This window comes from Sphingobacterium spiritivorum (assembly GCF_016725325.1).
In the GTDB taxonomy this organism is placed as follows: domain Bacteria; phylum Bacteroidota; class Bacteroidia; order Sphingobacteriales; family Sphingobacteriaceae; genus Sphingobacterium.
Genome location: NZ_CP068083.1, coordinates 3,920,928 through 4,382,300, shown reverse-complemented (window position 1 = coordinate 4,382,300; position 461,373 = coordinate 3,920,928). Strand labels below are relative to the sequence as shown.

The 461,373-nt window shown below is 39.5% G+C and carries 390 protein-coding genes, 3 tRNA genes and 2 riboswitches (2 of these 395 running past the window's edge); of the genes, 164 read left to right on the top strand and 229 right to left on the bottom strand.

The window, feature by feature from the left end:
• The 8 genes from I6J02_RS18305 to I6J02_RS18270 form a co-directional block, all read right to left on the bottom strand.
• Window positions 1-1,026: the 5' portion of an efflux RND transporter periplasmic adaptor subunit gene (locus I6J02_RS18305; RefSeq protein ID WP_115171647.1), read on the bottom strand. It extends 171 nt beyond the left edge of the window; the window shows 1,026 of its 1,197 coding nt (coding positions 1-1,026); it begins with the start codon at window positions 1,024-1,026; its stop codon lies off the left edge, out of view.
• Window positions 1,027-1,043: 17 nt separating this feature from the next.
• Window positions 1,044-5,429 (bottom strand): CusA/CzcA family heavy metal efflux RND transporter, encoded by a 4,386-nt coding sequence (locus I6J02_RS18300; protein ID WP_201679247.1) that lies wholly within the window; start codon window positions 5,427-5,429, stop codon window positions 1,044-1,046.
• 19 nt (window positions 5,430-5,448) lie between these two features.
• The gene (locus tag I6J02_RS18295; protein ID WP_115171646.1) at window positions 5,449-6,057 is read right to left on the bottom strand and encodes a hypothetical protein; all 609 of its coding nucleotides are present in this window, start codon (window positions 6,055-6,057) and stop codon (window positions 5,449-5,451) included.
• A 12-nt stretch (window positions 6,058-6,069) separates the two neighbouring features.
• Window positions 6,070-6,753 (bottom strand): HupE/UreJ family protein, encoded by a 684-nt coding sequence (locus I6J02_RS18290; protein WP_003005581.1) that lies wholly within the window; start codon window positions 6,751-6,753, stop codon window positions 6,070-6,072.
• A gap of 120 nt (window positions 6,754-6,873) precedes the next feature.
• Entirely contained in the window at window positions 6,874-7,161 is a 288-nt protein-coding gene (locus I6J02_RS18285; RefSeq protein WP_003005583.1) for a lipoprotein, read from the bottom strand.
• An 87-nt stretch (window positions 7,162-7,248) separates the two neighbouring features.
• Entirely contained in the window at window positions 7,249-7,659 is a 411-nt protein-coding gene (locus I6J02_RS18280; RefSeq protein WP_003005586.1) for a hypothetical protein, read from the bottom strand.
• A 361-nt stretch (window positions 7,660-8,020) separates the two neighbouring features.
• Complete coding sequence (locus I6J02_RS18275; RefSeq protein WP_201679246.1) at window positions 8,021-9,322, bottom strand: site-specific integrase; 1,302 nt, start codon at window positions 9,320-9,322, stop codon at window positions 8,021-8,023.
• A 184-nt stretch (window positions 9,323-9,506) separates the two neighbouring features.
• Window positions 9,507-9,580: transfer RNA gene (locus I6J02_RS18270), tRNA-Ile, on the bottom strand.
• A gap of 217 nt (window positions 9,581-9,797) precedes the next feature.
• Here I6J02_RS18270 and I6J02_RS18265 point away from each other — a divergent pair.
• From I6J02_RS18265 to I6J02_RS18255, 3 genes are all read left to right on the top strand, one after another.
• Window positions 9,798-10,475 carry an HAD family hydrolase gene (locus tag I6J02_RS18265; protein ID WP_201679245.1) on the top strand — a complete coding sequence of 226 codons (678 nt, stop codon included), beginning with the start codon at window positions 9,798-9,800 and terminating at the stop codon, window positions 10,473-10,475.
• 119 nt (window positions 10,476-10,594) lie between these two features.
• Window positions 10,595-10,786: a 30S ribosomal protein S21 gene (rpsU, locus tag I6J02_RS18260; protein WP_002995293.1), complete on the top strand. Its 192-nt coding sequence runs from the start codon at window positions 10,595-10,597 to the stop codon at window positions 10,784-10,786.
• Window positions 10,787-11,393: 607 nt separating this feature from the next.
• Window positions 11,394-11,612, top strand: coding sequence for a hypothetical protein (locus I6J02_RS18255; protein WP_201679244.1), 219 nt, complete (start codon window positions 11,394-11,396; stop codon window positions 11,610-11,612).
• 35 nt (window positions 11,613-11,647) lie between these two features.
• On the opposite strand, the gene I6J02_RS18250 is transcribed toward I6J02_RS18255, so the two are convergent.
• The 5 genes from I6J02_RS18250 to I6J02_RS18230 form a co-directional block, all read right to left on the bottom strand.
• Window positions 11,648-11,719, bottom strand: a tRNA-Arg gene (locus I6J02_RS18250).
• Between the two features lie 170 nt (window positions 11,720-11,889).
• Window positions 11,890-12,528 carry a hypothetical protein gene (locus I6J02_RS18245; protein WP_201679243.1) on the bottom strand — a complete coding sequence of 213 codons (639 nt, stop codon included), beginning with the start codon at window positions 12,526-12,528 and terminating at the stop codon, window positions 11,890-11,892.
• A gap of 61 nt (window positions 12,529-12,589) precedes the next feature.
• Window positions 12,590-14,920: a TonB-dependent receptor gene (locus I6J02_RS18240; RefSeq protein ID WP_201679242.1), complete on the bottom strand. Its 2,331-nt coding sequence runs from the start codon at window positions 14,918-14,920 to the stop codon at window positions 12,590-12,592.
• 234 nt (window positions 14,921-15,154) lie between these two features.
• Window positions 15,155-15,478, bottom strand: a complete 324-nt coding sequence (locus I6J02_RS18235; protein ID WP_236582160.1) for a hypothetical protein — start codon at window positions 15,476-15,478, stop codon at window positions 15,155-15,157.
• Between the two features lie 89 nt (window positions 15,479-15,567).
• Window positions 15,568-16,464 carry a site-specific tyrosine recombinase gene (locus I6J02_RS18230; RefSeq protein ID WP_201679241.1) on the bottom strand — a complete coding sequence of 299 codons (897 nt, stop codon included), beginning with the start codon at window positions 16,462-16,464 and terminating at the stop codon, window positions 15,568-15,570.
• Window positions 16,465-16,574: 110 nt separating this feature from the next.
• Between I6J02_RS18230 and I6J02_RS18225 the strand changes: the two genes are divergently transcribed.
• On the top strand, window positions 16,575-19,445 hold the full coding sequence (locus tag I6J02_RS18225; protein ID WP_201679240.1) for a M16 family metallopeptidase: 2,871 nt from the start codon (window positions 16,575-16,577) through the stop codon (window positions 19,443-19,445).
• A gap of 72 nt (window positions 19,446-19,517) precedes the next feature.
• Here I6J02_RS18225 and I6J02_RS18220 read toward each other — a convergent pair whose 3' ends face one another.
• Window positions 19,518-20,378 carry an RNA polymerase sigma factor RpoD/SigA gene (locus I6J02_RS18220; protein WP_002995274.1) on the bottom strand — a complete coding sequence of 287 codons (861 nt, stop codon included), beginning with the start codon at window positions 20,376-20,378 and terminating at the stop codon, window positions 19,518-19,520.
• Between the two features lie 397 nt (window positions 20,379-20,775).
• On the opposite strand from I6J02_RS18220, the gene I6J02_RS18215 reads away from it, so the two are divergent.
• The gene (locus I6J02_RS18215; protein ID WP_201679239.1) at window positions 20,776-21,015 is read left to right on the top strand and encodes a helix-turn-helix domain-containing protein; all 240 of its coding nucleotides are present in this window, start codon (window positions 20,776-20,778) and stop codon (window positions 21,013-21,015) included.
• On the opposite strand, the gene fmt is transcribed toward I6J02_RS18215, so the two are convergent.
• Window positions 20,986-21,912: a methionyl-tRNA formyltransferase gene (gene fmt, locus I6J02_RS18210; protein ID WP_201679238.1), complete on the bottom strand. Its 927-nt coding sequence runs from the start codon at window positions 21,910-21,912 to the stop codon at window positions 20,986-20,988. The two genes, I6J02_RS18215 and fmt, sit on opposite strands and share 30 nt — an antisense overlap.
• Before the next feature lie 93 nt (window positions 21,913-22,005).
• Between fmt and I6J02_RS18205 the strand changes: the two genes are divergently transcribed.
• The 3 genes from I6J02_RS18205 to icd all read left to right on the top strand — a co-directional run bounded on the left by I6J02_RS18205 (window position 22,006) and on the right by icd (window position 26,737).
• Window positions 22,006-23,226, top strand: a complete 1,221-nt coding sequence (locus I6J02_RS18205; RefSeq protein ID WP_201679237.1) for an ABC transporter permease — start codon at window positions 22,006-22,008, stop codon at window positions 23,224-23,226.
• A 108-nt stretch (window positions 23,227-23,334) separates the two neighbouring features.
• A complete protein-coding gene (locus I6J02_RS18200; protein ID WP_201679236.1) occupies window positions 23,335-25,464 on the top strand; it encodes a cation:proton antiporter in 2,130 nt (709 codons plus the stop codon).
• A 10-nt stretch (window positions 25,465-25,474) separates the two neighbouring features.
• Window positions 25,475-26,737 (top strand): NADP-dependent isocitrate dehydrogenase, encoded by a 1,263-nt coding sequence (icd, locus tag I6J02_RS18195; protein WP_201679235.1) that lies wholly within the window; start codon window positions 25,475-25,477, stop codon window positions 26,735-26,737.
• A 114-nt stretch (window positions 26,738-26,851) separates the two neighbouring features.
• Here icd and I6J02_RS18190 read toward each other — a convergent pair whose 3' ends face one another.
• Window positions 26,852-27,184 (bottom strand): winged helix-turn-helix transcriptional regulator, encoded by a 333-nt coding sequence (locus I6J02_RS18190; RefSeq protein ID WP_201679234.1) that lies wholly within the window; start codon window positions 27,182-27,184, stop codon window positions 26,852-26,854.
• Between the two features lie 71 nt (window positions 27,185-27,255).
• On the opposite strand from I6J02_RS18190, the gene I6J02_RS18185 reads away from it, so the two are divergent.
• Window positions 27,256-27,711, top strand: a complete 456-nt coding sequence (locus I6J02_RS18185) for a VOC family protein (RefSeq protein ID WP_201679233.1) — start codon at window positions 27,256-27,258, stop codon at window positions 27,709-27,711.
• Here I6J02_RS18185 and I6J02_RS18180 read toward each other — a convergent pair.
• A complete protein-coding gene (locus tag I6J02_RS18180) occupies window positions 27,708-28,244 on the bottom strand; it encodes an NAD(P)H-dependent oxidoreductase (protein ID WP_201679232.1) in 537 nt (178 codons plus the stop codon). The two genes, I6J02_RS18185 and I6J02_RS18180, sit on opposite strands and share 4 nt — an antisense overlap.
• A gap of 94 nt (window positions 28,245-28,338) precedes the next feature.
• Here I6J02_RS18180 and I6J02_RS18175 point away from each other — a divergent pair, with 94 nt between their 5' ends.
• Entirely contained in the window at window positions 28,339-28,713 is a 375-nt protein-coding gene (locus I6J02_RS18175) for a winged helix-turn-helix transcriptional regulator (protein ID WP_201679231.1), read from the top strand.
• A 110-nt stretch (window positions 28,714-28,823) separates the two neighbouring features.
• Window positions 28,824-28,903 (top strand) — tRNA-Leu (locus I6J02_RS18170).
• Between the two features lie 289 nt (window positions 28,904-29,192).
• Here I6J02_RS18170 and I6J02_RS18165 read toward each other — a convergent pair.
• Window positions 29,193-29,654 (bottom strand): Lrp/AsnC family transcriptional regulator, encoded by a 462-nt coding sequence (locus I6J02_RS18165; protein ID WP_201679230.1) that lies wholly within the window; start codon window positions 29,652-29,654, stop codon window positions 29,193-29,195.
• A 162-nt stretch (window positions 29,655-29,816) separates the two neighbouring features.
• A riboswitch (cobalamin riboswitch) is annotated at window positions 29,817-29,998 on the top strand.
• A gap of 166 nt (window positions 29,999-30,164) precedes the next feature.
• Between I6J02_RS18165 and I6J02_RS18160 the strand changes: the two genes are divergently transcribed.
• The 4 genes from I6J02_RS18160 to I6J02_RS18145 all read left to right on the top strand — a co-directional run bounded on the left by I6J02_RS18160 (window position 30,165) and on the right by I6J02_RS18145 (window position 34,389).
• Window positions 30,165-31,169 (top strand): DUF1852 domain-containing protein, encoded by a 1,005-nt coding sequence (locus I6J02_RS18160; protein WP_201679229.1) that lies wholly within the window; start codon window positions 30,165-30,167, stop codon window positions 31,167-31,169.
• Between the two features lie 25 nt (window positions 31,170-31,194).
• The gene (locus I6J02_RS18155; RefSeq protein ID WP_201679228.1) at window positions 31,195-32,226 is read left to right on the top strand and encodes a methionine synthase; all 1,032 of its coding nucleotides are present in this window, start codon (window positions 31,195-31,197) and stop codon (window positions 32,224-32,226) included.
• Window positions 32,227-32,244: 18 nt separating this feature from the next.
• The gene (locus I6J02_RS18150) at window positions 32,245-33,237 is read left to right on the top strand and encodes a bile acid:sodium symporter family protein (RefSeq protein ID WP_201679227.1); all 993 of its coding nucleotides are present in this window, start codon (window positions 32,245-32,247) and stop codon (window positions 33,235-33,237) included.
• A gap of 120 nt (window positions 33,238-33,357) precedes the next feature.
• Window positions 33,358-34,389, top strand: coding sequence for an alkene reductase (locus I6J02_RS18145; protein ID WP_236582159.1), 1,032 nt, complete (start codon window positions 33,358-33,360; stop codon window positions 34,387-34,389).
• 295 nt (window positions 34,390-34,684) lie between these two features.
• Here I6J02_RS18145 and I6J02_RS18140 read toward each other — a convergent pair whose 3' ends face one another.
• The 5 genes from I6J02_RS18140 to I6J02_RS18120 all read right to left on the bottom strand — a co-directional run bounded on the left by I6J02_RS18140 (window position 34,685) and on the right by I6J02_RS18120 (window position 40,288).
• Window positions 34,685-35,779, bottom strand: a complete 1,095-nt coding sequence (locus I6J02_RS18140) for a hypothetical protein (protein ID WP_201679225.1) — start codon at window positions 35,777-35,779, stop codon at window positions 34,685-34,687.
• A gap of 115 nt (window positions 35,780-35,894) precedes the next feature.
• Window positions 35,895-36,263, bottom strand: coding sequence for a nuclear transport factor 2 family protein (locus I6J02_RS18135; protein WP_201679224.1), 369 nt, complete (start codon window positions 36,261-36,263; stop codon window positions 35,895-35,897).
• Window positions 36,264-36,437: 174 nt separating this feature from the next.
• On the bottom strand, window positions 36,438-36,896 hold the full coding sequence (locus I6J02_RS18130) for a hypothetical protein (RefSeq protein ID WP_201679223.1): 459 nt from the start codon (window positions 36,894-36,896) through the stop codon (window positions 36,438-36,440).
• A 19-nt stretch (window positions 36,897-36,915) separates the two neighbouring features.
• A complete protein-coding gene (locus I6J02_RS18125) occupies window positions 36,916-39,720 on the bottom strand; it encodes a bifunctional aconitate hydratase 2/2-methylisocitrate dehydratase (RefSeq protein ID WP_201679222.1) in 2,805 nt (934 codons plus the stop codon).
• A gap of 265 nt (window positions 39,721-39,985) precedes the next feature.
• Window positions 39,986-40,288 carry a winged helix-turn-helix transcriptional regulator gene (locus I6J02_RS18120; RefSeq protein WP_201679221.1) on the bottom strand — a complete coding sequence of 101 codons (303 nt, stop codon included), beginning with the start codon at window positions 40,286-40,288 and terminating at the stop codon, window positions 39,986-39,988.
• A 144-nt stretch (window positions 40,289-40,432) separates the two neighbouring features.
• On the opposite strand from I6J02_RS18120, the gene I6J02_RS18115 reads away from it, so the two are divergent.
• From I6J02_RS18115 to I6J02_RS18090, 6 genes are all read left to right on the top strand, one after another.
• On the top strand, window positions 40,433-41,032 hold the full coding sequence (locus I6J02_RS18115) for a nitroreductase family protein (RefSeq protein WP_201679220.1): 600 nt from the start codon (window positions 40,433-40,435) through the stop codon (window positions 41,030-41,032).
• Between the two features lie 156 nt (window positions 41,033-41,188).
• Window positions 41,189-41,530: a YciI family protein gene (locus tag I6J02_RS18110; protein ID WP_201679219.1), complete on the top strand. Its 342-nt coding sequence runs from the start codon at window positions 41,189-41,191 to the stop codon at window positions 41,528-41,530.
• A 23-nt stretch (window positions 41,531-41,553) separates the two neighbouring features.
• Window positions 41,554-41,859 carry a hypothetical protein gene (locus I6J02_RS18105; protein WP_201679218.1) on the top strand — a complete coding sequence of 102 codons (306 nt, stop codon included), beginning with the start codon at window positions 41,554-41,556 and terminating at the stop codon, window positions 41,857-41,859.
• Between the two features lie 22 nt (window positions 41,860-41,881).
• The gene (locus I6J02_RS18100) at window positions 41,882-43,138 is read left to right on the top strand and encodes an RNA polymerase sigma factor (RefSeq protein WP_201679217.1); all 1,257 of its coding nucleotides are present in this window, start codon (window positions 41,882-41,884) and stop codon (window positions 43,136-43,138) included.
• 240 nt (window positions 43,139-43,378) lie between these two features.
• Window positions 43,379-43,810, top strand: a complete 432-nt coding sequence (locus tag I6J02_RS18095) for a hypothetical protein (RefSeq protein ID WP_236582158.1) — start codon at window positions 43,379-43,381, stop codon at window positions 43,808-43,810.
• A gap of 162 nt (window positions 43,811-43,972) precedes the next feature.
• Window positions 43,973-44,434 carry a hypothetical protein gene (locus I6J02_RS18090; RefSeq protein ID WP_201679215.1) on the top strand — a complete coding sequence of 154 codons (462 nt, stop codon included), beginning with the start codon at window positions 43,973-43,975 and terminating at the stop codon, window positions 44,432-44,434.
• An 86-nt stretch (window positions 44,435-44,520) separates the two neighbouring features.
• On the opposite strand, the gene I6J02_RS18085 is transcribed toward I6J02_RS18090, so the two are convergent.
• Complete coding sequence (locus I6J02_RS18085) at window positions 44,521-45,108, bottom strand: NUDIX hydrolase (protein WP_236582157.1); 588 nt, start codon at window positions 45,106-45,108, stop codon at window positions 44,521-44,523.
• Between the two features lie 22 nt (window positions 45,109-45,130).
• On the opposite strand from I6J02_RS18085, the gene pyrE reads away from it, so the two are divergent.
• From pyrE to trxB, 4 genes are all read left to right on the top strand, one after another.
• Window positions 45,131-45,778: an orotate phosphoribosyltransferase gene (pyrE, locus tag I6J02_RS18080; protein WP_201679213.1), complete on the top strand. Its 648-nt coding sequence runs from the start codon at window positions 45,131-45,133 to the stop codon at window positions 45,776-45,778.
• Window positions 45,779-45,796: 18 nt separating this feature from the next.
• Window positions 45,797-46,195 carry an SRPBCC family protein gene (locus I6J02_RS18075; RefSeq protein WP_201679212.1) on the top strand — a complete coding sequence of 133 codons (399 nt, stop codon included), beginning with the start codon at window positions 45,797-45,799 and terminating at the stop codon, window positions 46,193-46,195.
• 231 nt (window positions 46,196-46,426) lie between these two features.
• Window positions 46,427-47,377 (top strand): 3'-5' exonuclease, encoded by a 951-nt coding sequence (locus I6J02_RS18070; protein ID WP_201679211.1) that lies wholly within the window; start codon window positions 46,427-46,429, stop codon window positions 47,375-47,377.
• Between the two features lie 43 nt (window positions 47,378-47,420).
• The gene (trxB, locus tag I6J02_RS18065; protein ID WP_201679210.1) at window positions 47,421-48,377 is read left to right on the top strand and encodes a thioredoxin-disulfide reductase; all 957 of its coding nucleotides are present in this window, start codon (window positions 47,421-47,423) and stop codon (window positions 48,375-48,377) included.
• Window positions 48,378-48,449: 72 nt separating this feature from the next.
• Here trxB and rnhA read toward each other — a convergent pair whose 3' ends face one another.
• Window positions 48,450-48,950, bottom strand: a complete 501-nt coding sequence (gene rnhA / locus I6J02_RS18060) for a ribonuclease HI (RefSeq protein ID WP_201679209.1) — start codon at window positions 48,948-48,950, stop codon at window positions 48,450-48,452.
• A 111-nt stretch (window positions 48,951-49,061) separates the two neighbouring features.
• On the opposite strand from rnhA, the gene I6J02_RS18055 reads away from it, so the two are divergent.
• Window positions 49,062-50,897: an alpha-L-fucosidase gene (locus I6J02_RS18055; RefSeq protein ID WP_201679208.1), complete on the top strand. Its 1,836-nt coding sequence runs from the start codon at window positions 49,062-49,064 to the stop codon at window positions 50,895-50,897.
• Window positions 50,898-50,920: 23 nt separating this feature from the next.
• Window positions 50,921-51,610 (top strand): SIR2 family NAD-dependent protein deacylase, encoded by a 690-nt coding sequence (locus I6J02_RS18050; protein ID WP_201679207.1) that lies wholly within the window; start codon window positions 50,921-50,923, stop codon window positions 51,608-51,610.
• Between the two features lie 220 nt (window positions 51,611-51,830).
• Here I6J02_RS18050 and I6J02_RS18045 read toward each other — a convergent pair whose 3' ends face one another.
• The gene (locus I6J02_RS18045) at window positions 51,831-52,076 is read right to left on the bottom strand and encodes a hypothetical protein (RefSeq protein ID WP_003005689.1); all 246 of its coding nucleotides are present in this window, start codon (window positions 52,074-52,076) and stop codon (window positions 51,831-51,833) included.
• 184 nt (window positions 52,077-52,260) lie between these two features.
• On the opposite strand from I6J02_RS18045, the gene I6J02_RS18040 reads away from it, so the two are divergent.
• From I6J02_RS18040 to I6J02_RS18030, 3 genes are all read left to right on the top strand, one after another.
• Window positions 52,261-52,614, top strand: a complete 354-nt coding sequence (locus I6J02_RS18040; RefSeq protein WP_201679206.1) for a DUF6660 family protein — start codon at window positions 52,261-52,263, stop codon at window positions 52,612-52,614.
• 104 nt (window positions 52,615-52,718) lie between these two features.
• A complete protein-coding gene (locus I6J02_RS18035) occupies window positions 52,719-57,056 on the top strand; it encodes a CusA/CzcA family heavy metal efflux RND transporter (RefSeq protein ID WP_201679205.1) in 4,338 nt (1,445 codons plus the stop codon).
• Between the two features lie 2 nt (window positions 57,057-57,058).
• The gene (locus I6J02_RS18030; protein WP_201679204.1) at window positions 57,059-58,306 is read left to right on the top strand and encodes an efflux RND transporter periplasmic adaptor subunit; all 1,248 of its coding nucleotides are present in this window, start codon (window positions 57,059-57,061) and stop codon (window positions 58,304-58,306) included.
• Between the two features lie 159 nt (window positions 58,307-58,465).
• On the opposite strand, the gene nfi is transcribed toward I6J02_RS18030, so the two are convergent.
• The 8 genes from nfi to I6J02_RS17990 form a co-directional block, all read right to left on the bottom strand.
• Complete coding sequence (nfi, locus tag I6J02_RS18025; protein WP_201679203.1) at window positions 58,466-59,173, bottom strand: deoxyribonuclease V; 708 nt, start codon at window positions 59,171-59,173, stop codon at window positions 58,466-58,468.
• Complete coding sequence (locus I6J02_RS18020) at window positions 59,173-60,378, bottom strand: DUF763 domain-containing protein (RefSeq protein WP_201679202.1); 1,206 nt, start codon at window positions 60,376-60,378, stop codon at window positions 59,173-59,175. Before I6J02_RS18020 ends, nfi begins: the two co-directional genes overlap by 1 nt.
• A 90-nt stretch (window positions 60,379-60,468) precedes the next feature.
• Entirely contained in the window at window positions 60,469-61,056 is a 588-nt protein-coding gene (locus I6J02_RS18015) for a hypothetical protein (RefSeq protein ID WP_201679201.1), read from the bottom strand.
• Window positions 61,057-61,172: 116 nt separating this feature from the next.
• Window positions 61,173-61,898, bottom strand: coding sequence for an SDR family oxidoreductase (locus tag I6J02_RS18010; protein WP_201679200.1), 726 nt, complete (start codon window positions 61,896-61,898; stop codon window positions 61,173-61,175).
• A gap of 43 nt (window positions 61,899-61,941) precedes the next feature.
• A complete protein-coding gene (locus tag I6J02_RS18005; protein ID WP_201679199.1) occupies window positions 61,942-62,613 on the bottom strand; it encodes a YiiX family permuted papain-like enzyme in 672 nt (223 codons plus the stop codon).
• Between the two features lie 12 nt (window positions 62,614-62,625).
• Window positions 62,626-62,979, bottom strand: coding sequence for a bleomycin resistance protein (locus I6J02_RS18000; protein ID WP_201679198.1), 354 nt, complete (start codon window positions 62,977-62,979; stop codon window positions 62,626-62,628).
• 15 nt (window positions 62,980-62,994) lie between these two features.
• The gene (locus I6J02_RS17995; protein WP_201679197.1) at window positions 62,995-63,522 is read right to left on the bottom strand and encodes a hypothetical protein; all 528 of its coding nucleotides are present in this window, start codon (window positions 63,520-63,522) and stop codon (window positions 62,995-62,997) included.
• Between the two features lie 18 nt (window positions 63,523-63,540).
• A complete protein-coding gene (locus I6J02_RS17990) occupies window positions 63,541-63,999 on the bottom strand; it encodes a DUF695 domain-containing protein (protein WP_201679196.1) in 459 nt (152 codons plus the stop codon).
• Between the two features lie 80 nt (window positions 64,000-64,079).
• Between I6J02_RS17990 and I6J02_RS17985 the strand changes: the two genes are divergently transcribed.
• Window positions 64,080-64,613: a GNAT family N-acetyltransferase gene (locus I6J02_RS17985; protein WP_201679195.1), complete on the top strand. Its 534-nt coding sequence runs from the start codon at window positions 64,080-64,082 to the stop codon at window positions 64,611-64,613.
• A gap of 37 nt (window positions 64,614-64,650) precedes the next feature.
• Here I6J02_RS17985 and I6J02_RS17980 read toward each other — a convergent pair whose 3' ends face one another.
• Window positions 64,651-66,039 carry an MFS transporter gene (locus I6J02_RS17980; protein WP_201679194.1) on the bottom strand — a complete coding sequence of 463 codons (1,389 nt, stop codon included), beginning with the start codon at window positions 66,037-66,039 and terminating at the stop codon, window positions 64,651-64,653.
• 144 nt (window positions 66,040-66,183) lie between these two features.
• Between I6J02_RS17980 and I6J02_RS17975 the strand changes: the two genes are divergently transcribed.
• From I6J02_RS17975 to I6J02_RS21850, 3 genes are read left to right on the top strand one after another with little or no spacing between them, the layout of a single operon-like run.
• On the top strand, window positions 66,184-66,654 hold the full coding sequence (locus I6J02_RS17975; protein ID WP_201679193.1) for an Lrp/AsnC family transcriptional regulator: 471 nt from the start codon (window positions 66,184-66,186) through the stop codon (window positions 66,652-66,654).
• A gap of 26 nt (window positions 66,655-66,680) precedes the next feature.
• Entirely contained in the window at window positions 66,681-67,667 is a 987-nt protein-coding gene (locus I6J02_RS17970) for a threonine aldolase family protein (protein ID WP_236582155.1), read from the top strand.
• 15 nt (window positions 67,668-67,682) lie between these two features.
• The gene (locus tag I6J02_RS21850; RefSeq protein WP_236582154.1) at window positions 67,683-67,877 is read left to right on the top strand and encodes a hypothetical protein; all 195 of its coding nucleotides are present in this window, start codon (window positions 67,683-67,685) and stop codon (window positions 67,875-67,877) included.
• Window positions 67,878-68,005: 128 nt separating this feature from the next.
• Here the strand turns inward: I6J02_RS21850 and I6J02_RS17965 are convergent, their stop codons facing one another.
• Complete coding sequence (locus I6J02_RS17965; protein WP_201679192.1) at window positions 68,006-68,197, bottom strand: hypothetical protein; 192 nt, start codon at window positions 68,195-68,197, stop codon at window positions 68,006-68,008.
• 148 nt (window positions 68,198-68,345) lie between these two features.
• Between I6J02_RS17965 and I6J02_RS17960 the strand changes: the two genes are divergently transcribed.
• Both I6J02_RS17960 and I6J02_RS17955 read left to right on the top strand, forming a co-directional pair.
• Window positions 68,346-68,768, top strand: coding sequence for a hypothetical protein (locus I6J02_RS17960; protein WP_201679191.1), 423 nt, complete (start codon window positions 68,346-68,348; stop codon window positions 68,766-68,768).
• Between the two features lie 283 nt (window positions 68,769-69,051).
• Window positions 69,052-70,008: a Fic family protein gene (locus I6J02_RS17955; RefSeq protein ID WP_201679190.1), complete on the top strand. Its 957-nt coding sequence runs from the start codon at window positions 69,052-69,054 to the stop codon at window positions 70,006-70,008.
• A 244-nt stretch (window positions 70,009-70,252) separates the two neighbouring features.
• Here I6J02_RS17955 and I6J02_RS17950 read toward each other — a convergent pair whose 3' ends face one another.
• From I6J02_RS17950 to I6J02_RS17925, 6 genes are all read right to left on the bottom strand, one after another.
• Entirely contained in the window at window positions 70,253-70,666 is a 414-nt protein-coding gene (locus I6J02_RS17950; protein ID WP_236582153.1) for a hypothetical protein, read from the bottom strand.
• Window positions 70,636-71,235 (bottom strand): hypothetical protein, encoded by a 600-nt coding sequence (locus tag I6J02_RS17945; protein ID WP_201679188.1) that lies wholly within the window; start codon window positions 71,233-71,235, stop codon window positions 70,636-70,638. Before I6J02_RS17945 ends, I6J02_RS17950 begins: the two co-directional genes overlap by 31 nt.
• Before the next feature lie 19 nt (window positions 71,236-71,254).
• Window positions 71,255-72,058: a TIGR02391 family protein gene (locus I6J02_RS17940; RefSeq protein WP_201679187.1), complete on the bottom strand. Its 804-nt coding sequence runs from the start codon at window positions 72,056-72,058 to the stop codon at window positions 71,255-71,257.
• Window positions 72,059-72,060: 2 nt separating this feature from the next.
• Window positions 72,061-72,546, bottom strand: coding sequence for a DUF4365 domain-containing protein (locus tag I6J02_RS17935; RefSeq protein ID WP_201679186.1), 486 nt, complete (start codon window positions 72,544-72,546; stop codon window positions 72,061-72,063).
• Window positions 72,547-72,626: 80 nt separating this feature from the next.
• Entirely contained in the window at window positions 72,627-74,294 is a 1,668-nt protein-coding gene (locus I6J02_RS17930) for an ATP-dependent nuclease (RefSeq protein WP_236582152.1), read from the bottom strand.
• Window positions 74,295-74,331: 37 nt separating this feature from the next.
• On the bottom strand, window positions 74,332-74,961 hold the full coding sequence (locus tag I6J02_RS17925; RefSeq protein ID WP_201679184.1) for a hypothetical protein: 630 nt from the start codon (window positions 74,959-74,961) through the stop codon (window positions 74,332-74,334).
• Between the two features lie 563 nt (window positions 74,962-75,524).
• Here I6J02_RS17925 and I6J02_RS17920 point away from each other — a divergent pair.
• A complete protein-coding gene (locus I6J02_RS17920) occupies window positions 75,525-75,956 on the top strand; it encodes a hypothetical protein (RefSeq protein WP_201679183.1) in 432 nt (143 codons plus the stop codon).
• Between the two features lie 92 nt (window positions 75,957-76,048).
• On the opposite strand, the gene I6J02_RS17915 is transcribed toward I6J02_RS17920, so the two are convergent.
• The 7 genes from I6J02_RS17915 to I6J02_RS17885 all read right to left on the bottom strand — a co-directional run bounded on the left by I6J02_RS17915 (window position 76,049) and on the right by I6J02_RS17885 (window position 83,115).
• Complete coding sequence (locus I6J02_RS17915; protein WP_201679182.1) at window positions 76,049-76,300, bottom strand: hypothetical protein; 252 nt, start codon at window positions 76,298-76,300, stop codon at window positions 76,049-76,051.
• A 440-nt stretch (window positions 76,301-76,740) separates the two neighbouring features.
• Entirely contained in the window at window positions 76,741-77,985 is a 1,245-nt protein-coding gene (locus I6J02_RS17910; RefSeq protein ID WP_201679181.1) for a sulfate adenylyltransferase subunit 1, read from the bottom strand.
• A 72-nt stretch (window positions 77,986-78,057) separates the two neighbouring features.
• Complete coding sequence (gene cysD / locus I6J02_RS17905; RefSeq protein ID WP_003005737.1) at window positions 78,058-78,948, bottom strand: sulfate adenylyltransferase subunit CysD; 891 nt, start codon at window positions 78,946-78,948, stop codon at window positions 78,058-78,060.
• Between the two features lie 13 nt (window positions 78,949-78,961).
• Window positions 78,962-79,663, bottom strand: a complete 702-nt coding sequence (locus I6J02_RS17900; RefSeq protein ID WP_201679180.1) for a phosphoadenylyl-sulfate reductase — start codon at window positions 79,661-79,663, stop codon at window positions 78,962-78,964.
• Entirely contained in the window at window positions 79,653-80,234 is a 582-nt protein-coding gene (locus I6J02_RS17895; RefSeq protein ID WP_201679179.1) for a bifunctional precorrin-2 dehydrogenase/sirohydrochlorin ferrochelatase, read from the bottom strand. Before I6J02_RS17895 ends, I6J02_RS17900 begins: the two co-directional genes overlap by 11 nt.
• A complete protein-coding gene (cobA, locus tag I6J02_RS17890; RefSeq protein WP_201679178.1) occupies window positions 80,235-80,993 on the bottom strand; it encodes a uroporphyrinogen-III C-methyltransferase in 759 nt (252 codons plus the stop codon). It lies immediately after the preceding gene.
• A gap of 10 nt (window positions 80,994-81,003) precedes the next feature.
• The gene (locus I6J02_RS17885; protein ID WP_201679177.1) at window positions 81,004-83,115 is read right to left on the bottom strand and encodes a HEPN domain-containing protein; all 2,112 of its coding nucleotides are present in this window, start codon (window positions 83,113-83,115) and stop codon (window positions 81,004-81,006) included.
• 145 nt (window positions 83,116-83,260) lie between these two features.
• Here I6J02_RS17885 and I6J02_RS17880 point away from each other — a divergent pair, with 145 nt between their 5' ends.
• From I6J02_RS17880 to I6J02_RS17865, 4 genes are read left to right on the top strand one after another with little or no spacing between them, the layout of a single operon-like run.
• Window positions 83,261-84,232: a PstS family phosphate ABC transporter substrate-binding protein gene (locus I6J02_RS17880; protein WP_201679176.1), complete on the top strand. Its 972-nt coding sequence runs from the start codon at window positions 83,261-83,263 to the stop codon at window positions 84,230-84,232.
• A gap of 1 nt (window position 84,233) precedes the next feature.
• Window positions 84,234-85,130, top strand: a complete 897-nt coding sequence (pstC, locus tag I6J02_RS17875) for a phosphate ABC transporter permease subunit PstC (RefSeq protein ID WP_201679175.1) — start codon at window positions 84,234-84,236, stop codon at window positions 85,128-85,130.
• On the top strand, window positions 85,123-85,977 hold the full coding sequence (locus I6J02_RS17870) for a PstA family ABC transporter permease (RefSeq protein ID WP_201679174.1): 855 nt from the start codon (window positions 85,123-85,125) through the stop codon (window positions 85,975-85,977). The genes pstC (I6J02_RS17875) and I6J02_RS17870 overlap by 8 nt, the downstream gene beginning before the upstream one ends.
• Window positions 85,932-86,741, top strand: a complete 810-nt coding sequence (locus I6J02_RS17865) for a phosphate ABC transporter ATP-binding protein (RefSeq protein WP_115171588.1) — start codon at window positions 85,932-85,934, stop codon at window positions 86,739-86,741. Before I6J02_RS17870 ends, I6J02_RS17865 begins: the two co-directional genes overlap by 46 nt.
• Before the next feature lie 53 nt (window positions 86,742-86,794).
• Here the strand turns inward: I6J02_RS17865 and I6J02_RS17860 are convergent, their stop codons facing one another.
• The 7 genes from I6J02_RS17860 to I6J02_RS17835 form a co-directional block, all read right to left on the bottom strand.
• Window positions 86,795-87,577 carry a GLPGLI family protein gene (locus I6J02_RS17860; RefSeq protein WP_201679173.1) on the bottom strand — a complete coding sequence of 261 codons (783 nt, stop codon included), beginning with the start codon at window positions 87,575-87,577 and terminating at the stop codon, window positions 86,795-86,797.
• Complete coding sequence (locus I6J02_RS21845; RefSeq protein WP_236582416.1) at window positions 87,567-88,949, bottom strand: outer membrane beta-barrel protein; 1,383 nt, start codon at window positions 88,947-88,949, stop codon at window positions 87,567-87,569. Before I6J02_RS21845 ends, I6J02_RS17860 begins: the two co-directional genes overlap by 11 nt.
• A gap of 309 nt (window positions 88,950-89,258) precedes the next feature.
• Window positions 89,259-90,365 (bottom strand): carboxypeptidase regulatory-like domain-containing protein, encoded by a 1,107-nt coding sequence (locus I6J02_RS21840; RefSeq protein ID WP_236582150.1) that lies wholly within the window; start codon window positions 90,363-90,365, stop codon window positions 89,259-89,261.
• 197 nt (window positions 90,366-90,562) lie between these two features.
• Entirely contained in the window at window positions 90,563-90,946 is a 384-nt protein-coding gene (locus I6J02_RS17850; protein ID WP_201679172.1) for a diacylglycerol kinase family protein, read from the bottom strand.
• A gap of 93 nt (window positions 90,947-91,039) precedes the next feature.
• Entirely contained in the window at window positions 91,040-91,762 is a 723-nt protein-coding gene (gene bshB1, locus I6J02_RS17845; RefSeq protein ID WP_201679171.1) for a bacillithiol biosynthesis deacetylase BshB1, read from the bottom strand.
• A 59-nt stretch (window positions 91,763-91,821) separates the two neighbouring features.
• Complete coding sequence (locus I6J02_RS17840) at window positions 91,822-92,313, bottom strand: glutathione peroxidase (RefSeq protein ID WP_201679170.1); 492 nt, start codon at window positions 92,311-92,313, stop codon at window positions 91,822-91,824.
• Between the two features lie 13 nt (window positions 92,314-92,326).
• Entirely contained in the window at window positions 92,327-92,968 is a 642-nt protein-coding gene (locus I6J02_RS17835) for a DUF4294 domain-containing protein (RefSeq protein ID WP_201679169.1), read from the bottom strand.
• A gap of 151 nt (window positions 92,969-93,119) precedes the next feature.
• Between I6J02_RS17835 and I6J02_RS17830 the strand changes: the two genes are divergently transcribed.
• The 7 genes from I6J02_RS17830 (at window position 93,120) to I6J02_RS17800 (ending at window position 101,515) form a co-directional block, all read left to right on the top strand.
• Window positions 93,120-95,330 (top strand): RelA/SpoT family protein, encoded by a 2,211-nt coding sequence (locus tag I6J02_RS17830; RefSeq protein ID WP_201679168.1) that lies wholly within the window; start codon window positions 93,120-93,122, stop codon window positions 95,328-95,330.
• Between the two features lie 80 nt (window positions 95,331-95,410).
• A complete protein-coding gene (locus I6J02_RS17825) occupies window positions 95,411-95,905 on the top strand; it encodes a Fur family transcriptional regulator (RefSeq protein ID WP_201679167.1) in 495 nt (164 codons plus the stop codon).
• A 127-nt stretch (window positions 95,906-96,032) separates the two neighbouring features.
• Window positions 96,033-97,310: an adenylosuccinate synthase gene (locus tag I6J02_RS17820; RefSeq protein WP_201679166.1), complete on the top strand. Its 1,278-nt coding sequence runs from the start codon at window positions 96,033-96,035 to the stop codon at window positions 97,308-97,310.
• Between the two features lie 3 nt (window positions 97,311-97,313).
• Complete coding sequence (gene pabB, locus I6J02_RS17815) at window positions 97,314-98,600, top strand: aminodeoxychorismate synthase component I (protein WP_201679165.1); 1,287 nt, start codon at window positions 97,314-97,316, stop codon at window positions 98,598-98,600.
• 71 nt (window positions 98,601-98,671) lie between these two features.
• A complete protein-coding gene (locus I6J02_RS17810; RefSeq protein WP_201679164.1) occupies window positions 98,672-99,331 on the top strand; it encodes a TatD family hydrolase in 660 nt (219 codons plus the stop codon).
• Window positions 99,332-99,333: 2 nt separating this feature from the next.
• Window positions 99,334-100,056, top strand: a complete 723-nt coding sequence (locus I6J02_RS17805) for a ThiF family adenylyltransferase (protein ID WP_201679163.1) — start codon at window positions 99,334-99,336, stop codon at window positions 100,054-100,056.
• A 61-nt stretch (window positions 100,057-100,117) separates the two neighbouring features.
• Window positions 100,118-101,515, top strand: a complete 1,398-nt coding sequence (locus I6J02_RS17800) for an exonuclease domain-containing protein (protein WP_236582149.1) — start codon at window positions 100,118-100,120, stop codon at window positions 101,513-101,515.
• 27 nt (window positions 101,516-101,542) lie between these two features.
• On the opposite strand, the gene I6J02_RS17795 is transcribed toward I6J02_RS17800, so the two are convergent.
• From I6J02_RS17795 to I6J02_RS17745, 11 genes are all read right to left on the bottom strand, one after another.
• Window positions 101,543-102,070 (bottom strand): hypothetical protein, encoded by a 528-nt coding sequence (locus tag I6J02_RS17795; protein WP_201679161.1) that lies wholly within the window; start codon window positions 102,068-102,070, stop codon window positions 101,543-101,545.
• Between the two features lie 161 nt (window positions 102,071-102,231).
• On the bottom strand, window positions 102,232-102,864 hold the full coding sequence (locus I6J02_RS17790; protein ID WP_201679160.1) for a hypothetical protein: 633 nt from the start codon (window positions 102,862-102,864) through the stop codon (window positions 102,232-102,234).
• 26 nt (window positions 102,865-102,890) lie between these two features.
• Entirely contained in the window at window positions 102,891-104,396 is a 1,506-nt protein-coding gene (locus tag I6J02_RS17785) for a hypothetical protein (protein ID WP_236582148.1), read from the bottom strand.
• Between the two features lie 171 nt (window positions 104,397-104,567).
• Window positions 104,568-105,692, bottom strand: coding sequence for an efflux RND transporter periplasmic adaptor subunit (locus I6J02_RS17780; RefSeq protein ID WP_201679159.1), 1,125 nt, complete (start codon window positions 105,690-105,692; stop codon window positions 104,568-104,570).
• A 20-nt stretch (window positions 105,693-105,712) separates the two neighbouring features.
• Entirely contained in the window at window positions 105,713-108,892 is a 3,180-nt protein-coding gene (locus I6J02_RS17775) for an efflux RND transporter permease subunit (RefSeq protein ID WP_201679158.1), read from the bottom strand.
• 10 nt (window positions 108,893-108,902) lie between these two features.
• Window positions 108,903-110,288: a TolC family protein gene (locus tag I6J02_RS17770; protein WP_201679157.1), complete on the bottom strand. Its 1,386-nt coding sequence runs from the start codon at window positions 110,286-110,288 to the stop codon at window positions 108,903-108,905.
• Between the two features lie 112 nt (window positions 110,289-110,400).
• The gene (locus tag I6J02_RS17765) at window positions 110,401-110,793 is read right to left on the bottom strand and encodes a hypothetical protein (RefSeq protein WP_236582147.1); all 393 of its coding nucleotides are present in this window, start codon (window positions 110,791-110,793) and stop codon (window positions 110,401-110,403) included.
• A gap of 238 nt (window positions 110,794-111,031) precedes the next feature.
• On the bottom strand, window positions 111,032-111,490 hold the full coding sequence (locus I6J02_RS17760; protein WP_201679155.1) for a DoxX family protein: 459 nt from the start codon (window positions 111,488-111,490) through the stop codon (window positions 111,032-111,034).
• Window positions 111,491-111,655: 165 nt separating this feature from the next.
• Entirely contained in the window at window positions 111,656-114,073 is a 2,418-nt protein-coding gene (locus I6J02_RS17755; protein ID WP_201679154.1) for a TonB-dependent receptor, read from the bottom strand.
• Between the two features lie 998 nt (window positions 114,074-115,071).
• Complete coding sequence (locus I6J02_RS17750) at window positions 115,072-115,686, bottom strand: hypothetical protein (protein WP_201679153.1); 615 nt, start codon at window positions 115,684-115,686, stop codon at window positions 115,072-115,074.
• Between the two features lie 65 nt (window positions 115,687-115,751).
• Entirely contained in the window at window positions 115,752-116,492 is a 741-nt protein-coding gene (locus I6J02_RS17745) for a LytR/AlgR family response regulator transcription factor (RefSeq protein WP_201679152.1), read from the bottom strand.
• A 309-nt stretch (window positions 116,493-116,801) separates the two neighbouring features.
• Here I6J02_RS17745 and I6J02_RS17740 point away from each other — a divergent pair, with 309 nt between their 5' ends.
• The 11 genes from I6J02_RS17740 (at window position 116,802) to I6J02_RS17690 (ending at window position 126,809) form a co-directional block, all read left to right on the top strand.
• Window positions 116,802-117,506 carry a hypothetical protein gene (locus I6J02_RS17740; protein WP_201679151.1) on the top strand — a complete coding sequence of 235 codons (705 nt, stop codon included), beginning with the start codon at window positions 116,802-116,804 and terminating at the stop codon, window positions 117,504-117,506.
• 229 nt (window positions 117,507-117,735) lie between these two features.
• The gene (locus I6J02_RS17735; protein ID WP_201679150.1) at window positions 117,736-118,692 is read left to right on the top strand and encodes an SPFH domain-containing protein; all 957 of its coding nucleotides are present in this window, start codon (window positions 117,736-117,738) and stop codon (window positions 118,690-118,692) included.
• A 34-nt stretch (window positions 118,693-118,726) separates the two neighbouring features.
• Window positions 118,727-118,969: a hypothetical protein gene (locus I6J02_RS17730; protein WP_201679149.1), complete on the top strand. Its 243-nt coding sequence runs from the start codon at window positions 118,727-118,729 to the stop codon at window positions 118,967-118,969.
• Window positions 118,970-119,000: 31 nt separating this feature from the next.
• A complete protein-coding gene (locus I6J02_RS17725; RefSeq protein WP_201679148.1) occupies window positions 119,001-119,936 on the top strand; it encodes a hypothetical protein in 936 nt (311 codons plus the stop codon).
• 17 nt (window positions 119,937-119,953) lie between these two features.
• Window positions 119,954-120,796, top strand: a complete 843-nt coding sequence (locus I6J02_RS17720) for a DUF6620 family protein (protein ID WP_236582146.1) — start codon at window positions 119,954-119,956, stop codon at window positions 120,794-120,796.
• Window positions 120,797-121,014: 218 nt separating this feature from the next.
• Complete coding sequence (locus tag I6J02_RS17715) at window positions 121,015-122,031, top strand: curlin (RefSeq protein ID WP_201679147.1); 1,017 nt, start codon at window positions 121,015-121,017, stop codon at window positions 122,029-122,031.
• A gap of 93 nt (window positions 122,032-122,124) precedes the next feature.
• A complete protein-coding gene (locus tag I6J02_RS17710; protein ID WP_236582145.1) occupies window positions 122,125-122,499 on the top strand; it encodes a hypothetical protein in 375 nt (124 codons plus the stop codon).
• 131 nt (window positions 122,500-122,630) lie between these two features.
• Window positions 122,631-123,320 (top strand): curli production assembly/transport protein CsgE, encoded by a 690-nt coding sequence (locus I6J02_RS17705; protein WP_236582144.1) that lies wholly within the window; start codon window positions 122,631-122,633, stop codon window positions 123,318-123,320.
• A 155-nt stretch (window positions 123,321-123,475) separates the two neighbouring features.
• Window positions 123,476-123,853 carry a curli production assembly/transport component CsgF gene (locus I6J02_RS17700; protein ID WP_236582143.1) on the top strand — a complete coding sequence of 126 codons (378 nt, stop codon included), beginning with the start codon at window positions 123,476-123,478 and terminating at the stop codon, window positions 123,851-123,853.
• A gap of 43 nt (window positions 123,854-123,896) precedes the next feature.
• Window positions 123,897-125,300, top strand: coding sequence for a CsgG/HfaB family protein (locus I6J02_RS17695; protein ID WP_201679144.1), 1,404 nt, complete (start codon window positions 123,897-123,899; stop codon window positions 125,298-125,300).
• 12 nt (window positions 125,301-125,312) lie between these two features.
• Window positions 125,313-126,809, top strand: coding sequence for a carboxypeptidase regulatory-like domain-containing protein (locus I6J02_RS17690; protein WP_201679143.1), 1,497 nt, complete (start codon window positions 125,313-125,315; stop codon window positions 126,807-126,809).
• Between the two features lie 172 nt (window positions 126,810-126,981).
• On the opposite strand, the gene I6J02_RS17685 is transcribed toward I6J02_RS17690, so the two are convergent.
• The 10 genes from I6J02_RS17685 to I6J02_RS17640 all read right to left on the bottom strand — a co-directional run bounded on the left by I6J02_RS17685 (window position 126,982) and on the right by I6J02_RS17640 (window position 144,811).
• The gene (locus I6J02_RS17685) at window positions 126,982-127,629 is read right to left on the bottom strand and encodes a LuxR C-terminal-related transcriptional regulator (protein WP_201679142.1); all 648 of its coding nucleotides are present in this window, start codon (window positions 127,627-127,629) and stop codon (window positions 126,982-126,984) included.
• A 524-nt stretch (window positions 127,630-128,153) separates the two neighbouring features.
• Window positions 128,154-129,671 (bottom strand): RagB/SusD family nutrient uptake outer membrane protein, encoded by a 1,518-nt coding sequence (locus I6J02_RS17680; protein WP_201679141.1) that lies wholly within the window; start codon window positions 129,669-129,671, stop codon window positions 128,154-128,156.
• A 72-nt stretch (window positions 129,672-129,743) separates the two neighbouring features.
• Window positions 129,744-133,235: a TonB-dependent receptor gene (locus tag I6J02_RS17675; protein ID WP_201679140.1), complete on the bottom strand. Its 3,492-nt coding sequence runs from the start codon at window positions 133,233-133,235 to the stop codon at window positions 129,744-129,746.
• A 174-nt stretch (window positions 133,236-133,409) separates the two neighbouring features.
• Window positions 133,410-134,531, bottom strand: coding sequence for a FecR family protein (locus I6J02_RS17670; protein WP_201679139.1), 1,122 nt, complete (start codon window positions 134,529-134,531; stop codon window positions 133,410-133,412).
• Between the two features lie 92 nt (window positions 134,532-134,623).
• Entirely contained in the window at window positions 134,624-135,166 is a 543-nt protein-coding gene (locus I6J02_RS17665) for a sigma-70 family RNA polymerase sigma factor (protein WP_201679138.1), read from the bottom strand.
• Between the two features lie 476 nt (window positions 135,167-135,642).
• Window positions 135,643-138,036 (bottom strand): PDZ domain-containing protein, encoded by a 2,394-nt coding sequence (locus I6J02_RS17660; RefSeq protein WP_201679137.1) that lies wholly within the window; start codon window positions 138,034-138,036, stop codon window positions 135,643-135,645.
• An 18-nt stretch (window positions 138,037-138,054) separates the two neighbouring features.
• Window positions 138,055-139,485: a RagB/SusD family nutrient uptake outer membrane protein gene (locus tag I6J02_RS17655; protein ID WP_201679136.1), complete on the bottom strand. Its 1,431-nt coding sequence runs from the start codon at window positions 139,483-139,485 to the stop codon at window positions 138,055-138,057.
• An 11-nt stretch (window positions 139,486-139,496) separates the two neighbouring features.
• On the bottom strand, window positions 139,497-142,901 hold the full coding sequence (locus tag I6J02_RS17650; protein ID WP_236582142.1) for a TonB-dependent receptor: 3,405 nt from the start codon (window positions 142,899-142,901) through the stop codon (window positions 139,497-139,499).
• Window positions 142,902-143,033: 132 nt separating this feature from the next.
• Complete coding sequence (locus tag I6J02_RS17645; protein ID WP_201679135.1) at window positions 143,034-144,122, bottom strand: FecR family protein; 1,089 nt, start codon at window positions 144,120-144,122, stop codon at window positions 143,034-143,036.
• 80 nt (window positions 144,123-144,202) lie between these two features.
• Window positions 144,203-144,811, bottom strand: coding sequence for an RNA polymerase sigma factor (locus tag I6J02_RS17640; protein ID WP_201679134.1), 609 nt, complete (start codon window positions 144,809-144,811; stop codon window positions 144,203-144,205).
• Window positions 144,812-145,230: 419 nt separating this feature from the next.
• Between I6J02_RS17640 and I6J02_RS17635 the strand changes: the two genes are divergently transcribed.
• Window positions 145,231-146,922 (top strand): tetratricopeptide repeat protein, encoded by a 1,692-nt coding sequence (locus tag I6J02_RS17635; RefSeq protein ID WP_201679133.1) that lies wholly within the window; start codon window positions 145,231-145,233, stop codon window positions 146,920-146,922.
• A 46-nt stretch (window positions 146,923-146,968) separates the two neighbouring features.
• Here I6J02_RS17635 and I6J02_RS17630 read toward each other — a convergent pair whose 3' ends face one another.
• From I6J02_RS17630 to fucP, 13 genes are all read right to left on the bottom strand, one after another.
• Window positions 146,969-147,694 (bottom strand): LytR/AlgR family response regulator transcription factor, encoded by a 726-nt coding sequence (locus tag I6J02_RS17630; protein WP_201679132.1) that lies wholly within the window; start codon window positions 147,692-147,694, stop codon window positions 146,969-146,971.
• A gap of 65 nt (window positions 147,695-147,759) precedes the next feature.
• Window positions 147,760-149,085, bottom strand: a complete 1,326-nt coding sequence (locus I6J02_RS17625; RefSeq protein WP_201679131.1) for a RagB/SusD family nutrient uptake outer membrane protein — start codon at window positions 149,083-149,085, stop codon at window positions 147,760-147,762.
• Window positions 149,086-149,109: 24 nt separating this feature from the next.
• A complete protein-coding gene (locus I6J02_RS21835; protein ID WP_236582141.1) occupies window positions 149,110-150,963 on the bottom strand; it encodes a TonB-dependent receptor in 1,854 nt (617 codons plus the stop codon).
• Window positions 150,960-152,138, bottom strand: coding sequence for a TonB-dependent receptor plug domain-containing protein (locus I6J02_RS21830; protein WP_236582140.1), 1,179 nt, complete (start codon window positions 152,136-152,138; stop codon window positions 150,960-150,962). The genes I6J02_RS21835 and I6J02_RS21830 overlap by 4 nt, the downstream gene beginning before the upstream one ends.
• An 18-nt stretch (window positions 152,139-152,156) precedes the next feature.
• The gene (locus tag I6J02_RS17615; RefSeq protein ID WP_236582139.1) at window positions 152,157-154,775 is read right to left on the bottom strand and encodes a zinc-dependent metalloprotease; all 2,619 of its coding nucleotides are present in this window, start codon (window positions 154,773-154,775) and stop codon (window positions 152,157-152,159) included.
• Window positions 154,776-154,912: 137 nt separating this feature from the next.
• Window positions 154,913-156,385, bottom strand: coding sequence for a sensor histidine kinase (locus tag I6J02_RS17610; protein ID WP_201679130.1), 1,473 nt, complete (start codon window positions 156,383-156,385; stop codon window positions 154,913-154,915).
• Between the two features lie 286 nt (window positions 156,386-156,671).
• Window positions 156,672-157,463 carry an SDR family oxidoreductase gene (locus I6J02_RS17605; protein ID WP_201679129.1) on the bottom strand — a complete coding sequence of 264 codons (792 nt, stop codon included), beginning with the start codon at window positions 157,461-157,463 and terminating at the stop codon, window positions 156,672-156,674.
• A 13-nt stretch (window positions 157,464-157,476) separates the two neighbouring features.
• The gene (locus tag I6J02_RS17600) at window positions 157,477-158,304 is read right to left on the bottom strand and encodes an amidohydrolase family protein (RefSeq protein WP_201679128.1); all 828 of its coding nucleotides are present in this window, start codon (window positions 158,302-158,304) and stop codon (window positions 157,477-157,479) included.
• Between the two features lie 9 nt (window positions 158,305-158,313).
• Entirely contained in the window at window positions 158,314-159,171 is an 858-nt protein-coding gene (locus I6J02_RS17595; protein WP_201679127.1) for a fumarylacetoacetate hydrolase family protein, read from the bottom strand.
• 160 nt (window positions 159,172-159,331) lie between these two features.
• On the bottom strand, window positions 159,332-160,096 hold the full coding sequence (locus I6J02_RS17590) for an SDR family NAD(P)-dependent oxidoreductase (protein WP_201679126.1): 765 nt from the start codon (window positions 160,094-160,096) through the stop codon (window positions 159,332-159,334).
• Between the two features lie 57 nt (window positions 160,097-160,153).
• Window positions 160,154-161,818, bottom strand: a complete 1,665-nt coding sequence (locus I6J02_RS17585) for a UxaA family hydrolase (protein ID WP_201679125.1) — start codon at window positions 161,816-161,818, stop codon at window positions 160,154-160,156.
• The gene (locus I6J02_RS17580) at window positions 161,818-162,153 is read right to left on the bottom strand and encodes an L-rhamnose mutarotase (RefSeq protein ID WP_201679124.1); all 336 of its coding nucleotides are present in this window, start codon (window positions 162,151-162,153) and stop codon (window positions 161,818-161,820) included. Before I6J02_RS17580 ends, I6J02_RS17585 begins: the two co-directional genes overlap by 1 nt.
• 11 nt (window positions 162,154-162,164) lie before the next feature.
• Window positions 162,165-163,430, bottom strand: coding sequence for an L-fucose:H+ symporter permease (gene fucP, locus I6J02_RS17575; RefSeq protein WP_201679123.1), 1,266 nt, complete (start codon window positions 163,428-163,430; stop codon window positions 162,165-162,167).
• Between the two features lie 159 nt (window positions 163,431-163,589).
• Between fucP and I6J02_RS17570 the strand changes: the two genes are divergently transcribed.
• Complete coding sequence (locus I6J02_RS17570; RefSeq protein ID WP_201679122.1) at window positions 163,590-164,444, top strand: helix-turn-helix domain-containing protein; 855 nt, start codon at window positions 163,590-163,592, stop codon at window positions 164,442-164,444.
• Between the two features lie 51 nt (window positions 164,445-164,495).
• Here the strand turns inward: I6J02_RS17570 and I6J02_RS17565 are convergent, their stop codons facing one another.
• From I6J02_RS17565 to fbaA, 8 genes are all read right to left on the bottom strand, one after another.
• Window positions 164,496-166,787, bottom strand: a complete 2,292-nt coding sequence (locus I6J02_RS17565; protein ID WP_201679121.1) for a GH92 family glycosyl hydrolase — start codon at window positions 166,785-166,787, stop codon at window positions 164,496-164,498.
• 96 nt (window positions 166,788-166,883) lie between these two features.
• Complete coding sequence (locus I6J02_RS17560; RefSeq protein ID WP_201679120.1) at window positions 166,884-167,852, bottom strand: NAD(P)H-quinone oxidoreductase; 969 nt, start codon at window positions 167,850-167,852, stop codon at window positions 166,884-166,886.
• Between the two features lies 1 nt (window position 167,853).
• A complete protein-coding gene (locus tag I6J02_RS17555) occupies window positions 167,854-170,598 on the bottom strand; it encodes a TonB-dependent receptor (RefSeq protein ID WP_236582138.1) in 2,745 nt (914 codons plus the stop codon).
• Between the two features lie 244 nt (window positions 170,599-170,842).
• Window positions 170,843-171,370, bottom strand: a complete 528-nt coding sequence (locus I6J02_RS17550) for a ferritin (RefSeq protein WP_002995590.1) — start codon at window positions 171,368-171,370, stop codon at window positions 170,843-170,845.
• A 179-nt stretch (window positions 171,371-171,549) separates the two neighbouring features.
• Window positions 171,550-171,927, bottom strand: a complete 378-nt coding sequence (locus tag I6J02_RS17545; protein ID WP_236582137.1) for a DUF6686 family protein — start codon at window positions 171,925-171,927, stop codon at window positions 171,550-171,552.
• A gap of 151 nt (window positions 171,928-172,078) precedes the next feature.
• A complete protein-coding gene (hpf, locus tag I6J02_RS17540) occupies window positions 172,079-172,423 on the bottom strand; it encodes a ribosome hibernation-promoting factor, HPF/YfiA family (RefSeq protein ID WP_002995592.1) in 345 nt (114 codons plus the stop codon).
• 14 nt (window positions 172,424-172,437) lie between these two features.
• On the bottom strand, window positions 172,438-173,319 hold the full coding sequence (locus I6J02_RS17535; protein WP_201681760.1) for a tyrosine-type recombinase/integrase: 882 nt from the start codon (window positions 173,317-173,319) through the stop codon (window positions 172,438-172,440).
• 129 nt (window positions 173,320-173,448) lie between these two features.
• The gene (gene fbaA / locus I6J02_RS17530; RefSeq protein ID WP_002995594.1) at window positions 173,449-174,528 is read right to left on the bottom strand and encodes a class II fructose-bisphosphate aldolase; all 1,080 of its coding nucleotides are present in this window, start codon (window positions 174,526-174,528) and stop codon (window positions 173,449-173,451) included.
• Window positions 174,529-174,771: 243 nt separating this feature from the next.
• Here fbaA and I6J02_RS17525 point away from each other — a divergent pair, with 243 nt between their 5' ends.
• From I6J02_RS17525 to I6J02_RS17500, 6 genes are all read left to right on the top strand, one after another.
• Complete coding sequence (locus tag I6J02_RS17525) at window positions 174,772-175,119, top strand: ArsC family reductase (RefSeq protein WP_201679118.1); 348 nt, start codon at window positions 174,772-174,774, stop codon at window positions 175,117-175,119.
• Between the two features lie 20 nt (window positions 175,120-175,139).
• On the top strand, window positions 175,140-177,098 hold the full coding sequence (locus I6J02_RS17520) for a M1 family metallopeptidase (protein ID WP_201679117.1): 1,959 nt from the start codon (window positions 175,140-175,142) through the stop codon (window positions 177,096-177,098).
• A 37-nt stretch (window positions 177,099-177,135) separates the two neighbouring features.
• Window positions 177,136-177,837 carry a hypothetical protein gene (locus I6J02_RS17515; RefSeq protein WP_201679116.1) on the top strand — a complete coding sequence of 234 codons (702 nt, stop codon included), beginning with the start codon at window positions 177,136-177,138 and terminating at the stop codon, window positions 177,835-177,837.
• 110 nt (window positions 177,838-177,947) lie between these two features.
• Window positions 177,948-178,364, top strand: a complete 417-nt coding sequence (locus tag I6J02_RS17510) for an Rrf2 family transcriptional regulator (protein ID WP_201679115.1) — start codon at window positions 177,948-177,950, stop codon at window positions 178,362-178,364.
• Between the two features lie 7 nt (window positions 178,365-178,371).
• Entirely contained in the window at window positions 178,372-179,022 is a 651-nt protein-coding gene (locus tag I6J02_RS17505; RefSeq protein WP_201679114.1) for an NAD(P)-dependent oxidoreductase, read from the top strand.
• A 168-nt stretch (window positions 179,023-179,190) separates the two neighbouring features.
• Window positions 179,191-180,672 (top strand): amino acid permease, encoded by a 1,482-nt coding sequence (locus I6J02_RS17500; RefSeq protein ID WP_201679113.1) that lies wholly within the window; start codon window positions 179,191-179,193, stop codon window positions 180,670-180,672.
• Between the two features lie 83 nt (window positions 180,673-180,755).
• Here I6J02_RS17500 and I6J02_RS17495 read toward each other — a convergent pair whose 3' ends face one another.
• Window positions 180,756-182,219 carry an aminoacyl-histidine dipeptidase gene (locus I6J02_RS17495; protein ID WP_201679112.1) on the bottom strand — a complete coding sequence of 488 codons (1,464 nt, stop codon included), beginning with the start codon at window positions 182,217-182,219 and terminating at the stop codon, window positions 180,756-180,758.
• 66 nt (window positions 182,220-182,285) lie between these two features.
• Between I6J02_RS17495 and I6J02_RS17490 the strand changes: the two genes are divergently transcribed.
• The gene (locus tag I6J02_RS17490; protein WP_201679111.1) at window positions 182,286-182,882 is read left to right on the top strand and encodes a sugar O-acetyltransferase; all 597 of its coding nucleotides are present in this window, start codon (window positions 182,286-182,288) and stop codon (window positions 182,880-182,882) included.
• On the opposite strand, the gene I6J02_RS17485 is transcribed toward I6J02_RS17490, so the two are convergent.
• A complete protein-coding gene (locus I6J02_RS17485; protein ID WP_236582135.1) occupies window positions 182,879-183,451 on the bottom strand; it encodes a 2'-5' RNA ligase family protein in 573 nt (190 codons plus the stop codon). The two genes, I6J02_RS17490 and I6J02_RS17485, sit on opposite strands and share 4 nt — an antisense overlap.
• Window positions 183,452-183,665: 214 nt before the next feature.
• Between I6J02_RS17485 and I6J02_RS17480 the strand changes: the two genes are divergently transcribed.
• The 3 genes from I6J02_RS17480 to I6J02_RS17470 all read left to right on the top strand — a co-directional run bounded on the left by I6J02_RS17480 (window position 183,666) and on the right by I6J02_RS17470 (window position 185,951).
• Window positions 183,666-184,526, top strand: coding sequence for a DUF4846 domain-containing protein (locus tag I6J02_RS17480; RefSeq protein WP_236582133.1), 861 nt, complete (start codon window positions 183,666-183,668; stop codon window positions 184,524-184,526).
• 68 nt (window positions 184,527-184,594) lie between these two features.
• Window positions 184,595-185,437: a universal stress protein gene (locus I6J02_RS17475; protein ID WP_201679110.1), complete on the top strand. Its 843-nt coding sequence runs from the start codon at window positions 184,595-184,597 to the stop codon at window positions 185,435-185,437.
• 46 nt (window positions 185,438-185,483) lie between these two features.
• Entirely contained in the window at window positions 185,484-185,951 is a 468-nt protein-coding gene (locus tag I6J02_RS17470; RefSeq protein WP_201679109.1) for a copper resistance protein NlpE, read from the top strand.
• Between the two features lie 282 nt (window positions 185,952-186,233).
• On the opposite strand, the gene I6J02_RS17465 is transcribed toward I6J02_RS17470, so the two are convergent.
• From I6J02_RS17465 to I6J02_RS17455, 3 genes are all read right to left on the bottom strand, one after another.
• Window positions 186,234-187,313: an acyl-CoA dehydrogenase gene (locus I6J02_RS17465; RefSeq protein ID WP_201679108.1), complete on the bottom strand. Its 1,080-nt coding sequence runs from the start codon at window positions 187,311-187,313 to the stop codon at window positions 186,234-186,236.
• 56 nt (window positions 187,314-187,369) lie between these two features.
• On the bottom strand, window positions 187,370-188,008 hold the full coding sequence (gene pnuC, locus I6J02_RS17460) for a nicotinamide riboside transporter PnuC (RefSeq protein ID WP_201679107.1): 639 nt from the start codon (window positions 188,006-188,008) through the stop codon (window positions 187,370-187,372).
• A gap of 57 nt (window positions 188,009-188,065) precedes the next feature.
• Window positions 188,066-188,222: riboswitch (TPP riboswitch) on the bottom strand.
• 8 nt (window positions 188,223-188,230) lie between these two features.
• Window positions 188,231-189,727 (bottom strand): malate:quinone oxidoreductase, encoded by a 1,497-nt coding sequence (locus I6J02_RS17455; protein WP_201679106.1) that lies wholly within the window; start codon window positions 189,725-189,727, stop codon window positions 188,231-188,233.
• Window positions 189,728-189,967: 240 nt separating this feature from the next.
• On the opposite strand from I6J02_RS17455, the gene fabG reads away from it, so the two are divergent.
• Both fabG and I6J02_RS17445 read left to right on the top strand, forming a co-directional pair.
• The gene (gene fabG / locus I6J02_RS17450) at window positions 189,968-190,711 is read left to right on the top strand and encodes a 3-oxoacyl-[acyl-carrier-protein] reductase (protein ID WP_201679105.1); all 744 of its coding nucleotides are present in this window, start codon (window positions 189,968-189,970) and stop codon (window positions 190,709-190,711) included.
• Between the two features lie 208 nt (window positions 190,712-190,919).
• Complete coding sequence (locus I6J02_RS17445; RefSeq protein ID WP_201679104.1) at window positions 190,920-191,897, top strand: acyl transferase; 978 nt, start codon at window positions 190,920-190,922, stop codon at window positions 191,895-191,897.
• A gap of 2 nt (window positions 191,898-191,899) precedes the next feature.
• Here I6J02_RS17445 and I6J02_RS17440 read toward each other — a convergent pair whose 3' ends face one another.
• Window positions 191,900-192,769 carry a neutral zinc metallopeptidase gene (locus I6J02_RS17440; RefSeq protein ID WP_201679103.1) on the bottom strand — a complete coding sequence of 290 codons (870 nt, stop codon included), beginning with the start codon at window positions 192,767-192,769 and terminating at the stop codon, window positions 191,900-191,902.
• A gap of 131 nt (window positions 192,770-192,900) precedes the next feature.
• Between I6J02_RS17440 and I6J02_RS17435 the strand changes: the two genes are divergently transcribed.
• Window positions 192,901-193,479: a PhnA domain-containing protein gene (locus tag I6J02_RS17435; protein WP_201679102.1), complete on the top strand. Its 579-nt coding sequence runs from the start codon at window positions 192,901-192,903 to the stop codon at window positions 193,477-193,479.
• A 93-nt stretch (window positions 193,480-193,572) separates the two neighbouring features.
• On the opposite strand, the gene I6J02_RS17430 is transcribed toward I6J02_RS17435, so the two are convergent.
• On the bottom strand, window positions 193,573-195,792 hold the full coding sequence (locus tag I6J02_RS17430) for an NADP-dependent isocitrate dehydrogenase (RefSeq protein ID WP_201679101.1): 2,220 nt from the start codon (window positions 195,790-195,792) through the stop codon (window positions 193,573-193,575).
• Window positions 195,793-196,140: 348 nt separating this feature from the next.
• On the opposite strand from I6J02_RS17430, the gene I6J02_RS17425 reads away from it, so the two are divergent.
• Window positions 196,141-196,470, top strand: coding sequence for a DMT family transporter (locus I6J02_RS17425; RefSeq protein WP_201679100.1), 330 nt, complete (start codon window positions 196,141-196,143; stop codon window positions 196,468-196,470).
• Window positions 196,471-196,567: 97 nt separating this feature from the next.
• Here the strand turns inward: I6J02_RS17425 and I6J02_RS17420 are convergent, their stop codons facing one another.
• From I6J02_RS17420 to I6J02_RS17410, 3 genes are all read right to left on the bottom strand, one after another.
• A complete protein-coding gene (locus I6J02_RS17420) occupies window positions 196,568-197,131 on the bottom strand; it encodes a Crp/Fnr family transcriptional regulator (RefSeq protein WP_201679099.1) in 564 nt (187 codons plus the stop codon).
• A gap of 5 nt (window positions 197,132-197,136) precedes the next feature.
• A complete protein-coding gene (locus I6J02_RS17415; RefSeq protein ID WP_201679098.1) occupies window positions 197,137-197,469 on the bottom strand; it encodes a DMT family transporter in 333 nt (110 codons plus the stop codon).
• Between the two features lie 62 nt (window positions 197,470-197,531).
• A complete protein-coding gene (locus I6J02_RS17410) occupies window positions 197,532-198,308 on the bottom strand; it encodes an AraC family transcriptional regulator (protein WP_201679097.1) in 777 nt (258 codons plus the stop codon).
• Window positions 198,309-198,371: 63 nt separating this feature from the next.
• Between I6J02_RS17410 and I6J02_RS17405 the strand changes: the two genes are divergently transcribed.
• The 10 genes from I6J02_RS17405 (at window position 198,372) to I6J02_RS17360 (ending at window position 210,186) form a co-directional block, all read left to right on the top strand.
• The gene (locus I6J02_RS17405) at window positions 198,372-199,628 is read left to right on the top strand and encodes a CynX/NimT family MFS transporter (protein WP_201679096.1); all 1,257 of its coding nucleotides are present in this window, start codon (window positions 198,372-198,374) and stop codon (window positions 199,626-199,628) included.
• 76 nt (window positions 199,629-199,704) lie between these two features.
• A complete protein-coding gene (locus tag I6J02_RS17400) occupies window positions 199,705-200,109 on the top strand; it encodes a hypothetical protein (protein WP_201679095.1) in 405 nt (134 codons plus the stop codon).
• Between the two features lie 202 nt (window positions 200,110-200,311).
• Window positions 200,312-201,451 carry an efflux RND transporter periplasmic adaptor subunit gene (locus tag I6J02_RS17395; protein WP_201679094.1) on the top strand — a complete coding sequence of 380 codons (1,140 nt, stop codon included), beginning with the start codon at window positions 200,312-200,314 and terminating at the stop codon, window positions 201,449-201,451.
• 11 nt (window positions 201,452-201,462) lie between these two features.
• Entirely contained in the window at window positions 201,463-206,028 is a 4,566-nt protein-coding gene (locus I6J02_RS17390) for an efflux RND transporter permease subunit (protein ID WP_201679093.1), read from the top strand.
• A 144-nt stretch (window positions 206,029-206,172) separates the two neighbouring features.
• The gene (locus I6J02_RS17385; RefSeq protein ID WP_236582130.1) at window positions 206,173-206,718 is read left to right on the top strand and encodes a GNAT family N-acetyltransferase; all 546 of its coding nucleotides are present in this window, start codon (window positions 206,173-206,175) and stop codon (window positions 206,716-206,718) included.
• A 128-nt stretch (window positions 206,719-206,846) separates the two neighbouring features.
• Window positions 206,847-207,407, top strand: coding sequence for a GNAT family N-acetyltransferase (locus I6J02_RS17380; protein WP_201679092.1), 561 nt, complete (start codon window positions 206,847-206,849; stop codon window positions 207,405-207,407).
• Window positions 207,408-207,418: 11 nt separating this feature from the next.
• On the top strand, window positions 207,419-207,943 hold the full coding sequence (locus I6J02_RS17375; protein WP_201679091.1) for a DUF4269 domain-containing protein: 525 nt from the start codon (window positions 207,419-207,421) through the stop codon (window positions 207,941-207,943).
• A gap of 118 nt (window positions 207,944-208,061) precedes the next feature.
• Complete coding sequence (locus I6J02_RS17370; RefSeq protein ID WP_201679090.1) at window positions 208,062-208,937, top strand: pirin family protein; 876 nt, start codon at window positions 208,062-208,064, stop codon at window positions 208,935-208,937.
• A 47-nt stretch (window positions 208,938-208,984) separates the two neighbouring features.
• Window positions 208,985-209,296 (top strand): GNAT family N-acetyltransferase, encoded by a 312-nt coding sequence (locus I6J02_RS17365; RefSeq protein WP_201679089.1) that lies wholly within the window; start codon window positions 208,985-208,987, stop codon window positions 209,294-209,296.
• Between the two features lie 8 nt (window positions 209,297-209,304).
• Window positions 209,305-210,186: a pirin family protein gene (locus I6J02_RS17360; RefSeq protein ID WP_201679088.1), complete on the top strand. Its 882-nt coding sequence runs from the start codon at window positions 209,305-209,307 to the stop codon at window positions 210,184-210,186.
• Between the two features lie 72 nt (window positions 210,187-210,258).
• On the opposite strand, the gene I6J02_RS17355 is transcribed toward I6J02_RS17360, so the two are convergent.
• Complete coding sequence (locus tag I6J02_RS17355) at window positions 210,259-211,395, bottom strand: TlpA disulfide reductase family protein (protein ID WP_201679087.1); 1,137 nt, start codon at window positions 211,393-211,395, stop codon at window positions 210,259-210,261.
• Window positions 211,396-211,487: 92 nt separating this feature from the next.
• Window positions 211,488-212,885, bottom strand: a complete 1,398-nt coding sequence (locus tag I6J02_RS17350; protein ID WP_201679086.1) for an alpha-L-fucosidase — start codon at window positions 212,883-212,885, stop codon at window positions 211,488-211,490.
• Between the two features lie 335 nt (window positions 212,886-213,220).
• Here I6J02_RS17350 and I6J02_RS17345 point away from each other — a divergent pair, with 335 nt between their 5' ends.
• Entirely contained in the window at window positions 213,221-213,778 is a 558-nt protein-coding gene (locus I6J02_RS17345; protein ID WP_201679085.1) for an AAA family ATPase, read from the top strand.
• A gap of 298 nt (window positions 213,779-214,076) precedes the next feature.
• Window positions 214,077-214,661, top strand: a complete 585-nt coding sequence (locus tag I6J02_RS17340) for an outer membrane beta-barrel protein (protein WP_201679084.1) — start codon at window positions 214,077-214,079, stop codon at window positions 214,659-214,661.
• Window positions 214,662-214,995: 334 nt separating this feature from the next.
• Here I6J02_RS17340 and I6J02_RS17335 read toward each other — a convergent pair whose 3' ends face one another.
• The 3 genes from I6J02_RS17335 to pdxH are packed head-to-tail and all read right to left on the bottom strand — an operon-like array spanning window position 214,996 to window position 217,360.
• On the bottom strand, window positions 214,996-216,192 hold the full coding sequence (locus tag I6J02_RS17335; RefSeq protein ID WP_201679083.1) for an NADH-quinone oxidoreductase subunit D: 1,197 nt from the start codon (window positions 216,190-216,192) through the stop codon (window positions 214,996-214,998).
• Window positions 216,193-216,209: 17 nt separating this feature from the next.
• Entirely contained in the window at window positions 216,210-216,704 is a 495-nt protein-coding gene (locus I6J02_RS17330) for an NADH-quinone oxidoreductase subunit C (protein WP_201679082.1), read from the bottom strand.
• A gap of 2 nt (window positions 216,705-216,706) precedes the next feature.
• Window positions 216,707-217,360: a pyridoxamine 5'-phosphate oxidase gene (pdxH, locus tag I6J02_RS17325; RefSeq protein ID WP_201679081.1), complete on the bottom strand. Its 654-nt coding sequence runs from the start codon at window positions 217,358-217,360 to the stop codon at window positions 216,707-216,709.
• A 135-nt stretch (window positions 217,361-217,495) separates the two neighbouring features.
• Here pdxH and I6J02_RS17320 point away from each other — a divergent pair, with 135 nt between their 5' ends.
• Window positions 217,496-218,065: a YqgE/AlgH family protein gene (locus tag I6J02_RS17320; RefSeq protein ID WP_201679080.1), complete on the top strand. Its 570-nt coding sequence runs from the start codon at window positions 217,496-217,498 to the stop codon at window positions 218,063-218,065.
• 94 nt (window positions 218,066-218,159) lie between these two features.
• On the opposite strand, the gene dinB is transcribed toward I6J02_RS17320, so the two are convergent.
• Window positions 218,160-219,206 carry a DNA polymerase IV gene (gene dinB, locus I6J02_RS17315; protein WP_236582122.1) on the bottom strand — a complete coding sequence of 349 codons (1,047 nt, stop codon included), beginning with the start codon at window positions 219,204-219,206 and terminating at the stop codon, window positions 218,160-218,162.
• Window positions 219,207-219,331: 125 nt separating this feature from the next.
• Between dinB and I6J02_RS17310 the strand changes: the two genes are divergently transcribed.
• Window positions 219,332-219,571 carry a hypothetical protein gene (locus I6J02_RS17310; RefSeq protein WP_201679078.1) on the top strand — a complete coding sequence of 80 codons (240 nt, stop codon included), beginning with the start codon at window positions 219,332-219,334 and terminating at the stop codon, window positions 219,569-219,571.
• A 5-nt stretch (window positions 219,572-219,576) separates the two neighbouring features.
• On the opposite strand, the gene I6J02_RS17305 is transcribed toward I6J02_RS17310, so the two are convergent.
• Both I6J02_RS17305 and I6J02_RS17300 read right to left on the bottom strand, forming a co-directional pair.
• Window positions 219,577-219,990 (bottom strand): DUF6157 family protein, encoded by a 414-nt coding sequence (locus tag I6J02_RS17305; RefSeq protein WP_201679077.1) that lies wholly within the window; start codon window positions 219,988-219,990, stop codon window positions 219,577-219,579.
• Window positions 219,962-220,957, bottom strand: coding sequence for a helix-turn-helix transcriptional regulator (locus I6J02_RS17300; RefSeq protein ID WP_201679076.1), 996 nt, complete (start codon window positions 220,955-220,957; stop codon window positions 219,962-219,964). The genes I6J02_RS17305 and I6J02_RS17300 overlap by 29 nt, the downstream gene beginning before the upstream one ends.
• A 159-nt stretch (window positions 220,958-221,116) precedes the next feature.
• Here I6J02_RS17300 and I6J02_RS17295 point away from each other — a divergent pair, with 159 nt between their 5' ends.
• The 4 genes from I6J02_RS17295 to I6J02_RS17280 all read left to right on the top strand — a co-directional run bounded on the left by I6J02_RS17295 (window position 221,117) and on the right by I6J02_RS17280 (window position 224,430).
• A complete protein-coding gene (locus tag I6J02_RS17295) occupies window positions 221,117-222,301 on the top strand; it encodes an MFS transporter (RefSeq protein ID WP_201679075.1) in 1,185 nt (394 codons plus the stop codon).
• An 88-nt stretch (window positions 222,302-222,389) separates the two neighbouring features.
• Window positions 222,390-223,514 carry a CofH family radical SAM protein gene (locus I6J02_RS17290; RefSeq protein ID WP_201679074.1) on the top strand — a complete coding sequence of 375 codons (1,125 nt, stop codon included), beginning with the start codon at window positions 222,390-222,392 and terminating at the stop codon, window positions 223,512-223,514.
• A 15-nt stretch (window positions 223,515-223,529) separates the two neighbouring features.
• Window positions 223,530-224,090, top strand: coding sequence for an SMC-Scp complex subunit ScpB (gene scpB / locus I6J02_RS17285; protein WP_201679073.1), 561 nt, complete (start codon window positions 223,530-223,532; stop codon window positions 224,088-224,090).
• 196 nt (window positions 224,091-224,286) lie between these two features.
• Complete coding sequence (locus I6J02_RS17280) at window positions 224,287-224,430, top strand: hypothetical protein (RefSeq protein WP_198137101.1); 144 nt, start codon at window positions 224,287-224,289, stop codon at window positions 224,428-224,430.
• Between the two features lie 120 nt (window positions 224,431-224,550).
• Here the strand turns inward: I6J02_RS17280 and I6J02_RS17275 are convergent, their stop codons facing one another.
• The 6 genes from I6J02_RS17275 to I6J02_RS17250 form a co-directional block, all read right to left on the bottom strand.
• Entirely contained in the window at window positions 224,551-224,883 is a 333-nt protein-coding gene (locus tag I6J02_RS17275) for a helix-turn-helix domain-containing protein (protein ID WP_003002937.1), read from the bottom strand.
• Between the two features lie 78 nt (window positions 224,884-224,961).
• Window positions 224,962-226,332 (bottom strand): UDP-N-acetylmuramate--L-alanine ligase, encoded by a 1,371-nt coding sequence (locus I6J02_RS17270; protein ID WP_201679072.1) that lies wholly within the window; start codon window positions 226,330-226,332, stop codon window positions 224,962-224,964.
• Between the two features lie 6 nt (window positions 226,333-226,338).
• Window positions 226,339-227,178 (bottom strand): 50S ribosomal protein L11 methyltransferase, encoded by an 840-nt coding sequence (gene prmA, locus I6J02_RS17265; RefSeq protein WP_201679071.1) that lies wholly within the window; start codon window positions 227,176-227,178, stop codon window positions 226,339-226,341.
• A 6-nt stretch (window positions 227,179-227,184) separates the two neighbouring features.
• Window positions 227,185-227,952 carry a triose-phosphate isomerase gene (tpiA, locus tag I6J02_RS17260; RefSeq protein WP_201679070.1) on the bottom strand — a complete coding sequence of 256 codons (768 nt, stop codon included), beginning with the start codon at window positions 227,950-227,952 and terminating at the stop codon, window positions 227,185-227,187.
• 16 nt (window positions 227,953-227,968) lie between these two features.
• Window positions 227,969-229,177 carry a putative sugar nucleotidyl transferase gene (locus I6J02_RS17255; protein ID WP_201679069.1) on the bottom strand — a complete coding sequence of 403 codons (1,209 nt, stop codon included), beginning with the start codon at window positions 229,175-229,177 and terminating at the stop codon, window positions 227,969-227,971.
• 80 nt (window positions 229,178-229,257) lie between these two features.
• Window positions 229,258-229,506: a type B 50S ribosomal protein L31 gene (locus tag I6J02_RS17250; RefSeq protein ID WP_002995694.1), complete on the bottom strand. Its 249-nt coding sequence runs from the start codon at window positions 229,504-229,506 to the stop codon at window positions 229,258-229,260.
• Between the two features lie 225 nt (window positions 229,507-229,731).
• Between I6J02_RS17250 and I6J02_RS17245 the strand changes: the two genes are divergently transcribed.
• Window positions 229,732-230,070, top strand: a complete 339-nt coding sequence (locus I6J02_RS17245; RefSeq protein ID WP_002995698.1) for a DUF2853 family protein — start codon at window positions 229,732-229,734, stop codon at window positions 230,068-230,070.
• Between the two features lie 17 nt (window positions 230,071-230,087).
• Here I6J02_RS17245 and I6J02_RS17240 read toward each other — a convergent pair whose 3' ends face one another.
• Window positions 230,088-230,738 (bottom strand): carbohydrate-binding family 9-like protein, encoded by a 651-nt coding sequence (locus I6J02_RS17240; protein ID WP_201679068.1) that lies wholly within the window; start codon window positions 230,736-230,738, stop codon window positions 230,088-230,090.
• Between the two features lie 65 nt (window positions 230,739-230,803).
• The gene (locus I6J02_RS17235; protein WP_201679067.1) at window positions 230,804-231,925 is read right to left on the bottom strand and encodes a phosphotransferase enzyme family protein; all 1,122 of its coding nucleotides are present in this window, start codon (window positions 231,923-231,925) and stop codon (window positions 230,804-230,806) included.
• Window positions 231,926-232,183: 258 nt separating this feature from the next.
• On the opposite strand from I6J02_RS17235, the gene I6J02_RS17230 reads away from it, so the two are divergent.
• The 7 genes from I6J02_RS17230 to I6J02_RS17200 all read left to right on the top strand — a co-directional run bounded on the left by I6J02_RS17230 (window position 232,184) and on the right by I6J02_RS17200 (window position 239,670).
• Window positions 232,184-233,527, top strand: a complete 1,344-nt coding sequence (locus I6J02_RS17230) for a Gfo/Idh/MocA family protein (RefSeq protein WP_201679066.1) — start codon at window positions 232,184-232,186, stop codon at window positions 233,525-233,527.
• Between the two features lie 199 nt (window positions 233,528-233,726).
• Window positions 233,727-234,602 (top strand): carbon-nitrogen hydrolase, encoded by an 876-nt coding sequence (locus tag I6J02_RS17225; RefSeq protein ID WP_201679065.1) that lies wholly within the window; start codon window positions 233,727-233,729, stop codon window positions 234,600-234,602.
• Window positions 234,603-234,673: 71 nt separating this feature from the next.
• Window positions 234,674-235,393, top strand: a complete 720-nt coding sequence (gene blaSPI / locus I6J02_RS17220) for an SPI family subclass B1 metallo-beta-lactamase (protein ID WP_201679064.1) — start codon at window positions 234,674-234,676, stop codon at window positions 235,391-235,393.
• A gap of 6 nt (window positions 235,394-235,399) precedes the next feature.
• Window positions 235,400-236,458, top strand: a complete 1,059-nt coding sequence (locus I6J02_RS17215; protein WP_201679063.1) for an agmatine/peptidylarginine deiminase — start codon at window positions 235,400-235,402, stop codon at window positions 236,456-236,458.
• A 33-nt stretch (window positions 236,459-236,491) separates the two neighbouring features.
• Window positions 236,492-237,688, top strand: a complete 1,197-nt coding sequence (locus I6J02_RS17210) for a porin (RefSeq protein ID WP_201679062.1) — start codon at window positions 236,492-236,494, stop codon at window positions 237,686-237,688.
• 155 nt (window positions 237,689-237,843) lie between these two features.
• Window positions 237,844-238,956, top strand: a complete 1,113-nt coding sequence (gene lpxB, locus I6J02_RS17205; RefSeq protein WP_201679061.1) for a lipid-A-disaccharide synthase — start codon at window positions 237,844-237,846, stop codon at window positions 238,954-238,956.
• Window positions 238,957-239,025: 69 nt separating this feature from the next.
• Window positions 239,026-239,670: a hypothetical protein gene (locus I6J02_RS17200; protein ID WP_201679060.1), complete on the top strand. Its 645-nt coding sequence runs from the start codon at window positions 239,026-239,028 to the stop codon at window positions 239,668-239,670.
• A gap of 32 nt (window positions 239,671-239,702) precedes the next feature.
• Here I6J02_RS17200 and I6J02_RS17195 read toward each other — a convergent pair whose 3' ends face one another.
• The 7 genes from I6J02_RS17195 to I6J02_RS17165 all read right to left on the bottom strand — a co-directional run bounded on the left by I6J02_RS17195 (window position 239,703) and on the right by I6J02_RS17165 (window position 245,033).
• Complete coding sequence (locus I6J02_RS17195; protein WP_201679059.1) at window positions 239,703-240,167, bottom strand: Hsp20/alpha crystallin family protein; 465 nt, start codon at window positions 240,165-240,167, stop codon at window positions 239,703-239,705.
• An 18-nt stretch (window positions 240,168-240,185) separates the two neighbouring features.
• A complete protein-coding gene (locus I6J02_RS17190; RefSeq protein WP_201679058.1) occupies window positions 240,186-240,476 on the bottom strand; it encodes a hypothetical protein in 291 nt (96 codons plus the stop codon).
• A gap of 158 nt (window positions 240,477-240,634) precedes the next feature.
• Window positions 240,635-240,970 (bottom strand): hypothetical protein, encoded by a 336-nt coding sequence (locus I6J02_RS17185; RefSeq protein WP_201679057.1) that lies wholly within the window; start codon window positions 240,968-240,970, stop codon window positions 240,635-240,637.
• Window positions 240,971-240,976: 6 nt separating this feature from the next.
• Window positions 240,977-241,528, bottom strand: a complete 552-nt coding sequence (locus tag I6J02_RS17180) for an RNA polymerase sigma factor (protein ID WP_236582111.1) — start codon at window positions 241,526-241,528, stop codon at window positions 240,977-240,979.
• A 342-nt stretch (window positions 241,529-241,870) separates the two neighbouring features.
• Window positions 241,871-242,950, bottom strand: coding sequence for a DUF3810 domain-containing protein (locus I6J02_RS17175; RefSeq protein WP_201679055.1), 1,080 nt, complete (start codon window positions 242,948-242,950; stop codon window positions 241,871-241,873).
• Between the two features lie 2 nt (window positions 242,951-242,952).
• Window positions 242,953-244,011 carry a nucleoid-associated protein gene (locus I6J02_RS17170; protein WP_115171810.1) on the bottom strand — a complete coding sequence of 353 codons (1,059 nt, stop codon included), beginning with the start codon at window positions 244,009-244,011 and terminating at the stop codon, window positions 242,953-242,955.
• A gap of 17 nt (window positions 244,012-244,028) precedes the next feature.
• Window positions 244,029-245,033, bottom strand: a complete 1,005-nt coding sequence (locus tag I6J02_RS17165) for a histone deacetylase (protein ID WP_201679054.1) — start codon at window positions 245,031-245,033, stop codon at window positions 244,029-244,031.
• 39 nt (window positions 245,034-245,072) lie between these two features.
• Here I6J02_RS17165 and I6J02_RS17160 point away from each other — a divergent pair, with 39 nt between their 5' ends.
• Both I6J02_RS17160 and I6J02_RS17155 read left to right on the top strand, forming a co-directional pair.
• Complete coding sequence (locus I6J02_RS17160; RefSeq protein ID WP_201679053.1) at window positions 245,073-245,723, top strand: YceH family protein; 651 nt, start codon at window positions 245,073-245,075, stop codon at window positions 245,721-245,723.
• Between the two features lie 11 nt (window positions 245,724-245,734).
• Window positions 245,735-246,769 carry a WD40/YVTN/BNR-like repeat-containing protein gene (locus tag I6J02_RS17155; RefSeq protein ID WP_201679052.1) on the top strand — a complete coding sequence of 345 codons (1,035 nt, stop codon included), beginning with the start codon at window positions 245,735-245,737 and terminating at the stop codon, window positions 246,767-246,769.
• 253 nt (window positions 246,770-247,022) lie between these two features.
• Here I6J02_RS17155 and I6J02_RS17150 read toward each other — a convergent pair whose 3' ends face one another.
• The 3 genes from I6J02_RS17150 to agaR form a co-directional block, all read right to left on the bottom strand.
• Window positions 247,023-250,424 carry a DUF1080 domain-containing protein gene (locus I6J02_RS17150; protein ID WP_201679051.1) on the bottom strand — a complete coding sequence of 1,134 codons (3,402 nt, stop codon included), beginning with the start codon at window positions 250,422-250,424 and terminating at the stop codon, window positions 247,023-247,025.
• Between the two features lie 24 nt (window positions 250,425-250,448).
• On the bottom strand, window positions 250,449-251,717 hold the full coding sequence (locus I6J02_RS17145) for a Gfo/Idh/MocA family oxidoreductase (protein WP_201679050.1): 1,269 nt from the start codon (window positions 251,715-251,717) through the stop codon (window positions 250,449-250,451).
• A 158-nt stretch (window positions 251,718-251,875) separates the two neighbouring features.
• Window positions 251,876-252,637, bottom strand: a complete 762-nt coding sequence (gene agaR, locus I6J02_RS17140; RefSeq protein ID WP_236582102.1) for a transcriptional repressor AgaR — start codon at window positions 252,635-252,637, stop codon at window positions 251,876-251,878.
• 179 nt (window positions 252,638-252,816) lie between these two features.
• Here agaR and I6J02_RS17135 point away from each other — a divergent pair, with 179 nt between their 5' ends.
• Genes I6J02_RS17135 through I6J02_RS17120 form a run of 4 tightly spaced genes read left to right on the top strand, consistent with a single transcriptional unit; the run spans window position 252,817 to window position 257,618 of the window.
• Window positions 252,817-254,385: a glycerol-3-phosphate dehydrogenase/oxidase gene (locus tag I6J02_RS17135; RefSeq protein WP_201679048.1), complete on the top strand. Its 1,569-nt coding sequence runs from the start codon at window positions 252,817-252,819 to the stop codon at window positions 254,383-254,385.
• Window positions 254,386-254,410: 25 nt separating this feature from the next.
• Window positions 254,411-255,910 carry a glycerol kinase GlpK gene (gene glpK / locus I6J02_RS17130; RefSeq protein WP_201679047.1) on the top strand — a complete coding sequence of 500 codons (1,500 nt, stop codon included), beginning with the start codon at window positions 254,411-254,413 and terminating at the stop codon, window positions 255,908-255,910.
• 33 nt (window positions 255,911-255,943) lie between these two features.
• The gene (locus I6J02_RS17125) at window positions 255,944-256,669 is read left to right on the top strand and encodes an MIP/aquaporin family protein (protein ID WP_201679046.1); all 726 of its coding nucleotides are present in this window, start codon (window positions 255,944-255,946) and stop codon (window positions 256,667-256,669) included.
• 31 nt (window positions 256,670-256,700) lie between these two features.
• Window positions 256,701-257,618, top strand: coding sequence for a glycerophosphodiester phosphodiesterase family protein (locus I6J02_RS17120; protein WP_201679045.1), 918 nt, complete (start codon window positions 256,701-256,703; stop codon window positions 257,616-257,618).
• A 40-nt stretch (window positions 257,619-257,658) separates the two neighbouring features.
• On the opposite strand, the gene I6J02_RS17115 is transcribed toward I6J02_RS17120, so the two are convergent.
• Window positions 257,659-258,870, bottom strand: a complete 1,212-nt coding sequence (locus I6J02_RS17115) for an NAD(P)/FAD-dependent oxidoreductase (RefSeq protein WP_201679044.1) — start codon at window positions 258,868-258,870, stop codon at window positions 257,659-257,661.
• Window positions 258,871-258,979: 109 nt separating this feature from the next.
• On the opposite strand from I6J02_RS17115, the gene I6J02_RS17110 reads away from it, so the two are divergent.
• Entirely contained in the window at window positions 258,980-259,126 is a 147-nt protein-coding gene (locus I6J02_RS17110) for a hypothetical protein (protein WP_002995760.1), read from the top strand.
• Here I6J02_RS17110 and I6J02_RS17105 read toward each other — a convergent pair.
• The gene (locus I6J02_RS17105) at window positions 259,104-259,973 is read right to left on the bottom strand and encodes a mechanosensitive ion channel family protein (protein ID WP_236582097.1); all 870 of its coding nucleotides are present in this window, start codon (window positions 259,971-259,973) and stop codon (window positions 259,104-259,106) included. The two genes, I6J02_RS17110 and I6J02_RS17105, sit on opposite strands and share 23 nt — an antisense overlap.
• Before the next feature lie 109 nt (window positions 259,974-260,082).
• On the opposite strand from I6J02_RS17105, the gene I6J02_RS17100 reads away from it, so the two are divergent.
• Both I6J02_RS17100 and I6J02_RS17095 read left to right on the top strand, forming a co-directional pair.
• Entirely contained in the window at window positions 260,083-261,261 is a 1,179-nt protein-coding gene (locus I6J02_RS17100; protein WP_201679042.1) for a cysteine desulfurase family protein, read from the top strand.
• An 86-nt stretch (window positions 261,262-261,347) separates the two neighbouring features.
• Window positions 261,348-261,674: a HesB/IscA family protein gene (locus I6J02_RS17095; RefSeq protein WP_201681757.1), complete on the top strand. Its 327-nt coding sequence runs from the start codon at window positions 261,348-261,350 to the stop codon at window positions 261,672-261,674.
• Between the two features lie 55 nt (window positions 261,675-261,729).
• Here I6J02_RS17095 and I6J02_RS17090 read toward each other — a convergent pair whose 3' ends face one another.
• The 4 genes from I6J02_RS17090 to I6J02_RS17075 all read right to left on the bottom strand — a co-directional run bounded on the left by I6J02_RS17090 (window position 261,730) and on the right by I6J02_RS17075 (window position 265,578).
• Complete coding sequence (locus I6J02_RS17090) at window positions 261,730-262,173, bottom strand: SRPBCC domain-containing protein (RefSeq protein WP_201679041.1); 444 nt, start codon at window positions 262,171-262,173, stop codon at window positions 261,730-261,732.
• An 80-nt stretch (window positions 262,174-262,253) separates the two neighbouring features.
• Window positions 262,254-262,817 (bottom strand): Crp/Fnr family transcriptional regulator, encoded by a 564-nt coding sequence (locus I6J02_RS17085; RefSeq protein ID WP_201679040.1) that lies wholly within the window; start codon window positions 262,815-262,817, stop codon window positions 262,254-262,256.
• Between the two features lie 77 nt (window positions 262,818-262,894).
• On the bottom strand, window positions 262,895-264,232 hold the full coding sequence (locus tag I6J02_RS17080; RefSeq protein ID WP_201679039.1) for a sensor histidine kinase: 1,338 nt from the start codon (window positions 264,230-264,232) through the stop codon (window positions 262,895-262,897).
• Complete coding sequence (locus I6J02_RS17075; protein ID WP_201679038.1) at window positions 264,229-265,578, bottom strand: sigma-54-dependent transcriptional regulator; 1,350 nt, start codon at window positions 265,576-265,578, stop codon at window positions 264,229-264,231. The genes I6J02_RS17080 and I6J02_RS17075 overlap by 4 nt, the downstream gene beginning before the upstream one ends.
• A 162-nt stretch (window positions 265,579-265,740) precedes the next feature.
• Between I6J02_RS17075 and I6J02_RS17070 the strand changes: the two genes are divergently transcribed.
• The 5 genes from I6J02_RS17070 (at window position 265,741) to I6J02_RS17050 (ending at window position 272,961) form a co-directional block, all read left to right on the top strand.
• Window positions 265,741-266,979 carry an efflux RND transporter periplasmic adaptor subunit gene (locus I6J02_RS17070; RefSeq protein WP_201679037.1) on the top strand — a complete coding sequence of 413 codons (1,239 nt, stop codon included), beginning with the start codon at window positions 265,741-265,743 and terminating at the stop codon, window positions 266,977-266,979.
• An 11-nt stretch (window positions 266,980-266,990) separates the two neighbouring features.
• Entirely contained in the window at window positions 266,991-267,692 is a 702-nt protein-coding gene (locus tag I6J02_RS17065; RefSeq protein WP_201679036.1) for an ABC transporter ATP-binding protein, read from the top strand.
• 42 nt (window positions 267,693-267,734) lie between these two features.
• Entirely contained in the window at window positions 267,735-270,149 is a 2,415-nt protein-coding gene (locus I6J02_RS17060) for an ABC transporter permease (protein WP_201679035.1), read from the top strand.
• A complete protein-coding gene (locus I6J02_RS17055; RefSeq protein WP_201679034.1) occupies window positions 270,142-271,458 on the top strand; it encodes a TolC family protein in 1,317 nt (438 codons plus the stop codon). Before I6J02_RS17060 ends, I6J02_RS17055 begins: the two co-directional genes overlap by 8 nt.
• Before the next feature lie 198 nt (window positions 271,459-271,656).
• A complete protein-coding gene (locus I6J02_RS17050) occupies window positions 271,657-272,961 on the top strand; it encodes a DEAD/DEAH box helicase (protein ID WP_201679033.1) in 1,305 nt (434 codons plus the stop codon).
• 22 nt (window positions 272,962-272,983) lie between these two features.
• Here the strand turns inward: I6J02_RS17050 and coaD are convergent, their stop codons facing one another.
• From coaD to I6J02_RS17035, 3 genes are read right to left on the bottom strand one after another with little or no spacing between them, the layout of a single operon-like run.
• Window positions 272,984-273,463: a pantetheine-phosphate adenylyltransferase gene (gene coaD / locus I6J02_RS17045; RefSeq protein WP_201679032.1), complete on the bottom strand. Its 480-nt coding sequence runs from the start codon at window positions 273,461-273,463 to the stop codon at window positions 272,984-272,986.
• Between the two features lie 2 nt (window positions 273,464-273,465).
• On the bottom strand, window positions 273,466-274,011 hold the full coding sequence (gene rsmD / locus I6J02_RS17040; protein ID WP_201679031.1) for a 16S rRNA (guanine(966)-N(2))-methyltransferase RsmD: 546 nt from the start codon (window positions 274,009-274,011) through the stop codon (window positions 273,466-273,468).
• A gap of 1 nt (window position 274,012) precedes the next feature.
• A complete protein-coding gene (locus I6J02_RS17035; RefSeq protein ID WP_201679030.1) occupies window positions 274,013-274,795 on the bottom strand; it encodes a DUF3822 family protein in 783 nt (260 codons plus the stop codon).
• Window positions 274,796-274,889: 94 nt separating this feature from the next.
• Here I6J02_RS17035 and I6J02_RS17030 point away from each other — a divergent pair, with 94 nt between their 5' ends.
• Together I6J02_RS17030 and I6J02_RS17025 are read left to right on the top strand one after the other, a co-directional pair.
• Window positions 274,890-276,311, top strand: coding sequence for an ATP-dependent RecD-like DNA helicase (locus I6J02_RS17030; RefSeq protein ID WP_201679029.1), 1,422 nt, complete (start codon window positions 274,890-274,892; stop codon window positions 276,309-276,311).
• Between the two features lie 2 nt (window positions 276,312-276,313).
• The gene (locus I6J02_RS17025) at window positions 276,314-276,880 is read left to right on the top strand and encodes a hypothetical protein (protein WP_201679028.1); all 567 of its coding nucleotides are present in this window, start codon (window positions 276,314-276,316) and stop codon (window positions 276,878-276,880) included.
• Here I6J02_RS17025 and I6J02_RS17020 read toward each other — a convergent pair.
• From I6J02_RS17020 to leuS, 14 genes are all read right to left on the bottom strand, one after another.
• A complete protein-coding gene (locus I6J02_RS17020; protein WP_201679027.1) occupies window positions 276,864-277,580 on the bottom strand; it encodes a hypothetical protein in 717 nt (238 codons plus the stop codon). The genes I6J02_RS17025 and I6J02_RS17020 overlap by 17 nt on opposite strands.
• Window positions 277,581-277,606: 26 nt before the next feature.
• A complete protein-coding gene (gene ruvB, locus I6J02_RS17015; protein WP_002995807.1) occupies window positions 277,607-278,629 on the bottom strand; it encodes a Holliday junction branch migration DNA helicase RuvB in 1,023 nt (340 codons plus the stop codon).
• A 30-nt stretch (window positions 278,630-278,659) separates the two neighbouring features.
• The gene (locus I6J02_RS17010; RefSeq protein ID WP_201679026.1) at window positions 278,660-279,391 is read right to left on the bottom strand and encodes a polyprenol monophosphomannose synthase; all 732 of its coding nucleotides are present in this window, start codon (window positions 279,389-279,391) and stop codon (window positions 278,660-278,662) included.
• A gap of 235 nt (window positions 279,392-279,626) precedes the next feature.
• On the bottom strand, window positions 279,627-281,117 hold the full coding sequence (locus tag I6J02_RS17005; protein ID WP_201679025.1) for a peptide MFS transporter: 1,491 nt from the start codon (window positions 281,115-281,117) through the stop codon (window positions 279,627-279,629).
• Between the two features lie 57 nt (window positions 281,118-281,174).
• The gene (locus I6J02_RS17000) at window positions 281,175-282,959 is read right to left on the bottom strand and encodes a peptide MFS transporter (protein ID WP_201679024.1); all 1,785 of its coding nucleotides are present in this window, start codon (window positions 282,957-282,959) and stop codon (window positions 281,175-281,177) included.
• Window positions 282,960-283,072: 113 nt separating this feature from the next.
• Window positions 283,073-284,662 carry a peptide MFS transporter gene (locus I6J02_RS16995; protein ID WP_201679023.1) on the bottom strand — a complete coding sequence of 530 codons (1,590 nt, stop codon included), beginning with the start codon at window positions 284,660-284,662 and terminating at the stop codon, window positions 283,073-283,075.
• 133 nt (window positions 284,663-284,795) lie between these two features.
• Entirely contained in the window at window positions 284,796-285,692 is an 897-nt protein-coding gene (locus tag I6J02_RS16990; RefSeq protein WP_201679022.1) for a hypothetical protein, read from the bottom strand.
• A 31-nt stretch (window positions 285,693-285,723) separates the two neighbouring features.
• Window positions 285,724-286,602: a TIM barrel protein gene (locus I6J02_RS16985; protein ID WP_201679021.1), complete on the bottom strand. Its 879-nt coding sequence runs from the start codon at window positions 286,600-286,602 to the stop codon at window positions 285,724-285,726.
• A 28-nt stretch (window positions 286,603-286,630) separates the two neighbouring features.
• Window positions 286,631-287,359 carry a (Fe-S)-binding protein gene (locus I6J02_RS16980; protein WP_201679020.1) on the bottom strand — a complete coding sequence of 243 codons (729 nt, stop codon included), beginning with the start codon at window positions 287,357-287,359 and terminating at the stop codon, window positions 286,631-286,633.
• Between the two features lie 25 nt (window positions 287,360-287,384).
• Window positions 287,385-288,683, bottom strand: a complete 1,299-nt coding sequence (locus I6J02_RS16975) for an MFS transporter (protein ID WP_201679019.1) — start codon at window positions 288,681-288,683, stop codon at window positions 287,385-287,387.
• A gap of 59 nt (window positions 288,684-288,742) precedes the next feature.
• Entirely contained in the window at window positions 288,743-290,056 is a 1,314-nt protein-coding gene (locus I6J02_RS16970) for a D-alanyl-D-alanine carboxypeptidase/D-alanyl-D-alanine-endopeptidase (RefSeq protein WP_236582096.1), read from the bottom strand.
• Window positions 290,057-290,217: 161 nt separating this feature from the next.
• Window positions 290,218-291,921 (bottom strand): RagB/SusD family nutrient uptake outer membrane protein, encoded by a 1,704-nt coding sequence (locus tag I6J02_RS16965; RefSeq protein ID WP_201679017.1) that lies wholly within the window; start codon window positions 291,919-291,921, stop codon window positions 290,218-290,220.
• A 33-nt stretch (window positions 291,922-291,954) separates the two neighbouring features.
• Window positions 291,955-295,233 (bottom strand): SusC/RagA family TonB-linked outer membrane protein, encoded by a 3,279-nt coding sequence (locus I6J02_RS16960; protein ID WP_201679016.1) that lies wholly within the window; start codon window positions 295,231-295,233, stop codon window positions 291,955-291,957.
• Window positions 295,234-296,080: 847 nt separating this feature from the next.
• Entirely contained in the window at window positions 296,081-298,864 is a 2,784-nt protein-coding gene (gene leuS / locus I6J02_RS16955) for a leucine--tRNA ligase (protein ID WP_201679015.1), read from the bottom strand.
• Window positions 298,865-299,110: 246 nt separating this feature from the next.
• On the opposite strand from leuS, the gene I6J02_RS16950 reads away from it, so the two are divergent.
• The 5 genes from I6J02_RS16950 (at window position 299,111) to I6J02_RS16930 (ending at window position 302,832) form a co-directional block, all read left to right on the top strand.
• Complete coding sequence (locus tag I6J02_RS16950; RefSeq protein WP_201679014.1) at window positions 299,111-299,989, top strand: cell division protein FtsX; 879 nt, start codon at window positions 299,111-299,113, stop codon at window positions 299,987-299,989.
• Window positions 299,990-300,003: 14 nt separating this feature from the next.
• Complete coding sequence (locus I6J02_RS16945) at window positions 300,004-300,261, top strand: DUF3098 domain-containing protein (RefSeq protein WP_201679013.1); 258 nt, start codon at window positions 300,004-300,006, stop codon at window positions 300,259-300,261.
• Between the two features lie 7 nt (window positions 300,262-300,268).
• A complete protein-coding gene (locus I6J02_RS16940) occupies window positions 300,269-301,063 on the top strand; it encodes an undecaprenyl-diphosphate phosphatase (RefSeq protein ID WP_201679012.1) in 795 nt (264 codons plus the stop codon).
• On the top strand, window positions 301,063-301,773 hold the full coding sequence (gene truB, locus I6J02_RS16935; RefSeq protein WP_201679011.1) for a tRNA pseudouridine(55) synthase TruB: 711 nt from the start codon (window positions 301,063-301,065) through the stop codon (window positions 301,771-301,773). Before I6J02_RS16940 ends, truB begins: the two co-directional genes overlap by 1 nt.
• A gap of 75 nt (window positions 301,774-301,848) precedes the next feature.
• Window positions 301,849-302,832: a bifunctional riboflavin kinase/FAD synthetase gene (locus tag I6J02_RS16930; protein WP_201679010.1), complete on the top strand. Its 984-nt coding sequence runs from the start codon at window positions 301,849-301,851 to the stop codon at window positions 302,830-302,832.
• 486 nt (window positions 302,833-303,318) lie between these two features.
• On the opposite strand, the gene I6J02_RS16925 is transcribed toward I6J02_RS16930, so the two are convergent.
• Both I6J02_RS16925 and I6J02_RS16920 read right to left on the bottom strand, forming a co-directional pair.
• Complete coding sequence (locus I6J02_RS16925; RefSeq protein WP_201679009.1) at window positions 303,319-304,542, bottom strand: exo-beta-N-acetylmuramidase NamZ domain-containing protein; 1,224 nt, start codon at window positions 304,540-304,542, stop codon at window positions 303,319-303,321.
• Between the two features lie 99 nt (window positions 304,543-304,641).
• Complete coding sequence (locus tag I6J02_RS16920) at window positions 304,642-306,060, bottom strand: PLP-dependent aminotransferase family protein (RefSeq protein ID WP_201679008.1); 1,419 nt, start codon at window positions 306,058-306,060, stop codon at window positions 304,642-304,644.
• 101 nt (window positions 306,061-306,161) lie between these two features.
• Between I6J02_RS16920 and I6J02_RS16915 the strand changes: the two genes are divergently transcribed.
• The 5 genes from I6J02_RS16915 to I6J02_RS16895 all read left to right on the top strand — a co-directional run bounded on the left by I6J02_RS16915 (window position 306,162) and on the right by I6J02_RS16895 (window position 313,232).
• On the top strand, window positions 306,162-306,623 hold the full coding sequence (locus I6J02_RS16915) for a cupin domain-containing protein (protein WP_236582095.1): 462 nt from the start codon (window positions 306,162-306,164) through the stop codon (window positions 306,621-306,623).
• Between the two features lie 73 nt (window positions 306,624-306,696).
• Entirely contained in the window at window positions 306,697-307,590 is an 894-nt protein-coding gene (locus I6J02_RS16910; protein ID WP_201679006.1) for a dihydrodipicolinate synthase family protein, read from the top strand.
• A 215-nt stretch (window positions 307,591-307,805) separates the two neighbouring features.
• The gene (locus I6J02_RS16905) at window positions 307,806-308,498 is read left to right on the top strand and encodes an alpha/beta hydrolase (protein ID WP_201679005.1); all 693 of its coding nucleotides are present in this window, start codon (window positions 307,806-307,808) and stop codon (window positions 308,496-308,498) included.
• A 286-nt stretch (window positions 308,499-308,784) separates the two neighbouring features.
• The gene (locus I6J02_RS16900; protein WP_201679004.1) at window positions 308,785-310,806 is read left to right on the top strand and encodes a BCCT family transporter; all 2,022 of its coding nucleotides are present in this window, start codon (window positions 308,785-308,787) and stop codon (window positions 310,804-310,806) included.
• A 284-nt stretch (window positions 310,807-311,090) separates the two neighbouring features.
• The gene (locus I6J02_RS16895) at window positions 311,091-313,232 is read left to right on the top strand and encodes a hybrid sensor histidine kinase/response regulator (protein ID WP_201679003.1); all 2,142 of its coding nucleotides are present in this window, start codon (window positions 311,091-311,093) and stop codon (window positions 313,230-313,232) included.
• Window positions 313,233-313,370: 138 nt separating this feature from the next.
• On the opposite strand, the gene I6J02_RS16890 is transcribed toward I6J02_RS16895, so the two are convergent.
• The 10 genes from I6J02_RS16890 to I6J02_RS16845 form a co-directional block, all read right to left on the bottom strand.
• Window positions 313,371-314,474: a metallophosphoesterase gene (locus I6J02_RS16890; RefSeq protein WP_236582094.1), complete on the bottom strand. Its 1,104-nt coding sequence runs from the start codon at window positions 314,472-314,474 to the stop codon at window positions 313,371-313,373.
• A 78-nt stretch (window positions 314,475-314,552) separates the two neighbouring features.
• A complete protein-coding gene (locus tag I6J02_RS16885) occupies window positions 314,553-315,020 on the bottom strand; it encodes a DUF4843 domain-containing protein (protein WP_201679001.1) in 468 nt (155 codons plus the stop codon).
• Between the two features lie 17 nt (window positions 315,021-315,037).
• Window positions 315,038-316,447, bottom strand: a complete 1,410-nt coding sequence (locus tag I6J02_RS16880) for a RagB/SusD family nutrient uptake outer membrane protein (protein ID WP_236582093.1) — start codon at window positions 316,445-316,447, stop codon at window positions 315,038-315,040.
• A gap of 12 nt (window positions 316,448-316,459) precedes the next feature.
• A complete protein-coding gene (locus I6J02_RS16875) occupies window positions 316,460-319,822 on the bottom strand; it encodes a TonB-dependent receptor (protein ID WP_201678999.1) in 3,363 nt (1,120 codons plus the stop codon).
• Window positions 319,823-319,948: 126 nt separating this feature from the next.
• Window positions 319,949-321,151: a FecR family protein gene (locus I6J02_RS16870; protein WP_201678998.1), complete on the bottom strand. Its 1,203-nt coding sequence runs from the start codon at window positions 321,149-321,151 to the stop codon at window positions 319,949-319,951.
• A gap of 57 nt (window positions 321,152-321,208) precedes the next feature.
• Window positions 321,209-321,790 carry a sigma-70 family RNA polymerase sigma factor gene (locus I6J02_RS16865; protein ID WP_201678997.1) on the bottom strand — a complete coding sequence of 194 codons (582 nt, stop codon included), beginning with the start codon at window positions 321,788-321,790 and terminating at the stop codon, window positions 321,209-321,211.
• A 234-nt stretch (window positions 321,791-322,024) separates the two neighbouring features.
• Window positions 322,025-322,771: a phosphate ABC transporter ATP-binding protein PstB gene (gene pstB / locus I6J02_RS16860; protein ID WP_201678996.1), complete on the bottom strand. Its 747-nt coding sequence runs from the start codon at window positions 322,769-322,771 to the stop codon at window positions 322,025-322,027.
• Window positions 322,764-323,618 carry a phosphate ABC transporter permease PstA gene (gene pstA / locus I6J02_RS16855; RefSeq protein ID WP_201678995.1) on the bottom strand — a complete coding sequence of 285 codons (855 nt, stop codon included), beginning with the start codon at window positions 323,616-323,618 and terminating at the stop codon, window positions 322,764-322,766. The genes pstB and pstA overlap by 8 nt, the downstream gene beginning before the upstream one ends.
• Window positions 323,608-324,498 (bottom strand): phosphate ABC transporter permease subunit PstC, encoded by an 891-nt coding sequence (gene pstC / locus I6J02_RS16850; protein WP_201678994.1) that lies wholly within the window; start codon window positions 324,496-324,498, stop codon window positions 323,608-323,610. Before pstC (I6J02_RS16850) ends, pstA begins: the two co-directional genes overlap by 11 nt.
• Window positions 324,499-324,507: 9 nt before the next feature.
• Window positions 324,508-325,350 (bottom strand): substrate-binding domain-containing protein, encoded by an 843-nt coding sequence (locus I6J02_RS16845; protein ID WP_201678993.1) that lies wholly within the window; start codon window positions 325,348-325,350, stop codon window positions 324,508-324,510.
• A gap of 201 nt (window positions 325,351-325,551) precedes the next feature.
• On the opposite strand from I6J02_RS16845, the gene I6J02_RS16840 reads away from it, so the two are divergent.
• From I6J02_RS16840 to I6J02_RS16815, 6 genes are all read left to right on the top strand, one after another.
• The gene (locus I6J02_RS16840; RefSeq protein ID WP_201678992.1) at window positions 325,552-325,890 is read left to right on the top strand and encodes a cupin domain-containing protein; all 339 of its coding nucleotides are present in this window, start codon (window positions 325,552-325,554) and stop codon (window positions 325,888-325,890) included.
• 266 nt (window positions 325,891-326,156) lie between these two features.
• Entirely contained in the window at window positions 326,157-326,966 is an 810-nt protein-coding gene (locus I6J02_RS16835) for an META domain-containing protein (RefSeq protein WP_201678991.1), read from the top strand.
• Window positions 326,967-327,578: 612 nt separating this feature from the next.
• Window positions 327,579-330,356: a TonB-dependent receptor gene (locus I6J02_RS16830; RefSeq protein ID WP_201678990.1), complete on the top strand. Its 2,778-nt coding sequence runs from the start codon at window positions 327,579-327,581 to the stop codon at window positions 330,354-330,356.
• An 84-nt stretch (window positions 330,357-330,440) separates the two neighbouring features.
• The gene (locus I6J02_RS16825; RefSeq protein WP_236582092.1) at window positions 330,441-331,646 is read left to right on the top strand and encodes a DUF4876 domain-containing protein; all 1,206 of its coding nucleotides are present in this window, start codon (window positions 330,441-330,443) and stop codon (window positions 331,644-331,646) included.
• 1 nt (window position 331,647) lies between these two features.
• Window positions 331,648-333,210, top strand: a complete 1,563-nt coding sequence (locus tag I6J02_RS16820; protein ID WP_201678988.1) for a DUF6850 family outer membrane beta-barrel protein — start codon at window positions 331,648-331,650, stop codon at window positions 333,208-333,210.
• A gap of 31 nt (window positions 333,211-333,241) precedes the next feature.
• Window positions 333,242-335,458: a HEAT repeat domain-containing protein gene (locus I6J02_RS16815; RefSeq protein WP_201678987.1), complete on the top strand. Its 2,217-nt coding sequence runs from the start codon at window positions 333,242-333,244 to the stop codon at window positions 335,456-335,458.
• 60 nt (window positions 335,459-335,518) lie between these two features.
• Here I6J02_RS16815 and I6J02_RS16810 read toward each other — a convergent pair whose 3' ends face one another.
• Complete coding sequence (locus tag I6J02_RS16810) at window positions 335,519-336,139, bottom strand: hypothetical protein (protein WP_201678986.1); 621 nt, start codon at window positions 336,137-336,139, stop codon at window positions 335,519-335,521.
• A gap of 125 nt (window positions 336,140-336,264) precedes the next feature.
• Window positions 336,265-337,323: a 2,3-butanediol dehydrogenase gene (locus tag I6J02_RS16805; RefSeq protein WP_201678985.1), complete on the bottom strand. Its 1,059-nt coding sequence runs from the start codon at window positions 337,321-337,323 to the stop codon at window positions 336,265-336,267.
• A 337-nt stretch (window positions 337,324-337,660) separates the two neighbouring features.
• On the opposite strand from I6J02_RS16805, the gene I6J02_RS16800 reads away from it, so the two are divergent.
• The gene (locus I6J02_RS16800; RefSeq protein ID WP_201678984.1) at window positions 337,661-338,935 is read left to right on the top strand and encodes a hypothetical protein; all 1,275 of its coding nucleotides are present in this window, start codon (window positions 337,661-337,663) and stop codon (window positions 338,933-338,935) included.
• A gap of 70 nt (window positions 338,936-339,005) precedes the next feature.
• Here I6J02_RS16800 and I6J02_RS16795 read toward each other — a convergent pair whose 3' ends face one another.
• Entirely contained in the window at window positions 339,006-340,004 is a 999-nt protein-coding gene (locus I6J02_RS16795) for an alpha/beta fold hydrolase (RefSeq protein WP_201678983.1), read from the bottom strand.
• 190 nt (window positions 340,005-340,194) lie between these two features.
• Between I6J02_RS16795 and I6J02_RS16790 the strand changes: the two genes are divergently transcribed.
• Window positions 340,195-340,515 carry a MazG-like protein gene (locus I6J02_RS16790; RefSeq protein ID WP_201678982.1) on the top strand — a complete coding sequence of 107 codons (321 nt, stop codon included), beginning with the start codon at window positions 340,195-340,197 and terminating at the stop codon, window positions 340,513-340,515.
• A gap of 67 nt (window positions 340,516-340,582) precedes the next feature.
• Here I6J02_RS16790 and I6J02_RS16785 read toward each other — a convergent pair whose 3' ends face one another.
• Both I6J02_RS16785 and I6J02_RS16780 read right to left on the bottom strand, forming a co-directional pair.
• Entirely contained in the window at window positions 340,583-342,490 is a 1,908-nt protein-coding gene (locus I6J02_RS16785) for an AAA domain-containing protein (RefSeq protein WP_201678981.1), read from the bottom strand.
• Between the two features lie 101 nt (window positions 342,491-342,591).
• Window positions 342,592-344,388 carry a hypothetical protein gene (locus tag I6J02_RS16780; RefSeq protein ID WP_201678980.1) on the bottom strand — a complete coding sequence of 599 codons (1,797 nt, stop codon included), beginning with the start codon at window positions 344,386-344,388 and terminating at the stop codon, window positions 342,592-342,594.
• Window positions 344,389-344,635: 247 nt separating this feature from the next.
• On the opposite strand from I6J02_RS16780, the gene I6J02_RS16775 reads away from it, so the two are divergent.
• The 5 genes from I6J02_RS16775 to I6J02_RS16755 all read left to right on the top strand — a co-directional run bounded on the left by I6J02_RS16775 (window position 344,636) and on the right by I6J02_RS16755 (window position 349,083).
• Window positions 344,636-345,706, top strand: coding sequence for a hypothetical protein (locus tag I6J02_RS16775; RefSeq protein ID WP_201678979.1), 1,071 nt, complete (start codon window positions 344,636-344,638; stop codon window positions 345,704-345,706).
• Complete coding sequence (locus I6J02_RS16770) at window positions 345,703-347,022, top strand: TPM domain-containing protein (protein ID WP_201678978.1); 1,320 nt, start codon at window positions 345,703-345,705, stop codon at window positions 347,020-347,022. The genes I6J02_RS16775 and I6J02_RS16770 overlap by 4 nt, the downstream gene beginning before the upstream one ends.
• Before the next feature lie 227 nt (window positions 347,023-347,249).
• Complete coding sequence (locus I6J02_RS16765) at window positions 347,250-347,933, top strand: hypothetical protein (RefSeq protein ID WP_201678977.1); 684 nt, start codon at window positions 347,250-347,252, stop codon at window positions 347,931-347,933.
• Between the two features lies 1 nt (window position 347,934).
• Window positions 347,935-348,489, top strand: coding sequence for a hypothetical protein (locus tag I6J02_RS16760; protein ID WP_201678976.1), 555 nt, complete (start codon window positions 347,935-347,937; stop codon window positions 348,487-348,489).
• A 57-nt stretch (window positions 348,490-348,546) separates the two neighbouring features.
• A complete protein-coding gene (locus tag I6J02_RS16755; protein ID WP_201678975.1) occupies window positions 348,547-349,083 on the top strand; it encodes a hypothetical protein in 537 nt (178 codons plus the stop codon).
• A gap of 321 nt (window positions 349,084-349,404) precedes the next feature.
• On the opposite strand, the gene I6J02_RS16750 is transcribed toward I6J02_RS16755, so the two are convergent.
• Genes I6J02_RS16750 through I6J02_RS16740 form a run of 3 tightly spaced genes read right to left on the bottom strand, consistent with a single transcriptional unit; the run spans window position 349,405 to window position 353,703 of the window.
• Entirely contained in the window at window positions 349,405-350,649 is a 1,245-nt protein-coding gene (locus I6J02_RS16750; protein WP_201678974.1) for a hypothetical protein, read from the bottom strand.
• A 17-nt stretch (window positions 350,650-350,666) separates the two neighbouring features.
• Window positions 350,667-351,233: a hypothetical protein gene (locus I6J02_RS16745; protein ID WP_201678973.1), complete on the bottom strand. Its 567-nt coding sequence runs from the start codon at window positions 351,231-351,233 to the stop codon at window positions 350,667-350,669.
• A gap of 7 nt (window positions 351,234-351,240) precedes the next feature.
• A complete protein-coding gene (locus I6J02_RS16740) occupies window positions 351,241-353,703 on the bottom strand; it encodes an SEL1-like repeat protein (RefSeq protein ID WP_201678972.1) in 2,463 nt (820 codons plus the stop codon).
• Between the two features lie 173 nt (window positions 353,704-353,876).
• Here I6J02_RS16740 and I6J02_RS16735 point away from each other — a divergent pair, with 173 nt between their 5' ends.
• Entirely contained in the window at window positions 353,877-354,503 is a 627-nt protein-coding gene (locus tag I6J02_RS16735; protein WP_201678971.1) for a hypothetical protein, read from the top strand.
• A gap of 79 nt (window positions 354,504-354,582) precedes the next feature.
• Here the strand turns inward: I6J02_RS16735 and I6J02_RS16730 are convergent, their stop codons facing one another.
• Entirely contained in the window at window positions 354,583-355,710 is a 1,128-nt protein-coding gene (locus tag I6J02_RS16730; protein WP_236582091.1) for a hypothetical protein, read from the bottom strand.
• Window positions 355,711-356,348: 638 nt separating this feature from the next.
• On the opposite strand from I6J02_RS16730, the gene I6J02_RS16725 reads away from it, so the two are divergent.
• The 4 genes from I6J02_RS16725 to I6J02_RS16710 all read left to right on the top strand — a co-directional run bounded on the left by I6J02_RS16725 (window position 356,349) and on the right by I6J02_RS16710 (window position 358,834).
• Window positions 356,349-356,606 carry a helix-turn-helix transcriptional regulator gene (locus I6J02_RS16725; protein ID WP_201678970.1) on the top strand — a complete coding sequence of 86 codons (258 nt, stop codon included), beginning with the start codon at window positions 356,349-356,351 and terminating at the stop codon, window positions 356,604-356,606.
• Between the two features lie 118 nt (window positions 356,607-356,724).
• Window positions 356,725-357,132, top strand: a complete 408-nt coding sequence (locus tag I6J02_RS16720; RefSeq protein WP_236582090.1) for an ORF6N domain-containing protein — start codon at window positions 356,725-356,727, stop codon at window positions 357,130-357,132.
• Between the two features lie 176 nt (window positions 357,133-357,308).
• Entirely contained in the window at window positions 357,309-358,061 is a 753-nt protein-coding gene (locus tag I6J02_RS16715) for a phytanoyl-CoA dioxygenase family protein (protein ID WP_201678969.1), read from the top strand.
• Between the two features lie 50 nt (window positions 358,062-358,111).
• Window positions 358,112-358,834 (top strand): YqjF family protein, encoded by a 723-nt coding sequence (locus I6J02_RS16710; protein ID WP_201678968.1) that lies wholly within the window; start codon window positions 358,112-358,114, stop codon window positions 358,832-358,834.
• 24 nt (window positions 358,835-358,858) lie between these two features.
• On the opposite strand, the gene I6J02_RS16705 is transcribed toward I6J02_RS16710, so the two are convergent.
• The 14 genes from I6J02_RS16705 to I6J02_RS16640 form a co-directional block, all read right to left on the bottom strand.
• On the bottom strand, window positions 358,859-359,374 hold the full coding sequence (locus I6J02_RS16705; RefSeq protein WP_201678967.1) for a hypothetical protein: 516 nt from the start codon (window positions 359,372-359,374) through the stop codon (window positions 358,859-358,861).
• Complete coding sequence (locus I6J02_RS16700; RefSeq protein ID WP_201678966.1) at window positions 359,374-360,243, bottom strand: WG repeat-containing protein; 870 nt, start codon at window positions 360,241-360,243, stop codon at window positions 359,374-359,376. The genes I6J02_RS16705 and I6J02_RS16700 overlap by 1 nt, the downstream gene beginning before the upstream one ends.
• A gap of 12 nt (window positions 360,244-360,255) precedes the next feature.
• The gene (locus I6J02_RS16695) at window positions 360,256-361,200 is read right to left on the bottom strand and encodes a leucine-rich repeat domain-containing protein (protein ID WP_201678965.1); all 945 of its coding nucleotides are present in this window, start codon (window positions 361,198-361,200) and stop codon (window positions 360,256-360,258) included.
• A 2-nt stretch (window positions 361,201-361,202) separates the two neighbouring features.
• On the bottom strand, window positions 361,203-362,273 hold the full coding sequence (locus tag I6J02_RS16690; protein ID WP_201678964.1) for a preprotein translocase subunit SecD: 1,071 nt from the start codon (window positions 362,271-362,273) through the stop codon (window positions 361,203-361,205).
• A gap of 24 nt (window positions 362,274-362,297) precedes the next feature.
• Window positions 362,298-363,716 (bottom strand): serine hydrolase domain-containing protein, encoded by a 1,419-nt coding sequence (locus I6J02_RS16685; protein WP_201678963.1) that lies wholly within the window; start codon window positions 363,714-363,716, stop codon window positions 362,298-362,300.
• A gap of 31 nt (window positions 363,717-363,747) precedes the next feature.
• On the bottom strand, window positions 363,748-364,386 hold the full coding sequence (locus tag I6J02_RS16680; protein ID WP_201678962.1) for an RDD family protein: 639 nt from the start codon (window positions 364,384-364,386) through the stop codon (window positions 363,748-363,750).
• 213 nt (window positions 364,387-364,599) lie between these two features.
• Window positions 364,600-366,909: a mechanosensitive ion channel family protein gene (locus tag I6J02_RS16675; RefSeq protein ID WP_236582089.1), complete on the bottom strand. Its 2,310-nt coding sequence runs from the start codon at window positions 366,907-366,909 to the stop codon at window positions 364,600-364,602.
• Window positions 366,910-367,096: 187 nt separating this feature from the next.
• Window positions 367,097-367,936, bottom strand: a complete 840-nt coding sequence (locus tag I6J02_RS16670; RefSeq protein WP_201678960.1) for a glycerophosphodiester phosphodiesterase family protein — start codon at window positions 367,934-367,936, stop codon at window positions 367,097-367,099.
• Between the two features lie 3 nt (window positions 367,937-367,939).
• Window positions 367,940-369,136, bottom strand: a complete 1,197-nt coding sequence (locus I6J02_RS16665) for a purple acid phosphatase family protein (RefSeq protein WP_201678959.1) — start codon at window positions 369,134-369,136, stop codon at window positions 367,940-367,942.
• 23 nt (window positions 369,137-369,159) lie between these two features.
• Complete coding sequence (locus I6J02_RS16660) at window positions 369,160-370,812, bottom strand: SusD/RagB family nutrient-binding outer membrane lipoprotein (protein WP_201681754.1); 1,653 nt, start codon at window positions 370,810-370,812, stop codon at window positions 369,160-369,162.
• A gap of 51 nt (window positions 370,813-370,863) precedes the next feature.
• The gene (locus I6J02_RS16655) at window positions 370,864-374,526 is read right to left on the bottom strand and encodes a SusC/RagA family TonB-linked outer membrane protein (protein ID WP_201678958.1); all 3,663 of its coding nucleotides are present in this window, start codon (window positions 374,524-374,526) and stop codon (window positions 370,864-370,866) included.
• Between the two features lie 128 nt (window positions 374,527-374,654).
• Window positions 374,655-375,632 (bottom strand): FecR family protein, encoded by a 978-nt coding sequence (locus I6J02_RS16650; protein ID WP_201678957.1) that lies wholly within the window; start codon window positions 375,630-375,632, stop codon window positions 374,655-374,657.
• Window positions 375,633-375,698: 66 nt separating this feature from the next.
• Window positions 375,699-376,319 carry an RNA polymerase sigma factor gene (locus I6J02_RS16645; protein ID WP_201678956.1) on the bottom strand — a complete coding sequence of 207 codons (621 nt, stop codon included), beginning with the start codon at window positions 376,317-376,319 and terminating at the stop codon, window positions 375,699-375,701.
• A gap of 104 nt (window positions 376,320-376,423) precedes the next feature.
• A complete protein-coding gene (locus tag I6J02_RS16640; RefSeq protein ID WP_201678955.1) occupies window positions 376,424-377,602 on the bottom strand; it encodes a thiolase family protein in 1,179 nt (392 codons plus the stop codon).
• 402 nt (window positions 377,603-378,004) lie between these two features.
• Between I6J02_RS16640 and I6J02_RS16635 the strand changes: the two genes are divergently transcribed.
• Window positions 378,005-379,174, top strand: coding sequence for an acyl-CoA dehydrogenase family protein (locus I6J02_RS16635; protein ID WP_201678954.1), 1,170 nt, complete (start codon window positions 378,005-378,007; stop codon window positions 379,172-379,174).
• A 92-nt stretch (window positions 379,175-379,266) separates the two neighbouring features.
• The gene (locus tag I6J02_RS16630; RefSeq protein WP_201678953.1) at window positions 379,267-381,348 is read left to right on the top strand and encodes a 3-hydroxyacyl-CoA dehydrogenase NAD-binding domain-containing protein; all 2,082 of its coding nucleotides are present in this window, start codon (window positions 379,267-379,269) and stop codon (window positions 381,346-381,348) included.
• Between the two features lie 680 nt (window positions 381,349-382,028).
• Here I6J02_RS16630 and I6J02_RS16625 read toward each other — a convergent pair.
• From I6J02_RS16625 to I6J02_RS16610, 4 genes are all read right to left on the bottom strand, one after another.
• Window positions 382,029-383,480: a bifunctional 2-methylcitrate dehydratase/aconitate hydratase gene (locus tag I6J02_RS16625; protein WP_201678952.1), complete on the bottom strand. Its 1,452-nt coding sequence runs from the start codon at window positions 383,478-383,480 to the stop codon at window positions 382,029-382,031.
• Window positions 383,481-383,542: 62 nt separating this feature from the next.
• Window positions 383,543-384,697, bottom strand: a complete 1,155-nt coding sequence (prpC, locus tag I6J02_RS16620; protein ID WP_201678951.1) for a 2-methylcitrate synthase — start codon at window positions 384,695-384,697, stop codon at window positions 383,543-383,545.
• Window positions 384,678-385,574, bottom strand: coding sequence for a methylisocitrate lyase (prpB, locus tag I6J02_RS16615; protein ID WP_201678950.1), 897 nt, complete (start codon window positions 385,572-385,574; stop codon window positions 384,678-384,680). The genes prpC and prpB overlap by 20 nt, the downstream gene beginning before the upstream one ends.
• A 307-nt stretch (window positions 385,575-385,881) precedes the next feature.
• Window positions 385,882-386,559: an ATP-binding cassette domain-containing protein gene (locus I6J02_RS16610; protein ID WP_201678949.1), complete on the bottom strand. Its 678-nt coding sequence runs from the start codon at window positions 386,557-386,559 to the stop codon at window positions 385,882-385,884.
• A 598-nt stretch (window positions 386,560-387,157) separates the two neighbouring features.
• Here I6J02_RS16610 and I6J02_RS16605 point away from each other — a divergent pair.
• Entirely contained in the window at window positions 387,158-387,649 is a 492-nt protein-coding gene (locus I6J02_RS16605; RefSeq protein WP_236582088.1) for a DUF1772 domain-containing protein, read from the top strand.
• Between the two features lie 15 nt (window positions 387,650-387,664).
• Here I6J02_RS16605 and I6J02_RS16600 read toward each other — a convergent pair whose 3' ends face one another.
• Window positions 387,665-388,327: a hypothetical protein gene (locus tag I6J02_RS16600; protein ID WP_201678947.1), complete on the bottom strand. Its 663-nt coding sequence runs from the start codon at window positions 388,325-388,327 to the stop codon at window positions 387,665-387,667.
• A 45-nt stretch (window positions 388,328-388,372) separates the two neighbouring features.
• Complete coding sequence (locus I6J02_RS16595) at window positions 388,373-388,984, bottom strand: FMN-binding negative transcriptional regulator (RefSeq protein WP_201678946.1); 612 nt, start codon at window positions 388,982-388,984, stop codon at window positions 388,373-388,375.
• Window positions 388,985-389,347: 363 nt separating this feature from the next.
• Between I6J02_RS16595 and I6J02_RS16590 the strand changes: the two genes are divergently transcribed.
• A complete protein-coding gene (locus I6J02_RS16590; protein WP_201678945.1) occupies window positions 389,348-390,712 on the top strand; it encodes a WG repeat-containing protein in 1,365 nt (454 codons plus the stop codon).
• Between the two features lie 668 nt (window positions 390,713-391,380).
• Here I6J02_RS16590 and I6J02_RS16585 read toward each other — a convergent pair.
• The gene (locus I6J02_RS16585) at window positions 391,381-392,367 is read right to left on the bottom strand and encodes a hypothetical protein (protein WP_236582086.1); all 987 of its coding nucleotides are present in this window, start codon (window positions 392,365-392,367) and stop codon (window positions 391,381-391,383) included.
• Window positions 392,368-392,666: 299 nt separating this feature from the next.
• Between I6J02_RS16585 and I6J02_RS16580 the strand changes: the two genes are divergently transcribed.
• Window positions 392,667-394,847, top strand: a complete 2,181-nt coding sequence (locus I6J02_RS16580; protein ID WP_201678943.1) for a TlpA family protein disulfide reductase — start codon at window positions 392,667-392,669, stop codon at window positions 394,845-394,847.
• Between the two features lie 68 nt (window positions 394,848-394,915).
• Here I6J02_RS16580 and I6J02_RS16575 read toward each other — a convergent pair whose 3' ends face one another.
• The 10 genes from I6J02_RS16575 to I6J02_RS16535 all read right to left on the bottom strand — a co-directional run bounded on the left by I6J02_RS16575 (window position 394,916) and on the right by I6J02_RS16535 (window position 411,440).
• On the bottom strand, window positions 394,916-397,408 hold the full coding sequence (locus I6J02_RS16575) for a zinc-dependent metalloprotease (protein ID WP_201678942.1): 2,493 nt from the start codon (window positions 397,406-397,408) through the stop codon (window positions 394,916-394,918).
• 21 nt (window positions 397,409-397,429) lie between these two features.
• Window positions 397,430-399,064: a RagB/SusD family nutrient uptake outer membrane protein gene (locus I6J02_RS16570; protein WP_201678941.1), complete on the bottom strand. Its 1,635-nt coding sequence runs from the start codon at window positions 399,062-399,064 to the stop codon at window positions 397,430-397,432.
• 19 nt (window positions 399,065-399,083) lie between these two features.
• A complete protein-coding gene (locus I6J02_RS16565; protein WP_201678940.1) occupies window positions 399,084-402,473 on the bottom strand; it encodes a TonB-dependent receptor in 3,390 nt (1,129 codons plus the stop codon).
• Window positions 402,474-402,610: 137 nt separating this feature from the next.
• Window positions 402,611-403,786, bottom strand: a complete 1,176-nt coding sequence (locus I6J02_RS16560; protein ID WP_201678939.1) for a FecR family protein — start codon at window positions 403,784-403,786, stop codon at window positions 402,611-402,613.
• 66 nt (window positions 403,787-403,852) lie between these two features.
• Window positions 403,853-404,461, bottom strand: a complete 609-nt coding sequence (locus tag I6J02_RS16555; protein ID WP_201678938.1) for an RNA polymerase sigma factor — start codon at window positions 404,459-404,461, stop codon at window positions 403,853-403,855.
• Window positions 404,462-404,727: 266 nt separating this feature from the next.
• Window positions 404,728-406,209 (bottom strand): RagB/SusD family nutrient uptake outer membrane protein, encoded by a 1,482-nt coding sequence (locus I6J02_RS16550; RefSeq protein WP_236582084.1) that lies wholly within the window; start codon window positions 406,207-406,209, stop codon window positions 404,728-404,730.
• A 12-nt stretch (window positions 406,210-406,221) separates the two neighbouring features.
• Window positions 406,222-409,275: a SusC/RagA family TonB-linked outer membrane protein gene (locus I6J02_RS16545; RefSeq protein ID WP_236582082.1), complete on the bottom strand. Its 3,054-nt coding sequence runs from the start codon at window positions 409,273-409,275 to the stop codon at window positions 406,222-406,224.
• A gap of 12 nt (window positions 409,276-409,287) precedes the next feature.
• On the bottom strand, window positions 409,288-409,488 hold the full coding sequence (locus I6J02_RS21825; protein WP_236582072.1) for a hypothetical protein: 201 nt from the start codon (window positions 409,486-409,488) through the stop codon (window positions 409,288-409,290).
• 131 nt (window positions 409,489-409,619) lie between these two features.
• A complete protein-coding gene (locus I6J02_RS16540; protein ID WP_201678937.1) occupies window positions 409,620-410,783 on the bottom strand; it encodes a FecR family protein in 1,164 nt (387 codons plus the stop codon).
• Between the two features lie 54 nt (window positions 410,784-410,837).
• Window positions 410,838-411,440, bottom strand: a complete 603-nt coding sequence (locus I6J02_RS16535; RefSeq protein ID WP_201678936.1) for an RNA polymerase sigma factor — start codon at window positions 411,438-411,440, stop codon at window positions 410,838-410,840.
• Window positions 411,441-411,692: 252 nt separating this feature from the next.
• On the opposite strand from I6J02_RS16535, the gene I6J02_RS16530 reads away from it, so the two are divergent.
• The 8 genes from I6J02_RS16530 (at window position 411,693) to I6J02_RS16495 (ending at window position 424,202) form a co-directional block, all read left to right on the top strand.
• A complete protein-coding gene (locus tag I6J02_RS16530) occupies window positions 411,693-412,118 on the top strand; it encodes a nuclear transport factor 2 family protein (RefSeq protein WP_201678935.1) in 426 nt (141 codons plus the stop codon).
• Window positions 412,119-412,286: 168 nt separating this feature from the next.
• Window positions 412,287-418,151, top strand: a complete 5,865-nt coding sequence (locus I6J02_RS16525) for an MG2 domain-containing protein (protein WP_201678934.1) — start codon at window positions 412,287-412,289, stop codon at window positions 418,149-418,151.
• A gap of 215 nt (window positions 418,152-418,366) precedes the next feature.
• The gene (locus I6J02_RS16520; RefSeq protein ID WP_201678933.1) at window positions 418,367-419,080 is read left to right on the top strand and encodes a YARHG domain-containing protein; all 714 of its coding nucleotides are present in this window, start codon (window positions 418,367-418,369) and stop codon (window positions 419,078-419,080) included.
• A 48-nt stretch (window positions 419,081-419,128) separates the two neighbouring features.
• Entirely contained in the window at window positions 419,129-419,779 is a 651-nt protein-coding gene (locus tag I6J02_RS16515) for a transcriptional regulator (RefSeq protein WP_201678932.1), read from the top strand.
• Window positions 419,780-419,849: 70 nt separating this feature from the next.
• Window positions 419,850-420,572 (top strand): SIMPL domain-containing protein, encoded by a 723-nt coding sequence (locus I6J02_RS16510; protein WP_201678931.1) that lies wholly within the window; start codon window positions 419,850-419,852, stop codon window positions 420,570-420,572.
• Between the two features lie 278 nt (window positions 420,573-420,850).
• On the top strand, window positions 420,851-421,864 hold the full coding sequence (gene glsA, locus I6J02_RS16505; RefSeq protein WP_201678930.1) for a glutaminase A: 1,014 nt from the start codon (window positions 420,851-420,853) through the stop codon (window positions 421,862-421,864).
• Window positions 421,865-422,097: 233 nt separating this feature from the next.
• Window positions 422,098-422,919: a hypothetical protein gene (locus I6J02_RS16500; protein WP_201678929.1), complete on the top strand. Its 822-nt coding sequence runs from the start codon at window positions 422,098-422,100 to the stop codon at window positions 422,917-422,919.
• 92 nt (window positions 422,920-423,011) lie between these two features.
• Window positions 423,012-424,202 (top strand): ATP-binding protein, encoded by a 1,191-nt coding sequence (locus tag I6J02_RS16495; RefSeq protein WP_201678928.1) that lies wholly within the window; start codon window positions 423,012-423,014, stop codon window positions 424,200-424,202.
• Window positions 424,203-424,379: 177 nt separating this feature from the next.
• Here the strand turns inward: I6J02_RS16495 and I6J02_RS16490 are convergent, their stop codons facing one another.
• From I6J02_RS16490 to I6J02_RS16470, 5 genes are read right to left on the bottom strand one after another with little or no spacing between them, the layout of a single operon-like run.
• Complete coding sequence (locus tag I6J02_RS16490; protein ID WP_201678927.1) at window positions 424,380-425,126, bottom strand: 6-phosphogluconolactonase; 747 nt, start codon at window positions 425,124-425,126, stop codon at window positions 424,380-424,382.
• Window positions 425,127-425,163: 37 nt separating this feature from the next.
• Window positions 425,164-425,910 carry a glycoside hydrolase family 16 protein gene (locus I6J02_RS16485; protein WP_201678926.1) on the bottom strand — a complete coding sequence of 249 codons (747 nt, stop codon included), beginning with the start codon at window positions 425,908-425,910 and terminating at the stop codon, window positions 425,164-425,166.
• 1 nt (window position 425,911) lies between these two features.
• The gene (locus tag I6J02_RS16480; protein WP_236582070.1) at window positions 425,912-427,354 is read right to left on the bottom strand and encodes a DNRLRE domain-containing protein; all 1,443 of its coding nucleotides are present in this window, start codon (window positions 427,352-427,354) and stop codon (window positions 425,912-425,914) included.
• A gap of 4 nt (window positions 427,355-427,358) precedes the next feature.
• Entirely contained in the window at window positions 427,359-428,732 is a 1,374-nt protein-coding gene (locus I6J02_RS16475; protein ID WP_201678924.1) for a RagB/SusD family nutrient uptake outer membrane protein, read from the bottom strand.
• A gap of 10 nt (window positions 428,733-428,742) precedes the next feature.
• Window positions 428,743-431,838, bottom strand: coding sequence for a SusC/RagA family TonB-linked outer membrane protein (locus I6J02_RS16470; RefSeq protein ID WP_201678923.1), 3,096 nt, complete (start codon window positions 431,836-431,838; stop codon window positions 428,743-428,745).
• Between the two features lie 234 nt (window positions 431,839-432,072).
• Between I6J02_RS16470 and I6J02_RS16465 the strand changes: the two genes are divergently transcribed.
• On the top strand, window positions 432,073-433,116 hold the full coding sequence (locus tag I6J02_RS16465) for a LacI family DNA-binding transcriptional regulator (protein ID WP_201678922.1): 1,044 nt from the start codon (window positions 432,073-432,075) through the stop codon (window positions 433,114-433,116).
• A gap of 25 nt (window positions 433,117-433,141) precedes the next feature.
• Here I6J02_RS16465 and I6J02_RS16460 read toward each other — a convergent pair whose 3' ends face one another.
• The 13 genes from I6J02_RS16460 to I6J02_RS16400 form a co-directional block, all read right to left on the bottom strand.
• Complete coding sequence (locus I6J02_RS16460; protein WP_201678921.1) at window positions 433,142-434,467, bottom strand: sugar MFS transporter; 1,326 nt, start codon at window positions 434,465-434,467, stop codon at window positions 433,142-433,144.
• Window positions 434,457-437,030, bottom strand: a complete 2,574-nt coding sequence (locus I6J02_RS16455; RefSeq protein ID WP_201678920.1) for a family 20 glycosylhydrolase — start codon at window positions 437,028-437,030, stop codon at window positions 434,457-434,459. Before I6J02_RS16455 ends, I6J02_RS16460 begins: the two co-directional genes overlap by 11 nt.
• A 10-nt stretch (window positions 437,031-437,040) precedes the next feature.
• Entirely contained in the window at window positions 437,041-438,579 is a 1,539-nt protein-coding gene (locus I6J02_RS16450) for a beta-N-acetylhexosaminidase (RefSeq protein WP_201678919.1), read from the bottom strand.
• A gap of 43 nt (window positions 438,580-438,622) precedes the next feature.
• Entirely contained in the window at window positions 438,623-439,681 is a 1,059-nt protein-coding gene (locus I6J02_RS16445) for a substrate-binding domain-containing protein (RefSeq protein WP_201678918.1), read from the bottom strand.
• A gap of 156 nt (window positions 439,682-439,837) precedes the next feature.
• Complete coding sequence (nagA, locus tag I6J02_RS16440) at window positions 439,838-441,037, bottom strand: N-acetylglucosamine-6-phosphate deacetylase (protein WP_201678917.1); 1,200 nt, start codon at window positions 441,035-441,037, stop codon at window positions 439,838-439,840.
• 294 nt (window positions 441,038-441,331) lie between these two features.
• Complete coding sequence (locus I6J02_RS16435) at window positions 441,332-442,420, bottom strand: phytase (protein WP_201678916.1); 1,089 nt, start codon at window positions 442,418-442,420, stop codon at window positions 441,332-441,334.
• A 19-nt stretch (window positions 442,421-442,439) separates the two neighbouring features.
• Window positions 442,440-443,702 (bottom strand): right-handed parallel beta-helix repeat-containing protein, encoded by a 1,263-nt coding sequence (locus tag I6J02_RS16430; protein WP_201678915.1) that lies wholly within the window; start codon window positions 443,700-443,702, stop codon window positions 442,440-442,442.
• A gap of 110 nt (window positions 443,703-443,812) precedes the next feature.
• Window positions 443,813-446,590, bottom strand: a complete 2,778-nt coding sequence (locus I6J02_RS16425) for a TonB-dependent receptor (protein ID WP_201678914.1) — start codon at window positions 446,588-446,590, stop codon at window positions 443,813-443,815.
• Between the two features lie 261 nt (window positions 446,591-446,851).
• Window positions 446,852-448,366 carry a tetratricopeptide repeat protein gene (locus tag I6J02_RS16420; protein WP_236582060.1) on the bottom strand — a complete coding sequence of 505 codons (1,515 nt, stop codon included), beginning with the start codon at window positions 448,364-448,366 and terminating at the stop codon, window positions 446,852-446,854.
• Window positions 448,367-448,601: 235 nt separating this feature from the next.
• Window positions 448,602-449,450, bottom strand: a complete 849-nt coding sequence (locus tag I6J02_RS16415; RefSeq protein WP_201678913.1) for a hypothetical protein — start codon at window positions 449,448-449,450, stop codon at window positions 448,602-448,604.
• A 130-nt stretch (window positions 449,451-449,580) separates the two neighbouring features.
• Window positions 449,581-450,837: a type II toxin-antitoxin system HipA family toxin gene (locus I6J02_RS16410; protein WP_201678912.1), complete on the bottom strand. Its 1,257-nt coding sequence runs from the start codon at window positions 450,835-450,837 to the stop codon at window positions 449,581-449,583.
• Between the two features lies 1 nt (window position 450,838).
• Window positions 450,839-451,120: a helix-turn-helix domain-containing protein gene (locus I6J02_RS16405; protein ID WP_201678911.1), complete on the bottom strand. Its 282-nt coding sequence runs from the start codon at window positions 451,118-451,120 to the stop codon at window positions 450,839-450,841.
• A 304-nt stretch (window positions 451,121-451,424) separates the two neighbouring features.
• Complete coding sequence (locus I6J02_RS16400) at window positions 451,425-452,642, bottom strand: AbiH family protein (protein WP_201678910.1); 1,218 nt, start codon at window positions 452,640-452,642, stop codon at window positions 451,425-451,427.
• Between the two features lie 265 nt (window positions 452,643-452,907).
• On the opposite strand from I6J02_RS16400, the gene I6J02_RS16395 reads away from it, so the two are divergent.
• A complete protein-coding gene (locus I6J02_RS16395) occupies window positions 452,908-453,201 on the top strand; it encodes a hypothetical protein (protein WP_201678909.1) in 294 nt (97 codons plus the stop codon).
• On the opposite strand, the gene I6J02_RS16390 is transcribed toward I6J02_RS16395, so the two are convergent.
• Both I6J02_RS16390 and mnmE read right to left on the bottom strand, forming a co-directional pair.
• A complete protein-coding gene (locus tag I6J02_RS16390; RefSeq protein WP_201678908.1) occupies window positions 453,171-453,917 on the bottom strand; it encodes a metallophosphoesterase in 747 nt (248 codons plus the stop codon). The two genes, I6J02_RS16395 and I6J02_RS16390, sit on opposite strands and share 31 nt — an antisense overlap.
• 110 nt (window positions 453,918-454,027) lie before the next feature.
• Window positions 454,028-455,404, bottom strand: a complete 1,377-nt coding sequence (mnmE, locus tag I6J02_RS16385) for a tRNA uridine-5-carboxymethylaminomethyl(34) synthesis GTPase MnmE (RefSeq protein ID WP_201678907.1) — start codon at window positions 455,402-455,404, stop codon at window positions 454,028-454,030.
• 211 nt (window positions 455,405-455,615) lie between these two features.
• Here mnmE and acnA point away from each other — a divergent pair, with 211 nt between their 5' ends.
• The 4 genes from acnA to I6J02_RS16365 all read left to right on the top strand — a co-directional run.
• The gene (gene acnA, locus I6J02_RS16380; protein ID WP_201678906.1) at window positions 455,616-458,390 is read left to right on the top strand and encodes an aconitate hydratase AcnA; all 2,775 of its coding nucleotides are present in this window, start codon (window positions 455,616-455,618) and stop codon (window positions 458,388-458,390) included.
• Between the two features lie 267 nt (window positions 458,391-458,657).
• Window positions 458,658-459,737 carry a zinc-binding dehydrogenase gene (locus I6J02_RS16375; RefSeq protein WP_201678905.1) on the top strand — a complete coding sequence of 360 codons (1,080 nt, stop codon included), beginning with the start codon at window positions 458,658-458,660 and terminating at the stop codon, window positions 459,735-459,737.
• A gap of 6 nt (window positions 459,738-459,743) precedes the next feature.
• The gene (locus I6J02_RS16370) at window positions 459,744-460,994 is read left to right on the top strand and encodes an MFS transporter (protein WP_236582058.1); all 1,251 of its coding nucleotides are present in this window, start codon (window positions 459,744-459,746) and stop codon (window positions 460,992-460,994) included.
• A protein-coding gene (locus I6J02_RS16365) for an HAD hydrolase-like protein (protein ID WP_201678904.1) crosses the window boundary here: on the top strand, window positions 460,987-461,373 show its 5' portion. The gene runs 342 nt beyond the window's last position; only the first 387 of its 729 coding nucleotides appear in the window; the start codon lies at window positions 460,987-460,989; the stop codon falls past the right edge of the window. The genes I6J02_RS16370 and I6J02_RS16365 overlap by 8 nt, the downstream gene beginning before the upstream one ends.

The window sequence follows — 461,373 nt, the reverse complement described above, 5'->3', positions numbered from 1 at the left end:
CTGATTTGTCTGAACAATAATATAGTCCATTCCCTCTAACTGAACGAGAGCATCAGTTGGGACAGCATTCTGTTGTTCCGCTGAGGTTTCAAGTAGTGCTTTCACATACATACCCGGAAGCAAGCCGGTTTCTTGGGAAAAACGACAAAGTACGGGTATCATTTTGTTGTTGTCCGCAGCCTGTCCGACCAGAAATACTTTGGCTGTCCTGTCGTACCTGTTTTCATTGGATAATGAGAACTTAACCGATTGTCCCGGACGGATTTTGCCTAAATCTTTCTCAAAGGCATTCAATGCAAGATGCAGGTTATTTGTCCCCATGATTTCGAAAAGCACATCGGTGGCTGCCACGTATTTCCCGATATTAACATTGCTGGCTTTTATGTATCCACCTATAGGGGCATAGATATTTGCAGTTCTTGAAATGCTTCCGCTTTTCTTCAAAGCCGAGCTGCTAATCCCTATCAATGCCATCTGCTGCTCCAAACCTGAAATTTGGGCTTTCATCACTTTCAGGTCAGCACTGACCTGCTGAAAAGTTTTGGTAGCGTTGATATCTTCATCCCTTAACTCTTGCTGTCTTTTATATTCTTCTTCCAAATATTCAAGCCGACCGAGGCTTTCCAGATATTGTTGTTGGATAACAATAAATTCAGGGTTTTCCAATGTAGCTAATAGCTGTCCTTTTTTTACCTGTTGCCCCGGTAACAGTCCGGCTGTTTTGATGTATCCGCCCAAAGGTGCGGATACGGAGGCTTCGCTTTCTGGCTCGGCATCGATGACACCCGTCATTTTTATAATGCTGCTTAGGTTACGGCTTTCTATTTTGCCTGTCTGAATATCAGATAGCTTATATTGGTCATCCGTAAACGTCATGGTTTTGATACCATTTGCCGCAGTATCGGTCGTAACCTGTTCAGGGACTTCTTGACTTTCCGTATCACCGTCTTTTTTGTCTTTACAAGAAGATACTGCCATCATCGCAACGAGCAGTAACGGTAAATATTTAATTGATAATTTTGTCATTTCTTTAAAATTTTTAATTACTTGTTGCCTAAAATCGCTTCTATTGAAATTACTACCCGGTTATAGTTGTACAGGTTATCCAGATATTCCGAATGGATATTGCTCGATAGGGTGAGGTTCTGTAAATGCTGGGTATAAGATATATCACCGCTCCTGAAACTTTTATCCGAGTTATTTATAATCAGATTAGCCTGTGGCAATGCCTCTTGCTGATAATAGCTAAGCGACTTCTGGAATTTGGTATATTCCTGTACAAGTTCTTTCAGTCTGCCGTTCAGGTTCGTGGTCGCAAGTTCAACCTCCGCCTGTGATTTCTGCTCGTTGATTTTAGACGCGTTTATTCTCGACCTATAACCGCCCGGAAATAAAGGGATAGCTACTCCAACCTGAAAAAAGTTGAACCTGTCTTTGCCCGTGTAGGTACGGTCAACGCCATTTATGGTTTGTAGCCCTTTGTAGGTTTGGCTATTAAATCCAAGAATGATGTCAGGCAACATTTTGCTTCTCTCTAAAGAGGTAGTCTGTCGGTTTACTGCTATTTCCTGTCGCAGATAGCTTAGCAATGGATTATCCGTAGATGACACAACTTGTTGAGACAATAAAAGCTCCCTCTCCACCAATGATGTGTCCTTAATGGTAATATCATCCGATGTATTCAAAAGTGTCTGAAGAAGTTGTTTGGCGATTCTTATATCGGCATCACTCTTTCCAAGTTCATTTTGTATCTGCTTTGACTGCACCGATGAAGTGATGTTTTCCAAACTGGTCGCTTCTCCGGTTCTATATCTTATATTGCTTGCCTTGCTTAGTTTTACATAAATACTGTCAAGCCCCACCCAAAGTGCTTTTCGTTCCAACGCATACTGGTACTGAACGTAAGCCAGTTTTACACTACGTACAAGGTCATTTTCTGTCACGGCTTTATAGGCTTCGCTACTCTTTATTTTCTCCTGTGCCAGTCTCGACTGGTTGCCGTACACGGTTGGGAAATCTATCCGTTGTCCGACGACGAGCAGGTTATCCGTTATGGTAGGATTACTGACTACGCCCTGCGTATAAGAAACTTCCGTCTTGGGCATGGTCACGCTTCCTTTTTTGAGCATCTGCTGCAAGCTGATGTCATAATCGGCAATTTTTACCTGTGCATTGCTCTTCAAGGCTTCATCAATGGATTGCTGCAAGGTAAGTGACCTCGTAGGTTGACCGCCAATATTTTGGGCATTGCCCAATGATGGTAACAGGAAAAAGCCTAAAATTAGGATAGCGGCAGGTAAACTTTTAACTTTTTTTGATGGTCGGGTAAAATAGATATAGAGTACAGGCAGTACGACCAAAGTCAAAACCGTTGCCGTAATCAATCCACCGATTACCACCGTAGCCAAAGGACGTTGTACTTCCGCCCCGGATGAAGATGATAACGCCATTGGCAGGAAGCCTAACGAAGCCACACTTGCCGTCATCAATACGGGTCTTAGTCTTACCCGTGTACCTATACGCACCCGTTCGTAGATATCCGATACACCCTCTTTCTCCAATCGGTTGAACTCTGCAATCAATACAATCCCATTCAATACGGCAACGCCAAAAAGTGCGATAAACCCAACTCCGGCAGATATACTGAATGGCATATCCCGTATCAGTAAAGCGAACACTCCACCGATAGCCGACAGTGGGATGGCACTGAATATCAGTAATCCCTGTTTTAAGGAATGGAACGTGAAATATAAAAGCACCAAAATCAGCAATAGGGCTACAGGTAACGCTACTGCGAGCCGGGCATTGGCTTCTTCGAGGTTTTTGAATTGACCGCCATAGGTAACATAATAACCCGCAGGCACTTTTACTTTAGCGGCAATAATATCCTGAATGTCATTTACGATACTCTTAACATCCCGGTTACGGACATTGAAGCCTACTGTAATCCGTCTTTTTGCGTTATCTCGCTGTATCTGCACAGGACCCGGCTTATAGCTGATTTCTGCAACCTCGCTCAACGGAATTTGTTGCCCCTCCGGTGTACTTACAAACAGGTTCTGTACATCGGTAATATCTACACGGGAAGCACTGTCAAGCCTGACCACCAAATCAAATCGGCGTTCGCCCTCATAAACCAGACCTGCAACCTCGCCTGCAAACCCTGCTGAAATGGCACTGTTTACATCTTCTATATTCATGCCGTATTGACCAATTTTGTCACGGTTAAATTGAATATTGATTTGTGGCAAACCTGTTATTTCTTCCACATACAGGTCTTCAACGCCATCAATGGATTTGATTTTCCTGCCAACATCCGAAGCCAAATCGGAAAGTATATCTAAGTCCTCACCATAAATTTTTAATACCACATCCTGCTTTGCTCCGGTAAGAAGCTCGTTGAAACGCATTTGAATAGGCTGTTGGAAGCTGAATGTTGCATTTGGAATAACTGACAGGGATTGTTGCATCTTTTCAATGAGTTCTTCCCTTGTTTCTGCACTTGTCCATTCTTTCTTTGGTTTCAAAACCACCATCATGTCACCCGCTTCAATAGGCATCGGGTCAGTAGGTATTTCACCCGAGCCGATTTTGTTAACCACCTGTTTTACTTCGGGATAATTCTTCAATAAAATAGTTTGTGCTTTTTGGGAAACGTCTATCATTTGGTTTATGGAACTTCCGACGGGAACTCTTGTTTCCACGGCAAAATCGCCCTCGTCTAATTGCGGGATAAATTCAGCGCCCATTTTGTTGAATGTAATAAGCGTGATGATGAATAATACTGCCGCAACCGATACCACTAAAAGTTTCCGTTTCATCGCACCGTTGATAATAGGGGAATACACTCTTTGTATAGCGTTCATCATCCTATCAGAAAAATTTTCCTTATGCGATGTCTTCTTGCTCAATACCAAAGCCGACATCATCGGTACGTAGGTAAAAGAAAGAATAAACGCTCCTAAAATGGCAAAGGATACCGTCTGCGCCATAGGCGTGAACATCTTGCCCTCAACACCAACCAAAGCCAACAGTGGGAGGTAAACGATGAGGATAATGATTTCGCCAAAAGCGGCGGCTGTTCGGATTTTGCGTGAGCTTTCATACACTTCCTCATCCATTTGGTCTTGTGTAAGTTTTTCCACCCCTCCATATCGGGCTCTGCTTCCCGTTATACGGTGCATGACCGCCTCCACTATAATGACCGTTCCATCGACAATAATCCCGAAGTCAATCGCGCCAAGGCTCATCAGGTTACCGGAAACGCCAAAAAGGTTCATCATGCAAATAGCGAACAGCATTGCCAAAGGGATGACCGATGCTACGACAAGCCCACCTCGAAGATTGCCAAGAAATACAATCAGCACAAAGATTACAATCAAAGCTCCCTCGATAAGATTGGTAGAAACCGTTGAAATAGCCCCGTCTACTAATTTTTTACGGTCAAGGAATGGTTCGATTTCAACACCCTCTGGAAGACCTTTCTGTATTTCCTCGATTTTATCCTTTACATTGGAAATAACTTCCGATGAATTGGCTCCTTTCAGCATCATAACGATACCCGTAACCGTTTCACCCTGTCCGTTTCTGGTGGCTGCACCGTAGCGTGGACCATTGCCAAAACCCACCTCGGCGACATCACGGATATACACGGGTGTACCGCTCTCTTTTTTGACAACGATGCTTTTAATTTCGTCAATGTTCTTTACCAAACCCTCACTCCGAATAAAATAGGCATTCGGACCTTTGTCAATATAAGCTCCCCCTGTATTCTGGTTATTTTTTTCCAGTGCAGTGAATATATCGGATATGGTTATACTTTGACTTGCCAGCTTATCGGGGTCAACGGTTATCTGATATTGTTTTACGAAACCACCGAAACCGCTCACTTCGGCAACCCCGGGTGTTCCCAATAACTGCCTTTTGATAATCCAGTCCTGAATGGTTCTCAATTCCGTTGCATCGTACTTATCTTCATAGCCTTTCTTGGGGTGGACTACATATTGGAATATTTCGCCCAAACCTGTTGTAACAGGTGCCATTTCAGGTGTCCCAACCCCCTCTGGAATATTCTTTGAGGCTATGGTCAGACGTTCCTGCACCTGTTGTCTGCCCCAATAGATGTCCACCTTTTCTTCAAATACGATGGTGACAATGGATAGTCCGAAACGTGAAAAGGAACGCATATCCTTAATCCCCGGAATACTGACCATCGTTTGCTCCACGGGAAAGGTTACCAGTTGTTCTACTTCCTGTGCCGCCAACGTAGGCGACACCGTGATGACCATGACCTGATTGTCTGTGATATCAGGTGTGGCATCTATCGGAAGTTTGGTAAGGGAATATGTACCCCAGCATATCAATGCCAGGGTAAATAGTCCTATTACCAACTTATTCTTAATTGAAAAATGAATGATTTTATTTAACATGTCATAATGTTGTTAGAATTTATTGTTTAAGGAGATACTGTCCTTTCATTCTGATTTTGACAGTTATGTCCTCATTTGAATTGTTTTTGAAATACCATCCCTGTGGACCCTCGAACGGTGCGAGCAATGACCCCACCATATTGTTTGAATAGGCAATGGTATAGCTTTCGAAGTAGTTATTGTTATTCTTTACTTCACCGTGAAAATCAAAGTACAGTTCTCCTTTGTCCGTAATCCACTCATAGCGAAGATTTCCGTGTTTCAGCATGTCCACCTTATATTCCAGTCCTTTTCCTGCTGGTATGACCACATTAACTTCGTCTGTGCGTTCTGCAAGTTGCGTAGCAGGAGCCGGATTGTCTGCGGCTGCAGGTTTGGGTACCTCTGCACCTGAACCAACGTTTTCAAGTTGCAATATTTTATGCGGTACCGAAGCCAACGTCTCCGTATTTGCCTCTCCAACATACAACTTGCTAAATCCTGTTGCTTTGCCTATACCCAAGGGGTCTATACCATATTCAGCCGGAAGTACGGCACTTACCAAGAGTATCGTTCCTACAACCAAAGCAATTAGTACCTGCTTGACTATGGATTTTTTGTCTAATATTTGATGCGTTATTTCTGCCATTTTGATTTTTTTTTAAGAGTTAAAATAACCGACTAACTGATAGCCGAATAATAAGAAGCCTGCTGCCATAAGCAGGGTATTGGTGAGGGTTGAAAACTTCATGAAACTTGGCGACCGTCTCCAATTGGTTATGATGAAAAGCACAAGGGCTAAGGCTATAAATTGACCTACTTCTACGCCAATATTAAAGCCGATAAGGTTTGTCAGAAGTCCCGTCCTGTCAAAACTTAATTCCTGTAACTTACTGGCTAATCCAAAACCATGAAAAAGACCAAAAATTAGAACTGCTGCTTTTGTATTAGGCTGATAACCTAAAAAGCGTTGGAAGCCCCCCAAATTGTCAAAGCCTTTATATACAATGGACAGTGCAATGATTGCATCAATCAGATAAGCGTTGATTGCCATATCTGCCAGTACGCCCAACAAAAGGGTTATACTGTGTCCAATGGTGAAAAAGCTCACATAAAGCAATACTTCTTTTGGTCGGTAAAGGAAAAAGATGACACCAACAAGAAACAACAGGTGGTCATATCCGGTAAGCATGTGCTTTGCCCCGATATAGAGAAACGGCACAAAGGCTACTCCCGAATTTCCGCTTAGAAAGGTCTGGGTATCCTCATCAACTCCGTGAGCATACACCGACCCTGTTATCAATAATAACAAGGTTATTGATAAGACTATTTTTATATATCTCATTTAGAACAGTGAATTTAAATCGGTACAAACTTCAAGGAACTGCTTATAAGAATGCACACACCTATATTATAGCGATGGAATGCCATAATATAAGTGGTAGAAGAATGTTCCGGGGATTAATTAATGTTTATGCCCGTGAGCTTTGTCAATACTATCCTGATTTACAGCAGGTGCATCATGGGAGTGTCCATGAGCCTTATCCGCACTATCCTTATTAACAGCAGGGGTTTGATTGTCTGCCGGGTCGTGGGAATGTCCATGAGCCTTATCAATACTATCCTGATTAATCGCAGGAGCGGTTGAAGATGGTGCTGAACTGGAATTGTTGTCAGTCGAAGACTTTTCGCTGTTATTGCAAGCTGTAAGAGTAAGGGCAGCGAATGCTGCTATTATGAATGATTTTTTCATCGTTTTAAAAATTTGATTGTAAAAAAGAAATTATTTGCCCTGTGATATCAAGAGCAAAAGTCAAATTTTAACTTTCGAGGATGAAAGTTAAGCAACGATGATAAAGGGAGGACCTCGGAGGGAATATGCGCCGTAGAGCGGTGATTGGTAAACTGTATGCCTATCCGGTGGAAAGGTATGTCTTTGATAGATGACAATATATGCAACCGGAGCCTTGAAATCGGCAGGCAATGCCTTTATTGATTTTTCTGCATCTTTGGAAACTACAATTTTAGTGGCATCAGCAGTGGTAAATGCTGCATGTTCACCAGTGTGCATAAAACCCGAAAACGCAATCTCCAAAGGAGTTTCCTTACTGTTTTTATGATGATTATCATTGTCTTTATGATGTCCATCATTGACAATATCGGTGTGATGGTGGTGCGATACAATGCCATGACCCAGAATAACAATTTGGGCAACTATTAAAAATAATATGGCAGAGTACTTACGCAACATTACAGCAAAGATATAAAAAGTTCGGAAAAGATAATTATAGAAATTATAAAGTATTGGAAGAATGGTGGCTTAAAATCTTTATTTCCTTTACATTCTTAACGCTTAATTTGATTCCAAACAAATCCTTTCATCGTCGTCTCGGCTTTGTTGTCGTCCATAAAAAGATCAACCATACACCAAAAGCCACCCCAAATCCAATCCACGGTGTTTTCATAGACAAAGCAGCAAAGAAGCCTATCGTTGCAATGATGCAGGTAATAAAAAACCAAATTACATTTTTCATAATCAATCAAATTTACAATTTTAAAATATTACAAAGAATTACATGAGGAGTTAACCTCATGTAATCCGGTTATTATAATTAAGCGGCGATGCTTTCCGTTTCGTCCATTGCTTGTATTTTCTTCATCACCTTGATTTCGACTTTTCTTAGCTGTGCAATGACTTTGCGTTGTACGTCATCCACAATCTTCCAGTCTTTGGCAATATAAATATCCGTCGTACGGTTGCCCTCGTCGACATGGTTGAGCGCAAGAGCCACATCGTCCTTGCTCATTCGGCAATCGTTACGAGCCGTATTCGCAAAAGTGTGCCTTGCCCAATATAAAGTGAGTTCGGGTATTCCCGTCAACTTACGCAATTGCTCCATGCCTTTTGACAATGCCCAATTAAGGCAATTGGCACTTGAATAACGCTCACGCAATTTTCCTAAATATTTCTCCAATAAAGGTTTTGCCTCGTCAACAATCTTGATACTGATAAAGGCATTGTCTTTGCGTTTACCCTCCGTCTTGGAGCGATTATAATCTACACGACCGTTCCTAATATCACGTTCTGTTATTTGATAAAGGTCTACAGCATTCATTCCGCAGAGGTAGAACGAAAGCATATAAAGTTCTTTGGCCAATTCTGCACGGCTTCCGGGTTTAGTGACACAATCCCGAATAATCAACACCTGTTCAAGTGTATTATTCCTTTTCTTAGTGAGGGGCGGGGAACCAACCTTATATTTCTTGAATGGATAGTGCTTGATACGGTATATTCCGAGGTCTTCGTTATTATAAAGTTCTCGTGCAGCATTGAATAATGTCCGTAAGTCGCGCATGTGATTATGTAATCCACTATCCGATAAACCTTTTTCGGTGGTAACTACTGGCTTATTGTCTTGATTGTAGCGTGTCATTGTTCGCTCGGATCGTAGATAACGCTCGTAGGCCATTAGCATATTGGAGTTGATCTCCTTAATGGAAACGGATGGCCGTTTAAAATAATCGACAAGGCTGTTACGGATTACTGCTTGATTTTTGGCCGATCCACCGCGTCCCTCTTTTTTTAGGCGTTCGATGTGTTGAGTACAAAACTTAATGAAGTCGATGTCCTCGTCCTTATCACGCAAGTAATCTCGCAGTGATGTAGCTGTAAAATAATCAAGTCGGTCGTCGAGGTCGCTTATCATCTTCCGATAATCTCTTAGCTGTTGTTCGACCTTGTCTGCAATAAAAGGATCTTTGACTTTAAAATCCTTTGTCAGTTGCTTCTTGACAACAAAGTGATTGGTGTCAATAAACTTTCTTTCACTTTTGTGATGGACACAAATTTTTACATTGTAAGTTCCATCTGCTTTCTTGTGGTGTTCATAAACCTTTGCGCTTACGGTTGCCATAATTTTTTCAATTAGCACGCAAAAATTTCCGTTACCTATTTGTTACGGTTTTGCGTGAAGTTCAACAAAAAACTATGTAAAACCAGCCATAGGGGCGATTTACCCGTGACCGTCTCGCCGAAGAAATCGGCTCAAAGAAATGAAAAAAAAACCGCTTCAAAATTTCTTCTGAAACGGCTTTTTGTGCGCCCAGCTGGGCTCGAACCAGCGACCAAGAGATTATGAGTCTCCTACTCTAACCAACTGAGCTATAGGCGCTTATGTTGTTTTACCTGTCGTCAAACAGGTAATTTTTTTAAACTTGTTGAGTTTTTTCAAACTCTAACTTTTCAATGTCAATCAGAACACTTTTTTTACTATGTAATCCTGACTTTCAACGCCTTAACCAGTTAGATTATGAGTCTTCTACTCTAACCGACTGAGCTATAGGCGCGGTTTTTTTGTTGTCTTTTCAGCGGTTATTTCTGTTTTGACGATGCAATTATCGATATTTGTAACGATAAATCAAAATTTTTGTATGCAAAAAGTTAAAAATATTATTCTTGATTATGGCAATGTGATCTTTATGATCGACTTTATGAGAGCACAGGAAGCCTTTACTGCGCTGGGTATCAAAAATGTAGATCAATTTTTTGCGCACAAAGGCCATGCACCACTTTTTGATGCCTTTGAGAAGGGAGAAATCACAGCCGAAGCCTTTAGACAGGGAATTCGTGATACCGCAGATGTTCCTCACCTCAGTGATGAGCAAATCGATGCTGCCTGGAATGCATTGCTGATTGGTGTACCGGAGGGAAATCATGAACTTCTATTGGAGCTGAAAGGGAAGTATCGTTTGTTTCTGTTGAGCAATAATAATGAGATCCATTATCAATGGATATTGGATTATCTGAAACGGGAATATCAACTGGAAGATAATACTTCATTTTTTGAGAAGGATTATTATTCCCATCTGATGAAAATGCGAAAACCCAATGCTGATATCTTCGAATATGTATTGAATACACATGATCTCAAGCCGGAAGAAACTGTTTTTATAGACGATAGTCCTCAACACCTCGATACTGCTGCAAAATTAGGTCTTCAAACATTTTTGCTAACCAAGCCTGATACATTATCAGCTTTACTGAAACGTGAAAAATTAATAGACTGATCCGTGAGCAGGAAGAATCAAAAATATATTTGAATTAAATTCGTTTATTGCAGAATAACTTCCTATCTTTGTGACCACAAAAAAAATTAAAGAGCTACGAAAGGAGGTATATAGAAAGCATGATCATTGTAAATGTAAAAGAAGGAGAGTCATTGGATAGAGCGTTAAAACGTTTCAAGAAGAAATTCGAGAAAACAGGTGTTTTAAGAGAACTTCGCTCACGCCAGGCTTTTGAGAAAAAATCTGTTACCCGTCGTATTCAGGTTAAAAAAGCAATCTACAAACAATCTTTAAATCAGGAAACTGTTTAATTATTGTTTCGACATAAAAAAGGTTATCCCCACAAAGGATAACCTTTTTTTGTTTTAGGGCTATTATTTCTATTCTGATGAGGCTAAAGTTCTGGTCAGGACCTAAGCTTAAAATAGGGAAGTAGACGGGCTTTATATAGGTTTGTATTTCTTTTATTATTCAGGATTTCTGACTACTTCATCGGGTTCTCAGCACTTGTCTGATAGGGTTGTGGAAAGTATATTATTTAAGCATCCATTACCAAAAGCTAATTTATGAACCATTACCTTATTCTATCTTTGATCTTATGTCTTTGGTTAACCGGCTGCGATCCTGGAGCTGATTACAGAAGTTTACCAAAAGTAACAGAGGCAGCCTTACTTCCAGCTTCGTGGATTGCTTCATATCCGACATCAGGAGGCTACGAATCTTGGGTATCGGAGATTATAACAGCCCGTTATTTCTGAATGCCATGAACGATGGAGATCGTGTAAAACTCCGCATTATCTCATCCGGATGCTTTCAATACAGCATTTATGAGATTGGTATCATAAAAACAAAGCCGCATATCAAGTACTATACGGAAAGAATATAAAGAATCTGACTCTAAGCCAATGGCGGAGTTTGATGAAATTTGAACGGGAACTAAGTCTTCGGAAAAACAATACAGGTAACTGCACAAATATTGACACCTATATCTTATCCGCTAAAGGGAGAGAATTCACTATAAAAGATTCCTCATGTCGTTGGAGTGGGAAACAAAACTTGCTGGAAGCATTACAACTAAGTTCAGAACAAATTGAGGTGACCGGACCGAGACCGAAGCTAATGATGAAAAGAAATTAAAAAAAGAAAGCCCCAACAATAGTTGAAGCTTTAAGTGTTCCCGGAGGGAGTCGAACCCACATCGACAGAACCGGAATCTGTAATTCTATCCATTAAACTACGGGAACAATTCGCAAGCGAAGATAATGAAGTTTGGATTAATATCTATATTTTTTTTAACATTTTAAAAGAGGTTCATCAGCTGTGAAAAACAGCTTGATGAACCTCCTGAGTGATAATCCTGTTATGTGATTACCTAACCCTTACAGATCAGGCATTTGCCTGAATGTATATGATTCTAGTGACCGTGGTCACCTGCATGTATAAGATGTAAATTTACTTTCAGGTCCAGATCATTCTCACCTGAGAATTTAGTGAAATTCACATTATTCCAGTCAGCAGCTGTAATACCAGCCTTTGCACCAGGGTTAAGATGACGCAATACATAGCGGAATGTAAATGAATCAGATGTTTTCAACACCGTAAGATATCCGGTAACACCAACATTCACTTTGGTATTGTCTGCTTTACGATCCGCATATACGTATTCTAATGTTCCTGCCGGTGCTCCCAGTAAGAAAACCTGATGGATATCATCTCTGTCCACAAAAGTTTGCTGTGTTTCGCGACCTGCAAAATCTTTAGCGACCATACTCAAACGGTATGTTTTACCTTCTTCCAGATCCAGATGTGCTCCTACAGGTGGCAGTAGTGGATTACCACTGAAAGAGACAGTCTCTGTTTCAGCTCCCGTAATATCATTATAATGATAGTGATCCCCGTGTGCTTCGCGCTCTACTTCCGTAAAGGTTAACGTCACGCCACCCACCTCTTCCTGATCATCCTCAGGAACCGGATCATCCTTAGAACAAGATTGAAGGGCTACAAAAGATGCAGAGAAAAGTAGTACGAGTAGATAATGATTAAGTTTTTTCATGTTGTTAAATGTTTATTTAATAAAAAGTCAGCACTTGTACGGAATGATTCAGACAAGTGTATTAAAATTGATAAGCTATACGGAAAGAGATATTCCGGCCCGCTCTGTGGGCATAGTACCGGAAGGTATCCATATAATCCTTGTATAACTTATTCATCAGGTTTTCTGCAGAAAGCGTGAGGTGCAGCTGTTGTTTTCCAATAGCCCAACTTGCGCCTGTGTACAGATCCACCAGGTGATAGGCAGGGGGAGGAGCAACATAATCCATGTCTGCTTCAAAACGATCCTGCCGGGCCACATACCGGTGGCTTAATTTAACATACGGTTTTTGCGCCCATTTTGCGGATGCCAGATTCCATTGTATACTTTGTGTAACTCTGTCCGAGGGAATAAACTGAAGGTAAGTTTTCAAAGAAGTATTTTTAGCCCTCACGGCAGAAAATGCCAGATCATATTGCCAGTAATCAGAGATATGATAAGACCCTTTGATGTCCAGCCCGTAGAAAAAGGCATTATGCTGCTGATAACTATACACCGGGAAAGTGCCACGTATAGTTTGTCTCACAGAGTCCGGGTTAGGTACAGCATAAATGTAATCGTAGATATATTGCGCATAGATATCCATATTGAAATCTATTTTACCCGGATTATAAAGCAGGCTATTGACCCATTTTACTCCTTTTTCACTTTTCATGTCCGGATTACCGACTTCATAAATACCGCTTCCATGATGCAGGCCATCGCTGTACAATTCATTTGCTGAAGGCGCTCTCCATGCCAGACCTATATTACTCTTCCAGTTGAGGGCAGGTGTAATATGGTATAACAGTCCCGCTGTTCCCGAAACGTTGTGAAATGTCCGTGTACCGGAATACAACTTTTGATTGATAGTCCCGTCATCATTCGGATTCGGGTAGTCATAACGGTAACCTGCCGCATCAAAGTAGCGGTAATCATAACGCAGTCCAACTTCAAAATGATAAGAATTGTGATGAAACTGTGTAAGTCCGAATACACCAAAGCTATGATTGTCATAATTTGGAATAATCGGTGTAGTACCTGTGCCCGGCTTATTGTTGTTGATCTGTATAACTCCGTTAAGACCAAACTGAACAGCAGGTGTGCGGTACAGTACATCCAGTGACTGGGTAGTGAGGGACATATCTGCCATAGGCAAATCATCAGCTTCCACACGACGCAGATCGTATTCCCTGCGGTGATTGCGCTGATAACCATATTGCACCTCCATTGTACCCGAAGCAGACAATTGTTGCTGCCATTTCACTTTTGCCAGATCATGAGTCACCTGTTGACGCGGAGCTTCTATAGTATAAGAAAAATCATACTGATCAAGTGGTCTTCCGTTTTCGATAATGGTATAAATATCTTCACGTGTTCCGACATGGGCTCCGCGAAATATTCCCAGATTGGTTCCGAACCGACTGAAATAGGTCTCGATATGTCCGGACTTCAGGCGATATTGCAACTGACCGGAAAAATTAAGTTCTTCCACACCAGTATTGCCTAGATAGTACGATCCTGTGCGTATGTTCCCCAGTTTCTTTCCTGATGCCTGTACACGCCAGGCCAGATCAGGAAGCACTTTTGTATTTCCTTCCAGCATTGCCGAAGTGGTACCTCCGCGTCCGTTGCTTTCGCCTACGAGATCCAGTCGGCCGCCGATCACTTTATCGTAATGAAGTTCAGCAGGAGTAGTTACGACTACACCACCCAAAGCATCAGCACCATAACGTACAGCCTGCGCTCCTTTAATCACTTCGATCTTATCAGCTGTAAACGGATCGATCTCCGGAGCATGCTCTGATCCCCATTGTTGCCCTTCCTGTCTTATTCCGTTGTTCAGCACAAGTATCCTGTTGCTGTGCAGCCCGTTGATGACCGGCTTCACGATTGAACTCCCTGTACTAAGCGTAGTCACACCGGCAATCCTGCTCAATGCATCACCTAAAAGCTTTCCTTTTGTTTCAGAAAGATCCTGAGCCGAAAGACGGTGTTTGCTCCCTGAAAGCGCTGTATTAGAAACTCCAACCACTTCTACATCATCCAGATGAATATTAGAAGGATGGAGTGTGAAATTCTGAGATTTATCTTTAGATAAGACAATCTGATCAGATTGCAGGGCATCATATCCTACAGAACTGATATGCAGGGTGTACGTACCTGCACAGACAGCAGACAAGCGATAATAACCTTTGGCATCCGTCATTACAGATTTGCCGGAAGGCTGAAGCATAACCGTTGCATTGGCAACAGGAAGTTTGGTAGTTGCAGATTGAATCTGCCCTGTCCATACATACGGACAGGAAGACTGGGCAAAGGACAGCGAATAAGCTGTGCACAATAGTAATATAGCGATTACTCTTTTAATCATTTAAAGTTGAATCAATAACAATGAGCATACACATTTGCCTCGTGCAGGTCACAGCGTAACAAAATGAATCTGTCGGATACATCTACGCTACAGACTGCAACCTGTCAGGCTAGCTGTGTGATGATATTCTTGAATGTGGCGGCAAATACTATCTAAAAGCATTTCTTAAAAGAAAATCCTGTTAAAGAATTCACAGACAGATTTATCCGCAAAAAGTATGTTAAAAGGGGGTGTCTAACAAGGAGGATCCTTATTGGATTTAAGTGCATCAAAGCCTTTAGGGATCTTAAATGCTAACTCATCCTGAAGCAGTCTGTTGACAATCTGCTCAGGAGCAGATAACATCAACTCGGGAGACAGCGGTAAGACTGTACGATCTGTATGTATAATATGACAGATAGCACATTCTGTGGCCGAGTCCTTAGCCGGGGAAGAATTATTACCCGATGTATGTAAAGGATGATGATGTGTGTGGGTATATTGTACAGAATAGAAAAATGCAAGCAACAACGCTGCTAAAAGCGTGCAATATTGGGTTATGTACTTGCGACTATTCAATATAATTCTGTTTTTCAGTATGCAAAAATACATCAAATACAACTAGGTTGCAAGTTTAATTAAACAATGTTGCATTTGTTTTATTTATTTTACGATCTGGGATGATATTGCGTGATGACAGCATGCAGATAATCCCGGTCAATATGCGTATAGATTTCTGTCGTAGTGATGCTTTCATGCCCCAGCATATCCTGTACTGCCCGGAGGTCAGCGCCACCTTCTACGAGATGAGAAGCAAAACTGTGCCTGAATGTATGAGGACTGATTTCTTTCTGAAGACCTACTTTTGCTGCCAGATCTTTGATAATTAAAAATATCATAACTCTGGAAAGTGAGGTTCCGCGTTTATTGAGGAAAACATAATCTTCAAATCCGGATTTTACAGGCTGATGTACCCGTATTTCATTCAAATAAATATTCAGGTACTTTATAGCGTGCTGTCCGATAGGAATTAATCGCTCTTTATTTCCTTTTCCTTCTACCTTAATAAAATCTACCTCCAGAAAGAGGTTAGATATCCGCAGGTTCACTAATTCAGAAACCCGAAGTCCGCAACCGTATAATATTTCAAGGATCGCCTTGTTACGCATACCGTCTGCAGTACTCAGATCCAGCGCAGCAATGAGTTGGTCAATTTCTTCTATATTAAGCACTACAGGAATCTTCCGGCTCAATCGGGGAGACTGAATCAGTTCTGCAGGATTTTTGGTTATGAGTCCTTCCAGTTGAAGATATCCGAAAAAAGCTTTCAGTCCCGAAATAAGACGGGATTGGGTATAAGGAGAAATATTAAACGTATTATTCAGCCAGACGAGAAACTCCTGTAAATGATGAACAGACAATTGGTTTACGGTAAGCTGTTGATCGGTGCAGTATACTTCCAGCTTGGAGATATCATTCAGATATGCTTCAATAGAGTGGGGAGCAAGACCTCTCTCCAGTTGTAAATAACGTTTAAAATCTTTCTTGTTGATTTCCCATTCCATATTTTGTACAATAGTAAATAAAATCTCTTAATAATATTAGATTGATAAAGAAAATATATTAACTTCACAGCGAACTTTACATAACTTAATTTAGTTACACTACTAGTATTATGAGATTATTAAAACCTATGGCTCTGGCATTTCTATTGCCGGCGACTTTTTCATTGGCGCACGCCAATACGCATTCCCCTACCAACATTCATCAGGAAGCACGTCAGATCTTAGCAAGCGACAGTATATCCTGGAATACAAAACTGCCTTTGGATAATGAAGTCCTTACAGGTAAGTTGAAAAACGGATTTCAGTATTTTATTCGCAAAAATACGGAACCGGAGAAAAGAGTAGTCATGTATCTGGCAAACAAAGTAGGCTCTGTGCTGGAGTCAGAAGAACAATTGGGATTGGCTCATTTTCTGGAGCATATGAATTTTAATGGATTAAAGCATTTTCCAAAGAATGCATTAGTTGATTATCTGCAGAAAGCAGGAGTTCGTTTTGGAAGTGACCTCAATGCATACACCAGCTTTGACGAAACTATATATCAGCTTCCTATTCCTTCTGATGATCCTGAATTGTTGAAAAACGGATTACAGGTCATGAGAGACTGGGCGCAGGATGCATTATTGACCACAGAAGAGATAGACAAAGAGCGCGGCATCGTACTGGAAGAAATGCGTGGCGGAAAAGGAGCACAACAACGTATGCGCGATCAGTATCTTCCGCTTTTGCTCAACAATTCACATTATGCCAACCGTCTTCCTATCGGAACGGAAAAAAGCATTTCTACCTTCAATCCGGATGTGTTACGCCAATTCCATAAAGACTGGTACAGACCAGACCTGCAGTCAATCATTATTGTAGGGGACATCGATGTTAAGCAAATGGAAGCAGAGGTAATCAGATTATTTTCTGATCTGAAATCTCCTGCAAAACCAAGACCTAATGTAAAATATAAAGTAGATCTGGCTAATAAAAACCAGTTTATGGCTGTAACCGATCCTGAAATGTCGTATACAGTTGGTCAGATTATTATTAAACATCCGGAAGAAAAAACGGAAACAGTTGGAGACTACCGCAGAGCATTGCTTAAATCAGTCTATAATGGTATGATCAATGCACGTATGAGTGAAATACTGCAACAATCTAATCCGCCATTTATTCAGGCCGGAGGTGGCGTTGAAGAATTCCTCGGAGGACTGGATAATCTGGGCTTATACTTTGTAGCTAAGCCGGGAGAATTTGAAAGCGGATTCAAAACATTGGTTCGGGAGATGGATCGAATTCAGAAATTCGGGTTTACACAAACTGAATTTGACCGTGTCATTTCTTCTATCCGTAAGAATAACGAAACAGCATATACCGAGCGTGACAAGAAGAAATCAGAAAGTTATGTGCAGGGATATATGAATTATTTTCTGGAAAAAGATCCTGCCTTAAGCAATGAATATCGTTATCAGCTCACTAATCAGCTTTTGCCTTCTCTGACCCTGAAAGAGGTTGAGCAGATCGGTCAAAAGTATTATGTAGACAATAACCGGGATGTACTGATCCTTGCACCTGATAATCAAAAAGCAAACCTGCCTGACGAAGCAAAGATCAACACCTGGTTTGCAGAAGTTGACAAAGAAGAAATTACAGCTTACGAAGACAAAGTTTCCAAGTTACCTTTACTGGCGAAACAACCTGTAAAAGGAAGTATCGTGAAGGAAGGCACTGCCAATGCCATAGGCGTAAAAGAGCTGGTGTTGAGCAATGGCGTAAAAGTGTTACTTAAGCCTACGACATTCAAAAATGATGAAATTCTGATTTCCGCTTTCAGTCCCGGAGGAACGTCCCTGTATACAGATGCCGATTACAACTCCGCTTCTAATGCTGCCGGACTAGTTGATGCCAGTGGTGTCGGACAATTGAATAATGTAGAATTACAAAAATACCTTACCGGCAAACGTGTAGGTATCACACCTTATATCAGTGAACGATCTGAAGGATTCAGCGGACAGTCTGACAAAGAAGGTTTGAAAACAATGTTTGAGTTATTGTATGGCTACTTCACCGAGCCAAGATTAGATGATGATGTTTTCCAGAGCAACATTACCAAATCTCTTTCCTCTATTGCAAATATGGAAAATGATCCAAGTTTTGTCTTTAGAAAAAGTGTATTCAGCACATTATACGGAAATAATGTTCGTCGACAACCAGCTTCAAAAGAATCTATACAGCAGATCAATAAGGACAGAGCACTGGAAATCTACAAAGACCGCTTTGCGGACGCTTCCGATTTCACCTTTACTATTGTAGGTTCATTTACGGAAGAAGAGATCAAGCCGCTTCTGGAAGAGTACATCGCTGCATTACCGGCTAAAAACCGTCAGGAGAAAGCAAAAGATCTGGGTATTCAGGAGCCGGCAAAAGGTGTCGAAACTGTTGTGAATAAAGGTAAAGAGCAAAAAGCTACTGTACAATTAGCATATTACGGAGATTATACTTACTCAGAGCAGGAAAATATAAATCTGGATGCACTGGAAAGTATTCTTAATATCACGCTGATCGAGCGCCTTCGTGAAGAGGAAAGCGGCGTATACGGAGTAGGAGCAGGAGCCAATTACCGTAAATTTCCAAAACCAAGATACAGCTTCAGTATCGGCTTTGGATCTGCAGTAGATAAAGCACAACCCCTGATTGCTTCTACACTGGATGAGATCAACAAGATTAAGAAAAACGGACCTACGAAAGTTGATCTGGAAAAATTTGTGATTGAACAAAAACGTCAGTTAGAGGTGCAGTTGCGCGAAAATGGTTTCTGGCTGGGACATATTGTCAATTCAGCTCAGAATCAGGAAGACGCTACGCATATCCTGAAATACATGGACGACCTCAATAAGGTGACGGTTGAATCTGTAAAGGCTGTAGCAGATAAATATCTGAAAGAAGATCGTTTATTCAGGTTTATTCTGATGCCGGATCAGGTTACTGCCAAATAAAGGGTAGTACCGAAAAGCAAAAAGCTCAACCGATAACGGTTGAGCTTTTTTTGATAATACTATATTAGATTATTAACCTAAATATGATTTCAAAATTTTGCTTCGTGAAGTGTGACGTAAGCGCTGTAACGCTTTGTCCTTGATTTGACGAACACGCTCCCGAGTTAGATTAAATTTTTCGCCGATCTCTTCCAGAGATAATTGATGATTAGAACCTAATCCGAAGAAAAGAACTATAATTTCGCGTTCTCTTTCTGTCAATGTTGCTAAAGAACGCTTAATTTCCTCTGACAGGGACTCATCGATCAGTGAGCTGTCTGTGTCCGGATCATGATTTTCCAGTACGTCTAACAGGGTGTTTTCTTCCCCTTGCACAAAAGGTGCGTCCATGGATACATGTCTTCCGGAATTACTCAACGTGTCAGATACCTTGTCTACTGTTGTTTCGAGGATATCAGCTAATTCTTCAGGAGATGGTTCACGCTCGTATTCCTGCTCCAGTTTGGAGAAAGCCTTGCTGATCTTGCTTAAAGAACCAACCTGGTTTAAAGGTAAACGAACGATACGGGATTGCTCGGCGATAGCTTGTAAGATCGACTGACGAATCCACCATACAGCATACGAAATAAATTTAAATCCCTTGGTTTCGTCAAAACGTTTAGCTGCTTTAATAAGTCCGAGGTTACCTTCATTGATTAAATCTCCTAAGGTCAAACCTTGATTCTGATACTGTTTTGCAACGGAAACTACGAAACGTAAATTTGTTTTCGTTAATTTTTCCAAAGCGACCTGATCGCCCTCACGTATACGTTGAGCAAGGATCACTTCTTCTTCTGCGGTGATTAAGTCTACTTTACCAATCTCGTGAAGGTATTTGTCTAATGACTGTGATTCACGGTTGGTAATCGATTGTGTAATTTTGAGCTGTCTCATTGAATATTATAATACCTTTCTGGCTGAAATGTTTGCAAAAATACAAAAAAAATGCTTAAAAACATGAGTTAAATGTAAATTATCTACTCATTATTAGTTAGTTATGACATAGTGCGAGATCATTTTATAGCATCAAAAACTGTTCCAGTATTATACAAATAATCTATACTTCACAGTTTGAGTATTCGATATAATTTATATTTTTATATAAAAAGCTGATAAACAAACAATTAATAATTACTTAAATATTTGTTAAAAAGCAATAACTAATCTCCCTAACTGACAAAATACAATTTTTAAATTCCTGTCAATTACCAAACAATTTTTTATAAAAGTTGTTTTAAAAAAGTAAATTGAACCAAAATTGTTAATCATCCCCTATAATACATCATTACATATGCCTATTATTATACATCTGGATGACATAATGTCCCAACGAAAAGTATCACTCAGCGAGCTGAGTAATATGGTCGGTATAACCCTTTCCAACCTCTCTATAATTAAGAATGGAAAATGCCGGGCTATCCGTCTTCATACACTTTCAGCGATATGCAAAGCGCTCGATTGTCAGCCTGGAGATATTCTTGAATATACTGATCAGCCTGTATCAGCTGGAGGCAAAGCGGTAGCCACGTAAAAACTCATCGGTCAACATACGTTTCTTACCCTCAATCTGCAGGGCTTTCAGATGGATGTATCCGTCCTGAGTAGCGTATTTAAGATAAGTTTTTCCATCTGTCACATACTGACCTGCCTGAATGTCAGGCATCGTGATTTCTTTTTCTACTTCGTATATCTTGAGAACTTTCCCATCCAGATAGGTGAAAGCAGCAGGATAGGGACTCAGACCTCTTATAAGGTTGAACACCGTAGTGGTACTATTGTCCCAATTAATCAGACAATCTTCTTTAAATATCTTTGGTGCATGTTTAAGTGCTGAGCCTTCGATCAGTGTATCCTGTGGAATAGGGGTAAGGGAACCCGATTTCATAGCCTGAATCGTTTGTAACAAGACTTCTGCTCCTTTATGCATCAGTTTGTCATGAATTGTACCGGCATTATCACTTTCTGTTATAGGAACTTCTCCTTTGAAAAGAATATTTCCGGTGTCTATTTCGTGCTGAAGTAAGAAAGTTGTTACGCCCGTTTTATCTTCTCCATTAATGATAGCATGATTGATAGGTGCTGCACCCCGGTATTGAGGAAGGAGAGAACCGTGAACATTGATTGTTCCTTTTGCAGGCATATCCCACACCAGTTCCGGCAGCATACGGAAAGCTACCACGACTTGCAGATCAGCATTGAATTCTTTTAATTGCTTCAGAAATTCGGGATCCTTTAAACGGACCGGCTGTAATACCGGTATCTGATGTTCTACTGCAAATTTTTTGACAGCAGACTCATGAAGCTTCTGACCTCGGCCAGCGGGTTTATCGGGGACGGTCACTACCGCTACAACATTTTCACCCGAGTCCAGTAAAGCTTTTAATGAAGCTACTGCAAAATCCGGAGTTCCCATAAAAATGATACGCATCTCTAAATACTGATTAATGTTAAAAAATTCTCTTTCTATGCCGAATGACAAAAATGATTACCTTTGCGAAGGTACAAATTATATTAATCAGGCTTGAATTTTCCTTACTTCCTTGCTCAGCGAATTACTTTTTTAGGAAAGCGTACTTTCTCTAAGCTGATTGTGCGCGTGACAGTCAGCGCTATTGTACTCGCCATAGCGGCTATGATCTTATCTGTCGCTGTACTGAGAGGATTTAAAGATGAAATCACCGAGAAACAACGTGGCTTTTTCGGAGATATACTGGTTACCAAACAAGACTTAAACAGTTCCTACGAAAATACGCCAATGTCCCTGAGTAAGGCACGAATGGATGCCATACGGACTTCACCTAATGTCCAGTCTATTTATCCTTTCGCGACTAAAGCAGGAATTATGAATGTAAATGGTGAAGTTGAAGGTGTACTTTTGAAAGGTGTCGATTCGACATATGATCAGCGGTATCTTTCTAAAACTATTGTGGAAGGAGACACAATAGATTTTAATGCGGAAAACGGCGCAAATACCCAGATTCTGATCTCGTCTTATTTTGCCAAACGAATGCGTCTCAAACTGGGAGATGATTTTATTATGTACTTTGTACAGGAACCTGTACGTAAGCGTAAGTTTGTCGTAAAGGGAATCTTCAATACCGGTTCACAGGAACTGGATAAAGTCTATGTTGTAGGATCTTTATCACTTATCAGAAGACTCAATAATCTGGATGATCAGGAAGCCGGAGGATATGAAATACGGGTTCGCGATTTTGAAAAACTGGTGCCAACTACAGAGCAGGTAAATGATCACCTTCCGATCGATCTGAATGCCAGAAATATTGTCGAGCAAATGCCGGATATTTTTGAATGGCTCAACATGCTGGATATGAATGCAAATATCATATTTGTGCTTATGGTAATCGTGGCTGTTATCAATATGATCTCTTCTTTGCTGATCAGTATTCTGGAACGAACATCCATGATTGGTATACTGAAGGCTTTAGGATTTAATAATCGCGGCATCAAACGTGTCTTTATGTACAATGCACTGTATATTATAGGGTTGGGACTTCTTATCGGAAATGCACTGGCTTTAGGCTTATTTTATTTTCAGCAGCAGACCCGGTTTTTCAAACTGGATGAAAGCACCTATTATATCTCTTATGTCCCTGTCAAAATCTTCTGGTATGATATAGCCGGACTCAATCTGGCATTGATAATAATCGCCATGATATCGCTTTTTGTACCCTCCATGCTGATCAGCAAGATCAGCCCGATCAAAGCAATCCAATTTAAATAAAACCAGTGTCATAAGACTAAGTTTTCGTCCGTTTTCCCGTTGTTTTTTATATTTTTGAAACAATTCATGTTTAATCCTGTATTAAATTAATCACGCAAGAAACTTTTTATGAACAAAACTCTGGAACATTTACAACACGCCTTTGAGGCTCCCCTCAAAAGTCCCGTCCTTATTTTTGCCCTTGTTCTTTTTATTATTCTGCTGTCACCGATTTTATTGCGTCCCATACGGATTCCCGGAATCATTGGCCTGATTATATCCGGAGTCGTCATCGGCCCTCACGGATTGAACTGGCTGGAGAAAAACTCTGCAGTAGATCTTTTTTCTACCATCGGACTGCTTTATATCATGTTTATAGCAGGTCTGGAGCTGGATATGAACGAGTTTAAGAAAACCAAACACAAAAGTATCTGGTTTGGATTTTTCACTTTTATAATTCCGATTGCCATAGGCTTTCCTGTCTGCCACTATATTCTGGGGTATGGCATTCTTTCCAGTTTGCTGATCGCCAGTATGTTTGCCACTCATACGCTGGTATCTTATCCTATTGTCAATAGCTATGGTATTTCCAAGAATGAAGCAGTAGCGATCACCATAGGCGGTACGATTCTGACAGATACCGCTGTATTGATTATTCTGGCTGTTATCTCGGGAGCCACGCAAGGCACTATCAACCAGGAATTCTGGGTTACATTGGGTGTGTCATTTGCTGTCTTTCTGTTTATTATGTTTGGCATTATTCCACGTATTGCCAAATGGTTTTTCGAAAAGGTTGAAAGCGAAAAAACAGCCAATTATATTTTCGTATTAGCGGTTGTGTTTTTTGCGGCTTTTATGGCTGAAATGGCCGGATTGGAGCCGATTATCGGTGCGTTTGTGGCCGGTCTGGCGCTTAATAAACTGATTCCGCATTCATCAGCATTGATGAATCGAATTGAATTTATAGGCAATGCTATCTTCATTCCTTTTTTCCTGATCAGTGTAGGAATGATTGTCGATGTAAGTGTATTAATGCATGGTCCTACAGCGCTTATTGTAGCCTTTACATTGACTATAGTTGCTGTAGCCGGCAAATATCTGGCCGCCTGGATTACGCAGTTGGTATTTAAATACAGTAAACAGCAACGGAATGTAATCTTTGGTCTCAGCAGCGCACATGCTGCAGCTACACTTGCCGTCATAATGGTAGGACACCGCAACGGGCTCATCGATGATAATGTACTGAATGGAACCATTTTACTGATTCTTGTCACCTGTATTATTTCTACTATCGTAACAGAGAATGCATCTAAGAAGATGATTATGGCCGGAGATCAGGACGAACACCACTATTCTGAAGTTAACGAGAAAGATGAACAACTGATGATCCCGATAGCGAATCTGAATAATATGGAACCTATTCTGGATTTTGCAACACTGATCAAAAGTAAAAAATCACCTCATCCGATCAGCGTGGTATCAGTAGTGAAAGATGATTTTCAGGCCGAGAAGAACATGGCGACAGCACGTAAAAATCTGGATAATACCGTTAAATACGCCTCCGGTTCAGAGACTGAAGTAGAGATTATGGCTCCGGTAGATATCAATATCGCTTCAGGTATAAGTCATACCGCACAGGAAATCATGGCAAACTGTCTGATTCTGGGATGGCCGCAGGAAACCAGTTTTGTAGAAAAAATAGTAGGAGAGAAGACGGAAAGTATTCTTAACCGTACGGATGCAAATCTTTTTATGTGCAGGTTTGACAAACCCTTTATTTCACACAAATCTATTATTTGCTTTGTACCCTCACTTGCTGAATCAGAACTCGGCTTTGGATACTGGATGGAAAAAATGCTAAAACTTGCACAGGAACTCTCCGTACCTATGAAGTTTGTTTGTAATTCACGTACGCAGCTGGAAATAGAAAAATATCTCAAAGAAGAGGCAATAAGCGTCCCTGTCTCGTATGAAAACTATGAGGACTGGGATAATATATACGGACTGTCGGCCTATGCCGAAGAGAATGCATTACTGGCATTTGTTTCTTCCCGTTCAGGCGAAGTATCCTACAGAGATTCACTCGATGGACTGGCAAAACGTATTGGACGGTACTATAAGGAACGAAATTTGATACTTATATTCCCAAGCAGATTACCGAATGAGCATATCGATGCCTATGAGGATGTAAAAGCTGCTCCAATCTTCCGTAAATTAAGCAGGGAGATCGGTAATATGTTCAGTAAAGACAAAATATAAACGAAAGCACATGAGTAGTAAAATCACTAAAGACCCGAAAGGCCAGTTACAAGTTCCGGACAAACCTGTTATTCCATTTATTATCGGAGATGGTATAGGTCCGGATATATGGAAAGCTGCAGTTCGTGTATTTGATAGCGCCATTGCAAAAGCATATTCAGGTCAGAGACAAATCGAGTGGAAAGAAGTACTAGCCGGAGAAAAAGCATTTGAGCAGACAGGAGAATGGCTGCCTCAGGAAACATTAAATATCCTTAAGGAATATCTTGTAGGTATCAAAGGACCGCTTACCACACCTGTAGGTGGAGGAATACGCTCTCTGAATGTCGCTCTTCGCAAAGATCTGGATTTGTATGTGTGTCAGAGACCGACCAAATGGTATGAAGGAGTTCCTTCTCCGGTCAAACATCCGGAATATGTAGATATGGTTATCTTCCGTGAAAATACAGAGGATATATATGCAGGAATCGAATTTGCTGCAGGAACACCGGAAGCCCATCAAATACAGAATTATTTAAAAACGGAACTTAAGGTAGACTATAATTTTTCTGACACAACCGGTGTAGGTATAAAGCTGGTTTCTGAAGAGGGGTCCAAACGCCTGATCCGTGCTGCTATTCATTTTGCTATTGAACAAAACCGTAAATCTGTTGCTCTGGTACACAAAGGTAATATCATGAAATATACCGAAGGGGCATTCAAAAACTGGGGATACGAAGTAGCCGAAAAAGAGTTTGCAGATCAGACCTATACCTGGGGACAATGGGAACGTACAAAAGCTGAAAAAGGCGAACAGGCAGCCAATGAGGAACAGAAAGCGGCTGAAACAGCAGGTAAAATCATTATAAAAGATGTTATTGCAGATAATTTTTTACAACAGATCCTGCTCAATCCAAGAGATTACGCTGTCGTAGCTACCCTTAATCTGAATGGTGATTACATCTCTGATGCACTGGCAGCTATAGTTGGTGGAATCGGTATTGCGCCAGGGGCGAATATAAATTACGCTACAGGTCATGCTGTATTTGAAGCTACTCATGGAACTGCCCCAAGATTTGCAAATACTAATACAATGAACCCATCTTCTGTTATTCTAAGCGGGGTTATGATGCTGGAGTATATGGGCTGGCAGGAAGCTGCAGATGCAATTATTCAGGCGCTTTCTCAGACTATCCGTGAAAAAACAGTAACAGTCGATTTCTATAATCTGATGACAGATGCGACATTGGTCAAAACCAGTGAATTTGCAGATAAGATTATAGAGAAATTATAATATTAAAACAAGCTTTAGCATTAAATAAAGGATTCTGAATCCTATAAAATAAGCCTTCGAATTTTCACCGGAGGCTTATTTGTGTTTTATAAGACTGACTTTCACAAAGCAGTACTAAGATTTTTCCTCTTCAAATGTCCGTAACTGCTCCAGTAACTTACAGATCTTCTGACCACGTAAAGTATGGCTGTAAGAAGAAGTCGTTTTGGTTTTCTCCTTTTGCAGTAAGCCATCCTTAATCAGTTCATTCAGCTGTTTGGCAAGCATACGGTCGCTGACATTAGACAGCAGAGACCGTAGTTCGGTATAAGTCTTTACTGAAACCCGTGTTGCAAACAGAATCGATATTTTCCATCTCCCGTTAAAGAGTTGTAAGGTTTTCATAGCCTGACAGTAGTCTCTTAAAATTGTTTCATTTTCCAGATTTGCGGATGATTCTTTACGCATTACTAACAATTTTGTAAGTTCTTTTATAGACACAAATTAGCTTTTAACTTTGATTCATCAAAAAGTTAAATATGGAATTAAAGGAAAATATCATTCGCTTTCATCATGTCTGCATCAAAGCACAAAACATCACAGAGACAGTCACATTTTATAAGCAGTTTGGATTTGAAGAAGTACATCACTGGTCTCTTCCTGAGTTTAAACTGGAAATGTGTATTATGCTTTATCATAGTGGCATGGATTATTATCTTGAAATTTGTGATAAACATGCGGATATACCGACGCAGGGCCGTAAAAGAAATCCTGAAGAAGAATATGTTGAGAATGCACTCTTACATATCTGCTTTATGGTGAAAGATGTAGCTGCAGCTATGCAGCAAGCGATATCATATGGCGCCAAACCATTGAGTAAAGAAGTATGGCAAATCGACCTTAAAAATACAGAGAAAACCGTTACAGTAAACAATGGCCTCGTGTATAGTCCGAATGGTGAAGTCATTGAATTTATTAAGGCGGTCTCTTTCTAAACCAGTTGATTAATAAATTCGATATAATCAAGTGCACTTTGCTCTAAGCGTTCTGTCGCACCATGATGTTGCGCACCATAAAAAGCAAAAAGAGGACGGTAGTCTGCATGTATATATTGAAAAGTAATTTCAAATGGAGTTGTGAGTTCTTGTAAGCTATATTTATACCTTCCTTCAGCACTGAAATCCTGCTCTTCTATACCTGCTGTAATCGCAAGTGCAATCTTTTTACCAGCCAATTGGTAACCGCTATTCCGGCCATATGCCCAGCCATGTGTCAGTACAACATCCAGCCATTTTTTGAAAAGGGGAGGACAATTGAACCAGTAGAAACAAAATTGAAAAATAATACGATCGTATCCGGAAAGTAAAGCTTGTTCACGTGCGATATCGATTTGCTCATCCGGATACGTACCATACAGGTCATGTACAGTATAGTTTTCCGGATATTTGCTTAATTCTTCCATCCATCGTTTGTTAATTGTTGAATTGCTCAAATCCGGATGAATAACAATAATCAGTGTTTTAGTCATAACAATATATTTTTATTAAAACACAAACTTACATAGTATACATACAAAATGGTATATTAGCATCTATTTGTATGGTACAAACAAAAATGTAAGTATGACCAAAATAAAAGAAACATCGACCAACTACGAGAATAAAAGAGCTTTGATCGAAGAATGTCCGGAAATATATGCCGCTAATCTTATCGGAGGACAATGGACTATTGCTATATGCTGTTATCTCGAAAACGGGAAAATGCGTTTCGGGCAACTGCGGAAACGAATGCCTGCGATTACAGAGCGCATGCTGACGTTGCAATTACGTAAAATGGAAGAAAACGGATTGGTCAAAAGAACTGTTTATGCTGAAGTACCTCCCAGAGTAGAATATGAACTTACAGCGATCGGGATGGAGCTGCTTCCTATCATAAAACAATTAGAAGCATGGGGAAGGAGACATCAGCAAAACATGCAAGAGAAAGGCGAAAATTAATTGGCTTCATAATCAGTGTATTTAGCATTATTCGTTATTTTTATTTTGCAAATATCAGGAGAATATCTACCTTTGCATCACTCCAAACAATGGAGACCAGTAAAGAAAACGCCCAGATGGCGGAATTGGTAGACGCGCTAGTCTCAAACACTAGTGGGAAACCGTGCCGGTTCGATCCCGGCTCTGGGTACAAAACCGGAAATAGAGTTTTTTAAACCTTTATTTCCGGTTTTTTTATTTTGTAACTCCTTGACTTTCATGTAGGTTAATTCGGCTCCTTTACTCATGCAGCCAAATGATGTTCCTAAGGTTCTCCAAGGCTTTTTTTATAGTTTTTTCATTTTTTTTTTTTCCTCTGTGGTTCGACCTTGCTGATTTTGGCTTCACAGTCTTTTTTGATCTCTTGGTATTCGCCTATATCAATGATTTCGGAAAGTTGGAGGCTCTTGGCCTCGATGATGACGGCAGTCCTGTCCCCGTTATATACTGATATTATTGGTATTCTTGATCTCGGCCATCACAAAGGTACTGTGCGTACTTCCGATGCTCTCTACCGAGCCAAGTTTATTGAATACAAAGTCCTGATAATGTTTCATGTCTTTGGCAAATACTTTTAGAAAGAAATCGTAATCGCCTGATATGTTATAGCACTCAACCACCTCATCGATCTTTAAAATATCTTCTACAAAGCTATGGCCGATCTTACGGTCATGTTGCTTAAGTTTGATATTGCATAATACTATAAATCCCTGATTGAACTTTTCAGGATCCAATAGCGCGATATACTTTTTGATATAACCATTAGTTTCCAAACGTTTTACACGCTGTACGACCGGTGAAGGCGACAGGCTAACCTGTGTAGCCAGTTCCTTGATTGTACAACTGGAGTCATTTGCCAGTATTTTTAACAGCTTTAGATCGATCTCATCCAATTGCGCCATAGCATAATTTACTTTTAGAAGGTATAAAGATAATAATAAACAGCATAAAAGTTTTACAAAAATGCTAATTAAAGTAATTTTTACTGAAGTTATAAAGGTATTTCAGCTTTAATAACTGTTTTTGTAACTTTGTCTCGAGTTAAATACTCTGGTTCTTTACATATTTCAACGATCAGGAAAGGTTTTACTTAGCGGTGAATTAACAGGAAATCGTGTGTAAATCACGAGCTATCCCGCAACTGTAAGTAAATCAATGTTTTGCCAACAAAAGGTCACTGCGCAAGCGGGAAGGCCGGTAAATACGGTTGCAAGTCAGGATACCTGCCTTTTCTGAATTGGTCGATACTTTCGCGAAAGAGGTTGTCGGACAGATCAACGTATATTCCAAGGTGCCTTTACCTGTTAGGTGTACCTTAGACGCCGTACGCCTTTCTCTCCTCTTTTTGTGTAAGCATTCTGAACTATCAAGGAACTTTTTAATGATCATTAACCATTTAAAAAGTTAACAACATGGAAAATATCCAGCACGCCATCAAGAATGATTTTGTGTTCACGCTAAAGAGCACTCGTTTAGATGAAAACTATCACCCCGCAAGTCAAACGCGTTTAACAACCAATTTTGCAAACTTGGCTAGAGGAGATAATCGTCAGCAAAACTTACGCAATGCCTTAAATATGATTAACAATCGATTCAATGCATTGGCTCATTTGGATAATCCTAAAGCTGATCGTTACCTGGTAGAACTTGAAATCCTCACAGTAACGTTGAGTATTGATGATAAGAATGGGAGTAACGATCTGCCGATGATTGAAGTTTTAAAGACGAATATTTTTGACCGTAAGACTAACCAGTATATCGAAGGTATTGCCGGAAATAATTTTTCTTCGTATGTGCGTGATTACGATTTCAGTGTTTTATTGATCGAGTACAATAAAAATAAATCTAGTTTTACTGTCCCTGAAAATTTTGGTGATTTGCACGGAAAACTTTATAAGTGCTTTGTGAGTTCAGACACTTATAAAGAACACTTTAAAATGTCACCTATCATTTGTCTAAGTGTATCGAGCAACAAAACTTATACCCGCACGGACTATCAGCATCCCGTTCTGGGTTTTGAGTATCTGCAGGATCAGTATTCACTCACCGACGAATATTTCGCTAAAATGGGCTTAAAAGTTCGTTTTTTCATGCCTCAGAACAGTGTGGCACCCATGGCTTTTTATCATTCCGGAGATCTACTTACTGATTATACCGATCTTGGACTAATCAGCTCCATCAGCACGATGGAAACATTCCAGAAGATTTATCGCCCTGAAATTTACAATGCAAATTCAGTGGCTGGGCAAATTTATCAACCTAGTCTTAAACACGAAGATTATTCACTTACTCGCGTGGAATATGACCGCGTAGAGCGCAGCCGACTTGCTATTGAACAGGGTAAATATGCTGAAGAGCATTTCATCAAACCTTACCAGGATATGCTCGAAGAATGGTCTGCCAATTTTCCTCTTTAATTTATACAGCACCTAAAATTATTTTATGATCAAGAAATTATTACCAACCTCAATTGTTGGAAGTTTACCCAAGCCTGCCTGGCTTGCGCCACCCGAAAAACTATGGTCACCCTGGAAATTAGACGGCGATCAATTACTGGAAGGTAAGCAGGATGCCTTGCGTATTGCTTTGCAGGAACAGCATTTAGCTGGAATAGATATCATCAGCGATGGTGAGCAAACACGTCAGCATTTCGTAACCACTTTTATCGAGCATTTAAGCGGTGTAGATTTTGAAAACCGTAAAATCGTAAAGATCCGCGACCGTTACGATGCAAGTGTTCCTGTAGTGGTGGCTGAGGTTGCACGCCAAAAGGCAGTTTTTGTAGAAGATGCCAAATTTTTACGTAAACTGACCAATAAACCTATAAAGTGGGCCTTGCCGGGACCGATGACCATGGTGGATACCCTGTTTGACGATCATTACAAAAGCCGGGAAAAATTGGCCTGGGAATTTGCGAAACTGCTCAATGAGGAAGCAAGGGAACTGCAGGATGCAGGAGTAGACATTATCCAGTTTGATGAACCCGCATTTAATGTGTTCTTTGATGAGGTTAACGATTGGGGAATGGCAGCACTGGAAAGAGCCAGTGAAGGTTTGAACTGCGAAACTGCGGTACATATCTGCTACGGCTATGGAATAAAGGCCAATAATGATTGGAAGAAGACTTTGGGTTCAGAGTGGCGCCAATACGAAGAAATTTTCCCGAAAATCCAAAAATCCAATATTGACATCGTGTCGTTAGAGTGCCATAACTCGAAGGTACCGTTTGATCTGATCGAACTTGTCCGTGGCAAAAAAGTAATGGTCGGTGCAATCGATGTAGCAACCAACTCTATCGAAACACCGGAAGAGGTCGCGGCTACCTTGCGCAGAACCCTCGAGTTCGTTGATGTCGAAAATCTTTACCCTTCAACAAACTGTGGCATGGCACCTTTGTCCCGAAATGTGGCAAGCGGGAAGTTAAGTGCTTTAAGCGCAGGAGCAGAAATCATCCGTAAAGAATTTGAAGGTTAAGAATATATTAAAAGTACATTGAAGAAGTTATTAGAAGTATTAAGTAGAGCAGGTCTCGACGGTTTTTTGTTAATGATAGGCATCATGATCTTGCTGGCCTATTTTCTGCCCCAGCCGGGCATGATCAAGGAACCTGTCTCGCTGGAGCAGATTGCCAATGTAGGTGTGTCGTTTATTTTCTTGTTTTATGGAGTGCGACTGAGCTTAGAGAAGCTAAAAACTGGACTTGCCAACTGGAAAATGCACATTGTCGTCCAGTTGACCACCTTTTTGTTTTTTCCGCTTATCGTTTTGGCATTCCGCCCTTTGTTCATAGGCACTGATTTCGAGCTACTTTGGTTGGGTATATTTTTTCTGGCCGCTTTACCGTCCACCGTTTCTTCTTCCGTAGTCATGGTTTCCATCGCCAAGGGCAACATTCCGGCAGCTATTTTCAATGCCAGTATTTCGAGTCTGATCGGAGTAGTGGTTACGCCGCTATGGGTTGGACTGTTCATCGCTTCAGCCACAGGCAGTTTTGATGTGAGTGATATCGTCATCAAATTGGTCCTTCAAGTCCTGTTGCCTGTCATCATCGGTATCAGCCTAAACGCCCGTTTTGGTGCCATTGCCGAGAAATATAAGAAACAGCTCAAATATTTCGATCAGGCGATTATCCTTACTATTATTTATACGTCGTTTTGCAAGTCGTTCTCCGAACATCTTTTTGAGGGCTTCACCGCCCTTGAACTTATAGGACTCGCAGCAGGGATGATGGTTTTGTTCTTTGCCGTATTCTTTTGTGTCGGCCTACTCAGCCGCTTGTTTGGCTTTTCAACTGAAGATCGTATTACAGTCTTATTTTGTGGATCTAAAAAATCATTGGTGCATGGTACCGTCATGTCAAAAGTACTCTTTCAGCACAGTACCATCACCGGAATCGTATTGTTACCACTTATGCTTTACCATGCCTTACAATTGATTGCAGCCAGCATCATCGCTCAGGCTATGGCTCGACGAAAAGAAGTATGATTTTTATTTACGGTCATGTCTCTTGATCCTTCGATATAGGATTTCCAAAATGGGACGAAAAATGCCAATATGAAACTTTTAGAAAAAATACAGTTAGGTGGTATCAGCCTGAAAAATAGAATGGCCATGGCAGCGATGACCAGAGGCCGTTCAGACCTCAATGGACTGGTGGGGGACATGACAGTGGATTACTATGCCCAAAGGGCAAGCGCAGGTTTGTTGTTTACGGAGTCCATCCGGATCAGTGAGGAAGCTACAGGCAGTCCGCTCACTCCTGGTATTTTCACGACTCCACAAATAGAAGCATGGAAAAAGGTTACAGCAGCGGTACATGATAAGGGCGGTGTGATCATAGCCCAGCTCTGGCATACCGGCCGTATGGGGCATTCTGTTGAAAGGAACGGTAAGCTCCCTTTTGCGCCGTCATCCTTGCCGGTCCGCGGAATGCGGCATTATACTTCTCAGGGGATGAAGGATTATGAGATACCTCAGGAAATGACTATTCCGGAAATCCAGCAGACGATAAAGGACTTTGGACAGGCTGCAAAAAATGCCATGGCTGCAGGGTTCGACGGGGTTCAGCTTCACGCTGCGAATGGCTATTTGCCCAATCAGTTTCTGGCTGAAAGTGCCAACCAAAGGACGGATGCTTACGGCGGCAGCATCCCTAACAAGGTTCGCTTTGTAGTGGAGGTGATGCAGGAATTGATCAGTGCGGTAGGAAGTGAAAAGGTGGGGATTAAAATCTCTCCTTTCCATCCTTATGGAGATATGGTGCTGGATGATCCTGCAGGGACCTATACCTATCTAATCGAAGAACTGAACAAACTGGACTTTGCTTATGTGGAAATTATGAGGCGCAGCTCCCATTTTCCTATGCCTGAACATTATGCCCCAGAAAACGAGATCGAATTCTTTGGCGGGAAGATTGGCCAGACGGTTATTGCCAATGGCGGGTACGACAAGGCTACTGCCGAAGCCGAACTTGAAAAAGGTATTGCAGCGCTAATTTCATTTGGCACCTTGTACATCGCAAACCCTGACTTGCCTGTACGGTTTGAAAAAAATGCCACACTGAATATGCCCGACAGGGCAACAATGTTCGGGGGCGGAAGAAGTGGTTATGTTGATTATCCACTTTGGAACGAATAAAATTCCAGATGAAGGGTATTCAAAAAATGGCCACTTTTTTCGGTTTAAAGTGTTCAGTCAGCTGATTTTAAGGGTTTTTAAAGACGGTTCGAGGTAAAATAGAAAAAATAGTAAATATTTGATAAGATCAAATAAAACAAAGATATTCTTGACATCTCAAGAGGCATTGGTACGAAAAATAGGTTGAGATATTTATCCCGACCTAAGTGATGAACCGGCTCCGGGTACTAAAACAGGGAAAGTGATCTCAAATCGCTTTCCCTGTTTTTATCTATACAAACCTGTTTGCAATCAACTATTTAACTTCCCGGTTTAGAATCAGCAAGGTTTTGTTTTTAGTATTTCTGTCGGTCATGGGGTAAAATATAATGGCATAACCCTGATCATGTGTTTTGTTTAGATCCGAAATAACTAAGTTATCATGGTCCATCTTTAAGACTTCATTTGTTAATAAATTCTTATACCCCTTTTCTCCTTTACTGTAAAATATCTCCAAAAGAAGGTCATCTTTTGTCGTAAACCAACCGTTTCCAAATTCACCGTTAAATCTGGTAACAAAAGTATTTTCTGATATTTTTACAGGTTGCCAGGTATTAAAGAATGGGTCAGATATGTCAATTAGTTCAACAGTACTGCTTTTTCCGTTCTCATCTATTTTTTCCAGAATGATTTTCCCTTTTTTCTGTGCCAGAAGGTGTGATTTTTTATCAAAGGATAAATTCAGTATCTGCCTGAAAAACTTTTGATTGGTTTCCAGTTTTCTCTCTCTGATTACATTGCCTTTTTCATCAATTTGTCTGTGTAACCATTTAGCTCCGTCTTTTGCCAATATATGAATTTCATTGTTTTCTATAAATATATTGTTGTTTCTCGGAAGAGGTACTTTAATGTTGTGCTTCTTTTTTATCACATCATTTTTGAATTCTATTGCAAGGAGTTTATCGGGCTTTGTTTCCGACCAGATATCTACATCATAAAAGATGGAATATTGATTAGATATCCCGATAAAGCCACCTACAAAAGGTCTGTTTCCTTTTGGCTGTTCTGTTTTTTCACGGTTAAAAACAGGAATACTGATTTCATAATCCCTGTCCGGATCGTAGGGTTGTATGGAAACATAGTTTTCTGCGTTGGGCGCTAAAAATAGAGTTGGCAGGATTCCATCATATTCTATAAAGCTTTCAGCAGCTCCGTCAGCATCAATAATGGTATATATTAAATTATAAGTTCCATTTTCTTTATAGACATAATTTGTCAACAGTGTTTTTGCTCCGAACGGAATACTACCTTTGGCAGCAATTTCTATATCCGCATCCAATCTGGTTAATATTCCGAAGGCTGTTTGTTCAACACTGATTTGGAATGGATTGATCTGTTCAATATTCTTCATAGATACCTGATTTATAAAAAGAAACTGAAATAAAGCACATTAATATAGCTCAGCGTTAGCGTTGCCATACCATACGGCTACAATGTCTTTTAATAGTTATACTTTTTTGAGATGCTTAGGCTTCAATTTGGATTGCGCTTCCACCCACTACTTTAATGCCTTCGGTAAATTCTTTCCAAAACCGGATATACCGAAACTTAGCCCCAAACGGTTCGCCTTTATAATTTCCTTTCAACTGAATTACTAAGGTGATCACTGCCAGATTATCAATAATATTCAGATTTTCAATATCAGGAGTAAGTTCATGGATAATCAGATTGCCTTCGCGATAAGTACTTAAGTCCGCTTCTTTCGTGAGTACATTTCCATATGGATTGATAAAAAGTAAATCCTGATGCAGCAATTCATCTAGCTCTTGTATATTACTTTCTTTAATAGCGCTGTAAAGCCTGTTTTCCAGGTTTAAAATTTCATCTTTTGTCATAATTTTTCATGGATTAATTTGAGTATTTGCTTTTGCAGGATTGCTATCCATATTTCAGTAGCATACATAAACGTTTTTCAGAGGATGAAAATTAATATTTCGATCCGCCTGTCTTCGAAGTTACTCTAAACTTTTAAAAAATACTCGTAATAGTATTCTTTTATTTTCAAAGAGTTAAGTATTTCCTCTGGCATTATTTATTGCATCCAGATATTGGTTAATACAAAAGCGAAACTTAAGATCTCTGTAATTTAGATCGAATGGAAGAACTTTAGAGAAGTTTTTAAAATCATGCCAGATCACATCGTCATATCCGATGGATATCTGACAGGTAAGGCTATGGTCTCCCGGAATACCGGAATACTTGTAATCAAACAGTGCATACCTGTTGCCGGAGTACATATAGTCGGCCAGGGTCTTACACAGGAAGTGATTCTGATTATCAAAAGCGATGAAAGGTGAAATCCCTTCATAGAAACCGTTTTGGATGCGCAAGCCATGTTTAATAAGCTGTATCGTCTCAATCTTTTCGATTATCATCCTGAGATCAACTCCATTTATATAAATAGTAGTTGTGAGATAATCTTCTAATTGAGACCGTACGCATCCAAAACGTATTTCATCAATCTTCATTGCTGTACAAACGAGAAATCTAGAAAGAAATCTGGTGAGCGGCTGAAGAATCTGTAGTCATTTTTTTAATAGGAGGCGAAAACTGCGTTAGCTTAATTCCTTTAACAGCAGCTTTATACTCTTCAATGGTAGGAGTTCTTCCAAAAATAGCGGACAGAACAACTACCGGAGTAGATGCCAGTAATGATTCTCCCTTCTTACGGTCTGAATCTTTAACAACACGCCCCTGAAATAAACGCGTAGATGTTGCCATTACGGTGTCACCTTGCTCAGCTTTTTCCTGATTACCCATACACAGGTTACATCCGGGACGTTCCAGATACAGGATATTGTCATAGGATGTACGGGCAGTACTTTTAGGTGCTGCATCATCAAATTCAAATCCTGAATATCTTTGCAATACATCCCAGTCTCCCTCTTCCTTGAGTTCATCAATGATATTATAAGTAGGAGCAGCCACAACTAAAGGAGCGTGAAATTCTACTTTTCCGTATTGTTCCTCCAGGTTTTTCAGCATCTTGGAAACAATCTTGATATCCCCTTTATGCACCATACATGAACCAACAAAACCAAGGTCTACGTGTTTCTCTCCACCATAGTAAGAAAGTGAACGAATGGTATCATGTGTATAGCGTTTTGATGCATCTACATTATTTACATCCGGATCTGCAATCATAGGCTCATCGATAATGTTCAGATCAACTACGAATTCAGCAAAATATTTCGCATTTTCATCAGGAGTTAACGGTGGTTTTTCACCTGATCTGATTTCCTCAATTCGTTTATTTGCTTTATCAATAAGACCCTTAAGTACTTGTTTCTCATTATCCATACCTTTTTCAATCATGATTCTGATCCTGTCTTTTGCGATCTCCAATGATTCAATAAGGGTATCCGGCTGGGAAATACAGATGGATGCCTTGGCTTTCATTTCTGCTGTCCAGTCTGTAAAAGTAAATGCCTGATCAGAAAGGAGCGTACCGATATGTACTTCTATAACTCTTCCCTGAAATACATTTTCTCCGTTAAATTGCTTCAACATCTGTAATTGAGTAGCATGCACTACATCTCTAAAATCCAGATGATCATTCATTTTACCTTTGAAAGTTACTTTTACCGATTCAGGAATAGGCATAGAGGCCTCACCTGTAGCCAGTGCAAGCGCTACAGTACCGGAGTCAGCACCAAATGCAACTCCTTTAGACATACGGGTGTGAGAGTCACCACCTATAATAATAGCCCAGTCATCTACAGTAATATCGTTAAGAACCTTATGAATAACATCAGTCATTGCATGATATACACCTTTCGGATCTCTGGCAGTAATAAGACCAAAGTCATTCATAAAGCTCATCAGTCTTGGTATATTCTGCTGAGACTTACTATCCCAGACGGAAGCGGTATGACAACCAGACTGATAGCCAGCATCTACTATAGGAGAAATTACTGTTGCCGCCATTGATTCCAGTTCCTGAGCAGTCATCAATCCGGTCGTATCCTGAGAGCCAACAATATTTACTTTTGCACGAACATAAGATCCGGCATGCAAAACTGCTCCCGAAGTTCCGACAGCATTTCTATTAAATATCTTTTCTACTGCAGTAAGTCCCTGACCCGGATTTGAAATCTCTTTGGAAGGAGCAAACACAGTCGGAGCAACGATTCCTAAAGTTTTAGCGGCAAAAGTCTGTAGCTTTTTACCAAACTCAATAGAATAAGACCCCCCGGCTTTCATGAATTCGATCTTTTGAGGTGTGAATGCTGATGTAACATCCATTATTTCCTGCCCGTCTTTGTATAGTTTTTTGGTTTTTGTATTAACGGTAAGAACTGTACCTGTATCAACAGAATATGTTTGTTCTAGAACAGGCTGCCCTTCCGAATCTACAACCAACTTGCCGTTTTCATCAAACTTTTTAACCCAGTTTTGAAGATCCAGACCAATACCACCCGTTACACCTACAGTAGTAAGAAATATCGGAGAAATACCGTTTGTTCCTGCTACTACAGGAGCAATATTTACAAATGGAATAAACGGACTTGCCGATTTACCGATCCACAGAGCCACATTATTTACACCTGACATTCTGGAAGAACCTACACCCATAGTACCTTTTTCAGCTACCAGCATGATTCTTTTATCCGGATGTTTTTCTTTAAGTTCCTGTAGGTCCTTTTGTTGATGTTTATTGTGCTCAAACATACACTGACCATGGAGCTCACGATCGGAACGGGAGTGAGCATCACTGCCCGGAGAGAGTAAATCTGTAGAAATATCACCTATACCAGCAACGAAAGTTACTAATGAAATCTCTTCAGGTATATCCGGCAGTTTTGTGTAGAATTCTGCCTTAGCATAACTTTCAAGAATATCTTTGGCAATTGGACTGCCATTCTCAAACGCTTTCTCCAAACGGTCTGTATCCGCTTCATAAAGAAAAACCTGAGTTTTAAGCACCTCTGCAGCACTCTTTGCAATAGCCGGGTTTTCACCCAATGCAAGATCCAGCAAAACCTCAATAGAAGGACCGCCCTTCATGTGAGATAATTGCTCAAAAGCAAATTCAGGTGATATCTCTTTTACCTGAGAAGTCCCCAGAATAATTTCTTTCAAAAACTGCGCCTTCACACGGGCAGCACTTGTTGTTCCCGGTAGGACATTATAAATAAAGAAATTCAGCGAATCCGCACGATGTTCGTGGTCTGTATCTTTGATCTGTGCGATTACCTCGCTCATCAATTCAGCACCATCAATCGGTAAGGGGTGAAGTCCCTGGGTTTCTCTGTCTGCAATCTGCTTTAGATATTCATTATATCTGCTCATAAATTAATTTTAGTATTAGAAGGGGTCTTAAGTTGTCTAAACTCACAAATTTAAGCAATTTATCCAGAAAGTAGATAATTCTATGTCTACAAATTTGCTCCGTACTTTCTTGATAAACAAAGAAATTGTAAGTATTACCAAAGCATAGCTTCTTGTTTATTATTAACTATTTCTATTTTACGGTGGAATTCACCTGACAGAAACAGCAACTGTTATTCATATTCTATTATAAATGTATCATTCGTCAACCTTAACAGCTAACACATTACTGTGGCATGACCTTTATCCGGTTATTAGCTGCCGCAGTTTCTCTTCCCCACTTTGCGACGGCTTCCAGCAAAGGAATAAGTGTCTTACCAAATTCCGTCAATTCATAATCTACTTTAAGAGGAGGTTTGCTCGTATGGACAGTACGGATTATCAAACCGTCTTCCTCCATTTCCTTTAATTGAAGACTTAAAGTTCTTTCTGTTATCAACTTACATTCTTTTCTCAGTTCACTATATCGTTTTTTTTCGATTAAATGAATGAGGATTACCGCTTTCCATTTACCTCCTATGTACTTCATAGTCAGGCTCGTGCTGCAGGGATATTTTTTATCGTCTATACAATACATCTGTTACTGTCTTTTTTGACCGTTATTGCAAAGATAATACACTATACTTAGTTTTGCAACAGTAAAAAGTATAGTATAAATTTAAATGTAAACAATATGACTTTTCTAAAACTTGCAGAAAGCAGATACACCACTAAAAGCTACTTTCCGGCACAAAAGATTTCAGCTGAAAAAATCGGAACATTGAAAGACATTATACGGTTAAGTCCGTCGTCCATAAACAGTCAGCCATGGAAGTTTACTTTCGTTTCGGATGAAAAAGTAAAAAGCGAATTGGCTGCAGCCTCTTATTGGAATGCTGAAAAAATCAATCAGGCCAGTCACTTGGTTGTCTTTAGTGCCATTGATGATATTCATGCCTTTGAAAAACAAATTGCAGAACACCTTCCGGAGGGTTCGGTAAACTATTATAATCAATTTTTGAAACCAAAAGAAGAGCGTGATATCAAAAGCTGGCTTCAGCATCAGGTATATCTTTCTCTTGGATTCTTTCTTTCGGCCTGTGCCAGCCTGCAGATAGACAGCACACCCATGGAGGGAATTCAAAATGAAGAATATGATAAAATTCTTAAATCTGAAGGGTATAAAGCACTATTTGCGGTTGCAATAGGATACAGAAATACGGCTGACAACAATCAACCATCCCTTAATCCTAAATCCCGTTTGCCGTTTGAACAGGTCATTAAGTCGATATAATTATTTGTAGATTTTTTTAGGAATTTTTATCGGGTATTTCAATTTTAGTATCAAATACTTTGCTTGTAAAATCAATAATCACTAATTTGTTTTTGAAAAATGTCCCTCTTTTAAAAAATCAATCGTCATTAGGTCGAACATTAAAATAGTTAAAAAATGAAAGAATTCACATTAATCTTCAGACTAAAAGACATTTCTGATTTTCAACCTTCACCAGAGCAAATGCAGGAAAGAATGAGTTGGCTGGCTGGCATAGCGGCGCAAAATAAACTGGCGGACAAAGGAAATACTCTTTTACCTTCATCCGGAAGTGCTAAAACAGTAAAACCGGATAACATAGTCACTGACGGACCTTATACGGAAATTAAGGAATTTATAAGTGGCTATATTGTAGTAAAAGCAGAAACCATTGATGAAGCTATAGAAATGGCAAAAAGCAATCCGGTATTTAAAATTGGAGGAAGTATTGAAGTAAGAGAAGTTTTAAAAAGAGATTAACAATCCTGAAAAAAAAGTTTTTTATGATCGTAGTAAAAGTAACGTATACTGTAAACCGTGAATATGTAAATACCAATAAAGAAAGGATACAAAATTTCCTGACAGACTTTAAAAAATTGGACAATACGCAGTTTCTGTATTCAGTATTTCAAAAAGAAGATGGTGATACATTTGTCCACCTTTCTCAGTATCAGAATAAGGATATCCAGCAGGAATTGCTGAATACGGCAAGTTTTATACATTTTCAGGAGCAGCGGGATAAAAACCTGGCTTCTGAACCTCAGATTGAATTTTTAAATTTCATTGGAAATTCAGAAGATACACGATAACGTATTAAGAAAGGTGTGAACATTGTCTGATAAAGAAGTACATAACGATCTTTTACCTCACTTATTCCGACAGGAATATGCTAAAATGACGGCTGTTCTATGCCGTCATTTTGGTTTACATGATATTGAAATGGCAGAAGATATTGCAAATGATACTTTCCTGAAAGCCTCTGAATACTGGGCAATTAATGGTGTCCCTGAAAATCCAACAGCCTGGCTCTATACTGTAGCAAAAAATAAAACAAAAGATTACTTCAAACACAGAGACATTTTTGAATCCCGGATCAAAAAGGAAATAAAATCCGATATGCCTGAAGCTGAGCATGAATTTGAATACAGCGACGAATTAATTGCAGACAGTCAGCTGGCTATGATCTTTGCTGTTTGTAATCCTGCAAATTCACAAGAAAGCCAGATTTGTCTTGCGCTGCAAATTCTTTGCGGATTCAGTATAGAAGAAATCGCCAATGCCTTTTTAATACCTGCTGAGACTGTGAAAAAACGGCTGCATCGTGCAAGAACTCTTCTTCGGAATAACAGTTTTCAGATCAGCGGATTAACCGAATCACAAATTAAATCCAGACTGGAAGCTGTTCTCAAAACATTATACCTCTTGTTTAATGAAGGCTACTTTTCAAAATCCGGAAAAAAACAAATCAAAACTGACCTTTGTTCTGAAGCCGCAAGACTAACCTTATTCTTAACTGAAAATCCGATAACAAATACAGCACAGACAAATGCGCTGCTCGCATTGATGTGTTTTCAGAGTTCAAGACTGGAAGCAAGGGCAGGAGTGAACGGGGAGAGTATACTTTTTGATGATCAGGACAAAAGCTTATGGGATCAATCGCTGATACAGCGTGGAAATTATTATCTCGTACATGCTACAGCAAATTCCGCCAGTTCTCCTACAAAATATCATTTAGAGGCTGCCATTGCCTACTGGCATACCACAGAGACAGTTACTAAATGGACAAATATATTACAACTGTATGATCAGCTTATTTTAATGGAATCCTCTCCAATAGCAGCACTAAACAGAGTCTTTGCTTTTGCGCAGGTATATGGGAAAGATAAAGCAATACTAGAAGCTAAAGAACATAAATTAATCAAAAATAGTTACTACGAAGCGCTGATGGGCTATCTGCATACTCCCGCGGATATTGACAAATCAATGGTACATTACAGACAGGCTATTAAACTGACCAAATCTTTAATTGAAAAGCAGATGCTTCAAAAGGAAGTGGAACGCCTGGCGCTGTCAAATAGTCAACACTAAGAAATAGTATGGAGAAGATAAGTCTTGTAACAAGTATCTTATTATATCAATAATACCTCTTTTCATTTTGAAACCTAAAGGATTGCCAAAATCCCCGGATTCAGGGAAACGTAGACATTCCTATTTTATCTATTTTTGGTGAATATGCAGCAATTAGTTTCGCTATCTCAAGATGAACTTAAACGATTAAAAAAGAAATCCCGCTTCAATTTCTGGATTGTTCCTGTGCAAATGTGTGCTATGGCTGTTATTATAACCTGGATATTCGGAAAAATATTAATCGGCCTGCTTGTCTGTGCTGCTGTACTAACAGTCTATACAATTGTCTCTCTGGTCGCATGGAAACATCCCTCTGTCACCGGAAACCATAAAACGATTCGCAGACAAATTGTAGAGGAAGTCCGTATAGAAGGTTCTGGATATAAATTGAAATACACTTCCGTTTATATAAGACTGAAGGAAGAAGCCGAAGCTACAGGAGCTGATTCTATTAATGATTTTCTGATTTATCACAGTTATGGTAGTATTGGCTACCAGCAGGATAAGGATTTACCAAAATACGGTAAAGAATTGGAAGGAAAGGTAATCGAAATAGAATATATCACCGAAACCGGACTGGTGCTTGATTTGCGTACTAAACCTCCTTATCAATTAAATGACACTGGCAAATAGATCTCTCCACATCCATTGATAATAAAGAACTTAACTTTCTTCTTTCCATTATCAAAAGTAAAATTTCTCTTAACATCTTTTAACAATAGTACATTAAACTTTAGGGCTTCCGATCGATCTATTAGATAAAATTAGTTCATTGATTACTAAAAAAAATCGAAGATGAAAAAAATGCTATTATTGGTAGGTCTTATGTCCGGATTGACATTTGCTACTTATGCTCAGGAAGTTCAAAGTAAACCTGTAAAAAGAACAGATCGAGGTGAAAAAATGATAAATAAAACTCCGGAAGAAATGGCAACCCTACAGACGGAGCGATTGGATAAGGATCTGAAATTTACAGAAGCACAAAAGAAACAAGTCTATGCTATCCAGTTGAAAAGTGCTCAAAAACAAAAAGAGGTTATGACGGATCAGAAAGCCGGTCGGGAAGCTTTCCGTGAAGGAATGAAACAAAATCAGGAAGAGCTTAATAAAGTACTGACTCCTGAACAACAAAATATCCTTAAAGAGAAACGTGCGCAACGCGGAGACCATATGAAAGGAAAACGTAAAATGGACGGTGAGCGCAGAAGTAAGAAAGCTGAAAAAACAGCTCCTGCTGAAGATAAAACTTCATTATAATATTAAGTTCATATTCCGATACATTTTAATTTAGTTTAGTTAGTTTAACAGACGGGCAGCCCTAATCGCTGCCCGTTTATTTTGTATTATTTTCTGATTTTTTTGATTACATCCAGAATCAGCGGATAGGTATTTTCTCTTACTTTTTTCAATCGGGAAGGAGTGAGCCATTCTGCCTCTGTAATATCCTCTTCATGCTGTGGAATTAATTTAGGAACTTTATTAATTCCCATGCGATACCAATTGGTTGCTTTCAGCACAAATTTACCGCGCATATAATAAGTATGATAGGTAGTAATAAGTCTTGGACCCAGATAATCAATTTTAACGCCTGTCTCTTCCTCCACTTCACGCACAGCTGCAACTTTCATTTTTTCAGCTTCTTCAACCTTTCCTTTTGGTAGGTCCCAGTGTCCTAATCGGAAAATGAAAAGATATCCTCCTTCACCATTTTCAACCAAACCACCGGCAGCCTTAATAATTTTTGCCTTATCCAATATTTTTTTAAAAACTACTTCAAATTCCGGATGGATATACAGATAAGTTATAGGTTCGGTACTCTGCGAAGACTGCGTGAAAAGTTTTTCCAGGTCAATTTCTTGAATGCCAATTGTTTGAGGGTTTTCAATGTTCTTAGGAACGAAATCTGTCAAAATTAAAACAGATTGGTTCATATAAATTTTATAAATTTGCTGCATGAATAATTTAAATGAGGTTGAACAAAAAGTTGCTGAATCCTTACTGCAAATTAAAGCAATTAAATTGCAACCTAAAAGTCCTTTTACATGGGCTTCGGGATGGAGATCACCAATTTATTGTGATAATCGTATTACATTGTCTTATCCGGCTATCCGTACTTACATCAGACAAAAACTTTCTAAACTCATTCAGGAGGAGTTTGGAAGTGTCGATATGATTTCCGGAGTTGCCACTGCAGGTATTCCTCAGGGAGTATTAGTAGCTCAGGATTTGGGCTTACCATTTACTTATGTTCGTAGCAGCGCAAAAGATCACGGTCGCCAGAATCTTATTGAAGGTGAAGTAGTGAGCGGACAGCGCGTGGTGGTAGTGGAAGATTTGGTATCTACAGGAAAAAGCAGTCTTCAGGCCGTAAAAGCTCTGCGTGAAGCGGGTTGTAATGTAGTTGGTCTTGTGTCTATATTCAGCTATGGCTTTGATGAAGCTGTACAGAATTTCGCAGAAGCCAAATGTGCTTTTTTCAGCCTATGTGATTATAATGCCTTAATTCAGGTAGCAGCAGAACGCAACTACATTATGGAAGAAGATGTTGATATCCTGAGACAATGGCGCGTAAGCCCATCTACATGGGAAGCAACGGTATAACGTTAAATTTTATAAAAGATGACCATTATTCAAAGTAATACAGAAATCAATAAGTCTATAGCTGAAGTATATCTGTTTTTGGCAGACTTCAATAATCACGAAGGACTGATGCCTGAAAATATTTACAATTGGTCATCTACAGCAGACGAAGCCAGATTTACTATCCAAAATATGGCCAAGCTGGCTTTGAAGATAGAACTGCGGACTCCCAATGAAGAAATAGTAGCTGTACCCAGTGAAAAAGCACCCTTTGATCTGACGCTTCGCTGGAGACTGATATCCGTATCAGAAACCGAAACAAAAGCTAACTTTGTGATAGAAGCAGATTTGAATATGATGATGAAAATGCTGGCTTCAGGTCCGCTTCAGAAATTAGCGGATCATCAGACAGCAAAACTAAAAGAACTGTTAGGATAATACTAATATTTTATAACGTAAACAAAAGGGAGCTAGATAGTTCCCTTTTGTTGTTTATTATAATACGAATGAAACAATAGTGCTGAAAATGCACTGTTACACAAGTTGTATGCCCAGATAGATTTTTATATTTAATTTAAATTTATAATGCTATTGTCATTCTGAAATGATAATGCCATATTTGAAACTTTACTTTGTATTTTTGTATAATTTAGCTAGAAACATTCATTCATGGAACTGAAATTAAAAAGACCATTGGCATTTTTTGACTTAGAAACCACTGGTGTAAACATCCCTTTAGATCGTATTGTTGAGATCTCTATTCTAAAGGTGATGCCTGACGGTAATAAAGAAGTGCTGACGCACCGTATTAATCCGGGAATGCCTATTCCAGCTGAATCATCTATGTTTCATGGTATCTACGATGAAGATGTAAAAGACCTTCCTTCATTTAAAGAACTGGGGCAGGAGATAGCAGATTTTATAGGAGATGCGGATCTGGCAGGTTATAATTCCAATAAGTTTGATGTTCCGATGCTAATGGAAGAATTTTTACGTGCAAATATAGACTTCTCACTGGAAGGCAGAAATTTTGTCGACGTTCAGAATATCTTTCATCAAATGGAGCAGCGCACACTAAAAGCTGCATACAAATTCTATTGCGATCAGGATCTGAATAATGCACATACGGCAGAAGCGGATGTCACTGCAACATACGAAGTGTTAAAGGCACAGTTGAGCCGTTATGAAGATGTTATATTTGAGGATAAGCATGGTAACCAGAGTAAGCCTGTAGTGAATGATGTAGAAGCACTGCATGCGTTTACGAATCTGAGCAAGCCCGTGGATTTTGCAGGTCGTATTGTATATAACGAAGACGGTGTAGAGGTTTTCAGTTTTGGCAAGCACAAGGGGCGTCCCGTAGAAAATGTATTTGAAATAGAGCCAAGTTACTATTCATGGATGATGCAGGGTGACTTTCCACTATACACGAAAAAATGCCTGGAGCGGATATGGACACGGTTTAAAGAAAACAGAAAGTCAGCTGCTCCAATACCAGCTTCCACACCTGAAGAAAAAAAACAGGTGAAAAAAGATTTTCAGCAGAAAAACAATCCGTCAAAAGGTAAGGCCATTACTACGGATATGTTAAAAGATCTGCAAAGTAAATTTGGTAAATAAAAAGATAATATAAATCATACAAATAACTATTATTCATAATTATATGTCACAAGAAAGAGAACATATCAAATGTTTGATTATCGGTTCAGGTCCTGCAGGTTATACTGCTGCTATCTATGCAGCGCGTGCTGACCTCAAACCAGTTATATATACTGGTCTGGTACCGGGAGGACAATTGACACAAACTACAGATGTAGATAATTTTCCGGGATATCCAAAAGGTATTATGGGTCCGGAGTTAATGGAAGATCTCAAATCTCAGGCAGAACGTTTTGGCACAGAAGTTCGGTTTGGTTATGTCACCAAAGTGAATCTGGAAAGCGAAATAAAAGAGATAGAGATCGATGGGTCCAAAGTTGTTACTGCAGATACTGTTATTATTTCAACAGGAGCTACAGCAAAATGGCTAGGATTGGAAAGTGAGCAGAAATACAACGGATTTGGAGTCTCTGCCTGCGCTGTCTGTGACGGATTTTTCTTTAAAAACCGTGAAGTTGCGATTGTTGGGGCAGGAGATACAGCCGCTGAAGAAGCGACTTATCTGGCTAAACTGGCATCGAAAGTACATATGCTAGTTCGTCGTGATGAATTCAGAGCTTCTAAGGCTATGGTACATCGTGTTATGAATACTCCGAATATTGAAATTCACTACAATACTGAAGCAGTTGAAATTCTTGGCGATGGTCAGGTTGTTACAGGTGTAAAAGTGATCAATAATCAGACACAGGCCACTACAGATATTCCTGTTGACGGCTTCTTTGTTGCGATCGGACACAAACCAAATACAGAACTATTCACAGGTGTATTGGACATGGATGAAACCGGATATCTGATCACTAAAGCAGATAGTACACAGACGAATATTGAAGGTGTATTTGCATGTGGAGACGTACAGGATCACATTTACCGTCAGGCTATCACTGCTGCCGGAACAGGCTGTATGGCTGCATTAGAAGCAGAACGTTATTTAGCTGCTAAAGAGCACGCTATAGCTGAATAAATTCAATAAAAAAACGTCATTGCTCCAGCAATGACGTTTTTTTTATTCCATTATATAATCTGTAAGGGATAATTATCCCAGCGCTTTTTCTTCCTGCTCAAAAACAGAGTCAATCTTCCAGTTCGCTTTATCTTTTGATGCAGCTACCGCCAGTTGATCACATCGCTCATTATCCGGATGCCCGGCATGTCCTTTTACCCAGACCAGACGCACCTGATGTAACTTATAACTTTTCATCAGACGTATCCACAAATCTTTATTCTTTTTACCCTGAAAGCCTTTCTGTATCCATCCGTAAACCCATTTTTTATCAATGGCGTCAATAACATATTTTGAATCTGAATAAATGGTTACCTGCTGTTGCGGACTTTTTAATGCTTCCAGCCCGATAATGACAGCCATCAACTCCATCCTATTGTTGGTGGTTCTGCGAAACCCTTCAGAAAAAGTTTTCTCAATCAGTTTACCTTTGAATGCTTCATTTTCACCACTATAACGGGTGCGCAGAATAGTTCCGTAACCTCCCGGTCCCGGATTACCGCTCGAAGCTCCGTCCGTATATAATTCGATCATTGGTAACAAAGTTACTTCTAATCCGCTAAAATACCTGATTTAAGTTTGAAAAATCAGGTATTTGTTCTAATTTTCATGCTTTTAAAGACATCTGATTAATTTGTAAACTTAATGAAGAAGAGAACTATTATAGCTGTACTGCTTGGGTTAACTGTTCAATTAACAGCACCTGCTCAGCAGCCAACAGAAAACAAAGAAAAAATGGAGTGGTTTGAAGACGCCAAACTCGGCATATTTATTCACTGGGGAATCTATTCTGTACAGGGAATTTCAGAGTCCTGGGCATTTTTCAACAATTACATCAATCATGAAAATTATATGAAGCAGCTAAATGGATTTACTGCTTCGAAATATAAACCGGATGAATGGGCACAACTGATACACGATGCAGGAGCGAAGTATTCAGTTATCACCACCAAACATCATGACGGCGTATCCCTGTGGGACAGTAAAGCAGAGAAAGCTATCACTATAAAAAAGGATGCACAGGCGAAAAAGGATGTATTAGATCCCTTTGTCAAAGCATTACAAAAAACCGGACTTAAGACCGGATTATATTATTCATTGCCCGACTGGAGTCATCCTTATTACGATGTAAATACCCGAACAAGGAAGCGCTACAGTCTCCAGGACGAACCCCAACGCTGGGCAAACTATGTTAAATACTATCAGACTCAGCTTAATGAATTATCTGAACGCTATCATCCGGATCTGATCTGGTTTGATGGAGATTGGGAACACAATTCAGAAGAATGGAAAGCACAGCAGACTCTGGCCAATCTGCGTAAATATAATCCGAATATCATTATCAACTCCCGTCTTAACCATCACGGGGATTACGACACGCCTGAACAGGGTATTCCGGTTGTCAGACCATCTGCAGCATATTGGGAGCTGTGTTATACCATGAATGATTCCTGGGGATACCAGGCTTTTGACAAACACTACAAGACACCCAATATGATTGTACGTACACTGGTAGATTGTATCAGTATGGGCGGTAACCTGCTGCTGGATATTGGCCCCAAAGAAGATGGTACTATTCCACAGGAACAGGTGTCTATTCTTAAAGAGCTTGGTCGCTGGACCGGACTTCACAAAGAAGCTGTATACGGTACACGTGCAGGAATTCCATTTGAAAATTACCAGGGCAAATCTTCTCTGTCAAAAGATGGAAAGACAGTTTACCTGTATCTGGATGCTGTAAAGCGTGTAGAACATCTGACAGGTATATCTTCTGCCTTAAAGGGAGCAACTGTTGTCGGACAATCCGGAATCAAAATTCCTTACGCACAAAACGGATCTGCTATAACACTGGATCTGAATACAGTCAAATTTGATCCGGCAGTTACCGTATTGGCACTTCATTTTGACACAAAACCAACCTTTATTAAAGCAGAGCCGGCAGCAACAGATATCAACACCTTGCTTAAAAGCAAAAATACAGAGGAGGCAGTTTATCAGATTTCGAAGCAACTTTATTCAGGTCATAACCTTCTGAAAAATAACGGTATTACCATCGATGGCCTAAACATGAACTTACCCGGGCAAAAGCAAGCAAATCCGGCTATTGTAAACTGGATCAGCAAACATGCTGAGGCCTTGTATGAAACAGGGGCAGGAATACCTGACGGACATTATGCAGGTCTTACCGCATTGTCAGCAGACAGACAGACGCTCTATCTGTTTGTTGAGGGTAAACCAACAGGTCCGGTTGCCTTAAAGGGATTGAAGAATACGGTTGCACGTATCCGTGTTGTAGGTGAAGGATCTATGATTGATCATGATATCTACAACAAACTATACTGGAGTGCTATTCCGGGAATTGTGTACATCAATGTACCCAATGAGCGTCTGGACAATCATCTCTCCGTTATTGCTGTCCTCTTAGATAAACCGGTAGAACTCTACAGGGAAAAAGTCGGGGCAATAGAAAGCAACTTATAGACAGAACACAGCAGTTATTGAATATGAAAAGAATCGTTGTATTTACAGGAGCAGGAATTTCGGCCGAAAGCGGGTTAAAAACATTCCGGGGTAATGACGGCTTATGGGAAGGTAATCGTGTAGAGGATGTGGCCACCCCGGAAGCATGGCAGCGAAATCCTGCTCTGGTACAGCAATTTTATAATGAACGTCGCAGACAGTGTCTTATAGCCAAACCCAATTCTGCACATCAGGCATTAGTGAAGCTCGAAGACCAGTATCATGTGGATATTATTACACAGAATATAGATAATCTTCATGAACGTGCAGGAAGTAAGAATATTTTACATCTGCATGGACAGATCACACAGTCACGCTCATCAAAGGATCCGTCCTGCATTTACGATATCAAAGGAGAAGAACTAAAGATGGGGGAGTTGTGTAAATGGGGAAGCCAGCTAAGACCTAATATTGTATGGTTTGGAGAAGCTGTGCCGGCCATGATTCCGGCAATGCGGATTGCCCAGCAGGCAGATATACTGATTGTGATCGGAACATCACTTCAGGTGTATCCCGCAGCAAATCTTATTCATGATATCCTTCCGCATTGTGAAATATTCCTGATCGATCCATCAGCAGATCAGTATCGTGTACCGGAGAGAACTGTAACTATAGTTGCAAAAGCATCAGAAGGAGTGCCGGAATTAGTTGCGCAATTACTACATCAGATTTAGATTTATTTGGCAAAATAATGTAGCCAAATATAATTTTGTTAATAGTAATAAGTATTTGAAAAACAGTATAATAGTATTATTAATATAATCTTTTTAATTACATTTCATGTTTTCCATATTTACCCCGTAACAACAAAGGGCCAAATTTAATTTGGCCCTTTGTTGTTTATTATTATAAAAACCTTATATTCAAAGTGTTTACATATTATATGTAACACATCTATTGATATCTGTCATAACTTTCTATAAAGCTTTTACGCATTTCCTGAAAATGGTTCAGCACCTGCTGAATAAACGTTTCATCCAATAATTCAAACACACCATTGACACCACCTACCACATCGGTTTCAGCGAGCTTGTAGGATTGTTCAAGAACACCCTGTTCAAATTTGATAATAAATTTTTGGTTCATGCCAAAGATGGAAATCTTACAATCCGGATGAGGCAATTCTGCTAATACTCTCATATTATTTTTGTATTTTCTTAATTCAAATAAAATTCGGATAAATGACCTTATGATCACTTTTACAAATGTAAGTTTTATTTCAACTTCGTGTGATCCAAAAACCGGGTATAAAATAGTATCTGAAAATAATTATAATGGAATATTTACGTAAATCCCATCCGATCGTTTTAATAAATTTATATATTTGCAAATAAAAATCAAGAGATTGCGCATTCTTGCCTACATATTGAGCCTGTATTTTATTCTTCTGACACTTATACCGTGTCAGGATAATCATTCTGTTTTGCCCAATATAGAACAGATCGCAACCGAAATTTCCACACATCGCCATATTGATCAAAACGGTAAACATGCTCATAAAGACAGCTGTTCACCACTGTGTGTATGCGGATGTTGTTCTATAGCAGTCCACCTGCCGGAACATATTGATTTTACATTTGAACTTCTTCCTGTACATCAGGACAAATCCTTTGCTTATCATTTATCGTTCTACGCGAACGAATATAGTAGTATCTGGCAGCCGCCCAAACTTTCATAATTAATGTCGCACCGTATCTCATAGTTTCGTCTATGTAGATATATTTTATTTATTCGTACTTATTTTAAGTAAATAAGTAGTCGTTAATTAATTATGTTATTACTATGTTGAACGCAATTATCCGATTCAGTATCCGGAATAAAATTGTAATCGGATTATTTACTCTGATACTTATAGTCTGGGGTGTATGGAGTGCCACACACATCCCCATTGATGCTAATCCCGATATTACAAACAATCAGGTACAGATTATTACCAGATCACCTTCCCTTGCCACGCAAGAGGTAGAGCAGTTTGTATCCTATCCTATTGAGCAACAGCTCATGAATATTCCTGATCTTATTGAATTGAGATCTATTTCCCGTTTTGGCCTGTCGGTCGTGACGGCGGTATTTGACGATGACGTCAATATCTATTTTGCAAGACAGCTGATTAATGAAAAATTAAATGAAGCTGTACAAAACATTCCTGAAGGTATGGGTACGCCGGAACTGGCACCTATCAGTACCGGACTGGGAGAAATATATCAATATGTATTGCATCCGGTCAAAGGAGCAGAAGATAAATATTCTGAGGCCGATCTGCGTACATTACAGGACTGGGTCATCGCCAGACAGCTTTACGGCACACCCGGTGTAGCCGAAGTCAATAGTTTTGGCGGTAAACTAAAGCAATATGAAGTTTCCATTGATCCTTATCGCCTGCGTGCGATGAATCTGGGTATCAATGACGTTTTTGATGCACTGGAAGCTAACAATCAGAATACCGGTGGAGCCTATATCGATAAAAAACCCAATGCTTATTTTATACGTGGTGTAGGTTTACTTTCAGATATGGAAGATATCCGGAATATCGTAATCCGGAAGCGAAACGGTGTGCCTGTATATGTCCGGGATGTGGCTCAGGTAAAGGAAGGTTCTGCAGTGCGCTACGGAGCATTGACTTATAATGGTGAAAAAGAAGCTGTCGGGGGTATGGTCATGATGCTGAAAGGATCAAACAGTGCGCAGGTAGTCGGGGCTGTAAAAGAGAGGCTGAAAGTAATTGAGAAGTCACTTCCCAAAGACGTCGTGATTGAAGCATTTTCAGATCGTACAGAGCTGGTAAACCGTGCTATCAATACCGTACAGACAAATTTGATTGAAGGAGCCCTTATTGTCATTTTTGTGCTTATCATATTCCTGGGAAATCTGAGGGCAGGTCTGATTGTCGCATCTGCTATTCCTATTTCTATGCTTTTTGCATTGGGAATGATGCGTATGTTTGGTGTAAGTGCCAATCTGATGAGTCTTGGAGCTATTGATTTTGGACTTATTATAGATGGTTCACTGATTATAGTCGAGGCTACGATGCACCATCTGGGGCTTCGGAAATCGAATCAGCCACTGACACAGGCTGAAATGGATGAAGAAGTGTATCAATCCTCCTCTAAGATTCGTAACAGTGCTGCATTCGGTGAAATAATCATTTTGATTGTGTATATCCCTATTCTCACACTCGTCGGTATAGAAGGAAAGATGTTCAAGCCTATGGCGCAGACAGTGAGTTTTGCCATTATTGGCGCATTGATTCTTTCACTGACCTATATACCGATGATGAGTGCCCTGTTTCTGTCTAAAAAACCTCATACGAAAGTTACTTTTGCAGACCGGTTAATGAATACATTGCAACGTTGGTATCAGCCGCTTATCAAAAAAGCTGTACATATCAGAAAGACATTAGTTGCTGCTGCTGTGGCTGTATTTGCGTTTTCTATCTTTCTGTTTTCAAAGATGGGCAGCGAATTTATTCCTCAGCTTCAGGAAGGTGATTATGCCTTTCACTGTATTCTGCCTCAGGGTGCTTCTCTGGCACAGAGTATAGAAACATCTATGGAAGCTGCCCGGATATTGAAAAAATTTCCGGAAGTAAAAACAGTAGTCGGCAAGACAGGAAGTGCAGAGATCCCCACTGACCCTATGCCTCCGGAAGCAACCGATCTTATTGTGACTCTGAAACCTATTAAGGAATGGACAGGAGGAGATACCTATACGGGATTGGCTGATCGTATGATGGATTCATTATCCGTTATTCCGGGAACATTCTTTGAAGCATCACAACCTATACAGATGCGATTTAATGAGTTGATGACCGGTGTAAGACAGGATGTTGCGATCAAGATATTCGGAGAAAATATTGACACATTAGCTGCCCTGGCAAATAAAGTAGGACAAGTGGTGCAAACGGTAGACGGAGCTTCTGAACCACAGGTAGAACGTACAACCGGACTGCCGCAGATCTCCATTGAATATAACCGCGCACAACTTGGCTTGCACGGACTTAATGTCAACGAGGTCAATAAAATGATCTCTATGGCCTTTGCAGGCAGCAGCGCAGGGTCTATTTACGAAAATGAACGCCGTTTTGATCTGGTTGTCCGCCTGGACAGCAACTACAAAACTTCTATCGAGGATGTCCGTAATCTACCTGTAGTGACAGGTGAAGGTGAACAGGTTCCGTTAAGTCAACTGGCGAATATTTCGATGAAAGACGGACCTGCACAGATTAGTCGTGAAGATGGAAAACGGCGGGTAGTTATCGGATTCAACATTAAAGGTAAGGATGTAACATCTGTAGTAAATAATATTCAGTTAAAATTAAATGAACTGAATATACTGCCTACCGGTTATTACTATACTTTCGGCGGCACCTTTGAAAATCTGAAAGAAGCTTCTAACCGATTGATGATAGCTGTTCCGGTAGCGCTATTGCTTATCTTTATGTTATTATATTTCACCTTCCGTTCCATTAAAGAATCTATACTTATCTACACTGCCATTCCTATGAGTGCGATCGGTGGTATTTTCGCACTTTTACTACGGGATATGCCATTCAGTATATCCGCAGGAGTTGGATTTATAGCATTATTCGGAGTTGCCGTACTTAATGGAATTGTCTTGATATCTACTTTTAATCAACTGGAGAAAGATGGAATTCATGATGTATTTGAGCGGGTGTGGAAAGGTACTACAATACGACTGAGACCTGTATTGATGACCGCTACTGTTGCTTCATTAGGTTTCTTACCTATGGCACTTAGTACAGGAGCAGGAGCAGAGGTACAGAAGCCGTTGGCTACAGTGGTAATAGGCGGGTTGATTTCAGCTACGCTGCTGACACTTTTTGTGTTGCCAAGTCTCTATGTATTATTTTTTAATAAAGGCAACAAAATGAACGGAATTGTAAGTAAGACACTTCCTTTAGTAATAGCTGTTCTGTTGTTTATTCCGGCTCAGCAATCTTTTGCACAGCAAGGAGCAAAGCGTATTACTTTAGATAGCGCTATACAACAGGCCATGACGGCCAATCTGGATATTAAAAGAACAAGCCTCCAGACGGATAAATTTAAAGTGGAAAGTGCCAAAACATTTGATGGAAAGACAGGAGTATTTGTCGAAAATGAAGACATGGCGCCACTTGATCCGGGAGGTATATGGAAAGTCGGGCTTTCTCAGGATTTCAGCTGGCCTGGATTTTATAAAGCACGTAAAGCTTATTTGAGTAAAAATGTTGAAGTATCCGCCATGCAGCTTGAAGAGATCAGGGCTCGTATCACCCGTGATGTATCTACAAATTACTATGAGCTCAGCTATCTGGAAGCAAGACAGCGATTATTTCAACAACTGGACAGTATCTATGAAGAACTGTTCAGGGCGGCAGATCTGCGTGTAAAAACCGGAGAAGCAGCCGGGTTGGAACGTATAGCAGCAGAAACGAAATGGCAGGAAAACAAAGCACTTCTGATACAGAATCACCAGGATTTGCTGATATCCGCTCAGAATCTGAGTGTAATCTTAAATCAGAATATGTTTATGTTGCCAAATGAGAAAGAGCTTGTGAAAATCTCTTTCAATAAGCGTGACATTATAGCTTCTTCCCATCCGTTGGTTCGTATTCAGGAAAAAAATGTCGAACTGGCTGATGCAGGAATATTGGTTGAAAAGAAAGGTAAAATGCCTGATTTTTCAGGAAGAGTATTTTCCCAAAGACTTTGGGGACAGAAGAATCCGTTTACAGGATTTTCGGTGACAGCCACTCTTCCAATATTCTCTTCAGGATATTACAATAATAAAATAAAGGCGGCACAACTGGAATCTGACATTCAACAGCAGGGGCTTCTGCAGGTACAACAAGTTCTGTCTGCTGATATTCAGAATGCAGAAAACGAACGCATCAAGAATGAAGGTCAGCTCCAGTTTTATGAAACCTCAGGATTAAAGCAGGCGGAAGCTATTATCAAAGCTGCAAACCTGGGATATCAGAGCGGAGAGATCAGCTACGCTGAGTTAAGTCAGTTTCTTACGCAGTCTATTGACATCAAGATCAACTATCTGAATGCACTCAATGCATACAATAAGAGTGTCGTTAATTATCAATATTTCCAAACATCAATCAATAAATAGACATGAAGATCAACATAATTTATCCAACCTTATTATGTGCAATAGCCCTCTCATTATCCGGGTGTGGCGGAAGTCCGGCGCCTTCAAAAGAAGCTGGTGAGCATGCAGAAGGTGAATCCGAACATGAAAATGAATCCACAACTTCACTTACAGAAGCTCAGTTCAAACAAATTGGACTGACCTATACCACTATAACGCAGCAGGTATTAAGTGACGGACTCGTTCTAAACGGCCAACTTACTGTTCCTAATGACAAGAAAGCCTTTGTAACGTCTGTTTTTGGAGGAGTACTACAACAGTTGTTTGTACAGCAAGGGGATATCGTCAGTAAAGGGCAGCGCATTGGAGTAATCAATAATCCTGATCTGATCAAGACACAGGAACAACTGCAACTGACAAATAATCAGATCAAATTAGCGGAAGTAGAGCTTTTACGTCAAAAAGAACTTGTAGAAGGGAACGCTGCTCCGTTAAAGCGCCTGCAGCAAGTAGAAATGGAACTGGCTAATTTAAGAGCACAACGGAACAGTCTGTACAAACAGCTGACTGCCGGGGGCGGATCTACTCAGATGTCTTCTCAGGTATCCATTATTGCACCGATGTCAGGTACCATATCGACAATAGCAGCACAGATTGGTTCAAATATCAATGCATCCAGTCCCATTCTGGAAATTGTCAATAATGAATCGTTACACGTGGATGTATATGTATATGAAAAAGATCTTCCGAAAGTCAGAAAGGGACAACTAATCCGATTTTCTGCAGTTAATAATCCGGAAGTATCTTATGAAGCACGCATTGATCAGATAGGGCAGGCTTTTGAGGCACAGACGAATGCAGTTGCTGTGCATGCTCAGGTACTAGGGGATAAAACAGGGCTGATCAATGGTATGCAGGTTCAGGCAAATCTGATTGTATCGGATAATAAAGTGAATGCTGTCCCTAATGAGGCTATTGTATCCTCTCAGGGACAGGATTATATATTCATTCTGACAGATGCACACCGCGAGGAAGAGCATCACGAAAGTGGTCATGAAGGAGAAGAGCACGCACATTCTCATGATGAAAAATCAGGTTCTGAGAAAGCAGCATTAGTATATGAAAGGATACCTGTTATAAAAGGTGTCTCGGCACACGGATATACCGCTATTACTCCTACAAAAGAGATCGGCAGTAATGATAAAGTGGTTCACAAAGGGGCATTTTTCTTATTGGCCAAAATGACAAATTCAGGTGAGCATTCACACTAACTATATTTTTTTCTAATGCAGGGTGGAGTTATCCCTTTTCCATTGATTTGGGAGAGGGATTCTCTTTTTACAGCTCTTCACAAAAAGTCGGAATATTACACTATCTAATGAAAGCAGTATTCAAAAGTGGAATATGAGGAACCTCCAATATCTCATTCTCTAAAACAAACTCAAAGGCTGCTGTACCTTATGATATCCCGGTTTTAGCTTCCCTGTGCGAAAATCGTTAACTATATTATGGGCCAACCGGGTGGGCTCAGGAATACGATATCGCCCCGTACACTGCTGTATTACTTCCAGACTTTTGTTCACAGACAGCCCGTATCCCGGAGAGATAAAAACAGGTTTTACCGCTTCTTTTGTCCGCAATAAATGACCGATATGCGTTGCTCCATCTACTATTGGTGTAGATGCCCCTTTGAAACGCGCCAGATCAGCATGGGCCCCATACAAAGAGTTTTTGGCGCATCCAATGGTTGCCTGTCCGGTAAGTACTCCAAAGTGAGAAGCAATTCCCATTTGTCTGGGATGCAGAATACCTTGCCCATCCAGCACCAGCACATCTGGTCTGGAAGGAAGTAAAGACCAGGCATTCAATAAGGCAGGTACTTCACGAAAAGCCAGATAACCGGGAATATAGGGAAACGAAGAGTGGCCAGTAGCTAATGCATATGAGTGCAAAGTCATATCCGGATAATTCAGAATCACTATAGCGGCATACAAAATTTCGCTGTTCTTGTTAAAAGAAATATCAGCTCCGCCTATGGTATATATAGCCTGAGTATCCGGACGGTCAAAGCGAAGCTTCTGACGTAAATCCTCCTGTATTTCTGTGGCTTCCTGTATTGTAAGTTTATTATAGTCCATTAATCAAAAAGATTAAGTTGAGCTGGAAGGGGAGGTTTTGCTTTTCCAAATACAGTCCGGCCTCCGTATTTCCAGGATTCGGCACGTTCTTTTTCTATTACTTTATCAAAGTTGTCATTCGGTGTAAATCCCTCTTCCATGCGGCTAGCAATTTGAGAAAGCGATTTAATAGCCTGCGATTTGTCTGAATTTCCTAATCTGGAACGTTGTATAGCATTTTGCAAGGTTTGTATGGTATCATCATACACCGTGAGTGGGACAGGGAAGGGGTGACCGTCTTTACCACCGTGAGCAAATGAAAATCTCGCCGGATCGCGGAATCGGGACGGACTGCCATGTATGACTTCGCTGACCAGGGCAAGCGACTGCAAGGTACGCGGCCCCATTCCTTTCAACAATAATAATTCTTCAAAATGCTGAATGTTATTATCCTGTGCTAACCACAATACAGACCCCAGTCTTTTCAGATCTACATTTTCCGCACGTACATCATGATGATCAGGCATAACCAGATGAGTAGCCTCCTTTAGTATGTGTTCGGGATTTTCAGCTAGCACACTTAACATCGCTTCTTTGATCGGACGTGCAGCTTTATCTGTCAGATTGAGGATCTCCCCACAGTTTTGTCCATAAATAAAGGTATGTGGCTCTTCTGTAAAAGACTGTATAGCTGCTGAATGCCAATGATAACGCCTCGCAGTACTGCTTGCATCACTCATGCCTTGCTGAATTACAGTCCATTGTCCCTCATTACTGACTACAAAATTATGCTGATAAAGCTGAAAACCATCCTGGATAGCTGTATTATCTACTTTTGCGGCCAGTTTACTGCACCGCACCATATCTGCAGCATCTAATCCGTTGAATTCTGCAAAACGTGCAAGCTCCAGCGGAGTCTGTCTGGATAATTTACCTTTTCCACCACAGACATAAATACCAAATTCTTTAGCATGCGGATTAATACTTCGCTTGAGCGCACCCATCACCGAAGTAGTAATACCTGAAGAATGCCAGTCCATTCCCATTACAGCACCCAGACTCTGAAACCAGAAAGGATTGCTCAATCTGCTCAAAAATTCATGCTTACCTTTATGACTGATGATCTCCTCAACAATAGCTAAACCTAATTTACCCATGCGCTCTGCAAGCCACAATGGAACATGACCGTAGTGTAATGGTAAATCAGCTGTGCCGGATCGCTTCATATTACTAACAAATTTAGTAAAATAATTTGTAATATGAAAGCAACCCTTTTATCCAGACTCCATAGAGGTGTTAATCCTTAAATCTGAACTTTACTTTACCTCTTTAAACTTTCCGTTTTCTTGTAAGATGTATTTTTTTGTTTCTTTGGTAGGTTCTTCCTGCATATAATTCCAGTCATCCACAGTGATTTTATCTTTTTCAATCACACTGATTTTACGAAAAGCAGATTCAGCTACTTCATCATATGCTACAGGCAGGATATCGATGATTTTAGTATTCTTATCCACTGTCAGCATACTGGTACATAACTCCATTTCTCCCTTATGATACGTAATCACAACAGTTTGAAAATTATTGGAAAGTGGGAGGCTATAATTTATATTAAAATCCGTGGCATCTGCTATAGCTTTTTCAAGATTAAGCTTCTTAAGAAGTTCCGGATTTTGTTTAGTTACGGGTTTATAATTATCAAAATTAGTGGAATCTGTAAATGGGAGCTGTTTTACCGGTATCCCGGTCCAGATCAAATCTTTAGTATCTGAAACCGGTTTGCTTATCGTATCTGCAGATACTACAGAAGTCGTCGTATCACCGGAAGACAGTTCTTTTTTATTTTCAGTTCCCGTATTACAGGAATATAATAGAACAAAAGGAATAGCAAATAGTATAGTTTTCATTAAAATTATGTATTATTTTTAAATAATGTAAAATAAGATTACAGGAAATCAGTAGAGTCAATAATTATTCCAATATCGTTGTTACAAGTGATATTAAGATGGTTGAAGCCCAAAAATCACACATTCATATCTTTCATGGCGGGCATGGTAATCTCTTTGACACAGGTGGCCTTTGAGGTTGATAGAATAAATCGCACAGCCGCTATTACGTCCTGTAAAGGAATCAGTTCAGCATCAGTTTGCTCTATAATCGTATCCAGGTCATCTTCATAGTCAAATTCAGTAGCCAGATAGCCCAGATTCAGAACGGACACGCCAATGCTGTATTCACGAAGATTTTCTCTTAATGCATGTATAATTCCCCGCAAGGCAAATTTAGTAGCCGAGAAAGTTACTTCTTTTCCATTATGATTCTCTAATCCCCAGGTAGAGCCAATCAATATAATCTTTGCGTTTTCAGATTTCTTTAAGTTCTCCGTAAAACTCCGTACCGCCAGAAGGCAGGATGAAATATTGGTATTGATCATCGTCAGAATCTCTTCCTCCCTGTTATCCTTAAAATCATAGCCGTCTGAAAAAGCATTATGTTCCCATATACCCACGTTATAAATCAGATAATCAATCCGGCTGTCGCCTATGGCATTGCGGATACTCGCTGCTGACTCTGCAGGTTTTGCCAAATCAGCACTGATCCATTCCATCTTATGATTCGCATCATGCAGATAATCGGGCTGACTTCTTGAGACCCCATACACCTGATCATCAGGATCTGGAAGATGCCGGGCTAAAGCTTTACCTAAGCCTTTACTAATGCCATAAATTAAATATGTATGTTTAGTCATTCTATTCTTTTTCCTATGTAAGTATGGTTTAAATATCCATTCCTTACTCTTGTGTAATCGTTTCGAGCAATTCACTATCGAAGACTGCAGCAGGTGAAATTACCGTTTCATTCAACGGGATATGACGCCCGTAGCGTTCCTTTAATTCAGCTCTGACAGCAGCATTCGTAAAATCAAAATCTTTCAGTTTCTGTAACTTCCCCAATTTTATTCCGGCAGCACGCTCATATATTTTATAGATCAGTTCAGAACAATAGATTTTGTCATCAGTCCATTCAAACCGGACATCATAATCTCTTCCTTCCAGCTTTTCACCTTCTTTTTTCATACGGTTCAGTACAGCTGTCGTTAATATCTGATCCGCATTTTTAAGACGCCTGATCACGTACTGATTATTTTCTCCTCTTGCGATCCACTCCAAAAGAGGTGTTTTCTGTACAGGTTGAACAGCTTCCAGTACAACATAATCTTCGCCCTCCTTAAAGATAATTCCACAATGGGAGTAAGGAGAGTTTGTAGCCAGTTGAATAGCTTTACTTTGTTCGGAAAGAGAAGACTGAAAAATCAGATCTGCTTCTCTGATATCAGTTTGAACCGTGTTCTGAACCTTATTCCGGAGTTGTGAAAGCGAATGGTTTTCACTGCTTTTACCAATACAGGACAGTAGTACAGTAAGAAGCAATAGCGTATAAAGTCCCGGTAATATTTTTTTCATGATACAGCAAAATTACACTACAGCCTGACCGAATGTGAGTAGATTATTATCCGGGTCAAGTATAGAAAATTCCTGTTGTCCCCATGGCTTGATCTCCAGCGGACCATTCGGATGTATACTTACGTTGTTGTCCAGAAGAGACTGGTAACATTCCTCTATATTGTCTGTCCGGATATAAACTTGACCATAATTTTCTAAAGGATCGAGTTCCCGAAACAGGAAGAAATGAATCTCGATGTTCTCTTTTCGGATCATTAAATAATCTCCGTAATCTCCGATTATTTCGAAAGCCAACTCTTTTGTGTAAAACGCTTGTGTGATAACCTTATCACGCATAGGCAATTTTGGATGAATAGCAGTAAGCATTATAAAATCATTTAATTAGAGTTCAAAAAGCCGCAGCAAGGCATTTCCCATATGTTGCAATTTATGGATATAATCATTTTTGCAGGCTTCATTAATTTCACCTTCCTGGTTATATATCTCATCCAACTGTCGGTTCAGATCTGCATATTGCAGCCAACAGTCAAAATCAATATGCAATTCCACAAAATTATTCAGGCTCATTTGTCCCTGATTGTGGTCATAAAAATAGAGCTTATGTTCATTGTCCAACAACCAAAGATCTCCCTGACCATTCTGTCCGAAAATCCAAAAGCGATCAATACCCTGCCGTGTGTAAGTCGCCGGCCAGTAATCCGGATCTGCAAATGTCCGGGTTTCTTTCGAGGCCTGTGCAGCATTAAAGAGTGTACATTCAGTAGAGATCTCTTTGGTTTTTATCTGCTTTACCAGATCTACATAAGATGACGCAAAAGGAAAATTAACGGACTGAGGAAATGTGCTCAGCGCTTTGCCTTCTGCAAGTATATCCTGTTTGATTTGTTCGGCTGATCGCAGTGTTAACATAGTACTGTATGGAAAACCTTATTCCACGTCGTTCAAAAGATTATCCACATTATCCCAGTTCTCATCATCGCTTATTTCACAATCGAAGTTGACCAGTCTGTTTGCGTCTGCTTCCAGTTCATTCAGCTTCCCAATTGCACTTTCCACATCATCTACATACATTTCGATTGAAATTCCATCATCTGTTGTGATACGGGCTATGATATGACATACACATACTTCCCGGAGCTGTTTGGTGAAATAATCTTCTATATCTTTATAATCCAGATCTTCATTTCGCAGATTAAACTCATCATTCAGCAGATTGACTGATATAAAGCAGTTAAACATACACTCTTGTTTATACGGATAGTCTGCATAAGCTTTATCCACCCAGCAGGTCGCCGGTTTTCCAGAGTCGGTATCCATTAAAAAGAGTGTAATACTATTTGCCGGATATATCTTTTGTGTATCCGTTTTAATTTGATTCCATTCCATATTTATAACACTAATCTATGATCAAATGTATAAATTTATCCTTAAAATTAAGCTATTATTCATTATACAATAAAATACTTATGCCAGACATTCGGACACTGGATAAAGATGAAATATTTCGTATAAAAGAGATAGATCGATCTGAAGAAATTGCAGATCTCTATATATACAGAAATGGCTCTTTGTTATTAATTCCTCACAGAGAAACTGTTAGCGGCTTTGATCCGGCAGAACTCAGCGAAATAACAGAACGTCAGCTGAAGTTGATATCTGCTGGTGGTGTAGTATATGGAGCTTTTGATCAGGAAAAACTGATAGGAGTGGCTTCTGTAGAATACAAGCCCAGAGGAGTGAAGCAAAACTACCGTAAGATGGATATTCTGTATGTAAGTCATGCTTATCAGGGAAAGGGGACAGGCAGGCAGCTTTTGAATGCCTGCAAAAAATCTGCTTCAAACTTTGGGGCAGACAAACTTTATATATCAGCTATCCCGACACGCAACACTATAGATTTTTACCTGAAAAACGGTGCCATACTGACTACTGAACTGGATAAAGAATTATTTACCGCAGAGCCTCAGGATATTCACCTGGAAATGGATCTTTCGATATAAAGAAAGCTGAGCATGTATTATATTCCTACTCAAAATCTTAGGACACAGCCAGATTGCTTTGTCTGACCTTCTGATCTGTCAAAATAAGGTATACTAACAAACCTATCGCTAGCAGTGCATAGACCACCAGAATACCTATGCTCAGGCCTCCGACCACCCATTCGGAAGGAAACAGCTGACTCAGCAATGTCATAAATGAAAGTCCGATTCCGGCTCCCAGAAAGTAGCTGGTACTTGTCAGACTGGAAGCTATACCATAGCAGGCCGGGTCTACACCACGAATGCCCAAAACGGATAAGCTGGTGAAACAGAACGTCATGCCAATCCCTGAAATACAGGCTGCACCTAGTAATACTAACCAAACAGGATGACCTGTGTAGACGGAGACAAAAAGAGAAACAGCCCCTAAAAACATACAGGACCAGCCTAGAATACCCATTCTGACCGGATTCAATAGCTTGGATATTTGTGGCAATACAAATTTGGCCACCAGTGCGGACAAGATACTGAAAGGGACCAGCATAAGACCGGCTGCCGCGGCTGTATGCCCCATGTCTTTTTGCAACATCAGGGAAATAAGAAATAAAAAGCCGATAAAAAACGCACCTAACGTAAAAAAGGCAAGATTAGAAACCACCAATGCTGTATTTCTGAATAACTGAAGATCTATCAATGGTTCGGCAACAGATCTCAAACGTATAAAAACAATGACCAGAAGTGCTACCGCAAGCAATAATGAACCTCCTAGAAGAAGCGGCTGTTGTGCAATATGCATCAGTTCATGTGTGCCATAGGTCAGGCTCAGTAATCCCAACACAAGCAAAATACCCGATACAGTATCTGTCTTTGCACGTACAGCTGGTTTCTCATCCACGGGCAGATAGAAAACTGCCAGCACCAAAGTCACTAATAGTATAGGAACATTAATCAGAAATACCCAGTGCCAGCTCAGGTAGGTACTTATAATACCTCCAATAGAAAGTCCGCTGCCGGATCCTATAGCGGCAAATGAACTAAAAACACCTAATGCACGATTGCGCTCCTGTGTTTCTCTGAACGTATTGGTCACTAACGAGAGCGCAGCAGGCATAATAAGTGCTGCACCCAGTCCCTGCAAGGCTCTGAAAACGGCCAACATTATAAAATCTGTCGATAGTCCGGCGCCTAATGAGGTCAGCATAAACAGTGCAGCTCCCCACAAAAAGATCTTTTTTCGCCCCACCTGATCCGAAAGTTTACCGCCTATAATCAGAAAACCTCCAAAAAAAAGCACATACAACGTTTGTAACCATTGTACACTGTCACTACCTATACCAAATTGCTCTTGTATTGCGGGAATAGTAAGATTGATAATCGCGATGTCCAGTGCTTCTACAAATGTACCTACGGATGCTAATATTAATATGAGATTTTTTCTCGTCTGCATGTGCTTGAAATTTCTGACAAAATTACCTTTCAAAGAACGTATGTAAAAATTATTGGCTAAATTTGGAACAAAAGTACAATAACAAGCTAAATTATTCATCAATCGTTCCGAATCAATACATTTAACACCTTTAAAACAGAACAAATGCAACAGGAAAATTATATACTGGATGAGAAAGACCTGGCTATTCTTCGATTGCTTCAAAAGGATGCCAAATTAAGTGTAAGGGATATTGCGACCCGGATCAATCTGAGTGCGACACCGACACATGAACGGATCAAACGAATGGAGAAACAGGGCGTTATACAGGAATACACGACAGTTGTAGACCGTAAAAGGGTCAACAAGGGAATGATGGTACTCTGTATGATAGCACTTAGTGCGCATAATAAGAAAGCGGCCGGAAAATTTATTGAAGAAGTGGTCAGACTTAAAGAAGTAGTCGAATTTTATAATATAAGTGGTGATTTTGACTTCATGCTTAAAATTCTGGCTCCGAATATGGATGATTTCCATGATTTTTTTGTCAATAAATTATCCGAAATAGAGGGAATCGGACAGACAAAAAGTATTTTTGTGATGAATAGTATTAAGGAAACCCATCAAATTCTTTGATAATTGCTGTTTTAACTTTTATGCCTATGTCATCTTTTAAACGTCGTGATTTCTTAAAGTTATCCGGTTTGGCGCTTCCAGCCATTGGCCAGATTATTCCTTCAACCAGTTTTGCTGATTTCGGGTCGAAGAAGAAAATCCTGAAAGATAGCGATGCTGTATATTTTATTAATGATGGTATTTTTTACAGACCTGATGATTTTATTGCACAATTGCAGGCGATACAGGCTAAAGATCCGATAGAGCGGGACAGCTATGCGACTGACGGTACTATGAAAAAGCTGCTGGATATGTGTTTGAACATTACCGGCAAGGAGGCTGCTATTTATATGCCTTCCGGAACGCTTGCTAATCAACTGGCGATATCTGTGCTGGGAAAATCTGTTACAAAAGCCTTTGTGCAGGAAAAAAGTCATGTGTACAGAGACGAAGGTGATGCTGCGCAGACGCTATTCAATAAACGTTTGATACCACTTGCAGCAGACAATCACTGGTTCGGTGTACAGGAACTGCAACAAGCTGTAGAAGATCAGGAGCAAGGGGAAGCTTTCGCTGTTCCCGGAGCTGTTGTCTCCATTGAAACACCTGTACGAAGAGCTGACAACCGGGTATTTCCACTCGAAGAAATAAGGAAAATAGCCGAATATTGCCGTACAAAAGGCTATAAAATGCACCTTGACGGTGCGAGATTACATGTGGCATCGGTATATACGGGTCATACTATAGCGGACTATGCTCAGTACTTTGATACCGTATATTTATGCCTGTATAAATACCTGGGAGCTACCGGAGGGGCTGTAGTCTGCGGAGATAAAGCTGTTATAGATCAGATGCATCATCTGGTCAAGATCCACGGAGGAGGTGTTTTTACCAATTGGCCTAATGCGGCTATGGCGCTGCATCACCTGGAGGATGTCGATCGGGTCATGAAGGAAGTAAAGGAAAAATCCCACATGCTTTTTAGTCTCTTCAATCAGATAGATGGCATTCAGGTGGAGCACCCGGAGCAGTGAAGTAATATCAGTCTCATGAAAATAGGGAAGGGGATAAACAGTGTAAAGTTGAGAGGGCATCTGCGCCATGAACATAATATTATTCTTGGTCAGCCCCGCCAGACGGATGGAATGATCGCCGTAAAGACGAATGCAACCTTATTAAGACGAGCTAATAACCAGCTTGTATCTGCTTTTGAAGACGCTATCCGAATCGCAAAGAATTCCTGATTAGCGAAAGGTCATTTATCTATAGATATTGCGTCCATATGCCGGATTTGAGCCTGACTTATTGAACATCAAAGCTGTGCTGGAATTAAGTCGGGCTGTTTATCTTAAAACTGATAAATGTTTGTTTTTTAGTTTCCGGATCTGTTTCTGAAGTTTTTTATGAGAATAAAAGCAGAAAAAGCAAAGGTGAGACCATAGATAACGGCTAATCCTTTATGTAAAACTTTAAAATTCTCAAAGTCTATCTGCTTGTAGAAGGCAGATCCGACAATGATGGCTATAATACCAAAAATAAACGATGATGCTTTGTTCTTTTCCATGAGGTTAATGCTTACTGGCGCAACGAATTTAAATATATTCAGGTATATAGACAAGTATTCTTTGTATACATGTAACCAACTTGAAAAATGATTTGTAATAACTGAATTATGTTTAATTGAATTTCAGTAGTTTTATAAAAAATATAATATGAAAAACGGGTTCCTTATTCTTGCTGTATTGATCTCCTTTGTTTTTATGGCTGAAGTACAGGCGCAGTCAAAAACTGTTTCTGTAAGCGATCTTTCAACCGCTGGAAAAGAAATGAGTAATTTTGCTGGCAAATATTCAAGTGAAGGGGAAGAAATCGGCGTGATTGCTTTTGATATGTCACAAACAGGAACAAAAGTAGAAGGTAAAGCCCGTTATCTGACTTTTGGAAAAAAAGCAAAAACGGTGACCTTATCCGTTAATGGAAACATTAAAAATGACATCGCTTATATTCAGTTTAAAGATCAGAAAGGCACTGTTATGGCCAAAGGAACACTGAGCATAGACGGAGAAGATACGCTTATTTTTAAGCAGACGACTTCATCCGGTCTTATACCCCTTGAGGCCGTCCTGCTGAGGTAGGTTTTACACAGTTAGATGTGAGTATCATGATGAGTGGAGGAGCCACAAACTGATGCCGACCCTTAAAAAGATTTTCCTTTGGGCGTACCCCTACGGGTCAGGCTATACACTACAAGTCCTCGCTCGTGCCTCGCTGTGGGCTTTTCGCTTCTATCCCTCACGCAGATTCTGCATAAAATAGAGTAGGGAATACAGCCTAATCATCGCATCATCTTTTTCTTTTACCGTGCCAAAATTACCAAATAATCCCTATCTTTGATAATATCAAATGATACTATCATCGATGAAACCACCCTATACAATTACCGACAAAATTTTAGCACTAGTAGCTTCCATTTCAGAGAAAATAGGAGAGATTAATGCTTCCCATCTTTATAAGCCGGCAACCGAACTAAGAAAGAAAAACCGAATCAAAACCATTCAATCCTCATTAGAAATCGAGGGTAATACCTTGACCGAAGAACAAATCACGGCCTTATTAGAAAACAAAAGAATCATTGCCCCGCAAAAAGATATTTTAGAAGTTCAGAATGCCATAAAAGTATACGAACAACTCAACCAATACAATCCCTATCAGCTAAAAGACCTCATAAAAGCACACTCGGTACTAATGAACGGGTTAATTGACAATCCAGGCAAACTGAGAACTACTAATGTCGGAATCGTAAAAGGCTCAAAAGTAGAACACCTTGCCCCAAGCGGAACCATGATAAACGGATTAATGAAAGACCTTTTTGATTACCTAAAAAAAGACAACGACCTAATCCTTATTAAAAGCTGTGTTTTTCATTATGAATTCGAGTTTATACATCCATTTACAGACGGAAACGGAAGAATGGGCAGACTCTGGCAAACCCTAATCCTAATGCAACAATATCCCGTTTTCGAATATCTGCCCGTTGAATCACTCATCAAGCAAAAACAAACCGAATATTATAATAAGCTTTCAGAATCCGACAAAAAAGGAAACTCAACACCCTTTGTTGAATTCATGCTCGGCGTTATTTTAGAATCATTAAACGGACTTCTGCAAACCCAATCCGTAACACTTCACACGGAAGATAGAATAAGTTTATTTAAAGACAAAATTGGCAAAAACAAATTCAGTCGAAAAGACTACATGCAAAGCTTTAAAAACATATCTGCACCAACAGCCAGCCGAGACCTAAAATGGGCTGTTGAGCAAGACCTTTTATACAAATCCGGAACATTACGATTAACCGAATATCAGTTTAAATAAGAAATAAACCTATTCCTAACCCAACCAATGCCTATCCTCAAAAGTATTTTTCTTGGGCGTGCCCCTACGGGTCGGGCTATACGCTACAAGTCCTCGCTCGTGCCTCGCTGTGGGCTTTTCACTTCTATCCCTCACGCAACTCCTGCATAAAATAGAGTAGGGAACTAAACCGAATGAGGATAAGTGAGCCTTATAAAAAATAATATAGAGTGAAATTAAGATATATGTATAATAGAAACACCGTTTATGAAAACATCCCTAGCAGGCTAATTCTATCTTCATCATTTTCAAATTCAAACATTTCACGATGATATTTTTTTCTTCCTGATTTCTTTGTATAAATATGTCTGGCCATTTCTGAAGTATCTAATTCAATTGTTAATGATCGAACATCTAAGCTATAACATTCAGTATATGATTTATGGTTTTTATCTGGAAAACTATTTTTAAATTCCGAATTATAAGGTGGTTCAAACAATTTAATTAAAGAGGCTTCTGTAAAATTTATTTTTTGTTTTTCTGAGAATTTTAGCCCCTCGTTTTTAAAGAAATCATTTATCTTTTCTTCTTCTTTATCTGACATTTCTGGATCTTTTAATAAATCCTCTCCTAAAGAAAATAGAGTGCTTACCTGTGAAAATGAGTAAGCATAACCCATATATCACTATCAGGATTATTGGTTAATGCATGAGTGTATATTTTTTGGACAGTTTCATGCGATGCAAGCCTATCTAAAGCAGTTCTTTTTCCGTTTTTCCCATATGCTTGACCAATATATAAAATTTCATAATCTAATACATCAGACTTTATATTGTCTATCTCAGGAATGTGATCAATTAATGAACTTGGACGCGCTACCAATAAAGAATCATATTTATCACCTATTGCAAAGAAATTAAAAGGATATTCTGTAAAAAGCTCAAGCTCCGATTTGGCATTATGTATTTCTGTAACAATGTTGATTGCATGCTTTTTATCAGGCTGATGAACTATTAAATCAAATCTTACCTCTTTACCCTGACTTTTAAAAGAATCGGGATCAATTGTTACCTTCGGACGTTTTAAGATAAAGTAAATATTGCAAGGTATGTCCTTACTAAACATTTCATCACTTTTTGCATAAGCCTCTAAATCTGCTCCAAGAACAAACTGATATTTGTCTAAATACATTGCAAGAAAACTTTCTATTCCTTGTTTGTATTTCTGATCTTCAAAAGGATTTTTCATATAAGGGACTTAAAATTGATTATAGATGGCTTTTTTCTAACTTTTTATGCACTAATGATATTGTTGTCATTATATCTAGGGCTTCATCTTCTGTAATATTCCAAACAACTTTAGGAGAATGGGCGGTTGTATTTCTAAACATTCCGAAAATCCCTTTGATCAAGTTTGAAAATCCTTTTTGCTCGCTTTTCTCTGTTTCAGTTTCTAGGTTATTTATTTTTAATAATGGAGCATTGACAGATAATGTCTTGTCAATTAGTTCGGAACCATCAAGAGTAAGTCTGGTTTTTTTGCGTATTTCTTCTGCTATACTTTTTACAGCTTCAAATACTGAGTGAAAATAATTTTCGGTTATAAGTTCTGAATTGCAGTATTCATATATTTTCGGATGAATATTTCTATTTTCTAATTTTGATTTAAATCTATTTACTCTTAATTCAGCTTCAGTTATGGTTGTAGATATTTCAACAGGATTAAAAACACCTTTTTCATTCAATTGTAATCCAATAAATGAAAGAGGTTTATTTAGCTCGCCTCTTATAAATTCAAATTTTTCATTTTGTCCTATAAAACGTGAGGGTTTCATAGATATATTTATAAATTTGAGAATATGATTTGACGTTTTTGTTCTATTTTGAAAATCGACGAAGCTATTGTAGAGTCTTTTCCATTTAGTAATAGCTGGGTCCGTGTCAATAAGTCCAGTTTCAGGTATAAATTTTGTCAATTCAGATCCTTTCAATCCATCTTGAGTATCAGCTAGTATTTTTGCTAATGTTTCTAGTGTTCCCCCATCTATTGGGTTAAATATTTTTTTTGCCATATTTAACGATTACGTCTAATAGCATCCAACTTTCCATTAGTTATGTCTCTTATATAATCTACGATTTCATTCCAATTGATTTTTGAAAGTATGTTTTCTCTAGGAATTCTAATTGTAAATGAATCATTTTCTTGATTAGGTTGTGGAACATCTTTCAATAAAATCCAATACGCTTCGTCTTCACTTTCAACAAATTTCACAAGTAATACTACTCTCAAATTATCCCATAAATAATTATAAGTGGATACTCTAAATGTTTGTCTTTCTTCTGCACCACTATTGTTTGGTTCATGTGAACTTTTTAATTGTACAATAAATTCTAAACCTCTTAATGATCCATTTTCAGTGATTTCTATATTTAAATCTTGTCCGTAATCCCGATCAATAGAATTTACATTCCAACTAGCAGGTAGATGTCTACGAAAAAAAATGATTGATTTTTCTTCAAGAGTGTGATTTTCGTGTCTTATTGGATATTTTTTAGCCATTTTAATTAAAGTTTTGTTGGTTTGAGTTTGGAATATTATTGTTAAGTATCTGACCAATTTTAAAATTATCTACAAGTAAATTAGGTCTGAGGAATATCATCAAATTCCAAAAATTCTCTTAAGCTAAGGGGAAAGAAGTTGTCTTCGAATTCTTCAATCTCATTTAATCGTTGCCAAATACGTAAGCTGTCTTTGTCGTCTGAATCATAGCCTAATACCGTTTCAAGTTTTGGGAAATTAAAATGTAATTGATTTGGACTTGATTTATTAATTAATTTCCAATTGGTTGTGAGAATCCCTCTTTCTGTAGGATTTCTAGGAACACCTTCTCTAAGTAGATAAATGTTACTATCTTTTAATTCTTCTTCACTTTCAATTTGAGATAAATCATTTAAATGATTTTCATTTAAATCCCAATCATTTATCATATAATAGTCTAAAGAAAAATGCTTGCAAAGTTCAGCTATAATAAATGCTGTGGCCTTGCCATGATGTACAGCTATTGAGATATTTTTAAAATTTAAATAAGCTTTAGCATATTTATCATTTCCTGATATATTCTGAACGAATTTTTCAATCGCATAATTGTAAGACAATAGATCATTTGGCCCTTCAACTAAAAGAATTTTTCGACTGAAAAGAATTTTATTAATATTAGGTTCAACAGATTTAATGAAGCTATTGAAATTCTGTATTGATATAATATTATCGGTTTCAGGATTAAAATCAGTGATTATATTATATTTATTTACAGAATATTTTTCAACCTCGTCAAACTCTAATCTAATAATACTTTTTGTATCAAATATATCTATCATTTTATCAGAATGTGTAGTATAGATTACTTGATGACCATTTTCTGCTAGTTGACAAAGTACCATTTTGTAAAAGTACTCCTGATGATTTTCGTGCAAAAAACTTTCTGGTTCTTCAAAAAGGAAAAGGCATTTATCATCTACATTACTTTCTGCAATAGCTTGAATTACAGCCATAACAAACATTGAGATATAACCATCTCCTAAATGGGAGAGAGGTAGTAGATTTTCTATATTTCCATTTAATCCAACTTTGAAAATCATTTGAAGAAATATATCATCATATTCAGGAGTTCCATATTCTATTTCACAATCATTTCTCCTTAAGTTATTTGAATAATTCTCTTTAATTTTTTCTACAAATTGGCTCAAAGCAGTATCAGCAAGTACATGTTCACGTGCCTCATTAACAGTATCTAAGTAAGTTTGTTTTCTTTCGTTAATAAGAGGATCACTGTCTACTAATTTTCTGATATGCTTAGCCAAAAATGAAGTTAGGCTTCCCCAGCTTGATTTCTTAATTGAAATTTCATCTTTGATATTATGAAAATTCAGATAGAAGATATTATAGTGCTTATTCGCTCCAAAGAAAGATTTGTTTATAGTGGATTTTATTTCATAATCAAGCAATTCTGTACTTATTGTATAATCTCCAGCAATAGTTTTTACTCCAAAAGAGTTTTCTCCATAGTTTGATGCTGTAATTCTTGTTTTGATTTCAATCTGATTATCTAAATCTAAATTGTGCAGATCTTGAATACTAAATGTTTTTTCATTTAAATATTTTTCACCAATGCCATATAAAATGGCATTCATCATTGTTGTTTTACCGGAATTATTATATCCAATAATAGAAATCGGTTTACTATAACTGATAGGCGGAAACTCAAAAGTTTGACTTGTTTTAAAAGACCTATAATTAGTGATCTTCAATTTTGATAATCGTATTTCTGACATGGAGATATAGCAATTATTTTTGGTTTGAATTCCTTGTTTCTAAAGATAATGTGATGTCATCATGAAATTCTAATTCTTTAGTAATTGGATTTATCTTTACATATATGACATAATGAGGCTTTGGCGATAAATCCTTGATTTCATATGAAAGTCTGTCATTTGGATAATTTTGATAATGTTCTAAAATAATATCGGAGAACTCATCGAGAGCATTTTCCCAATCTTGTAAATCAAGATTACTGTTAAATAACATTTTTATTCTTCTTTCAGTTTTCATTTGAAATAGAATAGACACAGCTATTGACTCATTATAATTTACTGAACGTTTTTGAAAAGATTGCTCAGGTGTGATTATTTTCACATCTGTGACTTTTCCTTTAGTCAGCATTTTTTTACAGGTATCCTTTAAAAGCTTATAATGATCTTTTCCTGCTTCTTGCAAAAATGATTCGAAATATGGCTTGAGAATATAAGTAGCAAAAAAAGTGGGAACTATCCATTCAAAACCAGCATAAATAGAATTCTCTTGTCTTGTAACATAGAGATTTAGGTCATTATCTTTTAATTGAGAAATATCTTCTTCAATAAATTCAGATGGAATTCCTTCAGGATAAGTGAATACTAAGTGTAGATTTTCTATCATATCTGGTTATTTACTATTTCCCCTCAATCAAACTCTCCAACTTCTCAATCATTTCCTTTTGCTGTTCAAGCATACGCTCATAAAGCTCAACCATTTTGTCAAGTGGATTGAATGTACAGTGGAAGTTTGCCTGTGCGCCCTCAGTAAAAGTATTTGCAATAGCACTATCATGGAAAGTTATTAGCTATGATATTATTTAGGAATTGTTTTTAATTTTGGCATATTGGTTTGGATTACTAATCTCAAATATAATATTTTTAGTTAAAATAATTAATACTTATAATGAAATAATATTTCATAGGCTTTACAACAAAGAGGCAAAAGCATCAACAAAAACAAATATAAGCCATCTAAAAGACCTAGAATTACGGAAAACCGTATAGATCAAACAGTAAACATTCATAAATCATAAATACACAAATCAAATTAAAAGAGTAGGGGACTACTATAGATTTACAGGCTCTTAAATGATATTTACATCTCAAATTTGGGACAAATTGCAAAACATTATGTTAAGTAAATAAGGGAGCATTAGATAAAAAAAGCATAAATTAGGGGATAAGATGGCAGAAGAATTCATACATACAGAGGCAAAGGTGGCTTTAATTCAAAAATTAAAACAATTTGGTTATGTACCATTGTCAGAGCAAGTTTCCAAAGATCGGATCAAATTTATAGCGCACAATGGTGATGCGTACGAAGTCATTTTATGCTTTCTCAATTTGGACAATGCCCGTAGCATTAGTATTAATCAACGTGATTATGACTATACACCACGAGTAGATTTATTGGTACTGCTTACCATATATATGCAAGATATGAATCCGGTCATGTATCTGATACCCAGCATGGTATTTACCACATCCAATACTATATTTCAAAACCACGAGCAGTCTGCCAACTTACGTCATTTTTCTACATGGCAGATCAAAGTCTTTACCAAAGCCATTGAAGAACTCAGTCATTACGCATTGGATGCAGTAAACGAACTGTAGACAGTCTGAAATCGGCCTTTGATGGATGAGCGTTAAAAAAATGGACGAAACGGAGCGTTAAAAAATATAAACTGTTTGAGCGAAGCGAGTTTTTATATTTTAGCGCAGTGCAGTTCATTTTTAGTGAAGCCATCACAGCCTTGATTTTTTGGTTCTTTTGCATCAAGGCAAAAGAACATACAATTGATGTCGTGAGTGCCAGCATAGAAAAATGCTAAAAGAAAGCCGTCAGGCACATTGGCATTTTTGTATGCCAGCGAACTCCACGAAAATAAAATTTCGTTTTCCTGAGCGTTGGCAAAAAAAATTAAATGGCGTGGACGAGCGATGGATTTGTGCAGCAAAAATTAATGTGAATTTTTCATGCGAAGCACATTCATTTTTGCTAACAATAGCGCTGGCTGAGCGGCTATTTAGCATAATGTCAAATTATAGGACGAAATCTTTTTTGCTGTAAATATCTTTACAAAGCACGCCCTGAATATTTAACATAATATCATTATAGGGCGAACCGAGCCTGCGAGGATTATTTTGTCCTATAATTTATATTATGTTAAGTAATAATTTTGACACGCTCATACCCTTGCATATTTATATCACAAAATTCAACTGCTTTTAATATTCTTAAGTTCTATAGGTGTGAATCAATTCCATATTTTCTTTTAGAAAATCCGGAGAATTATTAAAAGTATTAGTCCATACAATCAACATCTGAAAAATCCTAAACAAAAAACGGACTTCAAATCCTGAAGTCCGTTTTTATATTTTTTGTATAATTTTTTATTTAAGCCACATTTTCAATAATCAATGCACCGACAGTCAGGTTGGTTCGCGGGTCAATCAAGATGGCGCGGGCATTTGCAGGATTATCAGATGCATGATCAAAAATAATATCCTCAGCAGCTTTTACTTCCACTTTTCCAATATCATTGAGTTTGATCGGTTCATTGTACAAATATTCCTGCGTATTGATATCAATTTTATGAAGCACATCCTGAATCTTGACTTTAGTCACTTTGCTGTGATACTGTATCAAATATACCTGACTGATATCCAGAGGCTTGTTGTCAAACCAACAAATATTTGCTTCAAATTGTCTTTCGGCAAGTGCCGGATTTTCTGCAGAAACAATAACATCTCCGCGACTAATATCCACATCATCAGCAAGATGTACAATTACAGATTGACCGTTTTCAGCTTTTTCAAGATGCTTTCCATCCAATTCAATCGCTTTAATACTGCTCTCCGTAGCTGAAGGCAGGATCAACACCTTATCACCAACGGACAACCCCTCTCCCACTACTCTTCCCGCATAACCGCGGTAATCGTGTAATTCATCCGTCTGCGGACGAACAATCCATTGTACCGGAAACCGCCAGTTTTCATTTGTATTCTCCTCGAATTCAACCGATTCCAGGTAATCCAGCAATGACGAACCCTCATGCCAGTTCATACGACCCGATTTATGGACGATATTATCACCCTTTAAGGCCGACACAGGCAGATAATCCACATGTGTCAATCCTAATTTTTGGGCCAGTTGTTCGTAGTCATGTTTTATGTTTTCAAATACAGCCTGCTCATAATCCACCATATCCATTTTATTGACGCATACCAAAACCTTCTTCAGGGATAGTAATTTAGCTAAAAAAGAATGACGTTTTGTTTGTTCAATAACACCTTTACGGGCATCAATCAGTACAATAATAAGGTCTGAATTGGACGCACCAGTTACCATGTTGCGGGTATACTGAATGTGTCCGGGAGCATCGGCGATAATGAATTTCCGGTTTTCCGTTTGAAAATATTTATAGGCCACATCTATAGTAATGCCCTGCTCACGTTCCGCTTTCAGTCCGTCAGTCAGAATCGCCAGATCCACCGTTCCGTCATCATTCTTACGATTCGCTTTCTGAATAGCTTCCAGCTGATCGTCTAATATAGAGTCTGTATCATAAAGCAGGCGTCCGATCAGCGTACTTTTGCCGTCATCTACAGATCCTGCTGTTATAAACTTAAGTATATTCATTTTGGTCGTTTGTCTTGAGAATTGAATAATTTATATCACCTGAAATAAGATCGGTTCTATTTTTTAATCAGGTTAAAAATAGCCCGCTTTCTTACGGTCTTCCATCGCCGCTTCAGAGACTTTATCATCCATACGTGCACCGCGTTCACTGACTGTAGAAGCTTTGATTTCGGCGATAATATCATCAAGTTCCACCGCTTTAGAATCTACAGCAGCTGTACATGTCATGTCACCTACCGTTCTGAATCTTACTGACTTACGCTCAACTACATCTTCCTCATCAATATGCAGAAAAGATGCTGCTGCCATCAGCTGCCCGTTGCGTGTCACGACATCTCTTTCATGACTGAAATAGATGCTTGGCAAGGCTATATTTTCCCGTTTGATATAATTCCATACATCCAGTTCCGTCCAGTTTGAAATCGGAAATACACGTACGTTTTCTCCTTTATGAATTTTTCCGTTCAGGATATTCCACAGCTCCGGACGCTGGCGTTTCGGATCCCATTGTCCAAACTCATCACGCACCGAAAAGATACGCTCTTTTGCTCTTGCCTTCTCTTCATCTCTTCTTGCTCCTCCTATACAGGCATCAAACTGATATTTTTCTATTGTATCCAGTAAAGTGACCGTCTGAAGGGCGTTACGGCTGGCATTTTTACCTTTCTGTTCCACCACTTTGCCCGCATCAATACTGTCTTGTACATATCCTACAATAAGTTTTTCACCCAATTCATTAATCAGCCAGTCACGGTATTCAATGGTTTCGGGAAAATTGTGTCCTGTATCGATATGTACCAGCGGAAAAGGAAATCTTCCTGGTCGGAAGGCTTTTTTTGCCAAATGAACCAGTGTAATCGAATCCTTTCCTCCGGAGAATAGCAGCGCAGGATTCTCAAATTGACCAGCTACTTCACGCAGGATATAAATGGCTTCTGCCTCCAAATGATCTAAATAATCCATCTATGCTACTTTATTATTTTGTTGTAATATGTAAACCACACTCTTTCTTGCTCTGATCTTCCCACCACCAGCGTCCGGCTCTGAAGTCCTCGCCTTCCTGTATCGCACGTGTACAGGGCTGGCAGCCTATGCTCGGAAATCCCTTATCATGCAGGCTGTTATACGGGATATGTTCTGTTTTGACATACTGTTTTACCTGATCAAAACTCCAGGCAAATAAGGGATGTACTTTTATAATCTGATTGACTTCATCATACTCCACAAAGTCCATATCATGGCGGTTCGGCGATTGTTCAGCACGAATCCCGGTCACCCATATCTTATATCCGGCCAATGCCCGACGCAAAGGTTCAATTTTGCGGATATGGCAACACTGTTTACGGTTTTCTACCGATTCATAAAAAGCATTCGGCCCTTTGGCCGAAACAAACTCCTGCAGCAGCTCTTCATTCGGAGCATACGAACGTATAGGTAATCCTAACCGGTCCAGTGTACGGCTCCAAAGCGAATAAGTCTCTTTAAACAGGCGTCCGGTATCCAGTGTGAATACCTGAATATTCAGATGATTCTGACCTATCCATTCTGTGATAATCTGATCTTCAATACCGAATGAAGTAGAAAATACAATCTGGCCGGGGTACTGTATACTTAGCTCACGAAGCAACTCCGCACCTTCTTTTCCTGCTAATGCTGCTTTTATCGTATTAATATCCATCCTGTTCAATCAAACTTTTTGTGTGTTCGTTCAGCGTTTTAACTTTATATTCAAAGTCTCCCTTTAGCTTATCACGCAACTGACTCATCAGTTCCAGTGTTTCATCAATCTCTTCCGGTAAAAGATCCTGCAACAGGTCTTTCACTCTTTTAGCGATTGTCGGAGATTTTCCATTTGTAGAAATAGCCACCTTCAGATTTCCCTTTCGTACAATAGATCCAAGGTAGAAATCACATAAAGCCGGCTTATCTGCTGCATTAAGTAAGATATTCTGCTGTTGGGTCAATACCCGGATTTCTTCATTCAATTCCGGATTATTGGTTGCTGAGATCACCAGTTGTTTATTTAATAAATCTGCAGCTGTAAATTCACGTTCGAATAGCTCGACATGAGGATAAGCTGCCGCCAGTGACTTCAGTTCAGTCTTAATCTCTTTTCCTACAATAGTAAGCTGTACCTGGCTGTCCTGTGCTGTAAGTGCCTGAAATTTCTCAAGTGCCACAGCACCTCCGCCTACCAAAAGGGTACGGATCTGATTAAGCTTGATAAATATAGGAAACAGTGTATTCATTTACAATGCCAATGCTTGTTCTTTGATCTTGTTAAATTCACGGTGTTTGGCTACGACCTCACCCAATACAATAATGGCCGGTACACCGATACGGCGTTCCTGCGATTCATCCAGAATATCGTTAATCGTACCTAATACTACTTTTTCGTTGGGCAAGGATCCGTTTTGGATTAATGCAACAGGAAGGTCACCTCTGTTGTGTCGTTGATAAAGTGCTACAATCTCCCGCAGTTTGCCATACCCCATAAGCACGACTACAGTCGCATTTGAGCGTACTGCCAGCTCGAGATCAGAAGACATGGAGCCGTCAGATTTTGCACCGGTGATTACCCAGAAACTTTCGCTGATACCTCTGTATGTCAAAGGAATCTGCTGTAATCCGGTCAGTCCTATAGAAGACGATATGCCCGGAATAACTTCAGTTTCAATATTATGTTCACGTAAGAAATCAATTTCTTCACCACCTCTTCCGAATACAAAAGGATCGCCACCTTTGAGACGGACAACGTTTCCGTAATTGACGGCATAATCCACAAGTAAGCGGTTTATTTCATCCTGAGAGGCCGAGAGTTGCTCTGCACGCTTGCCTACATATATCTTGACACAGTCTATTCGTGCATGATCCAACAGCTCTCCGCTGATTAATGCATCATACAGAATAACATTGGCATGCTGAATCGCTTTTAGTCCTTTGACGCTGATCAAATCCGGATCTCCGGGGCCGGCTCCCACTAAGGTAACTTTTGCTTGTATGTTCATGTGCTCCCTCTTAACTTTCTTGTACCTGTTGTATTAAATTCTTTTTAGCGTATACTTCATTGAAAAAGGATAGCGAACGAGTCAGATAAGCCTCCGCAAATACCTGTCCCGGTTCATTTTTACTGATCTGCAACACTGTATCTGCAAATGACGGATCAAATGAATATTCACCTGCCTGTACAAAGTGGGTGTCAAATTCCTGAATCACGGCGTTCTGCGTACTTACATTGATTCCTTTTTCTAATAATAAAGCTTTGGCACATTGTACAAAGGCATTGTATGCATGATAAATCGCATCCGCATATTTATTTTCCGCATAGGCTGATTTTGCCCACGTTATTTTTTCTTCAGCTTCGTATATAAGGGTAGCGACAAGATCTATCACTACACCGGCACATTCTCCCACACCGATTGCTGTAGCGAATGTTTCCTGATGTCCCCAGTCTATATATTCATCTTCAGACAAATTAGTCAGGTCTGAAAGTGGCTTTAACAGCGTGTAGAAGTAATTCTTACCCTGACGATCGTAGTAAGCGTGAAAATCCTCTTCTCTGATTGCTTCTTTTTTATAATCGTTCAATACCAGATCCACCACATGCAGGACACGTTTGGTTGGCACTTTAATAATACGTTCTGCAACTCTTCCGAAACCATCACCTATTGTTCCGCCCCCGATCATAACCTGAGCAGCAGGAACGACTTTTCCGTTAGCCTTTACAGAGCTTCCATGAAATCCTATATGTGCCAGACCATGCTGACCACAGGAATTCATACAGCCTGATATTTTGATTTTCAGCCGACGGTTATAGATAAAGTCCTGATGAAATTCCTGTATATAAGTTTCAATAACCCGCGCCATTTCAGTACTGTTGGAAATACCAAGATTACAAGTGTCTGTACCCGGGCAGGTCGTGACATCTGCGGTGCTTTCAAAACCAGGAGAAGCCAGTTCAAGCTGCGTTAGCAAATTGAAAATATGTGGTAAAGATGCTGCAGTAGCATATTTTAACAGCAAACCCTGATTCTGTGTAATACGGATATCGTCTGCAATCAATCCACGTAAACCTTCTATGAGTTCTCTGGATTTGGCAGTAGGCAGATCTCCGGTTGATACCTTTACAAATACACCGTAGTAGCCTTCCTGTTTCTGTGCAAAAGTATTGGTGTCTTTCCAAAGCACATAAGCTTCGGAATCACTAAGATCGAGGGCCGCTAATGCAGCCGTATCCGGAGCTTCAGGTTGTACTATACGTGTACGGTCTACCTCGTAGCGCTTTACCTTATTTGCTATTTTCTCTTCTTCGATCAGGCGAATCACTTCTTCCAGACCCAGTTTCTGGATCAGGTATTTAAAGCGAGCCTTATTACGATTATTGCGTTCACCATGACGGTCAAATACCCGTAATGTCGCTTCTATATAAGGGATAAGTTCATCCTCCTGCAGAAATTCATTGGTAATACTTGCCAGAAAAGGTTGTGAACCCAATCCTCCACCAAGCATAACTTTGAACCCACGGACTTCTTTCCCGTCGATAATTTTGATTTTAGGGATGAAACCTAAATCATGTATATATGAAAATGCGGTGTCATCTTCTGCGGAAGAAAAGGACATTTTAAATTTACGCCCCATTTCAGCGCAGACCGGATTGCGTAAAAAATACTCAAATGTCGCATGCGCATAAGGTGATACATCAAACGGTTCATTCGGATCTATACCTGCAGTAGCGGAGGCAGTGACATTACGTACCGTATTTCCACACGCTTCGCGCAGGGTAATATCATCTTCTGCTAATTTGGCCCACAATTCAGGTGTACGATCCAGACTTACATAATGAATCTGTATATCCTGACGTGTTGTAAAGTGCAGATTGCGGCTCGCATATTCATCTGAAATATCTGCAATTTTAAGAATCTGCTTAAAAGTAACCTTACCAAACGGCAGTTTGATCCGTACCATCTGTACACCAGGCTGACGCTGTCCATAAACTCCCCTTGCAAGACGAAGTGATCTGAATTTTTCTTCCGGCAATTTGCCTTCTTTAAACAGACGAATCTTTTTTTCAAGATCAATAATCTCTTGCTCCACTACGGGATTCTCTAATTCAGTACGGAAACTTTGCATACACTTAATGATTTATTCTTTGGTCTTCATGACTGATGACGGATCAAATGTAAAAATAATTTTTTTAAAACCTATAATATCTACCAATTTAATATATATTTGTCATTATAAAATTTACAAGAGTATTTCTATAGACTTTAAGTAGATGCCATTTAAGACAAATAAAACTCTAATTTTAAGCATATTAACACTTATTTTAACGAATTCCTGTGCTCCAAAAGTAAAAGACGGATATAGCGAAGAGAAAGGTTACGAAGGAAATATTTCCATTTCAGGAGCTTTTGCACTCTACCCTCTCGCTGTCATCTGGAGTGAGGACTTCAAGAAAATACATCCTAATGTCCGGTTTAATATTTCAGCCGGTGGTGCGGGTAAAGGAATCGCAGATGCTCTGACGGGAATGGTTGACATCGGGCTGATTTCCAGAGATCTGCATCCCCAGGAAATTGAACGCGGTGCATTCCCGATAGATGTAGCCAAAGACGCCGTGATCTGTACGATCAACAGTAAAAATCCAAATTATCAAAAGTTGCTGAATAGAGGCCTGACTAAAAAGGAACTGGAAGATTTGTTTATTAATCAAAAATACAAACGCTGGAACGATATTGATCCGGCTTTCACCACAGATCCTATCGTGATATATGTGCGGTCGGATGCAGCGGGTGCTGCAGAAACCTGGGCTAATTTTTTCGGACATAAGCAGGAAGATCTGAAAGGAGTAGGAATTTTCGGGGATCCCGGCATTGCTCAGGCTATCAAAGATGATCCAAATGCCATCGGCTTTAACAATATCAATTACGTATATGATCTCAAAACCAAAAAAACTGCAGAGCGAATAGATGTCCTGCCATTGGATCTGAATGCAAATGGAAAGATTGACACAGAGGAAAGCTTCTACACGAATATAAATGATCTTACAGAGGCTGTAGCGCTGAATAAATACCCTTCTCCTCCTGCACGTAGTCTTTCATTTATCACACATGGAAAGCCAAAGTCTTTGTTATTGAAAAAATTCATCTCTTTTGTGTTAGAAAAACAGTCCCAAAGTATCCTGCTGGAAAACGGATATGTGCCCTTGCACGAAGATATAATCGCTGAAGAACTGAAAAAACTTTAACATGCTTATTAATAGAATACTTAAAGATAAAATCATACAGAAATCCACATTAGTGCTGCTGATCGCATCTATTTCAGTAGTAGCACTCATTGGTATCGGATTGGCTGCTAAATCTGTACCGCTGTTTGAATCGACCAGTGTTGCATCTTTGCTGACACAGAAAGTATGGTCTCCGATGAAAGGTTTTTTTGGTTTTCTACCTTTTATTATGGGGACGTTATCCGTCACCTTTATTGCGGTTCTTGTCGCAGCACCTCTTTGTATTCTTACAGCAGTGTACCTTACAGAGTATGCCGGAAAATCTTTGAGAAATATGATGCTGCCACTTGTAAACGTTCTGGCAGCCATACCTCCGGTATTGTACGGGGTCTGGGGCGTCCTCTTTATCGTTCCTGCGGTACAGGATTATATAGCACCCGTCTTCGGAGTCACGACTTCCGGTTATACAGTGCTATCCGGCGGACTGGTACTGGCAGTCATGATCTTTCCGATCATGATCAGTATAATGGTGGAGGTTCTGCAGACTATACCTTATGAGTTGAAATCTGCATCCATGTCTTTAGGTGCAACAAAATGGGAAACGATACAAAAGGTGGTATTAATAAAAGCCAAACCCGGTATTTTTGCCGCAACAGTACTGGCCATCTCCAGAGCATTCGGTGAAACAATAGCTGTACTTATGGTTTGCGGGAATGTCCCCAAAATACCGACTTCTGTATTTGACGCCGGATATCCTATTCCTGCGCTAATCGCTAATAACTTTGGGGAGATGATGTCCATTCCGCTATATGATTCCGCTCTTATGTTTGCGGCTTTATTATTATTCGTAATTATTTTTGGATTCAATCTGATATCAAGGTTGATCCTCAACAAACTGGAGGGAAAATACAATGGCTAATGTAAAAACCAGATTATTCAAAGAGCAGTTAGCAAAGACCCTTATGCGTCTGTCCGGGATGGCTGTAACAGGTTCTTTATTCTTTATCCTGGGGACAATATTATACAAAGGCTTACCTTATATCTCCTGGGATATGATTACACAGGTACCAAAGGGAGGTTTTTATATTGGAAAGGAAGGCGGGATTCTGAATGCCATACTGGGCTCTCTTTATCTGGCTGGTGCAGCGACGTTGCTGTCTACCCTTATCGGTATCCCTATTGCCATTTATCTGAATATATATGTACGTAACGGATCAAAGCTGGCACAATTATCCAAATTGCTGTTTGATGTATTGTTTGGGATCCCGTCTATTGTTTACGGTGCGGTAGCCTTTAGTCTGATGGTATGGTTGGGTATCCGTGCTTCTCTTCTGGGAGGAATTATCACCATTACACTATTAACCATTCCTATCGTTGTCCGCACTGTGGATGAGCTTATTAAAACAATTCCCGGTGACCTGAAACATGTTACTTTATCTCTGGGTACGACCCGATGGGAAGTAGCAAAGATATTTATCCGTTACATCAGACCTGGTATACTGACCGCTATTTTACTGGCTTTCGGACGCTCCATCGGCGATGTGGCTGGTGTGCTGTTAACAACAGGTTTTAGTGACAATTTACCCAAATACATTGACGAACCTGCGGCAACGCTTCCGTTAGCTATATTTTTTCAATTGAGCAGTCCTATTCCTGAAGTACAGGGACGGGCATATGCTTCGGCGCTTATTTTATCATTGATCATCTTAATTATCGTGTTATGCACTCATATCCTTCAATCGAAACAGAAGAAACACAAAATATAACAACCTTGAGCCGTCCCCATCTGGAAATCAAAGACCTCAATGTGTACATAGAGGGCAATCATATTCTGAAGAATATCAATCTGGCTTTGCCTAATAATTCCGTCACTTCGATTATAGGACCTTCCGGATGTGGTAAAACCACTCTTTTGAAGACATTGAACAGACTACTGGATGATATTGAAGGTGTAGATATCACCGGATCAGTACTGGTCAATGGGGAAGATATCTATGCCAAAGGAGCTGAAGTAACACACATTCGGAAAAAAATGGGATTGCTCTCGCAAAGACCTTTCCCCTTGCCGATGTCTATTTTTGACAATATTGCTTACGGACCACGTATACACGGAACCAGAGACCGTAAAAAATTAAAACTTATCGTAGAAACACAATTACGTAATGTCGGGCTCTGGGAAGAAGTGAAAGACCGGCTGGATCAATCAGCAACACGGCTATCTATTGGTCAGCAACAACGCCTTTGCCTCGCACGGGGTTTGGCAGTAGAGCCCGAAATTATTCTGGGAGATGAATCCACATCTGCTCTGGACCCTGTATCTACACAGACTATTGAAAACTTACTGATCGATCTGAAAAAAGATTACACCATCGTACTTGTAACGCACATTCTCAGACAGGCCAGACGTGTATCAGATTATATCGCATTCGTATATAATGGAGAAATTCTGGAATTCGGAAAAACAGAGCAGGTACTTCTGCATCCAAAACATGAGGTGACACAACAATATGTAAAAGGTTTTATCTCTTAGCACAAGGGGGTATCCCCTTATGCTAAGAGAGGTCCTGAAAAGCTCCATCGATGCTACAAGAAAAGCCGTTGCAAATCTTTGTTTCCCATCCATTTCATCAGTTCCTTTAATTTCTTCGAAATCTCAGCCTTTGTCTGAGGAACAGCTTTTTTATTTTTTGTTACGTTAGCAGGCACGGCCACCTGACTTAATTCTACTTTAGTTGCAAAATAATTTAGGTTATAGGACGGAATAGCCACTCCAAGTATCATTCCCGGCAGACCATTTATTAACTCCGGGCCTCCTGGTACAGGAATCTGAGGGGTATAAAAGGCTACAATATAGACGGAGTCTTGCATTACTCCGTTTACACGTCTGCAATCGTATCCCAGAATATTTCGGTACTCATCTGTAAACTTCCATTTAATTTCAGCTATACTGTCTGCCAGCTGCAATTCGTCTTCCCCAAAGGACAGCAGTTTTTTAAAAGTACCTGTTTTGAAATTACTGTATGTTTTGGTGTCACTGTAATATTCCTGATTTTGCAGGAGATAGCGTTGATTTGCCGGAAAGTCTTCTTTAACATTTTCAAAAAATGTTTCCGTAGTATTAAAATTCAGGGTATTTTTAGTTATCAGCTCAGCAGGTGAATTTTTCAACAGACCATCAAAATAGATGCCCGAATACCCACCCAAATTTTGAGATTTCTTGAGCTGATTCTTGACATAATTATGCAGATGAAACTTACGCTCGTAGGTAATGGTTCCGTTTTCAGGAAAAAAGGCATATTGTGCCTGAACACATTTTACCATTAATAAACAGAAAAGCAGAGCAAGAAATACAAATCTATTGTTCATTTTTACTGCCTCCCTTCATTGTCGTAAAATTATAAATGACTCTAAACATAAAAAATCGATTTATGACATTGTTTTGAGTTTCGAAAAAAGTAGAGCCGCTTTGACTTCTGTTAATACCATTTCTTTCATTAAAGAGGTCGTTGACGGATACCTGAGTCTCCAGACTTTTATCTTTGAAAAACTTCTTGGATACATAAGAATTCACATACATATTGTGAATTGGTTTTGCGTATACACCTGTCGCTCCCTGGTAATTTTGGTTAACATCAATACTCAGTTTAAAGTCCTGAGGGAAGATATAACTAAATGTTCCGGAGTTACTGATGGTAAAGGCATTATTGTTAAGCTGAGGCTGAATACTTGAATTCATTTTGCTGAAACCCGGTCTGAGATTTACATTAAAATTAAACCCTGTCTTAGCATATCTGTAAACTCCGAGACCGAAAGAGTAATTCATTCGCTCACTGCGGTTAAGCTCCGGTTCCGAAGCAGTAGTCGTCACATAATTATAAGACCTGTTATAACTGGCTGAAAGGCTCGGAGACACTTTCAAATCTAATTTTTTGAACGCTGTAAAAGAAAACGATCCGTAGATATTTGCATTGAAATTCTGTTTATCGGATACATTTACATACTGTAATGTCCGTTGCCCCGTCGTTGGATTTAGCGTCACAAACGAAGTGATATTGTCCACCACATTTCCGATACTTGCATTCAAGAAGAAGGATTGCTGTTTGAGTTGGCGGTACGAATTAAAGGAAGCGGAAAGGCTATTTCTGTATCCTCCCTCTAAATCCTCATTAGGCAGAAATTCGGTTCTTTGATCTGTATTCTGACGCAAAGGTTTTATCTGGCTTAAGGAAGGTTGCAGTGTATTTCCGGAATAATTAAGTCGTACACTTTTACTTTTACTAAGCTTATAGTTGATGTTAACATTAGGATTATACGACAATTGCGTCACATCCAGTTTAGATTGATCCCCATAGTCATCTCTTACATTAGCAGACGAAGTCAGTCTGTTGTTGATACTAACAGTAAGTTTATCAGCGATATAGTTAAAGCCGAGATTACCTGTGTTACGGTAATTGTGATAAGTTAAATCATTCAGTACGCTCTCATCGAGATCTGTATATTCCTCTGTAAGCGGATCTTTGTTAAAAGATTGTTCCAGTGTTTTTGATTGATACCAGGCATATTCGTAGCCGACATTTGCCGTAATCGACTTACTCAAAGGTTCGGAATAATTAAAAGAAGAAGTCAGTTGATCATTATTTACTGAATTACGTTTGAATTGATCAATAACGTCAAGACTATCCAGATTCACGTATTCCACACTGGAAAAATACTGGTTTTCATCCTTTTGCCTGGTTATATTTCCAGCTATCCGTAGCGTAAGAGAACGTTTTGGTTTTCTAAACTTTTTAGTGTAATAGGCAGATAAGTCGGTATTTTCATTTGTATTCTTATTGAATGAGCGGCCTTCCGTTTTATTGATCGGTTCGTATTCCAGCGTTTGTTCCAGACCTTCAGAAAAAGAAGTATTCTCTCTTTTATTCAGTTTATACCCTACATTAAAGGTGATATTAGAGCTGGAATCCAGTTCCAGATCATACCGTAATCCAGCCTGGTGACCATTATTCAGATTACTGGTCTTTGATGTATTATTTTCAATTTTTGAAAATCACGGTAACTCATCCCGGCTAAACGATGAACTGATATTATCTACCTGCAGTCGGGAATATTTGTAATTGGAATTGATCTTTTGTTTATTGTCTTTCGTCTTATCACTGAATGTAATTCCTGAGTTTATGGCTGTCGGGATCCCTCCACCTGCATATTCTCCATTGAACCCTTCATCTCCTCCCCCTGCCCGGATAACAATTCCACCTCCTTCAAAGGAAGAATCATCCGATCCGCCAACACCAAATCTCTGATTAGAAAAATAACCTAATCCAACCGTGCCCTCGTTACCTGTAACTCCGAATAGGGCCATTTTTTGCGCTCCTTTAAACTTATTAATGACCGCAGAGCCCGAATAATACTTTTCTGGAGCAATACCGCCCTTCAACTCCCCAAACATACCTTTTTTACTTTCTTCCTTGAGACGGATATCAATAGTTTGTGTTCGTTCCCCGTCATCTACACCTGTCCGTGTTGCCATTTCAGATTTCTTTTCATAAACCTGAACTTTAGAAACCATATCTGAGCGGATATTCTTAGTGATTAAAGTAGGGTCGTCTCCAAAAAATTCTTCTCCATCCAGAAGAACTTTTTTTACGGTCTTTCCCTGTGCTGTAATAGATCCGTCTGCATTCACTGTTATTCCGGGAAGCACTTTTAGCAGTTCTTCTACTTTCGAACCTTCTTCAACCTTAAAACTGGCGGCGTCATATTCAATCGTATCTCCCTTTATCACAACAGGTATACGGCCAGTTACCTGAGCCTCCTCTAATAGAATAGCCGTTTTAGACATACTTATTGCCCCGATATCAATGGCCTGTTCCTGAATATGTATCTTTTTTACAAAATCGGCATATTGGGGATAGTTTATGATCAACAGGTACTCACCTGTATCTTTTGCGGTTATGGAAAATTTACCATTCTCGCCTGTGCGGGCGTAGCTCTGCAATACAGAATCTCTGGAACGAAGCAATACGACAGAAGCCTTTTCCAGTTTGGCTTTATCTTTTATGTCGATTACTTCACCTGTAATTTTTGGATTGTGTTGTGCATAAAGCTGTGTCAGGCACAATAAAGTCAACCACAATAAGAGTACATATTTTATCATCACAAAGGCTTGGTTATACGAATTATTCGTAAATATATCAGCTTTTGTGCTAAGATGTAATTTACGGAATCAGATTTAACATTATTTAAGATATAGTATTAATAATTATAAAAATTTAACTTTAAGCAATCGATTGCTTATCTTAAAAAGAAATAAAACAAATTTGTAAATCGGGTTGACGATGGATATTTTTATAATCAAAGAAGGAACAGATTATAAATTTTTGGTAAAAAGATAATTAATCCGACGATCAGGGCAGTCCATGCAGTAATCAGTACAGCGCCTGCTGCTATATCTTTTATACGTTCAATACCAGGATGGTGATCCAGTGTAATCATATTGGCTATATGTTCGATAGCGGTATTGAGCGCTTCCGTGGCGATAACCAGACCAATACACAGGCAAATAGCTATCCATTCCATTCCCGATATATGTAGCCAGAATCCCAAAACAACGGCAATAATTGCTGCCAGTACATGTATCTGTGCATTTGTTTCCTCACGGAATAATACCTTAAGCCCTTTAATTGCATAGCCAAAACTGGCTACACGAGATTTGAGTTTATTATTCAGATTACCCATGCTTTTATGATCAAAAAAGAGTCGCTTTTTTTATTGAAAAGCGACTCCTAAAGATACAGATTCCTTTTAGAAACTGTTAAAATTTTACGGAAACTATATAAGTTCAAATAAGTCTGTAACCCCCAATACTTTACGACTGGTGAATCCTTCCGCATACTGCACCTGGATATTTCTTCCGAATTCCTTTCCTCTACCCTCTGTAGATTTCATAAAATCCGGATTAGAGATATAAGTTTGGGGTTCATCATCCTCACCACCTGAAGAATTAAACTGAGTCTTATAGGCCAGTACAGCCTTTTCTTTAATATGCCAGTAATCTGTGACATCCAGTATCACATCCGGTCTTATATACTGATCTTGTATTAATTGCAGCAAAAGTCTGGGACGAAAAGCTTCCTGTGGTTTGCCGTCTATTTCTGTTTCTATACGACGCAATCCTGCCAGAAACAAGGCGTCATAGACCAGCTGGCTCGCACGTCCGTGATCCGGATGCCGATCAGACAAGGCATTTGTAATAACAATCTCAGGTTGGAATTTACGGATACACTTTATAATTTCCCGTTGTTCCATTTCTTTATTTTCGAAAAAACCGTCGCGCAAATCCAGATTTTCACGGACAGCTACACCTAATATTTCAGCTGCATCCTGAGCTTCTCTGCTCCGTGTCTCGGCTGTTCCGCGCGTGCCCAGTTCGCCTCTGGTCAAGTCCACAATACCAACTTTTTTACCTTCAGCTACGTATTTTGCAATCGTTCCTCCTGCTCCTAATTCGGCATCATCAGGATGAACAGTCATTACCAATAAATCTAATTTCATGTTATGACATCATTATTATCCGGCACAAAGATACAATTTTCACCTTCATTCCAGTGTCATTATTCGTTCAGGAGTGCTTCGATTTTACGCGTAATGCGGGAAGAATTGGGCCCTGTAAATGGATAAAAGAAATCCACGACCTCTCCTTTCCGGTTAATGAGATATTTGTGAAAATTCCATAAAGGTTTGACATTCACAGATCCGTTTAATTCTTTATGAGACAGATACTTAAATAGCGGATCTACATACTCTCCCACTACATGTGTTCGTTTGAATACGGGAAAGGTAACCTGCTGCTGCAGGCGACAAAATGTCTCCAGCCGGCGTCCGGTCAGCGGCTCTTGCTGATTAAAATTATTAGAAGGAAAGGCCAGTACTTCAAAACCCTGATCCTTATATTTTTTATAAAGTCGTTCCAATGCTTTGTACTGACTGGTAAATACACATTTACTCGCCGTGTTAACAATTAACAATACTTTATCATGATAATCTTCCAATGACTTTTTTTCGCCATTGAACTCCAAAGCGTGAAAATTGTAAACAGATTGCATAGGCTATATTTTTTTACTGAAGCGGCGGAGATGCTACCGGACGCGTTCTCTCAAAACTTCTGATAATGTTTTCGATCTCAAAATCTTCCTGACTATCGTACGTGCTTTTCAGATTGTGACCAAATACTTTTGCGATACCCTGATAGAAAAATGCAGTAAGTCCTCCTTTCATTTCTCTCACCATGTCATAGCTGGTTTTTCCGGTTTGTCTGTCCACCAGTTTTATTAATATTTTACCCTGTGATACAGACAGATTTTTGATTTCCTTGGTAAACTTCTCCTTAATTTCTTCTTCGCAGGCTTTAATCAGTCTTTTTTGTTCTTTTTTATCATTGACCACTGCCAGATCTCTGTCCAGCTGATCGTATCTTTTTTGTGCATAGATGGCATAAGGCAATACACGCAATACATTTCTTCTTAGTCTGAGATATTCTTTTTTTGCGTCTTCACTGCTCCATATACGTTTGCCCGTCACGACCACTTCCGGTATAGGAAACCAGGGCACTACTTCTCCGTCATCCAATGTAGTTGTGGCATAATGCTCTACCACTTCCGGCTCACCTCCACCATACTGAGGTTTAATCAATGTCTGCCCGTTTCCAAAAAGTGGAAGAAGCAGAAAAAGCACAAATCCGGGTACATATATTATTTTCATTTTTGCATCAAAAAAAGCCTTTTGTTTTTATTCTGATAAATAATTTTACTACATTTATTCAAATGAAAACAGATATCCATATAAAGGTACTTTTTTCTGTCCTAATTTAATAAAAATATTTAAAGTATCTTAAAAATTTTACAGCACGTTTATGAAAGAGTATGTGATTGATATTGAAGCTGAAAACAAAGAAATTCGCAAAAGATATAGAGATTTATTGAGAGCGTGCAAGCCGACTTTACAACGCGGTGACAAACAAGAGATACGTAAAGCATTTGATCTGGCTCTGGAAAGTCACAAGGAAATGCGCCGCAAATCGGGCGAGCCTTATATTTTCCACCCTATTGCCGTAGCCAAAATCGCGGCAGACGAGATCGGGCTTGGTACCACCTCTATTGTTTGTGCACTGTTGCATGATGTCGTAGAAGATACAGCCATCACCTTACAGGAAATCGAAGATCAGTTTGGCAAGAAAGTCGCCCGGATCATCGATGGCCTGACCAAAATATCAGGAATATTCGATCCGAACAGTTCTATGCAGGCGGAAAACTTCCGTAAAATGCTGCTGACACTGGCCGACGATGTACGTGTTATACTTATTAAACTGGCAGACCGCTTACATAATATGCGGACGATGGAGTTTATGGCACGTGACAAGCAGTTAAAAATCGCTTCCGAAACAAGTTATCTTTATGCTCCGCTGGCACACAGATTAGGGCTCTACGCAATTAAATCCGAACTGGAAGATCTTTCCATGAAATATACGGATCCGGATACCTATAAATTTATTGCGAAAAAGCTCAATGAAAAGAAAGCCGAGCGTGAAAAATTTATTTCGGATTTCGTCGGACCGGTTAAAGAAATCCTGGAAGAACAAGGTATTAAAGCCGAAGTATTCGGACGCCCTAAATCTATCCATTCTATCTGGAATAAGATGCGGAAAAAGTCTATCCCATTTGAAGAGGTATATGACTTGTTTGCGATCCGTATTATCATTGATACGGCTTATGAAAAAGAGAAAACAGAATGCTGGAAGGCCTACTCTATTGTAACAGACCTATACAGACCTAATCCGGATCGCCTGCGGGACTGGGTGTCTTCTCCCAAAGGAAATGGATACGAATCGTTGCACACTACTGTAATGGGGCCACGTGGTCAATGGGTAGAGGTGCAGATACGAACCAAACGCATGAATGAAATTGCGGAAAAAGGATTTGCAGCCCATTGGAAATACAAAGAGTCTAATTCGGACAGCGGACTGGATCAATGGATTCAGAAAGTAAGAGATGTACTGAGCAGTGCTGATTCAAATGCACTGGACTTTGTGGATGACTTTAAGATGAATCTTTTCTCTGATGAGATTTTTATTTTTACGCCCAAAGGAACCCTTATTCAGTTGCCGAATGATGCCACAGCACTGGATTTTGCATTTGAAATACATTCGGATATAGGTGCTACCTGTATCGGTGCAAAGGTCAATCACAAGCTCGTACCACTGAGTCATAAGTTGCAGAACGGAGATCAGGTCGAGATCATTACCTCCGGTAAACAGGTGCCAAAAGAGGATTGGCTAAATTTTGTGGTAACAGCCAAAGCCAAGTCTAAAATACGTTCGTCTCTGAAAGAGGAAAAACGACGTGTTGCTGAAGATGGCAAGGAAATCCTGGAACGTAAACTGAAATCGTTAAAGATTACCTATAACACCGATAATATCAATAAGATTTCCAATTATTTTAAGTTTCCGAGTTCACAGGAACTGTTTTACAATGTGGCCAAAGGAACGATAGATATCAAAAATCTTCGCGATTATGCCGCAAGTGAAAAACTGATTGATACTTCGCCAAGCCAGTTTAGCTCTCACATCAGCGGATTAGTAGAAAAAATAAACAAGAAAGATCTGGATACGCTGCTGATCGGGGATGATCTTCAGGAGGTAGACTATACGCTGGCTCCTTGTTGTAATCCTATCCCGGGAGATGATGTATTCGGATTTCTGACTGTAAATGACGGCATAAAAATACACCGGACCAGCTGCCCGAATGCGTCTAAGCTGATGGCTAACTACGGATATCGTATTTTAAAAGCTAAATGGGCTTCTTCTACTTCCAACAACGTGGCTTTCCTTACCGGATTACGTATAGTTGGAATTGATGATGTCGGATTGGTCAATAAGATTACAACCGTTATATCTCAGGAGTTTAAGGTTAATATCCGCTCCCTTTCTATTTCGAGTAATGAGGGTATTTTTGAAGGTAATATTATGGTATTTGTCAACGATACAGATCAGTTGGATAACCTGATTAAAAACCTTAAACATATCAGCGGAATAACCGGAGTGACACGATATGAATCGGAGAATTAAATCAACTGAATCTCACATTTTTGAAAAAAGCAATTTTGTGAATCTAATTTGGTAAATTTGTAAAGAATCTTAAGTTTGATATGAATCTAGCAGAAAATTACGCCACTGTAAAAAAGATATTCGAGGCTTATCTGGAAAACAAAAATCTGAGAAAGACTCCTGAGCGCTACGCTATTTTGGAAGAAATCTACTCGCGCTCCGATCACTTTGATGTTGAGTCATTGTATATTCACATGAAAAATAAAAAGTATCGTGTGAGCAGGGCTACAGTGTACAATACATTAGAATTATTGGTGTCATGTGACCTGGTAACCAAACACCAGTTTGGCCGTAACATGGCTCAGTTTGAAAAATCTTTTGGCTTTAAACAACATGATCACGTGATTTGCATAGAATGCAATAAGGTGGTCGAATTTTGTGACCCGAGGATCAATCAGATCCAGAGTCTGATGGGAGATTTGTTGAAGTTTGACATCAAGCATCACTCCCTTAATCTGTATGGTGTCTGTGAAGATTGCCAGGAGAAAGATAAAGCCGCCAAGGCAAAAGCCGAAAAAACGGTTATTTCAAATTAATATTGACTATTGGTAAAATATTATAGTACATTTGTTCGGAAAAACTACTACCGTAATTTTTCCGAACATTTTTGTTTTAGAATAAGTCATTATCTAAATATATTTTTAATCTCAATACAAAAAAGCTATGCAAGTTGATGTGCTTTTGGGCCTACAATGGGGCGATGAAGGTAAAGGAAAAATCGTAGATGTTTTATGTCCTGAATACGATTTGATCGCACGTTTCCAAGGCGGCCCTAACGCCGGACACACATTGGAGTTTGATAACAAAAAATTCGTATTGAACACTATCCCGTCTGGTATCTTTAATGAAGGTATCATGAATCTTATCGGGAATGGTGTTGTTATTGATCCGATTATCCTTAAAAGAGAGTTAGACAATTTGAAAACTGCCGGCTTCGATCCGGTTGGTAAAGGGAATCTGGTTTTGGCGCGCAAAGCTCACCTTATCCTTCCTACCCACCAATTGCTGGATGCTGCTTCAGAATCTAAAATGGGTGCTGGCAAAATTGGTTCTACACTTAAAGGTATCGGCCCGACTTACATGGACAAAACAGGCCGTAACGGTCTTCGTGTAGGTGATACGACATTGCCGGATTTTAAAGAACGCTATGAGAAACTAAAAGAGAAACATCTGTCTATTTTAGCTCATTACGGCGAAATCCCTGATTTCTCTGAAAAAGAACAAGCGTTTCTGGCGGCAATTGACTATATCAAAACTATTCCTCATGTAGATTCTGAGCACCTGGTGAATCAGTATCTGAAATCCGGTAAAAGTGTTTTGGCTGAAGGTGCACAAGGTACATTGTTAGATGTAGATTTCGGATCTTATCCGTTCGTTACATCTTCTAATACAACTACTGCCGGAGCATGTACAGGTCTGGGAGTAGCTCCTAATAAAATCGGCAAGGTCTATGGTATTTTCAAAGCATATGCAACCCGCGTAGGTGGCGGACCATTCCCTACTGAACTGCATGATGAAGTTGGTGAGGAATTACGTAAGCTTGGACACGAATTCGGTGCGACTACAGGACGTGCACGTCGTACAGGATGGATTGATATTCCGGCATTGAAATATGCTATTATGCTGAATGGTGTGACGGAACTGATTATGATGAAAGCGGATGTATTAGATACATTTGATAAAATCTATGCGTGTACACATTATAAGCATGATGGTCAGGTAATTGACTATATGCCTTATGAGATCATTACGAATGAGGCTGAGCCTGTGCTGGAAGAAATCCAGGGCTGGAATCAGGATCTGACTGGTATCACTTCAGAAAGTGAAATTCCGGAAGCATTGAAAAATTACATTTCTTATCTGGAAAAAGCGTTGGAAGTTCCTATTACGTTCCTTTCCGTAGGTCCGGATCGTAAACAAACGTTATCCTTATCTAAATAATTAATGCGAATCGAAGATATACATTCGATCGATTCCAATAGCAAATTTCATCAAAAAGCATTGCAATGGGCGATGCAATTTGATGAAATTTGTTTCTTTAACTCCAATGAGTCAGCTGATGAATGGTCTTCCTTTGACTGTTGTCTGGCTGTTAAAGCTGTATCACAATTTGTTGCCGATGGCACCGATACCTTTTTAAAAGCACAACATTTTATAGATCAGTATCCCGGAACATTTATTCCCGGATTTCTTTCTTATGATCTGAAAAATGAAATTGAAGATCTGACCACAGACAAACCCGATATTCTACAGTTTCCGCTTGCTTATTTCTTTGTGCCTGCTGTTGTAATCACCATAAAAAACGGAAACGTATCTATCGAGGCGGAGGATCCGGAGCACATTCTCAAAGAAATACTATCCCAGCAATATTTCCCGAAAACCTTTCAGTTTTCAGATACGATCAAAGCGAGATGGACAAAAGCTGAATATCTGCATGCTTTCGATCGTATTCAGTCTCATATTCAACAAGGTGACCTTTACGAGGCAAATCTTTGTCAGGAATTTTACGCTGAACATGCTGTAATTGATCCTTTGTCCGTTTATCAGCAATTGTCAGAAGTCTCTCCTACTCCGTTTTCTACTTTTTTCAGAAGGGGTGATCACTATATTTTATCCGCATCACCGGAACGTTTTATGGCTAAACGGGAAAATTTACTGATTTCTCAACCGATCAAAGGTACTGCCCCGCGAGGTGCAACATCTACAGAAGATCAGCGTATCATACGTCAGCTGCAGGACTCCCAAAAGGAAATTGCTGAAAATGTAATGATTGTTGATCTGGTACGAAATGACCTGACCAGAAGTGCAGTAAAAGGTTCGGTAAAAGCTGACCGATTATTTGAAATACAAAGTTTCAAACAGGTTCATCAGATGGTTTCTACTATTACCTGTCAAAAATCAGCTGATGTAACGGATATGGAAGCTATAAAAAACACTTTTCCCGCAGGATCTATGACCGGAGCTCCGAAAATTGCAGCCATGAAACATTGTGAAGAAATCGAAAATACCCGCAGAGGATTATATTCTGGGGCAATCGGTTACTTCTCACCAAACGGAGACTTTGATTTTAATGTCGTTATACGGACTCTTTTGTATAATGCTTCCTCACACTACATTTCTTTCCATACCGGCGGTGCGATTACTAACCAGGCGGAAGGTGAGCAGGAATATGAAGAATGTCTACTGAAGGCTAAAAGTTTATTAGATGCCCTCCAAACCTCTATAGGTTAAAATTATCTATACAAGAATAGTAGATAAAATTTAATAGCTCATTTATTTTTCAGAAATTTGCAGCGCATCGTATGTCAGCTGTCTATATTGATATCCACACCCATAAGAGTGAAACGGTTACTCCCCTATCTGCTATCTGTCAGATACACAGTGTTGCGCTGAATAATGGCGAAACTGTAAATAGCAAGTGCACTACCGCCGGACTGCACCCCTGGTACCTGAATAATGAAGGAAGTGAAAATGCACTGGAACAACTTCGCACACTTCTTGATGAGGGCAAACTTTTGGGAGTAGGCGAATGTGGTATAGACAAGGTTATCCAAACGGATGTACATATTCAGAAGGAAGTCTTTGCCGCTCAGATCCGATTAGCTGCGCAATATGATAAACCTTTGATCATACATTGTGTACGTGCTTTTGAAGAAGTAATGCAAACCTTATCTTCCCAATTGTTTCAGGGAAAGGTTGTTTTTCATGGCTATCACAAGAATGAAATTCTGGCGAAGCAACTGATTGCCAAAGGCTATTATCTTTCCTTTGGAAAGGCTGTTTTGAACGGCAGCATGGATAAAGTACTGACTGAAATTCCTGTAGACCGGATCTTTTTGGAAACAGATCATGCAGCTGTGGGTATTGAAGAAATCTACGCTTATGTGGCAGGCGTAAAACAAATTGAATTAACAAAATTTAAAGCATATATAATACAGAATTATCATTCTGTTTTTGAGTAATTATGAAAGATTTGTCTTGGCTTTCACGTACGGAAGCATTAGTAGGGCGTGAAGCATTGGAAAAACTGGCTAATTCGCATGTAATGATGCTGGGATTGGGTGGTGTAGGCTCGTATGCGGCGGAATTTATCTGCCGGGCCGGAGTAGGCAAAATGACTATCATTGATGGCGATACGGTAGATCCTACCAATCGCAACCGTCAGCTCCCTGCCCTCTCTACCAATCACGGAGAGTCTAAGGCAGAGATTATGAAAGAAAGGTTAATGGCCATTAATCCGGAATTGGATCTGACAGTAATTCAGGATTTTATTATTCCTGAAAAAATACCTGCACTCCTGGATTTAAAGCCGGATTATTGTGTTGAGGCTATTGATAGCATCACGCCAAAGCTATTTTTTATTCGTCTGGCACTGGATGCGAAAGTTCCTTTTGTCAGTTCTATGGGAGCTGGTGGTAAGGTAGATCCTACGAAGATAAAAATTGCAGATATCAGTGAGTCGTACAATTGTAAACTGGCACAACACATTCGTAAAAAATTGAGGAAGCATGGGATCCGTGATGGTGTCAAAGTTGCTTTTTCTACCGAATTGCCGGATAAAAATTCTTTACTCTATACGGATGGCAGTAATTTTAAGAAGTCTGCTTACGGTACGATGTCGTATTTACCGGCAGCTTTTGGCGGAGCGATTGCATCTGTCGCTATCCGGGATCTGATGACGGTTTAAATTTAAACTTCTATTGCAAAACTAATATTTTTAGCATTATATTTGTGTAATGGCTAAAACTATGAGTGTATCAGAAGATCGCATTTATGCTATTGTTGATATTGAGACAACCGGAGGATATGCAGCAAATAGCGGTATCACGGAGATCGCTATTTATCTGCATGATGGTCATCAGGTCATTGATTCCTATCAAACCCTGATCAATCCGCATAAGGAGATTCCTTACCATATTCAGATGCTTACGGGCATTACTCCCGATATGTTGACGGATGCACCCTCATTTGAGGATGTGGCTGCTGAGATTTACTCCTTTCTGGAAGACAAGATCTTTGTCGCACATAATGTTAATTTTGATTATTCCTTTGTCTATTCCCATCTCAAAGCCTGTGGTTATCAATGGAAATCTCCCAAACTTTGTACTGTACGGCTGGCCAGAAATGTTTTTAAGGGATTTTCGTCTTATAGTTTAGGCAATCTGTGCCAGCGTCTGGACATCCCGATTTCCGACAGACACCGTGCAGCAGGTGATGCAAAAGCCACTGTCATTCTCTTTGAACGTATCCTCTCACAGGATACAGAAGGATTGATTAATAGTTTTCTGCAGACACATGCCAAAGAGCAACTTTTACCCACACATATTGATAAAATAGTATTTGAACGCCTGCCTTCAACCCCCGGAATCTATATATTTAAAAATAATAAGGGCAAGATCATCTATGTAGGTAAAGCTATAAACATCAGAAAAAGGGTACTCAGTCATTTTACCGGAAACAACACATCCAACAGGCGGCAATTATTTTTGAAGGAAATTTTTGATATTGATTTTGAAGAATCCGGAACGGAGTTAATGGCCTTACTTATGGAATGCCAGTTGATCAAAAAACATTGGCCGGCACACAACCGGGCTTTGAAACAGTATGAACCCAAATTAGGTCTGATGACCTACGAAGATATAAATGGTTATATGCGCCTGGCCATTACTAAAGTTGCAAAAGGAATTACCTGTATTCGCTATTTCGAACGTCCGTATGATGCCAATCAGATGTTACTTAAGCTTATTCAGGATTTTGATCTCCATCCATTATTATGTGCTTTCTATTCCGACAAGACGGCCTCAGCCCATGGAAGACATGTAGAATCCAGATATATGGAAACAGAAAAAGCCGAATATTATAATGATAAAGTCACAGCAGCTCTGGATTCTCTGATCCTGAAAAAGAAAAGCTACATTCTGATTGATCAGGGCAGACATAAGGAAGAAAAGAGCTATATATATGTAAAAGAAAATAATCTCTATGCCTTAGGTTTTCTGGATCAATACCATGAAAGTCAACAGATAGAGGATATCATAAGCAAAGATGACCGCTGCGTCAGTAATTATTATATGATGCAGCTTGTGGAGCAGTTTGCAGAGAAAAATCCGGATAAGATTTTGTTACCGGATCTGCATATGAGTTAAAATGTATTCCTGAAATTGTTCAGGCAATTACATCTTTGCAAAGAAATTAAAAGTTTGTTCTGCAATAAGCTTTGGAGTTCTGCCTGAGGGATCGGTGATTCGTTCTTCGTACAACTCCATCTTTATTGCTTTAACATCATCCGGGATTTTACAGGTTTCATCTTTTGTATAGTTATATCCCGCAATATCAGCACTTTCTTTGCCGGGAATCTTTTTGATTTCTACAAAACATTTCAGTGTCAGGATATTGCCTTTCTCCTCTCCTTTTTCTAAACGAATTTTACTTACCTGATGAATATTGTGTCCTCCGGAACTGATATTTCCCTGTATACGAAACTTTACAGTTTTCTCTTTTTTGGAAATCAGGAGGATCGTGGGATTAAGACGCTCCGCAATTTCTTTACGGGTTGTATAATGCTGTACAGCTCCCGTTTCCGGGATTTCTTTTGTAACTCGATTGGGTTCGGTATAAATGGTTGTGACTTTCAGTTTCTGAGCACTGGCGTTAGAACTCAACACAACCCACAACGAGGTTAAAATGATAAAATATTTCACTTCTTTATTTTTAATAACTTCTTAAATTAAAACATAACCTTGTTTGCGCACATATATCGCGTGTGCAATTTATTTATAACCATCCCGTATTGTCACAAGCGGACGCTTGCGCCAGAGAAGCGTTAGCGTACGCGTGTGCAGTAAGTACATATTTTTGTATTCTAATTTATTCCGTTTTTGGCATCTTTCAATATTTTTTCAGCGTGCAGTCTTATGGGTTTGGATAATAATTTGAAATTTGAATCTCTTTCTTCACGATAAGGGTCAGCTTCTTCAAATGATATCCAACCTGTAATTTTTGATTTTGAAAGCTTTTTTTGACCTCTCCTGGTATAAACAATAACTTTCAATGGTTTGGCGTCTAAACCGTCTGATTCTTCAAAATAAGTCAGGTAAAACTCTGGAAAACCATCTTTGTCTGCATCACCGACTTCGCAATAATTAATGAGGTATCGCGGTTGTGCCAGACCTTTTGCAAAATCTCTAAAGGTAATTTGCGAAATTAATCCACCGTGATCTTCCAGAAAAATTCCTGCATGCAAATCCTTAGGATGATCATCTAAATAGGCTTCATTTTCAGCTTTACTTTCGTTCAGATACCAAACATAGCTTCCATAGTTGGGAACAAAGGATTTCACAATCATAACCGGATTTCCTGCTAATGGATTTCCAAGGTCCTCTATAATCTCATTATATTTTTTGTTGGAAGAAAAATATACTCCTGTTTTTATTTGTGCAAAGGTTGAGATGCTTATCATACAGGTAACAATGGGCAATAACTTTCTGAAAATCATAGTGTATCCTTTTTTAATTTATTGTTTTAATTTTCTTTGTATTCTCTTCCGGAATAAATATCGATATAATAGTAAATGGTTTCGCCTTCGTGGAGCTTAGCATTGACTAATCCATCCGAATTAATGGATTTATAAGCATTCGATCCTATATTCTTTTTATTCTTATTATCATAAAGTGTATACAGACCATCTTTCTCTTTTTGAAGGGAATAGATTTCTTTTTCTGTATCCAAAACCGAAATATCATTGTATTCAGGTTTTACCTCCCAGGTCTTTGTTTTGCTATTCCACAAGCCCATTGTTCTCACTTCTTTTTCGTCTTCAATCCGGATAAGATATAAATCATTCATACCCTGATAATAACTTATTTTTCCAAACTTCCAGTTTTTTTCATTGAACTGATTGGGTAAAATAATTTTCCTATCGGGCCAAACCAGATATCCAACCTGATCCAAAACCTTAAAATTATAGGCATCGATAGTATCTGTAACATTTCCTTTGGTATCGATATAAAGCCAGTCATATGCCCAAACATCCTGATCGTAATTAAAAACACCGAGTAAAAAGTAAGGTGAATTGGTAATGGAATACAGCAAGGATGTTTTTTTAATAAAATCAATCTGCGAAGCTGTTGCCTTTGTTATTTCCTTTGGAAATACCTTATCATATTGTGGAAAGGCATAAACATCATTGGTTTTACTATCCATTAAAAGTTTAGGGATATCCGGTTTATACCGTTCCTTATTAACTTCGTTTAATATTATATTTTCCTTACCAAACCGAATTAATAGGGTTTCAGTACCTTGCAGACTATTGTGAATTGCTTTTTTCTGATTCAATCCATATACTGAAAAAGTTGAATTTGAAGATTTGATAAAGCGTTTATCTTCCAACAATTCAGCAATATTATTCTCAACGTTGTGTAAACGATTTTTTTTGATTTCATAAAGACTTCCATTCCAAAAAACATGGTTTTCATCTACAGAAACAAAATTCAGATAATAATTGTCTTCCAGGTACGGGATATCCTCCCTGAGTAAAACTTGTCTGGTTTCTAAAATACCAATCTCAAATTTATGATAGGTTTGTTCCTTCTTGATGCCGCCTCCCATGATATTCCAATCCCATTTCCATACAGGCATTTTCTTTTGGTATTCCATATCTTTTTTATAAAATGTAAGTCCGTTTACAACATTCATATCTATATTTTCTTCTGAAAAATTCAAAATTATTTTGCCTGTTTCATCTATGACTGCAGATTCATTCTTTTCATTCCCAACAATTGCAAAACCTGTAGCTGTAAATAAAGAGGCTGCCTTAAATTTTTGATTAATAGTGGGCTTTAAACTTGTTTTCTCTACGTAAGTAAAATCATTCTGTTTCGTTAAAAAAGGAACAGCATTTATGGTTTTCATTTCTGAGATCACTACCTGAGGATTATCATTTTTTTCCTGTGTACAGGCCATAACTGAAGTCAACATAAAAAGGTACTCAATATTAATATTCTCATGCATCAAAAGTTTATTCATCATATTGATCAATATTAGATAGAAATACAGAATAAAAAAATCCCCGTTATTGGCTATATTTTGGTTCATTCATCAAACGAATAGCTTCAAAAACAATCTGACACTGATTTCAAACAAAACATCCCTGCCATAATGCTGGTAAGGATGTTTTTCTTTTACATATTATTGCCGGCTTTACTTGAACGAGTCCTGTTTCTTTATTCTCCCCTCCTTAATCTCTTCCGATGGTTTGATGATAATTTTGTCCTCCGGATCCAGATTACCGAAAACCTCCGTCAGTGTATCTAAACGAATTCCTTCATGTACAGCAATCCGTTTTACTTCATCGTTATTTAACGTCAAAATATAAGTTCCTGACTGTGTATTTAATATACTCTTTGTCTGTACCCAATTAGTGGCATTTTTACGTTTTAATTTCAGTTTGACTTGTGCATAATCTCCTCCCTGCAGTTCGCCCGACGGGTTGTTTACATCAAACTCCAGTGTAAGCGACCGGTCTTGCTGGTCAAGCAATCCCGAGGTACGGGAAAGTCTGGCGTCAAATGTTTTACCCGGCTGAGAGCTGACCGTAAACGTAGCGTACATCTCCCGCTGAACGGATGATGCGTGCTTTTCGGGCAGGGATAACGTCAGGCGGAGCTTATTACTCTGCGCCATCATAAACAAGGGTATATTGCTTCCTGCTCCCGCTAATGCGCCAACTGAAATATTCCTTTGGGTTATCACGCCGTCAAACGGTGCGGTGATACGTAGATACTGTTGTAATTGCGATGAATGCGCCGTACCTGCTTTGGAAGCATCATAAGCGGATTTGGCACTTTCCATTGCGCTTTTAGCCCTGTCGAGTTCAATATCTGCAATTGCTCCGGTTGTTTTGGAAGCCGTTATCAATCGGTCATATGCCTGTTTTGCATAAAGGTAATCGCTATAAACCTTTTGCTCGGTAGATTTATCGGAAAGATATTGCTGCTGCATTTCGGGAGCTTCCAATACGGCCAAAAGCTGACCTTTCCTAACTCTGTCCCCTCTATCCACATACAACCGCTGTACAAATCCGGTAACCTTTGCATATACAGAGACCTGCTCATAGGGTTTCAGTTCTGCCGGAACGGATATCTCATATTCAGGATTGATAACCTGTACAGGTGCTGTCTTATAATTCATGGATTTTACAGGCTCTTTTTTCGCTTGTGGCTTTTCCTGTTCTTTTTGTGAGCAAGCCGAAAGCAGCAATACCAACAATATGGTCAATGCCAATAGAGCTGTTGTTTTTCTATTTATTGAAATGCTGTGATACATTGTAATGTTAATTTTAAAGTTTATGATATCGTTTGTTTACCGGACTGTTCTGCATAGTACCTGCTTTCGTAATCATCAGGATCTAATGACGGGCTAATAACTTTAGTCCTTGACATCAGAGAAGAAAAGAAATGTGGTACGAGTAATAAGATGGTGACGGTAGATGCAATCAGACCACCGATAACCGCCCTGCCCAAAGGAGCTATCTGCTCTGCTCCGTCGCCTAAACCCATTGCCATCGGCAACATTCCGGCAAGCATGGCTGCAGCGGTCATCAGTACAGGTCTTAGCCTTGAGGAAGCGGCAAGTCTTGCAGCGTTGGCTGGTTTCAAGAGTAATTTTTTACGGTAGTATTCCGCCTGATTGACCAGTAGTACCGCATTGGAAACCGATACCCCGAGTGACATAATAATACCCATATAAGATTGCAGATTGAGCGTACTGCCTGTAAAGAAAAGGATAATCAGACTGCCTGCAATTACGGCAGGCAACACTGAAAGGATAATCAAAGGGACTTTGAATGATTGGTAATAAGCCGATAGCATCAGGAATATGGCCATAATGGCCACACCCAAACCAGCCAGAAGACTTCCTAATGTATCATCCAGCAATTGTAATGTTCCCTCTGTCCAGATAGTCGTACCACGCGGCGGTACTCCTGCATCTTTAATGGCTTGTTTCACTGCCCAAGAAGCCGTGCCCAGATCCTTCCCGTATACATTGGCAACAATGGTTACATAACGGTTTGGTCCCTTACGGTTTACCTGTGCCGGAGCTATCACCCTGCGTATAGTCGCTACATCTTCCAGTACAGGACGAAGGCTTCCCGCTTTCAAAGGAAGTGACCGCAATCTTTCTTCCGACATCATACCCTCCGGTATCTGTACCTGTGTCTGGAATACCAATCCAGATTTCGGATCAATCCACAGGTTTTTGTCCGTAAAACGGGTAGATGAGGTCGCCGTAACCAGACTGCGGGTAATATCCTGAATTGTCAGTCCGAACTGTCCGGCAAGGTCACGGTTTACTTCAATTTCCATATTCGGATAAGCAATGGGTTCTGCAATCCGGATATCCCGCAGATAAGGAACTTTTTTCAGATTAGCTTCAATCTTTGAGGCATGTGCAAAAGCGCCTTTTACCTGACCTGCGCCTACTTTGACTTCAATCGGTGTCATTGCTCCCTGTCCCATAATTTTTTCGGTCAGCTCCATCGGTTCGAAATTAAAAGCAACTTCAGGATGCTTCTCTGTAATCTTATTGCGGATTTTTTCTTTGAAATCTTCCATTGAACCGCCGTAAACCTCCTGATTAACGGATATTTGCAATATTGCTTCGTGAGAAGAATTACTGAAAAGGAAAATGGGGTTAATAGGTGACCCTGCGGGATGCATTCCTACAAATGCAGAAGTAATATTCAGTCCGTTTTCAGGCAGTTCGGCTTTGATTTCATTGGTAATATCTTTGACAATCTGTTCTGTTTTTTCAATTCTGCTTCCCTGTGGAGCCTGTATACGTAACTGAAAATCACCATTATTGGAAACTGGCATTACATCTGTACCCACGACAGTCAAAAGTAAACTTGCGATAGCGCAAGCAACCAACACATACACGATAAAAAGCGGTACGGCTCTGGTTGACCATTTACGCATACGGTAGGAATAATTGACACGGAATTTGTCAAAGAAGGCCCGTTTTCTTGCTGAAATGGTTTCTGAGTTGTGTTTGTTCTTCATCATCCAGTTTGCCAGTATCGGTACAAAGGTCTGCGAAGCCAGAAAGGAAGCTATCATAGCAAAGGCAACAGCCATCGATAAAGGCATAAACATATCTTTTGGAATACCTGTCATAATAAAGGCTGGGGTCAATACCGCAAGAATACAAAGCAATATCAGCAATTTAGGAATAGAGATTTCCAGCAAAGCATCCACAATCGCCCGCTGTTTGGGCTTACCCATTTCCATATGCTGATGTATATTCTCTATCGTTACCGTAGCTTCATCGACAAGAATACCGATAGACAGAGCAAGACCGCTCAAAGTCATAATATTGATGGTCTGCCCGAAAAGGTACAAGGTCGTAACTGCGGAAAGAACGGCAATCGGAATAGTAAATACAACAATGATAGCTCCCCGTGTATCGCCAAGGAACAATAATATGACCAACCCCGTGAAAACCGCTCCTAAAATCCCCTCGTGGATAAGGTTGGAAAGAGAGCGTTCGATATAGCTGGATTGGTCAAATTCATAGCTGACCTTTACATCTTCGGGCAATTGATCTTTCAGCATCGGAATGGCATTTTTCAGGTTTTCCACAGCATCCAGTGTGGAAGCATCCGCTTTTTTAATAATGGGCAGGTAAACCGAACGTTTGCCGTTTATCAAAGCGTAACCTACGGTCTGGTCTGCGCCGTCTTCTACACGGGCAACATCGCCTACATATATGGTGCGGTTAGCACTTGTTTTCACAGGGGTTTTCAATAGCTCTTCCGGTCCCTTGGCAATGGAATTAATGGGTGCCATCAGGTTTTCCTCTCCTATCCGGATATTTCCGGCAGGTGACGGAAGGCTGTTTCTCGTAATGGCAAGCGTTATATCTTCGGGACTTAACCCGTTCGCCTGCATAGCATCGGGGTCAATGTTGATAACGATAGAACGCACATTGCCACCGAAAGGTGCAGGGGAAGTAATACCCGGAATTTGTACAAACATCGGCCTGATTTTGGTCAATGCTAATGTTTGTATTTCATTAACAGAACGCTGATCACTTTCAAAAACGAGATTACCAACCGGAAGCGAACTGCCGTCAAAACGTACCACCATCGGTGGGACGGCTCCGGGTGGCAGAAAGCCCATTGCCCGGGAAACGGATGTGGACACCTCCCCGGCAGCCTGTGCCATATTCGTTCCCGGATAAAAGGTCAGCTTCATCAGGGTCAGGCCCTGTACACTTTTGAAATCAATATTTTTGACGCCGCTCACAAACAGGAGAACCTTTTGGAACTCATTTGCCATAAAACCGTCCATATATGCCGGTGATAATCCACCATAAGGCATAGCAACATACATCGCCGGTAATTCCACTTCGGGAAATATATCTACGTTTATTTTTTTTATAGTATTGTAGGAAAAGAAAGCTATTGCGAGTATGACAACCATAATCGCAATAGGTTTTCTTAACGCAAATCTTATTATGTTCATATACGATTAATTAAAGGTTATTAAACAAAAAGTCGAAATCAGCAGTCAGTTCTGCCTCGTAAACCAGCAATACCCAGTAATCACGGGAAGCCTCAATATGGGCGTTCTCCGCCTGTTCGAGTAAGATGCGTATCTGCAACAGTTCGCTCAAGGTGATTAATCCACTTTTATATCTTGCCCGGTACATATGGTATGCATCCTGAGACTGCTGCACAGCGAGCTTTGTTTTCTGAAGTTGGCTATACTGCTGAATGATTTTTGCCTGCGAAGCGGATAAATCTGCCTGCATAGCCTGTTCATATTGTGCATGTAAAAATCTGGTGCTTTCCGCTTCTTTAAAAAGCTGCTGACCTTTCATACGATTTGTATGCAGACTGGTCAGATTCCATGTGATACCGATACCTGCCAAAAAGTTACTGGTGGTATTGTTAAATCCATCTTTCCAGGCTCCCGATACCGCTCCGTTCGGATTGATACCCGTGCCCCGATACGCATATCCGCCTAACAAGTTAATGGAAGGCAAAGAAGATCTTTCTTGCGCTTCCCCGCTTAACATGTAATACTCAGATTGTTTATCCAGAGCATCTAAAACAGGGTGCGAGACATTTATAATCTTGCTTTTGCCGAATCTATTTTCTGCCATGTTCTCAAATCTGTTGGCCGATGCGGTATAATTGATGGTATCATTACCATACAATTCCAAAAGCTTGATATAAGCGGCCTTTTCAAAGCCCTGCCATTTATCATGTTCACCCATAGCCTGTACATACGAAGACGAAGCGAGCAGGCTGTCTGCCGCAGGTCGCAAGCCGGAAGCGGACATAGCAGCAGTTACTTTGCGTATATCGTTGAGGCGTTCGGCGTTCTTTTCTGCCCACTGCAGCTTGGCATTATTATACAGGAGAATGATATACCGTTCAGATAATGTTTTTTTCAGGTTGAGCACATATGCATCTTTCTCACTGACCGATTTGTGATATAACGCTCCTGCAGCTTCATTCTGTTTGCCAAGCTTTCCGAAGGAAAATACTTCCCATTGAATAGTAGCAGAACCAAAGGTATTCGCTGCGACAGAACTTCCGTCCAGTGGTACAGCTGAACCACTTACATTGAAAAATCCTGCCTGTGGAAAAAATGCTCCGGCACTTCCTTCATAAGTTCCGTATGTATTCTGTGCCTGTGCATTTATCTGTGGGAGCATATTGCCTTTGACGGCTCGTTGGTTGAACTTTGCAGCAGCAATTGCTGAAGTTCTTACACTAACGCCCGGATAATTTTCTTCAACTTCAGACCACAAACTGCCTAAAGTATGTTTCTTTTGTTGCTGTGCATGTATTGGAAACATAACAACAACGGCCGACCAGAATAATGAGGTCGCCATAATATGTTTTATCATATTACTCTACAAATTTTGGACAGGTCGCAAACGGCGACCATAGATTATTTTAAAATGAAATCAATAGAAATACAACCCATTGAACAGATGCGGTCAACAGGAGAAGAGGAAATTAGCAGGTGTAATGAAGAATAAGTTTCCGGTATTCGAGAAAGATGGGAATAGAACTGTGGATTTTTCCACTATCACTATAAAGCGGATGTTTACTTTCTTTGTTTACAGGCTGTAAGGCGAATAGAAAAAGAAATGCAGCCGTAAAGATAACGGCAGGCAGTAAATCGTTCGTATCAATAGATTTCTTTTGAACGATTTGTTTATCTGAAGCATCGGATTGGGAACATTTTTCAATTGCATGTGCAGAAAAATTTTGACTGCCTTTAGGTATACTCTGTTCCGTTTTAACAGGAATACCTGCCAGATTTTTGATGCTTGTTTTGACGACACATGAGGTCAGTAATACCAAAAGTATAGCAGCGAATACGAAAAAACATCGCTTATAATGCATTGAAATATTTGGTATTATCTTGTTCATCAATAAACAAAAGTAGTTTTATTAAGTAAGGGAAGCAAACAATTGTATTTGTTTTATGCTATTTTGCATATAGAAAACTGCAAATTTTGGTATAGACATATTATAAATACTAGATTATCCTGCAGTCTTTATGAACTAACATTATATTCAAGATCAACCAGTTATAACCAATGACCTGTTTGTTAACCTCAACTGTATTCTTCGGAATATGTTATTTTAAATAAAGTCCGAAATACCAGGTCCAGCCAATCAGAATCAATTGCATAGGCAGTCTTTGGGCGTAGAGATAATTCATTCCGGGGCCTGTGTAATCGGCTTTGAAAATATTGATCATTTTCTTAGAAGAATTCACATTTGCTATAAACACCACTATTAAAAATATAATAAGTAATACAGCTGTCAATGCACGCAGTCCGGGAATCATGAGTCCTATTCCTGCAGCTATTTCCAATATTCCTGTGAAGTATACAAAAAACATCTTAGCAGGTATATAATCGGGCATCATCATAGCCATTCCTTTTTGAAATCTAAAATGTGATAATCCGGTAAAGATGATAAATACACTCATCCCCAGATTCCCTGCAAATACAAAATCCCAGAATCCGTACATGAATTTCGCAGCTAACAATGCGATAAAGAATGCAGTAAACAGAAGAATTAATAATTTCATAAGCTTTATAATAATGATGTATGTATAGGATTTCCAACACGAATACTGCTGTAATAACAAATAACGGAGCTAAATGTTGTGGTTATTATTCAAACAAAAACAGCGTATCAACTTTTATTGATACGCTGCGGGGTTAATGAATTGGGTTTATAATATTATTAATCTCTAGAATTTATAAGTAATACCAAGACGCATATTACGTCTTGCTTCTACGATATAGCTGTAATAATCAACTCCTCCCTTAGCAAGGGTAGCTGCATTTGCTTTTGAAAAAGATCCTGCAGTCAGTAGTTTTCTGTTATCCAACAGGTTATTTACCAATAATGAAATGTTGTATTTCCCTTTTTGATAACTCAAACCACCATCTGTACGTATATAGTTTTTGAAATTGGATTCCTTTGTCGTACCGACTGCTCTGTCAAACATCGTCTGAACACTTCCCATCAGACCAAATCCTTTCAGTGTTCCGTTTTGAATGCGATATTGCAGCCATGCGTTGGCTGTATGTTTTGCTGTATTAGGTGTTATATTTCCAATTGTCGATTCGTCACTCGCTTTAGATATTTTAGAATCGGTCAATGCATAGTTGGCATTGACATTTAATCCTTTTAGGATTTCACCTGTAATATCCAATTCAATTCCCTTTGATTTTGTCTCCCCTAGCTGTGCCTGGAAAGTTTGCCCGTTAACAACATGATTCGGATCCGGATCTGTCACCAGAGAATTTTCCCTTCTTATCGAATAAGCACTTACTGTAGAAATCCAACGACCTCCAAACCATTCTTTCTTTACTCCTGCTTCCACATTATTACCTCGTATAGGTTTGAATGCATTTCCTTCCCAATCTACTCCAGCCACAGGCACAAATGACTGATCGTATAAAGTATATACACTCATCGATTTATCAATCGAATAGCTTAATCCTGCACGTGGACTCCATACATTATCTTTCACATCAGCAGCATTGGTCTTACCCACTGTCACCGCATTGGTGAATCGTAAACCTAAGGAAAGACGAAGCTGATCATTTAAGAAAGCCATCTCATCATGTGCATAGAATGAAGTATAAGAAACAGAAGATACATAGTTACTTCCTCCGGCTCTTAATTTTACACTTTTAGATCTGTCAATAGCTGGTAAGACTGCGCCTGGAATACCATATTTCGGATCGTATACATTAAGGGATGCAAATGGAATAGAATCCAGTAACGTTCTGAAATCACCCCAGAATTTTTTATTTCCAAAGTCTCCTCCGAACAGTAAACGGTGTCTTACTCCTCCTGTCTTCTCTTCTCCCGTAAAAGAAAACTGTGCAAATCTGTTTTCTCCGGCCTCATCAGCGATGCTGAGGTTACGAGGCATATCACCATTCGGTTTCATATAATTCAGCCAGGTGCTGTTTGCAATCATATTGAAATTAAAATAAGCTACCTGAGCATGTAATTTCCAGTTTTCGTTAAGCTTGTGATCAAAATATACATAGGCACTGTGGTCTTTGATTTTACTAGGTTCAAAAGATGGATCTCCATAGAAGAAATCATTGGCAATGCCCGGATCTGCATACTGTTTTGGAGAAAAGGTATAGTTACCATTCGTCAGGTAGGTAGATCCCTGATAAGTGTACTCTACTGTCAGTGAGGTCGCATCGTCAATTTTATACGTCAATACCGGCGCTACTACAACACGATTGCTGTAGTTGTATTTTGTAAAATAATCTTTCTGTTGACCTGCCACATTAAGACGATACAACAGTTTACCATCCTTACTAAGTTTACCATCAAAATCCAGAGCTCCGCGGTAGGTGCTGAAGCTCCCCATATTGAAGCTTGCGGATCCTTTGGTGTGACCTGAAGGTTTTTTGGTTACGACATTATAGAATCCTCCCGGCTCGCCATTAGCCAGCATAAAACCTGCCGGACCTTTTACGAATTCTATACGCTCAATCATAGAGGCATCTTCAGCGGTAGGACCCCAGGAAGCTTCGATATTCATACCATTCCTGAATGCAGGAATTTTCGATCCGCGCATTCTCAGGTTAGCGTATTGGTTATCCCAGTGTCCCTGACGTGTAGCCCCGCTGATATTACGTGTAATACCATCTACAATATCAAATACTTGCTGATCAGCCATAAGATCGGCCGATATGATCTGTATATTCTGAGGCAACTCCAGAATAGGTGTTTTTAAACGGAGTGAACCCGAAATGCTGTCCAGTTTATATTGCTGATAATAACGTCCGTAGACAGAGACTTCGTCAATAGATTCTGATTTTGAAGACAGTTTGATCTGTCCCAGGTCCAGTGATTGATTCTTGACCAATACAACAGACTGATATTTGCTGTATCCAAAGGATTTTATTTGCAATTCATAATTACCAGACTTTACATTGGACAATTTAAAATGACCTTCGGTATCTGTTGTTGTTGCCAGATCTGAAGGGTTCAGTTTAATTGTGGCTCCTGAAACAGGCTGATCATTTTCATTTAAAATTATTCCTTCAACTGAATACAGGCTTTGCGCATAGGATGCTGACCCGGTCAGATAAAGAAGACAAAAAAATAACAAACGTAATAGTTTATTCATGAGTGTACTGAATTAAGGGTGTGTGTTGTTTATATTATGTGAATTAAGTGTTGAGCATAGTTTAGTATTTCCACTTTACAGGCTGACATACTGTAAAAGGAAACGGTAAGGCATCAATCTGTATACAGATTGAAAAAACGGAAGCAATATATTATCGAAATGGATTGGAAGCTCTTATTTTGAACGTGCTGACAGGTTGCACAAGCATAATAGACTCGCTTTCAGGAGAGTTGTAAAGAGAAAATAGATATAAGTATTTCATAATATGTTGAATATTGTTCGTATTTATTTGTTTCAACTCTTTATGAAAAGAAATAACAAGAAGATATTTGAATAAGAAATAGTTTAATTTTTTATTTTTCTCTATCTTGCAGATTCTTCCATATGTTACAGTATCGGGAGTGACCTGTTCAGCTTGCTGAGCAGATCAACTACAATCAGTTGCCGCTGATCGTAGTTTTACGCCATGCAAAGGATTGCCGTCTTATGCATGGCGTTATTTTTATACGCTATCGGACTTATTATTGTAAACGGCCATGTAATAACCACATTTACAATATTCAATCCAATTATTTAGACTGATTAAAAACAACGCAAATATAAAACGAAATCTTCTTATTACAACTTTTATTTCATATTTCGTGTTTTCAGACCCATTCTGAGATAGATAAGGAGCTTATCTAAAGCGCTGTTTCTTTAGTTGAAATGTGAAAAATAGTCTGTTAAGCCCCATTCTGACTATATTTTTACTTGTTAACGCATGGCGGAGATGACAGTCTTTGAAAAGATTAAATGATTGTATCAACTTACTCCAATAGATAGTAATGGTTTTGTGCCTTTAGAAATCCGGCAGTTGGAAGAACATTTGCATGTAGCAGTGATCATGAAAAGTTTGAAGAACTGCTCGATAAATTACCAGTGAGCTGGGATTATATTTCTTAAGATGATGAGGAAGAGGAATAGTCCTTCTCCCCGATCATCTTCGAAAAGTCTGAATATTAGTTATTTTGCTGCGAAAGAAATTCCTCAGAATCAAAACCTTGCATATAAGAAACCTTCCAGCCGTCATTCTCTTTGACAGCCTTCATCTTGTATGGAACCCCGTCTCCCCATGTCCAGTTGTAAGTTGCGGTTTCACCATCAAATACGACATCCTGCAGGCTGATTTTTTTCCAGTAATCATCGGGATTATCCTGACAATTACACCATGGATTTGCTCCGTTTCCAAATGGGGGTAATTCTCCGATATACCAGGAAAAAGAATGACTACGTAACTTCTCATCAATCGTCAGTCCGATCTTGTTATAATTTTCAAGAAATTCTGTAGCAAAAAAATGTGTATTCTTAAGCGTAGAAACTCGATTTTTATGAGCCTCCAGGTCCAAACCCAAATACAGGCTATCGGTTTCCTGCTCAGGCAGAGGACTGAAGTCTTCGCCGGCATTATCAGACTCCACCCATTTGTAAAGCTCTTTTGTAAGTGTCTCCAGTTGATCAACAGGTTTAACGGAATCTGTTTGGACTATCGCTGTATTCGCTTTACCGGATTGTCCATTACAACTGCTCATACTTAAAGCTAACAGAATAATGGAAGTATGTGTTATCAGTTTCATTTTATTCATTTTTCAGTTTAAATTAAAATATGTTCTATCGAACTTAGAAATTATATGCTTCTACATTACTGTGGAAAAAGTTGTTGCAAGATATTCTTTTTCCGTCGGGCAGATACAGGCACATGCTGATTATTTTTTAAAACAAGATTCTCCGAATTACTAATTCCCGAAACATATCTGCGGTTAACCAGATACGACTGGTGTGTACGCAGAAAGTATGGGGGCTGTAAGAGTTCTTCGTAATATTTAAGCGGTCTGGAGGCTAATTGCTCTTCCCCGTTAGTAAGATAAAACCAGGTATATGGCCCATCTCCACGACAGTACATGATTTCCTGTACTGTAATAATACGTATCTGATTCAAAGACGGAAGAGCAATATGTTCAGGAATTTGCTGCCGGTTTTCCATTAATTTCTGCACCAATGATAATTGTTTTCCGGACTTTATGTCAGTATTTCGTTTGCGGTAACGTTCAAAGGCTTGCTTGAATTCACTGTGATCGATGGGCTTAAGCAAATAATCCAGTGCCCCGCACTTGATTGCTCTGATCGCAAACTCATCATAAGCTGTAATGAAAATAATATTTTGAGGATTATACTTTAATAATCTGATAATATCGAATGCTGTACCATCACGCAACTGTATATCCATCAGAATAATATCCGGTTGCTGTAGCTCTATAAGCTGTACCGCAGATAATACACTATCACTGCTTCCTGTAAGCCTGGTATCTGATTCAGCTGATACCAGATAAGCTATTTCTTTTTGAATTACAGCTTCGTCTTCAATAATAACTACAGTTATCATTCGCTTATGTATTAAACAGCAAACTTATTAATTCTTACCCAAAGAAACACTATACCGTTATTATATTTTTCTTTCTCTTTATAAAAAAATCTGTCTTTTTTCTGTTTTCCTTTTTCTTTACAGCAGATCAGGTCAATATCCTATACCTTTTATCCAGTTGTAGCCTAAAAGCTACTTCTCTAAAGATTACTAAAAAATTTGTTATCATAGAAATTAAAGAAAACTAACTTTACAGCACACTAACGCTGTATACATGTTCGCTTGGACTGTTCTGAGCAACAAATACACCAACACACTAAATTCACTAACATGAAAAGAAAGTATTTCATTCTTTTAATTTGGCTATTGCCTGTTGCGACGCATACTAATGCTTCGACAAAAGATCCGATTGTGCAGTCATCCCGATTTCAGCAACGGAAGAACAGCCCTTTTTACAATCCCTGGTTCGCAGGCGCAGGCATAGGGGGACAGATCTATTTCGGAGATCACAACAAACAACTTTCTTTCGGGAAACGCATTACGCCAAATTTTGATTTGTATGCCGGCAAATGGATCAATGCTAATACAGGCGTCCGTGCAGGTATAAACGGTTTTCAGATCAAAGGACTCACCCAAAACGGAAGTCACTCTACCGGTGAAGTATATAATGCTGCTGAAAGACTCCAAAAACAATCTTTTAAATATATATACGGACATGCAGATATATTAGTCAATATGAACAATATAATAGACGGATATGATAATGAAAGGATTTATTCCTTTATTCCTTATGCGGGTATAGGTGTGATGATGACCACAAATGAACCAAAGGCTACAAAAGTAAGTCCAAATTTAGGCATCTTAAATAGCTTTGTACTAACCGAAAATTTAAACTTTACAGCTGATGTACGCGGTAATTTTGTAGGAGACAGTTTTGACGGTGAAGTTGGTGGGCGTCGTGGAGAAGGAGCACTTACCATATCACTGGGTGTTAGCTATACTTTCCGTAAACGTACCTTTTATAACTGGAGATAAAACGACACTAATCTTACAGGGCCTTTCCATTTTTAAGGCTGTCTTAATTAAGTTCTAAGGCAGCCTGATATTCCTTTAACTTCCGGCGGTGAGACAAGAAATCTTCGCTAATGTTACTTTTATGTTAAATTAATGTTACAAAATCAATAAAATCATGTGCTCTGATAATTTTAATTTTGACATTAAAGATAATTACTGTATATTAATCTTTAAATTTTAAATAAAAGCTATGAAATTATCTTTTATAGAGATTATTGAGAGTGTTACGCCGGATCCAAATCTACTGATGTGGAAGTATCCGGATGAGGATAAAGAGATCAAAAACGGAGCCCAATTAACCGTACGGGAAAGTCAGGCTGCATTATTTCTCAATGAAGGTCAACTGGCAGATGTGTTCCGCGCAGGACTCTATAAGTTGCGTACGGAGAATGTACCCCTGTTAAGTCAACTCAAAGGTTGGAAATATGGATTTGAAAGTCCTTTTAAAGCAGACATATATTATTTCAATACCCGCCATTTTGTTAATAACAAATGGGGTACCCCGGCTCCTATTCTGCTGAATGATCCGCTATTCGGACAAATTCGTATACGTGCTTTTGGTACTTTCGACATACAGATTACTGATATTCCGACTTTTTTCAGACAGTATGCGGGATCCTATGAACGCTTTACAATTTTTGAACTGCAACATGAACTTCGTGATTACATCGCTCCTAAATTTGGAGAAGTTCTGGCAAATGAACAACTGACAATTACGCATGTGGCAGGTAACATAACAGATTTGAGTCAAAAGGTAACTCCCCTACTACGTCCATATTTTGAACAATTTGGTCTGACATTGACTCAGTTCATGATTACCTCCGTAACTCTTCCGGAAGAAGTGACACAACATTACGACAAAATCAGCAATATGAACATGGTGACAGATATGGACAAATACACCAAATTCAGTACTGCTCAGGCTATTTCTCAAAAAGGAACTGATGCGAATGAAGCCACCAGAAATGCCATAGCTTTCAGTATGCTGATGGACAGAATAATTCTTGAAGAACAAACACCTCCACCTGAACATACACAAGAGGATATTGCAGAAAAGCTCAAAAAACTAAAATCCCTTTTTGATTCCGAACTGATAGATGAAGACGATTACAAAATAAAAAAGACTGAACTTCTGAAGAAATTATAGAGAACAGCAGCATTTGCATATAACAGGTATTCTTATGACAGAAAAGAAAACTAATACTATACTTGAAAAGTTAAAAAATAAAGCGAAGACGCAGCAGCATTACGGAGGAAAACCGGAAGAGAAAGAGCCTGAACTAAGCATACATCCTTGTCCCAATTGCGGTGCAGGCAGAGCACAGCAGGACGGTCTCACACATTGTGCATATTGCGGATTTCAATTTATTAAGGTCAGAATTACTGACGGATTACATTTAAAAAAAGAAGACAATTCTATGTAAGAGATCTTTTACATTAGACTACTGATATTCTATGTTTAACCTATTTAGCAAAAGAGAAAACCTGGGTCATGAAAATAATTTCAATTCTATGGAGGAGTTGTCTAAAATTCTGATTGAAAATCAGGAAAGATTATTTGTATTTCTCAATAAATTAGAAGTCAAAATGCAGGAATTCACGGAAGCAGCACTACCTGAGCTTGAGGAGCTGAAAATAAGAGATGAACGCGAATATGGAATATTTTATTCAGGCATACAGGGGCAGCTTAATAGTATAATAGAAAAGGCAGAAGCTATATATCAGGACAAAATTGAAGCCGTTTACCAGCGACTTAGCGTAGAAATAGATGGTTTGCATCCGATGTATCATAACTTAACTGATTTTAGAATTACCTGCTCTGACAGGTTGTACAATGATTTTCACAAAAAGTACAACTATTACCGTGAACAACTTGAACATACAAATCAAACAGATTATGAAATACTGTATCAAAAGATACTGGATGAGCATGCGCAGATCAAAGATCAGTTCAGGTGTCAGCAATGCGGAGATAAAATTTGCCTGACTAAAATTTATTTTATTACGACATATCTGACCTGTCCAAGCTGCCAGACTAAGAATACTTTTAAACCAGGTACACTGACTCAAAGACTGGAAGACATTGGCCGGGGATTGGCAGAACAACGAACACGCCACCTGCTGGAAAAATATCATAAAGAACAGGAAAATGAAAGGATACTCTATCATCAGGCACATGAGTTAAAGTTGAAACTGGCTAGTAATAGAACAACGGAATTACAGCAACAGCTTGATCTGCTAGAAGAACAAAGGCAGCAATCCCTAAAGATAGCACCAAAATATTATCAGGAATATCAACGAGCAATGTTTGATGAATGGAAAATATTAGTGCCGGATCTGGCAGATCAAACCGAAAATTTCTACCAGGGCCTGCAACGAAGAAAATTTTAATCAAAACTAACAATCTTATGAATTTAGATCCCCAAACATTACATGGTATGCATTACACAGAAGATCAGTTTGATGCGGAATTAGAAAAAAGATTTCAGGAACATGTAGATAGCAGTGATGGCGATTGGGATAAAAGTGACCGCCACAGCTACCGCAGACATTTGCTGAGACAGATTTATCAGGAATGGAATCCGGAAACAGACACAGACGATTTTATCAATTTTGAAATGGCTAACTCAATGAAGTATTCAGGCGTGGCTACAGCAGGTTATACCAAAGAAGATCATGATAATCCACTGTTACAACCCATTCACGGTATTTCACTAAAAGACTATACAGCTTTGGTTGCCAATCTGGGTAGTATAGACCCGAAAACCTTATTTAATGCTTTCGGTATAGACGAGACTATATTTGAGGAGCTCAATATACTATGGCCAAAGCGTATGCAGGAAGATGAAACTTTTACCATCACCACCCTTTATGGTCAGTATTTTATGGAAATAGGAAATCATCCTGTAATTCTTGACCTTCATAACAAAAGTAACACGGCACCTGCCGGCACTAATAACAATCTGGATCGTTTAAAATCTGACCCTTATTTTTACGAAGAATTAAATGCTGCACGTACGGCTGCTTACGAGTATGGAATTGATGGTGCACAATGGATTGAAGATAATTTCGGAATTGGTCTCATTGATTTTCAAAGTGTCGCAATGCAATGGATGACAAAACGAAATCAGAATTTCAATACTGCTGAAATTACCGAAATGATGGACTATCATGAGATAAAATACGAGGAGTATAAAGCCAAATTTGCCGGAGAACAAGGTGGAAATATAGGTGATGACATTGATTTTTAACCTAATAAGGGCAATATAGATCTTATTGCCCTTATTTTTCCTTGCCTCACACCTGATCCTCCTCATTTCTAATTTTGCCCTCCTACTTCTTCCTTTTTCAAGGGCTTAATAGTGCATCACTATTTTATGTGATATTTCAATATCACTAAATGGGTGATATATACAACGCATTCTGTTTTATAGCTTTGACATCAAATAAACCAAAAAACATAAAAGTTATGAGAAAGCTATTATTTACAGCGTGCGCGCTTGCCAGTGCAAGTTTTGCTATGGCACAAGGGAATCAGGATTTCACAACCCAGACGGGGATTGCGAACAGCGCTCAGGTCACACAGGTCGGCCTGATGAATTACAACAAAATTGATCAGCTAGGTGTACTGAATCGCGCCAAAACAACACAAACCGGGTCGATCAACAGAAATGAGTCAACCAGTATCGGAATTGACAATGCGATTGATGTAACACAGGTTGGAGCTGCTAATTCCAATATTACAAATCAATTGGGAATATCTAACAGTGCGACAGTTGATCAGAATGGCTACTTTAATGTAAGCAGACAAAACCAATTGGGAATTGCTAACAAAGCCAGTGTAGATCAGGATGGAATTGCTAACCTGACAGTACAGAATCAGATTGGAGTCGGTAACGATGCAGCTTCTATGCAGAATGGTATTGCAAATCTGACAGTACAGACACAAATCGGAGTGGACAACAAAGCTGCTTCTATTCAGAATGGTATTGCCAATGTAGTATTGCAAACACAGTTAGGGACCAACAATGGCGCTTTGGCAATACAAACAGGAGCGCTGAATGCTTCCGTTCAGACACAGGTGGGTGACAATCAAATGGCCAATTCTCAGCAAAACGGCGTAGCCAATTTGGCAATCCAGTCACAGACAGGTAACGGCAATAATGGACAAATAATTCAAGACGGTATAGCTAATGCTGCAATCCAGACACAGAATGGTGATGGAAATAGTGCTGCGGCTTCTCAAAATGGATTATTAAACCTGAGCTTACAAGATCAGTTGGGCAATGGAAACACGGCAATTGCTAATCAGACAGGTGCATTGAATCTGATCTCACAAAACCAAAAAGGAGATGGCAACCAATCATTTGATACACAAATGGGGATTGCAAATTCATCTTATGTGACACAGCTTGGAGACCTTAATATGCATGTAGGCAATCAGACAGGTATCGGAAATACTATGACAATATACCAAAGCAATTAACTTATTACAACACACTAACTTATAGACAGACCTTTGATATATTAATTAACTCAACTATAATATATCATCGGTCTTTCTTGCTTTTTTAAGGATATGTCAACTTTAATATATCGTGCAGAATTATTATGTGCAGGCATTCTGATTGTTGGAATCAGCTGTGCCTATGGACAGGAAAATAACAAGAAAATTCATATAGAAGATATTAACTCTTCAAATCTGCTGAACATATTGAATTTACATTCAACAGCAGTCGATATGCATCCTGCACAGAGTATAATCATACAGGAGGGCAATAAAAATAAAGCTGATGTATTTCTCGAAAATGATATACTTATCAGCATACAGCAGGGTAACAGCAACAACATTTATTATAGGGACAAATTGTTTGCTGATCCTGCAAGTATGAATATCTCTATTATCGGAGATAATAACAGTGTAGAAATTCTATCTCCAACGGCATGTCTATAGAGATCTCAGGTAAAAACAGAACCATACAAGTAAATAATAAATAAATAACTGTGAGCAGCATGAATTTCTTTCGTATAGTACGCATCATTATACTGAACTGTATTCCTTCAATGCTGTTTGCACAGCCTTATATGAACAAGTCAGAAATCAAAGCAGTCCTTAATGTCAAACAGACGGAAGGTATGCTTAATATAAAAGCAAAGGCGGTCAACGACGATGTAATCATCCATGATCTGAATTACCTTTTGATTGCCATTAAACAATCTCCTTCCGGAAATTTATCTAACAATAAACAAGAAGGTAAGTTTGTCGTTAAACCTGACGAAGAAAAACTTCTTTCCGAAATATCTTTAAATCTTACACCGGACGATCAGTTAAAAATCTATCTTTTTATACGGAATGAAAAAGAAAATGCATTAATCTCAAAGGATTCTGTTTTTATCAATATTGATCCGAATGCACGAACCCCAACTCAAAAGCAAACAACTGTTACAGTAGGTTCAAAGAAAGCATCTCATGAGGACTATTCCATAAAAGGTATAATGGTGGATAATACAAAAAGCAAAATCGGAAAAGATTTTTTTGATATGTTATATGCGCAATATAGTCAATCTACAGAGAAATATACGTTCACCATTACTTTGCGTGAACTTCCATCTTTTAGCAATAACGGTATAATAAGTGTTGAGGTGGAAGATCTAATCATCTTCACACTAAGAGCTATACCTAATGAAGAATACCTGAATTTACAATTGCAGCTCTGCCTGCAGCAGATTAACAATTACAACAGAAACAGAGGATTATTGATTAAAGGAATTTAATTGATAAATACTTTATAAAGTATAAAAATATGATAACTATATAAAATCAGTCTTGTAAAAATAAGCGATCGTGTCCTGTCATATCCCTGATAATAAAATCCATGCAGATGAAAAAATACTATTTAATTTTCCTTTTGTCAATGACAATATGCTTAGTGGTTCGACAAAAGACTTATGCGCAACAATTTGTGTATAAACCTGTCAATCCGGCATTTGGAGGTGAAACGTTTAACTACCAGTGGCTGTTGAGTTCAGCCAATGCGCAGAATAAATTTGATGATCCCAAACCTCAATCCTATAAACCGGCTTCAGCGATAGGTAGTTTTCAAGATAATCTGAACAGACAGATTCTGAGTAAAATTTCGAGAGATCTGTTTGGAGATGAAACAGGTTCTAAGCCAATGAAACCAGGTGTATATACATTAGGAACGATGAATATAACCATAGCCGAATACTATGGCGGACTCAATATAAATATCATCGATATCAACACCGGAGAACAAACAGATATTAATATTCCGAATATATCCTGAGCATCATATAGTTTTCATTTTTACTTTAAATGCACTGCAACATATGCTTGTTGAATATAAGTACAGAGAATTTTTATTTTATTTCTCTTTTTTAATAGTTTTTTTGTCCGGTTGCAGTGCACTGATAAAAGCACCTACGCGTCAGGAGCCTTCGAATTTCGGAGAGGTGACTCCCTATACTAATATGTTGAGAACACTCCCGGTTCCTAAAGAAAAAACAGTGGTTGCGGTTTATAAATTTAAAGATCAGACCGGGCAGTATAAAGCATCAGATAACATCGCCAACTGGAGTACGGCTATCCCTCAGGGTACTACATCCATCCTGCTTAAAGCATTGGAAGATTCCAAATGGTTTACAACTATTGAACGGGAGAATATAAGTGATCTGCTTAATGAAAGACAGATCATAAAATCTACAAGACAAGAATATGCAAATCTACAGAATCAAAACCCTGCAACAACCACTCTACTGCCCCCTCTTCTCTTTGCAGGAATTATTATCGAAGGAGGTATTATATCCTACGACTTCAATCTGGTCACAGGAGGTGTCGGGGCACGGTATTTTGGTATAGGCGGAGGGAGCCAGTATCGTCAGGATCGTATATCTGTCTATCTCCGTGCTGTATCGACCAATAACGGGATGATACTTAAAACAGTGTACACGTCCAAAACAATTCTTTCCCAATCGGTAAACGGATCTTTCTTTCGCTATGTAGATCCCGAACGGTTACTGGAAGCAGAAATAGGCTTTACCAAAAATGAACCGGTACATCTGGCTGTAAAAGAAGCTATAGAGAAGGCTGTGTATTCTTTAGTCATGGAAGGCTATAAAGATAATCTCTGGCAGGTAAACGATCAGCAAACGATGGAATTTAAAAACCTTCTTGCGTCTTATTCACTGGAAAAACAAATTAATGATAATCTCAGGATAGACGGAAGAATACTGAACCCTAAAAGAGGAAAGATAGGACTCTATTTGGGCGCCAGTGGCCATACACTCAAAGGAGATTATAAAAACAGTCGTACAGGAATAGGTCCGCAGGCTGGTATACGGTTATTTTTAGACGACAAATTCAGTGTCGGGATAACACATTCCGTTTTTAATCTCGAAAATAAAGATGTCTTTAAGAAAAAGTTTAACAGTACAGACATCAATTTGGAATATATCTTTATGCCTAAAGACAATCTGTCTCCTTATCTCTACAGCGGCTTTTCTTTTACAGGTCTCAGTAACCGGTATTTAAGTCCGATTTATCCTCTTTTTAATATCGGGACAGGAATCGAATATCTTCCGCACAGCAGCATTGGTATACGAGGATTTGGTGAATATGACTTTGGATTTAAAGATAATTTGGATGGGTATATTGGCGGGAAAAGAAAAGACAATTTATTCAGGTTCGGAATTGGTGTCCATTACTATTTCGATACTAATAGTATAAAAAAATAAAGCGCAAGTACCATGAAAGCATATTTAACACGCGGCCTTGTTATCTGTATTCTCTTTTTTTTCTGTACCGGTTGCAGCGAAGAGCTTATTGAAAAAACCGTGACAGCAAGAGTAAAAGGAATAGTTGTAAAGTCTAAAACAAATGAACCTCTCGCCAAGGTAAAAATCACAACAGCCCCTACCACCCAAACAGTCTTCTCCTCAGCAGACGGGACATTTGAAATTCCGGATATGCCTTTGGGTGATTATGCTGTAAAAGCTGAATTGAGTGGTTTTATCATGGAAATAAAAGGTGCTAATCTTATAACCTCTGATCAATCTGTGAGTCTGGTTTTCGAAATGAAGGATGACAAGTCTCTGAATTCCCCTCCTACTGTACCGCAACTGCTCAGTCCAGTCGACAATGCTCAGGAAATTCCCCTTAACATAAAACTTTCCTGGAATTGTACAGATCCGGATTCAGATAGTCTCAGCTACAGGTTGATTATTAAGAATAATAAGTCCGAAGATGTGCGTGATATTAAAAATATAAAAGCCAAAACATACCAACTTGATAATCTGAACTATGGCACAAGTTACTTTTGGCAGGTTGTTGTTTCAGATAGTCTCCACACCGAAGTGTTTAGTCCGGTATACAAGTTCACTACTTCAGAAGTACCTCAAAACCGTTTTCACTTTGTCCGGAAATCCAACAACAATTACAGTATTATTTCTACCGATGAGAATAACAAATCTTTTAATTTCACCAATTCAAATACAAACAGCCTGAGAGCAAGGAAGAGTAATGCTGCAGGAGTTACGGCATTCATACAGGTTACAGATGGTAATGCCCATATTTTTACAGCCAAACCCGATGGTTCTGGTGTTTTAAAAGTAACAACCGTCGCTGTAGCCGGTTTCAATATAGCAGAACTGGATTTTGCGTGGAGTGCAAACGGTAAGGAAATCCTGTATCCCAGTTATGATAAACTCTACCGGGTCAACAAAGACGGCAGTGGCACTGAACTGGTATACCGAACACCTGACGGAAGTTTTATTTCCGAATGCGACTGGAGTAACGAAGGATCCAGAATAGTCTTAAAAACCAATGATATAAACGGGTATCATATTGCCATATATGTGATCGATATGTTGGGAAACAGACAGCAGACTATATTGGAAAATGTAAAAGGAGCAGCCGGAGGATTGAATTTTTCGGTTGATGGGAAAAAAATATTGTATACCTATGATATTTCAGGGTATGAAAATGCAGATTACAGACAATTAAATTCACATATTTTCGTGTATAACCTGTCAGATAATACAAAAACTGACCTCTCTTCATTTACAAAAATTCCGGCTGGTTATAATGATCTGGATGCCAGATTTTCACCAAATGAGGCAGAAATCATATTTACACAAACATCAAATGATGGTATTTCTCAAAAAGATATTTACAAAATTGGAATATCAAGTGAAACCTCACGAAAACTCTTATTTACAAATGCTATGATGCCGGACTGGGAATAAGAAATAAGGATTAGATAATGTAAGTTTTTAGCTGTTTTTTGCTCTGTACGAATGATTTTAGACTAAAAGAACTGACTTAGCTATTAATACCGACTCAGATCAATACGGAAAACTATGCTATAAATTTATCTCAGGACTGACGCTAAGACCAAGTTCAGAGGTGAAACTCGTATTAGATAAGATCGTGCTGTAACGCAAAACGTAGTAGTCCTAGTGAATTCCTGACATTCAGCTTTTGGAACACATGTTTACGATGGGTTTCTACTGTATTAAAACTGATAAATAGCTTTTTTGAAATATCTTTACTGTTGTACCCTTCACAGATAAGTTGAATAATCTCAATTTCTCTGTTCGTAAGGCGTTCAAGAATTGTTGCTGCATCATTAGGATGTCTGTCATTCGAGGAGCATGAAAATTTTTCCAGAATACGTTTGCGCAAATCTTCCCCCATATAGGCCTCGCCGTTGCGAATGCACGTAATAGCACGTACAATTTCATTACAATTATTGCGTTTATCTATAAATCCACTTATCCCCTGTCGAAAGAGCTCATTGATTTTACGTATGCTATTTTCTCCTGTAAGGATCAGTACTTTAGTATGCGGTAGTTTTTCTTTTACAAGTTTGATAAGCTCGCAGACACTACCTTCTGAAAATCTTGTTTCTGTGATAATGAGATCAGCCTCATACTGCTGAAGCCAGCTTACAGCCTGTGCAGGACTGTTTGCAGATCCAACAATATTACCCCATCCGTTTTCACGTAAGACAGCCGCAAGACCATCAATAGTAATTTGATGCTGATCCACTATGAAAATTTTCATAATCGTGTACTATCAATACTTAGTGTGTAAAAAATATATTTGTATTTCTATTATCTGCTCTTTTCAATATTCCTGAATTAATGATCTATTATTAAGAGGAATATTATTTTCTTACATTCCAAAACAAAAAGTTAAAAAATAATTATCAAGGATAAAGGCAATAAAATAAATCTTGTCTTTAGGTTGCTATGGTTACAAAATTTACATTGCAAGATACAACAATATCATTTAATATAAAAAAGATACGATGTAGAAAATCAGCTACAACATGCGATCATAATGATAAAAAAGTAAAGCCGGGATAAGTTAAAAGTATTAAGTAAATGAGAATGTCTGAAAAGTTGATAAGGTAAAATAGGATATTCCATTACCGTTTGGTGGATGAGTATATAATCTCTTAACAGACGACAAAGAGCTTTTACAGAGAGATAGTTAATTAATCCGGCTGCCGTCAGACAACCGGATTAGTTTTGTGTGAACATTTTATAAAGATAACATACGTATGCTATCCGATCATATGTATGCTAGTTGTAGCCCGGATTTTGTTTGATCACACCATTACTCTGATTAATGGCTGCCCGCGGTAACGGATACAGTACAAATTCAGGTTTGGCAAAGATCGATCCCCGATCAATAGCCCGCTTGATATACAGCCCCCAGCGAATCAAATCATCCCGGCGCCAACCTTCAGCCCACAACTCGAAAAGGCGCTCATCCTGTACTTTTTCCAGAAACTGAGATTTGCTTAAGCCCGCAGGAAGATCCGGAAGACCAGCTCGCTGACGCACCAGATTGATCGCTTCATAAGCGGCATCCGTAGGTCCGCCTTTGTCTTCATTTATACTCTCGGCCAGCATAAGCAATACATCAGCATAACGATATACGACAAAATCTACTGCACTGTTCTGCGAATTGGTTTTAGATGGATCCGGAGCAAATTTCATAGGTATAGCACCTAATTCACCGCTTGCACGTGCATCTTTATAGATAATGGTTCCATCCGCGTTCCTTCCTGTCGGATATTTTTCCAGAACAACAGACAACCGTTTATCCCGTTTATCAAATTTATCGTAAGCAGTCCAGCGCATCTTATACCCTCCCCATGCAGTTAACGGTATTCCGGATGGATCTTTGTAATCTGATGGCAAAGCGTGAGCAAGCCACATATTGGTATATTGATCTCCACCTGTAGCCGTACAAATTATAGGAAGGATAATTTCAGGAGATGTGCCCCCTTTATTATTGATATTGAACAAATCCTGATAATTGGTCTGCAGAGCATATCCCATTGCTTTGATCTGATTACCTGCATCTACGGCTTTGTCCCATTGTTTTTCATGCATATAGACTTTCATTAGTCCAGTCAAAGCAGCGGCTTTCGAAAACCGTCCGTAATTTTCACCTGTCCATTTATCCGGAAGAACTGCAGCTGCTGCAAGATAATCCTCTTCTATCTGCTTCACCATCTGCGCACTGGTTGGTCTTGGTACTGGAGTCGCATAAGGATCTGCTGCAACCTTTGGATCTGTAATAATGGTCAGCGGACCATAAGCAAAATAAAGCATCATTGCGTAATTGGCTCGTAATGCTTTCAGCTCGCCTATATAACGCTTTTTAAAATTTGCATCCATAGATACATTCTCAGCATTATCAAGTGTAATGGTAATCCGCGAAATAAACGCAAGGTAGCGGCTGTAGTGATCAGTCACCCACGCAAAATCCGGGGTAAAATTGAGTTCAGGCATCCGTTGCCAATCACCTCCCCATGAACAGGTCCCTTCATCAGTAGATAAAAAGTTTTGTGCGCGCCATGAATTAGATGCCGAAGTCCAGCCACCTTGCCAGTCTGTTCCTCCGACCAGACCTGTATAGGCAGTATTAAGAGCGGCACCAATACCCTCAGGGGTCATGACCACATTATTTAGCTCCCCATAGGAGACATAATCCAGCCCCTTTTCACAACTGTTGAGCCAGAATAGCCCGGTAAAAAGGCAGGAAACCGCAAATAATCTGTAAGTGTATCTGTTAATTTTATTTTTCATCGCTATATATTTTTTATGCGTGTAAGTAGTTGTTAATATTCAGACTTTACTTTCACACTGTTAACTTTTTTATTAAAATGATGCATTCAGACCAAAGACATAGCTTCTCACCATCGGATAGAAGTTATCTCTGTTAAGCTCCGGATCAAACATGGGGTACTTCGTGATGGTAAAGGCATTTTGTACATCAAAGGATACTCTCAGACTGGAGAATACTTTTTGTTTGCTGATCCAGCTGCTCGGGAAGGAATAGCCAAGCGTAATGTTTCTGGCACGCAGAAAGGTGCCATCTATCAACCAGTAAGTAGAGGATCCCTGATATCTGCCATAACTAGGATCATCCAGAGCAGTAGGTAATGTACCATTGGTATTAAAGACACTCCATTGCTGTTCCTTTGTTGGCATCGCATTCCAGCCAAAGCTATTCAGACTAACATCTCCCCCACTGATTCCCTGTACAGGGGACCAGCGCTTTTGTTTCAGACCCGAAAAGTAGATATTCAGATCAAATCCCTTATAATGAAACGTATTGCCTATACCAAAGTTGAGTGCTGGTTCGGCATTACCCAAAAGTGTCATATCTGCATCTGTGATTTTTCCATCCGGTTGTCCGGTAAGCTTACCATTGCTGTCAAAACCATTAATATCTTTGATAATCACACCACCAGGCAGCATGCCTGGCATATGAGCAGGTGCCTCTCCGGATTTACCGGTGAAGAAACCATCCGCTATATAACCGTAGATCGGCCTGTATAGCGCCTGACTTCCTGTTGCAACCTGATAAGGCTGAAGGGCTTTCAAAGCCATTTCCGTACGTTCTAACCAGTAGTTCTTGTAATGGGACAGATTAATACGGGTAGACCAGCTGCATCCATCTCCATCATGTGGCCGTATATTTTTAGATTCCAGACTGATTTCATATCCTGCAGACCGGGTCTTACCCGCATTACCAAATACGCCATCAACAATAAATCCTTTAGGATAAGGGATGAATACAATCAGGTTGCGAATAGTTTTATTGAAATAATCCACAGATCCTGACAACCGGTTGTCAAACAAAGCAAAATCCGTACCTATATTAAATTCTCCGGCCGTTTCCCAGGTCAGATTCGGATTAGCATCCTGTATCTTTGCAAGTCCCGGACTGACCATATTATTTCCAAAATAAGTACTTACTCCGGTTCTATATAGCTCAAATGCTGAGGCACCGAAAGAACTGTTTCCGGTTTCACCGTATCCGGCACGCAGCTTAAGGAAAGGTAAAGTCTTACTATCCTTCAGCCAGACCTCGTCAGACAGCACCCAACCCGCTGATACTGCAGGAAAATATCCCCATTTTTTGTTCTTCGCAAAGACTGTGGATCCGTCACGCCGTATGGAAGCCTGAAGGGTAATATTATCTCTGTAGGTATAGATAGCCCGTGCAAAGTAAGAGGCCCATATGGTTTCTCCCTTATAGGAACCCACTGTGGGTTTGTCAGATCCTCCGTCTGACAGATTATAATAACTGGTTGCATCGGACAGGAATTTTTGATTACCGGCATTAAAACCTTCCCAGTTTGTTTTTTGAAAGGAATAGCCTGCTACGGCATTCAGATGGTGCAGTTCGCCTATATTTTTGTCGTAATTGAGTGTATATTCCAATAGTTTGGACTGTGATTCGGATTCGGCTATGGTGGCAGATCCGTTAGACTGACTGCCATAAAGAAATGTTCTCGGGAAATAATTGGATCGTTTGGAAGTGGACTGATCGTAGCTGAAGCTGGCCTTTGCTTTTAATCCATCAATAATTTTCCATTCTCCGAATGCATTGGTCAGGATACGTTTTGCTTTCGTGAGATCTGTTACTGTTGCATAGGATAGCGGATTGGGGATATTGGCATAATACGGGCTTATCGGATATCCGCCTTTATCGTCACGTAGCGGGATATCAGGAGACCAGTAAATAGCTGCGGTAACAATTCCTCCATTTTCATACCGGCCATTAGTAACCGTATTATTTGCCAGCGAATTAGACATTATAACATTAGCGCCTATATTAATTTTATCAGAAACCTGATGTTCCAGATTTATCCGGACGTTGTAGCGCTTATAATCTGTAGCGATCAGGACGCCCCGTTGGTCAAAGTAGTTTCCGGACGCGAAGTAATGAGTCTTATCATTTCCTCCTGACATAAAGATATTATGCTGTTGTGTATACCCTTTTCGGCTAATGGCTTCTGTGGCGGTCTGTCCTTCTGTTGCATTATCTATCTGCTGCTGTGTGTAAACAGGCTTGAAAGGATCTTTTACAGCAGAAGGATCTTTTGTGCCGTAATAAGGGCCTACACCATTCTTCATATACCACAATTCTTCTTTAACCTGATTGCGCCTTTTCATATACTCTTTGGTACCATAGACCTCATACATCTTATCCACGTTCTGTATACCGTAACTACCAGAGTATTCTATAGCCGATTTTCCGTTCCGGCCTTTCTTTGTAGTCAACAGCACAACACCGGCTCCGGCACGCGCACCGTAGATTGAAGCAGCACTGGCATCTTTTAGAAACTGAATGGATTCCAGATCATTGGGGTTGATGAAATTCAATGGAGACTTATCCACTCCTCCGGATACGTATTTGGAACCTATTCCACCGGCAAGATTTGGCTGTCCTGCATTATCGTTAATGGGTATACCGTCGAGTACATAGAGTACCCCGGCATTAGCAGAAGACGGATTACTCCGGATTTGTACTTTTACACCTGCACCTGGCTGCCCTGTTTCCTGAAGTACCTGTACCCCTGCCGCCTTCCCTTGCAAACTTTGCAGAAAACTGGGGGCTACACTGACATTCAAATCTCTGGCTTCTACTTTAGCGATAGCTCCTGTCACATTCTTGGATTTAATGGTTCCGTAGCCGATCACCGTGACTTCGGATATTTCTGTATTGCCGGCAGAAAGCTGCACATTAAGCGCAGACTGTCCACTATAAATAATCTCCTTAGCTTGATAGCTGATGTGGCGAAAAATAAGTGTTTGTCCGGGTTCTACATTTATCGTAAACTTACCCGAAGCATCTGTCTGTACTGTATTGTTGTTTTCTTTGACCCGTACAACAACATTAGGCAAAGGCTCTCTCTTTTCATCCTTGACATATCCGGTTACAGATGCCGATTTAGCTGCCTTGGGAGCGACTTCCTGGTTTTTGGTTAACGCTCTTCGTCTCAGGACTACAGTATTACCTTTTATTTCGTAGGCTAATGGCTGATTTTTAACCAGTTCGTCCAGCACTTCTCTAATAGATCCGTCCCTGATACGTATGCTGACCGGAGATGTATCGGTTAGGTGGCTGTTTACATAAAAAAAGTCATATCCTGTTTTAGCTTTCAGCGTCTTGACAACTTTCTCTACGGAAATATTGGACTCGGACAGTGATATTTTTTGCGCAGTTGCAGTTGTATTTAATTGAAGTAACGAGATCAGGATAAGTGCATTCATCAGATACCTGTATCCGGAATGACGACCAGCTTTAAACGAGAAAGCCGGATCGGGCTTTTTTAGCCCAAAAATAGTATTCCTCATAATGGCTATAGTTAAGAAATTGGATATTTTGATGTGCATTTTCTATCTTCAGGAAAATGCCTTGCAACGGACAAATCTTGTTTTATCCGGCTGATTTTAGAGGAGTTTAGTAATCTTTATGTTCCATATAATTGTCAATTAAGTTTTAGAATAATTAGTGTGTGAATCTTTATATCAGCGTTTACGGATGTAAACCTTATTATCTTTATGTGTAATTTTAAGAAGCTTTGTTGAGCCAAGAATATCTACTATTTTTACAAGGTCATCCTTGATCCGAATCTGACCACTCATTCCCTCTAGTGGGATAATTCCTTCATATACGACGTCTATATTATGGGAGCGTGTTACTTTTCGCATAATTTCATAGATATTTTCATTCCGGAATTCGAAATAGCCGTTTTTCCATGCAGTCACCATATCCGTATTCACATTTCGCTTGCTGATATGATGTGCATTATCGATGCGGGATTGTTCTCCGGGAAGAAGTACAACTTTTTGATTGACTTCTACCGCTCCTTCCAGCAATGTTGTTTTGACCAAAGGCTCATCTGCGTAGCTGTTAATATTAAAATGTGTACCCAGGACTTTGACCTGTTGATTACGTGAAGTCACTATAAAAGGTTGCTTTGCATTTTTTGCTACTTCAAAATAGGCTTCACCGCTAAGCTCTACTTTTCTTTCTTTCTGATGAGAAAAACTAGGCGGATAACGAATAGAAGAAGCAGCATTCAACCACACTTTTGTGCCATCTGATAGTGTAATCTGAAATTGCTGGCCTCGTGATGTTGCCAGTGTATTAAAGCTGACTTCCGGGTTACCTGTGCCCGATTGAGAATCGGAGACACGTAATGTGTGATCCGCAGAAATATTGGTTATACTTGTATTCTGAACGAAACGATCCTGCTTCATCTCCGATGTTACGTGTACCGTATCACCATTAGATAAGGTCAGCACAACACCGTCAAATCTTTCCGGAATCTGATGCTTACTGCTCATGGTAACGCTATCTTCGGAATCTGTCTGCTGATTATTTTCCCAAAACATTTTCAGCAACAGGAATAATAACAAAGCTGCAGCAACAGTTGCAAAAGACGCGAAGATATACCGTTGACGTTTTAGTATGATTCTTTTTTTGACAAAACGAAATATGTCATCTGTCTGATCCACCCAATCCGATCTCTCACCTCTGCTCTGTTGTGCATTACACCAGGCATTATATTGACGCAGGTCTTCTTCCGAATAGTTTCCTTCGGCAATTCTTGAAATAATCTCGTCAATATTATTTTTAATGGCCATTACTTTTTGCGGTACAGTTCAGAGCTGTACATTGGTTATATACCAGTAAGTACCATAAAGAAGGGCTATCCCCTAAGCGGATATAAAAAAAATTAAAATTTTCTATTGAGATAGAGTTTGAGCTTTCTTAATGAAATGGTCATCTGTGCTTCTACTGTTTTTTCCGATATTCCCATTTCTAAAGCTATTTCCTTATTAGTAAGAAACTGTTCTCTGCTAAGCTGAAATGTTTCTCTCGCGCGTACCGGTAAAATTGCTGTAAAATCTGTTATTGCCTGTTTAAGTTCTTTTAATTCCAGATCATTTGTGGTATCTGTTTCATTAACAGGGAGCGATTTGGCTAGAATTTCCTTTTTTCTTTTGCCGGAGCTTATGACCCGTATCAATTTATATTTTACTACAGCTAGCAAATAATTTTTGAGATTCAGAATATTAAGATTTGTCCTGTTTTCCCATAACCAGACGAAAACCTCCTGAATAACATCTGAACATTCCTCTTCATCTCTGAGGATGTTAAAGGCATAACGATAAAGCAATCCTGAATATCGGAAATAAATGGCCTTAAATGCCATTTGATTGCCCATATTCAATTCGTCAATCAAAGTATTATCATCCCAATTTTCACAAACATTCATAACCGGTTAATTTTGAAAATTAATTTCCTCATTAGATAATATCAAAATTAACGAATATTAGATTTACATGTATAAAAATAAACGCAACCGGTTGTTAGTTAATGCAACAAAGTATATATTTGAGACAATTATTTATCATAAAAAGAGATTTAAAACTATAACAAAAGTTATTTTAGATTAACAATAGACTATTATATATTCTATAAAAGAAATTTAAAACTTATTACGAAATCAAACAGAATAAAATTAATACTTTTAAAAATGTAGAAATTATACTACAAAAATTGATGGTAAAAACAAATAAAGCAGCATTTTACTTAAATAAATTTACAATTTTCTTGCGTACACCTGCGGCGTGTGCCTCAATATTAAATCAAATCAAGGATTTAAAACTGCAGCAAATAATAAAAAAAACACGTCATTCCTTTTGGGAATGACGTGTCTATAAAATATTAGTGTGAAAATAACAGACAGTATCAGAGCTTTACTATAAAATCCTGTTTTACCTGATTTCGGAAAACCGTGACTGCTAACTGACCGGTATATGCATCTCTTTTAGCTATTCGGATGAAATCATCGACACTATCGGTAGCAGTCTTCTGACAGATGACAATAACGTCACCTATCCGAAGACCGCTTTTGTATAGTGTACTGTTTTCTGACAGGTTCACAACCAATACACCAGCTATAGCAGGCAATCCTGCAGCGGACTGTTCTCCCAGCGTTTCAATTGATTTAAATTCTCCTCCGCCCCATCTCACAATCTGGCTGCCCTGATTTCCTTTTTGCTTTGCAAGCGCAGGAATTTCAGGTTTGGCTGCTTTCACAAGCAATCGTGAACTGGTAACACCCACATCTAACATATTAAAGTTTTTGAACCCCGCAGGTATATTACCCTTTATTCTGAAATCCCCTTTAGGAGCATCTGCAAACGTACCATCCAACAGGATGGAGTTCTGCTCTACCCCTTTCGCCTGATCTTTCTTTAGGTCATCTATATTTGTATAATAGTTATAATCTACTGTATCACCCCAATACCTGACTTGTATATCCTGATGAGATTGCATCAAAATATTATTCCGGAATACATCATGACTATTTTTAAACCAGACATGTGGATGAAAACCGTTATTGAGTATTACATTATTGTAAACTGTTCTGTAAAACCCTTCCCTGAGTTTCAGACCTCCACTCAGACATAAATTGTTATAAATCTGATAATTGGTAGATCCGTCATCCAGATCAATATCCCATCCATGATCACATTGAAATCTATTATTCCGAATCAATGTCGGCGCGACAGCATCCAACGTCACCCAATCCGGATGTGCTGTAGCCAGGCTGTTCATTTCTTCGCGATCAGGATGCCAGAACCGATCTCTTCCCCAGGAATTAAATGCACCATGATCACTGGTTTCCAACACCGTACGAAAGACATCATTATGTGCGATATCATGTCCTCCCCAGGTCCCATCTCCTACGTTAATACCTGCTCTTGGAACATCATATATGGTGTTGTGAAGTACGCGAATAGCTGACGCCATAGAAATCTGCACGCCTGCTACCTGTTTTTCAATCAGACCAATATGTCTGATCAGGTTATTACTAGCTTCACAATTCAAAGGATAGTCATCCGATTTGGGTCCTTTAATAGTGTCCATATCCGCTTCCGGAACAAATTTTTCATAACGGAATGCAGGAGATCTCACAGCATCGGGATTACCCACAAAACTGATTGCGCTCGCACCTATGCGTTCGATAAGATTATCTGATATCACCACATCGCGGTTATAGTTGCTGACAAATACAGCATTACCACCCAGATCATAAAAATCAGACCCTGAAATCTGGCAACGCTCCGCATTAGCTATCCGGACTGCGCCTTGCCGGTAGATGGTCCAGTCACTACGCAACAAAGGCTCATCGGTCTTCATAAAGGTAGGAGTTGTATGTACAAAATGTATTCCTTTCACATGGATATCATGCACTGGCTTTGCTTTGCTGCCGGATATGCTTATAATATTCTCCAATACCGGAGCTTCTAATTTCTGCTGTTGCGGATTTTTTCCATTTGCAGCATAATAATACAACGTGGAGGTTTTTTCTTCCAGATACCATTCATTGGGTGCATCCAGTTCTTCAAATACATTCTCTACATAACGGTATGTATCATGCATCTTACTCGGCCTGTTATTTTGCAGTCCTCCCTCCATCTGTAACTTACCGTCCATATCTTTTCCCGTTACCCGATAATGAAAACCACCCCATCTCCCGATATGAAGTGCATGTACAATTGCACCTTCCGGATTTTTCCATTTGCTGACACGTTCCGGGCTGATAGCATCTGCAGCATAGCCCTGAAACGGAAGGATAGTGGGATCATAATTTGGATATCTGGCCCTGACCAGTGCCTTACCATCAGCATAGAGACTTTGAAAGCGTAAACCGTTAGGCACCTGAGCTGTCCAGATTCCTTTTTCTCCCTTTTTCCATTGCAGATGTAAAGGGACTGCCCCGCTAAGCACGACCTGCTGACCTTTAGCAGATTGGATTGTTAGCGGAGCAGATTTTGTTCCCGACTCTTCATGACTTAAATCGAGAGATCGATCCAGATAGTAAGTCCCTTCGTTGATAATGACATCAACAGTTCCTTTGTATCCGCTCTTTTTCAACTTTGATACCGCCTGCAATGCCGTATTTGGAGTAGCATATGGCCGTGTTGCTGTACCGGGATTATTATCCCGGCCAGATTTGGCTACATATATTTTTTTTACTGGAGTGGATTGTGCATTTGCTGTCACAGCTCCCCCGACAGCACATACAATATATAATGCTAACAAACGGGGCATAAAAGTTAAGGCGTAGTTCATACTTAAAGTTAAAAATATCTATTGATACAAAGGGTTTTGAGGAATATTATTATTAATTATTTCTTCAACCGGTATAGGCCAGGTCTGATTATAGGGTCCGACAGGAACAGTCAATGTCGCTCCTCTCTGCTGTTGTATACGATTGAATGTATTCGTACGCTTCATTGTCGTCCAGGATAAACCTTCCTCATGCATTTCCCAGTCCCACTCTTTCCACACGGCCTGCTGAAACTGCTCTTTGCTCAAATTTTGCAGATCCGGCACATGTGTCGGATCATTCTTGTCCAACCTTGCTCTTTTACGTACTTCGTTTACATACTGATATGCCTGTGCCGGTCCGTTGATTGCGTTTTCTGCTTCTGCCGCAATCAGGTACATTTCTGCGTAGCGCAACATAGGGATTGCATACGATACAAGCGAGCCTGATGGAAGTACACCTCTGTCAATCAGTGTTTCGTCTACAAATTTATGAAAAAACGGTCTGGCCAACGGACCACCCGGAGCCGGATAATTAATCATAATTCCCCAGGACAGGCGTCTGTCTCCTTTTGGAAAACTACTAATAAAATTGGCGGATGGTACTAATGTAGGTGTAAATCCTGGCGCTGTACAGGAACTGCCGTGCAGGAAATTACCTCCGCGGTCTGCTACATATTGCTTGTCCCAGATAGATTCTGTCGTATAGGCTAGTTTATGAAATACTTCTGCATAATCTGCCACAAGTGTAAATCTACCGGATTTAATGACATCAGTAGATTTTTTCAATGCGTCGGCAAAGTATTTCGTCTGATTCAACGGATTACCAGCCATGGTGAGATATACACGTGCCAGAAGCGCGGTAGCAGCCAGTTTATACACACGCCCTTGCTGTGGAGCATTCTCCGGAAGATTAGCTTCTGCAAAAAGTAAATCCTCCAGTATTTGGGTATACACTTCTGCCTGTGGTGTCCGGGGCAATCTTAAGCCATTGTAATCTTCTGCAACCTTCAAAGGCATAGGCACATCTCCGAATAACTGCACCAACTGAAAGAACGCATAACCTCTCAAAAAGCGGGCTTCGGCAGTTAAATTTGTGACTTGTGTGCTCCCTAGCGGCGCATTTGGCAAATACTTTAAAATGAAATTGGCATTTTTAATTACTGCGTAGGGGCCATTCCAGGCACTTCGTGCATTATAATAAGAAGGTGTAGGTTGATTATTATAAACCGGTAGCGCCTGCTCTGCCTGTGCAGAAGGAGTCGCATACAGATCAGTGATCATTTCGTGTGTAAAAGTAACATACAAAGGCAGACCACTATAGATGCCTTTTACAGACGCCTCATAATTTCCGGGATTCAGGAAAAATTGATCCGGATTTAAAATTGTCTGAGGTTTTTCAACCAATGTACTTTCACAACCCTGTATCAGAAATGTGAAAAGTAACAGGAATATACTATATATCGTTTTCATGTTCTTAAAATTTAAAAATCAACTCTGATACCAGCTGTAATTGATTTAGTCGCCGGATAGTTACCTCTGTCCCATCCGTTTACGGATGCAGAAGCCCAGGAAACTTCCGGATCAAAACCACTGTAATTGGTTATCGTCAGATAATTCTGCGCACTCACATATATCCTTACCTTAGCCATACGGATTCTCTCTGTAACACGCAAAGGCAATGTGTATCCCAGCGTAATATCGCGTAAGCGCAGATATGATCCGTTTTCTACCCATAGGGAGTTCGCATAATCCCGTATCGGACTACCGCTATTTGCACCTGGCTTGTCAAATGTGTTCCCTTGTCCGCTTCCTTTCCATCGGTTATCAAATCCTTCCTGCGTAGGTGCCCAGTTACCGTTGAGCGAGATATTGTATTTCCTGAATTCGTTGACAATATCGTTACCATAGCTACCTACTATCATAAAAGAGAAATCAAAATCCTTGTAGGTAAATCCGTTGTTGAAGCCAAACGTAAACTTAGGTTCCAGACGACTCAATACAGTACGATCTTCCTGATCATTGACAGTACCCTGACCATCCCAGTTCTTAAACCTGTAGTCTCCGGCTTTCTTTGACGGTTCTCCGTTAGCAATGGCTTCCTGATCGGTCTGATAAACCCCTTCTACCGTATATCCGTACAATTGCATCATGGACTGACCTACAATAGTCGGAAACCAGTTACCTCCTGTTCCGATCTCTTTGAAAGTCACCGGCCGGCCATAAGCATCCGTCCCCATATCCAGTACTTTGGTACGGTTAAAGGAGATATTAAATGAAGGATTCCACCTCAGATGCTCTCCCAGCCGGGGCTGAGCAGAGATTTGAAATTCAAAACCTTTATTTTGCACCACACCTATATTCTGCAATACAGAACCAAATCCACCCGATCCGGGCAAAGTCACATTCAACAACAGATCTTTAGTACGTTTGTTATAATAATCGGCTACGATCTGGATTTTGTTGTTAAACAATCCCATATCCATTCCTATATCATACTGGCGGGTTGTCTCCCATTTCAGATTTGCATTCTCAAGTGCAGCCAGAATAAATCCTGTATTTATCTGATTATTAAATATTGCATCCGTCCCGGAAACATTAGCGAGTGTCTGATAGTTAGCAATAGCCTGATTCCCTGATTCTCCATAAGAGGTTCTGATTTTCAGAAGTGATAAGGTTGGATTATCCTTTAAAAAACCCTCCTGTGATACTGCCCAGGCAACTGCAGCTGAGGGGAAAAAAGCATATTTATTATTTGCTCCAAAACGGGATGAACCATCCCTCCTGCCGGATACCGTCAGGAAATATTTATCTGCATAGGAATAATTAGCTCTGGCCATATAGGAAAGTAACCTGTTGTCACCAAATGAAGATGAAGGAAGTGCTTTGGTAATGGCAGACTGAATATTTGATGTTTCATAGGTGTCACTTGCAAAGCCTACTCCGGTACCACTATTCAATCCATCGTTTCTACTGGTCTGATAAGTCAAACCTATCAACGCATCCAGCTTATGTTTATCTCCGAATTGTTTCTGATATTCCAGAATGTTATCATTGATAAAAGTAGTCGAACTACCGTAATTCTTAGAACCAACGCCAAAAACAGGTTTTCCGTCTACAGTTCGCTGACCGAGACTGATGTTTCCTGGAAAATAGGTATCCTGTTTATTATATGCATGATCCAGCCCTGCACTTAGTTTTAATTTCAGCCCATCCAGTATCTCATACGACAAGGCTACATTACCGATAAGACGTAAGCTGTTATTTCTATTCTTCCAGTTTTCAGATATTCCGACCGGATTAGTCTCTCCCCAGGATACTCCGGTGAACTTAGTATAATTGCCGTTGGCATCATACACCTGCATAGTAGGAGGCAATACCATTGAAGACCAGGGAATTCCTCCGCTACCATCCGCACTTTCGTATTGTGCACGGTCATAAGCTGAATTTTGAATACTTAAATTAGTTGTCAGATTAATTTTTTCAAACAACTTATGATCAATATTCGTACGAAGAGACAAACGTTGAAATCCTGAATTACGGATAATACCATCCTGGTCAAAATATCCGAAAGAAGTGAAATATTTAGTATCCTGATTACCTCCGCTCAGACTCAGATTATGTGTCTGTACAGGAGCTTTCCGGTATACAAGATCCTGCCAATCCGTCCCCTCTCCCAGATCATTGATCTGCGTCTGTGTCCAGGGCAGCGGTTTCCCGTCATTAGTAGCCACTTCATTCTGAAGTGTAGCAAAATCCTGCGCATTGATAACATCAATCTTTTTACGCAGGCGCTGTGTTCCGAAATAATTATTGTAGGAGACTTTTGTTTTGCCTGTCGCACCTTTCTTTGTCGTGATCATCACCACTCCATTTGCCCCTCTGGATCCATAGATAGCTGTAGAAGAGGCATCTTTCAATACAGATACACTTTCGATATCATCCGGATTGATCTGTGCAGTCAGTCCGTCCAGCATCATACCATCTACGACATATAGCGGATCATTATTTGCACCAAGAGAGTTTGTTCCCCGTATCTGTATCTTCATTCCTTCCCCGGGCTGACCGGAAGCCTGATTGACACGCACTCCCGGTGCATGCCCCTGTAATGCCTGTGCCACATTGGAAACTCCATTCACCTGACTCAGCTGTTTGGCTGAAATGGTTGAAACAGATCCTGTAAGATCTGATTTTTTGACTGTTCCGTATCCGATAACTACGATTTCAGCAAGATCAGCAATATCCGGCTGCAAGGCAATTTGCAGAGGCGTGCCTGTATACAGACTTTCTCTTGTCTGATAACCTATATAAGAGAACACAAGTGTTACACTATTTTGCTTTGATCCGGTCAGTTTAAAATATCCCTGCGCATCTGTTGATGTAATATTATTTGTTTCTTTTATTCTTACCGTGACACCCGAAAGACTTTTTCCTGCACTATCAGTAACTGTTCCGGTAATTGTCTCCTGAAGCGATTCATATGCAGCATGGACAGAGAGATTCTGTACAGAACTCTCCCGGTTGATAAGGATAGATTTTCCTTCCAGACGATATTTTAAAGGCTGATTGAGAAAAACAATATCAAGGACTTTTTGTAAGGAGCCTGCTTTTATATCTATGGTTACAGGCTTTGTTCCTTTTAACAGTTCACTGTTATAAAACACTCTGTACCCACTCTGCTGACTGATTGATTTTAATACTCTCCCCAACTTTTCATTCTTAAAGGAAAGGTTAATATTCTGAGAGTATGCTTTACTTTGTACCTGACACAAGATCAGACATAAAAACAGGAAGGTGTATCTGATATAAAGTACAAACTTTCCTGTGAATGGCCTGTCATAAGGAGATTTCAGGCCAAAAGACTGTTTGAATAATATGATTAAATTCATACATTTGGTTGATTTGGTTTTTAACTGATTAATACTGACTACCTCTATTTTAGTCAATTGAACTAGATTTAAACGGTGTTGCTCGAACTTCACCGTTTTCTTTTTTTATCGATTATATCTGCATAGGCTACTTCATTTTTTTCTGTTTATAATTACTTTCCGGTCTTTATACTGATAATCCAGTTCTCCTGTTCCTTTTAGTGTTTCCAAAGCCTCACCCAAAGAGACATTTCGTTGTACATATCCGTTAAACTGATAATCAGAAGATCCGACAAATACAATATCAACATCATACCAGCGGCTTAACTGATTTAAAATCTCTTTTATATTTGTTTCGTAGAAAACAAATGCATCAGACCGCCAGCTGGCAATTTCTTCGAGATCGGCCTTTCTGATCTTAATCTGGCCATTCTCTTCGAGAATAGCGCTGTTACCCGGGGACAGAAGTGCTTCATGGTTTGTACTGTTATTTTTTACTTTTACAATTCCGGTAAATAAGGTGGATTCTTCATTTTCCTGCCCGTAGGATTTTACATTAAAACTGGTCCCAAGTACTTCAATAGTTTGTTTTGCGGTCTGTACGACAAAAGGTATACGTGTACCATTAGTACCTGACTGTTTTCTGATCTCAAAGAATGCTTCTCCCTTCAACTCAATTTTACGCAAATCTGCAGCAAATTTTTGAGGAAACTTCAGGGAGCTCCCTGAATTCAGCCACACTTTAGAGCCATCACTCAGACTCAAATGAAATGTACCTCCTCGGGGCACACTGACTTCATATATTTCATTCTCTCCTTCATGAACCAGTTTACCTGATTTGTCTAAAATAGTACTGTCTTCTACTACAAGTTCTCCAAAAGTCGAATCCAATATAATATTACGGCCATCTGCTAATTTCAGCATTGCTCTAGGTATAGCAGGACCAATATTATTCATTTTTGCGATTTCATTCTCTTTGTCTTGTTGGTAACGTTTATAATAAAGCCCTCCTCCTGCCAGCATCAATACCAATATGACTACTGCATATTTCAAAAAAGTATAAAAACGAATTCTTTGCTGATTCACCGGAGCTATATTCAATTGCCCATTCATATGTCGGTCCATAATATCATCAATCTGACCCGTTCTTAGCAATTCCAGAAATAAAGCTATTTCCTGCTCATTTGCTTCGCCGGAATGATAACGTTGTACCAGTTTTTTGTAGAATTTATTATTATCCATTAAATTGGTTATAAAAAGGTGTAGGAATAAGGTCCTTTTAATATAAGACACCGCGAAGAGGATATAGGGTACCTCTTAAATTAAATTTTATTAAAAAAAATAAAATCAATTGTCATACAGACAAACAGACAAACCTGTATATCCAATGGGCCGGATAGCAGAGACCTGAAAGTTTTCATAGTCTGAACCATATATTTTTTGACAGCATCACGACTAAATCCCATTTCTTCAGCTACCTGATCATAAGTCATTTGCTGTTCCCTGCATAATGTAAATACGCGTTTGGCTGTAGGAGACAGTTTTTCATATGCTTCCTCAATAAACTTTTCGTATTCTTTATGTTGTATATTATTTCCGGTAGTTTGCTCAGCGATCGGGTAATAGCGTAATACTTCCTGCAAAGATGCATTAGAACGGGAAATTTTTCGCAGTTGATTAAGGGTGTGATTTTTGGCCAGTGTAAAAAGATAATGCTTAAAAGACAGCACCTGAGCAAATTGTTCTCTCTTATTCCAGACCTTCATAAAAATCTCCTGACAGATATCCTGGGCCAGATCCGGAGATTTGACATAAGCTAACACAAAAATATATACCGATTGAAAATACTGCTCATAAATATCCTCAAAAGCATGCTCATCTCCATTAGTCAATGCGAGTAGAATCTGCTTCTGTGTGATAGAATCTTTCATGCAAAACTGAGGTTAGAAATTTAAGTTTACCGCCCACAAATTAATAAAGAAATTGATAAAGTAAAAATCATCAAATTAATAGTGAAGGAGAAATATTTATATGCTAAAGATATAAAGCAGTTATAATTTATAATAATTCATTTTTAATATACAGCTAAATTAAATAATTAAGAAAATATTTCACCTTTAATCAACCTGTATAAATTTCCTTAATTAGGTTTGTTATCTGATACATTTTTATTTCCTGATAGGATGATTCATCCTTTTGTCTGAATAAGATTAAAAAAAGATTATTCTTCCTTTTAAATCTACAGTAATATGCCTGTTTTTAAACGAATCATAAACCATTTGTAACGAATTGTAAACAAGTCAGCTGTTTCATTTCTAATCCTGTTATTTTTAGATTTTACACTAATAAAATGAGAACAGCGATACAACAGGAAGCCTGGCAGGCACTTCACGATGGAAATTATGCAGTTGCAGCTAAAAACTGGATACAGGGACATTCTCTTCCGGAAAACCATACAGCGTTAAAGGAGTTATATTATACCCTCATTAATTTAACTGAAGTTTCGCCTAATCCTGATCTGTTTGCCATACTCGGGCTTATAGCTTTAGATACTAATGAGATTTTTAACTCTGACCGCGAAGAAGCACTTATACAATGTGTACAGTGGAGCAAGGCAGGAATAGCGCTTGATCCGGATCATTACAGTTGCAACCGTCACGCTGGATCTGCATTATATTGGTTGGATGACAAGGAAGCAGCTGCAAAATATTATGAAAAAGCAGCAGCTATAAAATCTTCTCCAACACTACAGATTCGTATTTTCAATATACACAACAGAAACAACCCTGCTCCTGACTTTTCAACTCTGCATATTGATCTGAATACAGATGAAGCCATGGAACTCTATAATGCAGGAGTGGAAATCAATTATATTCTAACCCAATATGCCGAAATTCAGAAACCAGAAATCGATAGATTGGCAGCTTTGAAGATAAACTGTTATGAGGAAGCGTACAGTCTTTACCGCCAAACTATAGTAGAAAAAAGTGGTAATCCACTCCATGAGGATCCACATACATTTGCTATGTGCTGTACCAATCTGGCTGTAGAAATGAGGCAACTTGGTCAGTTTGACAAAGCAGTGGATATTACTACTGAAGGCATGCACTACAGCTATTTTATGGCTATTCTTCAAAACAGATTCGGAGCTTATGTAGAATTGGAAAATTCAATGGAAGTTGTAAAAGATGGCGAGCAATTGATAGATGATTTTGCTGAACAGATGGATTTACAGACTTATTTTAGTACAATAGATCATATCTGCAATGCTTTTATGCAACTAAAAAATTATGAAGAAGCATTAGAATGGATTTCTTTGGGCCAGGAAGAATATTATGCACTGGATCTATCAGATCCCATATCGAGTGATCCTGAAATTGTACGTTGTTTTACGAATTTCTTTATCTACAAGGCTAATGCAGAAACTGCATCAGGCATAACTCCTGATACAGCAACTGCAGCGAAAGAAACAGATGCCATACTCGAAGAAATGCCGGATAATCCAAGTATATTGATTTCCAGAGCAAATATCTTTATCGAGGAAGGTAATTTTGACAAGGCTATAGAATGTTATCAATACGCCATACATCTGGCTTCCGAGCGTGACGCTATTCGATCCGTACAGGTAGCCTTCTACAATATGGGGTATCTTTATGTAGCATACAAAAGAGATGATGAAGCCGCTCTTGACTGTTTTGAGCAAAGCATTGCTATGGGTAATGCTGATTTTTGGTGTGGATATTGGGCAACACATTGTTCATACCATTTGACAGAAAATGAAAAAACTATTTTCTATGCTAATAGCGCCATACAGGCCTTGCCTCAGCAGGAAGGTGTCACAGGTGATATTATAGCCGAGCTATATGAGCATCTGGGTAGCGCACAACTCGATCTTGAGCTGTATACAGAAGCTGCACAAAACTACCGGGAGTCTCTCCGATACAATTTTAACCAGATGGTATCCGACAATTTGAAGGTGGCAGAAGAAAATATAAAAAGTTCAGGCTCAAATAACTTCTTCAGTAAATTATTTGGTAAATAAAGTCTTAAGTATTTGCTGGTGTGCGCACCAGCAAATTAAAGTAGTATTATTTGTCAAGCCATAATTGAAAGTCATGGGACTTCTCTTCACTGACAATAATCTCCAGGTTTTCCAGTATCTGGGGATGCAGTTGAAGTTTAATACGGTTACGACTCATCTTTAGCATTTCGCCAATAGATTGGATATGTATTATAAATTTACGATTGATCTGAAAGAAAAACTCCGGATCCAATCTCGGGGCTAGTTTACTCAACGCATCATCCACAATAAAACGATCACCCTGTACCGAAAAACCATACAAAAGCTTATCATCGGCCATAAAGTAAGCAATATCTTCAACGGGAACAGACTTTAGCCGGATGCCATAACGAACCAGAAATCTGTTTTTATAGTGTGGTATGATCTCCTCGCGTGGTAAAAGAGATTCTACTTTACTCAATGCTTCTTTCAGTTCTGGTAACTCAAAGGGTTTTAACAGATAAGCATATCCCTGATTACGGAATGCTTCCAGTGCATACTCATCAAAAGCAGTTGTAAAAATAACGGGAGTCTGAATTTTGATATGGTTAAAGATATCAAAGCTAAGGCCATCTCCAAGGTGGATATCCATAAAAATAAGGTCAGTCTCATTTTTCGATAACCAACTGATCACATCCCGCACAGTGGATTTGACAACAGCTGTATACTCATCGTTCCACAGTTCCGTCAACATTTCCAGCAGGCTCTCGGAAGCCCAGCTTTCATCCTCTACGATTAGTACCCGAATTGCCATGCCGTGAAATTAAAAAAAAATCCCCACTCTCTAAAGAATGGGGATATCTATCTGCATAACTATAACTATAGATCCGGATTTTTTTCAATCGCTTCCTTAGGATAACGAATCACATAACGTGGATCATTCTGTATAAGATGAAACTCTTTTCCAAAGAAAGTATGTATAACTTCCGGACGATCTGTACGTTTCATATCGTTCCAGCGAAGACCTTCCAGCGCCAGTTCACGTGCACGTTCTGCAATAATCTCTTTCAGCAGATCCGCATCTGACATCGCATTTAGTTCATTACTGCGTGTAGTAAAATAAGTTGGCGTCAGGCGATTTTTCAACAATGTTGTCAATGCTCCTGTAGCCTTGGGTCTGTCTCCCAGTCGGGCTGCTGTTTCTGCAATAATCAGATATAATTCTGCATTTCTGAAACTGACATTATACCGGATATTTCCACCCTTTAAAGAAACGTAATTAAGGCTCCCTTGTTTTCCAAAGTATCTTGAGAAACGCAAATCATCTTTCTGGTTATACAATCCTAATAATTTTGCTGAAATAAAAGTAGATGTACTGACATTAGACTTTCCAACCTCTTCCCAGGCCTGAATCATTTCTGCCGATTCAAAATCGTTAGGCAACAGACTGCCCGATTTATTAAGGTCTACCAGATCTCCTTTTATCGCTAATGCTTTTTCTGCAGCTTCCATAGCCAGCTTCCACTCTCCTTTATACAATCTCAAACGGGCTTCAAAAGCATAATAGGAACGTTTGCTGAACCTATATTTTACAGTTGTAGGCTGATCATTTACATTTAGTAAGGCATTTCCTGCCTGCATATCCGCTTCTATCTGTTTGTATACGGCTTCTACAGTAGATGCCGGGAATTTTTGTTCCAGATCTATCTTAGTAGATATCGGTACACCCTTATCAGTCGCAGCTGTTGCGGCATTATATTGCTCAGCATAAGAATTCAATAACTCAAAATGAGCATAGGCACGCATCAGGTATGCTTCCGCACGAATCTGCTGAACGGCTTCCGTATTTCCGGCTTCTTCTTCAGCTTTTGAAATAACATGATTGGCATAAAAAATGGATTTGTAAAAGGCTACCCATGCGTAAGGCAAGGTCGTAGCGTCCGGATTTTGATCATTCCAAAGATGAATATCCTTTATTGTCGTCAGATCCGTAGAATTCTCATCTAATTGCAGTTCATCTGTCCGTAGATTCAGATAAGATTTATGATCCGGAAAGGACTGATAGCCACTGGTCATCAGTGCTCTGAAATCAGCCTCGGTCTTAGGAACTACCGTTCCTACAGGTTGTATGTCCAGATATTTGTCACAGGATGAGAAAACTGTTCCCATCAAAAACAGACAGAGATATGTGGTATATTTTTTCATGTTGTATGTTCGTATTGATAAGTATTAAAATGAGGCTGATAGTCCAAAAGCAATAGATTTGGATATAGGCTGTGTATAATTACTACCATAAGTCTCCGGATCGAAAAATCCGGTATAATCTGATCCGAAGACAAACAGATTACGTCCTTCTACACTCACACGAAGATTAGATGAACGAATCTTTTTGCTTACCGATTGAGGTAAAGTATACCCTAAACGAATGCTGTTGATACGTGCATAGCTCATTTTCTTAGACCAGATATCCAGAAACTGGAAGGAATTGAGCGGGTCATTATCCATCATCCAGCTATACGCCATCCATCTGTCATTCAACTCAATATTGGAGCTACCTAAAGCCGGCAATACACTTCCGCCATTTACGACCTCTAAAATTTCACGTGTATTATTCGCTCCTCTGTCCAGTGACGAAGGATTGTAATTAGGAGTGCGTCTTACCAGTTTGTTTATATTAAATATTGCGGATACGGCAAGATCAAAATTATGGTATCTGAAACGGTTAGTCATACCTCCGATAAACTCAGGATCCAGACTTCCTTTGTATTTAAACTTAGACTGATACTTAGCCGCATTCAAATTAGTAGCTACACTATATCCGGGAAGAAAATCTGCCCACGGATCATACAGCTCATAAAAATCCTCGAAAGAAACAATCTGTCCGTTGTCACCATAAAATTGCGGAACACCATCTTTATCCAGTCCGGCTGTTTCCAGGACAAACAAAGAGTTGATCGGGTATCCGGCTCTTCCGTCCGGCATGTATGCCTTAGGATTGGACACTACGCGTGTCAGCTTATTGCGGTTATGTGCAATATTGAAATCCGTAGACCATGTAAAATGTTCTCTGCTGATATTTTTACTGGAAACAGAGAGTTCTATACCATCATTCCTGACAGAAGCCCAGTTACGTTGTACAAGCTCGAATCCATTCTCTAAGGAAAGATCATTATTACCAATCAGATCTCTGCTGTCACGGTTGTAATAATCTACCGTCACGACCAATCTGTTCTTCCATAATCCCAGATCAATTCCTGCATTCCAGGAAGCAGTTCGTTCCCAACGCAGTTTATCATTTGCAGGTGCAGTCACTACGATGGTAGGTTCACTGGTACCCGGCAATAATGTTGAATTGTTATAATTTCCGACAATAAAAGGATACGTGTTACGGTCTATGTTACCCTGAATACCATATGATCCGCGTAACTTTAACATCGAAATCGCTTCTATATCTTTGATAAAGTCTTCTTCAGAAGCATTCCATGATCCGGAAAGAGACCAGATTGGAAGGAATCTGTATTTTGGATCTACGCCAAACATATTCGATCCGTCGTAACGGATACTTCCGTAAACATTATACTTACGGTCTAATGTATAAGATGCATTGGCATAGAATGAAGCGTATGCAGTCTCTCCTATTGCTTTCGCATATTGTCTGTATAATCCGTTATTCTGATAGTTACTGTTTGGAAATACAATATTCTGCGTCGTCAATGTTACCGGATTAAACCCGAATCCTTTGGTCGAGATCAGCGTGTTTTTTGATCTTCTCAGTTCGGTACCGGCCATGACATCCAGTTCATGACGACTGTTAAATGTCTTATTATACTGTACAAAAGATTTCCAGTTGTATTGAAATTCACTTTTGTTACTATTTTCAATAATACCACCATCCGGCAGGAAGTATTTATACTGTTTTGTCTGGCTATCGTAATAACGGGTATTCTCTCTGAACTTTCTTGTTAAGTAAGACTCTTTATCTCCAAAACGTTCGGTACCTACTTCTTCAAACTGAAGTCCAAGTTCTGTACGTACAGACAAAGAAGGAATAATCTGATATTCCAGATTGGCAATAGCCTTCAAACTTTTATTCGCCAGAGAATAGGATGTATTTTCTCTTTCTTATGTGCATCTGTACCTCCTGACACGGATGCTGTGTATTGCTGGTTGACAGCATTACGAAAAAGTTCGTCTCTCCAATTGGTCTGCTGGCTGCGCAACGTATTGATAGCCTCCTGACTCGTCAAAGATAAAGCACTGAATCCTCCTTTTCTGAATGCATCCAGTTCATTTCCTGTTGCGAGAATACGGGCAACAGCTCCCCTGTCTGCACGGTAATCCAGATCGGTTCTGTTTGCCATAGCCAGTTCAAAATCAACTTTTTCGCTTGAGGACATCAGATTCAGTTTATTGTAATCCGGACGTTGCGACACAAAGCTGTTGGCGCTGATCTGCACCTGTGCAGGACCTTTTTTTCCTTTTTTGGTTGTAATCACAATTACTCCATTTGCGGCGCGTGCTCCATAAATAGAAGTTGCTGCGGCATCCTTTAGTACTGTGATATCTTCAATATCATCCGGGTTGATGCCGGCAATAGGAAGATTGGTCAGGTTATTCAGATTGTCCTTATCAAAACTGTTTGGAAGCGCTGTTCCTTCTATTGGAAGTCCGTCGATTACCCATAACGGATCCTGCGTTCCGTTCATTGATACAGTACCTCTGATACGGATTTGTGGAGCACTGTTCGGTCCTCCGTTCAGATTACTCAATTGCAGACCCGCTACTTTTCCTTCCAGTAACTGATCGATACCTGACACACCCGCCTGTCTGATCTCATCAACCTTCAGTTTATTATAAGCTGTGGTATTCTTACGTTTGCTGATGTCCGTATATCCGGTCACAATAACTTCTTCCAGAGACTGATTTTCCGAACGCAGATAAATAGTCTTCTCTCCACCATTTACTTTTACATTCTGGCTCTCATATCCAACAAATGATACGGTAATAAAAGCAGTGTTTTTAGGCACTTTCAACTGAAATTCTCCGTTTGAATCAGTTAAAGTTCCCAAAGCAGACTGCTGAATCTGTCCCGGAACTCCGGTGTCTTCACTGACTGCAGAGCTACCCAGCAGAACCGTCACTCCGCTGATCGGATTTTGACTGCTGGCATCAAGGACCCTTCCCTTGATCGTAATTACTTCCTGTGCATAAACGAACTGCACACAGGAAAATAAAAGAAATAATAAAATTCTATTCATGTTAGGTGTTTGTGTTGCTTAATTTTTTGTGTTTAGTACCCCTGCTATTCTTGCCAGTAAATCCTGATAATGTGCTTTTGTAGCCATATCTCCGGAATTACGGGCCTGCATCAGTAAAGCTTGAATCTGAAATAGTTCAGCTCTTTTGCTCGTCAGCATCTCTGAAGTTCTGCTCATACCGGAAACATGTACATTGCGGATAGATTTATCCGATCCGTGAGCTGTTCCATGAACAGGGCAGATTTCCGGTCTTGCCTCTTTCAAAAACTGATCTACAAAATCAAGTTTTTTACTTTGCAGCTTTTCCATATTCTTGCTGGTAGAAACCAACAGTACATCAATATAGTTTTGCTGAAGCATACGTGTCTCTATATCCAGATTTTCTTTGTTCAAGGATTTGCGGAAAATATCATTACGTACCGAAGTCAGGAATTCTTCTACACTCCAGGCTTTGTCTTTCCCAAACAACAGTTCCATTTCTGTCATACGGAGTAGACGCTCATCCTTAACCAGATTATAAAGAATACTGTATTGAAATTCACGCTTCAGATTGTAAGGCGCATATTCAAACGGACCGACAGGACTATCTTTCAATGGAAATGTTTTCGTAATGAGATCTTGTCTGAATAACCATTCAGGTAAGTAATAAACCTGATTTTTTAGATATTTCAAGGCGTCTATCTGTGTATTGCGCGGTACTGGAGCATAGGCACTTTTACCATCGCCCATAACCGGATTTTCCAGATAGATACCACCAATATTGTTCAGTACGTGATCAGCATATGCATACCATTGTCCGATTACTGCCATATACAATTTGCCTGCACGATAGTAATCTTCACCATTAGCTGTAGTCCAGTTGATAATATGAGGCATCGTTCTTTTCAGGTTACGTAATCCATATTCACCAGCCTTCATAGCATTATCCCCAAGATCTTCAGATTGGGATCTGGGATCAACAATATTCTTTCCATCCTGCTGTTCTCCATACCAGTAATACGGGTTGTGCTGATGTGTCTCGATTACTTTTCTCAATTCAGGAAGTTCATCCCATGGATTTACCTTGTCATACCAGCGATATGCCCATCCGATAGCATACTTATCATACAGGCCTATAACAGGAGTAATTACTTTGACATTATCTTCAGGTTGTGCTACATAATTAAAACGTGCATAATCCATAATAGAAGTCGCTGTCCCTCCCATTGTTTCTGTAAAATGTGGCGAACGAAGCGAATCTACCGGAAAACTGTGAGAAGATCCCATATTATGCTTTAAACCAAGGGTATGCCCTACCTCATGAGAAGAAACAAAACGGATAGCATGTGCCATCTTTTCGTCAGAGAAGGAATTTCCGCGCACATCGGTATCTATTATTCCGGTTTGCACACGCATCCAACTATTTAATATGGTCATTACATTGTGCCACCAGATGACATCAGCCTCCAGAATTTCACCTGTCCGCGGATCTACTACAGACGGCCCCATTGCATTTGCCTGAGGTGAAGCGGCGTACGTAATAGCGGAAATATTTGCATCATCAATATCAAAATCCATCCCCTCAGGCACTTCTTTTGCAATGATTGCATCTTTGAAACCAGCTTCCTCAAAAGCTTTCTGCCAGTCATACACGCCGGCTATAATCTGCTCTCTCCATTGTTTTGGAGTAGCAGGGTCAATATAAAATACAATAGGTTTCTTAGGTACAACCAATTCACCGGCAAGATAACGAGCCTTGTCCTCCTCTTTTGGTTCTAATCTCCAACGGGTCACCAGTTCCCGTTTTTCCATTTCTTGCTGCGCATCCGAAAAATACCAACGTGCTGTAGTAAAATATCCCACACGCGGATCTGCAAATCGTGCCTTCATCTTATTATCCGGCAGCTCATAGATATTACTCGTTACCGTCAGACTGATCGGAATAGATTCGTTTCCCTCTGTCACTTTTGTACTCAGAATTGATCTGACAACTACGTTATTACGGAAAGATTTGATTTGCTCCACATTTGAAAGCGAACTTTTCGGAGATGTACCCAGTCCCAGGTTGGTAAACACATCATTGAAACTCTTTTCTGTTCCGTCGAATACTTTATTGACTTTGATGAGCACAGCAGATGAATCTGCATTGTAGCTTTCAATTTTAAAGGATTCTATAAATGATTGTGTAAAATTATCTGCTACCGATTTTGCTATAGCATCCTCACGAGGTACTTCTACCTGTGGCTTAGCTTCGCCTACCCACACTTCATTACGCGTTTTCTTAACTGTAAACCGAAGTACTTTATTTTCAAAATTCATCCCCTTATTCAATCCCGCCTCATTCAGGGCCAAAGGTACCGAAGATATTTTATTGATAAGCAAAAAATCCTTATCCATCTTATTCAGAGGGATTTCAAAATAGTAGTCTTTGCCTTTTGAAAGGATATTAAAGATGCCGCTATCAATTTTTGCATCTTTAGCAATCCTGGCATAAGCCATTACACTGTCCTTTTTAGTGGTATCGACAGTTGTAGAATGAGCTGAATGATCTTTTCTGAGACCTATTTTGGTCATCAGCTGGCATGAGCCAAGTAACGAAGTGGAAAATAAACAAAGAAATGCTAGTTTAGTGTTGCTACTGAAATAATTGCTTTTCATTAAGATACTTTAAGTAGGGTCAAATAAATGAGAAGTGAAGATCAAAAGAAATACCTTAATTATAAAGCGATTACCCGTGAAACCGCTTAATACAGGAGTGAATCCTCCTTTTAGACAGAAGAAAAATAAAACAATTTCTAAATAATAGGTAGAAAGACTTTAAACGAGGATTTGTCCTCTACTATTTCAAATCCGCTAATCTGATAATAATCATAAATATTAGCTAAAAACTGTGTACCATATCCATTAGATTCGTCGCCTGAAAGCCTCAGTCGCAGTTCATTACTTACGACAATACGCTGATCTTGCTGATAAATCCAGATTGACAGCGGATTTTCTGAAGAGATTTCATTGTGTTTAATGGCATTCTCCAGCAGAATTTGTAAGCTTAAACGGGGAACCTTTCTATTACGTATGGACGAATCCAGCTGAACATCTAACGGGGAAAGTCCTTCTCCAAAACGAATCTTCTGTAAGAAAAAATACTCCTCAGCCAGTTCAAGTTCTGTGGAAATCAAAGAAAGACCGGAGTCGTCTGCACTTAACAATTTACGATAAACACGGGCAAGCTTAGTAACAAAACTCTTTGCCAACTGTCCATCTTTACCTATCAGCTGCTGTAAAGTCCCTAAACTGTTGAATAGAAAGTGAGGATCCATCTTTTCCTGCAACTGTTCGAATTTCAACAATGCCTGCTCCTTTTGGTATTGTAGATTATTAACTTCCAGCCGATGGTTTTTTCTGCGCTGCAGATAAAAAATAGTCAGGAAAATAGCAATAGCAAATACAAGTATCAAACCTAGCAGAATACTCAGATTGACAATACCATCCACCTGTTCATCCGTTAAAAGAAAAAGTGTGGATAGCAGTAAATCGCATTCTCCCAATATACCGTGTATTTTGTATTTCTGAATTAAGACAGGAAGTTTAATATAATCGGAGTTGATAACCACACTTCCTTTATCATAATCCAGGCGGACTTTTGTATAATCCCGTACGCCTACTTTTTCCAGTTCCGGATTTAGCAGGCAGATTCCATCTGCATTATAGATTTCGAAATATGACCTGTTACCCAGAGAAGAAGTCCAGAAGTATTCATTGAGCTTCTTTACATCTATATAGATCTGTAATATCCCGTCATCCAGCATTAACTGACGAACGATATACATTCCCTCCTGGCTCTTTATAAAAGTGGCAGTTTCGTCTTCCTGAGGTATAACGGCCTGCAACTGTAGCCGGTCGGATGCCAAAGGAATAAACAGTTTTTGGTGCAAAATCGATCTTGAAGCCTTTTCTTTTCCTTTCCAGATCTGATAACCTACAATAAATTTTTTCTTGTTATCTTCCCGAATTAAACGATCTATGGAAGGGAATTCTTTTGTTTCGGCAAGGGTTTTCAGCAAAAATATGCTTTGATCAAAAACATCAAATTCTTTTTGAACCAGCAGCGCACTTTCCGCATTTATCTCTTTCAGAATAATAGTATTCAGTTTCTCCAGTCGCTGATTCATCAGATGCAGCATACAGAACACCAATACAACAAATGTGATGAGTCCTCCCGAAAAAAGAAGAATACTACGTTTGTTCCATATTTTTTTGCCTGAATACATTTTCGGTGCAAAACTACATAAACTCTGTAAGTTAGCGGGAGAAATTAAAGAATAAACAGATTTAAGAACCTAAATAAATCCACACTCATGATTATATATAATTGAAAATAAAGAATATATATTATTTACATAAATAAAGACTCACACAATAGACTGATATTTTCGTTTTACCCTCCACCAGCCTGTTTAAATAACAAAAGCGTCATTGTAAGTACTGAACAACGAATTTTAGATCCGTTCCCCTGTCTTACGATGACGCTTAAAAGATTATTTTTATTTCTGAATGTTACTTTTCAGCCAGAATAGAACGATCCAGATGAACGTAACCTCCATCTACATGAATCAGCTGTCCTGTAGTATGACTTGATTTGTCCGATAACAGAAAAACTGTAGTATTTGCAATCTCTTCCGGAGTAGTCATCCGATGTTCCAAAGGAATACGATCTGTAATTTTCTTTAGTGTTTCCTCCGGATTATCCAGTGTCTGAATCCACTTATCATACTGTGGCGTAGAAGATTCCGCGACCACAATGGCATTTACCCGTATAGAATAAGGCAAAAGTTCCACCGCCCATTCCCGTGTCAGTGCATTTCTGCCCCCGTTTGATGCAGCATAAGCAGATGTGTTTCCCTGTCCTGTTTCAGCAGTTTTGGAGGTAATATTCACAATACTGCCTTTTGATTTCTTTAGAGCCTCTAATGAGTGATGAGCCATCAGATAATAATGAACCAGGTTTTTATGCAAGGATGCGACAAACTTCTCATAATTGCCGGAAGCAAGACCTACCCCATCATTAACACCTGCATTATTGACCAGTCCGTCAATACGGCCATAGACCTCCAGTGTTTTGTTTACAGCTTTTGCGCTTTCCTCCGGTAGAGACAGCTCTGCTTCAATACACAATGCCTGTATACCTAGTTGTTCAACTTCGGCTTTGACCTTATTATTATCGGCTTCATTGCGACCTACGATCACAGGTATAGCTCCTTCACCAGCCAATGCAAGTACGATTGCTCGTCCTATGCCTTTAGCTCCCCCGGTGACAATAACTACTTTATCTTTTAGATTTAAGTTCATATTACATTCTTTATTATAGATTATATGCTTTTACTGCATTCAGTCCCCAGAAAGCTTCTTTTTCAGCAGATGTAAAATCATCAAGCTTGGACCCGACTATTGCCAGATTATCTTCATACGATGCAGCAAGAAGACACACCGGCCAGTCTGATCCAAACATAATCCTCTCTTTCCCGAAACACAGAAAAACATGATTCAGATACTGAGAAAAATGATCCAGTTTCCAGCCGCTCCAATCGGCCTCTGTAGCAAGCCCAGAAACTTTACAATACACATTGGGATATTCTGCAAGTGCACTTATAAAAGATGCCCATTCATAGAATTCCTGAGATTTGATCGGCGGTTTGGCGATATGATCCAGAATAAATTGTTGATCCGGATGATTCGCGACACAGATCAATGTGCTGGCGTAATGACGCGGACGAATCAACAAATCATACGTAAAGCCATACTTACTCAACCGGGAAAGTCCGTTTTGAAAATCATCTCTTATCAGAAATTCCGGATCGCTTTCTCCTTCTACAATATGTCTGAAACCTTTGATGACAGATTCCTGCTGATAATTACTCAACAATTCATCAATATTCGAAGCCCTTAAATCTACCCAGCCAACAACTCCTTTTATAAACGGATGCTGATATGCCAGCCGAACCAGAAATTCTGTTTCTGAAGGTGATTGATCAGCCTGCACCGCAATACAGCCATCTATATCATTCCGTTGTAAGATAAATTCCAGATCCTGAGGTAAAAAATCACGACGGATTACCTCCATTTGATCAGTTATCCAGCTATCACGTACGGGATCAAAATGCCAGAAATGCTGGTGAGAATCAATGCGCATACTTCACAATTATTTACCAGAATAAGCGACTACTTCCTGACGGGATTCACCTAAACCATCTGCGCCAAGCTCGATAATATCTCCCGCTTTCAGATAGATAGGTGGATTAAATCCAAGACCTACACCTGCCGGAGTTCCGGTAGAGATCACATCTCCAGGCAATAAGGTCATAAACTGGGACACATAACTTACAATGTAAGGAACAGAAAATATTAAGTTTTTAGTATTTCCGTCCTGATAGGTTTTTCCGTTAACTTTTAACCATAAACGAACGTTATTGATATCTGCAATCTCATCTGCTGTAGTCAGGTAAGGTCCCATCGGTGCAAAAGTATCACAACCTTTTCCTTTGTCCCATGTACCACCACGCTCGATCTGAAATTCCCGTTCGGAAACATCATTGTGTAAGACATAACCAGCCACGTAATCCAGAGCCTCAGCCTCTTCAACATAGGAAGCTTTCTTGCCGATTACGATTCCGAATTCCACTTCCCAATCTGTTTTGACTGAGTTTTTAGGAATTACAACCTGATCGTGTGGTCCTACCAGTGCGGTAGTAGACTTCATAAAAATAATAGGCTCTTTCGGAATAGCTGCTCCAGTCTCTTCTGCATGATCTTTATAATTAAGACCAATACATACAATCTTAGAAGGACGTGCGAATGGTGCTCCAAGACGAGAATTTGCAGGAATTTCCAATAATTCACCTTCATTCGCTTTTACAAATTCCTCTAAACGGGCTAAGCCGTTTTCAGCGAAAAATGTTTCATTATAGTCTCCGCCAAGGGCTGAAGTATCATAATTAACGCCATCGATCTGGACGCCTATTTTTTCTTTTCCGGATTCACCAAAACGTATTAATTTCATTTGTATATAATTTGTGTTTAACTGTTATTATCTTATCCCGGTAACCGGGATGAAGCACTCAAAACAGATATTGCAATAATATTTAGATTTTGAGGTTCAAATTAGCCTTATTCGCTCTTCAAACTTGCTAATTCTTTTTATTATTTTCCAATTTTTGGCCTTAATTATTTAATTTGATAAAGCCTCCGTCTATAGGATAGTCGTTCCCCGTAATAAAGCCTGCATCATCACTACATAAGAATAATGCGAGTTTAGCAATTTCTTCCGGCTGAGCCATACGGCCTATAGGCTGACTTTTAGAAAGCTTTTCAAACATTTCAGCTTCCTGCCCGGGGTAATTCTTTGCAATAAATCCATCTACAAATGGAGTATGAACACGTGCAGGTGAAATACTGTTACAACGAATACCATCCTCCATATAATCACGTGCAACGGAAAGTGTCATTGCAAATATGGCGCCTTTACTCATTGAATATGCAAATCTGTCACTGATACCCACCCATGCGGCAATAGAAGCCATATTAAGAATAGCTCCGCCACCTTGTTTTTTCATCAATGGAACAGCTGCATACAGCGCATTATAGGCACCTTTAACATTGACATTGAATACACGGTCAAAATCTTCCGAAGTACAACCCTCCAATTTACCCACGTGGGCTATACCAGCATTATTGACCAGAATATCCACAGCACTGATACTTTCCACGACAGCCACCACTTCACTTTGGATAGCAACATTACAAACATGTGCCTTTGCTTTTCCTCCGGCAGTAATAATCTCTTCAACTACCTGTTCAGCACCATCCGTATTGAGGTCCAGAATATGAACTTCCGCACCTTCAGAAGCAAATAACAAACTAATGGCTTTCCCGATTCCGCTGCCACCACCTGTAATAATGGCTGATTTATTAACTAATTTACTCATATTATGATCTTAAAACCCGGGCAAATATTCCGGGTAGTACATGTATCAAAAAAAAAATTATAAAGAAACTCCTCTTCTCCAGGGAATAAAATCATCCTGACCAAGCAATACAGCCTTCGGTTTTATTTCACCATTTGCCACAGATATTACATAATCCAGTATACGATGTGCAGCCTGTTCAATACTTTCCTCCCCTTCAATAATAGTTCCGCAGTTGAGGTCAATTATATCCGGCATCTTTTCATACGTTTTTGTATTCGTAGATAATTTGACCACCGGAGTGATAGGGTTTCCTGTAGGTGTGCCCAACCCTGTCGTGAACAACACCACATTTGCGCCTGCTGCAACTTCAGCTGTAGTACTTTCTACATCATTGCCCGGAGTACATAAAAGATTCAGGCCCGGTTTATTAGCCAGTTCCGGATAATCGACCACCGCAGTTACAGGCGATGTCCCTCCCTTTTTAGCAGCTCCTGCAGACTTGATGGCATCCGTAATCAGACCGTCCCGGATATTTCCAGGTGAAGGATTCATATAGAATCCTGAACCATCTGCTTCAGCCTTAGCGTTATATGTACGCATCAGACTCATAAATTTGGTCGCTGTTTCTTCATCAATACATCTGTCACTGAGTTCCTGTTCGACTCCGCATAGTTCAGGAAATTCAGCCAGAATCACCGAGCCGCCCAGACTAACCAGTATATCAGACAAATACCCTAAAGCCGGATTAGCTGAAATACCTGAAAAACCATCAGATCCGCCACATTCAAGACCGATACATAATTTATCCAGTGTAGCAGGCTGACGCTCCTGCTGATTGGCCTGCATCATACCCGCAAAAGTCGCTTTAATAGCTTTTTGCATCAGTTCCTTTTCAGTACCTTCTTTCTGTTGCTCAAATACATACAGAGGTTTATCAAACTGAGGATCTCTTTTCTGAATTTCATCCTTCAGAATAGATGCCTGTGCGTGTTGGCAGCCTAAGCTCAATACAGTTGCTCCTGCAACATTCGGATGTGTAATATAACCTGCCAACAGGCCACATAGTGCATCCGAATCCATACGTGTACCACCACAGCCCATATCATGATTCAGAAACTTGATACCATCTACATTATCAAACAGACGTTTCACTTCTTTATCTGACGAACCCGCATTCAGATCCTGCGCAATGATTGCGTCTACATTAGCACCGGACTTATACAGGTTGATCAGATCATCTACTTCAGTTGTATAATCATTAGCTTTTACCTTATACCCCAGCTTTTCTTCGAAAGCGGCTTTTAAGGTCAGGACATTTCTGTTTTCACAAAAAACCAATGGAATGACGAGCCAGTAGTTAGCTGTACCAACCGTTCCGTTAGAACGATGATATCCATTGAAAGTCTTATCTTTAAACGATGACACATCAGGCTTATTCCAGCTCAGCTTGCGCTTACCCATTCTGAAATCTTCAGCAGCATGACGCAGGTTATCGGTAGAGATCAGTTCGCCCTGTTTCAAGGCATAATTTACTTTCCCCACCAGTACACCATACATATGCACTTCTGCGTCTGCTGTAAGCGGACTGATCGTAAACTTATGCTTTGCAGCCACATCCTGAAGCAATTCAAATTGCTGACCTTCCCAATTAATTAACGTCCCTTTCTGTAAATCACGTAAAGCCACCAGCACATTATCCGAAGGGTGGATTTGCAGAAACAATTGTTTTGTAGTTTCCATTACTTACTTAAATCAAATATTTTATCCAATAGCACCCATTTCTCACCAGCCTTAGCACCGGGTATAGCCACCTGGTATTTCCACATCAACTCTTCCCATTCCTGCACTTTAGGATTACCGCTGTCCATCTCTCCTTTACGTTCAAATGAAAAGCTGTCATTTACTTCCATAATCATGAAAAGACGATTAGCAAACCTGTAAATTTCCATAGACTCCACTCCCGCATCTGTAATTGACTTTTTAATCTCAGGCCAGACAGCAGCATGATAAGTCTCGTATTCGTTTATCAACTTAGGGTCATCAACCAAATCCAGCCCCAGTGTATATCGTTTCATATTCAATTGTATTAATGTGTTTTAATATCCTCTGTTTCTTCAATGACTAAATTATTGTTCTTCATGGCAAATAGCAGAACAACTACAAAACATACCAACGGAACAAAATATCCATATTGTAAATGTCCGGTATGATCAGAGATATAGCCTAATATAGGAGGTAAAATAGCACCTCCGACAATGGACATAACGATCAGACTGGATGCAGATTTTGTATCTGATCCGATTCCCTGTACACCAATCGCAAAAATCGTCGGAAACATAATGGACATAAAGAAAGAAATACCGATCAGTGCATACAAGGTAATCACTCCGGAACCGAAGATCACAACAAACGATAACAGTATAGATATCACGGAATAAATAGCCAGCAATTTAGGTGCTGACACAAATTTCATAAAGAATGTACCGACAAATCTTCCCAGCATAAAAGCTAAGCCGGCTACACCTGCATAATATTTAGCTTCCTTAGGCGCAATACCTGCTGCATCCGTAGCAAAAAGAACCAGAAAACTTAGTACACAGACCTGTGCGCCCACATAAAAGAACTGAGCAAGCACTGCCCATGAAACATTTTTATGCTTGAATGCATGAAAAAAGCCTGATTTTGTCTTTTCCTCATCATCTTTAATATCAGGCAAACGGGTGAAGTAAAAAATAGCTGCTACCACCAGAATGAGTACGCCCAGAATAACATAGGGTAACTTTACAGAAGAAGTTTCCAATTGTAAATACGCATTACGGGCCTGATCACTTAATGCAGCCAGCTCTTCGGCTGACTTTGGTTCTTCCGTAAGGATATATTCGCCACCAAGTATAGGCGCTACAAAAGCGGCAAGACCATTAAAGGACTGTGCAAAATTAAGGCGTTGAGTAGCTGTATTAGGATCCCCTAAAACTGTTACATAAGGATTAGCTGCTGTCTCCAGAATAGTGAGTCCGCAGGCTACTACAAATAGTGCACCCAGAAAGAAAACATAACTCATCGTGTTTGCAGCAGGAACAAAAAGAAAACATCCTAAAGCAAAAAAGATCAAACCGATCAGAATACCGGCCTTGTATCCATATTTCTTCATTAACAGACCTGCAGGAATAGCCATTACAAAATAGGCTATAAAAACAGCCGAATCCACTAGCGATGCCTGAAAAGTCGTGAGGCTGAATGCCATACGCAAATGTGGTATCAGAATCGGATCCAGATTGTGAATAAATCCCCAAAAGAAAAACAGGGAGATTACCAATACCAGAGCCAGAGAATAGCTTTTAGTTTTTGTCATACGTAATTGTCTTACTAATTATTTATAATTGATTACTGTAAAATTCGCAAATAATATTTTGAATACATTAATGGATATTACCCAATTATTAAGCTATTTTACCTTTATTTGTATAAAAGAATTACTATTTATGCAAGTATTCTTTATAATTTTGAAGAAATGAAACCTCAACTCCTCACCTTCGGTACACCGGCAGCAGCCTCATTCTCCATTCGGAATGACGTAAAACCTCAGCAACACAACAACTGGCATTACCATGAAGAGCTGGAGCTGATTCATATTGCTCAAGGCAGCGGAACTCAATTTATAGGAGATAGTATCAATAACTTCGAAAATGACAATATGGTGCTTCTGGGAACAAATCTGCCACACTACTGGCTATTTGATGAACAGTATCTGCAGGACAATGCGGATATCCGGGTCGCTCACTTTAGAGAGAACTTTTTAGGAGAAGTATTTTTCAATTTACCGGAAAACCGCAAATTGAAAGAGTTATTCGCTAAAGCTAAGCAAGGATTGCAGATTTATGGAAAGACAAGAGAGATACTGCGGCAGTTATTGGAAAAGCTATTATCAGCAAGCGGTGCTTCCCGGATCATCATTCTTCTGGAAGCACTCAATGTATTGGCCACCAGCGATGAATATGAAAGATTAACACGATCTACGTATGAATTCCAGAGTCATCTCGGGGATCATGACCGCTTAAATGCCATTATTCAATACGCGACTCAACATTACAGAAATAAGATCAGTCTGACTGAGTTGGCCCAGATTATAGGGATGACAGAAAATTCCTTTTGCAGATTCTTCAAATCCAAGACCGGTAAAACACCTGTAGAATTTATAACCGAACTCCGGATCGGACATGCTTCCCGCTTGCTCCTGGAGCAGGAAATGCCTGTAAAACAAATCTGTTTTGAGAGTGGATTTCAGAATTTTGTCAGTTTTCATAAGGCTTTCAAAAAAATAAAGGAAACGACACCATTGATGTATCAGAAAAGCCTAAAAAAATAGGCTCCGGAAATCCGGAACCTATTCAACAAAACAAACTAATTATAAAAATCTTTACTGTTCATAACTCAGAGAGTACGGAAAGTCAGCCTTTACAGTACCTCTGTTCTTGTTAGGTTCAGCACTCATATCAAAAGATAAATTTGCACCTTTGATCAACTCGCTGTGGTTGATATAATTTTTTGTATAATTCTTACCATTCCATTTCATCGATTTGATATAACGGTTGGTATCTGAATTTTGAGGCGCCTGTATAATTACTTTTTTTCCATTTGACAAATGTAATGTAGCCTTTTTAAACAAAGGAGCTCCTAACACATACTCATCTGTTGCCGGAGTTACCGGATAGAACCCAAGCGCCGAGAATACATACCAGGCAGAAGTCTGTCCGTTATCCTCATCTCCACAATATCCATCCGGAGTAGGAGCATACATCCTGTTCATCGTTTCACGAACCCAATACTGCGTTTTCCACGGTGCACCAATATGACCATACAGGTAGATCATATGCTGAATAGGTTGATTACCGTGAGCATACTGACCCATATTGGCAATCTGCATCTCTCTGATCTCATGGATAGGAAAACCATAGTAAGAATCGTCAAAAACCGGAGGTAAAGAGAAAACCGAATCCAGTTTGATTTCCATAGCACGATGTCCACCCATTAACTGAGCCAATCCGTTCACATCCTGAAATACAGACCAGCTGTAATGCCAGCTGTTACCCTCTGTAAATGCATCCCCCCATTTGAAAGCATTAAATGGAGATTGAAAAGATCCGTCTTTATTTTTGCCACGCATTAATCCTGACGCAGGATCAAATAAATTTTTATAATTAAAAGAGCGCTTGCGATACAAATCTACATCTTGCTGACGGCCTCCCAGAGACTTGGCCAGTTGATAGATTGCGAAATCGTCATACGCATATTCTAATGTACGAGCTGCATTTTCATTAATCTTCACATCATAAGGCACATATCCCAGTGTTTTATAATACTCAGCACCTGCCCTGCCTACAGCAGTCAGCGGCCCAGCATTATTAGCACCTTTGATGACAGCCTCATACAAGGTTTCTATATCCTTGTTATTTACCTTTACACCTTTTACCCAGGCATCTGCAACGACAGAGGCCGAATTATTTCCAACCATCACATTTCTAAAGCCCGGACTTGCCCATTCCGGCAAAAACCCTCCTTCACGATACGCATTCGCCAATCCTTCCTGCATCTTCACACTCATTTCCGGATACATCAGGTTCAGGAAAGGAAATAAGGCTCTGAATGTATCCCAAAAACCTGTATCTGTAAAGAAATAGCCAGGTTTGACCTCTCCAGTATACGGACTGTAATGCATGACGTTTCCTTGCGCATCCAGTTCATAGAACATTCGCGGGAATAATAAAGAGCGGTATAAAGAAGAATAAAATGTACGAACCTGATCTATGGAGCCGCCTTCGATCTCCACCTTCGCCAGTTCTTCATTCCACTTCTTCTCTCCTTTTAACACCTGCTGATCGAAAGTAACGCCATTCAGTTCTTTCAGATTGATCTCCGCCTGTTCCGGACTGATGAAAGAAGAAGCTACCTTCATTAAGACCTGATCACCACGATTAGCGATCTTAAATCCTACAATAGCTCCTACATGATCCGCCTTAATCAGATAGCGGTCATCTTTTAATACAGAATCGGCAAAGGTGGAAATATTAGCAAATGGATGATCAAAAGTCATCACGAAATAATTCTTAAAATTGTCGGGAACACCACCACTGTTTTTTGTGGAGTAACCGATAATCTTCTGCTCTCGCGGAATAACTTCTACATAAGAACCTTTATCAAAAGCATCAATCAGCACATAAGCTTCCTCTGTTTTAGGAAAGGTGAAACGAAAATAAGCTGCACGTTCTGTTGGGGTAATCTCTGTTTTTACATCATAATCAGCAAGATATACTTCATAAAAATGAGGTTTTGAAATTTCAGCTTTATGACTGAACCAACTTGCTCTTTTATCCTGATCAAAAGTCTTTATTCCAACAGTAGGCATAATAGCAAACTGACCATAATCGTTCATCCACGGCGAAGGCTGGTGTGTCTGCTTAAATCCGCGAATCTTATTCGCATTGTAGGTATACATCCATCCGTCACCCATTTTTCCGGTCTGTGGACTCCAGAAATTCATACCCCACGGCAAAGCAATCGCAGGATACGTATTTCCATTAGAAATAGTATAATCCGATTGTGTTCCAACTAATGGATTGACAAAATCTACAGGATTACTGATCTTACCGATCTCCTGTGCGGTAGCGCAGATGGTAGAAAGGCAGAGTAAGGCTGTTGCTATATAGTTCATATTACTTGATTATGGTTAGCTATTAACGGAACTAAAATAAAAAAATAATTTGATTATATCGCTGCTAAAAGTATTTAGCAAAGGAAATATTACAATTTAGAAGGTTAACACTAGCTTTCCGAGGAAATGGCCCTCCTCCATTAATCTATGCGCCTCTTCTGCTTGCGTAAAATTAAAAGACTTAAAAACCATAGGTTTAAATGCTTTCGATGCTATAAATGGGAAGACATTACCGACTACTGCTGCTGTCAGTTCTGCTTTAAAGCTTTTATCTCTTGCTCTTAGTGTACTTCCGGTTACTGACAGACGCTTTTGCATCATCTGCAGAATATTCAATTGCACCTTTGCTCCTTCCATCGCATTGATATAAACCAATCTGCCGTCCGGGTTAAGGATTGCTATGTTTTTATTAAAATAATCACCACCTATACAATCCAGTATCACATCCACCCCACTTTCTTTGAGTACCTCTTCAAAATCTTCCTCATGATAATTGATGGCCCGCACGGCACCCAGCGATTCGCAAAATTCGCACTTCTCCTTACTGCCTGCAGTAGCGTATACCTCCGCTCCGGACAACGTAGCCAGCTGAATTGCGGTAGAGCCTATTCCACCCGATCCGCCATGTATAAGTACACGCTCTCCTTTCTTTAACTGACCTCGCTCAAAAAGATTATGCCATACCGTAAAAACAGTCTCCGGTATTGCGGCAGCATCTTCATAACTGAGATTTTCAGGCTTAAGCATACAACTGCCGGCATCTACCACAACATACTCCGCATATCCGCCTCCTGCAACCAAAGCCAGTACATCGTCCCCTGCTTTCCAGGAACCTGCCATACTTCCGGTTGCCTCAATAACTCCGCTGATCTCCAACCCCGGAATATCGGCAACAACTCCTGCAGGAGCCGGATAATTACCCTTCCGCTGAAAAACATCAGGTCTGTTGATTCCGGCAGCCTTCACGCGTATCAATACTTCGTGGTCTCCAACTGCAGGAATAGGTCTCTCTTCAACTTTTAATACTTCAGGGCCTCCGAATGAAGAAATAACGACTGCTTTCATACTATGATTTTTTAGGATACTTCTGCAACCGCAGATTCAGGGATAACATAAAATAACGCGCCAAACGGTTATTACGAACGTCGAGGATATCATTGCCAAGAATCTCACGGGAGATTCCTGTATTCTGATTCAGCAGGTCAAAACCCTGCAATCTCAACATGGCGAGTTTATTCGGCAAAAATGTACATTCAAAGTAAGAGTTGATAACAGTTGGGTTAACATTCTTTGCTGTACCTCTGTAACCGTCATTAAAACGTTGAGATACCTCTACGCCAAGCGTCATATGCTCATTAAAATAAAACTTATTACCCAGGCTCAACACAAATGAATGTGCTGTAATATTACTCTTAAACGGCCATTTATAAGTAGCCGAATTTAACATATAATTACCGTTAAATTCAGACTCCATAATATCGTCAATCATATAACGCAACTGCATGGACTGTGAATATATAAACTGTCTGTTTGTCACCAATGCTTTATTCACCATGGAAACATTGTTGTAAAAATCTCCGTTTCCGTTAATATTCAGCTGAAAATCATCAGAGATAAAAGGAGAAGAAAACAAATAATAAGAACGTATATCATAGTATCCCGACATATTCTGATAACTGGTCTGTTGAACAGTTGTATTATTCAGGGAGATCTTATCTGTCGCAATTTTATTCTGCACAAAATTATAAGACAGATTAGCTTCAAAATATTGTCCTTTAGAAACCAGTGACTTGCGGAAACGACTGGAAATACGATTGGTAAATTCTGCTTTCAGAGCCGGATTACCAACAATAATATTCTGCGAGTTGGATACATCCCGGATAGGCTGAATCTGGTAAAAGTTAGGCTGATTATTTTTCCCCATATAATCAATCGAGAAATCGGTCTGATCATTGATTTTCCATTTGAAGCCTGCGGTAGGAATCAGGTTTACATTATCATAGGTATATTGCTCATCTTCAGCATATAATCTCCCGGATATTTCCAGCGGCTGTACTCCGAATCCCAGATTATACTTAAACTTCTTATCCCTGGAATCATATTGATAATTAATAGCCGTCTGATTGCTGCTATATTTATAATCATAATTAAGCCCCAGTGAGTCTATAAATACCATATATCCCAATAACTGAGAACGCTCCAGATCTTCCACTCTCCTGTCCGCATCAATATCATTCCGTTCAAATTCATAACTTACTTCCAGAGAACTCTGCGCGTTAATAGGCTCAATGTAAGATCCGTTTACTTTAATAGACCTGTTATCACTCACGGTCTCTATATATTGCCGCTGCAGAAAGAAGGAGTAATTGTTATTCTTTTTCATTGCATCCTGAATGATATAGCGATCTGTTACCTGTTCATCTTTACTGCTTGAACCGGCACTCATTCTCATATTAAAAACCAATTTACGTCCCGGTTTTTTAAAGGATTTAGAATATAAAGCGTCGATATCCAGATTAGGGGAAAAATTCTTGGAAATAGATGAATAAGTCCCGTCATTGGTCAATACATTATTCCTGAGCTTTTTTTCCCTGTAGTTATTAATATACGTCCGGTTATAGGAAAATACAGGCTCAATCTTTAAGATATCATTATTCTTGAATTTCGAATCAAAATTAAGTGCCATCCTATGGCTAAAATCTTTTGTGTCCACCTGATAATCTTCCTGATTGAAAATAGAATTGTTGCTATATACGGATTGCAACAAGGAATTACCGTCAATCAGATTTTGTCTTTTGGTAAAAGTGTACTGCCCGTTGACCGTGGTCGTTTTGGTAAGATTATCAGAAAAACTACCGCCCAGCGATGTAGTGGTGTTGAGACCATCTGTAGGATCAGCGAAATCAGCTAGCTCTCCCATAGAACGCTCCCGGCTTCCTCCGCTTGGAGAACCGAAGGTAAAAAGACTGGTATTCGTATTATTGATAGATCCGATCAGGGATAATTCCTGCCCATCGTTAAACTTATTAATACCTCCACTCATCAGGTAACGATCTTCCGTACCAATTCCACCTGTTACCTGACCAAAGACAATCTTCTTTTTATCATCCTTTAAGACAATGTTGATAATCTTTTCAGGCTCTCCGCTCTTGGTACCTTTAGAAGCATTATAATCTCCGTAATAATCTATAATCTGTAAATTCTTGACAAAATCGGCAGGCAGATTACGGGTAGCTGTAAGCACGTCTCCACCGAAAAACTTTTTTCCTTCTACCTGAACGGAGGTAATAGGTTTTCCGAAAGCAAATACAGAGCCATCCCGGGATACCTGAATATTGGGTAATTGCTTAAGAGCATCTTCCAGCAGCAGTCTCTTCTGAAAATTATAGGCATTCATATTATACTGCACCGTATCCTGTTTATATATTACCGGAATCGTTTTTACAATAACCACCTCCTTGAGTAATTCAGACTGCGGGGACAAAATAATAGTGGGAAGAGAGGATCGCGTGACTAATTCTGTAGCAGAATAGGCCTTGTCTGTAATCTGATAACCTAATAAACTATAGGTAACACGAATCTGCCCTAGCGGTACAGCCGTGAATGTATAACGGCCATTTGCCGCTGAGGCTTGAGTAAATGCACCTCCTGGAGCAGTCAGACGTACGCTAACTCCTTTAAGCGGTATTCCTGCAGTATCCACCACGAGCCCTTCAATGGTTATTTTTTTCGATTGAGCGTTTACCGTAACCGAAATAAATACCAAAGAAAAAAGAAAAATAAAATGTAGCCGAAAACGAGGAGTAGCCAAACTTCTATTCTTTTAATTTACTTTTGTCAATATAAAAAAAATTACGCACAATAATAATCAGGTATCTAAAAAAATAGCATTAAAAACACATCTATCCATGATTTGTCAATTCTTCTTTACAAAACGAGCAGAATATATAGTACAAACGCTGTTTTCAAACTTAACGTATTCTTAAAATATATTTTCACAAACAAAAAGAGGATACCTTTCGGGTATCCTCTTTCAGTATTCTAACTATTAAATATTATTCTGCACCAAGTGCTACTTTGTTTACGTGTTTGTCAATTTCCCAACGTCCTGTTCCTTCTTCACCAATGACATCAAACATTTCCAGAATACGTCTTGCTACATACTCTTCTTCCACCTGCTCCTCAAGGAACCACTGAACAAAGTTAAAAGTAACATAATCTTTAGCTTTCATACATTTGTCAGCAATCTGATTGAATTGCTCAGTAACAAACATTTCCTGCTCAAGTGTTTGCTCAAACACGCTTCTGAATGATTCGAAGTCTGTAGGAATACCTGTAATTTCAGGAGACACTGCACGACCACCTCTATTGTTGATGTAGTTGAATAATTTCAACATATGCTCACGCTCTTCATTAGACTGTTTTGCGAAAAAATCTGAACTGAAATCCAAACCCTGATCATCACACCATGAAGACATAGCCAGGTAAAGTGCTGAAGAATGAGCTTCAACTTTAATTTGTGCATTTAATATATTTTCGATCTCTTGTGCCAGAGATGATTTTAATTTCAATAAATCTTTCATATTAGTATATTTTAAAATTCTGTTAAACATTAATGTGGAAAGACACATATTCGCTTTCCTTTGATACAAAGGTACAACGAAGTTATGCAGTTAGTATAAAAAAAGTACAATACAAATTAAGTCTAAATTAGACTTTTTAACGCTAACTTATTTAGAATCAATACAATTACAAAGAAGACTTATCCGACCAGAACAGGTGCAGGGCAGGTACGTAAACAGGATCTGACTACACTATTCAGTTCAATCATAAATTTGGCACCATTCAGAATTTCTCTCAGGTCAAGAACATCCTGTACGGACAATATAAAGCATCTTTCTGTGCGGAAAGGCATAATAATCTCAAAATCAGAAGTACGTGAAGCATCATGAAGCATAGCATCAACATCTATAGCATCTACTTTTCTTTTAAAACAAAAGAAATCTGATACACTGAAAGACGTTGTCTTATCCTGAAAATCCAGCCAGTAGTTATTTTTTCTGCTACACTGATACACCGCACCCTGAGCGGTCATAAAGACCTCTTCTACTTCAGCTAAAGGACAAATTTTTGCTATCATTGACATACCTGATATCCGATCGATAAAATTAATACAATGCGAATGTAATGACTATTAAGATTGAATCCAAATAAATTCGTTTATTATTTCAATTTATTCTAAATAAAAAAGGCTAACCGTAGGGTTAGCCTTCTCTAAAAGTGTTAAAATGTTAATACTCTTCCTCTTCCGAATTGAGTAATTCTTTATGATTGCTCGTAGCAGTTCGTGTTTTCGTTTTATGTTTGTTAATCTGTCTTCTAATGGATTCCACAGCGACATCTGTTGCTTCTTCAAAGCTCTTTGCCTGTGCTTTGGCAAACAATTGATTTCCCGGAATATTCAATTTTAGTTCTACCACCTTATTTTCTTCGTCGTCTACATTCTCCAGTCTCAGATAACATACGCCTTCGATTATGCTGTCTAAAAACTGCTCTAACTTAGATGTTTTCTTTTTAATGAAATCTACAAGTTTTTGATCTGCATCAAATTTAATGGATTGCACAGTAATGTTCATTTTTCCTCCTTTTTTTAAGCCTTTGGATGGGCTTGTTTGTAAACTGATTTTAATCTCTCTACCGAGTTGTGCGTATACACCTGAGTGGCCGCCAATCCGGCATGTCCCAATAACTCTTTTATTGCATTCAGATCTGCTCCGTTATCCAGCAGAGCTGTAGCAAATGTATGCCGCAATACATGCGGGCTTTTTTTACGCTGTGTCGAGATCAGGCTTAAATACCGATGAACGATCCGGTAGATCATCTTAGGATATGCCTGCTTCCCTTCTTTAGTAACAATTAAGAACGCAGTTTTGTTGTCTTTTTTTTGATTATCCAATTGCTGGATATAAATCTTTAGTTTTTCTAAAAGTGTATGGTTGACCGGAACAAGTCTTTCCTTGTTCCTCTTTCCTAATATAAGGATATTTTTATTATAAAAATCAATATCCGTAATCTTTATTTGTAATAACTCTGTCAAACGTATACCTGTTCCAAAAAGCAGTTCCAAAACCAAATAGTCCCGCTCATCAGTGAAAGAATCTACAGTGCCTTCCATCTGATCCAGAAGACCAACCATCTTATCTTTCTCCATGACAGATGGTAATTTCTTCGGGGTTTTTAATGCTTTGATTAAAGTCAAAGGATTCTGATCTGTCAAAGATTCCCGTTGTAAAAACTTATAATAAGTACGTAAAGCTGAAATAGAACGGTTTACAGAAGTTGCCTGCCGCCCACCTTCCATCAGATGGGAAAGATAAAGTCGTATAACCCGATGATCAGCTTCGTTCTCGGGAATGGCCTGATCCTGAAGAAAAGTAAAATAAACATCTAATTCATGTGTATAAGCTTCAATCGTGTGATTAGAATACCGCTTCTCAAAACGCAAAAAATTCAAAAACCGCTGCTGATACATAACTTCTTTCTTGATCAAAGGAAAGTTAGAAAATAAAAAGGCAATAAAAAAGCTCAATCCTTAGAATTGAGCTTTTTTAACATATTTAATAATACTATACATTTTCTGCATGAAGCAGAGCAATACAGATTACAATTTGCTGTTTACGTCAACAGCGTTTAATTCTTCGAAAGCCTGTGTAAGACGAGTTACAAAAGCTTCTTCACCTTTACGCAACCATACACGCGGATCGTAGTATTTTTTGTTTGGTGAATCTGCTCCTTCCGGATTGCCGATCTGTCCTTGTAAATAATCATGGTTCTTAGCTTCATATCCGCGAACTCCATCCCAGAAGGCCCACTGCATATCGGTATCGATATTCATCTTGATCGCTCCGTATGAGATCGCTTCTTCGATTTCTTCAGCAGAAGAACCTGACCCCCCGTGGAATACAAAATTAACTGGCTTCTCTGCATTCAATCCGAATTTTTCTTTTACATACTCCTGAGAATTATGCAAAATAACAGGCTGTAATTTTACATTTCCCGGCTTGTATACACCATGTACATTACCAAAAGCTGCAGCAACAGTGAATTTGTCAGAAATTTTAGATAATTCTTCAAATGCATATGCTACTTCTTCCGGTTGAGTATATAATTTGGAGCTGTCAACATCAGAGTTGTCCACACCGTCTTCTTCACCTCCGGTTACACCAAGTTCAATTTCAATGGTCATACCAAGCGGTTTCATACGCTCCAGATATTTTTTAGAGATCTCAAGATTTTCTTCTATTGGCTCTTCAGAAAGATCCAGCATGTGAGAAGAGAATAAAGGTTTACCGTGTTGAGCAAAGAATTTCTCACCTGCATCTAACAATCCGTCTATCCAGGGCAATAATTTTTTAGCTGCATGATCTGTATGCAAAATTACAGCTACACCATAGTGTTCAGCCAAAAGATGAACATGCTGTGCTGCAGAAACTGCTCCTAATACGCAAGCCTTTAAATTGTCATTATTTAAAGTTTTTCCTGCATAGAATTGTGCTCCTCCGTTTGAAAGTTGGATAATAACAGGAGAATTAACAGCTTTCGCTGTTTCCATTACAGCATTAATAGAATTAGTACCGATAATATTAACTGCCGGTAATGCGAATTTGTGTTTTTTAGCAATTTCAAATAACTCTTGAACTTGATCGCCGGTCAACACACCTTTAAAATCTTTTAGGCTCATTGTATTGTTTTAAAATTTATTGATTCTGTTCCTCTTTATTTTGTGGTCCTAAGTTAAAAATAATTTTTAACTACTCCTAATCATATAGTGTAAAAGTTACACCATCTCCCGCAGGTTTACAAAGATTACAGGACACAAAACAATCGTAATACAAAGGTGACATTATTTATCCGAAAGGGAAAAGACTATTACAACTAAAAATAATATATTTGAAATATTACCATATTTAAGTCTTTCAATATTATGCTTCACGTTTACGGAATAAAAAACTGCAATACAGTAAAAAAAGCCCTCGATTATCTGGCTGATCATAAACTCGATTACACCTTTCACGATTTCAAGAAAGAAGGAGTAACAGATGAACAATTAAAAAAATGGGAAAAACAGGTCGACTGGGAAAAATTAGTCAACAAAAAAGGAACAACCTGGAAAAAACTGACGGATGAGGAAAAAGAGGCTGTTACAGATGCTTCTTCTGCCAATAAAACACTTATATCAAATACCAGTATGATCAAAAGACCTGTAATTGAGTACAGTTCAGGTTTGATTTTAGGGTTTGACGAGGAAGAATACAATCAGAAATTGAAATAATTCCAATTTATAAATAGCCCATGAATAAAAAATCTTGTGCCGGGATTTCTTTAGCATTAGCATTGATCTGTGCTCAATTGAATGAGACTGTCGCCCAGGACAACACAACCCGATATAACTATACACAAGCGTTCAGTCCGCAGTTTTATACTTCCAATGGCAACTCCTACCGTTCTGCGAGTGGTAAGCCAGGAGATCAGTACTGGCAAAATGCTGCCAGTTACAGCATAAAGGCCAGGTTAAATGATACCGATAAAAAAGTAAGCGGCAGCGTAACGATTACGTATACCAACAATAGCCCGGACCGGCTGGATTATATCTGGCTTCAACTTGATCAGAATCTGTTTAAAAGTGATTCCAGAGGACAGAGCACCGTTCCTCAGAATAATAGCCGATACGGTGATGCTGCATCACAGTTTGAGGGAGGTTACAACCTTTCTTCGGTTCAGCTTAATGGGAAAGATCTGAAATACGAAGTGTCTGACACGCGTATGAAAATTACTCTGCCTCAAGCGCTGAATCCAAAAGGAGGACAAATACAGTTTACCATTGACTATTCCTATACAGTACCGCAATATGGCGCCGACAGAACCGGAATTCTACCCACTGCAGCAGGAGACATTTATGCTATCGCTCAGTGGTATCCGCGTATGGCCGTTTATGATGATATATTAGGATGGAATACAGATCCCTATTCCGGTCCGGGAGAATTTTACTTGGAATATGGGGATTTTAATGTGGAAATCACTGCGCCTGCTGATCATATAGTCGTCATGGGAGGCGAACTGCTCAATCCTCAGGAAGTATGGACTGCTGAACAATTCAAACGCTACCAGCAGGCACAATCTTCAGATCAGACCGTGATCATCCGTAGTGCTGCTGAAGTCGCAAATAAGAACTCCAGACCGGCAAAGAAAGAACTGACATGGAAATATACTTTAAAAAATGCCAGAGACGTTGCATGGGCATCTTCTAAAGCATTTATTATTGATGCAGCAAAAATCAATCTTCCAAGTGGAAGAAAATCATTAGCCATATCAGCTTATCCAAAGGAAAGCGACGGACAGCAAGCCTGGGCCCGTTCTACTGAGTATACCAAGTCTTCTATAGAATATTATTCAGAAAAATGGTTTGAATATCCTTATCCCGTAGCTGTCAATGTAGCTTCCAATGTAGGTGGTATGGAATATCCGGCATTATCATTTTGTGGTTCCTCCGCCAAAAACGCAGGATTATGGGGAGTAACGGATCACGAATTCGGACACAACTGGTTTCCTATGATAGTCGGTTCCAATGAACGGCTTCACGGATGGATGGATGAAGGATTTAATACATTTATAAATGGATTATCTCGTGAAGCATTTAATAAAGGTGAATATGATAAAAGTATAGGTAGCCGGAATAAAATGGCTCAGGGATTCAATTCAAGTTCACTGGAACCAATCATGTCTACACCACAAAATATGCAGGAACGCAATATTGGCACACTGGTTTATTACAAACCAGGTTTTGGATTGCGTTTATTACGGGATGAAGTAATTGGTGCAGAGCGGTTTGATGAAGCATTTCGAACGTACATTCGCGATTGGGCATTCAAACATCCTACACCGAATGATTTCTTCAGAACAATCGAAAATGTAACCGGAGAAAATCTCGGGTGGTTTTGGAGAGGATGGTTTCTCAATAACTGGAAACTGGATCAGGCGATCAGAAAAGTGGAATATGCAAAATTCAATGCTGCAAACGGAGCGCTGATTACCATAGATAATCTTGAAAAGCTACCTATGCCTGTTGTTATAGAAGCAACAACGGTATCGGGAAAAAAGATACGTAAAAAATTACCAGTGGATATATGGCAACGCAATACTTCCTGGACTTTCCTTTTAGATTCTAAAGAAGAATTAAGCTCAGTCGTAATTGATCCTGATCAGGTGTACCCGGATATTAATCCCGAAAATAACACTTGGTCTAAGAAATAGATTTCGTACTTTTATAACAAAAAAAATCAAACGTACTATGCTGTTAAAGTCCTCTTTACTGAAGAAACTATCCGGAATGATCGGAATCCTGTTTATAATGGTAGCCAATACCTATGCACAAAAAATAAACGGTATCATCTACGATTTGGAAAGCAGTGAACCAATCTCCAATGTCAGCATACAAAACATGAAATCAGCGGTTAAGTCTTTTTCTGATAAGGATGGAAAATTCAGTATTGATGCCGCAATGGGTGAAAGACTTTCTCTTTTTGTTAATGGCTATACTCCGGATACCATTTTTCTGTATCAGGAAGGCGTACAACGTGTATATATGATGCGTGATGGCAAATCTATTGTCCTGAATGAAGCTTTGGTTACCCGACTTACAGATTCCAGACTGGATGAAGAGATTAAAAAAGCGAAAGAGCAGGGACAAATAGCAAATGCAAGTCAGTATCAAGGTGGAATACGCGTATCACCATCCCGTCTTTTTGGCAAAAAAGGAAAGACAGCACGTAAGAATCTGGATATTCTGGTACTGGAGAAAAATAACAGAATTATCGATCGCAGATTCTCAGACAAACTTATCGCCTCCCTCACTCCTCTTGAGGCTGATGAGATTCCATTGTTCAGAGAGCAATTCAGACCATCACTGGACTTTATACAAACAGTGAATGACGAGACACTAAAACTCTACGTATTGGATTCCTATAAGAAGTATAAAAGTAATAAAAAATAAAACGGTTAACCTTCTATTGTCATAGAAGGTTAATTTTTACACAAAACTGTAACAAAAATTATTACAGTATAATTTTAACTGCTACATTTGTACAACAAAAACAAAGAATCATGTTCAGTAATTTACATTTTGCCACTTCTACGCATATCATAGCCCTCCTGATGCTAGAACGTGATGCGTGGCTCTCATCTGACTATATAGCCGGAAGCATTAATGTAAATCCGGTAGTTGTACGTAAAGAAATCAGAAAACTCAAAGAAGCGCAGCTTGTTATAAGTAAAGAAGGTAAAAACGGTGGTGTGCGTATAGCAGCAGACATAAACAAAAAAACACTGGCAGATATCTATAAAGCCACACTTGCATCAGATGAAAAGGGTAAATACAATAATCCGAATCCTAATTGTCCGGTGGGAAAAAACATCAATAACTATCTTACAATCGTATACAGCGATATTGAACAGCAACATATTGCCTATTTAAATCAAATCAGTATTCAGGATTTATCCTCATATTTTAACAATAAATAATAAAAAAATGAAAGTAGCATTAATCGGAGCTTCAGGATATGTAGGTTCACATATCTTAAAAGAATTAGTACATAGAGGACATCATGTAACCGCTATAGCAAGAAACACAGATCAGATAGAGAAAAATGAGCATATTCTCGCTGTACAAAATGATGTCAATGACAGTAATGCGCTGGCGGCTATCCTAAAAGGAAGTGATGCGGTGATCTCTGCATATAATGCGGGCTGGACTAATCCTTCTATTTATGATGATTATACGGCCGGTGCCAGATCCATTCAGGATGCTGTAGAACATGCAGGTATCAAGAGATTTATCGTAATCGGTGGAGCAGGTAGTTTGCTTACCGAAGCCGGAACAAGAATTGTAGATGCTCCTGATTTTCCGGCAGAGATCAAACCGGGAGCGTTGGCTGCAGCAGATTACTACGAAGTAATCCGCAGATCCGATGACCTGGACTGGACTTTATTCAGTCCTGCTATTGAGATGAGCCCAGCCTCTCCGGGCACACGGACAGGCACGTATCGCACAGATCTTGATCATCCTGTCACGGATCACGAAGGTCGCTCACGTCTGTCTGTAGAAGATGTAGCTGTTGCAATAGTCGATGAGTTGGAAAAACCACAGTTTATCAAAAAGCGTTTCACAGCTGCTTATTAAGACATATTTAAAAAAAAACCGAAAGGGAAGAAGATTTTCTTCCCTTTTTTCATTTAAAAATCTATTTTTGGTATAGAATTACTTGTGCTAACCAATGAGTAATAAATTTTAAGATTCAAAAACTGGAAAAACAAGTGTATTAACTCATTATTCTAATCAAAATTATAAATGCTTTTTAAAAAATCAATCACTCAATTAGTCTCAGAGGCCCACGAAAGTGGCGAGCACACCTTGAAAAGAACCTTGTCCAGCACAGGGCTGGTTGCCCTTGGCGTTGGAGCCATTATTGGTGCAGGATTATTTTCACTGACGGGAATGGCAGCAGCTGATAATGCAGGACCGGCAGTTATGCTTTCCTTTATTATAGCCGCTGTGGGCTGTGCTTTTGCAGGGCTTTGTTATGCAGAATTTGCATCTATGATTCCGGTAGCAGGAAGTGCTTACACATACTCTTATGCAACTATGGGCGAATTGGTTGCATGGATCATCGGATGGGATTTGGTATTAGAATATGCACTTGCAAGTGCCACGGTAGCCGTGAGCTGGTCTCAGTACTTCGGAGAGTTGCTGAAGATATTCGGCATGAATATACCAGACGAATTCCTGCACGGTCCATGGGAAGGCGGATATGTCAATATTCCGGCAATTATTATTGTCTGCCTACTCTCCTTGCTACTGATAAGAGGTACCAAAGAATCATCTACAGTAAACAATCTGCTTGTTATTCTTAAAGTATCGGTAGTTTTGATTTTTATCGGTTTAGGCTGGTCATTCATCAATCCGGCAAATCATACTCCGTTTATCCCTGCTAATGAAGGTGAAGAACTATTGAAAAGCGGAAAAATCGGTTGGGGTGAATTCTTTAAAGATGGTTATTTTGGTAATTTTGGTATTTCCGGAGTTTTCAGAGCAGCAGGAGTTTTATTCTTTGCTTTTGTTGGCTTTGATGCCGTCAGTACAGCAGCACAGGAAGCCAAGAATCCTAAAAAAGGAATGCCGATTGGTATCATTGGTTCATTGATTATCTGTACAGTATTGTATGTATTATTTTCGTATGTGATGACCGGATTGGCGAATTATACAGAATTCAAAGGTGATGCAAAACCAGTCGCTACGGCATTTGCCAAGACAGGATACCACTTCCTGAATACAGCCTTGATCATTACGATTATCAGTGGATATACTTCCGTTATTCTGGTTATGCTCTTAGGCCAAAGCCGTGTATTTTACTCTATGAGTAAAGACGGTTTGCTTCCGGCTCTTTTCTCTCATCTCGGAAAAAATCAGACACCATGGAAAACCAATGTTATTTTTATGATTTTCGTAAGTCTTTTTGCCGGATTTGTACCTGTCTCTGATCTGGGACATATGGTGAGTATCGGAACTCTTTTTGCCTTTACATTAGTTTGTATTGGTATTCTGGTACTGAGAAAAACAGCTCCGGATATCGAACGTCCATTCCGCACACCTTTAGTTCCGTTAATCCCGATACTGGGTGTTATCGTGTGTGTGACAATGATGGCATCATTACCAATCCAGAGCTGGGAGCGGTTAGGTATCTGGCTGGGAATAGGAATGATTATCTATTTTGTGTACGGTAAAAAACACAGTAAGATCCGTAAACAGCATGAACAAGGATTGAAAAATTAATATCCTGACGCAAGCTTATAATATACAAGAAGGGCAGTCCATATATGGACTGCCCTTCTTGTATATTATATTCTGATTTACGCTTACTTTTTGGGAATGTTTACCAGAATCTCCTGTGTAAATTTCCAGAATTTCTGAACGGAAGATATGGATACACGCTCCGCCGGAGAATGTGCCCCGAGAATAGTCGGGCCAAAGGAAATCATATCCATACCTGGATAATTCCGTCCCAGAATACCACATTCCAGGCCAGCATGGCAGGCGACCACCTCCGGTTGTTCATTGTATTGCTTCTGATAGATATCCTTAAGTACCTGCAAGATCTGTGAGTCCGCATCAGGTGTCCAGCCCGGATAATCTCCTGAAAAACCAACTTCTGCGCCCATCAGCTCAAAGGTAGATTTTAACGCGTTTGCCAAATCATATTTAGAAGATTCAACAGAAGATCTCGTCAGACATTTTATCGTGATCTTACCATCCTTCACTTCTATATTGGCTATATTATTGGATGTTTCTACCAAATCCGCAAAATCAGCACTCATGCGGTACACGCCGTTATGAGCAGCATACACGGCTTTGATAAGTTGCTCCTGTACATCCAGTGGCAAAATAGTGACCGGAGTATGCTCTTGCTGTTCAATAATAATTTCAAGACCGGCATCTACACTTTTATATTCGGCTTTGATAGCCTGAATTACAACTTCAGCAGATGAAATAAAATGCTGAACCTGATCCTGAGGCAAGACAACTTTGGCAAAACTTTCTCTTGGAATAGCATTCCTCAGGCCACCGCCTTTAATTTCTGACAACCGAAGGCCAAATCTGGCATGTGTACCAAACAAGACCCTGTTCATAATCTTGTTCGCATTCCCCAAGCCTTTATGAATTTCTATACCGGAGTGCCCGCCATTCAGTCCTCTTACCGTAATTGTCAGTCCCGCATATCCGTTTAATACAGGTTCAGAGCTGTAACTCTTTGTTGCAGTCACATCTATTCCTCCGGCACAGCCGATGTCAATTTCTGTATCATTTTCTGTATCCAGATTCAATAATATCTGTCCCTGTAAAACTCCTCCTTCCAAACCAAATGCACCTGTCATCCCGGTTTCTTCATCTATGGTAAAAAGGGCGTCTATAGCCGGATGAGCCAGATCCTGTGATTCCAGAATTGCCATAATAGTCGCCACTCCTATCCCATTGTCAGCACCCAAAGTAGTACCGTCAGCTTTTACCCAATCACCATCGATCAGCATACGGATTCCGTCTGCATCAAAATCAAACACGGTATCGTTATTCTTTTGATGTACCATATCCAGATGCGATTGCAGAACTATCCCTTTACGATCTTCCATACCTGCTGTAGCTGGTTTTCGGATCACGACATTTCCGGTTTTATCAGTGATGGTTTCGAGACCTAATGATTTTCCAAAATCCTCTATAAAAGCAATTACCCTTTCCTCTTTCTTAGAAGCTCTGGGTACTGCATTTAAAGCATTAAAATTTTTCCAAATCGACTGTGGTTGTAATTGTAATATTTCCTGATTCATATGTATCTGAATTATGCCACAAAGGTAAGGATTATAAACGACGATAAAATTTTCTATCTTGGGAACATGAAAACTGCTAAAGAACTTATGCTTGCTTCTGAACCCTATCGCGCAATGGGAAAAGAATTATTCGAGGACCGTCAGTATGCAAAGGAAGAATTGTATAAATACAATTCATTAGCGCCTTCAAAAATCAAGGAGCGTAATCAGATCATCAAAAAATTATTTGCGAAGACAGGGAGCCGTCTCTTTATTGAACCGCCGTTTCGTTGTGATTACGGATATAATATAGAAATAGGTGATAATTTTTATGCGAACTATAACTGTACAATCCTCGATGGTGCCAAAGTCAGTATAGGTGAAAATGTCATGTTTGCACCCAATGTAAGTTTATTTACAGCTGGTCATCCCATACATGCAACTCCCCGAAATGAAGGATGGGAATATGCCTTTCCTATTACTATAGGAGACAATGTATGGATCGGGGGCAATGTAGTAATCAATCCCGGTATCACGATTGGAGATAATTCAGTCATAGGTGCCGGTTCGGTCGTTACCAGAGATATTCCAGCCAATGTCATTGCTGTAGGTAATCCCTGCCGTGTACTTCGCCCGATTACGGACGAAGACAAGCAATATTACTTCAGGGGTAAAAAATTCTAGCTGAGATCCAGCCTGAATTGGGCAGGCGCAGCTGGCATTTTGCTTCCAAACTTAAATTCATCTGCAAATTGATATTGACTGGACCCTTTATCGTAGATACGTAATACAACACGATCACAGAAGAAATTAAGACTGATACTCTCAAACCGTTCCAATGCAATTGCCAGTTTATCCGCATTGAGTTTTCGAGCAATACTCATGTGCGGATCGTTACTTTTCCGGACATTTTTTGCATTCAGAGATCCAACAAACCGATTCATAATATTCTTCAGATAATTCTTGGAATAATCCGTTGGAGCAATAAAAAATGCTCCGTTTTGCGGAAATGCCTCATACTTATCCAGATAGACATAATCGGGACGTTCGGTATCAGCCAGCTGTCTGATTTTACGTTTGATAAATTCCAATTCGGCATCGGTAGCGTTGAACTCTAAAATAGTAATATGAGCATCCGAATTTTTACTATTGTACCAACCGATTATATTGGCCAATGCTTCCTTGAGATGACGGACCAGACTCATAGAACGAGAACACGGCAGGAAAACCAGCGAATAATGTTTACTTTCCATAGTTATAATAAATTGAACCTATAATAATTGACACCACTATAACGAATGAATTGGAGAAAAAGTTTACGGATGAACACTTACATCTTAATTGAAACAAATTTGTTACTTAACAAACTTTAACATAATTTATCAGTCTTTATACTCTGCAAGCATCACATAAATTTCTTAATACCATATAAATTTGCTATTTTGATATAAAAATTTAAAATCTATTATGCTGCATCTCTTTCATACTCTTCTGCTTATCCCCTCTTTGCTGGTATCTGCTACAGCTTGTCAATCGGGCGCTGGTAATGCCGAATCTAATATAGCACAGCGTGACTCTCTTCCGTCCGAAAATTATTTGTCTGATGAGGGGTACAATACAGCATGGATCAAGCCTGACGGTATGATTATAAAAGATCGTTTTATAACACCTGAGGGATATCAGCGCAAAACCTTTCAGGCGAATGAGTTTGGTTACTTTCTACAACATCTGCCTCTGAAAAAGATGGGATCCGAGGTCTTGTATTACAATGGTGCTGTCAAAGCTCAAAACAAGATATATGCGAGTGTGGTCAATCTTCCTATCGGCACAAGAGATCTTCATCAGTGTGCAGATGCCGTCATGCGGCTAAGAGCAGATTACCTGTATCAACAAAAAAGATATAAGGATATCCGCTTCAACTTTTTATCTGATGCCAAACCGCGTTATTATACAGATTATATAAAAGGGGACTACAGTGCAAAAAAATACTGGAAGTATATGGAATATATATTTGCATATGCTAACACAGCTTCACTGCATGATGAATTACCTTCTGTGGCTTCCGTCCGTAATATTAAAATCGGAGACACATTTATTCAAAAGGGAAACCCTATAGGACACGCTATCATCGCTGTAGATATAGCCGAAAATGAGCAGGGGGAAAAGTTGGTACTCCTTGCACAAAGCTATATGCCTGCGCAGGAAATACAGATATTAAATAACCCGAATGATCCTAAACTTAGCCCCTGGTATAAACTGAAAGACGGAGTGATTCTTACTCCGGAGTGGAAATTTAAAAGTGAAAACCTCAAAACCTGGAAAAACTAAAAGCAGTATTATTTGCAATTACACCTCAAAATCAGTAACTTAATAGAATTCTACATCATATTTGTCCTATGAAACGTATTTTATTCCCTACCGATTTTTCAGAAGCTGCCAGCAATGCATTTGTTTATGCGCTTCAACTTGCTAAAAGTATAGACGCATCCCTTTACATCCTGCATGTCTACGAATTGCCGATTTATTCGAGTATGTACGCAGGTCAGTTGGATTATGTACAGCAGATTTATCAATCTATAGAACTGGCTCAATTTGACAATTATAAAGACAATGTTCCTCAGTTGCATGAAATTGCTAAAAAGTATAACCTTGAAGATATAGAGATGTATTTTGTCTTCGAAAAAGGCCTGTTTCTGGATTCTGTCAAACGCGTTATCAAACGTGACCAGATCGATATGATTGTCATGGGTACTACAGGTTTGAATTCAGCCAATACGACACTCATAGGTTCGAATACCGTTAATCTTATCCGCTCCGTATCGCAGCCAGTATTCAGCATTCCAAGACTGGCAAAATTTGATGGGATCAAAAGTATAGGATTTACCACTCTCTTCAGAGAAGCAGACAAGAAACCATTAGCTGAGATTTTGAAACTAGCGGATTACTTTGATGCAAAAGTTGAAGTACTACACGTTAAAACGAAAGAAAACGAAGATATAGAGTCGCTTGTATCCGAATGGAAAGATCAATTCCACAGTCCTCGTCTGACATTTTCAATATTGCCGGCCACATCTGTTGAAGAGAGAGTACTGGAATTTATTATGGAGCATAACATTGATTTTCTGGCCATTGTAAAACGTAACCGCAATTTCTTTGATCGGTTATTTACATCCAGTATGAGCCAAAAATTAGCCTATCATTCTACCATACCCATATTAGTTATTCGAGAAGAAGCATAAAGGAACGGTTTTTGCAAATCATCAGGTACATCAAAAGAAAGCAACTATGAAGAAATTGATTTTAAGTATTACAGGAGCGGCATTGGTTTTAATTTCTTGTCAAAACACATCTACAACATCTGAAAAAAGTGATTCTACTGAAGTCTTATCAAAAAAAGATTCAACAGGAGAATTTGTAAATCCGGATCCGGCTCATAACAGCCAAAACGCATTAGACTGGGATGGGGAGTATGAAGGCGTATTGCCATGTGCTGACTGTGAAGGTATCAAAACAAATGTAATCCTGCATAAGGATAATACTTATTCACTTGTATCTGAATATTTAGGAAAAAAATCAACTTTCAAAGAAGAAGGAAAATTTACCTGGGATGATAGTGGAAGTGTCGTTACACTGAAACTTAAAGATGGAACAAATAAATTCAAGGTACAGGAAGGATCTATAAAAATGTTGGATCAGGAAGGAAATGTTATCACCGGATCACTGGAAGCAAACTATATACTTAAGAAAGTTTAGAAATTAAAATCCATATAAGAAAAAGAGCTGTTTTATATCCTAAAACAGCTCTTTTTATAGTTACTCATTGTGCTGATCTTCCTCTCTCCTTCTCAAGAAAACAGGTTATTACATTTATTACAAACCATCTTCTCAACCATCCTATATTCTGGAACAGCTTCAATAAAACGAAGAGAAAACTCTCTTTTCCTCTCTCCTTTTCAAGGAGAGATCCCGATATAATCGGGAGAAAGGTTCTTACTTTTAGTAAAGTCAACAGAATAACTAATAATTCTAAAATCTCTAATCTGCCTTTAGAAGCAAACTATGCTGCGAAGCGGTAAAAATATTCCGGAATACAATATTCAATTCTGATTCCCGCTGAGCAGCAATAATACCGCAATAAGGAAAAAATTCAGTCACTTTATTACGAATAAAGGATACCATTTCTCTACTTTGAGTTTCAATACGTTTATAGCATATTGCATTATCTTCTCCATCAATAAGTTTACTCCAGGAAAGATCCATATCCCCCCATATTTCTTGTTGCATCTTATCATAAAGAGATACAGTGTGATCCAAATGATCCTTTACTGAGACGCCAAATTGCTCCTGCCATACGGATTTTTTGGATTTATGCTTAAACAGATCCACGGCCAGATCCAAAAAACGCTCAAACATGCCCATATAATTTGCTAAAAGGGTCAATGCAGCAAATGGCATAAAAGGGTATTGATATAAAGGAGCGGTTAAGGTCGCTTTTTCAGGCACCAAAGAATAAACCTGATTATCCGCAATAAAAACATTTTCTAATTTAAAACTATGGCTTGCCGTACTTTCCAAACCGAATGTATCCCAGTCTCTTATCAACTCCACATCTGTGTGATCTGCAAAGATGGTAATAAAACAAGCCTGTCCCTTTTCATCTATGCACACGGAATCTCCTTCGAATAGGGGTACATTTGCTGTAAAATGAGTTAAATGCGGAGAACCGGTAGCATATTTCCATTCACCGGAAACGAGGTATCCACCTTCGGTCTTATAAGCCCTTCCGGATAGCATACCACTTCCACCAAAGCACACTTTTGGATCTGCAAAAACAGATTTTCCTTTTTCCTTATCTATAAAACCAACAAATAGATTCGCTCCCGAACATAAGGTTACTGTCCAGGCGAGACTACCATCAATATAGGCAAGGTCCCGAAGGAAACGTACACCTTCTGATAAATTCAGACCTGCTCCATCCAGTTCCTCAGGAACCCATATTTTAAACCATTTTTCCTGATAAGCCAGTTCCAGCTGTGCCGTTGTCAATTGCTGCTGTACTATGGCAGCATGAATCTGCGATTCAAGTATATTCTTCTGATCTTTCGTAATCTGCATATTATAAGAGCTGTAATTTCATCTCATGGAATTTGTTGGAAACGGAGCCGTAGATATCAAATCTTTTTATCCTCCTGTGCTATAGATAGCTCGCGTTGCTTCATCATTTTTTTCCAGTTGAAATAACCAAAAAATGCAACTGTAAATAAATAAAGGGTAAGTATAGCATAAAGCAGCAGACCTTTATGATAAAGCAAAGGAATCGCGAACAGATTACTGATATTCAACAATATCCAATTTTCAAGTTTACGTTTGGCGAGCAACCACATTCCAGCCCAGGCTGTAGCGGACACCCAAGCATCCCACAAAGGCACATCTGAATCTGTGTGACGAGTCAAAAAATAATAGAAAATAGCAAATGCCGTCCCTACTATTAAAATAACGATGCCCCAATCCTTTCCTGAACAGGATGTAATGGGTTTCTGAGCAGCCTCTTTATTTGAAATCCAATACCACCAACCATATATACTCATAATAAGGTAATACATATTAAGAGCAATCTCTGCATAAAGTTTAGCCTCATAGAGTACTATCATGGTCACTATAACGCTAATAATACCAAATAAATAATTAGAGACTTTATTGTTTTTGGATAACATGACTTGTGTAACTCCTGCGGATACACCTAACCATTGCAACCATGATGTTTCCAGAACCTGTTGCCAAAGGTGCTGAATAATAGATGATACTTCCATTTAAAAGTGTGTAATGATAATATACGCACCTATGGATCTGGCTAAATTTTAAAACAAATATAAACGAAATTAAATCCCTACGCCGGCATTATCCGGATCAGGTATATATTACAGACGGACGAGGAATAGTCCGTCTGTAATATTGGGTATAATCTCAGCCTGTTTCATAACAACAAAACCAGTGTCCTGCTGCCTAAAGCACCCCATAAGTATTATTTAAGACTAATCTAATTTCAGCGCTTTCTGTGTACGCGCACGTGTCGTTTCACAAAGCGCCGGATCAGCTGCCAGAGATTGTCCCCATGTCGGGATCATTTCTCTTAATTTATCTCGGTATTCCTGCGTTTTTGCACGGTCAGGAAAACATTTTTTCAGTAATTCAACCATGATCTTAACCGAAGTAGAAGCTCCGGGTGAAGCACCCAATAAGGCCGCTAATGATCCGTCAGCACTTGCCACAACTTCAGTTCCGAACTCCAGTACTCCTCCGTGCTTCTTATCTTTTTTGATAACCTGCACACGTTGTCCTGCAACTTCCAGAGCCCAATCCTCCTGTTTTGCATTCGGCATATACTCTTTCAGAGATTCCAGCTTATCTTTCGGACTCTTCATTACTTCAGTAATCAGGTATTTGGTAAGATCCATATTATCCCATCCTGCTGCAAGCATAGGACGGATGTTGCTGAGTTTGATCGACGCCGGCAAATCGAAGAAAGATCCTTTTTTCAGAAATTTGGTCGAAAACCCGGCATAGGGACCAAACAGTAAGGCCTGCTTGCCATCAATGTATCGTGTATCCAAATGAGGAACAGACATTGGTGGTGCGCCTACAGATGCTTTGCCATAAACTTTAGCATGGTGCTTAGCAATTACTTCTTCATTTGTGCATCGCAACCATTGTCCGCCGACCGGAAATCCTCCGTAACCTTTGGCTTCCGGAATGCCTGATTTTTCAAGGAGTAATAATGAATGTCCACCTGCCCCTATAAAAACAAACTGCGCTTTTAAATCTCTTTTCTTTCCGGTTTTGATATCTTTTACTTCTATTTCCCATCGGCCATCACCTTCACGATCGATATCTTTCACTTCATGCTCCAGCTTCAGAGAGAAGTTATCTTTTGTAACCAGATGATCAATCAGATCTCTTGTCAGCGATCCAAAATTCACATCTGTACCGATATCCATTTTGGTAGCTGCTACTTTATCTCCTTCGGGACGTCCCTCCATCACCAAAGGTATCCATTCTTTCAATACTTCCGGATCTTCAGAATACTCCATTCCTTTGAATAATGTATTTTCTATCATCGTAGCATGACGTGTTTTCAAGAATTCCACGTTACGCTCTCCAAAAACACAACTCATATGCGGTATACTGCGAATAAATCCTTCCGGATCTTTGATAATTCCTTTTTCGACAAGGTATGTCCAGAATTGTTTTGAAATTTCAAAGGATTCAGCAATACTGATAGCTTTCTTTATATCGACGGAACCATCCGCCTTCTGAGGGGTATAGTTCAGTTCGCATAATGCCGAATGTCCTGTACCTGCATTATTCCAGGCGTCTGAACTTTCAGCGGCGACCAGATCCAATCGCTCAAACATTTCAATCTTAACATGTGGGTTTAATTCATTGATCAATGTACCCAAAGTAGCGCTCATGATACCGGCGCCTATTAATACGACGTCTACGTCTTCGTAATTTTTTTTGCTTTTACCCATGTCTCTGTGATTGTTGCAAATTTACTATTCAATTTGGTTTATTACCAATGGTTTTGTCAAATTTCTTTCATTAAACTACATTTTTATCAAAAACAGCCCTTTTCTTTTTTGAGATTGACAAATACCCGTGATTCAGAGCGTTTCTTTTATTTTCTTTTCTTAAAAAATTGGTAATATAATCGGATTTTAACATTTTTGCTGTTTATCTGTTAAATTGTAAATAGCATTATTAAATAAGGTATGAAATTATTGGAAGGAAAAACGGCGCTTGTAACAGGTGCATCCAAAGGTATCGGCAGAAAGATTGCAGAAGTTTTTGCACAAAATGGAGCAAATGTAGCGTTTACATATTTGTCATCAGTTGAAAAAGGACAGGCACTGGAACAAGAGTTGCAGGCTTTTGGAACTCAGGTCAAAGGATACCGCTCTGATGCTTCAAAATTTGAAGAAGCAGATAAACTGATTAACGATATCGTAGCAGACTTCGGAACAGTGGACATCGTGGTAAATAATGCAGGAATTACCAAAGACGGTCTTTTAATGCGTATGACAGAGGAAAACTGGGATGATGTTATCAACGTGAATCTTAAGTCTATCTTCAATGTGACTAAAGCTGCTTCAAAAGTTATGATGAAGAACAGAAAAGGTTCATTTATCAATATGTCTTCTGTAGTAGGTGTACAGGGAAATGCCGGACAGGCAAATTATGCGGCATCGAAAGCAGGAATTATTGGTTTTTCCAAATCAGTAGCCAAAGAATTGGGATCACGTAATATCCGTGCAAATGTGGTAGCTCCGGGTTTTATCCGTACTGAAATGACCGATATACTGGATCCTAAAGTCGTTGCAGGTTGGGAAGCCGGAATTCCGTTGAAACGCTCCGGAGATCCTGAAGAAGTGGCAAATGTATGTCTTTTCTTAGCTTCTGATTTATCTGCTTATGTAACCGGACAGGTTATACCGGTAGACGGTGGTATGTTATAGGATAAAATTACATCTGCACTATAAAAATAGCTGTTAATCGCTGTATACAAGCAAATTAACAGCTATTTTACTTTCCTGTCATCGCTAAGCTTATATAGCCCCCTATCCTACTATAAGTGCTAAGTTGACATTATTGTCATCCCAAAACTCCTGTATCTGTGGAAGTGATCAGAAAAGATATGCTTATATTTGCATTTCAATATAGAAGATGGATACGCAACAGATATTTGAGATACAGTCCGATAAGCAATTTAATGACAACTGCTTAAGCATATTCCGATACCAATATGATCACTGTCTGACGTATAAGCAGTATGTGGATTATCTACATATTGATACTGACAACATTTCGCACTATACGCAGATTCCTTTTCTTCCTATAGAACTTTTCAAATCTCAGGAGATCATTGCTGCCGGATCTGTTGCTCAGGTAACTTTTAGCAGTTCAGGAACAACCGGAATGATAACCAGTAAGCATCTTGTCGCTGATAAAAAACTGTATGAAAGCTCTTTCAGAAAAGCTTTTGAACAATTCTACGGTGATGTCAGGGAAATAGCAATTCTGGCTTTACTGCCCTCTTACCTGGAACGTTCGGGATCTTCACTCATCTATATGGTGGATGATCTGATCAAAACAAGTGAACAATCTGAATCCGGGTATTTTCTGTATAATCATTCGGATTTATTCACGGCTTTGCAAAAGCTGAAACAAAAAAACACAAAAACCATTTTATTTGGCGTGACCTACGCCCTTCTGGATTTTGTCGAAACATATGAAATTGATTTTCCCGAACTGATCATTATGGAAACAGGTGGCATGAAAGGAAAACGCAAAGAAATGATACGGGAGGAAGTGCATGAACTGCTTCGTGACGGATTTAATGTGCCCGCCATCCATTCCGAGTACGGGATGACCGAATTGCTCTCACAGGGATATTCCTTTGGTGAAGGCATCTTTCAGCATCCGAACTGGATGAAGATACTGATCAGAGATACGAATGATCCGCTGACATTAATCGACAACAGCCGCACAGGAGCCATCAATGTCATTGACTTAGCCAATGTGTATTCCTGCTCTTTTATAGCTACGCAGGATTTAGGAAAAATTTACCCTGATGGTTCTTTTGAAGTATTAGGAAGATTTGACCAGAGTGATATCAGAGGTTGTAACCTTTTGGTACAGTAAAACTATCTCAGACTTCTATCCGAAAAAGTGTCTCCGGCTTTCATATCACCTGTATCATATCCCTTCTTAAACCAACGGGCCCGCTGCTCGGAAGTGCCATGCGTGAATGACTCGGGAACGGCATAGCCTTGCGCCTGCTCCTGAAGTTTATCGTCTCCAACTGCCTCTGCAGCCTGCATTCCGTCTAATATATCATTGTAATCGATCTTGATATCTGATAACTGATTGACATAGTGCGCCCATACGCCTGCATAGAAATCAGCCTGCAGCTCTGTCATTACACTGACTTTATTGTATTCAGCTTCACTCATCTGCTGACGCATTTGGTTTGTCTTATTTAATGTACCTACCAGATTCTGGATATGATGTCCTACTTCATGTGCTATTACATACGCTAAAGCAAACTCCCCCTTAGCGCCAAATTTTTGCTGCAACTCCTGATTAAAACTAAGATCAAGGTATACATTATGATCGCCCGGGCAGTAAAAAGGTCCGTAGGAAGCTTTCCCTACACCACAACCTTCAGTTTGTGTACCACCTGTATATACAACCAGATCAGCTGTCTGGTAAGTCAATCCGTTATCTTTAAATACTTTTGTCCATACATCCTCCGTACTCGCTAATACCGTTCGGGAAAATGCAGTAAGTTGTTTTTCCTCTTCTGTAAGCTGTACTTCTCCCTGCTCCGTCTGTGGCGCGCCCACATTGGCATTTTGCAGTTGTTCCATCAATTGTCCCGGATCACCACCCATCAGAAAACCGATGACCAGAATAATCACACCGCCGATACCACCAATTGCAAATTTCTGTCCACCGGACATACCTCTTCTGTCTTGAAAATTATCGCTTTGACGACCGCCTTGCCATTTCATATACTTACATAATTAAAGTTGATTCAATTATACAAAATCTCTGCCATATCTGTACAAGAATGAAGTTATACCCTCAAATTAATTTATTAATCCCTTAAAATTGATTAATTTTAGGGATTTAAATATTAGGAATGACATTAGAACAACAACTTATTGAAAGATCAGGCAACAGATGTGAACTGTGCAATGGCACAGAAAACCTAAGTGTATATGAAGTGCCTCCTGCATCTAATGCGAATACAGATAACAGCATACTTGTATGTCAGGTATGTTTATCACAAATTGAAAAAAATGAAAGCTTAGATCCGGATCATTGGAAAGTATTGTCAGAGACGATGTGGTCAGAGTATCCACCGGTACAGGTTATGGCCTGGCGTATGCTGAGCAGACTTCGTAATGAAAGCTGGGCATCAGATAATCTGGAAATTCTGTATCTGGACGATGAAAATCTGGAATGGGCCAAAAAAACCGGAGACCATGAGGCAGACAGTCATGTCGAATTTCATCAGGACTCCAATGGAACACGATTGTATGAAGGTGATACCGTTGTGCTGATCAAAACATTAGATGTAAAAGGTTCTTCTTTAAGTGCAAAATTAGGTACCGTTGTAAAAAATATCAGACTGGTTGCTGATAATACCGGCCAGATAGAAGGTAAAGTAGAAGGTCAGACAATTGTTATTCTGACTAAATACCTGAGAAAAGGATAAAATCTTTAAAATTTCACTTCTTTATTAGAAGATAATTTCATAAAAAAGACCATTCATTTTTTGAATGGTCTTTTTCGTTATAACAGTATAGGATTACAAAGATGCAATCGCACTGTTTAATGTCGCTGAAGGACGCATAGCTTTTGAAGCCAGCTCATCGTTCGGGAAGTAGTAACCTCCAATATCCTGAGGTTTACCCTGTGCTCCGATCAATTCTTCATTGATTTTTGATTCATTCTCTGTTAACTGCTGAGCTAATGGAGCAAATTTAGCAGCCAATTCTGCATCCTTTGTCTGCGCTGCTAATGCCTGTGCCCAATACAGGGTCAGGTAAAAATGAGAACCACGGTTGTCAATCTGTCCCACTCTGCGTGCAGGGGATTTATCATTCGCCAGGAATTTCTCAGTTGCTTCATCCAGTGTTTCAGCGAGGATCAATGCTTTTGCATTATCCTGTGTTTGTGATAAGTGTTCTAAAGAAGCGCCTAAAGCTAAGAATTCACCTAATGAATCCCAACGCAGGTATCCTTCTTCCTGAAACTGTTCAACATGCTTAGGAGCGGAACCTCCAGCACCTGTTTCAAACAAACCGCCACCATTCATTAGAGGGACAATAGAAAGCATTTTCGCAGATGTACCTACTTCCAGAATTGGGAATAAATCTGTCAGATAATCACGTAATACGTTGCCTGTAACAGAAATAGTATCTAACCCTTTACGGATACGCTCCAGTGAAAGTTTAGTCGCTTCTATAGGGCTTAAAATCTGAATATCCAATCCTTTAGTATCAAAATCAGGAAGGTATTTCTCCACTTTCTTAATGATTTCTCTGTCGTGCGCTCTGTTTTTATCTAACCAGAAGATAGCAGGAGTTTCAGAAAGACGTGCACGGTTTACGGCTAGTTTAACCCAGTCCTGAATAGGTGCATCTTTTGTCTGACACATACGGAAAATATCTCCTTCATCTACCTTTTGCTCCATAAGCACTTTACCTTCTGCATCTGTGACACGGATAGTACCTGCAGCTGCAGCCTGAAATGTTTTATCATGAGATCCGTATTCTTCCGCTTTCTGAGCCATTAATCCAACATTCGGCACTGAACCCATTGTTTTAGGATCTAAGGCACCATTTGCTTTACAATCTTCAATAGTCGCTTCGTAGACTCCTGCATACGAACGATCCGGAATAATTGCAATAGTATCCTGTTGTTTACCTTCGGCATTCCACATCTGACCTGAAGTACGGATCATAGCCGGCATAGAAGCGTCAACGATAACATCTGAAGGAACATGAAGATTCGTGATACCTTTATCCGAGTTAACCATAGCTAATGCCGGACCGTTAGCAATAGCAGCGTCAATAGCAGCTTTTACTTCAGCCTCTTTTGCATTTCCGGAGATTTTGGCATACACTTCGCCAAGACCATTATTTTTATTAATACCAAGTTCCTGAAATAAATCAGCATACTTTGCAAATACGTCTTTAAAATATACTTCTACAATAGCACCGAAAATGATAGGATCAGATACTTTCATCATCGTCGCTTTCAGGTGAGCTGACAGTAATACACCTGCAGCCTTAGCTTCTTCAATAGTAGCAGCTACGAACTTTTTCAGTGCATTCACACTCAGTACAGATGAATCGATTACCTCTCCTGCTTTAAGCGGAGACAATCCTTTCAATTCTGTGACCTGACCATTAGCATCTGCAAATTCGATTTTGAACTGAGTAGCATTCTCAACAGTTATAGATTGCTCTGACCCGTAAAAATCACCTTCACTCATAGAAGCAACCTTTGTCTTTGAATCTTTAGACCACGTTCCCATGCTATGCGGATTAGCTTTTGCATAGTTTTTTACTGCTTTTGGTGCACGGCGATCCGAGTTTCCCTCTCTTAATACCGGATTTACGGCAGATCCTAATACTTTGGCATATTTAGCTTTGATAGATTTTTCTTCGTCATTGTTTGCATCATCCGGATAGTTTGGAATTGCATAACCCGCTTTTTGTAATTCTGCAATAGCTCCCTTCAACTGAGGAATAGAAGCAGAAATATTCGGCAATTTGATAATATTAGCTTCAGGAGTAGTTGCTAACGCGCCCAATTCAGCTAATGCATCTGCAATCTTCTGATCTTCTTTTAAATACTCCGGAAAGTTAGCAAGAATACGTCCTGCCAGGGAGATATCTCTCAATTCCACATCAATATTTGCGGAGGAAGCGAAAGCCTGAACAATTGGTAAAAAGGAATACGTAGCAAGTAAAGGAGCTTCGTCTGTTTTGGTGTAGATAATTTTTGATGTATTCGACATGGTTATCTATTAGAAATATGTTAATTTTCTGATTTAATACTTTAAGAGGTTATTGGATTATCAACTTCCTCAAAAATTTGCCTAAAGATAAGAAATTAAGAATAAAACAGCGACCTAACATTCACTTATGACAATAAAATCGTCAAAATCGAAATATTTTGGCAAGCATCGATAAATCCGATAAATGAGGAGTGTAAATCTTATCTGAAAACAGTTATGGACAGGTATTCTGTATTATAAACTTTCAAAGCAGGAATAAAATAAATACTGATTCCATTTTTTAACATTTGTAAAATTTTTAGTCCTTCTTAAAGCAGACCTTTGTGCCATAGATAAAATAAAAATATTATGAATTGGGTTATTTTAATTCTCGGGGGACTTTTTGAAGTTGGATTTACTTTCTGTCTGGGAAAGGCAAAAGAAACATCAGGTAATGAAACATACCTTTGGTATGGCGGCTTTTTTGCGTGTTTACTGATCAGTATGTATTTGTTGATCCGTGCGACTCAGACACTTCCGTTAGGGACAGCTTATGCTGTATGGACTGGTATCGGTGCTGTAGGAACCGTTTTAGTAGGTATTCTGGTATTTAAAGAACCGGCTACATTTATGAGACTTTTGTTTATTACTACTTTAGTCGGGTCAATTATAGGACTTAAAGCGGTATCTTCTCATTAAACAGATGAGGTATATATAACATTTAGGGTGGTTTGTTTGATATATCTATAGTATAAAAGGGTCGGTTACGACACGATGCCGGCCCCTTTTCAAAAAGTTAACGTTTATCTGCTCTTATCCGGCTCAGGCTAACCTGTGTGATACCAAGAAATGAAGCGATATATCCAAGCTGCACACGTTGCAACAGATGAGGATAATAATCTATCAGATCCTGATAGCGTTCGGCAGCTGTTTTAAATTCACGGTTTATCATTCGCGTTTCTGTCTTTATCAGTTCCTGCTCGGCAAATTTTCGTCCCCAGTTTGCTATATGAATGTTATTTTCATATAATCGCTGTAAATCACTGGTTTTAAACTGGTATAAAATACAATCTTCCAGAAGTTCGATATACTCATATCCGCTTTTGTGTTCAATATAACTCCGCATAGAGATCAGAGCACTTCCTTCTACTCCAAACCAAAATGTCATTTCTGTGTTCTCCAGATAAGCATAAGCCCGGGCTATTCCTTTCCTTATAAAATAAAGTGTATCTTCTACTTTCTCAGCCTCCATCAGCGTATACCCTTTGGGATGAGAAATTTCCGTCACAACTTCCTGAAGCAGAAGCATAGCACTTTCGGGAAGTGGATAGATCTCATTTACAATCTCCTTTAATTCCATAATACTTAATGTGCTGACATTTTTGAAAACACATTGATCACGATCACGCCTGCTATAATCAACGTTAATCCGATGACAGCCGGAAGATCAGGAGTCTGCTTGAAAAGAACTATTCCTACTATAGTAATCAGTACAATGCCTACACCGGACCATATGGCATAGGCAATTCCGACAGGAATGCTACGGAGGGTCATACTTAAAAAGTAAAAGGCAGCCAGATATCCAAGTACTGTTATAATGGAAGGTTTCAGCTGGGTGAATTGTTCTGATTTTTTTAGAAAAGTGGTTGCAACAATCTCAAAAGCAATAGCAAGCAATAAAAACAGATAACTTTTCATATATGTATTATTTAATATACTGAGATCAAAAGTACAAAAAAAGCAACTCCGCAATTTCAATTTTAAATCAAAAAAGTATGTGGTCTCTCTTTAATAATTATACAAAAACTGTCACTGAAAGCCTGAACACTTTTGTAGCCGACCCTGTTGGCGACCTGAGATACGGTATATCTTCCTGTACCCAATAGTTCTACGCTTTTTATTACACGTACCATCTGAATATATTTGGCGAGGGTAATTCCCGTTTCGGACTTGAATATACGCTGGAGAGAACGTAGAGAAAGGTAGTGCCGCTCTGCGACTTCTGCTACAGTCCAGTTACCGGCAAGATGACCATGAATATATGCGCAGACGCAGATGAGTCTACTATCCTTCGGAGCGGGAATGTGCAAGGATAACGAATGCTTCCAAAAATTGGGCATTTCCAATAATATCGCTTTCAAAAATGTGTCTTCCTCTACACAATAATCTGAAATCTTATTCCATTTTTCTGCATAACGAATCATTTCCTTCAATACTGGTGGAACCTGAAATATACGTAACTCATTATAAAACTCCGGGATATCATCCATCCGATAAAAAATGGTCCGCAATTGAACATGAGAAGCATCTGTAGAAGTCTTGTGCAACATGTTTGGTGGAATCCATGCAGCATGATTCTGAGGTAACAGATGAATCTTCCCTCCTGCTTCCAGATATTGAAATCCTTTCTCCACGTATACAAATTGAGCCACACGATGGCCATGCACAGCGTGCGCATGTACCCAGTTGTTATCAAACCATACATAGGATTCTTTACCTATCGAATCCAGTAATTCATTGCTTAATGAAATATCCACTTATGTCGTTATAGATGTAATTATTGGCAAATTTAATTAAAATAACCATTTTACATTTGTATTATGCAATCAGAATTAATCACATCCTCAAAAAAAAGATCACGGATACGCTTTGAAATCAGAAATCCTTACCTGCGGATTTTGTCTTTCTTAGGAGTCATATTTGTGGCAACCAATCTACGTTCTCCTCTCTCAGCAGTAGGTCCTGTCATGAATGAAATCATTAACGTTCTTCACTTGTCAAATATTGAAGCCGGATTATTAACAGCAGTTCCTCTGGCTGTATTTGCCGGACTATCCAGCGCAATAGGTCAATTTGCGATAAAATATAAGATGGAAAAACTTATTCTCATCAGTCTACTCGTATTGATCGTCGGGTTGTGGGCAAGAATATCAGGAAATAATCTTTGGTTATTTACCGGCTCAGCTCTTGTAGGTATAGGTATATGTGTCTCCAATGTATTAATGCCGGCTTTTATCAAGAAAAATTTTCCGGAGAAGGTGGGTGTAATGACTGGCATATACTCCGTAGCTATGAATCTTTCTGCAGCTCTCGCTGCCGGTCTGAGTATTAGTATCGGTCGCTGGACGCAATCCGGATGGCAAGGTTCTTTGGGAATATGGATTATTCCGGCGGCGCTCACGCTTATGATCTGGTTGCCACAGCTTTTCAATGTCAATGCTTCCGGAAAACCAACCGTGGCGACATCTTCTGAAAATCATAAAATTGCTATTTTTAAATCCAGACAGGCATGGAATATCAGTATATTCATGGGATTACAATCGCTGATGTACTATTCGATAGCAGCCTGGTTACCTGCTGTTCTGATGGATTATGGAATGGACACCGATACTGCCGGCTGGGTACTATTCTACTTTCAGTTAGCTATGCTTCCGGTGACATTTCTGGGTCCGGTTATAGCAAGCAAGATGAAACAGCAAGGCTTATTAATCTGGATTCTAAGCTTTTCCATGTTAGCGGGACTTATACTGATCATCGTTTTCCGTTTAAAATTTATCTATCCGGCAGTCGTACTCTTCGGATTAGCAAACGGACTATCTTTTAGCTTGTCCATGTTGTTTTTTTCTCTGCGAACAGAACACGCTCATACGGCCATCCAAATTTCCGGCATGTCACAGTCAATAGGTTATCTTATTGCCGCATTCGGACCTCCGGTATTTGGTAAACTTTATGATATCACCCGTATATGGAACGCTTCTTTCTATTTTTTGATTATAACAGTCTTACTGATGCTGATCTTTGGGCTGTATGCTGCTAAAGACCGCAGCATTGAATCTGATTTCAAAAACAAAAACTGAAAAAGACAACTTTATTAAGACTTAAACCTCAGACAATGAAAGTATGACATAATTTTGTAACAAAAAGGGGGCAATTATGCGAATTGACCCTCCTTTTGATATCTTTGTAAAGATGTCTAAACAGTTATTAGGTTTGCTGATGCTCTTCTTTTACATGAATGCAATTGCATATCATGAAACTTGTGTTTTGGACAAAGTTGACAATGATATCCACTCAGGAGTTACATTGGTCAATATTATTCTGGATGACCTTCTGGATCTACCGTCAGACAACGAACAGGAAATTTCTGATTTTCAATACGATGAATACAGGACAGCGAATCAAGCAAATGCGATTCTACCCATTCTTCTGATCGTCTTCTACCTGCCGAGAGTTTTGAAAACGGATACGCTCCGTGCCCCAATATCAAAACGTATTAATAAGATAATTCCCCTTCAATTGGGTTATTATCAATATCTTTTTAGATTGAAACCATTCTAGACCAATCTCGTTTCCCACTTCTTTCCTAATTTATAATCAAACTTTGTTTCGGATTTAGATTTTTCATTTAGTTCCGGCAACAGCCTTTGATTCGAATCTGTATCCTTTTTATCTAAACATATTTACCGAGGTACGTATTGCAGACACCTGCTCCTTCATGTGTTTTTAGCTATACTGCTTCATTTAAACATTTTTTTAAGATATGAAACCAAATTTCATCCGTTCCCTTATTTTTTCATCTCTGGCAATTGTGCTTTATTCCTGCCAGGAATCCCAGTCATCTGAATCATCAAAAGATGAAATCTCTGTTATCCCAACGACAACTGTAATCCGTCTGGATACTACTATTACACAAGATTATGTAACAGATATACAAGCTGTCAAAAATGTAGAGTTACGCTCCCGCCTTAATGGTTTTCTGGAAAAAATATATGTGGATGAAGGTGATTTTGTCCGCAAAGGTCAAATATTATTCACCCTCAACGCAGAAGAATTTCGCACGGAATTAGCAAAGGCTAATGCCATGCTCAATAATGCTATTGCTGATGCTAAAAAAGCAAGTCTTGAAGCCGATCAGACACGAATCTTATTGCAAAAAAATATTATTTCCAAAACTGAAATGGATCTGGCAAAAGCAAAACTTCAGGCAGCTGAATCCAAGATAGATGAAGCAAAATCTTTAGTGCAATTTGCCAAAACAAAACTCAGTCAATGTTCAATTCGTGCACCTTTTGATGGAAACATAGACCGTATATTACTCAGAGAAGGGTCTTTACTTACAGAGGGATCTCTGCTGACCACTATCTCAGACAATAAACAGGTATATGCCTATTTCGACATTACTGAACAACAATTTTTATCTATGGCAGCAGACACCAGCAGCAGTAATACATTCAAAACTCCTGTTCAGTTAACATTAGCGAATGGCGAAATCTATCCTTTATCAGGAGTAGCAGAACTGGCTGAAACAGAATTTAATAATGAAACCGGAACAATTTCACTACGTGCAAAATTTTCGAATCCGAATAAGACGCTTCGTCATGGTGCATCCGGAAATATCAACTTTCCTATCCGGATGGATAATATAATAGCCGTTCATCAAAAGGCCGTATTTGAAATTCAGGACCGAACTTTTGTCTACACTGTTGGCAAGGACAATATCATCAAAATGACCTCTTTTATTCCCGGTCCGCGCATCGGACATTATTATGTGGTCAATTCCGGATTAGATCAGGATCAACAGGTTGTATATGAAGGTACACAAGGTCTGAAAGACGGAAGTATCATTCAGCCACAACTTATCTCCGAAGAACAAAGCAAATTAGCGCATAACCCTCAATAATAGCTGTACAGATGTTTGATATATTCATTAAGCGACCCATATTATCACTGGTCATATCGGTATTTATTACCTTATTGGGATTATTATCCCTGTTTACCTTACCCGTCACCCAGTTTCCGGATATTGTACCACCTTCTGTCGTGGTCACAGCCAATTATACCGGAGCCAATGCAGAAGTAAGTACGAATGCTGTAGCTATACCTCTGGAAAAAGCCATTAACGGTGTGGCAGGTATGACGTCTATGTCTACAGTCAGTACCAACAATGGAAATACATTGATTCAGATCTTTTTTAAAGTGGGTACAGATCCTGATATTGCCGCAGTAAATGTGCAAAACCGTGTGACTACGGTATTGGATGAGTTACCGGAAGAAGTTATTAAAGCAGGGGTAACTACAGAGAAAGAAGTCAACAGTATGCTGATGTACCTCAATATCTTCAGTGAGGATAAAAATGCAGACGAAAGATTTATCTATAACTTCACGGATATCAACATTTTAAAAGAGCTGAAGCGTATTGAAGGTGTAGGTTTTGCACAGATTATGGGTATGCGCGATTATGCGATGCGTATCTGGCTCAAACCCGACCGGCTGGCGGCTTATAATATCAGTACAGATGAAGTCATCCAATCCTTACGCTCCCAAAATATAGAAGCTGCTCCGGGACAAACAGGTATCGGATCCGATAAAGTAGTCAATATGCAGCAATATGTATTGCGCTATACCGGAAAATTTACGGAGGCATCTGAATACGAAAATATTCCGATCAGGGCTAATGCGGATGGATCTGTCCTTCGTATCAAAGACATTGCTTCATTGGAATTCGGATCTCTGGATTACGAAATGGTTTCTAAAACAGACGGACGCCCTTCTGCATCTATCATGATGAAACAGCTTCCCGGATCTAATGCCCAGGATGTCATCAATAATGTAAAGAAACGGATGGCCGAACTAAAGGAAAGCAGTTTTCCTCCCGGCATGACGTACACAATGGGGTATGATGTTTCCAGATTCCTGGATGCGTCTATCAGCAGTGTTATTACAACCTTAATAGAAGCATTTTTACTTGTTTTCCTGGTTGTATTTATTTTCCTTCAGGACTTCAGGTCTACTCTTATTCCTGCTCTGGCAGTTCCGGTTTGTCTTATTGGTGCCTTGTTCTTTATGCAGATGCTGGGCTTTTCGATCAATCTCCTTACCCTGTTTGCACTCGTACTTGCCATTGGTATCGTAGTCGATAATGCGATAGTAGTGGTAGAAGCGGTATATGCCAAGATGGAAGATGATGAATCTCTGACTCCCCGTGAAGCCACCTTTGCAGCAATGAAAGAAGTAGGTTCAGCGATTATAGCGATTACACTGGTGATGTCTGCTGTATTTATACCGGTAGCATTTCTTTCCGGGCCGGTCGGTATATTCTACCGTCAGTTTTCATTAACACTGGCATCTGCTATTGTAATTTCAGGAATCAATGCCCTGACGCTGACTCCTGCACTCTGTGCCCTTATGCTCAAATCCCCTCACGGAAAAGAAAAGAAAAACAACCTTTTAAACCGTTTTTTCAATGGGTTTAATAAATGGTACAACAACACTTCCGGAAAATATGCCGTTATCGTCCGCACTATAGCCAGCAGACGGGTCATCACCACCGGACTGCTTATCATATCATTTGTCGCTACCTGGGGAATGAGCAGTATTCTTCCGGGAGGATTTATCCCGACAGAAGATCAGGGTATGATCTATGTCAATGTCACGACTCCTCCGGGAGCAACTGTAGATCGTACAGAAGCTGTGATGAATGAAATTGACCGGGTTAGCAGAGAGTTGAAACCAGTAGAAACGGTTTCTACATTATCTGGTTATAGTCTCGTGAATGAAGTATCAGGCTCATCCTACGGAATGGGGATGATCAACCTGACCAGCTGGTCAGATCGGGAACAGAACGTATGGCAGATAATAGAAGAGCTTAAAACAAAAACAAAGCACATCAAGGATGCACAAATTGAGTTCTTCCCTCCTCCTACAGTTCCGGGATTCGGAAACTCATCCGGTTTTGAGCTTCGTGTACTGGATCGTTCCGGTAAAGATGATCTGACAGCCTTTTCAAAAATCCTCGAAACATTTATGGAGGATCTGAAGAATACACCGGAAGTAGGTAATGTAATTACATCTTTCGAAACGAATTTCCCTCAATACATGCTTCATATAGATTATGATCTGGCCGCAAAAAAGGGTATATCGGTGGAGAACTCCATGAACACTCTTCAGACTTTGATGGGAAGTTTCTATGCGACCAATTTTATTCGTTACGGACAGATGTATAAAGTAATGGTACAGGCTGATGCGATGTATCGTCAAAAGCCGGAAGATGTTCTCAAACTGTTTGTTAAAAATGATAAAGGTGAAATGGTTCCTTTCTCTGCATTTATGCGTATGGAAAGAGTATATGGTCCTGAACAAATTACACGGTACAATATGTTTGCCTCAGCCATGCTCAACGGAGATCCTGCAGACGGGTACAGCTCCGGGCAAGTGATTAGCGCAATAGAACGTGTAGCTAAGGAAAAACTGCCTGCGGGTTATACTTTTGAATGGTCAGGTATGACCAAAGAGCAGAAAGCTTCCGGTAATCAGGCCGTTTATATCTTTGGTATCTGTCTTCTGTTTGTATACTTACTTCTGTGTGCACAATACGAAAGTTTCCTGTTACCATTACCTGTATTATTCTCACTGCCTGCCGGAATATTCGGTGCGTTTCTTTTCCTTAAAGTATTTGGGCTGGATAATAATATTTACGCACAGGTAGCCTTAGTCATGCTTATCGGATTGTTGGGTAAAAATGCTATTTTGATTATTGAATATGCGGTGATTAAACATAAGCAAGGATTTTCCGTTATAGAAGCTGCTATTGAAGCCGCTGTTATGCGTCTTCGTCCTATTCTGATGACTTCCTTTGCTTTTGCAGCAGGTCTGGTGCCGTTGGCGATGGCGTCAGGTGCAGGTGCATTAGGTAATCGCTCTATCGGACTGGCTGCACTGGGCGGAATGCTTATCGGTACTATATTCGGAGTTCTGATCATTCCTGGATTGTATGTATTATTTAATGCGGATGGTAAAAAAGACAGAAAAAAGACAGGCAGAAAAATAGTCGAACCTGTGGCCGGAATAGTTCTGATATTAGTCCTGTTTTCAGCGTGTAAGGTTCGTTCTGATGTAAGAGACAGTTATATTCCATCCAAAATACCAGTTACGGATACCGCGGCAATAGACAGTGCATTTATTCATAATTTACATTGGAATACCTTTTTCAAAGATGAAAACCTGAGACAGCTTATTGACACTGCTCTTGTACGCAGTCCAGACCTTGGTGAAGCTTTGGAACGTATCGAATTCAGCAAGTCAAAATTACGTTTACGTAAGGGGGAGCAACTCCCTCAGGTAGATGCCGCTATCGAAGGAAGTTTAAGCCGGTTTGGAGATTACACAATAGATGGTACAGGGATATTTGATCAGAATCTTTCCGATAATATTTCCGGAAAGAAAGTAATTCCGAATCCTGTTCCGGATTATTTTATAGGTATACGTTCGGTTTGGGAACTGGATATCTGGGGTAAATTACGTAATCTGAAAAATGCAGCTCTACACGAGTATTTGGCAAGCTATGAAGGCAGGAAGCTGGTTCAGTCTGAATTAGTCACTTCCATTGCTACGCGATATTATGATCTGGTAGCTCTGGATGCTGAGCAGATTGCTATTCAGGAAAATATAAAACTTCAGTCCAAAAGTCTGGAGATTATGGAAGTCATGAAAAAGGCCGGAACAGCGAATTCACTTAGTGTCAGCCAGTTTCAGGCAGCATTACTACAGGCGAAGGCCAGAGAGAAAAAAGGTCTTCAACAAATCCGGGAGATCGAAAATGAGATCAATTACCTTATCGGACGTTTTAATGGTGACATTATCCGTACACCTTTGACCGCTCATAATAGTCCTGTATTTTCCAATATCAGACCAGAGCATGCCGATCAGTTACTGGCTTCGCGACCGGATATCAGACAGGCTGGTTTACAGCTGATTGCTGCAGGATTGGAAACCGATGCCGCTAAAGCTAATCTCTATCCGTCACTGGTACTCGCTCCTCAGTTGGGTGTCAACTCCTTCCGTATTGAAAAGTTGCTATCATCTTCCTCACTGGCTTACAGTCTTATCGGAGGATTATCGGGCCCTATCCTGAATCGTACAGCTCTCCATGCAACGTATGACCAGTATAAAGCTAACTATGGTATCCAATTCTATCAGTACGAAAAGACTGTTCTTAAAGCCTGGCAGGAACTTTACAGCCAGCTGGAAGTTCAGGACTATGCACGTGAAAGACAAGATATGCTTAGCAAACAGGTTGACGTCCTGAATGAAGCAGCACAGGTATCAAATGACCTGTTTATAGCGGGTCGTGCAACTTATCTGGATATATTAAGTGCTCAAAAATCAGCACTTGAAGCCAGCATAGATAAAATTGAAAGCCGAAAAGAAAATATACTTATTCAATTGAACATTTATAAAGCCCTCGGAGGAGGCTGGTAATTTTTTCCCAATCTTGTATTTTGACAGAGCTTTCCGGAAACGGAACAGCTCTGTTTTTTTATAGCGTTGACTGTAATACGGATACAGACTGTTCAGGAATATATACTATATTTACTCCTGACCGCTTACAGAATACGAAAATAAATGGAAGACAGACATATAATAGGTATTAAGGATCTTATTATTAGAAAGGAAGAAGAGCCGGATATGGCTGAAGTATTTCATGTGAATGTTACGGCCTTTAAACAGGAAGATGAAGCAAAACTGGTGGATGCATTGCGATTAAGTGATGCTTATGTGCCTAAACTATCTCTGGTAGCTGTTTACAATGCAGAGGTAATTGGTCATGTGATGTTTACAAAAATTACTATTGAAAATAAAGAAAATGCTACCGAAAGTCTGGCACTAGCTCCTGTTGCGGTATTGCCTGAATTTCAGAATATGAAAATCGGGCAACGGCTAATCAATGAAGGGCTGTCCATAGCCAGAGAAATGGGTTTCCGCTCTGTTATGGTACTTGGAGATCCTGCATATTATATGCGTTTTGGTTTTGCGCCTGCGATTAACTGGAACATAAAGCCTCCGTTTGATGTTCCTTCTGAAAATTTCATGGCCCTCGAATTACAGGAAGCAGCTTTGGAGCAAGTGTATGGGTTAGTCAGGTATTCTGCTCCGTTTGGAATTTCCTGATCCCGATAAAACTCCTTTTAGTATTTTTCCAACCAATAGTTCCTTTATTGCACTGGTCACTATCCGGGCCAATCCTGAAAAATTTCGTATACTTGAAAATATAGTCAGTTACAAAAAATTTAATACATATGTATATCAGACCCGCTCAACCTTCAGATCTAGCCGTTCCGGTTTTAATGCTTTTAGCAATGGAAGATATTATTTACAAATTTATCGGAAACCGCGATCAGCAACAGGCCATTGAATTTCTTACCGGATTCTTTCAGGATACCAACAATCAATATAGTTATACCAATACTTTTGTCGCTATAGATGAAAATGGTAAAATAGCAGGATCTGTAACAGCCTATGACGGAGACAGACTGGACGAACTTCGTGCCCCGGTAATTACTGCAGTAACTCAACACTACAAGCAACAAATTAACTTTGAAAAAGAAACAGAAGGTGGCGAACTCTATCTGGATACAGTCGCTGTAGCTCCGGATCAGCAAGGAAAAGGTGTAGGAAGTGCATTGATCAGATACATTATAGACTATGCGAAACAACAGCACTTTGATAAGGTAGGTTTACTGGTTGATCTGTCCAATCCTAATGCACAACGCCTGTATGAACGAATAGGATTTCAGTTGGGCAAGCAAAGACCTTTTATCGGAGGAAATTATTATCATATGTTCTACCCTGTTAAATAGCCGGATAGGTCTTGAACTTTACAAGTATACATTATCTCCAAAAAGGGAATGTTGTACAGCAACAAATATATCAACTGCTGCAAAAACATGGGATATTTGACCTGTTGGCTGTATACCATCCAATCCTGGCAGGAACTTATCCCCTAGCAATCAACATTGACTCAAGCGATCTGGATATTATTTGTGAGGTACAGGATTTTCACAGTTTTCAGGAGTTGCTTTTCAAAGAGTTTGCAGAAGAAGAAGACTTCAACATGCGGGAGAAAGTAATTTATAACGAGCCTTCTGTGATTTGTAATTTTAAACTGGGTGGCTTTGAGTTTGAAATTTTTGGTCAAAACGTCCCCACCACCACACAGTATGCTTACAGGCATCTGATCATTGAATACCACTTATTGGAGAAACACGATGATCAATTCCGAGAAAAAATTATTGAATTGAAAAAGCAGGGCATTAAAACAGAACCTGCCTTTGCAAGATTGCTCGGATTGGAAGGAGACCCATACTTAGCGCTGTTAGAACTGGAAAAACTATAATATTATCTTCAGGTATTCAGACATAACTGAAATTTACTGATTATTTCTTATCTTACATCAATGCCAGACCGCTTTGACAGGGGTACTTTTGTACTATACTACTTTAATATTTAATGATATGAGTACAAGAACAATAGAAACTGTGATAGCCCCTCAGGGAGCACACTTTGTAGGAGACGGCTTTCGGGTGCACAACTTCATTCCGGGTATTGCCCCACTAAGCATGCAACGCATGAGTCCTTTTCTTCTTTTGGATTACAACGCCCCTTATATATTTCCGCCTTCTGACAAACTAAAAGGCGTGGGTGTACATCCGCACAAAGGATTTGAAACCGTGACTATAGCTTATAAAGGTCGTGTCGCGCATCACGACAGCAGCGGTGGTGGTGGTGTTATTGATGCGGGAGATGTACAGTGGATGACAGCTGCGTCTGGTATATTGCACAAAGAATACCATGAAGAATCGTTCAGTAAAAGTGGCGGAGAATTTCAAATGGTACAACTGTGGGTCAATCTACCTTCGACTGACAAAAAATCCAGTCCGAAGTATCAGGCAATAACAAATGCAGACATGACACGCGTCCCTCTGAACAATGAAAAGAGTTATGTAGAGGTGATAGCGGGAACATACGAAGGTCATAACGGGCCGGCGACGACATTTACGCCGGTTAATCTGATGAATGCTCACCTTACGAAAGGTGGAAAAGCGCATTTTTCATTCCCTTCACATTATAATACAGCGGTATTGGTTATTGAAGGAGCTGTTACTGTAAATAACACAGCAGTAGACACCGATAATTTTGTACTCTTCGAAAACAATGGGGAAGAATTTGATGTTGAAGCTACTGAGGATGCAATTGTATTGGTATTGAGTGGTCAGCCTATCGATGAGCCAATATTTGCACATGGACCATTTGTTATGAATACACGTGAAGAAATAATGGAAGCTTTTGATGATTATAACAAAGGCAAATTCGGATATCTGGAAGATTAAATATTCCGCATTGTCCCCCATTTTTATTAAAATCAAAACGAGATATTATGAAAGAAGAATTTTTAACAATCCCTTTGGTGAAAAATGAAACGGATCATCAGTACGAAATAACAATTGATGGCAGCAAGGCTTTTATCACCTATCGTGAAAATCCAGTTATGATCACACTTTTGCATACTGAAGTGGAACCTGCTCTGCAGGGAAACGGAGCTTCTACTGCAGTAATAGAAAAGACGCTGGATGCAATAGAGCAAAGTGGAAAAAAACTAAACCCCTTATGTCCGCTGGTTGTAGCTTATATTAAGCGACATCCCGAATGGAAAAGAATAGTAATAGACCAGAGCAAATCATTAGATTAATTTTAACTATGTCAAACATTGGATTAATAATTGAAGAAAGAGCCGCTGACATCGGCAATTTTATGGTGGGAAGACTGCTCCCTTTTACACAGAAGCGGGCGGTCGGACCTTTCGTATTCATCGATCATATGGGGCCGGCGGCATTGAAAGATTACCAAAATCTGGATGTACCTCCTCATCCGCATATCGGTTTATCTACTTTAACCTACCTGTTTGAAGGGTCTATTTTTCACAGAGACAGTATAGGGTCTGCTGTAGAGATACAACCAGGAGCTGTTAACTGGATGACAGCAGGAAAAGGTGTAGTACATTCTGAACGTACACCAGAATATCTTCGCCACACGGACAAGCATCTGCATGGCCTACAGATATGGGTAGCACTTCCAAAAGAACTGGAAGAATCTGAACCTACATTTACACATGTAGAAGCAACGGAGATCCCGGCATGGGAACAAGATGGTGTACAGATAAAACTGATCGCCGGTGAGGCATTCGGAAAAAAATCTCCTGTGCCGGTGCATAGTCCCTTATATTTTATTGAAATAAAAAGTACAAAAGCAGCAAAACTGAGTATAGGAAATGATCTTTTTGGGGAAAGCGGACTTTATATTCTGGAAGGTGAAATCAAAAGTGAAGGAAATACCTATTCACCTAAACACATCTTGATTGCAAAAGATTCTAAGTTATGCGAATTTGAGATAGGAGAAAATACAACTGTATACATTTTTGGCGGAGAAGCCTTTCCTGAACAAAGGTATATTCACTGGAATTTTGTGAGTTCGGACAGAGAGCTGATCGAACAGGCGAAACACGACTGGAAAGATCAGAAATTTCCAAAAGTACCCGGAGAAACGGAATTTGTACCGCTGCCCGCCTCTTCTCTGAAGTAGCCTGCATAGTTAAAATAAAAGAGGGAATCTGAATAAGATTCCCTCTTTTATGTATAGAAATTCTGAAGACATCTATTTTAATAATTCTTCTAATTTCTTATGCAACTCTTCTCCTCTAAGATTACTTGCCAGAATCTTTCCGTCCGGACCGATCAGGTAATTTTGAGGAATAGACCGTATACCATACAATTTAGCAGCTGCATTATTCCAAAATTGTAAATCGCTGACGTGTGTCCATGTCAACTGATCCTTTTCAATTGCTTGTAACCAGTTTTCTTTTTTACCCGGTTGATCCAGGGAAACTCCGAGTACGGTAAAATTTTTGTCTTTATATTTCTGGAAGGCTGCTACCACATTCGGATTTTCAGCACGGCACGGCCCGCACCAGGAAGCCCAAAAATCCAATAACACATACTTACCTTTAAAATCAGAGAGTTTTACAGGTTTATCATTCACATCATTCTGTGTGAAATCCGGAGCAGATGAACCAATAGCAGTTGCTTTAGCTGCAGCGATCTGTTGCGCAAATGACTGGCCGGCAGCTGTGTTTTTTATTTCAGCAGTGAGTTTATTATAAAGTCCTTCTAATTTTACTACGTCAAAATCCTGATAAGATATATCCTGAATAGCCTGCAAACTAAAATATGATGCCGGATTATTCTTTACATAATCCTCCTGTAATGCGCTTTTTTCATTCGCATATTTCATATATTCATCACGCAGGACATTTGAGTATGCCGTATCTTTCTGCTGTTCTTCAGTGGAATTTCTAAACGTTTTACTTACACGGTTCATTTCACTGTTAACCGTTTTGAGCAACTGCGCATATTGACTGTATTGGTCCTGAATAGCCGTTCCCTTAACAACTGCATTTTTGATGGAATCGGTGATATTGACTGTTGTTTGTCCCTTATCAACATAAATAGAAAGCGCATCAGAGGGAGCACCATTTTTTTTACGTCCTTCGTGTTCATGATCGTATATCAGATACACTGCAGTAGGTCCGTCTACCGTACCCTGAAACTGGAATGCTCCGTCTTTGACATCTACTGAATCCAGTACCTGCATTTTTGCATTGCGGATAGAAAGATATATCTGAGATTTTTCTTTTGGTTTTTCGATCTTTCCAATGATCGAATACGTATTACTTTGAGCAGAGGCCAGTACAGGCAGACTGAGTAATAGGGCGATGGCGGTCTTTTTTATCATATATTTAAAATTAGTAATCCGTATAAAATTATAAGTTTCCTTTTATCATTCAAAATGTGCAAAATAAAAACGGGGCTTTCGCCCCGAAATTATCAGTCATTCAATATAAGTTCGATTACAGGTATTTCTACATTAGGCTTCACAACCGGAAGATCCATAATAAGGTCCCCCTCTCCTGCAGTTATAGCCATATGTTCTCCGGCTGCGGCACTACTTCGTGAAGTATATTTAATCTCCGAATTATCGTGCAGGAACTGAGCATATTTAACTTTATCCTTGAATCCAGGCAGATATAACGTTTTAAAAGGCCACTGCAACAAATGAATATACATTCGCTTAGTTTCAGGATTATAGGTCAGAAAAGTATTATCCGGCTTCTGGAATCCTTCAGGAGCTGCTGTACAGCCGTATATAGATTTGCTGTTGTATTTCATCCATTGCCCCATTTCTTCCAGTCGGTTTGTCGCTCTGTCATCAAAATACCCTCGCGCTGTAGGCCCTACATTCAAAAGCAGATTTCCACCTTTGCTCACCACCTCGATCAGCATGGCAATAAGCTGATTTGTGCTTTTCCAGGTATTCTCATCTCTGTGATATCCCCATGACCCCGAAAATGTCTGACATGTCTCCCAGGCCACTTTCTTTCCATTATGCTCCGGCCATTTATTAGGCATAAACTGCTCCGGTGTCTTATAATCCCATCCCCAGTCTTTATCCATCAGATCAAGCCTGTCGTTCATAATGATTTGAGGCTGAAGTTCTCTGGCCAGCTTAACAAGTCCTTCACTATCCCAGTCATTATGTCCCTTACCGTCTTTTCCGGGATAAGAGAAATCCCAAAACAGCATATCAATTTTACCATAGTCTGTAAGTAACTCACGCACCTGATCTTTCAGAAACTTGCGGTAGTTATCCATATTCCGGTTAGCGTTACTTTTTCTAGCTTCCTGATTGTTGCGCAAAGCGTGTGTGCCATCAATTGTAAAATCAGGATGATGCCAGTCAATGACAGAATAATAAAACCCTATCTTCAATCCTTCGGCACGACAAGCCTCAACAAATGGTTTTAGCAAATCCTGTTTAGCGGGTGTATTGGGTGCTTTGTAATCACTTACCTTTGTATCCCATAAACTGAATCCTTCGTGGTGTTTTGCCGTTATCACTACATACTTCATCCCGGCTTTCTTAGCATAGGCAGCCCATTCCTTTGGATTATAAAGATCCGGATCAAACAGATTGAAATATTTATCCTTATATTTCTCCGTACTTATTTGTTCCATCTGCTGAATCCATTCATGACGGGCCGGCACAGCATACAATCCCCAGTGAATAAACAATCCGAAGCGATCATGTGTCCACCATTTCATTCGGTTTTCTTTGTCATCATTGGCTTTTTGTGCCCAGGAAGGAGTTTTATCTTGTGCGTGTAACTGGCTGACAGATAACAATCCCAGCATTAAGCACACTTTCAGGAAACTTCGTTTTCTCATAGTACTTGCGTTTATATTGGCTCTATCACAATATTAACGAAAACTCTTTAAACTGACAAGCACACAATTTATGCAATCGATTGTTTAATCATCCTATATCTGACATAATCATGATAATAGCTATGTTCTTCATTTTCTGTTTTTTATTATTTTTGAAATACAATTTGTTATACGGATTAAAACCGATAAATAGCCAGATAATTCCCATCCCATTTGGCAACTGTATATCTCCCATAAAATACGAATCAAACATTTTTAACACTAATCCGGATACAGTTTACACTGAGCAAATTATCAAAGAGAACACTCCCTTTTATTAAAGAAGCAAAACTTATATGAATACCTTTGAAAGAAATAATTTTTACATCATTACAGGTGGTCCGGGCGTTGGAAAGACTACCTTAATAGAGACGCTTAAAAACGATGTACGAATAGTAGCTGAAGTAGCCCGCCAGATTATTAAAGAGCAGATTCAATGCAAAGGACTGGCGCTTCCATGGGCTGAATACCAAGCGTATGCAAAATTGATGTTTGATTACTCTGTACGAGATTTCCTCCACTTCAACAGTCAGTATTATAATCAAATTACACTGTTTGATCGGGGAATACCCGATACATTGTGTTATTTAGAAATGCTTGGTGATGCAATCCCCATTCAAATGGAGAACGCTGCCAAACATTACCGCTATAATCGTAACGTATTTATTTTACCACCCTGGAAAGATATCTTTGAACAGGATGATGAAAGAAAACAATCCTGGGACGAAGCCGAGCAGACCTATTATTATATGAAACAGACCTATGAGAAATATGGATATCACTTGATTGATGTTCCCAAAGTATCGCTTGATGAACGCAGAACCTTTATACTTGAGCACCTGCAGCTTGTTTAAACATTCCTCAATTCACTGACAAGATTTCCATAAAACTGACATTTCTATCAAAATGGTCAAAATGTCATACTTTTGAAACACTGAACTTCTCCCATTAAGAAATCATTAAAAATTTATTAATAAAAAATATAAGGCTGACTACCAGACAAATAAGACAAAAACAACTATATAAAGCAATTTTTTAAAAACTGGCACGTTGGGAATGGCACAAACATTGACTATTAGTATGAAACGGTCAGAAAGTAAACACAAATAGATCGTTTATTAATAAGTAAAATACAATTAAAAATTTGTAAACATGAAAAAATTATTCTTAACATTAACTGCCATTACAGCTTTAACATTTGCAGCTAACGCACAAACAGAAAAAGGTAAATTCATTGTTGGAGGTCAGGTTGGCTTCTCTACTTCAAAAATTCAAGATACAGATATCAAAAGCAGCAGCTTTTCTATTATGCCACAAGTAGGTTATTTCGTAAGTGACAACTTCGCAATAGGTACAGGAATTGGTTATGAATACAACAAATCAGAAACAACAACTGAAAATGTAAATGATGCTTTCAAAGTTGCTCCATACGGACGTTATTACCTGGGTGAAGGACCAGTTAAGTTCTTCGGACAGTTAACAGTTCCAATGGCATGGGGTAATCAAAAAGTAGATGATGTAAAAACAAACAAAACTACAAATTACGGAGTTGAAGTAGCACCAGGTTTTGCATACTTCCCTACTTCTAAAATCGGAATCGAATTTAAAGTAAGAGGTTTGTACTATAATCATGGTCAGGTCGAAAACATTGCGACAGATACAAAAGTGAAAACAAATACATTCGGTTTGGATGCAAATTCTTTAGCACCTACAATCGGCGTACAATTCCACTTTTAATACTTAATATTAACAAACAAACGGAGATGAGGTATCTGTAAACAGATATCTCATTTTTTTTGTGCTTATAATTTGATTTTACCACTGTGTCTTAACTCTTTCAAAGGAAACTATTGCTATCAGATGAAGCTCTTGAAATCCTATCGCTGATTTTAGGCATGTGATCTATAACAAGACAATGTCTGCTATTTGGTTTGTATAAAATAAAAAAGTCCGCAAACCGAGCGGTTGCGAACTTTCTATTAACCAATTATAAACTTAAATTATGAGACTACAAATATAAGTGTTGAAACACTAAACACAAAATATTTTTGCATTTTTTTGCATGTTTCAATTATCTATCGACTTCTCCAAGCACAATATCAATTGACCCTAAGATCGCAATCAAATCCGCAATCAATACTCCCTTCCCTAATTCAGGTAATACGGACAAATTATTAAAACTGGGTCCTCTTGATTTAACACGTTTGGGAATATCAGATTTATCCTGCGCCACAAAATAGAACCCTAATTCACCTTTGGGGTTTTCGGCCCTTACATAATAATCCTGTGCTTTTATATTCACTTTCTTGGGAACTAATGCACGGGGATCAAAATCTGTTGTACGCGGAAAATCTTTTTGAAGACGCTCCAGACACTGTTTAACAATATGTACCGATTCTTTTATCTCATCCACTCTCACCTTATACCGATCCCAGCAATCTCCTAATTGTCCCATTTCTCCCTTCCCGACGGGAATATCAAATTCTAATTCAGGATATACAGAATATCCGTCAGCTCTCCTCAAATCCCACTTTATACCTGAAGCCCGCAACATTGGTCCGGAACATCCATAATTAATGGCTACATCAGCCGGAAGAGCCCCGATATTAGCAGTTCTTGAAATAAAGATCTGATTTTGAGTTAATAACTCATCCAGCTCGGTCAATTTAGGCTTGAAATACTCTACGAATTCAGTGCAACGCTCTTCGAATCCCACAGGAAGATCATAAAAGAGCCCTCCTATCCAGATATAATTATACAACATGCGTGAACCTGAAGCCCACTCCAGCATATTCATAATATGTTCGCGATCCCGAAAACACCACATAAACGGTGTAAATGCACCTATATCAATACCATAGGTACCTATTGCTATAAGATGTGAGGCAATACGGTTTAACTCGCAAACCAACACACGTATATACTCTACACGCTTAGGAATTCTAGTATCCAGTCCCAGCATACGTTCTACCCCCATTACATATGCATGGCTGTTATTCATAGAAGCCAGATAATCCAGACGATCTGTAAAAGGTATAGTTTTGGTATAATTGATAGATTCAGCATGTTTGTCAAAACAACGATGCAAATAACCCAGATGAGGGATAATATCTTTAACAATTTCTCCGTCAGTGATCAGTTCGAGTCGCAACACACCGTGGGTGGAAGGGTGTTGAGGTCCCATATTGATTACCATCTCCTGAGAACCGATAGCTGCTATCCTGTTTTGATAATTTGTAAATGCCTGATTATATACGTCGTTTGTCATTGAATCAAAAGAGAGAGTTAATTGATATTAATACCATGATACTGCTCGGGATCCTGGTAATCTTTGCGTAATGGAAATCCTTCCCAGTCATCAGGAAGCAAAATTCTTCGGAGATCTGGATGATCTGTAAAAAATATTCCCATCAGATCGAATGCTTCACGCTCATGCCATTCAGCTGTTTTCCAAACTGCAGATACCGAAGGCAGAGAAGGCAGAATTTCCAGATCCCGGCTTGCCGTCAATTCTGTCTTCAGAGTCAGCTGAAGTTGATGCGGAATAGAGGCTAAATGATAAACGACAGTAAAGGTATCCGCAGGAAAATCATCTACTGCTGTAATATTAGATAGAAAATCAAAATACGTATCTGAACAATCCCGAAGAAACTGACATACTTCAATCAGATTTTCGGGCATAATATATAAGGCTGGTTGCAGACCTGTAGCCTGTTCTTTTACAATTACTGCTCCGTCAAACTGGCGTATCAGCAATGCTTTAATATCTTCAAAGGTCATTTTTAAGGAGCTAAACGTGTAATTTTCCAGGAATCGGAAACTTTACTATACAACAATCGGTCATGCAGTCTGCTGCTTCTTCCCTGCCAGAATTCAACAGCTACAGGGCGCACCAGATATCCACCCCAGTGTTGTGGTCTGTCCACAGCATCCTGGTCAGCATACTGACTGTTCAACTCATCCACCTTACTTTCCAGATAAGCTCTGTTGGGAATCGTTTTACTCTGCGGAGAAGCAACGGCTCCAATTTGACTGCCTTTCGGTCTGGATGCAAAATATTCGTCAGAATCTGATGAAGGAAGTTTTTCTATTAAACCTTCAATTCTGACCTGCCTTTGGAGCTCAGGCCAAAAGAATAAAAGTGCAACATGACAATTTTCTACTACTTCATTTCCCTTACGGCTCTGATAATTAGTAAAAAAACTAAATCCGTTATCCTTCAGATCTTTCAGCAATACAATTCTGGAAGAAGGAAAACCTTCTGCAGAAACAGTCGCTAATGACATGGCATTTGGCTCCATTACTTCAGCATGTAGCGCTTCATTAAACCATTTTTCAAATTGTGCAAGAGGATCTGCATTAACCTGATCTTCTGACAATTCATTCAGCGTATAATCCACCCGTATCGCTGCTATATCTTTATGTATTATTGACATGATAGGAATAGTTGTCTATGTGCAAACTTACTAAAAAAGTGCTCCTTTTTTATCTCCTTAATGTATTTATTGATTTTTTCAAGACATATATTTCTCTTAATTACTATATTTATCACAAAGAAAGGAGATAAAGCTATGTTTAATGAACTACAACCGCAGAAAGGTAGTCTATTGGTTTCCGAACCCTTTATGCTTGATCAGAATTTTAAACGATCTGTCATCTTATTAGCGGATCATAATGAGAGCAACGGAACAGTTGGTTTCATATTAAATCAACGCACCCAACTTATGTTGTCTGATGTATTTCAGGATGTAGAACGGGAAGCTGACTTTCCGATTTATCTGGGAGGCCCTGTGGAATGTGAAGCTTTATTTTTTATTCACAAAGCATACGATCTGCTGCTCAGTGGTGAGCATATCATTGATGATGTATATTGGGGTGGAGATATAGAATTGGTACTTAAATTAGCGAAAGAAGAAAAAATAACATCTGATGAAGTGAAATTTTTTATCGGATATTCCGGATGGAGTCCTTATCAGCTGGATCGCGAGATTAAAGAAAACAGCTGGGCTGTAGATAATAAATTCAATAAAGATCTCACATTTATTACCGATGGAGAGGATTTGTGGAAACAGGCACTGATCAGTATGGGTCAGAAATATGCTCATGTCGCTAATTTTCCACAATCACCGGAATTAAACTAATACAGATACAAATTAAACTAATACAGATACATAAGCAAGGTCGTAAACTTACCTTTATTCTGTACCTCTGTTTTCAGCAAGTGCATACCGCATTTTAAAACAGTGTTAACTGTCTGTTTAGCTGCTGGTCTGGATCTTCACCTGTAAAATTGGATACTCCTACTCCCAGTAAGCGCACTTTCATTTCAATCAGTGAGACTTTATTCAGAAGCTCAGCAGCGATCTGATAGAGTGCCTCCTCACCTGTCACAGCCTTTAAAAATGTCATGCTACGTGTCGCCTGGGTAAAATCAGAAAATTTAACTTTTAAGGTAACAGTCTTACCTGTGAGCTCTTTTGCATTCAATCGTTTAACAAGACGTGCAGACAACTCTTTCAGAATATCTTCCAGAAACTGTATATCTGCAATATCCTGAGCAAAGGTATCTTCCACACTTATAGATTTTGTTTGCCTGTTAGGCTGTACCGGTCGATTGTCAATACCACGAACAATATTGTAGAAAAACTTACCTGTTTTACCAAAATGTCTGAGCAGAGCTTCTTCCGTCCACTGTTTCATATCTGCGCCTGTGTGTATTCCCAACTTTTTCATCTTTGAGGCCGTTACTTTACCAACACCAAAGAATTTTTCAATAGGCAAACGTTCCATAAAGACTACCACTTTTGAAGGTCCTATAAACGTCAGTCCATCCGGTTTATTCATATCGGAAGCTATTTTAGCGACAAATTTATTGACCGACACACCAGCGGATACTGTCAGGTTTAGCTCTTCCTGAATCTCCTTTTTGATCTGTTTGGCTATATCTATGGCGGATCCTATACCTTGTTTATCTTCCGTTACGTCCAGATAAGCTTCATCCAGAGAAAGCGGCTCGATTAAATCCGTATACCGAAGAAAAATTTGTCTGATCTGTTGTGATACTTCTTTATATACATCAAAGCGGGGATGTGTAAAGATCAGTTCGGGACATAACTGTAGCGCCTGTCGGGAGGGCATAGCAGATTTAACACCGTATTTTCTGGCTTCATAACTTGCGGTCGCCACGACTCCCCGCCCATCCGGAGATCCGCCAACTGCAAGCGGCTTTCCCCGCAATGCAGGAAAGTCCCGTTGCTCTACAGAAGCATAAAATGCATCCATATCCAAATGAATTATTTTGCGTTGGGTTTCCAAATTGTTTTAAGACAAAACCATAGTAAGCATAAGTAGCTAAGCAAAATTAGCCCTAAAATATTATTGAAAAAACTTATGTTTGTAAAAAAATCATGGAACAATTCTTAAAGCTGATCAATCAGGCAGGACTCGCTTCTCAGGTAGTGACCGATCTTTCTCTGGTGGTAGATGATAAGCATATCACGCACGGATGCATATTTAATGTGAAAGTAGACCGTAAGAATTTCAAGTTATTTGTTCCCTCTCCTCTGCATGAACATTTACTGGCCGATGGTAAAAAACCTTTGCTGAAAGAAATTATTCAGATAAAAGAGGTAATGCTCCTCAAATAACCAGGTTAAGCCCTTTTACTCCGCATAGCACGTGTATGCTGTAATGCAGTATCCTCTGACAGTTCTTTGTAAGCTTGTGTTTCTATTCCGTATACCGCCATTTTTCCAGATTCATCAAAATGTATACCCCATCCAAAGACTTTTGCCAATGGGGAAGCACGCATACATGCCTGCCCTTTGCTGAAAAAATCTGTTCTCGCAGAAAAATCACTCCTTTCAAAGCCATTTTTATCTGCATATAACCAGTAAAGTACATCATCCGAAGTATAGGTGTAAGGATGGGTGCGAATAAGATCAAGTTGCTGCTGAGCAACAGTTGGTTTATTTCCTCTTTGCGAAGGAATTGTGCCGCTTTTGACCGGGCAATCTTCGGCTGCCTCGATAAAAGTGTTAAAGTAATTCGTTGTGTATGTTTTCATTGAGCTGCGTCAGGTTTTCCATTGCTTTAAAGGTTAGTTCATGTACTCTAACTTTTAATTCGGGAGGTTCTTCAATCTCGGCTACGTCTGCAAACATCATAAACCATCGGGCAAAATCTTCACACATATAAGCTGTCATAAAAGTCAGTCTTACCTTTCCTCCTTCTACTCTTTCTTCGGATATAAAGCCGTAAGCATCTCGCTGCCAGACTAAATATTTAGCAATCTTTGCATCCATTAAAATGACAACTTTCCGCTTTTCCACATCCTGTCTTTTATGCAAAAACTCGCTAATAGCAGGATGCTCTATATCAAATGCATCTTCCAGAGCTTCTAATCGCTGAATACGATCTGTTCTGAATTGTCTGTACGCCTTGCGGAGATAACAATAGGCAATCATATACCAGAATTTATTCTCATGGAATATACCCACAGGCTCTATAACTCTGGTTTCCGGATGTTCGTTTTCAATAGTCTGATAATGCATTCTGACCTTTTTCTTTCGTGAAATGCTTTCAAAAAGCACCGACAATGCATTGGGTACTAATGTATTCAGATTTTTGCTGTTGGATTGTATAAGCACCTGAGATTCCAGATTAGATAGCAGGTCCTTTTCCATGGACTTGAGTACTGCCTTTATTTTGATTATTGCTGACGAAAAATGCTCCTGTATACCCTGATCTACATATTGCTGCATTAATTTTTCTGCTGCCACAAAACTGGTCGCCTCTTCTCGGGTAAACATAACCGGTGGAAGACGATAACCTTCCATCAAAGAATATCCTGTGCCGGCTTCTCCAAAAATAGGCACCCCGGAGGCTTCCAATGTTCTGATGTCACGATAGATCGTTCGTAAACTCACATTAAAGCGGTCCGCAAGCTCCTGTGCCTTTACAACTCTTTTAGATTGCAACTGAATCAGGATGGCAACCGTACGGTCAAATTTTTTTGGCGAATCATCATTCATACAACGTCTAAAGTTAAGGCTTTTTATATAATGAACAATCTATTTTTTCAGCCTTATACAGAAATACAATTTAGTGTTTAAACAATATTTCAATAAATTTATGACAAAAAACATCCTGAAGGAGTGTACCTTTGCCCCCTCACATGATTACGATATAAAATGAACAAAGGACTTATAGCTTTAGCATTCGGTGGTCTGGCAATCGGGATGACAGAATTCACAATGATGGGAATCCTTCCTGATATAGCTAAAGATCTGAAAATAGACATACCTGTAGCTGCTAATCTTATTGCTTTCTATGCCTTAGGCGTAGTGGTAGGCGCCCCTACATTAGTGGCTTTCAGTTCTAAGTATTCTCCAAAGAGTGTATTATTATTTTTAATGCTGTTGTTCTTTATTTTCAACGGTCTGTTTGCAATCTCTCCGGATTACAACACACTGTTGCTGACCCGCTTTATATCCGGACTGCCACACGGAGCATTTTTTGGAGTAGGTTCGGTAGTCGCGGCTAATCTGGCAAAAAAAGGTAAGGAAGCACAGGCGATATCTGTGATGTTCACAGGAATGACTATCGCTAATCTGGCCGGTGTACCTATTGGCACATACATAGGGCATCATTTTTCATGGCGGATAACCTATGCTATTATCAGTAGTCTTGGTTTATTGACGTTTCTGACGCTGAGCATGTGGCTGCCAAGGCTTAAAGCAAATAAAGACAGTAATATACTCAGTCAGATATCGTATTTCAAAAAATGGTACTCCTGGCTCATTATTGCGATTATCTCTATCGGTACAGGAGGTTTATTTGCATGGATCAGCTACATTGCGCCTTTGGTGACAAAAGTATCCGGACTTGACCCGGACCGAGTTCCCTACATTATGGTATTAGTAGGTCTTGGAATGTTTTTCGGAAATCTGCTTGGAGGAAAACTGGCCGACAGTATCTTGCCAACCAAAGCCTCTATGGCCAGTTTTGCAGCTATGGCCGTCTGCCTCGTTATCCTGTTCTTTGTTTCCCATATAGACTGGCTCGCATATGTCATGGCCTTTATTACCGGTATGATATCTTTTACAATAGGACCATGTCTGCAAATGATGCTCATCAATAATGCTAAAGGAGCAGAGACTTTTGCAGCTGCAGCCGGACAGGCAGCTTTTAATATAGGCAACACTTTCGGAGCATTTTTCGGCGCTATTCCGATTACAATGGGATTAGCTTATAATTATCCTTCTCTGGTTGGTGCAGGGATGGCCAGTATAGGAGCTTTACTGACATTCGTATTCCTGAAAACCTATGTTTTAAAGAAAAAAAACGCTGTTGAAAAAAGCGAGATTATCGCCTGACAGATGGGATTTTCTACTGAGATTTTCCGTTTATAAAACTTAACACATACGCCCTATTTTAAGTAAAAGGTACGTATCTTTGTAAGACATGAATATTAACAGTTTATTAGAACGTGCCTTAAATTTTGAATTCCTTTCCAAGGAAGAAGGCATCTATTTATATCATCATGCTGCTACTGCAGACCTGACTTACGTAGCTAATGAATGCCGCAAAGTACAGGTTCCGCATGGGAAAGTGACCTGGCAGATAGACCGTAATGTCAACACAACTAATGTCTGTATTGCCAATTGCAAATTTTGTAATTTTTTCAGACGACCGGGACATGACGAAAGCTACATCACAGATATAGAAACCTATAAGCAAAAGATAGAGGAAACCTTCAAATACGGAGGTGATCAACTCTTATTACAGGGAGGCCACCATCCTGACCTAGGTCTGGCTTTCTATGCTGACATTTTTAAAAAACTTAAAGAATTATATCCGACGCTGAAACTTCATTCGTTGGGTCCTCCCGAAATTGCACATATTGCAAAACTGGAAGGAATGACTCACATTGATGTACTGAGACATCTCAAAGAATCCGGACTGGATTCTCTACCAGGTGCCGGAGCTGAAATATTAAATGACCGTGTCAGAAGGCTGATTTCTAAAGGTAAGTGCGGAGGTAAAGAATGGCTGGATGTCATGAGAGCCGCGCATCAGCTTAATCTGCCAACATCTGCCACTATGATGTTTGGACATATTGAAACCATAGAAGAGCGTTTTGAACATTTGGTTTGGATACGCGAAGTTCAATCTGAAAAACCTCAGGATGCATATGGCTTTATTGCCTTTATTCCATGGCCTTTTCAGGATGATGGTACCCTTCTGAAACGATTGAGGGGAATCACAAATGATGTGACAGGTGAAGAATACATCCGTATGATTGCACTTAGCCGTATCATGCTTCCCAATATCAAAAACATACAGGCTTCCTGGCTGACTGTCGGTAAACGTACGGCAGAATTGTGTCTTCACGCCGGAGCGAATGATTTCGGTTCTATTATGATTGAAGAAAATGTAGTTTCTGCAGCTGGTGCTCCTCACCGCTTTACATCCAAATCCATTCAGGATGCTATTCGTGAAGCAGGTTTTGAACCTCAATTGAGAACGCAGACCTACCAATTCAGAGATTTACCTGAGCATATGGAAGAACAGGTAATCAATTATTAAAAAATAAAAAGTATAGTGAAGGACGTATTACTCCATATAGAAGCTATTGTATTTGCTTCTGAAGAAGGCATCACACTTAATGAGTTAAAACAAGTGGTGGAAGATGCTTTAGCTATCAGCATATCGAAGGATGAAATATCTGATCTGGTTGATCGTATCAAAACAAAATATCAACAAGAAGATTATATTCTCGAATTAAAACTTATTAATAACGCTTATCAGTTTCTGACCAAACCCATTTATCATGAATCGGTTAATCAGTTGCAATCTCATAAAGAGAAGAAAAAATTAAGTCAGTCGGCTCTGGAAACTTTAGCTATTATAGCCTATCGTCAACCCATCACAAAATTAGAAGTCGAACAAATCAGAGGAGTCAATTGCGATTACTCTATTCAGCGTTTGCTGGAAAAAAATCTCATTCAGATTACCGGAAAATCCGAAACCATCGGAAAACCATTATTGTATGGTACCAGTACCCAATTCATGAATCATTTTGGCATCAACAGTACAAAGGATCTCCCTCAACTGAAAGACATTGTCAATGAAGAAAACACTATTGGAGAAATTGCGGAATAGCACTTTCTCCAATGCTAATCTTTTGAATCCAACACAGCTCTTCAGACAAATCACAACAGCTTCTTTTTCAGTAAATTAATTTTAAAATTATTTTAAAAAAAAGTTTTTAGTTATGAATTTGTTAGCTAATTTTACTGTGTAAAAACAACAATAAACAAAGCAAAAAAGGGACATGACTATGATGCAAGAGACAGCAATGGAAGTTCTAGAAGATGACGTAATTCTTTCGTTCAACGGACCTGAGGATGATTCAGATGACGACTTTGATGAAGATTTTAATCTTGATGAAATCGATTCAATTGGCGAGTTTGATGATTTTGATGAGGATGAAGATTTCTAATTAAGTAGATTACTCTTTACCTATTAAGCATCAAATTTCCAGAAAGAATCGGATAGCTTCAGAAAGAAAAAGAAAAAGGTCGATATACATCGACCTTCTTTTTTTCATGGTAAGAGAAGCTTACAGTTTTTTATGTAATTGCTCATAAAGGTCAATCACTTTCTTTTGCAGTTCAATGACCTCCGTTTCTCTTACTTGTAGTTTTTTACTCATATCGGCTAACTCATTCGCATATTGCTTATCTTCTTCAGAATCTGAGGTAGACAAAAGTTGAACTACACTTAAACTAAAAAGTTTAGAGATTTGGTTCAACCTTGACAGATTTACATCTGTAATACCAGTTTCGATTTTAGAAAAAGCAGGGATTGAGATGTCCAATCTTTTCGCTACATCTTCTTGACTCCAACCTTTTTGGTGTCTAAGTAATCTGATTTTTTTTCCTAATGCATTCATGGGTGTGTTGTGATGTTTTTATATAGTATAACCAAAGTTAGTTAAAAAATATTAACATTTGATAAAAAAATACACAAATTAATCATTTTTAAAAAATTTATCAGCAAAACTAACCATATTAACCCCGCTGTAATTGCCAGAACTCATAAATAAAAGATTATAGCCCTTCGACTTAAAATCTTCCAAAAAGTAGTTTAAATTCGACAAATCCAAAACAACCTTGATGGAGTTATTTCCAAAGTAATCACGGATATCTTGCTCTAAATGATCAATATTTTTATTTTTCTCTTTAAAGGAATCTTTATTGATAAACACTACAGGGATATCAGCTTCATCCATTGCACCCCTGTAATTGGCTAAAAATTCCTTATTCAGACTATCATAAGCACTCAATTCAATGACGGCAACAAGTTCTTTTTGAGGAAACTGTTCTTTAACCGCATGAATGCTCCATCTCAATTTAGCCGGAGTATGTGCAAAATCCTGATAAACTACACTGCCATCCTGCCCAGCCACAAATTCCAGGTAACGGATAGAACTTTTAAAGCTCTTAATAGCTTCAAAAAATTCCTGTTTCTTGACCCCCAGCCATTCACAAACGGTGTAAGCTCCGGCGATATTGGATAAATTATGCTTCCCGAACACCTGAAGTGGGATTTGTTCATCACCATAATGGAGATAAGTTATACCCTTATTGATGGTGTACTCAGGAGATTTATATCCGTGTCTGTTTATTTTACAAACCATTGTCTCCCCCACCAGGGACTTTAAGACCTTATCCTCTTTGTTGTACACCAAAGTCCCTTTTAATACGATCGTATCGATAAATATGCGGAACTGATCATAATAGTCTTCCTGTGAAATAACAGATTTAAAGTTATCCCATTCTACATTACTTATTAAAGCAATATTCGGATGATAAAGGTGAAATTTAGATCTGTGATCTAATGTTGACGCATAATATTCATCGCCTTCGATAATAATGACAGGATTATCCGTAGTGAGATTCACCAGTCTGTCGAAGCCTTCCAACTGAGCACCTACAAGGTAATCAAAAGAGCGTCCTAAGGTTTTCAATACATGCATAATCATACTGGTAATAGTTGTTTTACCATATGATCCTGCGATCACCACACGCGTTTTCTGTTTACTTTGTTCGTAAACAAACTCCGGGAAAGAATAGATCTTAAGATCCAGTTCCTGTGCTTTGAGCAACTCAGGATTATCAGCTTCGGCATGCATCCCTAATATCACAGCATCAATATCCGAGTTGATCTTCTCCGGAAACCAGCCTATCTCCTGGGGAAGTAAATGCGCTTCCAAAAGACGCGTCCTGGAAGGCTCTACTATCTGATCGTCCGAACCACTGATCTGATGCCCCTGATTGGCTAATGAAATAGCCAGATTATGCATGATACTCCCGCCTATTGCAATAAAATGAATACGCATTATGAATTATGCTTTAGTGAATTTTGCTGAACACCAACCATCCAGCACTTTCTTCATAACAAATGAGAATCCCAGTTGTTTAGCCTTATCAGACAAAATAGCCAAATCCTCACCATCATAAAAGCCGCTAATATACAATTCTCCTTTATCTTTTAAAGAAGCTGCATATTGTTCAAATTGCTCTAAAAGTATATTTCTATTGATATTAGCCAGTATAGTATCAAATAAACGGTCTTTCAGCACTTCATAAGAACCCACTTGAGATTCAATATTACTGACGTTATTCAATATTTTATTTTCTTCAACACTATCTATACAAATGGGATCATAATCGACAGCAAAAACATGCGTCGCCCCGCGAAATGAAGCAAGTATAGCTAAAATTCCGGTGCCACATCCCATATCCAGAACCTGTTTTCCCTGAAAATCATTCTCCAGAATAAAGGAGAGCATCATGGAAGTTGTCTGATGATGACCTGTTCCGAAAGACATTTTAGGATCTATAATGATTTCATACGGATATTGCTCCTTATGTTCGTGGAATGTCGCACGTACATAGCATTGATCATCTACAACTATGGGATTGAAGTTGCTTTCCCATAGTTTATTCCAGTTTTGTTCTTCCAGATCATTTATGACATACTGAACATCTAATCCTTCAGGCGCATGCAGCAGAATAGTCTCCAGTTGCTGGAGATCAAGATTTGCAGAAGGAATATATCCTGCAAATCCTGATTCAGTATCTTCGAATGTATCGAAGCCTATTTCAGCCAGTTCAGCAATAAGAAGATCCTGTTGCCATTCCTCTGCGGAATTACAGGTGAAGATTACTTCGCTGTACTTCATCTTGTATTACGAATTGAATACTTTAACGATATCTGTAAAATCTCTCGATTTTAAAGAAGCTCCACCGATCAATCCACCGTCAATATCTTTCTGACTGAATAAGTCCGGTGCATTTGAAGGGTTACAGCTTCCTCCGTAAAGGATTGTCGTGTCATCTGCAAGCTGCTGATCATAGTGATTAGCCAGCGTTTCACGGATAAAAGCATGTACCTCTTGTGCTTGTTCAGGAGAGGCAGTCAGTCCTGTACCGATTGCCCATACAGGCTCATAGGCCAATACAACCTGTGCGAATTGTTCTGCTGACAAATGAAAAAGTCCTTTTTCTAACTGCGTCTTTATAATATCAAAGAATTTACCCGATTCACGTTCATCTTTAGTTTCACCGATACAGAAGATAGGTTTCAAACCGTGTTTTAAAGCAATATTAACTTTCTCTGCTAATAACTCATCCGTTTCGCCAAAATAAGCTCTTCTTTCAGAATGTCCTAAAATAACGTATTCTGCACCTACAGATTTCACCTGAGCAGCAGAAATCTCTCCTGTATATGCGCCAGATTCTGCCTGATGAATATTTTGAGCACCGACAGACACATTTACAGCTGTATGAGCCAGTTGACCCAGACTGTAAAGGTGGATCGCAGGGCTGCATACCACTACTTCCTGCTGTCCGATCACTTCATCTTTAACCATATTTACAATCTCAGAAAATAAACTTACTCCACTTTGGTAGTCCAGATTCATTTTCCAATTTCCTGCTACGATTTTTTTACGCATGTTAATTTATTTTTATTTAGAATTGATATTTTAATCTATTATTTTGTGTCAACGTATATACATGTTTTAGCAGCTCCACCTCATCATCATGATAGGGTTCTGCTTTCATCTCTTTCATATCACGGAGCATCTCCTCAAATTTATCCCAGCGATATTCTTCAGTTAGGCTATCTGTACACCAGCTAAAATCAGGTATAAATTTAGGAGAATATCCTGGTCTTGCATATTGAACTCCCACTCCTACTACTGTACCCGTATTGAAGGAAGTGTTAATCCCACTCATTGCATAATCTCCCATAATCAACCCACACTTTCTGAGGCCCGTATGACGGATATTATCCAGCGCATAATCATATATGCTTACAGGCTTCCAGTTATTCTTCAGATTTGAATTACTGGTACCAGCTCCGAGGTTACATCCATTCCCTATTACAGCACAGCCCAGATATCCGTCATGACCTTTGGCGGAATACGCACCCATTACCAGTGTACCAAGCTCTCCTCCTACTGTACTGTGAATACCTATCGATACATTTCCATAAATCCGGGTACCCATCTTAACTCTTGCCTGTTGTCCTATCGCCACATTCCCTCTCAAATGACTTCCCTCACTGATTTCAGCACCTTTAGCCAGATAAACAGGTCCATCAGTTGTATTGAAAGAGCAACATTCTGCAAATACTCCTTCTTCAATAAATATACGGTCTCCTATCAGTTGATTTGTACCGGACAAAGACTGCGAGCTTCTGCCTTGCGTCAATAATGCATAATCAAATTGAAGTTGTGCACTATTATGCCTGAATATATCTTCCGGATACCGGATATAAGATATATCATAAAGGAAGTCTACAGGACGCAGATTATCGAAGTGCTCTCTGGCCCATATACTGTCAATATCTGTTGATTTAATCCGAAATGCAATCCATTCTTCTTTATGATAGAGGATTTCTCCTTCCTTTAGCTGATGTATAGCAGCTATGAGTGCTTCTGAAGGGCAGACATTAGCTTTCAAAACAACAGCTTCTTCTGTTGTAATCAAAGTCGGAAATCGTACAGCAAGATACGGCTCAGTATAATAACTGCTCTTACAGTTGAAAATCTTACCCCACTTGTCTGCTAATGATAATATTCCGATATGCAAGTCCCCAACCGGCCTGGTGTATACCAAAGGCAGGAGATGATCTCTCCAGGAAGCTCTATCAAATAGAATAATATCAACAGCCATAGAAAATATAAAAGTACACAAAAAAATCCCGATAAAGATTACCGGGATTAATATAATACTCTTTTAAGTAAAAGCAACAATTACTTTTTGTTGTAACGGCTACGGAATTTGTCAATACGTCCTGCTGTATCAACCAATTTCATTTTACCTGTATAAAACGGGTGTGAAGTGTGAGAAATCTCTAACTTAATCAAAGGATACTCATTTCCGTCTTCCCATTGGATTGTTTCTTTTGTATCTACACAAGATTTAGTTATAAAAGCGTAGTCATTTGACATGTCTTTAAAAACAACTAATCTGTAGTTTGATGGATGCAAATCTTTTTTCATTTTTTATCTATGATTACGTATATTCAACAATTGAGGTGCAAAGATAATTATAGTATTTTTTAAATGCAACAATTTTCGCATCAAATATCAAAGATTTTAAACTTCTTTCCTACTCTGACGGCAAAAATAAATTTCTTAAAACATTTATCTCTTCTCTAATGTTTGATATTCAGTTTGCTATAGCAAATTAAGTATCGGATTATCACAACTAAATTTTTAATCGTTATGAGTAAATTAGATGAAAAAGTAGCTGCATATGTTGCAGAAGCAAAAAAACTAAATCTTGGACTGGACGAATCGCTGATTCATGCTGTTGCAAAAGGCCTTGGTCCATCCATTTACAAAGCTGATGCAGAAACAGTAGCAGCATCAGACAAAGAAGAATTAGCCAGACTTAAGAACAATTTTCTAATCAAAAAATTAGGCTTGAAAGACAGTCCGGAATTAGATGCAGCCATTTCAGAAGTCATCGAAAAACTCGGAAAATCTAACAAAAACAAGTACAGAGTCCATGTCTATGCACTTCTTGCTAAAAAATTCAAAAAAGAATCTCTTTACAAATAAGCTGCTTCAGTCCGTATTTATTCAAAGCTAATCTCTCCGAAAAATTCCGGTAAATGAAAATTCGGAGTTGGAAAATCAATACGGTTCCAGGAAACAAAATGTGGGGCTGGGAGACCATCTCCACATTTATAAAAATTTGCATGTACAGATTTTCCTTTCAGTGAATCTGCTGACACCAAAGTTCCGGCTGAAGTAAACAACTTAAATGGAATTTCCAGAATAGTATTCCATAGCTTTTGCCCTTTTATACTACTTACCTCTGTATAGGTATTAATCTGCTGTATCTGCACTGCCGTCAATCTGTTTCGGGAATCTTTATCATCTGTACCATAACCCACCAGTCCTGTACCGAGCGGATTCATTTCTATATTATAATAGTGAACCTTTTGGTCAAATGAGATAAAAAACTCTACACAACTGTCTTCCCAAACAGCTTCATTGGGTCGAATATACTGGGCTTTGATATAATCTTCTCTAACCTTATAATGGATAAATATAGATTCGGAAGTATAGACGATCTGAAAATGTACTTCGGGCTGATTAGGATAGTCCTTATTCCACGTTGCCTCAGCAATCTGGTGAACAGTTGCGCCTTTAAATATTTCCTGCAGACCTGAGTAAGTATTGATCTCCTTTTGCTCTACATATTTTACTGTAAGTTTTTTCATTGGGTCATAAAATTAAAAAAGCATAACAGTAGTTGTTATGCTTAGGGTTCTAATTTACTATTTTTTCAGGCATTAACAGCACTTGATAAGATTTCTTTTAATTTATCCTCGTGCAGTTCCAGTTCTTTAACCAGTTTAAGTTGTGATTTCGTGCGAACCAGATTATGCTCTGTGTAATGAATCTTGTAATAATGATCTCCTTCCAGATAATCAGTCAGGAAACGAACGGCCTGCATATAAGGCAATAAAAATACTCCCGGTAATAAGGAATTCTTTTCATAGTCTGTTAAAAAGACCTTTGCTTCACTCATATATCCATTTGCATAAGCTTCAAAAAGCGGAATATTAAGGGTTACTCTACTCAGATCTTCTTCATCTTCTGCTCCCGAATTGATAATTGTGCGGATGGCATCACCAAAATCATAGGCTACAAAGCCGGGCATTACGGTATCCAGATCAATAACACATTGTGCCTGATCATCCTGATCTAACAATACGTTATTGAATTTTGTGTCATTATGAGTAATCCGCAGAGGCAATTTATTTGCTTTTCCCCAGTCCAGAATAGTTTTCATTCTATCTTCCAGTGAAAAGATATAATCTAATAAATCCTGTACTTCTCCAACTCGGGAGACCTGATCTGAAGAAATAGCATTCCGGAGATTGGTAAGTCTGAATTCTACATTATGGAAATTGGGAAGTATCTCCACTAACTTATTGGCATCCAGATCAGAGAGTTGTTTTTGAAAATGACCGAATGCCTTTCCTCCTTCATAAGCCTGCACTGTTGTTTCGACCACGTCATAGCTCTTCGTATGATCTAACAGAATAAACATACGCCAGTAATCTCCTTCCTCATCGTTATAATAAGCCAGGCCATTTCGTGTAGGGATCAACGTAAGTACTCTTTTATCAATTTCAGACTTCTCCAGTCCTTTACTTCTATAATCTTCTTTTAACCGTTCTATGACCAGCCGGATATTCTCCATCAATCCATCTACATCCTGAAAAATATGATGATTTATGCGCTGTAACAAATACTTCGTTGTAGATGTAGTCACTACTTTAAAAGTATCATTGATATGCCCGGAGCCAAATGGCGCTACATCTAATACTTCTCCGTCTATTGCGAATTGATTGGCTATATATAAGTTTCTATCTATGTTAACAGAATTCAAATCTGACATAATGTTTATTAAAAATGAGCAGTTTATTATTGATTAGTTTGGCTAATATCAATATAAATTATCTAAATAATAAAAAAATTTAAACTCAATCGTTTGCATAAAATTTAAGAAATTGAACAAACGATTGCACAAAAGTTTTTAGAAATCAATATATATATTTGTTGAGTGAAGTGGTTATAAACCTTTTAAATACGCCCTTGACACATTATAAATTCGATTAAATTAAGATATCAAACTTTAATCGGTTAACAAACAGTTATGGATAGAAGAAATTTTATTAGAACTACAGCTGCTGCCTCAGCTGGTTTAGGGATCATGTCAAGCACAGATTTATTTGCTCAGGATGGTAAAGTAAGACTAGCTTTTATTGGTGTAGGTCTGAGAGGACGTAACCATGTAGCAATTGCTTTAAATAGAGATGATGTAGAGATAGTCGCTATTTGTGATACACAAGAAGAGTCGTTGACACAATGTCGCAAGCAATTTGACAAGAAAGGTGCAAAACTTCCTAAAGAATACACAGGAACAATTGATGCCTACAAAAAAATGCTGGATAACGAAAAGCTGGATGCTGTTATTATTGCGACTCCATGGGAATTCCACAAAAACCAGGCTATAGATGCGATGAAAGCAGGTCTGTATGTAGGTTGTGAGGTAATAGCCGGTCTGACTGTAAAAGATCACTGGGATGTTGTAAAAGCGTCTGAGCAGACTGGAAAGCCTTATATGACATTAGAAAATGTGGCTTATCGTCGTGATGTATTAGCAGTATTAAATATGCACCGTCAAGGTCTTTTCGGTGAGATTCTGCACTTAGAAGGTGGTTATCAGCACGATTTAAGAGAAGTACTCTTCAATGATGGCAAAAGCTATTATGGAAAAGGAGTTGAATTTGGCCCTAAGGCTATTTCAGAAGCTCAATGGAGAACCAAATATAATGTAGAACAAGACGGTGACCTGTACCCTACTCACGGATTAGGCCCTATTATGCATTTTGCTGATATCAATGCCGGAAACAGATTTACACATATCACTTCTTATTCCAGTAAAGCAAGAGGATTGGCTGCTTATGTAGAAAAAATGTCTCCGGGTCATCCAAACGCTAAATTGAATTATAAAAATGGTGACATCACACAAACGATGTTACAGTGTGCAAATGGAGAAACAATGTTGTTGACACATGACACACACTTGCCTAGACCTTATTCTATAGGATTCCGTGTACAGGGTACAAAAGGAATCTGGATGGATGTAGCTAATGGTATCCACATCGAAGGTCAATCTAAGCCTCATGCATGGGATCCTGCAGCAGACTGGGTAAAAAAATACGACCATCCGATCTGGAAAAAATACGAAGAAGTAGCAAACGGATCCGGTCACGGAGGTATGGACTGGTTTGTATTTAACGGATTTATACAGGCTGTAAAACAAAAACGCCAGACTCCTATTGATGTATACGATTCTGTAACAATGAGTGCAGTATTCCCGTTATCAACAGAATCTATCAAAGCAGGAAATAAGACATTGGAATTTCCGGATTTCACAAGTGGAAAATGGAAAACCAAAAAGAACACCTTTATGCTGGATGATAGCGGTTTCTAAACCGTTATCTCCTTATCTTAAACAAGAAAGGGTTCCTGAACTTCAGGAACCCTTTCTTGTTTAAGGCCATTCACATTCTAAAAGAGTACACGAACACAATAAAGTTAAGAGACTGTAAACAAGTTAATTAAAATTTCAAACACCTATATTCCGATCGATATTGCTATCTTTGTATGTTTAACAATTTTGATAAATAGAAATGAGCAAAGTTAAAGTAGGAATTGTACAGATGTCCTGTGAAAAAGACAAACAGGCCAATCTGGACAAAGCTATTGTTAAAGTAAGAGAAGCTGCAGCCAAAGGCGCACAAATTGTTTGTTTACAAGAACTTTTCACATCCCTTTATTTCTGTGATGTTGAAGATTATGATAATTTTGATTTAGCAGAATCTATTCCGGGACCTTCTACGGATGCATTATCTGTTATGGCTAAAGAATTAGGTGTGGTTATTATTGCGTCCCTTTTTGAAAAACGTACACAAGGGCTTTACCACAATACAACAGCCATCCTGGATGCTGATGGAAGTTATTTAGGCAAATACCGCAAAATGCATATTCCGGATGATCCGGCATTCTACGAAAAGTTTTATTTTACTCCCGGAGATCTGGGATATAAAGTTTTTTCTACCAAATTTGGAAAAATCGGTATTCTTATCTGTTGGGATCAGTGGTATCCTGAAGCATCCCGCATTACAGCATTGATGGGTGCAGAGATCTTATTTTACCCTACTGCTATCGGATGGGCTACAGATCAGGATGAAGAGACAAACACCGACCAATACAATGCATGGCAAACAATCCAGCGTTCACATGCGGTAGCGAATGGCGTACCTGTAGTTAGCGTAAACCGGGTTGGTTTTGAGCAGGATGGTGCTATGAAATTCTGGGGAGGCAGCTTTGCGGCCAATGCTCAGGGTAAATTGCTTTATCTGGCATCCCATGATCAGGAAGAAGTAGAAGTTGTCGAACTGGATCTCAATCAATCGGACTACTTCCGTAAACACTGGCCTTTTCTTCGTGACAGACGAATTGACTCCTATCAACCGATTACAAAGCGCTTCATTGACGAAGACTAACATTACTTTTACAGACTTCTGTTCTGAATCAGAAGTCTGTAAAATTCATATTTATTAAATCACACAGAACAATGAGGTTCAGCAAATCCATACTTCTGATTCTATTACTGCTTACAATGACTCATTCCGGATTTAGTCAGGAACCAGGCCTTAAGATTGAAAAGTTGACGAAAGACTTCTATATATATACCACATATGTAGAGTACAGTGGCGTAAAAACATCGGCTAACGCTCTGTATATGCTTTCTAAAGACGGTGTTATACTCTTTGATACACCCTGGGATCCGGATCAGTACCAACCGTTACTGGATTCTATACGCAACAGGCATCAGCAGGAAGTTATTGCAGTATATGCAACACATTCACATGAAGACAGAGCAGGAGGATTTGGTTTTTTTAATAAAAAAGGAATACCGACATATGCTACTGCTGCTACTAATACTATTCTGAAAGCCGATCATAAACCGGAAGCGACACATCTTGTAGAGCTGGACAAGACTATTCATATCGGAGGAAAGGAATTCATAATCAAATATTTTGGTGAGGGACATACTTCAGATAACGTAGTAGTATGGTTTCCAAAAGAAAAAATATTGGACGGCGGATGTCTCATAAAAAGCAGTGAAGCCAAAAATTTAGGATTTGTAGGTGAGGCAAATGTCCATGAATGGCCAAAAACCATCCGTAAAATTCAACAGACTTATAAAAAGATTAACTGGGTTATACCGGGACACGACGGTTGGAAACAACAGGGTCATCTCGAAAATACACTTAAATTATTAACACAATAGAACATCGTGAATTCAACTATAGATTTATCATCTACACCCAAAGCATTGGGTTTTTCATTTCCTGCAGAATGGGCACCGCAAGAAGCGATGTGGCTCAGCTGGCCTCATAAAGAAGAATCATGGCCGGGTAAACTGGAAACGGTATATGCTCCCTATTCACAATTTATCAAAGCTGTTGCCGAATCTCAAAAAGTACGGATTAATGTGGCTGATGAGGAAATGAAACAGTTTGCCTGGAATCATCTGAACGATGCAGAAGCAAATCTGGATAATATTGAATTTTATTTTAATCCAACCAACGATGCCTGGTGCCGCGATCACGGACCTGCATTCGTACTGAACCAGGATTCCGTAGAAAAAGCAGTAGTAGATTGGGGATATAATGCCTGGGGAGGTAAATACCCTCCTTTTGATCTGGATGACGTCGTGCCGACAAAAATTGCTCAACACTTCGGGCACCGTCTTTTTACCCCTCCTATTGTAATGGAAGGCGGTTCTGTAGAATTTAATGGTGCCGGTACGGTACTGACAACTACAGCATGTCTGTTGAATGAGAATCGCAATCCACACCTGACAAAAGAACAGATCGAGCAATATCTGCTTGAATATTATGGTCAGGATCAGGTATTATGGCTTGGGGACGGTATTGTAGGTGATGATACAGACGGACATATTGACGATATCACGCGTTTCATAAATGAAAACACTGTAGTCACTGTAGTGGAATCAAATCCATTAGATGAAAACTACCTGTTACTACAGGAGAATCTGGAGACATTACGTACTTTCAGATTGAAAAACGGTGAACCACTGAATATTATCACCTTACCTATGCCCTCTCCCGTCATTCATGAAGACACCAGGCTTCCGGCTTCATATGCAAATTTTTACATTGCGAATGAAGTTGTCGTAGTTCCTGTTTTTAATGATGTCAATGATGAGAAAGCATTAGCTATTTTGCAGGAATGTTTTCCTACCCGTAAAGTCATCGGTATCAATTCAGTAGACATTATCTGGGGATTAGGTAGTTTCCATTGTCTGAGCCAGCAAGAACCTCTGTTATAGATTTACGTTTTTACTAACCTCCGCTTAAATAATATGAGAAAAACAGGATTCAGAGCTTTGTTGACCATTGGGATAGCATTATTATGCACCCATGTAAATGCTCAGGAACGAGATGACAGAGCTACTATTCTAAATTTTAAAGGAATACAGTTCACGAGTAAAGATTCACTTTTTTACACCAATTTCAGGTTTCGGATGCAGAATCGTGTCAAGTATACGAATACACTTGATGGTGAAAAAAATGATGAGTGGGAAGCACGTGTCAGACGGCTGCGCATGCGCGTAGACGGCTATATCTACACACCTAAGATCAGTTACTCTGTTCAATTGGCGTTCACGCGTGGAGATCAGGATTTTGATGATTCCGGAATTCCGAATATTGTTCGTGATGCGGTGATTTTCTATAATTTCAGTGACGATTTCTATATCGGATTTGGTCAGAATAAACTTCCGGGTAACCGTCAGCGGGTGAATTCTTCCGGTCAGTTACAATTTGCAGAACGTTCCATTGTCAATGCAAACTTTTCAATAGACCGGGATTTTGGTATTTCTGCAAATCTTTCCAAGAAAATCGGCAACATGCCTTTCAATCTGAAAGCAGAAATCTCCACCGGAGAAGGTAGAGCTGTAAATACGACAGACAATGGTCTTGCCTATACGGGACGTGTAGAATTCCTCCCGTTTGGTCAGTTTACAAACTCAGGCGATTACTCTGAAGGTGATCTGGAAAGAGAAGAAACGCCTAAATTATCAATAGGAGGTGGTTATAGTTTTAACAATAAAACTACCAGACTGAGCGGACAGACCGGTGCATTTGTAAAGAACGCAAAGGATCTGACTACATTGTTTGCTGATGCAATATTTAAGTATAATGGATTTGCCTATCAGGTAGAATATATGAAACGGAATGTAGATAATCCTTTCAATCAGGATCTGGAAGGAAAAGAAGTATATGTTTACAAAGGCTATGGTATAAATCAGCAGATCAGCTATTTATTCAGCAAAGGCTATGAGATCGCAGGAAGATATACGTTTGTAGACCCACACAAAGATATTCGCCCAAAAGAGGAACGTACAGAAATTCTGGAAGCCGGACTTACAAAATATATGAAGGCACACCGCCTGAAGTTTCAACTGAATGGTAACTATCTGGTCAAAGATGGTTATTACAATAATCTGATGGATGATAATAAATGGGGATTTACGTTTCAGGTCGAATTGGGGATCTGATCAAATGTGATATAGCATTAATTCGTAAGGGCTGCTTCTGGCAGCCTTTACTATTTGCAATAAAATACAAAAAAACATATGTAAATCTCATCAGTTTTGCATCATAAGAGTATTAATACTTATCTTTAAAATCAAATCAGGAAAGCGAGTTTTACATGAGATACTACCTTATTGCCGGAGAAACTTCAGGAGATTTACACGGTGCAAATTTGATTGAAGCACTGAAAAAAGAAGACAGTCAGGCTGAATTCCGGATAGTCGGCGGAAATCAGATGCAGACTGCTACAGGTCAATCGGCTCTGATTCACACTTCTGAAATGGCATTCATGGGATTTGTAGAAGTTATCAAAAATCTGAGCACGATTTCCAGAAATCTGAAAACAGTAAAAAAAGATCTTTTGGCTTATCGTCCGGATACTGTTATTCTTATTGATTTCCCTGGTTTTAATCTCAAAATAGCCGAGTTTGCAAAAAAACATGGCATCAAAGTATGCTATTACATTTCTCCCAAGATATGGGCCTGGAATCAGAAAAGAGTGTATAAGATTCGTCGTGTAGTAGACCATATGTTTTGTATTCTTCCTTTCGAAGTAGACTTTTATAAAAAATTCAACATGAAAGTGGATTACGTTGGAAATCCCCTTTTAGATGCAATAGATAAATATCGTTTTAATCCGGATTTCAAAAGAGATAACGATCTGAACGAACGTAATATCATCGCTTTGCTTCCCGGAAGCCGTAAAATGGAGATAGAACGCATATTACCGGAAATGGTAAGGTTGTATTTTCTTTTTCCGGCACATCAGTTTGTAATAGCTGGTGCGCCAAATTTCGACAAAGCCTATTACGAACAATACACTCAGGACCTTCCTATAAAAGTTGTTTTTGATCAGACTTATGATCTTCTGCGCAATTCGGAAGCTGCTGTAGTAACAAGCGGAACGGCAACATTGGAAACCGGAATTCTTAAAGTACCTCAGGTTGTCGTATACAAAGCCAATGCTTTAAGTGTGAAAATTGCCCGGTTGGTAATTAAAGTAAAATTCATTTCCCTTGTAAATCTTATCAATGATTATCTGTCGGTAATAGAGCTTATTCAGGAAGACTGTACAGATTTTGAAATTGCCAATGAACTGGCTTTACTGATTAATGATAAAGAACACAGAGCCAGTGTAATGGAGAATTATGAGGTATTAGCCTCTAAATTAGGGACTCCGGGTGCTTCTGAAAATACAGCAAAGCTGATTGTTAAGTATCTAACTGAATGATACTTTTAAACTTTTTCATATATAGATTGTCTTACTTATAGTTTTTAAGTTTTTTAATCACTGATCAATATGAAAAAATATATTATTGCACTATTTGCTTCTTTAGCCGTAATGATTACGGTTCAGGCGCAATCGCAACCGTCAACGGAACACATCTCGAAACTTGAGATCGGTAAAAAGGCCAAGAAGACTTTTAACAACCGTGATTCCAGTATGGTTATCCATATCGACACATTAATTATGGGAGATCGTGCTTCCCTCATGTTTTATGGCAAGAAAGATGTGACTTTGGTTGTGAAATATGCTGAAATCGGTAATCAGGCTTCTATATCGGGTACTGATGGAAAAAATAACGGAACCAACTTTGATATACAGGCCAATATCCAAAAATTAGGCTCTTTATACATCATCGCAAAAGGTGATGATGCCTTTAACGGAACCAAAACTTTTCCTAACGGAAATGGCGGAAATGTAAAGATCAGTCTGGATAAAGGTAGTATAAAGCCACAACAGACGGATAAAAAAGCAAAAGCTTATCTTTTTGTAGATGTAGAACCGGGAGGTCGTTCGGTTAATCCAAATTCAGATCTGAGAAATATATACAGTCGAATAAAAATGGCTCCAAGCGGATTAAGAGGTCTTCCTCAGGGACAGATTTATTCAGGAAGTCCGGGTACTACCGGAAAAATAGAAATTATCAGTATAGAACAATAAAGAGGCGGAAAATTCCGCCTCTTTATTGTTTATTAACCTACTCGTATCTCCTGAGGAGGTGTGATATTTTCCAGATCCTTGGGAAGGATAACAGTCAGAATACCATCTTCATAACTTGCAGATATTCTGGAGGTAGCAACCTGATTATTTAACTGAAAAGAACGTTCGAAAGCACCTGCCGAAAATTCTTGATACATGTAAGTGACACGCGTCTCTTCTTCAGAAGGATCGTAGCTTACCGTAAGCACACTATCCTTTACCGCTACTTTGAACCGATCTTTTTGGTAACCTGCTGCATAGAGTTGAAGGGTAAAGAATTCTTCGTTTTCTGAGATATTAGCAGGAATATTATTTTTTCTATCCGAACATGCACTGGCAAAAGGATGTTCACCATTCATAAACTCGTCTCTTAATTTGCCGAATTTTTGCTCAAATTTATTCTTGAAATGTCCGTACTTTGCGGAATGATCTGATGTATTATTAGTTTTATAGAACATTGTAATATTTATTTAAAATTAACGAATGGGGATAATAGCGTAGTTTGGGCGGTCAGTGGCCGTATACTGCGGACGGATTGCAGAAGCACTCATTTCGTAGTAAGCCGGAGCGATACCTTTTCTTCTTTCATTGCGGATCATAGCTGCCTGACGTTTTTTAAAGCGTGAGGCAATAAACATTCCTGCACCTGCCAGCAATGTACCTACCAGCAATAATTTAAAGATTAATCCCACAACCAGCGCAAGTAAACCGGCTAAAAGTGTCAAACCAATCAATCTTGGTAATATAAACCGAATTTTATTTTTCATGATTTTTTATTTTAATTATTTAATTCAAAGGCCTTTTGATAGAAGACGGGTAACATGTTATTATACTTTAATCTTTTTTAGATTTTTTTCGTAAAGGCATAAAAAATCCCAAACAGCTGGTGTTTGGGATTCATAGTTATCGTATAGAATTCATAAGATTAGCAATCATGCCATCTTCTGGAAAAGCGTTGCTTCCATTCTTCCTTAAATTTTTCCTTATCCTCGGGTGAAAGTTGTTCCAGTTTTGATCGCAGATGCGAACGGTCACAGGCCTTCCCTTTTCCTTTAAACCTGAATCCTCCAAAAAGAATTTTGGATAAGACCAATATTCCGAAGGCCTGCCAGTAACTGATTGCTTTTACCCCTATTATTTCAGGTAAAAGGGTATTCCAAAGTAACTGAACCACCCAGACCAGCAGAAAAACCATCCCGATAATAAAAGGAATCATAAAAAGAATTTTTCCTTTTTTTTCGTTTCTAAATCTGTTATTCATATCTTCTTAATATTTAAGTTCTTCGTAAAGCATATTTAAGCGCAGACGAAGATGTTTTACCGCATACCCTTTGCGGCTAATAATCGTTTTAATATTTTCTCCCTGCTGATCGGCAATTTGTTGTAATGTCATATCCTCTATTTCATTAAGCACAAATACATCTCTTTGTTTCTCGGGCAGTTCATCCAACGCTTTCATCAGCTCCTCCCAAAACACTTCCTTAAACATCTTCAGCTCTGCATTATTAGAGTCGTCAGCTAATAATATCTCTTTGATTTTCAGCTCTCCTTCATCATCCATATAGGTATGATCTTCTATGGCATCTGTTTTTTTCTTGCGGTACAGATCTGTAATCTTATTACGCGTAATAGAATATAACCATGCACTCACATTTTCCAGCTGATCGATATTAGACAAGCGACTGGTCTGATACCAGACTTCCTGCAGAATATCTTCGGCATCTTCCACTTTCTTCACTTTTCCCTTTATAAAACGAAGCAATTGGGCGCCATAGTTACGAACGACCTCCGGAAGTGAAGAAGATTGTTTATCAGACATTTGTAAGGTATGAGTGTAGTCCATAGATCAAATGACGATCGACACACCCTTTTACTTTATACATATTGAAAATAAATGTAAAAATATTTTTGATTTATCATGCTCTCTTAGTCTGATTTATTAGTTACTTCTTCTTTAGCATGCAGTTTTGATACTATAAGTACGCCAGGAAACTGTTAAAAAACCTTAAAATAACGCATGAATTATACTATCCTTCCAGCGCCTGGCGTTATATCTGTACTTTTCATAAGTTTAGGTTAATAATTGGTTAGTAACGAAACGCTTCAGGCTCCCCGCTTGAAGCGTTTTTATGATTAAACAGTTCAAAGCACTGGTTATTTGCTATCTGCATCCTTTCTTTTGGAGTTCATAGGCGAGTACAAGACGCGTCATCCGGTTGTATCTCGCTATCCCTTCAGCCTGATTGTTGTGTTGCAGATACTGATTGTAAAACAAGGCCGTGAGATCGTTGATCCAGCTCATGTATGTTTTCCAGAAAACACGCTCTTCCTCGAGGTCACTTTCGATCTTCTCTGATAATCTGTTACGGTATGATTCAAATACCCCCCTGTCTATACCACGAAGCTCACGGAGCATATATGTCACGCATTGTAAATAGGCTGAGTATCTGTAAAATTCATTTGGATGATGCTGCAAGCGCACAAAAGCAATAAAATTAGCTTCATCTTCAAAACCTATCCCCTGCTGATGAGCCAGTTCGTGTACATAAGTAAATGGTTTGGCAACTTCTGGCATAGCTGTATTAACATGCGCTTCATGCGTAAAAGGATTAAAGTATCCCGATACACCTACGTACGAAACCAGTTGGCTGTTTAGCGGAGATTTCGCGCGTACATTGGACACGGATAAGAAGGACCGGAATGTGGTATCATTCTGTACTGTTGCAACCATATCTTCCTCTATTTGCTGCCCTTTTCCTTTCCATACTTTCGGATTGACGTTTTCCCGAAGCGTGTTGGTTGTATCGATAAAGCGATCCAGTACTTCCAGGTAATCCGCCAGTTTCAGACTGTCGACACGTATATCTGCATTGCGGGAGACAGACTGTCTGTAATAGTTCATTCCCCAGCTTAGATAAAAAAAGACATATAAAACCAATCCCAGATTGATGAGCTTTGAAAAACGGAGCAAAGCAGGATAAAATTTCCTTTTGAATAATAAACAGACTGTCTGTACAGACATAAACGCTAGGAAACCGATCGCTGTACAATAAAAAATATCTCCGATGCTAAAAGGTATATATCCGAAAAAAGTGCCCGGAATAAAGGAAAATACCGGATACAATCCTCTTGAAAAGATCATTTCTACAGCACGTGTATTGCTCTGCCATAGCGTAAACACTACAATCAGAACAATCAATATCAGCGATACAATTCCGGATCTTTTCAGCTGGCTTTTCATTATTAGCTTTCGTTTTCGAAATAAACTTTATAGTAGTTCATTCCTTTCTCTTCATCAAAACCTTTTTCCAAATATTCTCTCTTTCCATGAACATAAATATGAAAATTCTTATCGAGTTTCAATACACTTTTGTAAGAAGCTTCCATTTTCTTAACGGCCTTGTCCGCAATATCAAAATTACTCTGAAAAGGAGTCTCAAATTCGTCTTCAAATTCTCCACGATATTCTTTAAACAGAGAAATCGCCTGAGGATTTCCTAATACCTGTTCTTCAAATTCTTCCTGTACAAACTCTTCCTTTTCCTTAAAATAATTCATCGAACGGTTCAGCAGATCTATTTTATCTGCCTTCTCCATTTCAAATACATCTTCCAGTTTTTCATTTACAAAATTTTTATACACTTTCAGGTAGTTTCCTGTTTGATTAAAGTTATCGTTACGGATTCGAAGTTTCAGAAATTCATCTTTCCAATACACTGCTTCCTGCTGTTTGTTTGTCTGATCCACAACCAATACCTTGTAACCTTCGTCTTCCTCCACATCGATTATCAACACACCTTTGTCCAACTTGTTGATATTGATGGCCTCTGCTTCATAATCCAGCTTAAATGCTCCCTGTTCGGGGTATACTTTAAGGTATGTTTCCTTATTTTCGGATTTAAAGATACCTATTGCCTGATGGTCTTCTCCTTCCATCTGTACATTTTTCAAGTGAACAACATACACTTCACCCGCTTTAATCTTGGGATGACCTGACACCTCATACAAATGCTTGCTGACTTGCTGAGAAAGTTCGTGAAAAGGTAGTTTATCCTCAAAAAACTGCTTTGTAAAATGATATACCTCATTGAGTTCCAGTTCTTCATTAGGATGAAAAAAACGATGAACCTCATTCAGCTTAGCGAACGGAGACAGAAAATACTGCATCAGCAACTGCGGCATCACTTCATCTTCGCCCAGATTAACGGGCTCATCAGAAAGAATATAAAATTCATCCTGCGCTTTATTTCCTACGCGGTGAATAGATAATTTTTCGAAAGTGGCATCTTGGTGAAAAAACATATATTGCGATTCTATTTTTAAAAATTATACAGCTCTATTGCTGTTCTGTATGTCTGTATGTGGGCATTTACTATATCCCGGATATGTTCGGAATATCCGCCTCCCATACTGATCTGAACGGGTACATTAAATTGCTTGCATAAAGAAAGGACGATATAGTCCCGTTCTTTACATCCTTCCGGTGAAAGCTTCAGTTTACCTAGCTTATCTGTAGCCAAAACATCAACTCCTGCCTGATAAAATACAAAATCAGGTTCAACTTTCTGAAACAGATCCGGTAATACTGTTCCTAGCTGCGACAAATAATCTTCATCTGTAATCCCGTCTTCCAAACTAATATCGAGATGAGATTGTTCTTTTATAAATGGAAAATTCTTTGCTCCATGCATGGAAAATGTAAATACATCTTTATTACCTCTAAATATATTGGCTGTTCCGTTTCCCTGATGTACATCAAGATCAATGATCAATATTTTACGTGATTTCTTTTCGGCGAGTAAATATGCTGCTGCTACAGCCTGATCATTCAACAAACAAAATCCTTCACCATATGCATAACCAGCGTGATGTGTACCCCCGGCTACATTAAAGGCAACCCCATACTGCATGGCCAAAAGCGCAGTACGGATAGTACCATCAACAATAAGCCGTTCGCGCTGAATAAGACTATCTGTCAATGGAAACCCGATTCTCCTGATCATACGTGTATCCAGTGTAAGCTCGAAAAGATCCTGTACATAAGATTTGTCATGTGCGAGACAGGCAATTTCTTTTGAAACCAATTCAGGTTCAAAAAAACTATCCCCAGATACAAGCCCTTCATGTATCAACTGCATGGGAATCAATTCATACTTCAGCATAGGAAACCGGTGGCCTTCCCTCAGCGGATGAATATAAGCGTTATGAAAAGCTATTTTAAGCAAAACAAAGTTTTCTATTTGATGACGAAGATACAAAAATGTTGCGGCACGCCTGCCTCGAAATCCTATTGAAATATTGGATTTACTAATAAAATTTAACATATTTACAGACTGACCTGCGTCAGATTTTAACTTAACTTCATGGAAAATAAATCTTTACCTCAATTATCTGCAGAAGAACTAAGGGTCTTGGGTTCTTTACTGGAAAAATCCAAAACCACACCTGAATATTATCCTATGACACTCAATGGATTACAGACTGCATGTAATCAAAAAACCTCCCGCAAACCAGTGGTTAGTTATGATGAACCGACTATTATTGCAGCATTAGATGCTTTGAAAAAGAGAGGATTAGTTTCCACAGTTGTTGGCGGTGGCAGCAGAGTAACTAAATATAAGCACAATCTCGCGATTCAGTTCCCTTTGATTCCTTCCGATCTGGCTGTACTGTGCTTATTAATTTTGAGAGGACCACTCACTGCCGGAGAGATCAATAGTAATTCGGGCCGGTTGCATGAATTTGAGGGACTGGAGGATGTGCAGGAACATCTGAATAAGCTCAGTGAAGGCGAAATAGAATATGTGAAGCAATTACCTAAACGCCCCGGACAGAAAGAAGTTCGCTATGTGCATCTGTTAGGTGAAGTAAATGAGGAAGATTATGATGAGCCTGTAAGCAATGGAGGGCAGCAGAGTCAGGTAAAGGAACTTGAAAACAGGGTTCTTGTATTAGAAGAACAACTGCAGCAACTTCGGGCAGAATTTGACAGTTTGATGCAGGAACTGCGTTAATTCGGATGTGTATGAAAAAGCTCCTCTTCTTATTATTCGTATTTCCTACTCTCTTATTTGCTCAGAACAAGCAATACAGTATTATTCCTTTAGTTCAGGATGTAAAAAGCAGTTTTAGAGGATTAGCTGTAGTATCGGACCAGATTCTCTGGATTAGTGGCAGTAATGGAACTGTCGGAAGATCTTTAGATGGCGGAAAATCCTGGGATTGGGTCAATCCGGCAGGATTCGAATCATACGATTTCAGAGATATCCAGGCTTTTAATGCGAAAGAGGCGGTTATTGTTAATGCCGGTTCTCCTGCAGTGATATTGCGTACCCGTGATGGTGGAAAAAACTGGTTACGTACATATGAGAATACTCATCCGGACATCTTTTTGGATGGAATGGATTTTTGGGATACGAAAAGAGGAATCGCATTTGGAGATCCTATTGATGGCAAACTTCAATTATTGTATTCCTCCGATCAAGGAAAGAGCTGGAATGATATATCTGCTCATCTCAAGTATTTGATAAAACCCGGAGAAGCCAGCTTTGCTGCCAGCGGAAGCACGATCTGTACCCAGCCGAATGGTAAAGTATGGATCGCAACAGGCGGATCAGTATCCCATATTTATTTTTCCGGAGATTATGGTCAACATTGGGAACAGTATGCTTGTCCCATTATACAGGGTAAAAATACGACTGGTGTTTTTTCTATAGCTTTTATTGATCATATGACAGGTGTCGTTGCAGGTGGTGATTACGCTCAGGATAAAGAAAACCAAAATAACATATTGCTGACCTCTGACGGTGGAAAAAACTGGAAAGCACCAGCAAAACCTGTTTCCGGGTTCAGATCTTCGGTTGTATATGTGAATAAGCAGACACTATTTGCAACAGGAACTTCAGGAACAGACGTATCTCATGATGGAGGAAATACCTGGACTAAAATTGCTGATTCAAGTTTTAATGTAATCGGAAAATCAAAATCCGGGAATAAAATCTACCTTACAGGAAGTAAGGGAAATGTTGCAGTACTGCAAATACAATCCTCTCTGAAATAGAGGTTAACGTGTTACTACAAAACCATTCCATACAATTGATGTGGACAGCAACTGACGCTGTAGCATGTTTCAATTCCACACAGAAACCCATCACTAGCGCAAGCATTAGTGTAACGGTACTTGTGCTTTAGCAGAGATACAGCCATTCCATATAGTTAGTAAAATACCAACTGATACTCAAAATTTTATAAATAAAAAAAGTCCGTCATTCTTACGAAAGACGGACTTTTATGTGTCGCTGAAAAAGTTTCAATTACAATTTTTTCACTCTGATATTACGGAAAAACACTTCTGATCCGTGTCCTAAGAAAGCAATATGTCCGGATTTACGTTGCAATCCCGGGTGGTTCTTACCATCAAGCGTACCATTTTTAGACGCTTCAGCAATATCACCTTCAAGAATGACCGTTCCGTTGACCGTTACCTTGATTTTATTTCCCTGTAAGCGGATTTCTTCCGTATTCCATTCTCCTACCGGTTTCAATGCACCTCTTTTAGCCGTAATGACACCGTATACGGATCCATGATACTGGTAAGGTTTTAAACTTTTGTAGACGTCAGCATCATTATCCAGAATCTGAATTTCCATACCTGCATAAGCTGCATCTCCTTCTACCGGCGCACGTAGACCTACTCCATTATTCGCTCCGGGAGTCAGTTTAAATTCAAATCGATAGACAACATCGCTGTATTCATCTTTGGTATACAGGTTACCTCCAAATTTGGCATTTGGGTAAACAACCAGATAACCTTCTTCATTGATACCGTATCCATCGGAAGGAATCCATTTGTCCAGATTTGTACCATCGAACAACATATCAAATCCTTCACTCTTCTCCTGTGTGGTAAGTTCAGAAACCTGCTTTCTAGGCAATTCTTTAATAAAGATATCACGGTAATATACTTTAGTACCATGTGCCTGCAATTCGATCTGCTCTGTAGGGAATAAAGATTGATTACGATCCCAATAGTTTTCCAAAGGTACATTGTCAGTCACCAGTACCCCATTCAGATATACAGTCACTTTATCATCTACCATTTTTATTTTAAAAGTGTTCCATTCTCCAAGTGGGTTATCCGCTACGACTAATGGATCTTTTGCATTTTTTTGGTTGTTATACAGACCTCCGGAACCGACCTGTGCTCCCACATTGGTACGTGATATATCCCAGATTTGTACTTGCGGAGTGCCTCTCAGGTAAACACCGGCATCTCCTTCTTTACCATCCTTATCTAACTTCCAGTCCACCAGCATCTCTATATCTCCGTATTGTTTGATCGTAGCGATGTTATCTCCTTTTCCGTTGAAGATCAGTTCTCCTTTATTAGCCTGCCATCCTGCACGCATTTTTTCGTCCGCTTTCTTTTGCTCAGCAGCCAATGTTTTAGCGTCCATTTTACTGCGTTTGATCGGATCTGCGACAAGACCTTTCCAGCCACTCAGATCATTTCCGTTGAATACAGATACAAACCCTTCTTTATTCGGCATTTCAGCTAACTGACGAAGTACTGCTTCTTTCAGATAGGAGCTTTCACTTCCGGACAGATTACCGATAACTTTATTCAATATGTTCCGAACATCTTCTCCTACATATTCTTTATGATCAAATGCGATATTCATAGCAGTATTGGATGCAGCTCCGGCTAAAGCCGGATTGACCATCTGCTTGCTTGCAAAGATCATAGCCTGATAAGTACCCGCTCCCTGAAGCGAACTTAGCACCTGATTACGTTGTGCATCTGTACGTGCAATAGCAAAGGCATCTTTAAGATGCAGTGTTTTCTGATCCGGAGTCAGAGAAGAACTGTTCACCAGACGAATCAGTCCTTTGAAGATATTATCAAAGTTGCCTTCTGCTTTTTCCGTTCTGGAAAGTGCAACAAGAGCCGGAAGTGCTTCCGCAGATTTCCATGATGCTAATGCAGAGATGGCCTGTGTTTTTACTTCAGGAATACCTGCGTCTGTGAAATTCTTAACAGCATTTAAAGACTCTGTGCCTCCCAATCCTGCAAATACAGGGAAATACATACCCGCTGAAGGTGATGCTGAAACGGTCACATTAGATGCTAATTTTGCTGTTATAGCATCTTTATCTTTGCTGGACTGAATCGCATTGATTGTTGCCTTTTGCAAGTATGTAACTTCATTTTTATTTGCCGTTGAGTATAAAGCATACAAATCATTCAGATCATCTTCCGAAGCAACTGTAGGTAATGCCTGATAGGCTGCCATGCGAACCTTCTCATCCGTGCTCTTTGCTAACGGCAGGACTGCTTTTGATGATTTAGCATTCGGTCTTTTTGCCAGAATGCCTAATAATGCTATCTGTGTCTTGCTATCCGCTGTTGCTAACGATTCATTTACAATATCAATAGCTTTTGCTTCTTTTGAGGCCAGAATCAGTTTTTGGATAGCGCCTGTCAGTGCCTCATCTGCATCTTTAAGCTGACTGATCAGCAGTGGTGTTACATTATTTCTGGATAGTGCATCAAGTGCCTCCAGTCCGGAAATACGGGCGTCACCTGTAGTATTGTTAAGAACAATTTTCTGAAGAGCAGACACGTCTGAAGCAGATCCTTTTTGCGCCAGAAAATCCAGGATACTTTCCTGAACTCCCGGTGTAGCACTTTTTAAGGCTGCGATCAGTTTTTTGGTATCTCCACTGTTTCCATATTCCCCCAGCAGTTGCAGAGCTACATTACGGTATGCAGCATCTTCACTGGTCGCTGCAGATAATAAAGCTTTTTTCTGCTTGGAAGCATTGATATTTGTAAGGATGCTTAACGCTGCAATTTTTGTTTCAGGTGCATTATTCACTCCTGCTCCTGCAAATAATGCTGCAGCAAACTTTTCAGCCTGTGCAGATTTCTTATTCTTCAAGAGTGTTTCCGCATAATCAACCGCCAGTCCAGTGATATCATTTGGCTCGTATTGATATTTTACGATTGCCAGCTGAGTTGCAAATACAGATGCTGATTTCTCGCCGCCAATTTTGCTAAGTGCTGTGAAAGCTGCTTTTTGAAATTTAGGAGCTGAAGTTGACTGAATAAGTTCAATAATTTTTGCTTCTGCATCAGCCGATCTGAGATCTCCCAGAGCAGTGACAATAGCGATCTTCTTAGTTTCTGAATCCGCATCTGTCAACGATGTTAATAAAGCTTTACGTGCATCATCTGTATTAATAGCGACCAGTGCACGGGAAGCTTTCCCTACCAGATAATCATCTTTCAGATAAGCTGTTAACGGAGCTACGGCTTCATTTTTACCTGACTGTTGCAATAATTTGATTACATATCCTTTATTGTCTTTGTCCGTTAATTTATCCAGAGCTGCAATTAATCCTTTTGCAAATGTTTCGCGTTTAGCTTCCATTCCGGATTGCATCACGTAAAAAGAATAAGAGTTACTTGCAAATTCAATTGTAGCATTGTTTCCACCCTGAGGCTGGAGCTTGGATAAGAGCTCAGCTATGTCATCAGAGGAGAAATTTTCCAACTCTTTCATGGCAGCCAGAAATTTTGCCTTTTCCTCTGCAGGCTGTTGTGCAAGTACATCCGCTATTTTGGTAGCAGTTGTCCTGTTGGAAGGCAATTGAGCATGTGCAGCTACTTGTAAAATCAAGAGTGCAGATAATATATTAAATGTTTTTTTCATTGGTTTGTGCTGTTGGAATGTAAATTAAATAGTCCACGGACCTCTCATCGGTTGATGGATCAAACGATTAGCGCCTTCATCATTAATAAACACCTGTTTGTCAGAATCGAATTTCAACGAACGGTTGAGTCTCAATGCAATCAGCCCAAGATTGACTAATGTACATGAACGATATCCATTCTCTTCATTCAGCGCAAATTTCTGTCTTGTTCTCACAGACTCCAGGAAGTTTGTAATCTGTGGTGCAGGTTCCGGATATTGCGAAAGTTTTCTTTCCAGATCCGGAATATCCGACACAAATCCTTTATATAATTTACCCTTAGGTCCTTCAATATAAGCTAATCCCTCGTCTTTGCCCTCTCCGTCTAATATAATCTGACAACCATCAGCATAGGTATAGGTAATACGTCTCCAGGTACCTACTGCATCATTGTGTTGTTGCGGAGCATCTACTTCAACTGACACCGGACTTTCTTCATCTTTTCCTAAGAAATACTGGACAGGATCCAGATAGTGTTGCCCCATATCGCCCAGACCTCCTCCATCATAATCCCAGTATCCGCGGAATGTGAGGTGAGTACGATGTGTACTGTAAGGCTTGTACGGTGCAGGCCCTAACCACATATCATAATCCAGTTCTGCAGGTACTTGTTCCACAGGCAAATTCTGCTTACCAATCCAGAAGAACTTCCAGTCAAAACCAGTATGTTTACTGATGGTCACTTTAAGTGGCCATCCCAACATTCCGGTATCAACCAGTTTTTTGATCTTTCTGACAGGCACCTGCATGCCGTAGAAATTGTCTTCAAACCTAAACCAGGTATTTAGACGAAATATATTACCGTGCTGTTTTACAGCTTCTTTAACCTTCTGCCCCTCACCTATAGTTCTGGTCATTGGTTTTTCACACCATATATCTTTTCCGGCGCGGGCAGCTTCTACAGCCATCAATCCGTGCCAATGCGGAGGGGTGGCAATATGGACAATATCCACTTCGGGAGATTTAATCAGCTCTCTGAAATCGTGGTATTCACGTACACCACCGCCTAATGTTTTCTGAGCGATAGCCAAATGACGGGTATCAACATCACAGATAGCGACGGTTTTTGTACCGGCATAAGCAAAATGTCCGCGTCCCATTGATCCCACGCCAATGACACCTTTGGTCAGGTGATCACTTGGTGCAAGATAACCTTGTCCTCCTAAAACAAAACGTGGCACAATTGTAAAAGCAGCAGCTCCTATAATTGACTTTTTGAGAAACTCACGTCTTGAATTTTCTTGTTTTTTCATATTGTTGAATGTAAGTTTTAGGTATTGATTATACTCTCATAAAAATGGAGTTGTTATCAGGCAACTCCAATTTCTAAAGATATTAAAATAATCTTACATACATTTTAGCAATCTCAAAATCATATGTAAAATTTTTATGGTATTAGATAGCAGACATATTAAACGACAATAACTTTAATCCCCAAAGATTCCAGTTTTTCTACATAACGGGGATTAACATAATTATCTGTTATCAGAATATCGATTTGGTTGATCTCCGCTATTTTACCAAAGCTCTTACGGCCAAACTTACTGGAATCCACCAATACGATTACCTTTTGAGCCGATTCCATCATAACCCGGTTCAGCCGAGCTTCCTGCGCATTGGTAGTGGTAATACCGAAATCCATATCAATTCCATCGACACCAAGAAAAAGTTTAGAACAAAAGAAGTCCTTTAAAATCGTTTCAGCATAAGCGCCTGTAACCGACATTGAAGTTTTTCTCATGGTGCCTCCAAGCTGTATAATTTCTACATTCTGATGCTGGATAAGCTGCTGTGCCACATTCAAAGCAGATGTTACCACAGTAAGCAGTCCCTGAGGTTCGATTTCTTTTGCCATGGCCTGCATAGTCGTCCCTGAAGCAATGATAATAGAATCATTGGGTTCTACAAATGAAGCAGCCGTTTTACCTATTTTCGATTTCTCGAGTGTATGTAATTTTTCCTTTTCGAAAACAGGACGATCTGTGGTATACGGATTTTGCCGGGTAGCACCACCGTGAACCCGAAATAACAGCGAACTGTCTTCTAAAAATTTTAGATCCTTTCGAATAGTAACGGTCGAAACCCCTAGTTCTTCACAAAGTTCGGAAACCGTAATATTACCAATCTGTTTAAGTTTTTCTAAGATTAAATGGTGTCTTTCAACGCTATTCATAATAGGTTTTAATTCAAATTTCACTAAGGTAAAAACTTTTCATTTAGGAGAGAAATAAAAATTTAACAATAATTTCGTTTGTTTTCTTTTAGTTTCGTTTGATTATTTATTATGTTTGTTTCAGGATCGTACAAACAGGAGATCACAACAACTGTTATATATTGTAAAATCAATTCTATATGAAATTTGACAGAAATGAAGGAATAAACAACCTTTATCAAACCCAACAATGGGATATTGCCATTATCGGTGGCGGAGCTACCGGTCTAGGGATTGCAGCAGATGCAGCCTCCAGAGGTTATAAAACAATCTTATTAGAAAAATATGATTTTGCGAAAGCCACGTCCAGCCGCAGTACTAAATTGGTGCATGGAGGCGTACGCTATCTGGCTAACGGTGATGTCAAATTGGTTTATTCGGCTCTGCACGAAAGAGGGCTTATTTTTAGAAATGCTCCACATGTAGCGCGAATACAAAGTTTTATTATTCCTTGCTATTCGTGGTTTAGTAAATTAAAATACCTGATCGGTTTAAAACTATACGACTGGATGGCAGGCAGCCTGCGTATAGGGAAGTCCGTATATCTGAATAAAAACGAAGTACTCTCTAAATTACCTACTGTCAAAGCTTCTTCACTTCAGGGTGGGATACAATATTTTGACGGTCAGTTTGACGATGCACGTCTTGCCCTCAATCTGGGGCAAACCGCAGCCGAGTACGGCGCTACGATCATCAACTATGCTGATGTGATCCATATTGATAAAAATCAGGCAGCGAAAGTAAGCGGATTGACGTTTGTCGATCAGGAAACTGGGCAGTCGCATACTATTCAGGCAAAATCCATTATAAATGCAACGGGAATATTCGTCGATGATATCCTGAAACTGGAAGAGCCAAAACACAAAAATCTGGTCAGACCCAGCCAGGGAACACATATTGTCGTTGATAAAAAGTTTCTCGGTAAATCGGATGCACTTATGATTCCCGAAACGAGCGATGGCCGTGTATTATTTGGCGTGCCTTGGCATGGACATGTACTACTGGGAACTACGGATACGCCTTTGGATCAGCATCAGATCGAACCACGCCCATTGGAAGAAGAGATTAAATTTATATTAGATACGGCTTACAATTATATGGAGCATGCTCCTACCCGCTCGGATATATTAAGTGTATTTGCCGGATTGAGACCTTTGGCCGCTCCACAGGGTGACGATGTCAACAGTACAAAAGAAATATCCCGGGATCATAAACTCATCAGTAATGCTTCGGGACTGGTCACTATTACAGGAGGAAAATGGACTACGTATCGTAAAATGGCAGAAGAAACCATTAATCTGGCGATCAAAGTCGCAGCTTTAGAACCAAAAGCCTGTATGACAAAAACCCTGAAAATACATGGCTATGCTCAAAATGAAGAACAGGGCCACTGGAAATTTTATGGCAGCGACGCAGAGGGTATACGTGCTTTGGCGGCAAGTTCTCCGGAACTGGCAGCTGTCTTGCACCCCAAATTTGAACATATTGCAGCGGAGGTGGTATGGGCTGTACGTCACGAAATGGCAAGGAATGTAGAAGATGTACTGGCCAGACGTATGCGGATATTATTTCTCGATGCAAAAGCGTCTTTGGATATGGCTCCTCAGGTTGCTAAATTGATGGCCCAAACGCTGGGAAAAGATGAGCCTTGGATCAATGAGCAGCTTGAAAATTACAGACAGTTAGTGAAAAACTATATTATAAATTAAATTGTACATATAACCATAATAAACCATGCAAAATAAGGAATATATCGTTGCATTAGATCAGGGAACAACCAGTTCCAGAGCTATCATTTTTAATCAATCGGGGGAGATTGAAGGTATAGCTCAGCGAGAATTTAAACAACATTACCCGCAATCAGGATGGGTAGAACATGATCCTCAGGACATCTGGTCTACACAGTTTTCAGTACTTACAGAGGCCCTTACCAAATCGAAGATCAATTCTTCAAAAATAAAAGGAATCGGAATCACTAATCAGCGTGAAACAACAGTAATATGGGATAGAAAAACGGGGGTTCCTATCTATAATGCTATTGTATGGCAAGACAGAAGAACAGCAGAATATTGCCGTTCTATCAGTGATAAAGGACATGGACCGCTGATCCAGAAAAAAACCGGCTTACTGATCGATGCTTATTTTTCAGCTTCAAAGATCAACTGGATACTGGATAATGTAAAAGGTGCCCGTAAAAAAGCAGAAAAAGGTGAACTTGCGTTTGGGACAATTGATACCTGGCTGATCTGGAATCTTACCAACGGAGAAACACATGTTACGGACGTCACCAATGCTTCCCGGACGATGATCTTCAATATTCAGACGATGGCTTGGGATGATGAATTACTGGACATTTTTGATATTCCGAAGTCTATTCTTCCGGAAGTCAAAAGCTCTTCTGAAATCTATGCCGAAACTTCTAATGAAATACTCTCTCATCAAATCCCTATCGCAGGTATTGCAGGTGATCAGCAGGCGGCATTGTTCGGACAGATGTGTACAGCCAAAGGTATGGTGAAAAACACATATGGTACAGGCTGCTTTATGCTGATGAATATTGGCAAGAAGCCTGTTATTTCGAAGAATAAGCTGGTTACTACAGTCGCATGGCAGATTGGAAAAGAAGTAACTTACGCACTGGAAGGAAGTATTTTCATAGGCGGTGCGATTGTGCAGTGGCTGCGTGACGAACTGGGTATTATCAAAAAATCTGCTGATGTAGAAAAGCTTGCTGCCTCTGTTGAAGATTCTAATGGGGTATATTTAGTACCTGCATTTGCAGGTCTGGGTGCACCTATATGGAATCCTGATGCAAGAGGAACTATTGTCGGGCTCTCCAGAGGAGCAAATGCAGCCCATATTGCCAGAGCAGCGTTAGAAAGCATTGCTTTTCAGACCGTAGATATTTTACGAGCTATGGAATCAGATGCAGGTTTAAAGATCAAAGAGTTACGTGTTGACGGAGGTGCTACGCAAAATAATCTGCTGATGCAATTTCAATCTGACATTCTGAGTTCGACTACGGTACGCCCTGAAATTACGGAAACAACGGCATTGGGAGCCGCTTATCTGGCAGGTCTTGCAGTGGGATTCTGGAAAGACATTGAAGAAATCTCAAAACAATGGAAAGAAAATAAAAAATTTGAGCCCAATAAGAAAACTAAAACCAAAGAGCTACTGGAGGAGTGGCACCGTGCTGTAAATGCAACGGTCTATTGGGCGGAAAACAAATAATGATAACCTTTATAAACCAAATCATATAAAATTATGACACCATTTGTAGCTGAACTTATAGGAACAGCAGTATTGATCCTTCTCGGAGGAGGCGTTGTGGCGAATGTAGTATTAAACAAAACAAAAGGAAACAATTCAGGATGGATCGTCATAACTACAGCATGGGGACTGGCGGTCTTTTGTGGAGTAGTTATAGCCGGTCCTTATAGCGGAGCACACCTTAGTCCTGCTGTTACTGTAGCAAATATGGCTCTGGGAAAGATGACTTTTGCTGCAGGTATGGAATATATTGCAGCACAGTTTGCGGGAGCTATGTCAGGAGCATTTCTGGTCTGGCTGATGTACAAAGACCATTTTGATGCGACAGAAGATGCCGGAGCAAAACAGGCTGTATTTTGCACAGCTCCTGCTATCCGTAATATTCCGGTCAATCTAATCAGCGAGATTGTGGGTACTTTTGTGCTGATATTTACGATCTTTCACTTTACAGATGCTAAATTACCAGATAACTCCCCTGTAGGACTTGGTTCTATCGGAGCATTGCCGGTAGCCTTTGTCGTCTGGGTCATCGGTCTGGCACTGGGCGGTACTACCGGATATGCGATCAATCCGGCTCGTGACCTCGGCCCGCGTATCATGCATGCTCTTCTTCCGATCAAAAACAAAGCAGGCTTTGATGCAGGTTATGCCTGGGTACCGGTGATCGGTCCGGTGATCGGCAGTTTGCTAGCTGTAGGACTTTATCTAGTATTAAATTAAGAAAGACTATTTTTGTATAAAATAGATGAACATGAAATTTTATTCTTTTGCATTGGGTGGACTGGCTTTAACTTTAGGATTTTCATCTTGTAGTATGTTAAACAAAAAAAATCAACTGGTGAACGACAAATTTCCTGATTTCTCTGCAGAAGCACACAGAGGTGGCAGGGGCTTATATCCGGAGAATACCATTGAGGCGATGAAGATGACCATTGAAAATATGCCTCATATTACAACTCTAGAGATGGATTGTCACATCACAGCAGACAAAAAAGTAGTTGTTACACATGATGACTATTTAAATCCCAAATATATCCGCTATGCAGATGGAAGAGATATCCCTGCTGACAAAAAGGATCTGAAAATCTATAAATTTGATTATAACGAACTCAAAACTTACGATACAGGTTCTAAGCCGTACAGCGATTTTCCGGACCAGTTAAAGCTGAAAACGCATATTCCATTACTATCCGAACTTATAGATGCAGCAGAAGCCCAGGCCAAATTGTACCGAAAAAGCCCGATGTTTTATAATATCGAAACCAAGAGCTCTCCGAAAGGTGATAATATCCTGCATCCGCAACCTTCTACTTTTGTAGATCTGATGGTAGAAGTAATTATGAACAAAGGCATAGGTTCCAGAACGATTATCCAATCATTTGATAAACGTACTATACAATATCTCCATAAGATGTATCCGCAACTGAAATCTTCCTATCTGATAGACGGCAAGAATAAACAGTCTGTTGATGAGTTAATCAACGATTTGGGTTTTACTCCTTTTATCATCAGTCCGAACTATACGCTTGTTACAAAGGAATTTGTTGCGGATTGCCATGCCAAAGGCATAAAGGTGATTCCCTGGACAGCTAATACAAAAGAGGAGATTAAACGTCTGAAAAGATTAAAAGTGGACGGCATAATCAGTGATTATCCAAACTTACTTTAAAAAAGAAAAGGAACTTTGCGTTCCTTTTCTTTTTTATTTATTAAGAGAGTCTTTCAAAACCAAAGGTATCCGATCTGTCATCTTTTTTCCCTTCTAACGTATTTCGGATAATCTGAGCAGCAATCATACTGAAAGTAATACCATTACCTCCGTATCCTAATGCATACAGCATCCTTTTCTTACCCGGCCATGCACCGATAAAAGGTAATCCGTCTTTTGTCGAAGAAAATGTACCACACCAGGCCATGCTGACTTCAAACTTAATTTCAGGAAACATTTTCTTTAGTTTGTAGGATAGTTTCCGGACTTTCTTACGCAGCAACAAATCCCGCACCTTCGGATTACGAAACGGTTCATCCTCCCCTCCCATCATAATCCGGTTGTCTGCAGTAGACCGCATATAAAAATAGGGAGACTTCGTTTCCCATATCAGACTCTTTTCCTTCCAGAACTGTTCTTCTTCAATAGGGTTAGTTACTAATGCATAAGTAGAGTTAAGATGCATCACCTCTTTTGGTAAAAATTGCCCGGCCTCAAATCCCGCAGCAATAATTACATATTTACAGGAAATAACAAATCCGTCTTTAGTTTTCAGGTCATACCCTCCCTTCTTCTCCTCATACCGGACAATCTCTACCGGACTATAGATATCCAGTTCTTTTTTGCTGTAATGATAATTTAATATGCCAGTCGCAGCTGCATACGCATCCATCTGGGCAGACTGATCATTATAAAGCGCTCCAAATCCTTCAATTCCGTATGTCTTCATGAGCTGCTCTTCATCCAGATAAGATACCGGCAAACCATATTTACTGCGGGTTTCATACTCTTCCCCAATCATTCTCCGGCCTTTTCTGTTACTGGCCAGAAATACGGTAGAAACCCGCTTGAAGTCTGCTTTTACCTTTAGCTGTTGCAAAACATTCTCCAGATCAGTGATGGATTGCAAACTGGATTGGTAAGCCTGTACAGCTTTCTTTTCACCTACATCCTTGATCATTTGGCTCAAAGGCACATCTATCTCATATTGCAACTGCGCAGTGCTGGCGGCTGTACTCCCCGTAGCAACGGTTCTTTTATCAAAAATCGCACACTTAATTCCAGCCTCGCACAATTCATGAGCGACCAGTGATCCTGTAATTCCAGATCCAATAATGGCAACATCTATTTTTAAGTTTTCCTGAAGGGGTTTATTGTAATCGTAAAGAGCATTTTTTATTATCCAAAAAGGTAATCCAGAATATAAATCCATATAGTATAATTTATATCAAAAAACAAAACCGGCAAACAAAAGTTTCGTAGAATCCTTTTAAATAAAAAAGGACCGTCTGTAATACGGTCCTGATATATACTTTTGTACTATGCGTAAATCTATTTTCAGACTATTGGCAAAGATCAATAAGGTGATTCTTCCAAAATTGAGTAAGAAAGATCCAACCAAATTGACTAAATTTCAACAAGCTATTTTAGCTTATCGCTATTTTATTACGACTCGCGCTTTGGATTAGTCGTCATCGTCAGCTTATCATTTACAATATGAAGCTCCGTCTGTGGAAAAGGAATACTGATTCCATGTTTATCCAGTGCATTCTTAATGAGTTCCTGATTTTCATTATTTGCCGGCCAGAAATTTTCTTTCTTTGCCCATGCACGAATAGTGAGGTTGACAGAACTGTCAGCCAACTCACTCACAAAGATCTCAGGAGCGGGCGTTTCCAGAATACGGTCATCTGATTTGAGTACTTCCAGAATAATATCCTTAGCCGTTTTAATATTTGCATCGTAAGATATACCGATCACATATTCCAATCTTCTGTTGACAATCTTAGTATAGTTTTTTATTACAGAATTGGCCAGTGTACCATTCGGACTAAACATCCGTATTCCATCGGCACCGATTAAAGTAGTATAGAGCAAATCTATGCGCTCCACAGTACCTGCAGAACCATTGGCACTGGAGACATAATCTCCTACTTCAAATGGTCTGAACATTAAGATCAATACTCCTCCTGCAAAATTAGAAAGACTTCCCTGCAGTGCCATACCTACAGCCAGACCAAAAGCGGATAATGCAGCGATAAAAGATGTAGTCTGAATACCCATTGTGCTGGCTGCAGTAAGAATAAGCAAAGCATACAGGACAAATTTTAACATGCTGGATATAAATGCCCGTATAGATACATCTATATTGCGTCTTTCAAAACGCTTGTTCATGATATTGATCAGAAATTTGATCAGATACCGGCCAAAGAATAATATTCCCAGACCTACCGCAATACTTGGTATACTGACAATGACAACATCTATCAGTTTTTCTAATCCACCTTCAAATCTGCTAATATTTACTGTTTCCATACAATTGTTAAAATTTGAATATATTTGATTTTTCATTCCAAAGGTAGGAAGAATTGATTTTTTGCACTGTATTTTCTTTAATTTTTAAGAGTCTTTAACATTCATTTCTATGATTTATTTAGATAATAATGCTACTACAGCACTCCACCCGGATGTATTGGAAGAAATGATACCCTACCTCACAGAATCCTACGGAAATGCATCGAGTATACAACATAAATCAGGCAGGGTTGCTTCTGCAGCAGTAGTAAAAGCCAGACAGCAGATTGCGAATAGTCTTCATGCCAGTGAGAAGGAAATTTTCTTCAATTCAGGGGCTACAGAAGCCATCAATACCGTTATAAAAGGTGTATTTTCACTCTACTCAGGCAAAGGAAAACATATTATTACTTCAGCTACCGAACATAAAGCGGTGCTGACATGCTGTGAATATCTGCAGAAAAAGGGTGCAGAGATAACGTTTGTCCCTACAGACAGCAATGGTATGATTGATATAACCGTATTGAAAGATCTGATCCGGCCGGATACCATTTTAGTAGCTTTAATGGCTGCTAATAATGAAAGTGGTGTTATTCATCCCATAGATGAAATTGCCTCAATTACCAAAGAGAAGAATACGTTGTTTTTTTGTGATGCGACTCAGTACGTAGGCAAAGTGCCCCTTAATCTGGAAAACAGTATGATCGACATTCTTTGTTTCAGTGCGCACAAGTTTCATGGCCCCAAAGGTGTAGGCGCCTTATATATCCGCAGAAAATCGAAGCCAACACAAATAGAGACGCTGATACACGGAGGTAAACAGGAAAATGGATTTCGTGGCGGAACCTATAATGTTCCAGCGATCGTTGGAATGGGTAAAGCCCTCGAGCTGGCCGTTTCTGATTTCACGCATCAACAAAAGATATCAGGCTTAAGAAATTTGTTGGAGAGTACGGTCCTTAAAGAAGTACCGGATACGGAAGTTATAGCTTCAGCAGTCTCCCGTATTGCCAATACTTCTAATATTACATTCAAGCATACCAAAGCTACTGAGATCATGAGCAGGCTAAATGATATCGCCCTATCTGCAGGCTCGGCCTGTGTATCAGGCGACCGGGATCCTTCACATGTACTCAAAGCTATGCATCGCAGCGATGAGGAAGCTTTTTGCAGCCTGCGATTTAGCCTGAGCAGATTTACAACCGAAGAGGAAATAAAAGAAACGGTTACAAAACTCCGTACTGTGGTCAGACAGATCCGGGAGCAGTCCCCTGTATGGCAACTGTACAAGGATGGACTTTTGGATTGATTTTTGACAAAATACTAACAGACAACAGATTGCTTATTTTCAAAAAAATAGCGTAATTTGTAAGAAAAGCAGAAAACATGGAAAGCATGATCACCATTACAGATAAAGCGAAAGAACGTATCCAATCCATTATGAAGACGGAACAGTACGACGACAGTTATTTTGTTAGGGTTGCCGTAGAGAGTGGAGGTTGCTCAGGTCTTTCATACAAACTCAATTTTGATAACGAAGAAAAAAAAGGAGACCAGTTCTCTGAAGATAAAGGGATAAAAATCTGTCTGGATATTAAATCGTATTTGTATCTGGCTGGTACCGAACTTGATTATTCAGACGGTCTAAACGGTAAAGGATTTGAATTTCATAATCCTAATGCCAGCAGGACTTGTGCCTGTGGGGAAAGTTTCTCCGTATAACACAACAAAAGATAATAAAAAGGTCTTCTTTATGCTAAAGAAGACCTTTTTTATGCTATTTATTTTCGTTTTCGCAAATCTCTTTCAACTTTAGATTCATTCGTTCAAATCCTCGTCTGGTATTGTTATCCAGTGTTTTTTGAAATAACGGAACAAGTAAACCTTTGAAAATCTCACTTTGTACAAAGGTGGTCGTACCATCTCCATTGTCAATCAGTTCAAATGCATGCTCCCCATCGAATAATCCCGGTATTAAAAGCCTGCCTATCCAACTCAGCTTTTTGTTTTCCTCATAAGCTAAAACTTTAGGTTTGAAGATCATACTTCCGGAGTCCGGCGGTTGTATGTGTACACGTATTTTTTTCCCGACCCGGACGTCACCATCCAGCGATTTTATAAAAGGATTCCACTCCGGATACTGTACAAAATTCGTAAAAACGGACCAGATCTTTAGTGGTGTGGCCTGTATACGAATATGTGTAATGATTTCTTTAGCCATGATTATATTTCCAAATAATACAACAAAGATCCGTTAGCTGCGGCAGATTGCTCTTGATAAAAATCAAGAATTTGTCATCCCTATTTTTTTCTGATGCGGCTGAATGTTTCTGGCGTCATTCCTAACATGGATGCGATATACTGCAATGGAACCTGATTAAAAAGCTCTTTGTTGTGCTCGAAGAAATAATGATAACGCTCTTCACTGCTCATAGACAAATGGCAGAATATTCTTTCTTCCATCTTTGTAAAACATTTTACTATAAACGTTTTTTCAAATTCATTCCATTTGGAAAGCATAGTGCCGGCTTTTTTATAATCTTCTTTGCTTATGGAATACAGCACCGTGTCTGAAAGAGCCTGAATATTCCACCGGGAAACATCATCATACATAAACCCCGTCAGGTCTGTTACAAAAGAACCAGCGGTTGAAATCCATTGTGTAACTTCTTTTTTGTCGGTATGAACAAAGATCCGCAGCATACCTGACTCAATAAAAGAGAGCTTATTAACCCGCTGTCCTTTCTGGACAAAAAAATCATCCTTCCTTAAGCGTTCTTTTTGAAAAAGAGTACTTATTTTTTCGATTTCAACATCCGATACGATGCCAAAATAAGACTTTATATGCTGTGCTAATACGGCCATTTAATTGCTTTATGCTAAAAATTCTTTGGAAAAATTTCTATTTCAATGTACACATTACTTTTGGGACTTTGTTAAATTTATTTCTCTGTTACAGGCAAAGCAAGGACAAATGTATTACGATCAGCCTTGACCTGATAAAACAAATATCCTCCATGGGCTTCGACAATACTTTTGGATAATGTGAGTCCTATACCGCCTCCATCTTTTCGGGTTGTATAAAAGGGGAGAAATATGCGGGGTACAATTTCAGGATCAATTATTCTGCCGGAATCCGAAAATTCTATATAAGTACGTGTATTCAAACTGTAAACCCGTACCCATATATCCTTAATATCCTGACTTTCTACTGCATACATGCTATTCGTAAAGAGATTGATCATTACCTGCTCCATCTGAATTGCGTCTGCAAATATGCGGATATCGTGGACGTCTTCATAATGCAAATTGATTCCCTTCTGCTGTAGTATTCCCATATATCCTCGCAGGCAATTTCGTATCAGCGTATCTACAGCTATCCATTCAGGCTGAGGTGTAGGCAACATAGTCAGACGTCTGTAGCGTTCCACAAATTTTTGCAGATGATAGCTTCTGTTGAGAATGGTATCCACACTCATCTGTACATCTTCTTTATCTTCTGCACTAAGAGATTCCTGTTCCAGGATCTCACTGACGTTTCCAGCCAGCGAATGTATCGGAGTCAGTGAATTCATCAATTCATGTGCTATCACTTTCATAATAGACAACCAGGCTTCATTTTCTGTAGAATCTATGACACGCTGTATAGAATCCAGTAAAATGATGTAATATTGCTGATCCGCTACTTTGCTCACCGATGTCTGAATAACGAAAGTCTGCTTTTCTTCTTTATTGATCTGAATATCTATAGTAGACTTATATTCTGCAAAGTTCTTATCTTCTATAGCCTCATAAAATTGGGGTACAAAAGATTTAAACTGATGCCAGTATGTAATCCCGGGTATACCAAAATACTTGCGCAGGTATTCATTCATATTCAGTACCGTCCAACTGTCTGTACTTTTCTTCAAAATCAAAACCCCTGACTCCAGACTATTAAGTAAATGCTCATAAATAAATGCCTGTGAATGAAGATCAAATGAGGCCTTTTTATTCTTCTCATACAATTGGATAAGCTGATTCAGCACTACATTTTCTTTTTGTTCATCAAAACTCAAAGCGTAATCATCATACAGCATGGCTTGTACAATACTATCAAACTTACTGTAATAGCGTTTGATAAAAACCCGGGTCTCAAAAACAAGGATCAGCAAAAAAATAGCTATACTTGCCAGTACATACCACAGGCTATGGAAACCGCAATATATAGCCACGGCAATGAGTATGGCTAATATGAATGTACGGATCACTATCCCGATAACCAGCTTATTCGTACTCATACATTTGGATTTGGGATACTATATTTTTCTAATTTACGATACAAGGCTCCTCTTGAGACGCCGAGTTCATGAGCAGCTTTACTGATATTTCCTGCGTATTTGTGTAAGCTGTCAATTATCAAATTACGCTCGACATCGCTTATAGTCGTTTCTTCTTTACTTTTCACTAAAGCCAGAGCTCCTTCAAATCCCATATGTTCAAGAGTAAGCTCCTGCTGATCTGCTAATATCACCGCACGCTCTATCCGATTCTGAAGTTCCCGTATATTACCCCTCCATTCATATTGTTCCAATTGTCTCAGCGTAGTGTCCCCGATATGCAACATCTCCATATCATATTTTTCGGTCATATGCTTCAAAAAGAACTGCAGCATATCCGGTATATCTTCGCTCCGTTCCCGCAATGCCGGCAGATACAGCGATACGGTATGTATACGATAATACAGATCTTCCCGAAAAACTTTTTCCTTTACTGCCGATTCCAGGTCGATATTTGTTGCAGTGATAATGCGCACATCCAGCTGTCTTACTTTGGATTCCCCCAATCGGGTTACACTTTTACTTTGTATGACCTGCAATAATTTTGACTGCAGATGCAGCGGAATATTACCAATCTCATCCAGAAAGACAGTGCCACCATCGGCTTGTTCAAATCTACCGGCCGTATCCTTACCTGCATCAGTAAATGCTCCCTTTGCATAACCGAACAATTCACTTTCAAACAGATTTTCATTCAACGAACCCAGATCCACATGTACAAAAGGATGATCTCTTCTGGCAGATTGTTTATGAATATACTCCGCCAATACATATTTTCCTGTTCCGTTCTCTCCCTGTATCAGTACGGTAGCATCTGTCTTTGCAACCCGTTCTGCCATTTGATATACTTTTAGAATCTCAGGTGAATTCCCCTGAAAAAATACTGGTGCTGACGGAGCAGCAATCTTTTTAGCTTTACGCAGCTGTTGTACAGCAGATTTCACTATATCTATCAGCTTTTCATTATCCCATGGCTTCAGCACATAATCTATCGATCCCAACTTAATACCCTCTACAGCTGTTTCCACATTGGCAAAGGAAGTCATCAGTATGATTCTGACTTGCGGGAAATGTTCCTGCACTTCTTTTAGCCTGTAGATTCCTTCCCTTCCGTTTTCATACCCCATTCGGTAGTTCATATCCAGCAAGACGACATCGGCTTCACAATCCCGGATTTTATCCAGTAACTGCCTGGGATCATACAATACATTTACCTTTTCAAAATATCGTTTCAGTAACAGTCTGGAGGCGATCAATACCTCCTCCTGATCATCAACCACTAAAACAGAAGCTTCAACTTTTTTCATTTCACACAGCTAATTGTTCACTACCGGACAAACAAGTGTCCAAAACCGAACACTCAAACCTATAACATTAAAAATTACAACTGACAATCAACTAATTACATTTAAATTAAGCAGATGGCACAGATATTATTGCAGCATTAACAACAACATAATTCAAGAATAATGGATATAGCAATCCCTCGTAAAAATAGAAAAAAACAATACATTGCCCTATCAATTTTAGGTTTTTTAGTGATTATAGCTATTGGTATCTACCTCGCTACACGGCCTTCATCTTTGAATATAAAAAAGGATGAAATACAGATAAAAGCAGTTAAGTATGATAGTTTTGAAGACTTTGTTGTATTTCAGGCGCAGGTGGATCCGCTACACGCGATGTTAATCAACATTGTTGAGGGAGGAGCTGTACAGGAGTTATACATAGAAAACGGTGCGATGGTAACTCAGGGGATGCCATTGGCGAGACTGTACAACCCGAATACAGAATTCAATTTTCTGTCGCAGGAGACCGCTATTATTGAACAAATGAATAATCTCAATGTACAAAAGCTATCATTGCGAAATCAGGAACTGGAGCTTTCGAAAGAACTTATCACTATTGATCATGATTATAATGATACCAAACTGCAATATGATATGAATCAGAAGCTTTATTCAAATAAAGTATTAGCAAAAAACGAATGGGAACAAACACAGGAGAAACACAGATATCAGGAAGAACGAAAAAATCTGATTCAAAAAAACATATCCAGAGAAAAAGAAATTAATCAGTTGCAAATCGCTCAGATCAATCAGGCTTTACAGGCCATGCACAAGAGTTTAGAAACCCTAAGACAAAATAAGAAGAATTTTCTGGTCTTAGCCCCTGTTAGCGGCCGTCTCAGTTCTTTCGATGCTGTACTCGGCCAGACTTATCAGGCCGGTACAAGTATAGGTAAAGTAGATGTTATGAAAGGATATAAACTCACGGCCATGATTGACGAATTCTATCTGGAAAAAATCAATTCAGGTCAGACCGGAAATATCGAGATGAAAGGAAAATCTATCCCGGTACGCGTTTCAAAGATTCTTCCGGAAGTCAAGAATGGTCAGTTTAAATTAGAACTGGACTTTACAGATAAACAACCCGATGGACTTCAACAGGGATTGTCCTTCGGTGTCAAGCTTATATTGTCCGGAAAAGAAAAAAAACTTGTCATTCCTAAAGGCACTTTTAATAATGTCAGTCAGGGGAAATGGATATTTGTCGTAGAGGGAAATAAAGCAACCAGACGTCCGATAGAACTAGGAAGAGAGAATCCTTATTATTATGAAGTTATCTCCGGGCTCAAAGAGGGTGACCAGATTATTACCTCAGGCTATGATGATTATAAAAACATACAACAATTAAATCTAAATTAATACATATCAACATGATACACATTAAAGACTTATCCAAGGTATTTACGACTGAAGAAATACAGACCAAGGCACTCCATAATATTAATCTGACAATTAATGAAGGTGAATTTATTTCCATTATGGGACCTTCTGGCTGTGGTAAATCCACTTTATTGAATATTGTTGGTCTGCTCGATAACATCAGCAGCGGAAGTTATCATTTGCTGGGTGAAGAAATTGCAAAGCTCTCTGAATCGGGAAGATCAAAAGTACGCAAAGCTAACATTGGTTTTATTTTTCAAAATTTTAATCTGATTGATGAATTAAGTGTTTTTGACAACATTGAACTTCCATTGATCTATAATAAAGTACCAACTGCAGAGCGTAAGCATCGTATCCATGAGATCGCTGAAAAACTCAATATTTCACACCGGCTGCAACATCATCCACAGCAACTTTCAGGAGGACAGCAACAGCGTGTGGCTGTAGCCCGGGCTTTGATCAATAATCCCAAGATTATCCTTGCTGATGAGCCCACAGGAAATCTGGACAGCAGCAACGGAAATGAGGTAATGGAATTGCTGACGCGCTTACACGCCGGAGGAGCAACCATACTCATGGTGACACACTCTGCTCATGATGCTGCTTTTTCTCAGAAGATCATCACTATGAAAGACGGTGAGATTCTGAGTGAAAAAATCAATCAGAAGACAGTCGATATTTTTACCAGATAAGACGCCTGTTCAAGTATTTACCAAACTAAAATATGCTCGATTATGATAAAAAACTGGTTTAAAATATTTATTTACAATGCCACACACAATAAGGTATTCACGATTCTGACGCTTATCGGTCTCACACTCGGAGTGACTGGAGTAATCCTGTCCCTCCTGTACTGGAATGATGAACATGCCTACAATAAGTGGAATCCGGAGAAAGATAAGGTCTTTGAGGTCATGACCAGAATCAGTGAAGATATGATGTGGAACAGCAGTCCCGGCCCTCTTGTCCCCATCCTCATGGAAAAATCAAATGAAATAGAAAGCTACTGCCAATACAGAGCCTATTACTTTGATCAATACTTTAAGGTCAATGGTAAAACGGAAATATTGACCAGAACTATAAATACGCAAGGTTCATTTTTTGAGTTTTTCCCTTTTGAAATTATAAAAGGATCTGTCAGCCAGTTTTCCTCTTCGCAAAATACGATGGCTTTAGAAGAATCTGAAGCAAAACGATTATTTGGTACAGCCAATCCCATTGATCAGATTATCACTACAGATAATAATGAAAGTTACGTGGTTACTGCTGTATATCGTATCCCCGGAAAATCATCTATTTCGCCAAATGCAGTTTATACAGCCATGGAGAAAGATATCAAAAGAAAAGCTGATTCCTGGGGGGATTTTGAGTTTACAGTATTGCTGAAACTTAAGGATTCGGCAAAAAGAGATCTGGTCAAAAAACAGATTGATGAGATCTACCTGAATGAGCGGGCTGTCAAGTATGCGAAGGAAGCCGGTATTTCTTTAAAAGAGTTTCTAACCAAGTATGGTTCAATTACAGTATCGCTGCAATCACTGTCAGAAAGCAGACTGATATCAAAAAGAACAGGTTTTCCGGAAGGAAGTGGAAATCTTCTTTTCCTGAAAATCAATGTTGGTATTTCCATTTTGGTACTCCTCCTCTCGATCTTTAATTATGTCAATATGACTGTGGCATATGCGATCAAGCGTGCAAAAGAAATTGGCGTGCGTAAAGTAGTAGGTGCTGACAAAAAACATATCATACTGCAGTTTCTTTTCGAAACCTGCATTACTTCTGTCATTAGTATTATTCTCGCTGCGGGAATTACGGAAGTGCTTTTGCCGTCCTATAATTCTCTGCTAGATAAGACGATGACGCTCAACCTTCTGGATTTCTTTCCTCATATGTTGTTGCTATTTCTGATCCTGTTGATCTTTGCAGGTCTGATTCCGGCCATCTACGTAGCTAAATTTGACGTATTAAAAGTACTTAAAGGAAACTATTCGAGAAGTAAATCCGGTACCTGGTTCAGAAATGGTATTCTAAGTCTGCAATTTACCATAGCCACCTTCTTCTTAATATCCGGGTTAATGGTACACAAACAAGTGAATTATATGATAGACAAAGATCTGGGCTTCAACAGCGATCAGGTACTGACTATATCATTTATAAAACAGTATCCTGAAAATCAAAAGTTCAATAACTATGAAAGGATAAAGCAGCAATTGTTAAAAATAAAGGACGTACAGGACGTCAATATCAGTTCCTTCACTCTGGGAGGAGGAGCCAATTCAAGTTCCAGTCTGGAATATAAAGACATCTCTATACAGGGACAAAATATGGCTCTGGATTTCGGTTACCTCGAAATGTTAAAGATAAATACGATTAGCGGGCGGTCTTTTGATAAAAATCTGGGCTCAGATTCTACCGGATCTGTTATGCTCAATCAGACAGCAGCAGATATGCTCAAGGAAAAAGATATAGTCGGTAAAGAAGTCCGTTTTATGGGAAAAACCTTTAAAGTAATTGGTATAGTCAATGACTTTAACCTCAAAGGTCTTCAACAAAAAATAGAAGCGATGACATTTTTTCATTTAAAGGCTTTTCCGTGGATGGAAGGAAATATTACTAATATTTCAGTCAAAATAAGTCCTGAACATATGGAAAAGACAATCTCGGAGATTGAAAAATACTGGAAAACCAATGTCGATGATCTGCATCCATTCAGCTACGAGTTTGTAGATAAACGATTTGCACGTACATATGAAAATGTTGTTAAACAAAGAAATCTGTTTGCTGTGATGAACATTGTCGTTATTCTGATCGCATTATTCGGATTATTTGCGTTGGCCTCCTACTCTATTGAAAGAAGATTTAAAGAAATCGCCATACGTAAAGTAATGGGTGCAGAGACCAAAGATCTGCTCCTGTTTCTGACCCGCCAGTATATCTGGATATCCGGAGTCGGATTTATACTTGCACTCTTGCCAAGCTATTATTTTATCAATACCTGGCTGAACAATTTTGCCTATCGCATTGCCATCAGCTGGCAGACCTTTCTTATAGCTATCGTCCTTATGCTGATCCTTACCTTAACCGTTGTCTTGTCCAAAGCTTACAGAGCTACACGACTGGATATCCTGAATGTATTGAAATATGAATAAAAGTATTGTTTGTTTAGTATTAATGATGCTGGGCTTCCCTTTATGGGGGAACACCCAGCAGCTTTATACACTACAGGAGTGTATGGTGCTGGGTATGGAGAACCACCTGGATGTAAAGATCCAGAACCTTCAGATAAAAGCATTCCGTTCAGCCGAAATACATACGGCATCCCGTTTTCTGCCCGATATTTCTGCCCGGATCAACCATTTCTATAATTTTGGTTCTACCATCAACCCGCAAACTAATGCTCGGGAAAGTGCCAATATACAATCGGATAATATTTCCGTAGATGCCGGAATTAACCTTTTCAACTTTGAGGACTTAAATAAGTCCCGCATAAGCAGGCTACAAACAGCTATCGCACAGGCAGACAAGGCAGTAATTGATCAGGAATTTGCATCCTTACTGATTCAGCGTTATACAGAGGCATTAGCCGCCCAGGAATTAAAAAAAGTCATTACGAATCAGCTCAGCAATTCCAAAGAACAACTGGATCGTATTGAAAAGGAAGTGGCAGACGGTGCCAAACCAGAAAGCGATATCTATGATATACAAGTCATCTATACACAAGAGCAAAAACTGTTGAAACAAGCCGAACAGGATGAGCAGAATAAGAAAGCCATATTGGCTCAGTTGATTAATAAAGATGATATTTCTGCAACTCATATGATTCTTATACAAGATACTTCTTCATATGATCATTCTGTCGGATCGGCTATATTGGAGAATAACCCTTCTGTCGTAAAAGAACAGTTAACACAGCTAAAACTACAACAGGAATACAGGCAACTTCTGCATCAATATCTACCCTCAGTGAGATTAAATTATTCTTACGGTACATTTTATGCTACCGCTATCGATCAGATCTTTGATACATCATTCAGATTCGGGAGCCAGCTGAAAGATAACAGGAGTCAGTATCTCGGACTGAATCTATCCATACCTATCTTTTCCAAAGGAGATGCGAAACGATTAAGAACCAGAAAGAATATTGATATTCTTCAGCAACAGGAAGTCGTTACAAAAAAGGAAACAGAGTTAAAAAATGAATTGCAAAATCAATCCAGAAAACAACAGCAATTTGCAGAACTGGAAGCAACATTAGAGGAAGCATCAGGATATGCCGGTAAAGCATATGAAACCACCAAAGTGAAGTATGAATATGGAAAAGCAGATATCTCGGCTTACAAAGCCGCAAAGAACCAATTACTAATGGCTCAATATGATGTATTAAATAATGCGCTATCGGAATGGATGACGGGGAAGCTAATCCAAAATCTGGTATCTGATCAATATATAAAAAGATAGGTCTCCAACCGGGGAGATTGAAGACCTATACTAACCAATTATTAACCTAAATTATGAAAGACCAAATATACCCCGATTTGACCTTATTGTCCAAATTACACGAAGGCTTTAACATAGTTTTAACAGATTTCAGACATATTCCTGACATTATTGTCTTTTCAGCCCTGTAAATCGCTATTTTATCAGTATTTTTGTTACATGCAGATTGAAGCGATATTAAGTAGAATGAACATCTCATCCTTAAATGAGATGCAAAGTGAGGTTGTAAATTCCTTAAAATTAAAACAGGATATTATTTTATTGTCCCCTACCGGAACCGGTAAAACACTGGCATTTCTGCTTGCTGCTTCTTATTCCTTTGATACGACTAAAAAAGGTCCGCAATGTCTTGTTTTAGCTCCTACACGTGAACTTGCTCAGCAAATTGAATCGGTCTCCAAAAAAGTGTTTCATGGTAAACGTGTAGTCTGTTGTTATGGTGGCCATTCAACCCGTGAAGAGCGTACAGCACTCAAACACGCTCCGGATATCATCATCGGTACACCAGGACGTATAGCCTATCATTTACGCAATGAAAACCTGGATACAGCACAGTTGCACGGCCTGATTCTGGATGAATTTGACAAGTCACTGGAATTTGGATTTCAGGAGGATATGTCCTTTATCATTGAACAACTTCCTGTGCTGAAACAGCGTATACTCACATCTGCAACACAAATGGAAGAGATTCCATCTTTCACAGGTATCTCCGATGCAATTACTATCGACTATCTGGACAACAGTGATGCGGCTCCGGATCTGACCATAAAAAAGGTAATCTGCAGACCGAAGGAAAAATTGAGAACATTGTTTAACCTGATTTGTCAGATCGGTAATAAACGTATGCTTATCTTCTGCAATCACAGAGACGCAGTAGATCATATTTCAGAACTGCTGATGGACCGCGAGCTGATCCATGACGCTTTTCACGGAGGAATGGAGCAGGCTGACAGAGAACTCACGCTTCTGAAATTCAGAAATGGCACTTCACAGATTCTGATCACTACAGATCTGGCAGCCAGAGGTCTGGATATTCCGGAGATTGATTCTATTATTCATTATCAGCTTCCTTATAAAGAAGATGCTTTTGTACATCGTAACGGCCGTACCGCACGTATGAAAGCTGCCGGAAATGTATATGTGATCCTGACAACTGACGAAAACTACGCTTATCTTCCGCAAGAAATGGAAGAAGAGATTGTCACAGAAGATCACCCTATGCCTCACAATTCTCCTTTCATGACCTTGCATATAAATGCAGGTAAAAAGGATAAAATAAATAAGATTGATATTGTGGGTTATCTGCTTAAAATTCCGGAAATAGAAAAAGACGATGTAGGAATCATAGAAGTCAAAGAAACAATGGCTTATGTCGCTATAAGGAGGTCAAAAGCTGCCTTTGCCATGAAACAGTCTCAGGTAACGAAGATGAAGAATAAAAAAGTCAAGATCACCCGATCTTAAAACCATTCGGCTAAAGAGCAGACTATCTGCTCTTGTTTTCCATATACGCAATAACTGCGGCTGGTACCATCGAGCTGATATCTCCTTTGTGAAGCGTTACATCACGAACAATAGTAGAGGATATATGTCCCAGACCACTTGTACTCATCAGAAATATAGTATCAATTTCCGCGGCAAGGTGCTTGTTATTCTGGGCAATAGCATATTCAAACTCAAAGTCATTGGTGTTGCGCAGACCGCGTAAAATATAGTTCGCCCCTACCTGCTTGCAGTAATCGACTGTAAGACCTTTGTAAGTCGTTACTTCTACCCGATCGCTGACCTCTGCAAACACCTCTTGAAGTATAGCCACACGGTCATCAGTAGACAACAGCCCCTGCTTGGTACTATTGGTGCCTACTGCTACAATAATCCTGTCAAACAATTCCAACGCACGCAGTACAATATCCTGATGCGCTAAAGTAACGGGATCAAAAGATCCTGGAAAAACAGCTACTTTCATACTTATTCCGGTTTTTGTTTACTATAAAATCCAAAAGATGAGTAACCATATTTGCGTATTTCCAGCAGATATGGTGAATCATCGAGTCGGCGTGTGGAAGGAAACTCCACAACCAACAACCCATTATCTTTCAATAGATTACCCTCAATAATCAAATGTGGAAGTTGAGGTAACTGTGGTATATCATATGGAGGATCTGCAAAGATAATATCAAATTGTTTTTTGCAGGAAGTGATAAATTTAAAAACATCAGCACGCTTTGCCTGTATGGTTTCCATTTTCATCTTTTTGGCTGTATCCTGAATATATTGTACACATTTGAAGTGCAGATCTACAGATTGTACGGACAGCGCACCTCTGGAAGCCAGCTCAAAGCTGATATTGCCTGTACCTGCAAATAAATCCAGACATTCGATTTCGTCAAAATCGAGACGATTCTGTAAAATATTAAACAACGCTTCCTTTGCAATATCTGTAGTAGGCCGGACAGGAAGATTGTTTGGTGGATTCAGGCGGATACCTCCCCATGCGCCCCCGATAATTCTCATACTAATATTCGAATAATGTGTTTAACCCCTGCAGCTGCTGTTGTACCTGTTCATCGGATGAACTGATTTTGATCTTTGCAGTCAATGTTTCTACTCTTTCTGCAAGCTGAGCCAGCCTCTCCCGATAATCCTCTTCCGGTATTTCTCCGGATATCAATAGTTTTTGTACTTTATCTTTAATATGAAAACTACTGAAAATACGTAAGAGGTAATACGTCAGATCTTCAACGCTATATACTTCAAATGTGTTATACAACTGAAATTGTCCGTTGAGAAATACAAATATATCTGCCACCTGATCTCCAAAATGTACACCAATCACCTCGCCCTGTAAGGGAATATGTTGTTGAGCCTGATCCAATATCACCTGAAATTCCGGTATAAACTGTGCTTCCGGGAAAAGTGACTTCCAGCGGTTGTACAGGATGGCATCAAACTGATATACTGCGGTAACTCCACCCAGATTCAATTTCTGATGAAGGGTATTTCCCTGTTGCTCATCCATCAGAAATTGAGTATAATCTTCCAGTGCTTCCTCCTTAAACAGTTCGTTAGGAACAAATACAAGACTCTGGTGGGGTACTACTATCTTTACCCGGACAAAGGGCAGACTCAGCAATTGTAAAGCTGAGGGTTCCGGCTGTTCACTTTCATATTCCATCATCACCTGAACAGTTCCTTTTTCATCCGACACAAGAATAGTATCCGTATGAAATCCGGTTTTGACCAGAAGTGTATAATGGGGCAAATATTGAATATTAAATTGATCTGAAGTATAATTCATGTGCAAAGCTACCTTTCGAAACGGTATAGATTACTATATCTAACAAAATTAGCTTTTACAATTGATATGACAAACCTTTTAGATAACTTTGATTGTGCATATCCAAGATTTACTGATACAAAATTTTCATTGGCCACCTACTCCACAGCAAAAAACAGCATTTTCGCTGTTGGATGAATTTCTGAGTACTTTTGACCGTCAACAGGTCTTTATTCTGAGAGGTTATGCAGGTACAGGTAAAACAGCCATTATCAGTTCCGTTGTAAAAACACTTCCTCAGCTTCGTAAGAAAAGCGTGTTACTGGCTCCTACGGGACGGGCAGCTAAAGTCATGAGTTATTATTCGGGGAGAAAAGCATTTACCATACACAAAAAGATCTACCGCAAAAAGACATCCATTGCCTTCAATATGGATTTTGGGTTGGCAGAAAATTTACATGAAGACACTTTATTTATTGTAGATGAAGCATCTATGATATCCAACGAATCTGTCAATATATTTTCTAAAAGTCTGCTTCATGATCTGATCCGCTATGTACAGGCAGGCAAAAACTGCAGCCTGCTATTTGTAGGAGATACCGCTCAGCTTCCTCCCGTAGGTTTGTTGCAGAGCCCTGCTTTGGATGCGGAATATCTCCGGGATGAATTTTATCTTCATACTTTTGGTTTTGAGCTTACAGATGTAGTAAGGCAGGCAAAATCATCAGGCATTCTGTTTAATGCCACCAAAATAAGACAGGAGATCAAAATAGAAGAAGAAAAAAATGACTACCCTTTTCCGCAGTTCATTACGAAAGGATTCGGCGACATTTTTCAGATGACAGGCGAAAAATTAGTGGAAGGCCTGCATTATGCTTACGATAAATTTGGTCTGGAAAACACCTTGGTTGTATGCAGGTCCAATAAATCTGCAAATCTGTATAATCAGAATATACGAAACCGGATTCTATTCCGTGATGAAGAGCTGACCGGAGGTGATCTGATCATGGTCGTCCGAAATAATTACTACTGGCTTACAGAGAATAACGAACAGAATAACTCCGGATTTATAGCCAATGGAGATATGGCCGAAGTCAGAAAAGTCGGAAACATCCATGAGCAGCACGGATTTCGTTTCGCAGATGTTACCCTGGAATTTTCAGCCAGTGAAGAAGAGGATCCTGTTACCTGCCGGGTTATTCTGGATAGTCTGTATTCGGACTCTCCGAACCTGCCTTATGAACAGCAACAGCAACTTTATGAAGCAATAGCCAGGGATTACGAAGATATCTTCTCCAAAAAAGACCGTATGGAAGCTATCAAAAAAGATCCTTACTATAATGCCTTACAGATCAAGTTTGCCTATGCGATCACCTGCCATAAAGCACAAGGCGGACAATGGGAAGCCGTGTTTGTCGATCAGGGGTATATGAATGATGATATGCTAACAACGGAATTTCTACGATGGCTCTATACGGCACTGACACGTGCTACTAAAGAATTATTTTTGGTAAATTTCAATGAAAAATTCTTTTAGCCATGTCAGAGAAGGATAATATAGAGCTTCAAAAACAAATAAAACGATTTCTGGATGTATTGAAAAGGAACAAACAGGAGCATCTTTCTCCTGTCCAATCCGGAAATATCGATAGCAGAGCGTTATTTAATCTTTGTTTTGATCATTATGAAAGCAATCTCCCTTTACATGCCTCCTGGTTACTGGAAAAATATCTGAAGGCAGAGCGACTTCAACTACAACTCCTGCACACGGACATAATTAGCCGGCTGAATGAAGTTCGTATCGAAGGCAGTCAGCGTATTTTTGGAAATATTATAATCTGTATTTTAGATAAGAAAAGTAATATCCTGCTGAATTCGGATCAGGAGGAAATCATTATAGAAACAATTTTCAACTGGATGATTACTCCTGATAAGGCAGTAGCTGTAGTGGCCAATTGTTTTGAAATTTTATATTATCTGAGCAACAAACATAGCTGGGTTAAAGAAGAGCTTGTTGCTCAGATTGAATACTTTCTCAAAGACGGACCTCCCTCTATACAATCCAGAGGAAGAAAGATTCTGTCTCGTATCAGAAAGAATATCTGACACCTGCTGAATAGAAGGTATACATATCGTTATGCTGGGATTGTACAGGTACGAAACCATCCAGAGCATCATTTTGTCCCATGGAGAACTGAGCATTTAAAACCACGCTGAAGTATCTTCCTGTACGGTTGTTGAAGTTGTACTTGTTTACAGGTATAGCAAAACCGGCATTTGCAACGGGAAATAAAAATGTATTCGTGGTTTTTCCCTGATTATTAGAGACAGTACCATCCGCTTCTATCAACTCTTTAAAATCGCTTTGAATTCCCCCGAATCCCACTCCCAGATAGAAAGAGTTCAACAGAATCTCTGTAGGAGCTGAATATGCAGAAAGCCTTTTATCTGAAAACTGAAATGGAAAAACAGTGACATTTACAAATCCTGCATAATAACCGTTATTAACCCTTCTTTTATTTAACGTATCTGCTGTAGCAGCAGCTTTCAAAGATCCTATCTGTCCTTCCAGTCCGACTAGAATACCTTTATAAATACGGTAATCTGCTTTTAGGTAAAATGCAACAGACATACCGGATTTTGGCAGGTCGCCGTACAGCACAGTTGGTCCTGCACCGGCAGTAATGTGAAATTTATCGTTAGCTTTCTTTGCTCCTCCGATTACAGGAGGACAATCCAGCTGTGCGAAGCTGGCAACAGGAGCACAAAAAATAATCGTAAGCAGGAATATGATATGTCCTTTCATATGGTATAGAGTGTGTATGTGCAAATCTAAAATAATGTATTACCTCTTGAATGATGGATACGTCCCAAATGTTTAAATGCCGCTTCCGTACATTCTCTTCCTCTGGAAGTACGCATCAGATATCCTTCCTGAATCAGGAATGGTTCATATACTTCTTCTATCGTCCCCTCATCTTCTCCCACTGCGGTAGCGATCGTCTTCAGTCCTACCGGTCCGCCTTTAAATTTATCTATGATCGTTGTCAGAATCCGGTTATCCATCTCATCTAACCCATTTTCATCAACATTTAAGGCATTCAGTGCATATTGTGCTATCGCACGATCTATGGAACCGTTTCCTTTAATCTGTGCAAAATCGCGTGTACGGCGCAGCAGCGCATTGGCTATACGTGGAGTACCACGGCTACGGCGTGCGATTTCATATGCTCCTTCATCTGAAATAGGCGTATTAAGAATCGTGGCTGAACGCAACACAATAGTTGTCAGCAATTTTGCGTCGTAATATTGTAACCTTGAATTGATCCCGAAGCGAGCCCTTAAAGGAGCAGTCAGCAACCCCGAACGTGTAGTAGCGCCTACCAGGGTAAACGGATTCAGCGATATCTGCACCGAACGTGCATTAGGCCCCGTTTCCAGCATAATATCGATTTTAAAATCCTCCATAGCTGAATACAGATATTCTTCTACCAGCGGACTGAGACGATGTATCTCATCGATAAACAGAATATCACCTTCTTCCAGATTGGTTAGCAGACCAGCCAGATCACCTGGTTTATCTAATACCGGGCCTGAAGTGATCTTGATGCCCACTCCCATCTCATTGGCAATAATATTGGATAATGTCGTCTTTCCTAATCCCGGAGGGCCATGTAATAACACATGATCTAATGCCTCTCCCCGTAATTTGGCAGCTCTGACAAAGATTGACAGATTTTCAAGTATTTTTTCCTGACCTGTGAAATCTTCAAACGTCTGGGGTCTGAGCACACGCTCCAGATCACGATCCGCAGGATTCAGATGTTCAGGATTGGGGTCAAGGTATTCGTTCATATGTACAATATATAACTTTACGTGCTATTTCTAATTATATTTTTTGAACCAACTGGCTATTTTTAGCTGAATCACACCAAAAAAGGCTTCTCTGAAGATTTTTGTACTCATCTTAGAAGTTCCTTCCGTTCTGTCGGTAAAAATAATAGGCACTTCTACTACATTAAATCCGTATTGCAATGCTGTGAATTTCATTTCTATCTGAAAAGCATATCCGACAAACTTAATTTTATCCAACGGAATCTTTTCAAGTACCCGGCGGCGAAAACAAACAAATCCTGCTGTTGCATCCTGAATCGTTATGCCTGTTATAAACCGGACATAGACGGAAGCAAAATAAGACATCAGCACCCTGCTCATCGGCCAGTTGACGACATTCACTCCCTTCACATAGCGGGATCCGATAGACATGTCTGCTCCATCCATACAACATTGTCTCAGTTTGAGTAAGTCATTAGGATTATGACTGAAATCTGCGTCCATCTCAAATATAAATTCATAGTGACGTCCCAGTCCCCATTTAAATCCATGAATATAAGCTGTTCCCAGACCTAATTTACCTTTCCGCTCTTCCATATGCAGATGATGCGGAAATTCCTGCTGTAATTTTCGCACAATGTCAGCCGTTCCGTCCGGAGATCCGTCATCTACGATCAGAATGTCAAATGCAATGGCTAAAGAAAAGACTTTACGAATGATCTTCTCAATATTTTCTTTCTCATTATAGGTCGGAATGATGACTAAGCTATCTGTCTGTTGCATAAAATAAATTGACGTAAAGGTAGTAATTATCCCTAAAGAATGACGAATATAATACCCCTCCAATTATGCTTTTATCCTATGCGGGACAACAGGGAAAGGTGATTACTGTATTTTCAAAAGCGTGACAGTTACTCATTACTGACTGAAAGAACCTATCTGTATACAAGATAGGTTAAATAAAAAAACGGATCTATTATTACCTAGATCCGTTTCCTTCATTTGTAAATGAAATACACTATTTTACGCCATTCATCAGCTTTTTGACTAAGGGAGAGATGACTATCAGAAGTACACCTGCTCCAAGAGCATAGATCCCAAGTTGTTTATAGCCATCCGTATACGCCAGAAGTTTATCCATTAAAGATGCTTTTTCATCCGGAGCTGTCATACCCGCTCCTAACAATCCGGCAAGATACTGTCCGTAGGCACTTGCCAAAAACCACAACCCCATCATCATCCCCCCAAGGCGTTTAGGAGATAATTTGGTAACCATAGACAACCCTATCGGAGACAGACACAACTCTCCTAAAGTAACGGCAAGATAGGCCAAAGTAAATACGCCCAGAGAAGTTTTTCCGCTGGCATCAGCAAAGAAGCGGGTCGCAAAGAAAATATAATAAGCGACTCCCAGTAATAAGAAGCCAAGCCCGAACTTTACAACAGTATTCGGTTCAACCTTCTTCTTAGACATCGCTAACCATACCAGACCTAATAACGGGCTGAAAGCAATTACGAAAAGAGAATTTGCGCCGTTATTCACCATATTAGGATCTATGCTGAAAAACAGAAGGTCACGATGTAAATTGTTATTTGCAAATAAGGCTAATGACCCTCCTGCCTGTTCAAAAATAGCGAAAAACAGGATGGAGAACATGATCAGAATCAAAGCTGCCAGAAGCTGCTGACGTGCCTTTTTCTCCTTTTCAACCAGCATCTGATAAAAGAAATAAATCAGTGCCAACGGACCGATAATATACATAAACATGTCAGTATATCCGGTATTATGGATCATGATAAAGATTAATGGAATACAGGCTAATGCACCAATGTACACCAATACTTCCTGCACCGTTTTCTTTGCTTTAGGAAGGTGTTCAATAGGACTCGCACCTATTGGTCCCAAATATTTTTTAGTAAGTAAAAAGATAAAGAGTCCGATTACCATGACAATTGCGGCTGCCATAAAAGCCAGATTCCAGGAATGTTCTTTACCAAGCCACACACACAATGCACCACCCAAAAGTGCTCCGACATTGATTCCGGAATAAAAAATTCCGAACCCGGCATCTCTTCTCGGATCTCCCTCTTTGTATAGCTCTCCTACCATAGAAGAAATATTCGGTTTGAAAAATCCTGTTCCGATAATAGTAAGTACTATCCCCAGATAAAAGAAATCATGCGGAGAAACCGCAATTAATGCGTTGCCGGCGATCATCAGTATCGCTCCGAAAATCAGAGAACGTTTGAAACCAAGAATCCGGTCTGCAAAGATCCCTCCTATAAAAGTAAAAGCGTAAACGAAAGCCTGAATAGCTCCATACTTAAGATTTGCCTCTTTATCTGTCAGAAATAACTGATCGACCATAAAGATTGCCAAAACGCCACGCATCCCGTAAAAACAGAAGCGCTCCCACATCTCCACCAGGAATAAGTACCAAAGTTGCTTAGGGTACTTTCCTTCAAAATTCTGAATTTCGGCTAACGTTTGTTGTTTATATTCCTCCATTTTGTATTATGATATATTAAAAAAAGCTTTCCCGGATAAGGAAAGCCTTTAGATTTTTTATTTTACGCCGTGCATAAGTCGTTTAATCAGCGGATTAAGCAACATCACCAGTAGTCCTGCTGCAGCCGGAATAATAGTGAACAGGAAGAAGAAGTGACTCAATGAGTAATTCTCTTTGATAATCTCCACCTGACCTCCCAGAATAGCAGCCAGTTTCTGAGCAATCGCTATCGCCAGATACCATACCCCAAACATAAAGGCCAGCATACGTGCAGGAACTAACTTAGAAACATAAGATAACCCTACCGGAGAAATAAACAACTCGCCTAATGTATGGAACAAATAAGTCAATACCAGAAAGATCATCGATATCTTCACATGCTCGCTGATGCCCAATGAACCTAATCCCAATATTAAAAATCCGATCGCTACCAGTACCAATCCGAAGCCATATTTAAATGCAGCAGAAGGATTGAATTTGGATTCCCAGATTTTAGATACAGAAGATGCTAATGCAATAATGAAGAAAGAGTTAAGTGTAGAGAACCAGGAAACAGTTATCTCTGAAGTTTTGGCTGTAAATTCATTGGTCAGCATCCAGATAGCTGCACCCCAGATCAACACAAAACAAATCAACAAAATAATATTGGAAGGAGCTATTTTTTTCCAGGTTGCTTTTGCCAGCAGAATCAACACCCATGAGATAATGGTCAACGGTACAATTGTAAATAAGGCATTTACAATATTGAAGATTAACAGACTATTGCCTGAAAGCTGTCTGTCAATATGATCACGCGCTACCAGTACCAGAGATGTAGCTCCCTGCTCGAAACTCATAAAGAAGAAGATCAGGAAGAAAGCAAGCAAGATAACGGCAAACATTCTGTCACGCACGATCTTGCCATAGCGCAGAATACGGGATACGATCAGATAAATAAAAGCAATAAGTGCTATAAATATCATCAGGTATTGTCCTCTCAGATAAGAAGTATCAATAAATTCAAAAATATCTACAACCCCGTTTTTGGAAAGCGGATCGTTGAATGCATACATAAAACCTACAACGGTAATAAAGCCGATTAACACCATGTCAAAGGTAGTGTACGGATTGCGTTTACTTTCTTCTTCGCTCTCCTTCGCTTTCTTTTCAGCATCTTCTTTAGCCGACTTATCCAATACCCCCAGGTTACCCATTAGTGGTTTTGCAGCCCAGAACTGAATGGTACCGAGGAACATAAAGATACCTGCCAGTCCAAATCCCCAGTGCCAGCCTACTTTTTCGGCTAAGTAACCACATAGCATCATACCAAAGAATGCTCCGGCATTTACTCCCATGTAGAAAATAGTATATGCACCATCTTTTTTCTCCGGTAAGTGCTTGTACATCTCTCCCAGAATAGAAGGCATATTCGGTTTGAAAAAACCTGTACCGATAATCAGACAGGCCAAACCGGCAAAAAACATATAAGAATTATCAAATGCCATCGCCGCATGCCCCAGGGTCATGACAGCTGCACCTATAATAACTGCTTTACGTGAACCAATGTATTTATCCGCAATGATACCTCCCAGAATAGGAGTCAGATATACCAGCATAGCGTAAGTTCCGTACAAGGCCCCTGCCTGTTCAGCTGTCCAGCCCCATCCGGAAAAAGGACTTCCGAATATAACCGCAGAAGTTAGAAACTGAATCAACAATACGCGCATCCCGTAATACGAGAATCTCTCCCACATTTCTGTAAAGAAAAGAACTAATAATCCGGATGGATGTCCCAACACTGTTGATCCATCTATACCGTCTTTTTCAAGCGTGCCTGAAACGGCACGATTCTGATCATTCATATAAAATTTTAACTTAACAATAGCTACAAAGTTATAAATTTATCTTATTGCCAAATGGTCTTAATACAAAAAAAGCATCCCTAAGGATGCTTTTTTATGTAAATAACTTATTGTTAATGAATTCCGTGCATCATCCGCTTTAATACCGGATTTAGCAGGATCAATATCAAGGCTGTAGCAAAAGGAATAAGGGTGAAAATCATAAAGAAATAAGACATCGAATGTGTCTCTGTGATCTTATCGATATAGGCTCCCATAAATCCGCCAAGAAAATTGGCAATAGCTGAAGCACAAAACCAGAATCCGAATAATAAACCTAAAAATTTCTTAGGAGAAAGCTTACTCACATACGACAATCCCACAGGCGACAGACACAGCTCTCCTGTTGTATGGAAGAAATAGGCCAATACCAGCCAGATCATACTTACAGAAGCTGTCTTTGCTCCGGAAGGAATAGACATACTACCGTATGACAAGGCCGCAAAGCCAATTCCTACTAAAATCAGCCCCAGCGCAAATTTCACAGGTCCTGAAGGATTCCACACTTTTTCCCATAGCTTACTAAATGAAGAAGCTAACGTAACGATAAAGAAAGAGTTTAGAATCTGAAACCAGGATACCGTAACTTCAGTACCGAAAGAGGTAAATTCACGGTGTACTTTCCAGACACCCAATACCCAGATCACAGCAAATGAGACCGCTGTAAAAATAATAGTCAACGGATATTTTTTATAGATTTTGGCTGCTAAGCTTCCTAATACCAACGTAACGATCAGCATTGGAAATATCGTCAATGCCGCATCTACCCATTTAAATGCAGAAGCCATACCTCCATCCAGTACACGCTGTGTATAGTCTTTAGCAAAGATAGTCATAGAACCACCAGCCTGCTCAAATGCAAAAAAGAATACAATACTGGCAATCATTAGTGCAGCGACCACAAACAGACGGTCACGAACTACATTTGCAGGGATAACTTCATCCTGTTCTTCATTTGCAGCCACTCTTTTATCATGGTCAGCTTTTAATACTTTCGGGCTCTCTCCGATAATACCAAAGATTCGCTGTCCGAAATAAAACTGAAGCATACCGAAAAACATAAATACACCCGCTAATCCAAAGCCATAGTGCCATCCCACTTTCTCCCCAATATATCCACAAAGCAACATACCTAAAAATGCACCTGCATTGATCCCCATATAAAAAATAGTATATGCAGCATCTTTTTTAGAACTGGAATCCGGGTATAACTTACCCACCATGGAAGAAATGTTCGGTTTAAACATACCATTACCGAGAATCATCAGAATTAGCCCTAAATAGAAGAAATTACCTGAAAATCCTTCGAGAGCCATAGAGGCATGTCCCAGCGTCATGATCAGAGCACCTATCAGAATTGCTTTTTTATAACCTGTCAGCTTATCAGCAATAATCCCTCCGAGTAAAGGTGTCAGATAGACCAGTCCCGTGTAAAGACCATACAGCTTCATGGCTTCTTCATTGCTCCAGCCCCATCCACCTTTGGCAATCTCACTCACTAAAAACACGGTCAATAATGCCCGCATCCCGTAATAACTGAAACGTTCCCACATTTCTGTAAAGAAGAGGACAAATAGTCCTGCCGGGTGTCCCATTACCATTTTGTCATCAACTCCCTGTTTTGCCAGGTGCGAGACCAATACTCCATCTCTTTCTTCTGTCATATGATATTTTATAGATTTTACATGGTTATAATTGCCTGCTGAAGGAAATCATCAATCGTTGTTTTAACAAACAATGCTACAAAGAAAACAAACTTTTTGAATTGATACAGCTTATTAAAGAAATATTTTTGTTTCAATTGGCATTGAAACCACTTTTCTTCTCAATTTTTTTCCGCGCAGGGTTGAGATATTGATCTTCATCTCCCCTTACAGGATTGATAAATTCAATATTTGATTTGAAAAACAACTTCGCAGGAACAATCTCATAGGCATCATACGTCAGATCCGGCCCGTAATACTGATATTTTCCTTCCAGACTTTTATCTGCAGGCACTAAATGATCAAATACAATTCTCTTTTTTGCGGCATCATAGCGAAGCAGCATACTGGCCTGTCTGGTATAATTGAATATTTTTCTGGAAATCTGAGGCTGATCTGAAAACATTTTCTTTCCGAATGTAGCTTCTTTGCCTTTGAGGCTCAGTACCTCAATAACTTTTTGTGTAAACAGACGGTTATGGCCTTTCCAGCCTAATAAAAGGTAGTGATCAGCATTTTGGATGATCTCATAATATTGAGCTCCATACCAGTTGGCAGAAGATACAACTGCCTGATCCGCCTGCTGAATCTCAAATGTTTTATCCAGTAGCGGAATCAAAGATAATTCTCCATTTCCGGTTTTGAGTTGAATACTCCCGTAATAGAGATAAGAACCATCATTGAGAGGTACATTCCAGGAGAATATACGAAATTTATTATCAGGAGAATTCAGGACAGCGATCATTTTAAGCTGATCAAATCCAAAATCAAACGAATTCTTTTCCTTTAATGCGGAGACCAGCGTCTTCACAAATTTGAAGTTGGCATCTATCCGTTCGGGTTCTGAAGGATTTTGAAACACCCTGTTCCCGATACTCAGCAAAGAGTCCTGCCAGACCTGCATAGCCTTAGCGGAAGGCTTTTGAGCTTGCGCATGCTGGACAGTCAATATCCCTATTCCCAAACAGACAGATACAAACCAATACTTCATATAATAAATTTAAGCATCTATATAACAGATACTATTGGAATTTTTGCAATAATTTTTTAGTTAATAATACACCGTCAATCTCACTGTGTTTATCTCCTTCGTATTCGATACCTACGAAACCTTTAAATTTTGCATCTTTCACAATTTTCATCATCCGAGCGTAATCAATCTGTGTTTCATTTCCGTCGGCATCAAAATCATGAGATTTGGCACTAACACCATGTGCATATGGCATCAGATCAGTCACTCCCTGGTAACGGTCATACTCATAAAAATTACCCAGATCAGGGAGACTTCCACAATTTTTCTTTCCTACTGCTTTCAGGACTCCTGACAACCAGTCTCCATGAGAAGAGATACCACCGTGATTTTCTACAATCACACTGATATTAGATTTTTTTCCATAATCAGCAAGTGTACTCAGACTCTCTACTACTCTTCCTTTGACTTCCTCCGGAGTACCTTTACCGGCAGCATTTACACGAATAGCATGACAACCCAGGAATGCAGCAGCATCCACCCATTTGTAATGATTTTCTACAGCTTCTTTACGTTTTGCAGTATCTTCATCTCCCAGATATCCTTCACCGTCGATCATGATCAGAACGTTACGCACACCATTATCTTTAGCACGCTGATTCAGATCTTTCAGATATGTCATATCTTTTGCTTTATCTTTAAAGAACTGGTTTACATATTCTACTGCATGTATTCCAAATTTTTTAACCGCAAATTCAGGGAAATCTATGTTTTTAAGATCTCCTTTAAAAAGAGTCTTATGTAATGACCATTCCGCTAAGGAAATTTCAAACCAAGGCTTTTTGGCAGCAAACAAATCCAAGTTTGGTGCTAAAGCGACACCTGCAGTAGCAAGTCCTAAATTTTTCAGAAAATCTCTTCTAGAATTCATAGTAAGTTTTATTATTGATTATTGATAGTTAAATATTTGCCCATCCGGATGTCAGGACATCCACAAGGTGAATTGTTCGTACAGGAAGTTGATGTTTATCAATGTATGCCTGCAGATGAAGCAGACATGAGGCATCGGTAGAAATAATATAGTCTGCCTCTACATCCAGTGCATGTTGTACTTTCTGCTCTGCCATAGCGGAAGAAATTCCTTCAAACTTGACCGCAAATGTTCCTCCGAATCCGCAACATGTTTCCTGATCCTTCATCGGGATCAGTTCGAGTCCGCCAACTTTGGACAATAGCTGCCGGGGCTCTTCTTTAATTTTACATTCCCGTAAAGCCGCACAGGAATCATGATAGACTGCTGTCCCGACTAATTCGGCACCAAAATAATCCCGCTTTGCAATGTGAATCAGAAATTCGCTTATCTCAAATACGTTACGTTGTACATTCCTGCAACGGTTATGCTCTACAGAATTTGTAAATAAGTCATCGTAGCCGTTTTTGACCATACCTACACAAGAGGCGGAAGGCGCAACGATATAATGCTCCTCACTAAAATCATTTAAAAATTTATGGCCGATTTCTTTAGCTTCATCCCAAAAACCCGCATTGTATGCTGGTTGCCCGCAACAGGTCTGTTCGGGATTATAACTGACTTCACATCCTACCCGCTCTAATAATTTTATCGTATTGAAAGCTGTTTCAGGGTACATCTGATCTACAAAACACGGCACAAACAGCTCTACTCTCATATGTGAATTTTTCAAAAACTTAAAATTAGACTTTATTGAATTTTAATACCCGGAAGAGCAGTAACAATCCAATTACAAAAAATAAAGATAAAAATAATGCCGAATATCTGATATTATGTGTCAGTTGCTCTATAAGACCAAAAGAGAATAAGCCGACAACAATAGCCAGTTTTTCGGTGACATCATAAAAGCTGAAAAAAGCGGTCGTATCTTCAATGTTCTGAGGCAGCAATTTAGAATAAGTAGACCGGGAAAGCGATTGTATACCTCCCATCACCAATCCGACAAGTACCGCCATAATATAGAATTGGATCTCATTGGTCAGAAAATACGCTCCGATACAAATAGCTACCCAGATAACGACAACCATAATAAGCACTGATATATTGCCGATCCGGCTTGCCAATGCGGACATCAGATAAGCTCCTGCAATGGCGACTAACTGAATTAAGAGTATGGTACCAATCAACTTAGGCGCCCCCAGATGAAGTACTTTTTCACCAAAGGCTGCAGCCACAATCATAATGGTCTGTACACCTATTGCATAAAAAAAGTAAGCCGGCAAAAACCGTTTGATACCTTCTATCTGTGAAATACGATGCCACACTTTCAAAAATTCTTCTTTAACTGTCCGTATCATAGGAAGCCCTTTGGTACCTGACATAGCCGAATTAGAAGGTAATACCCTGAACGGGATTTGGGCAAAACCTACCCACCAAAGACCTACAAGGAAAAAGGATAATCGCGCTGGAAATGAAAGATCCGTAATCCCAAACCATTCCGGCTTCAAGACAAAAACAAAACAGATAATCTGCAACAATACACAACCTACATAGCCGTAGGCAAATCCTTGTGCACTGACTCTGTCCTGCTGATCTACAGTCGCAATCAGCGGAAGATAAGAGTTATTAAATGCGACACCACCGATATAACCCATTGCGGCCAGAGCAAAGAATATAATGCTCATTTCCAGCGTTTCCAGCTTAAAGAAGTAAAGTCCCATACAAGCTGCTCCGCCTATGTACGTGAAAAGCTTCATCAGCATCTTCTTGCGACCTGTAGCGTCTGCAAAAGAAGTAATAAAAGGTAAGGATACAGCCATGAAAAGATAGGCAAAGGCCAATGCAAAATTGGACAATGCTGTGTTCACCACTTCGATTCCAAAGAAAGTTACTGTATCTCCATGTTCCTTTGTATTGGTGATCGTGGTGTAATAGACCGGGAATATTGTAGAGGTAATAACCAGGTTGTAAGCTGAATTCGCCCAGTCATACATAGACCAGGCACGTATTGTTTTCTTGTTGTTCTTTTCAACAGCTATCATAAAGGGTCTTTAAACTCCGAATATACAACGTTTATTTAAAAAATATTAGTGTCTCCATGTTAATAATTCTGACGTATGTACGTCACAATATTGACCATCTCTCTACGTACTGTACTCGCAGAAGTCACAAAATTATTATTCAGGAATGAAAATATAAGTTTACGTCCTGACCGTGTGATCAGATATCCACTCTGACAATGCACCGAATTAAGCGTGCCTGTCTTTGCCCACACAAAAGGTTCTCCTCTATCCAGTTTATAAGCTGATCGGATCGTACCATCTACCCCACCTGTCGGAAAGAGTTTGTGCAATACCGCCGGATCCGGAATATCTTTTTGCAATACAACCAGTAACTCCGCTATACTTCTCGGGGTGACCAGATTATACACAGAGAGACCACTTCCATCCTTCAGATCTACTTTATCCGTAAAGTATTTATAGTATTCCTGCTGCATCCACTCCCGCAATCTGTTAGTATCAAATTCGCCGTATCTGACAAGCGAGCTCATCATCTGAAACTGTTCTGCCATGAAATTATCACTAGGCAACATCATTTCACGCAACATCTTATTTCTACTGTTGGAATATACTGTCTTTACGTCTGAGGGCTTTTCATAAGCAATCATTTTTACTTCCTTCTTTAGGGTGTCCACCAGCAATTTCAAAAACAGACTATCCGAATATTTAAAAGGCTTTTCATTAACATACCCTCTTTTCACGTCGATATCGGACATATAAAAGATATTTTTATCAAAGGCACGGGTTAGTTTAAATTTACCTCTGCTCCGTTCATCATCTTTTACCTGCACATCTTTCTGAAAATAATCCGGTGTAGCTCTCAACGACCCTCTTTCTCTGGCTCTGAAGGTGACGACATTGCCGTAAACAGGAAATGTGCTGATCTCTGGCTGATAATATTCATCATAGTCTTCTACTGACCAGCCGTTTCTATAGAAGGGTTCTTTAGATGCTGTGGGCACATAATAAAGATGCTTACCACTGTTTTTTAAAAAATTATACACCTTGTGACTATCCAATCTGTTATGCAAAAAAGTAGGATCGCCCGTACCCCAAAAGATCAGTGAATCCCCTTTCTCTATATATTGAAGTCCCGGAATGGAATCCGGTAATGTATGGATTGCTGCCAAAAGTGTAAATATCTTCGTATTGGAAGCAGGCATAAAATGTTTTTCCTCATTAATTCCGAATAAAAATCTTGAACTGTCTGCATCATAAAGTGAAAAACCGTAAAAGTGTTTTTTAAGCCCTTCTGCCTGATTAAACTTCTGTTGAAGATCACTGGATATCTGCCCTTTAGCAGGCATTATATAGACCAGTACTGAAACAAAGAAGCTAAAGAGATATAATTTCATTGCGATAAACATACAAAAAAGATCATAAAAACCTTCATGTACAGAGTACACTAACTGTAAAGAAGCGCTTACAATCCATCTGATTGCTGATAGAAGGGAACAATTTAAGAAAAACGAGCTGCTGTTTGAGCAGCCCGTCTCTCAACAGATTTCGTTACAGATTAATATCCTTCATTTTGCTTCAATGTACCGTTACTCTTATCGATTTCATCCTGAGGAATCGGGAAGTACTCATTTCTGCTATTGAAAATCAAACCTTTAAACGCAGACAGGAATCCACCTTCAAATGCAGAGTAACTTTCTATAACCTGTTTAGCCTGTCCCCATCTGACCAGGTCATAAAACCGATGCCCCTCCATTGCAAGTTCCAGACGTCTTTCGAAACGGACAGCTTTACGTGCATATTCCTGATCTGGAAAAGATGGATAAGGTTTTACTTCATATACTGCTGCCGGCACACCGTCTGCGGTCAATTTCGGAGGCAATTTGGAGGCTCTGATACGGATGGAATTCACGAGTTTCACTGCAGCATCCAGATCATTCAATTCTACCTGACATTCGGCAGCCATCAGAATAACATCCGCCAGACGAATAATATTGACATCCAGTGCGGTCAGATAGCGATCTGCTGCAGCAAATTTCCCAAACTGACTTTGCGGAATCATTGTTTTAATTCCTACAAAAGGTCCGGCATAGGGCTGATCGCGTACCCAGGCAGCACCCGGCATAACACCATAATCCAGATATTGAACACCCCGGCGTCCTACGGTATAGTCCAGTCGCGGATCGAATCTCAAGGCTACATTCAGCGTATAGCCTGCTTCGTTATTAAGATCAGAGACATAAGGAATAGTACGATAAGAATTATCCAGCAATGGCAATCCATCCGTATCGACTTTATAAGCATTTACCAGGTCAATCGTAGGTTGATAAAATCCACAGCATCCTACCGGATTATTTCCGTTCAGACCGCTAAGCATATCTCCGACATTAGCATTATCGCCACTGCCGTCCGGATTAATGGCATGTTTGGATACCAGCAAGGTTTCCGGACCATCTTCTGTAGTTACATCAAAGTTATTTTGAAATGGCATGACGGTGATGTCTTTGCTTCCGATCACATCTTTAAACAAAACTAAAGCTTCGCCATACTTTTTCTGATACAGGTATACTTTTCCCAAATAGGCTTTAGCAATATTCTGATCCATCCGTCCTGTCTCTCCATTGATCTTGGTCAGCGGCAGATTATCTACAGCAAATTTAAGATCATCAATAATCATAGGAAGCACATCTGTATTATTCGGGACGGTCTTTGCTTCGTCTGTAGTCGTTGCTTCGCTTACATAAGGAATATTCTTAAATACTCTCCACAGAAAGAAGTAATAGTGCGCACGTAACATACGAGCTTCGCCTTCAATGGTCTTCGCACGGTCTGCACCGATTGTTTTTGCGCCCTCCTGATCCAGTCTCAGTAATTTAAGGGTATTATTTGCGCGAAGAACACCTTCGTAATACACCTGCCACATCTGACTGAGATTATCATTGGCACTGTTGGAGATATAAGATTCGATCAGATTCATATTAGGCTGATCTGTAGATGTAGATCCTTTATGCGCATTATCTGAGGCGACTTCGCCAAACAGCCATTGACTTGGCGCAGAAGAGTAATTACCCCAGGTGCCACTCACATTACCATTCAGAATACCATAAGTTCCCAGCAATACCTGCTCTACCCCATCTTTATTAGCGACTTCTTCATCTGTCAACTTACCCTGTGGTGCTTTTTCTAAAAAATCTTTACCGCAAGACGACATCATCAGAATAGATGCGCCCAATATTGTAGTTATTATATTTCTCTTTTTCATCTTCTTCATTTTTAATTATTCAACTATTCCATCTTAAAAACCTAAACTGAGTCCTAACATATACTGACGGGATTGCGGATAAACTCCAAAGTCCACCCCAAATGCAGGATAATCTGAAGGTGTGGCCGAAACTTCCGGATCTAATCCTTCATATTTGGTAATAGTAAACAGATTGGTCACACCGAAATAGACTCTCAGTTTGCGAACCCCACTAGTTGATTTAAATATTTTTTCTGTTGGAAGACTATATCCGATTTGCAGATTTTTCAATTTTAAGAAACTCGCATCCTGAATATAATAGCTCGATGATGCATACTCCAGTGAAGAAACGTCACTTCCTCCTTGGGAAGGAATCATACTTGAAGTATTTGTAGGACTCCACTCATCCAGTACACGAACACTTTTCTGTCCTTTGAATACACCAAAATCAGTAAAGTAACGCGTTGCTTCATAGTTTTGATTTCCCTGTGAACCATAGAAGTACATCATGAAATCAAAATTCTTGTATGCCCCACTGATGTTAAAGGAATATACAAAATCCGGATGCGGACTACCGATAACCGTACGGTCGCTGGCATCGATCTTTCCATCTCCGTTGATATCCTCATATTTCAGACCACCGGCTCTGGCCAGTTCATATGATGGCGAACTTGCTACATCGCTGGCGCTTTGATAGATACCGATCACTTTATAACCAAAGAATGAACCCAATGGCTCTCCGGCTTTCAGGAGAGAAGTTTCCATACTTCTGAAACTTCCGTAAATATCCTGCGAAATAGACGGTGCCAATGAAACGACTTTATTAATATTACGGGAAATATTTGCGGACAGATCTAATGTAAATGGTCTCTGCTGACGTTTGCCATAGTGGTAATTTAAGGAGAACTCTATACCTTTATTCTGCATTTCCCCCACATTGACATACGGTGAATTAGCGCGACCTACTGCAATTGCAGGTAACGGCAAACGATAAAGCATATCTGTTGTTTTCTTATTGTACCAGTCAAATGACCCATCTAAATCTCCATTGAGAATAGAGAAGTCAATACCCAGGTTTAATGCAGAAACCTGCTCCCATTTTACATTTGAATTATCGTAGTCACTTAACCACATACCTGTCAGCACGGTTCCGTTGATAGGATATGAAGACGAGTTGACTGCGGATTCAAATCTTCTGAAATACTGATCAGACGGGATACGCTGATTACCGGTTACACCATACCCAGCTCTCAATTTCAGATCGGACAACCAGCTAGTACCTTTCAGAAATTCTTCTTCAGATACACGCCATGCACCACTTACTCCCGGAAATACCCCATACTTATTGGCTGAACCAAAGTTGGATGATCCGTCACGACGGATAGTCGCACTCAGGATATAACGATCCTTGAAAGAGTAATCTACTTTACCAAAAAGGGAGAACATAGATCCTACGGTTCCTTCACTTGTACTGGATTGTCCGGAAGCAGCACCTAAGTACAGATAATCCAGACTGCTCATGGTAAACAGATCACGACCACTTCCATCCAGCTGTCTGTATCTGTTTTGAATAGCTTCCGTACCGGCAAGAATATTCAGATTGTGATCACCGAAAGTTTTTCTGTAGTTTAAGGTATTGGTCCAGGTCCATTCTGTTGTAAATCCAAAATACTCACTTATAGAATTACTGAAATTACCTTCCGTAAATTCCGGATTAGGATATCTGTAAGATACGCCATTATAATTTTCATATTTCAAACCAAAGTTTGTACGTAAAGTAAGGCCATCAATGATGTCATATTCCGTAAAGGCATTTCCAAAGAAGAAGTTATTCTTATTTTTGTTATCCTTTGCTCGGTAAGCTATAGCCACAGGATTTTCACCGTTACCATATTTTCCGCCCAGTGATCCGGCAAAATTACCGCCCTCATCATAGACAGGAATAATATTATGTATACGGTATGCAAATCCTAACGCGCTCCCCTCACCGATATAATCACCGGCCGTATTGGTATTAACCCCGATTCCATATCCTTCTGTAAAACTGTATTGTAAATTCTCTCCGAAACGAAGCTTTTTGTTCAACGCAGAGAAACTGGTATTCGCACGAACATTAAACTTATCAAATCCGGTATGTATAATTGTACCTTTTTGTCCCAGATAGCCGGCAGACATTGCATATTTAGCATCATCTGTACCTCCTGCCGCACTCAACTGATACGATTGGGTAGGTGCATTTTGAGAAAGCTCTTTAAACCAGTTTGTACCTTCTTTGTTGGCTTTGGTAATCTGGTAAAAGTCCGCTCTGGATTTAGCGCGATAATTGTATTTGGCCATATCAATATCCGCCTGTGTAATATCATGTCCGGTTTTAGAGCCGGCTACTAAATAATCAGGTAAGGTATTACTATTTCCGGTCAGGCGATTTTCAATATCCAGTTCCTGCTGAGGAGTAATCATTTTTGGAAATCTAGAGCTGTTTGGCACCTGTACACCATAATAAGCATCGAGATTGATTTGCGCTTTTCCGGATTTCCCACTTTTTGTTGTGATAATAATAACCCCGTTATTAGCACGGGCACCGTATATAGAAGCTGCGGAAGCATCTTTCAATACCTGCATCGATTCGATATCATTTTGATTTAACCAGCTCAATTTTCCTTCAAAAGGCACACCGTCAATAACATAGAGAGGCTCGTTGTTATTAATCGTACTGAATCCACGGATCTTGATCTGCGGAGTAGATCCCGGAGCACCGTCTGTCACGATCTGTACCCCTGTTGCCCGCCCCTGAAGTGCTTCTACGGCACTTGCTACGGGTTGTGTCTTTAATTGATTGACATCCACGACAGCAACAGAACCCGTCAGATCCTTCTTACGCTGTGTAGAATAACCTGTAACAACGACTTCTTCCAGTGATCCGGTCTCATCAGTCAGGTCAATAAGCAGATTGCTGGCCGGCCCGGAGACTTTATATTCGGTCTTCTTATATCCTATATAAGAGAATTCGATAATGTCGTTGGCACTTACTTTCAGTTCAAATGAACCATTTTCATCAGTTGAAGTAGCTGTAGCTTTCCCCAGTATTTTCAGGGTAACACCAGATAGTGCTGATTTTGTAGCAGCATCCTGTACCTTTCCTTTAATCAGGAATTCCTGTTGAGGATTTTCGCTCAGTAAAATTTTCTCATAATGTGTGTTTTCAGTATTAGAAATTCGGGCAAATGCCGTATTGACAAGCAATACTGTGGCACTAGCCATCCAGAAGGATTTCTTGAGTGAAAAATGGAAGGACGGCTTAATTCTTCCATCAAACTGTTTAAGTTGTTTCATAATAAGTGATAAGATTGTTTATATTGATTGTTTATGTTAGGCGACATACTCAATTAGAGTACAATAGGTTATACTTTATCTAATCATAGGCAGTAGATTTTAGTTTACTAAATTTACAATTGGCCTGTTACGAAATAAAAAAGGGATAACAGGTTTATATTTTGGTTAAGTCTAATTTACAAAAAGTGATTTGACATATCCAAGCAAAGTGTACAAAGTACAACTAGTCTTTGTAACAAAACACTGACAATCAACGAGTTAAAAATACATAAATTGTAACAACAATATGTATCTCTAAAATTAATGCTTTATTAAACTAAAATAAAAAAAACACAAATACCCCGAGAATAAGAAACATATACTATCACAAAAATTTAGTTGATAAAAAGTCATAAAAATTAGTTAAATATTATCAAAAACGATGTTTAACCAATTAATTTAGGGTCAGAATTTCAATCTTTGAACCCTGTGAAACAAGTCCGGCGAATATATCTGTAAACGAAATAAAAGAGATAAATATCTAAAAATATCAATAGTGTAACAGTAACACATTGTAACTTTTAATTCTACTTAGCTTATCCGTTTTAGTTGTATTTTATCTCCGGAAGAACACTTGTTTTTGAAAACTTAAAGGAGACAGCGACAGATAGCAGGTGGGGTCTAGAGAATAAACTTATACACATTTTTAGTACTGTTAAGGTCAGTGTAATTCTGCCTGTACAAAGACATGTTTAACACAACTTTTTGAGTACAAAAAAAAGTCCGCTACCTTTTTGAGTAGCGGACGATAATATAGATCTGATTAGCTGTTATACAAAGCTGTACGACAGTTCACAGATGAGATTTATTAAACGACAATATTAATGATCTTCCCTTTTACAAAGATGATCTTCTTTACAGGCTTTCCATCCAGATATTTTTGTACATCAGCATTGTTCAATACAATCTCTTCTACTGCTTTGGCTTCCAGATCCAATGCAAGAGGAAGATTAAGCTTCATCTTCCCGTTTACAGATACCGGATACGCAAATTCGGATTCTACAAGATATTCCGGATTGAACACAGGGTACGGAGCATAAGATATACTGCCGGCTTCATGGCCAGACAATGACCATAATTCCTCTGCTATGTGTGGTGCATATGGCTGTAATACGATAATTAACTGTTCCAGAATAGCACGTTTATTACATCTTAGTTCTGTAAGCTCATTCACACAGATCATAAATGCAGATACCGATGTATTAAACGAAAAACGTTCGATATCATCTTCTACTTTCCGGATGATTTTATGTAATGCTTTATATTCTGCTTTTACAGGTGTTTCATCCGATACTTGGAAGTTTCCTTCTGCATTGTGAAACAGACGCCATACTTTTTTCAGGAATTTATATACGCCTTCAATACCATTTGTATTCCATGGCTTAGCTTGTTCAAGTGGCCCAAGGAACATTTCGTACAAGCGAAGTGTATCTGCGCCATAGGTATCGATAATGTCATCCGGATTCACTACGTTGAATTTAGATTTAGACATTTTCTCTACTTCTGCACCACAGTGATACTTTCCGTTTTCAAGAATGAATTCGGCATCAGCAAAATCAGGTCTGAACTGTCTGAATTTTTCCAGATTCAGCATATCATTTACGACAATATTTACATCCACATGCAATGCGATTGTTTTATACTGCTCTTTTAAACCGTAGGATACAAACTGATTCGTACCTCTTCCTTCTTCATCCAGAATACGATATACAAAATTGGATCTCCCCTGAATCATCCCTTGATTGATCAGCTTCTTGAAGGGTTCTTCCTCATTGTGACAACCTATGTCTTTTAAGAATTTATTCCAGAAGCGTGAGTACAGCAAATGACCCGTAGCATGCTCTGATCCACCTATATATAAATCTACAGCTTTCCAGTAAGCCACCGCCTCTTCGGAAGCAAAGGCATCTGCATTTTGCGGGTCCATATAACGGAACCAATACCAGCTGGAACCTGCCCAACCCGGCATTGTACTTAACTCATACTCATACTGATCTTCATATTTCCAATCTTCGGCTCTTCCTAAAGGAGGTTCACCGGTTTCAGTTGGCAGATATTTATCTACTTCAGGAAGAAGCAAAGGCAGTTCTTCTTCTTTAATGAGATACGGAAGTCCGTTTTTGAAATATACCGGAACCGGCTCACCCCAATAACGCTGACGACCGAATATAGCGTCCCGCATACGGAAATTAATCTTGGCTTTTCCAAGTTTAAGTTCTTCCAGTTTGGAGATCAATGCCGGAACAGCTTCCTGATAATTCAGGCCATTAATAAAGCCGGAATTGATATAGCGTCCATTTTTATTCGGATCCGCTTCTTCTTCTATCTGCTGTGTATCTGATATCGGAATAATCGGAAGATTAAAATGTTTAGCGAACACATAATCCCGCTGATCTCCGGATGGTACAGCCATTACAGCTCCGGTGCCATAGCTGGCCAGTACATAATCAGCAATCCAGATCTGTACATCTTGTCCTGTAATCGGATGTTTGGCATAGGAACCGGTAAATGCTCCGGATACGGTCTTTGTATCCGCCATACGATCCAGTTCAGACTTTTTATTCGTCTTATCTATATATGCTTTTACCTCGGATTCCTGATCCGGAGTTGTTAAAGCTGTTACTAATTCATGTTCAGGAGCCAACACTACGAAAGAAACACCAAAAATAGTGTCCACACGTGTTGTAAAGACTTCAATATAGTTATCTAACTGTGGCAACGGAAATCTGACAGAAGCACCTACTGACTTACCAATCCAGTTACGCTGCATTTCTACCAAAGGCTCCGGCCAGTCTATGGTGTCCAGTCCGCGAAGCAGGCGGTCAGCATATGCTGTGATACGCATAGACCATTGCATCATTTTCTTTTGTTCTACAGGATAGCCTCCACGCTCAGAAACCCCATTGATCACCTCATCATTGGCCAATACCGTTCCCAGAGCAGCACACCAGTTAACTGTGCTTTCGCGCAGATAAGCGATACGGTATTTTAATAATTCACGCTGTTGCTTCTCTTCGTCAAATCCTTTCCATTCATCTGCTGTAAATTCAAGGATATCTTCATCACACACCGAATTGATGCCTTTTGAACCGACATTTTCGAAATGCTGAACTAATGTATCTATAGACACAGCTTTATCCAAATCATTGTTATACCAGGAGTTAAACAATTGCATAAAGATCCATTGCGTCCATTTGTAATAATCCGGTTCTGAAGTACGGATCTCACGACTCCAGTCATAAGAGAACCCAATATTATCCATTTGCTCCCGGTATCGGTTGATATTCGCTTCTGTGGTGATCGCCGGATGTTGTCCTGTCTGGATAGCATACTGTTCTGCCGGAAGTCCAAAGGAATCGTACCCCATAGGATGCAAAACATTAAACCCTTTTGAACGCTTATATCTTGAAAAAATATCGGAAGCTATATATCCAAGCGGATGTCCTACGTGCAGTCCCGCACCTGACGGATAAGGAAACATATCCAGTACATAATACTTGGGTTTGTCCTGAGAATCTGCCGATCTGAAGGTGTGATGATCAGCCCAAAATCTTTGCCACTTCTTCTCTAATGCTTTATGATTGTACTCCATTTGATAAATAAGGAAATATTTAAGAAATGCGAAATTACGATTTTAGTCCTATATAATAAAAGATTTGTAGTTTAAACAATATTTGAGGATATTAGAAGTTAATGATTGTGTTGGCAGCATTTACCGCAGGCCGGCATAACAGGAGAATATCAGTAATAATAATCATACAAAAAGGAAGTAATTGCAATAAATATTCGTAAAATCAGCGCAATTCCTTACTTTCGCAAACAAATAATTTAATTGCTTATGTCAGGATACGAGTTAAGCACGACCAAGAAAAAAACGAAATCAGTATATGTCTCTACAGTTATCAGTATTGCACTGGTGCTGTTAATGACAGGACTTTTAGGTCTTATTCTTGTTCATGCACGAAATCTTTCCAAATATGTAAAAGAGAATATCGTCCTCAATGTTATTGTGAATGATGCAACGACAGAGGGTGACGTACTTTCTATGCAAAAAGATATTGAAAAAGATCCTTACGTATTACGTACGGAATATATCAGTAAAGAATTGGCTGCTAAGAACCTGAAAGAGGATCTTGGTGAAGATTTCGTAGAATTTCTAGGACATAACCCGTTGCTGCCTTCTATTGATGTATATCTGAAAGAACAATACGCCAATACAGACAGTATACAGACTTTTATCAAAAAAGTGTCTAACAACAGCAAAGTCAAAGAGGTGGTTTATCAGGAATCCCTGATCGATATGGTCAATAAAAACATTAAAGTAATCAGTATCGTTGTACTTGCCTTTACTGTCATCCTGCTTATTATTGCTGTAGCCCTGATCAATAACACCATTCGTCTGGCGATCTATTCGCAACGTTTTCTGATCAAAAGTATGCAGCTTATCGGTGCAACCAAAAACTTTATCCGTAAGCCATATATCATATACGGAATTGTTCACGGACTCTTAGGTTCACTGATCGCTATTCTTCTGCTCCTGTTTACACTGCAGTTTTCGCAAAAGCAAATTCCGGAACTGGTATTCCTGCGCAACTGGTATGAGTTTGGTGCGATTTTCCTTGTGGTCATTATCTTAGGAATACTGATTTCAGGATTAAGTACTTACTTTGCTGTCACCAAGTATCTAAAAGCTAAATCACACAGTCTATACCGTTAATTCTAATTATCCTTATGGCTCAAACGAATAAAACGACAAAATCTTCTACTGCAAAAGCAGGAAATTATAAAGGAGGTTTTGTTTTTGGAAAGATTAATTATCAGCTGTTTGCTGCAAGTGTAGCAATCGTTATTATTGGATTTTTTCTGATGTCCGGAACTTCAGACATCTATAGTTTCACTAAAATTACATTAGCTCCCATTGTTGTTGTATTAGGGTTCGCAATAGGTTTTGTAGCCATATTGTATAGACCTAAGAACAAGAACGTATAATACAGGCATGAATTTAATTCAAGTTATCGTCCTGGCCATTATCGAAGGCCTGACAGAATTTTTACCCGTTTCCTCAACGGGGCATATGATTATTGCAACGGCACTGATGGGCATTGAGCCGACGCCTTTTGTCAAACTCTTCACCATCGTTATTCAACTGGGAACCATTTTATCCGTACTGGTTCTGTATTACAAACGTTTTTTCAAATCGCTGACCTTCTATTACAAACTTGTAGTAGCTGCGATTCCGGCATCTATACTAGGACTATTACTGAACGATTATATCGATCAGTGGCTGGAGAGCCCGCTAATGGTTGCAGTAATGCTAGTTGTAGGTGGGATTATCTTATTGTTTGTAGACAAATGGTTCAATAAACCTACTACGGACGATTCAGATGACATCTCTTATGCGCAGGCATTCAAGATTGGTCTTTACCAATGTCTGGCTTTAATACCCGGTACATCACGCTCTGCGAGCACGATTGTCGGAGGTATGACACAAAAATTAACCCGTAAGGCTGCAGCAGAATTTTCTTTCTTTCTGGCTTTGCCGATGATGTTTGGTGCATCAGCAGTCAAACTGCTGAAATTCTTTAAAGAAGGTAATACATTTACAGGAGAAGAGATCAATCTTCTGATTATCGGTAATGTTATCGGGTTTATTGTAGCAATTATTGCAATAAAATCTTTTATCGGAATTCTGACTAAATATGGTTTTAAAGCTTTTGGTTGGTACAGAATTATTATTGGCATGATTATCCTTATCATGTTATTGACAGGTCACAGCCTACAAATCATCTAATGGAAGATCCTATTATTGAGAATTCCCATACTTTCCATTTTGCTGAAGGGCAAATGTTATTAATTGACAAACCTCTTACATGGACAAGTTTTGATGTGGTAGGAAAGATCCGCAATACACTCAAACCGCTTAAATTAAAAGTCGGACATGCCGGGACACTCGATCCGCTGGCAACAGGTCTCCTGATCGTGTGTACAGGAAAAATGACCAAACAGATCGATTCCTTCCAGGCTGAAGATAAAGAATATACCGGTATTATCACCTTAGGTGCCACTACCCCATCCTATGATCTGGAAACAGAAATTGATCAGCGATTTGATATCAGTGCTATCACCGAAGAGATGATCTTTGATACAGCACGTTCTTTCGAAGGTGAGATCAACCAATTTCCGCCTGCACATTCAGCTATTAAAATCAACGGCGAACGGGTTTACGAAAAAGCCCGCCGTGGTGAGGAAGTAGAACTGAAATCCCGCAAAGTGACGATTAATAGTTTTGCCATTGAAAAAATAGAACTTCCCCATGTTTACTTTCGAATTTCATGCTCAAAAGGAACTTACATTCGCTCTATAGCTCATGATTTTGGAAAATTACTAAACAACGGCTCTCATTTGAGTGAACTGCGTCGTACTAAAAGTGGTAATTATCACGTAGATAACGCCTGGAATCTCGAAAATCTGATTGAAGTGATAAAATCACAAAAAATTTAACGGAAAACAAACAATTGATTGCAGCTTTACCCGAGAATAGTTTCTAATTTTGCGGCATCACAAGTTTAATAACTAATGAAAATATACAGAAATTTAGACGACTTTGAACCTTTGGATTGTGCTGTAGTGACCATTGGAACATTTGACGGCGTACATATAGGTCATCAAAAGATTTTGAGTCATCTGAAAGAATCTGCAAAGAAAATAAACGGAGAGACTGTTCTGCTAACTTTCTTTCCGCATCCCCGTCTGATTATCAATCCCGATGATGACAGTCTCAGACTGATCAATGATATTGAAGAAAAGGTGTGTCATCTGGCCAATGCCGGCATAGATCACCTGATCCTCACTCCTTTTACCCGCGATTTCTCGAATCAGACTCCCGAAGAATATATCAGTAATGTGTTAATAGGAAAACTGGGAACTAAAAAAATAGTGATCGGCTATGATCATCATTTCGGTAAAGACCGCAAAGGGTCATTAGTCGATCTGGAGCACTTTGCAGAAATCTTTGATTATACGGTAGAGCAGATCCCCGAACAGGATATTAACGATGTAGCGGTATCTTCAACACGGATCCGCGAGTCTCTGATCAAGGGAAATATTGACACGGCTAATCAGTACCTGGGCTATCCGTTCGAATTGACAGGAACAGTAATTCGGGGAGACCAGATCGGACGTACCATTGGGTTCCCGACAGCGAATCTGCATGTGCATGAAAAGCATAAGCTAATTCCGGCCTACGGAATCTATGCGGTAGAGGTTGAGATATTCGACAAAATTGAAGAAGTGCTTACGGGACAATATATCGAGAAAGTTCCTTTCCGAAAAGCAAAAGGAATGGGATACATCGGAACCCGCCCTACTGTAGACGGGATGACCCGAAATATTGAGGTTTCTTTGTTTGATTTCAATGAAGATATCTACGGAAAAACATTAAAAGTAACATTCCTTCATTTTGTAAGGCACGATGAAAGATTTGAAACTATTGAAATTATGAAAGAGCAGATTCAGGCGGATAAAAAGTATATCACAGCTTATTTTGCGGATCAGAAATAACAGCATAATATTAAAATAATAATAGAGAGGCAGTATCTAAATAAGGATACTGCCTATTTTTTTTATGCTGTTGGCGGGGACGCCAACAGACGCTGGTTAAACTTAACTTGTTAATATACATCTATTAACCAAACCTTTTCAATCACCCTGTATAAACTACCATTTGTTTCTGCCATAAATTTCAAACAAGAACCAGTTTTCAAGGAATTTATAAGGTTATCTGTTGGCGGGGACGCCAACACACGCTGGTTAAACTTAATTTTCCAACAGATACAGGTTACACTTAACTTTTTCTAACAGACGCCGGTTAATCAAACCTTCTGGCACTCCTGCTACTATTGGCAGAGATACCAATATACGCTGGCTGCCCCCCTATTAATCCTACTTACAAAGCATTTCCAGAATATATGGAGTAAAGACAATCCTTACTAAAAACGGCCTGAGTTCGTATGAGCTCAGGCCGTTTTTAGTAAGGTTAACAACAATTTAGTCCTTATAAATCACATATTTCTTACGCATTTTTTTATAATTTGTAAGTCCGGGTTCCCAGCTTTTACGAATTTCCTGATCGCTTGCTCCGGATTCGATTTGTTTACGAAAATCGCTTACTCCGGCAAGTGTTTCAATATTTCCGATCTGTGCAGAAAAGCTTCGATCAAAAAATGCTGCCTTTTCAGGAGATTTTTGATAGAGTTCTTTCATCCAATCCAGATTTAATTTTTTACTTGCAACCAGTTTAGCCAGATCCACTTTACGCAAATCCAGACCATAACATACCTGATTCATAAACAGAGGAGATTCGCTCATCCCTTTCTTGCTCACCGGGGTAAATGAAAATGAATAGATGCCTTTATATGCAGGACTTCCTATAACCGTAAAAGGATAATCAGTGCCTCTTCCATGATTGAGTTTAGTGCCTTCAAATAAACAGGTACTTGGATATAGTAATATACTCTCTTCTGTATTCAGATTAGGTGACGGATTGACGGGGAGTTTATACAGCATACTGTGGTTATAATTAGACACCGGAATAATCTTGAGTTTACACGAATCTTTTGCTTTCATCCATTTCTCTCCGTTAATCATCTGTGCAAACTCAGCTATAGTCATACCATGTGCTATCGGCACCGGAAATTGTGCTATTCCTGATTTGTGCTTCATATCCAGAATGGGTCCATCAATCAGGTAGGCATTTGGATTCGGACGATCCAGAATCATTAGTTCTTTCCCGTTATCCGCACAGGACTCCATAATATCTCTTAAAGTGTTAATATTCGTGTAGAAGCGTACACCCATGTCCTGTACATCAAAAATTAATACATCTACATCAGTCAGATCTTTTGCAGATGGTTTTCTTTTGTTACCATACAGGGATATGATGCGTATGCCTGTCTTTGCATCCAATTCATCCGATACTTCTGTCCCGTTACTTGCATTACCCCGGAAACCATGTTCGGGACCAAATATTTTTACAATGTTTATTTTGAGTGCAAGAAGACTGTCCACCAGATGGGTTTTTCCAATAATAGAAGATTGGTTTCCCAATATTGCAACCCGTTTTCCTTTTAAATAGCCCACATATTTCTCCGTTTGTTCGGCTCCGGTTTTAATTTTATCATTACTGTATGACAATTTCTGTTGTGCATGAACACCCGGCTTGCATAGCAGGAATAATAACATGACAGTCAAAAAAACAGGGATTTGTTTCATGGTAAAGGTTTTAGTTTGGTAAATAGATATTCTAAAATACAAAATTATACTGCCGCATTCAATATGTAACAAACATGATATCAATACATCCGTGTCTGGCTAAAGCAAGTCTGCTATGACTTGGATCCCTTCTTCCAGCTGCGCTTCAGACAGCGCTCCATAGCTCAGGCGTAATCCCTGCGTATCTTGTCCAAGATTATATTGTTCCGGACCTGATATGCGGATACCTTTTTCTTTCAATCTTTCTTCCAGATATCTGACACGCTCCTGCTGTCTGGGGACTATCCAAAATGCCAGTCCGCCGTCCGGCAAATAATAGTCAGCCTTATCTTTCATATATTGATTGAGTAATCTGAAACAGTTATCTCTTTTATTCCGGTAATACAGTGTCATCTTTTTAAGATGTTTCTTAATCGTTCCGTCTTCTATCAGCTGAAGAACAGCCTGTTCCATAATATTATCGCCTTGTACATCTATGATTTTACGTAAAGCACCTATTTGTTGAATATAAGATGCTTTACTTACCAGATATCCGATACGCAATGCGGGCGCAACGACTTTACTCATCGTCCCGATGTAGATATAATTTTGAATTTCATTGTAACTGGACAGTGGCAAAATGGGGCGATGCCCAAAGTGAAATTCATTATCATAATCATCCTCTATGATTGTAAATCCATACTCATTAGACAGCCGTATAAGTTCTACACGTCGGGACAGACTAAGCGTAACGGTAGTGGGGTACTGATGATGAGGTGTGGTGTAGATTGCTTTTATAGATTTGCCACTCTGCAAATGCCGGATAATATCTGCTATAATCATTCCGTCCTGATCCACCCGTACAGGTAATAGCTTTGCGCCTGCATGTTCAAAAGCTTCCCATGCAGGATGATATCCCGGATCTTCGACTAATACATAATCGCCCTGCTGTATCAGACTCTGAGCAGCCAGATATAAAGCCATCTGACTTCCCCGGGTAATACATATATGAGGTACGTCGATCTTCATGCCCCGATGATGGTTTAACATTCTGGCAATTGCGGCCCTGAACGATTCATCCCCCAGTGCATTGGTATAGCCCATCATCTGCCATCTGGCTTTTTGATTAAAAATCTGCCGGTATGCTCTGGCCAGCTCTTTGACGGGAGCAATCCGTGCATCCGGATATCCGTCATCAAAGCAAATACTGTACACAGGAGTCGGTTCAGTATTTATTTTGACAGCGGTACCTGAATGTGAAATATTTTCAGGGCGAAATGGAAGATTATCAGCCACAAAGGTACCTGCACGTTCTTTCGTAATAATCCAGCCTTCATTTTGAAGTACGTTCACAGCCTCTACTACTGTATTACGATTTACCCCTATATGTTCTGACAAAGCTCTTGTACCTGGCAGAGCTTCTCCCTTTTTAAGCCTCCCGCTACGAATAGCTTCAATGATCGCATCTGCGATCTGCAGATAAACAGACTTCTCTGCCTGAAAATCCAACTGCATTTCTAAATTCCAAGGACGAATCATCTGGACTATTAAATTATGTAAAAACTGAACCAGTAAGACAGTCCAAATATACTATAATTTTGAAATGCAATAATGCAAATACACAACTTAATATGTTTAATATGAAAACAGAAGAAAAACAATTCAGTTCAAAAGATTTTCATCAAACCTTTGCACGTCCGACGTTTATCAAACCAGCAAAGCTCATTCATCAAAATGTAGAAAATGCAGGTGTACATAATCAGTTTTCCACTGAACGCAAACATCCTGTTTTTTTTGTTGATCTGCCCAGTAAAAATGTAAGTATGACTATAGGCGGATTATTGCCGGGTCAACTGACGAACAGACATCGTCATACCTACGAGACTGTACTGTATGTACTGGAAGGCGCAGGTTATACAGAAGTGGAAGATGAACGCGTGGAATGGAAAGCCGGTGATGCGGTCTATATTCCTTCCTGGGCCTGGCACAGACATCAGAATCTGAGCGATACCGAACCTGCCAAATACATTGCCTGTGAAAATGCACCTCAACTTCAGAATCTGGGAGTCGCTCTACGCGAAGAAGAAGGCCGCGATCTCTAACATTAACTCTATTTGTCTTATTTAATCATGCCCTCTGCGGAGGGCTCTTTTCTCTTTACTCATTTTATACAATATGAATCAGAATCTATTTAAAGGTATAGTATCTTATCCTATTACCCCCTTTGATCAACAGGAAAAAGTTGATCTTCAATTATTCAAAATATTAGTTGAACGACTGGTTGTTACAGGTTCCAATGCAATTGCTCCATTGGGAAGCACCGGTGTATTGCCTTATCTCACAGATGCCGAAAAGGAAGCCATTATTCTCGCTACAACAGAACAAGTCGCAGGCCGTATTCCTGTACTGGCAGGCGTATCCAATCTGACAACGGAAAGAACTGTTTATCATGCAAAATTTGCAGAAAAGGCTGGTGCAGATGCGGTAATGATTATTCCGATGAGCTACTGGAAACTAACAGATGACGAAATATTCCGACATTATAAAACCGTCGCGGATGCGATATCTATTCCGATCATGGCGTATAATAATCCAGCAACAGGCGGAATAGATATGTCGCCGTCTTTACTGATCAGACTTTTGCAAATTCCGAATGTAACGATGATAAAAGAAAGTACAGGTGATGTACAGCGTATGCATCAGCTGTACCAGACTTTTGGAAAGGATGTCGCTTTTTACAATGGTTCTAATCCATTGGCTTTAGCAGCATTTACAGCTGGGGCAACAGGATGGTGTACAGCAGCCTCCAATCTGATTCCCGATCTGACAAAAGAACTTTATCAGGCTGTCGGTCAGAATAATCTGCCGGAAGCACAACGTCTGTATTATCAACAAGCCGAACTTCTCAAATTCATTGTCGAGAAAGGCCTTCCCCGCACGATCAAAGCCGGACTTCATCTGATGGGTATTGATGCAGGATATCTTAGAAGTCCGCTACAACCCCTTAGTGAAAATGAATTAGCAACACTACGTACTATCTTATTTAAAACAATAAACAAAATAAACTAATTCGGATACTACATAAACAGGATCTTTTTAAAACATGACAGACAGTTAGTTAACCAGTTTTTTAAGTACCCATATCTGCCGGATCTCAAAAACAATATGGAAGCAAATTATTTATCTTATTTAAAAAAAATAATAAATACCAGCAAACAATATTTAGACTAATCTGTTGACATCTAACACATTGAACACTAAAATTGTAAACTAAAATTTCAAAAATGGAAAAGAAAGATCTCACAATTATTTTAGTACATGGTGCCTGGGGAGATGGTTCTCATTGGCAACATGTTATCCCTCGTTTAGTAAAAGCCGGTTATCAAGTAAGAAGCGCGCAGAACCCATTGACCTCTCTGACCCATGATATCGAACGTACAAGCGATCTGATCAATGCACAGGAAGGAAAAGTCCTGCTTGTTGGACATTCCTATGGCGGATCAGTTATTTCAGGAGCCGGAAATAACCAGAAAGTAATCGGTCTGGTATACATTGCGGCATTTGCACCAGAGGCAGGAGAAAGCCTTTCCCGGATATTTTCACGACATGAATCTCCTGCAGGAGCCGCAAGCATATATCCGGACAGTAAAGGTTTCTTATGGATAAAATATGATGAATACCATCGTCACTTCTGTGCCGATCTGGATGATGATGAGGCTTTGGTGCTGTCTCTTGCCCAACGGCCTATTCATGCGACCTGTTTTGAAGAGCCTGCAGGGGATCCCGCATGGCGTACTAAGCCAAGCTGGTATCAGGTATCGGATGAGGATCATATGATACCTCCGCAGACACAGCAGGAAATGGCAGACCGTATCCGCCCGCGGGAAATTATACACCTTGACGCAAGTCATGCATCTCTGGCTTCCAAAGCAGAAGAAGTCACTAATTTTATTATCAAGGCTGCGTCCTCCTTTTGAAAAATAAGTACGCTTTAAAGAGCGGGCTTGATATAATGTAGTATGGGTATAAATGGTTCTTTTTGAAAGAGCCATTTATACTTTTTAACCAAGCTTTTCTGAATGTTTTATGATGTTATCCGCAGATTTTAAGCCTCTCCCTGAGCAACTGCACCACCTTTATGTAAACAATTACAAACCAACTATCTAACCATCCCAAAAAGGCTCCAAAAGTGTGTAAAATTAATTTTTAGTACCTTTGCAGTCCCAAATTTTATTTTTTCAAATCACAAAATCTCTAACTTTAATGAGTTTTATAAAAATCTTAAAGCGTAAAAGCACTTTTGTTTCAGGTATAGTTTTTCCCAGTTTATTCTTTATTCTGGGTATTACTTTAGTTTCCAGCGTATTTCCATCAGCAGCAGATTATTACCTTAATCTGGTCAAAACTTTTCTATTTGAAAACCTCAATTGGGTTTACGTTCTTGTCGTTACCATCTTTGTTTTGTTTTTGCTTTTTCTGGTTTTCAGTAAGTATGGTAATGTTAAATTGGGTTCTAATGATTCCAAACCCGAATTTTCTTTTTTCTCCTGGATTTCCATGCTTTTTGCAGCGGGAATGGGTATTGGACTGATGTACTTCAGCGTAGCAGAACCGATGTCACATTATTCCGACACCAATGTACTGGGCACCGATCCCATACAAAGAGCTAAGGATGCTCAGTTGTATACTTTTTTCCACTGGGGTATTCATGCATGGGCCATTTATGCTGTTGTCGGACTATCTCTTGCTTACTTCACTTATCGCTATAAACTTCCATTATCTCTCCGAAGCTGCTTCTACCCCATTCTTAAGGATAAAATACAAGGTCGTGCAGGTGACGTCATTGATATGTTTGCACTCTGCAGTACTTTTTTCGGAATTACCACAACATTAGGTTTTGGTGTGGTACAGCTCTGTGCCGGACTCGTCAATATAGGCGTTATTCCGGAAAGTAATTTTATATACCAGATTATTATCGTTGTTGTGATTATGACGATATCGATTCTGTCTGCTACATCCGGGGTCAACAAAGGCGTTAAATTTTTGAGCCAGCTTAATATTATAACGGCTCTGTTGCTCATGCTTTTTGTGCTGATCTTTGGTCCGACAACTTTTTTGTTAGGTACGTTTTCAGAAGGTCTGGGTTACTATATCAATTCATTCTTCAGCCTGACTTTCAACACACATGCTTATGAACCGGAGCATCAGCAGTGGTTTTTCAACTGGACGATTCTGTATTGGGCCTGGTGGATTTCCTGGTCGCCATATGTAGGCCTTTTTATTGCTAAGATATCTAAAGGAAGAACGATCCGTGAGTTTATTGGAGCAGTACTGGTATTACCCACTTTCTTCAATTTTCTTTGGATGACAATCTTTGGGAACAGTGCAATATGGATCGATCAGCATGAAGCAAGCGGTGCACTAAGTGCACTGGTGACCAATGCTGATGTATTGCTATTCAAATTTCTTGGATACTTTCCTTTTGAAATGGTCACCAGCATACTTACTCTGTTTATTATTTTTATATTTTTCGTTACCTCTGCAGATTCAGGCATCTTTGTGATGAATAATATTTCATCTAATAATGCTGTAAAATCGCCAAAATGGCAACTTGTTTTCTGGGGAGCATTACTGGGTATACTTGCTCTTGTACTGCTCAATGCGGGTGGTCTGGAGTCTCTGCAAACCATGACTCTGATTACGGCGCTTCCATTTTCTATTATTATGCTTCTGTTCTGTTACAGTCTGTTGAAAGGACTCGTCATTGATGTAAACTATTATTCACGTTCGTACTCGCACTCGACGAACAGCTGGTCCGGAGAATATTGGAAAGAACGCCTCGATAGAATAATATCCTATAAAGACCGGAAGACCATTGATGAATATTTGCGCACAACCGTTAAATCTGCATTTGAAGAACTTGCAAGAGAATTCAAAGAGAAAGATATTCTGGCTCATGTCAATTATCATGAACATACACCTGTAACAGTAGAAATAGAAATTAAACATGATGCCATGAACAACTTCAGGTATGGTGTAAAGAATCAGACAAAAACAATCTCGGATTTTCTGATGCAGGAGGAAAATGCTCCTGAAATTCAGGATAAAAAAACACATATACCGATGACTTACTTTGGAGATAACAGAATGGGGTATGATATTCAATATTTTACCAGAAATGAAATAATCAGTGATGTGCTTAAGCAGTATGAAAGGTTCTTATCACTATCTTCTGATGAGAAAAATGAAATATTTATTGGTAGCAATCTGAAAGACACAGATTAATATTATTTCATTCTTCTTCAAAAATAAAAAATCGGCATAACATTAAAAGATTGATTGTAGCATTTTAACTTACCATGACGTTATATATTTAAGTTTGCTTTAATATAAATGAATTTACCACATTGCTATACTATATAAACAGTATAATCGTAATTAGTACATCAAAATTCTACCATAGAACTCCACTAGTACGCGCAATAAAATCAACTATATTTTTATCCGGTATTCTTATTAGTAATTATAAAATGCTATTACGTACTTTTGTGTTTAAATGATAATCAACTGTGACTAACGCCAAAAAAAATGCTTTCTATCTACGTACGGTACTCATCGTCAGTATCGTACTGTCTTTTATATTTCTGAGTGCCATATTTATTTATCAGTATGGACAGTACAGACGAATTGAAGCTAAGCTTAACGCTGCTTATGCATCCGGCAATACACAATCTTCTGCCCTGTACGGATTGTTTTCAACTTTTAGTGAGGCTGACAATCTGTTTCGGCTGTATACGGTAGATTTTAAAGCAGAAACTTATCAGTCGTACAAAAAGAAACTTGATACCATCAAATTTTTTGTGGATTCACTCTCTACCCTTCCTATTGAAAATAATCCGCTTCAAAAAAGCATTAAAAATGTAAAAGAGAAAGGTGCTGTAGCCATGGAATTTGCCAGTCTCAAAAGAGATGTAGATCAGTTGGTCTTCTTTGCAAAGGACTCTTTAGAGTTATTAAATAATCCAAAAGAAAATTACAGGTACAGACCATCACTTACTATTGCTGATACTTTTATCAGTAATACCTTACAGGATACTGTCAGAAATCTGGTAAAGCAGGATACGGTTGTCAAAAAAAAGGAAAGTTTATTTAAAAGAATATTCAATACTAAAAATGACACTATAGTTTCCAATACTGTAGATCAGAAATTCAATATCAATAAGATAGGATTAATACAGCAGCACATCCAGAATACGATCTTGCAAAATGACAAGATATACAGCAGTAACATGAATAACCTGCGGCTGGTATTTAGCAAACTCCGTCAAAAGGAAAGGGAACTAATACAATCTAATCATACTCTCCTGAATAAACTTAAGATAGGCATAAATCGTCTCAGGGATATAGAATTAGCAACCAATCGCAATGCGGAGGCTATGAACTTTGCACAATATCAAAAAAACGCACAGCATTTCGGCACTCAACTTATCATAGCCTTATGTATTATGCTGTTTATGATCATTTTTATCATTTACTACCAGTTTAAGGTAGTTTCTTATGAAAAGAGACTTTATCAGGAGAAAGAATACGTTGCTAAAATTGCTGAAGAGAAAACAAGTGTGCTGGCCAGCATAAGCCATGAAATACGGGCCCCTATCAACTCTTTGCTGGGCGTGATAGATCTTATGAACAAAAATACGGGAAGTAATAAGGTTAATCAGGAGTTGATCAATTCAGCTAATTATGAAATAACATTGATAAACAGTACTATCAATGATATTTTGAGCCTTAGCAAACTGGAAGTTGGTTCGCTTAACATTAAGTATGACTACTTTTCCCCATATGAAATGTTACACGATCTGGTTAGCCTGCACAGTTATCAGGCGCAAACAAAAGGGCTGGCCTTTACAAATGTAATCGATATAGATCCCAAACTAAAAATATACAGTAATGCATTCCGTATCAAGCAGATTACGTCTAACCTGATCACAAATGCGATCAAATACACAAAAAAAGGACATGTAACAGTACATGCCCGTATACACAAATCCGGCAATAAACCAACCTTACATATTGAGGTATCGGATTCGGGAATAGGCATAGCAGATAAAAATAAGAATTTTGTGTTCCGTAAATATTATATGACTGATTCTCAGAATAAAGTCGGAGGTTTTGGTCTTGGATTGTATATTTCCAAATTACTGACCGAACAATTAAACGGGGACATCTCTTTCGAAAGTACACTGGGTACAGGTACTACTTTCAGTCTTAAAATTCCGTTTGAAAAGGAATTATTATTGCAAAAGAATTCAGGTCCTTATACCGTTAATGATCTTCCCGATAACCTCAATATTGTACTTATCGACGATAGTCGTATTAATATCCTGTATCTGAAGCAGTTCTTTAAAGATAAGAACAATGTCCACACATTTGAGAATGCAGCTGAAGGATTACGTTTTCTACAGCAAAACGCGGTTGATGTGGTTATTACTGATTTGTTAATGCCCGAAATAAGCGGATGGGATATTCTGAACAATCTTAAAGAAAGCAAAACTACAGAACACATAAAGGTCTTTGCCTTCACTTCAGAAAATATGCTGCTGGAAGATGATCACAGAAGCCACAATATGTATACCTTTGACGGAGTATTGAGCAAACCTTTGCGGGAAGATGAATTGGTAAATACGCTACTCAAAGGTATGAATAGCTAACACCTGCTTACATCCCGATCAGAACATCAGCTATTAAATTAAAAATGCTGTCATACTGAACCAAATGCCTGAGGGCAATATGAGTTTCAGTATGACAGCACCTTTTTTGAACTATCTTTTTTTATTTTATACTCTTTGTTAGAATTTTTCTTTTTTTCCGTTTAACAGTCCACGGTAAAATATACCTTTTTCATACAACAGTATTTCTCCGTTCTTGCCATTTTTTATACTTGAATCGACTCCAAATATCCTGTTGTCATACAAGTTTACAATAGTCGGATGCGAGGTATGACCTACAATTATGTGGTCTTTTTTCAATCCGTGCAGAATAAAATTCAGCGTTTGTGCATTAAAAGTGGAATCTGTAAAATATCCTCTGTACCAAAGCGGACCTTTTGAGCGCGTCAGAAACTCCAGTTCTTTATTCTGACGATATACTGTCTTGGACCTTGTAAAGATACTATCCGTAAACAGCTTATTTGTACGCGAAGCTGTCAGCCCCTTTTCTACAAATTCCGGAGAAATTCCTCCATGTGTAAACAGGATATTATTAATACCAATGATTACTGGTTTCTGCTTCAGCCACTTGCCAAAGAAACTATCTTTACTGAAAAACTGATCATATCCTATTCCAAAAAGAGAGGCCACTTCTTTATACTTTTGATTGATGTAGCGAAGATCATTGTCAAATACCATGAGTTCATGATTGCCAATCACATAATGTACCCTACCTCCCTTTGAGAGGGCTTGTTTTTCCAGTTTCACTAATAACCAGAGACTTTCAGTGACCTTATCTCCTCTGTCCATAATATCTCCTACAATCACGAGATGACCATCTCCATAGGTCCAGTTTCCCTTTTTGTCTATAATATTATGCTGCTGCAATAAGCGAACGAATAAATCATGCTGGCCGTGCAGGTCGCTGATAGCAGCAAAATGCTGGACATCACTGTATTGTTCTAAAAAAGCCGATTCGTCCCTTCTCGTATTTTCCTTTTGCTGTAATACATCCTTCAGATCTACATCCAGCTTTTGAGAGAACAGTTTAATTTGCTTATCAAACTCTTTTCTGTTCGAGGAGCTGACATGCCGATATAGACCTTTGTCCACCCATTTAATGGTAGTTGTATTGTCTTCAAAAAATATATGCGGTTCTTCCTGAAGTCCGGTCAGTTTTTCCTGGCTGTATCCACTTAATGCTGTACAGGCCAGTGCCAACGTCAGAACATTTCTTCTTATCACTTTGCTTAACATCGTATATTTTATTAAAAACGCCCTCTTTGTGTATTAAAGAGGGCGTTGAATGATTAAAGGTAATTATTATTTACGGATAGTCAGTCCCAGAGTGCTGTAATTTGCACTTACCTTCAGCTGATCATTGGATTCCAGATCAAAGATCAGACTGACAGCTGTAGTATTGGTCAATTCGGGTATCTCCACTTCAAAATATCCGAAAGCACTATTTGCCGGGATGACAAGTTCACTTCCTTTCGGAAGTTTATAATGCTCATTTGCCTTTGCTGTACTTTCAGGTCTGATACGAACTTTTACAATCTGATCCGTATCTTTCAGTCCTCCTATCAGGTTGACCTGATATTTCTGAAGGCCAGCCTTGCTCCGAAGTTCTTTCAGAATCGGATAAGATAATCCGGGACTATTGGTATTCATTACCGCATCCTGAAACTCAATTCTGAAATCAGGAAGGTAAAAATCCTCTTCATGATCTTTAAAGCATGAGGTGAACAATACACTGATCAACACCGCCAATAAACCTATATATGTTTTCATGTTTTTATTTTTAATAATTAGTAGCCTGGGTTCTGAACAAGATTAGGGTTGATCTCAATTTCGCGTATAGGAAGTCTACCCAGAATTCTGAAATCATTAAACATTACATTTCCGGCATCTTTGATGATATCTTTTCCGCGTCTTTTGATATCAAAGAAACGATGTCCCTCAAAAGCCAGTTCTAATCGTCTTTGTAAGATAATCTCATCCATCAATGCTGTGCCTGACAGCGATAATTCAGCAAGATTTGCACGTGTACGTATGCGATTGAGAGCTGTTCTTGCATCGCTGTCTTTACCCAGATTAGCCAGCGCTTCTGCCTTATTCAACAGGACTTCTGCATAACGGATTACGGGTACATTGTCCAGGTTAGCTACTCCGTTTTTGCTGGCAAATTTAGTCATTTCATTTCTGCTGGCATTTGCGCCCAATCCTTTCATTATCAATCCTCTTCTCGTATCACTAGCGCTGTATTTCGCATACAGATCATCACTAACCACTACATTTCCGAAAGAAGCGGTAGCATTAGATGTAACCGTAGTTCTTGTCATAAATGTGGCTCTAAGGGACTCATTACTACCCAGGTTATCTGCTGTGGTAAAAGCAATTTCAAAGAATGATTCAGGGTGTTTTTCACTCCGCCATGAGCTGATCAGCTGAGCATTAGCCGGAAATGTCGCCACTCCGCTGGCCATCGCTTTATCAGCTTCTGCAACAGCTTTCTCATAATCACCGTTATATAATGCTACACGACTGAAAAGTGCAGCTACTGCTCCCCGTGATGCAAAAGCCGGAGCTTTACTGTTGTTGCTTTCTGCAATCAGTGTAGAAGCATCTGTCAGATCCTGATACACCTGTTTGTATCCTTCTTGAATCGTATTGCGCGAAGCAAACGCGATCTGATCCACCTCAAGTACACCCTTCAGCACTATCGGCACGCCTCCTCTATCTGATGCAGATACAATAGCTGTGGGATCATACGCATATACACGTAAGAGATTGTGATACAATAAAGCTCTGAGAAACAGATTCTGGCCTTTGATATTATTTTTAAAATTTGCTTCCAGTTCTATATTTTCCAATGCATCCAGAATCAGATTGATCTGGTTGATCCCGTAATAGGACTGCTGCCAGTTTGTAATATGTGCTCCTATCTCATTATTTGACTCTCTGATCAGGCGGTTTCCTGCTCCGGTATTGATAGCATTGTCCGCCAGCAATTCAGGTATCGCAATCAGATCACGCCCATACAGACTTACTTCCCTTAATTTTGCATATACTCCGTTTGTGGCTGCAGTGATGGCTTCAGGACTGGTGAGTGCTGTAGAGGCATCTATGGATTGACGAGGATCCACTTCCAGCATCTTCTCACATGAAGTCGCCCACATCGAAGTGGCCAAAAGTATTATATATGTTATTTTTTTCATTTTCATTTAAGATTAAAACCCGATCTGTACTCCTAATGTATATGCGCGTGTCTGTGGTATAGCTCCCTGAGTAGAACTGAAATCTCCTGAATCAATAATCAATTCCGGATCATAGCCTGTCCATTTAGTCCATGTCGCCAGATTCTCTCCCTGTGCATACACTTTTACATCAGACAATTTCAGACGGCTGGTCCAGGATTTAGGTAACTGATAAGACAGGGATACATTTTTAAGGCGTATAAAAGATGCATCCTCCAGATAACGGCTGCTGCTGGATACCTGAGACATACCATTGGTCTCCGCATTTCCGTCAAAAGGACGAGGTACTGTTGTCAACTGACCTGGCGTAGTCCATCTGTTATTAAAGATCCATTCCAATGTATTTCTGTAGTCTCCTCCATTGGCATACCATTTCGAATTCATACCACTGTTACTTAACTCACGACCATAATCGTAATGGAAAAACACATTAAGCGAGAAGCCTTTGTATTGGAATGTATTGGTGAACCCACCATAGAAATCACTTAACTGATTCCCAAATATTTTGTAATCATTCGGTGCTGAAGGCTGATAAGTAATTTCACCATTAGCATCATACCACATTGGTCTGCCTGTAGCTGAATTGACACCTGCATACTGATAAGTCACATTGGTACCTAATGCATAACCTACACGTACAGACTGATTTCCAGGTAAGACCTTATCATCTCCTAATAGTCCCAATACACGGTTGCGCAGGAAAGAGATATTAAAATTAGTAGACCAGGAGAAATCATCGGATTGAATATTTCGCGTACGGATCTCAAACTCTATACCTTCATTCTTAAGTTTTCCCACATTACTGGTTACATTTGAGAATCCACTGAGGTAAGGAAGAGGCTTATCCAGCAACAAGTCTTTACTTAACCTTCTGAACACTTCAACGGAGCCCTGTACTCTATTATTGAAAAAGGCATAATCCACACCAATATTAGTAGTCACATTACGCTCCCACTTCAACAGGGCATTTTCTATACCAGAAGGATAAATCCCCGGCTCCTGATTATAGTTGGATGAACTAGAACTTCCATACAAAGCACGGGAGTCAAAATTGCCGATAGCATCATTACCGGTTTCACCATATCCTACTCTTAGTTTCAGCTGATTGATCCATTCCTGATCTTTCAGGAAGGCTTCTTCTGACATGTTCCATCCTGCAGAAATCGCTGGAAACCATCCAAATTTATTGTTTTTACCAAAACGGGATGATCCGTCATAACGCAGAACAGCACTTAACAGATATTTTTTCTGAAAATCATAGTTAACCTGTCCGAATACACCGGCTCTTTTGAAGCCAGTCCAGCTACCTGTACCAGCAGTAATGATAGCTGCAGACTGTAATGATCTGAACTGATAAGTTGTAAAACCAGTTCCTGTAACAGAAGAAATTTCTCTGTTGTCATATCTGTACTCCGCACCTAATAAAGCAGAAAGATTGTGGTCTTCAGCAAATGTTGTTTTATAGTTTAAGGTCTGGTTTGTAAGAAAATTACTGTTCTGTCTTTTACCAATTGTCAGGGATCCCTGAGAAGCCGCTCCACTTCGGGTACGCGGATCTACATAGCGTTCATCATCGATAATACGATAATCTATACCGTAGAATGATTTGAAGCTTAGTTTACTGTTGATCTGATAAGTAGCAGAAAAATTAGATACAAGGGCTTTTGTACGGCTTTGCAATGTACCTACTACACTTTCCTGTATAGGATTACGGTTAGAAGAACCCGGAAAGCCATCGATCGGCGCATTGTAGCTTCCATCTGCATTGTAAACCGGAATAAATGGCAAAATCATCGGCGCACTGTATTGCGGTGCTGCATATGCTCCTGTAGAACCATTACTTCCTGAAGTACCGTTTTGGGTAATTGTACTCAGGTTAATGTTTGTGGCAAGCGATAACCTATCGGTTAACTTATGGGTTAATCCCAATTTAGCCGTTGCCCGCTCAAAGTCTATAGACACCACATTTCCATCCGTCTTATTGTAAGATCCGGAAAGGAAAAATGTGGTTTTATCATTTCCTCCGCTGATAGAAAGGTCTGCATTATTGGTATGACCGGTTCTGAAAGCTGCTTCCTGCCAGTTGTATGTAGGCAATGCAGCAATCTCTTCGTCAGTCATATCAGCAGGAAAGCCCATCCCTGTCAGGATATCTGCTCTGTTTCGTTCAGGTGTACGTGTCGGATAACGATTGTTACGCGATTCCAATCTGGATTGAAAAAACTGCTGTGTATTCAGCATTTTCATCTCCGGCATTGGGCTGGTAATACCGTTATAATAATTGAGGTTTACTTTGGTTTTCCCGGCCTTTCCGGCTTTTGTCGTAACCAGCACAACCCCGTTTGCGGCCTGAGCTCCATATATAGATGCAGCAGCTCCGTCTTTAAGTACTTCTATGGACTCAATATCATTATTATTCAAAAAAGCCAAAGGGTTACTTGCGGTCTGTCCTGAAGAAGTAGAAGTATTGAGTTGAACCCCATCGACAATAATCAAAGGCTCGTTTCCGGCTGTAATAGATCCGGTACCACGGATATTAATCCTTACCGGTCCTCCGGGAACTCCGTTTGCTGCCATTACATTGACACCAGAAACCTGCCCTTGCATGGCCCGATCAAAGGACTGCACCGGAACATTTTCAATAGATTCCTTTTTAATCGAGGACATCGCTCCGGTAATAGATCTTTTTTCCTGAGTGGTGTAACCCGTAATGACTACAGCATCCAACTCGTTGACCTGTTCTTCCAGTGTCACCTCAATACCCGAGGCATCTCTTATAGTGATCTCCCGTGAAATATAACCTACAAAAGAAATACTCAGTACATCGCCGATTGCAGCACTTATCGAAAAATGCCCGTTAGCATCAGTCGACGTAGCGGCATCTTTTCCTTTGACGCGGATGCTTACACCAGGAGCGTACAAGGTTCCGTTTTCACCTTTAAGACGCACTCTTCCACTGATATTTTGCTGTAATCCGGTATTTATTCCGGAAGTTGGATCGTTGGTTTTGGTGCTGATTACAATATTTTCGCCCTGTAGTTTGTAGGAAATAGGCTGTCCCTCAAAACAGGCTTCAAGTGCGTCTTTTACGCTTACATTATTCAGATTTACAGTCACTGGTCTGGATTTTTCCAGGAGACGTTTCGAATAAATAAAATTATAGGATGTCTGCTTTCGAATAGATTCGAAAACCTCTCTGATGGAGGCATTTTTTGTATGGAGGTTAACCTTCTGCGCATAACTCACTGAAGAATAAGCACTCACAATACAAGAAAGCAGAAAAATAAAAATAAGATTAATACGCATAAAGGCCTTCTTATAGTTCTTTATTTTCATAAATTTGGTATAGGGTTATAAGTAATAGTAATTGTTCAATAAAAAGCGAATAACCTGACAATTATCTACAGGGCATTGTTGCGAGCAATGCTCTGTATCTTTAATTATCGGTCTATGGGTAAATATCTAAGCCATAACGATAATCCTCCTTCCTTCTATTCTGAATTTAACTTTTCCGGTCAATTCCAATAACTTAAGTACTTTGGCGGGATTCTCATATTTAGAGACGACTCCTGAAAATAGTTCTTCCGTTATCTTGCCCTCGTATACGACATCTACATCATACCAACGGGCTACCTTATTCATAATTTCCTGAATGGATTCTTCCTCAAATCTGAAGCTCTTATTTTTCCATTCATCCATATTTGATACATCTACTTCGTAAACCTGAATACTCTTTCCATCTTTAGAAACCAGTGCCTGTTGACCTGGTCGTAAGATATTAGAACTATAAGCGGTATTAATTCTGATTTTACCGTTTACTAAAGTGGTGCGATTTGTACGGTCCTGAGGATAGGCTGCTACGTTAAAAGAAGTTCCCAATACCTCAATAGTCTGTGATGACATCCTGACCTGAAAAGGAATATTTTCATTTTGTTTATTTTGAACATGTGTCACCTCAAAGAAAGCTTCTCCTGATAATTTTACTTCACGCTTCTCTGATCCAAACTGAACAGCATACTCTAATTCGGATTCGGCACCTAACCACACCCTGGTACCATCAGAAAGCCTGACTTTGTACTGCCCGCCTCTGGGCGTCACTATGCGATTGGTAGGCTGCACATCCGACACGGCAGAAGAGGAGCTGTATGAAATCTCACCATCTGCTGATTTCAAAATACGTAAACCATTAATATCCAATGATTCACCATTCTTCAGCTCTTCCAATGCTATATGCTTTCCATCGGCTAATTGTAATATAGCCTGATCTTTTCCGGGAGAAATATCTTTGCCGGCTCTGGTCAATTGATCTTCCTGCTGAACAGGCTGGGAACTGATCGTAAAGTACAGAGCTATTGCACTACAAAAAATAAATAATACAGCTGCAGCCCAGTAATGGGAAGGAAGATTTTTGAGAAAAGATTTGCGAAGTGCAGGTTTAAGATGCTGATGTGAATGTTTAAATTGTGATAAAGACTGATAGTCTGCAAAATACTGCAGTTTATTTAGGCTTTCTTCCCGGTTATTCTGATCTGCAAGTCGTTCAGCAAAGAGCCGGTTTGATCCCTCATTACTGATCCATTCTTCCAGCTCCACAAGTTCCTCCTCACTGAGAATTCCTTTCCTTTTACCGGTTAGTAAATATATTATTCTATACTGATTTTCCATCTTCACTGTTAATACGACGCACTTCTCCTATCGTACTACTCCCCCATGAAAAAAAAATTACAATTTAAACAGAAAAAGGAAAAAGAGATACTTATCCGGATGATTGATAAATAGTTTTCTCAATATTTTAAGGCCTTTGGACTTTTGATTCTTTACGGTCTGTACACTGATATTAAGTTGTTCTGCTATTTTTTCATTCTTCACTCCATCAAGATAACTCAGCTTAATAATTTTACTGCACTGGACTGGTAGATTATTAATTTCACGATAGATTTCGGCCATATATTCCACGTATACAACCTCTAATTGTAAGTCTTCTTCAGAAAGTTGGTATAAATAACTAAATTCTGCGTCTCTTTCTTTGGCTCTCCCACTGGTTTTTATGTAATCAAGACAGGCATTTTTGGCAGATAAATACAAAAAAGATTGTGCGTGAGCAGCATTATTAAGGACGATTTCATTTGTCCATAGTTTAGCAAATAAACTATTCACAATATCCACTGCCTGATCATCCACAAACTTAGAAGCAAAGTAGCACAGTGGAGCAAAATAAGTCAGATATATATAATCAAAATCCGACTCCACTCCGGTGTTCAAGGGATATTCAACAAGATCTAAAGGTCTATGCTGCACACTCATCTATCAGTATTGCTTGTATATTCATAGTCAGGTATCCCCAATACGGGAGGCCTTAGAAGTTAGTAAGGTCTAAAAATACGATTTACAATTCATTATCCCTACAAGAAGGATTACTTTAGAACGGTTAAAATCTAGTATGTCGGATAACAGATTATCCGGGAGAAGTTCCATGTCTGTTTAACAGATATGGATAGAAACAGAAAAAAACATAGTATGAAAACAGATTACTCCTAACTATCCGAATTTACCTTTAATATAATTTTTCGTAATCTCATGGTTAGGATCATTGAACAGTTGATCCGTAGGTCCCTCTTCTTTTACTTCGCCCAGATACATAAATACAGTCTTATCTGCTACACGCTGAGCCTGTTGCATATTGTGTGTGACAATGACAATCGTATAATCCTCTTTCAGTTTAAGTATCAATTCTTCTATCTTAAGCGTACTCACCGGGTCCAGCGCAGAACAAGGTTCGTCCATCAGAATAACTTCAGGTCGCAGAGCCACTGTGCGGGCTATACACAGACGCTGCTGCTGTCCGCCGGAAAGTCTGGCAGCAGGCTTTTTCAGATCATCCTTAACCTCTTCCCATAAAAAAGCTTCTTCTAACGTACGTTGTATTACCGATTTATCATAAGGCAGGTTATTGATCTTGAGACCATAGGCAATATTCTCATATATACTTTTCGGAAATGGATTTGCTTTTTGAAAAACCATACCAATACGTTTCCTGACTTCCGTCACGGGCATATCTCTGTTGTAAATATCCTGTCCGTCCAGCAATAGTTTGCCTTCAATATGGGCATCCGGAGACAAGTCGTGCATTCTGTTAAAACTACGAAGTAATGTACTCTTGCCACAACCCGAAGGGCCAATCAGAGCAGTAACTTTATTGGCAGGAAAATCCACATTAATATTCTTCAGAATCTGTTTATTACCAAAGCTCAGGTTGAGGTTGTTAGCAGCTAGTTTATTAATCATTTTTTCTGTATTTATATCGGATATAGAATGCTGTAAGATTCATAAGGAAAACCACCACCACCAGTATCAAAGCTGTTCCGTAGGCAATAGGTCTGACTTCTTCAATAGCCTGATGTTGTGTAGACAACATATATAAATGGTAGGGTAAAGCCATGAATTCCTGATTCATATACCCGTTCGTTCCGTTTATGTAAAAAGCGGCTCCTGTAAACAGTATCGGTGCCGTTTCTCCTGCTGCACGCGAAAGCGTAAGGACTACTCCTGTAAGTATTCCCGGCATCGCTGAAGGCAGTACCACATCTTTTATACACTCAAACTGAGTTGCTCCTACTCCTAAAGCACCTTCTCTTGTACTTTGAGGTATACGCATCAAAGCCTCTTCCGTAGTAGTAATAATATAAGGTAAAGACAGCAGTCCCAATGTGAGACCTGCAGCCATCAGAGAAGTTCCCATATTTAATGCCTGCACAAATAACGCAAGCCCGAACAGACCGTAAATAATGGAAGGTACACCAGAAAGGTTACGGATAGCTGCCCGTATAAGACGAGTCAATACATTATCCTGTGCATACTCATTCAGATAAATAGCACAGCAAATGCCAAAGGGTATAGCAAATAATGCTGTTATAAGTGTTAGTAATACTGTACCAACAATAGGTGACAGTATCCCTCCTTTTGTCATGGCCTCCTTCGGAAGTGTACTGATAAAATCCCAGGATATTACACTCGCGCCTTTAGACGCTATTTCCCAAAGAATAATGACCAGAAAAAGACAGACCAGTAATGTACTTCCGAGAAGTGTCCCCCATTCGATAATTGGTGTCAGCCTTTTTAATTTAAACCCCATGATATTTTCTAAATCGGTTAATAAAAAACTCTCCAACCAGATTGGCAATCATTGTCATAAAAAACAAAACTGTGGCAATAGCAAAAAGGCCAAAATAATGAGTCGTCTGATAAGGAACCTCACCCATTTCTATGGCAATAGTTGCAGTAATTGTTTTCATCGAATCAAAGAATCCTGTTGGAAATGAAGAAGCATTACCTGTTGCCATAAGTACGGTCATCGTCTCGCCTATGGCTCTTCCAACTCCCAGCATCACAGCTGCTATAATTCCCGGTGCTGCCGCAGGAATAGTGATTTTCAATAATGTCTGCCATTTATTTGCTCCCATCGCATAGCTAGCCTCTTTATATGTCTTAGGAATGGCATGTATCGCATCCTCAGACACTGTAATAATAGTTGGTAATGCCATTATAGCCAGCAAAATAGCTCCATTCAGTGCATTTAAACCGTTAGACAGGCCGGCCAGTGAAGCAATCTCCGGTCCCAACACGACAATACCGAGAAAACCTATAACTACCGAGGGAATAGCAGCCAGCATTTCGATAGTTGGCTTTAAAATATTTTTTACCCGCTCACTCGCATATTCAGAAATAAAGGCCGCTGTGCAGATCCCGAGCGGAATGGCTATCGCCATCGCTCCAAAAGAGACCAGTGAAGTGCTGACAATGAGAGGCAGGATTCCATAGGCAGGATCGTTTGCTGTAGGATTCCACTCCATTCCCGTAATAAAATCCAACGGTTTGACATCTGCAAAAAAGGCAAATGCATTATAAATCAACATAAAGAAAATCCCGCCTAAAAGTGCTAACACTAAAAAACCTGTAGATTTGAAGATGATCTTAAACAAATGATCTATTAATAGTCTTTTCTTAAACCTCATATTTTAACGTTATTCTATAATGTAATATCCGGACGAACGGATGATAGCCTGTCCGTCTCCGCTTTTTTCAAAATCGATAAAAGGCTTTACCTTTTCCCATGACTCTTCCAGAACAAACTGGTATAGCGGACGCTGAAAGTAGTATTGACGTGTATTGATTGCTTCTTTGTCCAGTGGAGAAACCGCTGGTTCATGTAGTGTTTTTTTGATTTTAAGGATCTTCACGGGCTGTGCGGCATCGCTCTCCTGAGAAATATATCCGGCTCCTACGTATCCTATTCCTGAACGGTCCACTTTGATTCCTTCTATAATCTGTGCATTACCCGTCATTTCTTTCGCATTCGGACTAAATGAAATTTTGAGTTTCTTTTTGATAAACGAATAGGTTCCCGAGCTACTTTGTCTTCCGTAGATATTGATAGGTAAGCTCTCACCAGTAAGCTCTTTCCAATCCTTCATCTCTCCACTCATGATCTTAGCCAACGTTGCTAAATCTATCTCATCTACTGGAAAATCCTTGTGTACGACAAATGCAGTAGCATCTTCAGCAAAAGTAAGGGTTCGCAGCACAATCTTCTTGGATCGGAACAACTCTTCCTCTTCTTCAGTCAACGGGCGGGAAGAATTAGCGATATCGGCCTGTCTGTTCATTAATGATGCTATCCCAAGACCGGATCCTCCTCCGGAAATAGCAATATGGAAGTCTTTATCTTTTTCTGAATAACGCTCCGCTAGCATTACAGCCAGATTTACCTCTGTATCAGACCCTTTCATTTTGATGGTTTTATCTCTGTTCTGACAAGAAGCAAAAAAGACCACTGAGAAAATCCAAACGATTAATTTTAATTTCATCTGTAGCCAAAGTTAATTATCCAGTATATCCCCAATGTTAACAAAATTTGAATTTAACATGAATAAAGAATTAGTTCTCATTAGCTTAAAAATGAGTGGAAACTAGTCTTGAAAATTAACCCAGACCAACTTACCTATGTATTCAACTCTAATCATGCAATACTTATATTTGCTGCAGTATATTAAATCAAGAATTTCAAGATGGAACAGCAATCACACTATTTTCAATTTGACAGCAATACAGAATGGGAAGATCTCGGACAGGGTGTCAAACGCAAAGTCTTTGGCTATATTGAAGAGCTGATGCTTGTCAAAGTTAAGTTTGAAAAAGGTGCTATAGGAACTTTACACCGGCATCCGCATGTGCAGACCTCTTTTGTAAGCGAAGGTTCATTTAAATATAGTATTGACGGTGAAGAAAAAATCCTGAATAAAGGTGATGCATGTGTGGTACCATCCAATGCGCTGCACGGATGTGAATGTCTCGAAGCAGGAGAACTTATTGATTCCTTTGCTCCTTATAGAGAAGATTTTGTATAATATATGATTCAGGAAGCTAAGGTATGTGCATTCCATACTTTTATGATTAAAACAAAAAAGTTAAATGGATTGTTAACACAATATAGTTGACTAATTATCTGACCACAAGTCTCATTCGAAAGAAATATAAAACAGAAGGGAAAATTATTTCTCCTGAATAGGATAATGGCATCCTTTTTGAATAGATGGAACAGAATTACAGATATCTGTAGCAATAAATGCAACAGATGGAGTGAAAAAATATTTTATACAATAAATACTTTAACATGAAAAGTACAATAGTAATGAGCATAATTGCTATCTCAATGAGTTTGAGTAGCTGTGGGCTATTCCAGAAAGGTGGCAAAACAATGGACAAAACAGAAACTTCATCATCTGAAGAGATTACCGGAAAAAAATGGAAACTGATTGAATTAAACGGAAAGCCTGTGGCAGATAAAGTCAATGGTAAAGAACCTTTTCTGCAATTGGATGCCAGTGAAAAACGTTACAGTGCAAGTGGAGGATGTAATGGTATAGGTGGTAGCTTTACCCTATCTGCCAATAACCGTATCAGCTTTTCGCAAGGCATGTCCACAATGATGGCTTGTCCTGATATGGATATCGAACAGGGATTAGGTCGTGTATTTACAACTGCAGATAATTATACCCTAAAAGATGGTATTCTGTCTTTAAACAAAGCGCGCATGGCACCGTTAGCGAAATTTCAGGAAGTAAAAGAAGGAAGTTCGTCCAAAGAGCAGGCACTGAACGGAACCTGGGAGCTGGATTATATTTCCGGACCACGCATTGCATTTGACGGATTATATCCTAATAAAAAACCGACTATCACATTTGATACGGCAAATAAAAAGGCAAATGGCAATAGCAGTTGCAACAACTACAATACTACCATTAAAATAGAGGGAGCTAACCTTCATTTTGGTCCTGTAGCATCGACAAAGATGGCCTGTCAGGGAAGTGGTGAGTCTGTGTATTTCAAAACTTTAGAAACAATTACGAACTACGATATTCAGGATAATACCCTGCATCTGATTATGGGAGACATTGCAGTAATGCGCTTCCATAAAAAGTAAATCCTAAGATTAACATATGTAATAAAAAGGCTGTCCTAAAAATTTGGACAGCCTTTTTTCGTATCATTCCAGTCCCCTTTCCTTTTTTAAGTAGAACCTGTTCCGACATGTCGGAAAGGTCAGGAAGAGGTTCTCAGCTTGTAATATCAACCTCTCTGCCCTTCGGGCATCTCTCCTCTAAAAGGAGAGAATTGTAATAGCAACACGAATACAGGAGTCATTGTCTCTATCTGACTTTATCTATTCAAACCTTATAAACTTTATCAACCTTTCTGGCCTTCGGGCAAATCTCCTCTAAAAGGAGAGAATTAAAATAGCAACACGAATACAGGTCGTTGTATCTCTCTCCAATTTTGTCCTCTTCTAGCCTTATAAACTTTATCAACCTTATCAACCTCTCTGACTTTATCTATTCAAACCTTATAAACTCTATCAACTTCTTATAGACATCTCTCCTATTCATCACAAAAATGTCATAGTCGTTTTTACATCGTATTTTATTTAGATTATTTCTAAATAAATGGCAATTATGCTTATATTTGCCGAAACATCAACCAACATGTGCAACAACAGGCACTCACTATTAACTTACATCCTGATTCATCAGCCCATATGAAAAAACTACTACTTTTTTCTACGCTGCTGTCTTTTAATAGCCTGTTTGTCCTCCCGCTTGAAGCTCAACAGGCTGGCGGACAACAGCAAAAAAAGACACAGACCAGTAATCAACAAAACCTCAGGGGTCATGTCGGACAATTTAAAGACCGTAGTCCATTGCCCGGCGCTACAGTCCAGATTCTTGAACTCGGTTTATTCACCAAGACCGATGCTTCCGGAAATTTCAGTTTCTCTAAAATACCTAATGGCAAATACACCATTCAGGTTCAATTTTTAGGTATGCTCGAAGTAGAGGAACAAATCTCATTACCTTCTGATCCACTTCAGTTTTTACTAAAAGAAAACAGCATTACCCTTAAGGATGTTGTCGTCATCGCCAAAGAACAACGTAAAGATGGGGCCACATCTACGGTTATCTCCCGTAAGGCGATCGAACATATGCAGGCAACACATCTGGGTGAAGTACTCCAGCTCCTGCCGGGAGCTGTGGTAACCAATCCTGATTTTACAAATGTCAACAAAACAAGTATACGTCAGTACACAGGTGACCGGGCTTATTCGGGACAGAATACAAGCTCTTTGGGAACTTCGGTAATTATCAACGGCGCACCGCTGTCTAACAATGCCAATCTGCAAGCCATGAACACCGTAACATCAGGTGTATTAGCGGCTTTTTCGACTTCCAGCGGAATGGGAACCGACATGCGACAGCTCTCTGCCGACAATATTGAATCCGTAGAAGTCATTCGGGGTATACCGTCAGTAGAGTATGGTGATCTGACCTCCGGAGCAGTACTGGTCACCACCAAAGCAGGGAAAGAACCTTTGCAGGTAAAAGCACGCATCAATCCCAAACTCACCCAATTCTGGGCCGGACAGGGTTTTGATCTGGGGGAGCGTAAAGGTAATCTCTTTGTAGATCTCGACTTTACAAAAGCCTATGATAAGCAGATCACTGCCTACTCTGCATATGAACGTATGAAAGGAACGGCTCAATACAGCAATACCTTCGGACAAGACCGCCCCATATACACAAATACTACTTTTTCTTTTGGCACCAATCTGGATGATACGAAAGTAGACCCGGATTACCAGGCAGAGCAGGTCATCAATAAAGCACAAAACTATAATTACGAATTCGCAACTACCGGTAAATGGAAGCTGGATCAGCGTTTTGCAAGAAACATTAACTATACACTTTCAGCCAACTATGCCTTTCAGAAAGGTTATCAACAAAGATTACAGACTCTGAGTGTTTCAGCAGTAAGTCAGGCTACCGAAGATATTACACAAGAGGTCAGTTATCTGCCTTCTACTTTTCTCAATCAGATGTGGATAGAAGGAAAGCCATTGAATATTTTTGCCAAATTGTCGGATGACTTCTATTTCAAGACAGGATCTGGTACACACCGTATCCTGTTAGGTGGAGATTATCGTCTGGATGCAAACTATGGCACAGGAAGAACTGTTGATCCTAACAATCCTTACCGCACCTCCGATCCTTTCGGTTTCAGACCACGGGCATTTAAAGATATTCCTGTTCTTCACCAAATGGGATTATATCTGGAAGACCGTTATTCTATGCAGATCGCAGATCGCAATCTGCATATACAGGCCGGTTTGCGCTGGGATCAGGTACAACCTTTTACCAATAATACCTTATCGGCTTTGTCCCCCAGAATCAATGCTTCTTTTGAAATTATTAAAAATCTGACCTTACGGGGAGGCTATGGTATTACTGCCAAATCACCAACTCTGCTTTACCTATACCCGGACCGGGCCTATTATGACGCTTTCAGTCTCAACCATTATAAGGAAAACCCTGCTGAAGCTCTTGCTCTTGTTACTACACGTGTTTTTGACACCTCTAATCCGGATTTGAAAATGACAAAAACCAGCAAAAAAGAAATAGGTCTGGACTTTTTCAGCGGGAAAAGACGTTTTTCAGTAAACGGATATTACGAACAGACAAAAAACGGATATGAGATGAATACCAATCTCAATAGTGTCCAGTTTGTTGGCATACCTATCTATACGGTACAATCTGCTCCGGCGGGAAGCAAACCGATCCTGAGTCCAGACGTAACCACTTCAACATTTGTAGCGACATACAGTTCTCCAAGTAACAATAATGACATCCTGAATAAAGGTATAGAGTTTGATTTTGACTTCGGAAGGTTTGATAACATCCGTACTTCTTTTGTATTGAACGGAGCCTATCTTTCTACAAAATCAATGAGTAATACTCCATATATTCTGTTGCAGAATGTAGCCAGTCAAACCCCAACCCGTATAGGTGTATTTGAAGCCAGAGGAATGGAGCAACAGCGTTTTGTAACGACATTAAGGGCCGTCCATAATATTCCTGAACTGCGTTTTATTATTTCAGCCTCAGCACAGACCATATGGAAGGATCAGCATAAATTTGTCAACTATTCCAGCATTCCTACAGGTTACATACCCGTTGGCCAGGCCGGCAGTACTCCACAGATCATCAACTTTACAGAAGCAGAACGCAATGCTATTACTGAAGCAGACAGAGATATCTATCTCAGCCTGAATGACGGATATTTCAAAAGTGAAAGCTGGAAACCACTTTGGTTATTTAATGTCAAACTGACTAAAGAGTTTGCTAATAACATGGGCTTTTCTTTCTATGCGAACAATGTATTTAATCATAGACCTTTGGAAGCAAGCTCCCGTTATCCGCAGGAATACAGTAAGCGCAATATCCCAATGTTTTACGGAACGGAAATTTCCATCAAATTCTAATACGACATGAAAACAAGCGTATCCACTCCACACATAACAGGTTTCTCATCTCAAGCAGATGATCAGAAAACAACATATAAACGCATGAAAACTAAAAGTATATTAATCCTTTTAGCGGTATTCAGCATCTTTACCGCCTGTCGTAAAGATTACTATGCCTATACAACAGTAGATTACAGTTTTACAATTCAGTATCCCGAAGAGTATAGTAAACAACTTGCGGATAGTGTCAAAATCAATCTTAAAAATACTATTACAGGGGCGACGCAGGAATTTGTCTCTGATGCTCAGGGACGTGTGTCAGCAAAAGGTATTACACCAGGTGTATATACAGTCACAGCAAGTAAGCAGGTTAAAGCAGAAGAGGCAGAACAACTGGTCGGAATACGTGAAGAAATCTTCTGTAATGGAAGCATCCCCACACTTCGTATCACCGAATCGGCTAACAGTGCAATTCGTTTAGTCGGCAGTCAGGCGGGAGGATTTGTTATCAAAGAGTTCTATTATGCGGGCTCCAAAACTCCTTCCGGCACAAATTACCTCTATGATGGTTTTATCGAAATCTATAATAACAGTACCGGAGATCTGTATGCAGACAGTCTGGTTATCGGAAATACCAAATCGGCTTCATCTTCTGTATATGGTTTTCTGCCGGATAAAAACAATGTATATATTGCACAGGCCTGGATGATACCGGGCAATGGTACAGAACATCTGGTCAGACCGGGCGAATCTGTGGTCATCGCCATCACAGCGATAAACCATAAGACAGACCCCAATGGCAATCCTAATTCACCTGCCAATCTGGGGAAAGGTATTGCTGATTTCGAAACATATTTTAACCCTACCGGGACCAATACACGCGACACCGACAACCCGGATGTACCGAATATGATCCACCAGTTTGCGAACACAACAGCAGGATTTGACTGGAATATAGGTATAAACGGAGCCGGACTTATTCTGTTTAGAGACAGTCAGGTCGCCAGTTATCAGACCCTTACAGAACCCAATGTCAGCGGAACTACCCGCTATCTGCAGGTACCTGTAAAAGCGATATTGGATGGAATAGACTGTGTAGGCAATTCGACCATTACAATTGATAAAAAGAGAATTCCGGAAACAGTAGATGCCGGATTGACTTTCGTCGGATCAACTTATTCTGGTAAGTCTGTAATCCGTAAAGTAAAAAGCAGAATCAATAACAGAGCTGTTTTGATGGATAGCAATAACTCTTCTACAGATTTTATAGTAAATGATAACCCCACTCCCAAAACAATAGCACAGTAATATGAAAAAGAACCTATTCGCAAGCCTTTGTGTCCTCATCGTAACGGGACAAATGGCGACCGCACAGACTGTGCCTGCATATGATTATTTTAAAGCTAAGGATGCATTGAGCAAAAGTCCCAATGCAGCACTTCTCCGTTACACTATACTCCCAGTCGAAGGGGAAACACAGCTTGGAGCCTATTATCAGGCCGGTGATCTCAGATATCCCTTTTCAGCAAAGGAAAGCCAGGGCATCAACTTCAGCACTTCACGTTATCAACGGCTTAAAGAATGGACATATTATGGTCAATTTGATTTCCGGACGACGAAAGATAAACAAATGAACATGACAGCACATACGGATCCCTATCGTGATAATCCGTATCAGCTGATGGATTCTCTTTCCGGGGACTGGAAAAAGCAACATTATGATCTTCGTTTGAAAATTGCCTCACCGGGATTTGCTGATGATCGTATGAATGCAGGTTTGGATGTACAGTACAATTTAAAAACCGGAGCCCGCCAAAAAGATCCCAGGTCTCTCGATAATTCCAGTACATTAAATTTATCACCGGCACTGACTTATAAGCTATCGGAAAACCAACTGCTTGGACTGACTGGTATCTATAGTTTCTATAAGGAGGAAGTCGAAATAAGAACTATAGGGAATTTTCAGCAGCATTATTTATACAGATTACTGGGTGCCGGAGAATACCAGATGAGCACACCTTATATTATGACTGCCGGATATAACAGAACTTACAGAGGTCATTCTTTTGGTGGCGCTGTTGATTATGTGTTTAACACTGATCATATAAAATGGTCAACTACTGCCGGATATCGTAGTGGATACGAAGATGCTATAGACGGAACAACATATATACAACAAGCGGGGAAACATCGCTATCAGGAATATCAGGCCTCTTCCTATTTGGATTGGAAAAAAGGAAAATATGCGCATCAGGTCGCATTGGAGTGGTTGCTGAAAGATATGGAAAACACCGAATATCATCAGATTCAAAATGCGGATACCAAAGCGTATGAAACGGTATATTCAAGCGTAATGAGTACCATGCTTCGGAATAAAAGTACACTTTCCTACCTGATTAGCCATGACAGCCCTGCAGGGCTTACTGATTGGTGGCTCAAAACTGCGGTAAGCTATCATAGTCTGGACAACCGATATGCCAACCCGCAAAACAAACAGATCGTAGATAAACTGAATCTTGCCGTGAGTTTTGACAAGACGTATGCAAAAGAAAACAGAAAAGGATTTGCCTTCCAATTGAGTTCTGCATATGACTTGTTGCTAAGCGATGCATTGCTTTACACAGATAAATCATATTCCACTAACTTTGTGGCGAAAAACGTTTTTATCCCGGCACATCAGTTTTATAGCGTCAATACATGGACAAACTCGGCGAATGTCAAATATACCTTTGGAGCATTCGGAAAGAAGAGCAATCAGCTATATATCAAAGCCAGTGGCTGGCTAATGAGTGCTATGGGTGATCAAGGAGATATCCGCAAAGGAGATAACCGCTATCTGACTCAATTGTCTGTCGGATTGATAAGTCTTTAATAACAGAATAAAAACATTAGAAAGAATAAACATGATAAGATTGAGAAAAACACTTCTTTCCCTAACCTGCCTGTCACTGGTGGCAAGTAGTTACGGACAAGAGATAATCAAACCTTCCGTTTCCTCCAAAACCAGTTTTGCCATAGTCGTTGACCAGAAGACGTTCAATGCGCTTAAACCTGAATTAATGGCTTATCGCCAATCTGTAGAACAAGATGGATTAGGCACTTATATTATTGCTCACAACTGGGAAAAACCGGAGCAGATACGGGAGCAGCTGCAACAACTCCGTAAGACTAAGCAACCACTGGAAGGCACTGTACTTGTCGGAAATATCCCTGTGGTGATGATTAGGGATGCACAATATCTGACTTCGGCATTCAAAATGAATCAGAAAATCCGTTGGGACAAATCTTCTGTTCCTTCTGACAGATATTATGATGATCTGGATCTGAAACTCAACTTCATAAAACAAGATACCGCAAGTGAACGTAGCAATTATTTTTATTACAGTCTGGATGCTACTTCTCCGCAATATATTGAAATGGATATTTATTCAGCCCGAATAAAGCCTCCTGTTGAAAAAGGCGAGAATCCGACAGATAAAATTAAGGCTTATCTGCAAAAACTCGTGAAGTTGCGTAAAGTCAGCAACCCGCTCAATGATATGATTGCTTCTACAGGTCATGGTTATAATTCAAATTCTCTAAATTCCTTCTCGGGAGATGTACTGGCTTTGAAGTCACAGTTTCCATCGCTCTATCTTCCCGGTAATTCTATCAAGTTTCTAAACTTCCGTAATGCGGATTTTATGAAGTTCAATCTGTTACGCGAACTGAAACGCGAAGGACTGGACTTTGCATTTATGACAGGCCACGGTACTCCTACCCTGCAATTGATCAATGGCTATCCCCTTGCTTCCAATCCACAGCCTTCGATGGAAAATGTCGGAAGGTACCTTCGCTCAAAGGTCAGATCTGCTAAAGAAGATGGCAGAGATGTGGAAAAGGTTAAGGAAGGATTCAAAACATCTCTTGGGGTTTCTGATAAATGGATGAACGATGCATTTGAGCAGGCTGTTATTGATTCTGACTCCGTGTTTAATGATAATCTGGATGTACAGATCTGGGATATCCGGGATGCCGGTATTCAGGCTCCGCTGGTCTATCTCAATTCCTGTCTTACAGGCTCATTTCATCTCGACAATTATCTGGCAGGTTATTATCCCTTCTCCAATAATAAAAATATAGCCGCTATCGCTAACAGCGTTGGAGTATTACAGGATCTTTGGCCTGCTGAACTTATGGGAACGCTGCAACACGGAGTACGCATAGGAAACTGGTTTAAACATATCGCTTATCTGGAGACTCATATTCTTGGAGATCCTACTTTTCATTTTACCTCCTCCAGAAGCAAAGAGATCAATGAGGCTATTAGTACCGTAGCAAAAGCAACTTATTGGAAAAATCTGCTTAAAGAGCAGGATGCTGACCTGCAATCTCTGGCATTGGTATACTTACAAAAACAGCTTCCTGAAGCAGAAATGTCAGCGCTGTTGAAATCTATTTATTTCAGTTCTCCTTTTGAAACTACCCGTATGCAGGCCTTTGCTTTATTAAGAAAGTATGAGAATGAAGCCTACTTTTCGGTCTTACATGCTGCACGTCAGGATTCGTATGAATTTATCCGAAGAATGGCGGTGTATGACCTTGGGGAATTCGGAGGTGATGATTTTGCCAAAGATCTGATTGCCTTTTATGTCAGCGATCCACATTCTGAACGCATCAACTATCGTCTTCGTACAAATATGACTTTCTTTAATCCGGAATTGCTCAAAACCGAAATCAACAATCAGGTAAGTCAGAATAAAGGAATCAATAATGCATCCGCTTTAAGTGCACAATTGATCAAAGATATTGATTATAACCAAAGTAAGGTCGATAAGATGCAGGCCACTATTCTGGATAAGAATACGGCGGAGAAAGAGCGTCTGGCTGAAATTACAACCTTAAGACTTTACCGTTATCATCGTGTGGTACCTGCAGTTCTGAAAGTAATTGAAGATGCATCCGAATCTGAAACTTTGCGTATAACAGCTCTGGAAGCCATGAGTTGGTTTCCACTGTCCTATCAGCGTGAAGCGATCTTCCGTACCTGTGACGTCTTGCTACAAGACAGCAAAGTACCTCCTGCTGTAAAGGAACAGGCATTGAAGACCAAACATGTCATGAAAAAGGAATCCATTTAACATAAAAAAATGCTGCAGTCTTTAATGAACTGCAGCATTTTTTATATCAGAAGACTTATCTTAATGACCGTGCGAATGTCCCATATCAGCCGGGTTGATCATAATGTGAGCTTTATAACTTCCTTCATCCATTAACCATGGAATACCGGGAACTGTGGGCTTAGTCGCCAGTCCAAGATCTGCAGCTTTAGCATAAGGCACATACAATACATATCTGCGCTTAGCATCTGTCATTTCTCCGGTTTCTTTATCCAGCTTGTCTAATGAACCCCAATATGCGTACAACATCGTAGGTTGCTGAGGTATGACCAGTTTGCCCGCTTTAAACTCTTCTTCTCTGATCTTATCCCGCTCTTTTCTTTTTCCTTCTGCAATCAGCGCCCGTCCTCTGGCCATAAAAGGCTCAAGACTTTCAGGGTAAGCATAAGCGTAAAGCAAAGGCAATTTGTAATCCGGAGCCAGACAGATATATCCGTTGGAACCTTCCCGAAGGACTGTAAACTTACCATCTTTGTCGTAGCCATATACCTTGGCTCCTTCTCTGAATTCTGTAGGTGCAGCCTGTACCGCAATTCGAACTTGTACATCAGCAGGCAAAGGCTCACGAACAGGTTTTTGCTGGGCATTTACAACGATTCCCGATGTAAGGGCTATTAATACTAAAGCAATTAGTTTTTTCATTTTTACTTGATAAAGGTTGTATGTAGATTCATTCTAAACAAATATACAGCTTTTTCTTACGGTTTTCACATCAACTTATTGCAAGATTCCGCAAGCACCTTTAATTGTACCCGACTGCATTCAAATTACTTTATCTCTACCAGAATTTTCACTTCAGACGGATTGGAGACTAAAGCCTCAAAACCTTTTGAAACAATTTCATCCAATCCGATTTTGCTTGTCACCAACTTTTCTACCGGCATACGTCCGCTATCAATCATCGCGATGACCTGAGGAAATATATTGCGATAGGCAATGATTCCTTTTATAGTAATCTCTCTGACCACCTGATCATAGGCACTGTACTCTACCGGTTTTCCAAACAGCGCTACCAATACAGCCGTTCCACCATTTCGCAGACTGGCAATCCCGGTCGAAAAAGAAGCCTGCACTCCCGCAGCGTCCAAAAACACATCTGCTCCAATTTCTGTAATACGTCGAATCTGAGCAGGAATATCCTGATCAGCAGCATGGATTATGGTCGTCGCGCCGATATCTTTTGCTTTCTCTAGTCGCTTTTCAGATATATCCGTCACGATCACTTTAGCAGCTCCTGCTGCTATAGCTGCCTGTACACATAGTAATCCGATGGGCCCTGCTCCTGAAACTAACACAGTCTGCCCCATCCGGAGCCCGCTTTGCAATACGGCATATACAGCCACTGCTGCGGGTTCTACCAGCGCACCCTGTTCGAAGCTCATGCTATCCGGAATTTTATGAACCATGTAATCTTCCACAACTGTATATTTTGCAAATCCTCCGTTAGAAGTCAGACCGACAAAACCAAGAGGCTCGGAAAGATTATATTCTCCGTTTGCAATAAACGGACTGTCAAAATTTTTAAAAATTGGTTCTACAACTACACGATCTCCTTTCTTCACACGGTTTACCCCTTCTCCTACTTCTTCTACAATTCCGGAGAATTCATGTCCTAAGGTCGTGACACCTATATGTCCGTTAAGCGGGTATGGTTTTTCTGAGGGAATTAATTGCGGACCATGCACATACTCATGCAGATCAGATCCACATATACCGGCATATTGTACGGCGATCTTTACCTGTTGTTTACCAGTAACAGGAATTTCTGTGTCTTCTACTCTGATATCTTTGGCAGCATGCCATCTTGCGGCTTTCATTGTACTCATCTTCTTTATATTTAAAACAGTTACTGAATAACCTGTTTTATACAGGTTTATTATCTTACTATAAAGATCGTTAGTATTGCTTCCTTAAAAAGTGACCGTTATCAGCTTCTTATGTGTTTCTGATAAGCATTAATTGACTTTGAAGGAAAATACATTTTCATACCCTGCAATCTCCGGAGTCATTTTTTTTGAAAAGGAACATTCAAAATGTCCCCCTATGTGGCCCCTTTGTCCCCCTTTTATACTGCGCTAAAACTATAATTTTGATAATGAGGACGGTATAATCCGAATTATCGCACTTGCAATTGATTTTTCAATAACGTAAAAACATAGAATTATGAACTACAACATTGTAATGGGTACTGACAACAAAACCTTAAATCCACTTGTCAAACAGGTTTATCAAAAAATCTATCCTAATATATTCACGGGCAGTAAAGATATTTCTTCCGAATTATTCCTTGCCGTATCCTATGATATTAATGAATCCCCAACAGTCGATCTGTCACAGCGGGTCAAATTAAAAAAAGAAGATTTCCAGCAATTTAAGTCAGCAGACCTATTGGAAGAAGAATTGTTTCTTGATGCTCATGAAGAGAATTTAATTCTGGATATGGTTTCAAAAGCTACTTTTCAGGCTTATTTCCCCAATATTAATCTTAGACTGACACTAAAGGATACTTCTCTGATAAGCCTGAATATAAAAGTAACCGCCAATGTAACTATAGATACCTCTATTGAGGGAAAACAGAACTATCTGACAGCAACTATACTGACAGCAGATCTGGAAATCAAAGAAGAGCAATATAAAAAATATGTAGATAGTCTGAAAAAGTATGTTATCCCTATCCTGATTCTGGTATTAAATACAGAACTTCTCAATAAAATAAAGTTACCCGCACTGACCTTTAAAGATGTCACGGTGAGCTTACCTATACCTGTTGTTGAAAAATCCTTTGTGACAGCTTACTCTTGTATAGGAGCCCGGCAACCAGACACATATGCTCCACTTAACTGGCCTGTTGAAACTGTATTTGCAGGAGTAGACAGTACTGCGATAGAAACAATGGCAGCTATACCTTTTCCCCTGAAAAAAGAAAATGAATTTTCATGGAAGATCATAAGCGGTCATGTATTGGCTCAGGTATTCAATCCCAGATCTTTTGTTATTCAGTCAGACGGCAGTATTGAAGGAAAGATTGACACTGAATTATTAGCACAGCTGACGCTAAAAAAAGCTTTTATTAAAATATCTTTCGGACCACATGGAAAAGCAACTATAAAAGCCACTTTTAAACCTGTTATTCATAAAGGGAAACTATTGCTAACCGTCAAAGATCTTAATATTCCTAAACTGGATATTGACTTTGGTATTGCCAAATGGGCTGAATATTTGTTAAAACCACTGAGTATAGGACTGAGTATCGCGCTCAATGGGGTATTTCTTCCTCTGGTATCAGCCATATTAAGACAGATTGAAATTCCGATTATGCAATTTCCGACTATTTCATTTGAGATCAAAGGCATGACTTTTAATATTGATATTATTGAAGCTAAAACCTCAAAACTCGATAAGCTGTTGCTGATCTCGGGGATACCAGCTGTTAAATGATATTACCGTGATCCCGATTATGCAAGAATCTTATCGGCTTAGGTCCTGACAGGATTCTTGCAACCTTAAATTACCATGTACTGATCTTTGCCAGAAGTGACCTGATCTCCCGGACAATGAGATCGGCATCATTCACCTGTACAATATGTCCGCTATTCTGTGCGATAACAAGATGGCTGTCTGCAGACCAGGAAAGCATATCATGATGCAGTTCGCTGACAAGAGTTTCAAAATCCTGTCTAGCTTTTTCATTTTCAATGGCACCCGACCATATTTTCGGATTTCCCATGATTACGGTTAACGGAATATTTCCGAATTTGCCGGAGTGCTCAGCCATTTCAAAATTCAGTACATCATTCTTCGCCTCTTTAAATACCGCATCGTATGATTTGTAGAAATAATTTTTAAACTGTGTTTGAAACGGATGATCCATCGGGATTTCAGGAGACACCTGTGCTTTGGAGAATATAAGTCTGAAAATTCCGGTTTCCACTCCTGCGGTTACTGCCCAGTGAGGAGGTTGAGAAAAAGCCTTCAACACTTCTGGAGAGGATTTTTTCATTTGCAAAGGATGAGCCCCTTCTACAAATACAATTCCAGCAATATCTTTTCTGTGTTGATCTATAAATGAACGCAGGTAAATAGCCCCCATAGAATGTCCGACCACAATATAAGGTTTTGGACAGTGTGTTTTCTCCAGCAGTTGATATAGTTCATCAGATATAGATGTATTGGTCTTTGCGGTATCTCCGGCTTCGCTTAAGAAAAAGCCACTTCTGTCGTATGCCAGTGTCACGACCGAATCCTCTGCCAGTTTCTGCTGTACATCTCTCCAGTTAAAATGATCGCTCGCCAGACCAGACTCGAAAACTACGGTATAATTTCCCTTACCCATTTTCACATAATGAATATCATGTCCGTTGATCTGTTCAAATGTACGGCCGGTACGAATATCTTTTTCAAGCCGCCAACGCGAATATTGTTCAAATAATATACCCACAACAATCAGAATAAGCACGACAACCAGCGCCCACTTAAAGAATAATCCGGAAAACTTAAGCAACTTCATATAATTATTTTTTAGATATATGTTAATAAAAAGGATCATCGCTGATCTACGCAGATTTCCAAATTTAACAGAATGTAACGACTTGAGATACAGGAGAGAAAATATTAGACATTTCTGTGGCATACCATCCTCCTGATATACCGTATATTGCAAATAACATGTTTATCTACAAGTATAATTAACTAGTAATATGGGTGAAAATAATTTTGATGAAATTATTCGACGTTCTTTGGAACTAAGAAAGAGTTACCACAATCTGGAAGTGCAAAACCATGGAAGTGAATGGACAATAGAGGAAGATGCATTGGCTTATCTGACAGATGCTGGTTTGGTAGGCAGAAATATTACGTCTCAGCAGCAGAGATGGCCAAAAAGTAATTCGGCCTCCGAACTGGAACATAAACTGGGTGAAAATATCTGGTGGCTGATCGTACTGGCTAACCGAAGTAACATCGATATCAAAGATGCTGTTGAAAATTTTCTGACTAAAACGGAGAAATTGGTTCGTTAAGCAAAATGAATACTGCAGTTGTGGGACATAACTTACCAAGAGTGTTTATCCTCGTGGCAAGTTAGTTCTACATCCATTCCCATACGCTTTTATAGGAATCTATGGATTCGGCATATTGGATCATACCGGCATAAAAAGGGTGCTGGCCTATTGTAGAACTGTCACCGATAATGACCAGTTTGTATCGGGCGCGGGTCATCGCTACATTCATACGCCGTATTTCATTCAGAAATCCGATCTGACCTTCGGCATTGCTGCGTGTCAGTGAAATATAGATAATATCACGTTCTTGTCCCTGAAAACCATCTATTGTTTGCACTTGGATAGGCACAGCGGTTTCCGCCCACATTTCACTCCCTATCAGCTCTTTGAGTAACATTACCTGTTGTCTGTAAGGGGAAATCAGACCTATCTTTGGGAACTGATTTATGTGTTCATCCCTTTTAAATGTTGTTAAATATTGTTTTAAATGACGAATCAGGAAATTAGCCTCTTCAGCATTTGAAATGGCCGTATCTTCCTGCAATTCATCAAATCCTGCTCCGGCAGTATCGATAAACAGAAAAGCCTTATCTCCCGGTATAAGCTCCTGTTGTGCTATTAACGGTTCTGCAAATAAGGTATTATTATAAAGGGCTGCTGATGGATATTGCATAATATCCTGATGCATACGGTACTGTTGCCGCAGCAGACTCACATTAGATGGATAGGCATAAACCAGCTTTTCCATAAGTGTTTCCTGAAATGCCTTTACCAAAGAATCTTTAGATTTAATAGTCGGAGGCAACTGAAGATGATCTCCGGCAAGAATAAGCTTGTCAGATTTTAAGATAGGAATCCAACAGGCGGGTTCCAGAGCTTGTCCGGCTTCATCAATAAATACGGCTGCATATGTTCTGTCCTGGATAACAGAATGGTTGGAACCTACAAGAGTAGCAGTAATAACCTGTGCCTGATCCAGAATATCATTCTGGATATATTGCGCAATCTGTTCCGCTTCTTTCATGAGATTCTTTGCTTCCTGAAAGAGAGCTTTACGTTGATCACGTTCGGCTTTTCCAAAGTTTCGTTTATACTTCTTAGCCATATCTCTAAAAACATCCGCTTTTTTCCGTATTGTTTTTAATTCCTTTTGCATAGGATGACTTTCCAGTTTTCCATCCAGGGTGAGCTCATGCAGCTGTTCGGATACTTTTACAGGATTACCAATGCGTACGACCTTCACACCTGTTTCATGAAGTTTTTCTGTCAGCAAATCTACGGCTGTGTTACTGGGTGCTGTGACCAGAATCTGATCCGGATATTTCTGCAGAAGGGCTTTAATACCCTGAACCAAAGTAGTGGTTTTACCTGTACCCGGAGGACCGTGTACAATGGTAAGGTGTGGCGATGCTATTATCTGATTTACAGCTTTTAACTGATATTCATTTAATCCTGTAATGGAGTTGATTTGCTGATCAGAAACCGCATGATCATAATCATGAACCTGCTGATCAATCAGCAGATTGATAAGTGGCCCCATCCTCTTATCATCCCTGGCAGCATCAGCCCGTTTTAATGCCTTAAACATTTCCTGATAGCTGTTTTCATCAAACAGGAGATCTACACCAAGTTTTCCCGATCTTACCCAATCCGGTAATTCATCCACCCGTAGAGAAATTTTCATTTCATCTCCGTTTACATAGCCTATGATACCGGAAATCCGATCTGCTGAAGGATTGTGGTTAGAGAACAGAGCAACAGGCATCCCGTATCTGAACCGATGTGTCTGTTCATCCTTAACTGTCCGCTGGATTATAATCTGAATATAGTCTCCAAGTCCGATCTCTTCATTACGAATCATAATCGGATACCAGCACAAGCCTGCCTGTCTCCGTTTGGCTAAGGACTGGGTCTGTAAAAGCTGTTGATATTCTTCTTTATCGTGTTTTTGTTCTTTCTCTAATAAGGTAGCGAGCTCTTCAAAATATGTCATCTACAAAAGTTAAATTCAAAAATAGGCATTCGCAGACTACATATTAAGAGACTTTCTCATTTTTCTGGCAAAAGATTTAATTCAATACAGATCAGCAAATGCTATTCGCCTAAAAAGGCTTCCAGGTCATCTTCTTGTCCCAATCCAAATTTCTTCTTCAATCGGTACTTGAACATCCTTACGCTCTGTGGTTCTATATGCAGCACTTGTGCAATCTGCTTAGTGGTCATTTTGAGATAAAAATAGGTACAGTATTTCAGATCCAGTGGGGTTAATTTCTGTACCGCTTTATCACTTAACTTGTTGAAGAAATCAGGATGGAGCTCCTGTACCTGCATTTTAATTTCTTCAAAGTCCGTCTGTATCAGCATTTCTTCTTTGATCAGTTTTTGGATAAGTCTGGATTCTCCTGTTCTTATTTTTTCCTGTATCTGTTTGAACGTTTCGTTTTTACGGTCAATAATCAACGAATTAGCCAGAGCTTCCTTTTCCAATTGCTGCTTTCGGATGTCTAATAATTCCTGTTCTGCCTTTAAACGTGCCTGCTCTTCATGCTCTAATTTCAACAGCATCTGTGCTTGCAGTTCAGCATCCTCCTTTTCCTGTGCTAACTTTTTCTCCCGTTCTATGGAATACCGAAGCTTGAAGTGGTAGGAAATGAACATGAATATCAGCCCAATAAGTAATGCAAAGGCTATACCTCCATAAAGGTAGTTTTGCTTGCGGCGGAAATCTTCCCGTTGTTTTGATAGTTTCAGTTCTTGGTCTTTCTTTGTAGTTTCATATTGGACTTCCAGCTTTTGTGCATTGAAAAGCTGTTGCTCGTTGAAGGATTTCTTTAATAAATCTTCTGCTCTTTGCTGATAAGTTAACGCCACTTTTAGATCGTTCCTTCTACCAGCGAGTTCTGCAAGATCTTTATTGACGGCGTACTCCAATCTAAAAAAATTACCATTGGCATTCATCAATTGGCTCAGACCTTGCAGGAGATATTTCTCTGCAAGTGTAAAATTTCCCTGCTTTTTAGCGAAACCACTCTTAATTCCGAAAACGTTCATCCATTTTTCAGATGTGGCTTTTTTGTTCACCAATTTTTCTTCAACAAGCCCAAGGTATTCATAGGCTTTTTGTTCGCGGGTAGAAAGTTGTTCCGTTGAAAAATCCAGATAATAATTTGCGATATTTATGCAGGTAATTACAAAAGTATTTCCACTCACTTTTTCAGGATTTAGCTTTTGCTGTTCAAACGAATTATTCAGATAATAAAAACTACTATCAAGTAAGTCTTTATTTTTCTCCTTTTTATACCGCGTGAGATACATGCTTGAAATTCCATTGCTGATATTGACCTGCAGGTTGATGTTTTTTGCTTTTACGGCATAATAACGGGCTCTTCGGATATAATGCTCCATTTTATCACTATCATCCCATTTACTGTAAGCCCCATACAACAAATAGTTCAGATGATATTTGGTAGCAAGGTCTTCATCTGTGTTTTCAACCTGTTTTAAACCTTCCAGGGCATCTCTCACCACCGCATCCGGCATGTCCATCCTGTTATTTAGAAAAGCTTTGGCACGATAAGCAACCGCCAATGCTGTCTTACTTTTAGCTTTTTGAGCATTTTTCATACTCAAGTCAGCAAGCTTCTTGGCTAAAAGCAAACTGTCCATAGAAACATAGATGCCACTCTGGTAAGCATACAGATAGGCAAGATCAGCTGGTTTTTCGGTAATATTTATGCTGGAATGCAACAATTTACTAGCCTCCGATGATCGATTTTGTAATTGATATTCATCGAACTCATCCAATATCTTCTTTGTGGAGGACTCGATATGTTGTGCTTTTGCGGAAGAACAGAGCAAGAATATTATAATGTGATACAGGGCAACTCTCATTTTTACACTTATTTATATCTACAATTAGAAACAAAATAATGAAAAAAGCAGGCTATATCCCAATTGTTCGCTGTTAAAACACCTTATCTACAGACAAGGTAATCCAATGATTTTCAATTGTTTTTGTTACGTGTAGATACTTTGTATATACAGCAAAAAATCATGTAGATGCTATGTAAAGGATTAAACAGGTTTTATTTTCCGGTTATACCGATTTTTGATTTTATTGACAACTAATATAATTGTTATGAGAAGAATTTTTTTATTCGCATCAAGCATTGTTTTGCTGTTTGTATCCTGTAGTAAAGATAATGACAAACCTGAGTATGACACCCTGTCATTCTATGTACACGGTGCCGGAATACAGATGCTGCAGGATGAAACTCGTGCTATGTATATGAAAAATAAGCAAATTGTACAGCTTCCCTCTATATCAGGAGAATCGGCTATCGCATCGGATATTTATGTATCGGGTGAAGATGTCTATATCATCGGGGCAACAGTCGAGGTTGAGGATTATTCTTACACCCCCGTTAAAGCAGTACTATGGAAGAATGGTCAATTGCATGAACTCCATACCCCAGCTTCAAAAAGTGCAGTGGCGCAAGCTGTTTTTGTTTCCGGGAACGATGTATATGTGGCGGGACATTATGTGCCATCAGCTGAAAATGCCAAACGTCAGGCAGTCATTTGGAAGAATGGAGTAATAACCCAAATTGGCAACAGTAACATCAACACTCGATTGGAAGACATATTTGTGTCCGGAAGCGATGTTTATGTGGTGGGTTATGAAAATCAACAAGGAGGAATTGTATCTAAATATTGGAAAAACGGTGTAGAAAAGGTGCTTTCCAAAGCGGGAATAACGACATATGCTAAAAGCATATGGGTGGACAATTCGGATGTGTATGTAGTAGGTTATGCAGATGCCACCGGAGACCGAAGTATGAAATTATGGAAAAACGGTGTCCCAACCAATCTGATATCTGGGAAATCCGTTATCCGTGGACTTAGTGTCACAGTAGAGAATGGGGATGTGTATGCCACGGGCTACGAACAGGTAGGAAGTAATTACGTCCCCCGAGTGTTTAAAAACAATGAGCTACTTCCCATTCAGCACTCGAATAGCGGACATACATACGCTTTTTCTACACAGGTTGTAGAGGGGAATGTCTATGTATCCGGGCAACAAGATGAGAGCGGAGCATTGAAGCAACAAATTTGGGAAAATGGACAAGAAATTGAACTTTTGACTCCCACCGCGACGCAAATAGGATTGCAGTCTGTTTTCATAGTTAAAAAGGACTTAAAACCATGAAAACAGACCACGACTGTCTTAAACAAATGCTAAACTACATGCGTAATATTTTCATCATATTGGTGTACTGCTCTTTAGCATCTAATTCCTTTGGACAGACTAATCCTATCCAACAGGAATTTGTAATAAAGAGGCAACGCATTTTTGACAATGAAAAGATTTTCACTGCAGGTGAGATTCGGCAATTGGACAGTAATATAGCTCAATATTGGAAAAAGGAAGTTGCCGATATAGTTATTGTAACCATTGATGATCGACATACCACTAAAGAAAATTTTGACAATTATGTGCGTCAGCAATTGACAGGTTACGCATCGGGAAATTTGGACAAAAATAATGGTATTGTGATTGCGATCTCCAAAAAACTACGCCGGATTCGTATCGAAAACGGATATGGCATAGAAAAGGTTTTGAGTAACGCAGCTACCAAAAAAATCATTGATGAACAGTTTATCCCAAAATTCAAGGAAGAAAAATATTTTGAAGGCACGCTAAACGGGCTGAAAACGATTATCAGCAATGTAGAAAAAGTAATGAATGAAGAGGATTTTATCCATGTGTCATCTATCTTCACGCCTTCGATTTTTAAAAAGATAAGAGCTTTTGTGCTGGCAAATGGTGAGCCCCAAACATTCCGCAATCTGGACAGCAATAATCCTTCCTACAGCTTCACTTCGCTGGATGTGTTCCTCGGACCGTCGAGAAAAAATTCCTTTGTGCTGAAAGATTTTCGGGAAGAAGATTATTATGAAATGACCATCCGGGATAATGATAGCAGTTATTATCAGTTTATTTATTTTGAAGAGACTGCGCCTGAACAAACATTTATGCATAGGAAAATGCTACCCGGAAAAATCTACTGGTGGCATGCCGGCGATAAACTTCTTTCATCGGATGTATGGCCTTTACTCGCACAGATAGAGAACGAGATAGCTCAAAAATCAGTTGTGAATGAAGCAAAACCTTTTGACAAATATGACTGGATATTGAAACAGGAATTTCATCCCATGGAACATCGTTATGCAGATATTGAAAACAACGATACCTTGTCATTTGATGGGAATTGTTTTTCTGTCAATGGAAAGCAGGCAGGTACATTTCATATGAATCCAACCGATCGCATATTGTCATTGCAGTTAAAGGATGGGAAACAGCCTTCATTTGCTATTTTCAAGTTGGATCAGAGTTACAATTACCGCTATCTCTTCAATAAAGAAGGCCGAAAGCTTTACCTAGTTCCATTGGACGAGAGAGAGGAAAAAGACCTTATCTGTGTAGAGGGACGTACGTTACTGCTTAAAATAGTAGAACCATAAAAAGGATGAAGTTGGCAGATATGATAATCATATTTTTAAAAACTGATACTGTACCGAAAAACAAATGAAACCGCCATCTCCATTTCAAAAAACAGCATTAAGGCCAATACTGCACTTGTGGCCAAAGCAGCAGGATTAATCGAATGTAGAAGATGTCCATCTTTAGACAAAATTGATCCAAATAAAATTGATAAACCCTTATATACCAACAAACAAAAAGAAGAAATATGTTTTTTGTAATCACTAAAATAGAACAGGGATCTTACGAAAATGATAAGTTACAAAATCCAAAGAACCTTGGAAACCCAATGGTACTAGTTGTTTTCAGACAATTGACCAGAACCGCCATTTTTTCGGTACATTCCAAGAAAGCATTTGGAGAATTCTATGATAAAGTAACACAAAAGAAGATTGCACATCGATCCTGGACACCTGAAATGAAATCATTTGCTAATCAAAAAATTGTCCAGGCTCCAAAGCCACTCTTTATATTCAAACTCACAATTCTAGGTTGGATATTTATCATGCTTGTCATAACCACTTTTGCGCTGATTATCTATCAGGAAGTAAAGCCTCCCCTACCAAAATCGGCTGAATATGTGGCTATGGAGCAAGTTCCTGTAGCGGGAAACATTTACTTTGGACACTATGAAGTTTTTAAGGAATCTGGAGATCGTATCGCTTCGGATATAGGTTTTGGCTGGTTCAAGGTTGTCAAAGTGGAAGGTGACACATATTATATCGCCAAATCTATGCAGATGAACAAAACGCATAAGCCAAAAGAGGAACTGAATAGCACAGACTTTGAATCCGATGGCACTGCAACCACGATCACTGAACAGGCTGGCTACATGATCAATATGAAAGCTGTGGACGGCAAGATGGAAATCTATATCACGGACAAAAAATAATATGAAAACGAAACAAATAATGGGTATAATCGCATTCGTTATCGTTGGAAGTATTGGGCTTCTTATCTTTATCATATACGCTACGGTGAAGACAAAATCCACAAGCCTTAATAAGTACGAACCGTACAAAGAATGGGTGGGTAAGACGGTCACGATGAATAAGGAAACGATACTATTTAAAGACAAAATTCCGACTAACGACAACAGCGATTATCCATATAGTCTATTAGACAGCATGCATCCTCAATGGCGGTATGTTGATGAACGAAAAAGCATTGGTGATATCAAAGAGATAATGAGTTTTCCGACAGGTACAGTGGTGAAGTTGGAGAAGGCAATCCAATACACCAACGGTGTGTCAGGTTCATCCTACCCGACGATCTTTGGAACAATAACTGTTGATGGGATTGATTACAAAGTAGGTTATCAATGGGGAGAACGCGACCTGAGCAAGGCATTCGAGAAAATCGAAAAATGCTGGTTTTTTCATCAGGCACCCTGGCAGACTTCTGCCGACAGGTATTTCTATGCGTTGCCTACGGCTGGTTTTTGGTAAAAGAGTAACAGTTGAACACAGTAAAAAAATTATAGAATTCCAAATAATTTCACTCGTATGAATCCAATAAATATTTTGTTTTTTGCAATTGCTTCCATTATCGGAATGGAAGATGCTAGTATTGTCAGTCGAAAAGTGAGCATTACAATTAATCCTGTTGACAAAACTTTTGAAATTCTACAGGAAGATCTTTTTTCAATTATTATATTACCGGATGACAGCCTGAGGGTAGCAAATGAATTAAGGAAAATCGTAGAATTCGGGACGGATGATAGAAAGACAAATATTAATGGTCTGACTATAGAAAAGATAGTTCTAATAGACGATAAGCAACAATTGAACGCTGCATTGAAAGGCAGTTACACTGATCCGAAAGTACTTGCTGAAGCGGGAATTTATTTTGATACGGTGACGCACGAATTTGGAATGATCAATATTCCCGACTGGAACATACGTTCATCTGACTCCGTATTGAAGGATGATACATGGGTTTGGACAAGTCAAAAATCATTCACATTTGTAATGGAACCCTTTCAAAGTATTCCGAAGGAGTATATTGAATATAGGCGGAGTATGCTGTCGTATTGGAAATAATGAATGGAAAGTCGAAATGTTTGATGTTTGAAGTTGATCTTAGAGAGAATTAGATATGGCATCTTCTTAACCGCTGCCAGATGTAAGAAACATACTCTCTGCACCTTTAAGAAAAGAAGTCATTACCAAATACAACCAATTGGATAATGAATATCTCACGAAAATAATATCGCAACCTGTTTGGTAAAATCTTAGGAAGAGATGCATTTTTTCGCGGTCCGATTTTGACGATTTTCAATAAAAATACCTGACTACAAGCTATCAAATTAGTTTTTATTCAAACTCAGCATGAGAAACGGAACAACAAAAGCAGACTACAACTTAGCAGTTGTAGTCTGCTTCAGGGATGTAAACGTCCAGTCCGAAAACTTCACGCAGCTGACCGGCATAGCTGTCAAAGGCATAACAATCTCCGTAGAAAACTGTATCTGTATGTTCCTTATCTTTTAGCTGAACCTCAAAGCTCGCATATCCCGGACCTTTGGCAGGCAACAGGTTATAAAAGCAGATCCGTTTTATATCATGTATATCATAGATCAGACACATTTCTTCACCAGCAAACCCTATTTTACCATTATTCTTATCCAACCAGATTCCACTTTTGTTACCAAGTGTTTTCCTGATTAAAGAAGGCAATGCAAATACATTTATATTTTTACGGTAGTCCTCAACGATCTCACTGGCTATACCCAATTTAATATACGCGTCCATATGCAAGTGATCATCTGTGTAATCCGGATGATCCAGCAAATCCGGGTAAGATCTGTTGTTCTGTATACTCAATGATGTGCTGCCATCATCATAGCCCTCTTCTGTATCATAAGTGTAAGAGATGGATAGCCATACATCCTCTATATCAAAGGTAAGGTACTTCTGGTCGTCACGTTCATAGCCACAGGCATCTATATCTATAGGAATATGTTGCATCCACTCTGCTTTGATTTCGTAATAACTCATATCAGTATGTGCCTCGTTGTACAATGCACATATATAATGCTGTACCGCAATATCTGTACGTTCATTATCATAATAGGCTTCCAGACCTTCCACAACCATGTTACCTATACGTACCGGATAATCAAATACAAATACTTTAATATCGTAGTCCGATTTTTCAATATGCCCTACATTCAAAGTTTCCAATTCATCATACGATGTATCCCAGGACACAAAGTGAGGAGCTGATGTCATCACCTCAAAACCATCTGTATAATCTGCAACATCTCCTTGCAGAATGCTGTAATTACGGGAATATTTTTTCAGCCAGATCCGTTTCTTTATATCGTTTGTTTGTCCGGTCACCTTATAGAATACCGTATCATCAAAACCAAAACGTAAGGAGAGTTGGCGGTATACCGTATCAAAACCGTTCAAAAGCCCTGATATATAACATTGCCGGTGATCGAATAAAAAGAGATAAGGATCTCCGCCTAGCACTTCTGCATAAGCATATTTGAGTTTGCTCAGATCTACCTGTTCCATATTCCCGTATTCCAGGAAATACAGCTGCTCTCCTTCTATATATATTTCTTTTTTATTCGCTGCAAACATATCTAATATTCCCATCTATTTCTCTTATCTGACTATTCCCATACCAGCTCCGCCTTATACAAGATCTTTTTATCTACTACATTATAATCTTTATCATAAGTAGTTGTATAAAAAATTAGATAAAGCGGTGTTTCTATATCTTTCAAAGATACTTGTTTATCCAGAGCCAGCAGATCTATTTTGGCAACAGTTCTGCTCGCAGTCCAATGATCCAGAGTTCCTTTTGGATTACGATCAAAACGATGATCATCTGCTGCTGTAAAATACCAGTAGCTAGGCGCATCATTACTTATAAACAGAGACTGTTCTGCATTAAAACGCCCTTCCGCCATACCTGTGTTCTCAAACCATTCAACCTCCAGATCAGCTTCACCAATTGCAGATCTGTAGACATCATCATCAGTCGTTGCTCCTATCAGGAAAGCATCTGTACCGGATACCTCTACCTGAAAAGTAAACGGCAATTTCCGCAGGGTATAACAGTCTCCTTCAGCAACTATCTTTTTATTTTCCTGTATAATATTTACGTTTAACTCCTGTCCATAGGCAGACCACATATTCATGATAAGTGCTGCTATTCCTATTATTCTTCTGACCATCTTTTACTTATTTATATTCTTCACTTACTTCCATATCGTATTCTTTTGCATATGCTATCCAATGTTTAAATTTTTCAGGATCAGCATAGGCCGGATCATTTTTGTAATAGTATAATAATCTTTCCAAGCCGTAGAAATACTGCCCCTGAGACATTGCCTTCTCATAATTTTCAACAGATTTTTTCGCATTTTGCTTCACTCCGTACCCATAATCATATAGAATGCCATAGTAGATAGCAGAAAAGGTATCTCCATAATCTTTTCTAAGGTAACGCAACAGGTTTGTATAGTCTTTCTTTTGATAGTAGATCTCTGCCATATTCTCTACTCTAGGATGCCGCTTCTTTTCTGCTTTTCTGTAATAGTCCAGTGCCCGATCATAATCCAGCTCTACATGACCATAAAAATAGAGATCTCCCAGATTGGCCAGAGCTAATCCGTTCCCAAGCTCAGCTGCCTTTTGGTAAGCCACCATAGCTCTCTCCATATCTTTGGGGTAGCCTATTCCATTCTGATACAGATAGCCGATATCATTCCATGCTGCCGGAAAATCTTCCATAGCAGCCTGCTCATAATATGTGACACCTAATGGAATGTTTTCGAATTGTTCATCCATTGTATAGATACTTCCCAGTTCAAACATCATACGGGCACTCCCCTGTTCAGCACCCAATGTATATAGTCTGATCGCATTTTCCATATCAGCAGATCGGGCAAAGCGACTTGCTTTCAGATAAAGAGTTTCCTGATCAAAGTAAGATTCGTAACCTTCACCTATAAGTTGTGTCCAGCTCCGGTAGTAATCCAGAAAATAACGCTGATCATTTCCTCTCAACGCATGATTATTCTCATGTAACTCTCCCATCTGATCGTTGCCGACTTCTTTGATCTGACGATCGTAATCCAGCGTCCACATAGTATCTCCTGCAAAAAGACATAAAAATTGAGTTTGATAATCTATCGCTTCACACACATAATCGTACAACTGGCTCATTATCCCAGTTTTATAATCATAATATCGCATGTGTGTCCCCTGCGTAATCCGCAGGAATTCCATATGGCAATGTTCGATCTTCGTATTTTCAACAGACAGGGGTATCAGCCATCTGTCTTGTAAGGCATCATAAAGACCATTAGCACCCTGATTTGTCACGATAAATACATCCGGCATATAATTGTTTAAGGAGTCAATCCCTATCCTTTCGACTCCCTCGCCTCCCAGACGTATCACCTGATGCCGGATATCGTAGATATACCAGGCTTTATTTTTGAGATAAGCTATACTGTTGTAATTATCCAATACAATAATCCGGTCAATTTCATCTTTGAAAACGGCACCTTCCGGATTCAACACGCTGATTTTTTTATGAAATTTATTGGGTTCTACCCAATAATAACCATCTGAAATATTGCGCAATACATCTTCCGGATAGGCTCCCATGTAAATACCGGGTAAGGTATAATAATGTCTAAGCGCAGAACCCTTTTCCTTTTTTAAAACCAGATCAGGATATTGAAATTCGTAAGGAAAATCGCTTTGCCCTGGGATAATCTGTTCATTTTTAAAATTTAAGAGTGTATAGAATCCATTCGTATTTGCATTAAAGAGTCCACGGTATAATTCTTCCAACTGCGTATATTGTACAGGAATACTGGAGTTCCCGGTCTTTAAATTGATAAGTCCTGACTTCCCTTGATTTATCACTATAGCGAAGAGTTCTTCTTCTATCAGAAAGGCATCGAAAGCATCCTCATACTGACAGGGAATAATGAGTTCCCCGTTATCTTTGAGATATCCGTACAAATCATCTTTCATCACGACAGCTACACCTTCGTTTGTAAAGTTGTAAATATCATCGTAAACTGGATTTACCAGAATATTCCCTTTATTGTCTTTGAGTCCATAATATTCATTTTGTTCAAAAACTTCAGCTCCGCTTTCCTTATAAGCCTCTTCATTCCAGTATCCTAATCCATAATTGATCCAGTCATACTGCAGCATATCCAGAAATGTAGCATGACCCGACTGAACCAGTATATCATTCAAGAAACTCAGGTCCTTTTCAGCAATAGCCTTATAATAAAGTTCGGTTTTTTCACGGATCTCCACTACCCAATCTTTTGACTGATTACTATGCTTTTCTTCGCTCATATTGAATACATCCGTTGCATCCATCACAAAAGTATCGTAGGGCAGATTTTCTAAAAAACTGAACATTGTATTTACCGGTTCAGTATATGCCTTTTCATGGTGAAGTTGATACGTTTCAGCCAGAAGATGGTAGAATTGACGCAGCGCAATAATCCCGGACTCCCGATCAAAATAAAGTCGGGTCCCTTTACTTCGCGGATTTGCAGAAAATAACGGAAACAGTAATTCAGGAATGACATAATTCCACTCGCCGAGATAATGAGGGTAATTCTGTCTGGTTTTCAGATCAATATTGTACGTATAGATGCGGTGTGCCATATGTTATATTAATACTGTAAAATAACATAAAATTAGGAGTGCGGGATATCCCTGATTTCCGCTATTTTTTCCCTTTTTATCTGTCAAATATATTAAGCAATATTTTAAGTTCTGATGTAGCATCTAATTCCTTCTGGTCGTTATCCATACAAATCAATTTATTCGTAAAAAACATGAAGAACCTATTGTTTACCCTGTGCACCCTTTTATTGGTGCTTTCCTGTAAAAAAGAAGAAGTATACAGTCCATGGAAATTAAAAAACGGACAGATCGTTGAAATACAGGTCAGTCATAAATACGGTTCAACAGATAACCAATTATTGTTATTGCCGGGAAAGGAACCTATAGATATACCTTTGTATGACTTTAATGAACGGGAAACGGGATATAGTTATAAAGTGAAGGCCAAAATGGTGGGTCTCAAAGAACCACCAATGGATGGATCCTCCTATTACTTTGAATTTATGAAAGTGCTGAATAAGGAAAAATACAACGGAACTGAAACCTTTACCATCCCCCTTATTCGTTCTGTTATGCCCGGAGGACCTTATATCTTAATCCGTAAAAAAGAAGGCAAATATTATTTTGAGGGAGAAAAGCTCATCTTGAAACCATTGAATACTGAAGCTGCAGCAGAACTGGAGATGCTGTGGCAGGAACAAATGGATCTGGAAGCAAAATGGAAAGCAAATCAGAATGCAGTTCCAAAATGGCACATGGTCACTGCCAGAGTAAAACATGATCCTGATAATTTCGGAAAAGCCTATATAGTCGAGAAACTTACTTTTACGACCCTATAGTTTTTTACAAATACAGTCGGCTTAATAAAAATTGAGCCGACCGTATTTAAGCGGTATTAGGGTACATGGATATTTGCGTTTAACCTTTAGGTGCATACGGCAGAAGCGTAATAAATTCAAGCAGACCTGCTAAGAATTGCTGAACTTCCTTGTATATACTCTTCTGTTCATAGGGAACCTTTTTATTGCTGAGTACGGCTTCCTCCCATTTCATAAGTTCCTCTCTCCATTCCTTCCGTGTTCGGGTCCCAAACATTTCACTCAGATATTTCAAAGGTTTTTTGCCTTCCTTTACAGTCTGTAATGTTATCTCCTGAAGTATATGAGCCGGAATATTCCATTCCAACTCCGGATCTGTGTTGCTGGATATGCTATGTTGTAAAAATACATAAGCGCTATCTATTATAAATATAAAGTCATGGAAGTAATGGAGTACATTGGCCGGATCATGATGGTATTTCCAGAAATCATTATGGTACAATACTTTATACGAAGATGATAAGGCATGTTGCAAATTTTCTTTTTCAGAATAGGTAAACATATCCGTTAACTGATGCTGATATATATGAATTTGCCGTATACCAGCTGTGTCATCTTGTTGATATTTTTCCAGAATAAGAAGATCCTCAGCTGAACATTCTCTTCTCTTTTCCTGATCATGAATGATATATAAAGCATCTATAAGCCTGCTCAGGTAGTGGTAGCGATCAACCAGATATTCATTCAGAGAAGGTGAATATTCCACACATGTAGGATGTAATCCTTCAAACAGAAATTCAAAAAGATCGATGCGGACTGAAAACAGTTTGTCTTCTCTATAAGATTGTAATACTATTTTATATGCATTTAGCAAAGCCTGTTGCTCTAAGGGTTTGATGACGGGTCTTTTCAGATCCGTTTGCTTTGCCATAAATTTGTCTGACAAAGATGACCTTATTTCCTGCTCCGGCCGTACAAGAGATATCAGCCAACCGGCTTCTATCAATCTCAAAATAGATTTATACAGATTACAGATTTTAAGAGGAGAATCATAGCGTGTCCAGTAATGCGGACGCATAGCCACTGTAACCAGATCCCATAAATGCTCCTGCATACGAAAGCAGGAAGAAGTATCTCCAAAAACATCATCCAATACAGTAAAAGGATTACAGATTTCTTCATCGGTCAGCAAGAGTGTATAATTTATATCATATGTATAATGTCTCATATACTTGGGCTTAGCGGAATACCTTTCTTATCTTACATGTTCACAACACCTTACGAAGAGAACTATATAAGTTTTCAGAATCAATTAATTTAAAAAAACCAAACCCCTCCTTTTAAGAAAGTATCAAAAAATATGATACAAGTTACTTGCTTTGGCAGAAAAAACAATCTATCTTTAATGAGCTAAAAAAAAGAAGAACAATTGATTTAACCATTTGAAGCAAGGGATTTCTTATGGAAGAGAGGTTGGTCTACAGACGAAAGCAAAGGGGCTTTCTTATTTCTTTTCTGTTGTAGAAAGGAAATACTACGATTTCCGGTAAAAGGAATATCGTACAGCCTTTTTTGCTGTCTGTAATAGGATAAACGCCCTATTCTGGCGGACAGGATATGTTCTTTTTATGGAATTGCGCATCGTGCCGTACATCTGTTTCGGGATGTATATGACGATCGGGATTAATGGTTATGATATGAATAACGTATGTTTTCATAATCTCTCTCTTTAATTAGTATAGCGAAATATTCTATAAAGGGTGTAAAGGCTCAGATTTTACTGACAGTAAAAACTTTACACCGTATTTAATTTTCGCTACATGATAAACAAATATACAAAGTTGATTTTAAAAATCAACAATAATTATGAAAGAAATTAAAACAAATCGAATAAAAGACGTTCTTGAAGAGAAAGGCGCAGTAAATAACGATCTGGTCAGACATCTCAATGTAAAGAAGGAAACGGTTTCGAGATGGGTTAACAATAAGCAACAGCCGACTGTAAATACCCTAAATGATATCGCGGAATACCTGCGTGTAGATATCCGTGACTTGCTGTATCCAAGCGACTGGAAAGATAGTAGTATACCTCCGTTCGAAAAAGACAAGAGCAAAAAGAAATAATGGTATTTAGGATTTCTAAGCCTCTGTTTGAAATCATGCTGAACTGATAAAAAAGCAATCTTCTTTACCAAAAGATAATTACGGTATCTGCACAGTCTTAATCAACAAATACAAAGCTATGAATAGAAAAGACCAGATACAAAATGTACTTTCTGACGAAGTTCTTATTGATAAGATATATCTCATCAGAGGACAGAGAATTATACTGGATAGAGATTTAGCTCAACTTTATAATGTAGAAACCAGGGTACTCAAACAGGCTGTCCGTAGAAATATAGACCGGTTTCCTGAAGATTTTATGTTTGAAATGTCTGATAGAGAGTTACAAGATTGGAGATCACAAAATGTGATCTCCAACTCTGATAAAAAGGGATTAAGATATTCTCCGTTTTGTTTTACAGAACAAGGGGTGGCGATGTTATCATCTGTACTAAACAGTAAACCTGCTATTCATATTAATATACAGATAATGCGTATTTTCACGCGTTTACGTCAGTTATTACCGATAACACTCAAGCTCAATTAGAAATCGCAGAACTAAGGAATACAGTAGAAATGATTATAAAAAAACAGAACAGCTATGACCAAAGCTTAGATACTCTCTTTAATTGTCTGGATCTCTTACACGATAAAATGGAGTTCAGAAAACAAGAAGAAATAGAGAAAATTGGTTTTATTATCGGGAAAAAGAAATAGAAAAAGATGGAAAAGATACTTTTCTATAAACAAGTTTTGGAGGAAAAGGGATATGTCATTATCAATGCCGTATATTCAATAGAAGAAATAGATCAAATGATCATAAGTATTGAAAATACCGAAAGGAATAAAGATACATTCCGTCAATCTACCGATCTATTTGCTATCAGACAGGTTCTTAAGGAAATTCCGTCTCTTTATAATATTGTTTTCACCCCGAATCTCCGGAAAGTAATTAGTAACCTGTTTGGAAAAAACTATTTTTCAGTCAAAAGCATATATTTTGACAAACCTGAAACATCTAACTGGTATGTCGCTTATCATCAGGATCTGACCATTTCAGTGGATAAAAAACTGGACATACCGGGTTTTACGTCATGGACTGCAAAACAAAGACAATTTGCTGTGCAGCCTCCTTTGCCTGTTTTGGAAAATATCTTTACTGTCAGAATCCATCTGGATCAAACAAATGAAAACAACGGTGCACTGAAAGTAATTGAAAAGTCTCACCTCAAAAACATATACAGACCGGAAACAATCGATTGGCAAATCGAAAAAGAGTATACCTGCGATGTTGAATCTGGTGGAATTATGATTATGAAACCGTTGCTTCTTCATAGCTCAGGCCGGACAACAAATAATCGAAAACGAAGGGTTATTCATATAGAGTTTGCAGACCTTGAACTGCCGGATGGATTGCAATGGTCTGAAAGAATAGATCTGAATACGGCAAAAATAGTCAAAACCGAATACAGCTAAATGAAAAACAACAGATATTAGCATTAATTAAGAAGCTCCTGATTACAGATATGAATGCCATTAAACAATTACTAACAGATATCGGACACAGACCCTGGGACATGCCTGCTTCAAAATGGCAGTATTATCAGGAATGGAACGATGCGCTGTTTCTGCATTTTGAGATTGACTATGACCACCTTCGTAAGCTGGTTCCGGCTGCTTTGCATATCGATAGTTTTGATGGAAAATATTATATCTCTTTGGTAGCATTTAAGATGCAAAATATACGTCCCCGAAATCTGCCTCCTGTAGGATTTATATCTGATTTTTATGAAATAAATGTCAGAACCTATATTGATAATGACCAGAAAAAAGGTGTGTATTTTATCCACATAGAAGCAGAAAAAGCACTTTCCGCATTTGTAGCCCGAACGCTGTCCGGGCTTCCATACCAAAAATCTGTAATAGCACGCCAAACGGATCTGTATACGAATACGAATATAAAAAAGAATTTTAACCTGCATTCGGACTTTCAAATTCTCGATAAGGTAGCTGAAAAATCCGCACTGGATATGTGGCTGACAGAACGATACTGTCTTTATCTCGAAAAAAAATCCGGGTTATGGAGATATAACATCCATCATAAAGAATGGGAAATACACCATGTACATTTGACTAATCTGGAGGTTAACTATAATTTCGGAGATATTAAACTTTCTCCAATAAAAATGACAAAAGCGCATTATTCTCCAGGAGTAAAAGTGGTCTCCTGGAAGGCTGAAAAACTTTAGTCCGGATCCTCAAAAGGATTCTTCCTACAGTGCCATCAGTAAAATAAAAAGTAAGAAGTATACAACTGTAAACCGTTCAGACCATTTTTCCTTATATCGATAGGTACACAAGACATTCAGACACATGATCGTAAAATAAAAAATTAAGGTAAGGAACTGAACGAACAAACCCGGCTTTGTAATACTGTAAAATACATCAACGGCTTTATCTTTATTTCCAAATCCTATATAAAGAATCTGTTTTCCAGTATTTAGGTTTCCGGCGTCTCCTTTCAGAATGTAAAAAATAATCGGAGTATTACTTTTAATCGGGTCATTCTTAAAGAGTGTTAATATTCCTCTTCCGGGATGATAGAACATATTATCATACTCTGCCACACGAAATTTATAATATGGAATGCGTGTTCGGGTTTTTATAAGTTCGGTAACAGTACCAGTCACCGGAACTAAAGTATGATAACGATAAAGAGCTTTGAGTGGAATATACAGCATACCGATCACTGATATAAGAATAATCCAAGATCTTAAGCTGTTCTTCATTAGTTTAAGTATTTATACGATTCTTCAATCTTTTCTTTACGAATCAATTTCCCATCAAAACTAAAGTAATAGTAGTGATCACCTTTTTTAAACTGCAACTCCTTCTCTGTCTTATAGACTTCGGTATATGTAGATGGGATGAGTACCTTTTTATGATAATCCATTAGCCCGTAATTATTTCCTTCTTTTATAACAAAAGAAACCGGAGTAAGGTAGGAAATAGAAATATCTGCAGGCTGAAGTATATACGTACCTTGCGGATCTATTACAGCGGTTTTATTTCCTATTTCAGCCATAGCTAACAGACTTCCGTTATATCCTTTTTCGAAAGCATAAATCTTATCAAATTCAAAACTCACCTTCACATTATTATGGGTATCAATTATACCGGATTTGTTATCCTTCTCGGCAACAATCAGATTCGCATCAATTGGATCTAACCAACTATATGCTAAAGGCACTGTTATTTGATTCCTTTCGTTGATGACGCCATATTTGTTATTCTTTCCGACAATAATTACGTCATTACTAACCGTTACAAAGCTGTAATTAGCCTCTAATGGAATGATTACCTTTCCCTTACTATTCAGTAATCCGTATTTTTCGGTGCCAGGAATATGCTCTTCCTTTCTTCGTCCGTCCGGGTAATGATCATGTTCGGCTCTCGAAACGATATAATATTTGTCGTCGATAAGATAGGTTGCCGTACAAAATTGCGGAGGAACGACTTCTGTTCCGTCTTCCAGATAATAACCGATATATCCCTGCTTTCTGTCATTCACGGGCACTAATGCAGGATCCGTCTGTGCACTTACATACACGTGCATGAATACTGTTATCAGCATAAGTAGGGTTTGTGTAGGTCTCATAATTCATGCAGTTTAGTAATATACATCTATAGTAGAGAGCATGGCCTGTATCTTTTCCTGCTGGATATTGTTCAGTCCCAGATCATGTAGATAGAACAAACCTCTCCATTTAATATTGTGCAGCGAATTGATAAAGGTTTTAGGATCTACCGGATTATTTCCGAAGTCTACAATTACTAATCCTTTCATTGCTTTCAGCTGATCAGGAAATGTCTTAAATGCATTGCCAGACAATGATAATTCTTCAAGTTTCAACAGCTTTGTTATAGAAGCAGGCAAAGTCGAAATATTGGTATAACGTATACTCAGATCAGTTAGTTCCGGGAGTTTGGCAAACTGATCGGGTATTGAATTTATTTTCTTAGGACTTTTCACCTGATTTCCAATCTGCAGAGGACCTGCTAAATAAAGTTTTGTCAACTTTGACAGCGAAAAAATCTCTTGCGGAAATTCTTCAAATCCTGTTCCATAAAGAGATAATAGCTCCAGGTCAGACAACTGCACTATAGATGAAGGAAGGGCTTTCAAATGCTCATTGTAATCACACTTTAATATTTTAAGAGTAGTAAACCGGCCAATACTTTCGGGAATACTGTCCAGCTTATTTCTGGAAAGATCCAATATGCGCAATTTTTTGCTTGGGGATAATATCTCCGGTAGTTTAGTAAGATTATGATGCAAGGTAAGCTCCTCTAAATGAGGAGTGAGATTAAATATCTTGTCAAGAATATCCTTGTCCAATGGCGCACTTTCCTTATTTAATGCAAAGATCTCTATACATTTGATCTTATCAAGATCAAATGTATTTATTTCGGTGGCCTTATTGAGAAAGAGTGTCGAATCGTTTATTAATTTCAATTTTACTTCTCTTATTACTGCAGGGCTCATCACTATCTCCTGACAAATTGAAAGGACTGGCAATAAGAATAGAAGTGTCAGACTAAATAACTGTTTCATAATTATTGATTTGGAAGCATGGGAACCGGAACTGTTGTAGTAGGAATAGCTTCATCACTCGCTGAATCAATTTTTTTTAAACCATTATATTTATAAGATTTATCTGGTTCTTCGCACGTGGTATAAAACATACTTCCTGATACCATATTCGCTTGTCCGTAATCAAATCGTTCCTGATAACCCGATTGAAGCTTATTGTACTTCCGGAGAAAGCGATCATCATTATACTCATTCTGTTTGTAGTATTCTTCACTTTCAAGATAGTCCTTACTGATGTATTGATTGGTCTTTGCATCGTAATCATGTGCTTGGCCATCCGGATACGGAAAGCTGTTGTAATGGCGGTTGGCAAATATAGCGTCTTCCAGGTCTTTCTTTTTAAAATATTGAGCTTTCCAATCTACTATAGCTGGCCATTCCTTGTCATCTTTGACATCATACTTTCGCGAAAATCCGTCACTGTCCTGATATCCATCTCCCTTTAACCATAATTCTCCGTCTTTATTATATATAAGGGCTGCAAAATCCTGGTAAACAGATTTTGGTTTATTGTATATAACAATAAAGTCATTATACTCCGGAGCTATCGTATACAACCAGGAAACATTAGAATTTTCTATTTCTCCCTCCTGCTCCTGGCCTCCCTGAGAAAGACTAAGTTGCTGAAAACGATGCGCTCTTTTATATACGAACGGAGCATCAAAACAATTCGCGTCTTGATTGAAAACCCGTTGTATACCACCCTTATCAAATTGGGCAAAAGTAGTTCCGTCTTCAAAACCTGTAAAATTAATGCTCACGCTATCGGCCAGACTTCTATTCTCGTAAGCAAAAACTTCAAATAATTCAGGCTTATCCGGATAAAAAAGAAGATGGTCTTTCTCGAAACGATATGTACCAAATACAGCCGTTGCATATCCGTAAAGCAAAAAATGCCCGTCATCAAAAAGACAAATGCCATCATTTCCTCCATAACGTCCTTCATATTTTTTATATCTGGTATCGTTTGGATTCTGTGCGGATAGATAAGATGCAGAAAGTACCATAAGTAAGATTATTATTTGTTTTTTCATACGACTTAAGATTGTAACGGCAGTTTATTTTGTGGTTTTGATTCCCGTAGCTATTGTATCAGCATATTCCGACATCTGTAATTTGATATTCCCGTTTTCTAACACCGTAAATTTTAATGCACTATCCATTCCTCCTTGTCTTATGCCCTGAAACTCATTTGCCGAAACAGGATAAAAACGCAGATCCAATCTGGTTCTGGAAGTATTATAAATAAGATGACCGTCTACATATGTCACCATATGATCTTCATCCGGATCTCTATTATCTTTATACCGGCCTTCATATTTTTTTATATCTGCTTCGGAAAGCTGGACCTTCTTTCTGAATTCTGTTTTCAGAGGCCGATTTTCCAATATCTGTGTGATATTGTTAAAAGGATACGAACCTAATTTAAAATTCTCTAGCACAAGTACCATTCTGTCTTTGACCACATCCCGGTAAAGAAGAGCTACATATCCACCCCAATTTCCAACATTTCCATAGGTGAAAATATTTTCTTTCTTTGTCAGATCAAAACCAAAACCATAGGGAATATTTTTACCATAGGCATTCTGTGTTACCTCTGTCATCTCCTCAAACTCTTGTTTACTAAGCAGTGTATTAGCTTCTAGAGCATTGAACCAGCTGTAGATATCTTTTACATTTGAACTAATCTTGGCTGCACCTACAATCCCATCCAGGAAATAGACTTTTTTTTCATTGTATGCGGTATCTTCAGGTACTACCTTACGGAAAGAGTTACGTGCCCACACATAACCGGTAGCATAATTCTTTATGTTGCGGGGATGGAGTCTGCTGTTATACACAAATGTGCTGTTCATCTTTAAAGGCTTAAAAATATGATCAGCCATAAAATCTGCATATTTCTCGCCTGACACACGTTCAATAATAGTGGCGAGCAATGCATAGCCTGTATTGTTGTAACGATACAGATTCTTTGGTTTGAATTGCAAAGAATCCTTTCTCTCTGCATAAAACCGGATCAGATCATCGTTGGTTGCAATCCGGCTATCGTCCCATTGCTTTGGCATATCAATAATAAATTCAGGCAGACCACTTGTATGACGCAGCAAATCATAAATAGTAACTTTATTCCAGAACCCGAGTTCAGGCAGATACTTTTCTATTGAATCTTCATAGTGCAACTTTCCTTGTCTTTTGAGCAGAACAATAGCTGCCGCCGTAAACTGTTTGGAAGCGGCCCCCAATTCAAATATTGTCTCCGGATTATTATACTCTTTCGTCTCTTCATTGGAATAGCCATAACCTTTTTCAAGGAGAATATTACCTTTATCTGCTATAAGAACTACTCCGTTAAACTGATTCTGCTCGTTCATCATAGAAAATATGCTGTCGAGTTGTTTACTCTGTTTTTGTTGCTGCTGTGCAAAACAAATGTTTACAAGTACAGACAATACGAGTATAATATTGATTTTTTTCATGTATAGGTTGACGAATATTATTTATTCGTTTCTATTTTTCAACAACAATAGTGCCTGCAATCATATCATGAGCAGCTTTTCGTTTATCATTGAACAATAGAATAACCGGAAGAACAGGAATACATTTGACTATACTTCTTACAAAATACTGAAATACAGACAGCTTACTGCCTTCATTATCCGAAATAATTTTAATAGACAGGGCTTTCTTACCTATAGTACCCTTAAAAAGTAATTCCATCAGGAAGAAATAAAGTATCCATAACGGGAAGAATAACAGGTAAAATTTGTTGTCAAAATAGTCCGGTAAAAGTTTGCTTAGGAAAGCTAATGGAAAATTAAGTAATGTTAAAACAACCATATCTATCAGGTAACTTCCAAAGCGCTTGCCTGCGGATGCCAAAGGAGCTTCCAGACTGTCTATCACCGCTGTTGAGGAGGTATATTCAGAAGCCGATAATACGGTAGAGGGAATATATGCAGTCTTACAAAACGTACACTCCAGTGTATCTCCCAATTTGCCCAAAGGAATAACCGGAATAAAAAATAAGGAGAAAAATCTCTGATTTTGTTTCAACTGATATGTGCGTTGTGTATTACATCTAGCGCATTCGAATTCTCCGGTTTTTACTGTTTTACCTACGGATTTTGTACCAAAAATGACAAGCATAAGATCTGTATTAAGTATTAAAAAAATAAATATAAACTCCTTATTTTAAATATTTTAAACCCTTTATAAAGGAATAAAAATCATAATAATACTCAAATAAACAATATTTTTTCTATTTGCTATCGATGTATTTTATATTCGCATCAGATGACCCTATATTCGTTGTTTATTTTATCATAATTGCCAGACAACCTTTGTCTTAAGTTCTTCACATTATTTTGTATTGATGATCGTTTTTGCTGTCGATACACTATAAAAATTAAGTTTCTGTTCCTCAAATTTTTGATATAAAACTTTGAGTACATCATTTCTGAAAGGTCCTGCATTTGCCGCAGCATTAATCCAGCAGCCCAGATTGAGATAGATCATATCTTCACTGACATCCTGCACACTTACATTAGTCCCGAGATCTTTGAGACAGTACGTACTGCTCTCCATGGCTTCAACGATCCAGGTGGTCGCTTCCGCAAGGTCAACCCTGCGGTCAACCTGTATTGTAAAACTTGTACGGCTGTAATCCTGAGACAACGTCCAGTTAACCAGCCTCCCAGATAATAAATCCCCATTCGGAATAATAACATCTGCGCCATCGCCGGTCTGCAATACGCTGGCGCGAATACCAATCTCTTTAACCCTCCCCTTTTTATCCGCCAGTTCAATCTGGTCTCCTACCCGGAAAGGCTTGTCAAAGACCAGAATGATACCTGACACAAAGTTATTGATTATATTCTGCATACCTAAACCAATACCCACACTCAATGCCCCAATGACAACCGTAAGTTTATCCAAACTCATTCCAAGAGCAGAAATTGCAAAAAAGAACCCTATCAGAATAATAGCTAACCGAAATAAAGGAAATAAAGTCAGTTTCTGGTTGTAGTCTCTGTTCAGTTTACCATTTTCACCACCAAGAATCAGCAGACTTATATTTTTCTGAAGCCAGTTGGTTACGAAAAGTAACAATACAGCAATACCCATATTTCCTATGGTAAATGACAAATTACCAATCTTGCGGATTTTGTTAAAAAACAGATCACTTGAAGTCAGCAGACGCTCTATAAACTGCAAATTGTTGGCAAAGACTATAATGGCCACTATAATACACAACAGTCTGAGGATGTCGGACAGAACTTTGATTGTGCGCTGTTCATTAAAACGACTCCAGAACCCTCCTTGTATACGATCTTTTTTAAACTGATTCCGTACATCGCGGCGGATCATTTCCGTAAAAAACTGTAGTGTAAATGATTGCGCAAAAGCTACTGCACAAGCCACACTAAAGCTACGTGCCAGATCTACATATCCGAGTGTATTGGAAACAATAGCCAGAATACTTAACACTATAACCAGCAGATATACAAAAGTGCCGATATAGCCCGGAGATTCCGGATTGCGAATCTTTTTCTTTGTATAAATCACCAGAACCAGCGCCATCAGGTTGAATAGAATACATACTCCTCTAAGGAATAATCCATCGTTGACAATCAGATTGGCAATGACAACCAAACTGTAAAACAAAAATATAAAGGCCAGCATCTTACGCTGTGTTCTGGATAGCTTGTCCAGCAGTAACAAGCTGAATAAAATCATGATCACAAGCTGAGAGGCCTGTATGAGAAAAGTAGGTGTGATAAATTTAACCAACGGTAGCAGTGTCAGTAGAAAGATGATTCCTTTCCCCAAAATACGCAGTAGTTTCCATGGATTACTGATCACTATGCGCCTCTTGTCGCCGGCGGCTTTTCTGGAAATAAATTCAACATTAAAAACCCAGTAGATATACCCTAATGTCAATACGATAAGTAAGATGCGCGATCCCCAGTCTGTATGATTGACATATAAATTAAGTGACCGTGTACTCGCATAGTTTTGCTTTATACTGTTTACAATATCATTTTTTGTGATTCCTTGTGTATGCGCACGCCAAAGCGAGCTTTTTGTTTTAACAGTTTCGGACTCATCAGATACACCATATGATGTAATAGCTTCGTTTATATCAGCGCTTATGGAGGGTGATTCGGAAATCATTTTTTTGATCTTTAATTCGATCGTATGCAGAGAATCCATCTTTGCACTTAATTCCCTTTCCGAATGGCTTAGTGTATTATTGAGTACCGGGTTTGCCAGCAAAGTTGGTTCATATTTCCTTTTCAATTCATGAAACTTATCTCTTGTGGAAATTAATCCCAGATTATAATTATTGATCGTATGCTCCATAGATCGAAGACGCACCATTTCAGCGGTTGCATCCTGATGCCATTTTTGTAGCGAGTCCAGAGAAGTACTATCCGATATTCCTGCATACTTTTTATAATTATCTTCTATTTTTGATACTACAATAGCGATATCCTTTGCCCGAATATTCGTAATGTATTCTATATTCAGGCTTTTCATTCCTGACTGTAAAGCTTCCAGATTATTAGACAATGAATCCGGATGAGTAGTCGATATAGAAACGGAATCCTGGGAATAAGCTGATCCGAGATACAATAAAAACGAAAGAAAAACCAATAACTTCTTCATAATTCTGTTATGCATATGAACAAAAATAAACTTTTAATAACAGGATGTCCATCTACTTTTCGAAATCAAGAAACAAAAATCCAACTCCAAAAGTTAAGGTCATCATAAGTTACAACAAAAAACTCCTGAAACGGATTGGTTTCAGGAGTACTGTTTAAAGAAATAACGTTTTTAAAAAGTTTCAGTGCTACAGTTTGTTCCACAACCCGGGATCGTCTGTCTGCACAACTCTGACAAAAGGATAACGCTGTATAAAATCTCTGTATACAGCTATTCCATTCTGTGAAGCCTTATCATCTGTCTCGCCTAAGCTATTGATCCAAAAGAAGACTCCTTTCTTTTTCTGTTCATTAAGATAATCCTTATCGGTAAAAGACTCGTCAATATGAATAATATGCGTCAATCCGGATTTAAGAATTTCTTTCAGGTCCTCCATATTACGGGCACGCGGAAAAAGAGTAATTTTCGGATTAAGTTTGTGCAAAGCATGCATATCAAGGTGATCATACAAAAAGAACATAACTTCATCTTCCATCTCTTGTTGGCGGATGAGTTCGTACGTTTTTTGCATGAATTCCTTACGCTCTTCCTTAAAGTCGATATCCATCACAATCTTTCCTTTACAAGCCTTCAATGCTTCTTCCAAAGTAGGTATGCGGTGTCTCCCTGCTTCACCATGCGCTGTCTCTCTAAGATAAAGCTGTTGAATCTCTGCATAGGTCTTGCTACTCACCTTCCCATTCCCGGTAGTAGTACGGTCGAGTGTTTTGTCATGCATCAGAATAAGAACTCCGTCTTTGGTGCTGCGTATATCCAATTCGACAAACGTTACCCCAAGCCGGATAGCTTCTTCAATAGCAGCTATTGAATTTTCGGGTGCAGTACGATGTGCACCTCTATGTGCAGCAATATGAATGTGATCAGGCGCCAGCTTATCTAACATAGCTGAAGGCTGCGCAAAAGCAGAACCAGAATTATTGAAAACCAGCAATAACAGAAGTACAGTTGTTTTTATATACGCGTTCATATCCTACTTTTTAGATAATTCAAAAGAATCGAAAAGTTCACCATTCAGTTTATAACTCTTAAAATATAAGCGGTCTCCGGTCATCCTGATCACCTGATAGAGTTGTGTGTTTTGGGCAGATACATACATCCATCGTTCTGAATCTGACTGATACATCTTAGGACCGGCTACAGAAAGCAGATATACAGGTCGTTCCCTGCTAGCCGCACCGCGTGCATAAGTGTGATCGTGTCCCTGCAAAACCAGATCAACGCCATACTTCTCAAATACAGGTTTGAAACGCTCGCGTAAAATCGTATTATCTCTGTTTTTGGCCGTTGAATATACCGGATGATGCATAATCACAATATTCCACTTTTTAGAAGAGTTAGCTAAGACTTTTTCCAGCCACTTTTCCTGTTCCAGGGCAGCAGAAGAATCTAACATGATCAATTGAGAGTTTAATGAAATAAGGCGAACATCCTGATAATCCAGAAAATATACTGCATCCTGTAAATGCTGAGGTCCGTTTTTTGGAAGTTGAAACTGTACTTTCCAATGCGGATCTAATACCAATTGTCCAAGTGAGTCTCTCTTGTATTCGTGATTACCCGGAGTCGGTACTGCCGGTATCATCTGATGAATAAATCCGGCTCCTTCGTACCATTCTCCCCATTCACTATCCGTATTGGATCTGTTTATGAGATCGCCTGCATGCACAATAAATCTGGCATCGGGCTCCTGCTGAAATGCCTTTCTGATCGTCCGGGACCAACGGGAGCGCAGATCATTCTGTGCATCTCCCAGATAGATAAACGAAAAATCCTCCCTAGCTCCTGCTGTCCGAAATTGATTCCATGAACTCCAGGTGGAACCGTCTCCGACCCGGTATACATAAGTTGTTGCGGGTTTAAGTCCCCGAAAGGTAACATGCTGATAGGTATCCTTACCACCCTCTGCCAATACTAAGTTCAATTGCTGTCCTTCCACTGTCTGTGCTTTTTCTTCCAGTTCAGGATGGCTGTTTTCTTCAACAATCTGTCCCAGAGCTTTAGTACTGTGTTGAGGGCTACGCCAGCTGACAGACTGTGTGACAGCGGGATCATCCGACCAGGTAAGCATAATACGATCCGGATAATTTACAATTTCCGGCCGTTGTGCTGCAGCCATAGACAGGCTACAACACAGACCGAATGTGATAAATAGAGTTCTTAATTTCATTTTGATTGTGATATAAATATAATTTACCAGGGTTTATTTGCCCCCTGTAACAGCCAGGGCTTCGACCAGGCGCTATTCTCATTGTCAGCCTGCGAATATTGTGTTTTCTCAATACGGCGAAGAGCTTCTTCTGCATTAGCCTGATTGACACTCATCTCATTTTGCATATAAGGAATACGAACAGGCAACTGTGTGCGTATGGCAGCCGGACCAGCTTTCAGATTCGGGAATCCTGTACGACGGTAATCAAACCAGGCTTGCGCTGCGGTAGTCCAGCCGGAAATCCATTTCTGTTCGAGAATCTGCGCCTGAGAATTGGCATATGCAACTGTATTTTGCTGTATGTAGGCATTATACTCCGCACCTTTTCCCCAACTATCCAGTGAATTTTTAATCCCTTGTTCGTAATAGATTTTAGCTGTTGATGGTAATGACCAGCCTTTCCACGCTGCTTCAGCCAGTATAAAACTGATCTCAGCCGCAGACAGCAGTCTTGCTTTAAGCAACTCCCCTTTAGCTTCTTTGTAACGCTCATGCAAATAAGACACATGCGGATTCATGGATGTCTGCCCAGGAGTAGGATTAAGATTATAAGTTGACGGATTTTTGGAAACACTAGCCGGCAATCCTACGTATTGCGGATCTGTATCGACCATTATTCCCTGTACAACATCCGGAGAAACTATCCGAACGCCATTTTCGATTCTATCTGTTTTTGCAGGCAAATTATTGCGCACCTCTATCGGAATCTCAATCTTACTCGCCCAAACAGATAATCTGGGATCCTGCAGCGTCTGAAGCTTCTCTACCAGTGTAGCACACATTTTAATCCGTCTGTAATTGCTTCCGCTGGCATCAAAAACGGTATTAGACGGCCAGGAATTGGCCGGATTAGTTCCTACAAAGTCCATCTTCACTTCATCTGCCACATCCGTTATAATAGGATAACGGTCAGGCTGTGCAGCAATCTTTTCTATTCCCTGACGTGCATAATCCGGTTGTTTTTCGGACAAGCGCATATAATAACGTAAGGCCAGTGAATTCGCAAATCGTCTCCATTTGGATGCCTTTCCTTTGAAATAGACATCCGCTTCGGGCAAAATGGATGTATATGCCGCATCCGGCCTGGACAACAAATCATTCGCCTGCAAGAGTTCTTCTATTATTCCCTTATAGATCGTTTCCTGTGAATCGTACTTGGGAAAACTGTATTTAACATCTCCCAGTTCGGCTTTCAGAGCGTCTGTATAAGGCGCATCTCCCCAAAGATCTGTAATCAATCCAAAAATATAAGCTCTCATTACCAAAGCTACACCTTGATGGAATTCCAGACCAAGACTTTCTGCGCGCTTGCGAAGCAACTCATTATCCCGAAGCAAACCATAATAACCGTCCCAGCTTAATATGCCTCCGGTCCATTCGTAATCATTGTGCGAAGCAAACCATGCATCTAACTGCGTGTGCTGCACAACTCCTCCCAGGTTTGTAAAACTCAACTCATTATAACTGCTGCCTAAACCTGTAAGTACGGTCGGTAAAACCAGATTAGGATTAGCCTGTTCTTCACTGACACCATTTGGATTGATATTCAGTTCGGTAAGATCTTTACAGCTCCATACGCTGACACTTATCAAAACCAGCAATATTGGATATTTTAGTTTATTGAAATATTTCATGTGTGTTTTGTATTTCATTAGTCCGGTATGCATTATTTCTACAAGACGATATTAAAATGTTAGATTCAGTTTAAAGCCTACCGGCATTGCCCACGGAGTTACATTATAGCGTTCTATACCTTGTTTGAACTGTATTCCACCATGTGTACCCGCTTCAGGCTGAAATGCCATTTCAGGATCAATACCTACTTTAGCTTTAGTCCATAACAGTAAATTACGTGTATATACACCTACACTTCCTCCGGATACTCCAAGACGTTTTAACCAGTTGCCAGTAAGATCGTAGCTAAAAGATAATTCCCGTAATTTGATAAAGGATGCATCAAACGTAGAAGCGTTCATAAAATCCCATGGATAGTTATCGGAATAGGCAATGTATTTGGTCCCTGCATCCCCCAGATTTTCGGTATATCCGGTAATATTACCCTGTGAATCGTATTGCGCAATAACACCTGGATTAAATACGCCATAATTACCGGTAATACCTCCTGATGTTATAGGGTAACCACCGTATTCGTCACCAGGACCTCCGACAATCGGATATCTGTTGCCCTCCACTTTTACCAAATTGTTATTAACCAGATAATCCCGCAGAGCTGCACCAGTCATTCCGTTAGGGTGGATCAGCTGATCCAGAAAGCGCTGTGTCGTCAGGTTAGACTCAAAATAGCGGTACGTCTGCGACATAAACTTGCCTCCGAAACGCATATCTGCAGCAATATTCATCGTCCATTTTTTGTAACGCAAAGTAGACTGCAGACCCATTGAAAAATCAGGATTGAAATTTCCGATCTTATTACGACTGTTGTTGATTCGGATAGCCTGCCAGGATCCGTTTTTATTCAGTATTGGATAGCCATAATAAGGTGATTCCGGATCTTCCACCACTACAAGTTTGGAATCATAAAGGTCTCCGATCTCTTCACCTATATAGGTACGCGCTCCTCCCCGTCCATCTGTCCAGAATGTATAGAATTGTACCCCATCAGAGAGTTCATTGATCTTCGTCCGGTTGCGTGACCAGTTTACACCAATATCCCAGGTCCAGTCTGTTTTCTGTACAGGGCGACCAGACATTGCCAGTTCAAATCCTCTGCTTGTCAGCAGACCCGCATTGATATTCATGGAATTAAATCCGCTGGATCCGGGTAAAGTCGTTGGGATAATCTGATTTCTGTTTTCAACTTTGTAGTACGTACCTTCAAACTTCAGTCTGTTATTCCATAAACCTATATCCGTACCATATTCATACGAAGTTGCCAGTTCAGGTTTCAGATCCGGAATACGCAATGCACCGGACTTTGTGAGACGAAGTACATTGCCCCATGCACCGGGATTAATCAATACATTAGAGAGGTTATAAGGTGACGTATCATTCCCCACACGTGCTATACCTCCTCTAAGTTTAAAAAGACTGATAGGTTTAGGTAATGAAAAAATACGGTCTGCCAGTATACTGAGGGAAGCTGAAGGATAAAAATAAGATCTGTTATTCACCGGAAGTGTGCTGGACCAGTCATTTCTTCCTGTGACATCCAGATAGACCATATCTTTGTAACCAAAATTCAGCAATCCGTATAAGCTGTTGACCCCTTTCTCTGCAATTGCACTGTTATAATCCAGATTGTCCGGGGCAATATTTGTAAGACTGAAAAAGCCGGGAGTGATAAGTCCGGATCCGATTTTAGAGGTATTCTGTACTGAAGTTCCTTTATAATACCGGATATTACCTCCAAGCGATCCTGTAAAATGAAAATCGTTAACTTTTTTAGTATATGAAGTCAGAAAGTCGATGTTCTGCTCCAGATTCATCAGATTGACAACTCCATATGCTCCCCGCGGTTCATTAGTGTAACTAAAAGGGATCTTAGTTTCCCTGTTTTCCCAGTACACATCAGCCGCATAACGTACCATCGCGGTCCATCCTTCTTTAATGTTCCAGTCAATACGCAGATTTCCGAAGATACGATCCCTTACAAATGCGTTATTAACTCCATAAGCCAGAAAATAAGGATTATTCCGATTTCCGACAGATTGGGACCGTTGCTGAAGTCCTTCCTGTCCCGGCATCCAGTAATCTTTCAGATCCAGAATATTGATATGAGGAGCCACCTCATAAGCAGCCTGCATCGGATTTGTACCTCTGTTGCCTGCTGGCCGATTATTGGAATTGTTACGACTGGCATCCAGCTGCAGACCGATTGACAGATCTTTTCTCACATGCATGGTCGAGTTAATGTTCAATGAGTTGCGAAACAGATCTGAATTAGGAATAATCCCTTTACTACTCATATTAGAATAAGAAAACCGATAATCCAGACGCTCACTACGATTAGCTATCGAAAGTCCGTTGACAGAAGTAATCCCGGTCTGGACAAAATTTTTGATATTGTCCGGATAAGATTTTAATTCAGTTGGTATCGGATTTCCATTCTCGTCGAGGGGGCTGTTCCATTGAATTGCTTTATATCCCTTATCCAGTGCAGGCCCTACCATACCGCTGGATCCTTCTTCAATGGTCAGATTTCCTTTTACCTGATCAGGTGTAAGCGGCATAGTGCCACTTGCAAACTTATTATGCAATTTTATATAATGATATGGGATATCAAATACCGTATTACTATTGACTGCAATCGTCATTTTTTCCGCATTCTTGCCACTCTTGGTAGTGATGAGCACGACTCCATTTGCTGCACGGGATCCATATAAAGCTGCTGCACTTGGTCCTTTAAGAATCGAAACACTCTCAATATCATCGGAATTGATATTCGAAATGGCATTACCATAATCTACCCTGTTATCATCACCAATCTGTCCGATATTATTAAGGCTGTTCATCAAAGGCACACCATCAACAACAAATAAGGGTTGATTATCCGTGCTCAGGGAAGTAGCTCCACGTATCACCATACTCACCGAGGAACCTGTAGGTCCTGTAGAACTAATGGATACACCCGGTACCTTACCAGCCATAGCAACCATAAAATTATCATTAGCGACACGGTTAAGATCCTCTCCTTTAATATTTCCTACAGCATAACCCAGTGAACGATCTTTCCGCTTCATACCTAATGCGGTAACAACTACTTCACCCAGCTCGCTGCTTTTATCCTGCATGACAAGAGTCTGAACCCCTGCAGTTCTGTTGTCTACAGTTATTTGATTTATATATTTATCCTCATAACCCACATGTGTGGCCTTAAGATTGTACTGACCTTCAGGGAGTCTGAATTCTGCATTTCCATTCTCATCCGTAGACATTGCTTTATCTGTCGAAAGTATCTGAACAGATGCCCCTGCAACAGGCCTACGAACCTCATCAATCAGTCTGATCCGAAGTAAATAAGTGGTTTGTCCTTTCGGATCACGAACCAGAACAATACCTCCGGATCTTTTATGCGCTACTATTTGAGTATTCTTTAAAATATAACGGAGTACTTCATCAAAAGTACTGTTCTCAAAATTCTTTTCTCTGATACGGATCTGATCCAATTGCAGCGCTTTAGTATCATACGCCAAAGCTATTCCGGTCTGACGGGAAAGTTGGATAATTGCCTGTTCGGCATTACTGTTTGTAAGTCTTATGTTAATACCGTTAGAATATTCCTGAAAGACGGAAATATGGGCTATCGCGACAGGCAGATCGGCGTAAAGTATGGATGTACAAAGCAAAACCTTTGTGGTTAATATGGTAAGCTTTCCTAGATTATACATATATTTGTTATAGTGTTTTATTTAAACATGAAAGAAATGGTGCTCACTGGACGATTTAGCGGTCTGCCAGTCTGAGCACTTTTTTATTTGCCAAACCTATCTGATCCGGCAAAATGTATGTCGTTCTATTAGTAGAGTATTATTTCATTTTTCTCCCTCCTGTATTTTATTTGGTGAATGCTGCATATCATATCCAGCAGATGATCTACAGATTTAACCTGTGGCATCAGAATAGCATATTGAGAACTGTCTGTATCATTTTTTTCACTGTGCAGATGTATACCGTAACGATTGTACACAAGATCCTGTAGATCTGAGAAAGTAGCCTGATGAAGAAAAATACCTCCGCTTGTCCAAAGATCTGTATGATGCGGGTTGTTGCTAAGCAGCGTAAATCCGTCCACCAAAGGGTCATAACGCAGACTTTCACCTTTTACGAGTACCTGAGCAATATTATTCTTTCGTTGCGTGACACTTACTTTTCCACTTTTTACATCCACAGCTATACGATGAGAATCTCCGGCATGATTGACATTAAAGGAAGTCCCCAGCACCTTAATATCCAGATCTCCGGATTCGATTACAAACGGATGTAAGGTATCCCGATGGACATTAAAGAATACTTCCCCCCGATCCAGATAAACTTTCCGGTTGCTGCTGTAATTATCTTTATCATATCGCAAACGTGTATTCCCGCTAAGCCATATGGAAGAACTATCTGGCAATATAAATTGTCTTACATCCCCTATTTCTGTTGTCAGTTCAGTATATCTTGCTTTTCCATGATTAGAGAAAAGCCCAAATAATCCTTTGTCTGAGGAATACATAAAGAAAAAACTGATAGCACATACCAAAAGAACGGAAGCTGCAGCGACCAGCCAGCGCTGTTTGAGAATCGGAACGGGAGTTTTTTCAGTATAAATATGTGCCTGCACAACCGTCAAAATTTCCTGTTGTATCTGCTGTTTATGTATCTGATTTTGAAAGGGGTTTACCTTATCTTCTGAGATCGAATCATACCAGCGATCTATTTCATCCTGCTCGTTTTCGGATAGTCTTCCCTGAAGATAATGTTGAAGCTTTTGTTTGAACTGTTCTATACTCACCTGTTTTGTCTTTTATACAACTCATACAGGTGAAAGCTCCGAAAGTACTTTAAGCTATTGTTTTATTTAGGTTAAATAATTATAAACTACACTGGAGCTTATCAGGAACATCAGGATCAGATCATGATCCGCAAAACGTTGTGTCAGATCCTGCTGCAGTTTTTTCCGGGCATCAGTAAGGTAGTTTTTAACTGTTTGCTCCGCAATATTTAATGTCTGTGCTATCTGTTTAATAGAATAATTATCATTTTTCATCAGGTATACCGTCTGTACTAAGGGAGGAAGTGTAGCAACAGCTTCATCTACAATTTTTTCCAGTTTTCTATATGTATCCGGGTTATATTGTTCTTCATGCGCCATAGACTCCATTCGCAACATAACCTGATCCAGCACCTGCCTACGTACTTTTTCCGAAGCATAATGATTAAGAACTTTATTTTTCACGGCTTTAAAGAGGTAGGGCTTTAGAGATCCGTGTTCCGTATTAATCAAATGCTTACGTTCCCATATATGAATAAATACTTCCTGCACAACATCTTTTGATAACCCCTCATCCTGCACATGTCTGTACGCTACCGTATACAGTTCTTCCCAGTAGGTATTAAAAAAATAAGTAAATGCTTCCGTGTCACCCTCCTTAAAGCGGGCAAGGAATGAGGATTCTATTCTTAATCTGGTCGTGGTCACGCCGCAAAGATAGCTTCCTAAGATTAGGAGAATATTAAATTTTAGGTTTGGAGTAGAAATAAAAGTAAAGAGAAGCTGTTTAGAGCTTCTCTTGATTGCTTTTTTTAAACTCTTCTGATAATTACTGCAGATGCTCCTCCACCGCCGTTACAGATTGCTGCCAGTCCGTATTGCCCCTGTTCCTGCTGCAATACACTGGTTAACGTGACCAGGATACGTGCACCTGAACATCCCAGCGGATGTCCTAATGATACCGCACCTCCGTACACATTCACTTTATCAGCCGGAATATTTAAGAGCTGTGCATTTGCTAATGCCACTACAGAAAAAGCTTCATTAAACTCAAAGTAGTCAATATCGGATAGTGAAAGACCAGCCTTTTTCAACACCTTTTCTGTTGCAATACGTGGTGTTGTTGTAAACCATTCCGGAGCCTGTTCGGCATCTGCATAAGCAACAATCTCTGCCAGTGGACTTAATCCCCATTCCTTTACTTTTTCCTCACTTACAAGTAATAAAGCTGCGGCACCGTCACTGATAGTAGAGGCATTGGCTGCTGTGATTGTTCCGTCTTTTTTGAATGCAGGTTTCAAGGAAGGAATCTTATCAAAATTGACCTGCGAAAACTCTTCATCCTGTGCGACAATCTGCTCTCCTTTTCGTGTACTGATCACGACAGGCACAACTTCTTTTGTGAATTTGCCTGTTTCCCAGGCTTCACGACTACGCTGATAAGAGCCTATAGCATATGTATCCTGATCTTCGCGTCCGATAGCATATTTCTCTGCACATAATTCCCCGAAGACACCCATAGCATCCTGCGTGTATGCATCGCTTAATCCATCTTTTTGCACCCCATCTGTCAAGCTTTGGCTTCCGTATTTTGCACCCCATCGGGCTGCAGGTACATAATAAGGTGTCTGACTCATACTTTCCATCCCTCCTGCCAGCACCACATCAGCATCTCCCAATAAGATGGATTGTGCAGCAAGAGATACCGCTTTCATCCCGCTGGCACATACTTTATTGATTGTGGTTGCGGTTACCTGATCAGGCAAACCCGAGATCTTCGCCACCTGACGTGCAGGAGCCTGCCCAAGATTAGCCTGCAGGACACAGCCCATCAGCAATTCATCTACATGCTCTGCAGCAATACCGGACTGATCCAAAACGGCAGAAACAGCTTTAGCACCTAGTTCAGTAGCAGAGAGTGTAGAAAGTGCTCCTCCGAAACTACCGATAGCTGTACGCTTGGCAGCGACTATAAATACTTTTTTATTCATGCTTATCTTTTGTTTATAATGGTAAAAATCACAAAATGCAGTGTACTAACATTGAAATCAAAATAGTATTTGACTTGCCTTTTAGCAGGTAAAAACAACCTGTCTTCAGTTTTCCTGTTGATACAGCTCCCTTAACCGGAAATGGAAAAGTAAGATGACACACACATATTACTTTTATTTTGTAAATATATAAAAAGAACGAATTCAATACGGAATTACATGCCTATATTTTCATAAAGTAACAATATAATGAAAATAAAACGAATACTTATCTAAAAGACATTTGGAAAAATTAAATCGTAAAAATTAACGAAAAGCCCTATTTTTTCCCTAAATTCGTCTTTGTCCCTGACGAAAATCAAATATGCTCAGGGCATATCATAACCAATAAATTTATAATATATGCAGGCCACCCTACTAACAGCTGAGCATCAAACCTTTCGCGAAACGCTACGGGCATTTATACGTAAGGAGATCTTACCTCATATTGACCGTTGGGAAAAAGACAATCAAATCGACAAATCTATCTGGAAAAAAATGGGCGATATGGGCTTTATGGGACTCAACTATCCCGAAGCTTATGGTGGATTAGACCTGGACTTCTACTACTCTATGATCTTTTGCGAAGAACTTTCCTATTGTTATTCCGGAGGGTTTACCATATCTGCATTGGTTATTCAATATATGTCCGCCCCTTATCTTCTGAAATATGCTTCTGAGGAACTGAAACAACGTTATTTATCGGGTGTTATCGCCGGAGATCTCATCAGTGCTGTTGCGATTACCGAACCTGGTGCCGGATCGGACATACAACATATCAAGACTACTGCAACCCGGGAAGGTGATTATTATATTGTCAATGGTTCCAAAACCTTTATTACAAATGGTTATTACGGTGACTTTTTTATTACAGCAGTCAAGACCGATCCAAGCAAAAAAAGTAAAGGTATCAGCCTTTTACTTATAGACCGGAATACAGCCGGAGTGAGTGCTCATAAAATAAGTAAGATGGGATGGCATGCCTCCGACACTGCAGAACTGGGTTTCGACCAGGTCAAAGTCCCGGTATCTCATCTGATTGGTGAAGAAGGTGCCGGATTCGGCTATCTGATGGGTGGACTGCAACTGGAGCGTCTCACTGCAGCAATTCAAAGTTTATCCACTGCTGATTCCGCCTTACAGTACACCTTAGCGTATATTGACAAGCGTGAAGCATTTGGTAAAAAACTGATGGATTTTCAGGTACTAAGGCATCGGATAGCACAGATGGTTGCAGATATAGCCACGACAAAAGCATTTGTATACCATTGCTGCGACCTTCAGCAACGTGGAGATTATGCAGTTCAGGAGTGCTCAATAGCCAAATTACAGTCCAGCGAACTGGCGATTAAAATTGTCCATGAATGTTTACAGCTCTTCGGGGGATATGGTTTTACAGAGGACTATAAAATATCACGCTTATACCGTGATGTACGTGTAGGAACAATCATCGGTGGCACGTCTGAGATTATGCGTGAGATCATAGCAAAAACAGCAATTGACAAAGTGAATTACCATCCTAAAAAAGAGTAGATCCGGATCAATGACAGTATGATGGACCTATTCCGACACTATAACAAAAGCACAAAAACTAACTCATTTTTAATATCTTAAAGTTGAAACTCATGAATAAGAACCTAAAATATTTTCATACCGAACAAAATACGCAAGGTATAGTGCTCATTCACCCTTCAACAAAAGATAGCAATACAAATGAGCTGGATCAATTGGAAGAATTCATTGCAATAATCCTAGTCTATCTTCAGGAACCAGAAATAAAGGGCATTATCTATCGGAACCCGTTAATTACTAAAGAAACGGATTATAAGTCTCTTTATTCGGTAGCTTCATATGCGGATATTTTCGAAGAGCGTCTTTCTCTTCTTCTTTCTAAAATTCCGGAGTTACAGCAAAATAAGCCCGTAATCAGTATAGTACAGCATGATTGCACAGGTATATCGATGGCTGCCGCACTATGGAGCTCGCGCAGAATAGCAACTCAGGAAGCGCGAATTGGTTTTCCGGAAGCCCGATATGGTTTATTTCCAGGCTTTGGAGCAACGGTACTTACCTCCCGTTTAACAGATCCTGAAAAAGCTGTTCCTTTTCTCACACAAGGCAATATCCTTACTGCTATGCAGGCACAGGAAACAGGAATAATAGATGAGGTAGTTTCTGATCTGACTGAAGCATTGGAATCGGCTCAGCAATACATACTTCAGCATCCTGTTTTACAAGTCACAACTTCTCCTTTGCCGATCAACACAGAAGCGTTTGAAGCAAGCACAGCAACGATTAAAAGAAGAAGTAATGGTCTTATTTCAGCAATAGATCACAGTTTGCAAATGATCCTGAATGCAAGACAGCTACCTCTAAAAGAAGCATTGATGCAGGAGGCACAACGCTACACACGAGTATGGAATAGCCCCGAAGCAATAAGCATGCTGCGGACACATTATTATGGAATCAAAGATGCTATCAGGCCGGATGCTTCAACAGGATTTGAGCTTAAAAAGTTAGGAGTAATCGGCGCCGGAATGATGGGATCCGGAATAGCATATGAGGGTGCGCGTGCAGGTATTGATGTATTCCTCAAAGACGTAGATCTCGCCCAGGCATCAAGAGGAAAAGCTTATTCTGAAAAGGTCAGTAGTAAACTTGTACAACAGGGTATTCTGACAGAAAATACACAACAGCAATTACTTACACATATCCATCCTACAGATCAAATGACTGATCTGGAAAATACAGATCTGATTATAGAGGCCGTATTTGAGGATAAAGTGTTAAAAGCGGAAGTTACATCGGAGAGTCTTCCTTACTTGAATGCAGAGGGATTCTTTGCCTCAAATACAACATCTTTACCCATCAGCGAACTGGCTTCTGTATCCTCAAAACCTGAAAATTTTATTGGTATGCATTTTTTCTCTCCGGTGGACCGTATGGCTTTGGTTGAGATTATCAGGGGCAGGAAGACCAGTGAAGACACATTAAAAAAGGCACTTCAGGTAGCTCGTCAGTTTGGCAAAATTCCGATTGTGGTTTACGATGGTCCTGCTTTTTTTACTTCCCGTATTTTTTTCAACTATTTATTAGAAGCCATTACTATGCTTCTGGAAGGCATTCCGGCAAATGAAATCGAACAGCAGGCACGGATAGCGGGTTTTGCTGTAGGTCCGCTGGCTGTTCTGGATGAGATTTCTCTGCCCCTCATGTTACATGTGTATGATCAGTTGCCACAGCTACATCCCAGTCAAAAAAGATGCTATAATTATCTAACAAAATTAGTAACTGCGGGTCGAAACGGCCGTAAAACAGCAAAAGGTTTCTATGACTACGATGCGGAAACCGGAAAAAAGACCATCTGGCAGGATCCGGAAATTACGGAAGCAGATCATTTACCTGCCGGGGAGCAAATCCGTAAAAGACTACTGCATGTGATGTCACTGGATAGTTTTCGCTGTCTGGATGAAGGGGTTTTGCAACGTCCTATAGACGGAGATATTGGTTCGGTATTGGGTATCGGCTATGCTACTCACACTGGCGGTGTATTCGGACATATTGATCAGGTTGGATTATCTGCTTTTGTGAACGAGTGTCAGGAGTATTCTTCATACGGGGAGCAATGGGAAATCCCTCCGGCTCTCAAACAGTTGGCAGACCGCAACTTTAGCTTTTACACAGGATTTGACTCTAACTGGTCATAATTCTTCACTTAAAACCCCTCCCTGGTAGTGACGTTGTCGGAACCTTTTTCTCTACTTAAAAGGATAGCTTTAGCATAGATAAAGTATTTTTATCGCGTCTGACGGTGTCCTCACCGGTAATATGATAATTTCTCTTCTATTATTTGGTGTGGACACCAAATGACGCTATTGAGTATTTTAAGTTGATTCAAGTTTCCGGGACAGGCTGTTATATGATAAGCATTATAACCTCTCCCTAACCCTTCCAACTTGTCGGCACAGGTTCTACTTAAAAAGGAGAGGGAATTATATTGCAGTACCCCTGTTATAACCTTTCTCTCCTTTCAAAGGAGAGATGCCCGAAGGGCAGAGAGGTTAATAACAATAGTTTAGAATCTCTCCCTAACCCTTCCGACTTGTCGGCACAAGTTCTCCTTAAAAAGCAGAAGGAATAGCTTTAGCATACATAAAGTATTTTTATCGCGTCTGACGATGTCCTCACCGGCAATATGATAACTTCTGTTCTATTATTTGGTGTGGACACCAAATGACGCTATTGAGTATTTTAAGTTAATTCAAGTTTCCGGGACAGGCTGTTATATGATAAGTATTATAACCTCTCCCTAACCCTCTCCTTTTTAAGGAGAGGGAATTGGTTTATCAAATAATAAAAAAGCCGTTGCAAGCAACGGCTTTTTTATTTATCGTACCATCAGATCGACTAGCTGCTGTACGTCGAGTGCAACAAAAGTATCGTAGTCCAATGTAGATTGTATAATCTGTTTCTGTTGTTTTTCGGAAAAAATACGTGCCAGATTACGCTTATATTTTTCGATAAGTTTAGGAATACCTTCTTCCCGACGACGAGGATGTCCAATAGGATATGGTACAAACACTTCCGGCAACACCGTTCCATCCTTCATTTCTACTGTCAAAGCGTTAGCAATAGCACGTTTTTGCGGATCGTGATAATCTGCAGTAAATTGCGGATCTTCCTGACAGGTCATCTTATCACGAAGTATATCAATACGCGGATCCTGTGCAATAACATCTTCGTAATCTTCAGCGGTTAAGCGTCCGAAAATCAGCGGTACAGCAACCATATACTGTATACAATGATCACGGTCTGCCGGATTATGAAGCGGTCCTTTTTTATCTATAATACGTATAGCGGCTTCATGTGTGCGAATGGTAATACGAGCAATATCCTCTGTAGATTTACCTATACGTGCAAGTTGCTCATACAATTGCATAGCTGCCTCAGCAGCTGTCTGTGCATGAAATTCTGCGGGAAAGGATATTTTGAACAGAATATTTTCCATTACGTAAGAACCATACGGGCGTTGAAATTTGAATGCCTGCCCCTTGAAAGAGACATCATAAAATCCCCAAACCGGAGCAGTTAATACCGAAGGATAACCCATTTCTCCGGTTTGTGCGATAAGCGCTAATCGTACAGCACGCGAAGTTGCATCGCCGGCAGCCCAGGATTTACGGCTCCCGGTATTTGGTGCATGCCTGTACGTCCGCAATGCCTGACCGTCCACGAAAGCTAAGGATACGGCATTGATCAGTTCTTCCCGGTTCAGTCCGAGTAATTTACCTACAACAGCTGTAGAAGCGACCTTGACCAGAATAACGTGATCCAATCCAACCTTGTTAAATGAATTTTCCAGTGCCAATACTCCTTGTATTTCATGCGCCATTACCATCGCTTCTAATACCACTTTTGCCTTCAGGGGTTTTTCACCATTAGCTACATGTGTGCGGCTCAACCAATCAGCAGTAGCAAGAATTCCTCCCAGATTATCTGAAGGATGACCCCACTCTGCAGCCAGCCAGGTATCATTAAAATCCAACCAGCGTACAATAGCCCCGATATTAAAAGCTGCCTGTACCGGATCCAGCTGATAAGGTGTTCCGGGAACTTTGGCTCCATTAGGCACAATAGTGCCTGGTACAACCGGACCTAACAGCTTAGTACATGCCGGATACGTCAATGCCTCGAATCCACAGCCAAGTGTATCCAAAAAACAATAAAATGCAGTGCGCCAGGCTACGTCACTTTGGATTTTGTAGTCCAGTACATAATCAACAATATCCGTCAGTACCTGATCGGGTTGTGGTCTTTCATTTGAAATAATTGAAGCCATTTTTATATAAAATATAAAGTTTTAGTGTAGTTAAATATTAAAATCTCCTATGATACATTCGTTTATCTTTCAGATATTGGCACAAAAGCCCTGTTTTCCGGTCCGATATAATTTGCGCTGGGACGTATAATCTTACCATCCTGCCGTTGTTCAAAGACATGGGCAGACCAGCCTGTAATGCGCGCCAATACAAATAGAGGGGTAAACATCTCTGTTGGTATTCCCATTAAATGATAGGATACTGCAGAATACCAGTCCAGATTCGGAAACATTTTCTTCTCTTCCCACATGACCGTTTCCAATCGTTCGGCAATATTATATAAGGTCATATCTCCTGCTTCCTCAGATAATTCTCTGGCGATCATTTTGATAACCTGATTACGGGGATCTGCTATGGTATATACCGGATGGCCAAACCCAATGATGACTTCTTTATTGGCCAACCGTTTCCGTATATCTGCTTCTGCCTCATCCGCATTGGCATAACGTGTCTGAATTTCAAAAGCAACCTCATTGGCACCTCCATGCTTAGGCCCGCGCAGTGCACCTATAGCCCCGGCAATGCAGGAATACATATCTGATCCGGTACCGGCGATAACACGCGCTGTAAATGTAGAGGCGTTAAATTCATGCTCTGCATATAAGTTTAGCGAAACCTGCATAGCTCTTACCCAGGATTCAGATGGCGGTGTACCATGCAAAAGATGTAAAAAATGTCCTCCCAATGTAGCATCAGTTGTTTCCACGGCAATCTCCCGTCCATTTTGGCTGAAATGATACCAATACAACAGTGCCGACCCCATAGAAGCCATTAATCTGTTGGCAATATCACGTGCTCCGGCCAAAGGATGACTTTCTTTCTCGGGTTGAATGCTTCCAAATACGGATACATAAGTTCTCAGTACATCCATAGGATGTGCTGTGGTTGGCAATTGTTTCAGGACGTTCTGCAAAGCAATAGGCAGTCCCCTTTGACTGATCAGCTGAGCCTGATAAGACAGCAATTGAGCACGAGTGGGCAAACTGCCGTATATTAATAGATAAGCCACTTCTTCAAATGTCGCCTGATCTGCCAGATCCAGAATGTCATATCCTCGGTAATGCAGATCATTGCCACTCTTTCCAACTGTACTTAGGGCAGTATTACCTGCCGCTACTCCCGAAAGGGCAACACTTTTCTTAGGCTTAAAGCCCGTTTCATTTGTTTCTTTCATCATACTTGGTATTGAACAATTGATCTAATCGGTTTTCATATTCGTAGTAGTTTATACTTTTATACAGCTCTTCTCTTGTCTGCATAGTATCGAGTACTGCCGCCTGGCCTCCATCCTTTCGTATGTGACTGTACACATTTGCAGCCGCCTTGTTAGCCGCGCGAAATGCTGAAAGCGGATACAGGACGATAGCAACACCAGCTGCGCCCAGTTCATCTGTAGTAAATAAAGGTGTCTGTCCAAATTCCGTGATATTTGCCAGAATAGGTAAGCCTGTGGCTTCACTAAAGCGAGTATATTCCTCCAGTGTGTGTACAGCTTCAGCAAAAATAAAATCCGCACCTGCTTCTTTATATGCAATAGCCCTGTCGAGTGCTTTATCAAGTCCTTCTGATGCTAACGCATCTGTACGGGCACCGATAGCAAAATTGACATCAGTACGGGCATCTACTGCAGCTTTTATTCTGTCTGCCATTTCATCTGTAGATACAAGCTCTTTACCCGGACGATGACCACAGCGTTTAGCACCGACCTGATCTTCCATATGTACAGCTGCTGCACCGGCTTTAACGAGCGAACGGATAGTACGGGCAACATTAAAAGCCGAGGGCCCAAATCCTGTATCAATATCCACCATCAAAGGCAAAGTACACACATTGCTGATGCGTTCTACATCGATCAGTACATCCTGTAAATTGGTAATACCCAGATCAGGTACTCCTAGAGATCCTGCAGCTACTCCTCCTCCGGAGAGATAGATTGCTTTAAATCCGGCCTGTTGAGCCAGCAAAGCATGGTTAGCATTGATCGCACCGACCACCTGCAATGGTTTCTCATTCTTGATTGCTTCTCTGAAAAGAAGCCCTGGAGAGTTTATCATATAATTGGAAATTGAAAATAAACAGAAAGCGGCCTGAGGATTTTAGACGATTCTGTTTTTATGTCCGAATGTCAGACGCTTTTAAATTTTTAGCGTCTAAACCTTCTTTTTAAAGATACAAATAAAATTTTAGCGTCTACAATATTTACAGACGCATTTTAGCTGAATCCTTATTTTTAAAACGTTTGATCACAATCAATTATTATTAGAAAAACGTTTATTCTCAATGAGCAAAGGATTAAACATAAAATTACCTGAAACAAAGGCTCAGTATTAAGGATTTTAAAGTTTTCAGAAGCAATATATTTTATTCGAAGGTTCCATCCGGGACGTAGAAAAACTCCAGTTCTCTCCTGTTATTGATTTGGCGACACCCTCCGTTTTGAAGTAACATAATTTGGGTAGCTATATCCAGTACACTTCTGTAATTGTGATCAGAAATCACGAAGCCTTTTTTATTTTTAAACAGTACAATTAACTGTTTTATATATTCTACATAAATAGGTTCAATACCTGTAAATGGCTCATCTAAAAGTAAAAAGTCTGTGGGCTGATAGATTAATAAGCATATTTCCAAATAACGCAACTGCCCGCCAGACAATTGATATACTTTCTTATCTTTTAATTCTTTAAGTTTTACATCATCCAGTAATGTATTTCTAAACAATTGATCCTCCACCAAAAGTTTGATAAGCGTGGAAACTTTTTCATTTGAAGGCAAAAAAGAATCCTGAGAAAGATAACCTATTTTCTGTGTCAGATAGGTCTTTTCAACTTTCTTGCCGTTTAAAAGAATATAGCTATTATGGGCTTTTAATGTTCCAAAAATTATTTTAAGAAATGTTGATTTGCCACATCCGTTACGACCTAACAATCCAATAACATCTCCCGTGCGACATTGTAAATAGGCACCAGTGAGAAGTTGCTGACTAGCTGTATAGCTGAATTGGACAGAATCTACATGCAACTCCTTTGGATTATTCATAACATTTCTATTATAATATAAAGGGTAAATACGAAAAGTAAATTAAAGAGAAACCCAAACACATATATATGAGAGAAGGAAACGCCCATATTAAAGTACATGTATTTTGTTTTTTTTCCAAAATAATCAAAAACCAGTGCTGTTGAAGCATATCCTATAGTTGTAAAAAGGAAAGAAAACGTTGAAAGATAGGGATTTTTGAAAAATAGGATTTGAACCGGAGCAAATGCAGCAAATAATCCTGAAATAACCAAGTTAACGATCATAATATTCTTAAGATAGTAAATATATAATCGGTACCTCATAATTATTCCTCTGATAAGATTGTTTGGGTTTTTCTGAAAGAGAAGTAAAACTTTTGCCTTAGTTATATTGCTATCAGTATTTTGCAACATCTCCAGGAGATTTACAACTTAAAAGAAACAGAAATCCATCTGAAAGATAACGTTAAATGCTCTTAAATTCAAGAATTCAAATCCTCTTTTAAATATACTAATAAAATTTTAGCACCATCAATATGTATATTAGTAATTTATAAAAGTGAGCAACCACTTCAGGAAAGTCCTTGAAAGATGACGCTGAAATAAATTATATGCCTATGAAATTACCAGATATTATACTATTATTAACCGCTGTCAGCACTGCATTGATGGCAGGTTTCTTCTACTCCTACTCTATTTCAGTTAGCACAGGGTTAGGAAAATTGACAGATTCAGAATACTTAAGGGCAATGCAACAAATAAACAGAGCTGTACTGAATACCTACTTCTTTGCCTGTTTTATGGGATCGCTGCTATTACTTCCTTTAACTACATTTCAACACTACAAGAGTTCCTCCACAGTTTTTATCCTGCTATTGCTGGCAAGTTGTTGCTATATATTTGGTGTTTTTGCTGTTACAGCAATTGTAAATGTACCTCTTAATAACCGACTGGAAGCTTTTCAAATAAATGATTCTACAGCGGCTCAGATTCGTGAAATGCGGGATATTTTTGAAGAGCGGTGGAATTTCTGGAATAACGTACGAACTTTTGCTGCCATAGGTACAATAGTTCTGGTGCTTATCTCCTGTATTACAAGATCCAAATAAGAGTTTAAAAATTCTTTAATCAGAGAGTTTCCCGGAAGTTCTGCCTTTGTTATAATCTGTTATATAGCGGATGAATACATCCTGACTGTAGCTTTTTTCCTTTTGTAAGTTACTGGAAAGTACGAGTTCATCTTCAATAAGTTTCAACAGATTATCCGCTCTCTTTTTTGTTTGTTTTCCAAATAAATCTATCGCAGAATTTCCTATTTCAGCGATATCACCCGTAGATTTTTTGACAGCATAATGCTTTACAGAAATAGACCCGGTTGGCCCCATTACTAATTCACGATTTCCAATCCCGTAATTTCTATGTCTGGGCGAACCATTATGCATCTTTTCAACCGCATATATCGCAATTTCTCCTTCCTGAACAATCTCTGCAAATACCGGTTTAACAACAGCGTTCGCCTTGATTTGTATAGATATAGGAGCATATACTTTGTCCGTAAAAGAGTTATACGCTTTCAAAACTTCAGTTGGTTTGAATATCTTATTTCCGTCTTTATTTTTAAATTTCAACTTATTGTCTTTTACGGACAAGATCTTACCGTACAGTGTATCTCTCTGCGCAGTAATTATAAAATCAGAAACCGTATTGTTTACCTGACTGTAGGCATTTAAAGTCGTTATACAGAAGCATACAATAACTGCTGTTAAAGAGAAGACATTATGTTTCATAACGTTATATTACAATTTAAGATTACAAAGATAAAAAATCTCTTCTTAAGTATCGATTTCACGAATATATCTGGCCAGATCTTTTTCCACAGCTATTTCACTTTTCTCCAGTTGTTGTACGATTCGGTTTCGTTCTGCACTTGTTTTATTCTGACTCAGCTTTTTCTGTCCCTGAATAGCTGACACCTCCATTTCAAAAGCGACTATACCTTTCATCATCCCTTTTCTATACTTTTCAGGAAGATTTTCCCATTGCTTGAGATAATCCTTTTCATAGAACTTTATCATTTGCTCTAACATTGCCGATTTAGTGTATTCATCGTCAACTATTCTGGTCTTACCATATACATGTACCGTAATATAGTCCCAGGTAGGTACACTTTCTGTTTTGTCATAATGAGATGGCGATATATAAGCATGGGGCTCTGAAAAGATAACAAGCGAAGTATTTGCTTCTATATATTTCGTCTGTTCATTTGCAGCAGCAAAATGAGATTTGAGCAAGAGTGTATCTCCTGTATCATCTACGAAAAAGGGAAGTTGTGTAGCGAGAGGCAAATTGTCGTGAGCTGTAATCATAGTAGCAAAGCTATATTGCTTCATAAAAGCCACCTGATCTGATAGGTTATCAAATTTGAAACTATTGGGTACAAACATTTACTTATATATTTAACAAGCGGATAATTTATTTATAACCAAAAATATGCTTCTTTAAGAAATAAATACAGTCACAGTTTTTCAATATACAAGGGATACAGTTTATATGCTACTTTCAATTAAAACAAAAAAATCATTCCGACAGGCTTTCGAAAACATCGCTTTTTTTTTAGCTCAGCAAGTTGATTTTAATTTCAGATGATAATTTTTCAGGTTAAATAGGCTGCTACTTCATCATAAAAATAATATTTATCAGGCTGATAATCACAAAAATGTATGAAATAGAAAAATTAGCCGTTTTCAGGGATAAAATACCTCCGCTACATTGAGCATCTTTGTACTAACAATATGTATTATTACAACATGAAGAAAATAAGTATTACGTTAGTTGCATTGCTTGTGTCTTGTGTCACATCATTTGCACAAAGCAAAAAAATGTTCAGAATTGATTACAGTCTTTTTTCGCAGGAAACAGCAGACAACAACCAGAACGATGAACAGGAAACTATTTTTCAGGGCTGGGTAAATAAGGATTTTATCCGTTTTTATGTAGAAGGAGAGGATCCTACTGTACAGCTTACAAATAAAAACACGGGAACCTCCACTATGCTGTATCCCGGCCTGAAACAATTTGCTACTATATACGGAGAAAATGAAGCTCCTGCTGACCATAATTTTGACGATCTGAATATTGAATATGTGGCTGGTAAACAGAAAAAAATTGCCGGATATATCTGTAAACTTGCAAAGATCAATGCTTCGGAAGATACGGATGGTGCTTATTCACTGGAAATCTGGTATACAGAGCAGATCCCTAGTATTTATTGGGGAGATTACGAATTTCTAAAAAAACTTCCTGGTGCAGCACTAAGTATGAGTGCTATGGGCAGCGGCATCATTGCACATAAAATTGAGCAGGAAGATGTTGCAGAAACGTTGTTAACTGTACCTCAGGATTTTACTGAAATGGAGGAAGCAGCAGCAGAAGCGGTAGATACAGAATCGCTTGGAGAAGGTGTTTATCTATATACAGATGAAAATACTTCATTGTACGGATTGAGAGATGAGGAAGGAAATGTAATTACCCAACCAAAATTCACATCGATACTACACTTTTACGAAGGCAACGCAGTGGCAAGTGATGCAGATTATAATTACGGAACCATTGATCCTAAAGGAAATACAGTCATTCCTTTTAATTACAGCTTTCTGTCTTATGATACCAATAGTGAACAGTTTCTCTTCAGTAAAAATGACAAATTCGGTCTGATGGACAAATATGGTAAAGTTGTGATCAATGCCAAATATGACATGCTTTCCTTCTTTGAACATGGTACTGCAATCTTTCAGATCGATGGCAAAAGTGGTCTAATTAACGAGCAAGATAAACAAATCGTTCCGGCAAATTATGGTTATATAGCCGACCGGAATGCGACGCATTTTATTGCGATAGAAGGCGAACTCTATAATCTGTATACTATAAAAGATCAGAAAAGACTGGGCGGTAACATTCAATTCATCGCTACTACGGAAGATCCGAATATCTTTTTAGCACAAAAGGATGATAAATATGGCTTTCTGGATCAGAATGGCAAAGTAATGATTCCTTTCAAATATGCTTATGCAACAGGTTTTTCTAATGGGGTGGCATACGTAGCCATGGATTCTGATATGGAAGATCTGTTTCTTATCAACACCAAAGATGAGCGTGTAGCGGAAGAGAAATAAGCTTATAATAAAAATAAAAAGCTGCAAATCAGATGCTTACATATATTTCAAAAAATTTATAAAACAAATAGGCTAATAAGACGTTTTATATAGTACAATAAGATTATTGGTTAGTTTAAGACTAAAGGTTTTAAGACATAACGAATAATTTTAAAAATAGAAAGCCCGGGATATAAAAACCCCGGGCTTTTGCTATTTAGTCTATTATTGCCAATCTATCTGAATGATGTTACAGCTGGCGAAGACGCCAACTGACGCAACTTCTTGTGAAAGAAAGATCTTGATTTATCTGAGTAATGATATACAGCCAACGAGGATGTCAACTGACGCTACTTCTTGTGAAAAAGAGATCCCAAATCTATCTAAATGATGATATACAGTTGGCGAGGACGCCAACTGACGCAACTTCTTCTGAAAGAAAGGTCTTGATTTATCTGAATAATGATATACAGCTAGCGAGGATGCCAAATGACGCGTCTTCCTGTGAAAGGGAGAGTCCGAATTAGCTAAATGATGTTACAGCTGGCGAGGACGTCAACTGACGCAATTTAATGTGAAAGAGAGAATCCGATTTAGCTAAATGATGATATACAGTTGGCGAGGACGCCAACTGACGCAATTTAATATGAAATAAGTACCCGATTTATCTGAAAGAAACCTCAGTCCTGTTACTGAGGTTCATAAATCTTACCTTCCAAATCCATATAATAGGACTTCCCTTCCTGACTGACTACGACAAATACTTTTGCTGTCTGACGCGTTATATCCGGACTTTCCTTATTATATGCTTTAGTATTCATATAGTCCAGATATTCCAGTCTGAATTTCTGCGGAATTGAATTAATATATTTCAATTCATAAGTATCAATAATACGTTGGTCTGTCAGAAAATATCCGGCTGTTGTCTTCACAGGCATGTAGTATGGAAAATGCTCCTGGCTACTTTGATAAGCCCAGTTATATATTCTTGAAGAAAGACTGTCTTTAAGTTTGTACTCTCCTTTATGATTCATGTAGCTGTATTTCATATCTCTACCTCCTGTCAGTTGTACAAGAAACCAGTTTGATGTTGTGTCCTTTACACCTCCGATAGGAATAACCTTTTGATGCTCAAAATTAAAACCTGGTAAAGGCTTACCGTCACTGGCTATAATTCCAAAATGTGTCACATTCGGATCTGCTGTAGACTTACCTGCTACTGCATATACTTTTCCATCAATACGCATGGGGGTCAGCTTAGGTTCATTTACATTATGTGATGTGTACAGATCTGAATACGCTGTAATTTCTATGATATCACCAGCCACCACTCTATATTCAAATCCGGTATATCCATTTTCAGAAGATATAGATTTAATATTCGGATTTGGGGATCGTCCGTATTGCTGAGGCGGCATGACCAGTTCAGCCACCTGTTCAGAATGTGTTCGCAACTTTCCTTCCTCATCTAAAGTCAGGGTATAAAATAAATCATTATTATAGTCATTGAATGTACCTATATATCCCTCTGGTTTAAACAGATATAAGGTATTTGCCAAAGCCGGAACAGTTATTTTCATTGTTCTCTGATCCAGATATCCCCATTTTTTATCCTGTTGAAATGGGATCATATAAGGCCAGTCCTTAAGTGTGATTTTTGCTAAATATGATTTCATACTCTTAAGTTCTGTAGCTTCAGAAATAAGTTCGGAGGAGTTCTGGGCACTCAGCGGGTAATATAAACTAATGAAAAAAAGTAAAAGCAGATGTTTCATAGATATTCAATTTTTGGATTCACTGAAATAATGCATACTTTCAAAAGTACCCAATTAAAAATAGTATGGGTATAGCTGATATCAGGGATTATTAAGTCTTACGTCTGCCTTCTTTGTTAATTGTTGTTAATTGTTAACTAATCAGACTACTACAAGAAAAATAAAACATACTTTTATGAAAACAATAAAAACCTTAGACTATGAGAAATATAACCTTAACCTGTTTTCTTCTTTTTACAGCGACACTAAGTTTCGCACAGAAACAAAAAGAGCAGCATCTTAAAGTAAGCAATAAATACAGTATTGGTCAACAGGTAAGTGATGAAGAGTACACTGTTACATTAAAACAAATCCGAAAAATATCAGATTCTACTTTCCTGATGCAAATACAGGTCAATGATATCTATTATTCGACAGTGGACAATAGATTCAATATGACATTATCAACTGCTCATCCGAGCAAAAACAGGAACATTCAGAATACTACAGCTACGATTCCTTATGTACTGTTATATGGAAGGCCCATCCAGTTTGAGGTGACAAACGGAAAAGTAAAAATTGACTCTCTAAAACTTCGTTCAGAATTACTCCGGCAATTAACAGACTGGCAGATTACGCCAGAATATCAGAGCAATATTTTAGCCAATACAATAAGTAAGAGTCAGACAATGGCCCAGTATTTATTTTTTTCAAAAGAGAAGAGTAAACTAAGTGGTCAGACACAGAAAAAAGATAAAAATCAGGCTTCCTTTATCCGGGACGAAAATAATACAGCGGAAAAAACTCAGGAGAAAACGATCTTTGACATCCATACGTTTCAGATAACAGAGGCCAGCCTTACTACAAAAGTAGATCAGGATGTAAACAATAAGGGGGTAAAAAGTGAATTTTACTTTGCCGTCCAACCGTCTTCATTACCTCCGGTAAAATCTGATGCTGAAAAAAACTATCTGGTCATGATTATTGAGGGAAGTGGATGGAGTCAGGCAGTAATGACTAACAACGAAATTGACAGTATAAAATTAAAGAATTACATCAGCAAATACGATCCGCTCTACGGTGAACGTCCGGATTTCAATAGTATTAAACTTGGGCTGATACAACGTCAGGGAAATTATGAAACCTATAAAGAAGAGCTTAAGAAAACAAGACCACTTCTTTTAAAGAGTACATATCACCTTTCCAATAAGATTGTGTTTGATGATTTAAGTGAGGCTGATTTTATCGAGATTGTTCCTTTACTGGATAATGAACAACTCTATTCCTGGGCACAGAATGATCTTTACCAACATGTCTTAGCCGGAAAAAGTGAAGCTATTAATAAGCTATCCAAATTATCGGTTTCTTTCAGTGAAAGAGAAAAAACAACGGCCACTCCCATGATACTATGGCATAAAGCCTTTTTAAATAAAAATAATGCAGACAGTCTGCTTTACTATGGCAATGCACTTTTAGCACTTGATCCCTCCTACTGGAATGATGGAAATGCCAGCAGATATGCTTTATTTATCTGCAAATTACTTGGTGAAAAAGATAAAAGTACTGCAACAGCATTTCTGGATCAAATTATAAAAAAGCTGACTCCATTGGCTGAGGATGAACAAAACGGCTATCGTATTGTTAAAAAAGCACACCTCGCATACTGCTACTATCTGCATGCGGCGGAAGCAGATCCGGCTCAGGCTCTTGCCTATACGGAAAAGGCGGTATTCTATTCCCACGAGAATAAAAATGAGGATCGACGTGTCAATAGTTATGAAAGATCATTTGGTGTAGCTAAAGAAAATTACAATGAAAAATACCTCGACATGCTGGCTCAAAACGGGCAAAAAGATCTGGCTTTACAAAACTATGTAAAGGAATTTTTGATAAATCATTCCGGTAATTTTAGTGGATTAAAGAATTTTTATGAAAAGCAATTCGATTCTGTTTCTTTTGGTCAGTATTTTAAAGATAAGATTATTCCTCAGCTCGCAGATGCACCTGCATTTGAGTTAACTGATCTGGAAGAAAAGAATGTAAATATCGCTCAGTTTAAGGGTAAATGGACTGTAATAGATTTCTGGGGAACCTGGTGTGGTCCTTGTGTGGCTGAAATGCCAAGACTAAACACCTATCATGAGAAGCTAAAGGAAGATGATAAAAGCAAAATAGATTTTATCACCATTGCCTGTAATGATACAAAGGAAAAGGTAGAGGCCTTTTTAGCTAAAAACAAGTTTACAATTCCGGTATTGATGTCTGATGAAAAAGTACAGTATAGCTACAAAGTACCGGGCTATCCCAGCAAATTTATTGTTACGCCTGAAGGAAAACTAATATCGACAATGTTTGGCTCTGATTGGCAAGGTTTTGTTAAACAACTAGCGACATTGTATTAAATAAAACCCCGTACCGGCTGTAGCCGGTACGGGGTTATAAGATCTTAATATAATAGTCTGAAAACCGGCTATTTATTAAGTTTTTTGATATTCTCTATACGATTCAACAGGTCTTTGTAATGAACCGCCTCAAAATCTTTTGATCTTTTGGCAGATTTAGCAATCTTTTGCTCCACCTGTAGCAACGCTTCGTACATAATGATACGCATATCTGATAGATTCGGATTGTAAGGTGTCAGACCTGCTGCTGCGTAGGCTGTCTCCTGTACAGGTTTATCAAGTTTCAGCAATACGCCTAACCGATCTACATACGCACGCTGTAATCCTCTGCTGAATACATCATTGGCATTTGATTCAAATATTTGTTTCTCCAGATCGTTCAACAGTTCTTTTACAGTATAAGCCTGATTACCATTTTTAAATTCATCATCCAGCATGCGTGCAAATCCGTATGTTTCCATCAGTGAAGTCAGTACCTGATTTTGCATTTCAACGATCCGGTTGACCATTGTTCCGTAATCTACACGGGAAAGTAATGTGGAATCCAATAACCAGGTAGGCGTCTGGAAAACCTGTCTCCCCACAAAGTCAACAGCTCTCTGCTGTTTATCCTTGCTTACATACGTGAATACAGCTCCTGGTTCGCCCATTGTCTTCACGTCTTCTGTCATAGCTGCAACATTTGCAAGCACATGATTGACATAGCGGCGATACTGGCGCATAATTTCCAGATACAATTCTTTAGTACCACTTAAATCATCCGCATTATCATACGTCCATTTTTCCAGATTCGGCAGAATATAACGTAAATTGGCAATTCCATAATCACTTGCTTTTACAGCATCGTTCCCCAGATCTTCACTTTGTGCACGCGGATCCATAGATCCCTGTCTGCCATAGAAATATACAGGATTCTTTACTTTCTCGCGAATCTGCAATTCTAATGCACGCTCTTCCTGTTCCGGAGTCTGGCCTGCATAATAACGGTAACCAAAGTCAATCGCAAAACGGTCATACTCTCCTATTTTAGGATAGATCTGTTTCACTCCGTCACCTGGCTGTGCTACATAATTGAAACGTGCATAGTCCATTACAGAAGGTGCTGTGCCATATTTTTCGGTAAATGCCGGAGAACGAAGAGAGTCTACATCATATGCTGCACTGGATCCGAAGTTGTGGAGCAACCCTAAAGTATGTCCGACTTCATGTGAAGATACAAACCGAACCAGTTGTCCCATCTGCTCATCACTAAGTTTGGCACCACGTGCTCCGTCATGAATAGCTGCAGTCTGTACAAAAAACCAATTGCGAAGCAATGACATTACATTATGGTACCAACCGATATGGCTTTCTATGATCTCTCCTGATCTCGGATCAGATATACGCGGACCATATGCATTTTCAGTTTCCGAAGCAAAATAACGGATGACAGAATAGCGTGCATCTTCTGTGCTGAATTCCGGATCTTCCTGTGGAGTCGGAGCCTCTCTGGCTACGATAGCTTCTTTAAATCCAGCGGCTTCAAAGGCTTCATTCCAATCGTTTACACCAGCAATCAGATAAGGCACCCATTTCTTGGGTGTAGCCGGATCAATATAGTATACGATCTGTTTCTTAGGCCTGACCAGTTCCCCTCTGTTGTACGCTTCCAAATCAGCAGGTTCCAGCCGCCAGCGCTGAATAAATGCTTTTTTGGTTACTTTTTGATCATTCGCACCAAAATCAATCTTGCGGTTAGAAAAATAGCCTACTCTCTGATTATCATAACGTGGCTGCATAGGTACTTTTGGTAACAATACCATGGAGGTATTGAGTCCGAAAGTCATCGCTCCGACTGTCTTATCTGCGGGCAGATCAGGTGTCTTAAAGGTTTTGACAGTCCTTACCTCCACATTCTCCGGAAAAGCTTTGACTGTATCAATATAAGAACGGGAAGCATCTATACCTGCGATTTTATATGTTTTCTTCAGGTTCTCCGGCAATTGCATCCCCGGAATATCCCCGTTGTAGAAATCCGTTACATCAATCACTACATTGCGCCCCCCTTCATTAAACGCTTTTATATCAAAAGCAGCCAGAATAGGCATAGCGTTGGAATTGGCCAGTGCCTGGTTGATGTCTGTATTTCCTGTAGCCATGTAGGCATAGCTCGGTACGCGAATATAGATTGTATTTTCTCTTCGGTGCCATTGCCAAAGCTGATCATTGATCATCTCTCCTCCATATTGTGAACGGAATTCTTTGAGGCCGACAGGCGTCTGTGTAAAGCGTGTGACCACTAACATATCTCTGTTCAACAGACTATCCGGTAGCTCCATATAATACTTATCGCCAACACGGTAACTATTAAAGAGCCCCTTACTTTTAACAGCATCTTTACTGATCAGTTCATCGAATTTTTTGATCTTATCTTTTTTTGGTTTATCATCTTCCTTCTTTGAAGTATCTGATTTATCTGTCAGTTTCACCAGACCGGACCATTTGCCTGATTGGGCATAAAGAGATCCTGTCCCCATAGTCATCATCGCCAATGCGATGGTTATCTTACTTATATATCTCATTTCTGTCTTTATGTATATAGATTACCAACCCGGATTCTGCGGTTGAAGATTTGTATTGACACCCAGCTCTGTCAGCGGGATAGGCATCCAGTAATTTTTTTCCGTAAATACCCGTGTTCCGGCAGATTTTGCTACATATTTAAATGTCCCATCGGTATTCTTCGTAATCGTCACGCCATTTACAGACTTATTCAGTACCACATCTGCTGTTTTCCAACGTCTCAGATCCTGATAGCGGATATTATCTTCAAAAGCAAGTTCTATCCTTCTCTCTTTCTGTATACGCTGACGCATTTTGTCTTTATCCAGACCTTTGGGCAATTCTGGCATTGCCACCCTTTTACGTATTGCATTTACAGCATCATATACACTCTGTACAGGCCCTTCTACTTCATTCTTTGCTTCTGCAAAATTCAACAGGACTTCAGCGTAACGCATAATTACCCAGTTGGTGCTGCTCCCTATACTTGCATCTTTATTGTAGTCGAATTTTTCATCAATAAATTTCTTCATATAGTATCCTGTCGGACTTGGATTTGTTCTTGGCATATCTTTACCACCGGTAAAAGCTTCTACTGCCCGATCCTTAAACATACTTCCATTATACAGGATAGATTTTTCAAATCTCGGATCTCTTCCTTTATAAGGATTTGATTTATCGTAACCTGATCCGGTTTCATCAATAGCCTTTCCATTGGCCATTTCATACATATCAATCAGATCCTGGGTAGGACAATTGATACCCTTGCCACCGTAACCAGTAGGGCTATTGTTTTTATCAAATGCATGTTGTTTTTCACCTTTCAAACCATTATATCTGAATTCGAGAATTACTTCCGGGCGCGTCATTACGTTTTTAACCAGGAATACGTCATTATATTCTTTCTGCAGTTGAAAAGCGTTACTGCTGATAACCGCCTCAGCTGCATCAGCAGCTACTTTCCAGCGGTTCATATTTTGTTCTGTGTTATTAAGCGGACTGGCAGCCCAAAGCAGTACTCTTGTACGGAATGCCAAAGCCGCATCTTTGGTAATTCGTCCCCACTCCTCTTTAGCATAAGTAGCAGGCAATTCCGAAGCTGCTTTTTCAAGTTCTGAAGCGACAAATGCCATTCCTTCTTCATGCGACATTTTATGTGGTTTCTCTTCTGCTTCTTCTATAGGCTGAGCCTTTAATAAAAGGGGAACATCTTTAAAAGAAGAAAACATTTGAAAATATAAATAGGCACGCATAAAACGGGCCTGTCCCAATAACAGGCGTCTGTCCTCCTCATTCAGTACTTTTGCCGTTTCAGCTCTGCCGATAAAATAATTAATCTTACGGATCTGAACATAGGCGTCTTTCCAGAGATTACGTTCCGGAAATGTGCTGTTAAAAAAGTCACCCGTCAGGTAAGCTGTTATCTTTTTTTCTTCTGTACCGATCAACTGCAGATCATCTGTTACTGCAGCAGGTATATAGGTATTGGTAAATCCGGTATTTAAAAATGTATAGAATTCATTGACCGAAAGTTTGATCAGCGCCGGATCTGACCATACGGTCTCTTCAGATACCAGATTGAGCGGCTTGCGATCTAAAAAATCCTTCTGACAGGACGAGAATCCTATCAGTCCTGATAATAATAAAATACGAAGTATAGTGTTGTTATTTTTCATGGATCAAATGCATTAAATGTTAAAGACCTACGCGAACTCCCATAGAGAAGATGCGTTGTGGAGGATATAAGTTGGCTGTTGCACCGGTAGATTCCGGATCATATCTTCTGTTTTTACTGATCGTAAACAGGTTTTGCCCCTGCACAGTGATACTCATAGATCTCAGACCTGCAGCTTTGATCCAGTCTTTTGGAATATCATAAGCCAGCTGTGCTGTTCTCAATTTGATATAGTTTCCGTTTTTCACATAAAAGGTAGATGGAAGTCTGTTATTCTCATGATTCGACAATAATCTAGGATAACTGGCATCCGGATTATCCGGAGTCCATCTGTCCAGATGAAGTTCATAGAAATTAGCAATATCATTGGCAGCTGTATAATTGATAAATACATCTGTCGATGCCTGGAAAAATGCATCTACAGATAAACCTTTCCATGCTGCACCCAGATTGATTCCGTATACAGTCGGTGGATTGATATAGCGTGCCTCAAATGCACGATCCGGACTGCCACTATACAATTCGACTACCCCATCACCGTTCATATCTTCATACTTGATATCTCCCGGCTTCGGAGTAACAGGAGTGCCATTAGGACTGCTCAGATATTTAGGCCAGTTAGCTACATCTGCCTCATCTCTGAAGATACCTTTTGCATTCAGAATACGCACCATTCCAATGGCAGATCCCTCCTGACGTAAACCCGGTAATACCGCATCGTTTTCTCCATAATCTACTGCACGGCTTTTCGTATACGTCATGTTGATCCGGGCATTGATCTGTACGTCTTTTATACGGCTTCTATGTGACAATGCAGCTTCATAGCCATAGTATCTTTCTTTTGCAAAATTCTGCAAAGCAGGAGTCATACCAAATGACAATGGCACATCATATGATCTGGAACGCAGAATATCAAACTTATTCTTGTTATAGTAATCCAGCTCCAATCCCAGCTTACCTTTCCATAGAATGGCATCCACTCCGATATCAAAGGCATCTACTTTTTCCCAGGTAATATTCGTATTAGGAACAGTAAGATTTGAAATTCTGGTCAGTGGAGTAATCGCATTATTTGTCCCGAATACATATCCAGCCGGCATGATGGCATAATTATAAAAATAGGTATACAAGCTACCGCCATCATTGCCTAACCGTCCAAATGAAGATCTGATTTTCAGATTGTCAACAAATGAGAAACGCTCTTTGAAAAAGTCTTCTTCAGACACAATCCACGCTGCTGATACTGCCGGGAAAAGTGCATTACGCTTTCCTTTGGGATAATAAGGTGAACTGTCATATCTGAAACTTCCTTCTACCACATAACGCTGATCATAGCTATATACAAGACGGCCAACGACACTTTGTCTTGCATTTTCTGTAGAAGAACCTAAATTTTTCTGGGTACTGGCGTCACCAAGGAAAAGCTGATCTAAGCTCGCTACAGGAAAGTTGCTTCTGTCGGCGGAGAACATTTCACTTTTAAATTCATTTTGTTCATAAAGTGCCATTGCATCGACATGGTGGTCTCCAAACTTTTGCTTGTAGTTTAATTTCACCTGTACATTGACATTGTTATTCTGGTTGTAAGACTGACTCAGGTAAGGTTTTTCCGAACCATTCTGCAACGTATATTCTTCTCTGTCCTGTGCTAATGTATATTGCGGAACAGGTGTAGTAAATCCTTTCTGAAAAGCGTTGTTACGGTCTACAGTTACTGCAGCACTTGCGGATAATCCCTTGATAAAAGGAATCTGCTGTGTCAATCGGAATGAACCTGTAAATACGTTTCTTGTGGTCCGGTTATAGCCACTTTCGGCTAATACATCTGAATAGGGATTACCTGAAAATCCGGAATAAGCGTAGTATCCGTTAGAGAACCTGGCCGGAGCTATAGATCCCAATGAAGCCAGTCTGCTAAAGATCGTCTCTGCATATGCGGCCGGATTATTTGCCGTTTCACTGATATAGTTAATACCTACAGATAAATTTGTATTTGGTGTGACATCATATTCCGTATTACTGACAAGGCCATATCTTTTCAATCCGGAGGTTTTCATCAGACCATCCTGATCTGTATATGTTCCGCTCACGAAGTAACGGGCATTTTTGCTACCTCCGTTTACATTTACATTATGGCGTTGCAGCATTGCAGTATTATTAAGCACTTCTTTATACCAGTCAGTATTCGGATAACGATCCGGATCGGTGCCATCTCTGAATTTCTGCAATTCCTCATTTGTATACTTACTCCGTGGTGAAGAACCTCTTTCAGCAACATCATTATCGTACATTTCATTATTCAGCATTGCATACTGATAAGAATCCAGAAAACGGGGTAATCTGGTACTCTGCTGAAAACCAAACTGTCCGCTATACTGAATATCCAGGCGTTCTTTATTACCTTTTTTAGTGGTAATGAGGATTACACCATTTGCACCGCGTGTACCGTATACTGCGGCAGCAGCATCTTTAAGCACAGTAACACTTTCAATGGAATTCGGATCCAACTTATCCATTTCCATACCAATGATTCCCTGACCTTCTCTGGCCACTCCGTCAATGACGATCAGCGCCTCACCCATTCCGCGTATTTTGATAGTAGCACGGTCACGGTCAGGAGCTCCCGAAGTCATCGTAGATGATATTCCGGGAGCCCTTCCCATTAAGGTGTTAGATAGATTGACTGCCGGAGATTTTGCAAGCTCATCCCCTTTGATCGTATTGATAGCTCCCGCGACCAATTTCTTTTGCTGGGCACCATACCCCACTACAACAATATCGTTCAGTTCAGTTATTGCTTTAGAAAGCACAACTGCAGCATTTTCATTATTTTTGACTTTGTACTCTGCCCTTTGATATCCAAGAAAACTGCATTCAAGAACATCACCTGCCTGTGCACGGATGCTGAACTCTCCTTCATTATTGGTAGAAACAATAAGTCCGCTTCGTTTATTACGGATAGTTGCACCAGGCAGTACAATACCCTGATCATTACGAATAATGCCTTTAATGACTTCTTCCTGCAACGTCAGGGTAGTGACCGCCACACCCAATTCTTTCTTTTTCTTAAGGACTATATTCTTATCAGTCACGACATATGTAATGTCTGTTTCATTGAAAATAGCATCCAAAGCCTGTTTGACAGATGCATTGACAATATGTACATTTTTAACATTTGTACGTTCGAGAAGCTGATCATCAAACAAAAAGTTATATCCTGATTGTTTTTGAATTTCTTTGATTAAATTTTCAATCCGCAGATGACTACCCCGGATATTAATGGTCTGTGCCTCACCCTTAAAGGATACCAGGACAAAAGCTACAGCCAGCATGAAGACAGTAATTTTCATTACCCATAATAATTTCAGGAGAACAGTACGCAGTCCTCCCAATCCCACATTATAATTCATATATTTGAAGAGTTTAGGTTTAAGCGAAGGGATAAGGTATTACTTTCGAAGGGTCTTACTTATTCACATCGCTTTTAATTTCATTAGCCTAGGTCAACCAGAAGTATTAATGCTTCTGGTTTTTTGATTAGTAGAGGTTATTTCATCAGGTAAACCCTCCTTTCTGTGATTTCAAACCTGATGGTTTCAGTGATTTTAAATAGATTTAATATTTCAGACAGTTTACTATTGCGGGATAATGAGCCGCTAAATGTTTTTTTCTTTAATTCTTCTGATCCGGGCTGAATGACAAAGTCAACATTATACCATCTTTCGAGCTTACGTATAATATCTTCCAGAGGTTCTTTTACAAATACAAATTTGGCATCTTTCCATGCCACAGTTGGCTCTACGTCTACCTGCTTACTTTGAAGTTGCTGATCATTCGCAACACTCTGCATTCCCGGCTTCAGTGCCACCTGTTTTCCAAATGCCGATACATTTACTTTGCCGGAAACCAGGGTCGTGACAGTAGGTTCATCCGGATATGCGGATACATTAAACCAGGTACCTAATACTTCTATCTGTTGTTCTGCACTCTTGACAATAAATGGTTTGGATGCATCCTTTGTCACTTCAAAATATGCTTCACCCTGCAGCTGAACCTGACGTTGCTGAGCTGCAAATTCGACCGGAAACTTCATTTTAGAGTCAGCATTCAACCATACTTTTGTTCCGTCGGACAAAATAATTGTATACTGACCTCCTTTTGGTACCTCTATGCTCTGCCATGTTTCCCTGGACTGGCCATTTAACAGCATATTCCCTGCCCCGTCTTCCAGCCTGTCTCCGTTTACAATAAGTTCGCCCTGTGGACCGAGTTTCATTTCACTCCCGTCTTCCAGCTTTAAAATGGCTTTATTTCCTCCTGGAGCAACATCTGATTTAGCAAGCTCTGCAATGCGATCTTGTGGAGCTGTCTGTGATGTATACTGATAAATTCCATACGAAGCAATACTTAAAAGGACGGCTGCTGCTACGTATTTCCATTGTCTGAAAATGCGGAATATACTTTTATTCAGGGATAACGAAGGTGTCTCTGAAGAGGTGTCTTCTGTATCAATTAATCTTTCAAATCTATGAAAAGCCTGCTTCGCTGCCTCGGGATCTTCAGGAACGCTGTAGCTCTCAAAAGTACGTCCGATCAGTTCAGTCAGGTATTGCTCATTTTCCGGATGCTGAAATGCCTCTACCCATTCCAGCAGTTCTTCTGCGGAAAGAGATCCTTCTATATATTTGGCATACAGTATTTCGAACGCTTTTTTGTCCTTCATCAAAAGATTAATAAATGCTTTACATAACTATAGACGTAATCTGATCTTCGGGGAAGACAAAAAAAATCATTTTGTTTGGGATATGATTTTTTCTAACAATAATGCACCTAACACCAGTACCTGGAGGTCTGTGTTTTTTGACATGTAGTGTCTTAATAATTTCAGCGCTCTGACGACATAGGTCTTTGAAGATGTGACAGATATATCCAGCCTTGCAGCAATTTCTTCGTGCGAGAGACCATCTATACGACTCATCACAAATACTTCTTTTACTTTGGAAGGTAATGTGGCAATACCTCTGGATATTATATTTTCCAACTCTTTATATTCCATGCGCTGCACCGGAGTGAGTGCGTGATCAGTAAAATAATGAATCATTTGCTCCAGATTTTCGGTAACGAGTACCTTTTTACGCAAATGGTCCAGCGTTGTATTCCGGGCAATAGTATAGAGATAGGCTTTAATGTTTTTAACTTCTCCCAAATCCTCTCTGCGGTTCCATACCTTAACAAATATCTCTTGTGAAATATCTTCTGCCTGTTCCTGTGATTTAACAAGTAGCTTGACTACGGCAAATACATGAGTCCAGTATCTGGAAAAAAGAAGTTCATAAGCATTCTGAGATCCTTCAGAAAGATGCTTCACAAACTCTTCTTCATGTTGTAAAGGATACATTATGCTCCGTTAGTTTAGTTGAGGATAGGTATAGACATATTTGCAGGTTTACGCCCTTAAAAGACGTTACTTTTCAAAACCTTACGTGCAAAAGTAACTATTTATTTAGAAAATTACCGGAGAAACCCTTATTTCTTGACAATATCCAAACATGATCACAACAAAATAGTCTAAAAAAATACAGAAACAGTAGAAAAAGAAGGAAAAACCCCGGTCTGTTTTTAAAAGACCGGGGCTTCCGAATATATTTACCGTACGAATATTAATTAATAACCAGGATTTTGGACCAGATTCGGATTTCTGTTCAATTCACTCTGCGGAATAGGAAGCCAGACTCTGTTATCATTCATACCATAATTCATTAATGTACCATTGCCTCCACAGATGAGACGGTATTCTTTAAGATTGTCCATGGTGGATTGCAACATACCTGTCCGCTGCAAAGAATACCAGCGGTCCCCTTCAAATGCAAACTCTAACCTCCGTTCATTCAGTATCGCACGCAACAAAGCATCTTTATTCTGAATATCCAAAGCCGGCAGATCTACCCGGTCTCTGATCTTATTCAACGGAGCCAAAGCTTCTCCAGACCTTCCCAGAGCATTGAGAGCTTCCGCTTTGAGCAACAAAATATCATCAAATCTCAGAATGTAAATATGGTCTCCGCTCATCCAACCGCTGGCATGTCTGAATTTGTAGGCAAAAGGTATCTCTCCTGTTGTCGGACAAGGTTTCCAGAACTCATCAGACCAGCCTGCATCGTCAAATAAGATACTGGCATCCTTACGGATATGATCTCCGGCATCATCAAACGCTTTTACAAGATCTTTGGATGGTGTAATGTATTTGCGCCAGTCATCTCCTGAGAGTGATGAAGGAAGCAACATCTGTGGTCCCCAGTTGGATTGATTTGTACCTTCCTTGAATTGTATCAGCAATATGCTTTCTTTGTTATCGTAGTGTGTACCATCAAACAGCTCATCAAAACTGCCATGTAAATCGTAGCCCAGACGTTCTACTTCATCTGTATATTGCAGCACTTTATTGTAATCACGATCCGGACGCTGAGCCCAGACTTTTGCCAGTAAAGCGTAAACGGCACCTTTGGTTGCTTTAGACTGACTTAATGAAGAAGAACTGTAGGTAGCGGGTAATATCGCAGCTTCTTCCAGATCTTTAACAATAAAATTATAGACTTCCAGTTCTGTAGATTTTTTAATATTGGCATCTTCCGGATTAATCTTTGCATAAGCCGTCACTATAGGCACTTCTCTAAATTGTCTGACCAGCTCATAATAAAACAGAGCTCTCAGGAACTTAGCTTCAGCAATTAGGTATTCCCTGCGGTTGTTGACATCTAAAGCCGGATCCTGAACCTCGGCTGCTTTGCCGATGACCAGATTGGCACGGGATATACCATTGTACAATTGCTGCCATGTGCCCAGTATACGAGAATTGAGCGGAGAAATATCGAGGTCGTCATACTGGTATATTTCATCCGCATCTCCGCCGGCATAGGCATTGTCCGAACGGACATCAGATACTACAAAATATTCCCAAATAAAATATTCCGTGTAGAATGTCTGGTAAGCACCGACCAATGCGGCATCCAGATCACTTGCTGTACGGTACGCATTGCCTGAAGTCGCTTCTGACATGGGCGCATTGTCCAGGAATTTCTCACAGGAAGAAAGTCCGGGGATCATCATCAAGATGAATATGATTCGTGTAAAATAATTCGTTCTCATTGCTTCAGGAGGTTAAAAGGTTAGATTCACACCAAAAATAAATTGTCTGGCCTGTGGATAAGTACCGAAATCGATACCAAAGGCTCCGTTTGAACCGTAGGCGCTGGATTCGGGATCATATCCGGAATACTTTGTTACGGTAAAGATATTCTCACCGGTCAGATAGCAACTCAATTCGGTTATTTTCAATTTGCTAAGCCAGTCAGATGGAAAACTATAACTAAGCGTCGCAGATTTCAACCGCATGTAAGATCCGTTTTCTACGAATCGGGAAGAAATGTCTGAATTAGTAACATCTCCATAGATCGCTTTCGGGATATCGGTCTGCTGTCCTGCTGTTGTCCATCTGTTCAGGACTTTAACAGACTGATTTTTGAAATCATTCATTCCTTCAGTTTCAATTCGTGTGGCATTGAATACATCGTTGCCGGAAATACCCTGCAAAAAGAAAGACAGTCCGAAATTTTTATACCGGAAGTTGTTATTCAGACCGAATGCAAATTTGGGATTGGGATTACCGATGATCATTTTATCAGCGTCATCTATATTTCCGTCATTATTCAGGTCTTCATACTTCATCATCCCTGTAGCAGGATCTACTCCAAGTGAACGATATCCCCAGAATACACCTAAAGGCAAACCCTCACGAATCAATGATACCTCCTGGCGTAAAGGAATGTATCCGTCGAGGATATCCTGTCCTCCTATATATCCGACCTTATTTCTATTGAGTGAGAAATTAAAATCCGTATTCCAGATTAGCTTATCTTTCAGGTTTTTGGAAGATATTGTCAGCTCTAATCCTTTATTTTCCAGATCTCCGATATTCTGTAATGCTCCTGTAAAACCACTGGAAAGAGCCAGCGGTTTATTTAACAACAGATTCTTTGTCTTCTTTTGATATACATCAAAGGCAAATGTAAGCCTGTTGTCTAAGATAGTTACATCAAGTCCCAGGTTATTCTGTGTTGAAGCTTCCCACTTCAGACTTGTATTTTCCGGAGTAGATGGTCCCGTACCGGCTACGACCTGACCACCCTGAATCATGTTGATTCCGGGTGATACGATTCCGTACCAACTGTAAGCGCCGATTGCATCATTACCTACCTGCCCCCATGAATACCTGATCTTCAGGTCGTTGATAGCCGACACGTCTTTAAGAAAATTCTCTTCAGACAGACGCCATCCTGCAGAGAAAGAAGGAAAATATCCCCAGCGATTGTCCGGACCGAATACGGAAGAAGCATCCGCTCTGAAATTACTGGACAGCAGATATTTATCGTCAAATGAATAGCGTATACGGCCAATAATGGAGATGTTACTCCGCTGACTCTTAGCTGTTATCGGATTTGTAAATATTGTTCCGCCGTTGACCGTTTGTACAGCAGTACTATTGAATCCTTTAGATTCAATACTGCTGGATTCTCCATATTTACGCTGACTGGTCACTCCTCCCAATACTTCGAGATTATGTTTATCCTGAAATGTCTGTTTATATTCTAATGTATTCTCTGACAACCAGTATTCACTCTGCTCATTGGAAAGATTGGCAATACCACGATTTACTCTTCCCCAATCTGTTTTAAACGGATCTAAAAAATAATTGTATTTACTGTTATAATTATCATATCCAAACATGGATCTGAATCTCAGATTTTTCAGCAAATCTATATTTGCAAAAATATTCCCGTAGAAACGGTTATTATTATATCCGTTTACGGAACCGTCTATATAGGCTACAGGATTGTTGAAAGATAGCCGAAGAGGATTAGCCGTAAATGTACCATCCTCATTGTAGATACCGATAACCGGAGAACTGGTCAGCACGTTCATAATCACGCCGGCATTGCCTGATCCCGAATTATCGATTATATTTTTATCAAACCAACGTGCGTAGCTGATACTTGTACCAACACTCAACCAGTCATTTACCTTCTGGTCCAGGTTCATTTTGACTGTTCCCCTTTTGATATGATTTGTTTTCACTACTCCGTTTTCATTTGAGTATGCTCCGGAAAGATAATATTTGGTTTTTGCATTGCCACCTTCTACAGTCATCTGATAATTCTGAAGCCGGGCTACCCGAAATACTTCGTCACTCCAGTTTGTATTGGCGGTATATTTACTCCAATCAGCAACCTGCCCGATTTCATTCATCAGAGATATATACTGATCTCTGTCCAGCACATCCATTTTCTTTGCGATCCGGCTGAAACCGGTATAACCGGAGAGTTTTAATCTGGAAGTTCCTTCTTTTCCACGCTTAGTTGTGATCAGAATCACCCCGTTTGCTCCGGAAGCACCATAGATAGCTGCTGATGCAGCATCTTTAAGAACAGACACACTTTCTATATCATTTGGATTAATATCGTATATCAACTGAGTCGGCACACCATCCACGATGTATAAGGGATTGCTGCCGGCAGTAATAGAGTTTGTACCACGTACACGTACGCTCATCCCATTCTGTGGTTTACCGGACGGGCGCGTAATCATCACGCCGGCTGATTTACCTTCCATAGAATAGCCCAGATTGGTAGATGGTCTGTCATCAAAATCTTCTGATGTAACTGTACTGATTGCTCCAAGTACATCTTTTCTCTTTTGCTCCCCATATCCCACCACTACGACTTCATCCAGTGCACTATTGGATACATCAAGTACCACGGTCAGGTATCCCCGACCTTGTACAGACACTTCCTGAGCTACGAATCCGACAGAACTTACCATGAGAAGGTCACCAGGATTAGCTGTAATCTCAAATTCACCGTTATCTTTTGTGGCGGTAGCTTCACGTGTATTCTTCACCTGTACTGTGGCGCCTTTAATTGCCTGTCCGTCTTTTCCGCTGACCTTACCTTTTATTGTCGTTTGTACATCTGTCGTATTTTCGGCCTTGCTCATTTTTGCAACTGAAGATCGTCTTATAACAATAGCTTTATCTTCAATCACGAAATCTAATGCAAATGGAGCTAATAGCTGTGAAAGTCCCTTATCCAAAGACACTCTATTCAGATCGACTTCCTCCACCCGAAGACGATCCACGATACCGGATTCACTGATCACATCGTATCTGGTCTATTTTTTTATTTCTTTTAAAATATCGGTGAGTCGCGCATTTTTTCCTTTGAGCGTGACTAACTGTGCATGTGTAAGAGCCTGTACCTGACAGAGCGCCGCCACCATGAATAATGTAATGAGTTTCATCACAATCAGTATTTTTCGGACAGAAGAGTATCTGCAATAGCCTTCCTTCCCATAATTAGAGGTTATTTTCATTATATTTGATTAGTGTAAGGTTTTACATTGGTAATACTTGTAGTCAGTACAATGTAGAATATATACTATCTCTGCTAGAGAAGCCTTCAACCTTCTCTAGCTTATTTTATATATATGCTAGCTGTTAATGGTTATTTTGGACTCATATATATCCTCCTTCCTTCTATTCGGTATTTTATATTTTCATTAGTTAGTTGTATCAGTTTTAAGACCTTATCAATCTGCTCAGATTTAGATATAGATCCCCAGATCAGTATTTTTGCGATCTCAGGATCGACAATTATATCTGCATCATACCAGCGGCCTACTTTAAGCATGACCTGATCCAGACGTTCATTGTTAAATATAAATTCTCCATTCTTCCATGCGATGCTTTCTTCTGTATTAAAAGATTCCACATTTATCGAATTGGAGGTGTTAACAGTCTGCTGTCCAGGCAATAGATGGGTTTTGTAGAGCCCTCTCTTAGCAAGAACTTCTACTTTTCCTTCCAATAAAGAAACACGAGATACCGGATCACCCTCATATGAATTCACATTGAAATGTGTGCCTAAAACCCGAACCTCTTCTTTTCCTGTTTTTACAATAAAAGGTTTCACCGGGTCTTTGCTGACTTCAAAATAGGCCTCTCCCTGCAATTCAACCATACGCTTATCTCCGACAAATGCTATTGGAAATCTGATCACAGACGCCGCATTCAGCCATATTCGTGTTCCGTCGCTCAATTGAATTTTATATTGCCCTCCATTCGGTGTGGATACGGTATTATCTACAATTTCATCTGGATTCAGGGCTTCAACCGAACGTACAGTATAATTAATTTCGCCTTTTCGGGTTTTGACAATTTCAACCCCGCTTCTTTTAAGAAAAATACCCGTATCAAGTTGTTCCAGATCATAGGCGTTACCATCTCCCAATTGCAGATTCCCTCTTTCTGAACCGGGAATAATAACAGCCGTTTTAGTAGGTTGAAGCGGAACATTATCCTGTCTGATGTACAGAATTGCACCAGCACCTATCAGTATCAAAACAGAGGCTGCCCAATACAACATACGTTTAAAAGGATAAATTTTTGAAATTCGGGGCGGGACTGTCATTCCGGACCGAGACTGGATATCTTTATAAAGCCCGGCAGCGATATTATCCAGCTCTTCAGCAGTATGATCTGTTACAATGTGGTCTTCAAAAGAGAAATACCACTCATCAAATTCCTGCTTTTCAGCTGCTGAAATTGTTCCGTTCAGCCATTTTTCGGCCAAATATTGGAGTCTCTGCGGTTCCGGTTTCTGCTTCATAATAAAGGGTTATATAAGTAAGCCCTCTGAAACTGCAATATCCCTTAGTGGAAATTAAAAATTTTTTAAATAATGTACCAGATGTATAAATGCAAGAATGCCCAGATCATTACGGATATGCTTGCGGGCTTTGGTAAGGTGAGCTTCTACTGTTTTTTCGGATATATTGAGCTCTTTTGCTATTTCTTTCTGACTGTACTCCTTCTCCACCCGTAGTCTGAATACTAATTGACACTTTTCAGGAAGTACGCGGATAGATTGTTCCAATGATTCCAGCAGTTCCTTTGTTTCCAGTTGATTTACTGTAGAATCGTCTCTATCAGAAACAGAAGTCCGTAATATATTCCGATACTGTTCGATATGCCCTTGTCTGGATAATGACTTCAGGACTTCATATTTAGTGGCTGTAGCAAAATACACAGCAAAGTTTTTGGTCAGTTCAAAAGAGCTTCTTTTGCGCCAAAGATTGAGAAAGATATTCTGGACAATTTCATAAGCATCATCTTCATTAGACAGCCGGTTTTTCGCTGCCAGAAAGATTCCGGCCCAGTGACGTTTATAGATTTCATTAAAAGCATGCTGCTGGCTATCCTGCAATAGCGCTACCAGTTGTTCTTCCGATAAGGATGTCACATCAACCATACTATTCAATTCCATTTCTCTTGTGCATAAATGTAAGAGTTTTATTCGTATACAAGATAAATGCCTGATACAAATATATTCTTTTGCTTTTTCACAGGCATTTCCATACAGCAGACTTTCGGTCAAAATAATTTCACCGACAGAAGCCCCGTTTTTGCCGAGTTTTTAACTGTATTGATCTAATCTCTATTCCCCGGCGGCATATTCTACCCTACTTTTGATTCAAACAATAACACATAACAACAAAAACTAAAGAAACTAAATAACATGAAAAACGCAATCAAATCCATCGCAACTGCTCTGATCCTGGTTACTTCTCTAAGTGCTTTCGCAGCTGAAAACACAAACCCGGTGAAAGATAATTCGGTAAGTACTGTCAAATCATTTCTGGAAGCAACCACATCAGGCAGCCTTAACTTCAGCAATCAGCTATTCGCTAAAGACTTTGAATACTATACGGCAAGTAAGCCCGATGAAAAATTTAACAAAAACCAATACACCGAGTTCCTGAAAAAGAACAAAGGATTGCAATACGACTGTATCACTTCATATCAGGTGCTGGATGAAAACAGTGATATCTGCCTGGCGAAAGCAACTATGGCTTTTAAGAATTTCACTCGTGTAGACTACATAACCCTTACCCGCAGTCAGGATGTCTGGAAAGTGAGTAAAGTGGTAACCACATACCCCTAAAAACTTGGGTATTTTTGTTTCAACCTAAAGCCTGCGTGGAGACGCGGGCTTTTCTGTTTTATAAAATTTAAAAAAAATATAAAATCTGTTATGGAATTATAGAAAGCTCTGCATCCGTTACCAAAAATTGTACGTATTATTATAGTAGTAAGTCTTTAAAAGCGGATTATGAAAAACCTGTTATTAATTATCATTGCCTTATTCCCTCTTTTTGTAAAAGCACAAAAGAAAGAAAGCTCGCCCAAATGGAAAAAAGTAGAAGAGCTGATCAACATCAAAAACTATGAACAGACGCTACCGATACTAGCCGATATCAAGGCAGAAGCCCGCTCATCAAATAACAGTCCGGAGTGGGTTCGTACTTTTCTGGCTGAAAACAGAGCACATACCATCAACCAGACTACGGAAGCTTCTTTTAAAGTACTTCAAAACCATTTTAAAAATAATATTAAACAGGCAAATCCTCTTGAACAACAGGTTCTGACAAATTTCTATGCAGTATTCTTATCTGCGAACATCCATCAGCTACTGGAAAAGAGTGCGATTGTACCGGTACAGAGAGCTACCGAGCTCTATAAAATAGACTCCATATTCAGACAGTCCTTAGCAGATAAAGAGAGGCTGCTGAAGGAAAAGACTGAAGACTGGGCGACACTTCTCACTTCTTCTCAGAATATAGAACTTTCGCCTACCTTATACCACTTATTAGCTTATAATTATCTGAGTTTTCTGGATGGACAGCGTGATCAAAGCTTAAAAGTTGATTCCTTTAAAAAAGAAATCACAGCGGTCAATATAAAATATCATTATGACAACGCGAATGCCTATCTCCAATACCTGAATGTATTAAACCAGAGTTATTGGGATATGAACAATAATTACAGCAGTATCAAAAAAAAGCTTGACTCCACTTATTCGGATTACAATGCATATGTAATAGCTTCCATTGCCCGAAATGCTCCGTCTAAAAAAGAAGCTGTAACATTATTGAAGAGCTCATTACAAAAATATCCAAACAGCCCGTGGCTGGGTAATGTAAAACAAATCCATAATGCTATGACTAAAGCTGAAATAGACATTAGCCACCCTACATTCGCTCCTGCAAATCAATATACACCGATACAGATTAAGCAACGGAATGCAGACCAATTGTATATCCGGGTATATAACAGAACCAATACGCCCAAAAAATTCAGACAATTTAAAGTCAACAATGATTCTTTAACAAATTTAGTAACATTCGATGGTCAGCTGGTTTATGAAGATAAAGTTAGCCTAAAGGTATTTGATGATTACGAAAACCATACTACTATTTATAAGCTGAATCCTTTTTCAACAGGAAATTATACAGTACTGGCATCCAATAATCCTGATTTTAAAGATGATGGCCTTTATCTTACCACAACATATTCTGAACTGACAATTAGTGATCTGTTTGTTTCAGCCACCAAAGAGAAAGAGGATGAAAACAAGTCCTTATCGACTTATAAAGTATTACTGATCAACCGTATTTCGGGTATTCCTTATGCGAATAAAAAAATAGGAATATATCAGGATAAAAGAAGAGAGCTCATCCGTATAGGCGATAAGAAAACAAACTATGCGGGTGAACTTACATTTAGCAGCAAGGATGATCTGAGCGATTTTCAATTATACATCCCTGAAGAAAACCAATTAGTAGATCTTCTGGAACTTAATGATGTAGAAGATCATACCAGAAGAGGACAAGAGGAAGAAAATAACGGGGAAAAAATAAAGAGTCTGATCATGACGGACCGGTCTATTTACAGACCTGGTCAGACCGTATACCTCAAAGCCATTCTGTATAACAGTGCGGTACTCAACGGAAAAATCATGGCTAGTGAAAAAGTAAAGCTTTACCTAAAAGATGCAAATAATCAACTGATAGATTCGCTATTGCTCCATACAAATACTTTTGGCTCTGTAAATGGAGAATTCCGTTTACCGGTAAAAACTTTGAGTGGAAATTTCAGAATTGAACTTACACATAACGGACAACAGCTGGAATCCGATTATTTCAAAGTAGAAGAGTATAAACGACCAACTTTTAAAGTATTTTTTGAACCGAATAAAGAAACATACAGCAGGACAGATACGGTAAAGTTTGAAGGAAAAACAGAAACATTATCCGGGGTTTCTTTGCCACAAACTACTATCCGCTACTCCTTGAAAGTAAGGGATCACAATAACTGGAAGTATATTTTAACATATGACTCAACGACGGTTGCAGACCAGTCCGGCAAGTTCTATATCTCTTTTCCGTTAAGTCTGGCCAGTTTAAAAAGCAGCAGAAAATTTGGAATAGAGGTAACAGCTGAAGCAGTAAATACCACCGGAGAGATGCAAACTGCAAGCGCAAATTACAAATATGCGGATAAGCAAAGAGCACTCTCTCTGGAAATCGTTCCCAATGTCATGGTGGAGGGAAAATGGAAGGAAATCAAGGTTAATACAACTAATCTGAATTACCAGCCTTATGCTTTTGCGGGAGAAATTGAAATTTATCGTATCAAAAAACCTACTGTCATTCTTCCGGATTACCGATCCTACAACAATGAGCAGCCGGAATACCACCTGTTTACAGCAGATGAATATGAAAAATATTTTCCTAACACATTTGACCGGATCAAATTTGAGAATAAAAATAAGGAGCTGGTAGGAAAATATCATTTTGATACGCGTGACACCAATATTGTATTTATTGACAGCACCCGTTTTCCATATGGTCAGTATGAAGTCAAGGCATTTACAGTGGAAGGTCAGGACACGGTAAACTCTTCGTATATGGTTCAGATCTTACACCCGCAGACATTCAAGACAAGTAATTCAGATTTTTTAATCACCAAATTTGATAAGAACACATATGACCGTAATGAAAAAGTGACCTTACAGCTTCAGACAGATTTTATGGATGCAAAAGCCGCTTTTTTATGGGAAGTTATCGGCGGATCCAAGCAACCTACGAAAATCATTCCGCTAGACAAGGGTAAAGGACAATATACTTTCCAACTTGACGGAGACCGAACCATAAATCCTACGATATTGCATATTGCACTTATTAAAGATAATAAAATACAACTCCTGACACAGAGAGTACCGGTGCTTACTTCTGACAGAAATCTGCAGATAAAACAACATACATTCAGAAACAAGATAACGCCGGGACAGAAGGAAAAATGGAGCTTTACCATCGCTCAAAAAGATAAACAGCTTCAAACAGAAGTACTCGCTACGATGTACGACAGTGCGCTTGATATGTTTACACCTCATTCTCTGCCAGGTCAGTTTAACCTTCAATATCCATATTTTTACGGATTTAGTTTTTATCATCTGAGTCAGGAATTTGGTCAGACATCAGGATCTCTTTTAAGCCGTTACAACAGGAAACAGGATACACTAGTAAACGATGACATCCCTCAAATCCGTAATTACGGATTATGGAATACACGAATATTTTTCAATTATACCACAAGAAAATATACTGCCAGAAGTGTTGTTTCCAATATGATGATGTCAAATGATAGTTCTTTACAGGAAGTCGTTGTAGCCGGAGTGGCTGCCGGTGTGCAGATCAGAGGCACGTCTTCAGCCGCACCCGAAGCACAATCTCCTCTGTATATAGTTGACGGAGAAATTATGGATGCCTTTAACTTACAAAGTCTTAAAGCTGATAAGATCGATAATATGGCTGTCCTAAAAGGAGCTGAGGCATCTGCATTATACGGATCCAGAGGAATGAATGGTGTAATAATTATTACCACAAAAGAGTTTAAAGCCAAAGAAGAAAAAATGAATACAGCTCAGGTGCGCACCAATCTGCAGGAAACAGCCTTCTTCTACCCTACTCTGTACACAGATAAAGATGGTCTCGTATCTTTCGAATTTGACAGTCCGGAAGCACTGACAAAATGGAAACTATTGTTATTTGCTCACGGACAGCATCTGGAAGCAGGATCAGCCACTTTTATGACACAGACACAGAAAGAGCTGATGGTCAGCCCTAATGTACCGCGTTATCTGAGAAATGGAGATCAGATAACGATCAAAGCTCAAATTCAGAATTTAGGCAAAAATACATTGTCCGGTGATGCAAAAATAGAGATTATCAATCCCGAAAATAATCAGGTGATATCCACAGCTTTTCTGGATGACAAAGCTTATCAGGCATTCAGTGTATCAGCCGAAAATAATACAATTGTGGAATGGAAACTAAAAGTTTCAACCGATATTCCTGTCGTACAGATCAAAATAGTAGCGGCTACAGATGCTTTCTCTGATGGAGAAGTACATGAACTACCGATACTTTCCAATAAGATCCTGATCACAGATACAGAGAAGATCATACTCAAACCGGAGCAAAGCAAAACTTATCAGGTAGCTTCATTTGGAAAAGACAATCTGTTGACCAAAATTCAGATTCAGAGCAATCCTATTGTTGAAATTATTGCAGCTTTAGATTACCTAAAAAATTATCCTTATGAATGCAGTGAACAGTTGAGCAGCAAATGGTTTGGGTTGAAAATGATCCAATATGTACAGAAGTACTACCCTGCCATATCTGATTATTTCAAAGCATTAGACCAGGAGAACAGCAAGGGTAAATTAGAAGAAAACACCAGGCTGAGCACATTGACTCTGGAAGAAATGCCGTGGCTGCGCGATGTGAAGGGAGAGCAACAAAAACTCAAAGCACTGGCGAAGTTATTTCATTCGGATATTGCATCAGAATTAAATGATCTGGAAAAAAAGATTATCAAAAATCAATTACCAAACGGAGCATTTTCATGGTTTGAAGGTGGAAAAGAAAACACAGATATCTCGATTCGTATTCTCGAAATATTTGGAAAAGTACTCTATCTGGACAAAACATTAGTCAGCAATACGATTCAGAACAGCTCTAAAAAAATAGTGAGTTATCTGGATCAGGATAAGAATCTGATCAGTGAGAAGAATAATGTTGAACAAACGCTAAGCTACCTCTTTGCCCGCCATTATTGGAATGCCTATACTCCCGGAAATAAAATCGAACTGGAAAAACTCAGTTCCAAATTGGCCAAATCAGCAGAAATTACAGCCAAAGGCTCAGCAGGATCTGCTGCTAAAGCCTGGATTGTAAATCAGTTATACGGAACAGGAACACAGGCCGACTTTATCAAAAACCGTATAAAACAGGAAGCTATCACAGATTCTGCCAAAGGTATGTATTGGGAAAGTAACAGCAGACGCTATAATGCGACCAGCCTGCAGTCTTATATGACAGAAGCTTATAAACTCAATGACCCGGACAAGCTTCGTCAGATCAGTCAGTGGATCTATTATAATAAACAGGCCAACCATTGGAGAACAACCTGGATGACTGTGGATGCCATCTATGCACTGTTACTGGCAAATAACCCTGAAGAATTTTCTATGGTCAATACCACCGAAGTAATGATCAATGAACAAAAAACTGAGATGGATGAGCAGGTACTTGGGCAGATCAATAAAGAAATTCAAAAGGATGATTTAAAAGGCAATCAGCACATTACTGTTCGTAATAACAACACCAGCAGAACGGTTTACGGTGGTATATATCATCAATATTTTGTTCCTGTTGAAGAAATTAAAGCGACAGCCAACAGTCTGTCTGTTTATAAAAAATATTATGTAGAACGGGCCGGAAAATGGGTGGAAAGTACAAGTTTCAATCTTGGAGAGAGGGTAAAAGTCAGACTGACTATTATCAATGATACTGCACTGGAATATGTACATATCAAGGACAATCGTCCATCCGGAACAGAGCCGGAATACCGGGCTTCAGGCTATCAATGGAGATCAGGCTATTATTTCACAATGAAAGATGCTTCAACAAACTATTTTTATGACATGTTGCCAAAAGGAAGACATGAGCTAGAATATGAGGTCAAAGCGAATAATATCGGCGTATTTAATGCCGGTATCAGCACAGCAGAATGTATGTATGATCCTTCTGTGAATGCCCGCTCAGAAAATCTGAAAGTAGAGATTAAGTAGTAACCCGAATAAACCGAAGCAATCTGTCCGGACAGATTGCTTCGGTTTTTACGATAAGATATGATTCAATTAGTTTTTATCTGCAAATATTTACCCGATAGCTACGAATATGGATCACCTCTTTATAAGCTTCTATAGTAGTCATACATTTATTCTGACGTTATACAATACAGGAGACGCTTTTTAAATTGAACATAACTTAATATAACTTTTCAATGAAAAATCTTTTAACCTTTTTCCTGGCAGCCTTTTCGCAATATACGATTGCGCAGACCCTCACGGACTGTTCCTCTTGTGCTACGGAGATCATTAAAGCAGATCAGATCAAGGAATTGAGTGTAGATGAATTACGTTATTTAACAAATGATCTTTTTGCCCGCAAAGGTTATGTTTTCCAGAGTTCTGAAATAGACAGCTACTATTCAAACAAAAGTTGGTACAAACCGGTTAATGCTAATTATACATTGGAATATAATAAGGTCGAAAATCAAAATATAAAGATCTTTCAGGACAGAACTAAAGTCCTTCTGGCCGAAAGAGCACAACTGATTGCAGAACTTAAAAAACTCAAGTCACTGGTGATGAGTAAAAATAAGGCTGCTCTTCAAAACCAGTTTGGTTACAAAACGGAAGACAACAACGATTACATCCTCAATGTTCTTGACGAAATTTTTCTGGATGATATTCATTGGTTTAAAAATGAAGGTTTGTACAAAGTCACCAAAGATAACGGAGATATAATCAAAGAATATACCTTACAGATTGTCGGTGATAGCATCACATTCAATTTTAGTCTCCGGGGATCTTCTGATATCGGCAATGGCAATACGATTTATCCGACAACATTCAGTCCGGAGTCCAGCTACATATATGTGTTCCACTTTGCTCAGGGGAAAATAAAATTTGACAAAGTAATCGTAGCAGGATAAATAAGTAATAAATTATACCATAGACAATCATATTTTAAAAAAATAATTATGTACAAATACTCACTTTTCTTATTTATCGCTTTAGCTATGCTGAATAATTCGCAGGCGCAGACCATCAGCAACAAGTCGAGGTCAAAAATAATAGCAGCCGATTTTGAACGAATAAAAGATGCTATCCCTAAAATGGAAAATCTGTATCGACCAGGGTCTATGAAGATAAAAGCGCTGCAAAGCAATGATAGTATTGCTGCTTTTCAAATTGAAGAAACAGCATATGGAGATGATTTCGTTGCTGACAATCAGAAAGAATGGAAAGAACTCATTTCACCTGCAAGAAAAGTAGAATATCCGTCCAGTATTTATATGCTTATCAGCTATACTCAGAAAGATAAAAGCTTAAGTGTGAAGCCTCCTAAAAAGGATTTTTATTTTCCGGACTATGGCGTAACATGGAACCTGACCGTTAAGAAAATAAAAGAGAAACAAACGGAATTGGTACTTACTTATGAATCTCTTTCACCGGAGTTTAAACAAAAGATAGATAAGGAATTTAAAGGCGATATATATTTCAAAAATGTGATCAATAAAATAGTCGTAAATGATAAAATGCTCCCTATCATTGAAAATTTACTGATAAAGGAACTCCGGGTCGACAGAGAGTCCCCGGCGCCAATGGCAGTACCCCGTACATCAAATTAACCGGAGTAAAATCTATTGAACAACATATAAATTACTTCATTCATTTATATTGCATTAAAAACTAACGCTTATGCAAACCGTATTTAAATCAACAATCGTATTGGCCGCAGCCGGCCTGTTGCTTTTTGCATCCTGCAATTCGGACTCAAAAGACAATAAAAACAGAATCCGTGTGAGCGGAGAGGGAAAGATCAGAATTATGCCTGATCAGGTCACTTTAACTATAGACGCCGGTTTTACTAAACCACGTATGGTAGACGCTGTACGCGAAACTCAAAATACGGTTGACTCCGTGATTGCTATTCTTCAGAAATACGGTAGTAATAAAGAAGATATCAAGACCAGCAGTGTGTCTGCCAATAAAGCCTACGAGTATATCAATAACAGCAATAAATTTGTCGGATACCAGGCGCAGCAGACTATCGATTTTGTGTTGCACGATCTGACTAAGTTTACGGAGCTGACAGGTAAATTGCTCGAAACAAAAATCAGCGGTATATCCTCCGTTCAGTTCAATCATTCCAAAGCAGACAGTATCTTACGTGAAGCTGACCTGATCGCTTATGATGATGCATTAAAATCTGCTCAAAAACTAGCCAAACGTGCAGATGTCGAAATTGGAAAACTGTTGTTTATTTCTAATGATGGCAGTGCTCCTGGTGATCCGGGAGGTTACCAGACCAGAATGCAACTGGAAACATTTAATAAAGCTTATGGAGGTGCCGGATTTAAGATCGCTCCTGAAGTACTCGAATTCAAACGTAATATCTATACCGAATTTGAACTGAAATAAGCCAAATCTGTTACTTAAACATTTCCTTTCATGATCGTGAAAGGGAATGTTTAAGTATTTACATGTAATACCTCTCCTCTCCCATTTCTCCTGTTGGAATTAATACATAAAACAGTAGATCTCAACTGTCGGTCGCTATTTATAGCTACAGACAGCAACTGTCAGCAATCCGTATTCCGTTCATAAGCTCTCATATCCTTCAATTCAATTTGTACATTCCTTGTGAATTAAATTTTAAAACACGTATTTCGTATACGCTATATACTGAATATTAAAATATGAACAGAACTTATACTTCCAATCTGACAAAAAGTGCATTTGCAATAGTGTTTTTCCTGATTAGTATCCCGATTTATGCGCAAAACACAAGTCCCATCAGGGATGTATCTAAAGCAACATTAACCGCTATTCTGGAAAAAAACAGACATTATTATATTGATGGAAAAGTTGCCGATTATATTCCCGAACTGAGTAAGATGGATGCAAAAGCTGTGGCTATTGCGGTAGTAAATGAGAAAGGAGCCCTGATCGGAGCAGGTGATATACATAAAAAATTCACTATGCAAAGTATCTCAAAACCTATTGCACTAATGGTCGCGGTCTTGGAAAATGGGGAAGAATCTGTCTTTAAGAAAATGGGATACTTTGGTACCGATAAACCATTCAATCATTTTTCAAATCTGGAAACAATGGGCAAGCCGCTGAATCCTATGATGAATGCCGGAGCTATTCTGACTACGTCTCTTATTTCAGGCGAGGGACAAGTTCCCTTTGACAAAATATTAAACATGGTACGTTATATCACGGACAATCCTACACTGGATTACAGCAAAACTGTATATGCTTCTGAAAAAGAAACCGGGCACCGTAATCGCGGAATGTTCTATATCATGAAAAATGCAGGATTGATTTCAGGTACTGAAGACCAGCTGGACAACTATTTCCGCCAGTGTTCTATTGAACTGACAACAGAAGATCTGGCCAAAATAGGCTATTTCTTTGCTCATCAATGTATACGTTTTGATGGTGACCAACGCTATAAAAACCCTGAAATGTCAAAATTAATCCAATCACAGATGCTGATTGCCGGAATGTATGAATTTAGCGGTGAATATGCCCGTACAGTAGGATTGCCCAGCAAATCGGGTGTAGGTGGCGGTATTATGATAAGCGTACCTGATGAAGCTGGTATAGCCGTCTTCAGTGCTCCTCTTGACAGTCATGGTAATTCTGTAGCAGGCTATCATATGATTCTGGATCTGGTAAAACAGTATAATCTGAGCATATTTTAGGAAAGGATCCTGGACTTTTCAACTACTTATTTTATCTGTTTTTTTACTTCAAAATTATCGGAGAATAAATTTTGAAGTCATAAAGGAGAAATAATTCATGAACTTCCATAGGGCTTGCTGGTACTTTTTTGTATTTTAGCAAGCGCATATTTTTTCTGTATTAGTAGAATATCGATCCTGCTTTACGCGGAATTGACGATATGCTAAAACGCTAAATCATCAGATATAACCCTATGAAACAACTATTTGCTACTGTACTCTCCTTTTTAGTAATGAATATCGCTTTTTCTCAGAATACAAGGACTGAAATTTATGTAATTGGGAATATTCATGATAGTGTCCCCAATTATAATCCCGCCATATTACTTGGAATGCTGAATACGATAAAGCCGGATATCATACTGCATGAGGTGGATAGCGAAGGTATGAAAGATTATGAAAAAGGCGGCTTTTTTAAAGGAAACGAAATCCAGGCGAGTAATATGTATGTAAAACAGCATCCAAATACGTTGCGGTTTCCCTTTGATTTTGAAGGCAGAAATAAATACCGTAAAGCAATGGGAATGGTTCCTGCTGATAATCTATCCGTTCAGCTTATAGATAGTCTTTATGAGGCAAAAGCACTTACAGATGAAGAAGCTGTTATCTACGAAACTTTCAATAAAATCACAAATGATCTCATAAAAATTTCGACCCTATCAGCAGAAAATTTTAATAATAAAAGAACGGATAGCATCTCAGAAATGAGGCAAAATTATCAGTATAAAGAGTTGCTCAAGATCACAAATTCAAGACCCGAATTTTCGAAAAAGTATGTCGTAAAGCCTGATGGAGACAGTATAAACTACAAAGATGGATTCAGATTAATGTCCGGTTTCTGGGATTTGCGGAATCAGACAATGGCCAAAAATATTTATAATATCGCGAAAAAGTACCCCAACAAAAAGATTGTCGTATTAACAGGTTTTCTGCACCGGTATTATTTAATAAAGGAATTGGCCAGACTAAATGACATCAACTATGTAATTAAGGAGTTTTACGAAAGTAATAACTAATACAAACTGCTTTCCAAAGAAAGCAGTTTTATTGTTAAAATGCTTATTTTATTTAACAATATTACATATATTTGCTATATATAGAAAGCAACATGGAGACATTATTATTAGAATTTCAGACAAAAATAGCACGTATATCCCTGGATATACAACGTTATCTTGTTCATCAAATGGATCTGAATAATCGTCTTATTGTGGTAAAAGGGGCTAGAGGCGCCGGAAAGACAACCTTGCTTCTGCAACTGGTAAAACTATATTTGCCGTTACAATCCACGCTGTATGTAAGTTTAGATCATATTTATTTTTTTGAAAACAAGTTATACGATCTCGCAAAACAGTTTGCTCAATTCGGAGGGACACATTTACTCCTTGACGAGGTTCACAAATACCCCAACTGGTCCAGAGAGATAAAACTTATTTACGATAACTTTCCTGAGCTTAACGTTATCTTCACTTCATCTTCCCTACTCGAAATTTATAAATCCGAGTCAGATTTGAGTCGCAGAGCTGTCAGTTATTATCTTAAAGAGCTTTCCTTCAGAGAGTTTATCATATTTGAAACAAAAAAAATATTTCCCGTTCGTTCGCTTTCAGAAATTTTAGAAAACCATAATGCTATTGCTACGGAGGTTTTAAATGAACTAAAACCCTTACCGTTATTTGAAAAATATCTAAAAACTGGAGCTTATCCTTATTACAAAGAGAATGAAGATCTATATATTCAGAAATTACAGAACACGATTAATCTGATTATTGAAATAGATATCAATGCAGTAGAAGATTTACAATATGACACTTTAGTGAAGCTAAAGAAATTGCTCATTACTGTTGCTTCAAGTGCACCATTTACACCCAATATTACTAAACTAAGTGAAAAGGTAGGTGTTTCCCGTAATATGCTGGTACAAAGCATAAAAATTCTGGAACGTGCCGGACTGGTTAACGAATTGTATAAAGATAACTCCGGAATCGGGGTATTGACCAAACCTGAAAAACTATATCTGAACAACAGCAATCTGATGTATGCACTGGCAAAAGAAAATACCAATATAGGAAATGTCAGAGAAACGTTTTTCTTAAACCAATTTAAAGGTTTGCACGAGATAAACCTTTCAGAAACAGCAGATTTTCTGATTGATAAAAAATTTAGGTTTGAAATCGGAGGTAAAAACAAGACCAAGAAACAAATAGCAAATATAGAAAATGCTTATGTTGCCAAAGACGGTATTGAAATAGGTTTTGGAAATATCATTCCGGTATGGCTTTTTGGTTTTATGTATTAGTATCGCTTTACAGGGATTCCAATAAATCGTATGGTTCAGAAGTATTTAAACTGCCACTGAACTCATCCTTCCAAGCATTAAAAAAACAAGCCCCTGATCCGAAAAACGGACAGGGGCTTATTTACTTACTTTTCAAAAGGCTCCGTTTAAACCGGAAACACCCTTCACACAAACATTCTATGCTGCAGGATATGCCTTCCGGTCAAAGAAAAAATGACAATCTTTATGCTTTCTCAAAATAGTAGAAGGCCATTCTGTATTAATCGGAGAGTTCAGTGTATGTTTTACAGCTTCTCTTTTATGCTCTCCCACCACTACACAGAACAATTGATCTGCTTTCATAATGGTCGGGATTGTTAAAGTAAGTGCATACTTAGGAACATCTGCAATACTGGCGAAACACTCATCAACGACCTGTTGCATACGACAGACCTCATCCAGCTCAACCTGTTTGATAATATGGCTATCTTCAAAATCAGCTACAGGTGGATCATTAAAGGCAATATGTCCATTCTGACCTATACCAAGACACACCACATCTATAGGTGCCAGGCTGATCAGTGCGGATATCCTTGCGATCTCCTCTCCTGCCGGCTGATCCGGATTTATGAAATATTTCCTCTTCGGATGAATATGTCTGAATAATCTGTTTTCCAGATAATTTGAAAAAAGCTGGTGAGCACCGGTTTCCAGTTCCAGGTACTCGTCCATATTAAACGCTACAATTTTTGACCATTCAATTTTTGTTGATTTAGCAAGGTAATCGAGCATAAAATCCTGTGAAGGGGCAGCAGCAAAGATTACCCGGATCTCATCCTTCTTTGTTTGCAATTCCACAAGTGCGGCTTCTATAGCCTGTCCTGCCCGTTCACCTATCTCCTGTGCAGTATCGGCAACATCAATATTCAATTTCTCTAAAAGCATATAATCACTATTTAATAAAAAATTACGTTCCTCCTAACTATTGTTTTACAAAACGAACACTATCAATCACAATTTCCTGTTCTTTAAGATCAGAAGGCATTTGTCCGCGGAACAACCACAGATTTAGTTTCAGCTTCTCGTTCTTTTCTTTCGGAATCTGCTTTCCGGTATAGGTCCATTCATGTATTGGCTGGGATAAGCCCTTGCTATCCGTATAGCTGCTGGCAAAAGCAATATGCTTCTCCTGCCAGTCAAAGAAATGTACTGTTTGTCCCAGATCCGGAACAATATCAAACCGCACTTTATTTCCAGCTATTGTAGACGGTTGCGATACAAACTGTGCATTTACATTATCCGCAACAGACCATTTCGAAAACTCGATATCGATCTCTTCTTCATCATTCAGGTATGTAAAAAGTCCGGCTACAACATTCTTATCCAACTGGTTGACATCCGAGCCAATATAAAATATGTACTTACCATATCCCATAGACTTTTTAGCCGTCACACCGGCACAATACCAATTTCCTCCCTCCTGTCTTATCTTGAGGTGTAAGCGATTTGTCCCATCTACCCAGACATTTTTATCTGAATCTGAAAACCGGTTCGGTCCGGGACCTTCTGTTTTGTTATTTGTAGTACGAACAATCCAATCCATACCTGAAAAACTAATCACCCGGTCCGTAGGCACAACAGGTTTGTCCACCTCTACAGATGACCCTCCGCAATTGACCAGAAATACGACAAATGCAAGGGCGCTGAATTTTAAGCTATACCATTTCATATTACTTCGCTATAATATTGATTTTGATATCTTCCAGCACAGCACCAGCCTTATCACGGGCAGTCAGCATCAGCGTCTTCGTTCCTAAAGTCTCTCCGTTATGGATAAACACGATGTTTTTAAGATCTAAGTCTAACTGCGTAAAACGGCTTCCTTTTTTCAGCACCTCTGCACCTTTAATAAACCATCCGAAAGCAGGCAGTTCATCTATAGTATAGATAATATCACCTGCCGATGCGCCATCTACTTTAAGATTATCATTAGAAAGCACGTACATTCCACCATTGCTGACTTCAAAATCCTGTTGCTTTTCCAGCACCAGTTCCGAATCTCCGGTCGCCAACGTGGCAATCAACATCGGTTTAGCCAATGTAGGATGTTCCTTAGATGCGATTTCATCCGTTTCATCAGAACCTGCCTGACCATCCAGCATAAACGATTTTAATCCGGTAGGTTTACGTTCTTTATAATAATCCGTAAGGTCAAATTTGAATGTGCTGATTTTACTTGTCTTGATAGATGCAATACGTGGGGATGTAGGGAACACGGCATTGGTGAAATTCAGCGAAGCCTCTACCCACGAAGTACTAGGTGTCTCAAACAAATTGAGGTCTACCCCTTTTGCAGCTGTAAAAGATACGGCAAGATGTAATTGAAGATCCGTGACAACTCCTTGTTTTTTGAAATCTGCGAAGTCAAACATCAGAAAAGCTTTACGGTCATAGTCTCCGTTATTACTTACATTCTTGATTTTCAACAACGTATTAGTACCAAAGTTTTTGGTTGATTCAATTCCGCCGTTGACATAGCTATCGTGCTTTGGAAAAATAGTATCCTGCAACAAATTCGGATTGACAGCATTGGCATCACCCGTAGGTGCAGAATAGAAAACAACAAAATTTACAACATGAATAACACCGTTATCAGGAACCAGATTAGACGTCCGGATCTGCCATTGCCTGTTTGTACCTTCATTGATCAGTCCCACATATGTACTGGTATGTGACAAGTACATAATCTGGCCGTTTTCTGTAGTATAGGCTATCGGTCTGTTGCTTGGTGCTAAAGCCGGATCATTAAAATTAACCACACTCTTGACAATATGGTAACGCAGTATATTTTTTAATATAGGAAGCGGAATAGCAGCTATGGTAGCATATCCATTCTCCTTCAGATAGGCTGTAAATGCCTGATTATTCGGAACAATAAACGTTGCCGGAGTCGCCCCTTCATAGAAGGATGCAAACTGAGTCCGTTCTACAGCCTCTGCAAACATGGAAAGAGATTCATTCCCTTTTATATAGGCCAATGCAGACATATTCAGTTTACTGTTATCGGGAGCATGTTCGTAGTCAAAGTTTTCCTGGATTTCACAACTGAAGAGCAAAACCAATATACTCATCCCCAACAGGGAATGCGTAATTATATGTTTTATCTTTTTCATATGATTACTTATAAAATTCATTTTGGTTAAGGTTAGGGTTTCTGAGAACAGCACTCTCATGAATAGGCCACACGAGATTACGCTCATCTGTAAGACCATTTATAGGTTTCATTGTGGAGATTGCTTTACCTGTACGTACCAGATCAAACCAACGGTGTCCTTCAAAACACAATTCGATCGAGCGTTCATGCAAAACAGCATTCACCAGACTACCGTACAGATTGTTTGCAGAAGCCTCATCCATGACCGAAAGTCCGGCACGGCGACGAATACGATTCAAGAGTTCCAATGCTTCCATTGGCTGCTGCAATTGGGCATGCGCCTCAGCTTTCAACAATATAATATCTGCCAATCTTGTCAGTACGATATTATTGGAAGAAGGGTCTGCACTCTCATCATTAAAGCCCTGACCGAAGAATTTCCAGATTTTGCGGGGTTGTACTTCCGTCACATCATAGATACGCGCTTTACGCAAGTCTCCGGGTTCTATAGATGCAATACAACGCGTACTTGGCACATAATCACTATCTGAACCGATAGCGTACAATATCCGCAGACTGTTTGTTTGTGTCTCGTTGTATCCAACCTCGAAAATACTTTCCGTACTGCTACCTTTTACGAAGATATCATTCCAGTCACTCATAGCTACCAGACTATATTGCGGGTCTCCCAGTATACTCTGTGCTGCAGCAATTGCTTTGTCGTATTTCTTTTGCCACATATAGAGCTGTGTCAGATAAGCATAGGCAGCACCTTTGGTTATCAGTACACGGTTACGTGCTCCGGTATAACTGCTTGCGCAGTTTTCAGTAGCAAAGATCAGGTCCTCCTCTACTTTTGCCAATACCTCTGCGGCCGTATTTTGCTTTACAAACAAATCCTGCTCCACACTTTCATAAGGCTCCGTGACAAGAGGAACATCACCCCAGATGCGTACCAAATAGAAGTAAGCAATTGCGCGCAGGGCATGCGACTGTCCCAGTAATTGTTTTTTAAGTTCACTCTCTCCCTCACCAAATACCTGTGGGGTATATTTAATAGCATAATTTGCACGTGATATCAGTGTGTAAAAATTATCCCATCTTGCCGAATTGATGATTGGAGTAAGAACATTCTGTTGCAACGCAAAGGGATCACCCGAGTGGCGGGTAATCACATTATCTGCACGACCTTCACCCCAATAGGCGAAATTCAACCGAAACAGGGATTGCATACTGTTATATATACCGTTGACACCAGCTTGTGCATCACTCGGTTTCTTATAATAACCTTGTCCCGAAAAATTACTGATCGGATCCTTATCCAGAAGTGAATCTGAACAGGCCGTAGTCATCAGCAATACGAAACCGGCAAATATATATTTAAAAGATCTTTTCATGGCTAATTAATTAAAGTCCAAAGATTAAACCGAACATATAGGTACGACTCTGTGGATACGAACCTTCATCCAAACCGACACGAAGTCCTGAATAAGAGTTTACATCGGGATCAAATCCGGTATATTTCGTCCAGGTGATCAGGTTAGTGGCTGTCACAAAAGCATCCAGCTTACGCATTCCGATCCTTTTTATCCAATCCGATTTGAAGGAATACCTCAGGTTAACATTTTTCAGTTTGATGTATGAGCCATCTTCTACCCAGCGGCTCTGTACTCTGCTGTCCGATTGTTTTGGATCATCACGGATCAGGCGCGGAAAGTCTGTGACATCCCCCTGTTGACGCCACCTGTTCAGGGCATCTGTCGATAAGTTGTTGTACCGTACAATAGAATTACGCTGATGATTCAGTTCACTGTAAATCTCATTGCCTACAGAATATTGGAAAAATACATTCAGATGGAAATTTTTGTAACTGAAATCATTGGAAATACCTCCGAAATATTTAGGCTCCGCATAACCGATAATTTCTCTGTCATCCTGATTGATGATATTATCATTGTTTACGTCTTTCCAGATCGGATCTCCCCCAACGAATACCGGACCATTAGCTCCATTGGTAACTCCGTTGACGTTATCTTCGTCACGGGAATAAACACCCTGAAAACGCCATCCATAAAATACACCTATCGGCAATCCTTCCTGCAGAATATGGAAATTACCATTCTGTATATAGCCGTTGGTCAGCAGGTTTTTAGGTAAGGATGTTATTTTATTACGGTTAAGACTGACATTAATATTGGTATTCCAGGTGAAAGCACCTTCCAGATTGCGTGTCTGTAAACTAAATTCAAGACCGCGGTTTTCGATAGAACCAATATTCTGTGTTATGTATTCAAAACCTGTAGTGCTTGGAATAGGCACATTGTATAATAAGTCTTTTGTTTTCTTCAGATAAGCATCTGTAGAGAACATAATCCTGTTATTGACAAAGCCTAACTCCAAACCTAAGTTATATTGCTTAGTGGTCTCCCAGGTAAGACTTGCATTAGGCATTACTGTTGGTGACGCACCAGAGAATTCCAGATAATTGGTACCTAAAGTAAATTCGCCTCGTGAAGTGTAATCACCTATGGCCTCATTTCCGGTACTACCCAGACTGAAGCGAAGCTTACCATCACTCAACCATCCCAGATCTTTCACAGCCTGTTCTTCCACAAAACGCCATCCTGCCGAGGCGGAAGGGAAGTAACCAAATCGCTTGTCACGTCCAAAACGGGATGAACCGTCCGCACGTAAGTTAAATTCTAACAGATATTTACCTTTGTAATCGTAAGTCGCTCTACCAAAATAGGAAAGCATAGCATGCTCTGAAGCCACGTTAACACCTTGATTCGAAATCACGGAAGCAGCATTCAACGTACGGATATCATCACTTGGGAAATACATTCCGTCTAATCCGGTACGGTCATAACGCCATTTCTGAAAACTCATACCCAGTACAGCTCCAAAATTGTGTTTGTTGTCAATATTCTTGGTATAGGTAAAATAACTTTCATTACCCCATGTAAGATTGCCGGAAGAACGCACACCACCTGTATTGTACCCCTCGCGGTAATCCAGGATAGAAGGCATAAATTCATCTTCCTTCATAGCAATGTAATCTAAATTCACATTACTTCTGAACTTAAGGTCTTTATAGATATCGATTTCCAGATATTGACTACCGATAATACGGTTACTCTTGTTGAGGTTGGTGGCATAGAGTGCCATCCCTACCGGATTACGCTGACCGATCATGTAGCCGTTCAGAGATCCGTCCGGCAGATACATAGACATATTAGGCGGGCGCACCAGCAAGCTCCGGATAATACTCAAATTGCCCGATCCTGCTGCATTAGTACGGTTATTTACCGCATTCGTATACGATACACTCTGTCCGATACGGATACGATCAGAAATATTGAAATCTACATTTAGACGGGAAGTGAATCTTTTGTAATTGGAATTGAGTATGACTCCGTCCTGATCCAGATAAGAGGAACTCCAGGCATATTTGGTTCCCTGGTTACCGCCCCGTACAGAAAGATCTATTTTATATTGCTTCGCACTTCGCATCAGCTCATCCTGCCAGTCCACATCTCCGTTGTTCATCGGATTTAAGGAATCAATAAGTGTATAATAAGGATCTTCCGGAACTATCATTGCGTTGTAGGAATCCAGAACAGCTTCGCGGTATTGTCTTGCATTCAATACGCTTAGCTTACGTGTCAGCGAACTCACCCCGGTGGTTGCATTCAGCAATACCTCTGGTTTACCCTCCGCACCACGTTTAGTGGTAATCATGACCACACCATTCGCAGCTCTTGAACCATAGATCGCTGTTGATGCTGCATCTTTCAGGATTTCCATAGAGGCGATATCACTTGGGTTGATATCTGCAAGTGGATTCAAACCAGAATTTTCAGTACCGTTCAGAGAAGAGATAGAATTTGACTCTATCGGAATACCATCCACGACAAAAAGCGGATTATTTCCGGAGTTGAGTGAGGAGTTACCACGTACACGAATAGTCATCTCTCCTCCTGGTGCTCCTGAATTAGAGGATACCTGTACACCCGCTGCCCGTCCCTGCAGAATAGATAAAGGATCCTGTAATGTGGTTTTCTCAATTTCGCTTGCCCCTACAGACACTACAGAACCGGTCAGATTCCGTCTTTTCTGCCGGCCGTATCCTACGACAACCGTCTCTTCCATAAGCGTGGAAAGGCTGTTCAAAGAGATGTTGTACACATTACGGGAATCGACCTTTATGGTCTGACTGGTATACCCTAAAAATGAAAAAACCAGAGATTGCCCTTCACGGACATCTTTTAAGGTGAAATTACCGGAATTGTCGGTACTGATACCGGAGTTTTGCCCCATGAGCAAGACGCTCACTCCCGGAAGAGGCTCTTGGGTAGCTGCATCAATAACTTTTCCTGAAACCTGTTTTTGCTGTGCAAGTGTTACGCCCGGAACGGACATCACCAAACTCAAAAACCAAATCATCAGAAAAAAGGCACGATTGCTCCCTTTTGTTTTTTGATGGTTAGTAATAAATATCATAATTCAGACTTTAGTTTATAGCATCTGTTATTTAGTTTAAGCAAGGTAGATAAAAAACAAATTCAATGCAAATGTTTGCATAAAAAAACTTAAAATATTTAAATAAATACATTTAAAACTAAATAAACACACAATTGTTAATGCAAATGTTTGCATAAAATTACAGACATCACACAGTTTGAAATACGCAAAATTTGAACTAACTTCGGCAAAGCAAGTATAAAGGAAGTCAATATGAAGAAATCAGACGCGTCGCGCATTACTATAAAAGATATCGCAAAGGAGTTGAATCTCTCCACCGCTACCATTTCCCGCGTCTTGTCCAATCACCATGCTATCAGCGAAAGCACAAAAAAACTGGTCAATGACAAGGTGAAAGAAATGGGCTTTGCACTGGATCCTATTGCTTCCAGTTTCAGAAGTAAGAAAACAAAATCTATTGGAGTGATCTGTCCGCGAATCGACATTGACTTCCATTCCAAGGTGATCAGCGGAATCGAGGACTACGCCTACAATCAGGGATACCAGATCACTATTTTCCAGTCGCAGGACTCTTATAAAAAGGAAAAGGAAATAGTAAAGATGCTGGAAACCTCCCTTGCTGCCGGCATTATTATTTGTCCTGCTTTGGAAACGAATCGGTTCGATCACCTCAAAAAAATCGACAAATCCAATATTCCACTGGTATTATATGACCGGAATACAGATAGTCTCAAAGCAAGTAAAGTAGTGATTAACGACTTTGAAGCTTCCTATACTGCAACTCAGCACCTTATACAGCAAGGCTGCAAAACAATAGCTCATATTTCGGGTAATCAGAATGTGGACATCTTTAAATCCAGAATGGAAGGTTTTAAACAGGCACTGACAGATCATCAGCTACCTGTACACCAGGAATTGATCAAGGAGACCCGAAATCTCAGCTATGATGAAGGAAAAATTCAGGCTGAAGCTTTACTGGAAGAAAAGATAACGCCGGATGGCATTGTCTGTGCCAATGACTATACCGCTGTTGCAACAATGAAAGCATTCCGCAATAAAGGTTACAAAATACCGGAAGAGGTTGCTATCGTCGGATTCAGTAATTACCCTATTTCCGCCATTATGGAGCCGCAGATATCGACCATAGATGACAGTGCATACGATATGGGGCGTGTTGCGGCCAAAATACTGATTCAACAAATAGAGGACAAAGATATGCAGGCACTGGACTATCAGGAAGTCGTGATAAAAACAAAGCTTATTATCCGGGATTCCTCTGACAAGGGGATAAAATAAGCTTTGTTTTAGTAAATAGTTCGCTTTAGCGTTTCCAGCTTTTCAAACGAAATCCGTAAAAACTATAGAATATTAAATAGGCATAACACGGCAACAATACAACATAAGCTTCCTTGAGGCCGATTTTATCTGCAAAAAAACCGTAAAACATAGGCATAATGGCATTGCCACAAAGTGCCATTACCAGCAGAGAAGCTCCTATCTTGAGGAATCGACCTAACCCTGATAAAGCCAGTGGCCAGATTCCCGCCCATATCATAGAATTGGCGAATCCGAGCAACACCAGAAACCACACGGAAATATCTGTCTGATATCCCAAAAAAGAAATCTCTCCGGAAAACAACATAATCGCCATGGATAACAGCAGGCCCAGTGTCGTACATATACGTAAGGCTGTGAGCTGACTCAGTACTTTGGGCACCATTATAATACCCAGAATATATCCGACTATTGTGGCCGTAAGCGTGTAAGCCGGGAATGTCTTGGCTTGTGCAAAGGACAATCCCGAATGCTGTCCGTACGCAATAATACTATCTACAGCAATCACCTGAGAGCCTACATGAAAGAAAATAGCAATACTTCCAAGCAGAAGGTGCGGAAACTGCAATATGCTTGTTTTCCCGGATTTGACCAGCCCTTCCCCCTCCTTTTCTTCTTCATCCGTATGAATTTCGGGTAAGGGAGAGAATTTAACCAACAAACCCAGTAACACCAGAATACCAGACACGACAGCATAAGGCACCACTACTCTGGCCAGCAAAGTTTCAATAGCTACGGTCTTTTGGTCGGGAGACAATGTAGACAAACTGTCTAACATACTCTGATCTTCCGGACGCAACACAATAGCGGCAAACAACAAAGGCGCTATTATACCGGCCAGTTTATTACTGATCCCCATAATACTAAACCGCTGTGCAGCACGCTCTTTATCTCCCAGGATGGTAACATAAGGATTGGCGGCCGTCTGCAAAACAGAAAGTCCGATACCCAGCGTAAAGAGGCCTGTCAAAAACAACGGATACAGTTGCATTTTCCCTGCCGGAACAAAAAAAGCTGCCCCTATAGCCATGATAAAAAATCCAATCATCATTCCCCGTTTAAATCCTACATAGCGCAGAAGATATCCCGAAGGAACAGACATCAGCAGATAAGCAATATAAAAAGCAAACGCGACCAGATACGACTCAAAGTGATTCAGTGTAAATGCGCCTTTAAAATAAGGGATCAGTATCGCATTGATCCAGGTTACGAATCCAAAAACAAAGAACAACAATACAATGATACCAATGGAAACGGCCTGATCCCGTTTGGAGAGCGTAGCGACAGCTACGGATTCATGTTTATTTTTCATGACTCCCCCCTGCTAAATCCGGTGACACAGGCAATCCGCCACGCCCCTGTTCATCAAAAGCTCTGAATAACATTCCTTTTACATAAGGTACAGGCTTGCTGTATATTGGATCTGTGTTTTCAGGAACTGCTCCGTTTTCAGTATAACGGACTACAAATCCCGGAAGTTCCATATTGACATGCATTTTATTTGCCAGCTGTCTCACTCCGGGCGTAGGAATACGGTATTCTACGCCCAGATGCTGCAATCGTTTTAATTCCTGCTGTCCGACGATAGAAAAGAAATGCTTTACTTGTTTTTCATACTGAACTTTTGAGGCTGCACTTTCACCATCTTGCTCCCACACGCCAGGCTTTGCCCAGGCTCTCTCACTAAATGCAAGCAATCTGGGGAACAGCATACGTTCCATTTCCTTTTCGGATTTGATGGTTTCGGACCACAGCAGCGCCTGCAATCCTACGATATTGCGTTCTCCTTCCGGTGTCAGTTTTTCTGCACCCGCCAACACGCGCTCAGGTAAGGGTCTCCCCAGCCAGTCCTGTTTCTGATTACTCAAATAGTGAAACGGCACAAAGCTGTATGGCTTTTCCAGATCGATAAAACCTCCCCAATAAAAACCTTGCTCATCAAACTGTTTATGGTAAGCCATATCGAAATAAAAATTGCTCACAAAGGAGAGCTTTACCTTGTATCCTGCATTCGCCAGACGATAGGCCAAGTCTTCATTTCCACCGAGATTATTCCATACATTGAGATGAATCCCTTTATCCTTAAATCCTTTATAAGGAATCCATTTTTTCTTTCCATCCTGAGTAATCTTTTGCATTCCGACTTCTTCCCAGCCCGAAAGAAGCAGCCCTTTATTCTTCAGCATAGTGTACAGCTTGTCAAAATGACGAAGCCACAGATCTTCTGTACTTTTTATTGCAGGATCTGTCTGTTTTAATTTAGCAAAAGCCGGTGATCCCTCCCAGACACCATTCGGCACCTCATCTCCTCCAAAATGAATAGTTTCCAGTTCCGCACCAGCCTTTTTATACATAGCGATAACATCGTCCGTCACCTGCTCGAGGAAAGTGTACACCGACGGCATAGAAACGTCCATGACATTATCATTCCACTTCTGTACCGAGCGGAATACGGATGAATCTCCTGATGACTGCAACAGGAAAGCTTCCGCACTGGCTTTGTCTCCGCTTTTCAACAATTTACGATAGCGGCTGTTCATTGCCTGAATAGCAGCACGTGCGTGTCCCGGAGTTTCAATTTCAGGGATCACTTTAATATGCCTGCGTTTGGCATATTGTAAGATCTCAATAAAATCTGCCTGACTGTAATATCCGCTTCCACGTCCCTTGTCAGCAAATGGACCGGATCCATACGAAGGCGGCAGATTATTGTATTCCTTTCCTTCTTCCCAATGTGCCCTGTGTGCACCCGTTTCAGTCAGTTCGGGAATAGACGGGATTTCCAGTCGCCAGCCTTCATCGTCATTCAGGTGAAAATGAAAGGTATTCAGTTTATAGAGCGCCATTATATCCAGCATCTTAAGGATCTGCTCTTTAGTTTGAAAATTGCGGGCAACATCCAGCATCAAACTCCGGCTGCCAAACCGCGGCTCATCCGTAATGGTAACTAAAGGCAGTACGATTTTGGAACTTACCCCTTTGTTGTAATTCGCCGGATCAATTAACAGCTTTAAAGACTGTATACCGTAAAAGAGTCCTGCTTTTGCAGAAGCTTTTACAGTGATTCCCCTGGACGTGACCTCCAGTTTATAAGCCTCATCTCCCAATCCGTCTTCTTTCAGCAACCGGATATCTTTTACCCCGGAAGATGTATGGACAGCGGTTTGCGCAGCAATACCGAAGTAGCTTTTCAACGTCCCGGAGAGTAGATCGGCTTCATCCTGAAATCCTTTGTCATAAGAAACATGAAGCTTCTTTTTAAGTGTATAGGTTCCGGAATGCCGCTCCATAGATACAGGCGATGGTAAGATCTGTCCGCGCTGTAATACTTCATTCTGCTGATAACGCAGATTTTTTTCATATAACATATCTGCATTCATTTCCTTATCACCTGCAACCCTGAAAAACGCTTTCTCATCTGTTGGCGGCATATAATTCACCGGGCCCAGCGGTTCCAGTTTAGCATTGTCCCAACGAAGATAAAATCCCTGAGGAGCATCATTATAATTTACAACCCATGATTTGGAAACCATTGTATAGGTGACCTTCTCCCCCGGCTGCAATTCTTTTCCTCTGGCATTAGGAAGGAAATAAAAGTAGTCACCGTTTATATGAACAGCATCTAAGGGTTGTGAAGAATCGACGGGTTCCAGCAACCGGATAAAATTAAAATACAAACGCCAACCCTTCCACGGAAAGGGTTTGTTACCTGTATTTTGAATGGTTAATGTCGATAGTGCCTGCTCCTTGCCATCATAATTGTTCATGAGTGGCTGCCAGCTCACAGACAACGGATAGTTATTTTCCGTTTGTCCTTTGACAGTATGCACCGTCAGCATCAGGAAACAGGCTATAAAGAATAATTTCGTTTTCATGATTCTTGTTTTAATTCTTACCCAATCTGTTTAATCGTGCTTCCAGCAATCTGATTTTACTGTTACGCAGTTCATTTTCCTGCTGTATCTCTGTTGTGTACATAAAATCAGCATTTAGTTTTTTAAATGATTTATCAAGCTTTTCATCCCGAAGCAATTTTAATTCAGCTTTCAGATGCGCTATACTGTTGGGATCAAAATTTGGATTATTCAGCGCCATTTCAATATCCATGTACCGCAGGTAACGTTGTCTGATCTGTGCCATCAGGATATAATGTGCAAATTCATTCTTGTTCTTTTTAGGCGAAAGCGATTGCAACTCCTTTAAGACCCAATCCGCACTGTCCTTCATTTGTGTGATGGAAACTGCCTGCGAACTGATAACGCCCTGATTTATTTCATAAGGGTTTGCACGAAGCGCATTCCAGAATCTATCGGTTTCATGCTCTCCGAATCCATACTGATTAGTTCCGTATTGCTGTATAAACGCTTTGATATCGAGCGGTTGCTGTGTGCGTAAAGCTGAGAAATAAGCTTCAATCAGCATATTAAATCCGGATAAAGGATACACGCGGCGTATAGGATACAAGTCAACCAGATCTTTGGGACTCTCCCATGTACTGCCGTAAAGTCCTGAAGTAGACCAGGAAGTCATGATCATGCCTTTGTAACCAAACTGCCTTGCCAATGGAATGAAATCATGTATATTTTTAAAATGCTTTTCCCACTGTGTCAGAAAATAATTGTCCGGATGACTGCGCAATGAAGGTGCTCCCCAGATTTCGTAACCCGAATGCAACAGATTACTATGCTTGCCAAACATATCTACATCCCAGCCGTAGTTCCAATCTATGAAAACAGTTTCCTTAGGAATGCCTTGCAGTGCATCCGGATATTTCATGGCTATATCCGCCCATACCACAGGTTTCTTACCCAGCTCTACGACCAGCTGACAGAGGAGCTTAATATAATCTCCGTACAACCGTCCCTTTCCAACCGCGGCAACCTTAGCCTGCGATTCTTTAGAATGTCCCAGCAGATACGTTTCATCTCCTCCGATATGGATATATTCGGATTTATGTGTGCTGATCAGATCTTTGTACAGATCCGTAAAAAGGGCTTTTGCTTCCTTTTCTTTCAGTGGATTGATCTGCGAATAGTCTTTCTGATCTTCACGTAAATCTTTGTAGCGGTAATGACGCAGGATATACTCTACATGTCCGAAACTTTGCTGTAAAGGAATTACATCTATTCCCATATTCTCGCAATAATCTACAAATTCACGTACTTCTTCCCGGGTATAGGCAAACTGATTGGGAATCAACGGATGATTTTCAAAGGGATAGGTAGCTTCCCATTCCATAATCAGGGTATTGACACCTCCGTCGTGTAGCTGTCTGGCAAATTTTTTCAGTGCCGGCATTTTCATAACCTGTACCCGCAGGTCCAGGTGAAAACCACGAACGGCAAAATCAGGATCAATCTTATCTGCAAAAGAGAACAGCTGACTCATGATTAAGAGGGTGAAAATTAATAAGTACTTTTTCATAGTAATACGTTTATTCGTTTATAGCATTGGTGCTGGCTGATTTTTAATTTTCGTAGTAGCGGTAATTTTCTTTACTGATGACGTCAATAGGCATATAGTTTATTTTCTGCGGTTCCTGCTGGGCTTCCAGTAATTGAAACAGAGACATCACTGATTTATAACCCTGCGCTATAGGTTTGTGACACAGCAAAAAGTCTACAATACCTTTTTCCAGATAAGCGATATTGTCCGGCAGATAATCAAAGCCGATCAGACATATTCCTGCTATCTGCTGCTCTTCAATAAAACGGGCTACGGATGCCACTCTTGAGTTGGTCACAAAGAGTACTTTTACGGTCGAGTCTTTTAATTGCTGTGCCAGTGCCTGCTCTATTGCGCTGTATGTGGTATCCCGGATAACCAGCTTATGCAATTTCTGCTTCATGTCATTATTCTGCATATACTGCAACAGTCCTTCTTCCTTACGTAAAAGGTGATGCTGCATTTCCATTTCCTTGGAAATATGAACCAGCAATATTTCATCCGCAGGATTGCTGATATAATTTATGAGCTGAGCGGTCATACATCCACTCTGAAAAAGATCAGGGCCAAAGTAAGCAGCACTATCAGACCCCGGAATATCGGAGTTGATGAATACGTACGGGATCTTGTTTTCATCACAATGTTGCAGCAGGGGCTGCGCTTCCTGATGGAACATGGGAGCCAATACGAGGGCGTCAAAGTCTTCCTCCAGCAGTTGTGCAGCCAAGGGAATAAAGCTGTGCCTGTCATTCTGATCAAACAACAATACATCCAGTGTAAAACTGTACCGCAGAATCTCGCTGCCTGCCGTGCGGACTCCCTCAAGCGGAGCTTTCCAATAAGCAGATTCGGGAGAGGCAGAGGGAATAAGGACAACGATACGACGGGCTTTGCGGCTGGCAAGGGCACGTGCGATCATATTGGGCTGATAGTCATGCTCCTGCAAAACGGCCAGCACCCGCTCTTTGGTTTTAGCGGCAACTCCCGGACGGTCATGCAGTACCCGGTCAATGGTACCGATAGAAACATTAGCCAGTTTCGCCAGTTCCTTAATACCTACCAGACTATTATCTTTTTTCATTTGTTTATAATTTGTTTTTATCAGCAGTCTTTCAGAGACAGTTGATTATTCAACGGACGCAGACAGTTGTGTATTTAGCAATCCACAAGTCTTTACCCTGTAAGCCATTTATACCTGAAAAATCATCAGTGTTTATGGCTGTCAATATATTTCGTACTAACCCGTTGTCAAACGATCATATCTGATCTCACCTTCCACTACGGTCATGTAGACTTCTATATCCTGATCAAACACAACGATATCCGCATCTTTACCTGTTTCCAAACTTCCTTTCCGATCCTGTACTCCCAGAATACGGGCAGGTACCGCTGTCAGCATAGATACCACTACTTCGAGCGGGATTCCGGCCAGATCCCGGTAGTTTCTGATCAGCTGATTACAGGTCGCTACACTTCCTGCAAATGCAGATCTGTCCGGCAGTTTGGCTACGCCTCCTTCCACCAGCACGGGCAATCCATCCTGCACACGCCCCAGTACACTAGGCCCTTCGGGCATAGCTGCAGCACGCATCGCATCTGTTACCAATGCAATACGAGTGGGACCTTTGATCTTGTAAATTAATTTTAACAGCGGAGCGGGGACATGAATACCATCTGCAATAATCTCTACATCCATACCATCTAAATAGTATCCGGCCTCTATCACGCCAGCATAACGCTTTGCATTTTTGCGCACAATGGTAGACATGGCTGAATAAAAATGAGTCGCCAGGCGATAACCGTGATCATAGCCTTCCACGACTTCCTCAAACAGGGCATCTGTATGTGCCAGCGATGCAATAATGCCTTTGGACTGCAGATAATCTCCAAAAGCCAAAGCCCCTGGAAGTTCAGGAGCGGCACTCCAGCGTGTAATATGCGGGCTGTAATCCAGTATAGCGCTGTATTCCTTTACATCCGGATTCCGGATATATTTCGGATCCTGTGCTCCCCGCTGGTTCATGGCCAGATAAGGACCTTCCAGATGTAAACCTAACCAGGATGCACCTTTCTTATTCTGAGGAAGAGCTGCTGCATAGGTATCTAATACAGCATACAGGTTTTCACTGTCAGCGGTTAGAGTTGTCGGACACATGGCTGTGGTTCCATAGCGGACATGGGTTTCGGAAACCCCTAGAAATGCTTCTACTGTTGCATCCATAAAGTCATATCCTCCACCGCCATGAACATGCATATCGATAAAACCAGCGGAGACATAACGCCCCTTCAAATCGATAATTTTCAACTCATCATCCTGTATTTCGGGCATCCCCTGACCAACTCCCGCAATACGTTTATCTACCACATACACATAGCCGTTTTCAAGGAGCGATGCAGGTAAAACAAGAATACAATTATGTAAAAGCAGTTTGGTCATGGTTACTATAATTTAGCTTTATTGCAATTGTTAACGTACACAATAATAACAAAAATGTTTTTACGATCAAATTTTTAATACTGATTTTTTACTTCCTATGCCTCTGGAGCATAGTAACAGGCCTGTATCCGAAAACTGATTTTTCTTTGATAAGCGACCTGTACAGGCACTTTTTTGCGATTGAAAATCAATCCCGGCTTACTTCCGCATAAGCACAAAAAAAAAGCACAGTAAAAGATGATCTTTTACTGTGCTTCTGTTATTTTCAAGCTCCTGCCTGAAAAGCTTGTGAACTTATTTTTTAATTTTCAGTTCTTTGCCGGCTATATCTTCCCATCTGTAGAAATGAAATGTTTTATCATCACTCATCGCTACAAACAGTCCGTTTTTGAACGTATCATTCAGCGGTACATTTACCACATCAGAACCATCGCTCTGACGAGCCGCTACAGGTACTGTTTTGAGTAACTGATGGGCATATGGGTTTTCTTTTGTCCCTTCACGGCTAAAGATCTGAAAACGATTTGCTCCCTGGTCAGATACCAGAATATAGCCGGTACTGTCCGTCAGCTTATAAATCGATATCCCTTCATGATCTTCAGCAAATCCGCTTGTAGCAAATAGAGCAAGCTGCTTATTTCCTTTTTCAGGATCAGCGTAATACTGACGCACCCCTGTCTGCTCATCCGAGTAGTAGACATAGCCCAGTTCATTATCTACAGCTATAGCTTCGATTTCTTTTTTACCCGAATATTCGCCAAACTTACGTACCAGCGTTGCTTTAACCTGTCCCTGACCATTGTCCTCCAGCAAATATTGCCACAGATATCCGTCCTTAGGACCGTTTTTACGACCTACGATAGCATACATTTTACCTGTGGGTGCCGTGTATATAGCAATTCCCATCAGATCGCGGTAATCCGTACCTGTCTCTCCTTCAAATACCGGAATACCGCCGTTGTCCACTGCTTTCATATCCGGCAATGAGAAGATCCGCAGTTTATGCGTAAAACGCTCTGTCGTGATCGCAATATCCGTTGGTTTACCGTTCAGCATCAATCCGTAGGCCAGGTCTACATTATTCGGACGCTTTAAGTTGCGAACCACCTTATCTTTTACAATCTTTCCCTGCAAATCAAATACATAGAGCGCGCCGTTTTCATCCTTGTCTGTACCCAGCACCAGACTTTTTGAAGGATCCTCCTTATTGATCCAGATTGCAGGATCATCCGAATCAAATTGTACAGCTTCGGAGATCACCGCAGGTTGTACTTCTGTACTATCTGTGCTGCCTGTATTGTGTTTACCGGGTTGCTGACAGGCATATTGACTCATAAGTGTCAGTGCCAGTACAGCCAAATTTATCTTTTGTAGTTTGTTCATGATGTTGTTTATATCTCTGTTATAATTTTACGCCGTATGCCCCTACATATAATGCCGGCTCCGGAGAACTGTATCTTGTTCCGTTTTCCAGAACGATTCCGTCTTTATAATGACGCTTAAAGTTAGTAGTACCTTTTGTCAATGCAGGTGAATTGCCCTGCAAGTGAAAATCCCATGCTTTGTTGTAATCCGGCAGCGTCATTGCTGTATTGAGCGGATAGTTAACAAATTTAGGATCATTCTCCCCTGCCTTCGTTCCTTTTACATCGTTCACTCCACCAATAACGTCATTCTTACCCGGTTGAAACTGATCTACTGTTGTCTGATCAAATCCATAGTACCAGTTGTTACTGTATACAGATCGGGTATCTTCCGGTTTCTTCGGGTCCCTTTTGATGCCAAAGCGGGTATTTGCGAACAGGTTATTGTACAGATCGGCACGTACTGTCGCTTCTACCCATACGGATCCGCCCTTGGCAGTCGGACGTCTCCAGCCTGTGTTGACCATTGTATTGTTGTACGCGATGATGTAAGCCTGTGGTGTACGGTCGCCTGTGTTGGACAACTTCAGCGCATTGGAATTCATGCTGTATACGATATTGTAAGCGACATCCGCCAGCGATCCTGACTTAAAGTTCATGGCATCACCACCGGTTATTCCGTTGGTGTAGAATTCATTATTAGAAAAGATAATCTTACCGCCATCGATATACGTACAGTCTTCCTGAAAATGACGGATAATACTGTGCTGTACAATCAGTTTGCCATTTACATTTGAAAACCAGATCGCCGGCAGATTTTCTCCGGGCTTGTTTTTATACAATCCCATTTTTACAGAAGTGGATGCATCCGAAGTGGTACTGCCTCCGTATTCTAGAATGGTATAATCCAGTACCAGTTCCTTACAGGTTGGTGCAGCCAGAATTCCGCCCCATAGTTTTCCGAATTTATTAGCTTCAGTTCTGTAAGGTTCAGAGATTGTAAACTTTACCGGATTTTCCGCTGTACCCAGGGAATACAGATTGCCTTTGACAATAATTTCAGGTTTGGCGATCGTATCCATCACAATAGTAACTCCCTCTTCAATAGTCAGCGATTGTCCTTCCGGAATGATAATATCACCTTTGATGACCTGGGTGCTTCCTTTAGCCCAGACACCCGAGACTTCTCCTGTAGCTGATCCGTCTACGGGACGTGTATCGACATCAATATTTGCTTTCTCACAGCTTATGAACCCTGTCATAATCAGAAAAAGAGCGGTTAATTTGATATACTTTTTCATATGTATGTAATTTGATTTGCAATGATCATATGGAATATCCAAACTATATTCAGAGATGTTTGTGCAGTCTGTACTACATGGATATTTCATATATATTGTATTTATAAGGATTAGTTTAATTTATAACGAACACCAACCAGGTAACTCTGACCGTAATAGTCACTGCGGATTAAGGTCTGTCCACCGGAAACCAGATTTTCAGCAATTTTATAGTTCTCCGGATTCGTACCTTTTATAAATAATTTCATCGGTGTATCTAATATATTATTGGCTTTTGCAAAGACCGTTAAACCATGTTTAAATCTTTTTTCTGCCGAAAAATCCATCTGAATAAATCCTTTTTGCCACAGATCATTATTCAGAAACTGAGACACTGTATTGATACGCGGACCTGTGTAAGCAGCGGCTACCTGTGCGTCCCATCCTGTTTTAGTATCCTTAAACAATAGCGCCAGATTGGCAATATGTTCGGACTGTCCGTATAAAGGTCGTGTCTGCTCTACTGAAATCGCTTCGATATCACCTGATGTTGGATTGATGCGTCGCTGTGTTTTGGGGGTGGTAATACGGGAATGCGTGTAGGTATAGTTTGCTTTCACCCCAAATTTATTGACGTACTTGATATAATCTACCTCAGCTCCATAATTATTGGCATTCCCAAAATTTCCGGGACTGTAGTAAATATCCTGTCCCCGTGTGGCATCTGCCTGGAAAGTATACTCAATCGGGTTTTTGATTTTCTTATAAAAAACTCCCGCTAAAAGCTGTTCCGAAGCTCCGGGAAATAATTCATAACGTAAATCAAAGTTATCCGCCAGAGCACGCATCAAATTAGGATTTCCACGTTCCTGATACTCTTCATTGACGACCTTACTTGGCACCAGTTCATAGAACCCCGGTCTGTTGAGAGACTTGGCATAAGAAGCATGCAATTGAGATTTGCTGTCAAAAAGATATTTTACGGTCAGGCTCGGCAGGATATCCGTATACACCTGACGACCTGCAGGTGAGTTTTCACCGGCTGGAAACAACAGGTTATAACCCTGATTATTATGTTCCATACGTGCTCCACCGATGGCCTGAAGGCGTTCGGCCTGATAATTAAACATGGCATAGACAGCTGTTGTCTTTTCCGTAGCATCGTAGGTCAGCGGATTACTTACCGCTCCTGTAGGATTGGTGACCCGAAGATTTAATTCGGTATAATTCTGATAATCCACGCCATACAGCTTACCAATATCGGATTCAGAAGGTGCCAGGGTGTAGTTATTATAGAAACTGCTTCTCTGTTTGTCCCGGTAAAGACCACCGGCAGACAGTTCCAGATTAGCATCTTTCAGCTCCAGTTTATATTTCAGGTCCCAATAGGCCGCCATATCATCGTCGGTATTGCGTTCCCAGCGATAATTTACCGGAGCGGTATTGACTAAAGTAGTTCTGCGACGTTCGAAATTCTGTTCCAGACCATTCAGCGTGATTTGTGTATTCTGCGGAACATCATTTAAAGCCGATGAATATACCGCTGCCCAACGAATGCTGAATTTATCATCCAGCAGATTGTGTGTTCCCTGCAATGTTCCGTTGTATATCTTCTGATCTGTCTTACGGCTACGGGTCTGATAGACCAGTTCCGCATTGCCCAGATCAGGCTTATACTCTCCGTTGTAGTTGGTCGTCACCGCTTCCCTCACCTGCTCATTCAGCAGGTTGACATACATATTGTAAAAGCTGAACTTGTTGTTCTGATCCAGTACATAGTCTACCTTTGAGTGAAGTCCCAAACGCTTTTGCTGTTCGGAATACTGACGTTCTACTTTATTGGTGATAACGGCATACTCGTCTGTACCTGTCACGGCATTATTGTAAAGGGTACTGGTACTTCCGCGATAGGTATTCTGGTAACTTCCGGCTACAATAACCCCCAGTTTATTATTAAAGAAACGTTGTCCAACGGACAGACTGCTCAGGATATTCGGCGCCGGTTGTTTGCTGCTGTAGTCCAGGGTGCCTTTGCTGAAATCTGCCTGTGAGGCTTTATAATCCCGGCCATTCAGTTCATAAGGGGATTTTGACTGTATACTGCTGCTGTTGTAGGAAGTAAATTTATTATCAAAAAACAGCTGGCTGTAGCCTGTAGATACATTGGTATTGATCTGTAATCTTTCCGGTGCATTTTTCATAATCATATTCACCGCACCTCCTATCGCATCGGCCTCCATATTTGGCGTCAGACTTTTATAGACTTCCAGTCTTTCCAGCAGATCGGAAGGAAAGATATCCAGTGGAATGTAGCGGTACTTATTGTCCGGAGAAGGTAATTTGACACCATTCACTAAGGTATAATTGTAGCGCTTGTCCATACCTCTGAGGATAGCATACTGACCATCCCCGTTGCTGTTGCGCTCCAGCGATACCCCGGAGACACGTTGCATCACATTTGCGACTGTCAGATCCGGAGAGAGCTCAATAGCTTTACCGGAAATAATATTCATGACCTGTGAAGCATTCTGCTCTATACGTCGGGCTTCTCCATCTCCCGAACCGGCTCCTTTGCTTTTGATAGATACTTCCATCAATTGGGTGGATTTGGATAGCAGGTAGAATGCAAATGGCGGCGTATCTTCTTTCAGAACTGTGATCTCCTCCACTACACTTTCATAATTCAGATAGGAAATCTGTATGTTTTCCTTTCCGGCAGACAGCCCTTTGATCTCAAACGATCCGTCAAGACCTGTACTCGCGGATTTACCGCTTTTTTCTAAAACTACAGTAGCACCGACAAGGGCTTCACCACTGAGTTTATCATAAACTTTACCTTTTATTTTTGTAGCATGGACCAGTCCCGCACAAAATAATAATGGAATTAAAATTGCAAATAATTTCTTCATTGCTTTTCAAATAATAGTCTGATTAAACGACAGGACAAAAGTGAAAAAACATTTGAAACAGCAAGAATTCTAAGCGTTACAAGAAGGCAACAGCGTTACAAACAGCGTAAACAAAACAACAACACAAAATCATAAATAATTGAAAATTAGAGATTTAAAACAAAGTCAATTCTCCATTATCGTTACATCATCATTACATTAAGAAATTATTAAGCAGAACAGATTGGGAATTCAGAAAAATCTTTTGGATACAAAAATGACCTAAAGGGACTGGATGAAAAAACTAAGGTTATCGCCTTGTGCTATATGGAGTTTTTTCCTTAACCGGTACCTGGCCACACGCAGACTATCAGTAGATATCCCCAACATCACGGCTATCTCGGGTGAACTGAGATTCATTTTCATCAACGCAATAAGGCGAAGATCTGAAGCCGTCAGTTCTGTGCTGTAATTTTTCAGCTTTTCAAAAAACTGCTGATGTACCTGTTCAAAAGCCTGAGCAAATTCTTTCCAGTATTGTTCTTCACCGAAGGAATTATCGATCTCCTGTATAAGCTGCTGAAGCTGTCTTTTCTGATCACGACGTTCATCTTTTACCATGGCAGACAGGTCTGCCCGCAATTGTTCCAGAAACTGTTTATTCTTGATCAGATTTAAGGTATGAATGGAGAGTTCATTTCCTTTGAGTACGAGTTGTTCGCGCAGCAAATCTTCTTCCAGCAGTTTGTTTTCCAGTTGCAACTGCACAAAAGCATGCTCTGCCTCCCGCTTTTCGACCGTATTTTTCTGATCTCTGTTTTTCAGACGCTGCCGGCTGATGATCACCAATATCAAAACAACAGACAATAAGGCACCAATGGAAAACGCAATCACCATAATACGGTTTACCTTACGGATACCGTTCAGCCGGGCAATCTCATCAGCCTGTTTATTCATATCATAGAGTACCTGTAAAAAAGAGGTTTGTTTGAGTACCTCTTCCGAATAGACTTCCAGACTATAGGTACGGCTGAGTTCGGCATAGTGATAAGCGCTGTCCAGCTGCCCCATTAGACCATAGGTCTTGCCCAGATCTTTGGTTGCTGAAGCCTTTTGATAGGTGTTTTTTGTTTTTTCGGACAGACGCAGGGCTTCTTTGGTTTTCGCGATACTTGCAGCATATTTTCCGGTTTTGCGTAAGATATCCCCCAGGTTATTGATGACTTCGATTGTGCCGGTCTCATTGTTTTGTGCTTTGTAAAGCAACAGAGACTGATTAAAATGTTCCAGGGCTTCATCATACCGCTCCAGGTCTTCATAGATGCTACCCAGATTTTCATATATTTTGGCTGCTCCTTCCGGATTATTACTGCGCTGAAACTTTTCGAGAGCCATTTTTTGGTAATAAAAGGCGCTGTCATATAGCTGTCTCTTTTCATACACCTGCCCTATACTTCCCAGAATATTGGCCTGCCCTTCCTCATTTTTGGTCTTTTGATATAAGGTCAGCGCCTTCTTAAACAGATGCTGTGCCTTATCGTGTTGCTTATTGTAGAAATAAAGCATTCCGGTCTTCCCGAAATTCTGCGCCAGCAGATCGGAATTACCGACCTTTTCAAATGCGCTTTCTGCATCAATATAAAATTCAAGTGCCTGCTGATAATGTCCCTGATGGAAGCAGATCTCTCCCATTGCCTGCAGATATTCCCCTTCCAACTGCGGATTGTCAGCCTGTCTGGATTTCGCATAAAGCTCCTGCAAGGATCGCAAAGCGGTATCCGGGTGTTGGGCAGCCATAGCCTGTACCTTTCGTGGTACCTCCGACTGACTATACAGCAGATTTCCAATGAACAACAAATAACAGAAACAGAATAAGCGCAGCATAAGGTTGTTTGTCTTAATTGCCACAAAGTAACTGATACAGTATTAAGTTAATGTTAAATTAACAAGTAAGGTTGTTGATTTGGTGATATATGGATGGAAGCTACAGGCGATTGTATAAATAGCAAAAGCACGAAATTATGCAGATTCTTTATTCCTCATTACTTACTGTACAATTTTTCATTTCAATGCTAAACTCCAGATCTGGCATCTGGTTTAGAAAATCGATATTCTTTTTATCCAACAGTTTACCACTGCTTTCTATGGTGAGTTCCTGTAAATGGGTTAAGTTTTGTAAAGGCAATAAGGTATTAAAATCGCTCGTATTCGCCAGAAAAATCGTCTTTAAGGATTTTACCTGAGAGAGAGTTTCGATTACATTTTCCATGTTTTTGCAGGAAGTGAAATCTATATCTTCAAGCTGTGAAATCTCCGTAATCCAAGTGATATCTACAATCGAAGGAATACTAACCAGATACAAAGCTTTTAAGTTTTTGAAATTGGGTAAGGAAGCCCAGTTACAATCCTTGCTCTTCTCAATAGAAAGGGTTTCCAGCTGAGAATTGACCTGGAATTCAAATCCTTCTTCCTCTAATTTTTCGATGTACAGTGTTTTGAGCGCCGGATGAGTAAACAGGTTTTGAAAACGTTTGGAATAGCTTGTAAACAGTTCTTCCAGATGTATCAACTGCGACCAGTCCAGACCTTGTTTGCCTTTGAACTTACAGTTTTTGATTTCTAATCGCTTTACCTTTTTAAATTGAAACAGCTCTTCACTTTTCCCGAACCCCATATCGCTCAGATGGACAATTTCCATTTCACTAAAGACTTCAGAAAACACAGTATTGCTTAGCACATCCGGCCCGGCTTCTTTTCCTGAGACAATCAGATTACGAATATTTTCCGATTTCATCATAGCAGAAATATCTGCTGCTGAATCTTCCTTTTCCAGTACAATAAACTGATCTGATCTGCCCTGTGTGGTTGTTCCTAGGTACATGTTGTAGTTCTTTTTGTTTTTAGAAGTTCGGTATGGGTTATTTTATTACTCTTATTTGTTACTTACCGATAAAACAACCAATAATCAATTTTTAACAATTTATTATCTGAGAAGTCGTCCTTTGTAATAATTAAATATCATTTCTAAATGCAGATTTCATTAGCTCTTGTTCAGCTCTTGAAATACCTATTTCTTTCGCAATAACTTCCCATCCTTCTACTGCGGTCAAAACTTCGGCTATAACACTGTTCATTTGACTATCATTCAACCTAAAATATTCACCAACACTTTTTGCCAGATCAAAATCCAAAGCATTATTATGCATATCAATATTCAATGCTAAGCCATCTTTATCAATTGAGGGATTAAGATCATAAGCTGGTGACAACCTCCAGCCTTCAGAACTCAAAATAAATCCATGATTACGAAGATGGTCATCTGTGTTAGAGACAGCAATATTAAACACGATTCTACGCCACAATTGACCCAAGTTATCATCGACGTGATAGCCATTATCCTGTATAAATTCAACAATATCTAAATAACTTGCATGATTATCTTTAATTGTATCTTCGTTATTTCCTGTCATGGTCATAGCCGATGAAAAATGAATTCTATCCGTTCCGACCCTATCAAATCGTTTAGTGAAAAAAGTATGGTACTGACCATTAACTTTTTCTAACCGACATTCAGTCATTTCAATGCCTGCATTTATGGCTAACTTATAAGTCAAAAATTCCCACGCAGCTTTATCTATAGTATCATTTTTTGAAGGAAATTTAGCTATCCAAAGATCTTTGTTTTCATCTAAAATATTGGCTTTTGGTCTAGCACCTCCTAAAGATGAGCCTGGAGCAATGAGCAATTTTAACCACTTATTTATGGCTTCATTTTCTTCATCATTTTCATAATGAACGACGGCTTGTTGCAATTCACGAACCGTCGACCATGGCGGTGTTGATTTCTCCGTATCATTATCCAAAAAATCACCATCAGGATCAAGTTTGAAACGAAAAGCCCCCATTCTGGTTTTGTCATAAACACCTAAAAGAAAATGGATATCATATAAGGTTTTGGCTTTCGTTCCATTTGCTTTAGCAAGTTGAGCTTCTCTACGTTTCATCAATGTACGACCCCATGTATCAGGCATACTATCCAGAAAAACACCGAAATTCTCTTTATTATTGGGAAATTGTTGTCCCGAATAGAATTGGATATCAGGATCAATTAAGCGTTGTGCATTGGTCTTTAACCATTGTTTATCATACTCAAAACTAAATGCTTTACGACCTTTTGCCTGATGAGCTGACAAAATACCGACCAATGTTGACTGCGATAAACCTATCCAATCTGCATAAACGTATATATCTGTTTTATTTACCGCCATCTTACAACAAATCTAAATCCTGAAGTTTACGTCCAAAAACATCATCTGCTGCTAATTTTAAAAAATCATCTTGCAGACCTAGTACACGTAATACATTGAAATATGCCCCCATAGCAACACTTGTATCACCTTTTTCGACAAGATATAACGTAGAACGTGCAATACCTGCCCGTTCTGCTACTTGCACAGCAGTCAACTTACGGCGTTTCCGAGCAAGTTTAATATTCCCGCCCATCTGTTCCAATATAGCTTGAAACTTCGGTAAAACAGGTTGTCTTTTCATCTAAACGTTCGTTATTTCAAACAAAAATAATTATTATGTTTGAAATAACGAACAATTAAACAATAAACAAACTTTAATTAGATCCACATATTATCCTTCAACAGTCTGAAATCATTGTCAGCAGGTATTTGCAAGATATGGCAATGTTTATCATCAAATCCAGGTTGGTCTTTTAGATAAAATTGTTTATCTATTAATTTACCCTCACCTGGATAAAGTAGAACTACCTTAGTTGCTTTCTAAATTCCGCATTTTTCCGACAACTGGGATAGGACTTTCCATATTCTTTATATGCTAACATATCTTATTTCTTTTCAAACTGCGGAACAGCATCTGCATCATTAAAATTTACTATTAGCTTCCGCATACGTCCTTTATCACTAAAATGACGTCCCAGATTAATAGTTTTATCAAAGAAATCTGTAGTGCCATCAGCACGTTTGTGATGGAATATCTTTACAGACTTACAATTCTCATGATCAAATATTTCTTTAAACATGGTTCGATCTGATAGGCCGCAAGAATGTCCTAAAACAAAAACTTGATAATGGTCTTCATTCAAGAATCGTATTAAGTCACGATAATTAGGTGTTTTCAAGTAATGATACGACTTCACATGCTCGAAAAGTTTATTATTGCGTTGTTCTTCAAATAAAGCATAATCCTTATCATGCTCATCTCCAAAACCAAATATAATCGGGTTATTAGCATTATTTAATTGACCATGAATATGGTTTATAGCAACTTGAGAAAAGGTTCTTTTTCTTAGTTCTGCTAAATAAGAATAACATGTATTGGTGTAGTTAAAATTCAAAATATGCGCTTTATGTTGAATGATATTACCTCCGTTAACGGAATGATCTAAACCTAACTTAAATCTCAATTCATCATCCCCCATACTTGTCTCAAAATCCTCATAATTAAAGCCCTGACTTAATAATTTGCCAAGAGGATAATTTACTATTTGATCAAAACTATTATCTTCTAGTGTTAAATACTCTTCAAGCTTACTTTTTAAAAAAGCGAATTGATTATTCAAAGTTTGGATATATTCCAAATCATGGACATTATCTGAATCATTAAATTTCTTCAGTGCATCAAAATATTCTTGTTCAATATCAACCCATCCGCAGTCTAAACATGTATAAATAAGTTGTTTGAAAAATATCGATTTAAAGGATACATTATGAGCGAGAATTGTATTTATATATCTATATTTTTCAATATTGTCAGAAGCAACATATTCTCGAGTAGGCTCAAAATCCAAATATAATTTTAAGATTTTATTTTCGTACAAATATCTGCTTAGTCCCCTGTCACCAGCATTTTCGACAAGATCCATGCGCCTATAATATTCTACAACTTCAACACGAAGAAAATCATCTTCAAAATAATGGCCATTCGCGTATATTCCTGCTTGATTAAAACATTCGTCTAAATACCAAAAGATAAAATCCTTATAACTAGTTTTCAATCCATGCGCTAAATCAAAACCATTACCGATTAGTATTAGTCTATTCATTTTATTGATTAATTTTCCGTTTTAAAATCATAATCTATATTCGAATTGTAAGTGTCCCTAAAAATAAAACAGCTACTGATAAGAAAAAAATATTTTTAACTTTTGAATTTATTTACCTGATTCTATGCCAAGATCGGATGTATTTATGATATCATCTATTGAAGTGAATTTAATAGATATTAATAAAAAAAGAAAATAATCAGCAAAATGTTCAATGTACATGTTGGATGTGCTATTAATTATATTTGTGTTAAACAAAACAACCATGTCTCGATCATTACGTAAAACTAAAATATTCGGAATCACTACAGCTGAAACAGAAAAACAAGACAAAAGGCGATGGAATAGAACTTTTAGAAAAGTTTGTAAAAAACTAATCCGTCTGGAAAAAGAGGTTCCAAGTAAAATCCAAGGTGTAACTAGTGTATGGGATGGTGCTAAAGATGGAAAGAAGTATTACTGCGGTGCTACACAAAAAGATATGAGAAAAATAATCTTTATGTACATTTTCATAATTACTACTTCAGCCTATACTTCAACAACCAATTCCTTTTCATAACCATTATAAGGTTCATCTATATATCCATGCGGATTACAGATAATTTCTGTTTTGCCAATATGATATCGGCTTGGTGTATGGATATGACCATGAATCCAGAAATCTGGTTGATGCATTAAAATAAAATCTTCCATATCAGAAGCATAAGCAGCCGATACAGGATCATTTTTATATTCTGTTGGTACAGACTGTAAACTTGGCGCATGATGTGTAACTACAATATTTTTAGATTTCTCAGAACCTTGCAAACTTCCTTCTAACCATTTCCGTGACACCTGATGAATTTGAAAAGTATCAACGGAACGAATCTTTGAGTAAGAAGGATCGCGCCTAATCATTTTGTAATCGTTCATCGTAGACTGACAAATGATACCATATTCCACTGAATTACCAAATACTGAAAAATCTGTCCATAACGTGCAACCGTGGAATCGAATATTATCTATATCAATATATGAATCCTCTAATAAATGAACATTTGAATTTTCAGCTAATGTCTTCAGTTTATTTAAGATTTTAGGATAAGAGTTTTTATAATACTCATGATTTCCCAGTACATAAATTACAGGCTTATCTTTGATTCTTGACTGTATCCAATGTAATCCCTTTATCCCTAAATTTACGTCTCCAGCAATCACAACAACATCAGCATTATCAAAAGACAATTCTGTAAGACCAAACTCCTGATGTAAATCACTGATTATTTGAATCTTCATCTTTTTAAAACTTTACAGCATAACAGTTCAATCAGAGTATCTAATTCAAAGAAAAGTCAAAAAGAACTAAAAAACTGTTAACAAGCTAAGAAACACAAAGTAAAACAGCTTTACTTCCCGATACAAAACTTACTAAATATATTATCCAGCAGATCATCCGTAGATACACTACCCGTGATTTCTCCCAGATGATACAGCGCCTGGCGGATATCCATAGCCAGAAAGTCAGAAGTGACCGGATTATCAATACCAAACAGCACTCTGCCCAGCGAATCTTCCGTATGCTGCAGCGCCTCGACATGGCGAATATTAGTGACCATTACATCATCCGTATTCAGATTAGCCAGGTTCACCTGACGCAGCAGTTCATCCTTCAGTTCCTCGACGCCGATCTGCTCCTTGGCAGAAATAAATACCGGAGAAAGAGACTGATATTCAGCACGCTGTTCTTCCGACAGCAGATCCGACTTATTGATAATAGTAACAAAAGGAATATTCAGGCTTCGCACCTCTTCCAGTTGTGTTTCCACATCTGCAATCGTATCCTGTACCGGATCAAAGAGATAGATAATCAGGCGAGCCTGTTTCATCTTTTCTCGGGTACGCTCCACACCCTTTGCCTCAATCACATCTACCGTTTCGCGTATACCTGCCGTATCAATAAAACGGAACGTCACCCCATGAATATTAATCTCATCTTCGATTGTATCCCGTGTAGTACCGGCGATATCCGATACAATAGCACGCTCCTCATTCAGCAGGGCATTCAGCAAAGTAGATTTACCCACATTCGGTTTGCCGGCAATAACCACCGGAACGCCATTTTTGAGCACATTCCCCTGTTCAAAAGACTGAATCAGTTTTCGCACTACCGAATTGATCTGTAGAATCAGCAGCTTCAGCTGATCCCGGTTTGCAAACTCCACATCCTCCTCCGAAAAGTCAAGTTCCAGTTCGATAAGAGAAGCAAAATGAATCAGATCATCCCGCAGCTTCCGCAGCTGATTGGAAAACCCGCCCCGCATCTGCTGCATAGCGATCTGATGGGATGCCGCCGAATTAGACGCAATCAGATCCGCCACCGCCTCTGCCTGCGAAAGATCCATACCACCGTTCAGGAAAGCACGCAGTGTAAATTCTCCGGGTTTGGCAGCCCTTGCCCCCTTGCGGATCAGCAAGCTGATAATACGTTCGATAATATATTTAGAGTTGTGTGTAGATATTTCCACCACATGCTCCTTCGTATAAGAATTAGGGCCTACAAATAAAGTGACAAGTACCTCATCCAGAATTTCTTCTCCATCCCGGATCGTACCGAAATGAACCGTATGAGAAGGTTGGGCAGAAAGATCCTTGCCACGAAAAACCTGATTGGCAATTTCAATAGCATCCTTGCCCGAAAGACGGATCACAGCGATAGCACCATTACCATTGGCCGTAGCCAATGCAACTATAGTCTCTTGTTGTTGAATAGAAGATGTAGACATGCTGCAAAGATACGTATTTCAACAGCAAAGAACAGGCGCAGAAAGACACAATCTTGCCTGTTTTAAATTCCGGTTTTCCCTCAGCCGAAAGATCGTTGGCAACAGGAAGATGACAGCCGTATCTGAAACAAAACAGTCCTGAGCGAAAATTTCATTTTTTTGACAACGATTTCAAAAATCACTTGTTAATACTATACAAGAGAGATAATTTATGGACACATCTAAAGCAAAATCACTTCAGAAACTTGATGTTAATGGCACAACCTATCATTACAGTTCGCTGAAAAACCTTCCCGGAGGTTCGGTAGATCATCTTCCGTTCAGTATCCGGATTTTATTGGAAAATGTACTCCGCAATTTTGACGGGTTCAGCATTACCGATGAACATGTCAATACATTGCTTCACTGGTCACCGGCACCGGTAGACAAAGATATACCCTTCAAGCCGGCGCGTATCCTGATGCAGGATTTCACCGGCGTACCTGCTGTCGTGGATATGGCCTCTCTGCGGGCAGAATATGTACGCCACGGTAAAGACGGACAAAAGATAAATCCGGCTATCCCTGTGGATCTGGTCATTGACCATTCCGTACAGGTAGATTACTTCGGCACAGATTATTCCTATGATAAAAATGTACAGCTCGAATACGACCGTAATACCGAACGCTATGAGCTCCTGAAATGGGCGCAAAAAGGACTCCGTAATTTTACAGTTGTCCCTCCCGGAATGGGAATCTGTCATCAGGTCAATCTGGAATATCTGGCCAAGGGCGTCATCGGCAGAGAAGGCTGGTTATTTCCGGATTCTTTAGTCGGTACCGATTCACATACCCCGATGGTAAATGGTATCGGTGTGATTGGCTGGGGTGTAGGTGGTATCGAAGCAGAAGCCGCAATGCTGGGACAGCCCATCTTTTTTACCTGTCCTGAAGTCATCGGTCTGAAACTTACCGGAAATATCCCGGATGCCTGTACCGCTACGGATATGGTGCTTTCTATTACCAAAATATTAAGAGATAAAGGCGTAGTAGGCAAATTTGTGGAAGTCTTCGGCGAAGGACTGGACAACCTGACGGTGACGGATCGTGCTACAATCTCCAATATGTCTCCGGAATTTGGCTGTACAGTGACCTACTTCCCTATTGACAACCGCACACTGGAATATATGCACGCCACCAATCGTTCTAAAGAGCAGATACAGATTGTAGAAACCTATTGTAAGGAAAATCTGTTGTGGCGTACCGGTCATGAAAACATTCAGTATTCGTCTTTAGTCGAATTTGACCTGTCTACATTAGAACCTACCGTGTCTGGTCCAAAACGTCCGCAGGACAAGATCATCGTCAAAGAACTGGGAAGCAAATTTGCTACCTTGCTGGATAAAGAACACAACAGAGAATACCAGCCTTTTCAGGATCGGCGGGAAGCTGCCTGGCTGGCAGATGGCGGATCAGGAACTGAATTCACCTTTGGAAAAGTTCCACTCACGGCACCCAATAATTTTCAGGTGGATAAAGAAGCCATACAATCTGTACGCATCAAGCATAAGAATAAAGAATTTATCCTGAGCGATGGCAGTATTGTGATTGCCGCCATCACCAGTTGTACCAATACCTCCAATCCTGCCGTCATGATCGGCGCCGGACTACTGGCCCGCAATGCGGTAGAAAAAGGATTGCGGACCAAATCCTGGGTCAAAACATCTCTGGCTCCGGGATCTAAAGTCGTCACTCAATATCTGGAACGTGCCGGACTGAATGTAGATCTGGATGCTTTACGTTTTCATACCGTTGGATACGGCTGTACTTCCTGTATCGGCAACTCAGGCCCCCTTCCTCCGCATATTGCCGAAGCCGTAGATAAAGGCGAGCTGGTAGTGGCATCCGTTTTGTCCGGTAACCGGAATTTCGAAGCCCGTGTACATCCGCAGGTAAAAATGAACTTCCTCATGTCACCTATGCTCGTAGTTGCCTATGCGCTGGTAGGCCGTGTGGATATCAACCTGCTGGAAGATCCGTTGGATTATGATCCGAATGGCAATCCGGTATATCTGAAAGATATATGGCCAAGCCGTGAAGAGATTATCCGGACGATCAATGACTGTGTGAAACAGGAAGATTTTCAGGAAGTATATGATGTCATCTTTGACGGGTCTACAGACTGGCAGAATCTGCAGGTCAATCTGGAACAAAACTACGAATGGAAATCCGATTCTACCTATATCAAAGAGTCACCATTCTTTGAGGGGCTGAAAGAGACTTTAAATCCGGTAACCGATATCAAAGATGCACGGGTGTTATTATATCTAGGAGATTCAGTCACGACAGACCACATCTCCCCTGCGGGTTCATTCAGAGATAACACTTCAGCAGGCCAGTACTTACTGGCTCACGATGTTGCGCAGGCTGACTTCAACTCCTACGGATCCAGAAGAGGAAATCACGAAGTTATGATGCGGGGTACTTTTGCCAATGTACGTATCAAGAATAAGATCGTCGATAAAGAAGGTGGATACAGCATCTATTTTCCAGATAACGAAGTCAATACCGTATATGAGACTGCCATGGCTTATCAGAAAGACCATACGCCGCTTATTGTATTGGCAGGTAAAGAATACGGATCAGGGTCTTCCAGAGACTGGGCTGCCAAAGGAACATTCCTGTTGGGCATAAAAGCAGTGATAGCGGAAAGCTTTGAACGTATACACCGTAGTAATCTGGTCGGTATGGGTGTAGCACCTTTGGTGTTTCTAGAAGGCCAGAATGCCGAATCTCTGGGACTGGACGGAACAGAAACGTTTAATATTACAGGACTGGCTGAAAACCTGAGTCCGCACAAATTACTGGACGTAAAAGCTGTTCATCCATCCGGCAAAGTAACCGACTTCAAAGTCAAAGCCCGGTTAGATTCCGCTATAGAGATAGAATATTACAAGAATGACGGTATCCTGCAATATGTATTGAGAGAATACCTGAAGAATAATTAACAAGCTGACTGAATATAGCATCTACCCCTGAACTTCTCAGGGGTATTTTTATTTCCTGTAGTCAGGAAAAAGTGAAATCCATTATCACTGAAATTTCTCCCCTTTCCTTCTTATTTTTTCCGGATTTATCTTTCTGAACGCAACAATTCAAGCGAGAATACCGCGAACCTTTCCTGTAATCTTCATAATTATTTAACACTAATAAAATATAGTATAAATAAACATTGTTTAGTATTACAAAACATTTTATATATTTATACTACCATTATGATAAAACAAGGGAATTTTCTGGTTTTTGAACGTTCAAACACACCTCTCACTTCGCACAGTATGCCCGTGAGACCGCTCTCGGAAGGAGAAATATTAGTAAAAATCTGCTATACTACGCTTTGCGGAAGTGATCTTCATACTTATTGCGGCATGCGTCAGGAACCTTGTCCAACCATTCTGGGACACGAAATTGCAGGAATTATAGAAGATATCGCTCCTGATTATAAAGGAACCGATGCTATTGGTATTCCCCTGCAAAAAGGCGATCTGATTACCTGGACCGTATTTGCCAGCGATCCGCAGACGGACAGCTATAATCCGGAAATTCCGCAGAAAAACACTGCACTTTATAAATACGGGCATCGTCAGCTTACAGAAACAGATAGTTTCCATGGTGGACTGGCTACGCATATTATTCTGCGCCCCCATACCTGCATCCGAAAATTATCGCCATCATTACCTCTGCCAGTAGCTGCGACGATCAATTGTGCTGTGGCTACGGCTGCCGGAGCCCTGCGGCTGGCCGGATCTGTAAAAGGTAAACGTATCCTCATCTCCGGAATGGGGTTGCTGGGCCTGGTTTGTGCGGCAATGTGCAAAGAAGCCGGAGCAGCCTATATTATTGCTTCGGATATGGATCAAAAAAGACTGGAACTTGCCCGGAAATTCGGTGCAGACCAGACATTCAATCCGGCAGATCAATCCGAAGAACTGTCGGGCTCTCTTCTGATGGATTGCTTTTTTGATATGAGTGGTTCACCTGAGGCAATGGAATCGGGCATTGATCACTTAGCCGTTGGCGGATATGCGATATTGATTGGTGCTGTCTTTAAACAACGCAAGCTTCATATTGATGCCGAACAAATCATAAGACGTGTACTAACCATACGCGGACTGCACAATTACAATTATTCGGATTTCAATACAGCTGTTGATTTTATTACGGTTCATCTGGACAACTATCCTTTTGCCGGAATGATCGAAAAAGAATTTTCGCTGGAAGAAGTCAACGAAGCATTTGCCTATGCAAAAGATAAAAAACCGGTACGTGTCGGCATCCTTATCCATCAAAACTAATACAGGATGGATATTCAAAAAAAATTCAGAAAAGAACAATGGAAAATGTTGTTTATTACCATGTTTTGCTACCTGTTCTTCTATACCGGACGCCACAATTTCGGATGGGCAGCCAAAGGTATGGCTGCCGAACTGCACATTAGTTTTCAGCAGATCGGATGGATCAGTTTTTCGATGCTAATGGGGTATGCACTGGGACAGCTTATCAACGGCAATCTGGCTGACCGCTTCAGTCCGAAAATCATGATATTGACAGGTGGTTTTCTGTCCATTATCTGCAACCTCAGCATCAGTTATGCAACGACCTATACAGCCATTCTGATTCTCTGGACATTAAACGGATATTTTCAGTCTATGGCCTGGGGCTCGGGCAGCAAACTCATATCCAACTGGTGGGACAGTAATGAAAGAGGTAAAGCATTCGGATTCTATACTATGGCAGCGGGAAGTTCTTCTGTACTAACATTCTTTATGGCTTTATTACTGGTGCAGCAGGGACAAAGCTGGCGCACACTTTTCAGATACCCGATTTTGTTTCTGCTGTTTGCCTTGGTTCTGTTTCTGATTATTGCACGTAGTCATCCTTCCCTAAAAGGCTACAAAACAGCAGAAAGCTCCTCTGGCGGAACTATCGAGAAAAAGTCGGAATGGAAATCCTCCTATAAAACGGTATTTCAGAACCGCAATTTTATGATTGCTTCCGTGGCTATAGGATTTCAAAGTATGGCCAGATATGGTCTTATCTTCTGGGTGCCTATTCATTTTCTCGGAAATAATTACAAAGAATCTTCTGAGAACCTTTGGCTTACCTTATTTATTCCGGTCGGAATGGCCATCGGCGCAGTTTCTTTTGGTTATATTTCTGATGTGCTCTTTAATAAAAACAGAAGCAAATCTATCCGGATCGGGATGCTGTGCAGCTGTGCTGTAGCATTACTTATTTACGTTATACCAGCTCCACATCATACGCTGGCAGCAATTCTTATGTTTGCTGCAGGCTTTTTTGTATACGGGCCACAAGCTAATTTCTGGACGCTGAGTCCTGATCTTCTCGGTTCAAAACTCGTCGGTACAGGGATTGGCATTATGAATATGTTTGCTTATATATTTGCAGCTGTAGGCGAACCTCTGTTTGGTAAAATAATCGATTATACCGGAAACACCTCCAATATTTTTTTAATAGTCGCTGTCATATGCGCAATATGTGCATGCATTATATCATTTATAAAACCTCAACAGATCAATAATCATGAGTAAAATTAAATTAGCCTTGTTTGATATGGCCGGAACTACCGTACAGGACAATCGTGAAGTCGAAAAATGTTTTTTCGAAGCCATTCAGGCAACACAACTGGAAGTATCTTCCGAAAAAATAAACGGCATGATGGGCTGGTCTAAATACCGGGTATTCGAAACCATCTGGAAAGATGAAATCGGAGAAAATCATCCCTCATTTAAAGAGAAAGTAGACGAATCCTATGCTTTTTTCTGCAATACACTCGAACATCATTATGAAACATATGGAGCAAAACCTTACGACGGGGTATTGGAAGTATTCGAATTCTGCCGTGAAAACAATATCCGGATCGCACTGACTACCGGATTCTACCGAAAGGTAACTTCCATTATTCTGCGT

Excerpts from the sequence above, each read along its gene's own strand:
- I6J02_RS18300 (WP_201679247.1), bottom strand. The coding sequence starts at position 5,429 with ATGTTAAATAAAATCATTCATTTTTCAATTAAGAATAAGTTGGTAATA.
- I6J02_RS18295 (WP_115171646.1), bottom strand. The coding sequence starts at position 6,057 with ATGGCAGAAATAACGCATCAAATATTAGACAAAAAATCCATAGTCAAG.
- I6J02_RS18290 (WP_003005581.1), bottom strand. The coding sequence starts at position 6,753 with ATGAGATATATAAAAATAGTCTTATCAATAACCTTGTTATTATTGATA.
- I6J02_RS18285 (WP_003005583.1), bottom strand. The coding sequence starts at position 7,161 with ATGAAAAAATCATTCATAATAGCAGCATTCGCTGCCCTTACTCTTACA.
- I6J02_RS18280 (WP_003005586.1), bottom strand. The coding sequence starts at position 7,659 with ATGTTGCGTAAGTACTCTGCCATATTATTTTTAATAGTTGCCCAAATT.
- I6J02_RS18275 (WP_201679246.1), bottom strand. The coding sequence starts at position 9,322 with ATGGCAACCGTAAGCGCAAAGGTTTATGAACACCACAAGAAAGCAGAT.
- I6J02_RS18265 (WP_201679245.1), top strand. The coding sequence starts at position 9,798 with ATGCAATTATCGATATTTGTAACGATAAATCAAAATTTTTGTATGCAA.
- rpsU (WP_002995293.1), top strand. The coding sequence starts at position 10,595 with ATGATCATTGTAAATGTAAAAGAAGGAGAGTCATTGGATAGAGCGTTA.
- I6J02_RS18255 (WP_201679244.1), top strand. The coding sequence starts at position 11,394 with ATGAAATTTGAACGGGAACTAAGTCTTCGGAAAAACAATACAGGTAAC.
- I6J02_RS18245 (WP_201679243.1), bottom strand. The coding sequence starts at position 12,528 with ATGAAAAAACTTAATCATTATCTACTCGTACTACTTTTCTCTGCATCT.
- I6J02_RS18240 (WP_201679242.1), bottom strand. The coding sequence starts at position 14,920 with ATGATTAAAAGAGTAATCGCTATATTACTATTGTGCACAGCTTATTCG.
- I6J02_RS18230 (WP_201679241.1), bottom strand. The coding sequence starts at position 16,464 with ATGGAATGGGAAATCAACAAGAAAGATTTTAAACGTTATTTACAACTG.
- I6J02_RS18225 (WP_201679240.1), top strand. The coding sequence starts at position 16,575 with ATGAGATTATTAAAACCTATGGCTCTGGCATTTCTATTGCCGGCGACT.
- I6J02_RS18220 (WP_002995274.1), bottom strand. The coding sequence starts at position 20,378 with ATGAGACAGCTCAAAATTACACAATCGATTACCAACCGTGAATCACAG.
- I6J02_RS18215 (WP_201679239.1), top strand. The coding sequence starts at position 20,776 with ATGCCTATTATTATACATCTGGATGACATAATGTCCCAACGAAAAGTA.
- fmt (WP_201679238.1), bottom strand. The coding sequence starts at position 21,912 with ATGCGTATCATTTTTATGGGAACTCCGGATTTTGCAGTAGCTTCATTA.
- I6J02_RS18200 (WP_201679236.1), top strand. The coding sequence starts at position 23,335 with ATGAACAAAACTCTGGAACATTTACAACACGCCTTTGAGGCTCCCCTC.
- icd (WP_201679235.1), top strand. The coding sequence starts at position 25,475 with ATGAGTAGTAAAATCACTAAAGACCCGAAAGGCCAGTTACAAGTTCCG.
- I6J02_RS18190 (WP_201679234.1), bottom strand. The coding sequence starts at position 27,184 with ATGCGTAAAGAATCATCCGCAAATCTGGAAAATGAAACAATTTTAAGA.
- I6J02_RS18185 (WP_201679233.1), top strand. The coding sequence starts at position 27,256 with ATGGAATTAAAGGAAAATATCATTCGCTTTCATCATGTCTGCATCAAA.
- I6J02_RS18180 (WP_201679232.1), bottom strand. The coding sequence starts at position 28,244 with ATGACTAAAACACTGATTATTGTTATTCATCCGGATTTGAGCAATTCA.
- I6J02_RS18175 (WP_201679231.1), top strand. The coding sequence starts at position 28,339 with ATGACCAAAATAAAAGAAACATCGACCAACTACGAGAATAAAAGAGCT.
- I6J02_RS18165 (WP_201679230.1), bottom strand. The coding sequence starts at position 29,654 with ATGGCGCAATTGGATGAGATCGATCTAAAGCTGTTAAAAATACTGGCA.
- I6J02_RS18160 (WP_201679229.1), top strand. The coding sequence starts at position 30,165 with ATGGAAAATATCCAGCACGCCATCAAGAATGATTTTGTGTTCACGCTA.
- I6J02_RS18155 (WP_201679228.1), top strand. The coding sequence starts at position 31,195 with ATGATCAAGAAATTATTACCAACCTCAATTGTTGGAAGTTTACCCAAG.
- I6J02_RS18145 (WP_236582159.1), top strand. The coding sequence starts at position 33,358 with ATGGCCATGGCAGCGATGACCAGAGGCCGTTCAGACCTCAATGGACTG.
- I6J02_RS18140 (WP_201679225.1), bottom strand. The coding sequence starts at position 35,779 with ATGAAGAATATTGAACAGATCAATCCATTCCAAATCAGTGTTGAACAA.
- I6J02_RS18135 (WP_201679224.1), bottom strand. The coding sequence starts at position 36,263 with ATGACAAAAGATGAAATTTTAAACCTGGAAAACAGGCTTTACAGCGCT.
- I6J02_RS18130 (WP_201679223.1), bottom strand. The coding sequence starts at position 36,896 with ATGAAGATTGATGAAATACGTTTTGGATGCGTACGGTCTCAATTAGAA.
- I6J02_RS18125 (WP_201679222.1), bottom strand. The coding sequence starts at position 39,720 with ATGAGCAGATATAATGAATATCTAAAGCAGATTGCAGACAGAGAAACC.
- I6J02_RS18120 (WP_201679221.1), bottom strand. The coding sequence starts at position 40,288 with ATGAAGTACATAGGAGGTAAATGGAAAGCGGTAATCCTCATTCATTTA.
- I6J02_RS18115 (WP_201679220.1), top strand. The coding sequence starts at position 40,433 with ATGACTTTTCTAAAACTTGCAGAAAGCAGATACACCACTAAAAGCTAC.
- I6J02_RS18110 (WP_201679219.1), top strand. The coding sequence starts at position 41,189 with ATGAAAGAATTCACATTAATCTTCAGACTAAAAGACATTTCTGATTTT.
- I6J02_RS18105 (WP_201679218.1), top strand. The coding sequence starts at position 41,554 with ATGATCGTAGTAAAAGTAACGTATACTGTAAACCGTGAATATGTAAAT.
- I6J02_RS18095 (WP_236582158.1), top strand. The coding sequence starts at position 43,379 with ATGGCTGTTATTATAACCTGGATATTCGGAAAAATATTAATCGGCCTG.
- I6J02_RS18090 (WP_201679215.1), top strand. The coding sequence starts at position 43,973 with ATGAAAAAAATGCTATTATTGGTAGGTCTTATGTCCGGATTGACATTT.
- I6J02_RS18085 (WP_236582157.1), bottom strand. The coding sequence starts at position 45,108 with ATGAACCAATCTGTTTTAATTTTGACAGATTTCGTTCCTAAGAACATT.
- pyrE (WP_201679213.1), top strand. The coding sequence starts at position 45,131 with ATGAATAATTTAAATGAGGTTGAACAAAAAGTTGCTGAATCCTTACTG.
- I6J02_RS18075 (WP_201679212.1), top strand. The coding sequence starts at position 45,797 with ATGACCATTATTCAAAGTAATACAGAAATCAATAAGTCTATAGCTGAA.
- I6J02_RS18070 (WP_201679211.1), top strand. The coding sequence starts at position 46,427 with ATGGAACTGAAATTAAAAAGACCATTGGCATTTTTTGACTTAGAAACC.
- trxB (WP_201679210.1), top strand. The coding sequence starts at position 47,421 with ATGTCACAAGAAAGAGAACATATCAAATGTTTGATTATCGGTTCAGGT.
- rnhA (WP_201679209.1), bottom strand. The coding sequence starts at position 48,950 with ATGATCGAATTATATACGGACGGAGCTTCGAGCGGTAATCCGGGACCG.
- I6J02_RS18055 (WP_201679208.1), top strand. The coding sequence starts at position 49,062 with ATGAAGAAGAGAACTATTATAGCTGTACTGCTTGGGTTAACTGTTCAA.
- I6J02_RS18050 (WP_201679207.1), top strand. The coding sequence starts at position 50,921 with ATGAAAAGAATCGTTGTATTTACAGGAGCAGGAATTTCGGCCGAAAGC.
- I6J02_RS18045 (WP_003005689.1), bottom strand. The coding sequence starts at position 52,076 with ATGAGAGTATTAGCAGAATTGCCTCATCCGGATTGTAAGATTTCCATC.
- I6J02_RS18035 (WP_201679205.1), top strand. The coding sequence starts at position 52,719 with ATGTTGAACGCAATTATCCGATTCAGTATCCGGAATAAAATTGTAATC.
- I6J02_RS18030 (WP_201679204.1), top strand. The coding sequence starts at position 57,059 with ATGAAGATCAACATAATTTATCCAACCTTATTATGTGCAATAGCCCTC.
- nfi (WP_201679203.1), bottom strand. The coding sequence starts at position 59,173 with ATGGACTATAATAAACTTACAATACAGGAAGCCACAGAAATACAGGAG.
- I6J02_RS18020 (WP_201679202.1), bottom strand. The coding sequence starts at position 60,378 with ATGAAGCGATCCGGCACAGCTGATTTACCATTACACTACGGTCATGTT.
- I6J02_RS18015 (WP_201679201.1), bottom strand. The coding sequence starts at position 61,056 with ATGAAAACTATACTATTTGCTATTCCTTTTGTTCTATTATATTCCTGT.
- I6J02_RS18010 (WP_201679200.1), bottom strand. The coding sequence starts at position 61,898 with ATGACTAAACATACATATTTAATTTATGGCATTAGTAAAGGCTTAGGT.
- I6J02_RS18005 (WP_201679199.1), bottom strand. The coding sequence starts at position 62,613 with ATGAAAAAAATATTACCGGGACTTTATACGCTATTGCTTCTTACTGTA.
- I6J02_RS18000 (WP_201679198.1), bottom strand. The coding sequence starts at position 62,979 with ATGCTTACTGCTATTCATCCAAAATTGCCTATGCGTGATAAGGTTATC.
- I6J02_RS17995 (WP_201679197.1), bottom strand. The coding sequence starts at position 63,522 with ATGTTAACACTGCGATCAGCCGAACAAATCAAACAGGATATACTTGCA.
- I6J02_RS17990 (WP_201679196.1), bottom strand. The coding sequence starts at position 63,999 with ATGGAATGGAATCAAATTAAAACGGATACACAAAAGATATATCCGGCA.
- I6J02_RS17985 (WP_201679195.1), top strand. The coding sequence starts at position 64,080 with ATGCCAGACATTCGGACACTGGATAAAGATGAAATATTTCGTATAAAA.
- I6J02_RS17980 (WP_201679194.1), bottom strand. The coding sequence starts at position 66,039 with ATGCAGACGAGAAAAAATCTCATATTAATATTAGCATCCGTAGGTACA.
- I6J02_RS17975 (WP_201679193.1), top strand. The coding sequence starts at position 66,184 with ATGCAACAGGAAAATTATATACTGGATGAGAAAGACCTGGCTATTCTT.
- I6J02_RS17970 (WP_236582155.1), top strand. The coding sequence starts at position 66,681 with ATGTCATCTTTTAAACGTCGTGATTTCTTAAAGTTATCCGGTTTGGCG.
- I6J02_RS21850 (WP_236582154.1), top strand. The coding sequence starts at position 67,683 with ATGAAAATAGGGAAGGGGATAAACAGTGTAAAGTTGAGAGGGCATCTG.
- I6J02_RS17965 (WP_201679192.1), bottom strand. The coding sequence starts at position 68,197 with ATGGAAAAGAACAAAGCATCATCGTTTATTTTTGGTATTATAGCCATC.
- I6J02_RS17960 (WP_201679191.1), top strand. The coding sequence starts at position 68,346 with ATGAAAAACGGGTTCCTTATTCTTGCTGTATTGATCTCCTTTGTTTTT.
- I6J02_RS17955 (WP_201679190.1), top strand. The coding sequence starts at position 69,052 with ATGAAACCACCCTATACAATTACCGACAAAATTTTAGCACTAGTAGCT.
- I6J02_RS17950 (WP_236582153.1), bottom strand. The coding sequence starts at position 70,666 with ATGGGTTATGCTTACTCATTTTCACAGGTAAGCACTCTATTTTCTTTA.
- I6J02_RS17945 (WP_201679188.1), bottom strand. The coding sequence starts at position 71,235 with ATGAAAAATCCTTTTGAAGATCAGAAATACAAACAAGGAATAGAAAGT.
- I6J02_RS17940 (WP_201679187.1), bottom strand. The coding sequence starts at position 72,058 with ATGGCAAAAAAAATATTTAACCCAATAGATGGGGGAACACTAGAAACA.
- I6J02_RS17935 (WP_201679186.1), bottom strand. The coding sequence starts at position 72,546 with ATGGCTAAAAAATATCCAATAAGACACGAAAATCACACTCTTGAAGAA.
- I6J02_RS17925 (WP_201679184.1), bottom strand. The coding sequence starts at position 74,961 with ATGATAGAAAATCTACACTTAGTATTCACTTATCCTGAAGGAATTCCA.
- I6J02_RS17920 (WP_201679183.1), top strand. The coding sequence starts at position 75,525 with ATGGCAGAAGAATTCATACATACAGAGGCAAAGGTGGCTTTAATTCAA.
- I6J02_RS17910 (WP_201679181.1), bottom strand. The coding sequence starts at position 77,985 with ATGAATATACTTAAGTTTATAACAGCAGGATCTGTAGATGACGGCAAA.
- cysD (WP_003005737.1), bottom strand. The coding sequence starts at position 78,948 with ATGGATTATTTAGATCATTTGGAGGCAGAAGCCATTTATATCCTGCGT.
- I6J02_RS17900 (WP_201679180.1), bottom strand. The coding sequence starts at position 79,663 with ATGGATATTAATACGATAAAAGCAGCATTAGCAGGAAAAGAAGGTGCG.
- I6J02_RS17895 (WP_201679179.1), bottom strand. The coding sequence starts at position 80,234 with ATGAATACACTGTTTCCTATATTTATCAAGCTTAATCAGATCCGTACC.
- cobA (WP_201679178.1), bottom strand. The coding sequence starts at position 80,993 with ATGAACATACAAGCAAAAGTTACCTTAGTGGGAGCCGGCCCCGGAGAT.
- I6J02_RS17885 (WP_201679177.1), bottom strand. The coding sequence starts at position 83,115 with ATGCAAAGTTTCCGTACTGAATTAGAGAATCCCGTAGTGGAGCAAGAG.
- I6J02_RS17880 (WP_201679176.1), top strand. The coding sequence starts at position 83,261 with ATGCCATTTAAGACAAATAAAACTCTAATTTTAAGCATATTAACACTT.
- pstC (WP_201679175.1), top strand. The coding sequence starts at position 84,234 with ATGCTTATTAATAGAATACTTAAAGATAAAATCATACAGAAATCCACA.
- I6J02_RS17870 (WP_201679174.1), top strand. The coding sequence starts at position 85,123 with ATGGCTAATGTAAAAACCAGATTATTCAAAGAGCAGTTAGCAAAGACC.
- I6J02_RS17865 (WP_115171588.1), top strand. The coding sequence starts at position 85,932 with ATGCACTCATATCCTTCAATCGAAACAGAAGAAACACAAAATATAACA.
- I6J02_RS17860 (WP_201679173.1), bottom strand. The coding sequence starts at position 87,577 with ATGAACAATAGATTTGTATTTCTTGCTCTGCTTTTCTGTTTATTAATG.
- I6J02_RS21840 (WP_236582150.1), bottom strand. The coding sequence starts at position 90,365 with ATGATAAAATATGTACTCTTATTGTGGTTGACTTTATTGTGCCTGACA.
- I6J02_RS17850 (WP_201679172.1), bottom strand. The coding sequence starts at position 90,946 with ATGGGTAATCTGAATAATAAACTCAAATCTCGTGTAGCCAGTTTTGGC.
- bshB1 (WP_201679171.1), bottom strand. The coding sequence starts at position 91,762 with ATGAAATTAGATTTATTGGTAATGACTGTTCATCCTGATGATGCCGAA.
- I6J02_RS17840 (WP_201679170.1), bottom strand. The coding sequence starts at position 92,313 with ATGCAATCTGTTTACAATTTTCACGCTTTGGAGTTCAATGGCGAAAAA.
- I6J02_RS17835 (WP_201679169.1), bottom strand. The coding sequence starts at position 92,968 with ATGAAAATAATATATGTACCCGGATTTGTGCTTTTTCTGCTTCTTCCA.
- I6J02_RS17830 (WP_201679168.1), top strand. The coding sequence starts at position 93,120 with ATGAAAGAGTATGTGATTGATATTGAAGCTGAAAACAAAGAAATTCGC.
- I6J02_RS17825 (WP_201679167.1), top strand. The coding sequence starts at position 95,411 with ATGAATCTAGCAGAAAATTACGCCACTGTAAAAAAGATATTCGAGGCT.
- I6J02_RS17820 (WP_201679166.1), top strand. The coding sequence starts at position 96,033 with ATGCAAGTTGATGTGCTTTTGGGCCTACAATGGGGCGATGAAGGTAAA.
- pabB (WP_201679165.1), top strand. The coding sequence starts at position 97,314 with ATGCGAATCGAAGATATACATTCGATCGATTCCAATAGCAAATTTCAT.
- I6J02_RS17810 (WP_201679164.1), top strand. The coding sequence starts at position 98,672 with ATGTCAGCTGTCTATATTGATATCCACACCCATAAGAGTGAAACGGTT.
- I6J02_RS17805 (WP_201679163.1), top strand. The coding sequence starts at position 99,334 with ATGAAAGATTTGTCTTGGCTTTCACGTACGGAAGCATTAGTAGGGCGT.
- I6J02_RS17800 (WP_236582149.1), top strand. The coding sequence starts at position 100,118 with ATGAGTGTATCAGAAGATCGCATTTATGCTATTGTTGATATTGAGACA.
- I6J02_RS17790 (WP_201679160.1), bottom strand. The coding sequence starts at position 102,864 with ATGATTTTCAGAAAGTTATTGCCCATTGTTACCTGTATGATAAGCATC.
- I6J02_RS17785 (WP_236582148.1), bottom strand. The coding sequence starts at position 104,396 with ATGATGAATAAACTTTTGATGCATGAGAATATTAATATTGAGTACCTT.
- I6J02_RS17780 (WP_201679159.1), bottom strand. The coding sequence starts at position 105,692 with ATGTATCACAGCATTTCAATAAATAGAAAAACAACAGCTCTATTGGCA.
- I6J02_RS17775 (WP_201679158.1), bottom strand. The coding sequence starts at position 108,892 with ATGAACATAATAAGATTTGCGTTAAGAAAACCTATTGCGATTATGGTT.
- I6J02_RS17770 (WP_201679157.1), bottom strand. The coding sequence starts at position 110,288 with ATGATAAAACATATTATGGCGACCTCATTATTCTGGTCGGCCGTTGTT.
- I6J02_RS17765 (WP_236582147.1), bottom strand. The coding sequence starts at position 110,793 with ATGCATTATAAGCGATGTTTTTTCGTATTCGCTGCTATACTTTTGGTA.
- I6J02_RS17760 (WP_201679155.1), bottom strand. The coding sequence starts at position 111,490 with ATGAAATTATTAATTCTTCTGTTTACTGCATTCTTTATCGCATTGTTA.
- I6J02_RS17755 (WP_201679154.1), bottom strand. The coding sequence starts at position 114,073 with ATGAATAAACTATTACGTTTGTTATTTTTTTGTCTTCTTTATCTGACC.
- I6J02_RS17750 (WP_201679153.1), bottom strand. The coding sequence starts at position 115,686 with ATGAAACTGATAACACATACTTCCATTATTCTGTTAGCTTTAAGTATG.
- I6J02_RS17745 (WP_201679152.1), bottom strand. The coding sequence starts at position 116,492 with ATGATAACTGTAGTTATTATTGAAGACGAAGCTGTAATTCAAAAAGAA.
- I6J02_RS17740 (WP_201679151.1), top strand. The coding sequence starts at position 116,802 with ATGAAAAGAAAGTATTTCATTCTTTTAATTTGGCTATTGCCTGTTGCG.
- I6J02_RS17735 (WP_201679150.1), top strand. The coding sequence starts at position 117,736 with ATGAAATTATCTTTTATAGAGATTATTGAGAGTGTTACGCCGGATCCA.
- I6J02_RS17730 (WP_201679149.1), top strand. The coding sequence starts at position 118,727 with ATGACAGAAAAGAAAACTAATACTATACTTGAAAAGTTAAAAAATAAA.
- I6J02_RS17725 (WP_201679148.1), top strand. The coding sequence starts at position 119,001 with ATGTTTAACCTATTTAGCAAAAGAGAAAACCTGGGTCATGAAAATAAT.
- I6J02_RS17720 (WP_236582146.1), top strand. The coding sequence starts at position 119,954 with ATGAATTTAGATCCCCAAACATTACATGGTATGCATTACACAGAAGAT.
- I6J02_RS17715 (WP_201679147.1), top strand. The coding sequence starts at position 121,015 with ATGAGAAAGCTATTATTTACAGCGTGCGCGCTTGCCAGTGCAAGTTTT.
- I6J02_RS17710 (WP_236582145.1), top strand. The coding sequence starts at position 122,125 with ATGTCAACTTTAATATATCGTGCAGAATTATTATGTGCAGGCATTCTG.
- I6J02_RS17705 (WP_236582144.1), top strand. The coding sequence starts at position 122,631 with ATGAACAAGTCAGAAATCAAAGCAGTCCTTAATGTCAAACAGACGGAA.
- I6J02_RS17695 (WP_201679144.1), top strand. The coding sequence starts at position 123,897 with ATGCTTGTTGAATATAAGTACAGAGAATTTTTATTTTATTTCTCTTTT.
- I6J02_RS17690 (WP_201679143.1), top strand. The coding sequence starts at position 125,313 with ATGAAAGCATATTTAACACGCGGCCTTGTTATCTGTATTCTCTTTTTT.
- I6J02_RS17685 (WP_201679142.1), bottom strand. The coding sequence starts at position 127,629 with ATGAAAATTTTCATAGTGGATCAGCATCAAATTACTATTGATGGTCTT.
- I6J02_RS17680 (WP_201679141.1), bottom strand. The coding sequence starts at position 129,671 with ATGAAAAATAAAATTAACAGATACACTTACAGATTATTTGCGGTTTCC.
- I6J02_RS17675 (WP_201679140.1), bottom strand. The coding sequence starts at position 133,235 with ATGAGGAATACTATTTTTGGGCTAAAAAAGCCCGATCCGGCTTTCTCG.
- I6J02_RS17670 (WP_201679139.1), bottom strand. The coding sequence starts at position 134,531 with ATGGCCATTAAAAATAATATTGACGAGATTATTTCAAGAATTGCCGAA.
- I6J02_RS17665 (WP_201679138.1), bottom strand. The coding sequence starts at position 135,166 with ATGAATGTTTGTGAAAATTGGGATGATAATACTTTGATTGACGAATTG.
- I6J02_RS17660 (WP_201679137.1), bottom strand. The coding sequence starts at position 138,036 with ATGAACTACGCCTTAACTTTTATGCCCCGTTTGTTAGCATTATATATT.
- I6J02_RS17655 (WP_201679136.1), bottom strand. The coding sequence starts at position 139,485 with ATGAAAACGATATATAGTATATTCCTGTTACTTTTCACATTTCTGATA.
- I6J02_RS17650 (WP_236582142.1), bottom strand. The coding sequence starts at position 142,901 with ATGAATTTAATCATATTATTCAAACAGTCTTTTGGCCTGAAATCTCCT.
- I6J02_RS17645 (WP_201679135.1), bottom strand. The coding sequence starts at position 144,122 with ATGGATAATAATAAATTCTACAAAAAACTGGTACAACGTTATCATTCC.
- I6J02_RS17640 (WP_201679134.1), bottom strand. The coding sequence starts at position 144,811 with ATGAAAGATTCTATCACACAGAAGCAGATTCTACTCGCATTGACTAAT.
- I6J02_RS17635 (WP_201679133.1), top strand. The coding sequence starts at position 145,231 with ATGAGAACAGCGATACAACAGGAAGCCTGGCAGGCACTTCACGATGGA.
- I6J02_RS17630 (WP_201679132.1), bottom strand. The coding sequence starts at position 147,694 with ATGGCAATTCGGGTACTAATCGTAGAGGATGAAAGCTGGGCTTCCGAG.
- I6J02_RS17625 (WP_201679131.1), bottom strand. The coding sequence starts at position 149,085 with ATGAAAAAATATACCACATATCTCTGTCTGTTTTTGATGGGAACAGTT.
- I6J02_RS21830 (WP_236582140.1), bottom strand. The coding sequence starts at position 152,138 with ATGAATAGAATTTTATTATTTCTTTTATTTTCCTGTGTGCAGTTCGTT.
- I6J02_RS17615 (WP_236582139.1), bottom strand. The coding sequence starts at position 154,775 with ATGAAAAGCAATTATTTCAGTAGCAACACTAAACTAGCATTTCTTTGT.
- I6J02_RS17610 (WP_201679130.1), bottom strand. The coding sequence starts at position 156,385 with ATGTATTCAGGCAAAAAAATATGGAACAAACGTAGTATTCTTCTTTTT.
- I6J02_RS17605 (WP_201679129.1), bottom strand. The coding sequence starts at position 157,463 with ATGAACTTAAATCTAAAAGATAAAGTAGTTATTGTCACCGGGGGAGCT.
- I6J02_RS17600 (WP_201679128.1), bottom strand. The coding sequence starts at position 158,304 with ATGCGCATTGATTCTCACCAGCATTTCTGGCATTTTGATCCCGTACGT.
- I6J02_RS17595 (WP_201679127.1), bottom strand. The coding sequence starts at position 159,171 with ATGAAATTAATACGTTTTGGTGAATCCGGAAAAGAAAAAATAGGCGTC.
- I6J02_RS17590 (WP_201679126.1), bottom strand. The coding sequence starts at position 160,096 with ATGAGTAAATTAGTTAATAAATCAGCCATTATTACAGGTGGTGGCAGC.
- I6J02_RS17585 (WP_201679125.1), bottom strand. The coding sequence starts at position 161,818 with ATGGAAACTACAAAACAATTGTTTCTGCAAATCCACCCTTCGGATAAT.
- I6J02_RS17580 (WP_201679124.1), bottom strand. The coding sequence starts at position 162,153 with ATGAAACGATATACACTGGGGCTGGATTTGGTTGATGACCCTAAGTTG.
- fucP (WP_201679123.1), bottom strand. The coding sequence starts at position 163,430 with ATGACAAAAACTAAAAGCTATTCTCTGGCTCTGGTATTGGTAATCTCC.
- I6J02_RS17570 (WP_201679122.1), top strand. The coding sequence starts at position 163,590 with ATGAAACCTCAACTCCTCACCTTCGGTACACCGGCAGCAGCCTCATTC.
- I6J02_RS17565 (WP_201679121.1), bottom strand. The coding sequence starts at position 166,787 with ATGAACTATATAGCAACAGCCTTACTCTGCCTTTCTACCATCTGCGCT.
- I6J02_RS17560 (WP_201679120.1), bottom strand. The coding sequence starts at position 167,852 with ATGAAAGCAGTCGTTATTTCTTCATTCGGAGGCCCTGAAGTATTAAAA.
- I6J02_RS17550 (WP_002995590.1), bottom strand. The coding sequence starts at position 171,370 with ATGAAAGATTTATTGAAATTAAAATCATCTCTGGCACAAGAGATCGAA.
- I6J02_RS17545 (WP_236582137.1), bottom strand. The coding sequence starts at position 171,927 with ATGATAGCAAAAATTTGTCCTTTAGCTGAAGTAGAAGAGGTCTTTATG.
- hpf (WP_002995592.1), bottom strand. The coding sequence starts at position 172,423 with ATGAACATTACTGTGCAATCCATTAAATTTGATGCAGATCAAAAACTT.
- I6J02_RS17535 (WP_201681760.1), bottom strand. The coding sequence starts at position 173,319 with ATGTATCAGCAGCGGTTTTTGAATTTTTTGCGTTTTGAGAAGCGGTAT.
- fbaA (WP_002995594.1), bottom strand. The coding sequence starts at position 174,528 with ATGAGCCTAAAAGATTTTAAAGGTGTGTTGACCGGCGATCAAGTTCAA.
- I6J02_RS17525 (WP_201679118.1), top strand. The coding sequence starts at position 174,772 with ATGCTTCACGTTTACGGAATAAAAAACTGCAATACAGTAAAAAAAGCC.
- I6J02_RS17520 (WP_201679117.1), top strand. The coding sequence starts at position 175,140 with ATGAATAAAAAATCTTGTGCCGGGATTTCTTTAGCATTAGCATTGATC.
- I6J02_RS17515 (WP_201679116.1), top strand. The coding sequence starts at position 177,136 with ATGCTGTTAAAGTCCTCTTTACTGAAGAAACTATCCGGAATGATCGGA.
- I6J02_RS17510 (WP_201679115.1), top strand. The coding sequence starts at position 177,948 with ATGTTCAGTAATTTACATTTTGCCACTTCTACGCATATCATAGCCCTC.
- I6J02_RS17505 (WP_201679114.1), top strand. The coding sequence starts at position 178,372 with ATGAAAGTAGCATTAATCGGAGCTTCAGGATATGTAGGTTCACATATC.
- I6J02_RS17500 (WP_201679113.1), top strand. The coding sequence starts at position 179,191 with ATGCTTTTTAAAAAATCAATCACTCAATTAGTCTCAGAGGCCCACGAA.
- I6J02_RS17495 (WP_201679112.1), bottom strand. The coding sequence starts at position 182,219 with ATGAATCAGGAAATATTACAATTACAACCACAGTCGATTTGGAAAAAT.
- I6J02_RS17490 (WP_201679111.1), top strand. The coding sequence starts at position 182,286 with ATGAAAACTGCTAAAGAACTTATGCTTGCTTCTGAACCCTATCGCGCA.
- I6J02_RS17485 (WP_236582135.1), bottom strand. The coding sequence starts at position 183,451 with ATGGAAAGTAAACATTATTCGCTGGTTTTCCTGCCGTGTTCTCGTTCT.
- I6J02_RS17480 (WP_236582133.1), top strand. The coding sequence starts at position 183,666 with ATGCTGCATCTCTTTCATACTCTTCTGCTTATCCCCTCTTTGCTGGTA.
- I6J02_RS17475 (WP_201679110.1), top strand. The coding sequence starts at position 184,595 with ATGAAACGTATTTTATTCCCTACCGATTTTTCAGAAGCTGCCAGCAAT.
- I6J02_RS17470 (WP_201679109.1), top strand. The coding sequence starts at position 185,484 with ATGAAGAAATTGATTTTAAGTATTACAGGAGCGGCATTGGTTTTAATT.
- I6J02_RS17465 (WP_201679108.1), bottom strand. The coding sequence starts at position 187,313 with ATGCAGATTACGAAAGATCAGAAGAATATACTTGAATCGCAGATTCAT.
- pnuC (WP_201679107.1), bottom strand. The coding sequence starts at position 188,008 with ATGGAAGTATCATCTATTATTCAGCACCTTTGGCAACAGGTTCTGGAA.
- I6J02_RS17455 (WP_201679106.1), bottom strand. The coding sequence starts at position 189,727 with ATGGGTAAAAGCAAAAAAAATTACGAAGACGTAGACGTCGTATTAATA.
- fabG (WP_201679105.1), top strand. The coding sequence starts at position 189,968 with ATGAAATTATTGGAAGGAAAAACGGCGCTTGTAACAGGTGCATCCAAA.
- I6J02_RS17445 (WP_201679104.1), top strand. The coding sequence starts at position 190,920 with ATGGATACGCAACAGATATTTGAGATACAGTCCGATAAGCAATTTAAT.
- I6J02_RS17440 (WP_201679103.1), bottom strand. The coding sequence starts at position 192,769 with ATGAAATGGCAAGGCGGTCGTCAAAGCGATAATTTTCAAGACAGAAGA.
- I6J02_RS17435 (WP_201679102.1), top strand. The coding sequence starts at position 192,901 with ATGACATTAGAACAACAACTTATTGAAAGATCAGGCAACAGATGTGAA.
- I6J02_RS17430 (WP_201679101.1), bottom strand. The coding sequence starts at position 195,792 with ATGTCGAATACATCAAAAATTATCTACACCAAAACAGACGAAGCTCCT.
- I6J02_RS17425 (WP_201679100.1), top strand. The coding sequence starts at position 196,141 with ATGAATTGGGTTATTTTAATTCTCGGGGGACTTTTTGAAGTTGGATTT.
- I6J02_RS17420 (WP_201679099.1), bottom strand. The coding sequence starts at position 197,131 with ATGGAATTAAAGGAGATTGTAAATGAGATCTATCCACTTCCCGAAAGT.
- I6J02_RS17415 (WP_201679098.1), bottom strand. The coding sequence starts at position 197,469 with ATGAAAAGTTATCTGTTTTTATTGCTTGCTATTGCTTTTGAGATTGTT.
- I6J02_RS17405 (WP_201679096.1), top strand. The coding sequence starts at position 198,372 with ATGCAATCAGAATTAATCACATCCTCAAAAAAAAGATCACGGATACGC.
- I6J02_RS17400 (WP_201679095.1), top strand. The coding sequence starts at position 199,705 with ATGCGAATTGACCCTCCTTTTGATATCTTTGTAAAGATGTCTAAACAG.
- I6J02_RS17395 (WP_201679094.1), top strand. The coding sequence starts at position 200,312 with ATGAAACCAAATTTCATCCGTTCCCTTATTTTTTCATCTCTGGCAATT.
- I6J02_RS17390 (WP_201679093.1), top strand. The coding sequence starts at position 201,463 with ATGTTTGATATATTCATTAAGCGACCCATATTATCACTGGTCATATCG.
- I6J02_RS17385 (WP_236582130.1), top strand. The coding sequence starts at position 206,173 with ATGGAAGACAGACATATAATAGGTATTAAGGATCTTATTATTAGAAAG.
- I6J02_RS17380 (WP_201679092.1), top strand. The coding sequence starts at position 206,847 with ATGTATATCAGACCCGCTCAACCTTCAGATCTAGCCGTTCCGGTTTTA.
- I6J02_RS17370 (WP_201679090.1), top strand. The coding sequence starts at position 208,062 with ATGAGTACAAGAACAATAGAAACTGTGATAGCCCCTCAGGGAGCACAC.
- I6J02_RS17365 (WP_201679089.1), top strand. The coding sequence starts at position 208,985 with ATGAAAGAAGAATTTTTAACAATCCCTTTGGTGAAAAATGAAACGGAT.
- I6J02_RS17360 (WP_201679088.1), top strand. The coding sequence starts at position 209,305 with ATGTCAAACATTGGATTAATAATTGAAGAAAGAGCCGCTGACATCGGC.
- I6J02_RS17355 (WP_201679087.1), bottom strand. The coding sequence starts at position 211,395 with ATGATAAAAAAGACCGCCATCGCCCTATTACTCAGTCTGCCTGTACTG.
- I6J02_RS17350 (WP_201679086.1), bottom strand. The coding sequence starts at position 212,885 with ATGAGAAAACGAAGTTTCCTGAAAGTGTGCTTAATGCTGGGATTGTTA.
- I6J02_RS17345 (WP_201679085.1), top strand. The coding sequence starts at position 213,221 with ATGAATACCTTTGAAAGAAATAATTTTTACATCATTACAGGTGGTCCG.
- I6J02_RS17340 (WP_201679084.1), top strand. The coding sequence starts at position 214,077 with ATGAAAAAATTATTCTTAACATTAACTGCCATTACAGCTTTAACATTT.
- I6J02_RS17335 (WP_201679083.1), bottom strand. The coding sequence starts at position 216,192 with ATGACAAACGACGTATATAATCAGGCATTTACAAATTATCAAAACAGG.
- I6J02_RS17330 (WP_201679082.1), bottom strand. The coding sequence starts at position 216,704 with ATGACCTTTGAAGATATTAAAGCATTGCTGATACGCCAGTTTGACGGA.
- pdxH (WP_201679081.1), bottom strand. The coding sequence starts at position 217,360 with ATGTCAATAATACATAAAGATATAGCAGCGATACGGGTGGATTATACG.
- I6J02_RS17320 (WP_201679080.1), top strand. The coding sequence starts at position 217,496 with ATGTTTAATGAACTACAACCGCAGAAAGGTAGTCTATTGGTTTCCGAA.
- dinB (WP_236582122.1), bottom strand. The coding sequence starts at position 219,206 with ATGGATGCATTTTATGCTTCTGTAGAGCAACGGGACTTTCCTGCATTG.
- I6J02_RS17310 (WP_201679078.1), top strand. The coding sequence starts at position 219,332 with ATGGAACAATTCTTAAAGCTGATCAATCAGGCAGGACTCGCTTCTCAG.
- I6J02_RS17305 (WP_201679077.1), bottom strand. The coding sequence starts at position 219,990 with ATGAAAACATACACAACGAATTACTTTAACACTTTTATCGAGGCAGCC.
- I6J02_RS17300 (WP_201679076.1), bottom strand. The coding sequence starts at position 220,957 with ATGAATGATGATTCGCCAAAAAAATTTGACCGTACGGTTGCCATCCTG.
- I6J02_RS17295 (WP_201679075.1), top strand. The coding sequence starts at position 221,117 with ATGAACAAAGGACTTATAGCTTTAGCATTCGGTGGTCTGGCAATCGGG.
- I6J02_RS17290 (WP_201679074.1), top strand. The coding sequence starts at position 222,390 with ATGAATATTAACAGTTTATTAGAACGTGCCTTAAATTTTGAATTCCTT.
- I6J02_RS17280 (WP_198137101.1), top strand. The coding sequence starts at position 224,287 with ATGGAAGTTCTAGAAGATGACGTAATTCTTTCGTTCAACGGACCTGAG.
- I6J02_RS17275 (WP_003002937.1), bottom strand. The coding sequence starts at position 224,883 with ATGAATGCATTAGGAAAAAAAATCAGATTACTTAGACACCAAAAAGGT.
- I6J02_RS17270 (WP_201679072.1), bottom strand. The coding sequence starts at position 226,332 with ATGCGTATTCATTTTATTGCAATAGGCGGGAGTATCATGCATAATCTG.
- prmA (WP_201679071.1), bottom strand. The coding sequence starts at position 227,178 with ATGAAGTACAGCGAAGTAATCTTCACCTGTAATTCCGCAGAGGAATGG.
- tpiA (WP_201679070.1), bottom strand. The coding sequence starts at position 227,952 with ATGCGTAAAAAAATCGTAGCAGGAAATTGGAAAATGAATCTGGACTAC.
- I6J02_RS17255 (WP_201679069.1), bottom strand. The coding sequence starts at position 229,177 with ATGGCTGTTGATATTATTCTATTTGATAGAGCTTCCTGGAGAGATCAT.
- I6J02_RS17250 (WP_002995694.1), bottom strand. The coding sequence starts at position 229,506 with ATGAAAAAAGATTTGCATCCATCAAACTACAGATTAGTTGTTTTTAAA.
- I6J02_RS17245 (WP_002995698.1), top strand. The coding sequence starts at position 229,732 with ATGAGTAAATTAGATGAAAAAGTAGCTGCATATGTTGCAGAAGCAAAA.
- I6J02_RS17240 (WP_201679068.1), bottom strand. The coding sequence starts at position 230,738 with ATGAAAAAACTTACAGTAAAATATGTAGAGCAAAAGGAGATCAATACT.
- I6J02_RS17235 (WP_201679067.1), bottom strand. The coding sequence starts at position 231,925 with ATGTCAGATTTGAATTCTGTTAACATAGATAGAAACTTATATATAGCC.
- I6J02_RS17230 (WP_201679066.1), top strand. The coding sequence starts at position 232,184 with ATGGATAGAAGAAATTTTATTAGAACTACAGCTGCTGCCTCAGCTGGT.
- I6J02_RS17225 (WP_201679065.1), top strand. The coding sequence starts at position 233,727 with ATGAGCAAAGTTAAAGTAGGAATTGTACAGATGTCCTGTGAAAAAGAC.
- blaSPI (WP_201679064.1), top strand. The coding sequence starts at position 234,674 with ATGAGGTTCAGCAAATCCATACTTCTGATTCTATTACTGCTTACAATG.
- I6J02_RS17210 (WP_201679062.1), top strand. The coding sequence starts at position 236,492 with ATGAGAAAAACAGGATTCAGAGCTTTGTTGACCATTGGGATAGCATTA.
- lpxB (WP_201679061.1), top strand. The coding sequence starts at position 237,844 with ATGAGATACTACCTTATTGCCGGAGAAACTTCAGGAGATTTACACGGT.
- I6J02_RS17200 (WP_201679060.1), top strand. The coding sequence starts at position 239,026 with ATGAAAAAATATATTATTGCACTATTTGCTTCTTTAGCCGTAATGATT.
- I6J02_RS17195 (WP_201679059.1), bottom strand. The coding sequence starts at position 240,167 with ATGTTCTATAAAACTAATAATACATCAGATCATTCCGCAAAGTACGGA.
- I6J02_RS17190 (WP_201679058.1), bottom strand. The coding sequence starts at position 240,476 with ATGAAAAATAAAATTCGGTTTATATTACCAAGATTGATTGGTTTGACA.
- I6J02_RS17185 (WP_201679057.1), bottom strand. The coding sequence starts at position 240,970 with ATGAATAACAGATTTAGAAACGAAAAAAAAGGAAAAATTCTTTTTATG.
- I6J02_RS17180 (WP_236582111.1), bottom strand. The coding sequence starts at position 241,528 with ATGTCTGATAAACAATCTTCTTCACTTCCGGAGGTCGTTCGTAACTAT.
- I6J02_RS17175 (WP_201679055.1), bottom strand. The coding sequence starts at position 242,950 with ATGAAAAGCCAGCTGAAAAGATCCGGAATTGTATCGCTGATATTGATT.
- I6J02_RS17170 (WP_115171810.1), bottom strand. The coding sequence starts at position 244,011 with ATGTTTTTTCACCAAGATGCCACTTTCGAAAAATTATCTATTCACCGC.
- I6J02_RS17165 (WP_201679054.1), bottom strand. The coding sequence starts at position 245,033 with ATGTTAAATTTTATTAGTAAATCCAATATTTCAATAGGATTTCGAGGC.
- I6J02_RS17160 (WP_201679053.1), top strand. The coding sequence starts at position 245,073 with ATGGAAAATAAATCTTTACCTCAATTATCTGCAGAAGAACTAAGGGTC.
- I6J02_RS17155 (WP_201679052.1), top strand. The coding sequence starts at position 245,735 with ATGAAAAAGCTCCTCTTCTTATTATTCGTATTTCCTACTCTCTTATTT.
- I6J02_RS17150 (WP_201679051.1), bottom strand. The coding sequence starts at position 250,424 with ATGAAAAAAACATTTAATATATTATCTGCACTCTTGATTTTACAAGTA.
- I6J02_RS17145 (WP_201679050.1), bottom strand. The coding sequence starts at position 251,717 with ATGAAAAAACAAGAAAATTCAAGACGTGAGTTTCTCAAAAAGTCAATT.
- agaR (WP_236582102.1), bottom strand. The coding sequence starts at position 252,637 with ATGAATAGCGTTGAAAGACACCATTTAATCTTAGAAAAACTTAAACAG.
- I6J02_RS17135 (WP_201679048.1), top strand. The coding sequence starts at position 252,817 with ATGAAATTTGACAGAAATGAAGGAATAAACAACCTTTATCAAACCCAA.
- glpK (WP_201679047.1), top strand. The coding sequence starts at position 254,411 with ATGCAAAATAAGGAATATATCGTTGCATTAGATCAGGGAACAACCAGT.
- I6J02_RS17125 (WP_201679046.1), top strand. The coding sequence starts at position 255,944 with ATGACACCATTTGTAGCTGAACTTATAGGAACAGCAGTATTGATCCTT.
- I6J02_RS17120 (WP_201679045.1), top strand. The coding sequence starts at position 256,701 with ATGAAATTTTATTCTTTTGCATTGGGTGGACTGGCTTTAACTTTAGGA.
- I6J02_RS17115 (WP_201679044.1), bottom strand. The coding sequence starts at position 258,870 with ATGGATTTATATTCTGGATTACCTTTTTGGATAATAAAAAATGCTCTT.
- I6J02_RS17110 (WP_002995760.1), top strand. The coding sequence starts at position 258,980 with ATGCGTAAATCTATTTTCAGACTATTGGCAAAGATCAATAAGGTGATT.
- I6J02_RS17105 (WP_236582097.1), bottom strand. The coding sequence starts at position 259,973 with ATGGAAACAGTAAATATTAGCAGATTTGAAGGTGGATTAGAAAAACTG.
- I6J02_RS17100 (WP_201679042.1), top strand. The coding sequence starts at position 260,083 with ATGATTTATTTAGATAATAATGCTACTACAGCACTCCACCCGGATGTA.
- I6J02_RS17095 (WP_201681757.1), top strand. The coding sequence starts at position 261,348 with ATGATCACCATTACAGATAAAGCGAAAGAACGTATCCAATCCATTATG.
- I6J02_RS17090 (WP_201679041.1), bottom strand. The coding sequence starts at position 262,173 with ATGGCTAAAGAAATCATTACACATATTCGTATACAGGCCACACCACTA.
- I6J02_RS17085 (WP_201679040.1), bottom strand. The coding sequence starts at position 262,817 with ATGGCCGTATTAGCACAGCATATAAAGTCTTATTTTGGCATCGTATCG.
- I6J02_RS17080 (WP_201679039.1), bottom strand. The coding sequence starts at position 264,232 with ATGAGTACGAATAAGCTGGTTATCGGGATAGTGATCCGTACATTCATA.
- I6J02_RS17075 (WP_201679038.1), bottom strand. The coding sequence starts at position 265,578 with ATGAAAAAAGTTGAAGCTTCTGTTTTAGTGGTTGATGATCAGGAGGAG.
- I6J02_RS17070 (WP_201679037.1), top strand. The coding sequence starts at position 265,741 with ATGGATATAGCAATCCCTCGTAAAAATAGAAAAAAACAATACATTGCC.
- I6J02_RS17065 (WP_201679036.1), top strand. The coding sequence starts at position 266,991 with ATGATACACATTAAAGACTTATCCAAGGTATTTACGACTGAAGAAATA.
- I6J02_RS17060 (WP_201679035.1), top strand. The coding sequence starts at position 267,735 with ATGATAAAAAACTGGTTTAAAATATTTATTTACAATGCCACACACAAT.
- I6J02_RS17055 (WP_201679034.1), top strand. The coding sequence starts at position 270,142 with ATGAATAAAAGTATTGTTTGTTTAGTATTAATGATGCTGGGCTTCCCT.
- I6J02_RS17050 (WP_201679033.1), top strand. The coding sequence starts at position 271,657 with ATGCAGATTGAAGCGATATTAAGTAGAATGAACATCTCATCCTTAAAT.
- coaD (WP_201679032.1), bottom strand. The coding sequence starts at position 273,463 with ATGAAAGTAGCTGTTTTTCCAGGATCTTTTGATCCCGTTACTTTAGCG.
- rsmD (WP_201679031.1), bottom strand. The coding sequence starts at position 274,011 with ATGAGAATTATCGGGGGCGCATGGGGAGGTATCCGCCTGAATCCACCA.
- I6J02_RS17035 (WP_201679030.1), bottom strand. The coding sequence starts at position 274,795 with ATGAATTATACTTCAGATCAATTTAATATTCAATATTTGCCCCATTAT.
- I6J02_RS17025 (WP_201679028.1), top strand. The coding sequence starts at position 276,314 with ATGTCAGAGAAGGATAATATAGAGCTTCAAAAACAAATAAAACGATTT.
- I6J02_RS17020 (WP_201679027.1), bottom strand. The coding sequence starts at position 277,580 with ATGAAAGGACATATCATATTCCTGCTTACGATTATTTTTTGTGCTCCT.
- ruvB (WP_002995807.1), bottom strand. The coding sequence starts at position 278,629 with ATGAACGAATACCTTGACCCCAATCCTGAACATCTGAATCCTGCGGAT.
- I6J02_RS17010 (WP_201679026.1), bottom strand. The coding sequence starts at position 279,391 with ATGCAACAGACAGATAGCTTAGTCATCATTCCGACCTATAATGAGAAA.
- I6J02_RS17005 (WP_201679025.1), bottom strand. The coding sequence starts at position 281,117 with ATGGAGGAATATAAACAACAAACGTTAGCCGAAATTCAGAATTTTGAA.
- I6J02_RS17000 (WP_201679024.1), bottom strand. The coding sequence starts at position 282,959 with ATGAATGATCAGAATCGTGCCGTTTCAGGCACGCTTGAAAAAGACGGT.
- I6J02_RS16995 (WP_201679023.1), bottom strand. The coding sequence starts at position 284,662 with ATGACAGAAGAAAGAGATGGAGTATTGGTCTCGCACCTGGCAAAACAG.
- I6J02_RS16990 (WP_201679022.1), bottom strand. The coding sequence starts at position 285,692 with ATGAAGTATTGGTTTGTATCTGTCTGTTTGGGAATAGGGATATTGACT.
- I6J02_RS16985 (WP_201679021.1), bottom strand. The coding sequence starts at position 286,602 with ATGAATTCTAGAAGAGATTTTCTGAAAAATTTAGGACTTGCTACTGCA.
- I6J02_RS16980 (WP_201679020.1), bottom strand. The coding sequence starts at position 287,359 with ATGAGAGTAGAGCTGTTTGTGCCGTGTTTTGTAGATCAGATGTACCCT.
- I6J02_RS16975 (WP_201679019.1), bottom strand. The coding sequence starts at position 288,683 with ATGATAGCTGTTGAAAAGAACAACAAGAAAACAATACGTGCCTGGTCT.
- I6J02_RS16970 (WP_236582096.1), bottom strand. The coding sequence starts at position 290,056 with ATGAAATTATATCTCTTTAGCTTCTTTGTTTCAGTACTGGTCTATATA.
- I6J02_RS16965 (WP_201679017.1), bottom strand. The coding sequence starts at position 291,921 with ATGAAAAAGAGAAATATAATAACTACAATATTGGGCGCATCTATTCTG.
- I6J02_RS16960 (WP_201679016.1), bottom strand. The coding sequence starts at position 295,233 with ATGAAACAACTTAAACAGTTTGATGGAAGAATTAAGCCGTCCTTCCAT.
- leuS (WP_201679015.1), bottom strand. The coding sequence starts at position 298,864 with ATGGAGTACAATCATAAAGCATTAGAGAAGAAGTGGCAAAGATTTTGG.
- I6J02_RS16950 (WP_201679014.1), top strand. The coding sequence starts at position 299,111 with ATGTCAGGATACGAGTTAAGCACGACCAAGAAAAAAACGAAATCAGTA.
- I6J02_RS16945 (WP_201679013.1), top strand. The coding sequence starts at position 300,004 with ATGGCTCAAACGAATAAAACGACAAAATCTTCTACTGCAAAAGCAGGA.
- I6J02_RS16940 (WP_201679012.1), top strand. The coding sequence starts at position 300,269 with ATGAATTTAATTCAAGTTATCGTCCTGGCCATTATCGAAGGCCTGACA.
- truB (WP_201679011.1), top strand. The coding sequence starts at position 301,063 with ATGGAAGATCCTATTATTGAGAATTCCCATACTTTCCATTTTGCTGAA.
- I6J02_RS16930 (WP_201679010.1), top strand. The coding sequence starts at position 301,849 with ATGAAAATATACAGAAATTTAGACGACTTTGAACCTTTGGATTGTGCT.
- I6J02_RS16925 (WP_201679009.1), bottom strand. The coding sequence starts at position 304,542 with ATGAAACAAATCCCTGTTTTTTTGACTGTCATGTTATTATTCCTGCTA.
- I6J02_RS16920 (WP_201679008.1), bottom strand. The coding sequence starts at position 306,060 with ATGATTCGTCCTTGGAATTTAGAAATGCAGTTGGATTTTCAGGCAGAG.
- I6J02_RS16915 (WP_236582095.1), top strand. The coding sequence starts at position 306,162 with ATGAAAACAGAAGAAAAACAATTCAGTTCAAAAGATTTTCATCAAACC.
- I6J02_RS16910 (WP_201679006.1), top strand. The coding sequence starts at position 306,697 with ATGAATCAGAATCTATTTAAAGGTATAGTATCTTATCCTATTACCCCC.
- I6J02_RS16905 (WP_201679005.1), top strand. The coding sequence starts at position 307,806 with ATGGAAAAGAAAGATCTCACAATTATTTTAGTACATGGTGCCTGGGGA.
- I6J02_RS16900 (WP_201679004.1), top strand. The coding sequence starts at position 308,785 with ATGAGTTTTATAAAAATCTTAAAGCGTAAAAGCACTTTTGTTTCAGGT.
- I6J02_RS16885 (WP_201679001.1), bottom strand. The coding sequence starts at position 315,020 with ATGAAAACATATATAGGTTTATTGGCGGTGTTGATCAGTGTATTGTTC.
- I6J02_RS16880 (WP_236582093.1), bottom strand. The coding sequence starts at position 316,447 with ATGAAAAAAATAACATATATAATACTTTTGGCCACTTCGATGTGGGCG.
- I6J02_RS16875 (WP_201678999.1), bottom strand. The coding sequence starts at position 319,822 with ATGAAAATAAAGAACTATAAGAAGGCCTTTATGCGTATTAATCTTATT.
- I6J02_RS16870 (WP_201678998.1), bottom strand. The coding sequence starts at position 321,151 with ATGGAAAATCAGTATAGAATAATATATTTACTAACCGGTAAAAGGAAA.
- I6J02_RS16865 (WP_201678997.1), bottom strand. The coding sequence starts at position 321,790 with ATGAGTGTGCAGCATAGACCTTTAGATCTTGTTGAATATCCCTTGAAC.
- pstB (WP_201678996.1), bottom strand. The coding sequence starts at position 322,771 with ATGATTAATAAACTAGCTGCTAACAACCTCAACCTGAGCTTTGGTAAT.
- pstA (WP_201678995.1), bottom strand. The coding sequence starts at position 323,618 with ATGGGGTTTAAATTAAAAAGGCTGACACCAATTATCGAATGGGGGACA.
- pstC (WP_201678994.1), bottom strand. The coding sequence starts at position 324,498 with ATGAGGTTTAAGAAAAGACTATTAATAGATCATTTGTTTAAGATCATC.
- I6J02_RS16845 (WP_201678993.1), bottom strand. The coding sequence starts at position 325,350 with ATGAAATTAAAATTAATCGTTTGGATTTTCTCAGTGGTCTTTTTTGCT.
- I6J02_RS16840 (WP_201678992.1), top strand. The coding sequence starts at position 325,552 with ATGGAACAGCAATCACACTATTTTCAATTTGACAGCAATACAGAATGG.
- I6J02_RS16835 (WP_201678991.1), top strand. The coding sequence starts at position 326,157 with ATGAAAAGTACAATAGTAATGAGCATAATTGCTATCTCAATGAGTTTG.
- I6J02_RS16830 (WP_201678990.1), top strand. The coding sequence starts at position 327,579 with ATGAAAAAACTACTACTTTTTTCTACGCTGCTGTCTTTTAATAGCCTG.
- I6J02_RS16825 (WP_236582092.1), top strand. The coding sequence starts at position 330,441 with ATGAAAACTAAAAGTATATTAATCCTTTTAGCGGTATTCAGCATCTTT.
- I6J02_RS16820 (WP_201678988.1), top strand. The coding sequence starts at position 331,648 with ATGAAAAAGAACCTATTCGCAAGCCTTTGTGTCCTCATCGTAACGGGA.
- I6J02_RS16815 (WP_201678987.1), top strand. The coding sequence starts at position 333,242 with ATGATAAGATTGAGAAAAACACTTCTTTCCCTAACCTGCCTGTCACTG.
- I6J02_RS16810 (WP_201678986.1), bottom strand. The coding sequence starts at position 336,139 with ATGAAAAAACTAATTGCTTTAGTATTAATAGCCCTTACATCGGGAATC.
- I6J02_RS16805 (WP_201678985.1), bottom strand. The coding sequence starts at position 337,323 with ATGAGTACAATGAAAGCCGCAAGATGGCATGCTGCCAAAGATATCAGA.
- I6J02_RS16800 (WP_201678984.1), top strand. The coding sequence starts at position 337,661 with ATGAACTACAACATTGTAATGGGTACTGACAACAAAACCTTAAATCCA.
- I6J02_RS16795 (WP_201678983.1), bottom strand. The coding sequence starts at position 340,004 with ATGAAGTTGCTTAAGTTTTCCGGATTATTCTTTAAGTGGGCGCTGGTT.
- I6J02_RS16790 (WP_201678982.1), top strand. The coding sequence starts at position 340,195 with ATGGGTGAAAATAATTTTGATGAAATTATTCGACGTTCTTTGGAACTA.
- I6J02_RS16785 (WP_201678981.1), bottom strand. The coding sequence starts at position 342,490 with ATGACATATTTTGAAGAGCTCGCTACCTTATTAGAGAAAGAACAAAAA.
- I6J02_RS16780 (WP_201678980.1), bottom strand. The coding sequence starts at position 344,388 with ATGAGAGTTGCCCTGTATCACATTATAATATTCTTGCTCTGTTCTTCC.
- I6J02_RS16775 (WP_201678979.1), top strand. The coding sequence starts at position 344,636 with ATGAGAAGAATTTTTTTATTCGCATCAAGCATTGTTTTGCTGTTTGTA.
- I6J02_RS16770 (WP_201678978.1), top strand. The coding sequence starts at position 345,703 with ATGAAAACAGACCACGACTGTCTTAAACAAATGCTAAACTACATGCGT.
- I6J02_RS16765 (WP_201678977.1), top strand. The coding sequence starts at position 347,250 with ATGTTTTTTGTAATCACTAAAATAGAACAGGGATCTTACGAAAATGAT.
- I6J02_RS16760 (WP_201678976.1), top strand. The coding sequence starts at position 347,935 with ATGAAAACGAAACAAATAATGGGTATAATCGCATTCGTTATCGTTGGA.
- I6J02_RS16755 (WP_201678975.1), top strand. The coding sequence starts at position 348,547 with ATGAATCCAATAAATATTTTGTTTTTTGCAATTGCTTCCATTATCGGA.
- I6J02_RS16750 (WP_201678974.1), bottom strand. The coding sequence starts at position 350,649 with ATGGGAATATTAGATATGTTTGCAGCGAATAAAAAAGAAATATATATA.
- I6J02_RS16745 (WP_201678973.1), bottom strand. The coding sequence starts at position 351,233 with ATGGTCAGAAGAATAATAGGAATAGCAGCACTTATCATGAATATGTGG.
- I6J02_RS16740 (WP_201678972.1), bottom strand. The coding sequence starts at position 353,703 with ATGGCACACCGCATCTATACGTACAATATTGATCTGAAAACCAGACAG.
- I6J02_RS16735 (WP_201678971.1), top strand. The coding sequence starts at position 353,877 with ATGAAGAACCTATTGTTTACCCTGTGCACCCTTTTATTGGTGCTTTCC.
- I6J02_RS16730 (WP_236582091.1), bottom strand. The coding sequence starts at position 355,710 with ATGAGACATTATACATATGATATAAATTATACACTCTTGCTGACCGAT.
- I6J02_RS16725 (WP_201678970.1), top strand. The coding sequence starts at position 356,349 with ATGAAAGAAATTAAAACAAATCGAATAAAAGACGTTCTTGAAGAGAAA.
- I6J02_RS16720 (WP_236582090.1), top strand. The coding sequence starts at position 356,725 with ATGAATAGAAAAGACCAGATACAAAATGTACTTTCTGACGAAGTTCTT.
- I6J02_RS16715 (WP_201678969.1), top strand. The coding sequence starts at position 357,309 with ATGGAAAAGATACTTTTCTATAAACAAGTTTTGGAGGAAAAGGGATAT.
- I6J02_RS16710 (WP_201678968.1), top strand. The coding sequence starts at position 358,112 with ATGAATGCCATTAAACAATTACTAACAGATATCGGACACAGACCCTGG.
- I6J02_RS16705 (WP_201678967.1), bottom strand. The coding sequence starts at position 359,374 with ATGAAGAACAGCTTAAGATCTTGGATTATTCTTATATCAGTGATCGGT.
- I6J02_RS16700 (WP_201678966.1), bottom strand. The coding sequence starts at position 360,243 with ATGAGACCTACACAAACCCTACTTATGCTGATAACAGTATTCATGCAC.
- I6J02_RS16695 (WP_201678965.1), bottom strand. The coding sequence starts at position 361,200 with ATGAAACAGTTATTTAGTCTGACACTTCTATTCTTATTGCCAGTCCTT.
- I6J02_RS16690 (WP_201678964.1), bottom strand. The coding sequence starts at position 362,273 with ATGAAAAAACAAATAATAATCTTACTTATGGTACTTTCTGCATCTTAT.
- I6J02_RS16685 (WP_201678963.1), bottom strand. The coding sequence starts at position 363,716 with ATGAAAAAAATCAATATTATACTCGTATTGTCTGTACTTGTAAACATT.
- I6J02_RS16680 (WP_201678962.1), bottom strand. The coding sequence starts at position 364,386 with ATGCTTGTCATTTTTGGTACAAAATCCGTAGGTAAAACAGTAAAAACC.
- I6J02_RS16675 (WP_236582089.1), bottom strand. The coding sequence starts at position 366,909 with ATGAAGAAGTTATTGGTTTTTCTTTCGTTTTTATTGTATCTCGGATCA.
- I6J02_RS16670 (WP_201678960.1), bottom strand. The coding sequence starts at position 367,936 with ATGAACGCGTATATAAAAACAACTGTACTTCTGTTATTGCTGGTTTTC.
- I6J02_RS16665 (WP_201678959.1), bottom strand. The coding sequence starts at position 369,136 with ATGAAATTAAGAACTCTATTTATCACATTCGGTCTGTGTTGTAGCCTG.
- I6J02_RS16660 (WP_201681754.1), bottom strand. The coding sequence starts at position 370,812 with ATGAAATATTTCAATAAACTAAAATATCCAATATTGCTGGTTTTGATA.
- I6J02_RS16655 (WP_201678958.1), bottom strand. The coding sequence starts at position 374,526 with ATGTATAATCTAGGAAAGCTTACCATATTAACCACAAAGGTTTTGCTT.
- I6J02_RS16640 (WP_201678955.1), bottom strand. The coding sequence starts at position 377,602 with ATGAATAAAAAAGTATTTATAGTCGCTGCCAAGCGTACAGCTATCGGT.
- I6J02_RS16635 (WP_201678954.1), top strand. The coding sequence starts at position 378,005 with ATGCAGGCCACCCTACTAACAGCTGAGCATCAAACCTTTCGCGAAACG.
- I6J02_RS16630 (WP_201678953.1), top strand. The coding sequence starts at position 379,267 with ATGAATAAGAACCTAAAATATTTTCATACCGAACAAAATACGCAAGGT.
- I6J02_RS16625 (WP_201678952.1), bottom strand. The coding sequence starts at position 383,480 with ATGGCTTCAATTATTTCAAATGAAAGACCACAACCCGATCAGGTACTG.
- prpC (WP_201678951.1), bottom strand. The coding sequence starts at position 384,697 with ATGATGAAAGAAACAAATGAAACGGGCTTTAAGCCTAAGAAAAGTGTT.
- prpB (WP_201678950.1), bottom strand. The coding sequence starts at position 385,574 with ATGATAAACTCTCCAGGGCTTCTTTTCAGAGAAGCAATCAAGAATGAG.
- I6J02_RS16610 (WP_201678949.1), bottom strand. The coding sequence starts at position 386,559 with ATGAATAATCCAAAGGAGTTGCATGTAGATTCTGTCCAATTCAGCTAT.
- I6J02_RS16605 (WP_236582088.1), top strand. The coding sequence starts at position 387,158 with ATGAAATTACCAGATATTATACTATTATTAACCGCTGTCAGCACTGCA.
- I6J02_RS16600 (WP_201678947.1), bottom strand. The coding sequence starts at position 388,327 with ATGAAACATAATGTCTTCTCTTTAACAGCAGTTATTGTATGCTTCTGT.
- I6J02_RS16595 (WP_201678946.1), bottom strand. The coding sequence starts at position 388,984 with ATGTTTGTACCCAATAGTTTCAAATTTGATAACCTATCAGATCAGGTG.
- I6J02_RS16590 (WP_201678945.1), top strand. The coding sequence starts at position 389,348 with ATGAAGAAAATAAGTATTACGTTAGTTGCATTGCTTGTGTCTTGTGTC.
- I6J02_RS16585 (WP_236582086.1), bottom strand. The coding sequence starts at position 392,367 with ATGAAATCATATTTAGCAAAAATCACACTTAAGGACTGGCCTTATATG.
- I6J02_RS16580 (WP_201678943.1), top strand. The coding sequence starts at position 392,667 with ATGAGAAATATAACCTTAACCTGTTTTCTTCTTTTTACAGCGACACTA.
- I6J02_RS16575 (WP_201678942.1), bottom strand. The coding sequence starts at position 397,408 with ATGAGATATATAAGTAAGATAACCATCGCATTGGCGATGATGACTATG.
- I6J02_RS16570 (WP_201678941.1), bottom strand. The coding sequence starts at position 399,064 with ATGAAAAATAACAACACTATACTTCGTATTTTATTATTATCAGGACTG.
- I6J02_RS16565 (WP_201678940.1), bottom strand. The coding sequence starts at position 402,473 with ATGAATTATAATGTGGGATTGGGAGGACTGCGTACTGTTCTCCTGAAA.
- I6J02_RS16560 (WP_201678939.1), bottom strand. The coding sequence starts at position 403,786 with ATGAAGGACAAAAAAGCGTTCGAAATACTGTATGCCAAATATATAGAA.
- I6J02_RS16555 (WP_201678938.1), bottom strand. The coding sequence starts at position 404,461 with ATGTATCCTTTACAACATGAAGAAGAGTTTGTGAAGCATCTTTCTGAA.
- I6J02_RS16550 (WP_236582084.1), bottom strand. The coding sequence starts at position 406,209 with ATGAGAACGAATTATTTTACACGAATCATATTCATCTTGATGATGATC.
- I6J02_RS21825 (WP_236582072.1), bottom strand. The coding sequence starts at position 409,488 with ATGAAAATAACCTCTAATTATGGGAAGGAAGGCTATTGCAGATACTCT.
- I6J02_RS16540 (WP_201678937.1), bottom strand. The coding sequence starts at position 410,783 with ATGAAGCAGAAACCGGAACCGCAGAGACTCCAATATTTGGCCGAAAAA.
- I6J02_RS16535 (WP_201678936.1), bottom strand. The coding sequence starts at position 411,440 with ATGGAATTGAATAGTATGGTTGATGTGACATCCTTATCGGAAGAACAA.
- I6J02_RS16530 (WP_201678935.1), top strand. The coding sequence starts at position 411,693 with ATGAAAAACGCAATCAAATCCATCGCAACTGCTCTGATCCTGGTTACT.
- I6J02_RS16525 (WP_201678934.1), top strand. The coding sequence starts at position 412,287 with ATGAAAAACCTGTTATTAATTATCATTGCCTTATTCCCTCTTTTTGTA.
- I6J02_RS16520 (WP_201678933.1), top strand. The coding sequence starts at position 418,367 with ATGAAAAATCTTTTAACCTTTTTCCTGGCAGCCTTTTCGCAATATACG.
- I6J02_RS16515 (WP_201678932.1), top strand. The coding sequence starts at position 419,129 with ATGTACAAATACTCACTTTTCTTATTTATCGCTTTAGCTATGCTGAAT.
- I6J02_RS16510 (WP_201678931.1), top strand. The coding sequence starts at position 419,850 with ATGCAAACCGTATTTAAATCAACAATCGTATTGGCCGCAGCCGGCCTG.
- glsA (WP_201678930.1), top strand. The coding sequence starts at position 420,851 with ATGAACAGAACTTATACTTCCAATCTGACAAAAAGTGCATTTGCAATA.
- I6J02_RS16500 (WP_201678929.1), top strand. The coding sequence starts at position 422,098 with ATGAAACAACTATTTGCTACTGTACTCTCCTTTTTAGTAATGAATATC.
- I6J02_RS16495 (WP_201678928.1), top strand. The coding sequence starts at position 423,012 with ATGGAGACATTATTATTAGAATTTCAGACAAAAATAGCACGTATATCC.
- I6J02_RS16490 (WP_201678927.1), bottom strand. The coding sequence starts at position 425,126 with ATGCTTTTAGAGAAATTGAATATTGATGTTGCCGATACTGCACAGGAG.
- I6J02_RS16485 (WP_201678926.1), bottom strand. The coding sequence starts at position 425,910 with ATGAAATGGTATAGCTTAAAATTCAGCGCCCTTGCATTTGTCGTATTT.
- I6J02_RS16480 (WP_236582070.1), bottom strand. The coding sequence starts at position 427,354 with ATGAAAAAGATAAAACATATAATTACGCATTCCCTGTTGGGGATGAGT.
- I6J02_RS16475 (WP_201678924.1), bottom strand. The coding sequence starts at position 428,732 with ATGAAAAGATCTTTTAAATATATATTTGCCGGTTTCGTATTGCTGATG.
- I6J02_RS16470 (WP_201678923.1), bottom strand. The coding sequence starts at position 431,838 with ATGATATTTATTACTAACCATCAAAAAACAAAAGGGAGCAATCGTGCC.
- I6J02_RS16465 (WP_201678922.1), top strand. The coding sequence starts at position 432,073 with ATGAAGAAATCAGACGCGTCGCGCATTACTATAAAAGATATCGCAAAG.
- I6J02_RS16460 (WP_201678921.1), bottom strand. The coding sequence starts at position 434,467 with ATGAAAAATAAACATGAATCCGTAGCTGTCGCTACGCTCTCCAAACGG.
- I6J02_RS16455 (WP_201678920.1), bottom strand. The coding sequence starts at position 437,030 with ATGAAAACGAAATTATTCTTTATAGCCTGTTTCCTGATGCTGACGGTG.
- I6J02_RS16450 (WP_201678919.1), bottom strand. The coding sequence starts at position 438,579 with ATGAAAAAGTACTTATTAATTTTCACCCTCTTAATCATGAGTCAGCTG.
- I6J02_RS16445 (WP_201678918.1), bottom strand. The coding sequence starts at position 439,681 with ATGAAAAAAGATAATAGTCTGGTAGGTATTAAGGAACTGGCGAAACTG.
- nagA (WP_201678917.1), bottom strand. The coding sequence starts at position 441,037 with ATGACCAAACTGCTTTTACATAATTGTATTCTTGTTTTACCTGCATCG.
- I6J02_RS16435 (WP_201678916.1), bottom strand. The coding sequence starts at position 442,420 with ATGAACAAACTACAAAAGATAAATTTGGCTGTACTGGCACTGACACTT.
- I6J02_RS16430 (WP_201678915.1), bottom strand. The coding sequence starts at position 443,702 with ATGAAAAAGTATATCAAATTAACCGCTCTTTTTCTGATTATGACAGGG.
- I6J02_RS16425 (WP_201678914.1), bottom strand. The coding sequence starts at position 446,590 with ATGAAGAAATTATTTGCAATTTTAATTCCATTATTATTTTGTGCGGGA.
- I6J02_RS16420 (WP_236582060.1), bottom strand. The coding sequence starts at position 448,366 with ATGGCTGCCCAACACCCGGATACCGCTTTGCGATCCTTGCAGGAGCTT.
- I6J02_RS16415 (WP_201678913.1), bottom strand. The coding sequence starts at position 449,450 with ATGTACCTAGGAACAACCACACAGGGCAGATCAGATCAGTTTATTGTA.
- I6J02_RS16410 (WP_201678912.1), bottom strand. The coding sequence starts at position 450,837 with ATGGCGGTAAATAAAACAGATATATACGTTTATGCAGATTGGATAGGT.
- I6J02_RS16405 (WP_201678911.1), bottom strand. The coding sequence starts at position 451,120 with ATGAAAAGACAACCTGTTTTACCGAAGTTTCAAGCTATATTGGAACAG.
- I6J02_RS16400 (WP_201678910.1), bottom strand. The coding sequence starts at position 452,642 with ATGAATAGACTAATACTAATCGGTAATGGTTTTGATTTAGCGCATGGA.
- I6J02_RS16395 (WP_201678909.1), top strand. The coding sequence starts at position 452,908 with ATGTCTCGATCATTACGTAAAACTAAAATATTCGGAATCACTACAGCT.
- I6J02_RS16390 (WP_201678908.1), bottom strand. The coding sequence starts at position 453,917 with ATGAAGATTCAAATAATCAGTGATTTACATCAGGAGTTTGGTCTTACA.
- mnmE (WP_201678907.1), bottom strand. The coding sequence starts at position 455,404 with ATGTCTACATCTTCTATTCAACAACAAGAGACTATAGTTGCATTGGCT.
- acnA (WP_201678906.1), top strand. The coding sequence starts at position 455,616 with ATGGACACATCTAAAGCAAAATCACTTCAGAAACTTGATGTTAATGGC.
- I6J02_RS16375 (WP_201678905.1), top strand. The coding sequence starts at position 458,658 with ATGATAAAACAAGGGAATTTTCTGGTTTTTGAACGTTCAAACACACCT.
- I6J02_RS16370 (WP_236582058.1), top strand. The coding sequence starts at position 459,744 with ATGGATATTCAAAAAAAATTCAGAAAAGAACAATGGAAAATGTTGTTT.